At 69.9% G+C, this 461,373-nt stretch carries 389 protein-coding genes, 6 tRNA genes, 15 pseudogenes and 1 riboswitch (1 of these 411 running past the window's edge); of the genes and pseudogenes, 165 read left to right on the forward strand and 245 right to left on the reverse strand.

All coding sequences use genetic code 11. From position 1 onward, the window contains the following. Together OG787_RS11880 and OG787_RS11885 are read right to left on the reverse strand one after the other, a co-directional pair. Positions 1–228: the 5' end (the start) of a hypothetical protein gene (locus tag OG787_RS11880; protein WP_405535139.1), read on the reverse strand. 447 nt of this gene lie to the left of the window's left edge; the window shows 228 of its 675 coding nt (coding positions 1–228); it begins with the start codon at positions 226–228; the stop codon falls past the left edge of the window. Then, complete coding sequence (locus OG787_RS11885) at positions 218–1,738, reverse strand: radical SAM protein (RefSeq protein ID WP_405535140.1); 1,521 nt, start codon at positions 1,736–1,738, stop codon at positions 218–220. Before OG787_RS11885 ends, OG787_RS11880 begins: the two co-directional genes overlap by 11 nt. Before the next feature lie 396 nt (positions 1,739–2,134). Between OG787_RS11885 and OG787_RS11890 the strand changes: the two genes are divergently transcribed. Further along, positions 2,135–3,313: a tetratricopeptide repeat protein gene (locus OG787_RS11890; RefSeq protein ID WP_405535141.1), complete on the forward strand. Its 1,179-nt coding sequence runs from the start codon at positions 2,135–2,137 to the stop codon at positions 3,311–3,313. Between the two features lie 286 nt (positions 3,314–3,599). Here the strand turns inward: OG787_RS11890 and OG787_RS11895 are convergent, their stop codons facing one another. After that, positions 3,600–3,755: a hypothetical protein gene (locus tag OG787_RS11895; RefSeq protein WP_405535142.1), complete on the reverse strand. Its 156-nt coding sequence runs from the start codon at positions 3,753–3,755 to the stop codon at positions 3,600–3,602. Positions 3,756–3,883: 128 nt separating this feature from the next. On the opposite strand from OG787_RS11895, the gene OG787_RS11900 reads away from it, so the two are divergent. The 5 genes from OG787_RS11900 to OG787_RS11920 all read left to right on the forward strand — a co-directional run bounded on the left by OG787_RS11900 (position 3,884) and on the right by OG787_RS11920 (position 9,903). Next, entirely contained in the window at positions 3,884–4,084 is a 201-nt protein-coding gene (locus OG787_RS11900) for a hypothetical protein (protein WP_405535143.1), read from the forward strand. Then, positions 4,081–4,365 carry a hypothetical protein gene (locus tag OG787_RS11905; protein WP_405535144.1) on the forward strand — a complete coding sequence of 95 codons (285 nt, stop codon included), beginning with the start codon at positions 4,081–4,083 and terminating at the stop codon, positions 4,363–4,365. Before OG787_RS11900 ends, OG787_RS11905 begins: the two co-directional genes overlap by 4 nt. A 54-nt stretch (positions 4,366–4,419) precedes the next feature. Continuing rightward, positions 4,420–4,602: a hypothetical protein gene (locus tag OG787_RS11910; protein WP_405535145.1), complete on the forward strand. Its 183-nt coding sequence runs from the start codon at positions 4,420–4,422 to the stop codon at positions 4,600–4,602. Positions 4,603–4,890: 288 nt separating this feature from the next. Beyond that, positions 4,891–6,717, forward strand: a complete 1,827-nt coding sequence (locus tag OG787_RS11915; RefSeq protein ID WP_405535146.1) for an SIR2 family protein — start codon at positions 4,891–4,893, stop codon at positions 6,715–6,717. A 414-nt stretch (positions 6,718–7,131) separates the two neighbouring features. Beyond that, positions 7,132–9,903, forward strand: a complete 2,772-nt coding sequence (locus OG787_RS11920) for an AAA family ATPase (protein ID WP_405535147.1) — start codon at positions 7,132–7,134, stop codon at positions 9,901–9,903. 50 nt (positions 9,904–9,953) lie between these two features. Here the strand turns inward: OG787_RS11920 and OG787_RS11925 are convergent, their stop codons facing one another. Further along, positions 9,954–10,646 (reverse strand): MoaF-related domain-containing protein, encoded by a 693-nt coding sequence (locus tag OG787_RS11925; RefSeq protein ID WP_405535148.1) that lies wholly within the window; start codon positions 10,644–10,646, stop codon positions 9,954–9,956. A 129-nt stretch (positions 10,647–10,775) separates the two neighbouring features. Next, complete coding sequence (locus OG787_RS11930) at positions 10,776–11,426, reverse strand: hydrolase (RefSeq protein WP_405535149.1); 651 nt, start codon at positions 11,424–11,426, stop codon at positions 10,776–10,778. Positions 11,427–11,922: 496 nt separating this feature from the next. On the opposite strand from OG787_RS11930, the gene OG787_RS11935 reads away from it, so the two are divergent. The 3 genes from OG787_RS11935 to OG787_RS11945 all read left to right on the forward strand — a co-directional run bounded on the left by OG787_RS11935 (position 11,923) and on the right by OG787_RS11945 (position 14,544). Further along, positions 11,923–12,726 (forward strand): alpha/beta hydrolase, encoded by an 804-nt coding sequence (locus OG787_RS11935; protein ID WP_405535150.1) that lies wholly within the window; start codon positions 11,923–11,925, stop codon positions 12,724–12,726. A 133-nt stretch (positions 12,727–12,859) separates the two neighbouring features. Then, entirely contained in the window at positions 12,860–13,711 is an 852-nt protein-coding gene (locus OG787_RS11940; protein WP_405535151.1) for an alpha/beta fold hydrolase, read from the forward strand. Then, on the forward strand, positions 13,711–14,544 hold the full coding sequence (locus OG787_RS11945; RefSeq protein WP_405535152.1) for an alpha/beta fold hydrolase: 834 nt from the start codon (positions 13,711–13,713) through the stop codon (positions 14,542–14,544). Before OG787_RS11940 ends, OG787_RS11945 begins: the two co-directional genes overlap by 1 nt. A gap of 19 nt (positions 14,545–14,563) precedes the next feature. Here the strand turns inward: OG787_RS11945 and OG787_RS11950 are convergent, their stop codons facing one another. Next, positions 14,564–15,157, reverse strand: a complete 594-nt coding sequence (locus OG787_RS11950) for a TetR/AcrR family transcriptional regulator (RefSeq protein ID WP_405535153.1) — start codon at positions 15,155–15,157, stop codon at positions 14,564–14,566. 127 nt (positions 15,158–15,284) lie between these two features. Here OG787_RS11950 and OG787_RS11955 point away from each other — a divergent pair, with 127 nt between their 5' ends. The 5 genes from OG787_RS11955 (at position 15,285) to OG787_RS11975 (ending at position 19,229) form a co-directional block, all read left to right on the forward strand. Then, a complete protein-coding gene (locus OG787_RS11955; RefSeq protein WP_405535154.1) occupies positions 15,285–16,064 on the forward strand; it encodes a 3-oxoacyl-ACP reductase family protein in 780 nt (259 codons plus the stop codon). A 23-nt stretch (positions 16,065–16,087) separates the two neighbouring features. Beyond that, complete coding sequence (locus tag OG787_RS11960; protein ID WP_405535155.1) at positions 16,088–16,765, forward strand: NADPH-dependent F420 reductase; 678 nt, start codon at positions 16,088–16,090, stop codon at positions 16,763–16,765. 1 nt (position 16,766) lies between these two features. Then, the gene (locus OG787_RS11965) at positions 16,767–17,669 is read left to right on the forward strand and encodes a nitroreductase/quinone reductase family protein (protein ID WP_405535156.1); all 903 of its coding nucleotides are present in this window, start codon (positions 16,767–16,769) and stop codon (positions 17,667–17,669) included. Continuing rightward, entirely contained in the window at positions 17,669–18,604 is a 936-nt protein-coding gene (locus OG787_RS11970; protein ID WP_405535157.1) for an NADP-dependent oxidoreductase, read from the forward strand. The genes OG787_RS11965 and OG787_RS11970 overlap by 1 nt, the downstream gene beginning before the upstream one ends. 328 nt (positions 18,605–18,932) lie before the next feature. Further along, entirely contained in the window at positions 18,933–19,229 is a 297-nt protein-coding gene (locus tag OG787_RS11975; RefSeq protein WP_405535158.1) for a hypothetical protein, read from the forward strand. Here the strand turns inward: OG787_RS11975 and OG787_RS11980 are convergent. The 3 genes from OG787_RS11980 to OG787_RS11990 all read right to left on the reverse strand — a co-directional run bounded on the left by OG787_RS11980 (position 19,207) and on the right by OG787_RS11990 (position 21,109). Continuing rightward, positions 19,207–19,431 carry a DUF6207 family protein gene (locus OG787_RS11980; protein ID WP_405535159.1) on the reverse strand — a complete coding sequence of 75 codons (225 nt, stop codon included), beginning with the start codon at positions 19,429–19,431 and terminating at the stop codon, positions 19,207–19,209. The two genes, OG787_RS11975 and OG787_RS11980, sit on opposite strands and share 23 nt — an antisense overlap. 98 nt (positions 19,432–19,529) lie before the next feature. Beyond that, entirely contained in the window at positions 19,530–19,781 is a 252-nt protein-coding gene (locus OG787_RS11985) for a hypothetical protein (RefSeq protein WP_405540472.1), read from the reverse strand. Between the two features lie 401 nt (positions 19,782–20,182). Further along, a complete protein-coding gene (locus OG787_RS11990) occupies positions 20,183–21,109 on the reverse strand; it encodes a hypothetical protein (protein WP_405535160.1) in 927 nt (308 codons plus the stop codon). 240 nt (positions 21,110–21,349) lie between these two features. Here OG787_RS11990 and OG787_RS11995 point away from each other — a divergent pair, with 240 nt between their 5' ends. After that, entirely contained in the window at positions 21,350–22,588 is a 1,239-nt protein-coding gene (locus tag OG787_RS11995) for an IS110 family transposase (protein WP_405535161.1), read from the forward strand. 178 nt (positions 22,589–22,766) lie between these two features. Here OG787_RS11995 and OG787_RS12000 read toward each other — a convergent pair whose 3' ends face one another. Beyond that, positions 22,767–25,430: a TOTE conflict system archaeo-eukaryotic primase domain-containing protein gene (locus OG787_RS12000; RefSeq protein WP_405535162.1), complete on the reverse strand. Its 2,664-nt coding sequence runs from the start codon at positions 25,428–25,430 to the stop codon at positions 22,767–22,769. Between the two features lie 158 nt (positions 25,431–25,588). Between OG787_RS12000 and OG787_RS12005 the strand changes: the two genes are divergently transcribed. From OG787_RS12005 to OG787_RS12015, 3 genes are all read left to right on the forward strand, one after another. Next, positions 25,589–26,995 (forward strand): hypothetical protein, encoded by a 1,407-nt coding sequence (locus OG787_RS12005; RefSeq protein WP_405535163.1) that lies wholly within the window; start codon positions 25,589–25,591, stop codon positions 26,993–26,995. Positions 26,996–27,151: 156 nt separating this feature from the next. Further along, positions 27,152–27,505 carry a hypothetical protein gene (locus OG787_RS12010; protein ID WP_405535164.1) on the forward strand — a complete coding sequence of 118 codons (354 nt, stop codon included), beginning with the start codon at positions 27,152–27,154 and terminating at the stop codon, positions 27,503–27,505. Continuing rightward, positions 27,492–28,706: a PIN domain-containing protein gene (locus OG787_RS12015; RefSeq protein ID WP_059082737.1), complete on the forward strand. Its 1,215-nt coding sequence runs from the start codon at positions 27,492–27,494 to the stop codon at positions 28,704–28,706. Before OG787_RS12010 ends, OG787_RS12015 begins: the two co-directional genes overlap by 14 nt. 147 nt (positions 28,707–28,853) lie before the next feature. Here the strand turns inward: OG787_RS12015 and OG787_RS12020 are convergent, their stop codons facing one another. The 5 genes from OG787_RS12020 to OG787_RS12040 all read right to left on the reverse strand — a co-directional run bounded on the left by OG787_RS12020 (position 28,854) and on the right by OG787_RS12040 (position 34,643). Beyond that, positions 28,854–30,758 carry a UvrD-helicase domain-containing protein gene (locus tag OG787_RS12020; RefSeq protein WP_405535165.1) on the reverse strand — a complete coding sequence of 635 codons (1,905 nt, stop codon included), beginning with the start codon at positions 30,756–30,758 and terminating at the stop codon, positions 28,854–28,856. After that, positions 30,755–32,635 carry an ATP-dependent nuclease gene (locus OG787_RS12025; protein WP_405535166.1) on the reverse strand — a complete coding sequence of 627 codons (1,881 nt, stop codon included), beginning with the start codon at positions 32,633–32,635 and terminating at the stop codon, positions 30,755–30,757. The genes OG787_RS12020 and OG787_RS12025 overlap by 4 nt, the downstream gene beginning before the upstream one ends. A 231-nt stretch (positions 32,636–32,866) precedes the next feature. Then, positions 32,867–33,253, reverse strand: coding sequence for a hypothetical protein (locus OG787_RS12030; RefSeq protein ID WP_405535167.1), 387 nt, complete (start codon positions 33,251–33,253; stop codon positions 32,867–32,869). Next, positions 33,250–34,215 (reverse strand): hypothetical protein, encoded by a 966-nt coding sequence (locus tag OG787_RS12035; protein ID WP_405535168.1) that lies wholly within the window; start codon positions 34,213–34,215, stop codon positions 33,250–33,252. The genes OG787_RS12030 and OG787_RS12035 overlap by 4 nt, the downstream gene beginning before the upstream one ends. Continuing rightward, the gene (locus tag OG787_RS12040; RefSeq protein WP_405535169.1) at positions 34,212–34,643 is read right to left on the reverse strand and encodes a hypothetical protein; all 432 of its coding nucleotides are present in this window, start codon (positions 34,641–34,643) and stop codon (positions 34,212–34,214) included. Before OG787_RS12040 ends, OG787_RS12035 begins: the two co-directional genes overlap by 4 nt. Before the next feature lie 467 nt (positions 34,644–35,110). On the opposite strand from OG787_RS12040, the gene OG787_RS12045 reads away from it, so the two are divergent. Both OG787_RS12045 and OG787_RS12050 read left to right on the forward strand, forming a co-directional pair. Further along, the gene (locus tag OG787_RS12045; protein ID WP_405535170.1) at positions 35,111–35,473 is read left to right on the forward strand and encodes a hypothetical protein; all 363 of its coding nucleotides are present in this window, start codon (positions 35,111–35,113) and stop codon (positions 35,471–35,473) included. Then, entirely contained in the window at positions 35,470–37,410 is a 1,941-nt protein-coding gene (locus tag OG787_RS12050) for a caspase family protein (RefSeq protein WP_405535171.1), read from the forward strand. The genes OG787_RS12045 and OG787_RS12050 overlap by 4 nt, the downstream gene beginning before the upstream one ends. Positions 37,411–37,486: 76 nt before the next feature. Here OG787_RS12050 and OG787_RS12055 read toward each other — a convergent pair. The 7 genes and pseudogenes from OG787_RS12055 to OG787_RS12085 form a co-directional block, all read right to left on the reverse strand. Beyond that, positions 37,487–38,411: pseudogene (locus tag OG787_RS12055) on the reverse strand (integrase core domain-containing protein). Positions 38,412–38,579: 168 nt separating this feature from the next. Further along, entirely contained in the window at positions 38,580–38,804 is a 225-nt protein-coding gene (locus OG787_RS12060; RefSeq protein WP_405535172.1) for a DUF6207 family protein, read from the reverse strand. Positions 38,805–38,900: 96 nt separating this feature from the next. Then, positions 38,901–39,059: a hypothetical protein gene (locus tag OG787_RS12065; protein WP_405535173.1), complete on the reverse strand. Its 159-nt coding sequence runs from the start codon at positions 39,057–39,059 to the stop codon at positions 38,901–38,903. A 14-nt stretch (positions 39,060–39,073) separates the two neighbouring features. Next, positions 39,074–40,906, reverse strand: coding sequence for a hypothetical protein (locus OG787_RS12070; protein ID WP_405535174.1), 1,833 nt, complete (start codon positions 40,904–40,906; stop codon positions 39,074–39,076). Further along, positions 40,899–41,372 (reverse strand): ABC-three component system middle component 2, encoded by a 474-nt coding sequence (locus OG787_RS12075; RefSeq protein ID WP_405535175.1) that lies wholly within the window; start codon positions 41,370–41,372, stop codon positions 40,899–40,901. The genes OG787_RS12070 and OG787_RS12075 overlap by 8 nt, the downstream gene beginning before the upstream one ends. Then, entirely contained in the window at positions 41,369–42,439 is a 1,071-nt protein-coding gene (locus OG787_RS12080) for an ABC-three component system protein (protein WP_405535176.1), read from the reverse strand. The genes OG787_RS12075 and OG787_RS12080 overlap by 4 nt, the downstream gene beginning before the upstream one ends. Positions 42,440–42,698: 259 nt before the next feature. Then, positions 42,699–42,905 carry a hypothetical protein gene (locus tag OG787_RS12085; protein WP_405535177.1) on the reverse strand — a complete coding sequence of 69 codons (207 nt, stop codon included), beginning with the start codon at positions 42,903–42,905 and terminating at the stop codon, positions 42,699–42,701. Positions 42,906–43,507: 602 nt separating this feature from the next. Here OG787_RS12085 and OG787_RS12090 point away from each other — a divergent pair. Further along, positions 43,508–43,582: transfer RNA gene (locus OG787_RS12090), tRNA-Trp, on the forward strand. Positions 43,583–44,093: 511 nt separating this feature from the next. Here the strand turns inward: OG787_RS12090 and OG787_RS12095 are convergent. Both OG787_RS12095 and OG787_RS12100 read right to left on the reverse strand, forming a co-directional pair. After that, positions 44,094–44,795, reverse strand: coding sequence for a hypothetical protein (locus OG787_RS12095; protein ID WP_405535178.1), 702 nt, complete (start codon positions 44,793–44,795; stop codon positions 44,094–44,096). Next, entirely contained in the window at positions 44,795–47,773 is a 2,979-nt protein-coding gene (locus tag OG787_RS12100; protein ID WP_405535179.1) for a CHAT domain-containing protein, read from the reverse strand. The genes OG787_RS12095 and OG787_RS12100 overlap by 1 nt, the downstream gene beginning before the upstream one ends. 297 nt (positions 47,774–48,070) lie before the next feature. Between OG787_RS12100 and OG787_RS12105 the strand changes: the two genes are divergently transcribed. Further along, the gene (locus OG787_RS12105) at positions 48,071–48,496 is read left to right on the forward strand and encodes a hypothetical protein (RefSeq protein WP_405535180.1); all 426 of its coding nucleotides are present in this window, start codon (positions 48,071–48,073) and stop codon (positions 48,494–48,496) included. Here the strand turns inward: OG787_RS12105 and OG787_RS12110 are convergent. Further along, positions 48,465–51,386 carry an NACHT domain-containing protein gene (locus tag OG787_RS12110; protein WP_405535181.1) on the reverse strand — a complete coding sequence of 974 codons (2,922 nt, stop codon included), beginning with the start codon at positions 51,384–51,386 and terminating at the stop codon, positions 48,465–48,467. The genes OG787_RS12105 and OG787_RS12110 overlap by 32 nt on opposite strands. A 139-nt stretch (positions 51,387–51,525) precedes the next feature. Here OG787_RS12110 and OG787_RS12115 point away from each other — a divergent pair, with 139 nt between their 5' ends. The 3 genes from OG787_RS12115 (at position 51,526) to OG787_RS12125 (ending at position 53,728) form a co-directional block, all read left to right on the forward strand. After that, positions 51,526–51,732, forward strand: coding sequence for a hypothetical protein (locus OG787_RS12115; RefSeq protein ID WP_405540473.1), 207 nt, complete (start codon positions 51,526–51,528; stop codon positions 51,730–51,732). 642 nt (positions 51,733–52,374) lie between these two features. Further along, positions 52,375–53,007 (forward strand): DUF2461 family protein, encoded by a 633-nt coding sequence (locus OG787_RS12120; protein WP_405535182.1) that lies wholly within the window; start codon positions 52,375–52,377, stop codon positions 53,005–53,007. A gap of 259 nt (positions 53,008–53,266) precedes the next feature. Next, positions 53,267–53,728, forward strand: coding sequence for a hypothetical protein (locus OG787_RS12125; protein ID WP_405535183.1), 462 nt, complete (start codon positions 53,267–53,269; stop codon positions 53,726–53,728). Between the two features lie 14 nt (positions 53,729–53,742). On the opposite strand, the pseudogene OG787_RS12130 reads toward OG787_RS12125, so the two are convergent. Next, positions 53,743–54,063: pseudogene (locus OG787_RS12130) on the reverse strand (ISAzo13 family transposase); the annotation flags it as partial. A 66-nt stretch (positions 54,064–54,129) separates the two neighbouring features. Between OG787_RS12130 and OG787_RS12135 the strand changes: the two are divergent. Further along, a complete protein-coding gene (locus OG787_RS12135) occupies positions 54,130–55,428 on the forward strand; it encodes a protein kinase domain-containing protein (RefSeq protein ID WP_405535184.1) in 1,299 nt (432 codons plus the stop codon). Between the two features lie 49 nt (positions 55,429–55,477). Here the strand turns inward: OG787_RS12135 and OG787_RS12140 are convergent, their stop codons facing one another. Further along, positions 55,478–55,627: a hypothetical protein gene (locus OG787_RS12140; protein WP_405535185.1), complete on the reverse strand. Its 150-nt coding sequence runs from the start codon at positions 55,625–55,627 to the stop codon at positions 55,478–55,480. Positions 55,628–55,754: 127 nt separating this feature from the next. Between OG787_RS12140 and OG787_RS12145 the strand changes: the two genes are divergently transcribed. The 5 genes from OG787_RS12145 (at position 55,755) to OG787_RS12165 (ending at position 57,443) form a co-directional block, all read left to right on the forward strand. Continuing rightward, complete coding sequence (locus tag OG787_RS12145; RefSeq protein ID WP_405535186.1) at positions 55,755–56,048, forward strand: hypothetical protein; 294 nt, start codon at positions 55,755–55,757, stop codon at positions 56,046–56,048. A gap of 128 nt (positions 56,049–56,176) precedes the next feature. Next, entirely contained in the window at positions 56,177–56,362 is a 186-nt protein-coding gene (locus OG787_RS12150) for a hypothetical protein (RefSeq protein WP_405535187.1), read from the forward strand. 95 nt (positions 56,363–56,457) lie between these two features. Continuing rightward, on the forward strand, positions 56,458–56,631 hold the full coding sequence (locus OG787_RS12155; protein ID WP_405535188.1) for a hypothetical protein: 174 nt from the start codon (positions 56,458–56,460) through the stop codon (positions 56,629–56,631). Positions 56,632–56,653: 22 nt separating this feature from the next. Continuing rightward, positions 56,654–57,259 (forward strand): dihydrofolate reductase family protein, encoded by a 606-nt coding sequence (locus tag OG787_RS12160; RefSeq protein WP_405535189.1) that lies wholly within the window; start codon positions 56,654–56,656, stop codon positions 57,257–57,259. Next, positions 57,252–57,443 carry a hypothetical protein gene (locus OG787_RS12165; protein WP_405535190.1) on the forward strand — a complete coding sequence of 64 codons (192 nt, stop codon included), beginning with the start codon at positions 57,252–57,254 and terminating at the stop codon, positions 57,441–57,443. Before OG787_RS12160 ends, OG787_RS12165 begins: the two co-directional genes overlap by 8 nt. A 71-nt stretch (positions 57,444–57,514) precedes the next feature. Here the strand turns inward: OG787_RS12165 and OG787_RS12170 are convergent, their stop codons facing one another. Beyond that, positions 57,515–57,985, reverse strand: a complete 471-nt coding sequence (locus tag OG787_RS12170; protein WP_405535191.1) for a hypothetical protein — start codon at positions 57,983–57,985, stop codon at positions 57,515–57,517. Positions 57,986–58,248: 263 nt separating this feature from the next. Here OG787_RS12170 and OG787_RS12175 point away from each other — a divergent pair, with 263 nt between their 5' ends. Beyond that, a complete protein-coding gene (locus tag OG787_RS12175; RefSeq protein WP_405535192.1) occupies positions 58,249–58,458 on the forward strand; it encodes a DUF6207 family protein in 210 nt (69 codons plus the stop codon). A 37-nt stretch (positions 58,459–58,495) separates the two neighbouring features. Further along, on the forward strand, positions 58,496–58,645 hold the full coding sequence (locus tag OG787_RS12180; RefSeq protein WP_405535193.1) for a hypothetical protein: 150 nt from the start codon (positions 58,496–58,498) through the stop codon (positions 58,643–58,645). A gap of 67 nt (positions 58,646–58,712) precedes the next feature. Here OG787_RS12180 and OG787_RS12185 read toward each other — a convergent pair whose 3' ends face one another. Further along, positions 58,713–60,743, reverse strand: coding sequence for an ATP-binding protein (locus tag OG787_RS12185; protein WP_405535194.1), 2,031 nt, complete (start codon positions 60,741–60,743; stop codon positions 58,713–58,715). A gap of 151 nt (positions 60,744–60,894) precedes the next feature. Here OG787_RS12185 and OG787_RS12190 point away from each other — a divergent pair, with 151 nt between their 5' ends. Together OG787_RS12190 and OG787_RS12195 are read left to right on the forward strand one after the other, a co-directional pair. Then, on the forward strand, positions 60,895–61,080 hold the full coding sequence (locus OG787_RS12190) for a hypothetical protein (protein ID WP_405535195.1): 186 nt from the start codon (positions 60,895–60,897) through the stop codon (positions 61,078–61,080). A gap of 256 nt (positions 61,081–61,336) precedes the next feature. Beyond that, a complete protein-coding gene (locus tag OG787_RS12195) occupies positions 61,337–61,603 on the forward strand; it encodes a hypothetical protein (RefSeq protein ID WP_405535196.1) in 267 nt (88 codons plus the stop codon). A 282-nt stretch (positions 61,604–61,885) separates the two neighbouring features. Here OG787_RS12195 and OG787_RS12200 read toward each other — a convergent pair whose 3' ends face one another. Next, a complete protein-coding gene (locus OG787_RS12200) occupies positions 61,886–62,971 on the reverse strand; it encodes a S8 family peptidase (RefSeq protein ID WP_405535197.1) in 1,086 nt (361 codons plus the stop codon). A 115-nt stretch (positions 62,972–63,086) separates the two neighbouring features. Between OG787_RS12200 and OG787_RS12205 the strand changes: the two genes are divergently transcribed. Next, complete coding sequence (locus OG787_RS12205) at positions 63,087–64,058, forward strand: hypothetical protein (protein WP_405535198.1); 972 nt, start codon at positions 63,087–63,089, stop codon at positions 64,056–64,058. Positions 64,059–64,078: 20 nt separating this feature from the next. On the opposite strand, the pseudogene OG787_RS12210 reads toward OG787_RS12205, so the two are convergent. From OG787_RS12210 to OG787_RS12220, 3 genes and pseudogenes are all read right to left on the reverse strand, one after another. Beyond that, positions 64,079–64,234, reverse strand: a pseudogene (locus OG787_RS12210) (IS5/IS1182 family transposase); the annotation flags it as partial. Between the two features lie 203 nt (positions 64,235–64,437). Then, a complete protein-coding gene (locus tag OG787_RS12215) occupies positions 64,438–67,176 on the reverse strand; it encodes a Z1 domain-containing protein (RefSeq protein WP_405535199.1) in 2,739 nt (912 codons plus the stop codon). Then, complete coding sequence (locus tag OG787_RS12220) at positions 67,173–67,955, reverse strand: hypothetical protein (RefSeq protein ID WP_405535200.1); 783 nt, start codon at positions 67,953–67,955, stop codon at positions 67,173–67,175. Before OG787_RS12220 ends, OG787_RS12215 begins: the two co-directional genes overlap by 4 nt. 194 nt (positions 67,956–68,149) lie before the next feature. Between OG787_RS12220 and OG787_RS12225 the strand changes: the two genes are divergently transcribed. Continuing rightward, entirely contained in the window at positions 68,150–68,302 is a 153-nt protein-coding gene (locus OG787_RS12225; RefSeq protein WP_405535201.1) for a hypothetical protein, read from the forward strand. Positions 68,303–68,315: 13 nt separating this feature from the next. On the opposite strand, the pseudogene OG787_RS12230 reads toward OG787_RS12225, so the two are convergent. Beyond that, positions 68,316–68,453 (reverse strand): annotated as a pseudogene (locus OG787_RS12230) (IS5/IS1182 family transposase); the annotation flags it as partial. Between the two features lie 116 nt (positions 68,454–68,569). On the opposite strand from OG787_RS12230, the gene OG787_RS12235 reads away from it, so the two are divergent. Next, the gene (locus tag OG787_RS12235) at positions 68,570–70,462 is read left to right on the forward strand and encodes a hypothetical protein (protein ID WP_405535202.1); all 1,893 of its coding nucleotides are present in this window, start codon (positions 68,570–68,572) and stop codon (positions 70,460–70,462) included. Positions 70,463–70,581: 119 nt separating this feature from the next. Beyond that, positions 70,582–71,166 (forward strand): annotated as a pseudogene (locus OG787_RS12240) (transposase family protein); the annotation flags it as partial. A gap of 244 nt (positions 71,167–71,410) precedes the next feature. Here the strand turns inward: OG787_RS12240 and OG787_RS12245 are convergent. After that, positions 71,411–72,814 (reverse strand): hypothetical protein, encoded by a 1,404-nt coding sequence (locus tag OG787_RS12245; protein WP_405535203.1) that lies wholly within the window; start codon positions 72,812–72,814, stop codon positions 71,411–71,413. A 178-nt stretch (positions 72,815–72,992) separates the two neighbouring features. Between OG787_RS12245 and OG787_RS12250 the strand changes: the two genes are divergently transcribed. Then, positions 72,993–73,163, forward strand: coding sequence for a hypothetical protein (locus OG787_RS12250; RefSeq protein WP_405535204.1), 171 nt, complete (start codon positions 72,993–72,995; stop codon positions 73,161–73,163). Positions 73,164–73,224: 61 nt separating this feature from the next. Here the strand turns inward: OG787_RS12250 and OG787_RS12255 are convergent, their stop codons facing one another. Continuing rightward, positions 73,225–73,449 (reverse strand): DUF6207 family protein, encoded by a 225-nt coding sequence (locus OG787_RS12255; RefSeq protein WP_405535172.1) that lies wholly within the window; start codon positions 73,447–73,449, stop codon positions 73,225–73,227. A gap of 96 nt (positions 73,450–73,545) precedes the next feature. Continuing rightward, positions 73,546–73,818, reverse strand: coding sequence for a hypothetical protein (locus OG787_RS12260; protein ID WP_405535205.1), 273 nt, complete (start codon positions 73,816–73,818; stop codon positions 73,546–73,548). 319 nt (positions 73,819–74,137) lie between these two features. On the opposite strand from OG787_RS12260, the gene OG787_RS12265 reads away from it, so the two are divergent. Beyond that, positions 74,138–74,323, forward strand: a complete 186-nt coding sequence (locus tag OG787_RS12265; protein ID WP_405535206.1) for a hypothetical protein — start codon at positions 74,138–74,140, stop codon at positions 74,321–74,323. 265 nt (positions 74,324–74,588) lie between these two features. Here the strand turns inward: OG787_RS12265 and OG787_RS12270 are convergent, their stop codons facing one another. Together OG787_RS12270 and OG787_RS12275 are read right to left on the reverse strand one after the other, a co-directional pair. Further along, positions 74,589–75,557 (reverse strand): FRG domain-containing protein, encoded by a 969-nt coding sequence (locus OG787_RS12270; RefSeq protein ID WP_405535207.1) that lies wholly within the window; start codon positions 75,555–75,557, stop codon positions 74,589–74,591. Between the two features lie 67 nt (positions 75,558–75,624). Then, complete coding sequence (locus OG787_RS12275; RefSeq protein ID WP_405535208.1) at positions 75,625–75,753, reverse strand: hypothetical protein; 129 nt, start codon at positions 75,751–75,753, stop codon at positions 75,625–75,627. A 189-nt stretch (positions 75,754–75,942) separates the two neighbouring features. Here OG787_RS12275 and OG787_RS12280 point away from each other — a divergent pair, with 189 nt between their 5' ends. Further along, the gene (locus OG787_RS12280; RefSeq protein ID WP_405535209.1) at positions 75,943–78,246 is read left to right on the forward strand and encodes an NACHT domain-containing protein; all 2,304 of its coding nucleotides are present in this window, start codon (positions 75,943–75,945) and stop codon (positions 78,244–78,246) included. 23 nt (positions 78,247–78,269) lie between these two features. Here the strand turns inward: OG787_RS12280 and OG787_RS12285 are convergent, their stop codons facing one another. The 6 genes from OG787_RS12285 to OG787_RS12310 form a co-directional block, all read right to left on the reverse strand. Then, positions 78,270–78,551: a hypothetical protein gene (locus OG787_RS12285; protein ID WP_405535210.1), complete on the reverse strand. Its 282-nt coding sequence runs from the start codon at positions 78,549–78,551 to the stop codon at positions 78,270–78,272. Positions 78,552–78,767: 216 nt separating this feature from the next. Further along, positions 78,768–80,660, reverse strand: a complete 1,893-nt coding sequence (locus tag OG787_RS12290; protein ID WP_405535211.1) for a hypothetical protein — start codon at positions 80,658–80,660, stop codon at positions 78,768–78,770. After that, positions 80,657–86,179: a hypothetical protein gene (locus OG787_RS12295; RefSeq protein WP_405535212.1), complete on the reverse strand. Its 5,523-nt coding sequence runs from the start codon at positions 86,177–86,179 to the stop codon at positions 80,657–80,659. The genes OG787_RS12290 and OG787_RS12295 overlap by 4 nt, the downstream gene beginning before the upstream one ends. Further along, positions 86,176–89,613: a hypothetical protein gene (locus OG787_RS12300; protein ID WP_405535213.1), complete on the reverse strand. Its 3,438-nt coding sequence runs from the start codon at positions 89,611–89,613 to the stop codon at positions 86,176–86,178. Before OG787_RS12300 ends, OG787_RS12295 begins: the two co-directional genes overlap by 4 nt. Next, positions 89,610–93,026 (reverse strand): DUF6603 domain-containing protein, encoded by a 3,417-nt coding sequence (locus OG787_RS12305; RefSeq protein WP_405535214.1) that lies wholly within the window; start codon positions 93,024–93,026, stop codon positions 89,610–89,612. The genes OG787_RS12300 and OG787_RS12305 overlap by 4 nt, the downstream gene beginning before the upstream one ends. A 3-nt stretch (positions 93,027–93,029) precedes the next feature. Then, entirely contained in the window at positions 93,030–95,663 is a 2,634-nt protein-coding gene (locus OG787_RS12310) for a S8 family serine peptidase (protein ID WP_405535215.1), read from the reverse strand. 1,162 nt (positions 95,664–96,825) lie between these two features. On the opposite strand from OG787_RS12310, the pseudogene OG787_RS12315 reads away from it, so the two are divergent. Beyond that, positions 96,826–97,068: pseudogene (locus tag OG787_RS12315) on the forward strand (helix-turn-helix domain-containing protein); the annotation flags it as partial. 183 nt (positions 97,069–97,251) lie between these two features. Here the strand turns inward: OG787_RS12315 and OG787_RS12320 are convergent. The 15 genes and pseudogenes from OG787_RS12320 to proS all read right to left on the reverse strand — a co-directional run. After that, positions 97,252–97,989: pseudogene (locus OG787_RS12320) on the reverse strand (magnesium chelatase domain-containing protein); the annotation flags it as partial. Further along, positions 97,989–98,384, reverse strand: coding sequence for a YraN family protein (locus tag OG787_RS12325; RefSeq protein ID WP_369035486.1), 396 nt, complete (start codon positions 98,382–98,384; stop codon positions 97,989–97,991). The gene OG787_RS12325 and the pseudogene OG787_RS12320, both read right to left, overlap by 1 nt. A gap of 107 nt (positions 98,385–98,491) precedes the next feature. Continuing rightward, complete coding sequence (locus OG787_RS12330) at positions 98,492–98,800, reverse strand: DUF2469 domain-containing protein (protein WP_003965949.1); 309 nt, start codon at positions 98,798–98,800, stop codon at positions 98,492–98,494. A gap of 55 nt (positions 98,801–98,855) precedes the next feature. Beyond that, positions 98,856–99,386 (reverse strand): NUDIX hydrolase, encoded by a 531-nt coding sequence (locus tag OG787_RS12335; RefSeq protein WP_405535216.1) that lies wholly within the window; start codon positions 99,384–99,386, stop codon positions 98,856–98,858. Further along, positions 99,376–100,125: a signal peptidase I gene (gene lepB, locus OG787_RS12340; protein ID WP_405535217.1), complete on the reverse strand. Its 750-nt coding sequence runs from the start codon at positions 100,123–100,125 to the stop codon at positions 99,376–99,378. The genes OG787_RS12335 and lepB (OG787_RS12340) overlap by 11 nt, the downstream gene beginning before the upstream one ends. A gap of 37 nt (positions 100,126–100,162) precedes the next feature. Continuing rightward, a complete protein-coding gene (gene lepB / locus OG787_RS12345; protein WP_405535218.1) occupies positions 100,163–101,191 on the reverse strand; it encodes a signal peptidase I in 1,029 nt (342 codons plus the stop codon). Beyond that, entirely contained in the window at positions 101,082–102,164 is a 1,083-nt protein-coding gene (gene lepB / locus OG787_RS12350) for a signal peptidase I (protein WP_369035490.1), read from the reverse strand. The genes lepB (OG787_RS12345) and lepB (OG787_RS12350) overlap by 110 nt, the downstream gene beginning before the upstream one ends. Beyond that, positions 102,157–102,873 carry a signal peptidase I gene (gene lepB / locus OG787_RS12355; RefSeq protein ID WP_405535219.1) on the reverse strand — a complete coding sequence of 239 codons (717 nt, stop codon included), beginning with the start codon at positions 102,871–102,873 and terminating at the stop codon, positions 102,157–102,159. The genes lepB (OG787_RS12350) and lepB (OG787_RS12355) overlap by 8 nt, the downstream gene beginning before the upstream one ends. A gap of 60 nt (positions 102,874–102,933) precedes the next feature. Further along, complete coding sequence (gene rplS / locus OG787_RS12360) at positions 102,934–103,284, reverse strand: 50S ribosomal protein L19 (protein WP_235474558.1); 351 nt, start codon at positions 103,282–103,284, stop codon at positions 102,934–102,936. A gap of 133 nt (positions 103,285–103,417) precedes the next feature. Then, positions 103,418–104,239 (reverse strand): tRNA (guanosine(37)-N1)-methyltransferase TrmD, encoded by an 822-nt coding sequence (trmD, locus tag OG787_RS12365; protein ID WP_405535220.1) that lies wholly within the window; start codon positions 104,237–104,239, stop codon positions 103,418–103,420. After that, positions 104,239–104,781 carry a ribosome maturation factor RimM gene (rimM, locus tag OG787_RS12370; protein ID WP_405535221.1) on the reverse strand — a complete coding sequence of 181 codons (543 nt, stop codon included), beginning with the start codon at positions 104,779–104,781 and terminating at the stop codon, positions 104,239–104,241. Before rimM ends, trmD begins: the two co-directional genes overlap by 1 nt. 106 nt (positions 104,782–104,887) lie before the next feature. Further along, complete coding sequence (locus OG787_RS12375; protein WP_006373563.1) at positions 104,888–105,127, reverse strand: RNA-binding protein; 240 nt, start codon at positions 105,125–105,127, stop codon at positions 104,888–104,890. A 2-nt stretch (positions 105,128–105,129) separates the two neighbouring features. Beyond that, positions 105,130–105,549 (reverse strand): 30S ribosomal protein S16, encoded by a 420-nt coding sequence (rpsP, locus tag OG787_RS12380; RefSeq protein WP_369035494.1) that lies wholly within the window; start codon positions 105,547–105,549, stop codon positions 105,130–105,132. 390 nt (positions 105,550–105,939) lie between these two features. After that, positions 105,940–106,542 carry a hypothetical protein gene (locus OG787_RS12385; protein ID WP_105973762.1) on the reverse strand — a complete coding sequence of 201 codons (603 nt, stop codon included), beginning with the start codon at positions 106,540–106,542 and terminating at the stop codon, positions 105,940–105,942. A 251-nt stretch (positions 106,543–106,793) separates the two neighbouring features. Continuing rightward, the gene (proS, locus tag OG787_RS12390) at positions 106,794–108,209 is read right to left on the reverse strand and encodes a proline--tRNA ligase (RefSeq protein ID WP_405535222.1); all 1,416 of its coding nucleotides are present in this window, start codon (positions 108,207–108,209) and stop codon (positions 106,794–106,796) included. 198 nt (positions 108,210–108,407) lie between these two features. Between proS and OG787_RS12395 the strand changes: the two genes are divergently transcribed. After that, a complete protein-coding gene (locus tag OG787_RS12395; protein ID WP_369035496.1) occupies positions 108,408–109,256 on the forward strand; it encodes an SAM-dependent methyltransferase in 849 nt (282 codons plus the stop codon). Between the two features lie 6 nt (positions 109,257–109,262). Here the strand turns inward: OG787_RS12395 and ftsH are convergent, their stop codons facing one another. The 11 genes from ftsH to OG787_RS12450 all read right to left on the reverse strand — a co-directional run bounded on the left by ftsH (position 109,263) and on the right by OG787_RS12450 (position 127,410). Continuing rightward, positions 109,263–111,200 carry an ATP-dependent zinc metalloprotease FtsH gene (ftsH, locus tag OG787_RS12400; protein ID WP_405535223.1) on the reverse strand — a complete coding sequence of 646 codons (1,938 nt, stop codon included), beginning with the start codon at positions 111,198–111,200 and terminating at the stop codon, positions 109,263–109,265. A gap of 100 nt (positions 111,201–111,300) precedes the next feature. Next, the gene (gene ffh / locus OG787_RS12405) at positions 111,301–112,860 is read right to left on the reverse strand and encodes a signal recognition particle protein (protein WP_369035498.1); all 1,560 of its coding nucleotides are present in this window, start codon (positions 112,858–112,860) and stop codon (positions 111,301–111,303) included. 107 nt (positions 112,861–112,967) lie between these two features. Next, positions 112,968–116,723 (reverse strand): hypothetical protein, encoded by a 3,756-nt coding sequence (locus OG787_RS12410; RefSeq protein ID WP_405535224.1) that lies wholly within the window; start codon positions 116,721–116,723, stop codon positions 112,968–112,970. After that, positions 116,720–117,685 carry a hypothetical protein gene (locus tag OG787_RS12415; protein WP_405535225.1) on the reverse strand — a complete coding sequence of 322 codons (966 nt, stop codon included), beginning with the start codon at positions 117,683–117,685 and terminating at the stop codon, positions 116,720–116,722. The genes OG787_RS12410 and OG787_RS12415 overlap by 4 nt, the downstream gene beginning before the upstream one ends. 4 nt (positions 117,686–117,689) lie before the next feature. After that, a complete protein-coding gene (locus OG787_RS12420; RefSeq protein ID WP_369035501.1) occupies positions 117,690–118,592 on the reverse strand; it encodes an AAA family ATPase in 903 nt (300 codons plus the stop codon). Next, positions 118,589–119,869, reverse strand: coding sequence for a toll/interleukin-1 receptor domain-containing protein (locus OG787_RS12425; protein ID WP_405535226.1), 1,281 nt, complete (start codon positions 119,867–119,869; stop codon positions 118,589–118,591). The genes OG787_RS12420 and OG787_RS12425 overlap by 4 nt, the downstream gene beginning before the upstream one ends. A 95-nt stretch (positions 119,870–119,964) precedes the next feature. Beyond that, entirely contained in the window at positions 119,965–121,212 is a 1,248-nt protein-coding gene (locus OG787_RS12430) for a hypothetical protein (protein WP_405535227.1), read from the reverse strand. A 243-nt stretch (positions 121,213–121,455) separates the two neighbouring features. After that, positions 121,456–123,912: a [protein-PII] uridylyltransferase gene (locus tag OG787_RS12435; RefSeq protein WP_369035504.1), complete on the reverse strand. Its 2,457-nt coding sequence runs from the start codon at positions 123,910–123,912 to the stop codon at positions 121,456–121,458. Between the two features lie 27 nt (positions 123,913–123,939). Further along, a complete protein-coding gene (locus OG787_RS12440; protein WP_235474567.1) occupies positions 123,940–124,278 on the reverse strand; it encodes a P-II family nitrogen regulator in 339 nt (112 codons plus the stop codon). Continuing rightward, a complete protein-coding gene (locus OG787_RS12445) occupies positions 124,275–125,615 on the reverse strand; it encodes an ammonium transporter (RefSeq protein WP_369035505.1) in 1,341 nt (446 codons plus the stop codon). Before OG787_RS12445 ends, OG787_RS12440 begins: the two co-directional genes overlap by 4 nt. A gap of 310 nt (positions 125,616–125,925) precedes the next feature. Then, on the reverse strand, positions 125,926–127,410 hold the full coding sequence (locus tag OG787_RS12450) for a hypothetical protein (RefSeq protein WP_369035506.1): 1,485 nt from the start codon (positions 127,408–127,410) through the stop codon (positions 125,926–125,928). A 457-nt stretch (positions 127,411–127,867) separates the two neighbouring features. Between OG787_RS12450 and OG787_RS12455 the strand changes: the two genes are divergently transcribed. Next, positions 127,868–128,530 (forward strand): bifunctional DNA primase/polymerase, encoded by a 663-nt coding sequence (locus tag OG787_RS12455; RefSeq protein WP_405535228.1) that lies wholly within the window; start codon positions 127,868–127,870, stop codon positions 128,528–128,530. A gap of 115 nt (positions 128,531–128,645) precedes the next feature. Here OG787_RS12455 and ftsY read toward each other — a convergent pair whose 3' ends face one another. Then, positions 128,646–129,848: a signal recognition particle-docking protein FtsY gene (gene ftsY / locus OG787_RS12460; RefSeq protein WP_405535229.1), complete on the reverse strand. Its 1,203-nt coding sequence runs from the start codon at positions 129,846–129,848 to the stop codon at positions 128,646–128,648. A 134-nt stretch (positions 129,849–129,982) separates the two neighbouring features. Here ftsY and OG787_RS12465 point away from each other — a divergent pair, with 134 nt between their 5' ends. Next, positions 129,983–130,954, forward strand: a complete 972-nt coding sequence (locus tag OG787_RS12465; RefSeq protein ID WP_405535230.1) for an LLM class flavin-dependent oxidoreductase — start codon at positions 129,983–129,985, stop codon at positions 130,952–130,954. Positions 130,955–131,007: 53 nt separating this feature from the next. Continuing rightward, positions 131,008–131,385, forward strand: a complete 378-nt coding sequence (locus tag OG787_RS12470) for a hypothetical protein (protein ID WP_369035510.1) — start codon at positions 131,008–131,010, stop codon at positions 131,383–131,385. A 134-nt stretch (positions 131,386–131,519) separates the two neighbouring features. Here the strand turns inward: OG787_RS12470 and OG787_RS12475 are convergent, their stop codons facing one another. The 4 genes from OG787_RS12475 to OG787_RS12490 all read right to left on the reverse strand — a co-directional run bounded on the left by OG787_RS12475 (position 131,520) and on the right by OG787_RS12490 (position 138,391). Beyond that, positions 131,520–132,938: a sugar porter family MFS transporter gene (locus OG787_RS12475; protein WP_405535231.1), complete on the reverse strand. Its 1,419-nt coding sequence runs from the start codon at positions 132,936–132,938 to the stop codon at positions 131,520–131,522. A 178-nt stretch (positions 132,939–133,116) separates the two neighbouring features. Next, complete coding sequence (locus OG787_RS12480; RefSeq protein ID WP_405535232.1) at positions 133,117–137,244, reverse strand: AAA family ATPase; 4,128 nt, start codon at positions 137,242–137,244, stop codon at positions 133,117–133,119. 281 nt (positions 137,245–137,525) lie between these two features. Next, entirely contained in the window at positions 137,526–137,729 is a 204-nt protein-coding gene (locus tag OG787_RS12485) for a hypothetical protein (RefSeq protein WP_006375438.1), read from the reverse strand. A 380-nt stretch (positions 137,730–138,109) separates the two neighbouring features. Then, positions 138,110–138,391 carry an acylphosphatase gene (locus OG787_RS12490; protein WP_235474576.1) on the reverse strand — a complete coding sequence of 94 codons (282 nt, stop codon included), beginning with the start codon at positions 138,389–138,391 and terminating at the stop codon, positions 138,110–138,112. 142 nt (positions 138,392–138,533) lie between these two features. Between OG787_RS12490 and OG787_RS12495 the strand changes: the two genes are divergently transcribed. Together OG787_RS12495 and OG787_RS12500 are read left to right on the forward strand one after the other, a co-directional pair. Next, positions 138,534–139,691 carry a CAP domain-containing protein gene (locus OG787_RS12495; RefSeq protein ID WP_369035513.1) on the forward strand — a complete coding sequence of 386 codons (1,158 nt, stop codon included), beginning with the start codon at positions 138,534–138,536 and terminating at the stop codon, positions 139,689–139,691. Positions 139,692–139,790: 99 nt separating this feature from the next. Beyond that, the gene (locus OG787_RS12500) at positions 139,791–140,183 is read left to right on the forward strand and encodes a winged helix-turn-helix transcriptional regulator (protein ID WP_405535233.1); all 393 of its coding nucleotides are present in this window, start codon (positions 139,791–139,793) and stop codon (positions 140,181–140,183) included. Here the strand turns inward: OG787_RS12500 and mutM are convergent. The 8 genes from mutM to recG all read right to left on the reverse strand — a co-directional run bounded on the left by mutM (position 140,156) and on the right by recG (position 147,659). Further along, complete coding sequence (gene mutM / locus OG787_RS12505) at positions 140,156–141,016, reverse strand: bifunctional DNA-formamidopyrimidine glycosylase/DNA-(apurinic or apyrimidinic site) lyase (protein WP_369035514.1); 861 nt, start codon at positions 141,014–141,016, stop codon at positions 140,156–140,158. The two genes, OG787_RS12500 and mutM, sit on opposite strands and share 28 nt — an antisense overlap. A gap of 133 nt (positions 141,017–141,149) precedes the next feature. After that, a complete protein-coding gene (rnc, locus tag OG787_RS12510) occupies positions 141,150–141,977 on the reverse strand; it encodes a ribonuclease III (RefSeq protein WP_369035515.1) in 828 nt (275 codons plus the stop codon). 19 nt (positions 141,978–141,996) lie between these two features. Beyond that, positions 141,997–142,170 carry a 50S ribosomal protein L32 gene (rpmF, locus tag OG787_RS12515; RefSeq protein WP_030753522.1) on the reverse strand — a complete coding sequence of 58 codons (174 nt, stop codon included), beginning with the start codon at positions 142,168–142,170 and terminating at the stop codon, positions 141,997–141,999. A 2-nt stretch (positions 142,171–142,172) separates the two neighbouring features. Then, complete coding sequence (locus OG787_RS12520) at positions 142,173–142,823, reverse strand: DUF177 domain-containing protein (RefSeq protein WP_235474579.1); 651 nt, start codon at positions 142,821–142,823, stop codon at positions 142,173–142,175. Between the two features lie 129 nt (positions 142,824–142,952). Next, complete coding sequence (locus tag OG787_RS12525; RefSeq protein WP_405535234.1) at positions 142,953–144,035, reverse strand: cell division initiation protein; 1,083 nt, start codon at positions 144,033–144,035, stop codon at positions 142,953–142,955. 114 nt (positions 144,036–144,149) lie between these two features. After that, a complete protein-coding gene (coaD, locus tag OG787_RS12530) occupies positions 144,150–144,629 on the reverse strand; it encodes a pantetheine-phosphate adenylyltransferase (protein WP_235479875.1) in 480 nt (159 codons plus the stop codon). Between the two features lie 26 nt (positions 144,630–144,655). Continuing rightward, a complete protein-coding gene (gene rsmD / locus OG787_RS12535; protein ID WP_405535235.1) occupies positions 144,656–145,240 on the reverse strand; it encodes a 16S rRNA (guanine(966)-N(2))-methyltransferase RsmD in 585 nt (194 codons plus the stop codon). 196 nt (positions 145,241–145,436) lie between these two features. Continuing rightward, entirely contained in the window at positions 145,437–147,659 is a 2,223-nt protein-coding gene (gene recG / locus OG787_RS12540; protein ID WP_369035518.1) for an ATP-dependent DNA helicase RecG, read from the reverse strand. Positions 147,660–147,830: 171 nt separating this feature from the next. On the opposite strand from recG, the gene OG787_RS12545 reads away from it, so the two are divergent. Next, the gene (locus OG787_RS12545; protein ID WP_405535236.1) at positions 147,831–149,684 is read left to right on the forward strand and encodes an HSP90 family protein; all 1,854 of its coding nucleotides are present in this window, start codon (positions 147,831–147,833) and stop codon (positions 149,682–149,684) included. Further along, complete coding sequence (locus OG787_RS12550) at positions 149,681–152,617, forward strand: tetratricopeptide repeat protein (protein ID WP_405535237.1); 2,937 nt, start codon at positions 149,681–149,683, stop codon at positions 152,615–152,617. The genes OG787_RS12545 and OG787_RS12550 overlap by 4 nt, the downstream gene beginning before the upstream one ends. Positions 152,618–152,812: 195 nt before the next feature. Here the strand turns inward: OG787_RS12550 and OG787_RS12555 are convergent, their stop codons facing one another. Continuing rightward, complete coding sequence (locus OG787_RS12555) at positions 152,813–154,534, reverse strand: DAK2 domain-containing protein (protein WP_369037154.1); 1,722 nt, start codon at positions 154,532–154,534, stop codon at positions 152,813–152,815. A 276-nt stretch (positions 154,535–154,810) separates the two neighbouring features. On the opposite strand from OG787_RS12555, the gene rpmB reads away from it, so the two are divergent. Then, positions 154,811–154,996, forward strand: coding sequence for a 50S ribosomal protein L28 (gene rpmB / locus OG787_RS12560; protein ID WP_004924906.1), 186 nt, complete (start codon positions 154,811–154,813; stop codon positions 154,994–154,996). Between the two features lie 95 nt (positions 154,997–155,091). Here the strand turns inward: rpmB and thiD are convergent, their stop codons facing one another. Both thiD and OG787_RS12570 read right to left on the reverse strand, forming a co-directional pair. After that, positions 155,092–155,877: a bifunctional hydroxymethylpyrimidine kinase/phosphomethylpyrimidine kinase gene (gene thiD, locus OG787_RS12565; protein WP_405535238.1), complete on the reverse strand. Its 786-nt coding sequence runs from the start codon at positions 155,875–155,877 to the stop codon at positions 155,092–155,094. Positions 155,878–155,891: 14 nt separating this feature from the next. Continuing rightward, positions 155,892–156,857 carry a thiamine-phosphate kinase gene (locus tag OG787_RS12570; protein WP_369037152.1) on the reverse strand — a complete coding sequence of 322 codons (966 nt, stop codon included), beginning with the start codon at positions 156,855–156,857 and terminating at the stop codon, positions 155,892–155,894. A gap of 230 nt (positions 156,858–157,087) precedes the next feature. Between OG787_RS12570 and OG787_RS12575 the strand changes: the two genes are divergently transcribed. Then, positions 157,088–157,321 carry an Lrp/AsnC family transcriptional regulator gene (locus tag OG787_RS12575; protein ID WP_003997603.1) on the forward strand — a complete coding sequence of 78 codons (234 nt, stop codon included), beginning with the start codon at positions 157,088–157,090 and terminating at the stop codon, positions 157,319–157,321. A gap of 14 nt (positions 157,322–157,335) precedes the next feature. Then, a complete protein-coding gene (locus OG787_RS12580) occupies positions 157,336–157,845 on the forward strand; it encodes a DUF3515 domain-containing protein (protein ID WP_405535239.1) in 510 nt (169 codons plus the stop codon). A gap of 82 nt (positions 157,846–157,927) precedes the next feature. Here the strand turns inward: OG787_RS12580 and OG787_RS12585 are convergent, their stop codons facing one another. Genes OG787_RS12585 through OG787_RS12595 form a run of 3 tightly spaced genes read right to left on the reverse strand, consistent with a single transcriptional unit; the run spans position 157,928 to position 161,000 of the window. Next, a complete protein-coding gene (locus OG787_RS12585; protein ID WP_369037150.1) occupies positions 157,928–159,085 on the reverse strand; it encodes a D-alanine--D-alanine ligase family protein in 1,158 nt (385 codons plus the stop codon). Between the two features lie 59 nt (positions 159,086–159,144). Then, on the reverse strand, positions 159,145–160,155 hold the full coding sequence (locus OG787_RS12590) for an NAD(P)H-dependent glycerol-3-phosphate dehydrogenase (protein WP_369037149.1): 1,011 nt from the start codon (positions 160,153–160,155) through the stop codon (positions 159,145–159,147). Further along, positions 160,152–161,000 carry a lysophospholipid acyltransferase family protein gene (locus OG787_RS12595; protein WP_369037148.1) on the reverse strand — a complete coding sequence of 283 codons (849 nt, stop codon included), beginning with the start codon at positions 160,998–161,000 and terminating at the stop codon, positions 160,152–160,154. Before OG787_RS12595 ends, OG787_RS12590 begins: the two co-directional genes overlap by 4 nt. 215 nt (positions 161,001–161,215) lie before the next feature. Here OG787_RS12595 and cofC point away from each other — a divergent pair, with 215 nt between their 5' ends. Further along, complete coding sequence (gene cofC, locus OG787_RS12600; RefSeq protein ID WP_369037147.1) at positions 161,216–161,854, forward strand: 2-phospho-L-lactate guanylyltransferase; 639 nt, start codon at positions 161,216–161,218, stop codon at positions 161,852–161,854. Positions 161,855–161,863: 9 nt separating this feature from the next. Then, positions 161,864–162,085 (forward strand): hypothetical protein, encoded by a 222-nt coding sequence (locus OG787_RS12605; RefSeq protein ID WP_369037146.1) that lies wholly within the window; start codon positions 161,864–161,866, stop codon positions 162,083–162,085. Positions 162,086–162,283: 198 nt separating this feature from the next. Here OG787_RS12605 and OG787_RS12610 read toward each other — a convergent pair whose 3' ends face one another. The 4 genes from OG787_RS12610 to leuC all read right to left on the reverse strand — a co-directional run bounded on the left by OG787_RS12610 (position 162,284) and on the right by leuC (position 165,611). Beyond that, positions 162,284–162,922: an HU family DNA-binding protein gene (locus OG787_RS12610; protein ID WP_369037145.1), complete on the reverse strand. Its 639-nt coding sequence runs from the start codon at positions 162,920–162,922 to the stop codon at positions 162,284–162,286. Positions 162,923–163,060: 138 nt separating this feature from the next. Continuing rightward, entirely contained in the window at positions 163,061–163,291 is a 231-nt protein-coding gene (locus OG787_RS12615; RefSeq protein WP_369037144.1) for a hypothetical protein, read from the reverse strand. 289 nt (positions 163,292–163,580) lie between these two features. Beyond that, entirely contained in the window at positions 163,581–164,174 is a 594-nt protein-coding gene (gene leuD, locus OG787_RS12620) for a 3-isopropylmalate dehydratase small subunit (RefSeq protein WP_405535240.1), read from the reverse strand. A gap of 6 nt (positions 164,175–164,180) precedes the next feature. Beyond that, positions 164,181–165,611, reverse strand: a complete 1,431-nt coding sequence (leuC, locus tag OG787_RS12625) for a 3-isopropylmalate dehydratase large subunit (protein WP_369037142.1) — start codon at positions 165,609–165,611, stop codon at positions 164,181–164,183. A 195-nt stretch (positions 165,612–165,806) separates the two neighbouring features. On the opposite strand from leuC, the gene ndgR reads away from it, so the two are divergent. After that, positions 165,807–166,523, forward strand: a complete 717-nt coding sequence (gene ndgR, locus OG787_RS12630) for an IclR family transcriptional regulator NdgR (RefSeq protein ID WP_210588063.1) — start codon at positions 165,807–165,809, stop codon at positions 166,521–166,523. A 332-nt stretch (positions 166,524–166,855) separates the two neighbouring features. On the opposite strand, the gene OG787_RS12635 is transcribed toward ndgR, so the two are convergent. The 9 genes from OG787_RS12635 to OG787_RS12675 form a co-directional block, all read right to left on the reverse strand. Then, positions 166,856–166,928 (reverse strand) — tRNA-Glu (locus tag OG787_RS12635). A gap of 28 nt (positions 166,929–166,956) precedes the next feature. Continuing rightward, positions 166,957–167,028: transfer RNA gene (locus OG787_RS12640), tRNA-Gln, on the reverse strand. A 20-nt stretch (positions 167,029–167,048) separates the two neighbouring features. Next, positions 167,049–167,121: transfer RNA gene (locus OG787_RS12645), tRNA-Glu, on the reverse strand. Positions 167,122–167,183: 62 nt separating this feature from the next. Next, positions 167,184–167,256: transfer RNA gene (locus OG787_RS12650), tRNA-Glu, on the reverse strand. Positions 167,257–167,305: 49 nt separating this feature from the next. Then, a tRNA-Gln gene (locus OG787_RS12655) sits at positions 167,306–167,377 on the reverse strand. A gap of 91 nt (positions 167,378–167,468) precedes the next feature. Continuing rightward, positions 167,469–168,200 (reverse strand): HAD family hydrolase, encoded by a 732-nt coding sequence (locus tag OG787_RS12660; RefSeq protein ID WP_369037141.1) that lies wholly within the window; start codon positions 168,198–168,200, stop codon positions 167,469–167,471. Between the two features lie 71 nt (positions 168,201–168,271). Further along, entirely contained in the window at positions 168,272–169,747 is a 1,476-nt protein-coding gene (gene gltX, locus OG787_RS12665; protein ID WP_405535241.1) for a glutamate--tRNA ligase, read from the reverse strand. Then, on the reverse strand, positions 169,740–170,516 hold the full coding sequence (locus OG787_RS12670) for a fumarylacetoacetate hydrolase family protein (protein WP_405535242.1): 777 nt from the start codon (positions 170,514–170,516) through the stop codon (positions 169,740–169,742). Before OG787_RS12670 ends, gltX begins: the two co-directional genes overlap by 8 nt. A 200-nt stretch (positions 170,517–170,716) precedes the next feature. Continuing rightward, positions 170,717–170,905: a hypothetical protein gene (locus OG787_RS12675; protein WP_235474602.1), complete on the reverse strand. Its 189-nt coding sequence runs from the start codon at positions 170,903–170,905 to the stop codon at positions 170,717–170,719. A gap of 609 nt (positions 170,906–171,514) precedes the next feature. On the opposite strand from OG787_RS12675, the gene OG787_RS12680 reads away from it, so the two are divergent. The 8 genes from OG787_RS12680 to OG787_RS12715 all read left to right on the forward strand — a co-directional run bounded on the left by OG787_RS12680 (position 171,515) and on the right by OG787_RS12715 (position 182,258). Continuing rightward, positions 171,515–175,384: a nitrate- and nitrite sensing domain-containing protein gene (locus OG787_RS12680; RefSeq protein WP_405535243.1), complete on the forward strand. Its 3,870-nt coding sequence runs from the start codon at positions 171,515–171,517 to the stop codon at positions 175,382–175,384. A 9-nt stretch (positions 175,385–175,393) separates the two neighbouring features. Beyond that, the gene (locus tag OG787_RS12685; RefSeq protein ID WP_010984127.1) at positions 175,394–175,807 is read left to right on the forward strand and encodes a roadblock/LC7 domain-containing protein; all 414 of its coding nucleotides are present in this window, start codon (positions 175,394–175,396) and stop codon (positions 175,805–175,807) included. A 108-nt stretch (positions 175,808–175,915) separates the two neighbouring features. Beyond that, entirely contained in the window at positions 175,916–176,314 is a 399-nt protein-coding gene (locus OG787_RS12690) for a DUF742 domain-containing protein (protein ID WP_369037137.1), read from the forward strand. Continuing rightward, the gene (locus OG787_RS12695) at positions 176,295–176,870 is read left to right on the forward strand and encodes an ATP/GTP-binding protein (protein WP_006375318.1); all 576 of its coding nucleotides are present in this window, start codon (positions 176,295–176,297) and stop codon (positions 176,868–176,870) included. Before OG787_RS12690 ends, OG787_RS12695 begins: the two co-directional genes overlap by 20 nt. A gap of 378 nt (positions 176,871–177,248) precedes the next feature. Continuing rightward, positions 177,249–180,578 (forward strand): nitrate- and nitrite sensing domain-containing protein, encoded by a 3,330-nt coding sequence (locus OG787_RS12700; protein ID WP_405535244.1) that lies wholly within the window; start codon positions 177,249–177,251, stop codon positions 180,576–180,578. 10 nt (positions 180,579–180,588) lie between these two features. Further along, positions 180,589–181,002, forward strand: coding sequence for a roadblock/LC7 domain-containing protein (locus tag OG787_RS12705; protein WP_005479603.1), 414 nt, complete (start codon positions 180,589–180,591; stop codon positions 181,000–181,002). 97 nt (positions 181,003–181,099) lie between these two features. Further along, positions 181,100–181,696 carry a DUF742 domain-containing protein gene (locus OG787_RS12710; protein WP_369037135.1) on the forward strand — a complete coding sequence of 199 codons (597 nt, stop codon included), beginning with the start codon at positions 181,100–181,102 and terminating at the stop codon, positions 181,694–181,696. Beyond that, complete coding sequence (locus OG787_RS12715) at positions 181,677–182,258, forward strand: ATP/GTP-binding protein (protein WP_026248371.1); 582 nt, start codon at positions 181,677–181,679, stop codon at positions 182,256–182,258. Before OG787_RS12710 ends, OG787_RS12715 begins: the two co-directional genes overlap by 20 nt. A gap of 233 nt (positions 182,259–182,491) precedes the next feature. On the opposite strand, the gene OG787_RS12720 is transcribed toward OG787_RS12715, so the two are convergent. Beyond that, positions 182,492–182,680, reverse strand: a complete 189-nt coding sequence (locus tag OG787_RS12720) for an acyl-CoA carboxylase subunit epsilon (protein WP_369034835.1) — start codon at positions 182,678–182,680, stop codon at positions 182,492–182,494. 71 nt (positions 182,681–182,751) lie between these two features. Further along, positions 182,752–184,284 carry an acyl-CoA carboxylase subunit beta gene (locus OG787_RS12725; protein ID WP_369034884.1) on the reverse strand — a complete coding sequence of 511 codons (1,533 nt, stop codon included), beginning with the start codon at positions 184,282–184,284 and terminating at the stop codon, positions 182,752–182,754. A gap of 386 nt (positions 184,285–184,670) precedes the next feature. Here OG787_RS12725 and OG787_RS12730 point away from each other — a divergent pair, with 386 nt between their 5' ends. Continuing rightward, complete coding sequence (locus OG787_RS12730) at positions 184,671–185,279, forward strand: YceI family protein (protein WP_369034836.1); 609 nt, start codon at positions 184,671–184,673, stop codon at positions 185,277–185,279. An 87-nt stretch (positions 185,280–185,366) separates the two neighbouring features. Here the strand turns inward: OG787_RS12730 and OG787_RS12735 are convergent, their stop codons facing one another. Together OG787_RS12735 and OG787_RS12740 are read right to left on the reverse strand one after the other, a co-directional pair. Next, positions 185,367–185,984: a YdeI family protein gene (locus tag OG787_RS12735; protein ID WP_405535245.1), complete on the reverse strand. Its 618-nt coding sequence runs from the start codon at positions 185,982–185,984 to the stop codon at positions 185,367–185,369. A 66-nt stretch (positions 185,985–186,050) separates the two neighbouring features. Then, on the reverse strand, positions 186,051–187,535 hold the full coding sequence (locus OG787_RS12740; RefSeq protein WP_405535246.1) for an ATP-binding protein: 1,485 nt from the start codon (positions 187,533–187,535) through the stop codon (positions 186,051–186,053). Positions 187,536–187,744: 209 nt separating this feature from the next. Here OG787_RS12740 and OG787_RS12745 point away from each other — a divergent pair, with 209 nt between their 5' ends. Continuing rightward, the gene (locus OG787_RS12745; protein WP_405535247.1) at positions 187,745–189,961 is read left to right on the forward strand and encodes an ATP-binding protein; all 2,217 of its coding nucleotides are present in this window, start codon (positions 187,745–187,747) and stop codon (positions 189,959–189,961) included. A gap of 1 nt (position 189,962) precedes the next feature. Here the strand turns inward: OG787_RS12745 and OG787_RS12750 are convergent, their stop codons facing one another. Then, positions 189,963–190,370 (reverse strand): ATP-binding protein, encoded by a 408-nt coding sequence (locus OG787_RS12750; RefSeq protein ID WP_369034840.1) that lies wholly within the window; start codon positions 190,368–190,370, stop codon positions 189,963–189,965. A gap of 112 nt (positions 190,371–190,482) precedes the next feature. On the opposite strand from OG787_RS12750, the gene OG787_RS12755 reads away from it, so the two are divergent. From OG787_RS12755 to OG787_RS12770, 4 genes are all read left to right on the forward strand, one after another. Beyond that, the gene (locus tag OG787_RS12755; RefSeq protein ID WP_369034841.1) at positions 190,483–191,304 is read left to right on the forward strand and encodes a Scr1 family TA system antitoxin-like transcriptional regulator; all 822 of its coding nucleotides are present in this window, start codon (positions 190,483–190,485) and stop codon (positions 191,302–191,304) included. Next, on the forward strand, positions 191,301–191,501 hold the full coding sequence (locus tag OG787_RS12760) for a DUF397 domain-containing protein (RefSeq protein ID WP_369034842.1): 201 nt from the start codon (positions 191,301–191,303) through the stop codon (positions 191,499–191,501). The genes OG787_RS12755 and OG787_RS12760 overlap by 4 nt, the downstream gene beginning before the upstream one ends. Before the next feature lie 475 nt (positions 191,502–191,976). After that, entirely contained in the window at positions 191,977–192,474 is a 498-nt protein-coding gene (locus OG787_RS12765; protein ID WP_369034843.1) for an N-acetyltransferase, read from the forward strand. Between the two features lie 199 nt (positions 192,475–192,673). After that, complete coding sequence (locus OG787_RS12770) at positions 192,674–193,459, forward strand: trypsin-like serine protease (protein WP_369034844.1); 786 nt, start codon at positions 192,674–192,676, stop codon at positions 193,457–193,459. 376 nt (positions 193,460–193,835) lie between these two features. On the opposite strand, the gene OG787_RS12775 is transcribed toward OG787_RS12770, so the two are convergent. The 9 genes from OG787_RS12775 to OG787_RS12815 form a co-directional block, all read right to left on the reverse strand. Then, entirely contained in the window at positions 193,836–195,188 is a 1,353-nt protein-coding gene (locus OG787_RS12775) for a hypothetical protein (RefSeq protein ID WP_405535249.1), read from the reverse strand. Between the two features lie 87 nt (positions 195,189–195,275). Beyond that, the gene (gene cimA, locus OG787_RS12780) at positions 195,276–196,880 is read right to left on the reverse strand and encodes a citramalate synthase (RefSeq protein ID WP_369034846.1); all 1,605 of its coding nucleotides are present in this window, start codon (positions 196,878–196,880) and stop codon (positions 195,276–195,278) included. Positions 196,881–197,187: 307 nt separating this feature from the next. Then, positions 197,188–198,498 carry a TolB family protein gene (locus OG787_RS12785; RefSeq protein WP_405535251.1) on the reverse strand — a complete coding sequence of 437 codons (1,311 nt, stop codon included), beginning with the start codon at positions 198,496–198,498 and terminating at the stop codon, positions 197,188–197,190. Between the two features lie 137 nt (positions 198,499–198,635). Next, entirely contained in the window at positions 198,636–199,142 is a 507-nt protein-coding gene (locus OG787_RS12790) for a hypothetical protein (protein WP_369034848.1), read from the reverse strand. Positions 199,143–199,182: 40 nt separating this feature from the next. Continuing rightward, positions 199,183–202,293: a CHAT domain-containing protein gene (locus OG787_RS12795; RefSeq protein ID WP_369034849.1), complete on the reverse strand. Its 3,111-nt coding sequence runs from the start codon at positions 202,291–202,293 to the stop codon at positions 199,183–199,185. A 105-nt stretch (positions 202,294–202,398) separates the two neighbouring features. After that, positions 202,399–203,724, reverse strand: coding sequence for a KamA family radical SAM protein (locus tag OG787_RS12800; RefSeq protein WP_369034850.1), 1,326 nt, complete (start codon positions 203,722–203,724; stop codon positions 202,399–202,401). A gap of 15 nt (positions 203,725–203,739) precedes the next feature. Next, the gene (locus tag OG787_RS12805) at positions 203,740–204,816 is read right to left on the reverse strand and encodes a hypothetical protein (RefSeq protein WP_369034851.1); all 1,077 of its coding nucleotides are present in this window, start codon (positions 204,814–204,816) and stop codon (positions 203,740–203,742) included. Positions 204,817–204,965: 149 nt separating this feature from the next. Next, complete coding sequence (locus OG787_RS12810; RefSeq protein ID WP_405535253.1) at positions 204,966–206,054, reverse strand: branched-chain amino acid aminotransferase; 1,089 nt, start codon at positions 206,052–206,054, stop codon at positions 204,966–204,968. A gap of 273 nt (positions 206,055–206,327) precedes the next feature. Next, the gene (locus tag OG787_RS12815; protein ID WP_405535255.1) at positions 206,328–207,368 is read right to left on the reverse strand and encodes a 3-isopropylmalate dehydrogenase; all 1,041 of its coding nucleotides are present in this window, start codon (positions 207,366–207,368) and stop codon (positions 206,328–206,330) included. Positions 207,369–207,511: 143 nt separating this feature from the next. On the opposite strand from OG787_RS12815, the gene OG787_RS12820 reads away from it, so the two are divergent. Beyond that, on the forward strand, positions 207,512–209,068 hold the full coding sequence (locus OG787_RS12820) for a purple acid phosphatase family protein (protein ID WP_405535256.1): 1,557 nt from the start codon (positions 207,512–207,514) through the stop codon (positions 209,066–209,068). Positions 209,069–209,089: 21 nt separating this feature from the next. Here OG787_RS12820 and OG787_RS12825 read toward each other — a convergent pair whose 3' ends face one another. Further along, positions 209,090–209,221, reverse strand: coding sequence for a hypothetical protein (locus tag OG787_RS12825; RefSeq protein WP_006374903.1), 132 nt, complete (start codon positions 209,219–209,221; stop codon positions 209,090–209,092). Between the two features lie 277 nt (positions 209,222–209,498). Continuing rightward, positions 209,499–210,041: a GNAT family N-acetyltransferase gene (locus OG787_RS12830; RefSeq protein WP_405535258.1), complete on the reverse strand. Its 543-nt coding sequence runs from the start codon at positions 210,039–210,041 to the stop codon at positions 209,499–209,501. A 135-nt stretch (positions 210,042–210,176) separates the two neighbouring features. On the opposite strand from OG787_RS12830, the gene OG787_RS12835 reads away from it, so the two are divergent. Continuing rightward, positions 210,177–212,099: a glycoside hydrolase family 97 catalytic domain-containing protein gene (locus OG787_RS12835; RefSeq protein WP_405535260.1), complete on the forward strand. Its 1,923-nt coding sequence runs from the start codon at positions 210,177–210,179 to the stop codon at positions 212,097–212,099. Between the two features lie 6 nt (positions 212,100–212,105). Here the strand turns inward: OG787_RS12835 and OG787_RS12840 are convergent, their stop codons facing one another. The 3 genes from OG787_RS12840 to OG787_RS12850 form a co-directional block, all read right to left on the reverse strand. After that, complete coding sequence (locus tag OG787_RS12840; protein ID WP_405535262.1) at positions 212,106–212,966, reverse strand: alpha/beta fold hydrolase; 861 nt, start codon at positions 212,964–212,966, stop codon at positions 212,106–212,108. A gap of 44 nt (positions 212,967–213,010) precedes the next feature. After that, complete coding sequence (gene pruA, locus OG787_RS12845) at positions 213,011–214,642, reverse strand: L-glutamate gamma-semialdehyde dehydrogenase (protein WP_369034858.1); 1,632 nt, start codon at positions 214,640–214,642, stop codon at positions 213,011–213,013. Positions 214,643–214,704: 62 nt separating this feature from the next. After that, positions 214,705–215,631 (reverse strand): proline dehydrogenase family protein, encoded by a 927-nt coding sequence (locus tag OG787_RS12850; protein ID WP_369034859.1) that lies wholly within the window; start codon positions 215,629–215,631, stop codon positions 214,705–214,707. A gap of 112 nt (positions 215,632–215,743) precedes the next feature. Here OG787_RS12850 and OG787_RS12855 point away from each other — a divergent pair, with 112 nt between their 5' ends. Beyond that, a complete protein-coding gene (locus OG787_RS12855; RefSeq protein ID WP_369034885.1) occupies positions 215,744–216,958 on the forward strand; it encodes a PucR family transcriptional regulator in 1,215 nt (404 codons plus the stop codon). Between the two features lie 7 nt (positions 216,959–216,965). On the opposite strand, the gene OG787_RS12860 is transcribed toward OG787_RS12855, so the two are convergent. The 3 genes from OG787_RS12860 to OG787_RS12870 all read right to left on the reverse strand — a co-directional run bounded on the left by OG787_RS12860 (position 216,966) and on the right by OG787_RS12870 (position 227,613). Beyond that, complete coding sequence (locus OG787_RS12860) at positions 216,966–217,637, reverse strand: hypothetical protein (RefSeq protein WP_405535264.1); 672 nt, start codon at positions 217,635–217,637, stop codon at positions 216,966–216,968. Positions 217,638–217,655: 18 nt separating this feature from the next. After that, positions 217,656–226,814, reverse strand: coding sequence for a SpvB/TcaC N-terminal domain-containing protein (locus tag OG787_RS12865; protein ID WP_405535266.1), 9,159 nt, complete (start codon positions 226,812–226,814; stop codon positions 217,656–217,658). 208 nt (positions 226,815–227,022) lie between these two features. Then, positions 227,023–227,613 carry a TetR/AcrR family transcriptional regulator gene (locus OG787_RS12870; protein WP_369034862.1) on the reverse strand — a complete coding sequence of 197 codons (591 nt, stop codon included), beginning with the start codon at positions 227,611–227,613 and terminating at the stop codon, positions 227,023–227,025. A gap of 96 nt (positions 227,614–227,709) precedes the next feature. Here OG787_RS12870 and OG787_RS12875 point away from each other — a divergent pair, with 96 nt between their 5' ends. Beyond that, a complete protein-coding gene (locus tag OG787_RS12875; protein WP_369034863.1) occupies positions 227,710–229,233 on the forward strand; it encodes an MFS transporter in 1,524 nt (507 codons plus the stop codon). A gap of 222 nt (positions 229,234–229,455) precedes the next feature. On the opposite strand, the gene serA is transcribed toward OG787_RS12875, so the two are convergent. The 6 genes from serA to OG787_RS12905 all read right to left on the reverse strand — a co-directional run bounded on the left by serA (position 229,456) and on the right by OG787_RS12905 (position 239,463). Continuing rightward, entirely contained in the window at positions 229,456–231,045 is a 1,590-nt protein-coding gene (gene serA / locus OG787_RS12880) for a phosphoglycerate dehydrogenase (RefSeq protein WP_369034864.1), read from the reverse strand. 250 nt (positions 231,046–231,295) lie between these two features. Further along, positions 231,296–232,294: a ketol-acid reductoisomerase gene (ilvC, locus tag OG787_RS12885; protein ID WP_235474639.1), complete on the reverse strand. Its 999-nt coding sequence runs from the start codon at positions 232,292–232,294 to the stop codon at positions 231,296–231,298. A gap of 119 nt (positions 232,295–232,413) precedes the next feature. Further along, positions 232,414–232,941 carry an acetolactate synthase small subunit gene (gene ilvN, locus OG787_RS12890; RefSeq protein ID WP_105970583.1) on the reverse strand — a complete coding sequence of 176 codons (528 nt, stop codon included), beginning with the start codon at positions 232,939–232,941 and terminating at the stop codon, positions 232,414–232,416. Between the two features lie 21 nt (positions 232,942–232,962). Next, the gene (locus tag OG787_RS12895; protein ID WP_405535268.1) at positions 232,963–234,816 is read right to left on the reverse strand and encodes an acetolactate synthase large subunit; all 1,854 of its coding nucleotides are present in this window, start codon (positions 234,814–234,816) and stop codon (positions 232,963–232,965) included. 249 nt (positions 234,817–235,065) lie between these two features. Beyond that, entirely contained in the window at positions 235,066–238,110 is a 3,045-nt protein-coding gene (locus OG787_RS12900; RefSeq protein WP_405535270.1) for an EAL domain-containing protein, read from the reverse strand. A gap of 402 nt (positions 238,111–238,512) precedes the next feature. Continuing rightward, positions 238,513–239,463: a 2-hydroxyacid dehydrogenase gene (locus OG787_RS12905; RefSeq protein ID WP_369034867.1), complete on the reverse strand. Its 951-nt coding sequence runs from the start codon at positions 239,461–239,463 to the stop codon at positions 238,513–238,515. 99 nt (positions 239,464–239,562) lie between these two features. Between OG787_RS12905 and OG787_RS12910 the strand changes: the two genes are divergently transcribed. Further along, positions 239,563–240,561 (forward strand): aldo/keto reductase, encoded by a 999-nt coding sequence (locus OG787_RS12910; protein WP_369034868.1) that lies wholly within the window; start codon positions 239,563–239,565, stop codon positions 240,559–240,561. Between the two features lie 103 nt (positions 240,562–240,664). Continuing rightward, positions 240,665–241,873 carry a PQQ-dependent sugar dehydrogenase gene (locus OG787_RS12915; RefSeq protein ID WP_405535272.1) on the forward strand — a complete coding sequence of 403 codons (1,209 nt, stop codon included), beginning with the start codon at positions 240,665–240,667 and terminating at the stop codon, positions 241,871–241,873. On the opposite strand, the gene OG787_RS12920 is transcribed toward OG787_RS12915, so the two are convergent. From OG787_RS12920 to OG787_RS12940, 5 genes are all read right to left on the reverse strand, one after another. Beyond that, complete coding sequence (locus OG787_RS12920) at positions 241,861–242,073, reverse strand: DUF6191 domain-containing protein (protein WP_369034870.1); 213 nt, start codon at positions 242,071–242,073, stop codon at positions 241,861–241,863. The two genes, OG787_RS12915 and OG787_RS12920, sit on opposite strands and share 13 nt — an antisense overlap. A gap of 45 nt (positions 242,074–242,118) precedes the next feature. Beyond that, entirely contained in the window at positions 242,119–245,160 is a 3,042-nt protein-coding gene (locus OG787_RS12925) for an AAA family ATPase (protein ID WP_405540474.1), read from the reverse strand. Between the two features lie 143 nt (positions 245,161–245,303). After that, entirely contained in the window at positions 245,304–245,489 is a 186-nt protein-coding gene (locus OG787_RS12930) for a hypothetical protein (protein ID WP_369034871.1), read from the reverse strand. 213 nt (positions 245,490–245,702) lie between these two features. Then, positions 245,703–246,320 carry a hypothetical protein gene (locus tag OG787_RS12935; RefSeq protein WP_369034872.1) on the reverse strand — a complete coding sequence of 206 codons (618 nt, stop codon included), beginning with the start codon at positions 246,318–246,320 and terminating at the stop codon, positions 245,703–245,705. A gap of 74 nt (positions 246,321–246,394) precedes the next feature. Next, a complete protein-coding gene (locus tag OG787_RS12940) occupies positions 246,395–247,600 on the reverse strand; it encodes an RNA-guided endonuclease InsQ/TnpB family protein (RefSeq protein ID WP_405535273.1) in 1,206 nt (401 codons plus the stop codon). Positions 247,601–247,831: 231 nt separating this feature from the next. Between OG787_RS12940 and OG787_RS12945 the strand changes: the two genes are divergently transcribed. From OG787_RS12945 to OG787_RS12955, 3 genes are all read left to right on the forward strand, one after another. After that, entirely contained in the window at positions 247,832–248,002 is a 171-nt protein-coding gene (locus OG787_RS12945) for a hypothetical protein (protein WP_405535274.1), read from the forward strand. 104 nt (positions 248,003–248,106) lie between these two features. Beyond that, positions 248,107–248,415, forward strand: coding sequence for an IS3 family transposase (locus OG787_RS12950; RefSeq protein ID WP_037724813.1), 309 nt, complete (start codon positions 248,107–248,109; stop codon positions 248,413–248,415). Next, the gene (locus OG787_RS12955) at positions 248,412–249,284 is read left to right on the forward strand and encodes an IS3 family transposase (protein ID WP_405535275.1); all 873 of its coding nucleotides are present in this window, start codon (positions 248,412–248,414) and stop codon (positions 249,282–249,284) included. The genes OG787_RS12950 and OG787_RS12955 overlap by 4 nt, the downstream gene beginning before the upstream one ends. A gap of 225 nt (positions 249,285–249,509) precedes the next feature. Here OG787_RS12955 and OG787_RS12960 read toward each other — a convergent pair whose 3' ends face one another. The 3 genes from OG787_RS12960 to OG787_RS12970 form a co-directional block, all read right to left on the reverse strand. Further along, positions 249,510–250,130 (reverse strand): GNAT family N-acetyltransferase, encoded by a 621-nt coding sequence (locus OG787_RS12960; RefSeq protein WP_405535276.1) that lies wholly within the window; start codon positions 250,128–250,130, stop codon positions 249,510–249,512. Further along, on the reverse strand, positions 250,108–252,390 hold the full coding sequence (locus OG787_RS12965) for an MMPL family transporter (RefSeq protein WP_405535277.1): 2,283 nt from the start codon (positions 252,388–252,390) through the stop codon (positions 250,108–250,110). Before OG787_RS12965 ends, OG787_RS12960 begins: the two co-directional genes overlap by 23 nt. 241 nt (positions 252,391–252,631) lie before the next feature. Beyond that, a complete protein-coding gene (locus tag OG787_RS12970) occupies positions 252,632–252,940 on the reverse strand; it encodes a hypothetical protein (protein ID WP_235474651.1) in 309 nt (102 codons plus the stop codon). Positions 252,941–253,133: 193 nt separating this feature from the next. On the opposite strand from OG787_RS12970, the gene OG787_RS12975 reads away from it, so the two are divergent. Further along, the gene (locus tag OG787_RS12975; RefSeq protein ID WP_405535279.1) at positions 253,134–253,910 is read left to right on the forward strand and encodes an SAM-dependent methyltransferase; all 777 of its coding nucleotides are present in this window, start codon (positions 253,134–253,136) and stop codon (positions 253,908–253,910) included. Positions 253,911–253,976: 66 nt separating this feature from the next. Here the strand turns inward: OG787_RS12975 and gatB are convergent, their stop codons facing one another. From gatB to OG787_RS13020, 9 genes and pseudogenes are all read right to left on the reverse strand, one after another. Further along, the gene (gene gatB, locus OG787_RS12980) at positions 253,977–255,494 is read right to left on the reverse strand and encodes an Asp-tRNA(Asn)/Glu-tRNA(Gln) amidotransferase subunit GatB (protein WP_405535281.1); all 1,518 of its coding nucleotides are present in this window, start codon (positions 255,492–255,494) and stop codon (positions 253,977–253,979) included. Between the two features lie 16 nt (positions 255,495–255,510). Continuing rightward, entirely contained in the window at positions 255,511–255,744 is a 234-nt protein-coding gene (locus tag OG787_RS12985) for a hypothetical protein (protein WP_369034887.1), read from the reverse strand. A 5-nt stretch (positions 255,745–255,749) separates the two neighbouring features. Then, positions 255,750–257,243, reverse strand: a complete 1,494-nt coding sequence (gene gatA / locus OG787_RS12990; RefSeq protein ID WP_369034880.1) for an Asp-tRNA(Asn)/Glu-tRNA(Gln) amidotransferase subunit GatA — start codon at positions 257,241–257,243, stop codon at positions 255,750–255,752. A gap of 5 nt (positions 257,244–257,248) precedes the next feature. Continuing rightward, positions 257,249–257,545 (reverse strand): Asp-tRNA(Asn)/Glu-tRNA(Gln) amidotransferase subunit GatC, encoded by a 297-nt coding sequence (gene gatC, locus OG787_RS12995; RefSeq protein ID WP_037622623.1) that lies wholly within the window; start codon positions 257,543–257,545, stop codon positions 257,249–257,251. Positions 257,546–257,682: 137 nt separating this feature from the next. Beyond that, on the reverse strand, positions 257,683–260,016 hold the full coding sequence (locus OG787_RS13000) for a putative bifunctional diguanylate cyclase/phosphodiesterase (protein WP_369034881.1): 2,334 nt from the start codon (positions 260,014–260,016) through the stop codon (positions 257,683–257,685). A gap of 218 nt (positions 260,017–260,234) precedes the next feature. After that, on the reverse strand, positions 260,235–262,448 hold the full coding sequence (gene ligA, locus OG787_RS13005; protein ID WP_405535284.1) for an NAD-dependent DNA ligase LigA: 2,214 nt from the start codon (positions 262,446–262,448) through the stop codon (positions 260,235–260,237). A gap of 15 nt (positions 262,449–262,463) precedes the next feature. Continuing rightward, positions 262,464–263,465, reverse strand: coding sequence for a methionine synthase (locus tag OG787_RS13010; protein ID WP_369034883.1), 1,002 nt, complete (start codon positions 263,463–263,465; stop codon positions 262,464–262,466). A 235-nt stretch (positions 263,466–263,700) separates the two neighbouring features. After that, complete coding sequence (locus OG787_RS13015; protein WP_369032381.1) at positions 263,701–264,399, reverse strand: SDR family oxidoreductase; 699 nt, start codon at positions 264,397–264,399, stop codon at positions 263,701–263,703. A gap of 7 nt (positions 264,400–264,406) precedes the next feature. Then, positions 264,407–264,966: pseudogene (locus OG787_RS13020) on the reverse strand (LOG family protein). A 58-nt stretch (positions 264,967–265,024) separates the two neighbouring features. On the opposite strand from OG787_RS13020, the gene OG787_RS13025 reads away from it, so the two are divergent. Continuing rightward, entirely contained in the window at positions 265,025–265,348 is a 324-nt protein-coding gene (locus OG787_RS13025) for a DUF427 domain-containing protein (RefSeq protein WP_369032382.1), read from the forward strand. A 37-nt stretch (positions 265,349–265,385) separates the two neighbouring features. Here OG787_RS13025 and OG787_RS13030 read toward each other — a convergent pair whose 3' ends face one another. Beyond that, positions 265,386–266,672: an MFS transporter gene (locus OG787_RS13030; RefSeq protein WP_369032383.1), complete on the reverse strand. Its 1,287-nt coding sequence runs from the start codon at positions 266,670–266,672 to the stop codon at positions 265,386–265,388. Positions 266,673–267,203: 531 nt separating this feature from the next. Here OG787_RS13030 and OG787_RS13035 point away from each other — a divergent pair. The 4 genes from OG787_RS13035 (at position 267,204) to OG787_RS13050 (ending at position 269,736) form a co-directional block, all read left to right on the forward strand. Beyond that, entirely contained in the window at positions 267,204–267,446 is a 243-nt protein-coding gene (locus tag OG787_RS13035; protein ID WP_369032384.1) for a hypothetical protein, read from the forward strand. Next, the gene (locus OG787_RS13040; protein WP_405535285.1) at positions 267,443–267,709 is read left to right on the forward strand and encodes a hypothetical protein; all 267 of its coding nucleotides are present in this window, start codon (positions 267,443–267,445) and stop codon (positions 267,707–267,709) included. The genes OG787_RS13035 and OG787_RS13040 overlap by 4 nt, the downstream gene beginning before the upstream one ends. After that, positions 267,706–269,001, forward strand: coding sequence for an ATP-grasp domain-containing protein (locus OG787_RS13045; protein ID WP_405535286.1), 1,296 nt, complete (start codon positions 267,706–267,708; stop codon positions 268,999–269,001). The genes OG787_RS13040 and OG787_RS13045 overlap by 4 nt, the downstream gene beginning before the upstream one ends. A gap of 213 nt (positions 269,002–269,214) precedes the next feature. After that, the gene (locus OG787_RS13050) at positions 269,215–269,736 is read left to right on the forward strand and encodes a hypothetical protein (protein WP_369032387.1); all 522 of its coding nucleotides are present in this window, start codon (positions 269,215–269,217) and stop codon (positions 269,734–269,736) included. Positions 269,737–269,755: 19 nt separating this feature from the next. On the opposite strand, the gene mnmA is transcribed toward OG787_RS13050, so the two are convergent. Beyond that, positions 269,756–270,880, reverse strand: a complete 1,125-nt coding sequence (gene mnmA, locus OG787_RS13055; RefSeq protein WP_389348933.1) for a tRNA 2-thiouridine(34) synthase MnmA — start codon at positions 270,878–270,880, stop codon at positions 269,756–269,758. Between the two features lie 59 nt (positions 270,881–270,939). On the opposite strand from mnmA, the gene OG787_RS13060 reads away from it, so the two are divergent. The 3 genes from OG787_RS13060 (at position 270,940) to OG787_RS13070 (ending at position 275,299) form a co-directional block, all read left to right on the forward strand. After that, positions 270,940–271,701: an N-acetylmuramoyl-L-alanine amidase gene (locus OG787_RS13060; RefSeq protein ID WP_405535288.1), complete on the forward strand. Its 762-nt coding sequence runs from the start codon at positions 270,940–270,942 to the stop codon at positions 271,699–271,701. 212 nt (positions 271,702–271,913) lie between these two features. Further along, the gene (locus OG787_RS13065) at positions 271,914–273,485 is read left to right on the forward strand and encodes a multicopper oxidase family protein (RefSeq protein WP_369032390.1); all 1,572 of its coding nucleotides are present in this window, start codon (positions 271,914–271,916) and stop codon (positions 273,483–273,485) included. Positions 273,486–273,715: 230 nt separating this feature from the next. After that, positions 273,716–275,299, forward strand: a complete 1,584-nt coding sequence (locus tag OG787_RS13070) for an alpha/beta hydrolase (RefSeq protein WP_405535290.1) — start codon at positions 273,716–273,718, stop codon at positions 275,297–275,299. An 84-nt stretch (positions 275,300–275,383) separates the two neighbouring features. Here the strand turns inward: OG787_RS13070 and OG787_RS13075 are convergent, their stop codons facing one another. Genes OG787_RS13075 through OG787_RS13085 form a run of 3 tightly spaced genes read right to left on the reverse strand, consistent with a single transcriptional unit; the run spans position 275,384 to position 277,032 of the window. Next, positions 275,384–276,547: a cysteine desulfurase family protein gene (locus OG787_RS13075; protein ID WP_405535292.1), complete on the reverse strand. Its 1,164-nt coding sequence runs from the start codon at positions 276,545–276,547 to the stop codon at positions 275,384–275,386. Between the two features lie 51 nt (positions 276,548–276,598). Further along, positions 276,599–276,874, reverse strand: a complete 276-nt coding sequence (locus tag OG787_RS13080) for a DUF4190 domain-containing protein (RefSeq protein WP_369032393.1) — start codon at positions 276,872–276,874, stop codon at positions 276,599–276,601. 5 nt (positions 276,875–276,879) lie between these two features. After that, positions 276,880–277,032 (reverse strand): hypothetical protein, encoded by a 153-nt coding sequence (locus tag OG787_RS13085; protein ID WP_369032394.1) that lies wholly within the window; start codon positions 277,030–277,032, stop codon positions 276,880–276,882. Between the two features lie 125 nt (positions 277,033–277,157). On the opposite strand from OG787_RS13085, the gene OG787_RS13090 reads away from it, so the two are divergent. From OG787_RS13090 to OG787_RS13120, 7 genes are all read left to right on the forward strand, one after another. Beyond that, positions 277,158–277,784: a TetR family transcriptional regulator gene (locus OG787_RS13090; RefSeq protein ID WP_369032395.1), complete on the forward strand. Its 627-nt coding sequence runs from the start codon at positions 277,158–277,160 to the stop codon at positions 277,782–277,784. 130 nt (positions 277,785–277,914) lie between these two features. Beyond that, on the forward strand, positions 277,915–278,079 hold the full coding sequence (locus tag OG787_RS13095; RefSeq protein ID WP_405535295.1) for a hypothetical protein: 165 nt from the start codon (positions 277,915–277,917) through the stop codon (positions 278,077–278,079). Between the two features lie 522 nt (positions 278,080–278,601). After that, positions 278,602–279,156 (forward strand): RNA polymerase sigma factor, encoded by a 555-nt coding sequence (locus tag OG787_RS13100; protein WP_405535296.1) that lies wholly within the window; start codon positions 278,602–278,604, stop codon positions 279,154–279,156. Continuing rightward, complete coding sequence (locus OG787_RS13105) at positions 279,153–279,992, forward strand: zf-HC2 domain-containing protein (protein ID WP_405535297.1); 840 nt, start codon at positions 279,153–279,155, stop codon at positions 279,990–279,992. The genes OG787_RS13100 and OG787_RS13105 overlap by 4 nt, the downstream gene beginning before the upstream one ends. Further along, positions 279,989–280,834 carry an ABC transporter ATP-binding protein gene (locus OG787_RS13110; protein ID WP_405535298.1) on the forward strand — a complete coding sequence of 282 codons (846 nt, stop codon included), beginning with the start codon at positions 279,989–279,991 and terminating at the stop codon, positions 280,832–280,834. The genes OG787_RS13105 and OG787_RS13110 overlap by 4 nt, the downstream gene beginning before the upstream one ends. Next, positions 280,831–282,222, forward strand: coding sequence for a hypothetical protein (locus OG787_RS13115; protein WP_405535300.1), 1,392 nt, complete (start codon positions 280,831–280,833; stop codon positions 282,220–282,222). The genes OG787_RS13110 and OG787_RS13115 overlap by 4 nt, the downstream gene beginning before the upstream one ends. Before the next feature lie 26 nt (positions 282,223–282,248). Continuing rightward, complete coding sequence (locus OG787_RS13120) at positions 282,249–282,827, forward strand: hypothetical protein (protein WP_369032499.1); 579 nt, start codon at positions 282,249–282,251, stop codon at positions 282,825–282,827. A gap of 281 nt (positions 282,828–283,108) precedes the next feature. Here OG787_RS13120 and OG787_RS13125 read toward each other — a convergent pair whose 3' ends face one another. After that, positions 283,109–283,969 (reverse strand): thioesterase family protein, encoded by an 861-nt coding sequence (locus tag OG787_RS13125; RefSeq protein WP_369032401.1) that lies wholly within the window; start codon positions 283,967–283,969, stop codon positions 283,109–283,111. 156 nt (positions 283,970–284,125) lie between these two features. Between OG787_RS13125 and OG787_RS13130 the strand changes: the two genes are divergently transcribed. Further along, positions 284,126–285,379: an alpha/beta hydrolase gene (locus OG787_RS13130; RefSeq protein ID WP_369032402.1), complete on the forward strand. Its 1,254-nt coding sequence runs from the start codon at positions 284,126–284,128 to the stop codon at positions 285,377–285,379. Here OG787_RS13130 and OG787_RS13135 read toward each other — a convergent pair. From OG787_RS13135 to OG787_RS13180, 10 genes are all read right to left on the reverse strand, one after another. Continuing rightward, on the reverse strand, positions 285,285–285,944 hold the full coding sequence (locus tag OG787_RS13135) for a trimeric intracellular cation channel family protein (RefSeq protein WP_235474678.1): 660 nt from the start codon (positions 285,942–285,944) through the stop codon (positions 285,285–285,287). The genes OG787_RS13130 and OG787_RS13135 overlap by 95 nt on opposite strands. Positions 285,945–286,021: 77 nt before the next feature. Continuing rightward, positions 286,022–287,413, reverse strand: coding sequence for a M1 family metallopeptidase (locus tag OG787_RS13140; RefSeq protein ID WP_405535302.1), 1,392 nt, complete (start codon positions 287,411–287,413; stop codon positions 286,022–286,024). A gap of 102 nt (positions 287,414–287,515) precedes the next feature. Then, the gene (locus OG787_RS13145; protein ID WP_369032404.1) at positions 287,516–288,691 is read right to left on the reverse strand and encodes an ABC transporter ATP-binding protein; all 1,176 of its coding nucleotides are present in this window, start codon (positions 288,689–288,691) and stop codon (positions 287,516–287,518) included. Further along, complete coding sequence (locus OG787_RS13150) at positions 288,688–289,779, reverse strand: ABC transporter ATP-binding protein (RefSeq protein WP_369032405.1); 1,092 nt, start codon at positions 289,777–289,779, stop codon at positions 288,688–288,690. Before OG787_RS13150 ends, OG787_RS13145 begins: the two co-directional genes overlap by 4 nt. After that, a complete protein-coding gene (locus tag OG787_RS13155; RefSeq protein WP_405535304.1) occupies positions 289,776–290,783 on the reverse strand; it encodes an ABC transporter permease in 1,008 nt (335 codons plus the stop codon). Before OG787_RS13155 ends, OG787_RS13150 begins: the two co-directional genes overlap by 4 nt. Before the next feature lie 68 nt (positions 290,784–290,851). After that, a complete protein-coding gene (locus tag OG787_RS13160) occupies positions 290,852–292,621 on the reverse strand; it encodes an ABC transporter substrate-binding protein (protein WP_369032407.1) in 1,770 nt (589 codons plus the stop codon). A 37-nt stretch (positions 292,622–292,658) separates the two neighbouring features. Then, a complete protein-coding gene (locus OG787_RS13165) occupies positions 292,659–293,657 on the reverse strand; it encodes an ABC transporter permease (protein ID WP_369032408.1) in 999 nt (332 codons plus the stop codon). 395 nt (positions 293,658–294,052) lie between these two features. Continuing rightward, complete coding sequence (locus tag OG787_RS13170) at positions 294,053–294,856, reverse strand: enhanced serine sensitivity protein SseB C-terminal domain-containing protein (protein WP_235479879.1); 804 nt, start codon at positions 294,854–294,856, stop codon at positions 294,053–294,055. A gap of 173 nt (positions 294,857–295,029) precedes the next feature. Beyond that, entirely contained in the window at positions 295,030–295,830 is an 801-nt protein-coding gene (locus OG787_RS13175; protein WP_405535306.1) for an enhanced serine sensitivity protein SseB, read from the reverse strand. Positions 295,831–295,912: 82 nt separating this feature from the next. After that, positions 295,913–296,599: an AAA family ATPase gene (locus OG787_RS13180; RefSeq protein ID WP_405540476.1), complete on the reverse strand. Its 687-nt coding sequence runs from the start codon at positions 296,597–296,599 to the stop codon at positions 295,913–295,915. Between the two features lie 213 nt (positions 296,600–296,812). Further along, positions 296,813–296,913, forward strand: a riboswitch (glycine riboswitch). 148 nt (positions 296,914–297,061) lie between these two features. Here OG787_RS13180 and gcvT point away from each other — a divergent pair. From gcvT to OG787_RS13200, 4 genes are all read left to right on the forward strand, one after another. Then, positions 297,062–298,183 (forward strand): glycine cleavage system aminomethyltransferase GcvT, encoded by a 1,122-nt coding sequence (gene gcvT, locus OG787_RS13185; protein WP_405535307.1) that lies wholly within the window; start codon positions 297,062–297,064, stop codon positions 298,181–298,183. 110 nt (positions 298,184–298,293) lie between these two features. Further along, entirely contained in the window at positions 298,294–298,671 is a 378-nt protein-coding gene (gcvH, locus tag OG787_RS13190; protein WP_369032411.1) for a glycine cleavage system protein GcvH, read from the forward strand. A 30-nt stretch (positions 298,672–298,701) separates the two neighbouring features. Then, complete coding sequence (glyA, locus tag OG787_RS13195) at positions 298,702–299,964, forward strand: serine hydroxymethyltransferase (protein WP_369032412.1); 1,263 nt, start codon at positions 298,702–298,704, stop codon at positions 299,962–299,964. Between the two features lie 89 nt (positions 299,965–300,053). Continuing rightward, positions 300,054–301,421 (forward strand): L-serine ammonia-lyase, encoded by a 1,368-nt coding sequence (locus OG787_RS13200; protein WP_405535309.1) that lies wholly within the window; start codon positions 300,054–300,056, stop codon positions 301,419–301,421. 167 nt (positions 301,422–301,588) lie between these two features. Here the strand turns inward: OG787_RS13200 and OG787_RS13205 are convergent, their stop codons facing one another. From OG787_RS13205 to OG787_RS13265, 13 genes and pseudogenes are all read right to left on the reverse strand, one after another. Beyond that, positions 301,589–303,031, reverse strand: coding sequence for a peptide MFS transporter (locus OG787_RS13205; RefSeq protein WP_369032414.1), 1,443 nt, complete (start codon positions 303,029–303,031; stop codon positions 301,589–301,591). Positions 303,032–303,136: 105 nt separating this feature from the next. Continuing rightward, the gene (locus OG787_RS13210; protein ID WP_369032415.1) at positions 303,137–303,445 is read right to left on the reverse strand and encodes an antibiotic biosynthesis monooxygenase; all 309 of its coding nucleotides are present in this window, start codon (positions 303,443–303,445) and stop codon (positions 303,137–303,139) included. Further along, positions 303,442–303,765, reverse strand: a complete 324-nt coding sequence (locus tag OG787_RS13215; RefSeq protein WP_369032416.1) for an antibiotic biosynthesis monooxygenase — start codon at positions 303,763–303,765, stop codon at positions 303,442–303,444. The genes OG787_RS13210 and OG787_RS13215 overlap by 4 nt, the downstream gene beginning before the upstream one ends. Positions 303,766–303,767: 2 nt before the next feature. Beyond that, positions 303,768–304,517 carry an SDR family NAD(P)-dependent oxidoreductase gene (locus tag OG787_RS13220; protein WP_369032417.1) on the reverse strand — a complete coding sequence of 250 codons (750 nt, stop codon included), beginning with the start codon at positions 304,515–304,517 and terminating at the stop codon, positions 303,768–303,770. A gap of 32 nt (positions 304,518–304,549) precedes the next feature. Beyond that, positions 304,550–305,287: an SDR family NAD(P)-dependent oxidoreductase gene (locus OG787_RS13225; protein ID WP_405540478.1), complete on the reverse strand. Its 738-nt coding sequence runs from the start codon at positions 305,285–305,287 to the stop codon at positions 304,550–304,552. A 9-nt stretch (positions 305,288–305,296) separates the two neighbouring features. After that, positions 305,297–305,758, reverse strand: a pseudogene (locus tag OG787_RS13230) (SRPBCC family protein); the annotation flags it as partial. Between the two features lie 61 nt (positions 305,759–305,819). Beyond that, complete coding sequence (locus tag OG787_RS13235) at positions 305,820–307,082, reverse strand: ketosynthase chain-length factor (RefSeq protein ID WP_369032418.1); 1,263 nt, start codon at positions 307,080–307,082, stop codon at positions 305,820–305,822. Continuing rightward, positions 307,079–308,359 carry a beta-ketoacyl synthase gene (locus OG787_RS13240; RefSeq protein ID WP_369032419.1) on the reverse strand — a complete coding sequence of 427 codons (1,281 nt, stop codon included), beginning with the start codon at positions 308,357–308,359 and terminating at the stop codon, positions 307,079–307,081. Before OG787_RS13240 ends, OG787_RS13235 begins: the two co-directional genes overlap by 4 nt. Further along, on the reverse strand, positions 308,356–308,790 hold the full coding sequence (locus tag OG787_RS13245) for a cupin domain-containing protein (RefSeq protein ID WP_369032420.1): 435 nt from the start codon (positions 308,788–308,790) through the stop codon (positions 308,356–308,358). Before OG787_RS13245 ends, OG787_RS13240 begins: the two co-directional genes overlap by 4 nt. Further along, positions 308,787–309,158, reverse strand: a complete 372-nt coding sequence (locus tag OG787_RS13250) for a TcmI family type II polyketide cyclase (protein WP_369032421.1) — start codon at positions 309,156–309,158, stop codon at positions 308,787–308,789. The genes OG787_RS13245 and OG787_RS13250 overlap by 4 nt, the downstream gene beginning before the upstream one ends. 92 nt (positions 309,159–309,250) lie before the next feature. Beyond that, positions 309,251–311,128 carry an asparagine synthase (glutamine-hydrolyzing) gene (gene asnB / locus OG787_RS13255; RefSeq protein WP_369032422.1) on the reverse strand — a complete coding sequence of 626 codons (1,878 nt, stop codon included), beginning with the start codon at positions 311,126–311,128 and terminating at the stop codon, positions 309,251–309,253. Continuing rightward, positions 311,125–311,658, reverse strand: a complete 534-nt coding sequence (locus OG787_RS13260; RefSeq protein ID WP_369032423.1) for a hypothetical protein — start codon at positions 311,656–311,658, stop codon at positions 311,125–311,127. The genes asnB and OG787_RS13260 overlap by 4 nt, the downstream gene beginning before the upstream one ends. After that, positions 311,655–312,107 carry a DUF1772 domain-containing protein gene (locus tag OG787_RS13265; RefSeq protein ID WP_369032424.1) on the reverse strand — a complete coding sequence of 151 codons (453 nt, stop codon included), beginning with the start codon at positions 312,105–312,107 and terminating at the stop codon, positions 311,655–311,657. The genes OG787_RS13260 and OG787_RS13265 overlap by 4 nt, the downstream gene beginning before the upstream one ends. A 232-nt stretch (positions 312,108–312,339) precedes the next feature. Here OG787_RS13265 and OG787_RS13270 point away from each other — a divergent pair, with 232 nt between their 5' ends. Next, complete coding sequence (locus tag OG787_RS13270; RefSeq protein ID WP_405535312.1) at positions 312,340–313,929, forward strand: FAD-dependent monooxygenase; 1,590 nt, start codon at positions 312,340–312,342, stop codon at positions 313,927–313,929. A gap of 139 nt (positions 313,930–314,068) precedes the next feature. Here the strand turns inward: OG787_RS13270 and OG787_RS13275 are convergent, their stop codons facing one another. The 5 genes from OG787_RS13275 to OG787_RS13295 all read right to left on the reverse strand — a co-directional run bounded on the left by OG787_RS13275 (position 314,069) and on the right by OG787_RS13295 (position 321,384). Beyond that, on the reverse strand, positions 314,069–315,673 hold the full coding sequence (locus OG787_RS13275) for an FAD-dependent oxidoreductase (RefSeq protein ID WP_369032426.1): 1,605 nt from the start codon (positions 315,671–315,673) through the stop codon (positions 314,069–314,071). Positions 315,674–315,717: 44 nt separating this feature from the next. Beyond that, positions 315,718–316,749, reverse strand: coding sequence for a methyltransferase (locus OG787_RS13280; protein WP_369032427.1), 1,032 nt, complete (start codon positions 316,747–316,749; stop codon positions 315,718–315,720). A gap of 199 nt (positions 316,750–316,948) precedes the next feature. After that, the gene (locus OG787_RS13285; RefSeq protein ID WP_405535313.1) at positions 316,949–318,535 is read right to left on the reverse strand and encodes an MDR family MFS transporter; all 1,587 of its coding nucleotides are present in this window, start codon (positions 318,533–318,535) and stop codon (positions 316,949–316,951) included. Positions 318,536–318,716: 181 nt separating this feature from the next. Further along, positions 318,717–319,694 carry a zinc-binding alcohol dehydrogenase family protein gene (locus OG787_RS13290; RefSeq protein WP_369032429.1) on the reverse strand — a complete coding sequence of 326 codons (978 nt, stop codon included), beginning with the start codon at positions 319,692–319,694 and terminating at the stop codon, positions 318,717–318,719. 154 nt (positions 319,695–319,848) lie between these two features. Beyond that, on the reverse strand, positions 319,849–321,384 hold the full coding sequence (locus OG787_RS13295) for an FAD-dependent monooxygenase (RefSeq protein WP_405535315.1): 1,536 nt from the start codon (positions 321,382–321,384) through the stop codon (positions 319,849–319,851). Positions 321,385–321,508: 124 nt separating this feature from the next. Between OG787_RS13295 and OG787_RS13300 the strand changes: the two genes are divergently transcribed. After that, positions 321,509–322,030, forward strand: coding sequence for a MarR family winged helix-turn-helix transcriptional regulator (locus OG787_RS13300; protein WP_405535316.1), 522 nt, complete (start codon positions 321,509–321,511; stop codon positions 322,028–322,030). 18 nt (positions 322,031–322,048) lie between these two features. Here the strand turns inward: OG787_RS13300 and OG787_RS13305 are convergent, their stop codons facing one another. The 14 genes from OG787_RS13305 to OG787_RS13370 all read right to left on the reverse strand — a co-directional run bounded on the left by OG787_RS13305 (position 322,049) and on the right by OG787_RS13370 (position 334,657). After that, positions 322,049–323,662 carry an FAD-dependent monooxygenase gene (locus OG787_RS13305; RefSeq protein WP_405535317.1) on the reverse strand — a complete coding sequence of 538 codons (1,614 nt, stop codon included), beginning with the start codon at positions 323,660–323,662 and terminating at the stop codon, positions 322,049–322,051. A gap of 81 nt (positions 323,663–323,743) precedes the next feature. Continuing rightward, positions 323,744–324,706 (reverse strand): GNAT family N-acetyltransferase, encoded by a 963-nt coding sequence (locus OG787_RS13310; protein WP_405535318.1) that lies wholly within the window; start codon positions 324,704–324,706, stop codon positions 323,744–323,746. Positions 324,707–324,831: 125 nt separating this feature from the next. Beyond that, positions 324,832–325,035, reverse strand: a complete 204-nt coding sequence (locus OG787_RS13315) for a ferredoxin (RefSeq protein ID WP_369032434.1) — start codon at positions 325,033–325,035, stop codon at positions 324,832–324,834. A 6-nt stretch (positions 325,036–325,041) separates the two neighbouring features. Beyond that, positions 325,042–326,292 (reverse strand): cytochrome P450, encoded by a 1,251-nt coding sequence (locus OG787_RS13320; RefSeq protein WP_369032435.1) that lies wholly within the window; start codon positions 326,290–326,292, stop codon positions 325,042–325,044. Between the two features lie 65 nt (positions 326,293–326,357). Then, complete coding sequence (locus OG787_RS13325) at positions 326,358–327,131, reverse strand: SDR family NAD(P)-dependent oxidoreductase (RefSeq protein ID WP_369032436.1); 774 nt, start codon at positions 327,129–327,131, stop codon at positions 326,358–326,360. Next, positions 327,128–328,570 (reverse strand): FAD-binding oxidoreductase, encoded by a 1,443-nt coding sequence (locus tag OG787_RS13330; protein ID WP_369032437.1) that lies wholly within the window; start codon positions 328,568–328,570, stop codon positions 327,128–327,130. Before OG787_RS13330 ends, OG787_RS13325 begins: the two co-directional genes overlap by 4 nt. Positions 328,571–328,630: 60 nt before the next feature. Further along, positions 328,631–328,999, reverse strand: coding sequence for a hypothetical protein (locus OG787_RS13335; protein WP_369032438.1), 369 nt, complete (start codon positions 328,997–328,999; stop codon positions 328,631–328,633). 111 nt (positions 329,000–329,110) lie between these two features. Continuing rightward, positions 329,111–329,308 carry an acyl-CoA carboxylase epsilon subunit gene (locus tag OG787_RS13340; RefSeq protein WP_369032439.1) on the reverse strand — a complete coding sequence of 66 codons (198 nt, stop codon included), beginning with the start codon at positions 329,306–329,308 and terminating at the stop codon, positions 329,111–329,113. Positions 329,309–329,325: 17 nt separating this feature from the next. Further along, complete coding sequence (locus OG787_RS13345; RefSeq protein WP_405535321.1) at positions 329,326–330,894, reverse strand: acyl-CoA carboxylase subunit beta; 1,569 nt, start codon at positions 330,892–330,894, stop codon at positions 329,326–329,328. Beyond that, on the reverse strand, positions 330,891–331,118 hold the full coding sequence (locus OG787_RS13350) for a DUF6059 family protein (RefSeq protein WP_369032441.1): 228 nt from the start codon (positions 331,116–331,118) through the stop codon (positions 330,891–330,893). Before OG787_RS13350 ends, OG787_RS13345 begins: the two co-directional genes overlap by 4 nt. 424 nt (positions 331,119–331,542) lie before the next feature. Continuing rightward, the gene (locus OG787_RS13355; protein WP_369032442.1) at positions 331,543–331,806 is read right to left on the reverse strand and encodes an acyl carrier protein; all 264 of its coding nucleotides are present in this window, start codon (positions 331,804–331,806) and stop codon (positions 331,543–331,545) included. A gap of 99 nt (positions 331,807–331,905) precedes the next feature. After that, entirely contained in the window at positions 331,906–332,688 is a 783-nt protein-coding gene (locus OG787_RS13360) for a thioesterase II family protein (RefSeq protein ID WP_369032443.1), read from the reverse strand. A 92-nt stretch (positions 332,689–332,780) separates the two neighbouring features. Continuing rightward, positions 332,781–333,602, reverse strand: a complete 822-nt coding sequence (locus OG787_RS13365; RefSeq protein ID WP_405535322.1) for a BTAD domain-containing putative transcriptional regulator — start codon at positions 333,600–333,602, stop codon at positions 332,781–332,783. Positions 333,603–333,829: 227 nt separating this feature from the next. Next, positions 333,830–334,657 carry a BTAD domain-containing putative transcriptional regulator gene (locus OG787_RS13370; RefSeq protein WP_369032445.1) on the reverse strand — a complete coding sequence of 276 codons (828 nt, stop codon included), beginning with the start codon at positions 334,655–334,657 and terminating at the stop codon, positions 333,830–333,832. Positions 334,658–335,390: 733 nt separating this feature from the next. Here OG787_RS13370 and OG787_RS13375 point away from each other — a divergent pair. The 5 genes and pseudogenes from OG787_RS13375 to OG787_RS13395 all read left to right on the forward strand — a co-directional run bounded on the left by OG787_RS13375 (position 335,391) and on the right by OG787_RS13395 (position 340,156). Then, positions 335,391–335,540: a hypothetical protein gene (locus tag OG787_RS13375; RefSeq protein WP_405535324.1), complete on the forward strand. Its 150-nt coding sequence runs from the start codon at positions 335,391–335,393 to the stop codon at positions 335,538–335,540. Positions 335,541–336,303: 763 nt separating this feature from the next. Continuing rightward, positions 336,304–336,381 (forward strand): annotated as a pseudogene (locus OG787_RS13380) (IS5/IS1182 family transposase); the annotation flags it as partial. Positions 336,382–337,158: 777 nt separating this feature from the next. After that, positions 337,159–337,392: a hypothetical protein gene (locus OG787_RS13385; RefSeq protein ID WP_235474690.1), complete on the forward strand. Its 234-nt coding sequence runs from the start codon at positions 337,159–337,161 to the stop codon at positions 337,390–337,392. Beyond that, positions 337,389–338,096: an RNA polymerase sigma factor gene (locus OG787_RS13390; RefSeq protein WP_405535326.1), complete on the forward strand. Its 708-nt coding sequence runs from the start codon at positions 337,389–337,391 to the stop codon at positions 338,094–338,096. Before OG787_RS13385 ends, OG787_RS13390 begins: the two co-directional genes overlap by 4 nt. Then, positions 338,093–340,156 (forward strand): M48 family metalloprotease, encoded by a 2,064-nt coding sequence (locus OG787_RS13395; protein ID WP_405535327.1) that lies wholly within the window; start codon positions 338,093–338,095, stop codon positions 340,154–340,156. The genes OG787_RS13390 and OG787_RS13395 overlap by 4 nt, the downstream gene beginning before the upstream one ends. A gap of 10 nt (positions 340,157–340,166) precedes the next feature. Here OG787_RS13395 and OG787_RS13400 read toward each other — a convergent pair whose 3' ends face one another. The 3 genes from OG787_RS13400 to OG787_RS13410 form a co-directional block, all read right to left on the reverse strand. Beyond that, positions 340,167–340,622 (reverse strand): DnaJ domain-containing protein, encoded by a 456-nt coding sequence (locus OG787_RS13400; protein WP_405535328.1) that lies wholly within the window; start codon positions 340,620–340,622, stop codon positions 340,167–340,169. Then, positions 340,619–341,353, reverse strand: coding sequence for a hypothetical protein (locus tag OG787_RS13405; protein ID WP_405535329.1), 735 nt, complete (start codon positions 341,351–341,353; stop codon positions 340,619–340,621). Before OG787_RS13405 ends, OG787_RS13400 begins: the two co-directional genes overlap by 4 nt. Before the next feature lie 102 nt (positions 341,354–341,455). Continuing rightward, a complete protein-coding gene (locus tag OG787_RS13410) occupies positions 341,456–342,484 on the reverse strand; it encodes a Gfo/Idh/MocA family protein (protein WP_369032451.1) in 1,029 nt (342 codons plus the stop codon). Between the two features lie 133 nt (positions 342,485–342,617). Here OG787_RS13410 and OG787_RS13415 point away from each other — a divergent pair, with 133 nt between their 5' ends. Together OG787_RS13415 and OG787_RS13420 are read left to right on the forward strand one after the other, a co-directional pair. Then, positions 342,618–343,256, forward strand: a complete 639-nt coding sequence (locus OG787_RS13415; protein WP_405535331.1) for an RNA polymerase sigma factor — start codon at positions 342,618–342,620, stop codon at positions 343,254–343,256. After that, positions 343,253–343,960, forward strand: coding sequence for a hypothetical protein (locus OG787_RS13420; protein WP_405535332.1), 708 nt, complete (start codon positions 343,253–343,255; stop codon positions 343,958–343,960). Before OG787_RS13415 ends, OG787_RS13420 begins: the two co-directional genes overlap by 4 nt. Here the strand turns inward: OG787_RS13420 and OG787_RS13425 are convergent. Then, positions 343,938–344,816 carry an aldehyde dehydrogenase family protein gene (locus OG787_RS13425; protein ID WP_405535334.1) on the reverse strand — a complete coding sequence of 293 codons (879 nt, stop codon included), beginning with the start codon at positions 344,814–344,816 and terminating at the stop codon, positions 343,938–343,940. The two genes, OG787_RS13420 and OG787_RS13425, sit on opposite strands and share 23 nt — an antisense overlap. On the opposite strand from OG787_RS13425, the pseudogene OG787_RS13430 reads away from it, so the two are divergent. After that, a pseudogene (locus OG787_RS13430) lies at positions 344,806–345,306 on the forward strand (amino acid ABC transporter permease); the annotation flags it as partial. The gene OG787_RS13425 and the pseudogene OG787_RS13430 sit on opposite strands and share 11 nt — an antisense overlap. A gap of 32 nt (positions 345,307–345,338) precedes the next feature. Then, positions 345,339–346,145, forward strand: a complete 807-nt coding sequence (locus OG787_RS13435; RefSeq protein WP_405535335.1) for an amino acid ABC transporter ATP-binding protein — start codon at positions 345,339–345,341, stop codon at positions 346,143–346,145. Between the two features lie 26 nt (positions 346,146–346,171). On the opposite strand, the gene OG787_RS13440 is transcribed toward OG787_RS13435, so the two are convergent. After that, positions 346,172–346,837: a GntR family transcriptional regulator gene (locus OG787_RS13440; protein WP_369032456.1), complete on the reverse strand. Its 666-nt coding sequence runs from the start codon at positions 346,835–346,837 to the stop codon at positions 346,172–346,174. Positions 346,838–346,933: 96 nt separating this feature from the next. Here OG787_RS13440 and glyA (OG787_RS13445) point away from each other — a divergent pair, with 96 nt between their 5' ends. The 6 genes from glyA (OG787_RS13445) to OG787_RS13470 all read left to right on the forward strand — a co-directional run bounded on the left by glyA (OG787_RS13445) (position 346,934) and on the right by OG787_RS13470 (position 353,873). After that, a complete protein-coding gene (gene glyA, locus OG787_RS13445) occupies positions 346,934–348,253 on the forward strand; it encodes a serine hydroxymethyltransferase (RefSeq protein ID WP_405535336.1) in 1,320 nt (439 codons plus the stop codon). Further along, entirely contained in the window at positions 348,250–349,470 is a 1,221-nt protein-coding gene (locus OG787_RS13450; RefSeq protein WP_405535337.1) for a sarcosine oxidase subunit beta family protein, read from the forward strand. The genes glyA (OG787_RS13445) and OG787_RS13450 overlap by 4 nt, the downstream gene beginning before the upstream one ends. Positions 349,471–349,482: 12 nt before the next feature. After that, complete coding sequence (locus OG787_RS13455) at positions 349,483–349,764, forward strand: sarcosine oxidase subunit delta (RefSeq protein WP_369032459.1); 282 nt, start codon at positions 349,483–349,485, stop codon at positions 349,762–349,764. Continuing rightward, the gene (locus OG787_RS13460) at positions 349,761–352,613 is read left to right on the forward strand and encodes a sarcosine oxidase subunit alpha family protein (RefSeq protein ID WP_405535338.1); all 2,853 of its coding nucleotides are present in this window, start codon (positions 349,761–349,763) and stop codon (positions 352,611–352,613) included. The genes OG787_RS13455 and OG787_RS13460 overlap by 4 nt, the downstream gene beginning before the upstream one ends. Further along, the gene (locus tag OG787_RS13465; RefSeq protein ID WP_405535339.1) at positions 352,606–353,241 is read left to right on the forward strand and encodes a sarcosine oxidase subunit gamma; all 636 of its coding nucleotides are present in this window, start codon (positions 352,606–352,608) and stop codon (positions 353,239–353,241) included. The genes OG787_RS13460 and OG787_RS13465 overlap by 8 nt, the downstream gene beginning before the upstream one ends. A gap of 71 nt (positions 353,242–353,312) precedes the next feature. Continuing rightward, entirely contained in the window at positions 353,313–353,873 is a 561-nt protein-coding gene (locus tag OG787_RS13470) for a glycoside hydrolase family 25 protein (RefSeq protein ID WP_369032462.1), read from the forward strand. A 5-nt stretch (positions 353,874–353,878) separates the two neighbouring features. Here OG787_RS13470 and OG787_RS13475 read toward each other — a convergent pair whose 3' ends face one another. Next, a complete protein-coding gene (locus OG787_RS13475; RefSeq protein WP_405540479.1) occupies positions 353,879–354,325 on the reverse strand; it encodes an endonuclease domain-containing protein in 447 nt (148 codons plus the stop codon). 485 nt (positions 354,326–354,810) lie between these two features. Here OG787_RS13475 and OG787_RS13480 point away from each other — a divergent pair, with 485 nt between their 5' ends. Beyond that, on the forward strand, positions 354,811–355,494 hold the full coding sequence (locus OG787_RS13480; protein WP_369032463.1) for a Crp/Fnr family transcriptional regulator: 684 nt from the start codon (positions 354,811–354,813) through the stop codon (positions 355,492–355,494). 10 nt (positions 355,495–355,504) lie between these two features. On the opposite strand, the gene OG787_RS13485 is transcribed toward OG787_RS13480, so the two are convergent. The 6 genes from OG787_RS13485 to OG787_RS13510 all read right to left on the reverse strand — a co-directional run bounded on the left by OG787_RS13485 (position 355,505) and on the right by OG787_RS13510 (position 364,026). Then, on the reverse strand, positions 355,505–357,235 hold the full coding sequence (locus tag OG787_RS13485; protein WP_369032464.1) for a hypothetical protein: 1,731 nt from the start codon (positions 357,233–357,235) through the stop codon (positions 355,505–355,507). After that, a complete protein-coding gene (locus tag OG787_RS13490; RefSeq protein WP_405535340.1) occupies positions 357,232–358,329 on the reverse strand; it encodes a protein phosphatase 2C domain-containing protein in 1,098 nt (365 codons plus the stop codon). Before OG787_RS13490 ends, OG787_RS13485 begins: the two co-directional genes overlap by 4 nt. A 1-nt stretch (position 358,330) precedes the next feature. Beyond that, a complete protein-coding gene (locus OG787_RS13495) occupies positions 358,331–359,011 on the reverse strand; it encodes a hypothetical protein (RefSeq protein ID WP_369032466.1) in 681 nt (226 codons plus the stop codon). A gap of 73 nt (positions 359,012–359,084) precedes the next feature. After that, positions 359,085–360,878: a hypothetical protein gene (locus tag OG787_RS13500; RefSeq protein ID WP_369032467.1), complete on the reverse strand. Its 1,794-nt coding sequence runs from the start codon at positions 360,876–360,878 to the stop codon at positions 359,085–359,087. Next, entirely contained in the window at positions 360,875–363,196 is a 2,322-nt protein-coding gene (locus tag OG787_RS13505) for a hypothetical protein (protein WP_405535342.1), read from the reverse strand. The genes OG787_RS13500 and OG787_RS13505 overlap by 4 nt, the downstream gene beginning before the upstream one ends. Further along, positions 363,193–364,026: a hypothetical protein gene (locus tag OG787_RS13510; protein WP_369032469.1), complete on the reverse strand. Its 834-nt coding sequence runs from the start codon at positions 364,024–364,026 to the stop codon at positions 363,193–363,195. Before OG787_RS13510 ends, OG787_RS13505 begins: the two co-directional genes overlap by 4 nt. Positions 364,027–364,232: 206 nt before the next feature. On the opposite strand from OG787_RS13510, the gene OG787_RS13515 reads away from it, so the two are divergent. The 3 genes and pseudogenes from OG787_RS13515 to OG787_RS13525 all read left to right on the forward strand — a co-directional run bounded on the left by OG787_RS13515 (position 364,233) and on the right by OG787_RS13525 (position 366,091). Further along, a complete protein-coding gene (locus OG787_RS13515) occupies positions 364,233–364,598 on the forward strand; it encodes a hypothetical protein (protein ID WP_369032470.1) in 366 nt (121 codons plus the stop codon). A gap of 451 nt (positions 364,599–365,049) precedes the next feature. Further along, a pseudogene (locus OG787_RS13520) lies at positions 365,050–365,322 on the forward strand (beta-N-acetylglucosaminidase domain-containing protein); the annotation flags it as partial. Between the two features lie 64 nt (positions 365,323–365,386). Beyond that, positions 365,387–366,091 carry a beta-N-acetylglucosaminidase domain-containing protein gene (locus OG787_RS13525; RefSeq protein WP_369032502.1) on the forward strand — a complete coding sequence of 235 codons (705 nt, stop codon included), beginning with the start codon at positions 365,387–365,389 and terminating at the stop codon, positions 366,089–366,091. 52 nt (positions 366,092–366,143) lie between these two features. Here the strand turns inward: OG787_RS13525 and OG787_RS13530 are convergent, their stop codons facing one another. Continuing rightward, positions 366,144–366,356, reverse strand: a complete 213-nt coding sequence (locus OG787_RS13530) for an EF-hand domain-containing protein (protein WP_235479883.1) — start codon at positions 366,354–366,356, stop codon at positions 366,144–366,146. Between the two features lie 42 nt (positions 366,357–366,398). Beyond that, positions 366,399–367,313, reverse strand: coding sequence for a MerR family transcriptional regulator (locus OG787_RS13535; protein ID WP_369032471.1), 915 nt, complete (start codon positions 367,311–367,313; stop codon positions 366,399–366,401). 56 nt (positions 367,314–367,369) lie between these two features. On the opposite strand from OG787_RS13535, the gene OG787_RS13540 reads away from it, so the two are divergent. Beyond that, a complete protein-coding gene (locus OG787_RS13540; protein WP_369032472.1) occupies positions 367,370–368,008 on the forward strand; it encodes a GNAT family N-acetyltransferase in 639 nt (212 codons plus the stop codon). Positions 368,009–368,124: 116 nt separating this feature from the next. On the opposite strand, the gene OG787_RS13545 is transcribed toward OG787_RS13540, so the two are convergent. From OG787_RS13545 to OG787_RS13575, 7 genes are all read right to left on the reverse strand, one after another. Next, positions 368,125–368,706: an ADP-ribosyltransferase gene (locus OG787_RS13545; RefSeq protein WP_369032473.1), complete on the reverse strand. Its 582-nt coding sequence runs from the start codon at positions 368,704–368,706 to the stop codon at positions 368,125–368,127. A 98-nt stretch (positions 368,707–368,804) separates the two neighbouring features. Further along, positions 368,805–370,001, reverse strand: a complete 1,197-nt coding sequence (locus OG787_RS13550; protein WP_369032474.1) for a YncE family protein — start codon at positions 369,999–370,001, stop codon at positions 368,805–368,807. Beyond that, positions 370,001–370,771 carry a polysaccharide deacetylase family protein gene (locus tag OG787_RS13555; RefSeq protein ID WP_369032475.1) on the reverse strand — a complete coding sequence of 257 codons (771 nt, stop codon included), beginning with the start codon at positions 370,769–370,771 and terminating at the stop codon, positions 370,001–370,003. Before OG787_RS13555 ends, OG787_RS13550 begins: the two co-directional genes overlap by 1 nt. Before the next feature lie 77 nt (positions 370,772–370,848). After that, the gene (locus OG787_RS13560) at positions 370,849–371,352 is read right to left on the reverse strand and encodes an ATP-binding protein (RefSeq protein ID WP_235474706.1); all 504 of its coding nucleotides are present in this window, start codon (positions 371,350–371,352) and stop codon (positions 370,849–370,851) included. Positions 371,353–371,654: 302 nt separating this feature from the next. Then, positions 371,655–372,422, reverse strand: coding sequence for an enoyl-CoA hydratase/isomerase family protein (locus OG787_RS13565; RefSeq protein WP_369032476.1), 768 nt, complete (start codon positions 372,420–372,422; stop codon positions 371,655–371,657). Between the two features lie 89 nt (positions 372,423–372,511). Continuing rightward, the gene (locus tag OG787_RS13570; RefSeq protein ID WP_405535343.1) at positions 372,512–373,726 is read right to left on the reverse strand and encodes an Ig-like domain-containing protein; all 1,215 of its coding nucleotides are present in this window, start codon (positions 373,724–373,726) and stop codon (positions 372,512–372,514) included. A gap of 189 nt (positions 373,727–373,915) precedes the next feature. Further along, positions 373,916–375,157, reverse strand: coding sequence for an Ig-like domain-containing protein (locus OG787_RS13575; protein ID WP_405535344.1), 1,242 nt, complete (start codon positions 375,155–375,157; stop codon positions 373,916–373,918). Between the two features lie 162 nt (positions 375,158–375,319). Here OG787_RS13575 and glgX point away from each other — a divergent pair, with 162 nt between their 5' ends. After that, the gene (gene glgX, locus OG787_RS13580; protein ID WP_405535345.1) at positions 375,320–377,614 is read left to right on the forward strand and encodes a glycogen debranching protein GlgX; all 2,295 of its coding nucleotides are present in this window, start codon (positions 375,320–375,322) and stop codon (positions 377,612–377,614) included. A 145-nt stretch (positions 377,615–377,759) separates the two neighbouring features. On the opposite strand, the gene OG787_RS13585 is transcribed toward glgX, so the two are convergent. Continuing rightward, complete coding sequence (locus tag OG787_RS13585) at positions 377,760–378,617, reverse strand: alpha/beta fold hydrolase (RefSeq protein ID WP_405535346.1); 858 nt, start codon at positions 378,615–378,617, stop codon at positions 377,760–377,762. 10 nt (positions 378,618–378,627) lie between these two features. Further along, the gene (locus tag OG787_RS13590) at positions 378,628–379,248 is read right to left on the reverse strand and encodes a GNAT family N-acetyltransferase (protein WP_369032481.1); all 621 of its coding nucleotides are present in this window, start codon (positions 379,246–379,248) and stop codon (positions 378,628–378,630) included. Positions 379,249–379,407: 159 nt separating this feature from the next. On the opposite strand from OG787_RS13590, the gene OG787_RS13595 reads away from it, so the two are divergent. After that, positions 379,408–379,503, forward strand: coding sequence for a putative leader peptide (locus OG787_RS13595; RefSeq protein ID WP_328285649.1), 96 nt, complete (start codon positions 379,408–379,410; stop codon positions 379,501–379,503). An 82-nt stretch (positions 379,504–379,585) separates the two neighbouring features. Then, on the forward strand, positions 379,586–380,995 hold the full coding sequence (locus OG787_RS13600) for a sulfatase (RefSeq protein WP_405535348.1): 1,410 nt from the start codon (positions 379,586–379,588) through the stop codon (positions 380,993–380,995). A 21-nt stretch (positions 380,996–381,016) separates the two neighbouring features. On the opposite strand, the gene OG787_RS13605 is transcribed toward OG787_RS13600, so the two are convergent. From OG787_RS13605 to OG787_RS13620, 4 genes are read right to left on the reverse strand one after another with little or no spacing between them, the layout of a single operon-like run. After that, positions 381,017–381,652, reverse strand: coding sequence for a response regulator (locus tag OG787_RS13605; RefSeq protein WP_405535349.1), 636 nt, complete (start codon positions 381,650–381,652; stop codon positions 381,017–381,019). Beyond that, positions 381,642–382,898 (reverse strand): sensor histidine kinase, encoded by a 1,257-nt coding sequence (locus OG787_RS13610; protein WP_405540481.1) that lies wholly within the window; start codon positions 382,896–382,898, stop codon positions 381,642–381,644. Before OG787_RS13610 ends, OG787_RS13605 begins: the two co-directional genes overlap by 11 nt. 56 nt (positions 382,899–382,954) lie before the next feature. After that, entirely contained in the window at positions 382,955–383,689 is a 735-nt protein-coding gene (locus OG787_RS13615) for an ABC transporter permease (RefSeq protein WP_405535350.1), read from the reverse strand. Beyond that, a complete protein-coding gene (locus tag OG787_RS13620) occupies positions 383,686–384,591 on the reverse strand; it encodes an ATP-binding cassette domain-containing protein (protein WP_405535352.1) in 906 nt (301 codons plus the stop codon). Before OG787_RS13620 ends, OG787_RS13615 begins: the two co-directional genes overlap by 4 nt. Before the next feature lie 207 nt (positions 384,592–384,798). On the opposite strand from OG787_RS13620, the gene OG787_RS13625 reads away from it, so the two are divergent. From OG787_RS13625 to OG787_RS13665, 9 genes are all read left to right on the forward strand, one after another. Next, a complete protein-coding gene (locus tag OG787_RS13625; RefSeq protein ID WP_405535353.1) occupies positions 384,799–386,931 on the forward strand; it encodes an ABC transporter ATP-binding protein in 2,133 nt (710 codons plus the stop codon). Further along, positions 386,928–388,862 (forward strand): ABC transporter ATP-binding protein, encoded by a 1,935-nt coding sequence (locus tag OG787_RS13630; protein ID WP_405535354.1) that lies wholly within the window; start codon positions 386,928–386,930, stop codon positions 388,860–388,862. Before OG787_RS13625 ends, OG787_RS13630 begins: the two co-directional genes overlap by 4 nt. Before the next feature lie 60 nt (positions 388,863–388,922). Next, complete coding sequence (locus OG787_RS13635; protein WP_369032489.1) at positions 388,923–390,671, forward strand: ABC transporter transmembrane domain-containing protein; 1,749 nt, start codon at positions 388,923–388,925, stop codon at positions 390,669–390,671. Continuing rightward, complete coding sequence (locus OG787_RS13640) at positions 390,668–390,832, forward strand: hypothetical protein (RefSeq protein ID WP_369032490.1); 165 nt, start codon at positions 390,668–390,670, stop codon at positions 390,830–390,832. Before OG787_RS13635 ends, OG787_RS13640 begins: the two co-directional genes overlap by 4 nt. Next, positions 390,829–392,577 carry an ABC transporter ATP-binding protein gene (locus tag OG787_RS13645; protein WP_369032491.1) on the forward strand — a complete coding sequence of 583 codons (1,749 nt, stop codon included), beginning with the start codon at positions 390,829–390,831 and terminating at the stop codon, positions 392,575–392,577. The genes OG787_RS13640 and OG787_RS13645 overlap by 4 nt, the downstream gene beginning before the upstream one ends. 256 nt (positions 392,578–392,833) lie before the next feature. After that, the gene (locus tag OG787_RS13650; protein WP_405535355.1) at positions 392,834–394,939 is read left to right on the forward strand and encodes a M4 family metallopeptidase; all 2,106 of its coding nucleotides are present in this window, start codon (positions 392,834–392,836) and stop codon (positions 394,937–394,939) included. 351 nt (positions 394,940–395,290) lie between these two features. Then, positions 395,291–396,952, forward strand: coding sequence for a M4 family metallopeptidase (locus OG787_RS13655; protein ID WP_405535357.1), 1,662 nt, complete (start codon positions 395,291–395,293; stop codon positions 396,950–396,952). Positions 396,953–397,098: 146 nt separating this feature from the next. Continuing rightward, positions 397,099–397,611 carry a DUF1990 domain-containing protein gene (locus OG787_RS13660; protein WP_405535358.1) on the forward strand — a complete coding sequence of 171 codons (513 nt, stop codon included), beginning with the start codon at positions 397,099–397,101 and terminating at the stop codon, positions 397,609–397,611. A gap of 153 nt (positions 397,612–397,764) precedes the next feature. Beyond that, entirely contained in the window at positions 397,765–399,756 is a 1,992-nt protein-coding gene (locus tag OG787_RS13665; RefSeq protein WP_405535360.1) for a protein kinase domain-containing protein, read from the forward strand. 37 nt (positions 399,757–399,793) lie between these two features. Here the strand turns inward: OG787_RS13665 and OG787_RS13670 are convergent, their stop codons facing one another. Continuing rightward, complete coding sequence (locus OG787_RS13670; RefSeq protein ID WP_405535361.1) at positions 399,794–402,439, reverse strand: glycosyltransferase family 1 protein; 2,646 nt, start codon at positions 402,437–402,439, stop codon at positions 399,794–399,796. A 266-nt stretch (positions 402,440–402,705) separates the two neighbouring features. On the opposite strand from OG787_RS13670, the gene OG787_RS13675 reads away from it, so the two are divergent. Then, positions 402,706–403,953, forward strand: coding sequence for a S8 family peptidase (locus OG787_RS13675; protein WP_405535363.1), 1,248 nt, complete (start codon positions 402,706–402,708; stop codon positions 403,951–403,953). A gap of 93 nt (positions 403,954–404,046) precedes the next feature. Here OG787_RS13675 and OG787_RS13680 read toward each other — a convergent pair whose 3' ends face one another. Continuing rightward, positions 404,047–404,799, reverse strand: a complete 753-nt coding sequence (locus OG787_RS13680) for a hypothetical protein (protein WP_405540822.1) — start codon at positions 404,797–404,799, stop codon at positions 404,047–404,049. Positions 404,800–404,845: 46 nt separating this feature from the next. Here OG787_RS13680 and OG787_RS13685 point away from each other — a divergent pair. From OG787_RS13685 to glgB, 4 genes and pseudogenes are all read left to right on the forward strand, one after another. Beyond that, positions 404,846–406,948 (forward strand): annotated as a pseudogene (locus OG787_RS13685) (alpha-1,4-glucan--maltose-1-phosphate maltosyltransferase); the annotation flags it as partial. Continuing rightward, on the forward strand, positions 406,945–408,666 hold the full coding sequence (treS, locus tag OG787_RS13690; RefSeq protein ID WP_405535364.1) for a maltose alpha-D-glucosyltransferase: 1,722 nt from the start codon (positions 406,945–406,947) through the stop codon (positions 408,664–408,666). The pseudogene OG787_RS13685 and the gene treS, both read left to right, overlap by 4 nt. A 121-nt stretch (positions 408,667–408,787) precedes the next feature. After that, complete coding sequence (locus OG787_RS13695; RefSeq protein ID WP_405535365.1) at positions 408,788–410,215, forward strand: maltokinase N-terminal cap-like domain-containing protein; 1,428 nt, start codon at positions 408,788–408,790, stop codon at positions 410,213–410,215. Positions 410,216–410,271: 56 nt separating this feature from the next. Then, a complete protein-coding gene (gene glgB, locus OG787_RS13700) occupies positions 410,272–412,731 on the forward strand; it encodes a 1,4-alpha-glucan branching enzyme (protein ID WP_405535366.1) in 2,460 nt (819 codons plus the stop codon). A 31-nt stretch (positions 412,732–412,762) separates the two neighbouring features. Here glgB and OG787_RS13705 read toward each other — a convergent pair. The 9 genes and pseudogenes from OG787_RS13705 to OG787_RS13745 form a co-directional block, all read right to left on the reverse strand. Continuing rightward, positions 412,763–413,592 (reverse strand): annotated as a pseudogene (locus OG787_RS13705) (IS5 family transposase). A gap of 40 nt (positions 413,593–413,632) precedes the next feature. Beyond that, positions 413,633–414,739 (reverse strand): sensor histidine kinase, encoded by a 1,107-nt coding sequence (locus OG787_RS13710; protein WP_405535367.1) that lies wholly within the window; start codon positions 414,737–414,739, stop codon positions 413,633–413,635. A 7-nt stretch (positions 414,740–414,746) separates the two neighbouring features. Beyond that, positions 414,747–415,430, reverse strand: coding sequence for a response regulator transcription factor (locus tag OG787_RS13715; protein WP_369035664.1), 684 nt, complete (start codon positions 415,428–415,430; stop codon positions 414,747–414,749). Positions 415,431–415,439: 9 nt separating this feature from the next. Then, complete coding sequence (locus OG787_RS13720) at positions 415,440–416,129, reverse strand: VanZ family protein (RefSeq protein WP_369035663.1); 690 nt, start codon at positions 416,127–416,129, stop codon at positions 415,440–415,442. 87 nt (positions 416,130–416,216) lie between these two features. Then, positions 416,217–417,626: a cytochrome gene (locus tag OG787_RS13725; RefSeq protein WP_405535369.1), complete on the reverse strand. Its 1,410-nt coding sequence runs from the start codon at positions 417,624–417,626 to the stop codon at positions 416,217–416,219. Between the two features lie 91 nt (positions 417,627–417,717). Then, positions 417,718–419,946 (reverse strand): HelD family protein, encoded by a 2,229-nt coding sequence (locus tag OG787_RS13730; RefSeq protein ID WP_405535370.1) that lies wholly within the window; start codon positions 419,944–419,946, stop codon positions 417,718–417,720. A 207-nt stretch (positions 419,947–420,153) separates the two neighbouring features. Next, on the reverse strand, positions 420,154–420,492 hold the full coding sequence (locus OG787_RS13735) for a hypothetical protein (RefSeq protein WP_405535372.1): 339 nt from the start codon (positions 420,490–420,492) through the stop codon (positions 420,154–420,156). Positions 420,493–420,532: 40 nt separating this feature from the next. Next, a complete protein-coding gene (locus tag OG787_RS13740) occupies positions 420,533–420,865 on the reverse strand; it encodes a thioredoxin family protein (RefSeq protein WP_369035659.1) in 333 nt (110 codons plus the stop codon). Beyond that, positions 420,862–421,290, reverse strand: a complete 429-nt coding sequence (locus tag OG787_RS13745; RefSeq protein ID WP_327700337.1) for a MerR family transcriptional regulator — start codon at positions 421,288–421,290, stop codon at positions 420,862–420,864. The genes OG787_RS13740 and OG787_RS13745 overlap by 4 nt, the downstream gene beginning before the upstream one ends. A gap of 232 nt (positions 421,291–421,522) precedes the next feature. On the opposite strand from OG787_RS13745, the gene OG787_RS13750 reads away from it, so the two are divergent. Beyond that, positions 421,523–422,485: an NAD-dependent epimerase/dehydratase family protein gene (locus OG787_RS13750; protein ID WP_369035658.1), complete on the forward strand. Its 963-nt coding sequence runs from the start codon at positions 421,523–421,525 to the stop codon at positions 422,483–422,485. Positions 422,486–422,494: 9 nt separating this feature from the next. Further along, a complete protein-coding gene (locus tag OG787_RS13755) occupies positions 422,495–423,004 on the forward strand; it encodes an ASCH domain-containing protein (RefSeq protein WP_405535374.1) in 510 nt (169 codons plus the stop codon). Between the two features lie 163 nt (positions 423,005–423,167). Here OG787_RS13755 and OG787_RS13760 read toward each other — a convergent pair whose 3' ends face one another. After that, positions 423,168–424,430 carry an RNA-guided endonuclease InsQ/TnpB family protein gene (locus OG787_RS13760; protein WP_405535375.1) on the reverse strand — a complete coding sequence of 421 codons (1,263 nt, stop codon included), beginning with the start codon at positions 424,428–424,430 and terminating at the stop codon, positions 423,168–423,170. Positions 424,431–424,620: 190 nt separating this feature from the next. Here OG787_RS13760 and OG787_RS13765 point away from each other — a divergent pair. Then, positions 424,621–424,767, forward strand: a pseudogene (locus OG787_RS13765) (TetR/AcrR family transcriptional regulator); the annotation flags it as partial. A 428-nt stretch (positions 424,768–425,195) separates the two neighbouring features. Here the strand turns inward: OG787_RS13765 and OG787_RS13770 are convergent. Next, a complete protein-coding gene (locus tag OG787_RS13770; protein ID WP_405540482.1) occupies positions 425,196–426,632 on the reverse strand; it encodes a cation:dicarboxylate symporter family transporter in 1,437 nt (478 codons plus the stop codon). 205 nt (positions 426,633–426,837) lie between these two features. Between OG787_RS13770 and OG787_RS13775 the strand changes: the two genes are divergently transcribed. Continuing rightward, entirely contained in the window at positions 426,838–428,811 is a 1,974-nt protein-coding gene (locus tag OG787_RS13775) for an ATP-binding protein (protein ID WP_405535377.1), read from the forward strand. After that, positions 428,808–429,524 (forward strand): response regulator, encoded by a 717-nt coding sequence (locus tag OG787_RS13780; RefSeq protein WP_369035653.1) that lies wholly within the window; start codon positions 428,808–428,810, stop codon positions 429,522–429,524. The genes OG787_RS13775 and OG787_RS13780 overlap by 4 nt, the downstream gene beginning before the upstream one ends. A gap of 3 nt (positions 429,525–429,527) precedes the next feature. On the opposite strand, the gene OG787_RS13785 is transcribed toward OG787_RS13780, so the two are convergent. Further along, positions 429,528–430,088 (reverse strand): hypothetical protein, encoded by a 561-nt coding sequence (locus OG787_RS13785; protein ID WP_369035652.1) that lies wholly within the window; start codon positions 430,086–430,088, stop codon positions 429,528–429,530. 75 nt (positions 430,089–430,163) lie between these two features. Here OG787_RS13785 and OG787_RS13790 point away from each other — a divergent pair, with 75 nt between their 5' ends. From OG787_RS13790 to OG787_RS13800, 3 genes are read left to right on the forward strand one after another with little or no spacing between them, the layout of a single operon-like run. Further along, complete coding sequence (locus OG787_RS13790) at positions 430,164–431,564, forward strand: extracellular solute-binding protein (protein WP_405535379.1); 1,401 nt, start codon at positions 430,164–430,166, stop codon at positions 431,562–431,564. After that, entirely contained in the window at positions 431,561–432,445 is an 885-nt protein-coding gene (locus tag OG787_RS13795) for a carbohydrate ABC transporter permease (protein WP_405535380.1), read from the forward strand. The genes OG787_RS13790 and OG787_RS13795 overlap by 4 nt, the downstream gene beginning before the upstream one ends. 5 nt (positions 432,446–432,450) lie before the next feature. Continuing rightward, complete coding sequence (locus OG787_RS13800; protein ID WP_405535381.1) at positions 432,451–433,290, forward strand: carbohydrate ABC transporter permease; 840 nt, start codon at positions 432,451–432,453, stop codon at positions 433,288–433,290. Between the two features lie 21 nt (positions 433,291–433,311). Here the strand turns inward: OG787_RS13800 and OG787_RS13805 are convergent, their stop codons facing one another. Beyond that, complete coding sequence (locus OG787_RS13805) at positions 433,312–435,420, reverse strand: ATP-binding protein (protein WP_405535383.1); 2,109 nt, start codon at positions 435,418–435,420, stop codon at positions 433,312–433,314. A gap of 74 nt (positions 435,421–435,494) precedes the next feature. Between OG787_RS13805 and OG787_RS13810 the strand changes: the two genes are divergently transcribed. The 4 genes from OG787_RS13810 to OG787_RS13825 all read left to right on the forward strand — a co-directional run bounded on the left by OG787_RS13810 (position 435,495) and on the right by OG787_RS13825 (position 440,318). Then, the gene (locus OG787_RS13810) at positions 435,495–436,346 is read left to right on the forward strand and encodes a nucleosidase (protein WP_405535384.1); all 852 of its coding nucleotides are present in this window, start codon (positions 435,495–435,497) and stop codon (positions 436,344–436,346) included. Between the two features lie 193 nt (positions 436,347–436,539). Beyond that, positions 436,540–438,450, forward strand: coding sequence for a tetratricopeptide repeat protein (locus tag OG787_RS13815; RefSeq protein ID WP_405540483.1), 1,911 nt, complete (start codon positions 436,540–436,542; stop codon positions 438,448–438,450). An 815-nt stretch (positions 438,451–439,265) separates the two neighbouring features. Beyond that, positions 439,266–440,117 carry a helix-turn-helix domain-containing protein gene (locus tag OG787_RS13820; RefSeq protein WP_405535385.1) on the forward strand — a complete coding sequence of 284 codons (852 nt, stop codon included), beginning with the start codon at positions 439,266–439,268 and terminating at the stop codon, positions 440,115–440,117. Between the two features lie 9 nt (positions 440,118–440,126). Further along, positions 440,127–440,318, forward strand: coding sequence for a hypothetical protein (locus OG787_RS13825; RefSeq protein WP_405535386.1), 192 nt, complete (start codon positions 440,127–440,129; stop codon positions 440,316–440,318). 22 nt (positions 440,319–440,340) lie between these two features. On the opposite strand, the gene OG787_RS13830 is transcribed toward OG787_RS13825, so the two are convergent. After that, the gene (locus OG787_RS13830) at positions 440,341–440,784 is read right to left on the reverse strand and encodes a PPOX class F420-dependent oxidoreductase (RefSeq protein WP_369035671.1); all 444 of its coding nucleotides are present in this window, start codon (positions 440,782–440,784) and stop codon (positions 440,341–440,343) included. A 537-nt stretch (positions 440,785–441,321) separates the two neighbouring features. Between OG787_RS13830 and OG787_RS13835 the strand changes: the two genes are divergently transcribed. Beyond that, positions 441,322–442,026: a helix-turn-helix domain-containing protein gene (locus OG787_RS13835; protein WP_405540484.1), complete on the forward strand. Its 705-nt coding sequence runs from the start codon at positions 441,322–441,324 to the stop codon at positions 442,024–442,026. Positions 442,027–442,039: 13 nt separating this feature from the next. Here OG787_RS13835 and OG787_RS13840 read toward each other — a convergent pair whose 3' ends face one another. After that, entirely contained in the window at positions 442,040–443,065 is a 1,026-nt protein-coding gene (locus OG787_RS13840) for an ATP-dependent 6-phosphofructokinase (protein WP_369035643.1), read from the reverse strand. A 184-nt stretch (positions 443,066–443,249) separates the two neighbouring features. On the opposite strand from OG787_RS13840, the gene pta reads away from it, so the two are divergent. The 3 genes from pta (at position 443,250) to pyk (ending at position 448,168) form a co-directional block, all read left to right on the forward strand. Further along, complete coding sequence (gene pta / locus OG787_RS13845) at positions 443,250–445,355, forward strand: phosphate acetyltransferase (protein WP_405535387.1); 2,106 nt, start codon at positions 443,250–443,252, stop codon at positions 445,353–445,355. Further along, positions 445,352–446,596 (forward strand): acetate kinase, encoded by a 1,245-nt coding sequence (locus tag OG787_RS13850; protein WP_369035641.1) that lies wholly within the window; start codon positions 445,352–445,354, stop codon positions 446,594–446,596. Before pta ends, OG787_RS13850 begins: the two co-directional genes overlap by 4 nt. A 141-nt stretch (positions 446,597–446,737) precedes the next feature. Beyond that, positions 446,738–448,168 (forward strand): pyruvate kinase, encoded by a 1,431-nt coding sequence (gene pyk / locus OG787_RS13855; protein WP_369035640.1) that lies wholly within the window; start codon positions 446,738–446,740, stop codon positions 448,166–448,168. A 170-nt stretch (positions 448,169–448,338) separates the two neighbouring features. On the opposite strand, the gene OG787_RS13860 is transcribed toward pyk, so the two are convergent. The 4 genes from OG787_RS13860 to OG787_RS13875 all read right to left on the reverse strand — a co-directional run bounded on the left by OG787_RS13860 (position 448,339) and on the right by OG787_RS13875 (position 452,702). After that, positions 448,339–449,715, reverse strand: coding sequence for a hypothetical protein (locus tag OG787_RS13860; protein ID WP_369035639.1), 1,377 nt, complete (start codon positions 449,713–449,715; stop codon positions 448,339–448,341). Further along, entirely contained in the window at positions 449,705–450,301 is a 597-nt protein-coding gene (locus OG787_RS13865) for a DUF6114 domain-containing protein (RefSeq protein ID WP_405535388.1), read from the reverse strand. The genes OG787_RS13860 and OG787_RS13865 overlap by 11 nt, the downstream gene beginning before the upstream one ends. A 102-nt stretch (positions 450,302–450,403) precedes the next feature. Further along, positions 450,404–451,039 carry a DUF6230 family protein gene (locus OG787_RS13870; protein ID WP_369035637.1) on the reverse strand — a complete coding sequence of 212 codons (636 nt, stop codon included), beginning with the start codon at positions 451,037–451,039 and terminating at the stop codon, positions 450,404–450,406. Positions 451,040–451,721: 682 nt separating this feature from the next. After that, the gene (locus OG787_RS13875; RefSeq protein WP_405535390.1) at positions 451,722–452,702 is read right to left on the reverse strand and encodes a tetratricopeptide repeat protein; all 981 of its coding nucleotides are present in this window, start codon (positions 452,700–452,702) and stop codon (positions 451,722–451,724) included. Between the two features lie 215 nt (positions 452,703–452,917). Between OG787_RS13875 and OG787_RS13880 the strand changes: the two genes are divergently transcribed. Then, positions 452,918–453,580 (forward strand): TetR/AcrR family transcriptional regulator, encoded by a 663-nt coding sequence (locus tag OG787_RS13880; protein ID WP_405535392.1) that lies wholly within the window; start codon positions 452,918–452,920, stop codon positions 453,578–453,580. 2 nt (positions 453,581–453,582) lie between these two features. On the opposite strand, the gene OG787_RS13885 is transcribed toward OG787_RS13880, so the two are convergent. Next, entirely contained in the window at positions 453,583–454,218 is a 636-nt protein-coding gene (locus OG787_RS13885; RefSeq protein WP_369035634.1) for a helix-turn-helix domain-containing protein, read from the reverse strand. A gap of 350 nt (positions 454,219–454,568) precedes the next feature. Here OG787_RS13885 and OG787_RS13890 point away from each other — a divergent pair, with 350 nt between their 5' ends. The 8 genes from OG787_RS13890 to OG787_RS13925 all read left to right on the forward strand — a co-directional run bounded on the left by OG787_RS13890 (position 454,569) and on the right by OG787_RS13925 (position 461,226). Next, a complete protein-coding gene (locus tag OG787_RS13890; protein WP_405535394.1) occupies positions 454,569–454,904 on the forward strand; it encodes an acyl carrier protein in 336 nt (111 codons plus the stop codon). Then, positions 454,901–455,683 (forward strand): SDR family NAD(P)-dependent oxidoreductase, encoded by a 783-nt coding sequence (locus OG787_RS13895; RefSeq protein WP_405535395.1) that lies wholly within the window; start codon positions 454,901–454,903, stop codon positions 455,681–455,683. The genes OG787_RS13890 and OG787_RS13895 overlap by 4 nt, the downstream gene beginning before the upstream one ends. A 71-nt stretch (positions 455,684–455,754) precedes the next feature. Next, positions 455,755–456,252, forward strand: coding sequence for a hypothetical protein (locus OG787_RS13900; protein ID WP_369035632.1), 498 nt, complete (start codon positions 455,755–455,757; stop codon positions 456,250–456,252). Then, positions 456,249–457,094, forward strand: coding sequence for an SDR family NAD(P)-dependent oxidoreductase (locus tag OG787_RS13905; RefSeq protein WP_235474768.1), 846 nt, complete (start codon positions 456,249–456,251; stop codon positions 457,092–457,094). Before OG787_RS13900 ends, OG787_RS13905 begins: the two co-directional genes overlap by 4 nt. Further along, on the forward strand, positions 457,091–458,338 hold the full coding sequence (locus OG787_RS13910) for a beta-ketoacyl synthase N-terminal-like domain-containing protein (RefSeq protein WP_405535397.1): 1,248 nt from the start codon (positions 457,091–457,093) through the stop codon (positions 458,336–458,338). The genes OG787_RS13905 and OG787_RS13910 overlap by 4 nt, the downstream gene beginning before the upstream one ends. After that, positions 458,335–459,714, forward strand: a complete 1,380-nt coding sequence (locus tag OG787_RS13915) for a beta-ketoacyl-[acyl-carrier-protein] synthase family protein (protein ID WP_405535398.1) — start codon at positions 458,335–458,337, stop codon at positions 459,712–459,714. Before OG787_RS13910 ends, OG787_RS13915 begins: the two co-directional genes overlap by 4 nt. A gap of 1 nt (position 459,715) precedes the next feature. After that, positions 459,716–460,402, forward strand: coding sequence for an alpha/beta hydrolase (locus tag OG787_RS13920; protein WP_369035629.1), 687 nt, complete (start codon positions 459,716–459,718; stop codon positions 460,400–460,402). Continuing rightward, the gene (locus OG787_RS13925; protein ID WP_405535400.1) at positions 460,399–461,226 is read left to right on the forward strand and encodes a 4'-phosphopantetheinyl transferase family protein; all 828 of its coding nucleotides are present in this window, start codon (positions 460,399–460,401) and stop codon (positions 461,224–461,226) included. The genes OG787_RS13920 and OG787_RS13925 overlap by 4 nt, the downstream gene beginning before the upstream one ends. The last annotated feature ends 147 nt before the right edge of the window (positions 461,227–461,373 follow it).

Below are 461,373 nucleotides of genomic sequence, written 5' to 3' on the forward strand. Positions count from 1 at the left end.
CAGCGGCAGGTGCCGCAGGGAGTCGACGGCGCTGGCGGAGGCAGCCCGCAGCCCGTGCCAGAAGGAGTCGTCGACGGCGGTCGTGCGGGAGGCCGGCACGAGCCGAGCGTAGTGGAAGACCACGCCCGGCTCGCCGAGTTGGGGCAACTCCTCCTCAACCGCCACGTTGGCCCACGGCAGCAGCACGCCCACATGCCTCCGCACTGTCGCAGCGGGGTCAGCGGGCACGGTGAGTGCCGTAGATGACGCGCGGGGCGTGCCCGGTGACGGTGATGTCGGCTGGCATTCCCACCGGGACGACGGCGCCGGTCTCGATGATCTGGATCGCGTAGGAGCCCAGGCGTCGGAACCAGGTGCCGTGCTCGTCGACGAAGTAGGCGTGCACGCCGGGAATCTGAAGACCTGCGGGGTAGACGCGCTGCTTCATCGGCCGGTCCCATAGCTGGTCGATGTCAGCCTTCCAGGTGGCGAAGTGCTCCGCGGACGGCAGGCCCTGAAGACTCGTCTCTTCCTCCGCGAGCGGCGTCCCAGGGAACGCGCGGGCCATGCGGACGTTGGTGCGGTGGCACATCAGCCCCGCGTCGTAGATCCGCCGCAGGGCGGTGAGGTTGGCCAGGTGCGTGGCGTGGGTCTCGCCCGGCAGGCCGTAGATCAGGTTGAGACCGGGCAGCAGCCGGGGCAGCCCGCCCGGCCCGCGCTCGGCGCCGGCCTCGTTCACGTGCTCGACGGCGCGCAGCAGGATGTCCTCGATGCACGTCAGGGTGTTGCGTTCGATGACGGCCGGGTCGAACGACTCGATCCCCATCGGGGCGCAGTTGCCCTCGGTGCAGAACTCGGCGACCGTGGCCGCGATCCGCTTGCCGACCGGCGCGGCCACGGCCAGTGGGTCTGCGTTGTCGATGTGCAGCATCTGAAGGTCCGGGCAGCGCTCACGGATTCCGCCGAGCAGGGCCCGGATCGCCTCCTCGCTGCGGCCCTGGTAGGAGAAGAAGCACGTCTGCTGGCCGAGCCGGAAGTGCCGCACCCCCGCGTCGTACAGTTGCCCGGCCTCGGCCAGGACGTCTTCGACCGCCCGGTGCGCGACCGTCGGCGCCTTGGCCGGCTCGTTGCAAAACCGGCAGAAGGCGTTGCGGGTGCAGCCGCGGTACAGCTCCAGCTCGGCAACGGGCGCCCAGGGCATCTGTCCGATCAACTCGGCGAACGAGTCGCGGTCCGTCGCCAGCTGCCCGTACGGGGCGGGCTCGCGGCTCCCCAGGGCCAGGGTGGACGCGGTGACGGTGTGGGTGTGGACCGCGTCGAACAGCCCGGCCCAGGAAGCAGGCTCCGACAGGGCCCACGTGGCCATCGGACCAAGCAGGTAACGGCGGCCCCGCACGCAGGCCATCGCGCGGGCGATGTCGTCCTGTCCGGCGTTGACGGCGTGCAGGTGCACCGACGGGACCTTGTCGCCCGCCACCACGACCACCATGTCGGCATCGCGCAGCAGCTCCACCGCCTTGTCGCGGTTGACGGTCGCCGAGTACGTCAGCCGGTCGCTCAGCGGCGGCTCCACCGCAGGGCGGCCGCCGGCCAGGCACCAGCGGACATCGTCGATCGTCACGTACTTCACCTCGGCGTCGGGCCTGGCCCGGCGCAGGGCCGCATACGCCTGCCGCACGTATGCGGACAAGTAAGGGGGGACGCCCAGGCCACTGGGCTCGACGGTGTAGCAGTCCAAGATCACCACAGGGACGGTCACCGAGACTCCTCTCCAGTACCAGCTGATCGGGCCGGGCCGTCCGCACCGACGCGGGCGGCCCGCTCCACCTGGCCCACGCGAACGTCCTCGGCCGGAAGCCGGGTCATGAGCGTGTCAACATCCTTGTTCAGGACCGCTGTTCGGGCGGAGGGAAAGTTCAGTCAAGCTCCGCGTGCGCACCCCCGGAAGAGGGGAAGATGTAGTCCTCCGTAGTCCCGCGTAGTCCAGGGACGGGGTGACGGGATGACGCCTGCACCGCACGCACAGCACCTCGCGTACCTGATCAGCTCAGCCTGCCGGAAACGTGGCTGGGGACCGACCCAGCTGGCACGTGCTGTCGGCCGGGCCGAGGGCAGCGGACCCGACCGATTACAACGTCAGTACGCACGCAAGTGGATGACCGGCGAACGTACGCCCGACTACTGGTGGCCCTACGTCGCCCGCGTCCTCGAACTCGACCCCGACGCCAGAGGCGTCCCGCAACCGCCCCTCACACCGGCCCCCGCCGATACCGTGGCCTCAGTCATCCAGCTGGGAAGGAGCGACCTCGAGGTGGACCGCCGGAAGTTCCTCACCGCGTCCAGCGGCTACGCCCTCGCCGCCCTCGGCCTGCCCGACCCCGACAGCATCACCCGTCGTGTCCACAGCGCACCCGCTGGAGCCGTCCGCGTCGGGCGCGGCGAAGTGGCCGCCGTCAAGATCATGGTGAAGAGCCTCGGCGACTCCGCGTCCGAGCTCGGCGGCGGACACGCGCGCCACCTCGCCGTGCGCTACCTCACTGAAGACGTTGCACCGTGGCTGAACGGAAAGTACACGGAGGCCACTGGCAGAGAGCTGTTCGCTGCCGCTTCCCAGCTCGCCCACCTCGCCGGCTGGATGGCGCAGGACGAAGGCGACTCCCCCGAGCTTCAAGGCCTCGCCCAGGGCTACTACGCCCACGCCTACGGGCTCGCCGCCGAAGCCGGCGACCGCGAACTCGCAGCCACGGCCTTGCGAGGGCTCGCGGTCCACTGCATCGACCTGGGCTACCACGCCGAAGCCGTCCAGCTCAGCGAAGCCTGCGTCACCTACGGACGCGACCTCGACAATCCGCGCGCTGTGGCCTACTACAACGCCACACTGGCCAACGCCGCCGCTCAGGACAACGACCGTCGCCTTGCCTCCCAGCACCTCGCCCTTGCCGAAACCGCCATCGGCCGCCCCCAGACCGGCCCCACCGACTCCTGGGCCGCCCACTACTCCCCAGGCCGCTGGGCTCACGAAACCGGCATGATCCTCAACCGCCTCGGCGACCTCACCGCCGCCGAGGAACACCTTCTCCTCGCCCTCAACTTCCACGGGGTCGACCGCCGACGTACCCGCGCCATCGTCACAGCCGACCTCGCGGGGGTCCGCCTGCGCCGAGGAGATACGGACGGCGCTCTCACGACGTGGTCCGACTTCCTCGACTGCGCGGAGGGCATCCGCTCCGTCAAAGTTCGCTCGGCCGTTCAGGACATGTCCGTTCGACTACGCCGTCTCCCGAACAATCCGAAAGCACAAGAACTCAGAAGTCGCGCCGCAGCCCTCGCTTGAGACCAGTCCGGCCGGCGCAATCCCGCAATGGAGCCGGTGTCCTATGCGAGCACCAGCCGCCAGCGCCGAAATGCCCAGTGCGTGTCCCCGTCCCAGGTCTGCAAGATGGAGAGGCTACGGGAGCAGGTAGCCAGGAGCTGTTCGACGATGCGGTGATCGGCGAGGAGCCGTTCCGTCTGCTGGAGCAAGATGGTGTCGCCGAGCTCGGTCAGGTGGACACCGTCGCTCGACAGACCAGTTGGTTCGCCGGTGAGGTGCTGCGCGGCGGCCGTGTTGTAGCGCGAGCTCAGCGTTCATGGCCGTGACGGTCTTGGGGTTGGTCCTCGATCGGGCCGAACGGGGTTTCGGAGACGACTACGATCCGGCGGGAGTATCCGCTGAGTTGGTTGAGCATCCCGGTCAGGTGCCGGGTGTACTCGCCGGGGTCGACCGCCTCGGGCATCCGGTTCTGGAAGCGGCGCCAGACGTCGTTGATGCCGCATCCGAGAACCTGCCCCTGCCGAGAACCTCATCCGCCCTAGTGGGAGGCGCTGTGGTGGCGTGCCGGGATCTGCGGGAGCATGACCGGCCATGCTGCTGCGACTGGCCTATCCGGGTGTGACGACCATGTTCGCCCTGCTGCGCCTACTGCCGATGAGCGACCATGGCAAGGACATCGAGATCCTCGTTCTGCGCCGTCAGCTCATGGTGTGGGTCGTTCGCCACGGCTACCGACACCTGGGCCCGGATCCAGCAGCCCTGCCCAGTACGGCCTCTACGCTGCCGTCATGACGCTGAACGCCGACGAGCATGAGCTCCTACGCCTGATCGCCCAGTCACCTGAGCCCGTGGCCGCCTCCGACTTCTTTCACATCATCCACCCAGCGAACTTCGAACGCAGCGCCGCCGAGGGAGACTCTCGGCGTGTGGCGTGGCAGGAGAAGCAGTTCGGGCTCTACAAGGCCATGATCGATCTGCACGACGGCGGTCTCATCCAGATCGTCCACCCGGCGAACGGAGAGCGGCCAGACCTGATGGAGGCCACCGAGGCTGGCCATGCTGCTCTGAACTGAGGGCCTTCGAGAACGATCTCGCGCGGCGCTCCTGGCCGGTGGTGAACGTACGCGATGCCCATCTGCTGCGGACCGGCCCTGCAGTACGTCTACGCGCTGTGGAGCCTGTTCCAGGAGCATGAGCGCCGGATGCCCGTCGTCCTGGTGGGACCCGAGCGGATCCGGTCCGTGCTGCGCCGGCCGTCACTCGCCAGCCTGGGGAGCTGCGTCTTCATCTGGCACCGCCTCACCCCGTGAACGCACGAGACCTCGGGCCTCGACAGGCCTGAGGTCCGGTGGGGTTCAGAGGCCGCTCGGGCATCGCGCCGGCCCGCTCCGAGGCCGGACTTGAGAACGGTGGTTCGCCCGAGTAGCGGCCTGTCTGCATGGAGGGTTGGGGCGGGGGCATCTCCGGTCGCCGATCCCTGAAGCATGATCCGGGCCCGGAACCCAATTCTCGTCACAGTGACGATTAATCGGGTATCCTGCTGTCAGAGCTGATGAGTCTTCGTCCATCGGGCGCGTCATCGGCAGAAGGAGACATACATGGCAAGCGAAGACGCGACCGGAGCGGTCACCATCCCGGCCGGGGGTCTCATCGAGCCTCCGATGGCCATGGCGCTGAACATGCACTCAAGTCCGGGCGTGTACGCGCTGCTGCTGGGAGCCGGTATCTCGATCGCCTCTGGGGTGGAGACCGGCTGGGGTGTCGTGAAGGACATCGTCGGAAAGGTCGCCGCCGTCCGCGACCCCGACAACCCTGACGCCCGGAACGAGGCTATGGCCGACCCCGAGAAGTGGTGGGAGGCCAACACCAGCGAGCCCCTGGGCTACTCAGCCCTGCTGGCCGCCGCGGCGCCGAAGCCCGCCTCCCGGCAGGCGATGCTGGCGAAGTACTTCGAGCCCGAGGAAGGCCAGGACGACAGCAAGGGCCCGACTGCGGCGCACCGGGCCATCGCCCAGCTGGTCAAGCGCGGCAGCATCCGCGTCATTCTCACGACCAACTTCGACCGGCTGACCGAACGGGCACTGCAGGAGGTAGGAATCTCGCCCCAGGTGGTAAGCCGCCCGGAGCAGATCAAGGGGATCAAGCCGCTCGCACACAGCCAGGTCACCGTGATCAAGCTGCACGGCGACTACGCCGACCTGGAGCAGCGCAACACCGTCGATGAACTGGAGGCCTACCCCGACGAGCTCCAGCAGCTTTTGGAGCGGGTCCTGGACGAGTACGGGCTGGTCGTGTGCGGGTGGTCCGCGGACTGGGACAAGGCGCTCGTCCGAGCCGTCGGGTCCACCCGGTCGCGCCGGTACCCGCTGTTCTGGTCGCAGTACGGCCGGTTCAGCGACGCCGCCCAGGCTCTCACCGCCCAGCACGACGCGGTGGTGATCGACGGCAAGAACGCGGACGAGCTGTTCACGGACCTCGTGCGCCGCATCGAAGCCCTCGACCACCTGACCACCGCGCCCATCACCCGGGACGCGGCCGTCGTCCAGCTCAAGCGAGCCCTGCCCGATCCCCTCCGCCGCATCGAGCTTTTCGACCTCGTCGACCAGTCCGTCACCCAGATCATCAACCGCAGCACGCCCGAGCACCGACCGGTGCTGGCCACGTCCACCACCTGGGCCGACACCTTCGGCTCCAATGTCCGGGGATACCGGGCCGACAGCGACACCCTGCTGCACCTGCTGGCCAACGGGGTCTTCCACGACGACGGCACCCACGACCACGTATGGCGGCGCGCCGTCGAGCGCCTGGTGCGGCTGCGGGACAGCATGCCGGGCACATACAACGAGTACTTGGAGAAGATGCGCCACCTGCCGGCGCTTCTGGCCACCTGGACGATCGGCGTCGCCGCCGTTCTCAGCCGCCGCGAGGAACTGCTGGCCACCGCCCTTTACCGCCCGGAGTGGACCGTCCCTCACTCCGGACACCCCCGCCGCGGACCAGCCTGGTACCTCAACCCCCTCCGGATCCTCAGCGCTGAGGGCCTCCACGACATGCACCGTGCGGACAACGGGAACAAGTTCCTCTACCCACAGAGCAACTGGATCAAGGAAACACTCCGCGAGCCCTTCCGGCTCGTCGAGCCGAGCGACATCGCCTACCGCGAAGCATCCTCCCGGTTCGAGCTCCTGGCCTCCATGATCGCCATGGACACCGACAAGCCCGACCTCGCCAACCCCTGGGCCGGAGAGTTTTTCCTCGACTCCACCTGGGGCCACGACGGCAATGGGCTCACCGCCATCGAAGCGGAACTCACCGATACCTGGCCGTTGTTGCGCGCCGGTGGCTTCGGCGGCCAGCTCCTCCGCGCCCAGGAAGCCTTCACCGACGTTACTGCCTGGAGGGGCCAGTACGGCAGAACGTGGTGATCCACCGCCACAATCACCCCGGCCGCTGCGCTGCCGGGCATGCGCCGTGCTGCGCGGTCATACCGCAGCCGCCCCCGCCCGCCCGGGCCGCCTGCCGGCAACGCGGGAGTCGCCAGCAGGCGGCCGGTACCGCAAGGGCGCAGGCTGATGCTGTGGAGTGGCCTGTAGACGTCGCCTTCGCGCGGCCCGTGCCGCAGCTGCCGAAGGGCCCGTGGGCGTATGAGATCAAGTTATGGACAGGGTTTGGTCTTGTCCGTTGTCCGGTCCGGTAGAGGTCGATTTCTGTCCTAGGTGACAGTGCTGCCCGCATTCCGGAAAGTCCCCGAGTTGCGGTAGGCGGTCTCTGACGTCCGGCGTAGCAGCTGGCTGTTGACTAGGCTGCCACCTGGGGAGCGAAAGATCTGTGGGGGCTCTATGGGGGAGATGTCCGGTGGTCGCCGTGCTGCAGCAGAACGGGCGGTGGACGAGCTAGGCCTCGTCGGACGGGCCTACGAGGCCGCCCGTCTCGCCGAGATCGTGCGCCCCGGGTCCGAGAACCCGTGTGCTGTGGTCGTTGGGGAAGCGGGGGCGGGAAAGACCGCCCTGCTGCACGCCGCGCGTCGCGTGGCCGAGCAGCAGGCGATGGCGGTGTTGGAGCTGCGCGGTACGGCGAACGAGCAGCATCTGCCGCTGGCGGGTCTGCATCAGCTCCTGCGCCGCGCGCTGCACCGGGTGTCCGCTCTTCCCGAGCATCAGCGGGCGAGCCTGCACGCTGCCTTCGGCCTCAACCAGGCGCAGCAGCCTCCCAACATGCTGATGCTGTGCCTGGCCGTGCTGACGTTGCTGACGGACATGGCGGACGACAATGGGTTGCTGATCTGTGTCGACGATGCTCAGTGGGTGGACGACACCACCCTGGATGTCTTGGGGTTCGTGGCCCGGCGCCTCGACGGCCTCGATGTCTGTGTCCTGATCGGCGCGCGGGGGGAGGTGCCCCGCCAGTTCGCAGACGGATTGCCCCTGATCCGGCTGGAGCCGCTGACGTCATCGGCAGCAGGCCTGCTGCTCGATCACACGTCGAGCCCTCCTGAGGGCTTCGATCGGGAGCTTGTGCTGGCGCAGGCCGAGGGGAACCCTCTGGCTCTGGTCGAGCTGGCCAAGGCGGTGCAGGACGGGCGGCGCTTGGATCTGGCCGGGAGGGGCTCCGGGGTGCCGCTCACCGAGCGTCTTGAACGTCTGTTCGCTGGCCGGCTGGGTGCCTTGCCCGATTCCACCCGTCAGGCGCTGCTGGTTGCTGCCGCATCCGACAACACCGCGTTGACCGCGCTGCCGGAGTGGCTCAGAGAGCCGGAGGTGTGGCTGCCTGCCGAGCAGGCCGGGCTCGTGTCGTTCTCGGCCGGCGCCGTGACCTTCGCCCACCCGCTGATCCGCGCTGCCGCCTACCAGGCTGCTCCTGTCGCCGCACGCCGTGCCGCCCACCGTGCTCTGGCTGCCAGCCGTACCCATGCTCCCGACCGTCGGGCCTGGCATCTGGCCGCTGCCGCGTTCGCTCCCGACGAGGAAGCGGCCTCGGCACTGGAGGCGGCGGCCGACCGCGCTTTGCGCCGGGGAGGCACGGCCGAGTCGCTGCAAGCCCTGGAACGCGCAGCCCATCTCAGCCCGCATCCGCAGCTGCAGGCCGCCCGCTTCGCCCGGGCCGCGTTGACCGCCGTCCTCAGCGACGAAGCCGAACGTGCCATCGCGCTGGCCGCGCGTATCACCGAGCTGACACAGGACCCTGCGCTGCTTGGGCAGGCAGCTATCCTCCAAGGCTGGGCCGCGTCGACCGCCAACCGCAACGCCGAGGCTGTCGCGGTACTCCTGGCCGTCGCCGAAACCATGGCCTCGGCGGCACCCGAAGTGGCCATCCACGCGCTGAGCGTGGCGACCAGTGCGGTGCTGCACTCCGGTGACGATGCCCACCGAGTGCAGATCGCCCAGGCCTTGGAGAGGGTGGCCCCGGTGAAGGCGCCCTACACGACGTACCGGCTCTGGGTACAGGCCGCCACCGAGCCCACCGGTCGCCGTGACTCCTGCGTCGCTGACTTCAACGCGGTAGCCGACACCCCTGCCGTCGACGCCGCGGAGCAGTTCCTGCGCGGAGGTCTTGCCTCGTTGTTCGACGAGACCGAACTCGCCGTACGCCTGCTGGCACCGCTCGTCGACCCGCACAGTTCCCTGTCCGGTGCCGGACCCAACAGCATGGCCATGACCACCTACGGCTGGGCCCTGTTCGACGCCGGCCACTGGACTGCCGCCGAGATCACCGCCCAGCAGGCTGCCGAAGTCGCTGGCAGCAAGAATCCCGGACTGTCCTCCGCATGGACACTGACCTTCACCGCAACACTGGCCGCAGTCTGCGGACAAGCCCAGACCGCTCAGCAGCACGCGGAGCAGGCCCTGTCCTCGATCGCACCCCACCCGGTGCGCTCCGCGATGGTGAGGGCCCACCGGGCATCCGGCATCGCCGCAGCGACCCTGGGCGACCCGGAGGCGGCATACCGGTCCTTCAGACGCCTGTTCACACCGGACGGCGAGCCCTTCCACTACCACCTGTCCGACTACGGCCTGGCCGATCTTGCTACTGCGGCCCACACGCCGCACCAAGTCGACGAAGTACGCACGATCGTCGAGCGGGCCGAACAGCGGCTGCGCGGCTGCACCTCCCTGCGCCTGGAACTACTGCTGGCGCATGCCCGTGCCCTCGTGACCCCATCGGACGACGCCGAAGGCCACTTCCGTGCCGCGCTCGACGACCCGGCCGCAAGCCGCTGGCCCTTCGAACGGGCACAAGCTCAACTGGCCTTTGCCCAATGGCTGCGCAGGCAACGTCGTATCAGCGACGCCCGAACGCTGCTGACGGCATCGCTCGAAACATTCGACGCTCTCGGTGCCGTGCCCTGGGCCAAGCGGGCCCGCACCGAACTGCGGGCCTCAGGCGTACCGGTGGAAGCGGCGAACAATACCCCTCTGGATGAACTGTCGCCTCAGCAGCAGCAGATCGTGCGCATGGCCGCCCAGGGCATGACCAACAAAGAGATCGGGGAACGCCTCTTCCTCTCCCCCCGAACCGTGGGATTCCACCTGTACCGGGTGTTCCCCAAACTCGGCATCACCTCCCGCCACCAACTACGCGACCTCATCGGTGGCGACGAGCCCGGCCGCTGACAGCCTGATCTCCCCCGCCTGCGGGGACGGCCGCACCGATCGGCCCCGCTCTACACCATGGGGCGGCCGCTGGCGGTCCGTGCGGCGGGGACCTCGGGCTGGACGACGTCCCAGTGCTCGACGATGCGATCGCCCTCGAAGCGGAAGATGTCGACGATGACCACCGGTTCGGGCCCCCAACCCAGCACGCGGCTGTGGGCCATGACGAGGTCGCCCTCCTCGACCATGCGCTGCGGCTGCCAGGAGAAGTTCTTCAGCGTCGGGACGATGGCGCGGATGCCGTCGAGGCCGTCGGGCATCTGGGGGTTGTGCTGGGCGTAGGGCTCGCTCCAGTAGCGGTCCAGGGCGCTCAGATCGCCGTTTTCGAACAGCTCGTGCATGGCCCTGCGGGCGATGGCCTTGCGGTCGTCCACCACAGCGGACCCGTCCAGCGGCTTGAGGGTGCCGTTCATGACCGCTGTGCGGCCATCGGGCAAGGACGCCACCGAGCGGAGCGTGCCGCCGGCGAAGTCCTCCAGATGCGTGACGTGCGCACCGGACTTCTCCGTCCACGTCGTGAAGTACACGCCGGGCCTGACTGCAGACATCGCGGTAGTGACGGTCTCGGTGTAGCCGTCCTCGGCCAGGCCACCGCCGTTGACGATGGTGAAGGTCAGGCTGGTCTCGGACGTGAAGTGCAGTCGTACAACGAGGTTGCCGAGGTCGGCCAGGTAGTGCCTGCCGAAGATACTGCGCACAGGCATCCGCCTTTTGTGTCAGGCCGGGTGAGCCAGCGTGGGCTGACTCACCCGGTGCGGGGACGTTGCTGGAACGACCAGGCACACCGAGGTGGGCCGGGAGGGAATCTGCCCGTTGGTGGCGTGGCTGGTGAGTTACTGCTTGTCGAGGCCGAGGAGCTGGAACTCCCAGGCGAGGCTGGTGCCGACGCTGCCGCCGTGGGCGAAGAGGATGTCGGCGAATCCGGGGACGGTTGCCTCCCGTGCCCAGTCGCGTTGCCATTCCCCGGCGACGGCCATCCAGGTCAGGGGGACGACGCCGGCCTGGACCATGCGCTGGACGGCGCGTTCGTGGGCTTCGGGGCTGACGCCGCCGCAGGCGTCGGTGACGGCGAAGACCTTGTAGCCGTCGGCGAGGGCGTGGACGGCGGGGAAGGCGACGCAGATCTCGGTCCACAGCCCGGCGATGATGAGATTCTTGCGTCCGGTGGCGGCCACGGCGTCGACGATGCGCTGGTCCTCCCAGCTGTTGACGGTAGTGCGCTCGATGGGTTCCTGATCGGGGTAGACGTCTTGGATCTGCGGGATCAGGCGGCCGCCGCGGTCGGCGACGACCGTGGTGAGGATGGTGGGTACGCCGAAGAGTTTGGCGGCCTTGGTCAGGCCGGCTGCGGCGTTGACGACGGCGCCGGGCTCGTGGCTGTGCAGGCCGGCGAACTGCGAGCCCTGGTGGTCGATCATGAGCAGGACACTGTCCTGCGGTGTGACCAGGGCCTGTAAGCCGGTGTAGGGGGTGGCAGCGGTCATGTCGCGTCTCCCGTGTCTCAGGCGGCCCGCGTGTGTGGGGCCGGTATCGCGTTCACCCTGACCTGCCGCACCGGTTGCGGGCGTCTGTCAGGTGACTGGTCCTGGCAACCCGCGGTGTGCCGCGAACGCCGCTGGCGTCCGGCCACGGCGCGCTTGCACGCCACGGTGCGGGACCGGCGCACGCCGCCGGTCGTTGCCCCGATGTGCGCAAGGGGCTGTGTCGCTGTTCAGCGCCGCGTACGGCATTCGGGTCCTGCCCAGCGACGAGTGCGCGGACCGTTGGTTCTCCTGGGTGGTGACGGGCGGCAGGGCTTCGTGCGGTGGACATGCCTGTACGGCAGGACCAGTCACGTGACAGACGCGGGCCTGTCACCGGACGCAGCACGCTGTTCGGACCTGCACGGCGCCCTGGACCAACGTGGCGGCTGTTCGTGCAGGGTGACGACCTTCCGATCCGCGGGGTTCTTTCCCGATTCACTGATGAGGAGGGCCCGAGATGGCCCCCAGTGCTGTTCCCGTGGTGCTGATCCACGGTTTGTGGATTCATCCGGCGAGTTGGCAGAGCTGGATTGAGCTGCTGGAGGAAGCGGGCTACGACCCGATCGCGCCGGGCTGGCCCGGTGTCGGGGAGACGCCGGAGGAGACGCGGGCGCATCCGGCGGCGACGGCCGGGTTCGGCATCACGGACATCGCCGACCACTACGCGCGGATCATCGCCGACCTGCCGGTGAAGCCGCTGGTGATCGGGCACTCGTTCGGCGGTCTGATCGCGCAGAACCTGCTGGGCCGCGAGCTGGTGTCGGCGGCGGTCGCCATCGATCCCGCTCCGATCCGGGGCGTGAAGCCGGTGCCGGTGTCGACGCTGCGTTCGACGTTCGTGGCGCTGGGCAACCCGGGCAACCGTTCCAAGGCGGTCTCACTCAATGCCAAGCAGTTCCGTTACGCGTTCGGCAACGCCCTGCCGGCCGATGAGTCGGACGACCTGTACGCGCGGTGGGCGATACCCGGCCCGGCCCGGCCGCTGTTCGAGGCCGCCTTCGCCAACTTCAGCCCGTCCTCCCCGGCCCGGGTCGCCACGCGCAACAGTGCGCGGGGCCCGCTGCTGCTGATGTCGGGCGGCAAGGACCACATCGTGCCACCGGCGGTGGTGCGCTCCGCGGCCAAGCAGTACCGGCATTCCTCGGCGCACACCGAGGTGCGCGAGTTCCCCGACCGCGGCCACTCCCTCACCCTCGACCACGGCTGGCGCGACGTCGCCGACGCCGCCGTGGCCTGGCTGGACAAGAACCGCCTCGCCTGACTTCTTCCCCGGCGCACCTCGCACCGCTTCGCATCGGCGATCCGGCCCGGCGGCGACCTTCGGCAGGCGCCGACCGGTCGAGGTGCGCTTCACTCCTTCACGCTCCGGCGTGCTGACCTGTTCGGAGAATCTCGTGACTGTTCCTTCTGCCCCTTCCCGGCGTTCGGCGCTGGCGTTCGCGGCCGCCGTAGCGGCCGGTACGGCTATGACGGCCGCGCCCCTGGCCGAGGCCGCCGCCGGCTCCAAGGCCGCCGGTGGCGGCACCCGGGCGACGATCGTGCTCGTCCACGGCGCCTGGGCCGACGCCTCCGGCTGGAGCACGGTGGCAGGCCACCTGCTGGAAGCCGGCCATACCGTCATCGCCCCCGCCATACCGCTCAGAGGCCTCTCCTCGGACGCCGCCTACCTCGCCAAGCTGCTGGAGGCGACGCCGGGCCCGCTGGTGCTGGTAGGCCACTCCTACGGCGGTGCCGTCATATCCCAGGCCGCCGCGGGCAACGACCGCGTGCGGGCGCTGGTGTACGTGGCGGCGTTCATCCCGGACACGGGGGAGTCGGCGGCTGCCCTGGCGGTGAAGTTCCCCGGCTCGCACCTCAGCGACGACCCACACGCCGAGATCCCCACCGCCCTCAAGCCCGTCCCCTACGACGGCGGCATCGACCTCTATCTCCGGCCGGACAAGTTCCGGGACGTCTTCCTCTCCAACCGGCTGTCCCGTCAGCGTGCGGCGGTCCTGGCCGCCACGCAGCGTCCGGCCGGCGCAGTGGCGCTGGGCGAGCCGGCGCAGGCCGCCGCCTGGAAGAGCGTGCCCTCCTATGCGCTTGTCGCCCGCGCGGACCGCACCATTCCCCCGGCCGCCGAACGCTTCATGGCCCAGCGCGCGGGCGCCCGCACCGTCGAAGTGGACGCTCCGCACGCCGTCCACCTCACCCATCCCGAGACCGTCTTCCGCGTCATCCGGCGCGCTGCGAAGGAGACCAGCTGATGCCGCATATCACCGTGGGCGAGGAGAACAGCGCCCAGATTGAGCTGTACTACGAGGACCACGGCAGCGGGCAGCCGGTGGTGCTCATCCACGGCTACCCGCTGGACGGTCACTCCTGGGAGAAGCAGCTGCCGCCGCTGCTGCAGGCCGGGCACCGGGTCATCACCTACGACCGGCGCGGCTTCGGCCGCTCCTCCAAGCCCGCCACCGGCTACGACTACGACACCTTCGCCGCCGACCTCGACCACCTGCTCACCACGCTGGACCTCACCGACACAGTCCTGGTCGGCTTCTCGATGGGCACCGGCGAAGTCGGCCGCTACCTGGGCACCTACGGCTCCGACCGGATCGCCAAGGCGGTCTTCCTCGCCTCGCTGGAGCCGTTCCTGCTCAAGACCGACGACAACCCGGGCGGCGTCGACCAGCAGGTGTTTGACGGCATCCTGGACGCCGTCACCACCGACCGCTACGCCTACTTCGCCAGCTTCTTCCAGGCCTTCTACAACCTCGACGACACCCTCGGGAGCCGGATCAGCAACGAGGCGGTCAGCGCGAGCTGGGCCGTCGCCGCCACCTCCTCATCGGTGGCGGCGGTGGCGTGCGTGCCGACGTGGCTGACCGACTTCCGCGGCGACGTGGCCCGCATCGATGTCCCCGCGCTGATCGTGCACGGCACCGCCGACCGCATCCTTCCCATCGATTCCACCGGCCGGCCGTTCCATGCGCTGCTGCCGTCGGCGGAGTACGTCGAGATCGACGGCGCCCCGCACGGCCTGCTGTGGACCCACGCCGACGAGGTCAACGCCGCCCTGCTGTCCTTCCTCGCCAAATAACACGGCCGTGCTGCGCGGCTCAGCGGCTCGGCCAGGTGGCGAGGGCCTGCTCGGCGACACGGTGCAGCTCGTCACGGCCGGTGCCGCCGGCCGCCTGCACCGAGATGCCCTGGCCGACCGCCGTCAGGCACCGGGCCAGGGCGTCCGGGTCTGCGGTGGCGGGCAGGTCGCCCTCGGCCTGGGCGCGCTCGAACCGGGCGCGCAGCGCGCCGACGCCGGACTCCCGCCGGGCAGCCAGGTCCTTGCGGGCAGGCTCACCGTCGGGGCCGCAGGCGAGGGCGGACTGGACCAGCAGACAGCCGCGCGGGCAGCCGGGCGTGGTGTAGGCATCCGCGCAGCCGTGCAGCATCGTCTCGGCCACCTGGCGGGCCGTGGGCTGCTGCATGGCTGCGGCGACGAACGCGCCCGGGCCTGCGAGGTAGCGGTCGACGACCCTGCGGAACAGCTCCTCCTTGTTGCCGTAGGCGGCGTAGATACTGCGCCGGTTGATGCCCATGACCTCGGTGAGCTCGTTCAGCGAGGCGCCCTCGTAGCCCTCGGCCCAGAACAGCCGCATCGCCTTGTCGAGAGCCTCGTCGGTGTCGAAGGAGCGGGGCCGACCTGTCCTGGCCATCCAAGCCTCCCGAAAAAGAAGTCTGCCGCCGCGGAATGGATCCGCCGGGGCCCGTGTTGGACCCACCACGACATAGTAACCGAACAGTTCGGAAATACGAATGTCGCTGAGACGGAGCAAAAAGATCATGACCACGCAGCTCGCGGACGACGCCACCGCTTCGACACAGGCCCCGCTCGCCGGGAAGGTCGCCCTGGTGACGGGCGGATCCCGCGGCATCGGCGCCGCGATCGTGCGCCGCCTTGTCGCTGACGGCGCCGCCGTCGCGTTCACCTACTCCAGCGCCAAGGACACCGCCGAGGCCCTGGCCGAAGAGATCAACCAGTCCGGGCACAAGGCGCTGGCGATCCAGGCCGACAGCGCGGACGAGGAGGCGGTCCGCGCCGCGATCGCCGAGACGGTCCAGCACCTGGGAACCCTGGACATCCTGGTGAACAACGCGGGTGTCGCTCACGTCGCGCCGCTGGAGGAGTTCCCTCTGACCGAGTTCGACCGCATGATCGCGGTCAACGTGCGCGGCGTGTTCACCGCCATCCAGGCCGCCGCGCCCCACCTGGGACAGGGCGGACGCATCATCACCATCGGCAGCATCAACGCCGACCGCATCCCGGTGCCCGGTGTGGGCGTGTACTCCCTGACCAAGGCGGCCGTCGCCGGCCTCACCCGGGGCCTGGCCCGCGAGCTCGGTCCGCGCGGCATCACCGTCAACACCGTGCAGCCCGGCCCCACCGAGACCGACATGAACCCCGACGCCGGCCCGTTCGCCGAGTCCATGAAGCAGCTCATGCCGCTCGGCCACTACGCCCAGCCCGCCGACATCGCCAGCGCCGTGGCCTACCTCGCCCGCCCCGAAGCCCGGTTCATCACCGGCACCAGCTGGGACGTCGACGGCGGCTTCGCCGTCTGACATCCCTCAAGCAGCCGGGTGGGGTGTCCCCCGAACCCCGCCCGGCGCCCGACCTGTCCCATCGTCAGGACCCCACAGCCACCCGGGAGAAGACCATGTCCATCGGAATCATCGGAGCCGGAGCCATCGGCGCCGCCCTCGCCGAGCGCCTCGTCGCCGCCGGAGAGAACGTCCTCATCAGCAACAGCCGAGGCCCCGAATCCCTGAGCGGCCTGGTCAGCACGGCCGGCCCCGGACTGACCGCGGTGACGGTCAAGGAGGCCGCGCAGCAGGACGTCGTCGTCCTGGCCGTGCCGTGGAAGCGGCTGAAGGAGGCCGTCGCCGCCACCGGTCTCACCGACTGGGAGGGCCGCATCGTCATCGACACCACCAACCCCCTCGGCCCGCCCGACTTCAAGGTCGCGGACCTCGGCGGCCGGACCTCAAGCGAAGTCGTCGCCGACCTGGTCCCCGGCGCCGAACTGGTCAAGGCCTTCAACACCCTGCCGCCCCACGTCCTGGGCGCCAACCCCCGCTCCGGCAGCGGCCGCCGGGTGATCTTCCTGTCCGGCGACGACGCCGGCGCCAACGAGCGCATCACCCGCCTGATCGAACGAGTGGGATGGGCTGCGGTCGACCTCGGCCCGCTCGCCACCGGCGGCCGCCTGCAGCAGTTCCCCGGCGGCCCGCTGCCCACCCTGAGCCTGCTGAAGGAGAACTGACGTGACCGGCTCCTTCTGGTTCCTCGGCGGCACCGTCGACGTCAGACTCCCCGCCCACCACACCGACGGGCGCGCCTCGGTACTGGAGTTCACCGACCCCCGCGACCAGTCGCCGCCGCTGCACGTCCACACCCGCGAGGACGAGATCTGGACCGTCCTGGACGGCGAGATCACCTTCTTCGTCGGCGATATGGAGTACGACCTCGGCCCGGGCGACGTGGCCTTCGGACCGCGCGGCGTCCCGCACAGCTACCGCGTCCGCAGCGACAGCGCCCGCATGCTCGCCACGTTCGCCCCCGCCGGGATCGAGGAGTGGTTCATCCGCAACGGCGCCCCCGTCACCACCCTCGACGAACTCCCCGCCCACTTCGACCTGAACGCTGCCATCACCACGGCCGCCGCACACGGCCTTGAGGTCGTCGGTCCCCCGCCCACCCGCACGCCCAAGGCCAGCGATGCCGTCCCCGCCGGCACCGCGACAGCGGAGGAGGTGCGCGCCTGGAACCGCGGTATCCAGGAAGAGTTCCGTGCGGGCGGCGGCAAGGTCGGCGGCGTCTTCAAGGGCGCCGACCTGGCCCTGCTCACCACCACCGGCGCCAAGTCCGGCCGGACCGCCACCACACCAATCACCTACTACCGCGACGGCGACCGCATACTCCTCGTCGCCTCCAACTTCGGCCGCGACCGCCACCCAGCCTGGTACCACAACGTGCGCGCCCATCCCGCCGTCACTCTGGAGATCGGCACCGAGACCCTCACCGCCCACGCCACCGTCACCGAAGGCGACGAACGCGACCGCCTCTTCGCCCACGTCGTGACACTGCAGCCCGGCTACGCCGAGTACCAGAAGAACACCGACCGGCTCATCCCCGTCGTAGCCTTCACCGTCGAGGGGCCCTTCTGATGCCCAGAGCGGTCCGCTTCGACCGCTACGGCGGACCCGAAGTCCTCCACATCGTCGAGGTCGACGAACCTGAACCGGGGCCGGGGGAAGTCGTGGTGGCCGTCGAGGCCGCCGCGATCAACCCGGGCGAGATCGGCATCCGCGAGGGCGCCTTCGCCGGCCTGTGGCCCGCGCACTTCCCCGAAGGACAGGGCAACGACTACGCCGGCACCGTCCACGCCGTGGGACTCGGGGTCACAACGTTCCATGCAGGGGATGAAGTCATGGGCTTCGCACCGCGCGCCGCCCAGGCCGACTTCGTCCGCACCCGCCCCGACCGCCTGGCCCGCAAACCCCGCCGCCTGGCCTGGGCGCAGGCGGCCGTCATCCCGGGCGTCGGCGCGACGGCCTACGCGGAAACCGAAGCACTCCAGCTGTCGGCACACGACACCGTGGTCATCTCCGCGGGCGCCGGAGGCGTGGGCTCCATCGCCATCCAGCTCGCCCGCCACCGCGGCGCCACCGTTATCGCCACCGGCAGCAAGACCAGCTTCCCCTTCCTGGAATCCCTCGGCGCGATCCCCGTCGAGTACGGCGACGGCCTTGCCGAGCGCATCCGCCACGCAGCCCCCACCCCGGTGACGGCCTACCTCGACCACTTCGGCCGCGGCAACGTCGCCACCGCCGTGGAACTTGGCCTGGCTCCGGGCAGAATCAACACCCTCGCCGACGGCGCCGCCGTCGCACGCCACACAGCACGATCCGTCGGCCAGGCCGAAGCGGACACCCCCGAGATCTGGGAAACCCTGGCAGGCATGGCCGTCAACGGCGACATCGCCTTCCCCATCGACTCGGTGTACCCACTGGACGAGGTACGCGCCGCCTACAGCAAACTCAGCGAACGCCACACGCGAGGAAAGATCGTGCTGGCCCTTGGCGACGCCGTGCCCCTCTGATCCTGGACGGCGAGGCTGTGGTGTACCTCTCGGACGCCGAAGGCCACGCACGGATCAGTTTCGAGGCGGCCCAGTCCCGCGCGCTCTTCCGTCCTCACTATGCCCGAGAGCTCACCGACCGGCACCCCGCGAAGTAGGAGTTCGACGTCCTGGCCCACCCTGCGGCGGGCATGCCCCACCTTCGCCCGCGTCCGTACGTGGAGCGCCACCAGGTCCTCCTGAACGTGCTCGCCGACGTCGGCCCGCCAATCGTCCCCGTGTGGTCTACCACCAACGGCGTGGAAGGGATCGCCGCGAAGCCACTGCGAGGCGCTACAGGGCGGGCCGCGTGTGGGCGAAGATCAGGCACGCGGCCACGATCGACGCGACCGTGGTCGGCTTCACCGGCACCGCCCGGCACCCGAAGGCGCTCGCCGTACGGCTGCTGCCCGACGGCCGCGTGGCGCTGTCCCAGCGGCTGACCACAGCACTCCCCTCCGTCGTCGCCCCGCGCCTTGTTCCTCAGACCGGACCGGCGTTCACGGAGGCCGGTGACTCCTACGCGCCCGCCGGAGGCAACGCGGTGGTGGAGGTCGTGGCGGGCGCGACCCGGCACGCGGGCGTCACCGTGGTGCGGTTGCGCTGACCTCCCGCACCGCGTCGGCTGGCGCCATGGGCTGGCGCAGGTCCAGGTAGCAGCGCAGCCGTACGCCGGGCTGGTCGACGTCGTGCGTCGTGTGCTCCGCTGTCGACGTCGCCCACCGGTCGGCGAGCAGCTGCTGGAAGGCGAACGCGGTCTCATCGTCGGCGGCCGCGACGTCGACGACGACCAGGCCAGGCTCACTCACGTGCGTCTCGTTGATCGGGTTCATGTACGGCACTACGCGCGGGCGTCCTAGGAGAGTTCCGCCTCTCCCGTGTCTTCACCCGACCGAGTGGCGGGCTGTCAGGGGCTGTCGCCGCCCCAGTCCCAGCGGGCCGGGTCGCCGGGGCGCGGGTCGTACAGCGCCCGGCCGCCTGGGCCGAACTGCCCGAGCTCCGTGAGAAGGGAGACGCCGTCGTCGATCTCCTCCGGCCTCCAGCCGGTGATGTCAAGCAGCAGTCCGTCCAGCGGCCCGCCCACCAGTTCGGCGTAGCTGCGTCCCGTCTCCGGGCTCGGGTAGTTGTGGTCGGCTTCGTTGATCCGGCCGCGTAGCAGCTACTCATCGTCGCTGTCCGTGCCGTCCAGCCTCGCAGTCGGCCCGACACGCGGGCTTGCCCAGGCGGTCCTGGGCGAACCCGTGCGCCGCCCGGAAGCTTGCCAGGGGGTCAGCTGCGCCAGCGTCCGAGCCAGCCGCTGGCTCGAGGCCTGCGCCGCCTTCGCCTCCATTCGCCCGCAGGGCGAGTGAAGGCACACCCGGACCGGGTCACGTCAGCAGTGACAGGGCGTACCGAACTGGCTGTGCCGGGTGTCCCGTCTTGCTGGCGATGAGGGACGGGGCTGCCTGGCTCCGGGTGCCGCCCCGCCCCCGCAGAGTGGCCTGTGCCTGAACCTGGTCTCCTCACAGCCGATACGAGAAGTGGGGGCGAGGGTCTGTTGCCGTGTCCGCTGCTGCCTGGTCAGGTCAGGAAGAAGGGGATCAGGACGAGGTCGATGTCCCACGGCTCGGGGTGTTCGGTGCGTAGCCGGAAGGGGTAGTGGCGGTTGTTGTCGTCGGGGGCGCCAGCCTGGATACACCGGGGGTCTTCGGCCAGGGTTTTCAGGGCGCTGGTGAGGGCTGCCTCATGATTGACCCTGCGGATGAACAGCAGTAGCGCGGTCTGGCGGTCGTTGCGGGTGAGGTAGCCCAGTAGCTGGGTGACTATGGCGGAGATTCCCTTGTCCCCATGGGCTCCGGCCCAGACCTTGCACTCGCCGATGAGGATGTTTCGGTCGTCGATCCGCAGGAGGATGTCGGTCTTTCCCTGGCCGTTGAAGCTCTCGCCGGTGGCCTGTCCCTCGAAGGCGCCCCCGAGGGCGGCGGTCAGGACGTCACGGATGTCTTCTTCCCCCTTGCCGCGGTGCAGAGAAGGGAGGCGCTCGATCTGGTTGCGGGCGCCGCGCAGGACTTTCACGGCGTCGGCGTAGAGCGCGGCGTCGCTGGCGGCGTAGTCGGTGCGGCGGTCGGTGTCGTTGAGGATTTTCAGGGATTCGGTGATGCGGTAGCCGTCGTGGGAGAACTCTGCGCGCAGCTCTCCGAGGGTTGCATGCAACTCGGCTTTCTCACGCTCGGGGTCGATTCCGCGCAGGGTCTTCTTCTTGTAGGTGCGCAGCATTCTCTCGAAGGCGGGCAGGGCCCGGGTGACGTGTTCGGGGCTGGTCCAGTCGACGGCTTCGGCGTAGCGGGAGAAGTTCCGTTTGCCCTGGGCGCCGCTGGTGTCGCGGGGGACGTCCAAGGGGGTGAAGCCGGTTCCTTCCCAGCAGTCAAGGACAGCCTGGGGATCACTGATACCTGCGGCGAGTTCGCGTATGGCGCGGCGGGCGCTGGGGTTGATGAGGTCGGTCATTGAGTAATCCGATCTCCGGACGGCGATACCCCAAAGGGGAGAAAATCGGGCTACGGCCGTCCGGCTGACGTCGCGGAGTCTTGGTGTCTCCGGAACCCGACATTGAGTAGGACGCCGGGGACCCTTCGTCAGGCACCCGGAAGTGTTGCTGCGAGCATGCGAATCAGATTCTTTTGCCTGGTCGGTCCCCGCCGGACGGCTGCCGCACAGCCGCACGACGCGGGAGGGGAGGACCGGGGCATGGACGTGGTCCACGAGCGATGCGCCGGAATCGACATCGGCAAGGCGGACGTGAAGGTCTGTGTCCGCGTCCCGGGACCGGGCAAACGCCGCCGCAAGGAGATCCGTACGTTCCTGACGATGACCGCCGACCTGCTGGCCATGCGCGACTGGCTGATCGCCGAGGGCGTCACGGTGGTCGGCATGGAGGCGACCGGCGCGTACTGGAAGCCGGTGTTCTACCTGCTGGAGAACGACATCGAGTGCTGGCTGCTCAACGCCCGGCACATGAAGAACGTCCCCGGCCGCAAGACCGACGTCGCGGACTCCGAATGGATCTGCAAGATGGTCGAACACGGCCTGGTGCGGCCCTCGTTCGTGCCACCGCCGGCCATCCGCCAGCTGCGGGACCTGACCCGCTACCGCACCGAGGTCATCCGCGAACGCACCCGCGAGGCCCAGCGGCTGGAGAAGCTCCTCGAAGACTCCGGGATCAAACTGTCCGCGGTCGTCTCGGACCTTCTGGGCAAGTCCGCCCGCGCGATGCTGGAAGCACTGATCGCCGGGGAACGCGACCCGCACGTCCTCGCCGAGATGGCGAGGGCGAGCATGCGGGCCAAGCGTCAGATCCTCGCCCAGGCACTGACCGGCCAGTTCACCGACCACCACGCCTTCCTCGCACGGACCATGCTGGACCGCATCGACGCGGTCACCGCGACCGAGGCCCGCCTCAGCAAGGAGATCACCCGCCGGCTCGCCCCGTTTCACCGCCAGATCGAGCTGCTGACCACGATCCCGGGCGTCAGCACACGCTCGGCCGAGATGATCCTGGCCGAGACCGGCGCGGACATGGCCCGCTTCCCCTCGGCCGCCCACCTCGCCTCGTGGGCCGGAATGTGTCCGGGCAACCACGAGTCCGCCGGCAAGCACACCTCCGGCAAGTCCCGGCCCGGCGACCCGTGGCTGAAGAACGCGCTCGGACTCGCCGCCACCGCCGCGGCCCGCAGCAAGAACACCTACCTCGCGTCCCGCTACAAACGCCTCGCGATCCGCCGCGGGAAGAAGCGGGCCCTGGTCGCCGTCGGCCACACGATCCTGACCTCGATCTGGCACATGCTCACCAACAACGCCGAGTACGCCGACCTCGGAGCGGACTACTTCCTCCAGCGAACCGGCAGGGCACGCCAGACGCGGCGCCTGGTCAGCCAGCTCAACATGCTCGGTTATCAAGTGTCCCTCCAATCAGCGGAACCGGTCTGAACTGCGGCGTTGGGGGATTTTCGAATCAGACTCCTTGCGTGCGGGCGATGGCTTCACGGGTGTTCTGGTCGCGCTCGTGGTCGTTGGGTGGAGAGATCAGCGCGGGAGCCGCGCTGCTCGTCCCTGTGGTCGAGAAGGAACTCGGCCCGGCGCTTCCGATGGTCAGGCGAGCGACAGGTCAGGAAGGAGGCTTCGCTCCTTGTCCTTGCTCTGGGTGAGCGGTGTGCCATGCATCCCAGATCGCCTGGCGGAGCTTGCCCCGGGCTGGCACGTCCATTCCCTGGCCGCGGGCCCAGGCCCGGACCTCCGCGACGGCCGGTGCGGGGCGCGGGGTCGTCACGGCGGCGGGCGTCGCGGCGGGCCGAGCTCCCGCCGACGGCAGCGTGGGCAGCTTCTCGACCGGCGTGGTGGTGAAGCCTCGGCGTTCGAGGATGCGGCGGCGCCGGTGGTGCATGCGCTCCAGTTGCGGGACGTCAGCGTCGAGGTAGTCGTGCGCTTCGACGTGGGACTTCCTCGCCTCGGTGTTGCGCATGATGCGGCCGACCTGCTGGATGACACGGCCCTTGAAGGAGATGGGGCTGGTGAGGAACAGCGTGTCGAGCCGGGGCTGGTCGAAACCCTCGCCGACGAGCTTGTCGATCGCCAGGAGCACCAGAGGGGTGGTGGTGTCCTCGGTCAAGGCGGTGCGGATGCGGGCTCGTTCGGCCGGCGGTAGCCCGCCGTGGAGCAGGATGGGTTCGACTCCGTGCGGCTTGAGGGCGGCGGCCAGCTGGTGGAGGTGTTCCACGCGGTTGGTTAGGGCCAGGCTGCACCGGCCGCGCCGGGCGGCGCCTGCGATGTCCGCGGCGATTTGGGCGTTGCGGTCGGCGTGGTGGGCGAGTTCGGTGTAGATGGCCTGGAAGGAGGCGCCGTCGTTGCCGGGCTCGTCGGTGGTGAACGTGGTGGGGTGGACGACGAAGTGCTTGGCGAAGGTGCTGGCGTCTTCGATCTCGTGGCGGATCGGGCCGCACTGCATCGTGATCACCGGGTCCATCTGGTCCGCCCGGTAGGGGGTGGCGGACAGGCCGATCCATCGGCCGGCCTTCGCGCCTCGGATCGCCGCTTCGGCGCCGGGTGCGCCCACGGCGTGGCACTCGTCCACGATGACCAGGCCGTATCCGTCGAGCAGGTCGGGCGGCGCATCCCGGTGGGACAGGGTCTGCAGCATGATCAGGTCGACGGTGTGGGTGCGGCGGTCCTTGCCGCCGCCGAGCGAGCCGACCTGGCCCTCGCCGAGATCAAGGAACGCGGCGAGGCGTTGCTTCCACTGGTCCAGCAGCTCGCTGCGGTTCACGACCACAGCGGTCGGGGTGCGGCGGCGGGCGACAAGGGCGCAGGCCATGACCGTCTTGCCAGCCCCGGGAGGAGCCACCAGGACACCGGTAGGGTGCGCCGCCATGGCGTCGACGGCCTGCTGCTGGATGCCGGTCAGCTCGCCGGTGAAGCGTGCGGTGATCTCGGCGTGTTCGGGCAGGTCGCTGGTGCTGGTGAGCGTGCCGCCGGCGGCGGCGATCAGCTGGGCGGCCTCGTCGGCGAGACCGCGCGGCAGCTTGAGCCAGTCCGGGTCGGTGGCATCGAAGCAGCAGATGAGCCGGGGCGTGTTCCAGGTCGAGAAGCGCTGGTTCTGCTTGCGGTAGAACTCCGGATTGTGGAACGACGCGGTGTGTTTGAGGGCCGCGAGCAGCTGCGGGGGCAGCCCGGTGGTGGAGATCTCCAGCATGGCGGCCAGCCGGGCGGGCACCATGGCCGGCGCCTTGCCCAGGGCCTTCCTGCGGGGCCTGGGTCCCAGCTCGGGCGCGGTCGCCGACGGCCCGGCCTTGACCGGGCCGAGCTTGTCGACGAGCGCCTCGGCCTCGGCCGGTGTGACCCGTTCGGTGCGCGAGAGACGGGCGAACTGATCCGGGTAGGACTGCCAGGTGTCGGGGTCCACGAAGACGGTGGTGCCTGTGGCGCGGGACGCGCCGTGCAGCGGCAGCGCGATCAGGCTGCCGAACCTGAAGCCGCCCCTGGCCTTGACCGGCTGGTAGTCCTGGGCGGGGAAGAGACGGTCGTAGCTGGACAGCGTCATCTGTCCGCGGGCGTCGATCGCCCGCCGCAGCAGCGCCATGCCCAGGGCACGGGCGGTGGCGGCGGCGACAGGCGCGGTGAAGAACGTCCACACGTGGGCGCCCTTACCGGAGCGGGAGATCTCCAGCAGAGCGGGTACACCGGCCTGTCGGCACGCGTCGGCGTAGGCGGTAGCATCGCCGCGCCAGTCGCTGCCGTCCTTGCCGTCGAAGTCGCACGCAAGCAGCCGGGAGGTGTCGTCGGCCAGCAGCGGGTACAGGCCCACGTGCAGTTCGCTGCGGCCCTGCCGGGACGGATCGAGGTGGCCGTAGACGGTCTCGTCGGTCAGCGGCCAGAACACCCGGTCCGCATCGTCCTTGGTCTTGTCGAACGGGTTGTCCTCCGCCGGGCTCCACCCGGTCCGACCGGACTTCGCGCTCACCCACCTGCGCGCGTACACGTCCTCCCGGCCGGCGAACAAGGCCCGGAATAGGGCGATCTTCGCCTCGGCGCTCGATGAGGCATCCGCATACGGCAGCCCGCCGCCCCCGCTGACGGGCACCGGCGCCACGGGCTCGGCAACGGGCGGCATCGGCGAGGCGCCGCTTGGGACACCGAGGCCCAGAAGGCTGCGCAGGCGAGCGTTGTCCGCGCTCAGCCGGCGGACCTCCTCGTGCAGCTCTGCGTTCTCCTCCAGAGCGACATCGAGACGGATGCGCAACTCGTCAGGGTCGAAGCAGTCGGACCAGTCCTCCACACCCTCATGATCCAGACTCGGCGCGCGCTACACAGCGAAATCGGCCAGGATCACCGCCGGGAACGTACGGGACTGTCCCACGAGGCATATCCGGCTCGCCCGCGGGCTAGCGTTCCCTCATCCCGATCAACCATCGCCATACAGAGGGGGAAACCGCCGTGTACCGCATACGCCCGGTGGCCAACGGCACCAGCACCGACCACCCCGTCCCGGGCCTGCCGTTCATCAACGACGGCCGCTTACCCCTGGACAACCCCGACGCGATCGAACGCACCGGCCGCAATCAGGGCGAAGGGCTCTGGGGCCGGGCCGACCGCACACCCGACGGAGGATGGGTCGCGTTCACCACCGAGCCCAAGAACCCGTCCTTCGCCTGGGCCGTGTTCCACCACCCTCCCTACGGCCGCACCGTGCTGCTCATCCGCGACCGCGACCAGAGCGACCTGCACCACGACTGGCTGCATGGCCGCGAAGGCTTCCTCCACCGGCACGGCGGCTACTGGTGGAACGGTGAACGCTGGCACCGTCCCGGGCAGGTATGGGACTGGGCCTTCGAGCGCAACGACGCCCGGCCCGTCGAGGACCCGACCACGATCACCGCGGCGGACCTGCTGGACTCCACCAGCAGCCCCGGCACCGCCAGTGTCCTGAAGATCGCCAGCTTCACCGCAAGCGATCACCCGGTGCCCAACTGGAAGAACCACCTGACCCTGTGGGCGCACCTGCGCGCGTCCCGGCCGGGCGTGCTGCCGCTCGACGCCTGCATCGTCGACCTTCACGCACCCGAACTGGACAGCCTGATCGACAAGGCGGGGCTAGCGAAGATCGCGGCCATCAGCACCGACGACCTGCCCGACCCCAAGTACAGCTCAGGGCGCAACGAACTGCCCGAACCACAGGACGAGACCGGCGGCGATTTGCGATGGTCTGTGCCGGTCGCACAGGACTGGGCCGAGAACTACCGCCGGAAGAATGGCCCCGAAGCCCTGCTGTCGTCGACCACCGTGTACGACACCGCACAGCCCGCCGGTCTCGTGGCCGACCACAACCGGCTACGCCGCGTCTTCCACGAGACCCTGACCGAACAACGCCACAGCGGTGGCAAACGACGGGCGCCCTACATGAAGGGCGACCTCGCGCAGAGCGCCGCCGACGATCTCGCGTGGGACGCGGCAGCCGCCCTCATGTACGGCAGCAACCAGGGCCTCGTCCCTCATGGTCCCGTGCGTGACGTGCTGGTCGAGGCCGTCCTCGGCCGCCTGGCCGAAGACGTCGAACGAAACAGCAGCGAGGGCGAAACCCTGGAGGACATCACTCTGTCCGACCTGTCCGCCGGCTCGGTGAAGCTGCTGACCTGGTACCTCCAGCACCGGCCCGGCGACAGCGCGAACCTCCTCGGGGCGATCTGCCTCAAGGCCCGCGTGCGCCTGGGCCTTGCTCCCGCCCAGGTCGGCAGCCTGCTCCGCCGGTCCTTCCACCTGGACAGCGGCCTCGACGACCAGACCATCGACGCCCTGCTGGACATGGCCCTTCCCCCTTCCGCATCCGGCTACCGCAAGCGCTAGGGACCGCGGGCAGGCACCGGAGGTGATGCGGCAGCAGAGCCGTCGTCACTCGGCACGGGCGAGGGGAACGGTCATCGAGAGCAGCGCAGCGTCAGACACCCGAGCATCCCCGGGAGTTGTGCTCCAGGGCGACCTGCGGGTGCCACTCTGGAAAGCATGACCAAACCCCCGCCTCCGCGAACCTCCGATGCCGAGCCGGCCGACCTGGCAGCCCTTCGTGGCGTCCGGATGAACCAGATGGTGGACGAGCTGTACCAGTGGGGCACCCACCGCGACCACATCGAGTCGTACCTGATGGACGAGTACAACGACGGGATCACCGATCCCGAACCGGCCCCCGTCCGCCTGGTCGACCTCGCCGCCAGTCCCGACCTTGAGCATCCCGTCACGGGCATCACCTCTCCATCTCCCAGCCGGGGGCGGGCGCCTGAAATCCCAGCAGGTGCGATGCCTTGCTCTGGGATGCTTTGGAGACACCCTTGTCGAGGAGACGTGCGTGATCGTTTTTGACTCGAACGCGCTGTTCGGGCTGAGCCCGGATGCCCCCAAGTTCGACCTGCTGCGCGCGCTGAAGCGGTCCGGCCGGCACAGGGTCGCCATCCCGTGGATGGTCCAGGAGGAGTTGGTCGCGCAGAAGGTGATCCGGCAGGCCGAGGCCCACCAGGAGGCCGTGTCCGCGATCCACGCCTTGAACCGGGTCACCCCCTGGCGGCAGGAAGCCGAGCCGCGCGCGTTCGACCCCGAGGAGGCACGACGCTACTGGCGGAAGAAGTACGGGGAACTGTTCGAGATCATCGAGACCTCCGGCGACGTCGCCCGTCAGGCGCTCTTGCGGGAAGCCCACTGCGAGAAGCCGGCCAAGGGTGCGGACGCGAAGACCAAGGGCGGCGCGAGAGACGCGGCGATCTGGCTCTCCGTGGTCGACTACCTGACGAACAACCCGGGCGAGACCGTCCACTTCGTCAGTGCGAACACGCGTGACTTCGGGGACGGGAACGACTTCCCGTCCCCGATGGGCGAGGACCTGAAGGGCCTCGAAGACCGGCTCAGACTGCTGACGTCCTTCGATGCCGCTGTCGCGGAGTTCACCACGCCTCTGGAGATCGATGAGAAGCACATCGAAGAGGTCCTGGTCGGACTGCTGACTAGGGAGGAAACGCGCAGTCCCCTGGAGTCCGCGGTCAAGGACCTCTTGATCGCCAAGACGGGCTCATGGGTGGGCACCGAGGTCAACGGCTTCCTGGCCGGGCTCGGCTCCACCAACGTCTACGGCCCTGTTCGTTGGAACGCCTGGCTCAGTACCCCCAAGGCATTCCTGCGGCGCGTCCACGAGGTCTCGGGCCACAGGATCGGCGAGGAGGAGTGGTACACGGCGACGGTCGACTGGATCCTCGTCGGCTACGCCACCCGGCCCGCGACCACCTCGCTCTCACTGCCTGCGGCGTCCTTGACCGAGAACGCCGGGAGAATCGCCTGCCAGTTGAGGAGCAGGCTCCTGTTCAGCTCGAAGCCCGGGGAAACGCCGACCTTCCTGCAGTTCTGGCCCCCAACCGCCTTGGACCCGGCGGAAATGGCCGACTGGGAGCCCCGTGTCCTCGAAGGAATGAGCACGCCCGCTGCCGCCACGGCTTCGCTGGGCCTGTTGCTGGCGTTCTTGGCGGCGAGCTTCTTCAAGAACAGGGGCAAGGGTGAGGAGAGCGCGACGGGTTGATGCCGGAGGGGAGGGCTGTCGAAGTCTTCATCCTCACGCCGCTGCCGGGGTACGGGGGACCCGCCAACCAGCGGGCCCAACCCGCAAGGTGACGGAGACGCCCTCCAGCCAGCGGGCGGGACGGTTCTGCCGGGACGGATGCAGGGGTCAATGCTCGGTGAGGTCACGGACGTCCCAGCCCGCGTCGATCATCACCTCCGCGTACCGTTTGCCGCGGTCGCGGTGGGCGGCGAGCACCAGCAGGTGGGTGGGGCGCGTCGCCCCGACGAAGACGAGCTGTACAGCGGCCTGGACACTCTTCAGCTCCCGCTGCGGGTCGCTCCCCTCCGCGACCATGCGGAGCGCCTCGGTCACGTCGAACTTCTTGCCGTTCTTCTCAAGGCACTCCAGGATCAGCGTCGCCGCATGGGTCTCGCCCTTCGCGCTCTGAATGGTCCCGGGTACGGCCCGCACCACCGGCACTGCGGCGGAGCTCTTGGGGACGCCGCCCGGTGCTGTGGCCGCCTCGGCCGCGGGGGTGAACTCCAGGCCGACGGCCTTCAGCGGCCGGTCGGCGAGCAACTTCATCTGGACGGTCAGCTGCTCGGTGATCATGCCCCAGCCTGCCTCGTCGAACGCGGCTGCGTGGAAGAGGAGTTCGCGCAGCAGGATCCGCACCCTCCCGCCGGGGGTCGCCGCAGACCTCTCGAGGCGGCCGAGCGCTGGCAGCCCTTCGCCGGTCAGGGGCGTGAAGGACGCGCGCAGGGCGTTCCACAACTCGGTGGCCGCTTCGTGGCTGTCCGCGCCGGACCTCCACTGGGTCCCTGCCGCGCGGGCCGCGTCGATCAGGGCGCGGTGTGCCGTCGGGCGGCCGGGCGGGGTGTAGCCGGGCACGTAGCAGGAGATCGACTGCGGGTAGGCCTGGGAGCCTCCCCGGCCCTGCCGCGCGCCCAGCACACGCGGCGGACGTCTGAGGAGGACGTCCTCGGGGACGATTACGGCGGCCATGCGTTCGAAGGTCGGCACGACGTCGGTCGCTGTGGCCTCGTCGAACAGCAGGACCGCCACCTGGCCGTCGGGACCGGCTCCGTAGATTTGCTGGGGGCGCCGGACGGCCAGGCGGCTGGCCACTGCTGCGATCTGCGGTCCGAAGCGGCGGCTGACTGGCAGCTCCGCGGCGCCGGACAGCGGGAACGCCGAGGCGGGTCCGCTCATGGCGCCGGCGTCACTGTAGATGCCCTGGTTGGTGTCGCCTACCCGCTGCACCACGGTAGACGAAGAGGCGAAGACGAGGTCCAGCAGTTCGTGCTGGGTGGCGCTGGTGTCCTGCATCTCGTCGAGGAGAACGAAGGGGAAGCGCGCGGAGACGGCCGGGACGATGCCGGGGTGCTCGGTGAGGTACTGCTGGGCGATGGCGTACATGTCCTGGTAGCGGAAGACGCCTCGATGGGCCAGAGTCCACTTGAGGCTGGACAGCTGCTTGCCGCTGGTTGTCTCGGCGCGGAAGGGGGGTTCCCTGGTCGCGCCGGTGACCACGAGTTCGCCGTCCTTGTAGGTGAACGTCGCCCCGGTCACGATGCCGGTGCCGTCGCGCTGGCGTTCCACGTAGCTGCGCAGGGTGGAGTAGTCAGGGCGTTGCAGGAGCCGGATCGCTGCGGTCTCGAAGGCCGCGTCGTCGACGGACCGGACCTCGACGCCCTTGGCCCGCACGGCCGGCAGCGCGAGGAAGGTGTGCACGAAGGACTGGATGGTGCCGATGAAATGCGGGTAGCGCAGCAGGCGCCGCCCCGCGGCGAGGGAGGCCACCCGGTCGGTGATCTCGTTCTTGGCCGTGTTGGTGTGGGACAGCACGCAGACCCCGCGCGTCGTGGAGGTCCATGCCTCGGCCATGAGCGAGAGCTTGAGTCCGATCAACGTGGTCTTGCCCGACCCCGGGGCGGCCTGGAGGTCCTGTGTGGTCTCGCTCTGCAGGAAGTCCCACTGCTCGGCATCAAGCGGATCGAGTCCGAGGAGCTTCACCGTGGCCTCCACTTTGTACGTGGCGAAGGCATCGGCCAGGTAGGTGCCGGTCACGGGGCCACCTCGCCGCACAGGTACTTGAAGGCGTGGACCAGATAGGGCGGGACGTCGCTCTGCGTCAGCGGGGTGGAGGCGAGGAGCTGCGCGGCGAACTGCGCGGTGATCGACTTGCTGGCTCTGTCGAGCTTGAGCGGTCTGTAGATCTTCAGGGCAGCCTGTTCCAGAGTGAGGCCCTGGCCTTCCCACTCGTCGATATCCCTGTCGGCCCGAGCGATGACCTGCTCGGTCTTGGCGGCGTCCGGCCAGGACCGTTCTGCAACGGATGCGAGCTTGACCGCCCGGTGCATCAGCCTGGCCATGGTCCAGGAGGTGACGGCCAGGTCGTACTCCAGCGTCCACCAGTTCGACACGAAGGTCTTCACCGGCCCGTCGTCGTCGCCAGCGAGGTCCGCGACGTGCGCGCCGATCTCCTGCTCCGTCATCTCGTCCCAGCACCTCAGGCCGCCGCGCATCTCCTCCGAGGTGCCGGCGGGAACGAGGTCGCGGTCGCGGATACAGGCAACGGGGACGGGGATCTGCTCGCCGGAGCGCTGGAAGACACGGCTGTACCGGAACAGCCCGACGTGGCCGACGTTGACCACGCTGACGCCGTGCTCGTTGAAGGGCATTCCCAGGACGGCAGCGAGGGCGGGCAGGAAGATTGCCTCGGCGTCGCCCTCGACCATCGCCAGCCCCCGGGCGAAGAACATGTTGGCCTTGGTGACGTCCAGGAACCGGGTCAGGAACGCGTAATCCTCGCCGGTCAGGCGCGTGATACCGCGCCGCAGCGGGAAGGTGCGGCCCCGGACGACGAGGGTCAGGCACTCGACGGACGTCGACGCGGCGAGGTTGGGGCTGTGGGTGGTGAGGATGACCTGGACCGGGGCCCTGCCGCCTTCCTGCGGCCCCTGGGCCTTGTCGCGGAGCAGGTCCATGATCCGGGTCTGGAGCTGGGGATGGAGGTGCGCCTCGGGCTCCTCGATCAGCAGCAGGGGGGCCAGTTCGCTCTTGCCCAGCAGGAGGAGCTCTGCGGCCATGAACAAGGCATTGTTGTAGCCGAGCCCGCGGCGCGTCCACTCGTCGGACTCGGCGAAGAGATTCAGTTCGAGCCGTTCCAGCGCGCGGGCCAGCGTCGCGTCTGTAGCGACGCTGATCTTGGCGCGCAGGACGTCGTCGCCGATGGCAAACCGCTGCAGGTAAGCCGAGTTGATGTCCTGGCTCACCTCAGAGACGGCACTGTTGTCGCGGATGTCGTGCTCGGCGCGGCGCAGGATCCCCACCAGAGTGGACGGAGGGTCGTCGCCCTCGGGGTCGTAATCATCGATGCCCTGGTCCTTCATCGCCGGGTAGCCGGCGAGGATCTGGGACAGCCGTGATCCGCGGCCCGAGCGCAGTTCCGCCTCCGCATCGCGTAGGGGGCGCAGGTAGGTGGCGCGCAGGAGTTCGCGTGCGGCGCCGTCCAGGGCGGGGCCGTTGCCGTCCGGTCCGGTCCGGGTGGTGACCGAGACCCGGTTCCGGACTGGGTCCATCCGCTGGGCCTTGAACGTCACGCAAAGCCAGGCAGCGCCGCCACGGTCGTGGGTGAGCAGTTCCAGGAAGACCGCCTGCTCCTCGGTCGACAGGGCCGTGAACCCGCACACAATGGTGAAGGTCTCCGCCCGCCCGTCCTTCCCGAGGTGGAAATCGTCCTGGGAGACCCGGTAGTAGTCCGTCGCCGCGGTCTGCACGCACAGCCGGATCGCGTCGATGATCGCCGTCTTCCCGCTGTCGTTCTCGCCGACGAGCACGTTCGTCCCGGCCGTGAACGACAGGTCAAGCGACGCGTCCGTCTCGCCCTCGCTCTGGGCCGCAGCTCCGAAGACCCGGAAATTCTCGACCCGAAGACGCGCCAAGTACACAGATTCCCCCGCCGACGGGGCCGCGGCGCCCCCTTCTTCGGGAAGGAGTCCCCCGGGCTGCGCGACCCGTGATCGATATTTTCGAGATCCTATGCTCTCCGGGGTCGCCGCCCGGCGGAATCCAGCAACTGGGAGAGCGTCGAGGTGGACACCGGCCCTATCAGGGCATCGCGAACGCCGTCCCACTGCGCCCGCTGCCCGCACCCACCGCCGATCCGGAGAAGATCACCCGCCTCGACATACGCCGACACGAACGGCTCGGCCGCATCCTGCACGAGTACCAACAGAGATCAGCGCAGCCTCCTTCACTTCGTCCAGCCACTTCACGAACGCCACGTAGATGCCGACCGTGATGGCGCTCAGCGGCAGCACGATGCCGGTCCGCTCGGCCAGCCACGGTGGAACTCGCACCACAGCGCCCGGTCCCGGGCGTAACCGGTCCGGGTCGTGTGAGGCCGGGAGGCGTGCAGTTCCTCGGCCGCCTTCGTCTCCAGCGCGTCCAGGACGGGCGGTCACCTGGTCGTACGCCGCGACCGCGCCGCCGGCCGAGGCGTCGCCGTCCGCGACAAGTTCGGCCTCGACCAGGTCGACCTGCTCCAGCTCGGTGCTCATCCCCTTCCCTGCGGCTGACTCTGGCCGTCCTGGCCCTGCCAGTCCTCAAAGGGAAGGGCGACACCGCAGGCGAAGCAGAAGGTGACGGGGTGGTCCGGTGCCGCTGCGGTGACAACGCCGGGCACTGCCGCCTCCTCGCCGCAGTATGGACAGGGATCGATGGGGGGCTGTGCGGGCTGCGAGAACGGACCGTCTGTCGGTGTGATCCGCCAGGGAACGTCGAGGAACTTGACGACGTAGTCGAATGCGTACAGCTTGGGATCCGCGGCCCACGGGCAGAACAGACACTCGGCCAGTTCCCCGCCCGTCACCAGGGCCCACTGGCGGCAGTTCGGGCACTGCACCGTCCGGTCCCGCAGCGGCCCGAGCTCGTCCTTCAGCCGCTCCATTCGCTGATCGACGAAGGATCGGATGTACGTGAGGCCGGAGCGAATGAGCTCCACATCGTCCTCGAAGCGTTCGCGCGCCTCGGGAGGTAGCTCAGGCAGTAGGTGTTCGTCCAGGAAGCGGATCAGGAAGTCGAGGACCGCGACCGTACGGGTCTCGATCGTGCCTTCCGAGTCGGTCAGCCCATAGTGCTGGAGAGCGTTGCGTGACTTGGCCAGGGAGACGATCTCCGCCTCGTCCCCGGGCGTGATGGGCAGCCCGACGACGGTGCGCAGCCGTAGCAGGGTCTCCTGAGGCGAGCAGCTGACGAAGTCGCCCTCGTCGAACATCTGACGGGTGACCCTCTTCTTCGGGGTCTTCCGGGTCAGATCCAGGTCCTGCAAGACGAGCGTCCAGTGCTCAAGGTAGAGCCGGTACTTCAGCAACACCTCGGTGGCAGCCTGGAGATGGAGCACTGCGTACTTCAGGTTGCGGGAGCTCACCCCGCCCTCGCCATGGGCCAGGAGCTCGACCACGCTCTTGAGGTAATCGAGCCCGTTCTCCACGGGCGGGAAGTCGACACGGACAGCGGTCACGCGCTCGCCGCCTCCCTCGACTCGCGGGCCGCCCGCGCCCTCTCCACGCCCCGCTTCATGTCCTTCTCGGACTGGGCGTTGGTGTAGGTGACCCGGCACCAGCGGGCCGTGTCGTGGCCTGGGTGACGACGCCAGGGGTTCGTCATCCGCACCAGCAGATTCCAGGCGCGTCCCAGGTCGTGCCGCAGATCGAGTCCGCCGTGGAGATCGGCCTGCTCGGGGTCGGCGAGCCACTCCAGGGCGATCCGGGCATCGACCACGAGGTCCTGGACGCCCCACTCGACCGCGCCGGCCATCCTGTGCTCGGTGGTGCCGGGCTCGTGCGCGGTGAGCTGTTCGGCGGTGCGGGTGGTGAGGAAGGCCTCGATCGCGTCGATGTCCTTGCTCGTGATGTCCACTGTATAGCGCAACTGTTGAGGGTCGGACACTTTAAGGGGCTGTCCTCTCGGTACGGGCGGCCCGGAGTAACCCCGCGTCATGTCCGGTCTATCGCCTCGGATATGGCACGTTATCCGAGGTAGTTTTAGTGCTTTGTGGCAAGCCGGAACTTGTTCGAGCGGCAGCAGGTGATCGTCTGGACTGAGGTTCGGGTGCGGCCGCGGGCATGAGAGAACGGGCCCCTTGGTAGTGACGCGGTTACGACACCAGCACGACCATCGGCACGGAGTGTCCGGACCATAGCTTGATCGACAGTCAGGTGGCGGCCGCTTGATGGAGGAGGCCGGCCGTCGTGCGGTCGGTGTCGCTCGGGACGCCGGTCAGGAGCCGGTCGGCGGTGGCCGCAAGGTCCGCCGCCGGGGGGTTACGCGGGACCAGTCCTACCCTCCGGTCCGTCGGCGTACGATCAACAGCAGCGCCATGAAGCGGCTTTGACGACGACTGGGATCACTTGGGGGTGGCGGTGCGGATCAGCGTGCTGGCCGACGGCGACGAACTGGGGCTCGAGGGGCTGACGTCGTGGTTGCGCAGGGATTCGGGAACCGCCCACCTGCACGTGGTTCGGGTGGGACCCGAAGACACCTCGACGATGAGTGTGCTGGATGCCATCGACATCGTCCTGAGCAATGCGATCGCCGTCACGAACTTCGCGGTGGCTTACGCCACCTGGCGGGAGGCCAAGGCGCAGCGTCCCGGCACCGGTGCGGGAACCCTGGTCCATCGGGGCGCCGCGGTGGACATCAGCCATCTGTCGGCTGACGAACTGGCCGTTCTGCTGACCCGGCTGCGCGGTGAAGAGCCCGAGGGCGACACGGAGTGACGCCCGAGGAGGGGCGTTCCTCGCGAGCCGTGCTGTTCGGAGTCCACGAGTTCCGTCACTTCGGGGACCTGACCGGCGTCCAGCACAGTCTGGCCGCATTCAGAGACGTGCTATCCGACCAGGACATCTGTGCCCTGCCGGAAGGGGCCTGCGAGGTGGTTCCTGCGGATGCACCTCCGGGCGAGTTCCTCGACGCTCTCGAAGATGCTGCCGAGGCGGCGGAGCACTTGCTGGTCGTCTACTACGCCGGGCACGGGCATCACGAAGCGGACGGCACTCTTCTCCTCGCGACTCGGGCCTCGAGCGTGCCACGTCCCTACCATTCGGTGAGGTACGAGACCGTGCGCAGGATCGTGGCCGACTCGCGTGCACTGCACAAGGTGGTGATCATCGACTGCTGCTGGAGCGGGCTGGTCCACATGGACGCCGAGAACGCGGGTGCCACAGCCTTCGCCGTTCCCGGCACCTGTGTCCTGTCGTCCGCTGCGGCCACGGAGAAGTCGCTGTGCGAACCCGGGGGAAGCGTCTTCACGCTCGCCTTGACCTCACTGCTCGGTGAAGGACTTAGCGGGCCGCTTTCGGACGGAGCCCTGGGAGAGCACGTGCCCCGGCTGGCGATGGACCAGGTTTATGACGCCTTGTGCGTTCGCCTGGCCGGACGCGAGGTCGCCGGTCAGAAAGTGCCGCAACCGCGTATGAGTGCGCTCGACGCCGGCCACCGCATCTCGATCGCCCGCAACCGGGCCTATGAGGGCGAGCCCGTCGAGCTCGAGACCCTCCACGCCGAATACGAGCGCCTGGCCGCTCAGCGGAATCGGCCGGACGTGCGGGATGTTTCGCCTGCGCAGCGGCCGTCCCCCGGACACGGAGCGCAGTGCCCCTACTGCCTCCGTTACATGCCTTTCGACGCGAACCGACTGTTCAAGCCCGACGAGAAGGGCCGCTTTCTACCCGCCGTCCTGGACGAGACGATGCACCCGGCGCTCCGGCACAGCCTCCTGCAGAAGTCGTTTCACAGGTGTCCGTTCGCCGAGGAATACGAGCACGAGTCGCTACCCGCCCACTACTTCCTCCATGACGAGCCCCTGACCATCGCCCTGATTGGTTCCTCCGCATCGGGCCGGACGACCCTGCTTGCGGCGATGATCTCCCAGATCGAAGAGGGCTTGCTAGAACCGCTGGGGGTGCGATGCATGCCACTCTCGACCCTCAGGCATGAGTACTACACGAAGGATTTTCTCCGGCCGTACCGCGAGGGCCAGATGCTGCCCATGACGGGTCCGAACGCGGTGCCCCGTTCCGCCGCAGGGCTGCTCGTGACTGGAGGGGGGAAGACCCGGCCCGTGATCTTCTTCGACATCGACTGCGGCACCCTATATTCGATCCCTTCGCCCCAGACACACTTCGTGATCGGGGCTACCGCATTCATCTTCGTGCTGGACCCGATCTATGCGTTCCGAGGTGCGGCGCTCGAGCGCTGGCGCCGCGACTCCCTGGGCGTGAAGCGCTCGCTACTCGGCGACCCTTTCTTCAACCGCGTGATCGGCGCATTGCCGTGGCAGTCCGAGCACGCCGAGGCCCACGCCGCCGTTGCCGTGGTCAAGAGTGACCTCCTCTCGACCGATCCGACCGTGCGGCGCTGGTTGTCCACGGGGCTCGGTCCCAACGGTGGGAACCCGAGCGAGGAATCACGCGACGCCTACGCTTACGCCCGTCATTACGGCGGAGTCAACTGGGTCAAACCCTTCCACCACTTCTCGCGCTGCACCCTCCACTTCGTTTCGGCCACCGGAGGGCCTCCGTCCCCGGGCGGCGGCTACGCGTTCCGGCCACGGCCGCAGCGGGTCCTTGCACCCCTGCTGTCGATCTTCTCTGCGGCCGGGCTGCTCGACACCGAGGAAAGACGGCCGAACGAGACAAGCACTGCGGCACCGTAGAAGCAGCGCGGGGGATGTGCCGCCTCGCTGCCAGGACCGCGCACGACCGGCTGGGCGTGAATTGCGTCCATGCAGGTCACGCGGCATGTGTGTACTCGTGGAGGAGGCCCGCCGAATCGGTCACGCCGCTGAACGTCTAGCCCATTGACTCGGTCCGAATCGGTGATCAGTTCGGGAACCGGCCGCAGGGGTGCTTCGCTGTGCAGAGCACGGTGCGGTCGGTGCTGGTTGTAGAACGCTTCGAACTCGGCGAGCGCGTGGAGCAGGTGGGCCTGGTTCCAGATGAGGGTGCGGTCGAGGAGTTCGTGTCGGCAGGTCTGCACCCAGCGTTCCATGATCGAGTTCATGCGGGGCACGCGGATGCCGGTGGTGACGATCTCGATGCCTTCGGCCTCGAAGACGGCGTCGAACGCCGCCGTGTACTTGCTGTCGCGGTCCCTGATCAGGTGCCGGACGGTGGCGCCGGCATCTTGGAGGTCCATGACCAGGTTCCTCGCGGTCTGGGTGACCCACTGGGCGGTAGGACGGGCGGTCGCGCCGAGGACGCGGATGCGGCGGTGGGTATGCTCGACGACGGCGAAGACGTACAGCGTCATACCGTTCAGAGTGGTGGCGGTGAAGAAGTCGCAGGCCACAATGGCGTGGGCCTGGCCGCGCAGGAACGCGGCCCAACTCTGGCGGTCGCGTTCGGGGGCGGGCTTGATCCCGTGCGCGCGCAGGATCACCCAGACCGTGGAGGGTGCGACCCTGATGCCGAGCACGGCGAGTTCGCCGTGGATGCGCCGATACCCCCAGGAACTGTTCTCGCGGGCCAGGCGCAGGACAAGAGCCCGGATAGAGCGACGGGTCGGTGGCCTGCCGGACCGCTTGTGACGGGAGGCGCCGACGTGACGGCGGCGCATGAGGTCACGGTGCCACCTCAGGATCGTCTCCGGGGAGACGATCAGATGCAGCAGCCGCAGCTGGGGCCTGGGGAGACGGTGCAGGAGCGCGGTGTCAATCCCCTGGTTGCGTAGAGACGTTGGTTATGCAGCCCGGCCTTCCTGATCGGTCCGCGGCGCTGGTCCCCCAGTCCGGACGGGCGTTCACGGAGGCCGGTGACTCCTAAGCGCCCGCCGGAGGCAACGCGGTGGTGGAGGTCGTGGCGGGCACGACCCGGCACGCGGGCGTCACCGTGGTGCGGTTGCGCTGACCTCCCGCACCGCGTCGGCTGGCGCCATGGGCTGGCGCAGGTCCAGGTAGCAGCGCAGCCGTACGCCGGGCTGGTCAACGTCGTGCGTCGTGCGCTCCGCTGTCGACGTCGCCCACCGGTCGGCGAGCAGCTGCTGGAAGGCGAACGCGGTCTCATCGTCGGCGGCCGCGACGTCGACGACGACCAGGCCAGGCTCACTCACGTGCGTCTCGTTGATCGGGTTCATGTACGGCACTACGCCTGGCCTGCCGAGCGGGTTCCGGCGGTGCGCTGTCTTCACCCAACCGAGTGCAGGTGGTCAGGGGCTGTCGCCTGCCCAGTCCCAGCGGGCCGGGTCGCCGGGGCGCGGGTCGTACAGCGCCCGGCCGCCTGGGCCGAACTGCCCGAGCTCCGTGGGGAGAGAGAACTGTTCGAACTCGCGCAGGGCGCGGAGGAGGTGGCGCTGGCCCGCCTGCAAGTTCGGAACGCGGCTCAGGACCTGGTGGCGGTGCTGGGGCGTGCGGGGAAAAAGCCGGGGCGGGCTCCGCTGCCGCTGAAGGTGACGATCCGTGCCTGCTCGAGGACGTCTGGGGGCGGCGTCGCGTTCTCGACGACGATGGCCTGGCCGGGGAAGGCCAGGAACGAGCGGTAGAAATGGTCGATCACGTTCGGGGGGATGCGGTCGGCGTCAAAGTCCGGCTCTTTGTACGTCACCAGGGGCGAGTCCAGGACGAGGAAGCCGAGATGCGGGAGTCTGCGGTCCAGGCAGTAGCGGGCCAGGGCAATGGAGAACGCGGCGTGCAGCAGAGCGCGCATGCCCCGGCCGTGGCCGGCGCGCGCCGTTCCGCCGGCACTGACGTCCCCGCTGTAGGGGTCGTAGCCGGCGCCTTCCACGTCGGGGATCCGCCAGGAATCCAGGGTGCGTTGGAAGAGCTCGTCGAACGACGACAGGATTCTGCCCGCGATCAGGGATTCCCGCCGCTTGGACGGCAGAGCGCCCTGGGCCACCAGCTGGGAGCGGTGCTCTTCCAGTTCATCGAGCCGGGCCCGCAGTTCCAGGTCGCGTTCTACACGCAGTCGCTCGTCGACAGTGTCCTGCAGCCCGTCGCGGAGAGGGGCCAGTCGTGCTTCGATCTGCGTCAGGGCCCGGTCGACCTCGGCCGTCTGCGAGCTCAGGGCCGTGCGGCGTTCGGCCAGCTCGTCGCGCTGGCCCTCCAGCCCCTCGATGGTCAGCCGGAGGTCGGCGAGAAGGGAGTGCGTCTTGGCGGACTCGACGAGCACGGCCTCGTGCAGCTGGGTGGTCTCCTGATGGCCGTGCTGGGCCTGCTGGTGTTCGGGGTCCGCCCCGCAGAAGACGCAGCGGCCGACCTGGAAGTAGCCCAGCAGATTGCCCGCCTCGCTGACCATCTCCAGACGAGCGAGGTCTGTCTCGTACTGCTGACGCAGGGTGTCGAATCGCCCCAGCAGGTCGAGCACCTCACCCAGGCGTGCCTCCAGATCGGCGTCTGTCTCGGCCAGGTGTGCACGGGCGGCGACGGCGCGGGCCTGCTGGTCGGACTCGCCGGCCAGTGAGCGGGCCATGTCGTTGAGGCTGTCCTCTAACCGGGCCAGCTGATCTCGCAGCTCGTCGGGGGTCTGGTCGCGGGAGAGTTTGGCGTGCAGGTCCAGTGCCAGCGAATCGATCAGGTTGATCTTGCCTCGCTGGACGCGCCGTTGAGTGGCATTGGGGAGTTTGGTCGCCGGGGGCTCGTCCTCTCCGGTCAGCATCAGTTTCATGACCGAGCGGGCGGTGGTCCTGGCCGCGGTGCCGCGGGTGCGCTGCGAGGGCGGATTCGGATCGATCATGCGGGTGTCGGTGACCACGCTGAGGTGGGTCAGGTCGGCAAGCTTGAGCAGTTCGGTGTTGCCGCCCTCGTTGGTGCGAACGTAGGTGTCGTCCAGTCCCAGTTTGCTGAGCAGGTAGTGCGAGATGTCACGGCGGCTGCGGATCCTGCGGGCCGAGACGATCGCGTCGGGGGTGGCGTGGGACAGCTCCCTCAGGTCGTCCTGGTGTACGTGAATGCTCTTGCCGCCGGGCTTGCGGACCAGTGTGAGAGGCCTGCCGTCGGGAAGCAGCAGGCCGAGCAGGATCTGTCCGTATCCTTCGGCGCGCGGGATCGAGGGACGGACATGACCGCCGAGCATGTAGTCGATGGAGTCGACCAGGAAGGTCTTGCCCGTGTTGGAGGAGCCGTAGATCACCGTGAACTTGGGGTCGAACTCCACGCTGGCCGTCGGCAGGCCCGCACCGGCGTACGTCAGATGGGTCAGGGTGAAGTTAGCCACGGCCGACCCCCAGGTGCTGCATGTCGGTGGTGAATTCGTTGTGCCAGCGGGTCGTGATGTCGCGTGTGGCCGCCACCGCGTCCGTGGTCAAGGCGAACTGCTCCACGGCCCACTGCGCGCGCTGACGCAGTTCGCCGACGTACGGGGCCTCCAGGATGCCGACGAACCCCGAGCCGCGCGGGGTCACCTGGTAGACGATCCCGCCCTCGGTCGCCTCGACCGTGGCCAGGCCGGCGCGCAGCAGCACCTCCAGCCCTTCCTGCATCATCTGCCGTTTCATGCCGAGCTCGCCCGGCTGGGCGGGCAGGCGGGGATGGAGGCTGGGCGGACCGTCGAACTGGCTGCTGTGCAGCATGGCGTGGTCCAGGACCACCAGCCAGGAGAGGTCCAGTGGGTGAGGATGGCTGCGGGCCAGGAGGACCAACGTACGCATCCCCACTTCGACCGGACTGTTGAGCGGGTTCATCGGCAACCTCCTTTGCACCAGTGCAGCTTGTCGACGTTCGCCAGCTGGTGACACATGCCCTGACGCTGACTGTTGCGGAACAGGTGCAGCAGGGGCGACCCGGTGAGGGTCATCTGCCCGGAGGCTTTGAGGACCTGCTGGAGGCGATCCCACCCCGAGGGGTAGTCGATGGCGGCCACCTCGATCAGGTTGGTCAGCACGTCGTCCTGCAGCTCCCCGTAGGTGTCCCCCGCGATGCTCTCTCGTGCATACATGCGTAGGGCCTCCGCGTCGAAAAACGCCACTCGCTGCCGCCCAAGATGCTCTCCCGAATCGGAGTGCTCGAAGGCGTGCTGCACGGTGGCGATGTCCTCGCCGAACCTCTCCTGGTAAACGTCCAGGAGCTGCTGGAGGTAGCGCGCTTCGTTGACCTGGGGCTCGGGAGGGGGAAGGAGTTTGCGGGGCTTGCCGGTGGGCGGCAGGTTGAAGCGGGAGGCGAACAGCGGCGACTTGCTGTAGACCTCCAGGACCTCGTCCAGGTTCACGGTCCAGAACATCGAGAAGTCCGTGCTCTCCGCCAACGCCCGCACCGCCGCTCGGGTCTGTGGGGACAACGCGGCGACCGGCTTGGTCCGCCCGTCCAGGTACGTGAGAAACCGGTCCTTCAGCGCGGCCGGGGTCAGCACCATGTCCTTGAGCCGGGGATGGATCTTAGGTGCCACGAAGATGTACCGGGCGGGGAGCGTCCGGCTCGTCTCCAGCGTCGCCACGAACGGTTTGATCATCTCGGGCAGCGCGTCGTCGAGCGTGAGGTCGTCGGTGTAGTGCTTGCACTGGTAGCAGTGCCAGACACCGTTCAGCCGCTGCTCGCTCATGAAGGCGACGACGTCGGCGCCGCGGTCGTTGGTCCCGCCCAAGACCTCCACGCCGAGGTAGCCGAACTCGTCCCTGCACATGCGAACCCACTCGCAGGTGAACTGCTCCCACTGCTCCGGCGTCCAGTAGAAGACCTGCTGCAGGGGTGTCCGGGTGTCGAACTGGTTGTGCGGCACGACCGACGGCGGCGGCACATACTGCGACACGGACACACCGTCCGCGCTCCTCTGGCCACCGCCCTGCGGTAATGCGTCCACTCCTACCCCCCGGTGCGCCGTTGCCCCCAAGTACACGCCGCTGCCCACTTTTACCATCGGAGATCGTCGATGGACAGGGCGCCTCCACCGGGCTCGGTGACGGCTCCGGCGCCGGGGCGGATGTCCCCGGCAGGATTCGGCCGTCAGCGGCGTACTGATAACGCGAGCCGGTTGGTCGGGTCATCGGGGCGGCCGCGACGGCGCCCGAGCGCACTCAACTGCTGAACCGACGAAATCCGCAGACGGTGGGACTCACCGCGGACCGGTTGTCGGCGGACTCGGGCTTCACCTTCGCCGACCTGCTCGCCCCGTACGAGGCGGCCCGCGCCCGCCAGACCACCGCGACGGCGGCCGTGCCGCCGCCGCGGCGGAGCGAGCAGCCGTACGCCGCCGGCTCGGCGATCGTCGTCGAGCACGACACGGCCCGTCTCGACTACGACGGCGAGTTCTACCGGCTCACCATGCGCCGCCTGCTGCGCAACACCGGAGACGCCCCGATCACCCGCTACCTGATCCGCATCTCCGTCGACCGCTACCCCGGCGACCCGGAGCGCTCGAATGCCCACTACCGGGTCCACCCGCTCACCTGGGACGAACTCGCGCTCACCGCGACCTGCCGGGGGGAGGCGATGCGCTGGGAGGCCAAGCACGACCGGGACGCCTTCAAGGAGGTGTGGCTGCTGTTCGACAACGAGCAGGGCCGCTTTCCGCTCTACCCCTGCGATTCGGTGTGGATCGAGTACGCCTACACCGTCAGCGACACCAAATGGGGCCGATGGTTCCAGCGCGCCGTACGGCTGCCCACCGAGCACCTGGAAGTCGTCCTGGCCTTCCCCGCCGCGCTCGATCCGGTGGTGTGGGGCACCGAGACCTCGATGACCGCCGAGGCGTCCCCACTGCCCAGCGCCCCCGGCCGCCGTCAGCAGGGTCTGACCGAGGCCCGGTTGTTGCTCCCGTCCCGCAGGTGGCGTATGAAATTCCGTGGCCGACTGCTGATCCGCCGTGCCAAGCTGATCGCGTCAAAGGGGTGTAGCTCAGCCCGGCCAGAGCAGCGGACTCCAAACCCGCGCGTCGCAGGTTCGAATCCTGTCACCCCTGCTGGACTTGCGATGCCACTGCCGTCGCCGCACTCACCCCCTGGCGGTCGGCCGAGGTCCACCGGGCCGACTGCGCCATGATCGTAAGATCCATCGGCTTGCTGGCCCGCGAGCAGGTCCACACCGCCCTGACCGTCGACCAGGTGTCGGCCTACGTCCTGCCGACCCGACACTGACCTCCAGATCCTGGAATGACCACCTCGCCGAGCAGGCGCCCCGGAACAGCTGGGAATGTCAACCACGGCCGGAGCCATAGAGGCGAAGGTCACCCGCATGAACTGGACGATGGCGCCAGCCTGTTGGGCCATGGAATCGAATAAGTCGGCGAGCGGCGCCTGCCGGGGTTGTGTCGGGAAGAGCCTGAAAGTCTGCGGGAATATCTTCCATCCCACAAGGTCACAATCAAGGTCACGCGCTTCCGCTGATCTGTTCGATGTGCTCCGCAAAGCCCGGCGTAGGCAAAGGTTCGGCGGTGCAGCGTCGAGGCCGTCTGCGCCCCGGCGCCGCCCGACTCAGGGGCACGGTGAGGCTATTCGGGCCAGGAGTGGCGGAAGCTCTGCCCGGTAGGGGATCAGGCCCAGGGCCGACAGCCGCACCGAGGCCGACACGATGATGTCGGCCCGGGTCTCTGTCCCGCCGCGCGCCTTGACGACGGCGTACATATGCTGCGCCCCGGCCAGTCCCCTCGCGGGGGTCGCGGTGAATCGCCACTCGAAGTCGCTCTCACGTTCGCCCATTCCGATCGCGTATTCGCTCTGGCCTTCCACCGTGCGGGTCGCCTGCGGTTCGACGATGCCGAATTTGCCGTTGAGTCCTACGGTGGTGCTGACCCCGGTCGTTTCCGCGGCGCGCAGCGGTGACAGCGACCACGCTATCGGCCCGGATCCGTTCCCCGTGGCTCCGTCGGGGCACGACAGCGCCACGCCTACGCCCAGTTCCGCAAAGGGGGCGCGGTCATCGGGCCGGAGATTGACAACCAGGTGCAGCAGGTAGAACACGCTGGTGGCCGCCTCTCGCACGAGGTACGGCTCCAGTACGCCCGCGTCCACCGAAGCGACGGGGATCGGCACCAGAATGGGAGCCCCCAACGACATCCGTCCGCTGAGACGCTGCGCCCGGTCGGCCCTGGAAAGGTAGGAGCGTGGTTCTAGATGGACGTCGACCGCTTCGGTCGCTGGCAGGACGAGCCTGACCACACTCACGTCCTCCTGCATCAGTCCTCCTGTTCTGTGCGCCCGAGGAAGCAGAACGCACCCCAGTCGCGGTACTGCGAGAAACGCCCGCGGGTCTCCTGCTGTGCGGTGCGAAACGCGTTGAGTGTGCCGTCCCCGTTCGCAAGGCGGGTGTAGAGGGTGAGGAAGAAGGCGTCGGCGACGGCCGCGGTGACCGGCCACAGCGCGCCCACCACGGCGGCGGCGCCGGCCAGCAGGAACGCGGCGGGCAGCCCAACCGGGTTGTCGTTGTAGTCGTAGCGGATCATGGACGACTCGCAGGCGCTCAGCGTTACCAGGCGCACGTGCCGCAGGTCGCATTCGCTGACCTGGTGGGCGAACAGCCGTCCCTCTCCGCCCGGGTCGGCATGGAGATAGACGCAGTGGAAAGCGGGAGCGACCGGATCGCGCCCGCCGTGTCCCGCGATGTGGAGGAAAACGGCGTCACGAGCGCGACGGAGCACCTGTTCAGGGGTTGCTCGGTCACCGGTCAGCGCCGTGCAGCCGAACAGCGTTCCGATGGCTTCGGCCGTCTCCTCCAGCGAGGGCTCCGTCTGCAGACCGTGCCGGGCGCCACCGTCCGCGCTGCCCACGGCCAGCACGCCGGAGGCGGGTGCGACGGGTGGGGTGTCGTCTCCGGCCCCGCCGCACGTGCCCGGTCCGGCCCCGGGCAGGTGCCGCAGTGACGGCATCAGGGTCACCGTGCAGTAGTCGGCCAGGATTCCGTCGCGGAACGGCAGGAGCCACAACGGGAGGAAGTAGGTCGCCTGATGAGGCCAGACGCACAAGTGCGGGCGGGAGCCGTCTGCGGTACTGCCTTCCAGATGGCGTAGTAGCGGTTTGAGCTCCAGAGCCATGTCGGCGAGGCGTTCCTGCGCCTGTCGTGCCACCTTCCGGTGCAGCGGGTCCTCCTGGAGCATGCGCCACAGCATGCCCACCTTCAGGGAGAAGCCGAGAAAGTCTCGCTGGCCGACGCCGGCCTCGTCGCCCGCCCCTTCCCTCAGCGCCATCCGTTCCATCCACTGGCCGTCAGGGCTGTACGCACCGAGGACGGTCATGTCGTCACGGGTGTGGATCTGCGCCAGCAGGCCGTATCCGTGGCGCCTGGTGATCACGCCGTAGTAGAGGGACACCAGCACCACCCCTGCTGGCAGTGAAGCCCGCATCTCGTCGAGCGGTATGACGTCCGCGGCCGGTGCGGCCGAGGCGGCCAGCCCGCGCCCGGTCGCCTGCTGGTACTCCACCCGCAGATTCCGGATAACGTCCGCCGGAGTGCTGCCCGTCACCGTCTCGGCCCGGGAGAGGAAAGACACCAGGCCGAACCCGAAGAAGTCGATGACGCTGTCATCCGGGGTGACCGACGCCTCCACGCCTGTCACCGCGGCTTCCTCCTCGACGACCATCCGCAGGACACGACGCTGCTCCTCCGTCGGTCGCAGGGGCTTGGGAAGCCCCACCGCGCCGCCGAAGGTCTGTGCCTTCACGAGTTGGCTGAGCACGAACAAGTGGGCCACGGATTCGGCGGTGCCGCAGGCGGCGGCACCTCTGATGAGCACCGCGAGGCACTCCTGGAGCGCCTGTGACGCCGCCTCGTCGTGCAGCGCGAAGGTCACATCGGCGAGCCGGACGATCAGCTCCAGCCCCCGCCCGAGGTAGAACCCGACGCTGGCCTCTTCCTCTCCCTCCAACTGGTCAGTCATCATCTCCAGGCAGTTCAGAGCCTGTTCACGGTATCCCAGGACGGTGAAGTCGACAGCAGCCATGGCGAACTCCATCGCCGACCTGACGCGGGCCACGTCGAAGGACCGCGCGGCCGAGTTGAGTGCGCTGACGGCTCGGATCAGCAGGTAGGGCGACACCAGGTGTTCCGGTGCCCCCCGCAGGAGCGAGTCGACGGGCGCGAAGTGCTCGTACGCGTAGTGCGTCCGGTGGTAGAGCGCGTGCACCCTGGTGGCTGGCTCGCCGAACCGCTCCGGGGCAGGGCTCTCCGGTTGGCCGGGAACGTGATCACGGCAGCCGCTGGGATCGCCGGGCAGATGGTGACCCTGCTGCATCAGCAGCCACATACGGGTGGCCTCGCAGCCCCGCTCCGGCAGCGCCGACAACACCTCCCGCGTCAGCACGGACAGCGTGACGGAATCCAGAACCGGCAGCGCGCGGCGTATCGCGCACACATAGCTCCCGGCCGCCGCGTGCAGCCCGAACTGCGCGGCGCACTGTTGCATCGGCCACAGCACCGCCTGGCCGCCGTCGCCGATCGGCTCCGCTCCGTGGCCCATCATCCAGAGAAGCCGGGCGTGAGCCGGCGGGTCGTGTCCGGGGGGCAGCAGCCCCGCCGCCTCGGCCACCGGACCGCGATAGGACTCCGGGGCGGCCGGTTCACCAAGCAGCATCCGGGTGAAGGACACGAACGCCATATGTGTCAGCGCGACTCCGCGGGCGGGTCCGGCAGTCTGCTCCGCGGCCCGCCGGAAGTGTCCGGCCGCGACGGTCAGCGCATGGTCGCGTTCCGGCATCGACCGCAGTGCGCCGGATGCCAGGCCGCCGAACCACTTCTGCCGGGAAGTCCGGAAGGCGAGGCCTAGTTCCGGTAGGTCATAGGCGGGATCCGGGGCGAACGGGTCCAGGTAGAGCCGCCCGGCCAGGATCAGGGCCGCCGGGTCATCGGGGGATGCCTGCTCAACAAGGCTCGCCGCGACTGCCTCGGCCCGCTCGAACACGACGCCGTCGTGGCGTTCGGTCAGCAGATCGATCGCGCTCAGCAGCACCAGTTCCCTCGCCCGCCGCAAGACCGCAGTGTGCGCGGTCGGCCGGTTCGCTGCGGCAAGCAGCAACGAGGCCAGCCTGTAGCGCTGTTCCAGACTCACGTCTCGTGACGCGCCGATGGTCCGCTCAACCACCGCCAGGAAAGCGGCGGCATCGAACGACGGAGCCTGGCGCATCCTCCGCTCCGCTTCGGACAGCGAGACGCCATTCGTCATCAACAACTCGTACAACCGCATGAACCACAACCAGCGGTCAGAGTCGTCCCCGTCGGAAGCCTCCCTCACGGTATGTCCGCCTCGGCCCCGCGAACGTCAACAGCCATGAGCCCCACCGGCCACTCCCCCGTCCACCTCCGGGCCGCACGCTACACACTTTGTGTGATCGCTGTATCACCCTAGGCTAAACCGGTATCCGGTGTCGCGTCTCACCGTTCACCCCATCCTGCGCCTGCCGAGAATGTCATCCGTGGAGGCCAGGGTGCTTGTGTGACGGTTGCGGCAGGATGATCGCTCGTGTTGCTTCGTCTCGCGTACTTGGCTGTCACCAACGCTTTCGCTGCCGTGCGGCTGCTGCCGATGAGCGACCGGGACAAGGATGCGGAGATTCTCGTTCTGCGCCACCAGGTGATGGTCCTCGAGCGGCAACTCGGTGCGGACAGGGTGGAGTTCGGCCCGGAGGACCGCGCCTTCCTTGCAGCTCTGCTGGCGCCGCTACCTCGGGAGGTCTTGCGCCGACTGCGACTGTTGGTCCAGCCGGACACCGTGCTGCGACGGCACCGCGACCTGATGAAGCGGCGTCATGCCCGCTCCTCGAATTATGCGCCGGCCTCCTCTGGATCCGACACCTCGGATCACAGCCTTGATCACAACTCCACACACCCTAGATGCTGGCTGGTGCGCGTGCAGGTCATCCGGCGCGCGGGCGGGGTGTGCGGGTGACGTTTCCCGGCGGGAAGTGTTCGGCTCCAAGGATTTCGTCCGCTTCGTGGATGCGGATGGCGAGTCCGGACATGCCTCGGAGCGGGGTGAGGTCGACTCGCCGACATGCTCCGTGGGCCCAGATCGTCAAAGACGTCAGGTTCGGGAGCTTGTTTCGTACCAGTGCGAGGTCGTCGTCGGTGCTCCACTTGCTCAGCCAGAGTTCGGTGATCTGAGGAACCTGCGGAAGTTGCTTCAGCATGGAGAGGTCCGCGTTGTCCAGGAGGATGAGGTCCTGGAGCTTGGCCAGTTCGGTGATTCGGGCGAAGTCGTGGAGGGGGCCTGAGAGGTCCAGCCTGGTGAGGTTGGGCCAGCGGGTAATGCCGTCCATGGAGAGCTGTTTGCACGCGCTCGGGCCAAGGGCGAGCCACGTCAGGTCCGCGTCGACGGGCAGAGCGCCGAGCGTGCGTTCCGGCAGTTCCACGTCGAGACTCAGCACGTCGAGTTCAACCAGCTCTTTGAGGTCGTCGATGCGTACTGACTCGCACCCATTGATCTCCAGCGCCAGGAGGGAACCTTCCGCCAGGGGCCTCAAGTCGCTGATATTGGGACATTTGAACAGCCCAAGATGCGTCACCGCTGGGTAGGGGCGCAGGAAGTCCAGTCCTCGCACGACCGTGTTCCGGTCGATGTTCAGCGCCTTTAGGTCCTCTTTCGCCAAGGGGGCGGTCATCTCCGTGTCCGAGAAGTCGCCGATGAAGGCGACCTTCTCAAGGGGCTGAAGACTGTGTAGTTCCCGCAGTTCCTCCTGGGTGCGGACGGTCACGGCGGAGAGGTCTGGGATGTGGGCGAGGATCTCGCGGGCGTAGTCGTGGGTGTCGAAGCTCTTCCAGGCGTTGGAAAGGGCCCACTGTGCCGGGCGGCAAGTGCGAAATTTCTTCAGCAGGGCAAGTGCTCCGTTGCCGCCGATGAGTTCGGCGGTGTGGACGACGGCAGCCACTTCGTCGTCGTCGAGGCCGTCGGGCCCCGGCAGGATGTGGAGGATGACCGGCCCGGCGAGGGCGAGCATCGCCGCCTCGTCCTCGCTGCGCGGGGGCACCAGGGCGGCGGCGCGCTGTTCGACTTCCCTGCGCATGCCGGGGTCGAGTTCGGTGGCGTACTCAAGGCAGGCGGCAGCGAGCACATGCAGGCGGGTTCGGTGTTTCGCCGTGCGGTCTCCCCGGGCGATCAGCCGGCGCAGCAGGGTGACACGCTCCTGCGGACGTGCGTGAGCGACCGCCATGCGCACGACGTCTTCCCACTGATCGTCGTGGGCGTTGCGGACCAGGAGAGGGATGTCGCGGGCTTCGAGGGCTGCTTTGGCGCCGAGGAAGTCCTGAAAGGTGCGGTGGACGAAGTCGATGGTGTCCGCGGCGGGGGTGCGCAGGAGGCCGGAACGGGCCAGAAGGTGCGCGAGTACGCCGGCGGGACCGCTCTGCTGGGCGAGCAGCGGCATGGCGGGCAGCGCATCCTCGATGAGGCCGGTTGCGGTGCCGTGATCCATTTCGGTCTGGCCGTTGCGGATGAGCCAGTACGCCAGGCGTTGTAGCAGCTGTACGCTCTGGTGCTCGGTGAGCACAAGGCTCTCGGGAGCATCGATGTCACGCTCGCGATCGCGGCGGATCAGCAGCATCGACAGGGCTGCTTCGTAGAGTTCCATGCGGCCATGCGGGAGGTGGCCGCGCCGGTCGCGGTTCAGCGCGCACACCAAAGCGCACAGCAGCGGAGTGGTGGCGAGTTGAGCAAGATCGTGCTGCGAACGCACCGTGTCCCGTAGCGCCTCCTCCAACGAGGCAAGGTATGAATGCTCCTCCGCGGTGCCCGCGTCAGTGGCCGCAGCAGCGTGCCAGCGGGCGATGAACACCGACACGTCCCGGGCGCTCATGGGACGGATGGTCAGCTCGGCGAATTCGTACTCCGCCAGCCATCCTTCAGGGACTGCGGCAGGGCGAGTGGTCACGATATAGGTGGATTGGGGATAGGCAGCGAGTAGCTCCTGTAGCCACTGCCGGGCCCGCGCCCGCTGCTCTTGGGGAATCTCGTCCAGGCCGTCAATGAGGAGCAGGGCGCGTCCGCCAGCCAGGACCCGGTCCGTCCAGCCGGCCAGCTGTACCCCGTGCAGCGGGCAGCCGACCGCAGCCAGGTAATCCTGCGGCCCGGGCAGATCCCCTCGGCGGACGAGAGTGCGTAGCGGCAGAACGAAGGGCACACAGTCTGCCAGATGTGCCAGTTCATCCGGCAAGTCCTGACGGGCGGCCGTGACGGCGAGCCACTGCAGCAAGGTGGTCTTGCCTCCGCCTGCCAGCCCGCGGACCAGGGTGCGCCGTCGCCCTGCCAGGGCTTGCTCGGCCCGCACCTCCGCAGGGATACCCGCTAAGTCGAACTTCCAGGTGATCGCGGGGGCATCGCTCCGCGCCTCAGGGCCGGGCCCCGGGGCGCGGAGCGCGAGTTCGAGGCTGAGGTAGGAGGTGTCCAGCGGCCACGACGCCCGGCCCGGCTGGGAGAGAGCCAGGCCAATGACGGACATCTGCGCGTGCCGGTGTTCAACGTACTGCCGGTACCGCTCCTCGAACTGTGCGTCCGCTCCGTCGTCCGTGTCCTTGCCAGCGGGAGCGCGGATCAGGGCGGGGGCGGATGGCACAGCCTTGCGGCGAAGTGCAAGCAGCGGCGCGGCGTCCGTACCTAACGCGCGGGCCAGCGCGACGACGGTGGCTTCACTGGGCACGGTCGAGCCGTTCAGCGCCCGACTCGCGGTCGTGTGCCCCAGCCTCGCCCGCAGTTCCAGCCCGGACATCGACAACCGGCGCTCCGCTCGCAACTGCCGCAGTTGCGCCTTCAACTCGACGAGCTCATCCCGCGTGCCCCCGCCCACTCGGCCCCTCCCTCTGGTCATCCCTGGCACCTCGGTATCAACCCGTTCATCTTCGTCCACCTGTACGTCGGCGCACGCCCGTCTCGCCATCTTCGTTTCCACAAGAGCGCCCGCTATGGAATGGAAGAGAACCGTGTCTATGTCGCCAACCTCCTTGACCCTGCTCGCCCTTGCCGTCCTCGCCTCCGTGCTTCTCGGGCTTCTGGCGGCCGTCGGCGCTGGCCTGCTGGCCCGTATGGACGGCTCTTCCCTGCCCGCCGCTCTGCTGCGCGCCGGTGTCGCCTTCGGTGGCACTCTCACCCTCATCACGGCGCTGCTCGCCATGGGGATCAGCGCTCTGACGTGACGGTCGCGGCGGCCCGGCGTGGGGGATCTACCGCCCGGGCGCCATGGCGAACTCGCCAGTGAGTGATGCCGCCGGCGTGGATGCGCGGGCATGGTGCGCATGCGCGCATTGGGGCGCACCCGGCAATACGACGCCCTCGCCCTGCACACCGAGGTCCTGGACGCCGCCCGCACAGGTCAACAGCACCTTTCTGCTGTCAGGGTCTCAGCTCCACCAATTTCGCTGAAGAGCCAGGGCTGATGGCACAGCACCTCGCCAGGCGACCCGCACGAGCTCAGCGCTGACTCACTCCCAAGAACGCACTGGACCCGTGCAGATGGCCGTCACATAGTCCACCTTCACCCTGCCGTCCTGCGGCTCTGCCCGAGGTCGGTGCCGACCGCAGTTCAGAGAAGTGACCAGGCCGAAGCTGATCGCGCCGCTCCAGACGGTTCGGGGCATGGGGCACCTCCGTGGCAGGCCCCGAGCATGGTCATGTGGGATCTCAAGTTCGGCTGCACAATCTCACCGCCCGCTTCATATCGACTGCACTCTCGACTGGCCGACGAACCCCGCCGCAGCATCTCCCACCTTGTCTGGGGCCACGCCTCCCTACCCGTCTCACTCTCCGCGCGCGGACCATGGGTGAGCTAATCTGCCCGCATGCGCGGACAGTTCACCGGCTGGCCGGAGCAGGCCATGGACGTGTTGTGGCAGCTCCAGGGCGAACCGACCCACGCGACCCGCGAGCGCTACCGCGCGGACCGCGAACGCCTGGTCCGGCAGCCGATGATCGCCCTGCTCAACGAGGTCGCAGACACCGACCCCCGGTATGAGGACTTCTCCGTCTGGCACTACCGCACCAACTCCTGGTGGTGGCAGCACCAGGGCGCGGTGATCCGGCTCGGCCGCAAGATCGAGATCGGTCTCCGGTTCTCCCTGGACGGCCTGCGGATCCAGGGCGCCTGGTGGTACCCCGATCCCGGCCAGGTGGACATGTTCCGCAAAGCCGTGGCCTCCGAGGGGAGCGGCCGCGAACTGTCCGCCATCGTCGAGGACGTACGGAAGAAGGGCTACGACATCTCCGGGGACGTGATGAAACGCCCCCCGCGCGGCTATCCGACGGACCACTCCCGTGCGAACCTGCTGCGCCACCGTTCACTGATCGCCGTCCATCCCCTCGGCTGCGAGGAGTGGCTGCACACCCCCGAGGCGGTCGACCGGGTCCTCTCGGCCGCCGCCGATCTGGACGCCCTGCTGATGTGGCTGGTCCGCCACGTGAAGCGCGCCGCCTGACGTCACGAGGGCGCCGCGCGGCACGGGAGGAACCACACCCGTGCCGCCAAACCTGGCGGGGATGCACCGCGAGCCGAGACAACCGCAGATGAAACAGCGTGAGGCACCGCGAGAAGTCGCAGGTCACAGCCTCGGTGTATGCAGCGAAGCGCGAGACCCTACAGGTCAGCCTACGAGCCTAAAGTGACACGGGCACCTCGACGCCGCGTGCGAGCGGGGGCACGCTGGAAAGCCAACAGCTCAGCTCCGGGGGGTGCCGATGGAATGGGTCTCGCTGGCCAGCACCATCGTGGGCGGAGGAATCGCTACTGCATCGGCCGGGATCCTGGATCAGCGCCGGTGGAGACGAGAACGAGGCGACCAGAACACCGAAAGTCGCCGTTCGCTGTACGTCTCCTACCTCGCTGCTCTCGCATCGGCTCGACACGCGTGCCGTGTGGCTGTTCGCGAGCCGGATCCCGACCCTCAGCAGCACAGGCGCGCGGTGTGGGAAGCGCTCGAGGCCTGCACCAGCCTGCGATACGAGCTGTCGATCTGCGCGCCGCGCTACGTGGTCGAGAAGTCCGACGATTCGTTCCGGCGACTTCGAGACCTGCGCGATGTGGTTACTGACGGATTCAGCCGGGACAGCAACGAATACGTCACCGGGCGGCGTCGCTACGACCGGGCATACCAGGATCTTAGGGATGCCATGCGTAAAGACCTCGGCGCCGATGCCTAAGGGCTTGCAGATCATTAACACGTTGTCTTGATCATGCTGTTGGAGTCGCTGCTCAGGGCTCGAACGCGAGCCTGGAGGGCTGTGAGGGCAGAGGGCGGAGTGGCTGCCGGCGGAATGACGATGCTGTGCGCCTTCAGTAGCGTCCTGATCTTCAGCAGGGTGCGGTGCATGGCGGTCCTACTGCTGTCGAACAGCACGGCGAGGGGTTCCGCGGCCAGGGCGACCCGCAGGTGAAGGACGGCTGCCAGGACCTGGTCGGGGAAGGCGAGCCGGGGCGGGCGGCCGCGCTTGACGTCGCTGTGGAGGTCCAAAGTGTCGGTGAGATCGCTCAGTTGCTACCGGGACATGCCGGCTCGATGAAACCCAGACCGCACACCGCGGACGATCCGTACGCTGGGCAGATGGCAAAGGGCAACAACTACGCAGCGGGCGTTGCAGGTTGGCGAGACCTCGGTCCCCTGAACGCAGACCCGAAATCGAACAAGAAGTTCGTCCGGCGCGTCCAATGCCGGACAACCGGCGAAGAAGCGGTCCTCAAGCACCGGTCCGCCGCACCGGAAAAAACCCGCGGAGCCCGGTTCCATGACGAAGCCACAATGATGCACCGGCTCACACGGGAAAGCGTCACCGGCGTCCTGCCCGTCCTCGACATCGACGCCGGCAGCCAGCCCGCCTGGTACGTCATGCCGAGGGCCCGCCTGCTCCAATCCGTCTTCACGGAGACGACGACGCTCCAGGAAATCGTCGGCCACATCCACACACTGACGAAGACACTGACTGAACTCGCAGCGCGGAAGTACTACCACCGGGACATCAAGCCTGACAACCTCTTCTGGCACGACGGCCGCCCCGTCCTCGCCGATTTCGGCATCGCCTACTTCGGCAAGGCCAGCGTCACCGTCGAGGGCGAGAAACTGGGCCCCCTGTGGTTCATGGCCCCCGAGATGCGCAGCGTGACCCAGCAGGAACAGGGCAGCATGGCCGATGTCTACTCCCTGGCACAGACCCTCTCGGCGTTCATCCATCCCCTCGGCGAACTGCCACTCCCGGGAACCTTCCGGGCCGGCGCCACGGACTACGACCTCCACAAGGGCTGGAAGGGAGACGTCGGCTTCGTCCTGGACGGCCTGGCCCACGTTCTCGAAGCCGCCACGAGGAACAGCCCCTCCGAGCGCCTCAGCATCGACGGCCTGGAGGAGGAGCTGCGCCTGTGGCTCGCCTCCGCAACCACCTGGCCCCTGACCAGGAACACCGGCTTCCGTAGGGGCTGGGGCCCAGAAGACGACGCCATCCGGGACGAGGCGGCCGTCCGCGCCGCTATTCGCCGGACGATGGACATCCTGATCAACGATTTCGACTTCCACAGCGAATACGAGGAGCATGTTTCCCAGGACCCGCACGCGCCGAACTCACTCGGAACGTATGGATGGGCGCCCAACTCGGACTACGGATTCGACCCCGATGGCACAGTGAAATTCTCGATCCCGTATCCCGATGGCGACCGCAGAATCCTGCTCGGCGCGGTCATGCACGGCCGCGAAGTTTCCTTCATCGCCGAGATCCACAGAAAGGCAGACGACTACAGCTGGAACCTCGAACACAGCTGGCCCGAAACTGCCTGGGGCCGGATGAGGCTCCCCTCCGCCACACACGCCCTGCACGGACTCACGCAACGGGTCCGCAGCAGGATCGAGTACTAGCCCGCTGGCGGCTGGTGCGGCCTGTGCTGCCGCAGCCGTCCACATCCGCCTACGCGCCGCTGCCCCTGATCGCGGCCCGGCAGCCGCCGGAGCCCCGGACACCGCAGATCGTCGCTCTGGAGCGGGCCGTGATGACGGCTGTCGGCGACTCGGCTCCGGGTTCGGCCCTGCGGCTGACGATCTCTGAGAGGAGGGCCAAGCCCCCCTCCGCCCGCCGGGCCCGCGTCTGGGGGACGCCAGTGCGAGGACGTTCCCATCAGCAAGATGGTCTTGTTGGGCGCAACTGCGGCTTGAGAGGGGATCGAATGCCTACAGGAGTGGCTGTCGTGTGCGACACCGACGACTGCTTCGCCGTCTATCTGACGGTGGAGACCGGCGACGACGAAGACGCGCGCTCCACCTCCGAGGTCTCGCAGCTGGCGCGCGACACCGCCAAAGGCGAGGGGTGGGTGGTCAGCTTCGGCTTCCGTCAGCCGGTGATGACCTGCCCCGGCTGCGCGGACGGCCGGGGGCCGGTGCGTGAACGCGGCGACTGCCAGCGGTGCATGGGCCGCGTCGACCCGGCCTCCCGGTGCGTGTACTGCCTGCGCCAGGCAGAGCCCCCGCTGCCCGAGGCGTGACGCCGGTGTCGCGCCGTCGTCGAACAGCGGGACTCCATACACCGGGCCCCGGGGATGTCGTCTCCCCCGGGGCCCGTGGTGTGTCCGGAGGCAGGTCAGATCTCCCCGGCCGCAGTGGCGGTGAGGCGGTGAGCCAGTCGGCGGCATCGGCGTCGGTCATGAGCAGTGCCTGCGTCGGGTGGGCGTCGCCGTCGTGGACGACGTGGACCCGGCCCGAGAGCGGGCTGCTCTTCGGGGCGGGGCCGTCCATCGGGGCGAGCCGCTGCCACATGCCGGTGCTGAACCGGGCGGGGATGACGGTCGAGATGACGTAGATGCGGGCCGCGCCCCTCGTACAGGGCGTCCTCGAGGGCGGCGACGGCCGGGGACTTCTTGGGGTCGTCCTTCTCTGCCGGAACGTCTCCCAGTAGTGGGCGAGCTGCTGCAGGGTGATGTCGGCCCGGTCGATCACGAACATCAGCCGCGGTACGTCGTCGAAGTCGCCGTCGAGGTCGATGCGGCGCTTCAGCTCGGAGGCGAGGCCGACCATTACTCCACGGCGCGGCCGATGAGTTTGTGGCTCCAGGCCGGTCCAAGCTCGTGACACCCCAGGAAAGGACACCGCTATGTCGGAGCTTCTCGTCGACTTCATCACCTCCCTCGACGGCCATGCATCGGGAGAGGGATGGCCCGGGTTCTGGGGCATGGAGGGCCCGGAGTACCTCGCATGGCTCGGCGGGCAGCCCGAGGCCACCTACCTGATGGGAGCGAACACCTACCGCCTGATGTCGGGCTTCGCCGCAGGCGAGGTCCCGAACGGCCAGGACGAGTTCAGGCCCGAAGAAGAGGCGTCCGTCGACGAGCTCACGCAAGCGTCCAAGGTGGTGTTCTCCTCCTCACTCGAGGAGCCACTGACGTGGGCCAATTCCACGCTCGTCCGCGACGACGCCGTCGAGGCGCTCCGCGCCATGAAGTTGAGTGGCTCGGGGCTCCTCAGCACGATCGGCAGCCTCAGCCTGTGCCGGTCCCTGCTACGCGCCGGACTCGTCGACCGCTTCCGGGTCGTGATGTTCCCGGTGATCACCGGGGCCACGGGCGAAGAACGCATCTACGACGGCTATCCGGACGTTGCCCTCGACATGATCGAGCACCGCACCTTCGACGGCCGCATCCAGCTGGTCGAGTACAAGCCCCGCGTGCTCGAGCACCCGCCACTCGGCGCCCGTGCGTGACGTCGCCCCGTCCGCCGGTCTGGACGGCCGCCAGGCCGGCGCCGACGGGCGCGGAGCCGTCCGGAACTGCCCGCACTGCGATCAGCCCGTCACCATCGTCGCCCTGCTGACCACCCCGGAAGCGGCCCGTCCCACCATCGCCAGCAGAGTTCGCGAGATCACCTCCCTGCGGCGGACTCCGTGAGCACCGCGGGCAACGACTTCGCCTGACGGTCGCCGATCAACAAGGCCCGGTGGCCTTCGGTCGCTGGGCCCTCACACGCGCTCTTCACTCCCCACATTCCCCCCACGCTTCAAGCCCTCGGTTCGGGGCGGGCATTTCAGCTGCATGACCCGATGGCTTTTGGTTCGCGGAGCTGGAAGGCGTCTGACCCTGGAATTCCCGGCGGCAGCTTCGCGGAGCCGGATGATCTCTTCGTGTTGGGCGCCGAGCCGGGCCAGGGCCTGGGTGCGGAAGTCCGTGAGCTCGTCGATCGTCTGCTCCGATCGGTCCAGCCGCTCCCTGAGCTTGGCGTTCTCCATCTTGAGGCGGGTGATCTGGGCTTCGCGGAGGTCGGGAATGTCGCCGGCCTGCCGCAGGGCCTGAAGGCGTCGCTCGAACTCGACGCGGAGGTAAGTAGGGGCGGGTGCCAAAGAACGCGGTGCGGTCGACTGCAACCTGCCGACGAGGGTCTTGATGTCGCACTTTCCGCCGGGCGGGATCTCGCCTCGAAGGAGCTGGTCCATGGCGGCCCGGATGCGGTTCTCGTTCTCGGTCCGCTGGGCCGCGGAGATTCTCCTGCGGAGTCCTCGTTCATGGTGGTGCGGGCGGCGTCGATCTCGGTGACGACGCGGAGGGCCCGGTCGTAGTCGGCCTGCAGGCGGGTGCGTTTCCCGGGCGTGCGCTACGTCAGCACGCGGCCCTGACGCCCCGGTCCACGCGTTGACACGGTCGGGTGAAGCCGCCGGAGTGGAAGAACTTCCGCGGGCGTCGGCGCGTAGTGCCGTGTATGAGGCAGATCAACGAAGCACATGTGGCGGTGCCCGGCCTGGCCGTGGTGGAGGTCGCGGCCGCCGATGACGAGACCGCGTTCGCCATCCAGGAGCTGCTCGCCGCACGGTGCGCGGTAGCGCCGGCGGACCGCACGACCCGGGATCCCGGAGAGCCCGGCGTCCGGCTACGGTTCTTCCTGGACCTGCACGAGGACGCCAGCGCATAGGAACCGCGGCGGGCGCCTGACCTACTTGTGCCGGGCCATGACCGGGCTCCAGCCCGTTCCGGCAAAGCCCGTGCCGCAGCGGTACCACCATGACGAGTGCGACAAGACGCTGTACAAGGGTGGCACCTGCACCTGCGACCTCATCGAGCAGTACGGGCCGCCCTCCGAGCGGGAGGACTCCTACTGAGACGACCTCTCCCGGCACCGCCAGACCCCGGGCTTACCTTGAGGCCCGGGGTCTCATGCTGCCCAAGTCAGGAGCGCAACGTGCTCGTTGTTTCACTACTGTTGTCGGACGCTGCCGCGCCGTTCTGGCTGCCCTCGGCGAGGGCCTCTGGGATGAAGCGGGAGTAGCTCTCGCGTAGGTGCTGCGTGACGCGTTCGTCTGTGGCCTCGTAGTTCAGCTGGCGTTGGAAGAAAAGCAGCTTCTTCTCCGCCGCATCCAGGATCTCGCCCCAACTCTTGACCCAGACCTCGTAGTCGTGGTGGTCGTCGGCGAGGCCTTCCGGCTTGTCCTTCTGCCGGATGTCGCGAAGGATCTTGTCCGAGTATTCGTATGTGACCAGGTAGAAGCGCCACTTGCAGTCGACGCCGCTGTACTGCGGGTCGTCGACAATGGCTCGGGCGTAGCCCTTGATCTGGTCGAGCTCCTTCTTTCCGACCCGGACGGTGGGGCGCTTGAGTTCGACAATGAGCCGTTCGGTGGAGCTGTCGTCGCGTCGGCTGCGGAACAGCAAGATGTCCACCCGGCCGGTACGTCCGTCCGGCTGCCTGACGGTTTCGAGCTGGTTCTCCAGGACGACGTCCTCACCAAGCTGATCTTCCAGGTGAGCTTGGAGCACGCTCGTGAGCCCGACCTCGCTCATGGCCATGTTCCAGTCCTCACCGAACAGCCAGAGGTTCTTGGCGATCATGGGGTGAAGCTGGTCGACTTCCCGCAAGTCCTTGCGGAGATGAGGGTCGGCGAGGATCTTCCTCAGCGCGCCGATGAAGTTCAGACGGTTGGTGACGGTGGTGGCAGCCTCGATGACATGGGTCAGGTCGGTGCTGTCCAAAAGGTTCTTCAAGTGCCGGCGGTCTTCGTCGCTGAGTGCGAGGACCTTTTCCAGGATGGTGTGGAGGTCGCTGGGGCTGCTTTCCAGTGCGGTCTGGATGAGACTGACGGAGAGCCGGCGGGCTGCGCCCTTGGCCGGGAGGGCATCGCGGGCAACGGTCACCACAACGTCGAAGGTCTGGCGTTCGATCGCCTGTGTACCGCTGGTGGGCGGTCCCGAGTAGGGGTAGATGCCTTCTTCCTTGAGTTGCCGCACAACCTCTGCGGAAATCTGGGCGCCACGGAGAGAGAGGTGTTCCTGGACGGCCTTCACGGCCGCGTCCAGCAGGCCGCCGTGGGACATGGGCAGTCCGTGCAGGTCGTCGACGGAGATGTCGTTGAACAGGTTGGACCGCAGGTAGGGCGTGAAGCTGACGATGCTGTCGGACCACTCCCGGCCCTGCTCGTACAGGGCGATGCCGTCGGCGTTGCAGATGAGCATCCTGCGGTCGCTCATCCGCTGGTTCCACTCCACGAAGGTCACGACGGGGGCCGGGTCCTCCTGGGCGTACTCCTCTGGCAGGTTCAACGGCAGGTCGATGGGTTCACCGACGATGATGTCGCTGGGATCCAGCCGCTTGCCGTCGAACGTCACGGAGACGTCGGGGTAGGCCCTGAGGTAGAACGCCAGCTTCGCGGTGAGGTTCGCAGCAGTGTCCTGGCGTTCCAGGCCGCGCAGCGTCTTGCCCTGGGGAACGTCGATCCGGACCGTGGTGCCGGTCCTGTCACGAGCGGGCGCCGTCTCTTGCGCCTGCCAGACAGTGGAGTGATCGGCATTGCCGCTGATCCAGACCCCGACCAGCCTGCCGTCGACCTCAGCCACCGACTCCCAGGTGAACCGGTCGCCCAGAGCGAGGGCGTACAGGCGCCCCTCGCCGTTGCGGCCGTGGAGGATGCGCGTGTTGCCTTCGGTGTGGGTCTTGCCGGTCTTCCAGGTTTCGCCATACCCCTCGAACGCGGCGCGGGCCCGCTCCGGCGTCATCCCCTGACCGTTGTCGGTCACCACGATCTGCGTGATGGCGTCCCACTCGCGGCGCAGTTCGACGTCGACCAGCGTCGCGTTCGCGTCCAGGGCGTTCCACACCAACTCTGCGACAGCAGCGATCTGGGGCTTCTTCTTGAACTGAAGGATCTTGCCCTCACCGACCGACAGTTGGAACTCAGTCGGGTGCGGCCCCGCTTGTGATGGCACGGTGACGCCCGCCATCCCTACCCCAACTCCGCTGCGGGAAGGGCCTTCTGCGTGGTGTTCCCCCATTGGCATGCGCTGACCGTACCGGTTAGGCACGCTTAGTTACATATCGCGTGCGTGTCGGACTGCTGCCAGCGCACCGGCGGCCGGCATGCCGACGGCCCGCCACAGCTTCCCCACAATCCGCCGCCGCTGCGCCGTCGGCGTCGCGCGCGGCCCGGCCGTCGCACGCGAGGAACACCAGCGGCGCCCGATCCCCTCGCCCGCCGCCCGGGACCTGTCCCACCCACCCACTTCTCTGTTCTTCCTGCTGCGGGGCGTGGACTCGGGGGTGTAGAGAGAATGTCGGCCTTCCGAGCACGACCGGATCAGCGTGGTGACGTGCGGGTTCGCGGACAGGCGCGGCAGAGGGTGCGGATGGTTGTCGGCGGGGATGTGGGCTTGGTCGACGGAGGCGCTGTCGCTTCGTGACCGTGGTCGGGCCTCTGGTCGGGGCCGGCTGCTGCTGTGACCGGTACGCGGGGCGCCGGGCAGGCCGGTGCCGCACCGGACGGGAGGCAAGCGGACCTGCCTGGATCCGCAGCATCGAAGCCGTGGCCGTCCTGCGCCAGGTCCCGGTGCAGACCTACTACCAGCGCACCGACACACGGGGACGGGAGGTGATCACCTGGCGGGACACCGACAGCGAGGGCGTCCCGCCCAGTAGATGCCGCCTGGCCTCGCCCTACGACACCGACGCCCGCTGGGCGGCCAAGGGCGATGACCTGTTCTGGCGCGGATACAAGATCCATCTCACGGAGAGCTGCAATACTCCCCCGAGGCCGAAGCCGAACGGCACGGCCGCCGGGTGCCGAACCTGATCACGGACGTGGCAACCACCGACGCCACCGTGCCCGACGTGAAGGCCACCACCGGTATCCAGCAGCGCCTCGCCGAGCACGGCATCGTCCCCCGGCGAGCACTACCTGGACTCCGGCTCCCCCTCAGCCGACCTGGTCACCGCCACCGCGGCCGAAGGCATCACCATGGTCACCCCACTGCTCGCGGACCACTCCCGACAGGCCAAGGCCGCGAACGGCTTCGACAAGAGCGCCTGGACACCCGCACCGTGGCCATCATCTGGATTCGCGGGCCCCTGAGCGTCAGGGGAGGTAGGCGCCCGAGACGGCGGCGGCCGCGAAAGAAGTGCCGAACAAGTCGGTCCCGTCGGGGAGGGTGCCGAGCGGCTGGACGTCGCTGCCTCCGTAGGCCTCCTCCGTGATCGCTCCCGGGGGCGGTGTGCAGTTGTACGAGGCACGCGCGCCCGTGTCGTCCGTCGCGAGGGCGACGACCGCGTCCGGGAGGCAGGCTGGGTATCCGGACGTCTTCGCCGAACCCCAGTTCCCTGCGGCGGCCACCAGCACGGGCAGTGCCATCTCCGCGGAGCAGTAGCTCAGCAGGTAGTCGACGCTTCTGCCCAGCGAGGTGGCGCACTGTCCTGACACGTCGGTGGTCAGACTTGCGTTAACCAGGTCGTACTCGCCCGACCACAGTGTGTACACAAGGCCGGCCAGCACTTCGTACGACTCGCCCTGGTTGTCCTCGCGGAGCACGCGCAACGGGTGGATGTCGGCGCTGCTCCGGACGGCTGTGATGACCGCGGCGACCGCCGTGCCGTGTCCGTGCGGGTCTGCCGCCGGCGTTGTCGCGATCCCCACGTCGTGGCAGTTGATGAAGTCGATCATGTCGTGGGCGGCACCGCGGACACCGGTGTCCAGCACTGCGACGCGGTGGCCGTTCGCGGTTGGCCCGCTCGGCACTGCTGGTGCGCTCTGTACGAGCGCGTCCAGCCCGTCCGCGTTGAAGGCGTCGTCAGGGATGCTGGCGACTCCCTGCTGAGCGGAACGGAACCGGTAGCCCGGCTCCCACAGCAGGTGAGGCCCTTCGTGGTGGGGGTGTGCGTCCCAGAAGGCAGACCGCCCGCGGGGGCCCCGCATGAGCTCGGCCTGCAACTGCGCCGTCGCGCGCATACCGAGGCCGGGCGGGTGGTGCGCGACGGCGATGGCCGGGCTCCACGCGTCCTCGAAGCGATGGGCGGCCTCCCGGTGGACGTCGTGGAACCTCACCATCGTTGGCCGCTCGATGCGGAGCCGGTCCGGTGTTCGCAGTGTCTCCCAGCGCCCGATGAGCCATTCGATCTCCCACCGTGGCCCAACCACGGTCGAGTAGCCCGCCCAGTCCTCGCACATGGGTGCCCTCCTCTTCTGCGAGCAGCGTAGGTTCGCCGCGAGCGCGGGGCGTGCGGACTACGCCAGCCGGCCGCATGCCCGGGCGGGTCCCCGCGGATTCCCGGAACCTGGTGCCATGGCGGAAGACGCGGTGCCGTACCGGTACGGGCAGTACATGGTCACGGACGACGAGCTGGCCGGGTGGACGGTGTACCGGGCCAGGTTCGACAACAAGATCCTGGGGATTGAGGGCCCCTGCCCGAACTGCCGCCACCCCACCAAGCTGAACGTGGACCGGTCCGTCGTGGCCCGCGGCCAGAGCGGGCGGAAACCGGCCCTCGCCCCCAGCGAGCGGATGACCAGGATCTGCGAGTGCGCCTGCGAAGAGCTGCACGCCTCCGCCGACGCCGGGGAACCGGTGAAGACCTGCGGGAGCTGGTGGCTGGTCACGATGCCGCTGGACCCGGACGCAGATCCGCCGGTGCGCGCGGCGACGGACGCCTCGATGCTGCCCGCGCTGCGCGCCATGCAGGAGGTGACGGCGACGGAGGAGGGCACGGTCCGGTCGTCCGCGGAGAACTGGATCGCGGCGGTGACCGCGCTGCTCGGCCTGTTCGGGCTGGCAGGGGTGCTGATGGGCAAGGACGCGTTCACGGGCCTGAGCGGGTGGGCCCGCCTCGTCGGCGGCGTGTCCACCGCGGCCGCGGTCGGCGGGGCGGCGTTCGCCGTCGTCTCGGCCTACAAGGCGGCGTACGGGTGGCCCGTAGAAGTCGATCTCGGCAACGACCACCTGCTGACCACCTGGTTCCACAACCGGCGGGAACGCCTGAAGCAGGCAGCGAGCCAGCTCGGCCACGCGGTGGTACTGGCCCTGTGCTCCCTAGGTGCGCTCACGGTGGCCATCGGGTGCATCTGGTTCTGGCCGCGGTCGGGCCCGAAGGAGGCTCTCGTCGAGGTGACGCGCGGCAACGACGCCAAGGTCTGCGGCACGCTCCTCAGCTCCAAGACCGACCGCGAGCTGCGGATCAGGCGGCCGAACGGCGACGTCGAGACCTTCGGCGCGGCCGACCTGAGGTCGGTCAAGACCGTAGGCAACTGCACCTCCTGAGCCCCGCGCCTCCCCGGTCGCCCGCTGGACGAGTGGGCCAGCACCAGGAGGGCCTGACGGCCAGCCAGCAGTCGTCGCCACCGCGTCCCGATCTGCCTCTGCCGCCCGGAGAGCTGCCCGGCCAGGAACCGCAGGGTGCGGCTGGAGAGATCAATCGAGGACGGGTAGACAAGCACGCGAAGCTCTTGGCGGACACGGGTGATCTTGGTCGAGAACACGCCTACCAGGAGCTTCGTCGTTCCGTACAGCCCACACCCGCCAGCACCCCAGCACCGCCGTCAGGTTGGAAAAGGCTCCCTACGTGGCTTCCGTCACTGCCCTGTGCGGCAGGCACACCCTGGTGGCTGCCCCGACCCAATTCTCCGGGCCGTGCAGCCTTCTATACCGCAGCGCTCAACGGCGAAGGCGCAATGCATTCCTTCTGCCTGCGGGTGAGGGCCAGGATCGGAGCTTCGGCCTGGGCGGCGTTGCGCACTTTGAACCTGACGATCTGACTCGATCCGTCATCCGGTACCAGGTAGCTGACGCCCATCACGAATTCTTCAGGTCTCACCGTCCGCTGTGCTCTGCTCAGGTTCGTCTCAGCCATCGGGTAGAGGAACAAGACCCCACGCCGGGGCACAGACGTCTCGCCCAATCTGTCCATTCCAACAATCATTTCTCCCAAGCGCCGATGCCGGCGACTCTCCTGTATCGGAGCAGCTAGAAGCTCTGAGCGCCGCGGTGCGATATGGGACGACATCGCTGAATCCTGCGTCCCTGCCAAGGTGTTCTCCGCAGTCTCCTGTGGCCAGAAAACCGCCCAGTCGTCCAACTTCCCCCGCAGTGACCGCAGGTATTGCAGGTAGGGCCGGAACGTCTCAGGGCGCTGCCATCGCAGTCGCTCAAAGACGTCCAGCAACTGCGCGTGAGTGACCACGCCCGCCCGAGCTTGGAATCCGGCGTCGGCCTGCCGGGTACCAAAGTCGCTGGAAACGAGGGAGGTAACGTCATCACACAGCATCTGCTGTAAGGGGCCCCACACCCGCGCATTGTGAGCCCGGTCTGCTGCCCGCGCAGGACGAGCAAGATGTTCCACCCAGCGCCCAGGACTACGAATTTCCACCAGCTCAGCGTTGAAGAGTCTGTTCCTGCGTGTGCGGGTACGCCATGGCAGGTGCTGAGCGGCCAGCGCCGGAAGCTGAGCTGGTTTCAGAGGGCTGTTCGTGGAGTCGACTGAGATCTCACGCAGTTGCGCGCGAAAGGTCTCTTCGGCGCGAGCGAGGTCTAGGGCCCATCCGGCCTGCTGTACGAGCTCAGCTTTGTCCGAGCTGTGCCCGAGGTAGAAGCGCACGAGGTCGCGGTATCCGGGAAGGTCGCCGAACCATTGGTTCAGCATCAGACGGTTGGCCGCGCGGCTGCCTTGCGCGTAGGCGAAGGTGACGGTCAATCCGGCAGGGCTCAGCTCCCGAGCAATCTTCGTCCCGGCGATGACAATTCCCCATACCTCGCGGTGCTCGAAGTCTTCCTGCAGTGCACGCCATCCCTCGTCCGAGCCTGTAATCAGCTGCGGCGCGCGTGTCATACGGCCGACGGCTGCGCGGATGTAGGGGAGCAGGTCTTCGAACGCCTCCGGTGTGTGGTGTCCTTCGAGCGAGGCAGTGGTCTGCTTGAGGATGTCCCGTTCAAAGAGCGCCTTCAGGCGCGCTCTGCTGTCTGCACGATGGAAGGCTGCCGGGTCCCACTGCCGGTGCAGTCGCCCAAGGATCTGGTGCTGGTCCACCAGCCGGTCGCCGCCGTGTACCAGCATCGTGTGATGCCGGTACACGTACGGTCCCGTCTGCTGCCGGTACAGCTTCAATGCGCCGGTGAGGACGAACATGTCCACGGCCTGACCCAGCAGTTCAAAGGCCGTACTGCCTTGGCCTTCTGTCTCGATCAGTGTTCCCGGATCATGTGCCCAAAACGACGGGAGTTCCGACACGCGCAGTGGTGCCCGGTTGGTCTTCTGCGAGCTTGGTTCAGCAGCTGGCTGCGGCAGACACACGACATAGTCACGCGGGAAGAGTTCTTCCTCCGCTCCGGGATCAAGCAATGCCCGGACGAATGGTGTCGAGGAAAATTTGACGTACTGCGCCCGCGGCAAAAGGGCAATGAGTTCGGCAAGACGGCCGTCGGCGCCGCAGTTTCCCGTATCCTTTCCGCCGGCCAGCGGCACGGCTCCAGTGTCTTCGTCGTCGATGACGAGTGCCGGCAGTTCCGGAAGAGGGCACTCGCTGGCCTGCAGATCTCGCATGATTTTGGACAGCACGGCTGCGTTCTTCTTCACTGCCAGCAGCCGTACCGGCGTGTGCTCGAGGTTGCGGGGGGCGTACAGAGGCTGATCCGGATCCGTCTTGATGAACTCCCATGGGCTAGGTCCGCCATCGGTGGCCCGGTAGTCGTGATCCAGCGTGGTCACGCGCATCACACCCGGACGAAGCCTCGCGGCGACGTCCCTGGGATGGGCTGTAGCGCTCCCAGAGCCGCTAGATGATTCGCCGCGCCAAAGTGCCCGCTCCAGCTCCTGCTGGACCTGGAACCGGCGCAGGTTCAGCGCCCCGGTGAGGACGATCACCAGGCGGTATCCAGAATCGACTGCCTTGGCAATCAGCCCTGTGAAGTGAGCCGTCTTTCCTGACTGAATGTGGCCGACGACGAGTCCACGTGTTTGTGCAGCCATTGGCTGGCGGGGATCGGCGAGCTGCCTCAGGACACTGTCACTGCCCTCGTCAAGCGTGGCAATGTGCTGCTCCGCCCAGTCACGTTCATCACGCAGGAATCGCGTGTATTCACGCCACAAACCGTCCGGCCCAGAAGGCCGGTCAGGGGAAGCCGGCCGACCGATCACCACCGCGGGCTCTGCCTGTTCGTCAGCAGCCGGTCGGGCAACCGACGATGCCTGAAGCAACTCCAGGAACCGGGCGATCCTGTCCTCTGCAGGAGTGGCCGGAGCCTCACCGGCGGACAGGCGTTCCAGGGCCCGCACCCACAGGGTGCTGCGCTGGTCTGATCGGGCCGGAGTGGTCTCGCCGTCGAGCATAGTCAGCGCCCGGCCGGCCTGCTGGCTGAGGGACGTTGTGTTGTCGGGCTGGTTCATGCGGGCCTCCCGTCGGTTCCCTGTGCGCGTACCTGTCCGGTGAAGCGGGCCCATGCCTTCTCGGCGGCCCCCGGGCTGATGCCGAGCTCCTTGGCGATATCGGCGCATTTCCAGTCCCGCTGCCGAAGCTGGATCATGGCGCGGATCCTGGGGTCGGCGTGGCGGGCAAGGGCTTCCAGATCCAGCCGGGCATCCGCCGCCCTGTAGGGGTCTGTCGCCTCGGCGTCGGCCTCCCATTGCGAGATCTCATCGGTGGGGTCCTTGGGGGACGAGAATTCGCGGTCCCGCTCCGAAGTGGCCCAGGTCCGGGCCGCGTTGGAGAACTGCAGGGCGACCATGTTGAGGTAGTACGTCCGTAAGGTGGCTCTGCCGCTCGCGGACCATTCTCCGTTCACCAGGGCTCGCTCGCGAAAGATGCGTGCGGCCGCGAACATGACATCCAAGGCCAGGTCGTGGCGGGCGCTCTCGTCGTGCCGCAGATGCGCGCGCAGCGCCAGTGGAAGTGTCGCTGGTCTGCCTGCCCTCTTGGCCTTGTCGAACATGCGACCGTTCTCGATCCACTTCATCACGGTGGGGCGGCACTCCTCGAGCAGCGTGCCGATGTACACGTCCCACATCGGCCCGTCGAAGTCGTCCTCGCGGAGCATCGCCACGAGTTGCTCGTCCGCGCGTAGCGCGGCCTCGTCCGGGTGGGTGGGATGGACGTCGGGCGGCACATGATCGCGCCGAAAGGAGGCCACGACCTCACCGTCGTCACCTGCCGACTGTTCCCACCCCACGAACGGGCCCTCCTCACGGATCGGCCCCGGGGCAGGCCGCTCACTCCCCTTGTAGGTACACCCGGCCAGGAACGCCCCCACCTCTCCAGCGTGACCTGCATCACGCCGATTCAGGGGGAGGGCACTCGCGGCTGACGCACCTACACCTCCAGCAACAGGGGCCGCTGGGGCCCCGTGCGCACAAGGAGCCGAGCGTGTCGACGCCCCCACCGCTGAACACTCGCACCGTGGTCATCCTGGTCCTTGCGACGGCGGCGGGAGTGATCGCTTACAAGAGTCCGGCCTGGGGGCTGGGGATTGCCACGGCCACTATCGTGTACGCCTTCCTCTCGAATCACATGCAGTGAGCCTTTCCCAACCTCAGTGTGAGGCGTTGAGGTGGAGGGTGAGGACGGCTTGGACGAGTGCGGTGCATCGGAGCTTGCGTAGGAGCCGCCAGGTCTTGAGGATGGCCATGGCCTGTTCGCCGAGCGCGCGGATCTTGGCGTGGGAGCGGTTGCTCGATGAGATCAGGATGAGGCGAACCGGCACCTCCATAGGGAGCCCGGATACTTCATCCCCCGCGTGGGCAGCAACGTGGTACTTGATTAGCGTCACTGCAAAGGGGGACTCGGGTGGCGGACGATGGCGATCCGCCGGAGGGGTGGGACGAGGGCGAGTGCCGGATGTGGGAGGCCTACCGGCGCGGCGAGTGGTGCGAGGGTGTGCCGGAAGTGCGGGGAGAGGTCGTATCCCGGCTGCTGCTGATCGCTCCGCCCCCGCACCCGGGCCACCTCGCCCGGCTCCGGGTGCGGGGCGTGCGGATACGCGGGGAACTGGACCTGTCGGAAGCCGTCGTACGAGGGGCCCTACGTCTGAGACGGTGCCGTTTCGATGAGGTGCCGCGGCTGGAGGGTGCGCAGTTGGAGGCGCTCGAACTCGACGAGTGCCGTCTTCCCGGGCTGCGGGCGCACAGCGCACGGGTCGCCCAGGAGTTCAAGGTCACCCGCTGCACGGTAAACGGGACACTTGACCTGCGTTCGCTGACCGTCGGCACTCACCTCTCCCTCGACGCCACCAAGGTCCGTCCCGGACCTGGCGAAGCCGCCATCGACGCCCGGTCCGTCGCCGTCGACGAGTCCTTGTCGGCGCTGGGACTGGACTGCGCGGGCGCCGTCCACCTCAACAACGCCCGCGTGCAGGACCTCCTGTCGCTCCGTGGAGCGACCATCACCACCCCCACCGGCAATCTTCAGATGTCCGAACTCACCGTCGGCGGCGGCCTGTACCTGGGCCGCGGCTTCTCCTGCACAGGAATGGTCAACCTCTGCGGGGCCTCGATCGGTGCGTCGGTGGAACTGCTCGACGCCACCCTCACCGGCCCGGGCCGGGACGCAGGCGACTATGCGCTGCATCTGGGGTGCGCCCAGATCGGAGGTGACATCCAGGCCGAGCGGGGACTCGTCCTCGACGGCCCGGTCACCCTCGCGGACACCTCGATACGCGGCAGCGTCGTCCTCAAGGGCGCCCGCCTGAACCACTCCGCGGGTACCGCGCTCACAGCGGCCCGCGCACACATCGGCGGCGACCTCGACTGCCGGGACGGCCTCTCCGCGCAGGGCACCGTAGACCTGTGCGACGCCCGGATCGGCGGCTCGCTTCTGCTGGACGGGGCCGAACTGACGGCGCCCGGGGGCGACTCGACGGCCCTCAGCGCCAACGGGATCGACGTCGGAGGGGTGGCACACCTCGGTCGGGGCCTCACCGCCCGGGGCAGGATCGGCATCAGTAACGCCACCGTCCGCAGTTACATATCCTTCCACGGAGCGGTCCTGGACGCGGCCGGGGCAGAGGAGGCCCTCGCCTGCCGGGGCACGACGGCGGCCCAACTGTCCCTGCAGTTCGCAGAGCCGCCCAAGGGACACGTCGCCCTCAGCCGAACCAAAGTGATGCTTATTCGGGACAGCCCTGCCAGCTGGCCCACGTCCCTCAGGGTGGACGGCACCGTGTACGACATTCTGCGCCCCACGCTGCCCGCTGCAGAACGCCTCCCCTGGCTGATGCGGGACCCGGAGGGCTTCAAGCCCCAGCCCTACGAGCAGCTCGCGACCGTCTACCAGAGCCACGGTCGGGACGCCGACGCCCGCACCGTCCTGGTCGCCAAGCAGCGCAGCCTGCGGCCGACCCTCGCGTTCCCCGCCCAGCTGTGGAGCCTGCTGCAGGACGCCACGGTCGGCTACGGATACCGCCCGCTGCGGGCCGTATGGCTGCTGGTATGCCTGCTGGCCGCCGGCTCCGCACTTTTCGGGACCTGGCACCCCGAACCCGTCGGCGGCGGCCCCTACCCGCGCTTCCAGCCGGTCATCTACACCCTCGATCTCCTGCTGCCTCTGGTCGACCTCGGCCAGGAACGGGCATACGAGCCGTCCGGGGCCATGCAGTGGGTGGGGATCGTCCTCATCGGTACCGGCTGGCTGCTGGCCACCACCGTCGCGGCCGGCGCAGGTCGAGTCCTACGGAGAACCTGAGCCTCTGCCAACCTGGCTGACAGTGAAGTGAGTTGGCATGGGGGCCGCGTTCGGGAAGAGGTGAAGCTCCTGGTAGATGGGTTGTCGACCAAGATCAACCTGTCCGCCCGGAGCTTCATGTGCTTGTCTACCCATCGGGGCTGGATCTGTCCAGTTCGGCCCTTCAGTTCCTGTCCCGCCTGCTGACTGCCCGGCGCCGTGAACTCGGCACGCGATGGCGTCGGCTCCCGACGGACCAGCAGGCCCTGCTGGTCCTGCTGGTCCTGGCCCACCTTCGGTGCGGACACACCTACGCCCAGCTCGCCGCCGGTTTCGGCGTCGGGACCAGCACGGTGGCCCGGTACGTGGCCGAAGCCGTCGAGCTCCTCGCCACTCTCGCGCCCGACCTCGCCACGGCTCTCCGAACTGCGGCGCGCAAAGCGTTCGTGATCCTCGACGGGACGCTGCTGCCGATCGACCGCATCGGCGCCGATCGCCCCTACTACTCCGGAAAACACAAGAAGCATGGGATGAACGTGCAGGTCATCGCCGATCCGTTCGGGCGTCTACTGTGGGCCTCGGCCGCCCTGCCCGGCGCGGTCCACGACATCCGCGCCGCCCGCACCCACGGCATCATCGACGCCCTGACGAACGCTGGCATCCAATGCTGGGCCGACAAGGCGTATCAGGGCTCCGGCGGTGCGGTGCGGGTTGCCACACCCGGAACATGCACCGCGTGAAGAACAAGGCCCGCATACTGCGCGCGCTGTACGAACGGCTGGACCGGACCGGCTCCAGGACGCAGCACCCGCCGCGGAGACGACCGCAGTGGTCTCCCCCCTGATCGTCGCCCGGCGCCGCCTCCCCCGTCGGCTCCGAGCGACCCGCATGAGGCCTCCCGGCAGCCCGCTCTGCACTAGCGGGGCTGCCGGGGCTCCTTCCCTTGCGAGGGGCGGCTTCCTCCAGGGGTCAGGTGGCGGTGATGTCGGCGGGCCGGTTGCGTGGCGGGGTGGTGGTGAAGAAGGCACGCAGGGACTGGCCGATGCGGTTTTCGCGGTCTGTGCCATGGACGGCGGCATCGAGCAGGTGCGAGAGATCCCCGGTGTCGGAAGGAGTCAGGACGAGCCAGCGCAGGATGACCTGCAGTGTGAGGAGCCGGAGAGTTCGCAGCTCTTTCAGCTTCTTCTCTTCTGTCTGATCCTTGATCACGTCGCCGTGCACGTAGGTGGATCGGGCTTTGTAGGCACGTTGGACGATGGCCCTGACCTCTGTTTGGTAGTCAAGGCCGAGGAACAGTGCAGACGCACGGGAGCGAATATTTTCAGCGGTGCCCACGCGTTCTTCGTCGGGGCTGATCAGCAAGGCTTCCAGGGCGATGACATAGTCGAGATGCAGTTCGTCAGCCTCCACGTCCCATACGCCGTCGTCGTTGTAGGTGCGCTGGTAGGCGGTCAGGATGTGCCGGGCTGCGCGTTCGAGTCGACGGGCGCGCCGCTTGAGGATGCGCCGCTCGTAAGTCGCGCCTGCCATGACCGCGTCGATCTTCGCCGAGATCGCGGTGCAGAAGTCAGTCAGGGCCGGAAGACATGCGGCCGGAACATGGAATTCGCCGGTGTCACGGACCCCTACCTCCTCGCCTCTCCCGTCGCGGCCTTCATAGACCTTGATGGTGGTCGGCACGTCTCTGGGGTTCAGATCGAAAAGGCGTCCGCGCGCGACGGTGAAGACCGCGTCCACCCGGAGAAGTTCGCTGTCCCACAGCATCAGGGGAAGAAGTGCCTGCCAGTGCTGGGCTTCCGCACGCGGGCCAGTGAAGTCGAACCAGGTCGGACGACGCGTGACCGAGCGGCCGGGATCAGGAACATGGAGAAACGGTGCGCCGGTGATCAGGTCGAGATCATGGCTCCGGGGCTGCACGACGTTCAGCGCAGGCATCGGGATCGTCTGATTGAGTTCGTCCGCAGTGAAGGTCTGCAGGGTGTGCTCACCCAGCGGAATCCGTGTCCCCTGTGGGAAGGCGGCGTTGAGGAGCAGCCATCGCTCGGGGACCGGTGCCGGACCAGTGCAGAAGGTGACGAAACTGTCCGCGACCTCGGAGACGGAAACCTGCACGCCCTGGGCAATGAGACGTGCCGCCGCAGCCAGTCCCGACACCTCCAACAGCGTTCGGGAGTTCGGGACCCAGTCTCCGTCGGCCTTGGCGTAGAGGTCGGGGTGCTCTTCCCTAGGCGCTGCGGCTACCACCGCATTCTCCACGTCTTCCCAGTGGGGCTGGAGCATCAGCACCACGATGGACTGGGGTGTTGGAGACAGGGCGCCCGCGTACTCGAGCCACGCCAACACGGCCTCACGCAGGGAGAGATGCTTGCTCATACGGCCTGAACATAGCGGGCCTCAGTCGCATGTGGGCAGCAGTTTTCCCAGTGGTGGAATCAGTAGCAACCGGCCATCGTTCAAGCAGCAGCCGACTACCACGTGACTGTCCTCGCAGCGTTGTTGAACAGCGAAGATCCCGCGCCAGGCCCCAAGGGGGTCTTCGATCGACGCGACCGTGGTCGGCTTCGCCGGCACCGCCCGGCACCCGAAGGCGCTCGCCGTACGGCTGCTGCCCGACGGCCGCGTGGCGCTGTCCCAGTGGCTGACCACAGCACTCCGCTCCGTCGTCGCCCCGCGCCTTGTTCCTCAGACCGGACGGGCGTTCACGGAGGCCGGTGACTCCTAAGCGCCCGCCGGAGGCGACGCGGTGGTGGAGGTCGTGGCGGGCACGACCCGGCACGCGGGCGTCACCGTGGTGCGGTTGCGCTGACCTCCCGCACCGCGTCGGCTGGCGCCATGGGCTGGCGCAGGTCCAGGTAGCAGCGCAGCCGTACGCCGGGCTGGTCAACGTCGTGCGTCGTGCGCTCCGCTGTCGACGTCGCCCACCGGTCGGCGAGCAGCTGCTGGAAGGCGAACGCGGTCTCATCGTCGGCGGCCGCGACGTCGACGACGACCAGGCCAGGCTCACTCACGTGCGTCTCGTTGATCGGGTTCATGTACGGCACTACGCCTGGCCTGCCGAGCGGGTTCCGGCGGTGCGCTGTCTTCACCCAACCGAGTGCAGGTGGTCAGGGGCTGTCGCCTGCCCAGTCCCAGCGGGCCGGGTCGCCGGGGCGCGGGTCGTACAGCGCCCGGCCGCCGGGGCTGAACTGCCCGAGCTCCGTGGGGAGGGAGACGCCGTCGTCGATCTCCTCCGGCCTCCAGCCGGTGATGTCGAGCAGCAGTCCGTCCAGCGGCCCGCCCACGAGTTCGGCGTAGCTGCGTCCCGGCTTCGGGCCGGGGTGGTCGTGGTCGGTGCCGTAGATTCGGCCGCGCAGCAGCTGCTCATTGCCGCTGTCCATCCGCAAGCCATCGCACGGTTGCTCGGGCGCCGACCGGGAAGGAGTCGTCCGGCTGCGTCAGCATCCACCAGGTCACGGTGTCCGGGAACGGCCTCGTGGACGGCCCACTCCATGGCGGCGACCACGCCGTCGAACTGGCGGCGCGTCTCGTCCGCTCCGCTGCCGGAGCCGTGCAGCACCCCGGACGCCGTCTCGTAGAACGCGCCCCAGGTCGTGCGGGCGGCCTCCCGCTCGCCCAGCCCCACCTCAGGCGGGTCTGGTCGAACACCAGCTGCCCCACCTGGCGCGCCCGGAACCCGCCGCGCTGTGCCTGCTGAGCGTGCAGTTCACCGACCGCGTCCAGGAGCACTCCCAGGTCTTCGTGCGTCACCTGCCGGTGACGTCCCCAGGAATCGGCCACCGTCCCGGCGGCCTCGACCACCGCCTGCCGGGCACGCCTCGGCCCGGGAAAGTCCTCGCCCGCCATGTTGTTCAGGACGCTGTCCAGCGCGCCACGCACGCATGACTGCGCCACTTCGTAGGGGCGGCGCAGGCGCTCGGGGTGATTCAGGATCAAGGCCGCGTCCAGGAGCAGATCCAACGCCCGCTCCCCGCGGGCCCCTGCGCCCGCAGAGCCTCGGTCAGCTCGGGCCCCACCGCACACACGGCCGTCTGGAAAGCCCCGGCCGTCCCGGACCCGGAGCGGCTGTCACTCACTCGCCCACCGTACCCGCGCCGACCGGCACCCCGACCACGTGCGCCGAGCGGACCGGCCAGCTCCGACTGCCGGGTCAGGACGCGGTTGCCTCGGTGAGACTTTTTGCCGCGTCACGGGCCACTTGCAGCCCGAGCCGGCGGACCTCGCCGAGCGGCGGGTACATGGAGTCGTGGTCGATCCCCTCCCCGGCCAGGCGCTCCAGGAGTTCGGGCTTCCACGCGGAGCTGACACGCAGCGTCCAGCCCGTCGCGGACCAGTTCATGTTCGGCTTCCCCTTGACGCTGTTGAGGAAGTTGACGCCCAGGGTCGATATGTCGGGGTACTGATCTCCCGGAACGTTGAGTCCGTCGATCCGGTAGGACCGCCCGCCGTAGCGCCGGTTGAGGCCTCCGATGAGAAACCGTCCGCGCTGCGCCTGCATCCGGGGATCGAGCGGGGCTTGGTCGACCACGGCGACCTGCTGCGTCCACTCCCCCTTGGCACGACGCCGTCCGTGCGTAGCATCCGCCCACTCCAGCGTCTGCTGGGAGAAGTCGATTGTGTCGACCCGCTGTGCGGCATCGCGGTGCAGGTGCAGCATGAACAGGCGTCCGTCGACGCCGTGCTGCTGGTCGACCGCGAAGAACAGCGCCTCCAGCGGGGACTCGGAGACGTCGATGAGCCGGGTGGGAATGCCGTGGTGCTGCAGGACGGCAAGGAGCTGCCCGTCCGTCATACGCCGTCCGATGCCCTCGCGCCGCATAGCGTCGATGACCGCGCGTTCCGTCCCCGCCATCACGTGCTCGTCGACCTCGTTGGGGATACCTGCTTCCGGTGCGGCGGGGCGGGCGCGGCAGACCCGGTACAGGCTGGAGGACAGGCCGTAGTCGGTACTGGGCTGCCCGCGGAAGAAGACGTCCTCACCCGGCGTCAGCGGCCACTCGTGCGAGGCCAGCCGGTCGGCGCCGCCGGCCTTCACCCACTCCCACAGCGTCTCGGCGGAGGTGATGCTCAGGCGGCGGTTGGAGTCACGTTCGTCGAAATACTGCGCGGCAAGACCCATGTGCATGAAAGTAGCGGGCTCGGGGACGGGCCCGGAGTGGATCCGGGCCCGTCCGCCCGTGGGGCGGCTACCGGTGCTGCACCCACCACACCAGGCACGCTACACATTGCGAACCTGCGGCCCAGGCAGCCCCGTTGACGAGGCTGACGAGCGCGGCCCGGGCGAGCCGGCGGGTGACGGGTATGGGCTTGTCCATGGTTCCCCTCCTGGGTGTCCGTCCGGCCCCAGCGGCCGGGCATCACGACCGTGCCGGGCAGGAGAAGGAGTTGTCCGAAAGGATGGGCAGGGCGGGCAAACTCCCCCTAACCTCCTGGTCATTGGTCGTGCCCGCCGTGCCCGCAGCGGGCATCCGGGCACAGCGGGCACCGGGAAACAGGGGGTTCGGATGGAGAAGTCGGCCAAGGCCCGTGCGCTGTACGACGCGCTGCGCGCGCTGGAGATGAGGGCCAAGACTGCGCAGAACGTGAGCGGGGAGCGGTACTCGCGCCGCGACGTCGCCGCGAAGGCCGTCAAGGAGGCCGGGGGCAACGTCAAGACGTTGGGCAACCTCCTCAACAAGTGGCTCGCGGATGACTGGCCCACGGCGACGACACCTGCCCCCCACAGCGAAGCCCAGCTATTGGCCGTGGTCAGGCTGTGGTGCGAGTGGTCCGGGGAAGAATTCGACAGAGGCAGGTGGGCGACCTTGCTGGACGAGGCCCAGCCCGCTCGCGCCAGGGCCCATTCCAATCGGACTCGGGCATCAGCATCCACCGGAACCGGGACGGATCCATTCGATCAGGTCATCAGGGACCTGGCTGGGCTCGTCCGTAACGAACTGCGCGATGAACTGGACGGGCTGCAGGTATACCGCCCATACCCTCTCCCCGTGTGCGGGCGAGCTGCACCCAAGGACGACGTCCTTGGGATGTATCGTCGTACTCCAGCCGGGCGGCTCGTCATCCTCGGTGAGCCCGGCAGCGGCAAATCCGTCCTGGCCCTGCGCCTGGCTCGGGAGCTGATCGACAACCACACCGCTGGCGCCCCGGTTCCGGTGGTGTTCGCGCTGCACACCTGGAATGAACCGACCACTGGCTGGCGTCAGTGGCTGGCCGACACACTCGCCGAGCGATACCCGCAATACCCTCAGCTGCGGGAGCAGAGGAACGGGCACATCACCCTGGCCCGTGAGCTGGTGAATCACGATCGGATCCTGCCGGTCCTCGACGGACTCGACGAACTGCCCCCGCAGCTACGAGCCGCTGCCATCAGACAGTTGCCCAGCGACGGGCCCGTGATCGTGACAAGCACGGCAGAGGGCTACACCGCGGCCGCAGAGGCCGCCGGGCCCGTACCCGCCGCCACGGAGATCACCCTCAGCGAAATCGACAGCCGTGAGCTCGCGCAGTACTTACCGCAATCGAGTCCCGCCGACTGGACGCCCGTCGTCGAGCCGCCCGACAGCCAGAATCCGGCCGCGACCGCCGTCCGTGAGGCGCTGCGCACCCCGCTCATGATCACGCTCGCACGCGAGGTCTACCGCGCCAAACCCTCCGAACTACTGGCGGTGGCCGCCGACGGCGGCAGCCCCGCAGTGGAGCGCAATCTCCTCAATGCGTTCATCCCCACCGTCTACTCCGAAGAGCTGCGCGAGCCGCAGAAAAAACGTCGCCGCGGTTCACGAGAGTGGCACACCAAGGATGAGGAAGATCGCGAGACGACACGCCGATACGTCCAGGCTCTCGCCAAGATTGCCACAGACGACCGGTCGGGCGGCACACTCGCCTGGTGGCGGCTGTACGCCACCGTCCCGCGCGGTTTCCGCGCGCTGGCCATCGGCACGTTCTACCTGATCACAGGCCTGGTCGCGGCGGCACTCGCGCAGGGCGCGTACTCCTGGACCGGCGGCTCCGGCACAAACATTCTGCTCGTGAGCGTCCCCGTTGTCGCCGCGGGTGCTGCGATCTGCGCAGTCCAGGCTCTCCGGGATGAAACCCTGCCCGCGCCGGTGTACGTCCGCCTGCGGTTCCGCGGCCGGACCCTGAAGGTCCTCATGGAGTCCGTACTGGTCTTGCTCATCGCCAAGTCGTCCCTGGTTTTCGTGAAGGCCACCGCGACTGCCACGGGGCAACGAGACGTGCTGGTGCTGGCCATAGCAATCTCATGGGGGCTTGGCTTGGCCATCGCCAGCACCTACATGCTGCGGCAGTTCCTCGAAGCCCCGCTCGAACTCGACGCAGTTCCGAGCACGTCGGCGACACTTGCGGCAGCACGACACAGCCTGCTTCTGGCCTCGGCCATCGCGCTCGTCTCGACCGCACTCGGTCTCGGCGGGGTTGCCGTGGCAGCCTTCCACTACACACCGTGGGCACTGATGGTTGTCGCCTTCGCCGCCCCGGTGCGTATGTCAACGGCTGTCCTGTCGACCGCCTACGGCAAGTTCTGCTTCGTGACGCGACCGTACTTCGCTCTGACCGGCCGGCTGCCCTGGCCGGTGGTCGACTTCCTCGATGACGCAGCATGCCGTGGTGTGCTGCGCCAGGTTGGCCCCGTATACGTCTTCCACCACGGCCTACTGCTCCAAGCTCTCCTCGACGGCTCTTCCCCGTCCCAGCAGGACGCCGTCGGTCGTGACGACGACCCCGGCGACGGGCAGTCCCCAGGAGCCGGAGTCCGTGAGGGCGGCGCCGAACAGTCCTCGGTGACCTGACCGGCCCCGTGCCCTGTGGATGGCTACGAGGGTGGCGGGAAGTGCGTGGCGCGGAATTCGGCGAGGGTCTGCTCCACGCCGGTGATGGTCAGATGCCAGAAGTCCCAGCCGTCGATCTTATTGCTGCCGGTCGCGGCTCTGGCGGCGGTGGTCGGGGTGCGCCAGGAGCGGCCCAGGACGTTGATGTGGCCCTCGTGGTTCAGGACTGCCTGGTGGACTTTCTTCTCGTGCCGGCCGGTGAGGGTGATGCCGGTCTTCAGGGCACCTCCGGCATCCCTTGTTCCAGACCTGCCGCATGCCGACACCCAGAGGTTTCCCGAGGGCCTCACAGTCCGTCGTGCCCCGCAACCAAATGACCACCTCGGCGGCACCCTCCACGAGTACCGACATGCGGCCCAAACTGCACGGACGGAGTGCTCGGCAAGGGCAACGCCGAAGCCCTTCGCCGCGCATTAGTCCGCCGCGTCCGTGCGCCGTGCCGCAGAGGGCAGGGGTGTGCCGCCTTCGCGCACCGATCCCGGCTACTCCTCCGGTATGTCGATGAGTTGGTCAAACACCAGGCCGCTGGAGCCCTCTCCTCGGCCGGTGCCGCGGTGGGCGGCGTACCAGACCACCGGGCGGCCGCCGAAGGCGCGGGTGCGCCGGTAGGACTGGCGGAGGACCGTGCCCGCGCGGGGGACCTCCTCCTCATGGAGGAGGTACGGAAGCTGGGGGACCGCGTCCTTGCCGACGCGCAGCAGGGCCGTGCGAGGTTCGACCGGGACAGGAGCCGACTCGGCGGCTCCCGGAACGGTTCTCGGAAGGCCGGCCCGCTGGAGCTGGATCTGGCGGTTGTCGCCGTTGACATGGACGGGAACGAAGGGGATCCAGTGCTCCGGCACGCTGCCCATCGTCCGGTAGCGCACGGCCGCCACCCTCGGTTCCGGCGGCGCGGGCGGTAGCGCGGTTCCGGCCGCGAGGCGCTGATGGAAGGCCTCGGTCTCGGCGGCCGCGAGCGGGCCGGGCATTCCTCCGCCGACGCCCGAGGGGATCACGTTCTCCACGCCCCACACCATGTTGGCCATCTCGTCCCGGACCAGCGCCACTTGCTCGACGGCCTCGCTCTCCTGCACCTTCGCGGCGGCAGGCGGGAGCAGCAGCGAGCTGTCCGCCGGTCCCGCTCCCACTAGGCTTGTGGAGAACATGGACCACCGCTGCCATGTATCGTCGGCGCCGCTGCCGGCTGGGGTAATCCAGAAACGCTCGCCGAAGACCGTGGTGACGGAGACCCCGCGGGCCTGCACGACGCTGCCGGTGGGCACGCTGACCGGCACCAGGAACCAGTCGTTCGCGTAGATCAGCGCGAACTCCACGAAGAGCAGCGTGGCCAGGTCCGTCGTCGCGGCGTCGATCGCGCCCAGATTGATCCGGCGGTCCTCGAACTGCCACCAGCGGGTGGCCGGCGCGCCCTCGAAGCCGACCGGGGACGGCACCATCGTCGCGGTCGAGGCCGTCACGGCGGGCGGATCGACCGCGCCCGGCGGGGCCGGTGCCGCGGCCGTCTCCAGGTCCAGCGCCCACCAGTCGAGCCCGCCGCCGCGGTAGTCGTCGGCCGTGTAGCGGCGTGGGCCGGGACCCGCCGGGGCCGTCGCCCGGAACCGGTACTCCAGGCGCTGTGGATCCCAGCAGTCCCGCTCGGCGTCGGTGGCCGGCAGCACCAGGTGCTCGAACCACGCCACGAACCGCTGGGCGAGCCCATCGAGCACCGGCTTGTCCACCTCCGCGACGCCGGGAATCCCGTCGTGGCAGCGGCCCGGCGGCCGCGCCGTCAGACGCTCGTAGAGCCGACCCCCGTCCATGGCGCGCCCCGCCACGGCCGCGTACGACTGCCAGACCGACAGATGGGCGACGCGCGCGGCGTCGTCCGCGTCCGTCGGGTCGGGCGCCGTGAACGGGTAGGCGGCGCGGAAGCGGTCCCGGTGGTCGTCGCTCAGGCCCGAGGCGGGGTCGGCGAGCAGTTTGAGCCAGCGCCGCCCCATGGCCAGGCGCAGGTCGAGGGAGAGCGGGTCGCCGTCGAGGGAGAGCACGACGGGACGGCGTTCCACCCGGGCCTCTAGCGGCAGCGGGTCGTCGCCCAGCGGCTCGGTGGGGAAGTCCCGGGCGCCGAACTCGGTGAGCCCGGAGCGTTCCACATGCACGGTGGTGGTGATCGGCGAGCCCGCGTCGTCCGCGGCGAACTCCGCCACCTGCCACTGCCGGGTGAGCATCCACAGCGCGTCCCGTACCTCCGCCCGGAGCGCCCGGTCGAAGGACCGGGTGCGCGGGCGGCCCTCCAGGCGGTTGTAGACGGTCACCGAGGGCAGCGCGCGCTCCGCGAGCGCCTTGGCCAGGTCGACCGGCCGGACGCCCGACGCCCTGCTCACCGGCTCACTCATGTCTGTCCCCCGAGCTGGTCGAATGCGCCGTTGCCGGCGGCCAGCGCCAGTGAGATGGAGATGCCGCGGAGGGTCACCGCGCTCACCGCCGCGGGGAGGAACCGCGCGGCGGGACCGGCGCCGAGGTGCACCGGTTCGACCGCCCGCCGCTTCGCCAGCGCCATGGTGTCCGGTACGGACTGCCGCAGGTCGTCCCAGGTCCAGGTGCGTCCGCCGGAGGCGGGCGTGACCAGCAGCAGTGCCTGGGGGGCTTCGGAACTCGGGCGGTCGTAGTGGAAGGCGAGGCCCGCGGTGGTCTCGTCCGACGGCAGGACCTCGGTCCACTCGTCCAGAAGGAGCCCGCACAGGGTGCCCGCCGGGTCGAAGGGCACGGGGTAGACGGCGGTGTACAGCAGATGCTCGCCCCCGAGATCCTGTTCCGGCGGGTATTCCATGGCGAGCCAGCGGTCCCCGGGCCGGTGCGGCAGCTGGACCGGTACCGGCTCCGGCACCGGTGCGCCGAGCGCCTCGGCCAGCAGGCCCGCCTGCTCGAAACGCCACAGGGGTGTCCGTACGCGCGCGGCGGAGTGCAGCCAGTCCTCCACCGGGAAGTCCGCGTGCAGAGCGCCGGTCAGATGGCTCAGCAGGTCCGGTACGGCGGCCAGGGCCCGGCTCCACTCGGCGGCCGCGGCGGGGCGCATCGTGAAGTGCGGGATGAGCCTGGTCTCCTCGCCCAACAGGGCCTGCGCGCAGGTCTGCAGGGCCTCGACGCGGGCCGGGGCGTCGGCGGCCGCGGCGTGGGCGGCGAAGGCGTCCTGGGCCGCTTCCGTGCGGCGGGCGAGCTCGGCCGCGAGCGAACCGACGATGGTGACCACGTCCGACACCAGGGCGATCATGGCCTGTTCGATGGATTCCGTCTCGAACGGCTCGCTGTCGACGGCGGTGAACGGGAGTACCGCGAGGACGGCGGTGCGCAGCGCGGAGAGTCCCGGCTCGGCCCCGCCGGTGATGGCGGTGAGCGCGTCCCGTCGGGCCGCAAAACCGTCGCGCAGGGCACCCACGTCGGACCGCCGGGTGACCGGAGCGGGGGCGGGAGCGGCCGGTGTCACGACGACCAGCGCCTCGATCGCGGCGAGTTCGGCCATCTGCTCGGCGTCGGGCGTACCGGCGGGCAGCAGGTCGTAGGCCGCCAGCCGGGTGTCGGCCTCGGTCAGCCTGGTGCTCCACTGATCGGCGCGGCCGCGCAGCCGCGCCACGGTCTGCGCGTACTGGGCCTGGCGGGAGAGCAGTGCCTGGCCCCAGCCCACGCCCGGTACGACGAGCCGCGCCGCGCGTTCGAGGAGTTCCACCGCGTCGTCGACGGCCGTGTCGGTGCCCGCGAGCAGGGCGGCCCGGCCGGCGGCTGGGTCCTCCAACAGCGGCTCCCAGACGCCGAGATACGCCGCGATGTCCGCGGAGAGCTGTGTGAGCAGCGTCTCGATTCCGGTCAGCGGCGCGGGGTCGAGTACGGCGGTGGAGTCGAGGTCGGTACCGGCTTCGCCGGGGAGGACGACGTCGCTGGGTCGCAGCGGGCGGGCCGCGGAGACCAGGGCCCGCAGATGTGCGGTGAGGGCCGCGACCTCGAAGACCGGGATCTGCCCCGGCTCGCACTCCCGGTAGGCGATGTGCAGCGGGGCGTCCGGGCGCGGTGCGGCGGTGCGCAGCACGTGCCGCAGGACGCGGTCGTCGAGTTCGGCCATGGCCTGCTCCTCGCCGCGGAGCAGTTCGAGGACGTCGACGGGGCGCAGCCCGAGGTCGGCGAGGGTGACGGGCAGCGCGCGGGGAGTTCCGTCTGCCGGGTCGTCCCAGCCGACCCGGCAGCCGATGGAGCCCAGCGGCGGCAGCGTGGCGGACAGCCAGGCGTCCAGGGCGGGTACGGCGAGGGCGCGCGGGGTGGCTCCGGACGGCGCGGCCGCGGCGGGATCGAGGTGCAGGCCCATGCGGTGGGTGAGCGTGGTGCCGGAGGCGGGGGTGCGCACGACCTCGGGTTCGGGCGGCTGGTGCCCGGTTTCGAAGGTGCGCAATGTGGCGGCGGCGCGTTCGGTGCCGCCCTGGGACGCCTGGTGCACGGCTTCGGCGAGGGCCAGGTCGCCGAGCGCGTCGCGCAGATCGCGCAGGGCGTCCACCTCGTCCTCCAACGCCTTGCGCTGCGCCGGCTGGGCGTTCGGCAGGCGGCCGGGGGCGAGTCCGAAGGGGTATGTGGTCGCGCCGGTGCGTTCGATGTGCTCGACGAGCGCGAGGCCGTCCACGACATTGCGCGCCTCGACGGCCTCGATGGGCTCGCCGGGCCCGGTGGCGGTGGACCGCAGCCGGTCGGCGCGCAGGGGGAAGGCGCGCCGCAGGGCGTAGATGAAGACGTCCACTTCGGCGAAGCCGGAGCGGTCGTGCAGTCCGCGTTCGAGCGTGTAGCCGAGGAGCGCGCCCAGGCTCTGGCCCGCGCGCATGCCGTCGAGCACCTCGACGGCGCGGCGTACGCGTGCGGAGGAGAGGTTCACCGCCATCGCGCCGGGGTCTTCCGGGCTCGCGTCGGAGAGGTACGCGCTGCGCAGTACGGACGCGGTGACGGCCTGGTTGAGGGAGGGGGCGAGCATGTGTCCGCCGTTGCCGGGGTCGTGGCGCAGCGGCGGGCCGTCGCCGAAGACCTCCATGAGGTCTTGCGGCAGTTGGACAGGGGTGAGGGCGCGTCCGCCGGGACGTACGTCCTCCAGCCAGCCGTACGCCCCGATGTGGATCCCGCGGGCTTCCTGCCCCTCCTCTTCCCGGCCCCGGGCCCGCATCCGTTCGAGCTGCAGGTTGACGAGGCCGAGCTGCCAGGCGTCGAGGCGGTACGCGGCCGTGTCCAGATGTTCCACAAGGGCGCGTTCGAGGCGGGCGGTGGGCACGTCGGCGAGCAGGTCGAGGGCTTCGACCTGCTCGCGCAGTACGTGGGTTCCCCGGGAGTGGCGGAGCACGTCGGCGATGTGCGCGGCGACGGTCCAGTCCTGGCCGGGTGAGATCAGCGGGTCGTGCCGGTACAGGGGCGCGAACCGGCTTTCGCTGGGGCCTCGCTCGGCGACGTGGACGAACGGAGGCTCCCGGCGCATGGCGCGCACCGTCGCCACGTCGTGTCCGGCGAGCAGGTGCAGGGTGCGCCCGGCCTCTTCGTAGCCGAGCGTGAGGGCGTGGCGGGCGAGCAGGAAGAGCAGCGCGGTGGGGGCCCCGGCCTCGAAGGCGCCGTCCGACCGCAGCAGGTCCAGGGAGGTGGTTGCGGCGTCGTGGAGCCAGCGGAGGTAGTTGCGCCCGTCGGTGGTCCAGGGGCGGACGGGTGCGGCCTCGGACAGGGGGCGGTCGTCGACGAGCGGGCCCTTGAGGGGTGTCTGCCGGCCGTGGAAGTAGAGGTCTAGCAGGGGGACTCGCTCGGTGCCCTGGTAACCGAGGCGTCTGAGGAGGGCGAGCGCCGGGTCGTCGAGGCCCGCCGCGGCCCAGGCCTGGTGCAGCAGGTCTCCGTAGCCGCTCACGTGGGCCTTGTTGACCAGCTGGATCCGCCCTTCCGCGTACCGGTAGTGGAACTCCGCGGATGTGGGGTGCAGGCCGAGGATGCCGAGGAGGGTCTGGTGGGCGTCGTCGTCGGTCCGGGCGCCACCGCGCCCGAGCGAGGGCACCTGGTCCACGAGGGCGTCCCAGTCCCGCGCAGCCTCCCTGAGCAGCTCGTGCAGTTGTACGAGGAAGGTGGTCCGGGGGGTGGACGAGGGCCGCGGCCCGGGCCACAGCCAACTGCTGCGGGAAAAGGCGGTGGTGGCGAGGACGCCGTAAGGCTGGGCGCCGATGCGTACGGCGGGCAGGGCTCCCCGTCCGCGGACGTGGCGGGTGAAGAACCAGCGGGTGTTCTCGACGGTGTTCTCGTCCAGGACGGGTTCGAGCAGTGTGCCCAGGAGGTAGCCGAGGGTGGCCGGCCAGAGCAGGGTCTGCATCGCGCGGGCCTCGCGCTGGTCGCGGCCGTGGGCGTGCGGTACGGCGTCCAGGGTGGCCGGCACGATGCCGAGCAGCCCGGCCAGGCACTGCCCGTCCCCGCGCAGCGCGGGGTTCGGCTCATGGCCGAGGGGCCCGGCGCGGCGGGCGTCGAACGCGACGTCGGGGTCGTCGGCCCTGGCGAAGCCCATGCCGACGGCCTCGGTGTTGTTGGTCGGGGCGCCCTGCGGGACCAGGGCGAGACCGGCCTGGCCGTAGTGGTGGTGGCGGAGGAGGTCTTCAAGGTCGGCGGCGTTGTCCTCGGGCTCCGTCAGGGTGCGCAGGCCCAGGACGTAGAGCCGGTCGAAGCCGGTCCGCGCCTGTTCCGGGCTGAGGTCGACCACGAAGCCCAGCCCGTCGGCGACCGCCCGCTCGAAGTCGGTGAGCCAGGCCAGCTCGTCCGGGAACGCCAACTGCCCGTCGGCCTGCTGGAGTTGTTCCTCGGCGGGGGCGAGGGGGTCGGGCCCGGTGAAGACGGCCGGTGGCAGGGGGCGGCCGAGGATCTGCGTACGCTGGTCGCCCGATTCGGCGACCAGCACCAGTCGGTCGGGCAGGAGGGCGGCGCGCGGCGCCCTGCTCCAGCCGGTCGCGGCCGCCGCGGGCGGATCGGGGAGCACGGCCACGGCGACGGTGACCGGCGCGGTGGCGTGGGTCGCGGGCGGTACGGGTTCCGCGGCGAGCCCCGCGGGCGGCCGCGCGACGATCTCCGCGGCCCGGGCGGCGCCGACCGCGCCCTCCAGGGCGGTACGCGCGGCCCGTTGCGCGGCGGTGTCGGTGCCGGCCCGCCACCAGGCGGTCCAGTACGCGGTGAGGGCGGCCAGTTCGGCGGCGGGCGGGGCGGTGGGGACGGCGAGGGCGAGGATCACCTCGCCGGGGGTGGTACGTGCGGGCCGGTCCTCCTCGTTGGCGGGCCGGTGGCTGTCGGTGATCCAGTGGGCCCGCCCCGAGCCGTGACTTGCGGCGAGGGCCCGCCATGCGGCCCGCTCCCCGGCCTCCTCGCCGCCGGCCGCCCATGTCTCGGCCCAGTAGGTGCGGGCGGACGCGGCCTCGGAGGCGGTGAGTTCCGCGGTGAAGGTGTCGATGGAGCAGGTGTCCGGGAAGGCCCGGACCCACAACTGGTGGCGTACGCCCGGGGGTTCCGCCTCGCCCTCGGCCGACAGCTCGCGGAAGCGGGTCTCCAGCCGCATCGGGAACAGCAGCGCGGGCACGGCCGCGGACAGCCGGGCGATGAGGTCACGGGGATCGGTGACCGGCTGGCTCAGCTCCTGGGCCGCCCGTACGGATTCCCGGGCGCGGCGCACCGCGTCGGAGGCCTCGGTGAGGAGCCTGCGGGCGTCTTCACCGCGCTCGGCTGCGGCCGCGGCGGCCTCCCGGTCGCCGCCGCGCTCGGCGGCCGTGATCGCTTCCTGCGCGCGGCGGAGTTCGCCCGCGGCCCGGACCCGCCGGGCGGCGGCTTCCTCCTGCTGTGCGCGGGCGGCGGCGAGCGCGGCCCGGACCTGTTCGACCTCGCTCACGCGTCCTCCCGGCGCAGCATCTCGGCTGCGTGCACGGCCACCAGGACCGGGGACTGATACAGCAGATACGCCCAGCGCGCGGCGCTGACGGAGGCCGTCACCACCTTTACGTCGTCGGCGCGTTGCTCCGTCTTCTCGCCGTCCCCGGGGCCCAGGGGCGCCAGGGCGACCGTGCCGAGCGCGGTCGCCCCGACGAAGGCGCCCTCGCCCACGCCCATGTCCGGCCAGGCCAGATCGTTGACGGTCTGCATGTGGCCCTCGCGCGTGACGTCGAAGCCGAAGCGCGGCTCACCGGGCTGTTCCTGGATGCAGAAGAACCATCCCGCCGGGTCCTGGGGGTCGTCTCCGGTACCGCCACGGGCCTCCTCGACGGTCAGGTCGAAGCCGAAGAAGGTGATGTCCGGGTCGACCCGGGCCTCGTACAGGGGCGTCCTGACGATGTCGCGCGGCGGATCGCCCTGCTGGGCCGCGGGCACCTCCACCAGCGTGCGTTCCTGACCGGGGTCGATCCTGCCGTCGCTCATGGCCCACTGAGCGCGGTGCGCGTAGATCACCGCGTTGGGGTACTTCTTGAGCAGCTCGCCGCGGATGACCAGGACGGCCTCCTGCTCGGTCTCACCGGGGACTTCGCGGTGGTCGTGCTCGCCGAGCCGCGAACCGCGGCGCCAGCGGTGCAGTTCTGGGATGTCGCGCAGGGACTCCGCTGCCTGCTCGGGGGTCAAGCCGGGCGCGGTGCGCGCTCCGCGTACGTCCCAGAACTGGCGGAAGGGGGTGCCCCGCTGGTCGGTGGGGTACTCGCGCCACAGCAGTTCGCGCGCCATCTCGTGGTTGAGGCCGACCATGTACGCCTCGATGAAGGCCTGGTTCGTCTCCAGCAGGGTCACGGTGTTCTGCGGGATGAGGTTCAGATTGGGCAGCAGCAGGTCGTCGGACAGGTCGGCAAGGGGCTCGTACATGGGTTGGTCGATCCGCGGATAGGCCATCACCTCCCCGAAGTCCTCCGTCAGTTCGGCCTGGACGCGCTGCGGAAGGCCCAGGGCGTGCAGGGTGCGGCGGGGCAGCGTCACGGCGGGGTTCACGGCGGCCACGGCTCCGGCGGCCAGTCGGGCCAGGCCCGCCCTGCCGTAGCGCACCGGCTGGGGCTCCGCGCCGGTCGTCAGGCTTGCCTCGTGGAGCCGGTGCCAGTCGCGCAGGGCCGTCTTGAGGCGGATCGCGGTGGGGCTGTCGCCGGTGGCGCCGGGGGCGGGGACGGGCTGTGGCTCGCCCGGTTCCACTAGGTCGAAGCCGGGGGCGTCGGGAAGGCGGTCGACGGCTTCGACGGTCAGGCTCTGCGGGCGCAGGCCGTCGGCCCGGCCCAGGGAGGCCCCCGTCTGGTGCAGGGCCCGGGCGAGCGCGAGCAGGGCGAGGCCGATAAGCAGGAGGGCCAGGGCGAGCGCGGCGCCCGCCGTGGTGAGGAGCACGGCCCCGGCGACAAGGGCGACAAAGCCGAGAACCAGCACCAGCCAGGGCAGCCACGGGTGGCGGCGCAGAAGGGCGGTCAGCCAGGCGGCCGGGCCACGCGGCAGCCAGCCGGGCAGCGGGACATGGAGGGTGTCGGCGAGCTCGTCCGTGGTCACGACGCCGGGCGGGGTGAGGACCGGCGGGGACGCGGACACCTCGCCCGCGTCGATCCGGGTCAGCAGGGTGCCGGGGGTGATGCGCCCGCCGAAGGTCAGCGACCGCATGAGCCGGGCCCGGGGCCGAGTGAGGCGGCGCATGGCCGCCGAGACCGCCGTGGCGGGCACGGCGGAGACCGAGAGGCGGTGCCTGAGCGTGGCCGCGCGCCCCGCCGTGCCCGGTGCCGACGGCTCCGGCCGTACCGCTGCGTCGGTGAGCAGGACGTGCCGGTGCGCGGGTGCAGTGAGGGTGAGCGCCCGCTCGGGCGCGCGCTCGGTGCGGGAGGCGAACTGCGTGGCCCACCAGCCGCCGGCCACCAGTTGGGCCAGCCGGGCCTGTCGGATGCGGCGGTTGGCCTCCAGCACCTCGCCGATCTGCCCCCACGCCGCTTCCATGTAGTGCTCTTGGTTCGTCTGGATCACGCGGGTGCCGAAGCCCGCCGCGAGGCGGTGGCGGGGGTCGAGGTTGAGCTCGTGGACCCAGTTGTCGGCCGGGGTCTGCGGGGTTCCGTCGCGCTCGGTGAGCAGGCGGCGGGTGAGCGCGTGCCAGCGGCCGTAGAGCGGGGCGGTGATCAGCGGGTCGCGGCTGCCCTCGATGGCGGGACCCAGCCCCGAGTCCGCGTTGGCCTGGAAGGCGGGGTGCTGGGCGTAGTCGTCCGGGAGGTTGACGAAGGCGGCGAGGTCGCGCTGGAACGGCTGCGGATAGGCTTCGGAGGCAGGCGGGGACTGGTCCCACTCCTCGTAGCGGTCGGCGATCTCGCGCTCCTCGGGGGTCAGCGCGGAGCGCGGAACCCGCAGCGCTCCCCCGAGTTTGAGGATGCCGCCCAGGGCGGGGTCGGTGATTCCGGTGAGGTTGCTGCCGGGGTGGCGCACGTCCACATCGCGTACGCCGACGCGTGAGTCGACGGTCCGGGGCTGGAGCAGCCGGACGAGATGTTCGAAGTCGCCCTGCCCGCCGGTGCGGAAGTACCACCGGTGGTACACGGGGAGAGCCGCGCCCGCTTCCTTGTTCGCGTAGTCGGCCCAGGCGGAGAAGGTGGCGTGCGGCGCCTTGGCGGGATCGAGCCCGAGCCCGGCGAGCCGCCCCGTTTCGAAGACCGGTACGACGAAGGCGTGGTACGGGGTGTTGGGCTTGAGCCGGCGCGGGCAGACGAGGCGCGAGTAGGCGAGGTCGCGGTTCGAGGCGAGGGCGGAGGAGAGCCGGGGCATGACCGCAGCCATGTCGGTCGAGGTCAGCTCGCCGCCGGGGCCGCTGAGCGAGGTGTTCACCTGGACGTGTGCCCAGGCCCACAGCTCCTCGGCCGCGGGCAGGGCGGCCGGGTCCAGGATCTTGACGGACGGCAGCGGCCGCCCGCTCCGCGCCGACTCTTCCTCGAACTCGGTGTCCTCCTCCAGGACCACCAGCGCGATCCACGGCCGCAGCCGCAGTCCCGTGCCGTCAGGGCCCGCCGGGGTGTACCGCCAGGGGAAGTCCTCGTCGTAGAACTCGACATGGGCCAGGTAGTTGGGCTCGGCGTCGGTGATCCAGTCCCGGGGGTCGTTGCGTACGATCGCCCGCGGGTCGATGCCGACCACGTCTCCCGGCCCGTACAGCTGCACATCGCGCTCGACGGTCCGCGTCAGGGCCGCGCCGCCCGCGATCGGCTCGCCGGTGAGCCGGAGGGAGACATGGATTCCGGCGCGGGTGCGCACCGACGGGTCGAGGTCGGCCGCCGTGATCTGCCCGGCGATGCCCTGCCGCAGCCAGGGCAGGAACGAGTAGGTGGCGAGGGTGCTCATGCGGCGACCGCCTCGAAGGCCGGGATGACATGGAGGGAAGCGCCGAGTGCGGGGTCGGCGGCGGCCCGGCGGGCGAGGTGGTCGCGGGCCAACGTCTCGCTGGAGAAGGCCGCGACGGTCGTGTTGTCGGCCACCGAGGCGACGACATAGCCCTCGGCCCGCACGGTGACCTTCTCGGCGAACGGCTCCAGCAGGCCGGTGTGGTGCTCGGACAGCGCGGAGCGGGACACGGCGCCGCCCCGCAGGAACAGGCCGAACAGCCCGGCCAGGACGAGGCGGAACCGCTTGCGCACCCGGCGCCAGCCGGTGTCCACGGTGATCAGTTCGTACCGCACCACGCGGCGGACCATCGCGCCGGACCTGAGGACGTCCCCGGCGGTGGACAGGGCGATGCCGCCGTGTCCGGGCTCGAAGGCGGGCCGGGACAGCTTGGCCGCGTCGTCCAGGTCCTGGTACTGGGCGGGGGCGAAGGATTCGACGACATCGGCCTGTTCGGCCAGTCCGGGTCCGATGGCTTCGAGGGTCAGGCGCCGGGCGTCGGCGACCTTGCTGTTGCCGACGCGGGTGATGTTCTGGTCCAGGGGGACGAGCCGCTGGCTGACCTGGAGCACCCCGACCGGATGCAGTACGAGGGCGTCGGCGGCCGGGGCGAGGGCGCGTAGGGAGACGCGGGTCTGCGCCCCCGGCGGCAGCATGGTGCGCCAGTTCGCGGCCTTGTCGTACTCCGCGCCGACCAGCGGCATGACCAAGATGTCGGGCAGCACCGCGTGGCGCTCCTCGCCGAACGTCTCGTCGAAGTCGACCTCGATCTCGAAGAACAGAAAGCTCAGCGAGCCGGTGCCCTTGGCCCGCCAGGGAGTCGGGCCGGAGAGTTCGAAGCGCAGCCGGATGCTGAACACGTCGGCGCCGAAGGCGCGCAGCGCCACCGCGGCGGAGATCGCGACGACGAAGTGGAAGGGCGAGAACTGGAACAGCGCGTCGAACGCCAGATGGCCGGTGACGCCGAAGTCGCTGGTTCCCAGCATCAGATCGAGGCGTGCGCCGAACTGCGCGGTGTTGGTGGTGACGGCGAAGTAGCCCTCGACGCGCAGCTTCGCCGCCGGGGTGTTGACGATGTCGACGGCGATCCGGCGCGGTACGGGCACCGGCATCGGCGGGGGTTCGAAGGACGGGTGGAAGCCGCCGACGCTGAGAACGAAGTTGGAGTCCTCGCCGAAGGCGGCGAGGACGGCCATCTCGCCCTCGATGGTCAGGAAGAGGATGCGGGAGTCGAAGATCGAGGCGAAGAAGTACACCCGGCGTTTGTCGAACTCGATCGCTCCGATGAAGTTCACCTGGAGGACGATGACAGCGGCGTCGTCGGCGGGGAGCGCGATCCGCAGCACGCCCAGGATGGCGATGTTCCCCGGAATTCCGATGACCACGCCCAGCGACAGACTGACCAGCGTGGGTGTCCCCCAGCCGATCTTCGCCATCGGTCCGATGACGAAGCCGCCCTGCCGGGTGGGGAAGAAGGTCCGCAGATCGCTGATGATCCGCTGGGCGTTGGCGACGACGTCCCTGGGGAACATCACCGACGAGAGGGTGTCGCCGCGTACGCCCTCGACCAGGGCCGGGAGGTTCACGGTCCGGTTGAGGCCCAGGATGCCGCCGACGGCGAGGAGGGTGAAGCCGAAGCCGAGCTGGACGCCGGTGCCGAACTCGGCGGTGATCACGAGCAGCAGGGAGAATCCGTCGGAGCCGTCCGGCATCCGCGTGGTGATGAGGCCGATGGCCTTGACGGAGACGATGCCGGCGAGGTCGAGTTCGAGGACGCCCGCGTATTCGCCCCGTTCGGTGTCGATGTAGAGATAGCCGCCGCCTTGGACGACTCCGGCGTTCACGGCCAGCCCGACGCCGTTGGGCGGCTTGAAGCGGAAGCCCAGGTCGAGCGGACCGAGATTGCCTCCGCCGGGCGGGAAGCTCAGGTCGGCCACGAGGCCGATGCGGTCGACGGCGGTGTCGAGCGGTCCGAGCGCGGCCGTGAAGGCGCCGGACAGCTCGATGGGCAGCGCGGAACCGGGTCCGAGCGAGACCCGCAGATAGAGTTGTGTGACGTCGATGGGGCCGAGGGAGAGATGGGTCGGGATGGCGATCTCGATGCCGCCGCTGCCCTGGATGCGCAGTCCGGTGGACGGGGACCAGAGCGCCGCGAGATCGAGGTTCGCATCGATCTTGAGGCCGCCGGCGACCTTGGCGATGAAGCCGTCCCCCTGGGAGAGGTCGACGATCAGCCTGCCGCCCTCCAGTCGGAGCCGGGCACTCGGCTCCACGGTCAGAGGCGCCCCGATGCCTGCCGAGCCTGCGAGCCCTAGGGCCACGGCGAACCGCCGCAGCTCCAGGCGGGAGCCGCCGGCCTGTCCCAGCAGCACCATGGGTGTCGCATCGGGGCGTTCGGCGGCGAGGCCCACCCCGATGTCGGCGCTCACCCCGCCGGTCGGCGGCTGGAGGCGGAACTCCAGGGGCGGGCTGATCTCCGCCTCCAGGCCCGCGTCGAAGCGTGCCGCCGCGGTGACCGTGAGGGACCAGGCGCCGCCGAGCGGGATGGTCAGCAGGACGTCCCGGGAGGCGGGCAGCCGCATACGAGCCGTCAGACTGGGCGGGGACGCGGTCTGATCGGTGCTCAGGCGCAGGACGTACGCCTCCAGGATCGGCGCCGCCCCGGGCGGCGTGAGCAGGTCGACGGCGAGGTGGAGGGAGTCCAGGTACGCGGCGAGCCGGGTGAAGAGTTCCCGGCCGTCGAAGTCGGGCTCGCCGAACCGGAAGGCGGTGCGCAGATACGCGTCGGGAGCGGTCACCAGGGAGATCAGCCGGTCTGGGCGCAGCGCGAGGACGCGGCGCGGCGGGTCGAGGGGATCGGCGGGATCGCCCGGTTCGGTGATGTCGTCGATGATGCCCAGCAGGGTCAGCGCGGTGTGCAGCCCCTCGCCGCGCCGCCGCAGATACTCGACCACCATCCAGTCCAGGAGCCGTCCGGGGAGGGAAGCGGCCCGCTGCTGCAGGCGGGTGCGCTGGGCCGGGGTGAGCGCCGCCTCGGCGGCGACGGCGGCGTCCAGCGCCGGGCCGAGGGCGCCGATCGCCTCGATGACCTCGCGCAGTACGCCGACCAGGGCGATGCCCGCCGAGGCGATCGCCTGGGTGTCCTCGTCCTCGATCGCCGAGACGAGGGTGGCCACGGCGGGTGGCAGGGCGGCGGCGCGGAGAGCGGTGGTGCCGATCGCCGGCGCGGCGGCTTCGAAGCCGCCGGGCAGCCGCAGGCCGAGCTCGTCCAGGAACGCGGCGGCGTTGCCGCCGGCCAGCCGCTCCTCCAAGGGGGCGAGGGCGGTGGCCAGTTCGCGGGCGATGACATCAAGGGTTCCGGGCGGGCCTGGCATGGCTCAGCCCGCCCTTGAGATGTCGTCGAGATCGTCCAGGTCCCGGCCGGGCAGGGACAGCAGCAGGGCGCGGTGCCGGGCGATGTCGGCGCGCAATTGGGGGCTGCCGGCCGCTTCGAGCGCGTCGAGCAGCCGGGCCAAGCCCTCGGCGAGGGGCCGGCCGCCGAATGTCCCGGGGACGACCAGCGGCTCGCCGACGGGTGTGGCGAGGAGCAGCCGGAACAGCTCGGCGCCGCCCATCCGGTGCCAGGCGATGGTGACCCGCCGTTCCTGGTTGACCAGGCGCAGCACCTCGTCGATGTGGGTGCTGACCAGAGCCGCAGCGAGCTGTCCGGCCTCGGTGTTCTGTACGGTCCTGCGGAGTTCGCGCAACCGCAGGGACGTGGGGTCGCCGGGCTGCCCGCCGGCTTGGGGTACGAGGGCGGGTACGCGGGGCCCGTCGGGGAGTCCGGCGGGTTCGAGTGTCTTCTCGTACGCCGCCGTCGGGGCGTGCGTGGTCGAGGCGTGGGCGGGGATGCCGGCGATGCAGACCTCGGCGTTGACCACGCCCGATCCCCATTCCGCGTTCGGCAGGGTGGGGCCGGTGATTGGGTCGGGCGGCACGGCGGTGGTCCGCAGATGGGCCCGGACCTGCTCCCAGGTCAGGGCTCTGTTCCGCTGGAAGATCAGGGCGATGATGCCGGTAATGTGCGGTGCCGCCATGCTCGTACCACTCATGGCCACGTAGAAGTCCTCACAGCAGTCGCAGCAGATCCCGGTGTTGCGGGCCAGGCTCTTCGCGGAGGTGATGCCCACGCCCGGTGCGGCGATGTCCGGCTTGCGCTCGTCGGCGGGACGGACGTCGGTGGTCGGCCCGCGGCTCGAACTCGCGGCCAGTTCGTTGTCGGCGGGGTTGTAGGACGCCACCGTGATGACGTTGTGCGCGGTCGCGGGGGTGGTCAGCGTGCGCGTACGGTCCTGGTCGGCCTCGGTGAACCGCGGGTGGGGGTCCTTGCGGTTCCATCCGATCCAGCAGTCGACCTCGGTCTCCGTCCCCGCCGTCTCGGTCAGGGTGAACCGCCAGGTGCCCGCAGTGATGGTGCCCGCGGCGGGCGGGGAGATCCGTACGGAGACGGTGTGGCGGCTCGTCGGTGTGTCGTTGGTGCGGTTGCGGATCCGCAGGTCGTGGCCAGCCAGAGGTGTGGTGTAGACGGGGGCGCCCGGTGCAACGGGCCCGGCCAGCACGGCGCCGCCGGGCTCGCGCAGTTGGAGGGACAGCCGTCCCGCCCCGGCGTACCAGAACTCCAGCCAGTCGTCCTGGCGGTCCTGTGGTGGCAGGACCACCTCCATGGTGACCGTGCCGCCCGGCGGAACGGTCTTGAAGGCGTGCACCCCTCCGCCGTAGCGCGGCTGTTCGTCGGGCCGGGAGTGGTCGTAGCGGTCTCCGTCGTTGCCCGCGGACACCACGATCGCCCGCCCGGCCGGTGTCGTGGTCAGCAGTTGGTCGTAGAGAACCTCGTCGTCGGCGCTCCCGTCGTGGGCGCCGTCCTGGCCGCCCAGGCTGAGGTTGACCACAGCGGCCCGGCCGAGGGCCGTCGCGCGGTCGAAAACATGCCGCACGCCCCGGGTGGTGGCGTCGTTGGAGAAGGTGGTCTTGACCGCGATCAGATCGGCGGCGGGCGCCACGCCGATGTAGTAGTCGCTCAGATGGCAGTTGCCGGCCTGGGAGCCGTCCCCGGCCGCGATGCCCATCACATGGGTGCCGTGCCCGTCGGCGTCGAAGCTGCCGAACGGCGCGGCCGGCGCGGCGAGCGCCGCGTTGATCTGCTCCCTAGTGTACTCGCGCCCGCGGTCGATCACGATGGCCGTCGCGGCGGGGGTCAGGGCCGACGCGCTGACCCGGAGCGGTTCGACGTCCTGGTTCAGATAGCGCCCGGCGAAGGAGACGACGACCGGGGTGCCGGGCAGTGGTCCGCCGGTGGCCAAGACGTCGCCCGGCTCGATCGCCGCGAGCGCTTCCAGGGCCGCCCGCACCTGCTGGACCGTGGCGTTGAAGGGCAGGTTCGCCGTGGTCTGCTGCGCCGGCACCGCTCCCCCGGTGGCAGGTGGCGTCCAGCCGAGCCGGAAGGTGCCGGCGGTGGGCGGTCCCGAACCGGTGAGGGTGTACGGGGTGGTGGTGTCGAGCAGCGAGAGCAGCCGGGTGGTGCCGTCGCTGTTGCGGAACGCGTGGTGGTAGATGTCGATGCCCGTGTCGACGACGCCCACGATCACACCCGCTCCGGTGAGGCCCAGGGCTCCCGTGCGGACGTGGTCGGCCCGGGTGGCTGGTACGGAGGTGTGCAGATCAGGGTACTCGGCGGCGGCGAGTTCGACGGACCGGACTCCGGGCACCAGGGCGATCGCCGGAACGCTCGGCGGCAGCGCCATACCCGTGACCAGGGGTGCGCCGCCGCGGGGCAGATGCAGCCCGGCCGCGCTGAGTTCCCCGATGTCGACAGGGCCGACGGACAGCACCACGGCGACGGGCGCTCCGGGGCCGGGCACCGCTCCTTCGCCCTCGGGGGCGAAGGAGCGGGGTCGCGGGTCGGGATCGTCCGGATGAGCTACGCCCAGGTCGGACAGCAGCGCGCTCAGCCGCGGCCCGATGCGGCCCGTCACCGGCGGGGTGACACGCGACGGCGTCGCGCGAGAGTAACCGCCCGGTTCTCACGTCGGAGTTCAGACACTGTCCCCACGCTCCGTACCCCCGCGCCGAAGGTCACCAAACGAATCCAGTCGGCTCCATGGAAGCACTGCGGCATGACCCCGGCAATGAACTCGGCACAGGTTCACCCCTTTTGGCGCCGGGTAGCCGAGGGGATTCTCACCCCTCGGCTACCCGGCCTTGGGGAAGCCCCCGCACTGCCTGACGGGATCGCGCGGCCGTGTGGCGGGTGCACGATCATCCGCCGTGGGCGCCAGGGCGAAGGTTGCGCCATGGCGAACTCGCCAGTGAGTGATGCCGCCGCCGGCGTGGATGCGCGGGCATGTTGCGCATGCGCGCGTTGGGGGGCAAGCACACGGGGAGAGCAAACCTGCACCGGCCGACCATGGTCCTGACCACCACTCGGGGACAGGTCCCCCACTCCAGGCGATCATCATATAGATGAACACAAAGCAAGTGAAAAACAGCATCCATAGCATTCAGGAAGAAATACACATCGGGGACTCCGCGCGACGGAACCGTGGAAGCACGGCAACACTCTCGGCACCACCGGCCCATCCACGGCCGGCCCCGCAGACATGCTCCGGCCCTTCACCCAGGGACGACACACAGCGTTCGTCAAGGACCGTTTCCCGTCCCGACCCTGCGACGCCTGCCGAGCGCCTGAGCAACTCACAGGCTGCAGCCGCGGCCGCTGTCGCCCTCCGTCCGATCCCCGCACCGGCCATCCACGCCGGGAGCACCGTTGCCGCTTCGATCGCCGCACGCCGTGCAGGGCTGAATCGCAAGGCGGCAGCCGGTGCCGAGCAGACACTGCGCCGGCGGGTGAACGAGCGGAACCGGCTGGCCAAGGGAGCGTCTCCGAGGTGACTCATCAGTACACGAACGAGACCCGCCAGAGACGCCGATAGGACGCCGACCGATGCCGGTGTACCTCTCAGAGTCCCGCGCACGTCCTCACGGCGTCTCGTGCGCGCCCCGGCAGTGCCGCACTGGCGTCGCACACAGAGCCTTCGGAGAACTCACCTGTGCATGGATAGCGGGTGGCGCCTCCCAGGAGACACGACCGGGACGCCGGCGCGGCTGCGCGACGTCCAACGAGTGCAGGAGTCCGGCATGACCGCCTCGCCGAGCCTGGCTGAACTCGGTCGGAGGGCCGGCGCGAGCGAGCGGACCCTGTCCAGGCTGTTCGGCGACGAGCTGGGGATGCGCTGCACAGCCTGGCGCACACAGCTCCGCCTGCACCGGGCGGGCCTGCTCCTCGCCGAGGGACGGACCGTCACGCAGGCGGCCGCGGTCCGCGGGTTCTCCTCGCCCAGCGCCTTCGCCAGCGCGTTCAGGGCCGCCTCCGGACGGACTCCCGGGTCGTTGTACAGACAGCCGGCAAGCCGCGAACGACGACCATCCCGCTCCCGAGGGCCACTCCGGACGAGGTGCGCCGACGCGGAAAAACAGGACCTCTACGGCCATCCGAACCAGAGCTCCGGGGTGCGATTCCGTTCGTTTACGAGGCTTCCACCATCTCTACGTTTAAGAGTGGTGACCCGGTGGCCCTTCGAGGAAGACGTGGTGGCCGCCGGCCGCGGCCACCTCCATGGCCGTGCGCGCCGAGTGCTGGCCCACCACGTCGGCCAGGTCGTGGCCGTTGTCGTACTGGGCGGCGCCCATGCTGTGCATGCCCGTGGCCGCCCCGGTGCCCGGCATCCGCAGGCCCGCCATGAGCGGGTCGGGGCGGCCGTGCTCGTCCGGTTGCTCGTCGGGTACGGGCTCGTCGGTGAGGACGGCGATCAGCTGCCGCAGACTGCGTACGCCGAGCACCGACACCCCGGGGACCAGCGCGGCCTCGGCGGCGGCGCACTCCGGGACGACGACCTGTTCGTAGCCCGAGTCGGCGGCAGCCAGCACCGCCGGCAGGATGCCCCGGACGGGCCGCACCCGACCGTCGAGGCCCAGTTCACCGATCATCACGATGTCGGCGAGGACCCGGGGGTCGATCCGCTCGGCGGCCCCGAGCACGGCTGCGGCAACAGCAAGATCGAACCCGCTGCCGCTCTTGGGCACGGACGCCGGGCTGAGCCCCACCGTGAGCTTCTTCTGCGGCCAGGCGGCTCCCGAGTTGACGACCGCCGCGCGGACCCGGTCCTTGCTCTCGGTCAGGCTCTTGTCGGGCAGTCCCACCAGGGTGAACGCGGCGACGCCGGGTTCGAGATCCGCCTGGACCTCGACGACCACACCCTCGACACCCACCAGCGCCACCGAACACGTACGGGCGAATCCCATCACGCCACCCCCCGCGCGTGTTCCACCACGGGTGCGCCGCGCTCGGGCAGCAGAACGCCGACCAGGTCGATACGGACCCCGCCGGGCGGCGCGCCCCCGTGTTCCTGGACCCAGCGTTCGGCGAGGCCTCGCAGCCGTTCGGCCTTGGCCGGGGTGACGGCCGCCATCGGGTGCTGGAAGGCACCCGCCGGTCCGGCCGCCCGGCGGGTCTTGACCTCGCAGACGACGAGTGCGTCGCCGTCCCTGGCCACGATGTCGATCTCACCGGTGCGGCCGGCCCGCCAGTTGCGGTCCAGGACCGTCATCCCGGCCTCGGTCAGCCGCCGCGCGGCCAGTTCCTCGCCGTACCTGCCCAGTGCGCCGCGTCGTCCGTTGCGCGTGTTCACGTTGCTCATGTCGGCACCACCTCCGGCGCCAACAGTGAGGGCAGTTCGACGAGCTATTGGATCTTGGTGGACAAGCTCGCCATTGTGGATAACTCCGTCACCCACATGAGTGAGCGTCAGCCGCCCGGCAGCTCCAGATCACTCTTGTTCAGCTCCTCGATGTTCACGTCCTTGAACGTGAGCACCCGTACCTGCTTCACGAACCGGGCCGGCCGGTACATGTCCCACACCCAGGCGTCCGCCATGGACACCTCGAAGAAAACCTCACCCTGGACCGAGTGCACCTGCATCTCGTAGTCGTTGGTGAGGTAGAAGCGCCGTTCGGTCTCGATCACATATTTGAACAGACCGACGACATCGCGGTACTCCCGGTAGAGCTTCAGCTCCATCTCGGTCTCGTACTTTTCGAGGTCCTCGGCGCTCATGGCATGTTCCCCTTCAGCCGTGCGTCCCACCATTGTGCGCCAGTCACGCGAGCCCCTAGACGATTTCCGTGTCGAGGATCTCGGGACGGGCCGGGGGCCCTTCGTCGAGCAGCCTCCGCAGGAGCTCGGCGAGTCTGGTCGGATACACCGTCTCATGTGCCCGGGTCAGTTCCTGGCACGTCCACCAGCGCGCTCCGGCGACACTGCGCCGTTCCAGCTCCGTGAGCCCGGTGGCCCGGGTCTCCGTACGCTCCGTACGGGCCAGGTAGTACCACTCGTCCTGGTCCCAGCGGCGCCCCGCGAACGGGAAGGAGCACGTGCGCCGCCACAGCACCGGACCGAGTGCGACATCGGCCGCGGTGATGCCGGTCTCCTCCGCGAGTTCCCGCAGCGCGGCCTCCTCGCGGGTCTCGTCGCCCTCCAGACCGCCGCCGGGTGTGAACCACCAGTCGTCGGCCGGATCGTCCGGCTCGTGCCCGTGCAGCAGCAGGATCCGGTCCTGTGGATCGAGCAGCACGACCCGGGACACCTTGCGCAGCCCGCCGACGTACGAGTCCTCGACACCGCCCACCGGCTCAGCGGGCACCGGCGGGCTCCGCCTCCGCGACAGGGCGCCGCCGCTTCGCCAGCAGCGTGGCGACCGGCCCGTAGGCCCCGCCGCCCAGGACGAGCACCCCGCCCACCACGATCGCGACGGTGAGCAGCCGCAGCGGCCCCGGCGAGGACAGACCCCCCAGGGTCTCGAAGCCCGTGGGGCGGGCCAGCATGCCGTTCATGGGCCACACCACGGCGTCGACACGGGCGGCCACCGAGCCGCGCGCCACCGTGCCGTTGAAGGCCTCCGTGAGGTGGGCCGTGGAGTCCAGCGAGCCGGTGCGCTCGTCCCCGAGCACGAACAGCCGCCCCTTGGGGACCGTGATCGACGGGATGCCCATCAGCTCCGCGGACTGGCCCTTGGGGATGTAGGACTCCTGGATCTGCTTGCCGTTGACGACCAGCTTGCCGTCCGTGCAACAGGAGACCGTGTCCCCGCCCACGGCCACGACCCGCTTGACCAGGGGCACGTCGCCCCAGCTCTCCTGGGTGAAGACCACGACGTCACCGCGCTTGATCTCACCGCCGTCGATCCGCTGGGCCAGCACCCGGTCACCGGCCACGATGGTGGGCGACATGGAGTCGGTCGGCACGGTGTACGGCCGGTAGATGATCGCGCCCCAGACGAAGCCGCCGAGGAAGAGCACACAGCCGAGGGCCACGGCCAGTCCCGACAGCCTGCTGCCGAGCCGTCCGTGGCCCTCGTCCGTACGCGTTGTCGTGCCGGTCATCCCAGTGGTCCCCCAGATCGGTGCCTGGGACGGCACCCTACCCGGCGGTACCCGACCCGGGAACACCGGAGTTTCCGGCGGTAACGGGAGGAGTCGTACGACCCGCCGCACGGCGCCTGCGCCACAGCACCAGCGGAACCGCGCCCGCGAGGCCCAGCGCGCCCGGGGCGGCGGCGCTCAGGTTCTGGTCGAACGTGTCGGGAATCGGCAGCGTGTCCCAGCGGGTGGGCGGCCAGGCGACGACGATCGCGCGGCCGACGACGTTGTCCACGGGGACGAAGCCCGCGTTCTTGTCCTCCTGGTGGTACCGGGAGTCCAGCGAGTTCTGCCGGTGGTCACCCATGACCCAGATTTTGCCCGTGGGTACCGTGACCTTGAACTGGCCGCCCTGGTCGTCGACGCTGCACGGGGTGTTCCCCGCGTAGACGTACGGCTCGTCGAGCGCCTTGCCGTTGACCTTCAGCGGGCCCGTGCCGTTGCACTCGACGGTGTCCCCGCCGACGCCGATCACGCGCTTGATGAGGTCCTTCTCGTTGGCGGAGGGCATCAGGCCGATCCAGCCGAGGACCCGCTGCACGGGGTTCGGTTCGACGGTCGGCTCGCCGGCCAGCCAGTCGGCGGGGTCGTGGAAGACGACGACCTCACCGCGCTCGGGCTCGGAGCCGAACCACGGGGTCAGCTTGTCGACCAGGACCCGGTCGCCCTGCTCCAGCGTGTGCTGCATGGAGTCCGAGGGGATGGAGAACGCCTGGACCAGGAAGGTCTTGATCAGCAGCGCGAGTACCAGCGCGATACCGATGAGCAGCGGCAACTCCTTCCAGAAGGAGCGCTGCTTCCTGGGCTTGTGGCCGGGTTCGCCGAGGTCCTCCGCCGTCTCGTCCCCGGAGTCCCCGGAGCCCCCCTCACCCGTCCCGGAGGACCCTGAGTCACTCCCGGAGAGCCCTGGGGCCCGGGGGTCACTCTCGGCGGGGCCGGCGTCCTCTGCGGCCGGTGGAACCGGCTCCGCGGGGCGCTGTTCCTCGGGACCGTCCTGTCCGGACCGTGCGCCGACCGCCAAATCCCCCACATCCACTCCTCACTCCGTGCCGCCGCCCGCGCCGGATGCGACGCAGGCCCACCACTCCCATAACGAGCGGGAGTTCCGCAGGGGTCGGGAGCGGGATCGATCCGTACCGATCCGCGGAAGCCACCCTATGCGACTGGCCGAGGGCGGTGGCCGACCCGCCCGGCACCGACGAGAACGTGTCCGGCTCCTCCAGACGGGTCCAGTGACCGAACGGCCAGGCGATGACCATGGCCCGGCCCACGACGGAGTTCAGGGAGACAGTGCCGCTGTACGCCTCGGTGCGGTGGTAGCGGGAGTCGGCGGAGTTGGACCGGTGGTCGCCCATCACCCACAGGCGGCCCTCGGGGACCTTCACCTCGAAGGTGATGGAGGACGGTTTGTTGTCGGGGTGGATGTAGGTCGTCTCTTCGAGCGGCATGCCGTTGACGGTCACGCGGCCCTGGGAGTCACAGCACTTGACGGTGTCGCCGCCGACCGCGACGACCCGCTTGATGAGGTCCTTCTCGTTGTCCGAGGGCAGCAGGCCGATGAAGGTGAGCGCCTGCTTGACCTGCTTGACGACGATGGGGTCCTCGCCCTGCTGGGCCGCCGGCTCGTCGTCGAGCCAGCCGCCGGGGTCCTTGAAGACGACGACGTCACCGCGCTGGGGCTCGGAGCCGAACCAGGGGGTGAACTTGTCCACGAGGACGCGGTCGCCGATCTGGATCGTGTTCTCCATCGAGCCCGACGGGATCACGAACGCCTGCACGAGAAACGTCTTCAGCACCAGGGCTATGAGGACCGCGACGCCCACCAGGAGAGGTATCTCCTTGACGGCCGAACGCCGCCTGCGCCGCTTGACCTTGCGCTGGAGCTTGCGCCGCTCGGCCCGGCCGGGCCTCGCGGCGGCGCCGGCCGCCCGGCGGGAGCCGGTGGGCAGCAGCTGCTCGGCGGGGCTGGTCGGCACCCCGCGCGGCCTGCCGCGGTTACCCATGGACACCGTCCGCGTCAGGCACGCGCGCGTAAGCGCCTGGTCGTTCCAGCCGGGTCCAGTGCTCGCTGGGCCAGGAGATCCAGTCGGCCCTGCCGATCACCCTGCCGACAGGGACCATGCCGCCCCCTGGTGAACCCAGGTGGTCCCGGGAGTCGCTGGAGTCGCTGCGGTGATCCCCCATGACGAAGAGTCTGCCCTCGGGCACCACCACGTCGAAGGACACCGTGGACGGGCTGTCACCGGGGTAAAGGAACGTCGACTCGTCGACCGACCGGCCGTTCACCTCGATCCTCCCCTCCTTGTCGCAGCAGACCACGTGGTCTCTCCCCACACCCACAACGCGCTTGATGTAGTCGGCGTGCCCGAAGTAGCCGGTTCCGTCGAACACGACGACGTCACCTCGCCGCGGCTCGGCACCAAAACGGTACGCCAACTTATTTACGAGAACGCGGTCCCCGATCCTCAATCCGCTCTCCATCGAGCGGCTGGGAATTTCGAACGGCTGGATGACGAACCTGCTGAAGAGCAGCAGAAAAACCAGACAGACCAGCACGGTCAGGGTGATCCGCCCACCCGGGAGCCACTCGGCCGCCCGGGACACCAACGCGAAACGCGACCGGTCCTCCGGCCCTTCGGTGTCCGAGTTCTCCTCGGATCGAACAGGGTGGGAGGAGCGGTCGCGCTCCGTCGGCTGTGCTTCGGTGTCCATCGGGGCAGGATGTTATCCGGCCTCGATGTGAGCCCTCTTTATATCGGGCCCCGCGAAAGCTCAGTTGTCGCGCTTCTCCTTGATCTTCGCGGCCTTGCCGCGCAGCTCACGGAGGTAGTACAGCTTCGCGCGACGCACGTCACCGCGCGTGACCAGCTCGATCTTCTCGACGATCGGGGTGTGCACCGGGAAGGTGCGCTCCACGCCGACGGAGAACGAGACCTTGCGGACCGTGAAGGTCTCGCGGACACCGGCGCCCTGGCGGCGGATGACTACGCCCTTGAACTGCTGCACACGGGAGCGGTTGCCCTCGATGACGCGGACGTGGACGTTGACGGTGTCACCCGGGCGGAAGGCCGGGATGTCGTCGCGCAGCGACGCGGCGTCGACGGAGTCGAGCAGGTTGGACATTTCGTCTGCTTTCTTCGCTGATGCCACAGGTCATCAACGGGAGCTTGGTTTTCGAAAGGATGCTGTCCGTGCCGGGGCGGGCGTCGTGTCCCCCCGTGGCAGGGGCGCACGCCGGACGACGCACAACAGCGACCTATTCTTCCACGCCCTCCGGCCTGCGCCAAAATCGGCCGTCGGTCGAAGGCGCCCACCCCATGATGGAGAGCATCTCGCGGTCCTTCTTGTCGAAGGCGGACGCGTCGGTCTGCTCGATCAGGTCGGGCCGGTTGGCCGCCGTACGACGCAGTGCCTCGTCCCGGCGCCAGCGCGCGATCTTGCCGTGGTGGCCGCTGAGCAGCACGTCCGGGATCTCCCGGCCGCGCCACTGGGGCGGCTTGGTGTAGATCGGCCCCTCCAGGAGGTTGGCCATCGCGCCCGGCGCGAAGGAGTCGTCCCGGTGCGACTCGGCGTTGCCGAGGACCCCGGGCAGCAGCCGCGCCACGGCCTCCGTGATCACGAGTACGGCCGCCTCGCCGCCGGCGAGCACATAGTCGCCGATGGACACCTCGTAGACGGGCATCCGGGTCGCGTACTCGTCGATGACCCGCCGGTCGATGCCCTCGTACCGGGCGGGCGTGAAGAGCAGCCACGGCCGCTCGGACAGCTCGACGGCGAGCGCCTGGGTAAAGGGGCGACCACTGGGCGTGGGCACGACCAGCGCGGGCGTCCCGGAGCCGGTCTCGTACCCCTCGGCCAGTACGTCGTCCAGCGCGTCGCCCCAGGGGTCGGTCTTCATGACCATGCCCGGGCCGCCGCCGTAGGGCGTGTCGTCGACCGTGTTGTGGCGGTCGTACGTCCAGTCCCGAAGATGATGCACGTGCACATTCAGCTGTCCACGCGCGCGTGCCTTGCCGACGAGCGAGACGTTCAGGGGTTCGAGGTACTCGGGGAAGATCGTGACGACATCCAGGCGCATTACGACTCGTCCCGCGACGAGGCGATTTCGGCCTGGTCGTCGATCAACCCGGGCGGCGGGTCGATGACCGCCCGCTGCTCCTCCAGGTCGATCTCCAGCACGATCTCCTCGACGAACGGGACGTACACCTCGCTGCCGTCGGGGCGCTCCACGACGAACAGGTCCTGGGAGGGCAGGTGCGAGATCTCGGTGATGCGTCCGACCTCGGTGCCGTCGGCCAGGACCACGTCGAGGTCCATCAGCTGGTGGTCGTAGTACTCGTCCTCGCCCTCGGGGAGTTCCTCGGGGTCGACGTCGGCGATCAGCAGGACGTTGCGCAGGGCCTCGGCGCCGGTCCGGTCGTGTACGCCCTCGAAGCGCAGCAGGAGCCTGCCGCTGTGGACGCGGCCGGTCTCGATGGTCAGCGGACCCGCCGTGGCCGGGTCGGTGGCCAGGACGGCGCCGGGCGGGAGCCGCAGCTCCGGCTCGTCCGTACGTACCTCGACGGTGACCTCGCCCTTGATGCCGTGGGCGCGGCCCACGCGCGCGACTACGAGCTGCACTTTCTGGAATCTCCTGTCGTGTGCCTACGGCATTACCGCGTAGACGACTACGGGCCGGGGACGGCCCAAGTGGCCCTCCCCGGCCCGAGCCGGTGCTGCGTGATGATCAGCGAACCTGGTCCACGTCGACGAGGTCGACACGGACACCGCGCCCGCCGATGGCACCCACGACGGTTCGCAGGGCACGTGCGGTACGGCCGTTGCGGCCGATCACCTTGCCGAGGTCGTCGGGGTGGACCCTGACCTCCAGAACGCGCCCGCGACGCAGGTCGCGCGAGGCGACCTGCACTTCGTCGGGGTTGTCGACGATGCCCTTCACGAGGTGCTCAAGAGCCTCCTCGAGCATGCTCAGGCCTCGGTCGACGTGGACTCGGCCGCGGCCTCGTCCTTCTTCTCAGCCTTCTTCTTCTGAGTGATGGCCTCACCCTTGCCGTCGCTGTCGCCACCCAGGGCCTCGAACGACGGACGCGCGGCCTTCGGAGCGGCCACGAGCAGCGGAGCCGGGGCGGGCAGACCCTTGAACTTCTGCCAGTCGCCGGTCAGCTTGAGGATGGCGAGAACCGGCTCGGTCGGCTGCGCGCCGACACCCAGCCAGTACTGCGCGCGGTCGGTGTCGACCTCGATGCGCGAGGGGTTCTGCACCGGGTGGTACAGGCCGATCTCCTCGATGGCCCGGCCGTCACGGCGGGTACGGGAGTCGGCGACGACGATGCGGTAGTGAGGCGAACGGATCTTGCCCAGACGCTTCAGCTTGATCTTGACTGCCACGGGAGTGGGTTCTCCTGGATTTGACGTGGTTGGGCACGGCGAGATTGCCGCGTGGGGTTGCGGTACCCGAGTGCCCGATGGACGCGTCAGCCGGAGGCGAGAGGGTTCCTGTGCGGCTGTCGAGTACAGCTGGCCATTCTGCCATACCCTGCGGGTTGCTTGAACCGGAGGGTATGTGCGGCCATGCCTCAGAGGCACCCCGCGTCAGGGTGCCGTAGAGGTCGGTCGTGCAGCCCGGCGCTGTACGGGGTGCCGCTGCGCCCACCCGTGCCGCCCTTAGCGGCACGCATGCCCGCAGCTACGCGTGCGCGGCACCCCGACAGGCGTCTCCCCACGTGTTCCTCCGGCACCCACGAGATGCCGGGTTCGATCACGCGACGGGGCGGAGCCTCACGCGGCGCCCGCGCCCACGATCTCGGGGATTCTGAACGGCTTGCCGCAGCCGCCGCACACGATCGGCGCCTGCGCCAGCACCGACGGGACGACGCGCACGTTGCGACCGCAGTCGCAGACGGCCTTCACGCGCACCCCGCCCCCGGAGGAGCCGTGGCGCGCGGCCGGGCCGCGGAACGCGCGGGTCGTGTCGGCGGACGTGGCCACCGTGTGCGCCTTCAGCGCGCGCTGAAGCCGCTCCATGGTGGGGCGGTAACGCCGCTTCGCCTCGGGGTTGAGCGTGACCAGCGAGAAACCGCTGCTGGGATGCGGTTCCTCGGGGTGGTCCAGGCCCAGCTCCTCGGCGATCGCGAGGAATCTACGGTTGTGGTAGCGGCCGGCCCGGGAGGTGTCGCGTACTCCGCGGGCGGCGGCGATGCCATGGACTGCCTCATGAAGCAGTCGCTCGAAGGAGAGCGCGTGTCCGCAGGCGGACGACGACTCTCCGATCAGGGACTCGGGCGCGGCAAGATCGGGCAGCTCGGGGTGGTACCGCTGAATGTCGGCCCACGCCTGCGCCAGTTCTGCGGCGAGAACAGGTGGTGTCTGTGTCGTGCTCACGTAATGACAACGAGCCTGGGTGCCGCTGTGTTCCGATTCCGGGCCATCCCAAATAATTTGCACGTACCCGTCAGTTGCCGCTGATGCGTCCGGACGAGGGCGGGTGCGCTGATCTGCGGAGAAGCCTCACAGCTCATACCAAGCCGGTGCGTAGCCCCACGTACGACCCGGCGCGTAGACGCTGTCCGCACGCCGGGGCACCTGTGGTCGTCCGGTGCGCAAGAGGCCTTTCGGTCGCTCTCGTCCGTACTTCAGTAAGCGCGCGCGACGACGGCGACGTTACCCGGTGCGTCATCGGCGTCCGGCACCGACCCGTCCGCGGCGACCAGACACCGTACGGTCACCGCGTGCTCACCCAGCCTCGCCTCGCCCTTCTCGCCGAGCACCGCCCAGGGGATGCGCGCCCAGCCGCCGGCGGTCGCCACCTCCACGGCCTCCTCGAACGTCGACACGTCCGACGTACGCGCCTGTCGGCGCTCGCGCGACTGGGCCAGCAGCAGCGCCTGGTCCTCTTCGAGGACAGCGGGCAGCAGTCGTACGAGGGTGTCGAGGGCCACCGGCTCCTTGCCGCCCGGGATCCGGCGGACGAGCATCGCCGTGCCGTTCTCCAGGTCACGGGGGCCGACCTCGATACGGACGGGCACGCCCTTCAGCTCCCAGTCGACGGCGCGGCGGCCGAAGGGCACGTCAGTGCGGTCGTCGACATGGACGCGTACGCCCGCCGCCTTGAGCCGGTCGCCGAGTTCGCGGACCTTGGCCAGAACCGCTTCGTCGCCCTTGATCGCGAGGACCACGGCCTGGATCGCGGCGAGGCGCGGCGGGACCCGCAGGCCGTTGTCGTCCCCGTGGGCCATCACCAGGGCGCCGATCATGCGGGTCGTCGACCCCCAGGACGTCTGCCAGACGAGTTCCTGCCTGCCTTCCTTCGACAGGTAGCCGGTGTTGAACGCCTTGGCGAAGTTCTGGCCCAGTTCATGGCTGGTGGCCATCTGGAGGGCCTTGCCGTCGCCCATCATGGCTTCGAGCGTGAGCGTGTTGATCGCGCCCGCGAAGCGCTCCTTGACCGTCTTGCGGCCGGGAACCGTGTCCATCGCCAGGACGTTCACCACGAAGTCCTCGTAGACGTTGCGGTGGATGTGCGCGGCGAAGGCGCGGGCGTCCTCCTGCGTGGCGTGCGCGGTGTGGCCCTCCTGCCACAGGAACTCCGTCGTCCGGAGGAAGAGCCGGGGCCGCAGTTCCCAACGCACCACGTTCGCCCACTGGTTGATCAGCAGGGGCAGATCGCGGTAGCTCTGCACCCACTTCGAGAAGTAGTCGTTGATGATCATCTCGGAGGTGGGGCGCACCACCACGGGCTCTTCGAGGTCCTTGCCGCCGGCGTGCGTGACCACGGCCAGCTCCGGCGCGAAACCCTCGACGTGCTCGGCCTCCTTGGCGAAGTACGACTGCGGGATCAACAGGGGGAAGTAGGCGTTCTGCGCGCCCGTCTCCTTGATCCGCGCGTCCATCTCGGCCTGCATCCGCTCCCACAGCCCGTAGCCGTACGGCCGGATGACCATGGAGCCCCGCACTGGACCGTTGTCGGCCAACTCCGCCTTGCCGACCAGATCCTGGTACCAGCGGGGGAAGTCAATTGCCTGCGGCGTGAGTACGGGTGCCTTTGCCATGACGCGATGCTACGGGCCCACGTTGCCGGCATGTGAATTCTTTTCGTGAGCACAGCCGGCGCACAACCTCGGCCCCACAACCCCTGGACGACGGGTCAGGAGCGCAGTTTCCTGGCATACGGGGGAAGTGCGGGCGCACTGAACGGGGGCCACCACATCGGGAACAGCGACAACTCTCGGCGGATTGGGGCGCTTTCGATGACACCTACGCTCGTGCGGCAGCACCAGCCTCACGCGGGTCCGACGACCCGCGTGGACCTGTGCGCACGCGCGCGTGACTGGTCGGAGATCCAGGAGCGGATGCTCGTACCGCTCTACGAGACCGTCTATGAACGGCTGGAAGTGGGCAGCGGCACCCGGCTGCTCGGCCTCGGCTGCGGCTCGGGCCTGGCCCTGTTGATGGCCGCCGCGAGAGGCGCCGCCGTCACCGGTGTCGAGGCCTCGTCACCCGAACGGCTGACCCTCGCGCGGGAGCGTTTACTGCCCGAATCGTCAGGCACGCGCGCGCGTGCCGACACCCGGCTCGTGGCGAGCCTCCCTAGGGAGGCGGACGCGCCCCCGTACACCCTGGTGACCGCGTTCGAGCCGATCGGCTCTCTCGCGGGCGACTCCGAAGGACTCGCCGAGACCCTCGCGGCGGTGGTACCCCCGGTCGAACGCGGCACGCCCGTGGTGCTCGCGGGCTGGGGTCCGCCGGAGCGCTGCGCCACATCGGCCGTGCTGCGGGTGGCGACCCGGCTCGCGGAACCACTGCGCGTCACGGGCAGCTGGCGCCCCGCGCTCCGCGACGACCTGGAGGAGGTCGCCCAGCGGGCGGGCCTGCGCCCGGACGGCTCCGGACGGGTGGCGTGCCCGTTCGGGTACGCCGACATGGGCAGCGCGGTACGAGGGCTGCTGTCGACGGGGCTCTTCGACGCGGCGATCGCGGCGACCGGCCAGGAGCAGGTCGACAAGGAGCTGGCGGAGGCGCTGCATCCGCATCAGCGGCGGGACGGCACGATCTGGATGCCGAACGTCTTCCGGTACCTCATCGCCCTGACGGTGTGAGCCGGCTCAGTCGTCCTTGCCCAGGCGCGCGATCCCGGCGACCCGGTACGCGTCCGCCTCCTCCAGCGTCTCGTTCTCCAGCAGGGCCGCGGCCAGCGCGTCCAGTTGGGCCCGGTGGTCGCGGAGCTTGCCGCAGGCCTCGTCGTAGCACTCGTCGACGATGCGCCGCATCTCGTGCTCGATCACGTCCAGGGTCTGCGGAGCCGCCGAGAGGCCGTACGCCTGCTGGGCGTCGTTCGGGAGCGCCGAGAGCCGGCCGACCCGCTCGCTCATGCCCCAGCGCGCGACCATGCCACGCACGATATTGGTCACCTGTTCGAGGTCGTTCTCCGCACCCGTGGTGACGACCCCGAAGACGACCTGTTCCGCGGCCATCCCGCCCAGCGCACCGATGATCCGACCGCGCAGATACTCCTCCGTGTACGCGTATCTGTCGGCGTCGGGCGTGGAGAGCGTGACACCGAGCGCCCGCCCCCTGGGCACGATGGTGATCTTGCGGACCGGGTCGGCGCCCGGCTGGAGCATGCCGAGCAGGGCGTGGCCGCTCTCGTGATAGGCCGTGCGCCGACGCTCCTCGGCGGGCATGACCAGCGGGCGTTCGGCGCCCAGTTGCACCTTCTCCAGCGCCTCCGACAGATCGGTCTGCGTCACCAGCTCCTGCTTGCGCTTGACCGCGAGCAGCGCGGCCTCGTTGGCCAGGTTGGCCAGTTCGGCGCCGGTCATCCCCGGCGTCGTACGGGCGACCTGGGCCAGGTCCACGCCCGGGGCCAGCGGGATCTGCCGGGTGTGGATCTCCAGGATCGCCTCACGGCCGCCCCGGTCCGGCGGCGAGACACTGACGACCCGGTCGAAACGGCCCGGGCGGGTCAGGGCGGGGTCCAGGACATCGGCGCGGTTGGTGGCGGCGAGGACGATGACGCCCTCGGAGCCGGAGAAGCCGTCCATCTCGGTGAGGATCTGGTTCAGGGTCTGCTCGCGCTCGTCGTGGCCGCCCATGCCGGCGCCGCTGCCGCGGACCCGCCCGATGGTGTCGATCTCGTCGATGAAGATGATGGACGGGGCGACCTTGCGGGCCTCGGCGAACAGCTCACGCACCCGCGAGGCGCCCACGCCCACGATCATCTCGATGAACTCCGACGCGGAGGCCGAGAAGAAGGGCACCCCCGCCTCCCCGGCGACCGCGCGCGCGAGCAGCGTCTTGCCGGTGCCCGGCCGCCCGGCCAGCAGCACCCCGCGCGGCATCTTGGCGCCCATGCGCCGGTAGGCGTCCGGGTTCTTCAGGAAGTCGACGACGTCGTTCAGCTCGCCCTCGACCTCGTCGATGCCCGCCACGTCCCCGAACGTCGTGCGCTCGGCGCCCGGCTGCAGTTCGACCGGCTTGGGCGGCGCCTTGCGCCCCAGCATGCCGCCCCCGCCGCCCAGCCCCGGACTCATCCGCCGCGCGATGAAGACCCACAGGACGACGAGTAGCAGCATCGGAGCGAGCGAGATCAACAGGTTGAACAGGAGGCTGCGCTGCTTGACGACCGGTTCCGCCGTGACGGTGACGTTGTTCTTGGTCAGGTCCTCCCAGAGCTGGTCGTCCGCGAACTCCGGGCGCTGGGTCTTGAACTTGGTGTACTTGCCGTCGCCCTCGGGGTTGTCCTGGGCCTTCTTCAACTGACCCTGGATCGCGTCGCCCTTGGAGTAGATCTTGCTGACGTTGCCGGAGTCGACCTGCTTGCTGAACGCGGTGTACGAGATCGTCGGCTCGTCACCCTCGTTGAAGAGGGACAGCGCGAGGTAGGCGACGAGGAAGACGAACAGGGCGGCGAAGACCAGGTTCCACCAGCCGCCCCGCATCCGCCGCCCACCGGGTGACGGCTTCGGCGGCTCCTCGTCCGGAGTGCCCTCGGAACGCCACGGCTGGTCGGGGGCCTTGCGCGGCGGCACAGGGTTGCTCATATGCGGACGTTACGACACACCCCGGGCGCGGGCACGCGCAGAAAGCGCGAGGGCGCCCCTCCGGCGAGGGGCGCCCTGAACGACGTAAGGACCTGTCCGATCAGCCCATGAACTTCTTGAACTCGTCCGGCAGCTCGAAGTCCTGGCCGGCCTGCTGGCCCGGCAGACCGAACGCGCCGCCCGGAGCGCCCTGGGGGCCGGCGGCCCTGCGCGCGGCCTCCTCCTGCTCCTGCTGCTTGCGCTTCATCGGGTTGCCGGAGCGCTGCTTGCCCTTGGCCTGCTTGGGCTGCTTCTTCGAGCGGCCGGGGCCGCCACCCATGCCCGGCATCCCGGGCATCCCCGGCATGCCGCCGCCCTGAGCCATGCGGGACATCATCTTGCGGGCCTCGAAGAACCGCTCGACCAGGCCCTTGACCGCGCTGACCTCGACACCGGAACCCTTGGCGATACGGGCGCGGCGCGAGCCGTTGATGATCGTCGCGTCCTGGCGCTCGGCCGGGGTCATCGACTTGATGATGGCCGCCGTACGGTCCACATCGCGCTCGTCGAGGTTGTTGATCTGGTCCTTGATCTGCCCCATGCCGGGCAGCATGCCGAGCAGCTTGGAGATGCTGCCCATCTTCCTGACCTGCTCCATCTGGGCCAGGAAGTCGTCCAGGGTGAAGTCCTGGCCCTTCTTGGACGCCAGCTTGGAGGCCATGGCCTCCGCTTCTTCCTGGCTGAACGTCTTCTCCGCCTGCTCGATCAGGGTGAGGAGGTCACCCATGTCGAGGATGCGGGAGGCCATCCGGTCGGGGTGGAACGCGTCGAAGTCGTCGAGCTTCTCGCCGTTCGACGCGAACATGATCGGCTTGCCGGTCACCGAGGCGATGGAGAGCGCGGCACCACCACGGGCGTCACCGTCGAGCTTCGACAGGACGACACCGTCGAACCCGACACCGTCCCGGAAGGCCTCGGCCGTGTTGACGGCGTCCTGGCCGATCATGGCGTCGACGACGAAGAGGATCTCGTCCGGGCTCACGGCATCCCGGATGTCCGCGGCCTGCTGCATCAGCTCGGCGTCGATACCGAGGCGCCCGGCGGTGTCCACGATGACGATGTCGTGGACCTTGGTCTTCGCGAACTCCATGGAGTCCTTGGCGACCTTGACCGGGTCACCGACCCCGTTGCCCGGCTCGGGCGCGTAGACCGCGACCCCGGCCCGCTCGGCGACGACGCTGAGCTGGTTGACGGCGTTGGGGCGCTGGAGGTCGGCGGCGACGAGGAGGGGCGAGTGCCCCTGGTCCTTGAGCCACTTGCCGAGCTTGCCCGCGAGCGTGGTCTTACCGGCACCCTGGAGACCGGCCAGCATGATGACGGTGGGCGGGTTCTTGGCGAAGCGGAGACGGCGGGTCTCGCCGCCGAGGATCGTCACCAGCTCTTCGTTGACGATCTTGAGGACCTGCTGGGCGGGATTCAGGGCCTTGGAGACATCGCTGCCGAGCGCCCTCTCCTTCACGTTCTTGATGAACGTCCGCACGACCGGCAGGGCCACGTCGGCTTCGAGGAGCGCGATACGAATCTCGCGGGCCGTGGCGTCGATGTCCGCCTCGGAAAGCCGGCCCTTGCCCCGGAGCGTTTTGAAGGTGGCTTGGAGGCGATCGGAGAGAGTATCGAACACGGCGGCGTCGGTCCTCGGAGTCGGGGGCAGAGTGGGCTGTTCTCCAGGGTATCCGGCCGGGTGCGGTGAGGTCTCCACCCAGAGGGTGAGGACTGGGTGGGGGTGGGTCAGGGGCCCAGGTGTTTGACGGCCGCCCGTTTGAACAGGGTGCCGTCCGGACCGATGCGTGGCAGCTCCCTGTGGAGGAGCCGGGCCACGCTGTCCGGACGGTTTTCCTCCCCCGCCCTGATGAACTCCCGGTACACGGAGTCCGCGACCCCGATCCCACGGTCGTCGGCCGTCCCCTGCATCGCGAGCACGTGGCTGTAACCGGCAGCCTGGAATGCCGCAAGGATCCGCCAGATCTCGCTCTCGGGGGCGTTGTCCGGGTCGGGCTCGTCCCATCCGGCGAGATAGATCATGGCCCCGTCGGGGACGACGCCCTCCGGAAGATCACGCCAGTCGAGTACACCGTCGGCGAGGTGCAGCCGGGGGGCACCGTCGAAGTGGGCGGGCCCGTCGTACTGGAAGAACCTGCGGCGGCTCCGGGCCAGTTCCGCCGTGACCCTGGCGACCGTTGCGTTCGCTCCTCTGAGGATCGTCGCCCCGGGAGACATCACGCGGACCGGGTTTCCACCGTCTGCCAGGACCACCAACGTCGAGCGTGGGTCGACGAGAAACGCTGGCCTCATCCGGTCTCTGGCTGTCATGAGGGCCCGGAGGCTCGGCGTATAGGAGGTGACGACGCCCACCATCTGTCCCGTCTCCACGGCATGCACGGGAAGCTTCGTGAACAAGCCGTTGGGGCACCACCAGATGCGGTCCACCGAGTCTCCCGCTGTCCCGAGACCGCCCATGACGGGCTCGACGGTTCTCGACGACAGCCAGCCGAACAGCTCGGTCATACCGGACGCCCGCTGTTCGGCGTCGGACAATGCCACCACGCGCGCATAGTCCTCCGCTCGCTGGGCCAGTACGTCATGGCCGAACGGCAGCTTCATCGACGTGACCCCGTCGAGTGCGACGACCAGGGCATCACATCGGCGCCGGGCCGCGTTCAGCACGACGACGGGGCCTTCCGAGGCGGCCGACAGCAGTGCGGTGACCGGAACGGGCATCGTACGGATCAGGCGGTACAGGGTGGCCGCCATCCTGTCCGGCCGCAGCGTGGCCTGCGGCTCTGCCGCGTTCGTGCGGAGGTCGAGATGGGCCCAGAGCCGGGTCAGCTCGGGTGTGAGGTCGATGCCGGGCCGGCGGGCCACCCGCGCCGACAACACCTCCTCCCGCTCTTCGAGGAACTCCAGCGCGCGTTCCGGCCGGCCGACCTCGATCGCACAGGCCGCCGCCTCCCGGGCCCGCGCCTCCCACTCCACGCCCAGGTGTTCCCGCTCGCCGAGCGACAGCAGCAGCGCGGGCGGAAGATCCTCGCTCACGGCCTCATGGCTCCGTACGAGGTCGTCCGGGTCGTCGGTGAGTTCCGCCAACCGTGCCCACAGCCTCGCGGCGGCGAGCCGCTGGTGGGGCGGTACCGAGGTCCGCGCGAACAGACCCCGCATGTCCGCCTGTGCCTCGCGCAACCGTGACTCCACCCCCATGCCCACCACGATCTCGGCGGTGAGCAACCGGGCGGCCGGCGGAACGCCCTCCGGCAGGGCGTCCAGCACCTCCAGCGCAGCCGCGAGGTCGCGCCGTTCGAGCAGCGCCGACGCGAGGGCGACGGCATGGTCCACCCGGACGGCAGGGCGGACCAGCGGAGAGTCGATGTCCGCCGACCTCAGGACGTCTACGGCCTCGTCGAGGGACGCCGGGTCACCGATCGCGCGGTGGCGCATGATCAGGGCCTCGGACAGCTGAGCCCGGGCCACATGGGTGTGCGGGAGGCTCGGGCAGGCCCTGACAGCGTGCGCGGCCTCCCTGGCGACGTCGACCGCCTCGTCCAGGTCGGCCAGGTCCCCGTCCTCGCGGTAGGCGTCGATCAGACACCGGTTGAGGCCGTTGAGAGCGGCCCGCCGCCACACCGACGGCTCCGGCAGGAGCGCCAGGGCTTCCCGCAGGCAGTGGCGGGCCTCGTCCAGCATCTCCTGATCCTTCAGCAGCCGATACCGCAGCCGCAGCGTGTCGGCGAGGGTGACCGACAGTTGCGCCCTCCGCAACTGGCTGTCTCCGGGCAGCTCCCTGAGAACCCAACGCAGCCCGTTCACGGCCGCGTCGAGGTCGTCCCACACTCCCTCGGTACGGAACCGATGCAGCGACAACTCGGCCTGAACTGCCCCTCTTTCGGCCCTTGCGGAATCCAGTGACGTAGGCGACGCAAGCCTGGCAACCCCCTCGACCCGCGCCAGTTCACCCGGGTACCCCGTCACCTCGTGCCGAGCCAGATAGACCCGGGCCAGCGCGAGCGCCGTCTCCTGTTCCTCCTCCGGAGAGCGGATCGCCCGCCCGCTCAGCTCCAGCGCGCGGGACAGGTGGTCCCCGTTCGGATCGGCCCCGTGGAAGACCACGTACGTGCGCAGCAGCTCGGTCAGGAGCCACCCCCTGTCCCCTCCCCGTGCCCGGCGGACCTGTGGCTGAAGTGCGTCCAGAGCCGCCTGGAGGTCGAAGATGTCACCGGTGTACGCGAACAGCTCGCGATGAGCCGCTCCGCAGACGGTCCAGGCGCGTACGGCGAGCCCCTCCCCGGCGGTCGACCACACCCTGCTGCTGATCTCGACAGCCCGTTCGAGGGGCCGCCGGGAGCCGCGGTACGCGCCCAGCAGGTACTGCGCCTCCGCCGCCGCGCACCCGAACCCGGGCCAGTCCTGGGCCTCGTACCCGGTCTCCAGGGCACGCTCGGCGAGCCGGACCGCCCGAGTCAGTGCCCCGTAGTCGTCCGCGTCCCGGAAACGCCGGAGAAGGTTCTGGAGGGTCCTGGTCAGCCGGGGAGTCAGCTCGGCCCGTACCCCCTCGGCGAGCTGCGCGTGCAGCTCCTCCTCCGCCGGAAAACGGAACGGAGCAGGATCCTCCGGTTCGGTCGGGGCGAGCACGGGCGGCTCGATCACGTACACATGCCCCGCCCCCGTCCGCAGCTCGACCCTCCCCGTCCCCTCCTCCAGGCTGGTGACCACCCCGTCGGCGAAGCGGACGAGCCGGCTCTCGGACTCCGTGACCACCGCGACGACGCGCGGACGGGTGTCGGGCACGAGGATCGCGCGGGCCCCGTTCCCCCACACCCCCTCCACTCCCGTCTCGTCACCCAGCACCAGCGCGTCCCCGTCCCTGAACACGCCGATCCGTACCTCCCCGACCGCCTCGGCGACCGTCGCCACCTCGGCGAGCGTCAGTTCGGGCCCCGTGTCCGGGTCGAGCGAGGGGACATGGGCGAGCGCCGCGTGCGCCAGTGTCCTGGCGGCCGGTGTCGCGCGGGCTTCGGCCGGGAGCCGGTGCCACGCCTCCGCGAACCACCCGGCGAGCCCGGTGCGCCGTTCCCGTACGAGCGCGTGCAGGGCCCGGTTGAGGTGTTCCGTGGCCTTCTCCGTGTCGCCGTGCAGGCTGTGCCAGGTGATCTGTTCCTCCAGGAACAGGGCGGGCGACAGGTCCCGGTGCAGTTCGGTGACGATGTCGACGACCTGCCCCAGACGGGGGTCCGCCGCCAGGAGGTCCACCAGGACCCCGCGCAGGTGCGGCAGACACTCCGGAAGCAGCGCGATGGCTTCGGGAGTGCGGGCGCCCACCCAGTCGCTGAACCACAGATCGGCCTCGGCGCCCACGTCGAGATGCGGCAGCAGCCGCAGCCGGACCGCGCGGATCAGTTCGGGTTCGATCCGCGTGGCGAAGCTCAGCAGGGCGGCGAGTTCCCACGCACCCCGTCCGGGCGCCGGAGGGAGTTCCGGGGCGGGACCGGTCATCGCGCCCTCACCTGGAACTGGACCCCTCCCGTGGTCGTCGTACGGTCCCAGCTCACCAGCGGCAGCAGTGCGGGCATCCAGGCCTGCCAGCGGTCGGGCGGGTACGGCGACAGCGCGACGGCCACGCACCCCGCGCGCGTGACGAGTCCGACGAAGCCCTCCCAGTCCGCGCGTGTGGAGCGCGGCGGCTCGTGCGGCGGGCCGCCCAGACCCAGGTCGGAGAGGAGTAGAACACGGGTCCCGCGCGCGGGTGGCTCGTACGCCGTGCGGGTCCAGCGGACGCCGGTGCCCGTGCCCCACTGCGGCGCGTCGGAGAAGTAGCCCACGTCGACGAGGTCGGGGCCGACCACCGAGCGGATACGCGCGACCAGCTCGTCCTGGTCCCGGCGGAACGGCTGGAGTCCGGTGCCCCGGTCCACCAGCACCTGGACGCCGTACCGCAGGGTCGGCACGAGCACGCGCGGCAGCCACTGGACCGGGCGGCCGTGGGCGAGCGTGTCGATCAGCGCCCGGGTGTCGACGGGGCCCTCGGCGACCTGGCGGGAGAGCGCGGCCCGGAGGATGGCGGCGGTCCAGTCGGGCTCCAGCAAGGGCTGGTGCGGGAGGAGGGCGCGTTCGGCGCTGGGGGCGGCGAGCGGTTCGGCGCGGGCCGGGGACACACCGGTCGGATCCACACGCGTCGGCTCCAGGAGAGGCAACCGCTGGTCGAGGGGCGGAGGTTCGCTGTGCCCCTCGGGAGTGTCCGCCGGGGGCGGTGGCGAGTCGGTCGCGGGGCTCGGAGTCCGTTGCGAGCGAGGGCGCGGTGGTGTGACCGGGCGGGGCTGCGGGGAGGTGACCGCCGGTGCGGGGGCGGCGGTCGTCCCGGTGAATCCCAGCAGCCGCAGGACCTGTCGGCGTTCGGCGTCGTCCTCGGCCACCTCCAGCGCCCGGACCACATCCCCGACCCATACGCCCGGCCCCATTCGGTCACCGCTCCCGCTGCGACGGCTTGGCCATGGTCAGGCCGCGTACGAGGTCCCAGTCCTCGTCGCCCGGTCGGATGCCCAGTTCCCGGCAGGCGCGCACGGCGTCCAGATACTCGGCCGTGCTGGGGAACCGGCCGCGCCGGGCGTCCTGGTCCCGCCTCGCCTGCACCAGCTCGGCGGCCAGCATGCGGACCAGCTCCCGCGTGGGGGCGTCCAGGTCCACGCCCTCGTACTCCAGATGCAGTTCCGCGATCCTGACCAGGCTCTCCGCCTCCGGTTCGGGCAGCCGGAACATCACACAGCGTCTCAGGAAGGCCTGCGGCAACTCCCGTTCACCATTGGTCGTGATGACGATCAGGTGTCGGTCCACACCCGGCTCCCGCGAGATCGTCGTGTCCGTCTCGGCGACGGTGAACTCCTGCGAACCGAGCGGTACGAGCAGGCTGTTGGGCACGTCCGGGTCGGCCTTGTCGATCTCGTCGATGAGCACCACGGCACCGCCCGCCCCCTGCGGGTTCTGCCCCTCCGGCGGCCGGGTCGGGACACCCCGGCGGCGGGCAGAGTCGGGGGCCAGCGACCGCCACAGGACGCCGGGGCGCACATAGTGGGCATCGTTCAGCCGGACACGGCGGGCCTGGGCGTCCGCGAGTCGGCGCACGCTGTCGAAGGTCCAGAGGAGATCGGTCGCCCGGGTACGGGAGGTGACCACGTGCTCGTAGTAGCGCAGGCCCTGCTCGCGGGCGTAGAAGGGCGCCAGGGAGGACTTGCCCGAACCGGGCTCCCCGCTGAGCAGCAGCGGCCGGTCCGTGGCCAGCGCCACCCTGACGGCCAGCGCGAGGCCTGCCGGCATGACGTAGACACGGCCGTCCCTGGGGTCGGGGCCGTGAAAGGCGCGTTCGGTCACGGGGACTCCTCGTACCGGCCGGCGAGCTTGTCGGGGAGCTGTGCCAGGCGTTTGTTGCGCAGGCGCGCGGTGACCTCGTCGGAGGCGGAGAGCAGCGGTTTCGGCACCACGGGGTTCTTGAAGGCGGCCAGCACCGGCGGTTCGGGCACGGGGGTGCCGGTGGTGACCAGGACGATCAGCCAGGAGAAGGCGTCGTGGAGCAGGCCCACCGCCTCGGCGAACTCCGCGTCGGGCGGCGCGGACTTGTCGATGACGAGGTAGTGCGTACGGTCCCCGAGGTCGTCCGGCAGTATCCGGTCCTCGTGGGTGTCGGCTTCGAAGAACTGTGCCCATACGGTCTGTTCCCAGTCCCTGAACCGTTCGCCGACCCGGTCCTCGCCGGTCGGCAGGTCCCCGGTCGACCTCACCTCGTAGCCGAGGGTGGCGCAGCAGGTCGCCCGGCGGATGTACTGCTGTGCCGTGCCCGCTCTTCGGGCGTTGAGCAGCACGGTCATGTCCCGTGGCGTCCGGCCCGCCCCGGGCAGCAGGGCGCGAGCGGCCTCCTCGTCGACCCAGGTGGCGCTGAGCTGGGCGATCAGCCGGCGCAGGGTGCCGTCGGGCAGGGCCGGGGCCAGATCGTTGAGTGCCCGCTCCACGCGCGCGGGAGGTGCCACCAGGAACTGGTGGGCGAGAAAGAGGCAGCCGCCCGCGGCCGCGGTCACTTCGGGCAGGTACTTCTGCTCCAGGCCCAGAGTGGTCGCGGCCCGGGTCAGCTCGCCTGCGCGCCGGGCCTCGGAGAGGTAGGACTCCAGCCGGTCGAGCCAGGTCCGCATCGGGGTGTCGCCGGAGACGGCCGCGGCGGGCAGTTCCGCGAACCGGTCGAGCACGGACTGCGCTATGTCCTCGGCGACGTCGGGCGCTCCGTCCGGGGTGCGGGCGAACTGGATCGGTCCCAGCTCCTCCAGTCCCGTCTTCTTCACCTCGGTGGTCGAGAGGTCGCCCAGCAGGACCGGGACCACGGGCAGGGGTGCGCCCAACGCCCTGCGCCACAGCAGGATGTTGACCTCCCGTCGTACCCAGGAAGAGGTCAGGGCCTTCTCGTTGAGCAGGAAGACGACCGCGTCGCAGCGGGCGAGCCAGTCGACGATGCGGGGCCGCCACTCGTCGCCGGGCGGGATGTTCTCCTGGTCCACCAGGACGTCGTAGTGCTTGAGCCGAAGCTTTTCCACGAGGGAGTCCCGGACAGCCATGGCGAAGTCGTCTCCTCGGGCGCTGTGGCTGATGAAGACCTCCCTCACCCGACTGATTGTGATCCATCACGCGTCGTCACGTGAGGAGTTCACAGAGTCGGCGGCCACGAATTCCGTCCGGGACCGGCTCATCGCGCCGGCCGTCACAGTCCCGCGTCGAACTCCGGCTTCGCGACGATGATCCGCCAACGTCTGAGTTCCTCCGTCAGCGTCGTCTCGACCCCCACGACCAGTGCCCGGAACGCCCGCCCCGCCTCGGCCGGGTCCGCTCCCGGCGGCCCGTTCAGCAGTTTGCACAGAGTGTTCTCGTACGTGTCGAGTTCCTGCCGGGTCTGTCGGTACGACGCTGCCAGGCGCTGGGTGGCGAACAGGTTCTGGATCGCCAGGACACTGTTGCACAAGGGCGGCAGACCCGCCGCGAGCAGGGCGATCGTCATGGCCGCCGTCGACCGGTCAGCGTCGGCGCGTCCCTCGGCGAGCAGTACGGCGTAGCAGAGAGCCACGGCGATACCGGCGAGGATGGCTCCCTTGGCGACCCGGCCGAGGGTTCGCTCGGTGCGCTCGCAGGTTCCGGCGGCCAGCTCGAAGAACAGGCTCTGGCGTCGGATCCGGTGGTCGAGGTAGGTGCGCATGCGGTCGGTGGCGTCGGCGGCGGGCGCGGCAGCGGGGCGGCGCCAGACCTCGTCGTGCCAGTACGTCAGGGTGCCGTCGGCGGCCGGGTCGCCGAGGCGGGTGAAGGCGTCCAGTTGGGCGGGGCCCGCGTGGGCGATGAGGTTCAGCCGGACGTCCCTGACCTGCTCGGTCTCCGTCGGGGTCAGACCGAGGTACGGGCCCGCCGACGCGACCAGCAGGTACTGCTCCCTGCGGAACAGTTCCGCCCGGGTCCGGCTGGTGACCCACGGTCTGGAGGGCTCCTGCTCGGTCCGCACCGTCCAGATCATGGCGACCAGCAGCAGACACTCCGCGCAGACGAAGCCCAGGGCGAGCGGGCTCCCCTGGGCCAGGAACGCGGACTCGACCGTCAGGAACAGCACCGCGAGCGCGGGGAGTACGGCGAGCCGGATGCCGGTCGCCCTGAACCGGCCCTGCCGGTCCACCGGATCGTCAACCGTCGGGGACGCGACGACCCCGGGGTACTCGAGGGGCCGACGCACTCCGGCCCTCGGCGCCCACACCTCGCGCGTCGCCCGGCTTCTGCGGCGCCGGCGCCGGTGCGCCCACTCCCGGCCGAGCCGGTACCCGCTGTCCAGCACCACGAGCACCCAGCCCGCACCGACCACCGGCAACCCCACGAGAAGCACGGGCACCTCGGTGAGCACCGCCGCCACGCCCCACCCGACGAACACGACAGTGGCGCCACCCACGACACCCAGCCGCCCTGTAGCCGACATCCCCCGCCCCTCCCCCACGACGCGGACCGCGACGCTACCGGAGGTGCACCCACGCCCACCGGGAAATCGACGGAACGGACTCGCGCTCCCGGCACCACAGACCCCGTGCGCGTGGCCCACCGCACCTGCCCCGCACCGGAACCACACTCACCCGCCCTCGGGAAGCCCCCGGATCCCCCGCGAGCCCTCGCCCCCACGTCGGCGCGGGCGCCGCCCATGACACCGCCCGCCCCGCCGACGCCCTCACGCCCGCAGCATCTCCTCCAGCTTCCGCGCCACCAACGACGCCTCGTCCCCCGGCAGCGGCGCGCCCTTGCCGTTGGTCACGTAAAAAGCATCCACCGCATTCGACCCCAGCGTGCTGACATGCATGCTCCGCACCCGCACCCCCGCATCGTCCAGCGCCCGCCCGATCCGATGCAGCAGCCCCGGAGCGTCCTGCGCCCGCACCTCGATCACCGTGGCCAGCCGGGAAGCCGTCGGGTGGACGGTCACCCGGGCCGGCGGTGCCACGACACCCCGGCGCCGCGGATAAGCCGCATCCCGCTCTGCCAGCCGCCCCGTGATGTCCAGGGAGCCGTCCAGGGCCCGTACGAGGTCGGCGCGCAGGCGGGCCGCCTGGGGCAGGGAGCCGTATTCGGCGGCCACCCGCCAGTCGAGGAGCAGGACCGCGCCCTCGACACCGTCCGGAAGATCCAGTGCGCGCAGTTCCGCCGTGCGGACCGTCAACCGGTGCATCGCCAGCACCCCGGCCACCGCGGGCAGCACCCCCGGCTGGTCGGGTACGGCGATCAGCAGTTCCACGCCCAGCGGCTCGGGATCCCCGGAGGGCTCCTCCTCCGACGCGTCCGCCGGGGGTTCCGTCTGGGCGCGCAGCGCCAGTACCGGTCCCCCGGTCGCGATCGCCTCGATGGCGAGCCGTTCCTGTTCGGCGGTGGGCGCGGCGGCCTCGGGTTCCTCGGCGGCGTCCCCGGAGAGCACGGCGGCGACCCGTTTCACCAGGTCGGCGACGAGCGAACCGCGCCAGGTCGACCAGGCGGCCGGGCCCGTCGCCAGCGCGTCGGACTCGGTGAGCGCGTGGAGCAGTTCCAGGGTGCTCTGCGAGCCGACCGCCTCGGCGACCGAGCGCACGGTGGCCGGGTCCTCCAGGTCACGCCGGGTCGCGGTGTCGATGAGGAGCAGATGGTGCCGTACGAGAGTCGCCAGCACCGCCACGTCCGCGCGGTCGAAGCCGATGCGGGCGGCCACGTCCTTGGCGATGATCTCGCCCGCGACGGAGTGGTCGCCCGGCCAGCCCTTGCCGATGTCGTGGAGCAGCGCGGAGACGAGGAGGAGGTCGGGGCGGCTGACCCGGCGGGTGAACTCGGAGGCCCGGACGGCCGTTTCGATGAGGTGGCGGTCGACCGTCCAGATGTGGACGGCGTTGCGCTGCGGGCGGCAGCGGACCCGTTCCCAGTCGGGGAGGAAGTGGGTGATCAGGCCCTCGGCCTCCAGCGCCTCCCAGACCTCGATGGTCGGGCGGCCGGAGCCCAGCAGCGTCACCAGTTGTTCGCGGGCCTCCGCAGGCCACGGGGTGGGCAGCGGGCGTGCCGCCACGGCCATACGTCGGACCGCGTGCAGGGAGAGCGGGAGGCCCGCCTGGGCGGCCGCCGCGGCGGCACGCAGCGGGAGGACGGGGTCGCGGTCGGGGCGGGCGGCGCGGGCGAGCACCACCTCGCCGTCCTGTTCGACGACACCCTCGGCCAAGGGTGAACGTTCCGCCACCGGCTTGCCGCCCCCCAGCATGGCGCGCAGGCGTGGGCGTACGGCGCGTGATCTCAGCACGCGCCCCACCTCGCGCCAGGTGACGTCGCTGGCGTACGACACGACGCGTGCGGCCTCGTACACCTGCCGCAGGAGGGTGTCGGCGTCGAGGAGGCCGAGTTCGGCGGCCACCTGGTCCTGTTCCTGGAGGGCGAGGCGGTCGGTGGCGCGGCCGGTCGTGAGGTGGAGGGCGTCGCGGACGTCCAGGAGACGGCGGCGGGCGTCGGTGAGGCCCTCGCGCGGGGCGTCGGCGAGCCAGGAGGCGGCGACGGCGCGCAGGGCGGTGGCGTCGCGGAGGCCGCCGCGGGCCTCCTTGAGGTCGGGTTCGAGGAGGTACTGGAGCTCGCCCTGGCGTTCGGCGCGCTCGGCGCAGAGTTCCTGGAGTTCGGGGAGGCGTTTGGGGGCCTGGTTGCGCCAGTCGGCGAGGACGGCGGTGCGCAGGCCGGCCGTGAGGCCGAGGTCGCCTGCCAGGTGGCGGGCGTCCAGCAGGCCCAGCTGCACCTTGAGGTCCTCGCCGGACACCTTGCGGGCCTCGGACTGGGTCCGTACGGAGTGGTCGAGGGCGAGGCCCAGGTCCCAGACGGGGTACCAGAGCCGGTCGGCGAGGGCGGCGACCCCGGCGGAGTCGCTGCCGTCGTGCAGGAGGAGCAGGTCCAGGTCGCTGCGTGGGGAGAGTTCACCTCTGCCGTAGCCGCCGACCGCGACCAGGGAGACTCCGCGCAGTCCCTCGGCGCCCGCGGTGAACAGGCCGGTCAGCCATTCGTCCGTCAGTTCGGCGAGGGCCGCACGGCGCGGCGGCCCGGACCGCACCCCCTCGGTGAGGAGGCGCAGCCGGGCCGCCGCATAGCCGCTGGGTCCCGAGTCCTCTGCATCCTTACGCACGTTCGTACTCGTCACCCAGCGACTCCTGTTCGTTTTCCTGCCTCAGAGCGCGTCCGGGCCGCGCTCGCCGGTCCGGACCCGGACGGCCGTGTCGACCGGGAGGGACCAGACCTTGCCGTCACCGATCTTGCCGGTTCGGGCCGCCTTGACGATGACGTCGATCAGACCCTCGGCGTCGTCGTCCTCGGCGAGAACCTCGATGCGGATCTTGGGAACGAGGTCGACCGTGTACTCGGCGCCGCGGTAGACCTCGGTGTGGCCCCGCTGACGACCGTAGCCGCTCGCCTCGGTGACCGTCAGACCGTGGACCCCGAAGGCCTGGAGGGCCTCCTTGATCTCGTCGAGCCGGTGGGGCTTCACAACGGCGGTGATGAGCTTCATGCGTCCACCTTCTTACTCTCGCCACCGACGGCCGTCGTGACGGACGTACGGGCCGAGCCACCCCCGGCGCCGCTGAAGTCGTATGCGGTCTCGGCGTGCTCGGCCTGGTCGATGCCGGCGACCTCGTCGTCCTCGGAGACGCGCATGCCGATCGTCTTGTCGAGGAGGAAGGCGAGGATCGCGGAGACGACCAGGGAGTAGCCGAGGACGGCGAAGACACCGGCGCACTGCTTCCAGAACTGGTCGAGGCCGCCGCCGTAGAAGAGGCCCTGGACCTCGGACTGGCCCTTGCCGCTGGCGAAGAAGCCGATCAGCAGGGAGCCGACGACACCGCCGACGAGGTGGACACCGACGACGTCGAGCGAGTCGTCGTAACCGAACTTGTACTTGAGGCCGACGGCCATGGCGCACAGCAGACCGGCGATGGCGCCGACGGCGATCGCGCCGATCGGGGAGACCGCACCGCCCGAGGGGGTGATGGCGACCAGACCCGCGACCGCGCCGGAGGCGGCGCCCAGCGTGGTGAACGCGCCGTGGCGGATCTTCTCGTAGATGAGCCAGGCGAGCATGGCGGCGGCGGTGGCGACCTGCGTGTTGACGAACATCAGGGAGCCGACGCCGTCGTCGTTGCCGAGCCACGAGCCGGCGTTGAAGCCGAACCAGCCGAACCAGAGGAGACCGGCGCCGAGCATGACCAGCGGGAGGCTGTGCGGGCGCATCGGGTCCTTCTTGAAGCCGACGCGCTTGCCGATGACCAGGATCACGCCGAGCGCCGCGGCACCCGCGTTGATGTGGACCGCCGTACCACCGGCGAAGTCGATGACGCCCAGCTCGAAGGCCCAGCCGCCCGCGCCCCATACCCAGTGGGCGACGGGGAAGTACACGACCGTGGCCCAGAGGGCGACGAACAGCGCCCAGGCCGTGAACTTGACGCGGTCCGCGAGGGCACCGCTGATCAGGGCGGGCGTGATGATGGCGAACATCATCTGGAAGACCATGAAGGCCAGGATCGGGATGGTGTAGCCGTCCCACAGATCGGCGGTGCCGATGTCACTGAGACCGACCCAGCCCGAGGTCCAGCCGATGAAGCCGCCCTTGTCGGTGCCGAAGGCGAGCGAGAAGCCGTAGAGCACCCAGAGGATCGTGACGATCCCGATGCTGATAAAGCTCATCATCAACATGTTCAGAGTGCTCTTGACCCGAACCATGCCGCCGTAGAAGAAGGCGAGACCGGGGGTCATGAGCAACACCAGGGCTGAACAGATCAGCATGAACCCGGTGTTTGCGGCAGACAGCGTGGGAGCGTCTGCGGCTAGCGTGATGGCGGCTGATGCCATCGGCGTCTCCTCGTCATTGGTACGGCCCCGTGCGGGCGAAGCCTGAGCGGATTGAGGGGTGGGCCGGTTATGCGCCAGAGATTGGCGCAGCGCCGTTTCGGTCGACGCCCCTCGATGTTTCGCCGCAGTGACGAAGGTGCCTTGTGTGTTACGGATCGATGAACTGCCAGATGTCGGACGCGCCGATCGTTATCGTGGCGCAACCTTCACCCGGGGCGGTGGTCCGACCGCGGCGGGCCTTCCGATGACCTGGCGGGGGAGCCGAGTCGGGCTGTTCGGGAGGGCCTGCCGCGGCCGGGGTTCCGGGGGTTCAGACCGCTTCGGCGGTCTCTGGCAGATCGATGGCGAGCTGGTCGGTGAGGTCGACGACCTCGGTGAGATCCCCGAAGTCGCGTACAGCCGTGTCGACGGTTTTTCGGATACGAGTGTTGACCCGCTCCGAGCGCACCTTCTTGGCGATTCCCATGGCCTCGGCGGCCAGCACGGTGGCCTGTTCCGGCTCCCGCTGGAGGAGGTGGACGGTGGCCATGCCGATCAGGTTCAGTGCGTACGACCGCTGGTGATCGGTGTCCTTCGCGAACAGGTCGACGGCGTTCCGCATGAGGGGTTCGGCGAGGGAGGCGTAGGTGGGGCTGCGCCCTGCGACATAGGCCAGGTCGCGGAAGGAGTGGGAGTTCTCGCCGTACAGCTCGGCGCGGGAGAAGAAGCGGATCCAGTCGGGATCGGGCTCGTCCCAATCGTGTACGTCCGCGAACGTGTCCTCGGCCATCCGCACGGCCCGCTTGCACTTTCCGGGCTGTCCCATATTGGCGTATGCGCGTGCCTCCATCGCATACAGCATGGCCTGGGTGCGGGGGCTCGCGCAGTCACGGCTGCCGTACTGCGCGAGATGGATCAGTTCGAGGGCGTCGTCCGGCCGGCCGAGGTGGATCATCTGGCGGCTCATGGACGACAGGATGTACGAGCCCAGGGGCTTGTCCCCGGCCTCCTTGGCCGCGTGCAGGGCCAGCACGAAGTACTTCTGGGCGGTCGGCTGGAGTCCCACGTCGTACGACATCCAGCCGGCGAGTTCGGCCAGTTCGGCGGCGACCTTGAACAGTTTGCGGGTGGTGGCCTCGGGCTGGGGCTCCTGGAGGAGGTCGGTGACCTCGTGCAGCTGTCCGACCACGGCCTTGCGGCGCAGGCCGCCGCCGCACTGGGCGTCCCACTGCCGGAACATCGCGGTGGTGGACTCCAGCAGTTCCAGCTCGGGCTGGGAGAGCCGGCCGGCCCGGCGCGCGGCGGACGGATGCTCGGGTTCCTCGGGCGGGGCGGGGGGCACGGGGACGAGCCAGCGCTGCATGGGCTCGATCAGGGTCGGTCCGGCGGAGAGGGCGAGGGCGGTGCCGAGGAAGCCGCGCCGGGCGAGCATCAGGTCGCTGCGGGAGAACTCGCTGAGCAGGGCCACGGTCTGCGGGCCCGTCCAGGGCAGGTCGACGCCGGACGCGGACGGTGACTGGCGGGCGGCGCGCAGCCCCAGGTCCTCGACGGAGACGACACAGCCGAAGCGCTCGGAGAACAACTCGGACAGGATCCGCGGGATCGGCTCGCGCGGGTTCTCCCCGTCGAGCCAGCGCCGGACCCGCGAGGTGTCGGTGGAGATGTGGTTGGCGCCCAACTGGCGGGCCCGTCGGTTCACTTGGCGCGCCAGCTCGCCCTTGGACCAGCCGCTGCGCACGAACCATGAGCCGAGCAGCTCGTTCGGGCGCTTGTCGGCGCTGGCCGGTGTCGTCGCGCTTCCGCCGTTGCCGCCCACTGGAACGCCCCCATCCCTGAGACCACTTGTCGCCGAGTGCGCCAAGCCCTATCAGAATGCCGGTAAATAGGCTTCGCGTCCGCCGGTTCTCACCCTTCGAACGGGAAGCCGACTTGCCTCCGGCATACCCACAAGCGCATGTGCCCCCAGGCCTCGTGCACTCAAAGTAATCCTACGATCACGGCTCCAGCCATGGGCATCCAGGAAACGCCACCATTCGCCACCCCTTCGAATGAACTACCGGGTGGCTGCACAGGATTCACTTGACAGAGGACAGCCGGAAGTGGGCGGAGGGATGCACGCGAGGGCGCACACAGCCGAGCGCACTACCCGCGGTACTTCCGGGCGCCGACTGAAACAGGTGATGGCGGGCAGGGCTGTCGGGCAGTCGGAAACACAGGGTTACGTTCCACGTGCATCTCGTAACCACCGGTGCGTCGGACCCGTTGGAGGGGGCATGGGCTTCACGATCGGCAGCAGCCGGGGTATCCGCGAGATCCGGCCCGGCACGCGCCGCCGCGGCCGGTCGTCGGAGTGCACCGCCGTGGCCGAGTACACCGGTCTCTGGGGCTGGGACGTGGTGGCCGGCGCCCGCGCGGCGGGCGGCGCCTGCTCCTGCGGCCTGCCGGACTGCCCCACGCCCGGCGCCCACCCGCTGAGCTTCGCCCCCCGGGTGGCGGCCGGCGCCACACTCGACGAGGTCACCGACACCTGGGGCCAGTTCCCCGGCGCCTCGGTGATGCTCCCCGTGGGCCGCGCCTTCGACGTGATCGAGGTCGCCGAACCGGCCGGCCGCCACGCCCTGGTCCGCCTGGAGCGCATGGGCATCCCCCTCGGCCCGGTCACGGCCACCCCGCAGGGCCGCGCCCAGTTCTTCGTCGCCCCCGGCGCCGCCGCCGAACTGCCCCAGCTCCTCTACCGCATGGGCTGGGACGACGCGACGCTCGACCTGCACGGCCTCGGCGCCGGTACGTATCTCACGGCGCCCCCCTCCGACCGGGGCGGCCTCGGCCCGGTCACCTGGCTGCGCCCGCCCGCCCTGGACACGGCGACGAAGCCGCCGGCGGCGAGGCTGCTGCTGGGGACGCTGGCCTATGTGGCGCACCGGTCGCGGGCGTAGCACCGGACCTCACCGAAACGAGAGGCCCACCGCATCTGCACCATGCGGCGGGCCTCTTCTCACTGAAGCACCTACTACTTGAGTACCTGGGAGATCCCCCGGGCTCTCCGGCCGTTCAGTCGCCGATAAGGGCGTCAACAAACGCCTCCGGCTCGAACGGAGCCAGGTCGTCGGCCCCCTCGCCGAGCCCGATCAGCTTCACCGGCACACCCAGCTCGCGCTGTACGGCGATGACGATGCCGCCCTTGGCGGTGCCGTCGAGCTTGGTGAGCACGATGCCGGTGATGTCGACGACCTCGGCGAAGACACGGGCCTGGACGAGCCCGTTCTGCCCGGTCGTGGCGTCCAGCACGAGCAGCACCTCGTCCAGCGGGGCGTGCTTCTCGACGACGCGCTTGACCTTGCCCAGCTCGTCCATGAGCCCGGTCTTGGTGTGAAGCCGCCCGGCGGTGTCGATGAGGACGACATCGGCGCCGGCCTCGATCCCTTCCTTGACGGCGTCGAAGGCGATGGAGGCGGGGTCACCCCCTTCGGGACCACGCACCGTACGGGCCCCGACCCGGTCGCCCCAGGTCTGGAGCTGATCGGCGGCGGCGGCCCGGAAGGTGTCGGCGGCGCCGAGGACGACGTTCTTCCCGTCGGCGACGAGCACGCGCGCGAGCTTGCCGGTGGTGGTGGTCTTGCCGGTGCCGTTGACGCCGACGACCATCACGATGCCCGGGGTGTCGAGGGGCGAGTCGGTGTTCACCGCGCGGTCGAACCCGGGTTCGAGGATCTTGAGCAGCTCCTCGCGCAGCAGCCCGCGCAACTCTTCAGGCGTCCGCGTACCGAGCACCCGCACCCGCTCGCGCAGCCGCTCGACCAGCTCCTGGGTGGGCTGGACGCCGACGTCGGCGGTGAGGAGGGTGTCCTCGATCTCCTCCCAGGTGTCGTCGTCGAGGTGCTCGCGCGCGAGGAGCGTGAGCAGCCCCTTGCCGAGCGCGTTCTGCGACCGGGAGAGCCGGGCGCGCAGCCGGACCAGCCGGCCGGCGGTGGGCTCCGGCACCTCGATCTCGGGGAGGGCGGGAGGTTCCTCGACGGCGACGGACGTGCCGTCCCCCGCCTCGGGAAGATCCACCTCCTCTATCGTGCGGCGCGGTTCGTCGCGCGGCGTCTCGGCCTCGTCGCCGATGTGCGGCTCGGCCGGAGGGGCGGTGAGGTCGGGTGTCGTGGGGGGCGCCGGGGGCAGCGGCTTCTTCCTGCGGCTGCCGACGACGAGCCCACCGAGCACACCGAGCACGATCACGGCGATGACTACAGCAAGGATGATGGTTTCCATAGCGGCACCAGTATGCGCGACCGCCCTCCGCCGCGTCCGGCCCCGGTAGCCCGCCCGGCCCCCTCCCCGCACCCCTGGCCATCTGACACACCGTCAGCTAATCTCCCCCGGCACACCCGCCGGAAGGGACCCCCATGCCCGTCACCGTCGTACGTTTCAACCTGGTCGCCCCCGACGCCACCCCCGCCGACCTCCGCGCCCGCTACCAGGCCGCGATCGAGATGGCCGCGTACGCCGACGCCCACGGAATCACCACCGTCCAGACCGAGGAGCACCACGGCGTCGCCAACAACTGGCTGCCGTCGCCGTTCGCCTTCGCGGGGGCGGTGTTCGGGGCGACGCGGCGGATCGCGGTGACGGTGTCGGCGGTGATCGGTCCGTTGCACGACCCCTTGAGGCTCGCCGAGGACATAGCCGTACTGGATCTCCTGAGCGGCGGCCGGCTGGTCACGGTCGCCGGAATCGGCTATCGCCCCGAGGAGTACGCCCATTTCGGCGCCGACTGGAAGCGGCGCGGCAAGCTCCAGGACGAGCTGCTGGAGACCCTCCTGAAGGCCTGGACCGGCCAGGAGTTCGAGTACCGCGGCCGTACGGTACGGGTCACTCCGCGCCCGTGCACCGACCCGCACCCGCTCCTCCTGGTGGGCGGCTCGTCGAAGGCGGCGGCAAGACGGGCCGCCCGCCTGGGCCTCCCCCTCTTCCCCAGCGCGCACCTGCCCGAGCTGGAGGCCTACTACAAGGAGCGGCTCGTCGAGTACGGCACCGAGGGCTGGACGATGATGCCGGCCGCCGAGACCCCGCTCCTGCACATCACCGAGGACCCGGACCGGACCTGGGCCGAGCACGGCCACCACTTCCTGCACGAGGCCCGGACGTACGCCTCCTGGCAGTCCGGCGACATCCGGTCGGCCGTGAAGTCGGCGGCCACGACGGTCGAGGAACTCCGCGCCGAGGGCGTCTACCGGATCCTGACGCCGGAGGAGTGCGTGGCGCAGGGCCTGGACAACTACGTACTGCACCCGCTGTCGGGCGGAATGCCGGTGGAGGAGGGCTGGCGGAGCCTCCGGTTGTTCGGGGAGCGGGTGGTTCCGGCGCTGGGCGGCTGACCTGCCGCGAAACCCGGTGGTCCGGTCGGGCCCGGCAGTGGTTCCCTGCGGTCATGAGCCTGTTGGTGGAAGTGTTCGTCCGCGAGCCGAACGGAAAGCTGCGGTTGCTCGAAGTGCCGGCCGACGTGTACCAGTCGGGCGGCTTCGAGTCATGGCGTACGACGGTGTGGGGATCGGAGGCGGTACGCGCGCTGGGCGCCCGCCTCCTGCCCGTGCTGGCCGACGCCGATCTCCATGTCGAGGCCGGGGAGGTGCCGGCCCTGCTGCGTGAGGTCGCCCTGCTGCGCACCCACCTGGACGCGATCGCCGCCGGCACGGAGCGGCCCCGGACCCTGGCGGAACACCGCGCGGGCATCGAGGACCGGCTGCGGATCATCGAGGAGAGCGCCCACAAGGCCCTGGAGATCGGCGGCGGCGTCCTCATCTGGTGAAACCTGGTGACGCACGAAGACCGCCGCCCCGGCTCGGGCAGTGGCCGAGCCGGGGCGACGGAGGTACGGGGAGCAGGGCAGCGGGGACTTGGCCCTCCTCCCCGAGTTCATACGGGATACCGGGGTACCGGGGCTCAGCCCATCTCCTCCAGCGTCTTGCCCTTCGTCTCCTTGACGAACCGGAGCACGAACGGGATCGAGAGCGCGGCGAAGATCGTGTAGATCAGGTAGGTCGCGGAGAGGTTCCAGTCGGCCAGCGACGGGAAGCTCGCGGTGATGGCCCAGTTGGCGATCCACTGCGCGGCGGCGGCCACGCCCAGTGCGGCGGCGCGGATCTTGTTCGGGAACATCTCGCCGAGGAAGACCCAGACGACGACACCCCAGGAGAGGGCGAAGAAGAGGACGAAGATGTGAGCGGCGACCAGGGCGATCCAGCCCTGGGTGGCGGGCAGCTTGCCGTCGACGAGGTCGAAGGAGAAGGCCCAGGCCTCCAGGGCGAGGCCGACGACCATGCCGACCGAGCCGATGAGCGCCAAGGGCCTGCGGCCGATGCGGTCCACGAAGATCATCGCGATCACTGTGCCGACGATGTTGATGATCGACGTGGTGAAGGAGTAGAAGAACGACTCCGTCGGGTCGACGCCGACCGACTGCCACAGCGTCGAGGAGTAGTAGAACGCCACGTTGATACCGACGAACTGCTGGAACACCGAGAGCCCGATGCCGATCCAGACGATCGGCTTGAAGAAGAAGGTGCCGCCGAGCAGGTCCCGGAAGGTCGACTTGTGCTCGCTCCTCATGGCGTGCTCGATCTCGGCGACCCGGGCGTCCATGTCGATGCCGTCGCCCTCGACCTCGCGCAGCACCTCACGGGCGCGCTCGTCCTGGCCGACGGAGATCAGGAAGCGCGGCGACTCGGGGATGGCGAGGGACAGCAGCCCGTACAGCACCGCCGGTACGACCATCACACCGAGCATCACCTGCCAGGCCTCGACGCCCAGCAGCTCACCGCGCTGGTCACCGCCGGCCGCGTTCAGGATGCCCCAGTTGACCAGCTGCGAGATGGCGATGCCGACGACGATCGCGGCCTGCTGGAAGGAGCCGAGCCGGCCCCGGTACGCGGCCGGGGCGACCTCGGCGATGTAGGCGGGGCCGATCACGGAGGCCATGCCGATGGCGAAGCCGCCGATGATCCGCCAGAAGGCGAGGTCGTACAGGGAGAAGGGCAGCGCGGAGCCGACGGCGCTGATCGTGAACAGCACGGCGGAGATCTGCATGCAGCGGATGCGGCCGATGCGGTCGGCCATGCGTCCGGCGGTGGCGGCGCCGATGGCACAGCCGATCAGGGCGATGGCGATGACCTGCGCCAGGGCCGCGGAGCCGATGTCGTAGCGGTCCCGGATGGCCTCGACCGCGCCGTTGATCACGGCACTGTCGTAGCCGAAGAGGAAACCGCCCATCGCGGCCGCCGCCGCGATGAAGATGACGTGCCCGAGGTGCTCGGGGTGAGCCGTCACGGCTCCTGACTTGAGTGCCTGCTCAGCGCTGGTCACGTACAGCTCCCAGGTAGGTGGTACCTGAATGTAAAAACGACGTTGCCGAGACTATTCCTTCAAGTTTCTAAGTCAAGAGGGTCAGGGGTGTGAGAAAAGAGGCACCCGCGACCGGAGTGTGTTCAAGTCTTGAAGTGTTGTGGAGGGGAGGGACGCGGGGCGGAGGAGGGGCGGCGGACTAGCGGAGCCGCTGTGAAATCACCTTCGACACGCCGTCGCCCTGCATGGAGACGCCGTACAGCGCGTCGGCGACCTCCATCGTCCGCTTCTGATGCGTGATCACGATGAGCTGCGAGGCCTCCTGCAACTCCTGCATGATCCGGATGAGCCGCTGGAGGTTGGTGTCGTCGAGGGCCGCCTCGACCTCGTCCATGACGTAGAAGGGGCTCGGCCGAGCCTTGAAGATCGACACCAGCAACGCTACGGCGGTGAGTGAGCGCTCGCCACCGGAGAGCAACGAGAGCCGCTTGACCTTCTTGCCCGGGGGCCGGGCCTCCACATCCACACCGGTGGTGAGCATGTTGTCGGGGTCGGTCAGGATCAGCCGCCCCTCGCCACCGGGGAACAGCCGGCTGAAAACACCCTCGAACTGCACGGCGGTGTCCCGGTAGGCCTCGGTGAAGACCTGCTCGACGCGCTCGTCGACCTCCTTCACGACCTGAAGCAGATCGGCGCGCGTCTTCTTCAGATCCTCGAGCTGCTCGCTCAGGAACTTGTGGCGTTCCTCCAGCGCCGCGAACTCCTCCAGGGCGAGCGGGTTGACCTTGCCGAGCTGCTGGTAGGCCCGCTCGGCCGCCTTGAGGCGCTTCTCCTGCTCGGCCCGGTGGAACTGCTTCGGCTGGTTGCGCGGGTCCTCCGGATCCTCGGGCAGTTCCTCGCCCTCGGCGGGGGGCGAGGGCGGCACCAGCTGGTGCGGGCCGTACTCGTCGACGAGCCCCTCGGGCTCCACGCCCAGCTCCTCCAGCGCCTTGGTCTCCAGCTGCTCGATCCGCATGCGCTTCTCGGCGCCGAGCACCTCACCCCGATGCACGGAGTCCGTCAGCTTGTCGAGTTCGGCCTTGAGATCGCGCCCCTGGGCACGAGCGGTGCCCAGTTCCTGTTCCCGGCGCGCCTTGGCCGCGTCGGCGGCGACCCGCTCGGCCTCGGCCCGCCCGAGCGACACCTCGACGTGCGCGAGCAGTTGCCGGGCCCCGGAGGCGACGGCCTCGGCGACGGCCGCCTCGTGTCTGAGCCGCGCCCGCCGCTGCTCGGCCCGCGCGCGTGCCTCGCGTTCGGCGCGTGCGGCCCGGTCGAGCGAGTCGGCCCGTCCGGCCAGCCCCTTGACCCGCTCCTCGTGCGTACGGACCTGGAGCCGGGCCTCCATCTCGGTCTGCCGCGCGTTGGCACCGTCGGCGGCGAGCCGATCCCGTACGCCGGTGTCGGGCTCCTCCTCGACGGGCATCTCCTCGACGACGGCCAGCCGCTCCGCAAGCTCTTCGGCATCCTGTACGGCCCTGTCGAGCGCCTCCTGTGCCCGCGCCGCGGCGGCGGTGGACCTCTCGGCCTCCCCGGCGGCGCCCCTGGCCTGCCCGGCGAGCCGCCCGAGCTGCTGGGCCACGGCCGACTTCTCCCGGTCGGCGGCCCGCCGCCGCTCCCCGATCTCCTCGACGAACGCGGCACACTCCTTGCGCCGCTCCACGGCGAGCTGCTGCGCCCCGGCCAACTCCTCGCACCGCACGGCCAGTTCATCGAGCTGCGCGGCGGCTTCATCGACGGAGGCCTGCACTTCCAGCAGACTCGGCGCCCCGGCGGACCCACCGTGCGCGAAGTGGGCGCCCAGCAGATCCCCTTCGGCGGTCACGGCGGTCAACTCCGGCCGCGCGTACACCAGTTCCTCGGCGTCTTCGAGGGTCTCCACGACAACGATCCCACGCAGCAACCGCCGTACGGCGGGCATGAGTTCGAGGGGGCCTCGGACCAGATCGGCGGCGAGGAGAGGCGCTGCGCGCCCGCTGCTCCGGGCCACGTCACGATCACCAGGGGCGGTTCCACTGCCCGGAGCGGCGCCCGCACCCGGCCGGCCCTCGGCGTCGGCCGCCTGACCGGCACGGATTCCGGCGTCCTCGACCGAACCACCGGCACCGGCACCGCGTACACCCCCGAAAGCCGAGCCGTCGTGCGCGGGGACCACCGCGTGCTGTCGCGCACCAAGGCCACCGCCGGGCTCGTCGCCCGCAGGGCCGAGCCGGGCACCCGACTGCCCTCCGTCGGTATCCGCAAGGCCCGCCAAGTCGCTTGGACCTGCACCCGGCTCCCCCGCCGCACGCGGTGCCGCCTCCGGCAAACCGCCCGCAGGCCCCGAGCCACTCCCCGACCGCCCACCGGCATCCCCGGAAGCCGCCGAGCCCCCCGCACCCACACCATCCGCAGGACTCACCGAGCCACGGACACCCGCCTCCGGCGAACCGCCCCCAGAACCCGAGCCGCCACCCAGCCCCTCACCAGCCCCCGGACCGCCCCCCACAGCACCCACCGAGCCAAGCGCACCCGGACCCGGCTCCCCCGCCGAACCCCCTGACCGCCGCGCCCCACCGCCCTCCGGCTCCGGCGCCCCCGCAAGCAGCAGCGAAGCGCGACCCCCGTCCTGCTTGCGCAGGAGGCGGATCGCGGCTGCCGCCGCGGCCGGGGTCGACACCGCGATGGCGTCCGCCGCCGCGCCGAAGGCGGCGGCCAGGGCGACCTCGTGGCCCGGGGTGACCGTCAGGAGTTCGGCCGCCGGGCCGAGCAGGCCCGTGAGGCGGTCCTGGGCGGCCAGGAGCGCGCCTGTGCCGTCCTTGCGGCGCAGGCCGAGGGCGAGGGCCTCGTGGCGGGCCTGGGTGGCGGCGCGCCGGCGTTCCGCTGCCGTGGCCGCCTCGCGGGCCGTTGTGAGGGCCGCTTCCGCGTCGGCCAGGGCCGCCTTCGCCGTGGCGTGCTGTTCCGCCAGGTCCGCGTCGCCCGCGTCGAGGCCGTCGACCTCGGCCTTCAGGATCTCGTACTCCTCCTGGGCCGCGACCGCACGTGCCTGGGCCTCGTCGCGGGCGGCGGCGAGGCGGTCGATCTCGGCCTGGGCGCTGGCCGCCCGTGAACGGGCCGCGTTGACCTGGCCGTTCAGCCGGGCCAGGCCCTCGCGGCGGTCGGCGATCGCGCGGGCCACGTCCTTCAGGCGCCGTTCCTCGACCGCGAGTTCGCGTTCCAGTTCGGCGCGGTGGGCGACCGTGTCCTCCAGCGCGTGTTCGGCCGCCTCCAGGGCCGCTTCCAGCTCGGCCTCCTGCTCCCGGATGCGCGCGGCCTCGCGCTCCATGTCCTCGGGCTCGCGGCCACGCCGTTCCTCGTCGGGGGCTGAGGTGGCGCTCTTCACGCGCGCGTCGGCCAGCGAGACGGTGCCGCGTACGCGTTCGGCGAGCTGGGACAGCTCGTACCAGGTCTGCTGTGCGCGCTGGAGGCGCGGGGTGAGCTGACGTACCTCGTCCTCAAGGAGCGCCTCGCGCTGGAGGGCCTTCTTCAGCTCGGCCTCCGCCGCCTCCTTGCGTTCCTTGAGCGCGGCCTCGTCCGCGACCTCCGTCCGGAGCGCCGCCCGCAGCCGTACGAGGTCGTCGGCGAGGAGCCGGAGCCGGGAGTCGCGCAGATCCGCCTGGATGACCGCGGCCCGGCGCGCGACCGCCGCCTGCCGCCCCAGCGGCTTCAGCTGGCGCCGCAGCTCGTCGGTGAGGTCCTGGACGCGGGCGAGGTTCGCCTGCATCGCGTCCAGCTTGCGCAGCGCCTTCTCCTTGCGCTTGCGGTGCTTCAGTACGCCCGCTGCCTCCTCGATGAAGGCGCGGCGGCCCATCGGATCGGCGTGCAGTACGGAGTCCAGCTGGCCCTGGCCGACGATGACGTGCATCTCGCGGCCGATGCCGGAGTCGGACAGCAGTTCCTGGATGTCGAGGAGCCGGCAGGTGTCGCCGTTGATCTGGTACTCGCTGCCGCCGTTGCGGAACATGATCCGCGTGATGGTGACCTCGGCGTACTCGATGGGCAGCGCGCCGTCGGAGTTGTCGATGGTCAACGACACCTCGGCGCGGCCCAGCGGCGGGCGGCCCGTCGTGCCGGCGAAGATGACGTCCTCCATCTTGCCGCCGCGCAGCGACTTGGCGCCCTGTTCGCCCATGACCCAGCTGAGCGCGTCCACGACGTTGGACTTGCCCGAACCATTGGGCCCCACGACACACGTGATGCCCGGCTCGAACCGGAGCGTGGTCGCCGAGGCGAACGACTTGAACCCTCGGAGGGTCAGGGCCTTGAGGTGCACGCCGCTGGACTCTACCTTCCGCCGTTATGTCACACAGTGAACCCCCGGATACCCCGCGGTTTCACGGATGAACGTGCAGGGCACACCAGACGTTAAAGAGAGTGCAAGCGCTTGAGGAAGCACAGCGGCACCCACACAAGCACCCAGGCACCGAAGCACCGGGGGAAATAAAGAAGGGACGCCGAAGCGTCCCTTGCAATACTCTGGCCAAAATCTGAACTCTGACGACTTAGCGGTTGATACGGGCAGCCAACCACTGCGTGTCGTGACCGATGCAGTGATCAGGTGAGCGCGGGCTCCGCCTGGCGTGCGTCGATGCTCTCGAGAAGCGAGTCGTGAGAAGCGGCAGCCGTCAGCTCGTCGTTCTCCGCCTGGATGCGTCCGAGTTCGGATTCCAGGTCCTGTACGCGCTGCTGGAGCCGTCGCATCTCGGCGAGGAGTCGCGGGTCAGAGCCGCCGACGTAACCGAGAAGCGCCTTTGCCATGATTGATGGTCCTCCACACTGAGTGACCGACCGAAGCGGTGTGGGTCGTGAGGGAATCGCACCCGCGATGCTTGGCACTCTGGAGTTCTTGCTGCCGTTCTTACATGCCAAACAGCTAAGGTGCGCGGGGCTTTCAGCGTCTCACCAAAAAGTTTGACGGTCAACACGATCACGCCCTGTATTGGCGGGCGGCACCGTGGCGCACGGCCCCTGTGGGGCGGCGCTGCGACTCCGGCGGGGCCCGCGGGCGTGACGACAAGCGTTTTCTGCGGAGCCTGCCACGACCTGCGCTTCTTGGCAACCACCAGCCCGTTTCTGCTGTGGACAGGTGCGCGTGGCATGTCCACGGGCCGTCGCCTGGGCCCCTTTACAGAACACCTTCAGCGGATGGCGAAGCCGTCGTAGATCCGGCGAGGTGTGTCCCAGATCTCGGTGACGCCGTCCACGCGGCCGGGCGTGTCGCTCCCCCGCAGCCAGTCGAGCAGTCCTTCGCAGCCCGGACGCGGGCCTTCCGCGACCACTTGCACACGTCCGTCGTCCAAATTGAGAGCAAAACCACTCAGGCCGCCGATCTCCAGGGCCTTCGCCCGCGTGAACCAGCGGAAACCCACACCCTGGACGCGTCCGCGCACCCAGGCGACCAGCCGTACATCCTCGTTCATGGGTGCACGCTAACGGGCCAATGTCTCTCTCAGCACTTCCTCCCCTTGCGCCATGGGGTACCGTCCCCACCCAACGAATCTCATATGAAACTCACTCGATCGAGTGAGTTACCCGGACCGCAAGGACGAGGAAGGCCAAAACATGGGACGCCACCGACGCTCCGCCGCCGGCCGCGCCACCACGGGTCGCGCCACGGGGGTCACGGAAACATACGATTCGGGCACGGGTGGTCACGGATCCGATCACGGACCGTACGACTCCCAGGTCCCGCCCACTCAGCACATACCGCACACCGCCTACAGCACGCTGTGGGAGGACGCGCCCACGACCGTGGGCATCGCCCCTTATCTGAACCCCGAGGCGCACTCCGAGGCCTACGCGAAGAGCAACGCCTACCTCTTCGCCCCGGACGACACCGGCGCCCACGGGGCACTGAACGGCGACAGCCCCTTCGACGGGCCGGGTGCCGGCGGCACGCGCCGCCGCAAGAAGCGGTCGTCCAGGCCGATCCGTACGGGCCTGCTCGGCGTCTCCGCCGCGGTCGCCCTCGGTACCGTCGCGGTCGCCACGGGCGTGCTGCCCGGCGGTGGCGACAAGTACACGCTCGGCGGCGGCAGCAGCGGCGACAAGGTGCAGGCCGCGGACTCCCCGACGAACGACGAGACCCAGCAGGGCGGCACGTCCGGCAACGCCGACACGGACCGCGACAGCGGTACGTCGACGAGCCGCGACTCGGACCGGGACACCTCGTCCCCGTCGCCCTCCCCCTCGACGTCGACCGCGTCGGCGGCCCCGACGACCGAGGCCCCGCCGAAGAAGCCCTCGGCCACTCCCACCAAGGAACCGAAGGCGACTCCGACGCCCACACCGACGAAGTCGAAGGAGAAGCAGCAGTCCTCCGCCCCGATCACGGTGACCGCGGAGGCCGCCGCCGAGGCGGAGGTGCTCAAGCTCGTCAACGAGGAGCGGGCGAAGGTCGGCTGCAGCGCGGTGGCGGCGAACAGCGCACTGCGGGAGCTGGCGGAGGCGTTCAGCGACGACATGGCCGCCCGGGACTTCTTCGACCACACCGACCCCGACGGTCTCTCGCCCTGGGACCGCGCGGACAAGGCCGGCATCACCAGCCTCGGCGGCGAGAACATCGCCCGGGGCCAGGCCGACGCGGCCGCGGTGATGGAGGCCTGGATGAACAGCCCCGGCCACAAGGCGAACATCCTGAACTGCGACTTCAAGACGCTGGGGGTGGGTGTCCACTTCGGCTCGGGCGGCCCCTGGTGGACGCAGGACTTCGGCTACTGAGCGGCAGAACCGGCTGAGCGACCGAGGATTCCGAGGATTGCGCTAACCGACGGTTAGCGCAATCTTCAGGTCAGCGCTGCGCTCGCGTACGCTGGGGTCATGATGAACGCCACGGAGGAGCAGAACCTCCCCTACGACGTGTTCGCCAAGGCCTGTCCGTCGCGTGGCACGCTGGAGCACGTCACGGGTCGCTGGGGCGCGCTCACGCTCGGCGCCCTCCAGGAGGGCTCGCTCCGCTTCAACGAGCTGCGCCGTCGTGTCGACGGCGTGAGCGAGAAGATGCTCTCCCAGACCCTCCAGGCCCTGGAGCGCGACGGCCTGGTGCACCGCGAGGCCCAGCCGACGAACCCGCCCCGCGTGGACTACGAACTGACCCCCCTGGGCCACGAGGTCGCCGAGCGCCTGCTGTCGCTCATCCACTGCGTGGAGGGCCGCATGGACTCCGTACTGGCGGCTCGCGAACGCTACGACACCGCGCGCGGGACCCTCTGACACTTCGGACAGAAGTAGCTGGACCGGTTCATCCAGGGACGGCGGAGCATCGGCGTCGCACACCGCTTGCAGGGCAGTCCCTCGCGTCCGTACGCGTCGAGCGAGCGGTCGAAGTACCCCGATTCGCCATTGACGTTGACATACAGACTGTCGAAACTCGTGCCGCCCACGGCCAGCGCCGCGTTCATCACATCCCGTACATGGCCCAGGAGTTCGGCCGTGCGCGGCCGGGTGAAGCCGGCGGTCGGACGTTCGTAGTGGAGGCGGGACCGCCAAAGGGCCTCGTCCGCGTAGATGTTGCCGACGCCGCTGATCAACGACTGGTCGAGCAGGGCCCGTTTGATGGTCGTACGCTTCCGGCGCAGCGCCTGATGGAAGGCCTCGTCGTCGAACAGCGGGTCGAGGGGGTCGCGCGCGATGTGGGCGATGACGTCGGGCAGCCCGTCGGGCGTGTTGTCGTGCAACGACAGCCCACCGAAGGTGCGTTGGTCGACGAACCGCAGCTCGGTACCGAGGTCGTCCGCGAACCGGACGCGGATGCGGAGGTGCTTCTCGTCAGCGGCATCGTGCGGCTGGACCAGCAGTTGCCCGCTCATCCCGAGATGCGCGAGCACCGACTGCCCGGTGTCCTCCAACGGCAGCCACAAATACTTCCCACGCCGACTGGGCACACCGATGCGATGCCCTTTGAGGCGGTGAGTGAAGTCGTCGGCCCCGGCAAGATGCCGCCGCACGGCCCGAGGATGCAACACCTCGGCATCGGCAACGATCCGCTCGGCAACCCACCGAGCAAGCCCCCGCCGCACAACCTCGACCTCAGGCAACTCAGGCATGGAAACCCCCTAGCTTTAGGCTTTCAGGGGCGCGGGGAACTGCGCGACCAGCCCCCACCGGGCCCGCAGACAACGAAAAACCGAAAAACACCAGTGCAAGTCCCGCCAGGGACAAGCACTGGTGCACACAACCTCAGGCAGAGGTAGAGGAAGACACGTCCACGTCCTCCTCAACAGGCACCGCGGCCTCAGCGACAACAGCCTCGGCAGCCGCTTTGGCACGTTCATCCGCATCCGCGCGGATGGAACGCCAAGCCGACTCCGCGGCCTGCTGCTCCGCCTCCTTCTTGCTGCGGCCGGTGCCGGTGCCGTACGAGACGCCTCCGACGCGGGCGGCAGCAGTGAAGGTCTTCTCGTGGTCCGGACCGGTCTCCGTGACCAGGTACTCGGGGACACCGAGCCCTTCGGTCGCGGTGAGTTCCTGGAGACTGGTCTTCCAGTCCAGGCCGGCACCGAGATTCGAGGACTTCTCGATCAGCGGGTCGAAGAGACGGTGGACGAGTTCGCCCGCCGCGTCGAGACCCTGGTCGAGATAGACAGCGCCGATCACCGCTTCGAGGGTGTCGGCGAGGATGGACGCCTTGTCCCGCCCGCCCGTGCCCTCTTCACCGCGGCCGAGCCGGATGAAGGAGCCGAGTTCGAGCCCACGGCCCACCTCCGCGAGCGCACGAGAGTTGACCACCGCGGCCCGCAGCTTGGCCAACTGGCCTTCTGGGAGGTCGGGGTGGGTGCGGTACAGCGTGTCCGTGACCACCAGGCCGAGCACGGAGTCCCCGAGGAACTCCAGCCGCTCGTTGGTGGGCAGACCGCCGTTCTCGTACGCGTACGAACGGTGGGTCAGCGCACGCACCAGAAGGGCGGACTCCAGCTGGTAGCCGAGCCGCCCTTCCAGAAGCGTGTGGGACGAGGCCGTGTCCGCCGTTTTTTTCTTGGCGGTCGAGTCCGCCGGGGCGTCAGACATGAAGCCTCTCACCAGCCGCTCAGACCTCGAGGACCTGGCGCTTGTTGTAAGTGCCGCAAGACGGGCACGCGATGTGCTGCAGCTTGGGCTCCTGGCAACGCTCGCACGCAACCAGGGTGGGGACCGCAGCCTTCCACTGCGACCGGCGGTGGCGCGTGTTGCTGCGCGACATCTTCCGCTTCGGAACAGCCACGGCTACTTCTCCTGCTTCTCGTCGACGCCCGCTTCCGCGTCGGCGCCGCTGATCTCGTCCTTCTCGCCGGGTTCGAGTGAACCTGCGAGTCCCTGCAGTGCCGCCCAACGGATGTCGACGGCATCGTGGTGGTGGTCCGGGTCGTCCGCCAGCCGGGCTCCGCACTGGGAGCACAGGCCGGGGCAGTCGTCCTGGCACACCGGCTGCATCGGCAGTGCGAGCACCACCGCATCACGCAGCACGGGTTCGAGGTCGAACAAGCCGTCCTCGATGAAGAGCGTGTCCTCGTCTTCCTCGGCGTCGTCGGCCGGCTCCGCTTTCACACGGCCCCGGTCGTCGGCGTCAGGGTACGAGAACATCTCCTGGAAATCCGCTTCGAGCTGCTGCTCGAGCGGCTCCAGACACCTTACGCACTCCCCCTTGGCGCGTGCACGGGCGGTGCCTGTGACAAGCACACCTTCCATGACCGACTCCAGGCGGAGTTCGAGCTCCACCGGCGCGCCTTCCGGCACTCCGATGACTCCCGCGAGACCGAAGTCCTTGGGAGCGTCGATCTCACGGGTCAGGCGCTGTAGCGCGCCAGGACGCCGCCCCAGCTCGTGTGTGTCGAACACAAGAGGGTTGCGGTGGTCGAGGCGGGCGTTCAGAGCCATTCCTGCTTTCGATCTTCGATGCTCAGCCGCCCGTCTTCCGGGCAGCGGTGATCGCAGAGGTACACGCGACCGAAGAGCCAGGATACTGGACCTTCCGCCCACGGCCCAATCCGGTCCCCGCGCGGGGACTTACTGGCCGCCGCGACCCTGTTCGTAGGCGCGCAGCTGCTCGGCACTGATCATGGTCGTGTCGAAGAAGCTGGTCTCGTCGAGGGCGTGCGGCTGCTGCGGCTGCTGCGGCTGCTGCTGTTCCGGCTGGACGTGCCCCTGCTGGACCTGGGCGGGGTCGTAGCCGGCCTGCTGACCGTCGTAGCCCTGGTAGGCGTAAGGGTCGGCCGACTGGTAGCCGTAGGGGTCCTGCTGCTGGGCGTAGGCCTGCTGGTAGCCGCCGTACGGGTCCGCGGGCTGCTGGTAGCCGTACTGGTCCTGCTGGCCGTACTGCTGCTGGGCCGGGATCTCCGCCGCCCGGGGCTGTACCCCCAGGGAGTCCGGGGAGTCGGCGAGGTCGGCCAGGTAGTCGGCGTCGCTGGTGTGCTGCCTGGGGCTGCCGTCGTCGTCCTGGCCGAGGGCGCCGAGGTCGTCGGAGGCGATACGGCCGTGCAGGGTCTGCCGGCCGCGGCCGACCGCCTCCAGGGTCTTGGCGAGGACGGCCTCGAAGGCGCCGAGCTTCACGTCGACGTATTTGTCGGCGTTGAGGCGCAGGGTCTCGGGGTCGTGGCTGCGCTCGGGGGCGTCCTCGTCCTCGTACCCCTGCTCGTCGAGGCCGGGGCCGGTACCGAGGAGCTTCTCGCGGCCTCGGCCGACCGAGCCGAGGGTCTTGGTGAGGACGACCTCGAAGTTGGCGAGCTTGGAGTCGACGTAGTCGTCGGCCTCGGCGCGGACGTCCTCGGCCTCCTTGCGGGCCTCGGCGAGGATGCGGTCCGCCTCGTTCTGGGAGCGGCGGGCGACCTCCGTGTCGGAGATCAGCGAGCCGCGCTCCTCATGGGCGGTCCGGATGATCCGGTCGGCCTCCTGACGGGCCTGCTCGACCATGTGCTCCCGGTCGCCGATCAGCTCCTGTGCCTGTGCGAGGGAGCCGGGCAGGGCCGCGCGCACCTCTTCCAGCATCGCGAGAAGGTCGGCGCGGTTGACCACGCACGAGGCCGACATGGGCATCGACCGGGCACTGGAGACCGAGGAGACGATCTCGTCGAGCTTCTTCTGCACGTCCACCGTGTGCTCGCCACTCTCTACAGCTGTGATGAAGACGGACGGGTCGACTGTACGACTCCTGTCGCCCCGCCCGACACCGAGTGACGGTTTGTCAGTTCTTCGTCAGCCCGCCGGTCAGTCCTTCTTGAGGCGGCCGTCGAGGGCTTCCAGGACGAGCGGCGGTACGAGGTGGGAGACGTCCCCGCCCCAGGCGGCCACCTCCTTGACCAGCGAGGAGGACAGGAAGCTGTAGGTGGGATTGGTCGGCACGAAGAGCGTCTCGACGCCGGACAGACCGTTGTTCATCTGGGCCATCTGGAGTTCGTAGTCGAAGTCGCTGACGGCTCTCAGGCCCTTGACGATGGCCGGGATGTCGCGCTGTTTGCAGAAGTCGACGAGGAGGCCGTGGAAGGACTCGACCCGGACGTTCCCGAACTCGGCGGTGACCTGGCGGATCAGGTCGATCCGCTCGTCGATCTCGAACAGGCCCTTCTTGGACTTGTTGATCATGACCGCGACATAGACCTCGTCGTACAGACGGGAGGCGCGGGAAATGATGTCGAGGTGTCCGTTGGTGATCGGGTCGAACGACCCGGGACAGACGGCGCGGCGCACTAGTGATCCCTCGCTCTCCGGTCCGGTCATCGTGCGTCTTCGCACGTAGAGGCGGCGCGACCGTACCAAAACGTTCCCTCGCCGTAGCGACGGGCCCGGAGCGCTTCGAAGCCGTCCGGCCAGCCGAATTCGCCGCCTCTGGTGCTGCGCTCCACGGTGACGAGGGCTCCGGCCGCGAGCCAGCCCCCCGCCCGGAGTGTGAGCAGGATCTCGCGAAGATCGTCGTCCGGAACGGCGTACGGCGGGTCGATGAAGACGATGTCGTACGGCTGTGCGGACGGCGTCTGGACAACCTGTTCCGCCTTGCCCGCCCTGACCTCGGCGCCGGGCAGCCCGAGCGACTTGACGTTCTCGCGGACGATGCGGGCGGCGCGGGGGTCGGCCTCCACGAGGAGGGTGTGTCCTGCGCCGCGGCTGAGCGCCTCCAGGCCTACGGCGCCGGAGCCGGCGTACAGGTCGAGGACCCGTTCGCCGTCCAGGGGGCCGCCCAGGAGTGCCTGCCAGGTGGAGAAGAGGCCCTCGCGGGCGCGGTCCGATGTGGGGCGTGTGCCGGTGCCCGGCGGGACGGCTAGGCGTCGTCCGCCGGCTGTGCCGGCGATCACGCGGGTCATCTGGGGGTCCTTGTCCGGGGGAATGGGTGCGGGTTCAGTCTGGCAGGCGGTGGTGGGGGGTGCTTTGTGTTGTAGGCGACTCCGGGCCCGGTGCGGGCTGGTCGCGCAGTTCCCCGCGCCCCTGGGGGCGCCCCTGCGGGGCAGCCCCCCAAGCCGTGGACAAGCAGCCCTCCCCCGAGCCGGGATGTAAAGTGCCTCACCCCTTGTCCAAGTACTGCTCCCTCTCCTCGTCCAGCAAAGCGTCCAGGGCCGTACGGAGGCCAGGGAGGCTCGTCAAGTCCGGGTCGGCGGCGACCACGGCCGCCGCCTCCTCCCTTGCCTCCGCGATGATTTCCTCGTCGTCGATGACCGTGAGCATGCGGAGGGATGTGCGGGCACCCGACTGGGCCTGGCCCAGGACGTCGCCCTCTCTGCGTTGTTCCAGGTCGATGCGGGAGAGTTCGAAGCCGTCGAGGGTGGCCGCGACGGCGTTGAGACGCTGGCGGGCCGCGCTCGCCTCGGGCATCTCGCTGACCAGGAGGCAGAGACCGGCCGCCGAGCCACGGCCGACGCGGCCGCGGAGCTGATGGAGCTGGGAGACGCCGAAGCGGTCGGCGTCCATGATCACCATGGCGGTCGCGTTGGGGACGTTGACGCCGACCTCGATGACCGTCGTGGCCACCAGGACGTCCGTCTCCCCGGCGGCGAAGCGGCGCATCACGGCGTCCTTGTCGTCGGGGTGCATCCGGCCGTGCAGGATCTCGACCTTGAGTCCCTGGAGGGGGCCACGGGTGAGCTGGTCGGCCACCTGTACGACGGCCAGCGGCGGGCGCTTCTCCGCCTCGTCCTCCGCCGACTTCCTGGCCTTCTTGGGGTCGTCCTCCTCGTCGCCGATGCGCGGGCAGACCACGTACGCCTGGTGGCCGCCCTCGACCTCCTCGCGCACGCGCTCCCACGCGCGCGCCAGGAAATGGGGTTTGTCCGCGGCCGGGACGACATGGCTGGCGATCGGGGAGCGGCCGGCCGGGAGCTGGTCCAGGACCGAGGTCTCCAGGTCGCCGAAGACCGTCATGGCGACCGTGCGCGGGATGGGTGTCGCCGTCATCACGAGGAGGTGCGGGGGCTGTTTGCCCTTGCCGCGCAGGGCGTCGCGCTGTTCTACGCCGAAGCGGTGCTGTTCGTCGACCACCACCAGGCCGAGGTCGTGGAACTGGACCTTGTCCTCGATCAGCGCGTGCGTGCCGATCACGAGCCCCGCCTCGCCGGTGACGAGGTCGAGGAGCGCCTGGCGGCGGGCGGCCGTGCCCATGGAGCCGGTCAGGAGGACCACCTTGGTGGCCTTGTCGGCGCCGCCGAGCATGCCGCCCTCGGCCAACTCGCCCATCATCTCGGTGATCGACCGGTGGTGCTGCTGGGCGAGCACCTCGGTGGGCGCGAGCATCGCGGCCTGACCGCCCGCGTCGACGACGGCGAGCATGGCGCGGAGGGCCACCATTGTCTTCCCCGATCCGACTTCGCCCTGGAGCAGCCGGTGCATCGGGTGTTCCGCCGCCAGGTCGTCGAAGATCTCCTTGGAGACCTTCTGCTGGCCCTCCGTGAGGGTGAAGGGCAACTTCGCGTCGAAGGCCGTGAGGAGGCCGTCCGGGGTCGGTCTGCGGGGGACCGCCGGGAGTTGGGCGTCCGCGTGGCGGCGGCGGGCCAGGGCGATCTGGAGGACGAACGCCTCGTCCCACTTGAGTCGGGTGCGCGCGTCCTCGATGTCCGCCTTGGTGTGCGGGCGGTGGATCTTCAGGAGCGCCTCGGGAAGGGTGGCGAGGCCCCTGCCCTCCCGGAGGGAGGGGGGCAGCGGGTCGACGGCCGCCTGGGCGAGGTCCAACACCGTCTGTAGCGACTTGGCGATCTTCCAGGACTCCAGCTTCGCCGTGGCGGGGTACAGCGGGATCAGTGCGCCCGCCCAGGAATCGACCGTCTCCGCTGCCTCGTCGGTGTCCCCCCGCAGCAACTCGTACGCCGGATGGGCGAGTTGGAGGCGGCGGTTGAAGACCGACGCCTTGCCCGCGAACAGTGCGCGGGTGCCGGGGAGGAGTTCCTTGTGGGGTTTGTGGACACCGTGGCCGAAGAAGACCAGTTGGAGCCGGCCGCTACCGTCCGTGATGGTGACTTCCAGGCGCTGGCCCTTGCCGCCCCGGGCCTTCGAGGAGGCGAAGGTGTGCAGGCGGGCGTCGGCCACCTGGGCGACCACCGTCACGTGTTCGTCCATGGGGAGGTCGGCCAGGTGGGTGAGCTGGCCCCGCTCCTCGTACCTGCGCGGATAGTGGTGCAGGAGGTCGCCGACGGTGTGCAGGCCGAGGTGCTCGGCCATCACCTTCGCGGTGGCGGGGCCGAGCACTGATTTCAGTGGTTGCTTCAGTGGTTCTTCCAGTGCGGGCACGAGATCCATTGCACACCACACCACTGACATTCCCGTATACGTATAGCGAATCCGCTGGTCAGACGGCTCGTTCGGGGCCTAGGATGGCGCGCCCGGCCATCCCCCGCGGTCACCGCCTCACCGGGACCGCCCGACCCCGCGCCGTCGCCAGAACCTGGTCCCCCCTCCGGCGCTGCGACGATGGACTCCCAGACCTCACAGTCATCCCAGGCATCCCAGTCACCGCATACGTTCCAGGTCGACCTGCGCGGCCTCGTGGACCTGCTCTCCCATCACCTCTACTCCAGCCCCAAGGTCTATCTGCGCGAGCTGCTTCAGAACGCCGTGGACGCGATCACCGCCCGGCGCGCGGAGCAGCCCGACGCCCCGGCGCGGGTGCGGCTGTACGCCGAGGGCGGCACCCTGCGGGTCGAGGACTCCGGGGTCGGTCTCACCGAGGCGGACGTGCACAACCTGCTGGCGACCATCGGCCGCAGTTCCAAGCGGGCGGACCCCGGCGACATCCAGGAGGCCCGTTCGGAATTCCTCGGCCAGTTCGGGATCGGGCTGCTGGCCTGTTTCGTCGTGGCCGAGCGGATCAGGGTCGTCAGCCGCAGCGCCCGTACGCCCGATGCGCCGCCCGTGGAGTGGACGGCCGCGGACGACGGTTCGTACACCGTGCGTACGCTCCCCGACGACGCCCGGCCCGAACCGGGCACCACCGTGCACCTGGTGGCGCGGCCCGGGGCCGGCGAGTGGCTCACCGAGGAGCGCGTGCTGGCGCTGGCGCGGGACTTCGGGTCGCTGCTGCCGTACGACGTACGGGTGGGCGACGAGGCCGTCACCGATCTGCCCGCGCCCTGGAACCGTCCGTACCCGTCGCCCGCCACCCGGAGGGTGGCCCTTCAGCGGCACTGTCACGACCTGTTCGGGTTCTCGCCGCTGGACTCGATCGACCTGGACGTGCCGCTCGCCGGGATCCGCGGGGTGGCGTACGTCCTGCCGTCCTCGGTGAGTCCGGCGCAGCGCGCGAGTCACCGCGTGCACCTGAAGGGCATGCTGCTCACCGAGCGGGGCGAACAGCTGCTGCCCGACTGGGCGTTCTTCGTGCGGTGCGTGCTGGACACCGACAGCCTGCGGCCGACGGCCTCGCGCGAGTCGCTGTACGAGGACGAGACGCTGGCCGCCGTACGCGAGGCGCTGGGGGAAAGGATTCGCTCCTGGCTGACCGGGCTCGCCGCAGGTGATCCGGAGCGGCTGTCCGCGTTCCTGTCGGTGCACCACCTGGGCGTCAAGTCGCTGGCCAGGCACGACAAGGAGATGCTGCGCACGATGCTGCCGTGGCTCCCCTTCGAGACGACCGACGGGCAGCTGTCCCTGGAGGAGTTCGCGCAGCGGCACCCGGTGGTGCACTTCACCCGGAGTGTCGAGGAGTACCGGCAGGTCGCGCCGATCGCGTCAGCGCAGGGCGTCGGTGTCGTCAACGGCGGCTACACGTACGACAGTGAGCTGATCGAAGCGCTGCCGTCGGTGCGCCCGGGGACCGTGGTCGCCGAGCTGGACGCCGACACCGTGACCGCCCACCTGGACGCCGTCGACCCGGCCGAGGAGCTGGCCCTGGCGGCGTTCCTGGGGGCCGCGCGGGCCAAACTCGACCCCCTGGGGTGCGATGTCGTCCTGCGCGCCTTCCACCCGCTGTCGGTGCCCGCGCTGCACCTGGACGACCGGGCGGCCCGGCACGAGCAGGCCCGCGCGGAGGCCGAGGAGAAGGCCGACGACCTGTGGGCCGGCATCCTCGGCTCGCTGCGGGGCAGCGCCCCGCGCGCGCGGCTGGTGCTCAACCATCTCAACCCGCTGATCCGGAGGATCAGTTCCCTGGAGGACCCGGAACTGATCGGCACCGCCACGGAGTCCCTGTACGGACAGGCGCTGCTCATGGCGCAGCGCCCGCTGCGGCCCGCGGACTCCGCGCTGCTGAACCGTGCGTTCATCGGCCTCCTGGAGTGGGCCACCCACAGCGATCCCACGGAGCCCACGGAGGACGGCCGGCGATGAACGAGATCAAGGACTTCGACGCGCTCCGCGAGGCCATGGCTCTCAACGCGGAGCAGCCCGAGGGACCGGCCCGCAACGCGCGCGCGGAGCAGCTGCTGGCCGAGGCCGAGAAGCTGAACATCCCGCTCGCCGTGATCGAGGCGCTCGGGCACCAGCTGAAGGCCTACAACTACAGCTCCGAGAAGGACCGGATGTTCGTCCCCTTCGCGCGTCTGCTGCGCATGTGGGACGAGCGGCCCGAGGACTTCGACGAGTACGAGGTCCACACACTGCACTGGGTCTTCAAGTGGATGACCGCGGGCATGCTGGACCAGCCGCACATCCCCTTGGCCTCCATCGAGAAGTGGCTCGGCGAGATGGAGCACCGCTACCGGCTCGCCGGGCACTCCGAACGGGCCGTGCGCGGCGCCGAGTTCAGTGTGGCCGCGCATGTCGGCGACCTGGCGCGGGCCGAACGGGCGTACGCCGCCTGGCTGGCCGCCGACCGCGACAGCATGGCCGACTGCCATGCCTGCGAACTGCACAGCCAGGGCTGGTGGCAGGCCGAGCGGGGCGCGGACGCGGAGGCGCTCGACCTGTGGCGGCCGGTCCTGGAGGGCGAGTTCACGTGCGCCCACGAGCCGCACACCGTCCTGGCGTCCTCGCTGGGCCCGCTGCTGCGGCTCGGCCGCCTGGACGAGGCCCGCGCGCACCACCTCCGCGGTTTCCGGCTGGTGCGGCCCATGGAGAGCATGCGGGGCGCGTACGCGGACCACGTCGAGTTCTGCGCGCTGACCGGGAACGAGGCGCGGGGCCTGGAGCTGCTCGCGGAGCGTCCCGCGTACTTCACGGACTCCGGGCAGCCGCGCAGCCAGATGGACTTCATGGCCGCCGTGGCCCTCCTGATGGACCGGCTGACCGGGCTGGGCATGGGCGCCCAGTCGGTGCCGGGCCCGGCCGGACGCGACTGGACCGCCCGCGAACTCGCCGTCCACGCGCGCGAGGAGGCCCTTTCGCTCTCCACGCGCTTCGACGCCCGCAACGGCACGTCGTACGTCGGTGAGGACATCCGCGCGCGCATGGCACAGGTTCCTCTGGTGGACCGGCTGCCGCTGGGCGTACGGGCGTCCGGTGTCCCCGCGCCCCGCAGGGCGCCGATGACGCGGCCCACCGAGCCCAAGGCTCCGGCCCCGGCGCCGGACGACCTGCCCGCGCTGCTCGCCGAGGCCCGCCGGATGTCGGACGGGCTGCTCCCGAACGCGATGGAGGCGTGGGCGGCCGTCTCCCGGGCCGCCGAGGGCGTCGAGGTATCGGTGGCCGACCAGGCGGAGATCGTCGACCACAAGGCCATGGAGGGCGGTCCTGAGGGCATCGCGCTCTTCGAGCGGGCCGCCGAGCTGTACGCCGAGGCGGGCGACCCCGGCGAGGCCCTGGCCGCCCGCGCCCGCGCCGCGTACGCCCGCGCCCTGGAGGGCGACGTGGACGCGGCCCTGGACGCCGTCTCCGAGCCGTACGAGGAGGTCCTCGCGCTCTACTCCGACGAGGGCACCGGCGTACGACAGGCCGCGGCCGTCCTGATGGGGCGCGCCCGCATCCTGATGCGCCAGGTCGAGGAGACCGGCACCGACCGCGCCCTGGCCGCCGCCGAGAACGCCGTACGGGAGCTGCTGGCGCTCGTCGACGGGCACGCCGGGGACGACGTACGGCTCGCCTCACGGGGCGCGGAGGCACAGGCCATGCTCGGGGAGCTGGCGACGCGCGCCGGGGACCTGGAAGGCGCCGCGGAGCTGTTCACCTGGGCCACGGACGCGTTCGTCGCGGCGGGGCTGCCGTGGTTCGCGGTGGAGTACGAGGCCCGGCTGGCCGGGCTCGCCCACCATCTCGGCGACATCGCCGAGGCGGAGCGGGCGCTGCGGGGAGCCCTGGAGCACGGCGGGGCGTATCTGGAGGCGGCCGGGCACGCCCAGCTGAACCTCCAGCTCGCCGAGATCCTGGGGGCGCGTGACGAGGTCGGCGAGGCCGCCGACCACGCCCTGGAGGCCGCGCACTGGGCCGACGAGGCGGGCGAGGGCCCGACCCTGGGGGCCTGGGCCAGGCATCTGCTCGGCGGTTTCCTCCTCCGGCAGGGCCGGTGGGCGGAGGCGGCCGAGGTACTGGAGTCGGCGCTGCCCGATCTGAGCGCCGAATCGCACGGCGACGGAGCGGTCGTCCAGACGCTGTGGTGGCTCGCCGACTGCCTGGCGGAGCTGGGCGAGCACCGAGAGTCGGCCGAACGGCGGTTGAAGGCCGCGGAGATCGCCCGCCACTGGCCGGAACAGCAGGACCACGCGACCCTCGCCCACCTCGCCGCCGAGTCCCTCGGCCAGGCCGGGCTGCCCGCCGAGGCCGATCAGGCCTACGAACGTGCCGGCGACCTGTGGCGCTCGCTCGGCAATGTGCACGGCCTGGTGCGTGCCCTGCGCGCCCGCGCGTGGCTCGCGCTGCGCACGGAGGCGGGGCTGGCCGGGGCACGCCTCCGGATGCAGGACGCGGTCCGCGAGTGCGGGCAGGCCCTGTCGGAGGCGGACGACCTGGAGTCCCGCGAGCAGCTCGGCGCCGAACTCGCCCACACCCACCGCCAGTTCGGCGACCTGCTGGCCCGCTCGGCCGCCGAGGACGCGGAGGACGGCGCGATCGAGGCCGCCTTCGAGGAGGCGCTGGCCCAGATGACGAAGGCGATCGCGGTGTTCTCCTCACTGGGCGAGGAGGGCCTCCACGGCCGCACCGGCGCGGAGCTGGCCGCGGGCTGGCTGGAGGCGGACCTCAGTCGGCCTGCGGAAGCGGCGGCACGCGCGCGGGGAGTGTTGCGGGCGTACGGAGACTCCGCCGAGAACTCGGACACCGAGACGGTCCGGGCCCGACAGGCGGAAGCAGAACAGATGCTCCAACTGATGGAGGAACAGGAGGCGGAGTAGCCGGCCCCGAGCCTCCTCGCCCCCGCCGCCCCTACCCGTTCCCATCCCTGGGGGCTGCGCCCCCAGACCCCCCTTTTTTGTCCTCAAACGCCGGACGGGCTGACAAACCAGCCCGTCCGGCGTTTGAGGACAAGGCCCGTTCAGGGCCGTAGCGGGGGTTCGGGGGCGGCAGCCCCCGAGGGATGGGAAGCGAGATCACTCCACGCCGATGAGCAGCAGCGCCCCCTGCCGGCCGCCCCGGTACACCACCGTGTCCACGGCCAGATAACCCTCCCGCACCCGTGCCTCAAGGTGCGCCGCGATCGTCTCGGGGGCCTCGTCCCCCAGGACCAGGGTCACCATCTCCCCGCCCGCCTGGAGCATCCGGTCGATGACCGCCACCGCCGTGGCCGTGACGTCCGAGCCGATCACGGCTACGTCGCCGTCGATGAGGCCGAGGACGTCGCCGGTCTGGCAGATCCCGGCCATCGTCCAGGACTGCCGTTCCGCGACGGCGAGTTCGGCGTACCGGGTCGCCCCGGCCGCCGAGGTCATCGCGACGACGTCCTCGTCGAACCGCCGCTCCGGTTCGTGCACGGCGAGCGCGGCGATGCCCTGGACCGCCGAGCGCGTCGGGATCAGCGCCACGCGGATCCCCTCCGAGCGAGCCTGCTCGGCAGCCGCGGCAGCGGTGTGGCGCAGGTCTGCGTCATTGGGCAGCAGCACGACCTCGCGCGCGTGGGCCCGCCGTACGGCCTCGACCAGCTCCCCGCTCGCGGGAGGCTCGCCCGGCCGCGCGAGCACGGTGGTCGCGCCGGCCTCGCGGTACAGCCCGGCCAGCCCCTCCCCCGGCACGACGGCAACCACGGCCCGCTGCACCCGCTCCCGGGGCGGCCGTCCGGCGCCCCCGGTGTGCACGTCGCCGACCGCGAAGTGCGTGATCCGGATCCGGTAGGGCCGCCCCGCCTCGACGCCCGCCTCCACAGCCGCACCGGCGTCGTCGACATGGACGTGCACGTTCCACAGCCCGTCGCCGCCGACCACCACGAGCGAGTCCCCGAGCCGGTCGAGCCGCTCCCGAAGACGCCCGACGGCCGCGTCCTCGGCCTCCAGGAGATAGATCACCTCGAAGGCGGGACCGGTGGCGTCGCCCTCGTCCGCGCAGTCGACCGGCTCGTCAAGAGCATCAGCATCGGAGTACCGCACAGGCACTCGCACGTGTGCCGCCCCCGCCCCAGCACCCCCCGGCGCCTCCCCCCGGAACGTCTCCACCAGCGCCCCGAGCACCGTCACCAGCCCCTGCCCACCCGCGTCGACGACGCCCGCGCGCCCCAGGACGGCCAGTTGCCCCGGGGTGGCGGCCAGCGCGGCCGAGGCACCCTCGTACGCGGCTCTGGCGACCGTCCCGCAGTCGCCCTCCGCCTCCGTCGCGGCGTCCGCGGCGGCCGAGGCGACCGTGAGGACCGTGCCCTCGACCGGATGGGCCACGGCCTCCCGGGCGGCGTCGGCCGCGTGCCGCAGGGCCAGGCACAGACCGGGACCGTCGACGTGAGCACTCTCACCGCCCGTCTCGCCGTCCGCCTCGGCGGCGAGCACCTGGGCCATGCCGCGCAGCAGCTGCGCCAGGATCGTGCCGGAGTTGCCGCGCGCCCCTATCAGCGCGCCGTGGGCCATCGCCCGGGCCGCGTCGGCCAGCGTGGGAGCCCCGGAGGGACCACTCGCGCCCGCCCCCGCCTCGTGCCCCGCGAACGCCGCCTCGACCGCCGCGTACGCCGACTCCAGCGTCAGATACAGGTTGGTGCCGGTGTCGCCGTCGGCCACCGGGTAGACATTGATCGCGTCGATCTCCTCGCGCGCCCGCCCCAGCGCGGCCAGCGCGAGTCCGCACCAGGTGCGCACCGCGAGAGCATCGAAGAATGTCTGCGGCACCTGCGGCACCTGTGCCTCCTTGAGCTGCTGGACGTGGCACGCAGCGTAGACCCCGGGTGAATGCCGGGTGGCCCGGGGCGGGAGCGAGGCCCTGATCAGCCATGGTAGTTTCGTTGTACTGGCGCAGTCGTTGTATGCTGCTCCGGTTGCCCGATCGAGACGACCATCCCAGATGGTCTTCGCACATCGGGCCTTCTCCCTGGCACCGCCACTCAGATCCTACGATCCTGATCCCGGCATGCCGGGATCAACCCGTAAGAGCATCTGAAGTCTTTGGAGTGACCCGTGGCTGCCAACTGCGACGTCTGCGGCAAGGGGCCGGGCTTCGGCAACAACATCTCCCACTCGCACCGCCGTACGCCCCGTCGCTGGAACCCGAACATCCAGCGCGTACGTACCGTGGTCGGTGGGACGCCGAAGCGCGTGAACGCTTGCACCTCGTGCATCAAGGCCGGCAAGGTCTCGCGCTGACGCTCAGCTAGCGCGCGGCCACTGCTGGTTCGCTGCACAGAGCCGGTCCACCTCGGTGGACCGGCTTTTTGCCGTACCCGGATACCGGATGCTCCCTAGGCCCGGAACCGCCAGCCGTGATCCACCGGCCCGATCCCGCCCCCCAGCGCGAACCCGGCCGCGATCGCCCCGGTGACGTACTCCTTCGCCGCCCGCACCGCCGCCGGCACCGACTCCCCCTTCGCCAGCCCCGACGCGATCGCCGACGCCAGCGTGCAGCCCGTGCCGTGCGTGTGCCGGTTGTCGTGGCGCGGGGCGCGCAGCCAGTGCTCCTCGGAGCCGTCCGTGAGCAGGTCCACGGCCTCTCCGGGCAGATGCCCGCCCTTGATCAGCGCCCACTTCGGCCCGTACGCCAGCACGGCAGCCGCGGCCTCGCGCAACTGGCCTTCCGATTCGACCCGTACGCCCGTGAGCTGGGCCACCTCGTCGAGGTTCGGCGTCGCCACGGTCGCCACCGGCAGCAGCTTCGTCCGTACGGAATCCAGTGCCGAGGCGGCCAGCAGCGGATCCCCGTGCTTGGAGACCCCCACCGGGTCGACGACCGTCGGCACGTCCGTCGCCGCGATCAACTCGGCGACCGCCTCGACCAGTTCGGCCGAGGCGAGCATCCCGGTCTTGACCGCCTGTACGCCGATGTCGTCGACGACACTGCGGTACTGGGCCAGCACAGCCTCCACCGGCAACTCCCAAGCGCCCTGCACACCGAGGGAGTTCTGCGCGGTGACCGCCGTGAGCACGCTCATGCCGTGCACGCCGAGCGCCAGCATCGTCTTCAGGTCGGCCTGGATTCCCGCGCCCCCGCCGGAGTCGGAGCCTGCGACAGTCAGCACGCGAGGAGGCACGCTCCTGGCTCCGCTCACGACTCGATGTCCGCGAAGTGGTCCCAGCCGCCCTTGCTGGTCCAGGGCGCCCCGTCGACCGTCACCTGGGGCAGTGCCGAGGGGTTGAGGACCTCGCCGATCACCTTCCAGCGGGCCGGCAGCTTCACGTCCTGCGGGAAGGTCGCCACGATCGCGTGGTCCTCGCCGCCGGTGAGCACCCACTGCATGGGGTCGACGCCGACGGCCTGCCCGATGTCGTTCATCTGGGACGGGATGTCGATCGCGCCCGAACGGATGTCGATCCGGACCTTGCTGGCCTCCGCGATGTGCCCGAGGTCGGCGATCAGCCCGTCGCTGACGTCGCACATCGCGGTCGCGCCGAGACCGGCCGCCGCCGGGCCCGCGTGGTACGGCGGTTCCGGGCGCCGGTGGGCCTCGACGAAGGCGCGCGGGGAGCGGAAACCGCGCGAGAGCACCGCGTGCCCGGCCGCCGACCAGCCCAGCCAGCCGGTCACGGCGACCACGTCACCGGGCCGGGCACCGCCCCGGACGACCGGCTCGTGGTTGCGCAGATCGCCGAGCGCGGTGATGGACACCATGATCGTGTCCCCTCGTACGACATCACCGCCCACCACGGCCGCGCCCGCGACCTGGCACTCGTCCCGCAGACCGTCCATCAGTTCGACGGGCCAGGTGACCGGAAGGTCGGCGGGGACGACCAGGCCGAGCAGCAGTGCGGTCGGTACGGCGCCCATGGCGGCGATGTCCGCGAGGTTCTGGGCGGCCGCCTTGCGGCCCACGTCGTACGCGGTGGACCAGTCACGGCGGAAGTGCCGCCCCTCCAGGAGGATGTCGGTGCTCGCCACGACCCTGCGGTCGGGCGCGGCGACCACGGCGGCGTCGTCGCCGGGGCCGACCCGGACCGCCGGGGTGGTGGTGAGCCGGGAGGTCAGCTCCCTGATGAGCCCGAACTCCCCCAGCTCTCCCACAGTGCCCTTCATAGACGTACGTCCCCTTCTGGTGCTGTCCCCGTTGCTGCCCGTGTTGCTGTCCGTGCCCGGTCGCGAGGCCCCGTCGGCCTCGGTACGGTCGAGGTGACCGTCAACCTGTGCTTCGTGCGCACCCCGGCGCGGGTGCCCCGGCCGCCGCGGGTCTCCCCCTGGCGCGCGGCGACGCGATACCGTGGCGTTCCTTTTCCCCACATGATCCTCGTGGCCGCCCTGGAGGTTCCGTGGTACAGGCGTACATCCTGATCCAGACGGAGGTCGGCAAAGCGTCGACCGTCGCCGAGACGATCAGCAAGATCCCGGGGGTGATCCAGGCCGAGGACGTGACAGGACCGTACGACGTGATTGTGCGCGCCCAGGCCGACACAGTGGACGACCTCGGCCGCATGGTGGTCGCGAAGGTCCAGCAAGTGGACGGCATCACCCGCACCCTGACCTGCCCGGTGGTGCACTTGTAGCCCCCGTCTACCCTGTGCCGGTGCACTTCTTCTTCCGTCACCGGCCGCTCGCTCTGCCCGTGCTCGCCCTGATGATCGTCGTCACGGGCTGCTCCTCCGCAGACGACAACGCCTCGGTCACGGTTCCCGAGCCGGACGGGAAGGCGATGAAGCTGTGCGGGAACCTGGACAAGGCGCTGCCGGCGAAGGTGGACGGTCTTGACCGGGACGACCCCGAGCCCCGGTCCGCACTGACCGCGGGCTGGGGCAGCCCGGCGATCATACTGCGCTGCGGTGTCGTGAGGCCGCCCAAGATGACGGACCCCAAGGTCGCCACCGGTGCGGATCCTGATGCGGTGGGGGGCGAGGTGAACGGGGTTGGCTGGCTGATGGAGAAACGGGACGACGGGTCGTCCCGTTTCACTACTTCCTCGCGGCTTGCCTATGTCGAGGTGACTGTTCCGTCGGGGCGGGACACGTCAGGGGCGCTTGTCGATCTGGCTGCTGCTATTAAGAAGACGGTTCCTGTGGGGATTGCCAACTAAGCGCCGTACTTGATCTGTTGCGTTGTTGGGTGCGGGTCCGCCGTGGCTGGTCGCGCAGTTCCCCGCGCCCCTTTGGGGCGCTCTACCGCAACCCTGTTGAGCGGCGCAGCGCCGCCTGCACCAAGCGGTCCACCAGCTCGGGGTAGTCCACGCCTGTCTCCTGCCACATCCTCGGGTACATGGAGATCGGGGTGAAGCCCGGCATCGTGTTGATCTCGTTGATGACGAACTCGCCGTCCTCCGTGAGGAAGAAGTCCGCCCGGACCAGGCCCTCGCAGGAGGCCGCGTCGAAGGCCTCCACCGCGAGGCGGCGGACCTCCGCGGTCTGGTCCTCGGTGAGGGGGGCGGGGACGATTCCGTCGGCCGAGTCGATGTACTTGGCCTCGAAGTCGTAGAAGGCGTGCGACTGGACCGGCGGGATCTCGGCGGGTACGGAGGCACGCGGGCCGTCCTCGAACTCCAGCACCCCGCACTCGATCTCGCGCCCGCGCAGCGCGGCCTCCACGATGATCTTCGGGTCGTGGCGCTGGGCCTCGGCGATCGCCTCGTCCAGGCCGCCCAGTTCGTCGACCTTGGTGATGCCGAACGACGATCCCGCGCGCGCGGGCTTCACGAACAGCGGCCAGCCGTGCTCACCGGCGAAGTCGACGATCTTCTTGCGGGCGGCCGACTCGTCGCGCTCCCACTCACGCGGCCGGATCACCACGTACGGACCGACCTTGAGGCCGAACGACGTGAACACCCGCTTCATGTACTCCTTGTCCTGGCCGACGGCCGAGGCGAGCACGCCCGCGCCGACGTACGGGACACCGGAGAGTTCCAGCAGGCCCTGGAGGGTGCCGTCCTCGCCGTACGGGCCGTGCAGCACGGGGAAGACGACGTCCACCTCGCCGAGGGCCTTGGGCACCGATCCCGGTTCGCTGTAGACGACTTCGCGATTCGAGGGATCGACCGGGAGCACCACGCCGCCCTCGCGCGACTCGGCCAGCTGGTCGACGTTCGGCGCCTTGCGGTCGACGATCGCCATGCGCTCCGGTTCGTCCGCGGTGAGCGCCCAGCGGCCGTCCTGGGTGATGCCGATCGGCAGGACGTCGTACTTCGTCCGGTCGATGGCACGCAGCACGGCGCCGGCGGTGACCACGGAGATCCCGTGTTCGGAGCTGCGACCGCCGAAGACGACGGCCACGCGCGGCTTGCGGGACGGCTGCTCGGGGCTCTGGGGGAGGTTCTCGGTGCTCATATCGCGTTGAGGGTACCCGGTGGTAGGGCGCTGAGTCAGCGCCCGCAGACCCCTGTTGCTCAGCGTCGTTCGGGCTTGGCGCTGCGCGACATCAGTTCCTTGAGGGCGACGACGGGCGGCTTGCCCTCGTGCACGATGCCGACGACGGTCTCGGTGATCGGCATGTCGACGCCGTGCCTGCGGGCCAGATCCAGCACGCTCTCACAGGACTTGACGCCCTCCGCGGTCTGCTTGGTGACCGCGATGGTCTCCTGGAGGGTCATGCCCTTGCCGAGGTTGGTGCCGAAGGTGTGGTTGCGGGAGAGCGGCGAGGAGCAGGTCGCCACCAGGTCGCCCAGGCCCGCGAGTCCGGCGAAGGTGAGCGGGTCGGCGCCCATCGCGAGGCCGAGGCGGGCGGTCTCCGCGAGGCCGCGCGTGATGAGCGAGCCCTTCGTGTTGTCGCCGAGGCCCATGCCGTCGGCGATGCCGACGGCCAGCCCGATCACGTTCTTGACGGCGCCGCCCAGTTCACAGCCGATGACGTCACTGTTGGTGTACGGGCGGAAGTACGGGGTGTGGCAGACGGTCTGGAGGCGCTGGGCCACGGCGTCGTCCGTACAGGCGACCACCGCTGCGGCCGGCATCCGGGCGGCGATCTCCCGGGCGAGGTTGGGGCCCGTGACGACCGCGATCCGGTCCTGGCCGACCTTGGCGACGTCCTCGATGACCTCGCTCATCCGCATCGCGGAGCCGAGTTCGACGCCCTTCATCAGGGAGACGAGGACCGTGTCGGGGGCGAGCAGGGGCGTCCACTCGGCGAGGTTCCCGCGCAGGGTCTGCGAGGGGATGCTGAGTATCGTGAAGTCGGCGTCGCGGGCGGCTTCCGCGGGGTCGGTGGTGGCGCGGAGGTTCTCCGGGAGTTCGACGCCCGGGAAGTAGTCCGGGTTCGTACGCGTGGAGTTGATCGCCTCGGCGAGTTCGGGGCGGCGGGCCCACAGGGTCACCTCGCAGCCGGCGTCGGCGAGCACCATGCCGAAGGCGGTCCCCCACGATCCCGCGCTGAACACCGCCGCCTTGACCGGCTCGCTCACTTGCCCTGCCCCTCTTCCTGAACTTCCCGTGCCTGTGCTGCTTCTGGTACCGCCTTCAAGGCGTCGAGCGCGTCCTGGGCGTCCCGTGCCTCCTGCGCGTCCCGTGCCTCTTCCGCGGCTGTGCGGCGGCGCTGCTCGATCCGCTCCTGGCGCGGGTCGTACGGCGTCTTGGGCGCCTTCTCGCCGCGGATGTCCTCCAGCTGGCGGGTGATGGCCGCCATGATGGCCTCCGTCGCCTCCTTCAGGAGGTCGGGGCTCATCTCCTTGTCGTAGAACCGCGTGAGGTCCACGGGCGGGCCCGCGAGAACGTGGTGGGTCTTGCGCGGAAGGACGTTGAGCTTTCCGGCGTACGGCGGCAGCAGTTCGTTCGCGCCCCACTGGGCCACCGGGATCACCGGGCACTTGGTCTGGAGGGCGACCCGCGCGGCGCCGGTCTTGCCGGTCATGGGCCACTGGTCCGGGTCGCGGGTGATGGTGCCCTCGGGATAGAAGACGACGCACTCACCGCGCTCCACGGCGTCGATCGCGGCACGGAAGGCGCTCAGCGCGTCGGTGGTCTCGCGGTAGACGGGGATCTGTCCGGTACCACGCATCATGGTGCCGACGAATCCCTTCTTGAAAAGCCCGCTCTTCGCCAGAAAACGCGGAACACGGCCGCTGTTGTACTGGTAGTGCGCGTAGGCGAAGGGGTCGGCATGCGAATTGTGGTTCACCGCGGTGATAAATCCACCAGCCGCCGGAATGTTCTCCGATCCGCGCCAGTCCCGCTTGATCAGAACCACCAGCGGCGGTTTGCAGATGACCGCTGCAAGGCGGTACCAGAAGCCGATTCTGCGGCGGGGCACGCGGACACCTTCCTCTAGGGCCTGGGCCAGGACCTCCGGCCGGTTGACCTGGGGGCCGCACAAGTGTCGCCCCAGGCTTCCGGTCTGTCGAGAACACCGTACGCCCCGGCACCGACACCGCCGGATGGGCTTTGATGACAGCCAGGTGACAATGGTTGCGACCGGGAGAGCGCCGGGTGAGCAGCCGGGGTGGCCGAGGGAGGTACGGAACGCTCGTGCAGTGGACAGTGGTCATACCCCTCAAGCCCCTGGCGCGGGCCAAGAGCAGGCTCGCGGACACCGCCCACGACGGGCTCCGCCCCGGTCTCGCCCTGGCCTTCGCACAGGACACGGTGGCTGCGGTGCTCGCCTGCACGGCGGTCCGCGATGTGGCGGTCGTCACGGACGACGCCCTCGCCGCCCGCGAGCTGGCCGCACTGGGGGCCGCGATCGTCCCCGACGAGCCCCTGGGCGGCCTGAACGCCGCCCTGGCGCACGGAGCGGCCACCGTACGGACAATCCGCCCCGACAGCCCCGTAGCGGCCCTGAACGCCGATCTGCCGGCCCTGCGCCCCCTGGAACTGGCCCGGGTCCTGGATGCGGCCGCCGAATTCCCGCGTGCTTTCCTCGCGGACGCGGCCACCGTCGGCACCACTCTGCTGACCGCGGGACCCGGTCAGGAATTGTCTCCGCATTTCGGCCCGCATTCCCGGCTCCGCCATCGTGAATCGGGCGCCGTGGAAATCGGACTCACGACGGTGAATTCCGTACGCCAGGACGTGGACACCGGCGACGATCTCCGGGCGGCGCTCGCTCTGGGCGTGGGGCCGCGGACGGCGGCCGTGGTCGAGGGGCTGCTGATCGCGGGCCAGTAGGCTGCCGCCATGCAGGCGACCGCGTACACGTACGACGCCGAGACGCGCAGCGGCAGTGTGCTGCTCGACGACGGCACCCCCGTCCCCTTCGACGCACCGGCGTTCGACGCGGGCGGCCTGAGGCTGCTGCGGCCCGGACAGCGGGTGCGCATAGAGGTCGAGGAGACCGAGGGAGCGACAGGGGCCGCGGACGGCCCACGGATCACACTCGTCACCCTCCAGACCTTCTGAGCGGTTCCTGGTGAAGTCGGGGCCGCGACAGCGCCCCTTCAGGGGCGCGGGGCTGTATCGATCTGCGGCTCCGCCGCGGGGCGCGACCAGCCACCACCGGCCCGCGGCGAACACCGAACCGCGCACCCCCTGAACACGCCGCGGGCCGGACTCCCCGAGGGAGTCCGGCCCGTCGCGTGAGTGCCCTCGCGCCCCGAGTTACTTGCGGGCGGTGGCCTTCTTGGCGGTGGTGGTGCGGGCCGCCGTCTTGCGGGCGGGGGCCTTCTTGGCCGTCGCCTTCTTGGCCGGGGCCTTCTTCGCGGCGGTCTTCTTCGCCGTGGCCGTGGTCTTCTTCGCCGCCGCGGACTTCGCGGTGGTCTTCTTGGCCGTGGTCTTCTTCGCCGTGGCCGTCGTCTTCTTGGCCGGGGCCGCCTTCTTGGCGACGGTCTTCTTGGCCGCCGTCGCACGCTTGGCGGTGGTGGCCTTCTTCGCCGCGGCCTTCTTGACCGTTGCGGCAGCACCGCCGGTCAGGCTGCCCTTGGGCGCCTTCTTGACCGCGACCTCGCCACCGCGCGGGAGCTTCTTCGAGCCGCTCACCAGGTCCTTGAAGCCCTGGCCCGCACGGAAGCGGGGGACGGAGGTCTTCTTGACCCGAACCCGCTCGCCCGTCTGCGGGTTGCGGGCGTAACGGGCCGGACGGTCGACCTTCTCGAAGGAACCGAAGCCGGTGACCGACACCCGGTCCCCACTGACCGTCGCGCGGACGATGGCGTCCAGGACCGCGTCGACCGCCTCGGCGGCCTGCTGACGGCCACCGACCTTGTCCGCAATGGCTTCTACGAGCTGCGCCTTGTTCACGTCTTCCCCTTCGGAGACATTGCCAGAACGAAAGTGTTCAAGCTTTTTCGCACGTTAGGCAGATATATACCGCAAATCAAACACGAAACGGGCTAATCACCCTTGTGCCGCAACGAACTCGGGCTGTCACGGAGTTCCTCAGCGGTCCTCGTCGGGGAATCGACCCTCGTCGAGGTCCGCCGTGAAGCGTTCCAGCCGCCTTGTCGCATCGGCGAGATCGTGCTTGGCCGCGGCCGTAATGACCAGCAGCTTCCGGGTCAGCGCCATCCGTACGCCCTCCGGGACTTGCAGTGCGCGCACTCTTGTGTGCGCTTCCTTGAGTTGGGCCGCGACCGCCGTGTAGAGCTCGAGTTGGCCGTCGTGTTCCATGCACAGATTGTGCCATCTGGGGCGAGTTGTCGCCTGCTCAGGGGGCAACTGCCGCCTCAAACGGCCTTCCGCGCCGGCTTCGGAGCCGCGGTGTCAAGACCCGGGTACCCAATCAACACCCTTTCTAACATGGGGAGTTGACGGGTCGCGAGAGGGCGCGCGAGGGGGTCGGGAGGCAGAAACAGCTGTACCCCCAATCGTGGCGATCGGGGGTACAGACGGGGTGTTGCAGTGGCCGAAACTCGACTTGCGAGCGGCCTTCGGACCACAGCGGTCCGTGAAAGCGACCTCAGACTTTGAGCGTCCACGGCTTGTGCGAGGGCCGCTTCGCCTCGTACGAGGCGATCTGGTCCTCGTTCTGGAGGGTGATGGAGATGTCGTCCAGCCCGTTCAGCAGCCGCCAACGGGCGTTCTCGTCGAGCTCGAAGGCCGCGGTGATGCCCTCGGCGCGCACCTCGCGGGCCTCCAGGTCGACCGTGATCTCGGTCTGCGGGTCGTTCTCCGTCAGCTCCTGGAGCGCGTCCACGATCTTCTGCTCCAGAACCACCGTGAGCAGGCCGTTCTTGAGCGAGTTACCACGGAAGATATCGGCGAAGCGCGACGAGATGACGGTCTTGAAGCCGTAGTTCTGGAGCGCCCAGACCGCGTGCTCGCGCGAGGAGCCCGTACCGAAGTCGGGACCGGCGACCAGGACCGTCGCACCCTTGCGCTCGGGCCGGTTGAGGATGAAGTTCTCGTCCTTGCGCCAGGCCTCGAAGAGCCCGTCCTCGAACCCGTCCCGCGTGACCTTCTTGAGCCAGTGAGCAGGGATGATCTGGTCGGTGTCGACGTTGCTGCGGCGCAGCGGAACGGCCCGGCCGGTGTGCGTGGTGAATGCTTCCATGGCTGATCAGACTCCAGCGGGCGTACGGGTGTCGGCGTCGGACAGGTCGGCCGGGGAGGCCAGGTGGCCCAGTACGGCCGTCGCGGCGGCGACCTGCGGCGACACCAGGTGCGTACGGCCGCCCTTGCCCTGCCTGCCCTCGAAGTTGCGGTTGGAGGTGGACGCGGAGCGCTCACCGGGGGCCAGCTGGTCGGGGTTCATGCCCAGACACATCGAGCAGCCCGCGTGCCGCCATTCAGCGCCGGCCTCCTTGAAGACCAGGTCCAGGCCCTCGGAGACGGCCTGGAGACCGACCCGCACCGAGCCGGGGACGACCAGCATCCGTACGCCGTCGGCAACTTTGCGGCCCTCGACGATCTCGGCGGCGGCGCGCAGGTCCTCGATGCGGCCGTTGGTGCACGAACCTACGAAGACGGTGTCCACCTTGATGGAGCGCAGCGACTGGCCGGCCTCCAACCCCATGTATTCCAGGGCCTTTTCGGCGGCGAGGCGCTCCGAAGCGTCTTCGTACGAAGCGGGGTCGGGGACGGACGCCGAAAGCGGCGCGCCCTGGCCGGGGTTGGTGCCCCAGGTGACGAACGGCGCGAGCGAGGCACCGTCGATGACGACCTCGGCGTCGAATTCCGCGTCGTCGTCGGTGCGCAGCGTCTTCCAGTACTCGACGGCCGCGTCCCAGTCGGCGCCCTCGGGCGCGTGCGGGCGGCCCTTGAGGTACTCGAAGGTGGTCTCGTCGGGGGCGATCATGCCCGCGCGGGCGCCGGCCTCGATCGACATGTTGCAGATGGTCATCCGGGCCTCCATCGAGAGCTTCTCGATGGCGGAGCCGCGGTACTCCAGGATGTAGCCCTGGCCGCCGCCGGTGCCGATCTTCGCGATGATGGCGAGGATCAGGTCCTTGGCGGTGACGCCGTCGGGCAGTTCGCCGTCGACCGTGATGGCCATGGTCCTGGGGCGGGCCAGCGGCAGCGTCTGGGTGGCCAGCACGTGCTCGACCTGCGAGGTGCCGATGCCGAAGGCCAGCGCGCCGAAGGCGCCGTGCGTGGAGGTGTGCGAGTCGCCGCAGACGACGGTGGTGCCCGGCTGGGTCAGCCCCAGCTGCGGTCCCACGACGTGGACGACGCCCTGCTCGACGTCGCCCAGCGGGTGCAGCCGCACACCGAAGTCCGCGCAGTTCTTGCGCAGCGTCTCCAGCTGGACCCGGGAGACCGGGTCGGCGATGGGCTTGTCGATGTCGAGGGTCGGGGTGTTGTGGTCCTCGGTCGCGATGGTGAGGTCGAGGCGCCGCACCTTACGGCCGTTCTGGCGCAGACCGTCGAAGGCCTGCGGGCTGGTCACCTCGTGCAGCAGGTGCAGATCAATGAAAAGGAGGTCGGGCTCGCCCTCGGCGCGCCGGACGACATGGTCGTCCCAGACCTTCTCCGCGAGTGTCCTACCCATCGCTTTCCCTCCAGGCCGGTCCGTGCGGGCGCCGGCCCAACTAGATAGAGATCTTGTGGAGGCGATCGCCCATACCCCTCGTCCGGACATCCGCCACCGGGCCCGTTGGTCGGCGGGCCGCTGTGTCTTCCAGAGTGGCGCGTTCCACCGGAAAATGAACTTGCGTTTCACAGAGTGAGACGCGAGTATCGTTTCATGGACAACAGTAGCGGCGTCGGCGTTCTGGACAAGGCAGCCCTTGTCCTGAGCGCTCTGGAGTCCGGTCCGGCCACCCTCGCGGGTCTGGTCGCGGCGACCGGACTCGCACGACCCACGGCACATCGTCTCGCCGTGGCCTTGGAACACCACCGGATGGTGGCTCGCGACATGCAGGGCCGTTTCATTCTCGGCCCCCGCCTGGCAGAACTGGCGGCAGCGGCGGGCGAGGACCGCCTCCTCGCGACGGCCGGCCCGGTGCTCACCCACCTCCGCGATCTGACGGGCGAGAGCGCGCAGCTCTACCGCCGCCAGGGCGACATGCGTATCTGCGTCGCCGCGGCCGAGCGCCTCTCGGGCCTCAGGGACACGGTCCCGGTCGGCTCGACGCTCACGATGAAGGCGGGCTCGTCGGCCCAGATCCTGATGGCGTGGGAGGAGCCGGAGCGCCTGCACCGCGGCCTCCAGGGCGCCCGCTTCACAGCGACAGCGCTGTCGGGCGTACGACGCCGGGGCTGGGCCCAGTCCATCGGCGAACGCGAACCGGGCGTCGCCTCGGTCTCGGCCCCCGTCCGTGGCCCGTCGAACCGCGTGGTGGCCGCCGTCTCGGTCTCGGGCCCCATCGAACGCCTGACCCGCCACCCCGGCCGTATGCACGCCCAGGCGGTCATCGACGCGGCGGCCCGCCTCTCGGAGGCCCTGCGCCGCACTGGCTGAGCAAGAAAGACGTACGCCCTCGGGAGCCGGCAGGCCTCAACGCCGCGGCAGGCCGCTTCCCGAGGGCACTTTCATGTCAGGGGCGAGTGGCCCCACCCAGGGGCGCGGGGCTGCATCGGTTCGCGGCTCCGCCGCGTGGGTCGGCTGGCGGCGCTGTCCGACTGATCCGGCCGGGCTGTCCCTGGGACGCCGAACTGATGGCGCCGTACGCGGAGTTGATGCACCGGGTGGCGAGACGGGACCCGGACTGTCTGGAGACGGCGGTACGGGCTGTGGGCAGGGTAAATGCAGAGTGGCCCCCCGCCGAAGCGGGGGGCCACTCTGCACTGACGTACCCCCGACCGGATTCGAACCGGCGCTACTGCCGTGAGAGGGCAGCGTGCTAGGCCGCTACACAACGGGGGCGTGGATCCTGCGTTGCCGCAGATCCGAGCTGGTCTACCTGGACTCGAACCAAGAATGACGGTACCAGAAACCGTAGTGTTGCCAATTACACCATAGACCAAGGCACTTCAAGGTAAAGCGTACCCCCGACCGGATTCGAACCGGCGCTACTGCCGTGAGAGGGCAGCGTGCTAGGCCGCTACACAACGGGGGCCCTAGCGATCCTGCATGAGAGTCAGTGGGTGCGACCCTGGCTGACCCTCCGGGAAGGATCTGTACCCCCGACCGGATTCGAACCGGCGCTACTGCCGTGAGAGGGCAGCGTGCTAGGCCGCTACACAACGGGGGCTTGTGTGGATTCTGATCTCCACGGGTGCAGATTTGAAGCAATCTGCGAGCTGGCCTACCTGGACTCGAACCAAGACTAACGGAACCAGAAACCGTCGTGCTGCCAATTACACCATAGGCCACTGGAACGCCAGCCCCTGCGGAGCCTTTGTTCTAGCTCGCACCTCCGGTTCCCGGCCTTTCGGCCCGCTCTCCGGCGGCGCAGAAAGAACATTACCCGAAGGTGGACGGCGCTCCAAAACGGGTATCGGCGCCGAGGAGCGCGGGGAGTTCGGCGAGCGAGGCGATCCGGTGCGGGCCCTCGGGGGCCTGCTCGGCGCCGACGAGGCCGTCGCGGTCGATCCACACGGACAGCATTCCGGCGTCGACGGCACCCCGTCCGTCGATCTCCGGGTGGTCGCCGACGTACGCCACCTGCTCCGGAGGCAGATCCAGGGCGGCACAGGCCGCGTGGAAGGCCTGGGCGTCCGGTTTGTGGACGCCCAGCTCGGCCGCGCACAGGACGGACTCGAAGCGGTCGCGGACGCCGAGCACACGCAGCTTGCGGTCCTGTACGCGGATGCTGGAGTTGGAGAGCACCCCGTGCCGGTGACTGGCGGCGAGGAGGTCGAGGACGGGCAGTACGTCCGGGAAGAGCGCCCAGGCGGCCTCGTAATGCCCGATGTAGCGATCGAACCAGCCATCGGCCCCGGCGTCGGTCAGCTCCTCGCCCAGGAACATCCGCACCCGCTCCCGGCGCTGCCCCAGAAAGTCGATCTCCCCCGCCGCGAACCGCGCCCACTGCCGGTCGGTGACCTCCCGCCAGCGCACGAGAGCCTGCTCGACGGTCGCGTACGCATCAAGCAGCCCCTCGGCCACGAGCTGCTCCCGCATGCCGGCGCGATCCGCGGTGGTGTAGTCGAAGATCGTGTCGTCGATGTCCCAGACCACGGCGCGGATCGTCATGACACCGACGGTACCGGCAGACGCCGGAGGGCGGCGTCCCGAACGGACGCCGCCCTCTCAAAACCGCCGTACTACGCCGCCAGCCTCGCCAGTGCCGCGTCGATGCGGGTCAGTGTCTTCTCCTTGCCCAGGACTTCGAGGGACTCGAAGAGGGGCAGGCCGATCGTGCGGCCGGTGACGGCTACGCGGACCGGGGCCTGGGCCTTGCCGAGCTTGAGGCCGTGGGCCTCGCCGGCGGCCAGGACGGCCTCCTTCAGGGACTCGGGGGACGTCCAGTCGGCCGCCTCCAGCTTCTCCCGCGCCGTGATCAGGAGGGCGTCGCTGCCCTCCTTCATGGCCTTCGTCCAGGACGCCTCGTCGGTGGCCGGCTCGGGCAGGAACAGGAAGTCGACGTTGTCCGTGATCTCCGAGAGGACCTTGAGGCGGGTCTGGGCGTGCGGGGCGATCGCCTGCCACTTCGCCTCGTCGAAGGCCTCCGGCGACCAGGGCGCGAAGGGCGCCTGGAGCCAGGGCGCGCAGCGCTCCGTGAAGTCCTTCACGTCCAGCAGCCGGATGTGGTCGGCGTTGATCGCCTCGCACTTCTTCAGGTCGAAGCGGGCCGGGTTGGGGTTCACGTCCGACACGTCGAAGGCGGCGACCATCTCGTCGATCGAGAAGACGTCCTGGTCGGCCGAGAGCGACCAGCCGAGGAGGGAGAGGTAGTTGAGCAGGCCCTCGGGGAGGAAGCCGCGCTCCCGGTAGAGGTTCAGGCTCGACTCCGGGTCGCGCTTCGAGAGCTTCTTGTTGCCCTCGCCCATCACGTACGGCAGGTGCCCGAAGGACGGGATCTGCTTCGCGATGCCCAGTTCGATCAGCGCCTTGTACAGGGCGATCTGGCGTGGGGTCGACGACAGCAGGTCCTCGCCGCGCAGGACGTGCGTGATCTCCATCAGCGCGTCGTCGACCGGGTTCACGAGGGTGTAGAGCGGGGCGCCGTTGGCTCGTACGATCCCGTAGTCCGGAACGTTCTCCGCGGTGAACGTCAGTTCGCCGCGGACCAGGTCCGTGAAGGTGATCGTCTCGTCGGGCATCCGGAAGCGGACGATCGGCGTGCGGCCCTCGGCCGTGTACGCGGACACCTGCTCGTCGGTCAGGGCGCGGCAGTGGCCGTCGTACCCGGAGGGCCGGCCGGCCGCGCGGGCGGCGTCGCGGCGGGTGTCCAGCTCCTCCGTGGAGCAGTAGCAGTGGTACGCGTGGCCCGCTTCCAGGAGCTTGGCCGCCACGTCCTTGTAGGTGTCCATGCGCTGCGACTGGCGGTACGGCGCGTGCGGGCCGCCGATCTCGGGGCCCTCGTCCCAGTCGAAGCCCAGCCAGCGCAGCGAGGACAGCAGCTGCTCGTACGACTCCTCGGAGTCGCGGGCCGCGTCGGTGTCCTCGATGCGGAAGACGAAGGTGCCGCCGGTGTGGCGGGCGTACGCCCAGTTGAACAGGGCCGTACGGACCAGGCCCACATGCGGGTTACCGGTCGGCGAGGGGCAGAAACGGACGCGTACAGGTGCGCTAGCCACGCTTGACAACCTTGTTGGTGAGAGTGCCGATGCCTTCGATGGTGACGGCGACCTCGTCGCCGACGGTGAGCGGTCCGACGCCTGCCGGGGTGCCCGTGAGGATCACGTCGCCGGGGAGCAGCGTCATGGCCTCGGTGATGTTGACGATCAGGTCCTCGATCGAGTGGATCATCTCGCTGGTGCGGCCGAGTTGGCGCTGCTGTCCGTTGACCGTGAGCTGGATCGTCAGGTCGGACGGGTCGAGGTCCGTCTCGATCCAGGGGCCGAGGGGGCAGCTGGTGTCGAAGCCCTTCGCCCGGGCCCACTGCTTCTCGCGCTTCTGGACGTCCCGCGCGGTGATGTCGTTGGCGCAGGTGTAGCCGAGGATGACGTCCTTGACGCGCTCGCGCGGGACCTCGCGGCACATCCGGCCGATGACCACGGCGAGTTCGGCCTCGTGGTGCAGTTCCTCGGTGAAGGAGGGGTACTGGATGTCGTCGCCGGAGCCGATCACCGAGGTGGACGGCTTGAAGAAGGCGAACGGGGCGTCGGGGACCTCGTTGCCCAACTCCCGCGCGTGCTCCGCGTAGTTGCGGCCGTAGGCGACGACCTTGTTGGGGAGCACCGGCGGCAGCAGGCGGACCTTGTCGAGGGGGACCTTCGTGCCGGAGAGTTCGAATTCGGCGAACGGAATGCCCTTGATGATGTCCAGGACTAGTTCGTCCGGCTTGTCGCCCTCGACCGCGCCGAAGGCGACGTTCCCGTCGATGGAGAATCTGGCGATGCGCACGGGATTCCTGCGCCCCTCTGCTGGTCCGGCTGGAGTCTGACGCTCCAGGCTAACGCGCCGCGAGCAGGCGCCTCGCGCAATATGCCGAGGGCGCCCATGGCCCTCGTACGACCGGAAGCGGGGTACGAGGGGCAGAGGCGCCCTTGACACACAGGCATTCACAGGGTCCGCCCTGAACGACGGGGCGGCACTCGCGCGTATTACTCGGCGACGGAGGCCGCGACCGGGGCTTCCATGAGGATGGTGCGGCGGGGGTTGGCGGTCTGGGTGGGGAGGTCTACGGAGTGCTCCGGCTGCTCGACGGGCGTCAGCTCGTCGGCGTCCGTGAGGTGGGCCAGCGTCGTGCGCCGCGGGTTTGCGATGTTGTGGAACATCGTCGTCGTCTTCACTGTTGTAGTCCTCGACCCTGTCGTGTCCGGGCGCTCGGCGGGGCGGAGAGCCGCCACCCGCGCGCGGGTTGTCGGATTTGCCATCCCTGTAAAGCGTCAGGCTAAACATCCGATTCCCTGGGGAAGTCACGGAGACCCCTTGAACGGCGTGTGAGTTTGCTCACGAGTCCATGGGCAAACCGGTCAATCCCGGCCTTCAAGTCCCCTCTACGAAACGGACATTGCTTCACTGAAGCCCTCATTCCGCTCCTGATCATGGCGACCTGGACACCACGACTATCCATGCGACTCGTGGAGTTCCGCCCGTTATGCACGGGTTCGCTCCGTACGCCTCGTGACGCGGCGCTCACAAGGTGTCATCGTCGTCACACCGTGACCCATTGGCCTTGTTGGAGATCCGGCACTGTGCTGGAATCTCACGGACCGCCGCGGGATACGAGCCGGCGCACAGGGGGCGCGAAGCAGCGCCGAGCGGCGGCACGTAAGGGGGAACCAGCGCCGGGTTACTCAACGACCACCATGGGGGGCGTATTTCAGGGCGCCCCCTATACGCCGACACCGTCCGTCCGTTCACGCGGAGGGGCGCCTGGTCCAGAGGTTGCGACGCTAGTGCAGGGACGTTTCAAGAGGGATGGCAGCGCTTCGGCGGAGCCGGAGCCACACAACGGAGCCGGTAACGGTTCCTCCCCCCAGCACGCCCAGAACCCGGGCCAGGCAGCTCTGACCGGCGACAACGGCGAGCGGTCGACGCGCCTCGGCAGTGGTGCGCCCGGCGGACCCGGCGGCAAGGGCGCGGTCACCGGCGCCCCCGCGGCCGCTCCGCCGCCGGTGAAGCCCGCCAAGGGCCCGAGCGGCCCCGGTACGCGAATAGCCCTGCGGAACTGGCGGATCTCGACCCGTCTGGTCTCGCTGCTCGCGCTCCCCGTGGTCGCCGCGACCTCGCTCGGTGCGCTGCGCATCAGCGACAACATGGACGACATCCAGCAGCTCGACAACATGCGGCTGCTGACGGACATCACCAAGCAGGCGACCGAGCTGTCCGCCGCGCTCCAGGAGGAGCGCGACCAGTCGGCCGGTCCCCTCGCGCACGGCGCGCCCGCCACGGACTACAGCGTCAAGGGCGTACGCGAGAAGACCGACCGGGCCCGCGCCAACTTCATCGACGGCTCCGAAGAGATCGACGCCGCCAGCAAGAACGGAAACCTCGAGGGTGTCCGAGACAGCCTGGTGGGTCTCGTCGGCGAGCTGGCCAACCTGGACGAGATCCGCAGGAGCGCCTACGAGGACTCGCAGAACTCGACGCAGACGGTCGAGTCCTACCACCGGCTGATCACCCAGCTGCTCGACCTCTCCCAGGACATGGCCGAGGCGACCAGCAACCCCGAGATGATCACCCGCACCCGCTCGCTGGCCGCGTTCTCCTCGGCCAAGGAGTACGCGTCGATCCAGCGCGCGGTCATCGCGGCGGCGCTGCCCGAGGACAACAAGACGGTCGGCAAGCTCTCGGAGAACGACCGGCTCTACGCCGACTCCGCGCTGAGCAGCCAGGAATCCGAGCTGGACAGCTTCAAGAGCATCTACGGCGACGGCGCCGAGGAAATGCTCCAGTCGATCGACGAGGGCAACCCGACGATCACCGCGGCCGACCTCTACGCCAAGCGCATCCTTCAGAGCAGGGACGGCATCCAGGGGCTCCAGAAGCGCTCCTACAAGGACTGGATCGACGACGACTCGGCCAAGATCCTTCAGATGAAGAAGATCGAGCTGACGCTGCTCAACGAGATGGAGCAGAAGGCTCGTGAACTGCGCAACGACGCCGAGCAGGAAGCGATCGTCTCCGGTGCGCTGATCCTGCTCGTCCTCGGTGTCTCGCTGGTCGGTGCCTTCGTCGTCGCCCGGTCCATGATCCGCTCGCTGCGCCGCCTCCAGGACACCGCGACCAAGGTCGCCCAGGACCGGCTGCCCGAGCTGGTCAAGCAGCTCTCGGAGTCGGACCCGCAGGACGTCGACACCTCCGTCGAGTCGGTCGGTGTGCACTCCCGGGACGAGATCGGCCAGGTGGCCGCGGCCTTCGACGACGTGCACCGCGAGGCCGTCCGCCTCGCCGCCGAGCAGGCCCTCCTGCGAGGCAACGTCAACGCGATGTTCACCAACCTCTCGCGCCGCTCCCAGGGCCTCATCCAGCGTCAGCTCTCGCTCATCTCCGAACTGGAGTCCCGCGAGGCCGACCCGGACCAGCTGTCCTCGCTCTTCAAGCTCGACCACCTCGCGACCCGTATGCGCCGGAACGGCGAGAACCTTCTCGTCCTCGCCGGTGAGGAGCCCGGCCGCCGCTGGACCCGTCCGGTCCCGCTGGTCGACGTGCTCCGCGCCGCCGCCTCCGAGGTGGAGCAGTACGAGCGCATCGAACTGTCGTCCGTGCCGACCACCGAGGTCGCCGGCCGAGTGGTCAACGACCTCGTGCACCTGCTCGCCGAGCTGCTGGAGAACGCCACGTCGTTCTCCTCCCCGCAGACCAAGGTCAAGGTCACCGGTCACGCGCTGCCCGACGGCCGCGTCCTGATCGAGATCCACGACACCGGCATCGGCCTCTCCCCCGAGGACCTCGCCGCGATCAACGAGCGGCTCGCCGCACCGCCCACCGTGGACGTGTCGGTCTCCCGCCGCATGGGTCTGTTCGTGGTCGGCCGCCTCTCGCAGCGCCACGGCATCCGCATCCAGCTGCGTCCCTCCGACTCCGGTGGTACGACCGCACTGGTCATGCTCCCCGTCGACGTCGCCCAGGGCGGCAAGAAGCCCGCTCCGGGCAAGCCCGGCCAGGGCGCCCCCGCGGGCGGTCCCGCCGCCGCGCAGGCCGCCGCCGGTGTGGCCGCGGCCCGCCGGAACGGCGGCCAGGGTGCTCCCGCCGGTGGCGGACTCCTCGGCGCCGGTGCCGCTCCGCGCGGCCAGGTCGGCTCCGGCCAGGGACCGCGCGCCGCGCTGCCCGGCCGGGACGCGGGCGGTCGCCCGGGCGGTCCGGGCGGGGCTCCGCGTGGACCGCAGGGTCCGGGCGCCCCGCAGCAGGGCGGCAGGCCGGCTCCGGCCGGTGCCGGTGCGGGCGGCTTCGGCCAGGCGCCGGGTGCTCCGCAGGGCATGCAGGCCGCCGGTGGCTTCGGTGACGGTCCGGGCGCACGCCAGGGCCAGGACGCCTTCGGCAACAGCACCTCACGTCAGGACGGCTTCGGCGGCTCGCGCGGCCCCGTACCCCCGCAGCGCCCGGAGGGTCAGGGCGGCGGGCGTCGTCCGCAGCTTCCGCCGCGTGGCGGTGCGGCCCGTCCGGAGCTGCCCGGCGGCAACCCGCCGTCGCGGCCGAGCTGGAGCGACGAGAACGCGCAGCCCCCGGTGCCGCGTGCCTCGCTGGACACCCCGCGCGGTCACGAGGAGCCGGACTCCACCTCGCGGATGCCTCGCATCGACAGCCGCCAGGACCCGGCCGCCACCTCGGAGATGCCGGCGCTTCCGCGCATCGACGATCTCCAGAACCCGGCCGCCACCTCCGAGTTCGCCCGCCCCGACTTCAACGCCCCGCGTCCTGGCGGTCCTTCGGACACCGGTCAGTTCGCCGTGCCCGGTTTCGGCCCCGCCGACACCAACGGCCAGCAGAACACCGGGTCGTTCGTCCGCTCGGACGTCTTCGGCGCCCCGGCCGGCGGACCGCAGAGCCCGCAGAACAACGGGCAGTTCGGGCCCCCGTCGTACGACAACGGTTCGACGGGCCAGTTCCCGGCTCCGACCGGGTACGACAACGGCTCGACCGGCCAGTTCCCCGCGCCGCCGGCCCCCTTCGACAGCCGGGGTCCGGTACCGCGCCGCCAGCAGGACCCGTCGTCCACCGGCCAGTTCGAGCGTCCCCAGCCGGGCGCGGGCCGTGGCCCCGGTGACTTCGGCGGCTCGCGTCCGCCGGTCCCGCCGCGCCCGCCGCAGCCGGAGGCCCTGCCGCCGGCGAGCAGCCCGGGTGACGGACGGACGCCGCTGTACGACACCCTGGAGACCAACTGGTTCCACGGGCAGGGTCAGCAGGGCGGCCGGCCGCAGACCAACGGCACCAGCACCAACGGCGTCAGCAACGGGAACGGTTCGGCTCCCCCGCAGCCGTCCTCCGCGCCGACTCCCCCGCGTCCGGCGACCGCGCCGGCCGCTACCAGCTCCTGGCGCAGCTCGCCCAACGACGAGCTGATCCGGCAGGCAGAGCGTGTCCGCCAGCCGGCTGCCGGTGGCGTCACGACTTCCGGCCTTCCGCGCCGGGTCCCGCGTGCGAACCTCGTACCGGGTACGGCTCAGCAGCAACAGCACCAAAGCGGTCCTGCGGTCTCGCGCGCGCCCGATGACGTGCGCGGCCGGCTGACCAATCTCCGTAGGGGCATCGCCCAGGGTCGGCAGGCCGGTACCGGCTCCGACACCGGCAGCTTCCCCAGCCCCACTCACCAGCAGGAGCGTTAGTTGAGCCAGATGAGCCAGGCGGCACAAAACCTCAACTGGTTGATAACCAACTTCGTGGACAACACCCCGGGTGTGTCCCACACCGTCGTCGTGTCCGCCGACGGTCTCCTTCTGGCGATGTCGGAAGGTTTCCCGCGTGACCGCGCCGACCAGCTCGCCGCCGTCGCCTCCGGGCTCACCTCGCTCACCGCGGGTGCCTCGCGCATCTTCGAGGGCGGCACGGTGGCCCAGACGGTGGTCGAGATGGAACGCGGTTTCCTCTTTCTCATGTCCGTCTCGGACGGATCGTCGCTGGCGGTCCTCTCCCACCCCGAGTGCGACATCGGCCTTGTCGGCTACGAGATGGCGCTCCTGGTCGACCGGGCGGGCGCAGTGCTCACCCCGGACCTGCGCGCCGAACTACAGGGCAGTCTGCTCCACTGACCGCTCCGGATCCACCCGTCTCACCAAAACACCGTCCGGCCGACACAATCCCCCCACCGGCCATGTCAGACGGCACGACTGACCGACGCTGTCCCGCCCGGAGGATTCATGACCCCGCCCACCGCCTCTCACGATCCGTACGCCGAGCCGTACGGGGACGAGGGCGACCAGCCGCTGGTTCGGCCCTACGCCATGACCGGCGGCCGGACCCGGCCGCGCTACCAGCTCGCCATCGAGGCCCTGATCAGCACCACGGCCGACCCGGCGGCGCTGATGGGACTGCTCCCCGAGCACCAGCGCATCTGCCACCTGTGCCGTGAGGTCAAGTCGGTGGCAGAGGTGTCGGCGCTCCTCGCCATGCCGCTCGGTGTGGCCCGCATCCTGGTCGCGGACCTCGCCGAGGCCGGACTGGTCGCCATCCACCAGCCGGGCGGCGACGAGAACAACGGCGGTGCACCAGCGGTGACACTGCTCGAAAGGGTGCTCAGTGGACTTCGCAAGCTCTGACGGGGGCCGGGCCACCACCTCCGCGAAGATCGTGGTCGCGGGTGGGTTCGGCGTGGGCAAGACCACGTTCGTGGGCGCCGTCTCGGAGATCAACCCGCTGCGCACCGAGGCCGTCATGACGTCGGCCTCGGCGGGTATCGACGACCTGACCCACACCGGGGACAAGACCACCACCACGGTGGCCATGGACTTCGGCCGTATCACCCTGGACCAGGACCTGATCCTGTACCTCTTCGGTACGCCGGGTCAGGACCGTTTCTGGTTCATGTGGGACGACCTGGTGCGCGGCGCGATCGGTGCCGTGGTCCTGGTCGACACCCGCCGGCTCGCGGACTGTTTCCCCGCGGTCGACTACTTCGAGAACAGCGGCCTGCCGTTCGTCATCGCCCTCAACGGCTTCGACGGACACCAGCCGTACAACCCCGAAGAAGTGCGCGAGGCGCTCCAGATCGGCCCGGACGCGCCGATCATCACGACGGACGCCCGGCACCGCTCGGATGCCAAGAGCGCGCTGATCACGCTGGTCGAGCACGCGCTCATGGCGCGCCTGCGGTAACCAAGTCAACGATGCCGTACGGCAGTTGTCGTAGATACACCGGAGCCGACTGTGGCCTTTGACACGGTCGGCCCCGGTGTTCATAACGTTTCGACAGAGATATCTGGTGGTACGGCCACGCGTCGCGGTCACCTGGTCTCGCTGCGCTCACATCAGCCCCGCCTTTTGGCGGGGCTCGTTCTTTATGACCGTTTTATCTGGGGCTTACATCACTACGGATCTTCCCATTCCACTGTTTGGAAGAGCGAAGGCTGACGTGCTGGAATGCCTGAACTGCCTAATAGTCAAAGACGTACACCCACCGGGGGTCTTTGACTTACCGGCTCTGAGAGACTGCGGCACAACGTTGGTGCCTTCCGCCGAGAGGTTGTTGGTCGAGTGAGGCGAAGCAAGAACGGTCCCGAGCCGTCGGCCCGGGGCAACTTCACCCCGCCGCCGCGCGGAGCGGCGTCCGCCCCTGTGCCCGGCTCGGAGCCGACGGCCCCACCCGCTCCGAGCGGCGGCCGTTTCTCCCCGCGCAACTGGCGCGTGCCGACCAGGCTGAACGCGATCCTGCTCATACCCGTGGTGGTCGGCCTCGTCATGGGCGGCTTCCAGGTGAAGAGTTCGATCGACACCTGGCAGGAGGCCGAGGACGCGGAGAGCACCGCACGCGTCGTGCAGGCCGCCCTGAACTACGGCGACGCGCTCTTCCAGGAGCGTGACATCACCGCGGCACCCCTGCTCCAGGGCAAGGGCCAGGACGACGCGACGGTCGTGAAGGCCCGTGCGGCCACCGACAAGGCCGCCGACGCCTTCGACGCCGCCGTGCAGAACATGCCGGACAAGCCGAGTGTCGAGCGCCGGCTGAAGCTGTTCCGCGAGGTTGAGCCCCAGCTGGAGACGGTCCGTGCGGCCGCCTACACCTCGAAGCTCACCGGCGTGCAGTCCGAGGAGAGCTACACCGCCATCACGCACACGCTGATGGAGTTCTCCAACGAGCTGGGCCTGGGCACGGGCAACATCACCGCCTACGGCCGGACCGTGTACGCGATCTCGCTCACCAAGGCGTCCGTCTCGCTGGAGCGTGCCATCGGCATGCACCTGCTGATCAAGCCGGGCCCGAGCGCGACCAGCTTCCAGGCCCAGCGCATCGCGCTCTCCTCGTACGCGTACCTGGAGCGGATCGCCATCGCGGAGTACATCGCGGGCGGCACCGCCGAGGACGCCAAGAAGCTGGAGGACGCGACCGCTCAGGTCACCGCGACGGGCAAGGAGATGGCCGAGCAGGCCGCCCAGGCCGCCGCGGCCAAGGGCGAGACCTATGTCCAGCCGCCGTCCGACCCCACCAAGATGATCTCGGCCCTGGCCGCGCTCTCCTCGACCGACACCAGCGCCCGCGCCCAGCTCGCGGCGAGCGGCATCACGCCCCAGAACTGGTGGGCGATCAACACGCTGAAGTACAACGCGTACCTCAAGCTGGAGACGGACCTCTCCAAGTCCGCGGTGGCCGAGGCGTCCAGCATCTCCGACGACGCCAAGCGCGACGCGATCATCGTGGGTGCGGCCGTCGTGGTCGCCCTGCTCGCCGCGTTCATCCTGGCCGGCATGGTGGCCCGCCAGATGAGCCGCTCGATGCGCCAGCTGCGCAACGCCGCCTTCGGTATCGCCGAGCAGCGCCTGCCGATGCTGGTCGACCAGCTCTCGCGCACCGACCCCGGCCGGGTCGACACCCGGGTCGCCGCGATCCCCATCAACACCACGGACGAGATCGGCGAGGTTGCCCGCGCCTTCGACCAGGTCCACCGCGAGGCGGTCCGACTGGCCGCCGAGCAGGCCCTGCTCCGAGGCAACATCAACGCGATCTTCACCAACCTGTCGCGTCGCAACCAGTCCCTGATCGAGGGCCAGCTGACCCTGATCACCGACCTGGAGAACAACGAGGCCGACCCGGACCAGCTGGAGAACCTCTTCCGTCTGGACCACCTCGCGACCCGTATGCGCCGCAACGGCGAGAACCTGCTGGTCCTCGCCGGCGAGGAGCCGGGCCGCCGCTGGGACCAGCCGGTCCCGCTGGTCGACGTCCTGCGCGCCGCCTCCTCCGAGGTGGAGCAGTACGAGCGCATCGAGCTGTCGGGCGTACCGGAGGCCGAGATCCACGGCCGCGCGGTCACCGACCTCGTGCACCTGCTGGCGGAGCTGCTGGAGAACGCCACGACGTTCTCGTCCCCCCAGACGAAGGTCCGCGTCACGGCGACCCGTCTCCCGGACGGCCGCATCATGGTCGAGATCCACGACAAGGGCATCGGCCTCACCGCCGAGGACTTCGCGGACATCAACCACAAGCTGGCCAACCCGCCGACCGTGGACGCCGCGATCTCCCAGCGCATGGGCCTGTTCGTGGTCGGCCGGCTGTCCGACCGGCACGGCATCCGCGTCCAGCTCCGTCCCTCGGGCGAGCAGGCCGGTACGACCTCGCTGGTCATGCTCCCGGACGCCATCACCCACGGTGGCGGTGGCGAGCAGCAGCTTCAGCGCGACGAGTTCACCGTCTCGCAGATCATCCCGGAGCAGCAGCCGCAGCAGCAGTACGTCGGCGAGAGCTTCGGAGCCGTCCAGCAGCAGCCGATGCGTACGGCGGCCGAGCTGGGCTTCGACGACAGCCGCTACACCGAGGTCCCGGACGACATACGCGAGCTGGACCCCGTAGGCCGCTCGCTGATGCGCGAGGAGCGCCGGGCGCAGCTGGAGGCCCAGACGCACCCCGAGCCGGGCCAGCACGAGGCCGGCGAGGTCCCCGCGTACGGCGACGACTTCACCGCGGCGCCGAACGGCCAGACCCCGGCCCTGGAGGAGCCCTTCGCGGGCTACGACCAGCAGACGGCGTACGAGGAACGGCAGCAGCCGTCGTACGAGGAGCCGTACTACAACGGGAGCAACGGCTTCCCGCAGACGGACGACTTCACCTCCGCCGGCAGCGACTACCCGTCGACGAACGGCTACTCGTCCACGAACGGCAACGGCGGCTACCCCGAGCCCGCGTACGCGGAGCCCGGCCAGGAAGAGCCCGCGCCGGCGCACGCCTCCGCCCCGGAGTCCTTCTCGGCCTTCGAGGAGCGGCGCTACCAGGACGACTGGCCGCAGCCGGAGAGTTACCAGAACGGACACCGCTCCGAGTACGCTCCGGAAACGGAGTCCGCGCAGGCCGGTGACGTGAGTGAGCGAAATCACGTAGGCTTCGAGCGTCCGGGACCGGCCCCCTCCGCCCCGCACACGCTGACCGATGCCGGGCTCCCCCGCCGTGGATCCACCGCGAGCGGCACCAGCAACGGCACCTCCCGGCAGCACGTGGGCCAGGAGACTCCGGCGCCGGCCCCCGCGGAGCAGAACGGCAAGGCGAACGGCAACGGAACCGGTCCCGACGACTGGCGCTCGGCCAACGACGAGCGCTGGCAGCAGGCGTCAGCGCTCCGCAAGCCCAAGGCGGGCGGGGTAACCTCCTCCGGCCTGCCGCGCCGGGTGCCGAAGGCCAATCTGATCGAGGGTGCCGCGGAAGCGACTCCCCAGGGCGGTCCGTCGGTCTCCCGCGCCCCCGAGGACATCCGGGGCAGGTTGAGCAACCTGCGCCAGGGCGTCCAGCGGGGACGCACCGCAGGTAGTGACACGAACGGCCAGGCCACCAGGAATCACCACGGTGGGCCTGACAGCACCTACAACCAGGAGCGTTAGTGTGAGCCCGATGAGCCAGGCGGCGCAGAACCTGAACTGGTTGATCACCAACTTCGTGGACAACACCCCTGGGGTGTCCCACACGGTGGTGGTCTCCGCCGACGGACTCCTTCTGGCGATGTCCGAAGGTTTTCCGCGAGACCGTGCGGACCAGCTCGCCGCTGTCGCCTCCGGTCTGACCTCCCTCACCGCTGGTGCCTCGCGCATCTTCGAGGGCGGCAGCGTGAACCAGACAGTTGTGGAGATGGAGCGGGGATTCCTCTTCATCATGTCCGTCTCCGACGGTTCTTCGCTCGCGGTCCTTGCACATCCGGAGGCCGACATCGGTCTCATTGGGTACGAGATGGCGCTTCTGGTCGACCGTGCCGGTACGGTCCTGACACCCGATCTGCGTGCGGAGCTCCAAGGGAGCCTTCTCAACTAGCAGACAGACGGTGCGTTTTGGCGTCCCGGGACGGTAGGTTTCGGACGCGGCTCCACAGTGATGCGGTGCCCCGGCACAGTCGGAGGAGGAGAAGAAAGTGGCAACACCCCCAGGCGGTTCGTCCTCGGGCAACTGGTCGTACGGCCCCGGCCAGGGTCAGGGCGGCCAGGGTCAGGGTGACCAGAACCGGTACAACTTCCCCTCCGCACCGAGCCACCGTCGGCAGCAGCCGTACGCACCCCAGAACCCGCAGGGTCCCGGGCCGTCGCCGTACGACCAGCCGCCGGCGCCGCGCATCCAGCCTGTACAGCCGCAGCGGCGCTCCCCCGAACCGTCGCCCGCGGGAGGTGCCAGCAATCCGCTGGTACGCCCCTACGCGATGACCGGTGGCCGTACGCGGCCGCGTTACCAGCTCGCCATCGAGGCGCTGGTGCACACCACTGCGCAGCCGCACCAGATGCAGGGCCAGTTGCCCGAGCATCAGCGGATCTGCAACCTCTGCCGAGAGATCAAGTCGGTGGCCGAAATCTCGGCGTTGCTGACCATCCCCCTCGGCGTGGCCAGGATCCTCGTCGCCGACTTGGCGGAGGCAGGCCTGGTCGCCATTCATCAGCCCGGCGGCGACGAGAACGCCGGCGGCCAGCCAGACGTGACTTTGCTCGAAAGGGTGCTCAGTGGACTTCGCAAGCTCTAGCGGAGGGCCTTCCCGCTCCACCACGTCCGCGAAAATCGTGGTGGCGGGCGGCTTCGGCGTGGGCAAGACCACGTTCGTCGGGGCCGTCTCGGAGATCAATCCGCTGCGTACCGAGGCCGTGATGACGTCCGCGTCCGCGGGCATCGACGACCTCACGCACACGGGGGACAAGACCACCACGACGGTGGCAATGGACTTCGGCCGTATCACCCTGGACCAGGACCTGATCCTGTACCTCTTCGGTACGCCCGGCCAGGACCGTTTCTGGTTCATGTGGGACGACCTGGTGCGCGGCGCGATCGGCGCGATCGTCCTCGTCGACACGAGGCGCCTCGCGGACTGCTTCCCGGCGGTCGACTACTTCGAGAACTCCGGGCTGCCCTTCGTGATCGCCCTGAACGGATTCGACGGGAACCAGCCGTACAACCCGGACGAGGTCCGGGAGGCGCTCCAGATCGGCCCGGACACGCCGATCATCACGACGGACGCGCGGCATCGGGCGGACGCGAAGAGCGCGCTCATCACGCTCGTGGAGCACGCGCTGATGGCTCGCCTGCGGTAGGTACGTGGTTTTGCGGCTACTGGGCTGCCTCGGACGGTTGTAGGCCGTCTGCGGCAGCCCTTCGGCTTGTCGCGCAGTTCCCCGCGCCCCTGAAGACGGCGGGGGCTGGTGCTTTCAGGGGCGCGGGGAACTGCGCGACAAGCCCCCACCGGCCCGCAGCCGACGCACATACGAAAGGGCCCCCCTCCCGCACCGCGGAAGGGGGGCCCTTTCAAAACCCAGACTCAGAAGGCTCAGTGCCAGCTGTGCGGCGCGCGGAACCCACCCTCGCGCTCCAGCCGACGCCAGCCGGCCTTCGGGCGCCGGTGAGCCGCAGGCGCCACCGGGGCTGCTGCCGCGCGGGCAAGAAGGACCGCCGTGATAGCGGCGACCTCTTCGGGCTCGGCATGGCCCTTCTCGACGCGAATGTCAGAGGTGTTCATAGGTCACAGTCTCCGTGAGAGAGGTTTCCGCGGGTGTACCGCGAAGGATCCGCTGGGTTACCACGCGGGGATCACTGCGGGGGGTTGCCGTGCTTTCGCGAGGGCAGATCGGCGTGCTTGGTGTGCAGCATCGCGAGCGACCTGATGAGCACCGAACGGGTCTCGGCCGGGTCGATGACGTCGTCGACCAGTCCGCGCTCGGCGGCGTAGTAGGGGTGCATCAGCTCGGACTTGTACTCCTTGACCATCCGAGCCCTCATCGCCTCGGAGTCCTCGGCGTCCGCGATCTGACGGCGGAAGATGACGTTGGCGGCACCTTCGGCGCCCATCACGGCGATCTCGTTCGTCGGCCAGGCGTAGGTGAGGTCGGCGCCGATGGACTGGCTGTCCATGACGATGTACGCGCCTCCGTACGCCTTGCGCAGGATCAGCGAGATCCTCGGAACGGTCGCGTTGCAGTAGGCGTAGAGGAGCTTCGCGCCGTGCCGGATGATTCCGCCGTGCTCCTGGTCGACGCCCGGCAGGAAGCCGGGGACATCCAGCAGCGTGACGATCGGGATGTTAAAAGCGTCGCACATCTGGACAAACCGTGCAGCTTTTTCCGACGCCTCGATGTCCAGGACCCCGGCGAGGCTCTGCGGCTGGTTGGCGACGATGCCGACGACCTGGCCGTCGAGCCGGCCAAGCGCGCAGATGATGTTGCGGGCCCAACGCTCGTGGACCTCAAGGAAGTCGCCGTCGTCGACGATCTCCTCGATGACCTTGGCCATGTCGTACGGCCGGTTGCCGTCGGCGGGGACGAGGTCCAGCAGGATCTCGCTGCGCCGGTCGGCGGGGTCCTCGGACTCGGCGCGCGGCGGGTTCTCGCGGTTGTTCTGCGGGAGCATCGCGAGGAGGTAGCGCACCTCGGCGATGCAGGTCTCCTCGTCGTCGTACGCGAAGTGCGCGACGCCGCTCGTCTCGGCGTGCACGTCGGCGCCGCCGAGGCCGTTCTGGGTGATCTCCTCGCCGGTGACCGCCTTGACGACGTCCGGGCCGGTGATGAACATCTGCGAGGTCTCGCGGACCATGAAGACGAAGTCGGTGAGGGCGGGGCTGTAGGCCGCGCCGCCCGCACACGGGCCGAGCATCACGGAGATCTGCGGGATGACCCCGGACGCCCTGGTGTTGCGCTGGAAGATGCCGCCGTACCCGGCGAGGGCGCTCACACCCTCCTGGATACGGGCACCGGCGCCGTCATTGAGGGAGACGAGCGGGGCCCCGGCCGCGATGGCCATGTCCATGATCTTGTGAATCTTGGTGGCGTGGGCCTCACCGAGCGCGCCGCCGAAGATGCGGAAGTCATGGGCGTAGACGAAGACCGTACGGCCCTCCACCGTGCCCCAGCCGGTGATGACACCGTCGGTGAACGGCCGCTTGGCCTCCAGGCCGAAGCCGGTCGCGCGGTGCCGGCGCAGCTGCTCGACCTCGTTGAAGGAGTCCGGGTCGAGGAGCAGTTCGATGCGCTCCCGGGCGGTCAGCTTGCCCTTGGCGTGCTGAGCCTCGGTGGCCTTCTCGCTGGGGCCGGCCAGAGCTCGCGCACGGATCTCGTGCAGCTCGGCCACGCGCCCGCGTGCGTCCGTCGGCTCTCCTGTCGGCTCGCCCGCGGACCCACCCTGCGCCTCGTCGATAAAGGTCATGTAGTGACCTTACGAAGTCGAGCAAGAAAACCGGGCCGTCGACTCCGTACAGTCTCCGGCGCGTTTTCCTGGTACCCCTGAACAGAACAACGTCGGCATGCAGCCGACCCGACTGCTCAGGGGGCGTTCGGGTTGTGGAGGTCTCACAAAGCCGTCGAGGCGGCACCCCTTCCACGCAGGGTGGGATTACGGCACCCGGAGTAACGTCGCCGACACTCCGCGGATGATGTTGAACATTGAACGGAATAGGACTACGGTTCCCCCCGTTGGATTGATTAAAGCTTCAACAACCCGTCCTCAAGGAGCACGTCATGGGTATCTTCGGCCGCAAGACCACCGACGGCGACGCAGCCACGGCCACCGGAGTCGTCACCCCGGAGCTCGCCGCACTGACCGGCGACTACACGATCGACGCGTCGCACACGACCATCGGCTTCGTCGCCCGGCACGCCATGGTGACGAACGTCAAGGGCAGCTTCCAGGAGTTCGAGGGCACCCTGCACCTCGACGGCACCGACCCGTCCAACTCGACCGCGTCCCTCGACATCAAGATGGACAGCATCGAGACGGGCTCCGCCGACCGCGACGGCCACCTGAAAAGCGCGGACTTCTTCCGGACGGACGAGTTCCCGACGATGACGTTCCGCTCGTCCAAGGCGGAGTCCCTGGGCGGCGACGACTACCGCATCACCGGTGACCTGGAGATCCTCGGCACCACCAAGGAGATCTCCATCGACCTGGAGTTCAACGGCGCGGCGAAGGACCCGTTCGGCAACGAGCGCGTGGGCTTCGAGGGCAAGGCCGAGATCCTGCGCTCGGAGTGGGGCCTGACGTGGAACGCGGCCCTGGAGACGGGTGGCGTCCTGGTGTCGGACAAGATCAAGCTGAACTTCGACATCTCGGCGATCAGGAACGCGTGACGCGACGCGTGGTTCCGCTGGATCCGCGCGAGACTTCGGGCGGGCGGAGGTGGAGCGGCACCGGGTGACGGATGCCCCGGTGGCCGCTCAGGGCCGGGAATCCGCGGCCCCCTCCGCCAGCCTGGCCACGGCCGCCGCGAGACGCGCGGCCCGGGTGTCCGGCGTACGGGCGGTGAGCAGCGGCAGGATCACTTCCTGGTACCGCCCCGTCCTGCCGAGCGCCTCGAAGGCCGCCTTGGCACGGGGCTCGCGCTCCAGCGCGGCGACGAGGTCGTCCGGGACGGAGGCCTCCCGCTGGGACTCGTACGCCGCCTCCCACCGCCCGTCCGCCTTGGCGGCGTCGACCTCCGCGAGCCCACCGGGCCGCATGAGCCCGGCCTCGACCAGCTCAGCCACCCGCCGCACATTGACCATCGACCATGCGCTGCCCCGCCGACGCGGGGTGATCTTCTGCAAGAAGTGCGAACCGTCGAGGCTCCTGCGCTGCCCGGTGATCCACCCATGACAGAGGGCCACGTCATTGACCTCGGCGAAGTCGACGGAGGTCAACCCCGACCCCTTCTTTGCTACCTTCACCCAGAGGGCGGCGGGTTGTGGGGAGGGGTGGGCGGCCAGCCAGGCGTCTAGGGCGGGGGCGTCGGCGAAGGGCTCGACCGGGATGCCGTCGAGGTCGCGTACGTCGGCCGGCTCGTCGGGGGTGGTCATGGGGACACGGTAGGTGGGGATTAGGCCAGATACTGTCCTAGTACCTTCCCTGGCAGGCCGCGCGGCTCACTCACCCGAGTACAACCGCGCCAGATCCACCAGAACGACCTCGCCCCGCTCCTCCGCAACCCGCAGATCCCCGGTGAACCCGGCCCCGCTGTAGCAGGCGAGCCGTACGACGGACGTGTCGACCCCGCGATCCGCCAGCAGGCGTTCGGCCTGCCGCAGGCGCTCAAGGTGCCCCGTCCCCATCACCTGGTCCCACTTGGCCTCCCCCAGGGAGAGCAGTACGCCGTTGTCCTGGCCCACCGCGCCCCGTACGACCACGTCGATCTCGTGGCTGGTACGGGCCGTCCGGTCGGGGACCGTCCCGTACGAGACGTCGATGGGCATGCCGCCGAAGGTGTCCGGCGCCGCGAAGTGGGCCACCCACTCACGGCAGACCTGTTCGAAGTGCGGGCCGACGACGGCGGAGAGGAAGCGGGGCCTGGCGGTCTCCCAGACGTGCTCGGCCATCCCCCGGTCCAGCAGGGCGAGCTTCGGCCGGGAGATGGCGTGGTCGAAGGCGATGAGCGGCTCGCCCACCCGGTAGACGCTGCGGTTCCCGCGGAACGCGTCCGTCTCCCTCCGTACGAGTCCGCAGTCCTGGAGGACGGTCAGCGGGTGTGTGATGTCGCTGATCGGGCGCTCCAGGCAGCCGGCGATGCGGCCCGCCGTGCCGTTTCCGGAGGCCAAGGCGGCGAGGACGGAGTGGTAGAGAGCGCGGTCCCGCAGGTCCGACTCGTCGGCGAGGAGATAACGGGCCTCGCGGTAGAGCGGGGAGCGCGGGGACAGTGCCGTACGGCAGACCCAGGCGTCGAAGTCGGCCAGGTCGACGGGGACGTCGTCGCGGACGAACTCCCTTCGGTAGGCGGGGGTTCCGCCGACGACGCTGTGCACGAGGAGCGCGAGGCGGTGGTCCTCGATGCCCCAGAAGGCGGCGGCCTGCCGGAAGTCGAGGGGATGGACGACGAGTTCGAGCCCGGCCCGGCCGCGCAGGGGTGACGTACCACTGAGCAACTTGCCCATGAACGAGAGCGAACTGCCGCAGAGGAGAAGTCGGGTACGGGAGTTCAGACGCTCGGGTCGGCGTGGTCCGTAGGCGACTTGAATGATGGAGGGGAGGGCGGGGGTGGCCCGGGCCAGGTACGGGAACTCGTCGATGACGACGGGGAGGGGACGTTCCGCGCCGAGTGCGAGCAGGGCGTCGATCGCCTGTTCCCAGCGGTCGAAGCGCATGGGGGCGACGGTGCCGGTGTACTGGCCCAGTTCCTCGCCGAAGCGGCGGAGCGAATCGGCCTCGGTCGCCTCGTACGCACAGAAGTAGAAACCGCCGGCAGCACGAGCGAGCGAGTCGAGAAGGAAGGACTTGCCCTGGCGGCGACGCCCGGAGATCACGGCCAGGGTGGCTTCCGGGCCGGTGTCGGACGCGAAGGCCGTCAGTTCGCTCCACTCCCAGTCACGGTCGAACATGTCTGCGGGTTTGGGCAGTTCACGGGTCGGGCGGGGCATGGTTGGCCTCCAGCAGGTTCACTTAGGGAAATACGTTTCCCGGAAGTACGTTTCCCTTAACTGCCTGGGCGCGGGATCGGTCACGGCAGCCGACGAGAGAGCAACTGATCCGGCCTCCCCCTGATCTCCCACGCCCTTTGCGCGACGGCGGGCCATGATGAGGACAAACGCGAAGAGTCGGGGGCTACGTAGTGGGACGGGCGGAATCGGTGGGCGACGGAGACCACTACGACTTTCGGGGCAGCACCTTCCACGGCCCCGTCATCGGTCGGGCCGAGCACGATCGCGGCGCGGGCTTCACCGCGATGTCCGCGCTCCCTGCTCCTCCGACGGCCTTCACCGGCCGTGAGCAGCACGTCAGGGCTCTGTTGGACGTACTCGATCCTGACAACACGGAAACCCGTACAGACGCCGTGTTGATCTCGGCGGTGGGTGGGCTCGGCGGTGTGGGTAAGACCGCGCTGGCTCTGCACGTTGCGCACGCCGCGCGTACTCGCTTCCCCGGAGGAACGCTCTTCGTCGACATGCGGGGCTACGACGACGCTCCTACGGCGCCCGAGCAGGCGGTGGAGTCCTTCCTGACCGCTCTCGGCATCGGACGCGAGAATCTCCCCTCCGCACCCGAGGAGCTGTACGCGCTGTACCGGTCGGCTCTGGACAGCCGGGGTTCTGTGCTGATCATGCTGGACAACGTCTCGGATGCCGCACAGGTCGTACCGCTGCTCCCCGGGAGCACACGGCATCGCGTACTGGTGACCTCCAGGGAGTCCCTGGACTCGCTCACCGCCCGGTCGATCTCCCTCGATTCGCTGTCACAGGACGAGGCGGTCGCTCTGATCGAGCGGGCCCTGCGCATCAGCGATCCCGACGACTCCCGAGCGTCCGCGGAGCCTGATGCCGTTCGGCAACTCGTCGACCTGTGCGGTCGCCTTCCGCTGGCGCTTCAGATCGCGGCGGCTCAGCTCCGCCGGCGTAAACCGCGCGCGGTCTCCACACTCGTCGCGGACCTTGAAGCAGCAATCGACCGTGTACGCGCGTTGCGCGCACCGGGCAGGGACCAGTACGACAGAGATCTGGTGCTTCGCCCGGTGTTCGACGTCACATACGAACGGCTCGACGCGGACCAGGCCAGACTGTTCCGGCTCTTGGCCCAGGCTCCGACGTCGGACTTCGGACAACCCACCGCAGTCGCTCTCTCCGGAGTGTCTCCGGACGACATCATGGAGAGACTTGAGGATCTGGCAGCCGTCTATCTGATCAGTTCATCGCCCGCCGGGGACCGTTGGGTGATGCACGACTTGCTGCGCGCTTACGCGGCCACTCTGAGCACCTCCGAGCCCGTACTCGCCCACGAGGCCACGGATGCCAGGAACAGCCTGCTCCAAGACTTCCTCCTACGAGCGGCCTCCGCCGACCAACATCTCCACGGCCAACTGCTTGCAGAGGTGCCAGATCGCTTCCCTGACCGGGATGCAGCACTCGCCTGGCTGGACACCGAGCACATTTCCCTCGTACGGGCCGTTGAGTGGGCAGAGATGGCCCAGCACAGCAGATTCGCCACCGCATTGGGCGTCTGCATCGACCGGTATCTGCACGTCCAGCGACATTTCACCGATGGAACCCGGGTGTCCGAAACCCTGCTGACGGCGGCCAGACGCGAGGAGGACCGGATCCTGGAGCTGTTCTCCCTGTCCGCCCTGGGGAATTCCCGGCACCAGCTGCGCCAGTACCGCGAGGCAGCCATCGTTCACACCAACGCACTACGACTTGCCTACGCGCTCGAAGATCGCAGCGCCCAAGCAACCAGCTGGAGCAACCTCGGTTTCTGCATGCACGAGTGGGGACAGCACGACATTGCGGCTCAGATGCTCGGGCGTGCGCAAGAGATGTTCGCTCAGGTAGGCGATGAGCACCGAGAAGCGATGGCTTGGAACACCTTGGGCATGCCGCTTCTGAAGCTTCGGCGGTTCGATGAAGCCGTGCGGGCTCACAACCGTGCCCAGCAGGCATTCCGCCGGGTGGGAGATCTGCAACGCGAGGCGACGGCATGGCTCAATCTGGGCGCAGCTCTGAGAGAGGTGTCCAGATTCGACGACGCTGCCAACGCGTACCAGAACGCCGCCGACCTCTTCGCCGAGCAGCACGACCGGTATGGAGAAGCCTCGGCTTGGAACCACGTAGGCAGTCTCCTGACTGCTCTTCGAGAATTCGAATCGGCATCAGAGGCACTCCACAAGTGCGAGGCCGTCTTTGTCTCCCTAAGTGACTGGCACCGCGTGGGAAATGTTCGATGGAACATCGCAAAGCTGCATGCAGCGCAAGGTCAAGCCCTCCAGGCAAAGGCCGCCTGGAGGTCTTCCGCCGATGCCTATGACCTCGCCGGGGACGAGGAGTTGGCCACCGAGGCACGCCAGTACGCCGAATGACTCACCGCAGCATCCCGAACTCGCACCACACCGATTTACCCGGGTCCCGCTCCCCCACACCCCATCTGTCCGCCAGCCCCGCCACGATGAGCAGCCCCCGTCCTTCCTCGGCTTCCGGACCGAGATCCGGCGTACGGATCTCGCCCGAGCCGCTGTCGTGGACCTCGACGCGCAGTACGCCGTCGGTGGCCAGGGCCAGTTGGAGGAGGAAGCCACGGCCCGGTGGTACGCCGTGGAGGAGGGCGTTCGTGGTCAGTTCGCTCACGCAGAGCAGCACGTCGTCGGTGCGCTCGGGTGCGCCCCAGTCGATGAGGGTCTCGCGGGTGAAGTCGCGGGCCAGGCGTACCGACCTGCGGTCGCGGCGGTACAACGCCTCGCGGCTGTGGAGGAGTTGGGGTTGTGCGTTCATGGGGCCACTGTCACAGGGAGTCACTACTGTGGAGCAGTACGTGAAGTCGTAGTTCCGATTGCTACGACTCCACTACGAGGGGTTCGGGTGGCGACGAGGGAAGGGGACGGGCATGCATTCGGTGAAGAGGCCCAGGCGGGGCAGTTCATGGCAGGCCATCGGGGCAGCGGTTGCCCACTTCAGGAAGCGGGCTCGGCTGACGCAGGAGCAGTTGGCGGAGCGCGCAAACATCCACGTCGACACCGTCGGGTCCATCGAGCAGGGGCGACTTGCGCTGCAACTCGACCGGGCGGAGCAGTTCGACGAACTGCTCGACACAGGTGGGGTGTTGGCCGTGATGGTGGTCAAGGTGCCCGTGCGGGAGCGGGTCGTCCAGTTCGCACAGGGGCTGGTCGAGCACGAGCAGGAGGCGCTCAGCCTCCTGTCGTACGAGACCCAGGCGGTTCCGGGGTTGCTCCAGACTCCGGAGTACTGCCGCGCCGTCTTCGACTATCGATATCCGGCAATCGGGAACGAAACTGCCGAGCAGTGGGTGAACGCCCGTATGGAACGCCAATTGATCTGGCAGCGGGAGCAGCCGCCGGTGGGGCACTTCGTCCTGGAGGAGAGCATCCTCCGTCGGGAGGCCGGCGGTCGGGAGGTGATGCGCGAGCAGATCCGCAAGATCCTCGAAGCCTGCGAACCCGTCCATGTGAGCGTGCAGATCATGCCCATGGACCGCACGCCCCACGCCTGTCTCGACGGCCCCATGGTGCTGCTCGAAACCCCGGATCACGAACGCCTGGTGTACCTGGAGGTGCAGCGCGCCAGCTTCCTTGTGGACGACCCCGACGAGGTCAGTTCCTATCACCTGAAATATGGAATGCTGCGGTCACAGGCCCTCTCTCCCGACGAGAGCGTGCGCCTCCTGGATGGACTGCTAGGAGAGTCATGACCACCGCAGCACGGCACCAGAACCTCTCGGACGACCTGGCGTGGTTCAAGTCCAGCCACAGCGGCAGTGAGGGGGGCAACTGCGTCGAAGTCGCCGCCCACACCTCCGCCATCCACATCCGTGACTCCAAGAACCCCTCCGGGCCCGTCCTCACCGTCTCCCCCGGTTCCTGGGCCGCGTTCCTGGACCGGACCTAGCTTGTGATGGACCGCGGTGCTGCGGCTGCTCCGCCGGGCCGATCCCGAACCAATTCATCGGCTGCCCCCGGTGCCGTATGAACAGGAAGGTGAACGTGAGTACGGACGACACCGAATGGGTCATCGTCACCCCCTGCGAAAACCTCCCCGGGCGCCCCGGACCCCTCGCCGCCCTGCGCGCTTGACTGCGGGAACACGGCATCGACTGGATGCCGTTCGTGCCGGGCGAGGTTCGGTACGACCTCGTGTGCGGGCCGGGGGGCGATGGGCACTGGCGCGGGTGGTTCACCGTGTATGTGGCGGCGGATGCGCTGCGCGCGCTCGGCCTTCATCCCGGGCAGTCGGCCGCACAGGGTGATGGCTCTTCCTCGCCGCCCGCCTGGTGGCACGCCGCCGGGGAGCGGTACGGCCGGCGGTGGCCCGCTCCCCCGGATAACCCGGTGCGAGGTGTCCACCCGGGCGTTAGCCTCCGATCATGACCTGGCTTCCCCGCGACTTCGTTCACCCGCTGCACGTCGACGTGCTCGATGGGTATCACCTGCGGCCGATTCGTGGGGCCGATGCCGCTCTCGACTACCCGACCGTCATGGGGTCGCGTGAGCGGCTGTGGAGCATCTTCGGGGAGGCCTGGGGGTGGCCGGCCGCCTCCATCACCTACGAGGCCAATCTCGCCGATCTGGAGCGGCATGCCGCCGAGATCGACGCCCATGAGTCCTTCAACTACGTGCTGCTCAATGGCGAGGAGAGCGTTGAACTGGGGTGTGTGTACATCGATCCGCCCGAGAAGGCCGGGGCCGATGCCGAGGTCTCCTGGTGGGTTGTCGACAGTGCCGTGGGGGGCGCGGTCGAGCAGGCGCTCGATGAGCTTGTGCCTCGGTGGATCGGGGATGACTGGCCCTTCGTGCGGCCTCGGTTCATCGGGCGTGATCTGTCCTGGGCGGAGTGGCTGCGGCTGCCCGACGCCGGTGCGTAGGCCGGTGTAGCCCCGGCTCGGGCCGGTGGCTCGATGGGCGCGGCCGGATTTCGCCCCTTGTGGGCGCGCTCACAGCGTTCCCATAATCCTTCAACAGATTTTGACCAGCTCATGCCATCAAGCGCACGAGTTCTTTCTGTTTGTTTGGCATGAGCCTGACATTTCTGCGTATGTCCAACCCCCCACGGAAGGCATCACGTTGAAGAAGCTCATCACCGCGCTCAAGAGAGCCGCAGCCGCCGGCGCCGCCGCGCTCGCGATCATCAGCCTTCAGCCCCTCTCCTCCGCCCAGGCCGCTCCGGCGCCCGTCGTCGGTGGAACCCGGGCCGCGCAGGGCGAGTTCCCGTTCATGGTCCGGCTCTCCATGGGCTGTGGCGGCTCGCTGCTCACCCAGCAGATCGTGCTCACCGCCGCGCACTGTGTGAGCGGCACCGGCGCCAACACCAGCATCACGGCGACCGCCGGTGTCGTGGACCTCCAGTCGACCACCGGCCGGGTCCAGGTCAGGTCCACGTACGTGTACCGGGCCCCCGGCTACAACGGCAACGGCAAGGACTGGGCGCTCATCAAGCTCGCCTCGCCCATCACCACCCAGTCCACGCTGAAGATCGCCACCACCACGGCCTACAACACCGGCACCTTCACCATTGCCGGGTGGGGTTCGGCCTCTGAGGGTGGCGCTCAGCAGCGGTACATGCTCAAGGCGACCGTGCCGTTCGTGAGCGACGCCACCTGCCGGTCCTACAGCGGGTACAGCGGGCTCGTCGCTGCTGACGAGATCTGCGCCGGGTACGCGTCCGGTGGGGTCGACACCTGCCAGGGTGACTCCGGTGGTCCGATGTTCCGCCGGGACAGTGCCAACGAGTGGGTTCAGGTCGGCATCGTCAGCTGGGGTATCGGCTGTGCCCGGGCCAACGCGCCCGGTGTCTACTCCGAGGTCTCGACCTTCGCCTCGGCGATCACCGCGGCGGCGGCGACTCTCTGACGGTCCTTCGTATCGGTCTCCGTACGACGTCCACGGGCTCGGCGCTCTCCTGCGCCGGGCCCGTGCCTGTACCCGTACGTCGTGGGGAGTATTTCGCCCCCGCCGCCCTTACCCGTCCCATCCCTGGGGGCTGCGCCCCCCAGACCCCCGCTTGTCGCGCTGAACGCGCTCGTCCTCAAACGCCGGACGGGCTGAAATGCCCCGGTCGGCGCTGATGGATCAAGCCCGGCCGACACCATCCAGCCTGTCCGGCGTTTGAGGACAAGGCCCGTTCAGAGCCGGAGCGGGGGTTCGGGGGCGGCAGCCCCCGAGGATGGGAACGGGTAAGGGCGGCGGGGGCGAGTGGGTGGTGGGAAGGCTGTCGGCCCGCGTCGGCTCAGAAGCCCCCGCCGAAGTCCCCGCCGCCCCCGAAGTCCCCGCCCCCGAACCCGCCGCCGTAGTCCCCGGAGTCGAAGTTCGCGCCGGACATGTCGCCGCCCTCGGGGCCGCGGAAGTCGCCGTATCCCTCGCCGTAGTCCGCCGCGTAGGACGGGGTGGCCATCATGCTGCCGAGCATCGTGCCGACCAGGAGGCCGGGCAGGATGCCGCCGCCGAAGTAGCCGCCTGCCCAGGGGCCGTACGCCGGGCCCGCGTCCCAGTACGGGCGGGGGCCCGAGGCCGTCTCCACCTCGCGGACCGCCGGGTCCTGGCCGTCGGCCAGGCGGGCCCGGTCGGCCGCGCAGACCGGGACCTCCCGGGGTGCGCCGCCCGCCGGGGTCCAAGTCTCGTCCGCTACCGACGGGCCGTGGCGCGGGTCGAAGAAGCAGGGGCCGCGGCGTTCGGGCAGCGGGCCGCCCTCGCGGCGGGCCGCCAGTTGCGCGAGCGAGAAGCGGCCGTCCTCCAGCGTCTGCGTCACCGCGCGTACTTCCTCCGGGCGCCTCGTGGCCGCCATCAGCGACTTCGCCTTCTCGTACGCGTCCAGCGCTCGTTCGTAGTCCGCGCGCATCGCGTCGTCGGCGCCCGTCTCGGCGGGGTGGAAGTCGAGTCGGTCCAGTTCCTCGCCGAACGCCGTGATGTCCTCGTCGACCACGACCGTCAGCTTGGCGAGCGCGGCTCGCTGCTCCTCCTCGTGCCGTCGCCGGTTGCGCCGGACCAGTGCGTACGCGCCCGCGCCGCCCGCCGCCAGCACCGCGCCGACCGCGATCAGCGCACCGGCGTCCACTCCGCCACCGGAGTCGCCACCGCTCCAGGTGGCCGGAGCCGAACCGCCGACACTGCCACGCAGCGCCGCGTCGACGAAGTCGTTGAGCTGGGCCTTCGGGTCGTCCGCGCCCCGCACGGCTGTGACGAGGTTGGCGACCGCCGACTCGCTCAGCACGCCGCTGTCGGCCCGGGCACTGAAAAGGTCGCCCAGGCGTACGGCGTACAGGCCCGTGATGCCGGTCTCCGTACGGAGGTTCGTGAAGAGGTTCTCCGCCGGGTAGTCGGCCGGGAGAACGGCCACGAACAGCGGTTTGTCCGCGTCCTTGATTTTGGCCGCCAGCGCGTCCGCGTCGGCGGCGGAGAGGAGGTCCTTGGCTTCCGGGTCCACGTACACCGGGCTTGCTCGCAGTGCCTCGGCGACTTTCGAGAGGTCGGTGGCCGCCTGGGCGCCGGGCGCGGCGGCCGTCAGCAGCGCGAGTACCGCGAGTGTCGCAACGAAGGGCACCAGCAGCAGGCGTACGAGAGAACGGACCAGTACGGCCTTCATATCTTCGAAGCTACCCGAAACGGGATGCAAACGGACACCCTTGGGAGTGGGGGGTGGGGTCTGAGGCCCCACCCCCCACCGTCTCCACTACTCCGCCGGTTCCACGCCCGCCCGCAGCAGCCCGTACGTGTACGCGTCCGCCAGGGCCTCCCACGACGCGGCGATCACGTTGTCGGCCACGCCCACCGTCGACCACTCGCCCTTGCCGTCCGAGGTGGAGATGAGGACTCGGGTCGTGGACTGGGTGCCGTGCTTGCCCTCCAGGATGCGGACCTTGTAGTCGACCAGCTCCAGCTTGGCGAGCGGCGGGTAGATCTTCTCCAGGGCCACCTTCAGGGCTCGGTCGAGGGCGTTCACCGGGCCGTTGCCCTCCGCCGTCGCGACGATGCGCTCGCCCTTGGCGAAGAGCTTGACCGTGGCCTCGTTGGCGTGGCTGCCGTCAGGGCGGTCCTCGACGATCGCGCGCCAGGACTCGACCTCGAAGTACGTACGGGCCCTGCCCTCGACCTCCGCGCGGAGCAACAGCTCGAAGGACGCGTCGGCCGCCTCGAACGTGTAGCCCTTCAGTTCGCGTTCCTTCACGCGTTCCACGACCCGGGCCACCAGCTCACGGTCGTCGCCCAGGTCGACGCCCAGCTCCTTGCCCTTCAGCTCGATCGAGGCTCGGCCCGCCATGTCGGAGACCAGCATCCGCATGGTGTTGCCAACCTGCTCGGGGTCGATGTGCTGGTAGAGGTCCGGGTCGACCTTGATCGCCGAGGCGTGCAGGCCGGCCTTGTGGGCGAAGGCCGAGACTCCCACGTACGGCTGATGCGTGGAGGGCGTCAGGTTGACGACCTCGGCGATCGCGTGGGAGATGCGGGTCATCTCGCGCAGTGCACCGTCGGGGAGGACCTTCTTGCCGTACTTCAGTTCCAGGGCCGCGACCACCGGGAAGAGGTTGGCGTTGCCCACGCGCTCGCCGTAGCCGTTCGCCGTGCACTGGACGTGGGTCGCGCCCGCGTCCACGGCGGCGAGGGTGTTGGCGACCGCGCAGCCCGTGTCGTCCTGGGTGTGGATGCCGAGGCGGGCTCCGGTGTCGGCGAGGACCGTGGCGACGACCGCCTGGACCTGGGCCGGGAGCATCCCGCCGTTGGTGTCGCAGAGGATGACGACGTCGGCGCCGGCCTCGGAGGCGGCCCGGACGACGGCCTTCGCGTACTCGGGGTTGGCGCGGTAGCCGTCGAAGAAGTGCTCGCAGTCGACGAAGACGCGGCGGCCCTGGGAGCGGATGTGGGCGACGGTGTCGCGGACCATCTCCAGGTTCTCGTCGAGGGTCGTGCGCAGCGCCAGTTCCACATGGCGGTCGTGGGACTTGGCGACCAGGGTGATGACGGGTGCGCCGGAGTCGATGAGGGCCTTGACCTGCGGGTCCTGGCTCGCCTTGCCGCCGGCCCGGCGGGTGGCGCCGAAGGCCACCAGCTGGGCGTGCTTGAAGTCGATCTCCTGCTGGGCGCGGGCGAAGAACTCGGTGTCGCGCGGGTTGGCGCCCGGCCAGCCGCCCTCGATGAAGCCGACGCCGAAGTCGTCCAGGTGCCGTGCGATGGCCAGCTTGTCGGCGACGGTGAGGTTGATGCCCTCGCGCTGGGCGCCGTCGCGCAGGGTGGTGTCGAAGACGTGGAACGAGTCGTCGAGTTCGCTGGGTTCCGTCATGGTCTCAAGGCTCCTGGGATGTCGATCTCGGTCTGTACCGGAATGACCGGCTCCACCGTCCTCCGATGATCCCTCGCGCTCCTTCTCCGGCTGAAGGTGGGCCAGAAAAGCGAAAAACCCCTCGCGGGTGCGAGAGGTCTGCGCGCGGGTCGAAGACGACGGTGGCCGCCCGTACCTGGTCGTACGTGGCGGTCACTGCGGACCGGCGCGCCTGCTGCCAATAATCGTGGCGAACGAGAGCACGGGGGCAGTCTGGCACAGACCGTCCCCGTGCTCCCGGGTGTCTCAGCATTCGAACCCCGGGTGCTCAGCGCATACGGCGGACGAACCCGTCCGAGTGGCCGTTCGTGTCGCCCTTGACGATGTCGGTCGCGGACGACAGGAAGCCCACCAGCCTGCCGTCGCGGCTGAGCGACGAGGGCGCGCTGTACCCGGTCGGCTCGGTCGCGATACCGCCCGTGACCGTCCTGCTGACGAGGCGGGTGGCTCCGGTGCGCAGGTCGTGCAGATAGACGTTGTCGACGTAGTCGCCGGCCGGTGTCCGCACCGGGAAGTTGTACGCCAGGTACCGGCCGTCGCCGCTGAGGAGATTGCCGCTCAGGCTCCGCTGCCCCGGGCCGTCGTGCTGGATGCGCCGGGTGACGTCCGTGCGCAGGTCGCGCACATAGAGGTGGAAGCCGTTGGGGGTCGGGTCGCCCACCAGATCGGTGAGGGAGCTGAAGGCGATGTACCGGCCGTCGTCCGAGAGCGAGCCGCCGACGGCACTGGCGTCGGCCTGCGACGGCGAGCCCGCGCTGTCGACGTTGGCCTGCTCCTCCTTGCCGGTCCGGCGGTCGAACACCATCAGTTCGCTCCGGCCGCCGCGCGGGTGGCGGATGTCGTACTCGACATAGCGGCCGTTGCCACTGATCCCGGTGCTGTAGACCGTCCACTCAGGGTGTTCGTGACTGATCCGGGTGACCTTGCCGGTGCGGCGGTCCGTGACGTACGCCGCGAGGTGGTAGCTCGTGCCGCCCTCCATACGGGCGATCGGCGCGTTGAAGGCGACGTACCGGCCGTCGTCGGAGATCCCGACGCTGCCGTACGCGTTGGCGGTTCCGCCGTCGGGTGTCGTGCTCACCCGTTCCGTGCGGCCGGTGCGGCGGTCGTGGACGTACACGTCCTCGTGGGAGAAGCCGGTGGGCGGCTTTCCGCCCCAGTCGACGAGGTTCGTCGCGTCGGAGGTGAGGGCGACGTACCGGCCGTTGCCGCTGATGCGCGCGTTGTGCGTGTCACCGCCCGTCGACTGGGTGCCGTCCGAGGCGACGCTGACGCGGGTCACCTTTCCGGTGCGCAGGTCGCGCACGAACGCGTCCGAGTCGCCGTTGGTGTCGCCCGGCACGATGGTGGTGCCGAAGGTGGCGAACGCGGCGAAGCGGCCGTCGTCGCTGAGGGTCGGCCCGCCCGAGTCGCCGTCGGACTGCACACCCTTGGCCGACACGGTGACCCGCTCGGTGACGCCCGGTCGTGGCGCCTTCCCCGGCGCCGACGACGCCGTGGTCGTGGGAAGTGCGAGTGTGCCGGCGGCGAGCGCGGCGATGGTCGTCGCCCGCACGAACCGCATGGCTCTGCTGGTCATGTGTTTCCCCGTTTCCCCCGGTGCACATTCCCCCTGTGCACTGCTCCCCCGGCCCCGTGCCGAGGGCTCACTGCGATGCAAACGCACCTTCACGGTAAGGGTCAATCGGTCTTATTGCGTACAACCTGGACGAGGGTTCACGCGTCCGTGTGGTCCTCCTCGGCTCCGGGAACCGGCGCCCAGCGGGCCGCGTCGGGGTCGTAGCGCAGGGTCGTGTGCCGGAAGCGGGTGAGGTCGAGATCGCGGAGGCCGGCGAGGGCGGCGGCGTCGGACTCCGGGCCCAGCAGCAGCCGTACGCCGGTGTCGGTGTCCTGGAGGACGATCAGGCGGGGCTCTTCGGCGGCGGACGCGGGTTCCGGTCTGCGTCGTACCGTCTCCTTCAGCTTCCGGTACAGGTCGTCGGAGAGCCTGCTGCCGAGGCCGCCGAGGAAGGAGTGGAGGGGCAGGGCGACGAGCAGCAGCCAGTGGAGTTCGGCCACGGCCCGGCGTACGGGCCAGACCTTGACCCGTACGGTGAAGCCCAGGGCGGCGAGCGCGGCGACGACGTCCGACTCCGTACCGGGGGCCTCGCGGGCGCCGATGTAGACGTCCGCGGCGGGTGGTGTCTCCTCGGCGGTGCGGTCGTAGGTCGTGTGGTCGGCCATGGCCTTCCTCCCCCGTGTGGCGTGTCGGTCAGGTGGTGTGTCAGTCCGCTTCGTCCTCGCCGATCCGGATCAGCCAGGCCGATTCCGGTTCCCGTACGACGGCGCGGGCGGCCCCGTCCGGGCCGAACAGCAGTGCCTCGGTGAACCAGCGGGAGTCGAACCGCCGGTGGGCGGCGCGCTCGCCGGTGCGGGTGTCCCAGACGTCCACGCCGCTGCGTCCGGCGGTCGCCAGCCGGGTGCCGTCGGCGTTGAACGCCACGAGGGAGACCGGACCCAGCGAGCCGAACCGGCGCACCTCGACCCCGGAGCGGGCGTCGAGGACGCGCGCGCCGTCGGTTCCGTGGGCGATGGCGAGCCGTGCTCCGTACGGGCTGACGTCGACGTCGAGGACGGCGGAGTTCCGGGCCACTTCCAGGCTGAAGTCCCCGGTGACGATGGACCACACCCGCGCCCCGGCGGGCCCCGCGGTGGCGAAGCGCAGCCCGTCCGCCGACCAGGCCAGCCGGTACGGGCGGACGTCCAGCCGCAGCCGTCGGCGGCGGGCAGCCGGCTCGCCCGTGTCCCAGATGTACGCCGACGCGGCCGTGGTGACGAAGACGGCCTTGTGCCCGAGCGGGCTGAAGCCCATCGCGCACACGTCGTCGGGCAGCCGCATCTGCCGTAGCTCGACGCCCCGCGTGACGCTCCAGATCCGTACGGTCCCGTACTGGGCCGTGGCCAGCTGGGCGCCGTTCGGCGTCAACGCGACACAGGTCACGCCATCGCCCTGACGGCCGCCGAGCAGCCGCGCGGCCCGTGTGGGGGTGTGCGACAGGGTGGCGACGACATGCCCGCCGAGGTCGAGCACATCCGCGCGCCCGCTCTGATACCCGACGGCCACCCGGCTCCCGTCCCGGCTGAACCCGAAGGACCGGGCCCCGGGCTCCTCCGACACCCGGACGTCCCCGTCCCGCCCCGGCTCCGGCCGCCGCCCCACGCTCGGCGGCACGACGGGCCGCGGCGGGTAGGACGCCCACGAGGGCGTACGCCAGAGAGGGCCGGAGACGGTGGGCGGGAGGGGGTTCTCCTCGTGGGCGCCGGGGCCGGAGAGCGGGGTGTCCGTCGGGAGCGTGAGGTCGGGCGGGAGGGGGAAGCCGCGCGGTTCGGAGAAGAAGACGGTCTGGTGGTGGGTGGAGTCGGAGGACGGCTGGGGAGGGGCTCCGGACCGGTCGACGAGCGGTCTCCCGAGGCCGGCGGCAGCCTCCGAACCGGCGTCCGACGGCGACGAGCCGCCCGACTCGGGCCGCTCGGCCTTCTCTGCCCAAGGGTCGCGCCGTACGGACTCCGGGCCGGCCCCTGCCGACGGCGACCCCGGCGGTTCCGGCCGGGGGTCCCGCCGTATGCCCGCCGAGCCCGAGTCCGCCGAGCCCCTGGCCATCGGGGGCGGCCAGGCCGGGTCCGGCCCGGATCCCTGCGGCACCTGCCCCTCGTCCGGCGGCTCGGGCGGGCGGTCCTGCTGGGCGATCCCCTCTTCGCCCGTGTCCGGTGTCTCATCAGCGGTCTTCTCCCCCTGCACCGCCCGGCGCGCCTGCGCCACCAGCCCGTCCGGATCCGGGTCCGCCGGAGAGAGCGCGGCCAGGCGGGCACCCGCCGCGAGTACCGCCTGCCACTGGGAGACCCTGTGCAGGTCCGTGATCTCCTTGCGGAGTGCGGCGACCGCCTGTTCGTACCGGGCCTGCCGCAGGCGGTGGGCGGCGTCCCGGTATCCGGGTTCCGCCGCGACCACGGCGCCGAGGTGTTCCACGGCCGCGTCCCAGTGGCCGTGATCCGCGGCGCCCGTTCCGGCCGCGTACAGGGAGGCCAGGCGGCGGCCCCGTATCGCCTCGTCCAGCTTCACCCTGCCGCTCTGGTACCCGGGGTCCTGGGCCACCACCGCGCGGAACGCGGACACCGCGTCGTCCCAGCGCTCGGTGTAGAGCGCGGCCAGGCCCTGGACGTACATGTCGTGTATCTCGCCGGTGTCCCGGCGGGCCGTGCCGGAGCGGGCGCCGCCCCGGTCGGTGAGGTCGAAGAGGAGGCCGTCGAGGGAGCGCATGTAGAGGACCGGCGTGCCCCACTCCAGCGTGCCGCGCAGGGCGAGGCGGATCGCCTGGCGGGCGTCGGTCACCGCCGCGTCGACGGGCAGACGGTGTGCTAGACCCTCGTAGAAGGTGCGGCTGAACTCCTCGGCGGCCCGGTCGGAGATCGGGAACTGCATGGCCAGGGCCGCCGGCACGCCCCGTTGCAGCAGGGCGCCCGCCACACTGGAGAACGGGTCGGCGGCGCTGGAGCGGCCCGTCTCGCAGGCGTTGAGGACAACCAGGCGCAGGGACGGTCTGCCCTCCAGGACCATGGCGAGGTTCTCCGCGCCCAGGTCGTAGCTGCCGCCGCCCTCCGCGCTCAGCCGCAGGGCGCCCTCCTGGGCGGTGGCGTCGAAGCCACCGTGGCCGATGAAGTGGAAGACGTGCCACTGGCCGGCGTCGCCGCCCCGGCGCAGAGCGGTGCGCAGATCCCGCCAGGTGTCGCCGGCCGTCCAGCCCAGTTCGATCAGCCCCTCGCTCTCCAGTCCCGACAACGCGCTGCTGAGGCGCTGCTGTTCGGCACGGACGGCCAGAGGTTCCTGGTCGTCGGGGGCGGCGGCCATGCACAGGATGCGCAAGGGCGGCCGTACTCTCAACGGGCGTTGTGGCGCCGCCACCTGGGGGTGGCGGATGAGGGGTGTGGTCGGGCAGACGTAGTCGTTCTGGGCCTCGTCGAAGAGGAACTCCCAGGGGAGACGGGCGAGTTCCGGCGGGCGCACCCGCAGGACGACCCGGAGTCTGCGTTCCTCGTGCACCGCTCGATGCCGGGCCGCCGCGAGCAGCGCCCTTCCGTTGTCCGGCAGGAGCACGTCGAAGAGCAGCCGGCCGAGTTCCTGGATCGGCCGCTCCTCCGGGGTGGCGCTGCGCCGCACCTGCGCGGAGGAGGCGAGGACCGCCTCCGGCACCCGGGCGGTCAGTGCGCGCAACTCGTCGGCGGAGACGGAGATCCTGGTCAGACCGGAGGTCTCACTGCCGTCGGGCGCACGCCAGGTCACCTCGTAGCCGTGCCCGGAGCCGCGGCCGATCTCGACCTGGAAGTCCAGTGCTTCCATCCGCCGCACCATCTCCCCCGAACCGCGCCGGAATGCCCCGCAGTAGGGCATATTCACCATGCCACGCCCGGCAGTTGAGGGGGAGGGATTCCGGGAGACCTGTTGTCACCCCGCTTCGAGGCCGGGCAGGAACTCCGCCGCCCCGAAGGCCGGTTTGAGGTCGGTGAACCATGTCGCGTCCTCGTCGTACGCGGCGAAGAACGGGCGGTCGACCAGGGCGGGATCACGCGCCTGGATCAGGTGCAGCACGAAGACCTTCTCGCCGGCCACCTCCGCGACACCGTCCACGCACACCTTGCCGGGCATCGCCGACATCACCGGGCCGCGCACGGTACGGGCGAGGCCGGAGACGCGGGAGTGGGCGTCCCGGAAGATCTGGTGGCCGCGGGCGAGCGGGACGCCGAAGTAGCCCTGCGGGCCCGTGTCCCGTTCCACGAACTGGTAGTACGGCACCGCGCCCAGTGTGGTCGTCACGTCCCACAACTCGGCCCAGGCGTCGGCGTTGTCGTTGATCCCGGCCACCAGCGGCCCCTGGCAGCGGATCACGGCGCCGGTGTCGCGCACGCGCCGCATCGCCTCCCGTACGACGGCCGGGCGCAGTTCCTGCGGATGGGTGAAGTGGGCCATGAGGGCGAGGTGACGGCCGCTCGCCACGACCTTCTCGAACAGCCGCAGCAGGTCGTCGGCGTCCCGGTCGGTGGTGAAGCGGTACGGCCAGAAGGCGAGGGACTTGGTGCCGACGCGGATCGAGCGGATGCTGTCGATCTCCAGCAGCGGGTCGACGTACCGGCTCAGTACCTCCGTACTCATCACCAGCGGGTCGCCGCCGGTGATCAGCGCGCTGCTGACCTCGGGGTGGGCGCGGAGATAGGCCGTGGTGGTGGTGATGTCGTCGGTGGCGATGCGGAGTTCGGACTCGCCGACGAACTGCGGCCAGCGGAAGCAGTACGTGCAGTAGGCGTGGCACGTCTGGCCCTGGCGCGGGAAGATCAGCACCGTCTCGGGGTACTTGTGCTGGAGGCCCGGCAGGCGGACGCCCTCGTGCACGGGCACGTTGGCGTCCAACTGGCCGGAGGGGTGCGGGTTGAGGCGCATCCTGATCTGGTGGGCCGCGCGCTGGAGTTCGCGGGCGGGGGCGCCGCCGGCCAGCAGGTCCGCCATCTCGCGGACGTCGGGCGCGGGGAGCATGCCCGTCTGCGGGAAGGTGAGCCGGAAGATCGGGTCGCCGTCGGGCACGGCCGACCAGTCGATCAACTCGTCGACGACATAGGTGTTCGTCCGGAACGGCAGCACCGTCGCGACCGCGCGCAGCGCCAGCCGGTCGGCGGGCGCGAAGGAGCCAACGCGCTGGAGCAGACCGTCCAGGTCACGGGGGGTGAGGGCGCGGAATCTCGGGCCGCCGCGCGGGGCCGGGTCGTGCGCTGAGCTCATGCTGTGCAAGGGCCTCTATTCCGTGACCAGGGCCGGCGGTCGCAGCCAGACGAAGGCCGCCGCCGGTGCATCGTACTTCTCCGCGTAGTGCGCGGTGAGCTGCGCGTGCAGCTCGGTCTCGTCGTCGACCACGATCACCTCGTACGCGGCCGAGGGTGTCCCCAAGGCGTCGCTGTACGCGGAGAGTTGGTCGAGGCGGTGGCGGGCCAGGTAGGACACGAGGTCGTGCCCGGCGACGTACCACCGTTCGTCGACGACCACGAACCGGCAGGTGAACTCCCGCCGGGCGGCGGCCGCGTCGACCAGGGTGACCGGCATGTGGGTGAAGCGCTCCATGGGTTTGCTCTGCTGCCACAGCTCGTCGAACCGCTGCTCGACGAACGCGCCGAGCGGGGAGCGGACGGCGACCTCCAGTTGGACGCCCTCGCCGGAGAGACGGCCGACGGTGAGGAAGGAGACGAGGGAGTGGCCGTCCCAGCGGTAGAGGGTCACTCCGGGCGAGGTCGAGCACAGCCGTACGTCGAGCAGGGTGCGGGCGTGGTCGTCGAGGCGGTCCCGGAAGGAGTGCAGGGTGCGGAGGTTGCGCAGGATGTCCCGGCGGATGTCGGCGTGCCGTTCGCCCAGTTCCTGGCCGCGCAGGAGGACGGCGAGGGAGTCGGGGTCGAGGAGCAGGATCTGTACGCGGGCGCCGTGCGCGGTGGCGGAGCGGATACCGCGGAAGAGGCGCTCGGAGAACTGGGGGCCGAAGACGTTCGAGAAGGTGTCGAGGATCTTCACGTTGGAGTTCGAGCCGTGCACCTGGGCGCTGAACCACTCGTAGTCGAGCCGGGTGTGCTCACGGACCCGGCCCTCCTGGGCGCGGCTGATCAGCGGGCCGATCACGAACACGGTGACGGCGACACCGAGGATGTCGGTGCCGAGGTTGAGGGCGAGGTTCTCGCCGTAGTTGTCCATGCCGGAGCTGTTCCAGAGCAGGAATCCGGCCAGCGCGGCGAGCAGGACGAGCACGGAGAGACTCTGCGGGCGCCGGGGTTTGCGTAACTCACGCAGGAGCCCACGCAGCCGGGACCGCCGCGGCGGCCGTACGGTCATGTGTTCCCCCTCCCCCGGTGGAATGAGTGGATACCCACCGGGGGAACGCGTTATGCCGGGTGCGAATCGCGCCCCTTCAGGGGCGCGGGGAACTGCGCGACAAGCCCCCACCGGCCGGCAGCCAAAGAACCGCCCACCCCGCCGAGCCCTCAGCCGAGAACATGCATCCAACCGTGCACGTCCTCCGCCGTACCCCGCTGAATATCAAGCAGCGCCTCACGCAGCCGCATCGTGACCTCGCCGGGCTCGCCCCCGCTCTGCTGCCACTCCACGCCGGTGCGCTTGACCGTGCCGACGGGGGTGATGACGGCCGCCGTACCGCAGGCGAAGACCTCGGTCAGCGAGCCGTTCTCGGCGTCGCGCTGCCAGTCGTCGATGGAGATACGGCCCTCCTCGGCGGTGTAGCCGAGGTCGCGGGCGACGGTGAGGAGGGAGTCGCGGGTGACGCCCTCCAGGATGGAGCCGGTGAGGGAGGGGGTGACGATGCGGTCCCCGTACACGAAGTACAGGTTCATACCGCCGAGTTCCTCGATCCACTTGTGCTCGACGGCGTCGAGGTAGCAGACCTGGGCGCAGCCCTGTCCGGCGGCCTCGGCCTGGGCGAGCAGGGAGGCCGCGTAGTTGCCGCCGGTCTTGGCGTCGCCCATGCCGCCGGGGACGGCGCGGACGCGGTCCTCGGAGAGCCAGATGGAGACGGGCTTGACGCCACCGGGGAAGTAGGCGCCGGCGGGGGACGCGATCACCAGGAACAGGTACTCGTTGGCCGGCTTGACGCCCAGGCCGACCTCGGTGGCGATCATGAAGGGGCGCAGGTAGAGGGACTCCTCGCCGCCGTGTGCGGGGACCCAGTCGCGGTCCTGCTGGACCAGCGCGTCGATGGCCTCGATGAACGTCTCGACGGGCAGCTCGGGCATCGCGAGCCGGCGCGCGGAGTTCTGGAAGCGCTCGGCGTTCTTCTCCGGGCGGAAGATGGCGACGGAGCCGTCGGGACGGCGGTAGGCCTTGAGTCCCTCGAAGATCTCCTGCGCGTAGTGCAGGGTCATGTTGGCGGGGTCGAGGGAGAGCGGGCCGTACGGGACGAGCTGGCCGTCGTGCCAGCCGCGGCCCTCGGTCCACTTGATCGTCACCATGTGGTCGGTGAAGTGGCGGCCGAAGCCGGGGCTGGCCAGGATCGCCTCGCGCTCCGCGCCGGAAAGTGGCGAGGCCGAGGGCTTTAGCTCGATCGTGGGCGTCGTCATGAGTGGGTGTCCTTCACCGGTTTGTGTGTGACGGGCCGCGCTCACGCCTCTACTGCCAGTGGCCAGTGTTAGGACGTCCGAGCATTCCCTCAGTCCGCGGCTCCGCGTTCGATTATCGCGTGGGCGAGGCCATGGACGAAAAGGGCGTGAATGCGACCCAGGGGATGATGGTGACACCCGGCGGGGACATAAGAAAAGCCGCCGGGTGCGTATGCGACCCGGCGGCTTCGAAAGTCTTCGAAATCTTCGAATGATCGAGTGAGCGCCGCGGGGTCAGCCGGCTACTCGTACGGCGAGCGCGTCGCCGATCTCGTCGGTCGTACGGGTCGTGGTGCCGCGCTCCGCGAGGTCGGCGGTGACGGCGTCCTCGATGCGGACGGCCTCGTTCTCGTAGCCGAGGTGGCGCAGCAGGAGGGCGACGGACAGGACGGTGGCGCTGGGGTCGGCCTTGCCCTGACCGGCGATGTCCGGGGCCGAGCCGTGCACGGGCTCGAACATCGAGGGGTACTCGCCGGACGGGTTGATGTTCCCGCTCGCGGCGACGCCGATGCCGCCGGAGACGGCCGCGGCGAGGTCGGTGATGATGTCGCCGAAGAGGTTGTCGGTGACGATCACGTCGAAGCGGGCGGGGTCGGTGACGAGGTAGATCGTCGCCGCGTCCACGTGGATGTAGTCCGTGGTGACCTCGGGGAACTCCTCGGCCACCTTGTTGAAGATGTTCGTCCAGAGGTGGCCCGCGAAGGTCAGCACGTTGTTCTTGTGGACCAGCGTCAGCTTCTTGCGGGGGCGGGCCTGGGCGCGGGCGAAGGCGTCACGGACGACTCGCTCGACACCGAAGGCCGTGTTCACGGAGACCTCGGTGGCGACCTCGTGCTCGGTGCCCTTGCGGATCGTGCCGCCGTTGCCGGTGTACGGGCCCTCGGTGCCCTCGCGGACGACCACGAAGTCGATCTCGGGCTGGCCGGCGAGCGGGGTGGCGACACCGGGGAGGAGCTTCGACGGACGCAGGTTGACGTGGTGGTCGAAGGCGAAGCGAAGCTTCAGCAGGAAGCCGCGCTCCAGGACACCGGACGGCACGCTCGGGTCACCGATCGCGCCGAGCAGGATGGCGTCGTGCTTCTTGAGCGCGTCCAGGTCGGCCTCGGTGAGGGTCTCACCGGTGGCGTGGTAGCGCCGGGCACCGAAGTCGAACTCCTTGGTCTCCAGCTTCACATCCTGCGGAAGGACGGCGGAGAGGATCTTGAGCCCCTGGGCCACGACCTCCTGGCCGATGCCGTCACCGGGAATCACTGCGAGATTGATGCTGCGAGACATAACGGCACCGTACTCCTGGTCCCATGGGATGACACGCCTTGTCCGCGATACGGACACGAGGGCGTGCCGCGGCGACCGCTCTTCGACTGCCGTTCACCCGTATGTGTGGCGGACGTTGGGGATTGCTGGGAAGTTCGCATCCTATGGACACCCCGAACGTCGGCATTCCGCCGCAACTGGCCCGCCGGATGAGCATGGCTGAGCAGTACGAGTATCTGCGGACGCGGTTCACGCGGCGCCGCGCGCTGGTGACGGCGGGCGCGCTGGCCGGCGGCGGTCTGCTCACCGGCTGCTCGTCGAGCACGGGCACGGCGAACCCGGCGACCAGCAAGGTCCCCGGCTCCGCCGTCACGCCCTTCGGCCGCCACCTGGCCTTCGGCGCCGACCCGAGGACGCAGATGCGGATCTCCTGGCAGGTCCCGTTCGCGGTCAGGAAGCCGTACGTGCGGGTCGGGCCGACGCCCGGCGACCTGAGCCGTCGCATCGACGCCGAGCTGCGCCCGCTGCACACACCGGGGCTGCCCGGTATCCGCCTCGACCTGGACCAGTACTACGTGCACGCGGCGCTCGACGGGCTGCGCCCCGGGACGGCGTACTGGTACGGCGTCGGCCACGAGGGCTTCGACCCGGCGTCGAGCGCGCACCGGTCCACCCTGGGCACGTTCCGCACGGCCCCCGCGACCGCACCCGCGAGCTTCGTGTTCACGGCCTTCGGCGACCAGGGCGTGACGCCCGACGCGCTCGCCAACGACAAGCTGATCCTCGGCCGGAAGCCCGCCTTCCATCTCCACGCGGGCGACATCTGCTACGCGGACGTCACCGGCCACGGCGAGAAGTCGGACACCTACGACCCGACCGCCTGGGACCTGTTCCTGAAGCAGACGGAGACGGTCGCGAAGTCGGTGCCGTGGATGGTGACGACCGGCAACCACGACATGGAGGCCTGGTACTCACCGAACGGCTACGGCGGCCAGTCGGCCCGCTGGTCGCTCCCGGAGAACGGCTTCGACGCCCGGAACACCCCGGGCGCCTACTCGTTCACGTACGGCAATGTCGGCGTCGTGGCGCTGGACGCGAACGACGTGTCGTACGAGATCCCCGCGAACCTGGGGCACACGGACGGCCGCCAGACGGCGTGGCTGGGCCGACGGCTGGCCGAGCTGCGCGCGTCGGACGGGATCGACTTCGTCGTGGTCTTCTTCCACCACTGCACGTACTCGACGTCCACCCACGCCTCCGACGGCGGGGTACGGGACGCCTGGCTGCCGCTCTTCGACAAACACCAGGTCGATCTGGTGATCAACGGCCACAACCATGTGTACGAGCGGACGGATGCCCTGCGGGGCGGCCGGGTGGGCAGGAAGGTGCCGGTCGGCGCGTCGACCGATCCGACGCGCGACGGGACCGTGTACGTCACGGCGGGCGGCGCGGGCCGGAGTCTGTACAGCTTCCCGGTCGGGGTGAAGGACAGCTTCGAGGGGAAGGTCGTCGACCGGGAGTCGGTGGAGAGCTACTTCTGGACCAAGTCGCAGGAGCGGCACGAGGACACCGTGGAGTGGTCGCGGGTGCGCTACACCGGCTACTCGTTCCTCTCCGTGGAGGCGGAGGCCGGCGCACCGGGCGCGGCTCCCCGGCTCAAGGTGTCCGCGCTGGCGGAGAGCGGGGAGCGGATCGACCACTTCGAGGTGCGGCGGGCGTAGCGAGGCCGCTCGGCGGCAGCCTCAGTGGCCTGTCTGGCCGCCGTTGTCCCTGCGGTCGAGGGCTCGCTGGAGCGCCGCTGCGGCGTTCTTGCGGTCGGACTCGCTCGTCGGGGAGACGTGGCGGACTCGGCGGCGGACGGTCGTCTCGGCCATGGGAAATCGACTCCTAAAAGAGGGAGGGGGTTTCGAGACTCCCCCACTGCCTAATGGGCGTGGGGGGACCCCCAGTGGGACGGGGAGCGGCGGTGCCGCAGGGGTTGCCTGCACGGGCTCCGGCTCGCGACCGTCATTCGCTTGGTCCAGCGAGACGTTCGGCTTCTACAAAGCTAAGTGAGGACAGGGCATCTGTCTCCACAACTAGTCGGACTTCCTACTATCTGAGACGGCGGATTGGGTCACACCCATCCGACCTGGCCTTTTACCGCGCGCCCTACAGCACGTCACCGTCCCGCCAGTCGAAGATCAGACCGTCGGACGGGTCCAGCGAACCGACCGCGGCCGGGCGTACGAAGACATCGCCCTCCTCGTCAGGAAGGTGGACCACGCCGTCCGGACCGAGGGCGCTGATCCGGCCCGGCCAGAGCTGCCAGCCCCGGGCGAGGTAGAGGGAGGCACCGTCGGCGCTCGCGGAGAGCGCGCCGAAGTCGTAGCCGCCGTCGACGATCCGCTCCAGTGCGCCCAGCACCAGCCCGCCGAGGCCTCGACGGCGGGCGTCGGCGCGGACACCGACCGCCTCCACATAGCCGACGCGCAGCCAGCGGCCCCGGTGCAGCGCGCGGCGCATGACGACCGAGCCATGGGCGAGAAGGTCGCCCGTCTCGTCGTGGACGAGGGCGTGGATGCCGCCGAGCGCGTGTTCCCAGTCCTCGTCGGCGAAGCCGCCGTCGAAGGCCACGTCCATGAGGTCACGGGCGGCGGCGAGTTCGACGGGGGCGAGGTCGGCCGTGTGGGCGGTGCGCAGGGTGGGGGCCATGGGTCCAGTATCCCGAGCCGTCGCAGGATGTTCACCGACACTTCCAGACCTGATTGATCCGACCTCCAACACGCAGATAGCGCTGCGCGACACCTTGACAGCCCCAATCCCACCCAGCAGCCTCACAGTCATCGGATGACTGAACGGCTGAAGGGGTACTTCATGTCGATCGCGCTGACTCTCTGCTCCGCATTACTCGCCACCGCCGTGACCGCTCTCCCGGCAGGTGCGCATACCGGCGGCTCGGCGGCGGCCTGGGAGGTGAAGGCCCCGCCCGGCTCCTCCCCCACAGCCGTCGTCGCACTGGACCCGGCCGACGGCCACCCGACCCTCACCGTGAGACGCGCCGGTGAGCAGGTCATCGCCCCCTCCCCGCTGGGTCTGGTCACCGAACAGGCCGATCTCTCCAAGGGGTTGGAGCTGACGGGCCGCACCACCCGGACAGTCACCGAGCGCTACACGTCCACAACGGGCAAGTCCCGTGAGCGGGTTGCCCGGATGACCGAGGCCCGCTTCCGCTTCCGTACGACCGAGGGCGCCCGGCTCGACCTGCTGGTGCGGGTGGCCCGGGACGGCGTCGCCTACCGCTATGTCCTGCCGCGCGGCACCGGGAACGTCCTGCGCGAGGCCTCCGCCTTCACGCTCCCCACGGACAGTCAGGCCGTCGTCAACGCCTACCGCGCCGACAACGAACTCCCCTTCAAACGCTACGAGTCGGCGGCGACGGCACCGGCGGGCTCGTACTCGATGCAGGCCCTGTTCAACACGCCCGGCGGCTACGCCCTGATCGCCGAGTCGGACCTCAACGGCTCTTACGCGGGCGCCCACTTGACGCACGAGGCGAACTCACCGACGTACAAGGTGAGCCTCTGGAACGACGAACCCATCGCTGTCCAGGGCTCGTTGAAGACGCCCTGGCGCACGATCGTCACCGGTGATCTGACGACCGTGACGGAGTCGACCCTCGTCGACGATCTCGCGCCGCCCTCCAAGGTCCGGGACACGTCCTGGATCAAACCGGGCCCGGCCCTGTGGACCTGGCTCGCGGGCGGCAAGGAGGCCGGGCAGAGCCTGACCGCACAGAAGAAGTACGTCGACTACGCGGCCGAGCGGAAGTGGCCGTACGAGGTCGTCGACGCGGGCTGGTACTACAAGCCCGGCGAGTGGGACGTCATCGACCCCGACTGGCAGACCAACAGCTGGATGCCGGAGCTGGTGCGGTACGCGGCGGCGAAGGGTGTCGGCGTCCAGGTCTGGCTGCACTACACGCTTCTCACCGACCCGGTGGAACGCGAGAAGTGGCTGAGCACGCTGGCGAGTTGGGGCGTCAAGGGCGTGAAGATCGACTTCATGGACTCGGAGTCGCAGGAACGGATGCGCTGGTACGACGAGGCCCTGGAGGCGACGGCCCGCCACCACCTCCTCGTCAACTTCCATGGCTCCACGATCCCGAAGGGCATGCAGCGCACCTGGCCGCAGGTCATGACGATGGAGGGCGTGGGCGGCGAGGAGAAGCGCAACAACACGGCCGAGCAGTTGGCCGCGCTCCCCTTCACCCGCAACGTGATCGGCTCGATGGACTTCACCCCGGGCGCCTTCCACCGTCCGTTCCGCCCCAACGTGGCTTCCGACGCGGGTGAGTTGGGGCTTACGGTGCTGTACGAGTCGGGCATCCAGAACCTCGCCGGCACTCCGGAGTCGTACGAGGCCCGTCCCGAGGCCCGCGGCTATCTGGAACAGCTGCCGGCGCGCTGGGAGGAGACCCGGCTGCTGACCGGTGACCCGGGCCGGGCCGCCGTACTCGCCCGACGGGCGGCGGACGGACGGTGGTTCATCGGCGGTACGTTCGCGGGCGCGGCGCACACGGCGGACGTACCGCTGCGGCTCGGTGCCGGGCGCTGGCTGGTGGAGACGGTGACGGACGGTTCGGCGGGCCTGGTGCGCGGGACGCAGGTCGCGAAGGGCGGCGCCACCATCGCCGTACCGGTGGTCGCGGACGGCGGCTTCGCCGCGCTGGCCTGCCGCTGGCACCCGGGCCGTACGACCTGCGAGAACTGAGACCGGTCACAGCACCGATGCGATCGCCTGCCGGAAGCCGTCCGCGTCCTCGATCCAGGGGAGATGCCCGGCTTCCGGCAGGACCACCCTGCGTACACGTGGCAGGGCCCGTTCCAGGGAGTCCACCGCCGTGCGGGGGCGGATGTCCGCCGGCCCGTCGACGATGACCACGGGGACGTCGAGCGCCCGGCAGCGGTCGTACAGGTCGGGTGTGCCCCAGATCCGCTTCCGCTCGGCGTTGAAGGCCTGGTTGCAGGCGAAGTTGACGCCGAACCAGGGCTCGGCCATGCGCCGGGCGTGCTCCAACGCCCGTTCCCGGTCCGGGAATTCGGCCGACCACTGGAGTACGGCACTCTCGCGCGCCTCCGCCTCGGAAAGATCCGACCGGCGGTCCGTCAACTCGGTCCAGCGGGAGTGGAGTCCGGGCGACTCGGCAAGCCGGGCACCGAAGTTGTGCCGGTACGTGTCGAACCAGTCGGCGTCCGGGCCGATTCCCGTGCCGCTCACGTAGACGAGGGCCCGGACCCGCTCGGGATGGGTCAGCGCGTAGGTGAGGGCCAGCTGCGCGCCCCAGGAGTGGCCGAGCAGGGTCATCCGTTCCAGGCCGAAGTGGGCCCGTACGGCGTCGAGATCGGCGACTGCCTGCTCGCTCGTCCACGGCCCGTCGGACGGGTCCGAGCGGCCACAGCCGCGCTGGTCCCAGCGGACCACGGAGGCCAGGTCGCCGAGGAGCTCGGCGACGTCCTCGAACATGTCCCACAGTCCGGGCCCGCCGTGGCACAGCACCAGCGGCTCCGCGCCGCGCCCCGACCGACGGGCCCACAGCCCGGTCCCGTCACTGGTCAGCACACTCTCCGTCCAGGTCATGGGCCGAAGTCTGCCCGGCCCACGACCTGTTGGGCGAGGGAGATTCAGCCCATGTGCGGGTACGTGTAGTCGGTCGGCGCCACCAGGGTCTCCTTGATGGCGCGGGTCAGGGTCCAGCGCATCAGGTTCTGGGGGGCGCCCGCCTTGTCGTTCGTGCCGGAGGCTCGGCCGCCGCCGAAGGGCTGCTGGCCGACGACCGCGCCCGTCGACTTGTCGTTGATGTAGAAGTTGCCGGCCGCGTAGCGCAGCTTCTCCATCGTGTACGCGGCTGCCGCGCGGTCACCGGAGATGACCGAGCCGGTCAGGGCGTAGTCGGACACGGACTCCATCTGGGCCAGCATCTCGTCGTACGCCTCGTCCTCGTAGACGTGCACGGCGAGGAACGGGCCGAAGTACTCGGTGGTGAAGACCTCGTTGGCCGGGTCCGTGCACTCCACGACCGTCGGGCGGACGAAGTAACCGACCGAGTCGTCGTACGAGCCGCCCGCCACGATCGTGCACGTCGGGTCGGCCTTCGCGCGGTCGATGGCGGCCTTGTTCTTGGCGAAGGCCCGCTCGTCGATGACGGCGCCGACGAAGTTGGCGAGGTCGGTGACGTCTCCCATGGTCAAGTAGTCGACCTCGGCGGCGAACTCCTCACGGAAGCCGTCGTTCCAGATCGACGCGGGGATGTAGGCGCGGGAGGTCGCGCTGCACTTCTGGCCCTGGTACTCGAAGGCGCCCCGGGTGAGAGCCGTCTTCAGGACCGCCCTGTCCGCGCTCGGGTGGGCGACGACGAAGTCCTTGCCGCCGGTCTCGCCGACGAGCCGCGGGTACGAGCGGTACTTCTCGATGTTCGAGCCGATCGTCTTCCACAGGTACTGGAAGGTCTTGGTCGAACCCGTGAAGTGGATACCGGCCAGGTCCCGGTGCTCAAGGGCCACCTTGGAGACCTCGATGCCGTCACCGGTGACCAGGTTGATGACGCCCTTGGGGAGACCTGCCTCCTCCAGCAACTGCATGAGGAGGACGGCGGCGTGGGTCTGCGTCGGGGACGGCTTCCAGACGACCACGTTGCCCATCAGCGCGGGGGCGGTGGGCAGGTTGCCCGCGATCGCCGTGAAGTTGAAGGGGGTGATCGCGTAGACGAAGCCTTCGAGGGGGCGGTGGTCGAGGCGGTTCCAGACGCCCGGGGAGTTGGCGGGCGGCTGCTCGGCGAGCAGGTCGCGGGCGTACTTGACGTTGAAGCGCCAGAAGTCGACCAGCTCGCAGGGACAGTCGATCTCGGCCTGCTGGGCGGTCTTCGACTGGCCGAGCATGGTGGAGGCGGCGAGGGTCTCGCGCCAGGGTCCTGCCAGGAGTTCGGCGGCGCGCAGGATGATCGCGGCGCGGTCGTCGAACGCCATCGCGCGCCAGGCGGGCGCCGCTGCGAGGGCCGCGTCGATCGCGTCCTGGGCGTCCTGCTGGGTGGCGTCGGCGTACGTGCCGAGGCGGGCCTTGTGGTTGTGCGGCTGTACGACGTCGACCCGCTCGCCGCCGCCCATGCGCCGCTCGCCGCCGATGGTCATCGGCAGGTCGACGGGGTTCTCGGCCAGCTCCTTCAGCTTGGCTTCGAGCCGCGCGCGCTCGGGCGAACCGGGGGCGTAGCCGTGCACCGGCTCGTTGACGGGGGTGGGGACCTGGGTGACGGCGTCCATGGTGTCCGAATCTCCTTGCGGGGCGGGTGAGCGGGTGTTGTCGGGGGCCAAATCCCTTGGCCTCAGCCCTTGGTGAGGATCGAGCGTGCGAAGAAGAGGAGGTTGGCGGGCCGTTCGGCCAGCCGCCGCATGAAGTACCCGTACCAGTCCGTCCCGTACGCCGTGTAGACGCGCATCCGGTGCCCCTCGGCAGCGAGCCGCAGATGCTCGTCGCTCCTGATCCCGTACAGCATCTGGAACTCGTACTCGTCGGGCTTGCGGCTGGCGCGGCGGGCGAGTTCCTGGGCGATGGAGATGAGGCGGGGGTCGTGGGACCCGATCATCGGGTACCCGGTGCCCTCCATCAGGATGCGGAGGATCCGGACGTACGCCTTGTCGGTCTCGGACTTCTGCTGGTAGGCGACCTCGGCGGGCTCCTTGTACGCGCCCTTCACGAGCCGCACGCGGCTGCCGCTGTCGGCGAGGCGGCGGGCGTCGGCCTCGGTGCGGTACAGGTAGGCCTGGATGACGCAGCCGGTCTGCGGGAAGTCCTTACGGAGTTCCTCGTGGATGGCGAACATCGAGTCCAGGGTCGTGTGGTCCTCCGCGTCCAGGGTGACCGTCGTACCGATCGCGGCTGCCGCCTCGACGACGGGCCGGATGTTGGCGAGGGCCAGCTCGTGGCCGCCCTCCAGCGCCTGCCCGAACAGCGACAGCTTGACGGACATCTCGGCGCGGGTGCCGAGGTCGAGTTCGCCGAGCCGTTCGATCAACTCCAGGTAGGCGTCCCTGGCGGCGGCGGCCTGCTCGGGGGTGGTGATGTCCTCGCCGACCACGTCCAGGGTGACTTCCAGGCCCCGGTCGGTGAGGTCCTGGACGATCGGGACGACGTCGTCGACCGTCTCGCCGGGGATGAAGCGGTCGACGACCGGCCTGGTCACCGGGGCCGCCGAGATCACTCGGCGCAGCCGGTCGCTGCGCGAGGCGGCGAGAATCACGGGACCCAGCACGGGGCACCTCCACAAAAGGCCGGTAAACGGAGAACCACCGTGAAACCTAAGGATCCCTCCGATCGTGAGCCATCGACAGCTGTCACGCATCCGTGCCGCAGATCTCAGACAGATGTATGAAGGTGGCCGGGAAGCAGGGGAGAATGGGCGGGTGACTGCCGACGCCGCCTCCTCCAACCACGCCGGTGACTACCAGGACCTGGTCGACGAGATCTCGGAGCTGCTCGGGGCGCCCGCGACCCTGGAGAACCGGGATTTCGAGCTGATCGCGTTCGGCGCGTACGACAGTGAGGGCGAGCTGGACGAGTCGGCGCTGGACCCCGTGCGCACGCGCTCGATCCTGACCCGGCGCTCGACGACGGTGGTCCGGGAGTGGTTCGAGGGCTTCGGGATCACCCGGGCGACGGGGCCGGTGCGCATCCCGCCCACCCCGGAGGCGGGGGTCTACCGGGGCCGGATCTGCCTCCCGGTACGCCATCGGGGTGTCGTCCTCGGCTATGTCTGGCTCCTGGACGACGACCCGGGCCCGTCGGACGCCCAGCTGGCCACGGCCATGGAGGTGACGGCGCGGATCGGCGCGCTGCTGGCGGACGAGGCGCAGCACGGCGCGGATCTGACCCGTGAGCTGCGGGCCGTCCTCACGGCGGAGCGCGACTGGCAGCGGGACACGGCGATCGCGGAACTCCGTACGGCGCTCGGGCCCCGGGCCGACGCTCCCCACACGCTGATCTGCGTGGCGCCCTGGCCGTCGTCCGACGCGCCCTCCGTGCGTACGGTGCAGGGCGCGACGGCCCTGTGCACGATGCCGTGGGGGACGTCGGCCCAGTCCCTGGCAGTGCTGCTGCGGCTGCGCGCGCCGGACACGCTGACGCCGGCGACGACAGCGGCGGGGCGGCTGCTGGAGCGGGCGGGTGAGCGGGGCGGGGCGGGTGTCGCCGGGGGGCGGGGCGGTCTGGCGGAGCTGGGGGCGGCCTGGCGGGAGGCCTCGGCGGCGGCGCGGGCGGTGGGCGCGGAACCCGGGCTCGGCCCGGTCGCGGAGTGGCGGACGATCGGCCCGTACCGCCTGCTGACGGCCCTCCCCCCGGACGCGACCCACGACCCGGCGGTCACCCCACTGCTCTCCCCCGCCCATCGCGAACTGGCCCGCACGGCCGAGACGTATCTCGACTGCGCGGGCCAGGCGACGCGTACGGCGGCGGCGCTGGGCATCCACCGGCAGACCCTGTACTACCGCCTGTCCCGGGTGGAGCGGTTGACGGGCCTGGATCTGGACGAGGGCGAGGACAGGCTGTTGCTGCACATGGCGCTGAAGGGGGCGCGGCTGTGACCGGAGGCTATTCGGCCAGCCCCGCCCGGCGGAGTTCCGTCAGTTCGGACAGCCGCCGGTCGAAATTCCTCGAACGGCGCGGGGCAATGGCGACGATCGAATCCCAGGGGCTCGGTTCGAAACGGTCGACGGCGATTTTCGCGTAGCTCGGAAGGTCCGACACATCCATTCCGGAGAAACTCTCCCTGCGCAGGAGGAACTGTGTTTCCTCGTCGCGGCGGATCAGCTCACCCGGAACGTAGTAGAAGTCCGCGTCGACGAAATTCGCCTGACTGATGTCAAGGGCCCATTCCACATCCCGGTAGGCGGCTCGCAGCCCCTCCACGAGGCTCTGCCGGACCTCCGCCGTCAAGGCGGATTGGGGTGGTGTGGTGACGATCCTCCCGATGTTCCCGCGCAGCGTGACCCGCTCGAACAGGCACGCCTCCAGAAGCAGCCCTCCGGCGATCGTGAGCCCGTCGACCAGGACGTCCTGGAATCGAACGCCGTGGGCGCCGCAGTTGTCCACCTTGCAGCGGCGCGCCTCGGCGTCACGGACCACGAATCCGAAGCCGGGGTCGTCGTACTGGGCGATCGTCGACCCCACCCAGGTGCAGCGGGACATTCCGGCACCGCCCAGGACCCTGGACCCCCCGACGATCTTCTCGGACCGGAAGATGACGTCATCCACGTGCTTCATGAGCGACATGCTGCCACCTCACTGGAAGACGTCTTTCGCGTACTGATCGGACACTGACGGGTAGTCCAGAATCTGATCGCGCGTGGTGATGTAGTCACGGTTCAGGTGATCCCGGATCGACGTCGCGCTGGAACCCGTGACGTCGATGTTCACGTACTCGTCCCCGTCCTTGATCTTGAAGTCGGCGACTTTCTGGCCAGGGGCGGAGGTTCCCATGTGGGTGATGTTGGGGTCGGCGACGACAGCGGGGTTCTGGGCGGTGGCCTTTTCGATGTCACTGCCGATGAACCTCTTCTGGAGGTCCTCCCGCTTCTGGCCGGCCGCGATCTGGCCCGGGCTGAGGCGTGCCTTCACATCACTCGCGGGCCGTGCCGCCGCCTCGGCCACCGCGTCCTTGAGCACCTGGTAACTCGCCTTGCCCGCATCGGTCTTGCACGGTCCCGTGTTGTGGACGAGGACCGGCGAGCCGCCCACCAGCACGTAGTACGTGTGCAGGTCGCCGACCGTCAGGTTGTGCACCTGCTGCTTCTGCGCCGTCCAGGCCTTGACCGCGGTGATCTGGACGTGGGTGCCGGCACTGGTGCGCAGCCACATGCCGGACTTCAGGTCGCCGGCGTCGAGCCAGCGCCCGAGGTCCTCGACCCAGAAGGGGTGTCCGTCGGTCGCGGTGACCGAGGACGTCCGGTCGCCCTTGTCGCCGTCCACGTCGACCGTGATCCTGACCAGGTCCTTCTCGCCCTGGCCGGCGATCAGACGGGTGACGGGCTTGCCCTCCGTCCGGTCCGTCTCCGGGTCCGTGGCCAGGACCAGGTCGCCGGTCCCGACGTCCTCGATGGGCTTCGCCGAGCCGTCGGCCATGAGGACTTCGCTGCCGGGCACGAAGCTGTTGCAGTCGGTGAGGTCCTTGGCCTTGGCCACGTACCGGTAGGCGTCTCCGGCCTTGTCCGCGACGTAGGAGCCGACCCGAGCGACGGCCTTGACCTTGCCGCCCACCACGTCCACGGCCTTCTCGGCGAGGACCGGTGCCGCCTCCAGTGCGGCGTCGCCGAGGGTCTTGCGGCCCGCGGCGACATCCTGGGCGGTGTTGTAGACGGTCTGGCCCGCCTGATAGGCGCTGTAGGCCGTCATGCCCCAGCCGACGAGCTTGGCACCGGCGATGAGCACGGGGATGAAGACGATGTTGCCGTCGGGGTCGACGCTCCCGACCGGATTGCCGTAGGCGTAGCCGTACGAGTTGAGGTTGGCCGAGTTGTAGACGCCGCCGTTGCCCTCGCCGTTCAGGTAGTCGCCCATGATCGGGTCGGGTGACTGCCAGATGCCCATGCGGGAGTCGTAGTAGCGGGCCCCGTGGTAGGTGTAGCCGGTCTCCTTGTCCAGTTCCTTGCCCGAGAACTGGTACGGGTTGTCCGACCCCTTGTTCTCGTCGACCCAGACCTCCCCCGACGGGAAGTAGTCGAGGTGTTCCGCGATCCGGCCCTTCTCGTCCGTGCCGTACGACGTCGAGCCCAAGTGGTCGCCGTGGTAGTAGAACTGGTCCTTCTCGTAGAACACGGCGGGCTTCACGGTCTTCGTCGCGATGCGGGTCGTGCCGACGAAGACGTGCTTGAACTCCTGGAGGCCCCGCGCCGAGTAGTTCTGGTTCGGGTAGAGGGTGGTCTGCGCTCCGTCCTTGACCACGCGCCGGCCGTCCGCGTCGTACAGGAAGCGGACGTTCGGCGACTTGCCGGGCTTGTCGCAGGACGACGGGTCCTGGTCGACCGTCTCGTACTTCCACAGGTCGTGGACGCACGCCAGCCGGTTCGCCTCGTCCCAGACCTGCTGGCGGCGCGGGTGCCCGAAGGAGTCGGACCTGTTGTCGACCTGGTTGCCGTTGGCGTCGTAGGAGAGGGACTCGGAGCCCACCCGTGAGGGTGCGTGCGGGCTGTCGCCCTTGTACGCGTAGCCGTTGGTGTAGGTCGTGGCCTTCTGGACGTGCTCGTAGCCGTCGTCGACGTCGCCGAACACGATCGCGTGGCGCTGGGCCTTGCCGGTGATGTTGTGGATCGTGTCGTACGTGGTGGACAGCGAGTACGTGTCGGTCTTGTGCTTCGAGACGGCGTACGAGCCGGTGGCCTTCGTCAGGCGGTACAGGTTGTCGTACTCGTACGTCTGGACGGTCGGGCCGCCCGGCTCCGAGCCGCTCGTGACGGGTTCGGTCGCGTTCTCCTGACGGGTGAGGTTGCCCACCGCGTCGTACGTGTAGTTCAGGTTCTGGAAGGAATCGCCCTTCGGCAGCGCCGAGTTGAGCGCCGCCAGCCGGCGGTCCTCCGCGTCGTACGTGTACGTGGTCGAGGTGCCGTTGCCCAGCTCGATCCGGGTCCGCTGGCCGAACTTGTCGTAGTCCAGGGACTTCAGGTAGTCGTAGGTGTAGTGCTTCTTCGTGCCCTCGGCGGCCGTGACCTGGCCGCCGCTGTCGTAGGTGTACTCCAGTTCCTCGCCGTCGGGGTACGTCATCGACAGGACCCGGCCGAAGCTGTCGTAGCGGTAGCCGGTCGTGAAGACGCTGGTCGAGTGGAGGGGGCCCGGCAGGGTGCGGGTCTCCTCGACGACCTCGCCGAGGGGGCCGTACTCCCGCTTCACCACTCCGGCGGCGTCCTCGATCTTCGTCACCCGGCCGGCGGCGTTGTGCTTGGCGCCCGGATCGCCGTACGTGTAGCGGACGTTGTTGTCCTTGAAGACCGGGTACTTGATCTCTTCCAGCCGGTTGACGTCGTACCTGTACTCGATCGCCTTGTGCTTCCTGGCGAGGTTCGCCGTGATCGTCCGGGTCACGTTGCCCGACGGGTCGTAGACCGTCGTGGTGCGGCCCGTGTCCGGGGAGTCGACGACCGTGCGGCGGCCGAAGTCGTCGTACTCGCTCTTCGTGGTGTTGTGCTTGTTGTCCTCGACCTCGGTCAACTGGCCCAGGGCGTCGTACTCGTAGGACGTCCAGACCGGCAGGTCGTCCGTCTTCGCGCCCGGTTCGCGTACGGCGGTCCGCTGCTGTCGTACGTCCGCGTAGGCGCGGGTCCGGTTCTCCTCGGCGTCGGTCGCCACCGTCTCGAACTGCGTCACGCCGGCGCGGTCCGTGCCGAAGCCGTACTCCTGGGTCGAGACCGTTCCGTCCGGCAGTTCGGTGCGCAGCGGGCGGTCCAGGATGTCGTAGGCGACCGTGGTCGGGCGGACCGTGTCGACGTCCGGGTTGTAGGCGGTGTTCGCGTCGCCCTTCGGTTCGGTGACCGGGTAGTACTGCCTCACCGCCCGGCCCAGCTCGTCGTACACCGTGCGGCCGGAGACCGTCATGACGTCCTGGCCGTCGACCTCCGCGTCCTTCTTCGTCTGGACGACGCGGCCGAGGCCGTCGACGAGGGTGACGGTGTCGATCGTGTCGTCCTTCACCTTGCCGTGCGAGTCACGGTCGAGGTGGCGGGTGACGGCGTAGGGGACGGTCGCCTCGGGGTGGTACGCGAAGGCGATGGTCGGGATGTCCGCCTTGTGGTCCTGCGGGCCGGTCACCGAGGTCACCCGGCCGACCTGGTCGTAAGTGGTCCTGACCTTCTGGTCGTTGATGTCCACGGACTCGGTCGGCAGCCCGAACCGCAGGTCGTACGAGCCCGTCGAGCGGTAGCCGAAGCTGTCCTTCGTCGCCGTCACGTACGTGCCGGTCGGGCCGTCGTACTCGTACTCCAGCCGGTAGCGCTCACCCTTGTGGTTCTCCGGCTCCCGTACGGACTTCAGGGTGCCGGTGTCGTAGTACTCCAGGTCGGTGACCGCGTCCTTGCCGGAGTACTCCAGGTCGGCGTCGGCCTCCTTGGGGTGGATCTGACGGGCGGTGTGGCGGGTGATGTCGCCCGTCGCGCAGTCCACCTCGGACTCGCGCGAGCGCGTCTTCTCGCCGCCGCCGTACACCTCCACCGCGCGGGCGATGCCGACGATGTGGGTGTCGGCGCACTCGGTGTACCGGGTTCTCGTCTCCACGTCGTCGGCGGAGCCCGGTTCGCCGTAGTCGACCGTGCGGGTCACATTGCCGAGTTCGTCGTACGACAGCACGCTCGACGTGCTCTTGCCGGGCTCGGCCTCGCCCTCGTACCAGCGGGACTCGGTCCTCACCAGGTGCGGGAAGAGCGTGGCGCCGGTGGAGTCGCCGTCGGCGGGCTCGCCGGTGGCGACGTCACGCAGGGCGTACGTGTTCACGGTCTCGGTGAACAGGGCGCCGGTGCTGTCCGCCGCCGTCTGGCGCTTGACCAGGCCGCGTGTGTAGTGGCTGGCGGTGTCGTACTCCGTGGTGGAGGCGCGCCGCCCGTCCTGGGTGGTGGTGACGGTGCCGTAGCCGCGGAACTCGCGCTCCAGGCGGTCGAACTCGCCGCCCTGGTAGGTGAAGGCGAGCGACTGGGTGTCGGCGCCGTCGCCGGGCAGGTTGTCGTGGACCTTCGTACCGCTCAGCAGCCAGCGGGTGCCGGGCTGGTCGTAGGTGTTGCCGTCGCGCGTGTAGTCGAGGTCGATGCGCGAACCCAGCGGCCGGGACACCGACTTGAGCAGGTTGGTGCGGCCGGTGCGGTTGGCCGCGACGGTCAGCTCGTTGTCCTTGGTGGAGGCGAGATGGTCGGCGAGCCCGTCGCCGTCGATGTCGCGCAGCATCTGCTCGGCGCGCGAGGCACCGGTGGAGACGTTGACGCCCGGGTTGACGATGATGCAGAAGACGATGAACAGCGGGCAGAAGGCGACGGTGAAGTAGGCGCCGCCGCCGAGCCTGGCGTTGGAGTCCTCGTTGATCCCGTTCAGGCTGCCGTTGAAGGGCACCGGGTCGGCGAAGCCGGAGCCGGTGTTGAGCGCGACCCGGATCGGGTTGCCGGTGAGGACCCGGTCGGCGAGGCCGTCGCCGTTGACGTCGGCCAGGGAGTTCCTGGTGGACGACGAGGTCTGGTCGAAGGAGGCGCCGCCGCCGAAGGCGTAGAAGTCGGTGTTGAAGCCGATGTTGAGGCCCGAGCTGGAGCTGGTGCCCTCGTTGATCTTTCCGCCGGGCCAGGGTTCGGCGGCGGCGAAGCGGTAGCCGAGGTTGAGGGCGGCGCGGCCGTCCTCGTACACGCGGTCGGGCAGGCTGTCGCCGTTGATGTCCAACAGGTCGAAGCGGCCGTCGGACTTTCCGCTGCCGAGGTTGCCGCCGACGCCCAGCGGGGGCATGTCGTTGCCGGACGTCGAGGTGTTGGCGGTGCCGCCCGCGGACGGGGCGGCGTTGCCCCGGCCGGTGGTGATGGTGCGGGCGGCGCTGCCCGCGCTGGCGTTGCCGGTGACGTTCTCCGACTCGCGCACGGAGCCGCCGGGCACGCTGCCTTTGGTGGCGCCGAGCACGCCGGTCGGGTCGGTGTACTGCACCCCGGCCGCGCCGACGACGTCGGGATAGCCGTCGCCGTTCATGTCGAGGTAGTCGAGGACACCCTTGGCGGTGCCCCGGGCGACACTGCCGCCGACGCTGCCCACCGGGCCGCCGATCGACCCGGTCAGCGAGATCTGCCGCGACTCCGAGATACGCGGCACGCCCTGCACGGAGACCAGGGCCTCCGCCGTGGGCAGGCCGATGGTCTGGCCGCCGTAGCGCGAACTGGCGACCTTCCCGGGGGCCACCCAGACGTCGCCCGAGGACCAGCGGCCCCGCGCCGGCTCGGGGGTGAACGGCACGACGTCGGGCGGGGTGACGCGCGGGTCCTGCTCGAACTCCTCCAGGTCCCGCTGCGGGTCCACGTCCTCGGGCAGCCGGTCGGGGATGGACTCGCCGGTGAGGTCGGCCTGCCTGACGGGCTGTTCGGCGCGGTCGCCGTTGCCGTTGTAGCCGACGGCGGACCAGCCACGGTACGGGCGGCCGAAGACGCCCTCGACGGCACGGGTGTGCACGGTGGCGGCGACCGGATTGTCCGTGTCGCCGTTCACGGTCACCGTCGCCCCGGTGACGCCGGAGCCGGTGACGTCGAAGTACAGCTCGTCGCCCGCCTCGGTGTCCACCTGGAACGACGGTTCCTCGGCGCCGAGTTCCACGGTCCGCTTCGCGAGCAGCACTCCGCGCTTCTTGACGGTGAGGACGGCGGTACCGGACTCGCCCTCGACGCGCGGAGCGACGGTCAGCGTGCCGCCGGGGGCGGTGTACGGGCGCTGGACGGCTCCGCCGGTCGTGTAGGTGTCGATGTCGTACGGCGGATTGAACCGGGTGTCGCCCTCGACGTCCTCGGCCTGCGTGTACTCGCCCTGGGGCGCCCATGCCAGCTTGCTCACGTCGACCGGCGAGTCCGCCTTGATCCGCCAGGACAGCTTCTGCCCCTTGGTCACGGTGATCGACGTGTCGACGGCGAAGGTGCCGGAGTCGGCGGCGTCGATGGTCCGCTCGACCACGGGATCGCCGTCCCGGGTGATCAGGACGGTGACGTCGTCGGTGAGCGGCGCCGTCTTCGTCACGTCACCGGTCAGCCGCAGGGTGCCGTCCACGGGCGCGTCGACGTTGCCCGCGCGCCCGGCGAGGGTGAAGTCCCGGGACGCGGTGTACGAGTGCAGGGGCAGCCCGTTGGCGTCGGCCGCCTCGAATCCGGTGTACGTGACCGCCGGGTCCCACGCGACCTGGTCGGCGGCGCCGTCGAAGACCGAACCGACCCGGAAGTACAGCTGGTCGCCCCGCTGCACCTCGATGGCGTCGACGCCCTCGGGGGTGCGCTCCGTGCGGTCGCCCTCGGTGATCCGGGCCGACCACAGCTCCCGGTCCTCGTGCTGTACGGCGATCCGCACACCGTCGGGGTCGGCGAACTCGGGCAGTGCGTCGGCGACTTGCTCCAGGGCGACGGTGCCGGTGACGGCCACGGTCCCGTCGTACGGCGCTGTCCATCTGCGGACCGAGTCCACCAGCGGGAACGAGGCGATCCGGCGCTCCCGCTCGGCGGCCAGGTCGGGCAGCACGCCCTCCGCGTCGACCGGCCCGGTGCCGATCGGCACCGGGGTGTCGGCGGCCGACCCGTAGGTCACCTCGCCGTCGGAGCCGACCCGGCCGAACAGCACGGCGGAGCCGTTGACGAGGTCCATGACGCCGTCGGCGTTGACGTCGGTGAAGTAGCGCCGGCTGGTGGAGACGGTGCTGACGTAGTCGAGTTGCTGCGCGCCCCCGAAGTAGCTCTCGACACCGACGGTGCGGGTGCTCGCGGACTCGCGCAGCAGGCCCGGCAGGTTGTGCAGCGCGGTGGTGGCCTCGGCGAACCTCGGCTCACCGCCGGGGCGGGAGAGGTTCTTGCGGAAGACGAAACCGCCGCCCCGCTCGAAGACCTTGTCCGGCAGGTTGTCGCCGTCCACGTCGAGCAGGGCCAGCATCCCCTCGTCGGTGGAGCGGCTGTAGCCCGCCTTGGCACCGACGGAACCGCTCTTCGACGCGGTCGCGCCGACACCGACGTACAGGTGCCCGCCGACGGCGGTCGAGGTGTTGCCGCTGAGCGCCCCGGCCTCACCGGCGCCCGAACGCACCCCGTTCACCCGGCCGTTGCGCACATTGTCGTCCGGCGAGTTCCAGTCGACCCGCGCGAACGCCTCGTAGGTACCGTCCGCGTCGCGGATGTCGTCGAAGTACGAGAACTCGTGCTCGGTGAAGACCTTGCCCTCGGCGTCCAGTTGGGCCACGGACTTGAGCAACGTCTTGTGGAACGCGCCTTCCTGGTACGTCAGTTCATAGCCGCGCACCAACTGGTCCTCGAACCGAACCTCGACCCGGCGCAGCAGGTCCGCGGTCACCCGCTTGAAGCCGGCGCGCGCGTCGATGGACACGTCCGAGCGGCGCGTCTCGCCCAGTTCACGGTCGCGCACGAAGGTGACGGTGTAGGGGCCGTCGCTGTCCCCGAACCCCGTGTAGGCGATCTTCTTGACATACAGTTCGCGGCCGGTGACCGTGCCCCCGGCCACGCCCGCGTCCTCGACCAGCGCGTGGCTGTAGCGCACGGTGTTGCCGTTCGGGTCGCGCACCTCGCGCAGCGCCCAGGAGAAGATCCGGCCCTCGTCGTCCGCGAGCACGGCGCCCTCGCCGCCGTAGACATAGCGGACCCCGGACTTGTCGGTGACCTCCCAGCCGTACGTCCGCGGCGAGTCGCCGGTGCGGACGATCCGGGCGAAGCCGCCCTCGACCCGGGTGTGGAAGACCTTGTCGCCCTCGCTGCGGGGCCGCGGCTCGGACCGGTGCGCGACCGGGGTGAGCTGCTCGCCGCCGAGGACGTACGTCTCGGTCTCCCGGTCCGCGTCGTAGCGCGGCACGCCCCAGCGGGTGTCGACGGAGACCGACGGCGCGGTCAGGTCCCAGCCGGTGCCCAGCCAGCTGTCGGAGCCGGCCGAGGAGTAGCCGATGGACAGCGAGGGCGCGAGCCCCTGCCGCCCGCCGGGCAGCTCCAGCGGGTACGAGAGCCGGGCCTCGCCCTGGTTGTTGGCGGCCGGCGCGGAGATCTGGTTGACGCCGGTGGCCGGGTCGGCGGCCTTGATGCCCTTGATCTGGTTCGGGTCGTGGCTGACCTGCTCGGGGCCCTCGGGCGCGGTGACGGTGGCGTTCACCATGTCGGTGAAGTGGTCGGTGCGCGAGACGACGACCTGTTTGTCCTCGTCGACCGCGATCCGCTCCAGCGCCTGCCAGCAGTCGGCGGCCTCGTCGAAGTAGAAGGTCTGTACGTCGTTCGGCGTGAGCCCGGCCGCCTGCACCGCCTCCGGGTCGTACGGCAGGGTCACCGTGAGGTCGGTCTCGAAGGTGTGCGGGGTCGGGGTGAACCGGTAACCGCGCGGCCCCTTGGTCATGTTGTCCATGCCGGAGCCGAGGCTCGGCATGCTGCTCTCGGTCAGCGGCTGGACGCCGATCTCGGTCGGCCGGTCCACCGCCTCCGGGGCCAGCGCCGCCTCGGCACCGTCACGGGCGACGACCTTGGTGACCCCGGTGCCCGGGACGACCCACTCCGTGGTGACCGGGGCGGACTCGGCGGCGATCGGTCCCTTCTCCGCCGCCTCCGACCCCGGGACACAGCCGCCCACCGGCTGCGCGTCGGCGACGGGCACCGGGTCGTCGTCGGCCCGCCAGACGCTGCCGGACAGCAGCGAGACGAGCAGGGCGATGCCCAGCAGCAGCGGAATAAAGCGTCTGTGTCCCCACACCCGACCGGCCATGACCAGCCCCGACCCTTCGCAGCGGCAGCGAACTCGGTGGTTGAGCTGTTCCGGAGGCATCCGGCGGGGTGTCACAGCAGGCTAATCTGCACACAGAAAACACACACGCCAAACACACACCACGCACATACTCATGCGGGCATGCACATGTCACTAGTAGGTAATCCGCCGCCCGGTCATCGGGTTCCAGCCAGCCCGCCGTTCGGGATCAGCCCGCCGCCTCCACCGACGCCCCGATGACCCGCCGCAGCCCCTCGGTGAGCTGTTCCGCGTCCGGCGCCGTCGTCGGGTCGAAGACGTACTGGCAGATCAGCCCGGTCATCAGGGTGTTGTAGAACGCGCCGGCGGAGTCCACGTCCTCCTCCCGGACGTCCTCCTCGCGCATCCCGAGAAAGAGCGAGACGAGACCGCGCCCCGCCTCGCGCTGGGCCAGCGCCAAGTGGTCACGGACCGCGGGCAGTTGGTCCCCCATGGCCACGATCTCCACACTGAGGCGCCACATCGAACCCGGCCCCCGCATGGTGCCGATGATGTTCGACCAGACCCCCTGGAACCGGTCGAGCGAGCCGGGCTCGGCGTCACCGGCCGCCCCCGTCGCGGGGTCGAAGTCGCCGGCGAGCCCCTCCACCAGGGCGACGTACGCCTCCGCGAGGAGCTTGTCCTTCGAGCCGTAGTGGTAGCCGATGGACGCCAGATTGGTCCCCGACTCCTTGACGATGTCGCGCGCGGTCGTGCGCACGAACCCCTTCTCCAGCAGGCAGCGCTTGGCGCCTTCGAGCAGATCCTCACGGTGTCCCATGCGGCCACTCTACCCACGATTCATACGGTCGTCCTAGACGAGCGAATTACACAATCGTTCTAGACAATCGTTTAATACGCCCGTACATTCACCGTCATGACCAACACACCGAGCACGACCACAAGTTCAAGTCCAGGTCCGAGTACCCCTCCCCGCGCCGGCCGCCGTGAATGGACCGCGCTGGGCGTGCTGATGCTGCCGCTGCTGCTGGTCTCGATGGACGTCTCCGTCCTCTACTTCGCGGTCCCCGCGATCAGCGCGGACCTGGCACCGACCGGCACCCAGCAGCTGTGGATCTTCGACATCTACGCCTTCGTCCTGGCCGGCCTGCTGATGACGATGGGCTCTCTCGGCGACCGCGTCGGCCGCCGCAGGCTCCTCCTCATCGGCGCCGCCGCCTTCGGCGCGGGCTCCCTGCTCGCCGCCTACGCGGACAGCGCCGAGACCCTGATCGCGGCCCGCGCGGTCCTCGGAATCGGCGGCGCGACCCTGATGCCGTCGACGATGGCGCTGACCCGCACGATGTTCCACGACCCCGGCCAGCGCACCAAAGCGATCGGCCTGTGGTCCGGCGTGATGGCCGGCGGCATCGCCCTCGGCTCGGTGATGAGCGGACTGCTGGTCGAGTACTTCTGGTGGGGTTCGGTCTTCCTGGTCAACCTGCCCGCGATGGCGCTGCTGCTGGTCCTGGGCCCGGTCCTGCTCCCCGAGTCGAAGAACCCGAACCCGGGCCGCTTCGATCTCCTCAGCGTCCCCCTGTCCATGGCCGCCGTCCTGCCCGTGATCTACGGCCTCAAGGAGATCCCGTCCGAGGGCTGGCACACGAAGTACGTCCTCTGCGTCACCGTCGGCCTGTTCTTCGCGTACCTCTTCGTCCAGCGCCAGCGCACGACCGCATCGCCCCTCATCTCCCCGACGCTGTTCCGGGCGCGCGGCTTCGGCCCAGCCGTCTCACTGAACCTGATCGCATCGTTCGCGATCATGGGCTCGGCGTACTTCACCACGCAGTACCTCCAGTCGGTGCTCGGCAAGAGCTCCATGGAGGCCGCGCTGTGGAGCCTGGTCCCGACGGGCCTGGTCGGCATCGCCGCACCGGTCGCCGCCGCCCTGGTCCAGCGGGGCGTGCCTCGCACCCGTGTCGTGGCCGGCGGCTTTGGGACAGCGGCGTGCGGATACGGGCTGCTGGCCCTGGTGGGGACGGACTCGCTGTGGCTGGTACTGGCCGGCGCGGGCGTCCTCGCCGCCGGCATCGTCACCGTGATGTCCCAGGTGACGGACCTGGGCCTGAGCAGCGCCCCGGTCGACAGGGCGGGCGCCGCCTCCTCCCTGCTGGAGACGGGCACGGAGTTCGGCGGCGCGCTGGGCATGGCCGTACTGGGTTCGATCGGTACGGCGGTCTACCGCCACGGGATCCCGGCCTCGGCGCCTGCCGAGGCCCACGAAACCCTGGGCGGTGCGCTGGCGGTGGCTCGGCAGCTTCCGGCGCGCACGGGAGACGCGCTGGTCGTGGCGGCGCGGGAGGCTTACGCGCAGGGGATGCAGGCGGCTGCGGTCGCGGGGGTGGTGGTGTTGCTGGGGGCGGCGGGGGTGGCGCTGAAGGTGAAAACGCCGGACAGGTGAGGGGCCTTTTCCCGCCCCCGCCGCCCCTACCCATACCCATCCCTCGGGGGCTCCGCCCCCGAACCCCCGTATCGCGCTGAACGCGCTCGTCCTCAAACGCCGGACGGGCTGGATGGTGCCTGGCCGGGGTGGGCATCTCAGCCCGTCCGGCGTTTGAGGACGAGGCCCGTTCAGGGCCGAAGCGGGGGCCTGGGGGCGGCAGCCCCCAGGCCGACGGTCACCTCAGACCAGGTTGACCGATCGAGCAGACGTCGCGCCGATCTCCTCGGCGACCTCCGTCAGCACCCCGGGGGCAACCGTGTCGTCGACGGTCAGGACAGCCAGCGCTTCTCCGCCGGCCACCGACCGGGAAACCTGCATCCCGGCGATGTTGATGCCCGCCTCACCGAAGATGCGTCCGACCGTGCCGACGACACCGGGACGGTCGACGTACCGGAACACGACCATGTGGTCGGCGAGCGCCAGATCCACGTCGTACTCCCCCACCGCGACGATCTTCTGGTGGTTCTTCGGACCGGCCAGCGTGCCGGAGACCGACACCTCCTCGCCGGTGCCGAGCGTGCCGCGCACGGTGACGACGTTGCGGTGGTCGGCGGACTCCGAGCTGGTCGTCAGCCGTACCTCGACGCCGCGCTCCTGGGCGAACAGCGGGGCGTTGACGTACGACACGGTCTCGTCGACGACGTCCTCGAACACGCCCTTGAGCGCGGAGAGTTCGAGCACCTTGACGTCGTGCTGGGTGATCTCGCCGTACACCTCGACATCGAGGCGGACCGCGACCTCGCCCGCGAGCGCGGTGAAGATCCGGCCGAGCTTCTCGGCGAGCGGCAGACCCGGCTTGACGTCCTCGGCGATGACCCCGCCCTGGACGTTCACCGCGTCCGGGACCAGCTCACCGGCGAGGGCGAGGCGGACGGAACGGGCGACGGCGATACCGGCCTTCTCCTGCGCCTCGTCCGTGGAGGCGCCGAGGTGCGGGGTGCAGACGACCTGGTCCAGCTCGAACAGCGGGGAGTCCGTGCAGGGCTCCTTCGCGTACACGTCGAGACCGGCGCCGGCGACGCGGCCCTCCTTGAGCGCCGAGTACAGCGCCTCCTCGTCGACGATCCCGCCGCGCGCGGCGTTCACGATCCGGACGCTCGGCTTGACCTTGTGCAGCGCCTCGTCACCGATGAGCCCGACCGTCTCGGGGGTCTTCGGCAGGTGGACGGTGATGAAGTCGGCGACCTCGAGCAGCTCGTCCAGCGACAGGACCTTGACGCCCATCTGCGCGGCCCGCGCGGGCTGGATGTACGGGTCGTAGGCGACGACCTTCATACCGAAGCCGGACATGCGCTGGGCGACCAGCGCACCGATCCGACCCAGACCCACGACACCGAGGGTCTTCTCGGCCAGCTCCACGCCCGTGTACTTGCTGCGCTTCCACTCGCCGTTCTTCAGCGCGGCGTTGGCCTGCGGAATGTGGCGGGCGGTGGCGAGCAGGAGACCGCAGGCCAGTTCGGCCGCGGTCACGATGTTGGAGGTGGGGGCGTTGACGACCATCACGCCGGCCTTGGTGGCGGACGGCACGTCGACGTTGTCCAGGCCGACGCCGGCTCGTGCGACGACCTTCAGCTTCCGGGCGGCGGCGACCGCTTCCGCGTCGACCTTGGTGGCCGAGCGGATCAGGATCGCGTCGACATCGGCGATGGCGGGGAGCAGTTCGGCTCGATCCGCTCCGTTGCAGTGCCGGATCTCGAAGTCCGGGCCGAGCGCGTCGACGGTCGCGGGCGACAGCTCTTCAGCGATGAGTACGACAGGTTTCGAGCTCACGTGAGTCCTCACTCAGTCCTTTGCGGACGGCCGTCCCGACGGCCGCAGGCGGTGGAGGGGCTACCGCGTGGAAGACGCACGACGCTGTGGGCCTGACGCGAATGTAGTACGGCAGTGTAGTGGCGCGGCGAGGGCGTTCTCCCGCCTGCGCGGAAGGATCACCCGCACGTGCTGAATCCAGCGGGACCCCGGGCACACAGCCAGGCCGTGACGCCGGTGAACCACCGGCGTCACGGCCCGACCGACGGACTCACGCCTCGTCGTTGACCCAGGACATGAGCTTGCGCAGCTCCTTGCCCGTCGTCTCCAGCAGGCTCGCCTCGTCCTGCGACTTGTACTCGTTGTACTTCTTCAGACCGCCGTGGTACTCGGCCATCCACTCACGCGCGAAGGTGCCGTCCTGGATCTCGGCGAGGACCTTCTTCATCTCGGCCTTGGTGGCGTCCGTGATGATGCGGGGACCGGTGACGTAGTCGCCCCACTCGGCGGTCTCGGAGACGCTCCAGCGCATCTTCTCCAGGCCGCCCTCGTACATGAGGTCGACGATCAGCTTCAGCTCGTGCAGGCACTCGAAGTACGCGATCTCCGGCTGGTAGCCGGCCTCGGTCAGCGTCTCGAAACCGGCCTTGACCAGCGCGGCCGTACCACCGCAGAGAACGGCCTGCTCACCGAACAGGTCGGTCTCGGTCTCCTCGGTGAACGTCGTCTTGATGACGCCGGCGCGGGTGCCACCGATGCCCTTGGCGTACGACAGGGCCAGCGCGAAGGCGTTGCCGGTGGCGTCCTGCTCGACGGCCGCGATACACGGAACGCCGCGGCCCTCCTCGTACTGGCGACGGACGAGGTGGCCCGGGCCCTTGGGGGCGACCATGCAGACGTCGATGCCGGCCGGGGGCTTGATGAAGTCGAAGCGGATGTTCAGACCGTGGCCGAAGAACAGCGCGTCGCCCGCCTTGAGGTTGTCCTTGATGGACTCCTCGTAGACCTGGGCCTGGATCGGGTCCGGGACGAGGATCATGATGACGTCGGCCTCGGCGGCGGCCTCGGCGGGGGTCACCACGCGCAGGCCCTGCTCCTCGGCCTTCGCCTTGGACTTGGAGCCCTCGTGCAGACCGACGCGGACGTCGACACCCGAGTCACGGAGCGACAGCGCGTGGGCGTGGCCCTGGCTGCCGTAACCGATGACCGCGACCTTGCGGCCCTGGATGATGGACAGGTCGGCGTCGGCGTCGTAGAACAGCTCGGCCACTTTGGGTTCTCTCCTTGAGTGCAGGTGTTGCGTCCCACCGTATGACGGCGGGGGGAAGTGAAGTTCGGGGGTCTCGCAATACGGGCGGCCGGGGTCCCCCGACCGCCCGAATACGTCGTCTAGGCCGACCGGTCCAGCGCGCGCAGCGACCGGTCAGTGATCGAGCGCGCGCCGCGCCCGATCGCGATCGTGCCGGACTGCACCAGTTCCTTGATGCCGTACGGCTCCAGCATCTTGAGCATCGCGGACAGCTTGTCGCTGCTGCCGGTGGCCTCGATGGTGACGGCCTCCGGGGAGACGTCGACCGTCTTGGCGCGGAACAGCTGGACGATCTCGACGATCTGGGAACGCGTCTCGTTGTCCGCGCGCACCTTCACCAGAACGAGTTCACGCTGAACGGCCGAGCCGGATTCCAGTTCGACGATCTTCAGCACGTTGACGAGCTTGTTGAGCTGCTTGGTCACCTGTTCGAGGGGGAGTTCCTCGATCACGTTGACCACGATGGTGATACGGGAGATCTCGGGGTGCTCGGTGACGCCGACGGCGAGCGAGTCGATGTTGAAGCCGCGCCGGGAGAACAGGGCGGTGATCCGGGCGAGGACACCTGGCTTGTTCTCGACGAGGACGGAGAGGGTGTGCTTGGACATGTCTCTTTACGTCTCTCTCGCTCAGTCGTCTTCGTTGTCGCCGAAGTCGGGGCGGACGTCCCGGGCGGCCATGATCTCGTCGTTCGAGGTGCCGGCGGCGACCATCGGCCACACCATGGCGTCCTCGTGGACGATGAAGTCGATCACGACGGGGCGGTCGTTGATCGAGTTCGCCTCCTCGATGACCTTGTCGAGGTCGTCGGGGGACTCGCAGCGGATCGCGTAGCAGCCCATCGCCTCGGACAGCTTCACGAAGTCGGGGACGCGGGTGCCCTTGGCGGCCGGGTTGACGTCATTGGGCCCGGAGTGCAGCACGGTGTTGGAGTACCGCTGGTTGTAGAACAGGGTCTGCCACTGGCGGACCATCCCGAGGGCACCGTTGTTGATGATGGCGACCTTGATCGGGATGTTGTTGAGCGCGCAGGTGGTGAGTTCCTGGTTGGTCATCTGGAAGCAGCCGTCGCCGTCGATCGCCCAGACCGTACGGTCCGGGGCGCCGGCCTTGGCTCCCATCGCGGCCGGGACCGCGTACCCCATCGTCCCGGCGCCGCCGGAGTTCAGCCAGGTCGCGGGCTTCTCGTACTGGATGTAGTGCGCGGCCCACATCTGGTGCTGGCCGACGCCCGCCGCGAAGATCGTGCCCTCGGGGGCGAGCTGGCCGATGCGCTCGATGACCTGCTGCGGGGAGAGCGAGCCGTTGTCGGGCTGCTCGTAGCCGAGCGGGTAGGTCTCGCGCCAGCGGTTGAGGTCCTTCCACCAGGCGGTGTAGTCGCCGGTCTGGCCCTCGCTGTGCTCCTTCTGCACGGCCTGGACCAGGTCGGCGATGACCTCGCGGGCGTCGCCGACGATCGGGACGTCGGCGGCGCGGTTCTTGCCGATCTCCGCCGGGTCGATGTCGGCGTGGACGATCTTGGCGTGCGGGGCGAAGCTGGAGAGCTTGCCGGTGACGCGGTCGTCGAAGCGGGCTCCGAGGGCGACGATCAGGTCGGCCTTCTGAAGCGCGGTGACGGCGGTGACCGCACCGTGCATGCCCGGCATTCCCACGTGCAGCGGGTGGCTGTCGGGGAATGCGCCGAGCGCCATCAGGGTGGTGGTGACGGGCGCTCCGGTGAGTTCTGCGAGAACCTTCAGCTCGGCGGTGGCCTTGGCCTTGATGACACCGCCGCCGACGTAGAGGACCGGCCGCTTGGCGGCGGTGATCAGCTTGGCGGCCTCGCGGATCTGCTTGGCGTGCGGCTTGGTCACCGGGCGGTAGCCGGGCAGGTCCGCGGCCGGCGGCCACTGGAAGACGGTCTGGGCCTGGAGGGCGTCCTTGGCGATGTCGACCAGGACCGGACCCGGACGCCCGGTGGAGGCGATGTGGAAGGCCTCCGCGATCGTCTTCGGGATGTCCTCGGCCTTGGTGACCAGGAAGTTGTGCTTGGTGATCGGCATCGTGATGCCGACGATGTCCGCCTCCTGGAAGGCGTCCGTACCGATCGCCTTGGACGCGACCTGCCCGGTGATCGCCACGAGCGGCACCGAGTCCATGTGCGCGTCGGCGATCGGGGTCACCAGGTTGGTGGCGCCGGGGCCGCTGGTCGCCATGCAGACGCCGACCTTGCCGGTGGCCTGCGCGTAGCCGGTGGCCGCGTGACCCGCGCCCTGCTCGTGCCGAACGAGCACGTGCCGCACCCGCGTGGAGTCCATCAGCGGGTCGTACGCGGGAAGGATCGCACCGCCGGGAATGCCGAATACCGTCTCGGCCCCGACCTCCTCAAGCGAGCGGATGAGGGACTTCGCACCCGTGACGTGCTCGGGGGCGGACTGCTGTCCTCCGGAACGGGGCCGCGGCTGCGGGTGATGGGCCCCGGTGGCCTGCTCGGTCATCGGCATTCTCTTCTCGATGCTGAGGGTTTTTGCGAGTTTTGTGCGGTGTGCGTTGCGGTTTTGTCGCGGCCCGACTGGTGTCGGTGCAACAAAAAACCCCTCGTGCCGTGAGGCAAGCGAGGGGAGCGCGCCGGGTGCGGTCGCTGGGTGTTCCGGGTCCGTCCGAAACGTTCACCAGCGTCAGCCGACGCGCTTTCCAAGTACGAGAATTCGGGTGCGCATGGGGTCGACCCTCCCCCCGGCACGCACCGACTGTCAAGTGGGTGGGACGGGAGTCTCATTATGTGAGCGGAGGGCTGTTCCACCCCCGAGAACGGCGGGCACGGCCGTACTCGCGGACACCGTTGTACTGGCTGACACACCCGTACTTGTGTACACCCCGGAACCGCCTCCCGCGAACGCGGGCTCGGCCGGGCCGTTGGGCACGGGATAGCGGCCGGTGGACAGGGCCCGGCGCAGCCTGTACTCGTCCAGCGGCCCGGAGAAGGCCATGCCCTGCCCATGGGTGCAGCCCATCGCGCGCAGGGCGGTCACCTGCTCCGGCAGGTCCACGCCGTCGGCCACGGACTGGAGCCCGAGGTCGTTCGCGATTCTGAGCAGCCCGCTGGTGATCTTGTGCAGCCGCGCGGACTCGACGACGCCCTCGACCAGCCCGCGGTCGAGCTTCAGTACGTCGACGGGGAGCCGCCGCAGTGCCGTGATCGCCGCGTAGCCGCTGCCGAAGCCGTCCAGCGCGATCTGTACGCCGAGCCGTCTGAAGGCGTTCAGCCGGCGTTCCAGCTCGTCCAGGGAGACCCGGGGGTCGGTGTCCGCCAGCTCGATCACCAGGGCGCCGGTGGGCAGCCCGTGCCGGGTCAGCAGGGTCTCGATCGATCCGAGGGGCAGGGAGCGGTCGAGGAGCCGCCGGGCGCTCATCCGGACGGCGACGGGTACGGCGAGCCCGGTCGCGGCGCGTTCGGCGGCCTGCCCGATGGCCTCCTCCAGCATCCAGCGATCCAGCTCGGCGGTCTTGTCGCTGTCCTCGGCGACGCGCAGGAACTCGGCGGGTGTGAACAGCACGCCCTGGGAGGAGCGCCAGCGCGCCTGGGCGGCGACCGACGTGATCCGGCCGTTCTCCAGGGCCACCACGGGCTGGTGCAGCAGCGCGAACTCGCCGTCGTGCAGTGCGGCGCGCAGCCGGGTGGCCAGCTCCGCCTTCCGTACGACGTCCTGCTGCATCTGCGGTGCGTACAGCTCGACGCGGCCCTTGCCGGAGGCCTTGGCGCGGTACATCGCCAGGTCGGCGTTGCGCAGCAGCTCGCCCGCGCCGAGGCCGGGTTCGGCGAAGGCGACGCCGATGGAGGCGTTGACCCGGACGTCGTTGCCGTCGATGTCGTACGGCTGCGAGAGGGTGAGCCGCAGCCGGTCGGCCAGTTCCATTATGTGGCGCTCGCGGGCGGTACGGTCCCGGGTGCCGTCGCCGACGATCAGGGCGGCGAACTCGTCGCCGCCGAGGCGGGAGGCGGTGTCCCCGTACCGGACCGCGTCCTGGAGTCTGCGGGCGGCCTGGACGAGCAGTTCGTCCCCGGCCTGGTGCCCGATCGTGTCGTTGACGGCCTTGAAGCCGTCGAGGTCGATGAAGAGGACGGCCGTGCCGCGGTCGGTGGAGCGGCGGCCGGACAGGGCCTGCTGCACGCGCTGGGTGAACAGCGCGCGGTTGGGCAGGTCGGTGAGCGGGTCGTGCTCGGCGTTGTGCTGCAACTGGGCCTGGAGCCGCACCCGTTCGGTGACGTCCCGGCTGTTGAAGATGAGGCCGCCGTGGTGCCGGTTGACCGTGGACTCCACGTTCAGCCAGCCGCCGTCGCCGGACTTGAAGCGGCACTCGATACGGGTCGTGGGTTCCTCACCGGGGCTGGCGGCGAGGAAGCGGCGCACTTCGTGCACCACGCAGCCCAGGTCCTCCGGGTGGATCAGATGGGCCAGTTCGGTGCCGACGAGGTCCTCCGCGGACCGGCCGTAGACCCCGGCGGCGGCCGGACTGACGTACCGCAGCATCCCGTTGGGCGCGGCGATCATGATGACGTCGCTGGAGCCCTGGACCAGGGAGCGGAAGTGGTTCTCCTTCTGGGCCAGTTCCTGGGTGAGGGTGATGTTGTCGAGCAGCATGATGCCCTGGCGCACGACGAGTGCGAGGACGACGGCGCCCGCGGTGATGAGGACGACGCGGTCGGGGCTGCGGCCGTTGAGGACGTTGTAGAGGATGCCCAGCGTGCAGACCGCGGCGGCCAGATACGGCGTGAGCGCGGCCAGCGAGCCGGTGATGGGCCGGGTGGCCGGATACCGGCTGTGATCACCGCCCGGTGCGGGCGGATGCCCTTGCCCCGGAGCGGACGGGTGGCCCTGGCGGGGCGTGTGAGGTGTGTGGGCCGGGTGCTGGTGGCCGCCGGGACGGCCGCCCGGGCGCTGCTGTCCGGGGAGGTGTTCGTGCACCACGCGTGTGTGCCCGCCGGATTCACCGGGCCCCTCGTGGCCGGAGCCCACCCATGGCGCGTACGCCAGCAGCAGCGATCCGGCGAACCAGCCCGCGTCGAGCAGCTGGCCCGAGTGGTAGTTGTTGTGCATCAGGGGCGACGTGAACAGGGCGTCGCAGCCCACGGTCAGGGCGAGGGCGCCGATCGCGGTGTTGACCGCGGAGCGGTTCACGGTGGAGCGCCGGAAGTGCAGCGCGAGAACCATGCTGACGAGAGCGATGTCGAGCAGCGGGTACGCCAGTGACAGCGCGGTGTGCGCGACGCTCGGTCCGTCGAACTTCGCCGTCTGCGCCAGGGCGAGGCTCCAGGACAGGGTGAGCAGCGAGCCGCCGATCAGCCAGGCGTCCAGGACCATGCAGACCCAGCCGGCCTTCGTCACCGGCCGCTTGGCGAGGACCAGGAGTCCCACGATGGCGGGCGGGGCGAAGCACAGGAAGAACAGGTCGGCGAGGCTGGGGCTTGGCACGTCCACGTCGAGCACGACCTCGTACCACCCCCAGACCAGGTTGCCCAGGGAGGCCATGGCGGACGACAGCCCGAACAGCAGCCAGGCGGGTCGAAAGCGGATACGGCTGCGGGCGTAGAGGAAGCAGGACACGGCCGCGGTGGCCGCCGCCGCGCTCAGCCCGAAGTCGCCCATGATCAGGGCGAGTCGGGGGGAGCCCCAGCCGAGCGCGGAACCGACGGCGTATCCCGCGCACACCAGGGCCAGTACGAGCTGCGAGACCAGGCTCGTCCCCCCGCCGGAGACCGGCCGGCGGCGGCTCAACAGCGCCCCCGGGGAACTCACCGGACCCTCCGGACCCGCACCGCTCCCGTGTCCCGCGCGACCCGGTGCGCCGGGTGCGCGCCGGGTACCGGGGGCGAGGCGTGCGTGTGCCTCCGGCGACCGCTGTGCCGGCGGTGGTGGTGATGGCTGGCGTGACCGCGTCTGCGCGCGGCCGTGCGCCAGGGTCGCCGTCGGCGGCCCCGCCGCGTCGGATCGTTCGCCCATAGGCCGTGCATCGCCCGTCGCCCCCCTCACAGTCTGAAATGTCCGTCCCCGGCGCCGAACGGTTCGCGGCGCAGCCCCTGTCGGGACGATACACCAGTCTCGTCACTCAGGGACATAGTTCCTCTACTCTCCGTGACGACCAGCGGCAATACGGACACACCTCGCATCCGGGGGAATGCGGAGTGTGCCCGAACCGGACTACGCGTCGATCGTCCCCGTCGTAAGGATCACGTTCCGCAGCGGTTCCCGGTTCATGAAACGACTCAACTGGTCCACCAGCAACCGTTCGGCGCGTGGCCGGAACGCGGAGGTCGGGCCGCCGACATGAGGGCTGATGAGCACGCCGGGCGCCTGCCACAAGGGGTGTCCCGGCGGCAGCGGTTCCGGATCGGTGACGTCGAGGGCCGCCGTGAGGCGCCCGGACTCCAGCTCGGCCAGCAGTGCCTTGGTGTCCACGACGGGCCCGCGGGCCACGTTCACAAGCAGTGCGCCGTCCTTCATGCGCGCCAGGAAGTCGCCGTTCACCAGTCCTCTCGTCTGATCGGTGAGGGGCGTGGCGAGGATCACGATGTCGGCTTCGGGGAGCAGGGCGGGCAGTTCGGTGAGCGGATGCACCGGTCCGCGCGCCGTGGTGCGCTCAGAGCGCGCGACGCGCGCCACCCGCGCGAGCTCGAAGGGCGCGAGCCGGTCCTCGATGGCGGCGCCGATCGAGCCGTACCCGACGATGAGGACGCTCTTGTCGGCGAGCGCCGGCCGGAACCCGCCCAGCCACTCCCCCTTGGCCTGCGCGCGCACGAAGTCGGGGATGCCGCGCAGCGAGGCCAGGATCAGGGCGAGGGTCAGCTCACCGGTGCTCGCCTCGTGCACACCGCGCGCGTTGCACAGCCGTACGCCCGGGTGCAGTTGCCCGAGCCCCGGCTGGATGTTGTCGACGCCGGCGGACAGCGTCTGGACCACCTGGACGCCGGACATCTCCGGCAGGGGACGGACACACACCTCGACGGGCTTCATGTACGGCACCACGTAGAACGCGCAGTCGGCCGGGTCCCCCGGGTAGTCGTGATCGCCGTTCCAGAAGAGGTGGTTCGGCCCCTCGGGGAGGCCCTCGATCTCTTCCGGCGGGATGGGAAGCCACACGTCAGGAGTCATGGTCACGAGGCTAGGGCAGGTGGTCGATCGGTCCTGGGCGAACCCCTGTGCGTACAGAGGTTAGGTTTGGGGCGCAGGGAGAGAGAGGTTCACGACCAGGTGGAGCGCAGGACGATCGGCGCGGCGGCGCTCGAAGTGGGGGCCGTGGGCCTCGGGTGCATGCCGATGAGCTGGGCGTACAGCGCGTCCCGGCAGCGCGGCGAGGAGTCGGTGCGGGCCGTGCACCGGGCCCTGGACGAGGGCTCGACGCTCCTGGACACGGCCGACATGTACGGGCCGTTCACCAACGAGCTGCTGGTGGGGCGGGTGTTGAGGGAGCGGCGCCCGGACGCCTTCGTGTCGACGAAGGTCGGTCTGCTGGTGGGCGATCAGCACATCGTGGCCAACGGCCGCCCGGGATACGTGAGACGGGCGTGCGACGCGTCGCTGCGTCGGCTCCAGACGGACGTCATCGACCTGTACCAGCTGCACCGCGCGGACCCCGAGGTTCCCGTCGAGGAGACCTGGGGCGCGCTGGCGGAACTCGTACAGGCCGGAAAGGTACGGGCGTTGGGGCTGTCCGCGATGGGCGCGCGGACCGGGCGCCGGTCGCAGGCGCGGCTGTACGACGCGACGATCCGTCAGTTGGAGCGGGTGCAGCAGGTGTTTCCGGTCAGCGCGGTGCAGGCCGAGCTGTCGGTGTGGTCGACGGAGGCGCTGGAGTCGCTGCTGCCGTGGTGCACCGCGCGCGGGGTGGGCTTTCTGGCGGCGATGCCCCTGGGCAACGGCTTCCTGACCGGGACACTGACGCCGGGCGGGGGCTTCGAGCCGGAGGACATCCGGGCCCGCCATCCCCGCTTCACGGCCGAGATGATGGCCGCGAACCAGCCGATCGTGGCGGGCCTGCGCCGGGTGGCGGCCCGCCTCGGTCCGGAGGTCACCCCGGCCCAGGTGGCGCTGGCGTGGGTGCTCGCGCAGGGCCGGCACGTGGTGCCGGTACCGGGGGCGAAGCGGGAACGGTGGGTGGCGCAGAACGCGCGGGCGGCGGAGCTGCGGCTGTCGGCGGCGGATCTGACGGAGGTCGCGGAACTGCCCCGGGCGCAGGGGTCGTGGGACTGATACGGACCGATGCGGGTGGATAAGCAGACAAGTGGGTACCGCGGGAACCCGGGCCGGGGCATCAGGCTTCGGGGATCGGGAACTCGTGGGGCGCGAGCGGTGTATGACAAGGAGAACGTGCCGCGTCGAAGGGACCATGATCGTGCAACGACGAGCTGTGACGGCCGTACTGGCCGCAGCCACGCTCCTGCTCACGGCCGGCTGCTCCTCCGACGAGGGAGGAAGCGGCGACGAGAGTGCGTCACCGAGCGGTACGCGTACGCCGTCCACGTCGTCGTCGCCCTCCGAGCGGGCGACCGCGCAGGCCGCCCCGCCCGCCAAGGGCACGGTGAAGGTGCTGCGGACGGTCACGGAGGACCTGAAGAGCCCCTGGGGCCTGGCCCCGCTCCCGGACGGCGATCTGCTGGTCTCCTCCCGTGACGAGGGCACGATCACGAGGGTCGACACGGAGACGGGGAAGAAGACGGAGCTGGGCGAGGTGCCCGGGGTCTCCCCGGCGGGCGAGGGCGGTCTGATGGGCCTGGCCCTGTCCTCCTCCTTCGCGTCGGACCACATGGTCTACGCGTACTTCACGACGGAGTCGGACAACCGCATCGCCCGGATGCTGTACGAGGAGGAGAAGCCGGCGGGCGAGCAGCTGGGCGCCCCGAACACCGTCTTCCGGGGTATCCCGAAGGGATACATCCACAACGGCGGCCGGATCGCCTTCGGCCCCGACAAGATGCTGTACGCGGGCACGGGCGAGAGCGGTGACACGGGGCTGTCCCAGGACAAGGACTCCCTGGGCGGCAAGATCCTGCGGATGACCCCGGAGGGCGAACCGGCTCCGGGCAACCCCTTCCCCGACTCCGCGGTGTACTCGTACGGCCACCGCAATGTGCAGGGCCTCGCCTGGGACTCCGAGCAGCGGCTGTTCGCCTCGGAGTTCGGCCAGGACACCTGGGACGAGCTGAACCAGATCGCGCCGGGCGACAACTACGGCTGGCCCGAGGCGGAGGGCGACAGTGACGACGACGCCTTCCACAACCCCCTCGCCCAGTGGCGCACGGACGACGCGTCCCCCAGCGGCATCGCCTACGCCGAGGGCTCGATCTGGATGGCGGGCCTGAAGGGCCAGCGCCTGTGGCGCATCCCCCTGGACGGCACGAAGGCCGCGGCCGACCCACAGGCGTTCCTGGAGGGCGAGTACGGCAGGCTCCGCACGGTGGTCTCGGCGGGCGGCGACAAACTGTGGCTGGTGACGAGCGCGACGGACGGACGGGGGACGCCGAAGGACGGGGACGACCGGATTCTGGAGCTTCAGGTGACCTGAGGGGGATCCGGCTGCTCGGCCGGCTCCGGTTCTTCAGGCTGATCGGACCGGCGTACGACGACCTTTCCGGACGCGAGGTCTATCGGGCCGCGGCCCGGGTCGCCGTCGCCGACGTCCTCGCGGGTCAGTTCCAGGCGGTTCTGTTCGTCGCGGGTGTGTTTGCGTCCCGGTGCGAAGAGCTCCTCGAACATGTTGAACACGGGGCCTCCCCTGGGCCTGAGTCCCTAGCAGCGTAACTCTCGCCCTCACCCCGCCGTCCGGGCGGCGACCGCCCCCGGCGGGAACAGCCCGAGCCGGTGCGCCACCGCGGCCGCCTCTCCCCTCCCCGAGACGCCCAGTTTCCCCAGGATGTTCGACACGTGGACGCTCGCTGTCTTCGGGGAGATGAAGAGTTCCTCGGCGATCTGGCGGTTGGTGCGGCCGGCGGAGACCAGGCGCAGGACGTCCCGTTCGCGGCTGGTCAGGCCCAGGGAGTCCGCCGGGTCAAGGGCCGGGCGGGCCGGGGCGCCGGTCAGGGTGAGGCGGGCGCGCTGAGCCAGGAGAGTGACGGCGTCGGCGAGGGGGCGGGCGCCCAGGTGGTCGGCGACGGTGGCGGACAGGCGGAGGAGGTCCGTCGCACGGGCGCGGTCGTCGGGGTCGGCGCCGTCCGTCAGCAGGGCCTCGGCCAGGCGGTGCCGGACCCGGGCGAGGTCGTACGGGCGGTCCAGAGCCTCGAAGGCGGTGACGACCGGCGACCAGGTGTCCGGTCCTGCCGTGCCGTCCGCGCGCCGGAGTTCGGCGCGGACCCACTGCTCGTGGGCGAGCCAGACGGGGGCGTCCGTGGTGAGCTTCTTGCCGGTGTCGAGGATGCGTTCGAGGGTTGCGCGGCGGCCCGCCTCGGCGGCGGGCAGGTCACGCGCGTCGGCCTCGGCGATGGCGGCGGCGAGGAGCAGGGACCAGACGTAGCTGTGGGTGCCGGGCGGGAAGCCGGCGTCCAGGACCTGGCCCAGTTCCGTGCGGGCGTCGAGGAGGCGGCCCTCCGCGGCGGCGACGCCGAGAGCGATACGGGCGAGCGGGAGCGAGTGCTGGGGCATGCGGTCGTGGGAGCCGAAGTGGGCCCGGGCGGCGGCCAGTCGGTCCGCCGCCTCGGTCACGTCGCCCCGGCTCAGCGCGAGATGGGCCAGGCAGATGGCGCTGGCCCCCTGAGGGTTGTCGCTCTGGCCACGCTGAAGCGCGCTCGTGGCGGCCTCGACGGCCTCGTCCCAGCGGCCGAGGGAGTACAGCGACTCGGAGAGATTGCCCCACACCCAGGCCTCGGAGTCCAGCAGCCCGAACTTCCGCGTGTAGGCGATCCCCTCCTCCAGGATCGGAACGGCCTCGCGGGACCGGCCGACTCCTTCGAGAGCGCCCGGCAGGTTCACATAGGCGCGCCCCACGACGAACGGCATGTGGCCCTCGACCGCGCGCTCCTTCACCTCGTGCATCTCCGCTAGCGCCCGTTCGATACCGCCCGACTGGGCCATGAGGACGCCGAGGGTGATCCGCGCGCCCATCTCGGTCTCGTGGGCGCCCACCATGCGCGCGTACTCGACGGCCTGTTCGGCGGCGGCGAGGGCGTCCGGGCCCGGGCAGTGCAGCATCGACCAGACGGCGGCGCCGGACAGGACCTCGGCGTGGACCTCCGAGGGTGGCAGGCCCCGTACGAGGTCCTGGGCGGTGGCCAGTTCCTGCCAGCCGTCGCCTCGGGACAGGGACTGGACCAGGCGGGAGCGCTGGCACCAGAACCAGGCGGCGCGCAGGGGGTCGCTGCCGTCCTCCAGGAGGTGCAGCGCACGCTTGGTGATCTTCAGGGCGCGTTCGCGCTCGCCGCAGAGCCGGCCCGCGACGGCGGCCTCGGCCATGAGGTCGAGGTAGCTCAGGGGTGTGGTGGCCGGGTCGCAGCCGCAGGGCGGGTAGACCTCGGTGTAGTCGACGGGGCGGAGTGTGGCCCGTACGGCGTCGGGGGTGACGTCCCACAGCTCCATCGCCCGTTCCAGGAGCCGTAGTTGCTCGGCGTAGGCGTACCGGCGGCGGGCGGTGACCGAGGCGTCCAGGACGGCGGGGAGGGCCTTGGCCGGGTCGTGGGCGTGGTACCAGTAGCTGGCCAGGCGCATGGTGCGTTCGTCGGCGGGGACGAGGGCCGGGTCGGCGTCCAGGGCCTCGGCGTAGCGGCGGTTGAGGCGGGAGCGTTCGCCGGGGAGCAGGTCGTCGCCGACGGCCTCGCGGACCAGGGAGTGGCGGAAGCGGTAGCCGTCGCCGGCCGGGGTGGCGAGCAGGATGTTGGCGCCGACGGCCGCGCGCAGCGCCTCGATGAGGTCGTCCTCGGCGAGGCCCGCGACGGCGGCGAGCAGCCGGTACTCGACGGTGGAGCCGCCCTCGGCGACGATCCGGGCGACCCGCTGGGCGCTCTCGGGCAGGCTCTCGACTCGGACGAGGAGCAGGTCGCGGAGGGTGTCGGTGAGGCGGGTGCGGCAGCCCTCGTGGGCGGCGACGGCGAGTTCCTCGACGAAGAAGGCGTTGCCGTCGGAGCGGTCGAAGATCTCGTCGACCTGGGCCGGTTCGGGTTCGGCGGCGAGGATGCCGGCGATCTGGCAGGACACTTCGGCCCGGTTGAAGCGGCTCAGCTCGATCCGGCGGACCGTGCGGAGCCGGTCGAGTTCGGCGAGGAGCGGGCGCAGGGGGTGGCGGCGGTGGATGTCGTCGGCGCGGTAGGTGGCGAGGACGACGAGACGGCCGGTGCGCAGGGTGCGGAAGAGGTAGGCGAGGAGGTGGCGGGTGGAGGCGTCGGCCCAGTGGAGGTCTTCGAGGGCGACGACGACCGTACGGTCCGCGGCGACGCGTTCCAGGAGGCGGGCGGTGAGTTCGAAGAGGCGGGCCATGCCCTCCTCGTCGTGCCGTCCGGCGCCGGTCTCGCCCAACTCCGGGAGCAGCCGGGCCAGTTCCTGTTCCTGTCCGGCAGCGGCGGCGGCCAGCTCGTCGGGCAGCGCCCGCAACAGGGCGCGCAGGGCGGTGGAGAAGGGTGCGAAGGGCAGTCCGTCGGCGCCGATCTCGACACAGCCGCCGAGCACGACGACGGCACCGCGGCCGTCGGCCACCCCGGCGAACTCCTCGACCAGCCGCGTCTTCCCGACCCCGGCCTCCCCGCCGAGCAGCAGGGCCTGCGGCTCGCCACCGTCGGCACGGTCGAGCGCGTCGCGCAACACCCCCAACTCGTCGACACGACCGACGAACACCGGACTGACGGACCTGGTCTCCACGGGCCAGAGCATCGCACAGGGCTCTGACATCGGGGCACTGGTTATCGGGCCGTCCGCCGGGACGACCGTGGGGGCGATGGGGACGGTCGGGCGGACGGTCGCGGCGTGCGCGGGGAGGTGCGCCGCCGTACGACCGTCCGCCCGTCCCCCGGTGCTCACGCGGCCCGGGTGAACCAGTGCCGGCGCCGGTGGTCGGTATGCACCTCGCCCTCTGCGGCTCGGCCCGCTGCCTCGCGGCGGGCGGCGCGGGCGCCGCGGACCGCCTGCCGGGCGAGGCGCTCGTTCGCGGCCTCGCGACGCAGTTCGGCGGAACGGATCTGCTGGAGCTCGTACTCGAACATCTGGTACCCCTCGGGTCTGTGACGAGATCGGTCGTTCATCGCGTTCTGCGATGTCTCAACCTTCGTCTCCCAGGGGGGTTCGCCACATCGGGAGAGTTCCGCATCTTCCGAGGGGGTGGGGGCCTTAGGAACGGGTGAGGAGCCTCAGACGGGCCGTAAGGTGCTTACGACCGGCCTAAGGCCCCTCATGACCTGCGGTGATTCCGCCCCGGATCAGGCCGAGGGCAGGCTCAGCAGTACGTCGGTGTACTTCAGGACCGCGAGAAGCAGCCCGAGGACGCCGAGCGCGACGCCGGCCCAGGAGACCGACTTGATCCAGACGGCCTGCGGCTTGCCCGGGGTGCCGAACGCGGGCCGGGCGAGGACCGCGACACCGACGAGCAGCGCGGCCAGCGCGAAGATGCCGCCCCACAGCGCGGTGGCCTGCCAGGCGTCTCCGTAGAGCGCATCGATCTGGGCGGCGATGCTCGCGGACGACGAGGCCTGCATCTCCAGCTGGCCCGTGATGTTCGCGCGCGCGCCGGCCACCGTGCCCAGCCAGCTGCCGGTGAGCGAGACGAAGCCGAGCACGGCGGCCACGACGGCGGCGGCACCCTGGCCCACGCCGGAGGGGCTCTTCTTCTCGGGCGCGAGGTCCGTCTCGTCGAGGTCCTCGCCCTCGTACTCGTCCGCGTCGCCCAGGACCTCGACCTCGGCCTCGGCCTCAGCCGTGGCCTCCGTCGGCTGTTCGTCCTTGGTGATGTCCACCGTCTCCTTGCCGCTCTTGGCGTCGTCGCTCTGTGCCTCGGTACCGGTCTCGGCGCCGGTCTCGTCTGCTGTCTTGGTTCCCATGCCTCGCACCGTACGGACGTTTTCTGAGAAGTTCCTTATTGACTTCCTCCCCCTCTTGTGAACAAGGGGGATTCCTACGGCTCGCGCCGTGGGGATTTCTGCTTCGTCGCCGACTGCCCGCCCGGAGAACTCCGTTGAGGTCTTACACCTGCTCCACAGACTGTCACCGCCAGCCCGGCGGCCAGAAGGTTGTTCGCCGCGTTCACGTCCCGGTCATGGGTCGTACCGCAGTTGTCGCACGTCCACGTACGAACGCTGAGCGGCATCCTATTTTGCAGGGTGCCGCAGACGGAGCACAGCTTCGAGGAGGGGAAGAAGCGGTCCACCACGATCACTTCCCGCCCATACCAGGCGGCCTTGTACTCCAGCATGGAGCGGAACTCGCTCCAGCTCGCATCCGAGATGGCCCGGGCGAGCATGTGGTTTCTGACCATGTTGCGCACGGTCAGGTCCTCGATCACGAGCGTTTGGTTTTCACGCACGAGCCGGGTGGTGAGCTTGTGGAGCAGGTCCCGGCGCCGGTCGGCGATCCGGGCGTGGACCTTGGCAACCTTGCGCTGCGCCTTGGCCCTGTTGGTCCCGTCACCCCTGGCCTTGCGGGAAAGCTCCCGCTGGGCCTTGGCCAGACGGGCGCGTTCACGGCGCTCGTGTCTGGGATTGACAACCTTCTCCCCCGTGGAGAGGGTCAGGAGGTGGTCCAGGCCGACATCGATTCCGACCGCCGCATCAGTGACGGGAAGCAGCTTGACACCGGGGTCGTCGCAAAGCATCGACACGAACCAGCGTCCGGCCGCGTCCTGCGACACGGTCACCGTGGACGGCTTCGCTCCCTGGGGCAGCGGGCGCGACCACACGATGTCGAGCGGTTCACTCATCTTGGCCAGAGTCAGTTCCCCGTCACTGAATCGGAAACCGGAGACGGTGTACTCGGCCGACTTCCGCGACCTCTTGCGCGACTTGAAGCGCGGATATCTGGCTCGCTTGGCGAAGAATTGGGTGAACGCAGCCTGCAGGTGCCGCAGTGTCTGCTGCAGCGGAACGGACGACACGTCGCCCAGGAACGCCAGTTCCTCGGTCTTCTTCCACGCGGTCAGCATGGCCGAGGTCTGGTTGTAGTTGACCCGTTCCTGCCGCGCCCACGCCTCGGTACGGGCCGCGAGCGCCGTGTTGTAGACCTTGCGCACGCAGCCGAACGTACGCGTCAGCTCCGCCGCCTGCGCATCGGTCGGATGGAAGCGGTACTTGAACGCACGCTTCACCCCATTCGTGGCCACGCTCACAAACTAGCACTTCCCTATGTAAGGAGAAGCTGCGTGTCAGCGATCCACCACTCCTCCGGCGCGCTGGGGCCGTGGCAAGTGCCGTGGGTGCGCACCGAGGTTCTTCTGTCTGCCCTGGCGCGGACCGATCTCGGACCGGGACGTTGAAGGAGTTGGTTACGGCCAGAGCCGATGCCTCTGCGATGCCGGTGAGTTCGCAGGTCAGCGCGGTGCAAGAGAGGGAGCAGGGCCGTGGACGTGATGCACGGGCGCTGCCCCGGCGACGCCCACGCCCACAGCGCGGCGGTCTCGGTCGCGGTGCAGGGGCGGGAGGCGGTCGACGCGGAGGGCTTGGCGGCGCGGCCGGTGGTGAGTTCGGGACCGATCACCGCCTCACGGGGTATCAGGAGCCGGGAACAGTAATTGCCGCCTGCCGCTTCCAGGACCGCCGGGCACTCGACCTGTGGGCTTGATCCGCTTTGACGGACATCCGAGATCAGGGGTTCTGCCCCGGGAGGATGTCCATCATGGAGAGCATGGGGAAGAAGAAGCCACGCCCTCGCCGCTCGTTCACGCCGGAGTTCAAGGCCGAGATCGTCGAGCTGTGCCGGCGCGGTGACCGCTCGGTCGGTCAGATCGCCAAGGACTTCGATCTGACCGAGACGGCAGTGCGGCTGTGGGTCAGCCAGGCCGAAGTCGACGCGGGCGAACGCGACGGACTGACCAGCAGCGAACGCGAGGAACTGGCCGCGCTGCGGCGGGAGAACCGCCGGCTGCGCGAGGACGTCGAGGTCCTCAAGCGGGCGACAGCTTTCTTCGCGAAGGAGACCCGGTGACGGTGCACCCGTTCATCGAGGCGGAAAAGCATGGCGGTCACAGCGTCAAGCGTGCGTGTGAACTGCTGCAGGTCTCCCGAACCGCCTTCTACGCCCGCCGCACCGCCAAGCCCGGTCCGCGGGCGGTCCGGGACACCGAGCTGACCGAGAAGATCGCCGAAGTCCACGAGCGGTCCCGTGGAACCTACGGGGTCCCGCGGGTCCATGCCGCCCTGCAACGACAGGGCGAGGACTGCGGACGGCGCCGCGTCGCCCGACTGATGCGCGACGCCGGGCTACAGGGCCGCCACCGCAGGCGACGGCGGCTGACGACGATCCCCGACCCGCGGGCCGCCGCCCGGCCCGACCTAGTCGTCCGCAACTTCGCTCCCGACCCGGACGGCCTCGACACCCGCTGGTGCGGTGACATCACCTACGTTGCCACCGATGAGGGCTGGCTCTATCTGGCCACCGTCATCGACATTGCCTCCCGCCGCGTGGTCGGCTGGTCCACTGCCGACCACCTGCGGACCGAACTGGTCGCCGACGCTCTCCAATCCGCCTGCCGCGAGCGTCGCCCCGCGCGGCCGGTGATCTTTCACTCGGATCGCGGCTGCCAGTACACCAGTCAGCAATTCGCCTCGCTGGCAAGGGAGTTCAGCGTCCGCCTGCCGGTCGGCCGCACCGGGCAGTGCTGGGACAACGCGCTCGCCGAGTCCTTCTTCGCCACCATCAAACGGGAGTTGCTCGACACGAGCTCCTGGCCCAGCCGGGCCGCCGCCCGCACCGCGATCTTCGACTTCATCGAGGGCTGGTACAACTTGCACCGACTGCACAGCAGCCTCGACTACCGCAGTCCCGCCGAATACGAGACCGCACTCGCAGCCTGACCACCACACCAATGGTGTCCGTCAAAGCGGAACAAGCTCATCGCTGCATCAAGCGTTCTCGGCTTCGCCGCAGTGATCGCCCTCGGCCGACACCGCCTTCGAGAACACGCCGTAGAAAGCGATCAGCCTGAACGTGGGAACTGAAAATAGCCATCTGTCAGAACACCGCCGCTCAAGCCCTTCAGTCGGTGCCCCCAGTACAGGCTCATCGACTGCCCGGGAGTTTCATTTTTCCCTGGGCTGAAGCCGAGGGGTGTCCACGACAGGACTCCGATGATCCTTGTCGGCGGCACGCGCGCGTGCGGCCTGCCACTCGGGCGCGAGTACCGACCAGATCTCGGTGTCCGCGCGGACCCCCCGGTGCGGATAGTTCTCCCGCAGCAGTCCCTCACGGCTCATGCCCAGCCGTCGCGCCACGTTGATGCTCGCTTCGTTGACGGACGACGCGTGCCACTCCACACGGTGCATGCCCCGTACGTCAATCGCCCAGTCGATCAGGACCCGCATCGCGCGTGTGATCAGGCCGCGTCCGGTGCCGGCCGGTTCCAGCCAGCAGCCGACCTCGCAGTTGCCGTACTCCGCGCTGAAGTTGAGGAACAGCACCCCACCGACGAGCTTCCCGTCCAGCCAGATCCCGTGCAGCGACCCGGTGTCGGCGGCGCGCTGGTCGGCGTACCGCTGGAGCTGCTCCCGCGCGGAGTCGACGTCCGTGGAGTTCATGCCGAAGGGGATGTGCCGGGTGATGAACTCCCGCCCCCGGTCGAGGTGTGCGAGGAACTCCTCGGCGTGCCAGGGTTCCAGGGGCCGCAGTTCGGCGCCGTCGTCACCCAGGGATATCGCGTACATCCTGCGGTCGCTCCTTCACCAGTACGTCCGTCTGCGCGCCGTCCGTGGCGCGCGGCCCCGGAATGCTCGCACGGGCGGCCTCGTCGACGCCGGGCATTTCACTGGTGGGCGTGCGGCACTCGGGCGGCTCGATGCTGATGCGCGGCAGGCGCCGGTCGAGCCAGCGGGGCAGCCACCAGTTGGCGCCGCCGAGCAGATGCATCAGCGCGGGCACCAGGAGCGTACGCAGGACGAAGGCGTCGAGGGCCACGGCGGCGGCCAGGGCGATGCCGAACATCGCTATCACCCGGTCGCCGCTCAACACGAACGCGAGGAAGACAGAGATCATGATGACCGCCGCGGAGTTGATCACGCGGCTGGTCTCGGCGAGGCCGACCCGGACGGCCCGCCGGTTGTCGCCGGTCTCCAGCCACTCCTCGTACATCCGGCTGACCAGGAAGACCTGGTAGTCCATGGAGAGCCCGAAGAGGACCGAGACCATGATCACGGGGAGGAAGGGCTCGATCGGGCCCGCGCTGCCGAGGCCGAGGAGTTCGCTCCCCCAGCCCCACTGGAAGATCGCGACGACGACCCCGAACGCGGAGGCGACGGCGGCGACGTTCATCGCGGCGGCCTTGAGCGGGATGCCTATCGAACGGAACGCGAGGAGCAGGAGGAGGCAGCCCAGGCCGATCACCACACCCACGAACAGCGGCAGCTTGCCGACGATCACATCCGCGAAGTCGTCGTAACTCGCCGTGACCCCGCCGACCTGGAGGTCGAGGGAGGTGCCGGTCTCCGCGCGCGGGAGGACCTCTTCGCGCAGCCGCTCCACCAGGTCACTGGTCTTCACGGACTGCGGCGACGACGTCGGTACGACGGTGAGGTACCCGGTGGAGCCGTCCGCGCTGTAGGTCACCGGCGAGGACGACGCGACGCCCTCGGTGGTCCTCAGGGTCGCGGCGAGGTTGTCGAGGACGAGCTTGTCCTCGGCGTCGGAGACGGGCGTGACGAGGGTGAGCGGGCCGTTGACGCCGGGGCCGAAGCCGTCGGCGATGAGGTCGTAGGCCTGGCGTGTGGTCGCCGTGCTCGGGTTGTTGCCCTGGTCGGAGGTGCCGAGGTGGAGCGAGAGGGTGGGCAGGGCGAGCAGCGCCATGACGACCAGGGCGGCGGCGCCGAGCAGCTTGGGGTGGCGCTCGACGAACGCGGACCAGCGGGCGGCGAACCCGGTGGGCAGCTCCGGCTCGGGCCCGTGCTCGGCCAGCCTGCGCCGTTCGCGGCGGCTCAGGGCGCGCGGTCCGATGAAGGACAGCAGGGCCGGGAGGAGGGTGACGGAGGCCGCGACGGTCAGGATCACCGTCAGGGAGGCCGCTATCGCCACGCCGTTGAGGAAGCCGAGGCGCAGGATCAGCATCCCGAGCAGGGCTATGCAAACGGTCGCACCAGCGAAGACGACGGCGCGTCCGGTGGTCGTGACGGCGTTGGTGGCGGCCTCGGTGACGGACAGGCCGCGTTTGAGGCCGCGGCGGTGTCTGGTGACGATGAACAGGGCGTAGTCGATGCCCACGCCGAGCCCGATCAGCATGCCGAGCATGGGCGCGAAGTCGGCGACGGTCATCGCGTGGCCGAGCAGCACGATCCCGGCGTAGGCCGTGCCGACGCTCACCAGGGCGGTGGCGATGGGCAGCAGGGAGGCGGCGAGCGAGCCGAAGGCGAGGAACAGCACGACGGCCGCGACGACCACCCCGAGAGCCTCGGCGAGGTGTCCCCCGGACGACTCGGTGAGCGCGATGGCGCTGCCGCCCAGCTCCACCTGGAGCCCGTCGGCCCGCGCGGCCTCGGCCGCGTCGACGACGGCCCGCGCCTCGTCCGCGTCGACGTCCTCGGCGGACTTCTCGAAGGTGACGGTGGCGTACGCCGTACGTCCGTCGCCGCTGATCTGGCTGCCGCCGCGGCCCTCGTACGGGCTGACGACCGAGGCCACGCCGGGCAGGTCGGCGATCCGGTCCAGGGTGTCGCTCATCGTCTGCTCGACGTCGGCGGCCCGGACCGTACCGGAGCCGGTGTGCCAGACGACGGTGTCGGTGTCGCCGCCGAGACCGGGGAAGCCGTCCTCCAGGAGCTGGGTGGCGCGGCCCGACTCGGTGCCGGGTGCCTCGTAGTCGTTGGAGTACGCCGAGCCGGCGACGGCCGCGGCGGCGGTCACGCCGGCGAAGGCGGCGAGCCAGATCAGTACGACGACGAGGCGGTGCCTGACACACCAGCGTGCGAGGGCTGCCACAGACGTGCTCCCGGGATGACATGTGGTTCTTTGACCGGGAACAGTCGTGAATGAACAGAACATCCCGCAAAGAAACGAAAAACGGCAAGAGCGATGCCAAACCACTGTCGCAGGCGATGATGATCGTTTGAGACGATCGTGCCCTTACTCACAAGACTGCGAGTCACATCACAGGACAATCAGATGAACTCTGTCGCCGCAGTAAAAGCGCCATAAGCATCCCGGTCGAACTCGGCCGATCTCAGTCGAACTGGTCTCCGAGGGCCATCACCATCACCCCGACGATCAGCAGCCACAGCGCCCGCCGGGTACGCCCCCGCGCACCCAGCACCGACGCGAGCGCACAGACGGCGGCGCCGAAGGCGTACGCACCGGGTACGAGCGCGGGCGCCGAGCCCGTGAGGCGGAGCGTCGAGGCCGCGAGCCCCACGAGGGCCAGCAGCGCCCCGGTTCCGGTCGCCGTCCAGCGGGCCCGCCGCGCGTCCAGCTCCGCGTCCTCGTACTCCTCGTGGTCCTCCCCGTTCTCACCCACATTCTCGTGCACGTCCATGGCGCGGGAGCGTAGCGCGCCCGCCTGAGAATTCGGATGCGGGTCGCGGAAGCCCACTGCTAGCGTCCGGCCGTCGACTGTCCGTGTCCGGCTTGTCGCCAGCGACCCAGGTGGGTGCATTTTTTGAAGGTCCGACCGAGCTCCGAAGCATCCCTTTCTTCGCCTTCGCAGAGCCCGAGGAGCCCGTTCACCGATGTCCGACATCACATCCAGGAATGACCGCCTGAACCACCCGCGCAGCAGCCGCTACGACGCCCGCTGGACCATCGACAACCAGATGGGCCCGCACGCCCTGTGGCTGCTGGAGTGGCTGGCCCCCGCGCTCGGCCTCGACACCCTCCCGCCCGGTGCCCGGGTGCTCGACCTGGGCTGCGGCAAGGCCATGACCTCGGTCTTCCTCGCCAAGGAGTACGACGTCCAGGTCACCGCCGCCGACCTGTGGATCGAGCCCGGCAAGAACGCGCGCCGGATCGCCGAGGCGGGCGTCGCCGACCGGGTGCTGCCCGTGTTCGCGGAGGCGCACCAGCTGCCGTTCGGCGACGAGTCGTTCGACGCGATCGTGAGCGTCGACGCGTACCAGTACTTCGGCACGAACGACCTGTATCTGCCCAGCCTCACCCGGCTGCTGAAGCCGGGCGGGCGGATCGGTGTCGTCGTACCGGCGCTGCGCGAGGAGCCGGAGGGCGTCGAACCGCCGGAGCACCTCAAGCCGTTCTGGGACCCGGGTTTCTGGGCGTTCCACTCCGCCGACTGGTGGCGGCGCCAGTGGACACGCAGCGGGGCCGTGACGGTGGAGGCCGCCGACTGGCTGCCGGACGGCTGGCGGGACTGGCTGCTGTGGAGCGAGGTCTGCGCCGAGGAGAGCACCGAGGAGTTCATGGCGAACATGGCCCGGGAATCCGTGGAACTGGTGCGCGCAGACCAGGGCCGGTCCCTGGGCTTCGTACGGGTCGTGGGCCGTCGTACGTGATCAGGTGAAGCAACGGCTGAGGGGCACGTCGGAGTCCCGACGCGCCCCTCAGCCTTGTCGTGTGGCTCAGCCCTCGCTGACGCCCAGCTGCTCAAGGATGAGTTCCTTGACGCGGGCCGCGTCGGCCTGACCCCGGGTCGCCTTCATGACCGCGCCGACCAGGGCGCCCGCCGCGGCCACCTTGCCGCCGCGGATCTTGTCGGCGATGCCCGGGTTGCCGGCGATGGCCTCCTGGACGGCGGTGGTGAGCGCGCCGTCGTCGGAGACGACCTTGAGGCCGCGCTTCTCGACGACCTCGTCCGGGGTGCCCTCGCCCGCGAGGACGCCCTCGATGACCTGGCGGGCCAGCTTGTCGTTCAGGTCGCCGGAGGTGACCAGCGCGGTGACCCGGGCGACCTGCTCGGGCGTGATGGCCAGTTCGTCGAGCGAGGTGCCCGACTCGTTGGCGCTGCGCGCGAGTTCGCCCATCCACCACTTGCGCGCGGAGGCCGCGTCGGAACCGGCGTCGATCGAGGCGACGATCAGGTCGATCGCACCGGCGTTGAGGATCGACTGCATGTCGGTGGCGCTGATGCCCCACTCCTCGCGGAGCCGGTTGCGTCGGACCAGCGGCAGCTCGGGCAGCCCGGCGCGGATCTCCTCGACCCACTCACGGGAGGGGGCGACCGGTACGAGGTCCGGCTCGGGGAAGTACCGGTAGTCCTCGGCCTCCTCCTTCACGCGGCCCGAGGTCGTCGACCCGGTGTCCTCGTGGAAGTGCCGGGTCTCCTGGATGATCGTCCCGCCCGAGTTCAGTACGGCGGCGTGCCGCTGGATCTCGAACCGGGCCGCCCGCTCCACGGAACGCAGCGAGTTGACGTTCTTGGTCTCGCTCCGGGTGCCGAACTTCTCGCGGCCGTGCGGGCGCAGCGACAGGTTGACGTCGCAGCGCATCTGACCCTGCTCCATGCGGGCCTCGGAGACACCGAGGGCCTTGATGAGTTCGCGCAGCTCGGCGACGTACGCCTTGGCGACCTCGGGAGCGCGCTCGCCGGCGCCCTCGATCGGCTTGGTGACGATCTCGATGAGGGGGATGCCGGCCCGGTTGTAGTCGAGCAGCGAGTGCGAGGCGCCGTGGATACGGCCCGTCGCGCCGCCGACGTGCAGCGACTTGCCGGTGTCCTCCTCCATGTGGGCGCGTTCGATCTCCACGCGGAAGGTCTCGCCGTCCTCCAGCTGGACGTCGAGGTAGCCGTTGAAGGCGATCGGCTCGTCGTACTGGGAGGTCTGGAAGTTCTTCGGCATGTCCGGATAGAAGTAGTTCTTCCGGGCGAAGCGGCACCACTCGGCGATCTCGCAGTGCAGCGCGAGGCCGATCTTGATGGCGGACTCGACGCCGGTCGCGTTGACGACCGGGAGCGAGCCGGGCATGCCGAGGCAGGTCGGGCAGGTCTGCGAGTTGGGCTCGGCGCCCAGCTCGGTCGAACAGCCGCAGAACATCTTGGTCTTGGTGCCGAGTTCGACGTGGACTTCGAGGCCCATGACGGGGTCGTAGGTCGCCAGGGCGTCCTCGTACGACACCAACTCGTCGGTCGTGGTGGTCACGGTGAAAACTTCCCTCTCAGCCCAGCAGGACGTCGTCGTCGCCCAGCCGCTTCAACTCGCGGTAGAGGATGGCGAGGCCGGTGACGATGGCGGCGGCGGATACGGCGGCGTCGATCAGACGGAGGGTGTCCCCGTCGTCGCGGGCCAGCTTGACCTGCTTGGCGACGCTGATCGCGCCGAACGCGGTACTGCCGAGCGACACGTACAGCCCGGTCTTCGACTTCTTGAAGTTCTTCGCCTTCTTGGCCATGGCGCTCACAGCGACGGTGCCTCCTCTAGCAGCGGGTGCCCCCACTTTTCCACGAAGGCGGCCTCGACAGCGGCGCCGACCTTGTAAAGACGGTCGTCCTGGAGGGCCGGGGCGATGATCTGGAGCCCGACCGGCAGCCCATCCTCCGGTGCGAGACCGCAGGGCAGGGACATGGCGGAGTTGCCGGCCAGGTTGGTCGGGATGGTGCAGAGGTCCGCGAGGTACATCGCCATCGGGTCGTCGGCGCGCTCGCCGATCGGGAAGGCGGTGGTCGGGGTCGTGGGCGACACGATCACGTCGACCGACTCGAACGCCTTCTCGAAGTCCCGCGTGATGAGCGTACGGACCTTCTGGGCGCTGCCGTAGTACGCGTCGTAGTAGCCGGAGCTGAGCGCGTACGTGCCGAGCATGATGCGGCGCTTGACCTCGGGGCCGAAGCCCTCCGCGCGGGTGAGCGAGGTGACCTCTTCGGCGGAGTGCGTGCCGTCGTCGCCGCTGCGGAGGCCGTAGCGGAGCCCGTCGAAGCGGGCGAGGTTCGACGAACACTCGCTCGGCGCGATCAGGTAATAGGCAGAGAGCGCCAGATCGAAGGACGGACAGTCCAGCTCGACGATCTCGGCGCCGAGGTCCTTCAGCAGGGCCACGGACTCGTCGAAGCGCTGGATGACGCCGGCCTGGTAGCCCTCGCCGCGGAACTGCTTGACGACGCCGACGCGCATGCCCGCGACGCTGCCGTTGCGGGCAGCCTCGACGACCGGCGGGACCGGGGAGTCGATCGAGGTCGAGTCGAGCGGGTCGTGTCCGGCGATGACCTCGTGGAGGAGCGCGGCGTCCAGGACCGTACGGGCACAGGGCCCGCCCTGGTCGAGGGAGGACGAGAAGGCGACCATGCCGTACCGCGAGACGGCCCCGTACGTCGGCTTGACGCCGACCGTGCCGGTGACTGCGGCGGGCTGGCGGATGGAACCGCCGGTGTCCGTGCCGATGGCCAGCGGCGCCTGAAAGGAGGCGAGGGCGGCACTCGACCCGCCACCGGAACCACCGGGGATCCTGGTCAGGTCCCAGGGGTTGCCGGTCGGCCCGTACGCGCTGTTCTCGGTGCTGGACCCCATGGCGAACTCGTCCATGTTGGTCTTGCCGAGGATGACGACGTCGGCGGCCTTCAGCTTCCGGGTGACGGTCGCGTCGTAGGGCGGGATCCAGCCTTCGAGGATCTTGGACCCGACGGTGGTCGGAATCCCCTCGGTGGTGAAGATGTCCTTCAGCGCGAGGGGTACGCCGGCCAGCGGGCCCAGCGTCTCCCCGCGCTCGCGCTTGGCGTCGACGGCACGGGCCTGGGCCAGGGCGCCCTCACGGTCGACGTGCAGGAAGGCGTGCACCTTCTCGTCGACGGCCTCGATGCGGGCGAGGTGCGCCTCGGTGACCTGTACGGCGGTCAGCTCGCCGGAGGCGATCTTCGCGGCGGTCTCGGCAGCCGTGAGCTTGATGATGTCCGTCATGGTGATTAGTCCTCCCCCAGGATCTGCGGCACCTTGAAACGCTGCTGCTCCTGGGCCGGGGCGCCGGAGAGCGCCTGCTCGGGGGTGAGCGACGGACGGACCTCGTCCACGCGCATGACGTTCGTCAGCGGCAGCGGGTGCGAGGTCGGCGGTACGTCTTGGTCGGCGACCTCGCTGACGCGGGCGACCGCGCCGATGATGTCGTCGAGCTGGCCTGCGAAGTGGTCGAGCTCTTCGCCCTTCAGCTCCAGACGCGCCAGCCGTGCGAGGTGGGCGACCTCCTCGCGCGTGATGCCAGGCATGCAGCGATCCTCTGGGGTGAGTGCGGTGTGGTTTTGGCCCCAATCCTAGGGGGCAGGGGAGACAACCCGCGCACGGGTTTGCCACGGGTGGGAGTTCTCCCCCTGTTCCGCCTTCTCTCCCGGCTCCGGTTCCGCCCCTATTCCGCGGCGGGCAGAGCCGCCCGCGGACGCTGCCAGCCACGGGTCCCCCGCGCCAGCAGCCACGCGGTGGCCTCCTCGGGAGGCATCGCGGCGGCGACCAGCCACCCCTGCACGGCGTCACACCCGAGATCCCGCAACCGCTCCCACGTCTCGTCGTCCTCGACGCCCTCCGCGACGACGAGCAGCCCCAGGGAGTGCGCGAGATCGACCGTGCACCGCACGATCTCCGCGTCCTCCGTGTCCACCGCCAGCCGCGCCACGAACGAGCGGTCGATCTTCAGCTCGCTCACCGGCAGCCGCCGCAGATGCACCAGCGACGAGTACCCGGTGCCGAAGTCGTCCAGCGACATCTTCACGCCGTGCCCGGTCAGCGCGGCCAGGGTGTCCGCGGCCTTCTGCGGGTCCTCCAGGAGCACGTGTTCCGTTATCTCCAGCTGAAGCGATCCCGCCGGGACCCCGTGCCGGGCCAGCCGCGCGGCGACGGAACCGGCGAAGCCGGGGGTGTGGACGTCGCGCGGGGAGACATTGACGGCGACCGGGACGAACAGCTTCTGGGCGCGCCACTTGGCGACCTGCTCCAGCGCCGTCTCCAGCACGTACTCCGTGAGGTGGGGCATCAGCCCGGACGACTCGGCGATCGCTATGAACTCGTCCGGCGGCACCTTCCCGCGCTCCGGGTGCACCCAGCGCACCAGCGCCTCAAGGCCCGCGACCTGTCCGTCGAAGCGCACCTTGGGCTGGTAGTGCAGCTCGACCTCGTGCGCGTCGAGCGCGCGCCGCAGATCGCCCAGCAGGCCGAGGCGGTCCGGGGTGTTCGAGTCGCGCTTGGACTCGTACACCTCTACGCCCGTGCGGTCCCGCTTCGCCTGGTACATGGCGACGTCCGCGCGCCGCAGCAGCCCCTCCGCGTCGAGCGCGTGGTCGGGGAAGACGGCGAGGCCCGCGCTGGCCTCCAGGACGAGGGTGAGTCCGTCGAGGTCGAGCGGGGAGCCGAGCACGGTGACCAGGTTGCGGGCGACTCGGGTGGCCGACGTCGTGGAGTCGACGACCGGCAGTAAGACGGCGAACTCGTCGCCGCCGAGCCGCGCGGCCTCCGCGCCGCGCGGCAGGGCGAGCCGCAGCCGGTCCGCTATCTGGAGGAGGAGCCGGTCACCGGCGAGGTGACCGAGGGTGTCGTTGACGGAGCGGAAGCGGTCGAGGTCTATGAGCATCAACGCGGCCCGCGCGTCGATGCGTTCGGCATCGTCGAGGGCCGTCCAGGTGCGCTCCAGGAGCCACTGTCTGTTGGGCAGTCCGGTCAGCGGGTCGCGCAGCTGTTCCTCGGCCCGGGCCCTGGCTATCCACAGGGTGGAGTCGAGAGCGATGAGGGGGATGGCGAACAGCGGCAGCAGGACCGGCAGGGCGACGGCGACGACGCAGATCAGGGGTGCGATGGCGAGCAGCGCGACCGCGACCAGGCCCTGTCTGACCAGGGCGGAACGGGCGACCGTGGGCAGTCCGCCGCGCGGGGTGTGCAGATACCAGAGGAGGGTGCGGGTGACCCCGAGGTAGGTGATCGCGATCAGCACCACCTCGGGCGCGGTGTAGACGCTCCAGGTCTGCGGGTTCCACGGGGTCTCGACGGACGGGACCCGGCCGAACGCGGCGAGCACGAGCGCGCCGGCACCGATGCCGAGGATGTCCACCGCGCCGGCCAGCAGGCCCTGCCGCCAGCGGTGGCGCCGGGCTATGCCGACCAGGACGACGACGGTGAGGCTGACCATGCCGGCCGGCACCCAGCCGTACAGCAGGAGTACGGCGAGGGTGAGGGCGGCGCCCGATCCGGTGCCGCCCCACCAGCGGGCGCGGCCGAGGGCGACGAGGTGGCCGACGATGACGCCGGTGAGGACGGCGAGGGCCCAGCCGACGGTGCCGGACGGGAAGAGCGCGTTGTGGCCGGTGAAGCCGCGGTAGAAGCCGGCGCCGAGGACGAACCCGGCCGCCGCGACGACCGCCGCGGGCAGCGCGGGCCAGGACAGCTGGCGTTCGGGGTCCTGGGCGTGCAGTTGTGCGACGCGCTGCTCGGCGGTGAGGTGGGCCGACAGCTGGGGCGTGACCCTGCTGTCGGCGACGATGCGCTGTCCGGTGCCGCCGGTCCCGCTCACCGGTCCGGTCGTACGGCCGCCGACGCCCGCCCGTTCCAGGAACCGTGCCGTGCGGCGGGCCATGCCCTGTTCCTGGCCGGGTTCGGGGCGGCGGCCCTTGAAGAGGGCGGAACCCCGGCGCCAGGCGCCGGATATCCGGCTTCCGCGCAGCCGTGAAGGAGGGGCGGCGCTATCGGTCGGTTCCATTCCCGTCCCTCTCACAGCCGGCGGTGCCCACGCCACGCGGTCCGATGTCCGTCAACCGTCGACGGGACCGCGTCCGAACCGCATCCGGGCACGGCAGGCGCATACGTCAACAGTAGGCCGCAGAAGGCTTCCACGGGCAGCGGTCGCCGACGGTTGCCCGAATGCGACCCGGCCACCCGTATGCATCTGGTATGCGCCGATCGGGTGGTCTTCAACCGCTACTCCTCTGACGGAAGTGCCGCTTCGGTCGGAAGTGCCGCTTCGGCAGCGGCCTCCGGTCCTTGTTCGAGCAGGACGGCGAAGCCGTCCTCGTCCAGAACAGGGACCTTCAACTGCATCGCCTTGTCGAACTTGGAACCAGGATTGTCACCCACAACCACGAAAGACGTCTTCTTCGAAACAGAACCGGTCACTTTTGCTCCACGGCTCTGGAGCGCCTCCTTCGCGCCGTCCCGGGTGTGGTGTTCGAGGGTGCCGGTCACCACGACGGTGAGCCCTTCGAGCGGGCGCGGTCCCTCGTCCTCGCCGGAGCCCTCCTCCTCCATCCGGACCCCGGCGGCCCGCCACTTGCGCAGGATCTCCTGGTGCCAGTCGACCGCGAACCACTCCTTGAGCGAGGCCGCGATGATCGGGCCGACCCCGTCGGTGGTGGCCAACTCCTCCTCGGAGGCCTGCTCAATGCGCTCGATCGAGCGGAATTCACGGGCCAGGGCCTCGGCGGCGACCGGACCGACGTGCCGGATCGACAGCCCGGTGAGGACTCTGGCGAGCGGACGGTCCTTGGCGGCGGCGATGTTGGCGAGCATCGCGACCGCGTTCTTCCGGGGCTCACCCTCCTGGTTGGCGAAGACCGTGGCGATCTTCTCCTCGCCGGTCTTCGGGTCCCGCTTGGGCAGCCCGCTGTCCTGGTCCAGGACGTACGCCTTGATGGGCAGCAGCCGCTCGATGGTGAGGTCGAAGAGGTCGCCCTCGTCGGCGAGCGGCGGCTCGGCGGGCTCCAGCGGCTTGGTGAGCGCGGCGGCGGCGACGTAACCGAAGTTCTCGATGTCCAGGCTCTTGCGCCCGGCGAGATAGAACAGCCGCTCCCTCAACTGGGCCGGGCAGGTACGGGCGTTGGGGCAGCGGAGGTCGATGTCGCCCTCCTTCATCGCCCGCAGCGGCGTACCGCACTCGGGACACTCGACCGGCATCTCGAAGGGCTTCTCCGTGCCGTCGCGCAGGTCGGCGACCGGGCCGAGGATCTCCGGGATGACGTCACCGGCCTTGCGCAGCACCACGGTGTCGCCGATGAGGACGCCCTTGGCCTTGACGACGTCCTGGTTGTGCAGGGTGGCGAACTCGACCTCGGAGCCGGCGACGGTGACCGGTTCGACCTGCGCGTACGGCGTGACGCGACCCGTACGCCCCACGCCCACGCGGATGTTGATGAGCTTGGTGTTGACCTCTTCGGGCGCGTACTTCCAGGCGATGGCCCAGCGCGGGGCACGCGAGGTGGACCCGAGGCGCCCCTGGAGCGGGATTTCATCGAGCTTGACGACGACGCCGTCGATCTCGTGCTCCACGGAGTGCCGGTTCTCGCCGTAGTTGGCGATGAACGCCCGTACGCCGTCGAGGTCGTCTTTCAACTCCGCGTACCGCGTGGTCGGCAGCCCCCACTCGTGCAGCAGCTTGTACGCCTCGGAGAGGCGGGTCAGCGGGTCGAAGCCCTCCAGGGCGCCGATGCCGTGGACCACCATGTGCAGCGGGCGGGAGGCCGTGATGCGCGGGTCCTTCTGGCGGAGCGAACCGGCCGCCGCGTTACGGGGGTTGGCGAAGGGCTTGTCGCCGCCCTCGACGAGACGGGCGTTCAGCTCGGCGAACTTGTCCATCGGGAAGTAGACCTCGCCGCGGATCTCGACCAGCGCCGGGACGCGGTCGCCCGTCAGCCGGTCCGGGATCTCGGCGATCGTGCGCACGTTGGGCGTGATGTCCTCGCCGGTGCGGCCGTCGCCGCGGGTCGCCGCGCGCGTGAGACGGCCGTTCTCGTACGTCAGGTTGACGGCGAGGCCGTCGACCTTCAGCTCGCACAGGAAGTGGTGCTCGGAGGCGCCGACGTCCTTGTGGACGCGCTCCGCCCAGGCCGCCAGTTCCAGGTCGTCGAAGGCGTTGTCGAGGGAGAGCATGCGTGAGCGGTGCTCGACGGAGGTGAAGTCCGTCTCGTACGCGCCCGCGACCTTCTGGGTCGGGGAGTCGGGCGTACGCAGCTCCGGATACTCCTCCTCCAGCGCCTCCAGTGAGCGCAGGAGCTTGTCGAACTCCGCGTCGCTCACGACCGGAGCGTCGTTCACGTAGTACCGGAAGCGGTGTTCCTCGATGCGCTCGGCGAGCTGGGCGTGCCTGTCGCGCGCCTCGGCGGGCACCGATGTGGTCTGTGCGTGCTGTTCGCCGGCCACCGTGTTGTCCTCCCGTTACTCTGGGTTGTCCGCGAGTGATCTCGCCGCCTGGGCGCAGTGGGCGAGTGCCTTGCGTGCGTACTGCGGGGAAGCGCCCGCGAGTCCGCACGACGGCGTGACGGTGACCGCCTCCGTGAGAAGTCCCGGATGCAGCCCCAGCCTGCGCCACAGCGTCCTGACACCACTGACGCTACCGGCAGGGTCTGACAATGGGGCATCGGTGCTTGGCACGACACCGACGAAGAGCCGCGTACCGCTTTCGACGGCCTCGCCGATCACGTCGTCGTCACGCTCGGTGAGAAGCGAGAAGTCGAAGGAGACGGCGGCGGCACCGGCGCGGCGGAGCAGCGCGAAGGGTACGTCGGGCGCGCAGGAGTGGACGACGGTCGGCCCGTCGCCCTGCACGCCGATGACGTCCCGGAGGATCGCCTCGGCGACCTGGCGGTCGGGGACACGGTGGGTGCGGTAGCCGCTGGCGGTCTTGACCTGTCCTCGGAGTACGGCGATGAGGGAGGGTTCGTCGAGTTGCAGGACGAGTTGGGCGCCGGGGATGCGGCGGCGGAGTTCGTCGAGGTGGAGGCGGATGCCTTCGGCGAGGGAGCCGGCGAGGTCGCGGCAGGCGCCGGGGTCGGAGAGGGCGAGTTCGCCGTTCCTGAGCTCGATGGCTGCGGCGAGGGTCCAGGGCCCGACGGCCTGCACTTTCACCTGCCCCTCGTACCCCTGGGTGAACTCCTCCAGCGCGTCGAGGTCTTCGCCGAGCCAGGAGCGGGCGCGCTTGGTGTCGCGCCCCGGCCGGTCCCCCAGTCTCCAGCCGCTGGGCTCCACGCGTGCGTACATCTCGACGAGGAGTCCGGCGGTGCGGCCGATCATGTCGGCGCCGGGGCCTCGGGCGGGGAGTTCGGGCAGGAAGGGGAAGTCGTCGAAGGACCCGGTGGCGGCCTTCACGGCTTCCCGGGCGTCACCGCCGGGGAGGGAACCGATGCCGGTGGCGGGGCCGAAGGTGGGGTTCGCGTTCACGTGGGGAAGCGTACGTAGTCGGCGGGCCTGCTTTCCTCGCCCCCGCCGCCCCTACCCGTTCCCATCCCTGGGGGCTGCGCCCCAGCCCCCCCTTGTCCTCAAACGCCGGACGGGCTGACTGACTCAGCCCGTCCGGCGTTTGAGGACAAGGCCGTTCAGGCCGAAAGGGGGGTCTGGGGGCGCAGCCCCCAGAAGGATGGGACGGGTAGGGGCGGCGGGGGCGAAAACAAGCCCCTCAGCGGCCCGGGCGTACCGTCACGTCGTTGATTTCCGCGTCTCGGGGCAGATCCAGGGCCAGCAGGATCGTCGACGCCACCGACTCCGGGTCGATCCACTTCGACGGGTCGTACTCCTTGCCCTCCTGCTGGTGGACCTTCGCCTGCATGGGGCTCGCCGTACGCCCGGGATAGACCGTGGTCACCCGCACCCCCGAACCCCGCTCCTCCTGCCGCAATGAGTCCGCCAACGCCTTCAGACCGTGCTTCGACGCGGCGTACGCCGACCAGTTCGCACTCGCGTTCAGGCCCGCGCCCGAGTTGACGAAGATCACCTGGCCCTGGGAGAGGCGTAGTTGGGGTAGAAGGTGGCGGGTCAGCTCTGCGGGGGCGATCAGGTTGACGTTCAGTTGGTGGCGCCAAGTCTTCGGGGTCAGGTCGCCCACCGGGCCCAGGTCCACCACGCCCGCGATGTGCAGCAGGGAGTCCACCCGGTCCGGCAGCGACTGGTGCGAGAACGCCCAGGACAGGCGATCCGGGTCCGCCAGGTCCCCCACCAGGGTCCGGGCCCCGGGGAACTCCGCCGCCAACTCCTTCGCCCGCCCCGCGTCACGCGCGTGCAGCACGAGTTCGTCCCCGCGCGCGTGCAGCCGCCGCGCGACCGCCGCCCCGATACCCGAACCCGCCCCGGTGATCACATGTGTAGCCATGCCCGCCATGCTCGCATCACACCGTGCCCGCCGACTCCTCCAGGTACACGAGCGCCCCCACCGGCTCCTCCGCGAAGAACACCAGGTCGGCGAGCGGGCGGGGCAGGAAACCCTCGGTCTCCATACGGCGGAACTGTTCCTTCAGGCCGTCGTAGAAGCCCGCGGTGTTCAGCAGCACCACCGGCTTGTCCGTCTTGCCGTGCTTCTTCAGCTCCAGGATCTCCGTGGCCTCGTCGAGCGTCCCGGTCCCGCCGACCATGATCACGACCGCGTCGGCCTTCTCCAGCAGGAGCCGCTTGCTCCCCCACTGCCTTAAGTGCGTGGGAGGTGCCCCCAGGCGAGGTCCCCCGCGATCACCATTTCATCCGCGCCCGGACGGGCCTTCGCCGCGAGGAAGTCCACCGAGACGCCCAGCAGCCGGCCGCCCGCCTCCTGGACCCCGTCCGCGACCACCTTCATCAGACCGACGTCCGAACCGCCCCAGACCAGGGTGTGCCCGCCCTTGCCCAGCAGTTTCGCGAACTCCCGCGCGGGGCGCGTGTAGCGGTCGTCCAGGTCGGCGGCAGGAAGACACAGATGTTCATGCCGTCACCGTACGCGGGAACATCCCGGGCTTCCCGAACGCTCTTCGGGTATGGCTGAAGGACACACGATCACCATCGAGCAGACCGACGACCGCGTACGGGTCGTCCACGGCGGCGAGGTGCTCGCCGAGAGCGAGCGGGCCCTCGTCCTGCGTGAGACCGGTTGTCCCCCGCGCTACTACCTCCCCGCGGAGGACGTCCGCCTCGACCTCCTGACCCCCTCCGAGACCCACACGTACTGCCCCTTCAAGGGCACGGCGTCCTACTGGTCCCTCCCGGACGCCGCCGACCTCGTCTGGGCGTACCCCGAGCCGAAGCCCGAGGTGGCCCAGATCAAGGACCACCTCTGCTTCTACGAGGTGGAGACCGTCTAGGCCCCCGAGCCCTGCGAAGAACGGAACGAGAGGGGATTCACGCGGGCGAAGTCGGCGCGTCCTGGGTGCGGGATGGTTCCGGCTCGGAGACGGGGTCGGGCAGGGCCCTGCGGGCCCGGACCGGGGAGAGGAAGACGGGCAGGAAGGCCGTCGACACGAACACGCCGCCCATCCACAACGTGGCCTGGACGCCCACGAGTTCGCCGAGCACACCGGAGATCGCGGCACCGACCGCCAGGGCGCCCGTCAGCAGGAACCGGAAGGTCGCGTTCATCCGGCCGAGCAGCGAGCCGGGGGTCATCCGCTGCCGCAGGCTGACTCCGAGCACGTTGTCCATGCCCACCTTGAACATGGCCAAACACCATCCCGTACCCGCGAGATACAGCCATGGACCCCGGTCGACCAGCGGTACGAGCAGGCCGGCCGGGGCCAGACAGAGCCCGGCCAGGCCGAGTGTGCGGCCGAATCCCAGCCGGGCCGCGATGGGCCGCGCACTGCGGGCGCCGATCAGCAGACCGATCCCGCCGGCCCCCCAGAACAGGCCCAACGCGGCCCCGGGCAGGTCGAGTTCGCGGACGAACCAGATCGGCAGCATGGTGTTGATGACGGACGAGCCGAGGTTGGCGAGGGCCGCGGTGAGCACCAGTGCCCGCAGCTCCCGGTTGCCGAAGACATGCCGTACGCCCTCGGCGATCTGGGTGCGCAGCCGGTTGCCCGTGCCGGTCTTCGCCGGGGCGGCCGGCGGGGTGCGCCGGATCGCGACGAGGCCGAGGCCGGAGCCCAGATAGGTGCCGGCGGAGACCAGTACGGCCACGGGTGCGCTGAGCAGCGAGACGAGCCCACCGCCCGCGCTGCGGCCCAGGACGTTGCCCGCCGCGATGAGCGTGTTGATGTCGGCGTTGGCCTGAACGAGCGCTTCCTTGCCGACCAGTTGGGGCAGCACGCTCTGTGAACCCACGTCGAAGAACACCGTCGCACAGCCGCTGAGCAGGACGACCGCGTAGAGCTGGCCGAGCGTGAGCGCGTCCAGCCACCAGGCCAGCGGCACCGAGGCGTAGAGCGCGGCGCGGCACAGGTCGGCGGCGATCAGCACCCGGCGGTGGCTGAGCCGGTCCACCCAGGCCCCGGCCGGCAGGCCGATGACCAGGAAGGCGATCGTGCTCAGGGTGGCGAGGGCGCCGACCTGGCCGGGTCCGGCGTCCAGCGCGGCCACGGCGACCAGGGGTACGGCGACATAACTGACGTTGCTGCCCAGCTGACTGAGCGCGGATGCGGTGAACAGCGTGCGGAAATCGGCTGTCCGCCATGGGGAGTCGGGTCGCATGATCCGTTCGTCCGGTGGGATCGAGCGAAGGAGGAAAAAGGGCGCACGGCGGAGCGGATGGAGTCCGGGTACTTACCGGCGCGGCGTGTTCGGCCGTGGCACCTGCCGTCGTGCGGCCCGGCCGGTCGGCGGACCCGATGCGCTCCAGAAGAAAGGTGCAATTCCGCGCCGTCTTGGCCGGAAAACACCCGCCAGAAGATTGTCCACTCTTGCCCCCGTTCCGCTTGTTCCTCTTCGGCGTGGCCGAAGAGTACCCCTGGAGGATGACACCGGAACCGGCCCGCTTCCCAGGCTCCCGACGCCATTTCATCGACTGTTCACAGTACTTGGCCGGGCGGTGCAGCATACTTTCAAGGTGCCCGTTCGACCAACGGACACTACCTGGTCGACGCGGTCCGAGTGCAAGGGTCTCCGGTTTCGCGTGTCACGGGCAAGCGGGAAACGGAATTGCACCCCGGCAGCCGAGCGACAGTTGACAGGGATCGCGGTCCCTACGCGCGTCAGCCTGATTCTCACCACAAGGAGTTGGGTGTGGCGAAGTTACCGTTGAATTCGAGTACAACGTCGACCGGGCAGGCCGCCAAGGCCTACATGTGGCGTATTCCGATTCTCGACAAAGAACCCTATGTCAAGGGTGGCGTGGTGGCGCGGACCCGAATTCAGGAATGGGCGCCGGACACGAACTCCATGCACATCCTCAGTGAGTCGGCACTGCGCTTCCCCGAGGCCACCGGCGTCTGCGTCACCACTCGTACGCTGGCGCAGACCCTGTGATCGGCGGCTTCCTGGTCGCGGAGGGCTACGATCCGGGGTCGGTGACCCGGGAGTTGACGGCCATGGAGCGCTCCGCCCGTGATTTCGAGGTGAGTTGGGCGCCGATGAGCATGTTCTACCTCGAAGGCGGCGGCGACCGCGAGATCCGGCTCAGCTTCAGCAACCTCGCTCCCGACGCGATTCGGGAAGGCATCGCCAGGCTGGCACGCTTTGTCGCGGACACTCCCCGCGAGATACCCGAACCATCCGAAGGACAGGCATGAGCGTTTCCGAGACCCCCGCTTCCCAGGCGACAGGCGCAGTTGACGGCGGCGCGACCGTCGCCGTGGTCGTCGACGGCTACTCGGCCGGCAACTTCTACCCTGCCGCGTTCACCGCTCTCGGCGCCCGCGTGATCCACGCGCAGACCACGGCGGAGCTGATCCCGACGATGCTCGCGCCCGACCTGACGGCGTACGAGCAGAACCTCGTCAGCACCGACGAGACCGAGTTGGCCGGGCTGTTGCGCGCCCACGCCCCGGTCGCCGTGGTACCCGGCCAGGAGTCCGCCGTACGGGCCGCCGACCGGCTCAGCGAGGCGCTCGGGGTGAAGTCCAACGGCACCGCGCTCTCCGTGGCCCGTCGGGACAAGTACGAGATGATCGAGGCGCTGCGCCGGGCGGGGGTGCGCTGCGCCGACCAGTTCAAGAGCGACGACGCCTCACTGATCGTCAAGTGGGCGGAGGACCAGGGGCGTTGGCCGGTGGTCGTGAAGCCGCTGGACTCGGCCGGCTCGGACGCGGTGTTCGTGTGCCAGGACGCCGCCGAGACACGTACCGCCGCGGAGAGCGTGCTCGCCGGGCGGACCATCTTCGGCAACGCCAACACCGAGGCGCTGGTCCAGTCGTACCTCAAGGGCACGGAGTACATCGTCGACACGGTCAGCGCCGACGGTCACCAGTACGTGTGCGGGGTCTGGGAGTACGAGAAGACGCTGCTGCCGACCGGCCGCAACATCTACAACCGGGACATCCTGGTGGCCCCGGACGCCGACCCCGTACCGGCCCTGATCACCTATGTCACCGAGGTCCTCGCGGCGCTCGACGTGCGCTGGGGGCCGACGCACGCGGAGGTCATCGTCACGGACGAGGGCCCGGTCCTGGTGGAGATCGCCACCCGCCTCAACGGCAACCTGAACCCGGCCTTCCAGGACCTGTGTCTGGGCCACAACCAGGCGGGGCTGTCCGCGCTGGCGTACGTCCGCCCGGCGGAGTTCGTCGAGCGGTACGGCGACGGCGTGTACCGCAAGCTCCAGTCCGCCTACACCTACAACGCGCCCACCGTCCTGGACGGCGTCGTGTCGGCCGTGGACCAGGAGACGGTGGCGGCGATCGACGCGCTGCCGAGCACGGTCGTCACCGCGGTCAAGTACAGGCCCGGGTCCCGGATCCGGCCCACGAACGACCTGATGACAGCCGCCCTGCGGATCTATCTGACCTCCCCCGACGACACCCTGCTCGACGCCGACTACGAGCGGGCACGCGCCCTCAAGGACGCGGTCTACCAAGTGAACTGACCCGACCGGACCCTCTCTGACTTCGACGAGGCATGGTTCGGTCAAACACCACACGCTCGGTTGTTGGAGGTTGGTCAACGCATCCGAGACTTTGGTGTGCACACGGCGGACGAGCGGGCCGCGGTGTCCTGGGCGTCCGGATCGACATGCAGGTCACCGACACCGGCCCGCTGATCAAGGCGAGCCAACTGGTTCTTCAAGGGGCTCGGCGAGGTGCTGAAGGTCCCCGGCGAGCCGCTGCGCGTGCCGCAGGGCGCCGTCGCGGTGACCGAGGAGACGGAGGTCGTCCTCGTGTACGTCGGGGATGCCGACGGCACCCCGAGGTACGCGGGGTGCACCTTCGGCAACGACCTCACCGACATCGGGCGGTTCAAGCGGCACGCGGGGCATCTGTCGTACGCGAAGCTGTGCGACGCGGGCATCGCGCCGTATCTCTTCCTGGGCACTCCGCCGCAGCAGGTCACCGGGCAGGTGACCGTCGAGCGGGACGGGAAGGCCGCCTGGCAGGGGCCGTTCACCACCGGGGTGAAGGCCCTGCACTACGGGCTGCGGGACATGACGGCCGGGCTCTTCGCCAACGCGTCACTGCTGCACCCCGGCCGCGTGCAGTACGTCTACCTCGGCGCGGACCGCAGCAGCTTCCACCACGGCTTCACGATCGCCGACCGCGACCGCGTGACGATCGACTTCGCCACGCACGGGGTGACGCTGTCCCATCCCCTGCACTGGGGATGACCATCGGTCGTACGTCGGCTCAGGACACGCCCGCCGTCGCCCTGGTCGTCGTCGCGATCGTCGCCGAACCGACGACGCGTGTGCCGTCGTACAGGACGATCGCCTGGCCCGGCGCCACCCCGCGTACGGGCTCGGTGAACGTGACCTCCAGGGTGCCGTCGACGAGTTCGGCGGTCACCTCGGTCTCGCCGCCGTGGGCGCGCAGCTGGGCGGTGTAGGTGCCGGGCCCGGTGGGGGCCGCTCCGCACCAGCGGGGCCGGATCGCGGTGAGGGCGTCGACGTCGAGGGAGGCGGCCGGGCCGACCGTGACCGTGTTGTCGACCGGGGAGATGTCGAGGACGTAACGCGGCTTGCCGTCGGCGGCCGGGGTGCCGATGCGCAGGCCCTTGCGCTGGCCGATGGTGAAGCCGTATGCGCCCTCGTGGGAGCCGACGACCGCGCCGGACTCGTCGACGATGTCGCCCTCGGCCTTGCCCAGGCGGTTCGCGAGGAAGCCCTGGGTGTCGCCGTCGGCGATGAAGCAGATGTCGTGCGAGTCGGGCTTCTTGGCGACCGCGAGACCGCGCCGCTCGGCCTCCGCGCGGATCTCGTCCTTGGTGGTGAGGGTGTCGCCGAGGGGGAACATCGCGTGGGCGAGCTGACGGTCGTCGAGCACGCCGAGGACGTACGACTGGTCCTTGGCCATGTCCGAGGCGCGGTGCAGCTCGCGGGTGCCGTCGGCCAGGGTGACGACCTGGGCGTAGTGGCCGGTGCAGACCGCGTCGAAGCCGAGGGCGAGGGCCTTGTCGAGGAGCGCGGCGAACTTGATCTTCTCGTTGCAGCGCAGGCAGGGGTTCGGGGTGCGCCCCGCCTCGTACTCGGCGACGAAGTCGTCCACCACGTCCTCGCGGAAGCGCTCGGCGAGGTCCCAGACGTAGAAGGGGATGCCGATGACGTCGGCCGCGCGGCGGGCGTCGCGGGAGTCCTCGATGGTGCAACAGCCACGCGCGCCCGTGCGGAACGATTGCGGGTTCGCGGACAGGGCGAGATGGACGCCGGTGACGTCATGGCCGGATTCCGCCGCCCGGGCGGCGGCTACGGCGGAGTCCACGCCGCCGGACATGGCGGCCAGTACGCGGAGGGGCTGCTGCGAGGTGTGAGTCATAACCCTTCAAGGGTAAGGGGCGCGGGGAACCGGGGCGCGCGAGTATCCGTTGCGATCACATGGAGGAAACACAGGCTCGCCGGGAGACCGGCCGCGGCCTTCCGCAGGACGTGCCCCGCCAGTCGCGCAGCGAGGGTCACCGGAGAGCCGCCGCGAAGGACGGTGACCGGCGGATCGGGCGGCGGGCCCTGCTCATCGGCGGGGCGGTGGCCGCCGTCGCCACGGGCGTGCTCGCGCGGGACGAGCTGGGGCGCATGTGGTGGCGGGTGCCCGGGGTGGCGAAGCCGCGCAAGGAGGGCGAGGTCGACTACGCGGGGGCGCGCTGGGTGGCGGCCTCCTCGGCGAACTGGCGGATGGCGGACCGGCCCGACGACTACGCCGTGGACCGGGTGATCATCCATGTCACCCAGGGCAGCTTCGACAGCGCGGTGAAGGTCTTCCAGAACCCGGCGCACGGGGCCGCGGCGCACTACATCGTCCGCAAGGACGGGCACGTCACCCAGATGATCCGCGAGCTGGACGTGGCGTTCCACGCGGGCAACCGCGAGTTCAACGAGCGGAGCGTCGGCATCGAGCACGAGGGCTTCGTGGAGAAGCCCGAGGACTTCACGGACGCGATGTACGCGGCCTCGGCGCGGCTGACGGCGCGGGTCTGCGCGCGGTACGGCATACCCGTCGACCGGGAGCACATCATCGGGCACGTGGAGGTGCCGGGGACGGACCACACCGACCCGGGCAAGGGGTGGGACTGGGAGAAGTATCTGCGGCTCGTCGCCCGGGCCGGCACGGCTTCCGCCACTTCCGAACAGGAATCAACGTGACACAGATCACGCCCACTCAAGATCGTGAACATTTGATGAGCGTCGGCGGCCGATGTGTCCCGTCTCCCGATCCTGACCTGCGGGGCGTCAACTCGCCTCTTCTCTCATGGAGTTGAGGTCCGGATCGGCGACTTCAGGTTCCACAGGCTTTCATCGGGTTTCCTAAGTTCGCCTCAGTCTTTACACAGCCCTTAGCTCAAAGCTCCGCAGCCATGACCTATACAAACGATCCCCTCGACTCGACGGGACAGCAGAGCAAGGGTGCCCACGCGAAGCGCGACCGGGCGGGCAAGGGCGAGCACTCGCACGAGAGCAGGAGCCGGTCGGGCAAGGGCATGCACCGGCGGAAGTTCCTCGGCGGCATGGCCGGGGTGGGGTTCGCGGCCGTCGGCGCGGCGACCGGGACCTTCGCCCTGCTGACCGACGGCAACACCTTCAAGGCCTCCGCGGCCGACACCACCCTGAACATCCCGGACCTGCTGGAGGGCACCACCGCCGACGGCACCACGACCTTCACCCTGACCGCGCAGACCGGCACGGCGGAGGTGATCAGCGGCGTCACGAGTACGACGGCCGGCTACAACGGGTCGCTCCTCGGCCCGACCATGAAGTGGACCAACGGCAGCACGGTCCTGCTGAACATCACCAACAACCTGGGCGACGACACCAGCGTCCACTTCCACGGTGCCCACATCCCGCCCAAGATGGACGGCGGCCCGCAGAACGCCTTCGCCGACGGCGAGACCTGGTCGCCGACCTTCGAGATCAAGGACGAGGCCAAGACCCTCTGGTACCACCCGCACGCCCTGGGCACCACGGCCGAGCAGGTCGTCCACGGCCTCGCCGGGATGATCATCGTCGAGGACGACTCGGACGCCTCGGCGGCGCTGCCGAGCGAGTACGGCGTCGACGACATCCCGCTCATCCTTCAGTGCCTGGCGGTCGACACCAGCGGTGACATCAAGTACAACATCACCGGCTACCTCAGCTCCGGCCTCACCTATCCGCTGCTGTGCAACGGCACCAACGTGGACGCGACCACCCTGGGCTTCACCGCCACCAAGAAGCGCACCCGCTTCCGCGTCCTGAACGCCTCTCCCTCCGACATCCTGACCCTTCAGCGCAGCGACGGCGGCACGCTCACCCAGATCGCCACCGACCAGGGCTATCTCACCGAGGCCACCGAGGTGACCTCGATCCGGCTGGTGGCGGGCGCCCGCGCCGAGTTCGTCCTCGACCTCGACGCGGCGGTCACGCTCCAGACGGTGGTCACCACGGGCTGGATCCGGGGCGGCAGCGGCACGTACGACTTCCTGACCGTCACGCCGGACGCCTCCGACACCCCGGACGACCTGCCGAGCAGCCTCAACACGATCACCCGGTACGACACGACCGACTTCGCCGCCCGCACGATCACTCTCGGGCAGAGCGGCCAGCTGATGACCATCAACGGCTCCGCGGGCACCACCATGGACTCGATGGCCACGATCATGACCACGCTCGACGCCGAGGAGATCTGGACGATCACCAACAGCACGCAGCTGGAGCACTCCTTCCATCTGCACGACGTGCCGTTCCAGCTGATCGAGATCAACGGCGAGGAACCCGCCGGCGTCGACCTCGGCTGGTTCGACACCTATGAGGTGGTCGGCGGTGGCTCCATCAAGATCGCGATGAAGTTCACGGACTTCACCGACGACACGTACATGTACATGCTCCACTGCCATCTGCTTCAGCACGAGGACGAGGGCATGATGGCGGCCCTCATGGTGATGGACAGCTAGCACCTTCCCGCCTCCCCTGGGACGGTTGCCGCCGGCAGTGGAAGTGCCGGCGGCAACCTGCTGCGGAAGGTAGACCAACAGCGCGACACTGTCGACAGTTAGCGCAGATATTGAGCTAGATCTCTGGAATTTAGTCCGAGTGTCGACACTCACTCGGACCGTCCGACGAATTTCCTGATGATCCATCAGTTTCCTTGGGCTGTGGGGCAGTTGGGTTCATGCTGTGATCCATGTCAGCCCCCACATACACATCCAGACGCAGGCTCGCGGCCGTCGCCGTGGCGGCCTCCGCGCTCCTCGGCCAGTTACTGACCGGCACGGCCACCGCGGCCGTCCCCGCCGCCACCACCTCGTCCATAGCCTGGGTGCCCTGCGAATCCCCGTCCGGCGAGGGCGAGTTCGAGTGCGGCACCCTCACGGTCCCGGTGGACTGGCAGCACCCGGACGGCACGACCGTCGACCTGGCCCTCGCCCGGCACCGGGCCACCGATCCCGACCGCCGGATCGGCTCGCTGCTGCTCAACCCGGGCGGCCCCGGCCAGTCCGGGGTGAACCTCGCCCTGAGCGCGCCGTTCTCCTTCTCCCCCGAACTGGCCGCCCGTTTCGACTTCGTGGGCTTCGACCCGCGCGGTATCGGCCGCAGCGCGGAGATGCGCTGCGACAAGGAGATGGTGGACGCCCGGCGGGCCGCGCTGAGCCCGACGGACGAGGCCTCGTTCCAGACCCTCCGCGAGGCCAACCGCGCCCTCGCCGACAACTGCCGCGAGGTGTCGGGGCCGCTCGCCGACCACATGGACACGGGGAGCGTCGCCCGGGACATGGACGCGATCCGCGCGGCTCTCGGTGAGCGGCGGATCAGCTACTGGGGCGGCTCGTACGGCACGCTGATCGGCCAGCAGTACGCCGAACTGTTCCCGCACCGGGTCCGCGCGATGGTGCTGGACTCGAACATGGACCACAGCCTGGGCGCGTGGGGCATCCTCAAGACCCGTACGGAGACCCTGGAAGCCTCGTTCGGCCTGTTCGCCGACTGGTGCGAGCGCACACCGAGTTGCGACCTGTACGGCCAGGACGTACGCGCCCTCTTCGCGGCGTACTACGAGGCGGCCGAGGAGGGCCGCCTGATCTACACCCTCTCGAACCGGCCCTTCCCCACCTCGACGCTCCTGGGCTCGGCCTACAGCTACATGTACGAGCCGGACAACTGGTCCACGTTCGCCTTCATCCTCTCGAAGATGACCGTGGTGGCCGAGACCCCGGCGGCGACGGCCACGGACACGAAGGCGGCCACGGCGGCGGCCGGCACCCCGGTGGCGTTCACCTACGACCCGGTCCTGTGCCAGGACTTCGACCTGGACGTTCCCTCGTACGCGACGACGGCCCGGTACAAGACGGAGCTGGCCCGGATCGCGCCCCTCACCCGGGTGGCGTCGCTCGGCTGGTCCTACATGACGAGCTGCCAGAACTGGACGGACCAGGTGGCCAACCCCCAGCACCCGCTCCGGGTGAACGGCACCCCACCGATCCTCCTCACCAACAGCCGCTACGACGTGGCCACCCCGCACGCCTGGGCGACGAACGCGGCCCGCCAGATGGGCCGGGAGGCCCGCCTCCTGACCTACGACGGCGTCGGCCACATCACGTACTGGCGCAGCCCGTGCATGCGCGAGGCGACCGACACCTACCTGACGACCCTGACACCCCCGGCCCCGAACACCCACTGCCCGGCAATCTGGCCGGGCACCAGCGAGGCAGCGGCAAGCCGACTGGCGCCTGGCGCGGCCCTGGTGAACCCGATACCGAACCTGAACTGAGCCGAGCCCCGAAGGGGCGCGGGGAACTGCGCGACAAGCCCCCACCGGCCCGCGGACAAAGGAACCGCCTGTCCAGCGGAGCGCTCAGCTCAAACCGGCAGCCCGGGCCCGCTCCACCGCAGGACCGATCACCTTCGCCACCGCCTCCACGTCCGCCTGCGTGGAGGTGTGGCCGAAGGAGAACCGAAGTGTGCCCCGAGCCAGATCGGGATCCGTACCGGTGGCCAGAAGCACATGGCTCGGCTGCGCCACCCCTGCCGTGCACGCGGAGCCGGTGGAGCACTCGATGCCCTGCGCGTCCAGAAGCAGCAGCAACGAGTCCCCCTCGCAGCCGGGAAACGTGAAGTGCGCGTTGGCGGGCAGCCGGTCCGCCGGGTCACCGCCCAGGATCGCGTCCGGCACCACCCGCCGCACCTCCTCGACCAGCGAGTCCCGCAGCGCCCCGATCTCGTGCGCGAACCACTCCTGCTGCTCGGCGGCGATCCGCCCGGCCACCGCGAAGGAGGCGACGGCCGGCACATCGAGGGTCCCGGACCGTACGTGCCGCTCCTGGCCGCCACCGTGCAGCACGGGTACGGGGCTGTACTCACGGCCGAGCAGCAGCGCGCCGATGCCGTACGGGCCGCCGACCTTGTGGCCGGAGACTGTCATCGCGGCGAGCCCGGAATCGGCGAAGGAGACGGGCACCTGGCCGAAGGCCTGCACGGCGTCGGCGTGCAGCGGGACGCCGAACTCGGCTGCCACATCGGCGAGTTCACGGACCGGCATGATCGTGCCGATCTCGTTGTTGGCCCACATGACCGTGGCCAGGGCGACGTCGTCGGGGTTGCGGGCGATGGCCTCGCGCAGGGCGTCGGGGTGGACGCGGCCGTACGCGTCGACGGGGAGGTACTCGACGTCGGCGCCCTCGTGCTCGCCGAGCCAGTGCACGGCGTCGAGGACGGCGTGGTGCTCGACGGGGCTGGCGAGGACACGCGTACGGGCCGGGTCGGCGTCGCGGCGGGCCCAGTACAGGCCCTTGACGGCGAGGTTGTCGGCCTCGGTGCCGCCGGAGGTGAAGACGACCTCGCTGGGCCGGGCGCCGAGCGACTCGGCGAGCGTCTCGCGGGCCTCCTCGACCGTACGCCTCGCTCTGCGGCCGGCCGCGTGGAGTGCGGAGGCGTTACCGGTGACGCCCAGCGTCGCGGTCATTGCCTCGACCGCCTCCGGAAGCATCGGGGTGGTCGCGGCGTGGTCGAGGTATGCCATGGTGTCGTGATTCTACGGCGCCGTGCCGACGGGGAAACGGGTGGACCCCGGTCAGAAGCTCCAGGAGACGGTGTGGTCGAGCTGCATGAGGGTGACGAGCACGACCAGGTCGGCGATGCCGAGACCGAGGCCGAGGAGGGCCCGGCCGCGCCGCTTCGTACCGCGCCAGAGGGCGACGACGGCCAGGACGATGGCCACGGGGCCGAGGAAGATGTTCAGGACCAGCAGGCCCAGCAGGCCGAGGACGAAGGACGCGACGGCCATGCCGTCGGCGTCGCGGGGGCCGGTGCGCTCGGTACGGCCGGTGGCCGACGCGGTGAGTTGCATGGTGATCAGCTCCGACGGGCGAGGCGCTCACGGAGCGCGAAGATGCCGAGCCAGACGGCGATGCCGGCGGCGGCCAGGACGGTGAACGAGACCGGGACGTGGGCGACGGTGCCCAGCATCATGCCCAGCAGCAGAAGGACGGCCACGAGGAAGAACATGGGAGGGGATCCCTTTCGTTCGTTACATTTCAGTGAACGCTTGTAGTTACACTTGTTCACTGACTCCTGAGTCTAGCGCGCCGCCCGGCTTTCCAATTACAGAGAACAGTTGTTAACTGCATGGTATGAGTCACACTCTCGGCATCCGGCAGGCCCAGAAGCAGAAGACCCGGCAGGCGCTCCTGGACGCGGCGCTCGCCCTGTTGGAGGACCAGAGCCTGAGCAGCCTCGGTCTGCGCGAGGTCACGCGTGCCGTCGGAGTCGCCCCGACCGCCTTCTACCGCCACTTCCGCTCCACGGCCGACCTGGGCGTCGCCCTCGTCGAGGAGGCGCTCGGCAGCCTGCACCCGATGATCGCCACGACGGTGTCCGGGTCGGGCGACAGCGAGGACCGCATAGTCCGCGCGGTCGACCTGATCGCCCGTCACGTCCAGGCGCAGCCCGCGCACGTCCGCTTCATCGCGCGCGAGCGGCACGGCGGGGTCCAGCCGGTCCGCGAGGCCATCCGCGACCAACTGGCCCGGTTCGCCGAGGAGGTGCGGGACGCGCTCGCGGAACAGCCCGAGTCGGCGGGCTGGACGGAGGAGGACCTGCTGATGCTGGCGGGCCTGTACGTCGACCAGATGCTGATGACGGCGTCGCAGTTCCTGGAGACCCTGGACGCGCCGGAGGCGCAGCGCGACCAGGTGGCCCAGGTTGCCACGCGGCGGATGCGGTTGATTGCCATCGGGCGTCGGCACTGGCTGGGGTGAACTGTTCGGAGCGGAGTGTGGTGCTTCGGCTGCGGGCCGGTGGGGGCTGGTCGCGCAGTTCCCCGCGCCCCTGGTGGGGCGCGCCCCGAACATACGTGGGCGGCGCGCCCGTTCGTCGAGCGCGCCGCCCATGTCGTACCTGCGATGCCGCTACGGCATGTCAGCCCTGCTGCTGGGCCTGCTGACCCTGGCCACCCTGACCGCCGCCCGGGCCGCCGCCGCAGCCACCGCCGCCACCCTGGCCGCCACCGCCACCGCCGGGGCCGCCCGACGGCATGCCCGAGGGGGCGCCTGACGGGGCGCCGGACGGAGCCGCGCCGGTCGGCGCGCCCGATGGCGCTCCTGACGCACCGTCGGTCGGGGCGCCTGACGGGGCACCGCTGGGGGCGCCCGAGGGGGCACCGGACGGGGCCTGGCAACTCTGGCTGGACGTGCCGGAGTTGCCGCTGGTCGAGGTCGACGAGTCACCCGAACCGCAGGCGGTGAGGACCAGCGGGGACAGCGCCAGCAGGGCAACGGCGGGGACGAGACGCACACGCTTCATGAGAAACAACTCCAGGAAAGATGAGGGAGTTTCGAGGCGGGCATCGAATCAACGGCACCTAGCGCTTCCTTGGGCCCGCCCTGTTCCCTGCCTGTGTGTCAGGCAAAGCGCCCCTATAGGAACGGCTCTGACCTGGCCTTTCTCCTCAACGGTCAAACTACCCGCTGGTACAGGTCCGTGACAGAAGCATGAGAGCGCCGCCCCTGTGTGGCGGGGGTCACGTCCAGGGGAAAACCCGTGGGCCCGCTCGGGCGTCTAGCCGGTGTGAGATCAGTGAGGGCAGCAGCGCCGCATCAGGTGGACGAGGAGCGTCTCGTGCGGCTGGTGGCCAAGGGCGACCGGCGCGCTTTCGAGGAGTTGTACCGGCGTACGTCGCCGTGGCTGGCGGTGCGGTTGCGCCGCCGGTGTGCGGACGAGCAGATCGTCGCCGAGGTCATGCAGGAGACCTACCTGGCGGTGTGGCGCGCGGCGGGTGCGTTCGCGGGGGCCGCGGTCGGTGGGACGGCCGTCGGCTGGCTGTGGACGATCGCGGCGCGTCGGCTGGTCGACGCGTTCCGGCGCCGGGCCCATCACGCGGAGCCGCCACCGGCCGCCGCCGGGCCCGAAGTGGCGCCCGCCGCCGAGGAGTTGGCGCTCGCCGAGACCGTCGGCGGTGATGTCGGGGACGCACTGCGGTGCCTCGCGCCGGAGTTGAGACAGGTGTTGCAGGCCATGGTGCTCGACGGGCTGTCCGTCCGGGAGACCGCGGTCCTGCTCGGGCTGCCCGAGGGCACGGTCAAGACCCGTGCCCGCCGGGCCCGGATCGCGATGCGGAGGGCGCTGGCATGAGTGGGAACAGTGTGGAACACGCGTCGGCGCGGATCATCGAGGGGTACGCGCACGGCGGCACCGGCCTCGCCGCCGACGAAGTGTGGGCCGTGGAGGCCCACTTGGAGACGTGCCGGGAGTGCCGTGACCGGCTCTCCGCCGCCGTCGGCGCCGGGGTGCCCGCCGTGGCGGCGCTGGTCGGCAGCGTGTGGTCCGGTCTCGAACCACAGTTGGCGGCCACCGCCCCGATGCCGCGCGGGCGGCGCTGGTCGGGGCGGCTGTCGCGGTGGATGACGCCCACGATGGTGCCGTGGCTGGCCATGGTCGTGGCCGTGACGCTGCTGGCCCTGCTGCTCGACCTCGGCGACAGCGGCTCGGGTTCCGGCTCCCGTGACGTCTCGCTGGTGCTGCTGCTCGCGCCCGTCCTGCCCGTGCTCGGCGTCGCGGCGTCCTGGTCGCGCGGTCTCGACCCGGCGTACGAACTGACCGCCTCGGTGCCCAGGGCCGGGCTCCAGCTGGTGCTGCGGCGCACCGCGTCCGTGCTCGGCGTGGTCGTGCCCGCGCTCTTGGTGGGCGGGTGGGTGACGGGGGTGATGGTGGCCCAGTGGCTGCTGCCCTGTCTGGCGTTCACGGCGACGACCCTGGCGCTCGGCGGTGTCATCGGGGTGACCCGGGCCGCCGTCGCGCTGGCCGCCGTATGGGCCGCCGTGGTCGTGGCACCGACCCTGGCCGCCGGCCGTACGGCCCTTGTTCTGCGGGCGGACGGTCTGCCCGTGTGGGGGCTGCTCCTCGTCCTCGGCGTAGGTGTCGTGGTCGCCCGCAGGGGCGCGTACTCCGTGCTGGGAGCCCATCGATGACCATCGGAAAGGCAGGACCGACCATGACCTCCGCCGTGAGCACGGCCGACATCGCACCGACCGCCTACGCCTGGGAGATCCTGGCGACCGGGCTGAAGGTCAGGGTCGGCAGGAAACGGATGGCCGTCGACGGCCTCGATCTGTCGCTGGGCACCGGTGTCCACGGTCTCCTCGGTCCCAACGGGGCGGGCAAGACCACCCTCATCCGGACGCTGGCCACCGTGCTGCGCCCCACCGAGGGCACCCTGGAGCTGCTCGGCGAGTCCGTGGGCGGGGTGGCCGGCATGGGCGAGCACCGTGCGCTGCGCCGCCGGATCGGCTATCTGCCGCAGGAGTTCGGCTACTACAAGCGCTTCACCGTGCGCGAGTTCGTCGAGTACATGGCGTGGCTGAAGGAGGTGCCGAAGGCGGAGATCCCCGGGGCGGTGCAGCGTGCCGTGGAGCGCGTGGGCCTCGCGGACCGTGCCGACGAGCGGATGAAGGCGCTGTCGGGCGGCATGGTCCGGCGGGTCGGTATCGCCCAGGCCATCGTCAACGACCCGACGATCCTGCTCCTCGACGAGCCGACGGTCGGCCTGGACCCGGCGCAGCGGCTCCGATTCCGGGAGCTGCTCCAGGAGTTGGGCACGGACACCTGTGTGCTCGTCTCGACGCACCTGGTGGAGGACGTCGCCGCCGCCTGCACCGACGTGGTGGTCTTCGCCGAGGGCCGGCTGGTCTTCCAGGGCCCGCCGGACGAACTGGCCTCGATGGGCGGCCCGGAGCACCCGGGCGACAGCCCCCTGGAGCGCGGCTACTCGGCGCTGCTCCTCAACCCCGAGCAGGTAAGGGGCACTTGGTGAACACCCGTGTGCTGCGTATCGAGTTGAGGCGTTCCGTCGCCCCCTGGGCCGGTCTCGTGGTCCTGACGACCGCGCTGGCGTTCCTGTATCTGCTCGACGGCGCCTGGTGGCGGGGCACCACGGCGTGGACGGCCCAGTGGACGTCGCTGGCCATGTGGACCCGCTCCCTGCTGTTCTACCTGTGGCCGATCGCCGTCGGCCTCGGGGCACTGCAAGGCCTGCGCGACCACCGCTCGAAGATGTCCGAGCTGCTGACGAGCACGCCACGGCCCGCCCGGCACCGCGCGGCCCTGCTGGCGGGCACGACGGCGCTCACACTGGCCTCGGCCTTCGCGCTCCTCGTGGCCGTGGGCGGGGTCCAGGTGCTCGCCCACACCGAGTACACGCACCTCGGCTGGCTGCCGATCTCGCTGATCGGGGCAGGCTTCCTCGTCGCCGGGGCCGTGCTCGGCATGGGCGCCGGGCGGGCCGTGCCCTCCGCGCTCACGCCGCCCGCGCTGGCCATGACCGCGTTCGTGTTCACGGCCCTCATGCACATGTCGCTGGGCCGGACGGACACGCCCACGGCGGACGGGTTCACGACCACGGAGCCGAACCGGATCTCGCTGCTGTCACCGGAGGTGGAAGAGGTACGCGGCGTGCTCGTCACGCTCTCCGCCTCCGTGCACCTCGGGCAGACGGTCTGGCTGCTCGGCATGGCCGCGACCGGTTTCGCGCTGCTGGTCGCCGTCACCCCGCGCGCCCGGCTGACCGCCCTGACGCCCGTCCTGGCGAGCGCGGCGATCGCCCTGCTCGTCCTGCCCTCCGACCCGCGCCGGATGTACGTGGTCGACAAGGCGGCCGCCGAATTGGTGTGCGACGGCCCGGTGTGCGTGACGAAGGCACACCAGGACCGGCTCGCGGGCCTGGCGGGCCCCGGCAAGGAGGCACTTCGCCTGCTGCGCACCGCCCTGGGCGCCGAGGCGCCGGTCTCGGTACGGGAGAACACCGCCGTACTGCCGCACGGCTCCACGCCGAAGTGGTCCCGTACGACCGTGCTGCTCGACTTCGACGACGACCTCGTCACCGCCGCGAAGGGCGAGGAGCTGCCCCGGGCGCTGGTCGCCAAGGGCATGGTGCCGGGGTGCTCCCCCGTCGGCTGGAGCAGCGTAGGGGGAGACGACATCGCGCAGACCGTCGCGGCGGGCTGGGTCCTCGGGGGCCTCGAGCGGATCGACGGCACCGACTCCTTCTCGGGCGACCCGCTCGTCGAGAGCCGCCCGGTGTGGAAGAAGCTGATGGCGATGCCACGGGCCGAACAGCTCGCACGGATCAACGCGATGCGCGCCGCCGCGCTGTCCTGCAAGGCCGACGCGTTCGAGGTGCTGTCCGGCGGGGCGTCCCGATGAGAGGGGTGACGACGGGACGGCTGCCGGTGAGATGGCTGACGCTGTACGCGCGTTCGCGGCAGGTACCCGCATCGCTGACCGCCGTGCTGATCAGCGCGGTGTCGGTGTGGGCGCTCGCGGGGGACGGGGGCGAGGGCCCCGGTGATCCCCGGCCTGTCGTGCTCGTCCTCGCCACGGGGGCGATGGCGGCCTCGATCGGACTCGGCGGCCAGGACCTGGCGCTGGACCGTACGGCCGCGATTCGCTGGGCGCCCCGGAGAGCGGCGCACGTACTGCTCGCCGGCGCGGTCGTCGCCGCGACGCTCCTGGCCGTACAGGGGATGGGCGGCGGGGAGACGGCCACGACCGCGTTCGTCGTCCGGGACAGCGCGGGCCTGATGGGCCTGGCAGCCCTGGGCACGGCACTTGCGGGCGCCCAGTACGCCTGGACGCTACCGTTCGCCTGGCTCTCGCTCGCGTTCGTCGCCCCACCCCCGACGAGCACGCCGACACAGGTGGCGACCTGGATGCTGCTGCCCTCCGGCACGGCGACGGCCACCTGGACGGCCTTGGCCCTCACGGTCGCGGGCACGACGGCCTACGCGATCGCGGGCCCAAGACGCTGACCGAACCGGGCCACCGAACCGGCGCCGACAAGCGGGCGCCGGTCCCCCGCTGGACGACTCTGCCCCTCACGGTCGCCGGCACCACGGCCTACGCGGTCGCGGGCCCAAGACCATAACCGGCCGACGCCACCGACCCCACGACCGGCGCAACCCGGCCCGACGCAGCCCGACCGGCGCCGGCAAGCGAGCGCCGGTCATCCACCCGCGCACCTCACCCGAGCCGCAACCTCCCCCGAGGAATACGCTCACCCGAGCCGCACGCCCCGCCCGAGGCCCACACCTCACCCCAGCCGCACGCTCGCCAACTGCCGTGACTGCGCGACCAGTCGGTCCGTGCTGTCCCAGACCTCCGCGTCCTCCTCCAGGAAGCCGCCTGCCAGGTTGCGGGTCGTTATCGCGATCCGCAGTGGGCCCGGGGCGGGGCGGCAGCGTACGTGCACGGTCAGTTCGACCGTCGGGACCCAGCCGGAGAGGCCGATCTCGAAGGCGGTCGGCGGCAGCGCGTCGACGGCGAGGAGCAGCGAGAGCGGGTCGGCGTCGCGGCCGTCGGCGAGTCCGAACCAGGACCGCATCTCGCCCTTGCCGGAGGGCGCGCCGACCGCCCAGCCGAGGGTGGACGGGTCGAGCTTGAGGAACAGCCGGTCGGCGATGGCGGAGCGGCCGGCGACCCGGTCGGGCGCGTCCTGCGGGCCGAAGCACTGGTCCATGGGCGGTATCGCGGGCGGCTCGGCGGTCGTCCGGACGTCGTCGGGAAGGGCGTCCAGGTCGCCGTAGGAGGCGAGGACACGGATCCGCTCGACCTCCTTGCCCTCCTCGTCCTGCTGGAAGAGCGAGGCCTGGCCGGTCGACAGTCTGCGGCCGGTGCGGATCACGTCCGTGCGGACGACGGCCGGACCGGGGCGGGACGCGGTCAGATAGTGCGCCGAGATGCTGAAGGGGTCGGCGTGCGGAAGGGCGTCCGCGAGGGCGCGGCCCAGGACGGCCAGCAGATAGCCGCCGTTGAGGGCGTTCTGGATGGTCCAGCCGACGTTGAGGTCGATGTCGTAGACGCCGGTCTCGCGGCGGGTGACGGCGGTGTCGCGGTCGAACTCGCTGTCGCCGATGGTGGCCCGCGCGGCCTGGGCGGAAGCTGCTTCTGGCATGCGTGAACGGTACAACAGAGAAATACTAAGCGGTAGCTTTTGACGTCGCCCCCCTCATGCTCCTCGCCGCCCACACTTGGTAAGTGTCCGGAATGTCTTGGGTAAGGGTTTCCGCGCAGCCGTGACCCGACCGGCCCGATCACCCTCCTCCCAGACATGAGCCTCACCGGTACGCCGTTCCTCATCACGACGATCGCCCTCGCCGCCGTCGCCGTACTGCTGCCCCTCGCCCTCTGGTCCCGGGTGCGCGGGCCCGCGCCGGTACGCGGCGCCGCCCGGCTGCTGATGGTGCTGTTCGCCCAGGCCACGGCGGTCACCCTGGTCTTCCTGCTGGTGAACAACTCCAACAACCTGTACGACAACTGGGGCGACCTCCTCGGCACGGGCGACCACGTCCAGGCCGCCGCGAACCTCGGCGCCGACGGCACCGGCGGTATCTCCCTGCGCGACCTGCCGAAGGTGAAGCAGACGTTCCGAGAGGCCAACGGGCCCGGCATGCACGCGGCCGGCGGCGTCCAGGTCACCGACCTCAAGGGCCAGGTCTCGGGCGTCGACGCCGAGGTCTACGTCTGGCTGCCCCCGCAGTACCACGAGGCCGCCTACCGGCACCGCAAGTTCCCGGTCGTGGAGCTGCTGCCGGGCTACCCGGGCTCGGCGAAGTCCTGGTTCGGCTCGCTGCACGCGCCCCAGCAGCTGCTGCCGCTGATGAAGAACGGCCAGGTCACGCCCTTCATCCTGGTGTCGCCGCGTACGACTCTCATCGCCGACGCGGACACGGGCTGCGCCAACATTCCGGGCCGGGTCAACGCGGACACCTGGCTCAGTGTCGACGTACCGAAGATGGTCACGGACAACTTCCGTGCCGAGGGCGGGCCGGGCGGCTGGGCGGTGGCCGGGTACTCGGCCGGGGCGCACTGCGCGGCGAAGCTCGCGGTCGCGCACCCCGACCGCTACCGGGCCGGGGTGTCGATGTCCGGCTACAACGACCCGATCGGCGAACCCCTGTCCCTGGCCGCGCAGACCCCGCAGCTGCGGGCCGCCAACAACCCGTATCTGATCCTCAAGCACGACCGCGTCGCACCCGCGATCGCGCTCTACGTCTCCGGCGAGTCCGGCGACGGCTACGAGGCCGGCATGGCCCTCCAGCGGGTGGCGAAGTCACCGACGACGGTGGACGTGGTCTATCTGCCGCGCAGCGCGGGCGGCCACAACATGGCGCTGTGGCGGCCCCAGATCACCACGGTGTTCCGCTGGCTCACACAGCAGTTCGACGCGGGCGGTCACAAAACGATCGGCTCCACGTCCTCGGGGCGGACTACTCGCCCTCGGTCGCCGTCGACCGCCGGTTCCACGCGCGCGGCGCTCGCCAGTGGAACCGCATCGCGAGCAGCCGCAGTACGAAAGCCGTGACGACCGCAAGCCCGCTGGTGAGTGAGGTGAGCGCGTCGTAGCGGATGCACAGGACGGTCAGCGCGGAGCCGACGATCGCCGGGACCGCGTACAGATCCCGGTCCCAGCGCAGCAGCGAGGGCACCTCGTTGGCGAGAACGTCACGCAGCACTCCGCCACCCACGGCGGTCGCGAGACCGAGGGCGGCGGAGGCGGTGAGGCCCAGACCGTAGTCGTACGCCTTCACCGTGCCCGTGACACAGAACAGCCCGAGCCCCGCCGCGTCGAACACGTTGACGCCGACCTGGATGCGCTCCACCTCCGGATGGAGGAAGAACACGAGCAGGGCGGCGAGCAGCGGGGTCAGGAAGTACCCGAGATCCGTGAACGCGGCCGGCGGCACGGCCCCGATGACGACATCCCGCAGCAGCCCGCCGCCCAGCGCGGTGACCTCGGCGAGTACGGCGATCCCGAAGACGTCGAAGTTCTTGCGTACGGCGAGCAGGGCGCCCGAGATCGCGAAGACGAAGATGCCGACGAGGTCGAGGGTGTGCTGGACGGACGGGCTGAAGAGCTGCTGGATCACCCCCATATTCTCGCCCAGAAACGAGCGTGTGCCTTACAAAGCAAGGTGAGACGTGCGCGACCTCTTGGATGACAGGCCTAGATGACTGGCTTGCCGGTCGTGAACAGCCAGGTCTGGAAGAGGTCGTCCAGCTGCTGCCCACTGATCTTCTCCGCGAGCCGGACGAAGTCGTCGGTGTTCGCGTTGCCGTACCGGTGGAGCTTCGTCCAGGTCGGCAGGAGCTTGAAGAAGGCCGCGTCGCCGATGCGCTCGCGGAGCACCTGGAGGGTCATCGCGCCGCGCTGGTAGACGGCCGAGGCGAACATGGTGTCGCGCTGCGGGTCACCGACGACGGTCTGCCAGAAGGCGTTGTCGGCGGGGCGGGCGTTGTACCCGGCCAGGAAGGAGTCGTGCGCCGAGCGGGTGCCCTTGTACTCGGCCCACAGCCACTGAGAGTAGGTCGCGAAGCCCTCGTTGAGCCAGATGTCCTTCCAGCGCTCCGTCGACACGGAGTCGCCGAACCACTGGTGGGCCAGCTCGTGCACGATGGTCGTCTCGTTGCGCACGGCCGAGTAGACCGGTTTGGTCTGTGTCTCCAGCGAGAACCCGGCCGCCGGCATGTCGTCGACGATCGCCCCGGTCTCCTCGAACGGATACGGCCCGAAGACCTTCGACCAGTAGTCGGTGGCCTCGGCGGTCACCGCGTACACGTCGACGTTGTTGCTGTTGGCGAGCACCGGGTCGATGGCGACGTAGATCGGCGTCCCGCCGGGCGTGACACCGGTCCTCACGTCGAACTTCCCGATGGTGGCGGTGGCGAGGTAGGTCGCCATCTGCTTCTTCTCGCGCCAGTGGGTGTACGTCGAGCCGCCCTTGTCGTACGTCGACACCAGCCGGCCGTTGGAGACGGCGGTGAGCCCCTTCGGCGCCTTGATCCGGATGTCGAAGGCGGCCTTGTCGGAGGGGTGGTCGCTGGACGGGAACCAGGTGGAGGCGGCGTTGGGTTCGCAGGCGACGAAGACGCCGTCGGTGGTCTTCATCCAGCCGTACTGGGAGCCGAAGACGATGGGCCCGCCGAGCGGTTCGGGTACGCCGCCGTAGGTGACGGCGACCTTGAACTCCCGGCCCTTGGACAGGGAGCCACGGGGCGTGATGCGGATCTCGTCGCCCTCGCGCGTGAACTGGGCGCGTCTGCCGTTCACCTCGACCTTCGTGACCTCGAGTTTCTGGAGGTCCAGGTCGAAGGACGAGAGGTTCTGGGTGGCGCGGGCGGTGAGGGTCGTACGGCCGTCGAGGCGGTCGGTGTCCGGGTCGTACGCGAGGTCGAGGGCGTAGTGGCGGGCGTCGTAGCCGCCGTTGCCGAGTTGGGGGAAGTAGGAGTCGCCGACGCCGTCGGCACCCGGCCCCGGGCCGGAGGAGGCGGCGATGACGAAGAAAGAGGCCGCCGCGGTGGCGACGGCCCCTAAACGTGCCGAACGGGAGAGTGCCATGAGTCGTCCCTTTCGAGCGTGTAACGGTCGGATAGGACCTACACGTACGACTCTGCGCTCTCCCGTTCGAACATGTGCATGACTTTGCCAACTCGTCATGCCCTACTTGTCTGTTGACTCCTGGGGGGCGTCTTCCGGTTCGGTCTTCGGCTGCGGGTCCGTGGGGGTTGATCGCGCAGTTCCCCGCGCCCCTAGGTGGGCCTCCTTGGCCGCGTCCAGCAGCACCGTGTCCTGGGGGGCCTGGTCTTCCGCGTTCTCCGGGTGGTGGCACGCCACCTGCTGGCCCGGCTTCAGCTCCAGGAGGAGAGGCTCGGTCGTTTTGCAGATCTCCGTCGCCTTCCAGCAGCGGGTGTGGAAGCGGCAGCCGCTGGGGGGTGCGATCGGGGACGGGACGTCGCCCTTGAGGAGGATGCGGTCGCTCTTGGTGCCCCGGCGCTTGGGGTCGGGGACCGGGACCGCCGACATCAGGGCCTTGGTGTACGGGTGCATCGGCGCCTCGTACAGGGAGGCTTTGTCGGCGAGTTCGACGATCTTGCCGAGGTACATCACCGCGATGCGGTCCGAGACATGGCGTACGACGGACAGGTCGTGCGCGATGATCACGTACGTCAGGCCGAGTTCCTGCTGGAGGTCGTCCATCAGGTTCACGACCTGCGCCTGGATCGACACGTCCAGCGCGGACACCGGCTCGTCGGCCACGACCAGCTTCGGCTTCAGGGCGAGCGCGCGGGCGATGCCGATGCGCTGGCGCTGGCCGCCGGAGAACTCGTGCGGGTAGCGGTTGAAGTGCTCGGGGCTCAGGCCCACCAGCTCAAGCAGTCGCTGGACCTCCTTCTTCACCCCGCCCTCGGGCTCCACGCCCTGGAGCCGGAAGGGCGCCGAGACGATCGAGCCGATGGTGTGGCGCGGGTTCAGCGAGCCGTACGGGTCCTGGAAGATCATCTGGATGTCCCGCCGCAGCGGACGCATCCCGGCCGAGTTCAGCCGGGTGATGTCCTGGCCCTCGAAGTGGATCGAGCCGGCGGTCGGTTCCTGGAGCCGGGTGATGACCCGGCCCATGGTCGACTTGCCGCAGCCCGACTCGCCGACGACGCCGAGGGTCTCGCCCTTGCGCACCTCGAAGTCGATGCCGTCGACGGCCTTCACCGCGGCGACCTGCCGCTGAAGGATCCCCTTCTTGATGGGGAAGTGCTTGACCAGGCCCTCGACCTTGAGCAGCACCTCGCGCTCGTCGGCCGCTTTCGCCGACCCCTGCTCCAGTTTCTCGGTATCGCTCACAGCTTCGGCGCAATCTCTTCGGTCCAGATCCGCGTACGGTCCTCCTGCGAGAGGTGGCAGGCGGAGAAGTGCCCGCCCTCGACCTGCTGGAGCTCCGGGCGCACGGTACGGGTGACGTCGCCCTTGGGGATGTCCGCGTACGGGCAGCGGGGGTGGAAGGCGCAGCCCGAGGGGACGTTGATGAGGCTCGGCGGCTGGCCCTTGACGGGGATGAGCCGGTCGGAGGTCTCGCGGTCGATGCGCGGCATGGAACCGAGCAGACCCCAGGTGTACGGGTGCTGCGGCTGCTCGAAGATCTCGTCGACCGGACCCCGCTCCACGCACCGGCCGCCGTACATCACCAGGACCTCGTCGGCGATCTCGGCGACCACGCCGAGGTCATGGGTGATGAGGACGACCGCGGAGCCGAACTCCTTCTGGAGGTCGCGGATCAGGTCGAGGATCTGCGCCTGGACGGTCACGTCGAGGGCGGTCGTCGGCTCGTCCGCGATGAGCAGCTCGGGGTTGTTGACCAGCGCCATCGCGATCATCGCGCGCTGGCGCATACCGCCGGAGAACTCGTGCGGGTAGCTGTCGACGCGCTTGCCGGGCTCGGGGATGCCGACCCGGTCGAGCATCTCGATCGCCCGGGTGCGGGCGACCTTCTTGCTGACGTCGTGGTGGACGCGGTACGCCTCCACGATCTGGTTGCCGATCTTGTAGTACGGGTGCATCGCGGACAGCGGATCCTGGAAGATCATCGCCATCTCGCGGCCCCGCAGCCTGCGCACCTCGTCCGGGTCGGCGCCGACGAGTTCCTTGCCGTCGAGCCAGATCTCACCGCTCATCCGCACGTTCTTGCCGCGTGCGCCGAGCCGGTGCAGACCCATGATGGCCAGCGAGGTGACGGACTTGCCCGAGCCGGACTCGCCGACTATGGAGAGAGTCTTGCCCTTCTCCAGCTGGAAGCTGAGTCCGTCGACGGACTTGACCAGGCCGTCGTCGGTCGGGAAGTGCACCTTGAGGTCACGGACTTCTAGGAATGCGCCGGGCGCGTTCGAGGGCGAGGGCTCGCCCACCGCGGCGCCGGTCTTGGACAGTTCGGTCACGAGAGCCTCACCCGCGGGTCGGCGGCCGCGTAGAGCAGGTCCACCAGAAGATTGGCGACAACGACGAAGAGGGCGGCGAGCAGAGTGACACCGAGGATCTTGGGCAGGTCGTTGTCGGTGATGCCCTGTACCGCGTACTGGCCGATGCCGGGCAACGAGAACACGCTCTCGGTGATCACGGCTCCGCCGAGCAGCAGACCGAGGTCCATGCCGAAGATGGTGATGATCGGCGTCAGCGCGGCCCGCAGCCCGTGCCGCACCACGACCTTGCGCTCACGCAGGCCCTTGGCGCGTGCCGTACGGATGTAGTCCTCGTTCATCGTCTCCAGCATGCCCGAGCGGGTGAGCCGCGCGTAGATGGCGGAGTACAGGAGGGCGAGCGAACACCACGCCGGGAAGAGCGTGTTGGCCCACTGCGCGGGGTTCTCGGTGAAGGGGACGTACGTGCGGCCGAAGATCGGCCACTGGAAGGTGAAGAGCAGCAGCGCGAGGTTGCCCGTGAAGAACATGGGCAGCGAGACGCCGGCGAGGGCGATGCCCATGAAGGTGCGGTCGAGGAACGAGCGCGGCTTGAGCGCGGAGACCACACCGGCCGTGACACCGGACACCAGCCAGAGCACGGCGGCACCGGCGGCCAGCGAGACCGTCACCGGAATGCGGGAGGTCAGCTCCGGCCAGACCGCCTGGTGGGTCTTGAAGGAGTAGCCGAAACAGGGCGCGTCGCAGTGCGCCGTGGTGGGGCCGAGGTCATAGGTGGCGCCGACCACGATCCCCTTGATGAAGTCCCAGAACTGGCGGTAGAGGGGCTGGTCCAGTCCGAGGTTGTGCTTGACCGCGGCGATGTCGGCCGACGACGGGTTCTTCCCGATGTACTGCTGGGCCAGTGAGTCGGCGGTCTGACCGGCGAACCGTGGCAGTACGAAGAAAATGGCGAAGGTGACCGCGGTGACGACCAGCAGCAGGATCACTGCCGCGGCCATCCGGCGGAGGATGTACGAGATCACGGGACCGGCGCTGGTGCCCGCGGGCTGCTGAGCCCGCGGGCACCAATGCCTTCACCTGCCTTCCGGGGCTACTTCTTGGTCGTGCCGATGTTGAGGTAGTCGTACTGACCGCTGAAGGCCGACGTGGAGACCAGGTTGGTGAAGCCGGCCGGACGGTACAGCAGGACCTTGAAGTAGGTCAGCGGAACGAGGGCCGCCTCCTCCATGACCTTCTTGTCGACCTCGGTGTACATGGCGTCACGCGCGGCCTTGTCCTCCGTGCCGATCGCCTTCTCCAGCGTCGTGTTGACGTCGGCGTTGTCGAGCTGCGACAGGTTGGTGTTGCCGGACGCGCCGATCGCGTCACCGTGCAGGATCTGCTGGAGGAAGCCGTAGCCGGACGGCCAGTCGGCACCCCACTGCATCATCATCAGACCGATGTTGTTCTTCTTGTCGAACTCGGGGACACCCGCGTTGTCGGTGAAGTACTTGCCCGACGGGTACTGCTTCAGGCTGGCGTTGATGCCGGCGGCCTTCAGCGAGTTGATGATCGCGGTGGCCGCGTCGATCTCCGCCGGACGGTCGCTGCGCGCGGAGATGTTCGTGGTGATCGACGTCTTACCGCAGGCCGTCAGCTGCTCCTTGGCCTTGGCCACGTCGCCCTTGCTGCCGGTGGAGGCGTAGATGTCCGACTTCTCGTAGCCCGGGATGTCCGGCGGAAGGACGGTGCTGGCGATGTCACCACGGATCGGGCCGCCCTCGGCGGTCTGTACCGAGACCTTGTCGATCGCGTACTCGACGGCCTTGCGGCAGGCGACGTTGTCGAACGGCGCGAGCTTGGTGTTGATCGCCATGTAGACGAGACGGCCACCGTAGGCGTTGTCGGTGTTGGCCTTCAGGTCGGCGGAGTTGACGACCTTCGCCTGCGTCGCGGCCTGGACACCCGTACCGCCCAGGTCGATGGCGTTACCGGCCAGGACGTCCTGGTCGATCGTCTCGGCGTTGACCTTCAGCTTGACGACGATCTTGTCCGGGTACTGCTTGCGCAGCGGGTCGGTCGACGCGTCCCAGTTCTTGTTGCGGACGAGGGTGACCTGCTTGCCCTCCTCGTAGCTCTCGAACTGGTACGAGCCCGAGGACACGATGCTCTTGACGTAGTCGACACCGGTGTCCTTGGCCTGCGGCACCGGGGCCGTCTGCGGCGTGGCGACCAGGTAGTCGAACTCCTGGAAGGCGCGGTTGAGCTTGAAGACGACCGTGGTGTCGTCCGGCGTCTCGATGGAGGCCAGGCCCCCGGCGCTCTTGTCCTTGTAGGGACCCTTGTACTTGTCGCCGCCCTCCAGGAACTGCTGGAAGTAGTTCGGGCCGAGGGAGAGCACGTCACGCGCGAAGTTGGAGCGCTCCACGGCGTACTTGACGTCCTTCGACGTGATCGCCGTGCCGTCCTGGTACTTCAGGCCCGAACGCAGCTTGTACGTCCAGGTCTTGCCGCCGTCGCTCGGCACACCCGCGCTCGCGGCGAGGTCCGGGACCAGCTCGTTGCCCTTGTCGCCGGCAGCGGGCTTGAAGGTCATCAGCGGGCGGGCGTACAGCCTGCTGAAGTTGTACATGTACGCGTAGTACGTGTTGCCCGGGTCGAAGGAGTCCGGGACGTCGGAGTACTCGTAGGTGACCGTCCCGCCCTTCTGGGTCGAGGCGTTGACGACGTCCTTGGTCGCTGCGTTGGCCCCAGCTGACTTGGTCTCGTCGTTCGTGTTGTCATCGGCTTTACTGCAACCCGCAAGCAGCAGGCTCACAGTGCCGATGGCCGCAACCGCGGCCAGCGCTGACCTTCGCATGATGGTCTGCTTCCCCTCCATAGTTGGAAACTTGATGGACCCTCGACGCGGCCGCATGTCAGCGGCTGCGCGGGTCGAGAGCGTCACGGAGACCGTCGCCGAGCAGGTTGAACGCCAGCACGGTGACGAAGATCGCGAGGCCGGGCACGATCAGGAACTGCGGATCGACCTCGTAGTAGGTGACCGCCTCGCTGATCATCCCGCCCCAGGACGCCTGCGGGGGCTGGATGCCGACGCCGAGGAAGCTCAGGCTCGCCTCGAAGAGGATGTTGGTCGGGATGAGCAGCGTCGAGTAGACGATGATCGGGCCGACCAGGTTGGGGAGCAGCTCGCGGAAGAGGATGTACGGCCCCTTCGCGCCCATCCCGCGGGAGGCGTCGACGAACTCGCGCTCCCGCAGGGCCAGGGTCTGGCCGCGGACGATGCGCCCGAGGTAGGGCCAGTTGAAGAAACCGATGATGAAGATGAGCACGCTGATGTGCAAGGGGAGACCTTCGAGGCCGAACGCGCCGCCCTGGAGTGTCGCCGAGATGGCGATGGCGAACAGCAGCAGCGGGAAGGCGAGGAAGGTGTCCATCAGTCGGCTGATGACCGTGTCGACCCGGCCGCCGTAGTAGCCGGCGACAACACCGAGGACCGTGCCGATCACGTTGGACAGGATCGTGGCGCCGAACGCGACGACCAGCGAGACCCAGGAGCCCTCCAGGATGCGGGTGGCGATGTCGCGCCCGAACTTCGGCTCGACACCGAGCGGGTGGTCCCAGCTCATACCACCCCAGCCGCCCGTGGGGAGGGAGGTGTTGGGGTCGATCAGGTCCTGGTTGAAGGCGTTGGGGTCGAGGCCGAACAGCGCCTGGATGGGCCGGGAGAGTATCGCGGTCAGCACCAGCAGGATGACGATGACACCGCCGACGACCGCCACCTTGTCCCGCTTGAACCGGGACCAGGCGATCTGCCCCAGGGAACGGCCCTCGATCTGCCCCTTACCGGCACCGACGAGCACAGCCTCCGGCTGTGCCTCGGCTGCCGCTGCGGTGGTCTCGATCGGTGCGGTCACAGTGACCCGACCCCTCTCGCCGGTGGTGACCGGCCTACGCCTGCCGCGTGTCCGCGGCTTGATTCACTTGCTCGCCGGGTACCGGCTGGTCCTGCTTGACAATCTGTGCTGATTAGTCGACTTAACCATGCGCTGTCGGCCACTCGGACCGATGCCCCCATCGTCTGACAGGCGAGTCTTCAGCGATTCGGCGATCACACGGAAGGTCTGTCGGCGAAAGTATGCGCAACCGTGATGCTGTCCTGGGGATTCCGTTATCCGAACAGCGGGTAACGCCCGTCGGACGCGGGGCAGTTGAGACAGAAGGGACATACGGCTGCTATTGCGACGATCCGTCGCTATCTACGCGCGAAGACCGTGGTGCGCGGAATCGCCCCGTCCGCGTGATGATCCGCTCAGTAACGACCCCGCGCGGGCGGATACCCGTACCCCGCGGCCGGAGCCTGGGGCGGCGCGGCGATCGCGTGGGCCTCGCGGTCGTAGAACGGGCGGGCGTTGACCCGCAGCCACATCACGACCGGGTCCTGCTCGTCCGACATCGCGACCGTCGACACCGGCAGCCCGTCGGGGACCGCCCCGATCGACTGCTGCATCATCGCGCGCACCGAGTCCACGGCCGGGGGCGAGGTGTCGTACACATCGAGGCCGATGGCCAGATACGGCGCCCCGAGCGCCGGCTGCACCCAGGCGCGGCGCAGGGAGCGGACGGCCGGGGTGCGGTGGGCGTTCTGCGAGAGGAGGGCGTAGAACTGCGGGATCTCGATGCCGGGTTCGGCGAGGCGCAGAGGCCCGGCGGGCTGGCGTTCCAGGCCCGTCGCGATGCGGCGCAGATCGAGCCAGGGGATGCCGACGCCGCCGCCCGGGGAGTGCGGGTTGAGCCACAGGCCGTACTGGTCCGGGTAGAGGGTGCGGGCCACGTCGAGGCCGTCGACCACCTCGTACGACCTGTTCCAGCCGCTGACCGACAGCTCCTGGGCGGAGGTCACGCAGGGGGCGTAGCCGTACCCCTCGACCTGCATGTTTCCGTACTGGGCGTCCGGGGAGCCGGCCTGGCCGTGCCAGAGCAGCATCCAGATCTGGCCGGAGGACGGGGTCGCGAGGGCGCGCAGGAGCGCCTCGTAGGCGTCGTAGCGCCCGGGCGTGACTTGGCGCAGCATGTGCTCGACCTGACCGGCCGCGGCCGTGCCCGACGCGCTCACCATTACCGCCCCTTCGTTTACCCCTACCGAGTTGTGCGTTTCTTAGCTTAAGCGGCGCCGCTGACATACACGGTCTGTGGAAGGCGCCCAAGAGCTCGGGACTTGCCGGCTTTCGGCGACTGCGGGCCGTCGTGGCTGGTCGCGCAGTTCCCCGCGCCCCTGAAGGGGCGCTTTCAGTGACCGTGTTGATAGAAGGGGCGGACCTTTGCCCTCAGCCAATCGGTCACCGGGTCCTGGGCCGCGTCCAGGAAGACCAGGTTCACCGGCCAGGGGGAGCCCACCCGGCCGAGTGCTCTTCCTACCGCGTCCATGGGGATTGTGCGGGCCACCGGGTCCCAGGGGGAGAGTTCTACGCCGATGAACATGACGGGGGCGGAGGTCTCGATGGTCGCCAGGCAGCGGCGGGCCGTTCGGACGACGCCTGTGCCGGCGAACTCCGTCGCCGCGGCGGTGAGGAAGTCGACCGGGTCCTCCTGCCAGTTCGGCTCGTAGAGGCGGACCCGGCCGCCGCCGGCGCCGTCGAGGACGGTGCGGCCGGAGCGGCAGAGTTCGGCGACGGCCGGCGGGGGCAGCGGGACGCCGACCACGCCGTCCGGGTTCATGGCGATGCCGACCTGGGGCGGGAGGCCCCGGGCGAACTCGACGGCGGGGGCCACGGTGTACGCCATGTGGCCGCCGACGACCTGCCGGAACTGCTCCTCCGAGCTGAAGACCGGCACGTACGCCTGGCCGCCGATGTCCATCGTGGGCAGGTCGAGGGGGCCGGAGTGGGGGCCGCCGCCGGACGGGAGGGGGACCCAGACGAAGCTGCGGCCGAGGACCTCGACGATCCGGGCGCCCGCGCCGGGGACGCCGAGGGAGGCCGAGAGCACCTCCTCCAGCTCGTTGCCGGGCCATCCGCCGTGCGAATGGGGGTGCGCCTGTGCGGGGAAACCCCCGGGAAAGTCCGGGGGGAAGTCCGCCGGGATGTCCATCTGCTGCCTACCGCCTGCTGTGAACCGCTGCCTTGAGTCTCTTAATGGGCAAAACCCTAACCGGCCCCGGCGAGGACGGCGCTCAGTCCGCGAAGTCGATCCTGCGCAGGGTGTCCGCCGCGTCCCGGTCGATGAGCACCGCCGAGCCGCAGCCCTCCGGCAGGTTCCCCTTCTCCACCGAGCGCAGCAGCCGCGAGGCGGCCTGACGGTGGCGCAGGAACGCGTACCGCGAGACGCCCCGGCCGCGTTCCCGCTGGCCCTCCAGGGCCTCGTCCGGGGTGACGTCGAGGAGGAGCAGGTGGAGGGTGCCGCCCCGGCGGCGGGCCTCGCGGGCCAGCCAGCCGCGCACCCAGGCCTGGGTGCCGCAGTCGTGCACGACGACCCCGGCGCCGGAGCGCAGGGTGCGGCGCAGTCCGGCGTAGTGGGCGAGGCGGACGAGGGGGCGGTAGACGGCGTAGGGGAGGAAGGAGGGCGTACGGGCGTCCCAGCGGTCGCGGGTGTTCTGGGAGTCGATGCCGGGGCCGCGCACCGCCCGGCGCATCAGCGTGGACTTGCCGCTGCCGGGCAGGCCGGTGACCACGACGAGGTCGCGGGCGGCGAAGGTGAGGCCGTGCGGGCTGTGGCCCGCGCGCTCCCGCAGATCGCGGATCACGGGTGCCGGGCGCGGGGCGCACGCCTCCCGGGCGGGGGCGGCGGGCTGCGTGGGCAGCGCGTCGGTCAGTGCGAGGGCTGAGGTCGTCGCGTACGCCGTGGTCCTGTTCACCGTGATCGTCCTCCCATGGGGTCGGGAAGTACCGTCCCCGTCGAGTGTAAAGAGAAGGTAATACGCGGTGTCTCTCGTTTGGGTCCGCTTACTGCAACAGGCCTGCTACAGGGCGGTATGTGCCGCTGTGGCGTGACTGTGTTCTCTCTGTGAAGGGTCCCCCTGCCGTGCCGAAGGAATGCGTGCGATGATGTGCCCGCCAACTGCATACCGGCCGCTTGAATCCGCGCGGGAGAGTTCCGGACACCTACGGGTGACCGGGCGCCGAAGGAGCAAGTCCCTCCCTTGAATCTCTCAGGCCCCGTTACCGCGCGGGCGAGGCACATCTGAAAAGCGGGCCGCCGGTCCTTCGACCAGCGGCTCCACCCACGGTGCAAGCCATGTCCTTCACGGTCATGGCGAACCTCTCAGGTTCCGATGACAGATGGGGAGGAACGACCTCGCCGTCATGCCCTGGGAGCACAACCGATGAGCAGTAGCCCCATTCCGCGTACGACCGCGCTCGATGCCCTGCATCGTTCGCTCGGCGCGACGATGACCGACTTCGCCGGCTGGGACATGCCCCTGCGGTACGGCTCCGAGCGCGACGAGCATCTGGCCGTGCGCACGAAGGCCGGCCTCTTCGACCTCTCCCACATGGGCGAGATCACCGTGACGGGGCCGGAGGCCGCCGCCCTCCTCGACTACGCGCTGGTCGGCAACATCGGGTCCGTCGCCGTGGGCCGCGCCCGCTACACGATGATCTGCCGGGCCGACGGCGGCATCCTCGACGACCTGATCGTCTACCGGCTGGCCGAGACCGAATACCTGGTGGTGGCCAACGCCGGCAACGCGCAGGTCGTCCTCGACGCCCTCGTCGAGCGGTCCGACAGCTTCGACGCGGTCGTCCGCGACGACCGGGACGCCTACGCGCTGATCGCCGTCCAGGGCCCCGAGTCCCCGGGGATCCTGAAGTCCCTCACCGACGCCGATCTCGACGGCCTGAAGTACTACGCGGGCCTGCCCGGCACGGTCGCCGGGGTCCCCGCCCTCATCGCGCGCACCGGATACACCGGCGAGGACGGCTTCGAGCTGTTCGTGGCGCCGGGCGACGCGGAGAAGGTGTGGCAGGCGCTGACCGACGCGGGTACGCCCGCCGGGCTCGTCCCCTGCGGACTGTCCTGCCGGGACACGCTCCGTCTGGAGGCGGGCATGCCGCTGTACGGACACGAGTTGACCACCTCCCTCACCCCCTTCGACGCCGGTCTCGGCCGGGTCGTCAAGTTCGAGAAGGCCGGCGACTTCGTGGGCCGCGCCGCCCTGCGCGAGGCCGCCGAGCGCGCCTCGTACGAGCCGCCGCGGGTCCTCGTCGGCCTGGTCGCCGAGGGCCGTCGTGTCCCGCGCGCGGGGTACGCGGTCGTCGCAAACGGTCGGGTGATCGGCGAGGTCACCTCGGGCGCCCCCTCCCCCACCCTCGGCAAGCCGATCGCTATGGCGTACGTCGACTCCACGCACGCTGCGCCGGGCACGGCGGGCGTGGGTGTGGACATCCGGGGCAGTCACGAGCCGTACGAGATCGTGGCGCTGCCGTTCTACAAGCGGCAGAAGTAGCCCGGGTTTCACTCAGGCGTCGTCAGCGACCCGTGTCATGGCTGCTCACGGGCAGTCCCCTGTAGTACCCCATGCATGACCAGTCCCCCGCGTACAGGAGAATTCAGGCCATGAGCAACCCCCAGCAGCTGCGCTACAGCAAGGAGCACGAGTGGCTGTCGGGCGCCGAGGACGGCGTCTCGACGGTCGGTATCACCGAGCACGCGGCCAACGCGCTCGGCGATGTCGTGTACGTCCAGCTTCCCGAGGTAGGTGCCACGGTGACCGCGGGCGAGACCTGCGGTGAGCTGGAGTCGACCAAGTCCGTCAGCGATCTGTACTCCCCGGTCTCCGGTGAGGTCACCGAGGTCAACGAGGACGTCTCCAACGACCCGTCGCTGGTGAACTCCGCCCCGTTCGAAGGCGGTTGGCTCTTCAAGGTGCGCGTCGCGGAGGAGCCGGGCGACCTGCTCTCCGCGGACGAGTACACCGCGTTCTCCGGCAGCTGAGATCCCCAGGCGTAAGGACGTATTGCCCCCATGTCGCTTCTCAACACTCCCCTGCACGAGCTGGACCCGGAGGTCGCCGCCGCCGTCGACGCCGAGCTGAACCGGCAGCAGTCCACCCTGGAGATGATCGCCTCGGAGAACTTCGCCCCGGTCGCGGTCATGGAGGCCCAGGGCTCGGTCCTCACCAACAAGTACGCCGAGGGCTACCCGGGCCGCCGCTACTACGGCGGCTGCGAGCACGTCGACGTCGCCGAGCAGATCGCGATCGACCGGGTCAAGGAGCTGTTCGGCGCCGAGTACGCCAACGTCCAGCCGCACTCGGGTGCCTCCGCCAACCAGGCCGCGCTGTTCGCGCTGGCCCAGCCCGGCGACACCATCCTCGGCCTCGACCTGGCGCACGGCGGCCACCTCACCCACGGGATGCGGCTGAACTTCTCCGGCAAGCAGTTCGATGTGGTCGCCTACCACGTGGACGAGGCCGGTCTGGTCGACATGGCCGAGCTGGAGCAGCTCGCCAAGGAGCACCGGCCGAAGGTGATCATCGCGGGCTGGTCGGCGTACCCGAGGCAGCTGGACTTCGCGGAGTTCCGCCGTATCGCGGACGAGGTGGGCGCGTACCTCTGGGTCGACATGGCGCACTTCGCCGGTCTGGTCGCGGCGGGCCTGCACCCGAACCCGGTGCCGTACGCGGACGTCGTCACCTCGACGACGCACAAGACGCTGGGCGGCCCGCGCGGCGGGATCATCCTGGCGAAGCAGGAGTTCGCGAAGAAGCTGAACTCGTCCGTCTTCCCGGGCTTCCAGGGCGGTCCCCTGGAGCACGTGATCGCGGCGAAGGCGGTGTCCTTCAAGGTCGCCGCTTCGGACGACTTCAAGGAGCGCCAGCGGCGTACGGTGGAGGGCGCGCAGCTACTCGCCGAGCGCCTCGTGCGTGCGGACGTCACGGAGCACGGCGTGTCCGTCCTCTCCGGCGGTACGGACGTCCACCTGGTCCTCGTCGACCTGCGCAACTCCGAGCTGGACGGCAAGCAGGCGGAGGACCGTCTCCACGAGGTCGGCATCACCGTCAACCGGAACGCGATCCCGAACGACCCGCGTCCCCCGATGGTCACCTCGGGCCTGCGGATCGGCACGCCGGCCCTGGCGACCCGCGGTTTCACGGCCGAGGACTTCACGGAGGTCGCCGACGTCATCGCGGAGACCCTGAAGCCGTCCTACGACGCTGAAGCTCTGAAGGCCCGTGTGAAGGCGCTGGCCGACAAGCACCCGCTGTACCCCGGTCTGACCAAGTAGTACCCCTGGAGCGAGTGGGCTCCGCCGCGGCCACGATCCGTGTCCGTGTCTCTGTGCGGAGCCCACCGCCCCCGTTCTGAGGAGTCACCGTGGCCGTTTCGGTCTTCGACCTGTTCTCGATCGGTATCGGCCCGTCCAGCTCCCACACGGTCGGCCCCATGCGCGCGGCCCGGCTGTTCGCCCGCCGGCTGCGCAACGAGGAGGTCCTCGGGGCGGTGGCGTCGGTCCGGGCGGAGCTGTACGGCTCGCTCGGCGCGACCGGCCACGGCCACGGCACGCCCAAGGCGGTGCTGCTCGGCCTGGAGGGCGCCTCGCCGCGCACGGTGGACGTGGAGGGCGCGGACGTACGGGTGGAGCAGATCAAGGAGTCGGGCCGGCTCCGGCTCCTCGACGACCACGAGATCGCCTTCTCCTTCGACGACGACCTCGTCCTGCACCGCCGTAAGACACTCCCCTACCACGCGAACGGCATGACCCTGTGGGCGTACGACGCCTCGGGGGCCGAGCTGCTCTCGAAGACGTACTACTCGGTGGGCGGCGGATTCGTCGTCGACGAGGACGCCGTGGGCGCGGACCGGATCAAGCTCGACGACACCCCGCTGAAGTACCCCTTCCGCACGGGCGACGAACTGCTGCGCCTGGCGAAGGAAACAGGCCTGTCGATCTCCGCGCTGATGCTGGAGAACGAGCGGGCCTGGCGCACCGAGGACGAGATCCGCTCCGGGCTCCTTGACATCTGGCGGGTGATGCAGGCGTGCGTGTCCCGCGGTATGTCCCGCGAGGGCATCCTGCCGGGCGGGCTCCGGGTGCGCCGCCGCGCGGCCATGTCGGCACGTCAACTCCGGGCGGAGGGCGAGCCGTTGGCCCGCGCGATGGAGTGGATCACGCTGTACGCGATGGCGGTGAACGAGGAGAACGCGGCGGGCGGCCGGGTCGTGACGGCCCCGACGAACGGCGCCGCGGGCATCATCCCGGCGGTCCTGCACTACTACATCAACTTCGTGCCGGGCGCCGACGAGGACGGCGTGGTCCGCTTCATGCTGGCCGCGGGCGCGATCGGCATGCTGTTCAAGGAGAACGCGTCCATCTCCGGCGCGGAGGTCGGCTGCCAGGGCGAGGTCGGCTCGGCCTGCTCGATGGCGGCGGGCGCGCTGGCGGAAGTGCTGGGCGGGAGTCCGGAACAGGTCGAGAACGCGGCCGAGATCGGCATGGAACACAACCTCGGCCTGACCTGCGACCCGGTCGGCGGCCTGGTCCAGATCCCGTGCATCGAACGCAACGGCATGGCCGCGGTGAAGGCGGTCACGGCGGCGCGGATGGCGATGCGGGGGGACGGCTCGCACAAGGTGTCCCTGGACAAGGTCATCAAGACGATGAAGGAGACGGGGGCCGACATGAGCGTCAAGTACAAGGAGACGGCTCGGGGTGGGTTGGCTGTGAACATCATCGAGTGCTGAGGGGGTGGGCCCTGACCATTCGGCTGATCACGTCGCCGAAGGAGAGCGGGTCCCGGCCCGCGCCCCGAGGACGGCGAGGTGCGGCTGCATCGCGCACGGACACGTCGGAGCAACAAGCGAGATCTGTCGGGCGCTCGGCGCTCCGCACCCGTACGGCGGGGAGGACGTCAGGCCGGCAGGTGCGGACGCAGACTGCGGGCCACGGCTGCCACAGTGGCACCGATCGTGAGCACAGCAGTGCCCATCAGCAGGAAGTAGGCCGGCAGCGGGAGCACCGCAGTCAACCGGTAGAGCTGGCCGCCCAGCACCACACCAACTGCGGCGAACATGCCGTTGAGGGCGAGGAAGCGGTTGGTGAAACCGGGAGGGGCGACTGCTGCAGTGAGCGCGAGGCCGGCCGGGGCCAAGACGATCTCGCCGAGGGAGTAGAGCAGATAGACAACAGTCAGCCAGGCCATGGAGACCGGGCGCTCCTGGGCCAGCAGGGCGGCTCCGGCCATGACGACGAAGCTCAGACCGGCCACGCCCAGCGCGCCCGCGACCTTCGTGGTCACCGCACCGCGCAGCCGCGCCACGAAGGGGGCCAGCAGCAGCACGAACAGCGGGTGCACCGACTGCATCCAACTCGCCGGAACGTCGAAGCCGAGAACGACGCGGTCGGTGTGGCGCTCCGCGAAGAGGGAGAGTGCCGAACCGCTCTGGGCAAAGATCATCCAGAAGGCCGCCGACGCACCCATGACAGCGGTGAACGCGGAAAGCCGCTTGCCGTCGATGGATGTACGGCGGCTCAGCGTCCGCAGATAGAGGAACGGCAGAGCCACGGTCGCCAGCCCCAACAGCGCCAGCACCGCGGTGAGCGGCAGCGCGCCGAGTGAGACCGCGGTGACGGCGGCTGTGGCGACCGCAAGGATGATGCCTGCTCGCCGGGCCGCCGTACGGGCCTCCTCACACGAGATCGGACGCGTCGGGCCTCGGCCGACCCGTTCGAAAGCGCGAATCCCGATGCCGAACTGGGCCAGGCCCGCTGCCATGCCGAAGGCGGCTGCGGCGAAGCCGAGGTGCCAAGCGACCTTCTCTGCCAGCAGTCCGGTGACGACGGGGGCAAGGAGCGCGGAGACCTGAATGCACATGTAGAAGCGGGAGAACGCCTCTTCCCGCTTCTCGGCACCACTGACGGCGGCGACCATCGCAGCCAGTGAAGGCTTGGACAGGCCGGTGCCGGCGACGATGAGTGAGAGTCCGGCACAGAGCGCGGGAGCGGAGGTGAGGGACAGGACGGCGTGTCCGGTAGCGATGAGTCCGCCGCCGAGAAGCACGGCCCGGCGCGCGCCGAGTACCTGGTCGGCGAGCCAGCCACCGGGTAGTCCGGCCAGGAAGTTCAAAGACATGTACGTGGCGAACACGGCGGTGGCGGTCTGCGAGGCCATGCCCATGCCGCCGTCGGCGGGGGCTGCGGTGAGGTAGAGGACCAGGATCGCGGCCATCCCGAAGAAGCTGAACCGTTCCCAGAGATCCACGCCGAGCAGCGTGATGAACGCGCGTCGGGCATCGGGAACGGGGGCGGCGCCGCTGTGGACCGGGGACTCGTACGTCCGGCTCGGGCTTTCCACGCTGTCTCCTTCGTGCGGCGCCGGTGTTCCGGAACGCGGGGCCGGGCACTCCGCGGGAGACGCTGGGCGTCTGCCGCGGAGTGCCCGGCACGGGTCGGTCTGGTCTCAGTAGGTGGCGAGGACCCTGTAGATCTCGAAGGGACGGGCCCGCTCGGTGTCGCGGAACTCGCGCAGTGGTGCCGTCTGGCCCTTGTGCTCCGGGCCGCTCTCCCACTTCTCGAAGGACTCCCAGGTGTCCCAGTGGCTGACCACGACATAGCTGTCGGGGCGGCCCAGCTCGTTCATCAGCTGGTTGCCCAGCAGACCCGGGGTGCCGGCCATGCGACGGCTGGTCTCGTGGTAGGCCGCCAGCACGTCCTCTCCCCTGGGGGACAGGTGGTAGAGCACCACTTCCACGGCGGGAGCGACGGTCATGCGGCCGTCCTGGAGAGGCTGGCGACGATGTTCATCGTCGCCATGGAGCCACCGCTGCGGTACGGGTGCAGCCTGGTGCGGTGCTGAAGGTGGGTGTCGCTGGTCTCGAACTGGCGGAACTGCGGTTCGTCGACCCAGTCGCTGATGATGTAGTAGATGTCGTCCTCGTCGACGGTCGTGCTCCTGGACAGCCACTGGCCGCGGTTGGCCGGGTGGTTGGTGACCGAGCCCCCGACCTCCTTCCACATCTGCTCGAAGTCGGCTTCCATGCCGGGCTTGATCTGCATGCGGAGCATGACCCGGAACGTTGCGTCGGACATGGTCAGATGCCCCCGTCCACGTTGAGGGTTTCACCCGTGACATAGGCCGACAGGTCGCTGAGCAGGAACAGGACCGGGGCGGCGAGCTCGTCGACCCGGCCCAGCCGCGCCAGGGCCGTCTTCTGTGCGTACATCGCGCGCAGGCCCTCGGCACGCTCGGCCGGCATGGTGTCGAAGGCCTCGGTCTCGATGACACCGGGGGCCACCACGTTGACCCGTATCCCTCTTCCGCCCAGTTCCTTGGCCAGCGAGCGGGTGAGGCCGATCATCGCCGCCTTGGCCGCGGTGTAGTGGGCACGCAGCGGAATGCCCGCGGCGGCACCGCGTGAACCGATGTTGACGACCGAAGCGCCCTCTCCCAGGAACGGCAGCGACTGCTGAATCACGCGGTAGGCAGCCGTCAGGTTGGTGTCCAGGACACGCGACCACTCGTCCGGAGGAAGCTCGGCAAAGGGTATGTGGCTGATGACACCGGCATTGTTGACAATGCCGTCGAGCTTTCCGTACTTCTCCTTGGCCCTCGCCACCAGGGCATCGACCTGTTCCAGGTCACCGATGTCCGCGCGTACGACCTCGTGGTCGCCGCCGGTCCCCTTCAGCTCGCGGCGCAGGCTCTCGACGTGCTCGCTGTCCTGCACGTAGCAGGTCAGTACATTGGCGCCGGCTCGGGCCGCGGCCAGCACGATGCCACGCCCGATGCCTCTGGAGCCGCCGGTGACCAGAAGATTCCTGCCCTGAATTGCGAGTTCCACGTGGTCTGTCCCTTCAGTGGTGCGACGGTGGCTCACACACAGCCGTCGACGTGGATGTTCTGTCCGGTGATGTAGGAGGACTGGTCGCTGATCAGGAACAGCACGACATCGGCTATCTCCTGGGGGGTGCCGAGGCGGCCGAGGGCGGCGAACTTCGAGAAGGTCGCACGCTGCTGGGCGGCCGCCTGGGGCGGCAGCTCGTCGAGCGCCTCGGTGGCGATCCGGCCGGGTGAGATCGTGTTGACCCGGATGCCCTGCGGGCCCAGTTCGCGTGCCAGGGAACGGGTCAGGCCGACCAGGGCCTGCTTGACCGCGGTGTAGTGGGCGCCGCCGGCCATGCCGATACGAGCCACCGTGGAGCCGAGGTTGACGATCGAGGCGCCCTTGCCGAGCAGCGGTAGCACGGCCTGTGTGACCTGGTGGGGGCCGGTGAGGTTCGACTGAAGCGCCGTGGCCCACGCCGCGTCCGTCAGCTCCGCGTAGGGCGTCGGCGCGAAGTCGCCGGCGTTGTTCACCACCGCGTCGAGGCCGCCGAGCAGCTTCCCGGCCTGCTCCGCCAGCAGTCGGGCGCCGGACGCCTCGCTCGCGTCCGCCCGCAGCACGTGCTGGGTGCCGGGGAGCGGAGCGAGTTCCTTGGTCAGCGACGTGACGTAGTCGTTCTCCCGGCGGTAGCAGGTGACCACGTGGGCACCGGCGCGAGCGGCAGCGAGCACGATGCCGCGCCCGATGCCGCGGGAGCCGCCGGTGACCAGAATCCGCTTGCCCGCCAGGTCCGCGAAAGGTGTGCGCTGCGCACGGGCGGCCGCCTCGATCCCGGCCTTGATGACCTCCAGCTGGACCAGGCTGTTGCGGTTGATCCGGTCGGTCATGCCCTTGTCGTCGAGCGGAGCCCCGTCCTTCATGTGGAAGTCCTGGGTCCACTGCATCCGAACGCCCTCGTCGGTCTGGGTGTACTCCCAGTGGATGTTCATGTATTCGAAGGGGCCGGTCTCGACACGGTGGGCACGGACGGTGCGGGTCGCCGCGTCGGTGGTGCGCCGAGAGACCCAGCTCCACACCTTGCCGTTCTCGTCCGGGTGCAGGGCGAGCCGGAAGGTGACGGTGGGGCCGTCCTGCTCCAGGATTTCGGCGACGGAGTACTCGCTGAACAGCTCGGTCCAGGACGCCACGTCGTTCGTGCGCTCCCAGACGAGGTCCATCGGGGCGTCGATGACGACGGAGTTGCGGGTGTGACCTGCCATCAGACTCGGGCCTCCTCGGTGCGTTCGCTCATGACTTCCTGCCTTTTCGTGTTCGGACGGGTCACTTGGTGTGGTCGGTGCGGTTGCCCGCGTCCACGACCAGGGCGGAGGTGAATCCGCCGTGGCCGCGGGCGAGAACCACGGCAGTGCGGGCAGCGGTCTGCCGCGGGCTGCCGACAACCAGGTCGAGGCCCAGGCCGGGGGCGGGGCGATCGATGCCGGGGGTGTGCGGGATCACGCCGGCGCTCAGGCTGAGCAGGGCAGTCGCCACGTCCAGGGGTGCCCCGCCCGCGTACAGCCGGCCGGTGAGGGCTTTGGGCGCGGTCACGGGCACCTGTCCGGCGCCGAACACCTCGTTGATCGCGGCGGCTTCGGCGTGGTCCAGGTCCGGCGTGCCTGCGGCGTCGGCGAAGACGGCGTCGATGGAGTCCGCGGTGATCCCGGCGTCTTCGACAGCCCGGCGGATTACGGAGGCCAGGACGAGCGGGCGGCCGGTGCCGGGCAGCGGGTCGAACCCGGCGGCGTAGCCGAGTATCCGGCCGTAGTGCTGGGCGCCTCGCTCACGGGCGCCCTCCTCCGTCTCGACGACCAGCATGGCTCCGCCCTCGCCGGGTGCGTAGCCGCTGGCGGCTTCGTCGAACGGCAGGTAGGCGCGCGCCGGGTCGTCCACCGTGGACAGGGCGCCGGTGGACAACTGGGCCGTCAGACCGTAGGGGCACAGTGAAGCGTCCGTGCCGCCGCTCAGGACCAGCCGGGAGCCGGTGTCCAGCAGCCGCCGGGACTGGCCCAGCGCGTCCAGCCCGCCGGCTTGTTCGGCGCACACGACTCCGCAGGGTCCGCGCATGCCGTGGCGGATGGAGATCTGGCCGGTGGTGGCGGCGTAGAACCAGGCGATGGACTGGTAAGCGCCGACCCAGGCCGGGCCCTGCTGGTAGAGCTGCTCCATCTCGTGCTGGCCGAACTCGGTGCCGCCGGAGGAGCTCGCGGTGACCACGGCCATTTCGTACTCGGGCAGCTGCTGCGGGTCGGCGTCCGCGTCGGCGAGGGCCGCCTCGGCCGCGGCCAGGGCGAAGTGGGTGAACCGGTCGGTCCGGTCGATCAGGCCCTTGGGTACCTGCTCGTCAGCCGCGAAGCCGGGCACTTCTCCGGCCACCTTGACCGGATAGTCGGCCGGGTCGAAGCGGGTGATGCGGCCGAGGCCGCTCTTGCCGGCCAGCACCGACTCCCAGTGCCGGCGGACCCCGATTCCGGTGGGGGCGACCACTCCGAGTCCGGTGACGACCGCCGGGCGCCGGCGTCCTTCGGGTATGCCGAGGGCGCTCATGCCGCAGCCTTCTTCCGGCTTCCTGGGCGGCTGAGGATCATGGCGCTCTGGAAGCCGCCGAATCCGCTGCCGACGCTCAGTACGTGGTCCATGCGGTGCTCCCGGGCGGCGACCGGCACGTAGTCGAGATCGCACTGGGGGTCGGGAATCGTGAGGTTCGCCGTCGGCGGCACCACTTGGTGGCGCAGGGCCAGTGCGCAGGCGGCTACCTCCAGGGCGCCGATCGCTCCCAGGGAGTGCCCGATCATCGACTTGATGGAGCTGACCGGGATCTCATGAGCGCGTTGTCCCAGGCTCCGTTTGAAGGCGGCCGTCTCGTGCCGGTCGTTCTGCTTGGTGCCGGAACCGTGCGCGTTGATGTAGTCGATGTCGCGCGGATCGAGCTTTGCGCGGCGCAGGGCGATCCTGATGGCTTCGGCCATCTCACGGCCGTCGGGCTTGAGTCCGGTCATGTGGAAGGCGTTGGAGCGGTTGGCGAAACCGACCACCTCGGCGTAGACGGTGGCGCCGCGCCGACGCGCCGACTCGGCGTCCTCGATCACCATGACGGCGGAGCCCTCGCCCAGGACGAAGCCGTCGCGGCGGCCGTCAAAGGGGCGGGACGCTGTGCCCGGGTCGTGGTCGGCGTTCGGTGTCGTGGCCTTGATCGCGTCGAAGCAGGCGGAGGTGATGGGCGACAGCGGGGCATCGGTGGCGCCCGCGACGACGATGTCGGCGGCTCCTTCCTCGATGAGCTGGACGCCGTGGGCGATGGCGTCGAGGCCGGAGGTGCAGCCGGTGGAGATCAGTGCGACGGGACCTTCTGCCCGGGCCCGCCAGGCGACTTCGGCCGCCAGTGTGCTGGGGACCATGTAGCCGTACAGGTGCGGGACGCCGTAGGTGTGGTCGACGAGCCAGCTCTTGCCGCCGTCCGACAGGACCGCGTATTCGTCTTCCAGGCCGGTGGTGCAGCCGACGGCGCTGCCGATGCTGACCGCGGTCCGGCCGGGGTCGCCTGCTGCGATGTCGATGCCGCTGTCCTCGATCGCCTCCTGGGTCGCGACGACGGCGAACTGGGCGGCTCTGTCCATCCGGCGTACTTCCTGGGGGCTCAGGCCGGCGGCCACCGGGTCGAAGTCGCACTCGGCGGCGACCTGGGAGCGGAACTTCGACGCGTCGAACAGGGTGATCTGCCGGGTGGCTGTGCGGCCGTGCGTGAGCAGTTCCCAGTAGGCGTCCCGGCCGATGCCGCCGGGAGCGACGGCGCCGACCCCGGTGATGACGGCGCGACGGCTCATCGAGGTCCTCCGACGTCCGGGTTGCTGCCGTTCTCGACGAGCGGGGCTTCGGTATCGACGTGGCCGAGTTCCGGGCGAGGCGCGAGCGGTGACAGGTGGAAGACCACCTGGGCCGGTTCCAGACCGGTGTTGACCAGACGATGGCGCATGTTGATCGGGACCAGTAGCGAGTCGCCGGGGCCGATGACGACGGGCTCACCGTTGAGGGTGATCTCCAGCTCGCCGGTGACGACGTGCAGGAACTCCTCCGAATACGGGTGGAAATGCTCGGTGACGTACTCGCCCGGGGCCAGCCGTAGCGTGCCACCGAAGCCCGAGGTGCAGCCGACCGTGCGCGGGCTGAGGGTGATCCGGATGTCGCCGCCGCGCTTGCGGTTGGGGACGACCTCTTCCAGGTTGACCTTGGTGGGGGTGGTCGCTGCGGTCGTCATCGGTCACCGCCCAGGTTCGGGGTGGACGGCTGGGTGACGAAGGGGCCGCTGTCGGGCGTCCATGAGTAGAACGGAACGGCCATCGCGTCGCGCGGCTCGCGCCAGTTGGGGTCGTAGGGGGAGATGAATTCCTGTAGCCGGGTGTTGACGTCGTTGTACAGCGGGTGGCTGCGCGCCTTGTAGAGGTTCGGGCCGATGTCCTGCTCCGCCTCTACGAGGTGGAAGTACAGGTCGTGGAAGGCGAACAGGGTTCGCCTGGAGACGCCCACCATGTGTGGCAGGTCGGTGCTGTCCGAGTCCGCGAAGACCTGGCCGATGCCTTCGGCGTCGGCCAGGTTCATCCTGGCCACGATCAGTGTGCGGTGCACGTTGCCCTCCTGGCTTCTTCGGTCGTTGCTCCACCCTCGTGGGTGGTTCTCAAAGCTGTCTTGAAGCGGCCTGGACCGGCGGCCCGGCGACGTCAGAGCCGCAGGTCGATCCGGTATTCGGTCAGCCAGGTCTCCAGCTGAAGCACCATTTCCATGCTGGCCCGCTCGACCCAGGCGAAAGCACCCTGCGGGGAACCGTCGGCGGTCAGCGCCTCGGCGGAGGTGGTGGCGTCGAGCAGCCCGGCGACGGCGGCGCCGCGGTTGGTGGCCAGCTCGGTGAAGCGGCGACGCACGAAGTCTCCGTAGGCGGCTTCCTGGGTGGTGGGGTAGGCGCTCTTCTTGCGGTGCAGGACGGCTTCGGGCAGCAGGTCGGCAACCGCGGAACGCAGCAGGCTCTTCTCGACGCCGTCGACCCGCTTCATGGCAGCCGGCACGTTGTAGACGTACTCGACGAGCGCCCGGTCGCAGAAAGGCGGCCGTAGTTGCACGCCGTGAGCCATGCTCATGCGGTCGGCGCGGTCGAGATGGGTTGGCGCCCAGCGGGTCAGGGCGAGGTAGGTGACCTCGCGGGCCCGGCGTTCGGCGGGGGTGTCCCCGTCGATGTGCGGGACCTCGGTGAGGGCGTCGCGGTAGTGCTGGTCCGCGTAACCGAGGAAGTCCAGTTCCTTGCGCAGCTGTCGGTCGATCATGGAGGTGCCCAGTCCGCCCGCTGCGGCGTCGTGACCTCGTTCGAAGGAGACCCAGGGGAAGGTCTGCGAGTTGCTGTGCTTCGGGTCGTACGCCCAGAAGTAGCCGTTGAAGACCTCATCCGCGGTCTCGCCGGAGAGCACGGCGGTGAATCCTGCCTTGCGGAGCCGGGCGAAGAACTGGATGAGGGAGACGTCCATGTCACCGAGCGGCGAGGGAGCGTCCTGGCTGCGCAGGGCGGCGGCGTGCACCTCGGGGTCGGTGAGGGCGGCCGTGTCGAGCAGGATTTCGGAGTGTCGAGAGCCGATGTGCTGCGAGGCGAGTGCCGCGAACGGCGCGTCGGGCGTGGAACGCATCGTGGGGTGGGGCTCGAAGTTCTCGGTGTAGCCGGTGAAGTTGACCGAGAAGCTGCGCAGCGGGCCGGCGCCGTCGGCGGCAAGGCCCCGGTGGGCCAGGGCGGTCAGGGCGCTGGAATCGATGCCGCCGGAAAGCATGGCGCCCACGGGGACGTCGGCACGCAGGTGGGAAGCGACAGCGTCCGCGAGCAGGCGGCGGACCGTGGTGATGGTGTCCTCAAGGCTGTCGGTGTGCTGCCGGGCGGGCAGCGACCAGTACCGCTGCTCCTGGTTGCCGGGGCGGCGGACGACGAGCGCGTGGCCGGGGACGACCTCGCGCATGCCCCGGAAGACGGCGGTGCCGGGCTTACGACTGTGTGCGAACAGCTCGCGCAGGCCGTCGGCGTCGACGACCGGCTTGACGTCGGGGTGGGCGAGGATCGCCTTGGGTTCGGAACCGAACAGGACTCCGTCGGGAGTCGGGTAATAGCTGAGTGGCTTGACACCGAGGCGGTCGCGGGCCAGCAGCAGTTCCTGGTTGCGTACGTCCCACACGGCGATCGCGAAGTGGCCCTCGAGACGCGTGAGAAAACCGGCTCCCCATTCCAGGTAGGCGTGCAGGGCGGTCTCGCCATCGCCGCTGCCGGTGAACCGGTGGCCCTTCGTGGCCAGTTCGCCTCGCAGCTCGGTGTGGTTGGTGAGGGCTCCGTCGAGGGTGAGGACGGCGACTGCGGCGTCGCCTTCGGTGGTGTGGACAGCCGGTTGCGCGCCGGTCTTCGTCACGTCGCGCAGGGCCAGCCGCCGGTGGGCGAGCGCGGCATGGCCCTCGACCCAGATGCCGCGGCCGTCGGGGCCGCGGTGGGCGAGGGCAGCCGCCATGGTCTCGACGGTCTCGGCCTCCTCGGACAGGTCCCGCTCGAAGTCGACCCAGCCGGCGATTGCGCTCATCGGGAGGTCCTCTCGTTGATGACGGATTCGGTGGTGGGGGTCACGGCCACCAGAGCGAGCGGGATGCCGGTGACGGCGGCCCGGAAGTCGGCCAGGGTGAGCGCGGCGGCGTCGGCGACGATGCCCAAGCGCCGCTGGGCGGCCTCGGCGCCGTAGCGTTCGTACAGGTCGTGGTATCCGCGGGCGGTCTGCTCAAGGTCGGTGACCAGTGCGAAGTGGGCAGGGGTGCGGCGGCCGCGCCAGGTGATCTCTCCGGATGCCCCGTCGGTGAAGTTGTGGCGCCAGGCGCTGCCGGTGGCGATGAACAGGGCGCCACCGATGCGGTGCACGCCCGCGGGCACAGTGTGCGCATGACCACTGCGCCGGCCCGTGAAGTGCAGCAGGGCGAGGTGTTCGGCGACCGGGCCCGGGTCGGGCCTGGTGAGGACCGCGATCATGCGGGCGTTGGCGGCGGCCCTTTCCTCGGCGCCGGGCAGGACCCGCGAGATGCCCGGACGCGCCGCGGCGTCCGCTTCGGTACCGGCGTTCATGAGAGCACCACCGCGGCGGCGGTCAGGGAGCAGCCGGTGATGGCGAAGCAGGTGCGCAGCAGGTGCCAGTCACGCCACTGGATACGTGGGTCCTCCCAGTCGGGTCCGAGGTCTTCGGGCCGCGTCTTCTTGACCCGGTTGTTGATGGGTACGTTCCGGGTCTGTGAGACGACTGCGACGCCGGCCATGGCCAGGGCGCCGACGATGAACAGCACGCGTGGCCCGGTCTCGTCGGCGCCGACGGCGAAGGCCGCGTCGATGACGACGGAGCCGCTCACGATGAACGGCATGATGCGGTCGTACCGCTTGCCGAGCAGCTTGTGGGTGTCGACGTAGCGGTCGGGCGGCATCGCGATCAGGGCAGGCATGACGCTGACCGCCACGGCGAACAGCACTCCCGCCACCAAGCCGGTGCCCAGTAGCACCAGCACACTCAGGGTTTCCACCACGTCCCTGGTCCTCCCGTCCAGCAGGGTTCAGCAGCGCTATGAAGGTTTCAGCCGTACCTCGCGTGCCGCTCGAAGCGGTCTGGACGGGCCGGGCCGTTCGAAGGCTGCGGAAAGGGCGCCGGACGGGCGCGTTCACAGCCCGAGTGGTCCTCTAGCCGAGCGGTGTTCGCTGGCCGGGAGTGTCCGGAACCGCATCGAGACGGAACGGCAACGAGACAAGGGAGCACATCCGGTGGCGGAGCGAACCGACGTACTGATCGTGGGCGGCAGCATGGTGGGCCTGGCCCAGGCTCTGTTCCTCGCCCAGCAGGGCATCCGGTCGATCCTGGTGGAACGCCATGCGCACATCTCGGCGCATCCGCGGGCGCAGGCGGCCAGCCCCCGCACGATGGAGCTGATGCGTGCGCTGGGCTTGGAGCAGAAGGTGCGCGCGCAGGAGAACCCGCATGCCCAGTACGGCGACATCCTTCAGGTGGAGGCGCTCACGGGCCGCGAGCTGGGCCGTTTCGACGGGCCGTTCCGTCACGACCCGAACGAGGTCAGCACGACCGGATGGACCCTGATAGGCCAGGACCGGTTCGAGCCCCTGTTGCGCGCCAAGGCCGAGGAGCTGGGGGCGGACATCCGCTTCGCCACCGAGATGGTGCGCTTCGAGCAGGACGCCGACGGGGTCGGCGCTGTGCTGCGGGATGTGCGGAGTGACGAAGAGACCGTTGTCCGCGCCGAGTACATGGTCGCGGCGGACGGCTTTCGCAGCCCTGTCCGCGAGGAGTTGGGGATCGGCACACACGGTCAGGGTGTCTTCGGTCGCCAGATGAACGTCATCTTCCACGCCGCGCTCGACGACTACGTGGCGGACCGCCGGTTCTTCCTCTGCTTCGTCAGTAACGACGACGTCAAGGGTGTGCTCGGCCGGCTCGACAACGCGGACCGCTGGGTACTGGCGCCGAGCCTGCCTCCGCAGGAGACGCACGCCGAGTACTCCGAGGAGGACTGCGTCGAGATGGTGCGCGCCGCGGTCGGCGTGCCGGATCTGGAGGTGGCGGTGGAGTCGAGCACCAGCTGGGAGGTCGCCGCACGCATCGCCGACCGGTTCCGCTCCGGGCGGGTGTTCCTGGCCGGTGACGCGGCCCACATGATGCCGCCCACCGGTGGGTTCGGCGGCAACATGGGGGTGCAGGACGCGCACAATCTGGCGTGGAAGCTGGCGTCGGTGCTGCGTGGACAGGCCGGTCCCGAACTGTTGGACACCTACGAGCAGGAGCGTGTCCCGGTCGCGGAGTTCACCGTGGAGCAGGGCGTGATCCGCTACTTGCAGCGCAGTGGTCTGGACGCGGAGGTCGCGGCCCGGCACCGGCCGGAGACCACTGTGCTGTTCGGTCATGTCTACCGTTCGGGCGCGGTGCTGCCTGAGTCCGGCGCGGACGGTGTCCCCCCGGTGGAGGACCCGACCCAGCCGTCGGGCCGTCCCGGCACCCGGGCACCGCACTTCGAGCTGCGCATCGGCGGCTCCGACGCCCCGCTGCACGATCTGCTCAAGGGCGGCTGGTGGCTGCTGGCCGGTCCGGACGCCGGGTTGTGGGAGCGGGCGGCGGACCAGGTGTCCCGGCTCACCGGCCTCACCGTCGACTTCCACGAGGTGGGCGGTGCGGAGCCGGTCGAGGTAACCGAGGGCTTCCTGAAGAAGTACGGGATCACGACCGGCGGCGCCGTGCTCGTCCGCCCGGACGGGTTCGTGGCCTGGCGCGCGGTGGAACGGCCCGCGGACCCGGCGGTCGAACTGTCGGCGGTCGTCCACCGGTTGCTCGCGCGCTCGGCCTGAGTTCCCGGCTGCGGCCGGCTCGCTCTTCGCGGGCCGGCCTCAGCAGCCCCGTGGCCGGTCATCCGGCAGGATGGCCGAAGACCGGCGCGCCTCCCGGAGTCCGGGAGGCGCGCCGGTCGTGCGTGGTGGTTGCCGACGGTCAGGAGAGCGAGAGCATCTGCCGCAGGAGGCTGGTCACGGTCTGGGAGACGTCGCCCCGGGGGCCGCTCTCGGCGCGCCAGGCGACCATGCCGTCGGGGCGGACCAGGACCGCGCCACCGTCGCCGAGGCCGTAGCGCTCCTTGAAGGTGCCCTCGGTGTCGGAGTAGTCGCCGTTCGCACCGATGCCGCGGACGTTGAGGACCAGACCGAGTTCGTGGCCGGCGGCGGCCGCCGCGGCCCATGGGGCGGCTGGGCCCGCGGTGAGCAGGGTGAAGCCGACCGGGAAGAGATCGACCGTGGAGAACGGGCCGTGGGCGCCCTCGATGACCACGTGCGGGGCGCGGGCGCCGGGCCGGCCGCTGGGCTTGTCCGGGTTCTCGGTGATGCTCCGGCCCTCGGCGTCATCGCCGGCGAACGCGCCGGCCGGATAGACATATCCGAAGGTCATTGTCGTCTCGTCGACCAGGTCCTTGGCTACGTCCTGGAACTGCTTGCCCTCGCGGACGGCGAAGCGCAGCATCGCCTGACGGACCGTCTCCTGGGCGACCGGACGGCGTTCGGTGTCATATGAGGCGAGCAGCCCCGGCCCGGCTTTGCCCGAGAGCACGAGGGCCAGCTTCCAGGCCAGGTTGTAGGCGTCCTGGATGCCGGTGCTCGCGCCGAAGGCGCCGGTGGGCGGCATGACGTGCGCGGCGTCGCCGGCGATGAGGTAGCGGCCGCGGGTGAAGGTGTCAGCCACACGCGCCGAGATGTCCCAGGCGGGCATGTCGACCGACTCGATGGTCAGCGGCAGGTTCGGGACGCCGACGGCGGCGCGGACAAGTTCGACGCAACGCTCCTGCGTGAAGTCCGCGGCGCTCTGGCCCTTGTCGGGGAAGAAGGAGACGTTGATGACCCACTTGCGATCGTTGTCGATCGGGATGATCGTGCCGCGTACCTCGGGGTTGTTGACGTAGGCGGCGATGATTTTCCGGCCACGCAGCGGCTCCTCGAGGTCGGCGTCGAAGAAGAAGCTGACCAGGTTGGTGAGGGTGCCGCGGCCGTGGGAACCGATGCCGAGGAGTTCACGGACCGGGCTGCGGCTGCCGTCTGCGGCGATCACGTACTCGGTGCGCAGTTCGGTGCTTTCGCCGGTGCCGACGTCGGTGAGAGTCGCGGTCACGCCGTCGGCGCCCTCGATGACGGCGTCCAGACGGGTGTGGAAGCGCAGGTCGACGCCGACCTCCTCGGCCCGCTCGCGCAGGATGGGCTCGAGCTGGTTCTGGTCGATCAGGGTCCACCGGGCGGGGCTGATGCGGCTGATGTCCTCGATCGAGGCGTTGGGCATGCGGACCCGCTCGTTGCCGGCGAGGGTCTCGACGTGCACCAGATCGGTGTTGCCGGAGATCGGCGAACGGCCGGCCGTGACGCGCTCCTCCATGCCCACCGCGCGGTAGAGCTCCATGGTGCGCGGGTTGATGGCCCGGGCCTTGGGGTGGGTGGAGGTGCCGGGGTGACGTTCGACAAGCGTGCACTTCACCCCGTGGTGGGCGAGGAACACGGCGGCGGACAGGCCTGTGAGGCCACCGCCGACGATGAGGACGGGAACCTTTTCCTGGCTCATGCTGCTTCCTTGGGTGGTCGGGGCGGGCTGCTGGGTCCGAGCGGTCACCGGGTGGCGGTGACCAGCGTGTGCGTGCCCAGCAGCGGCTCCGCGGTGCTGCTGGTGAAGCCGGCCCCGGTGAGCCAGGTGCGGACGTCGTCGATGCGGTACTCGGAGCCGTCCTGGCTGACCAGGCGCATGTGCAGGCTGGAGAGCAGGCGTTCGGCGTCGCGGCGCTCGTCGTCGATCATCCGGTCGTAGATGAGGACCTGACCGCCGGGGTTGGTTGCGGAGAAAACGCGGCGCAGCAGCTCCTGGCGCCGGTCGGTGTCGAAGCCGTGCAGGATGTGGCCGAGCACGATGACGTCGGCCTTCGGGATGTCGTCCGTGAAGAAGTCGCCGCCGCTGAACTCGATGCGGTCGTTCAGGCCCAGGCGGGTGGTGTGCTCGGTGAAGAGCGGGCGGGTGCGCTCCAGGTCGAAGACCCCGGCCTTGAGGTGCGGGTGTTCCTTGATCAGGACGGAGGCGAGGTTTCCGCGGGCGCCGCCGAGATCGACGAAGGAGGTATGGCGGCTCCAGTCGATCGCGCCGGCGATCTCGATGCCCATGCGGTCGCTGTAGGCGTCGAGGCCGGCGAAGAAGCGCTTCATCTTCCCCGGGTCCTTGTGCTTTCCCCCGACGAAGCCGCCCTTGTCGGGGTCCAGGTGCTGCGCGGCACCGGTGGTGAGCGCCTCGGTGAGCCGTCCCCAGGTGCCGTACAGGGTCTCGTTGGTCAGCTCGACGAAGCCGCCGAGGTAGGTGGTGGTGCCCGGGACGAGGTATGCCCGGGCCAGCGGGCCGTTGGCGTACTGGTCCCCGGTGCGCTCCAGCAGGCCCAGGCCGGCCAGCGCGTCGAGGAAGTCGGCGGCCATGCGCTTGTGCAGGCCGGTCGCTGCGACGACGTGGTCCGCACCGGCCGGGCCTTCGGCGAGGGCACCGAACACGCCGAGTGTCACCGCGCTGTGCAGCACCTTGGCTGCGCAGTCCGCGATGGTCAGCTTGATCAGCGGACCGGGGTCGACCGCCGCGGCCGTCGTACGGTCATCGGTCGTTGTCACGCGAGCCTCCTAGCGAGCCATGAGGGACCGCTTCGGTCCTCCTCCCGACGATGGCCGATTCGCGTGGAGTCCCGCTCGAAGCGCTCTGCAGTCCGGGCGTCGGGGGCCTGTCCTGGACATGATGAAGTGCCGCCCCCCGCCGCGAGTCGCGGGAGAGGGCGGCACTTCGGCCCTGAGTCACATACGGGGGATGATGTGATCAGGCCGTTTCGGGGGTGCTGTCGGCGGAGGCCCGGTTCGGGTCCTCGGCCTGCGGACCGTCGCCGTGGTGGCGGGAGCGGAGCGTGAGGTTCTTCATGAGCAGGGTGAGGACGAGGCCCAGCGCGAGGATCGGCACCGCGGCGGTGAACACCGGGGTGAGCGAGGCGGCGTACGACTGCTCGATGGCGCTGCGCACCGGGGTGGCGAGCGTGTCGAGGACCGTGTCCGAGGAGAGCGAGTTGTGGTCGACGCCGTCGAGGGCACCGGCCGGCACGCGGGTGGCGAGCTCGTCGGTGAGGCGGCCGTAGAAGATGGCGGCGAAGAGCGAGATGCCTATCGAGGTGCCGAAGGAGCGGCCGAAGGTCACGGTGCCGGAGACGGCTCCCATGTCCTGCGGGGGCGCGGTGTTCTGGGCGGCCTGCGTGAAGACCTGGGCGGAGAGACCTGAGGCGAAGCCGAAGACGGCCATGTAGAGGATGGCGAGGACGCGCGGGGTCTCGGTGTCCATGGTGGACAGCAGGAGAGCGCCGACGATGCCGAGGGCCATGCTCAGGATGGGGAAGATCTTGTACTTGCCGGTCTTGCCGATGATCTTGCTGGAGCCGACGGAAGCGAGCACGACGCCCATCATCATCGGCAGCAGGACGAAGCCGGAGGTGGTGGGGCTGGCACCGGTGGCGACCTGGACGTACAGGGCGAGGAACTGGACGACGCCGACGAAGACGATGCCGCAGACGATGGTGCCGAGCAGCGAGATGGTGAAGGTGGAGTCCTTGAAGAGGCGCAGCGGGACGATCGGCTCCGCGGCAGTGGACTCGGCCTTGATGAACAGGCCGAGGAACAGCAGGGTGCCGAGGCCGAGGCCGATGATCTGCGGGGAGGTCCAGGCGTACTCGACACCGACCCATGAGGTGAAGAGGGTGAGGGCGACGATGGCACCGGAGAGGGTGACGATGCCGGCGTAGTCGAGCTTGGACTCACGGACCGTACGGGGCAGGTGCAGGTACCTGACGAGCAGGAAGACGATCACAGCGCCGATGGGCAGGTTGACCAGGAAGACCCAGTGCCAGCTGAGCGCGTCGGTGAGCACGCCGCCGACGGCGGGGCCGGCGAGGGAGGCACCGGCGAAGACCATGCCGAACATGCCGTAGTACTTGGCGCCTTCACGCGGGGTGAACAGTTCACCGATGATGGCGAGGACGGAGACGAACAGGCCTCCGGCACCCAGGCCCTGCACGACGCGGAAGACGATGAGCTGCTCCATGGAGCCGGCCGCGCCCGCGAGCGCGGAGCCCAGCAGAAACAGGCCCATCGCCGAGAGGTAGGTGACCTTGCGGCCGAAGAGGTCGCCGAGCTTGCCGTAGATCGGCGTGGTGACGCTGGAGGCGATGACGTAGGCAGTGGTCACCCACGCGAAGAGGTCGATACCGCCGAGGTCGCCCGCGATGCGGGGCAGGGCGGTGGCGACGATCTGCAGGTCGAGGATGGCCACGAAGGCGGAGAGCATGCAGGCCACCATGACCGGGGTGGTCCTGGTGCCGGAGGGGTGCAGCCCACCGGGTGCCTGTGGGATGGGAGCGGACAAAGTGGTGCCGCCTTTCGGATCGGTGTGTGCTCCCCGTCGCACCGGCCGCTCGAAGCGGTCGGCGTCACCTGGCTCTCGGGCCCTCATAGGGCTTAGGGGAAGTTCGCGGTATCTGCAAGTGAGGTGAGGGGGCGGCCGGCCCGTCGTGGGGTGACTGGCCGGCCGCCTGTTCAGCGGCGTCTCAGGGAACGAGAACGATCTTGCCGAGCTGTGCGCGTGCCTCCATGAGCTCGTGGGCCTTGACGGCCTCGTCGAGCGGAAGGCGGTCGTACACGACCGGCTCGACCTGGCCGGAAGCGATGAGTTCGAACAGGTGACGCCGGCCCTCGGCCACGGCGTCCTGCTTGTTGTAGAGCATGGCGTAGAGACTGAAGCCTGCGACGTTCTTCATGCGGGACAGGGCCAGGGTCGGCAGGTCCGGGATGTCGCCGGAGGCCGAGCCGTAGAAGACGAGGGTGCCGAACTGGGCGGTGATGCCCAGGGATTTCAGCAGGACGTCCCCGCCGACGGTCTCGAGGACGATGTCGGCGCCGCGGCCGTCGGTGGCGGCGAGGACCTGGTCGGTCCAGTCCTTGTCGCTGTAGTTGATGGTGACGTCAGCGCCGAGCTCGCGCGCGAAGTCGAGCTTGGCCTGGGTACTGGCGGTGGCGATGACCTTGCCGGCACCGAGAGCCTTGGCGATCTGGACGGCCAGGTGGCCGACGCCGCCGGCGGCCGCGTCGATCACGATGGTCTGGCCGGGCTGGAGGCGGCCGGCCTCCTTGATCGCGTGGTACGCGGTCTGGGCCGGGCTGGGCAGGAGGGTCGCCGCAGCGGCATCGAGGTCCTGTGGGATCTTGATGAGCCAGTCGGTGCCGGAGACGACGTAGTCGGCGTAGGCGTTCTGGTCGATGTCACCGACGACGCGGTCGCCGACGGCGAAGCCCGAGACGCCGTCACCGACGGCCTCGATCGTGCCGGCGACGTCGCCACCGGGGGCTCCGGGGAGGCCGGCGTGGCCGCCGATCGGAATGCCCTGACGGCGCTGGACCTCGGCGAAGGTGACGCCGATGGCCTCGGCGCGGATCAGGACCTGACCCGTACCGGGCTGCGGCTTCTCCACCTCTTCGAGGCGCAGGACGGACGGCGCGCCGTGCTCGTAGTGGCGGATGATTCGCATGATTTCTCCAAACGGTTTTCCGTCCGGGCCGTCGCGGGTTGCCGCGGCCCGGCCCGGGATACATATGCATGTTGTCATGCAATTGATTGCCAGTCCACATGTGGCAAGTGGTGCGCATATTCTTTACCGGCCCTTTAAGGAGCCGGCGGGCGGGTCAGCTGAAGACCGCGCGGGTGGGGTCGGTGACTCCGGCCCAGGTCTCGATGGCCGCACGCAGGCCCTCGGCGATCTCGGTGGGCGAGGCGCTGCGGTCTGCGGCCCAGACGACGTAACCGTCGGGGCGGACGAGCACACCGGCCAGCTCCGGCTCGTCCTCGCATTCGGCGACGACGTGGCGGACGCGGCCGGCCCAGTCGAGCGGCGCGGCCCACTTCCCGTACTCCTCGGCGATCTCCGGCCGGCCGGCGAGGTCGAGCAGGACGAAGTTGCCGCGGCGCAGATATTTCGGGAGGGTCCCGGTTCCGCCCTCGGTCTTGAGCGTCAGGTCGCGGGCGAAGTCGCCGAGCAGGCGATGCTCGGGGCCCGGCAGGTCGTAGCGGACCCGTACACCGCTGAGCATCTCGGCGATGTGGCGGTTGACCTGGTCCTTCCGCATGAGGTCCTGGAAGAGCTCGCGCAACTGGGTGACGTAGGGGTCGGGGTTCATCAGCGCGATCTGGGCACGGGTGTTGGCCAGCACCTGGCGGGCCGGCTCCTGGCGCTCCTCGTCGTACGTGTCGAGCAGCCCCTCACCGCCCCAGCCGTTGATGTCGGCGCACAGCTTCCAGCCGAGGTTGAGCGCGTCCTGGAGGCCCAGGTTGACGCCCTGGCCGCCGACCGGGAAGTGGGTGTGGGCGGCATCGCCGGCGAGCAGGATGCGACCCCTGCGATAGGTCTCGGCCTGGCAGGCGGAGTCGGTGAACCAGGAGAGCCAGCGCGGCTCGGAGGCGCCCATGTCGTCGCCCCAGATTTCACGGACGCTGCCCTTGAACTCCTCGAAGGTGAGCTCGGAGTCCGCCTCCTTGCCCTTCTCGAAGTCGAACGTGGCGACGCGGTGATACGTCTCGTCGAGCGGGACACAGAAGAGCAGACCGCGCTCGGTGCGCTCCATGCCCATCGGGGCGTTCTCGCGGTCGGCGAGGACGACGTCGGCCAGGCGCGCGGTGACGCGGCCGCCGGTGCCGGGGAAGCCGATACCCGCGGACTTGCGGACCAGGCTGCGGCCGCCGTCCGTTCCGACGACATACCGCGCGCGCAGGGTGTACGAGCCCTCGGGGCCGACGACGTCGACCTCGGCGCCGTCTTCGTCCTGACGGACGGCCGTCACCTCGTGGCCGCGGCGGATCTTGCAGCCGAACTCCTCGGCGCGCTCCTCCAGCAGGCGCTCGGTCCGGGTCTGTTCGGAAAGCAGGGCGTAGTTGTGAGCGCTGTCCAGGAGCGAGAAGTCGACCCAGACGTCAAGGCCGGCGAAGTGGCCGTTGTTCCATGAGTGGGCACCCTCGCGGAAGCGGTCGGCGAGCCCGCGGCGGTCGAGCGACTCCAGCGAGCGCGCATGCAGCCCGAAGGCCTTGGAGTGGGGGGTGCGCTCGGTGAGCTTCTCCAGCACGACGGCGTCGGCGCGGCCGATACGGAGCTCGGAGGCAAGCAGCATGCCCACCGGGCCGCCGCCGACGATGATCACATCGAAGTCGAAGTCCTTGCTGTCCGGCATTGCGATCCCTTCAGGTGATAGAGGTGGTTTTGATCAAGGGGAAATTATGTGCCTAACTTCATGCAATAGCATGCGAGCATACACATGCTCGCTGTCCTCGATCGCCGCGCCTAGGATGTTCGCCATGGAGACTCCAACCACCAGGCAGAAGACCGCCCAGCTCCCGTCCGCCCAGGGCCCGCTGGCCGCAGTGGACCCGCTCGATGCAGTCGGACCGGCTTTCTCGCGGCTGCGCCGTGCTTCTGCGCTGAACGTGGAAAGCCCGGTGGCCCGGAAGGACATGACGCGGACGCTGGTGCTCAACATCGTGGAAGAGGGATCCGAGTACGACGGGCAGGAGATCACCGTCGGCGTCGTCGCCGAGCGGCTGGTCGTGGACCCTTCCGTGGCCAGCCGCATGGTCACCGACTGCATCTCCGCCGGATACCTGATCCGCGCGGCCTCGCAGCAGGACGGGCGCCGAACGATCCTTCAGATGACGGACGAGGGACTGACGATGCTGGCGGCCTTCCGCCGGCATCAGCGGGCCGCCTTCGAGTTCATCACCCAGAGCTGGCCCGATGACGAACGCCTACAGTTCGCCCGGCTGCTGATCAAGTACGTCGACTCGGTCGCGCAGGCACGGGGCGCCTCCACCAACGGCTGACCGCCGGTCCCCCGCCGCTCATCGCGCCAGAACGGTGCGCAGCACCGCCTCGAGCGCCGTGCCCTGCTCACCGACGGGGACCCCCTCGCGTGTGCGCCAGGCGACGATCCCGTCGGGGCGGACCAGTACTGCGCCCGCCGCGCCCACTCCGTACGCCTCAGCCCAACGGCTCTGCACGTCGGTCAACGCACCGCCCTCGGCGGCCAGGGCGACGCGATGGAAGGCGAGGTCCACGCCGAGCGCCGATGCGGCCGTCTCCGCCGCCTCCGCCCAGGATCCGCCCTCGGCCCCAGCGAGCAGCACGAAGCCGTCACCGAACAGGTCGAGCGTGGTCACCGGCGCGTCGTCGCGCTCCAGCACCACGTAGGGGGCGCGGGTGCCCGGCTCGCCGCGCAGGGTGCGCGGATCGGAGGTCAGCGGCAGCTGCTCCGCGCCCTCCTCGGCGATGAACGCGCCGGACGGATAGGCCTGCCCCATGGTGACGCGCATCGCGTCGTGGGTGGCGGCCTGCTGCTCCTCGGTCGCGGACTGGGACCGTACGGCGAGCTGAAGCGATCCCTGCTGCGCGGTATACGTGCCGACCGGTCGGCGCTCGTCCTGGTACGTGTCCAGCAGAGCGCGGCCCGCGGTGCCCTTGAGTACCAAGGCCAGCTTCCAGCTCACGTTGAAGGCGTCGGCGATGCCGGTGTTGGCTCCGTACCCGCCGGTGGGCGGGATCTGGTGGGCGGCGTCGCCCGCGATGAATACGCGGCCCTGCACAAAGTTGTCGGTGACCAGCTCGGCCATGTCCCAAGGGAAGCGGGAGCGGATGGTGACTTCGACCTCGTCCGAGCCGATGGCCGCGGAGACCAGCTCGGTGCAGCGGGCGTCGGTGAAGTCGTCCAGGCCCTCGCCCTTCTCAGGGTCGTAGCCGACGATCAGGGTGCCCTCGGTGAGGGTGTCGTCGTGCACGAGGATGCCCGTGACCTTGTCATTCTTGACGTGGACCACGCTGTAGCGGCGCTCACCGAGCACCGCGCCGAAGTCCGCGCCGAAAGCGATGCTCACGTGCCGGGAGAGCACGCCCCGGCCTTCCCGCTCGGCGCCGAGGGACTCACGCACGGAACTGCGCGGCCCGTCCGCAGCCACCAGGTAGTCGGCCGTCACCGTGGTCTCGCTGCCGTCGGCAGCCCGAACGACGGCGCTGACCCCGTCGTCGTCCTGGGTGAAGGAGAGGAGCTCGGTGCCGAATCGCAGGTCGGCACCAAGCTCCTCGGCGCGGGCGCGCAGGATCGGCTCCAGACGGTCCTGGGGCAGTAGCAGCAGGGTGGAGGGGGTCAGGTCCGCGAGCTCGTTGCCGCCCTCCAGCTCCTCCTTGGCGAAGAAGACCTTGCCCGCGAGGGACTCCACGCCCGCGCGGGTCTTGTGTTTCTCGAAGCCGGCGGCGGCGGCCTTGGCGGCCTTCTCGACGCCGACCGTGGCCAGCAGCTCGGCGGTGCGCGGGTAGTAGCCGACCGCGCGGGGGTGGATCGAGGTGCTCGGGTGCCGTTCGACCAGGGTGACCGGCACATGGTGATGGGCGAGGAAAACGGCGGTGGACAGGCCGACGAGGCTGCCACCGACAATCAGTACACGTGTGCCGCTGCTGCTCACAAAGAACCCCTCTCGCGGTTTCCGGTCTGTGCGGATCGTGGCAGCAGCCGGTGGACCAGAACTCGAACTTCCCTCGGGCGCTCAGCTCTTGACGGAGTACGTCGACCAAGAGCTGTCCGCGATGAAGCCGAGGCGGCGGTTGAGGGCGAGGACGGCCTCGTTGCCTACGTCGTTCCAGGCCTGTACCAGGGCGAGGTGGGGGTTCTCGACGGCGGCCAGGGCGATCAGGCCTGCCTTGATCCAGGTGCCCAGGCCCTGGCGGCGCCGGTCGGCGAGGACCAGGGTCTCCCCCGCGTCGGCCATCGGGCTGTCGCGGACGAAGAGGGTGGCGTACCCGGCGACCTCGCCGGTGGCCGTGTCGACGGCAGCGGTCACGTACTGACGGTGTCCGGCGCGCTCCGCCTCGGCCTCGCGGGCGCGGACGTCGGCGGCGGTGGGGGCACGGACCTCCGCCTGACCGTTGACGGGCGCGTCCAGGGCGCCCCATGCGCGGGCGTAGACGTCGACCAGCTCCTCGGGGCAGCGGTCGCTCCAGTGGACGAGCCGGTGCCCCGGCACCACGCGGTCGGCCGACCCGTCGAGGCCGGCACGGGCAGGGCCCCTGAGGAAGAGCCGGTTACGCAGGTTGGTGCCGTGCAGCTCGGCGCCGCAGACGGCGGCGAAGGCCTCCGCGGTGGGCGTGTGGGGGGCGTCGACCATCAGGCGATCCCGGCCGCGGGCGAGCAGTTCGGCACGAGCGGCATCGACGAGCGCGGTGCCCGCGCCTCGGCGGCGGAAGGGCGGGAAGACCCACAGCGAGCCGTGGCCGGGTCCGTCAGGGTCACCGAGGTCGAGGCCGAGCTTGGTGCAGCCGACCGGCCGGTCACCGTCGAAGGCCACCAGGACGATCCGGTCGGCACCGTGTCTGCGTTGCAGCAACCGGGCCAGCAAGGCATGCGACACCGGCGGGTCGCCGGGCAGTTCGAGGCTCATCGTCTCCTGGAAGCCCGGCAGGAGGAGGGCGATCGTGGCGGGGTCGTCGCCGTCTAGGCTGCGAATGTCCATGGACTCATCGTTGCCCGGGGCACTTGAGGTTCCGTCAAGAACGGCTCGGGGCACGGACGCCGCACCGTCCGTGCCCCGAGCCGTCGCGGGGCCGGCCGGGCTCGCGGGGCCCGGCCGGCGCGTGGTCACACGTCCTCTGTCTCCCTCATCGTGATGGCTCGTACCGGGCATGCCCGGACAGCCTCGCGCACCAGTGGCTCGCCGCCGCCGTCCTCCCGGCCGGGGATGACGGTGGAGAGTCCGTCCTCGTCCTGCTCGAAGACGGAGGGCACGGTGACGGCACACTGGGCGGAGCCGATGCACCGGTCTGAGTCGACCGAGATGTGCACGGCGGCCTACCAGGTCACGGGGAGTTCGGAGACTCCCTGGAGGACGAAAGGCGCGTTGACCGGCACCTGGTCGGCGGGGATCGCCAGTTTCAGCGTCGGCACCCGGCGGAACAGGGTCGCCAGGGCGATCTCCATCTCGGCACGGGCCAGGTTCTGGCCGATGCACTGGTGGATGCCGTACCCGAATGCGACGTGGCGGCCGGAAGGCCGGAACACGTCCAGGTCGTCGGCGCGCTCGAAAGAGCCGTGATCACGGTTCATCAGCATCGTCGACAGGATCACCCCGTCGCCCGCCTTGATGAGGTGGCCCTCGATCTCGATGTCCTCCTTGGCCACGCGCATCAGCATGTCGCCGATGGAGGAGAACCGCATCAGCTCGTCCACGGCCCGGGGCATCAGGGACTCGTCGGCGCGCAGCGCCTCCATCTGCTCCGGGTGGGCCAGCAGCGCCATCGTGGAGAGGGCGATCATGTTGGAGGTCGTCTCGTGGCCGGAGACCAGCAGGACGGTGGCGATCATCGCGAGTTCCTGGCGGTCGACCTCGCCCTCCTCCAGCTGGCGGGTGATCAGCTCGTCGAGCAGGGTGTCGCCGGGTTCGGCCTGCTTGCGGCTGATCAGGCCGTCGAGGTACTCAAGGATCTCGGTGAATGCCTGCTGCGCCTGGGCCGCCTGCTCCTGGCCGGAGGAGGAAAGCACGTGCCGCGAGCGCTCGTCGAAGTAGTGGTGGTCTTCGTACGGGACGCCCAGCAGCATGCAGATGACGGCGGACGGCATCGGCAACGCGTACTCGGTGAGCAGGTCGACGGTGACGCCCGGGCCCTTGGCCAGCATCCTGTCGAGCAGGTCGTCGGCGTACTTCTGGATCGCCGGACGCAGTGCGTTGACCTGGCGGACGCCGAAGCTGGGCAGCACCATGCGGCGCTGGCGGGCGTGCACCGGGTCGTCGACGCCGACCAGCGGGGGTGCGGCGGCCTGCTGACGCTGGGCCTCGATTCGGGGAGCGAGCAGCGGGAAATTCGGGTCGAGGACGTCGGAGGAGAGCCGGGCGTCCGGGAACAGCCTGCGGCCGAGCTCGTTGCCGGTGATCAGCCAGGCGATGCGCCCGTTCCAGAGGGTGACCCGGGAGACAGGGCCCTTCTCACGGAGCTGCTCGTAGCCGGGCGGCATCTGGTAGGGGCAGGTGCGCTTGATGGGATAGGCGGGAGCGTCCTCGGGTCCGTCCGCCAGCGTCTTCGGCTCGTCGAGTGTGTCGGTCATGGGGACTCCTGGGTTTGCGGCCGGTGGGCCGTGCGGTGCGGCTGAGTAGGGATCGGGGGCAGGTTTCACAGACCGCCGGTGACGCGCAGGGCCTCGCCGTGGACGTTCCCGTTGGCGGCGGAGCCGAGGAAGACGACAGTGCGCGCGACGTCTTCGGGAGTGTTCATCCGGCCCGAGGGAAGGGATGCGGCCTTGTTCTCCAGGAAGGCGGGCGAGGCATGTGTGAGCACGTTCTCGGTGAGGGTCTGGCCGGGCACGACCTCGTTCACCAGGATCCCGGCGGGACCGAGTTCCCAGGCGAGGCTGCGCACCAGCCCGTGCAGGGCGGCCTTGGCGGCTCCGTATGCGCCCGCGCCCGTCATGCCGGTGTCCGCTAGGCCGGCGCCGATCAGCACGATGCGGGCCCAGTCGCGGCCGCGCATGAGGGGCAGCACGGCTTGGACGGTGTGGAAGACGGCATCCACGGAGGTTCGCAGGACCCGCTGCCACTGCTCGGGGGGAACGTCCTCGAAGGCCGGCATCTGCCGGCCGGGCCGCGGGATCGCGTCGCCCCACTCGACCGCGCCGGCGACGAGAACGTCGATCCCGCCCCACTCGGCACCCACCGCGTCGACGGCGGCCCGTATGGAGTCCTCGTCGCCGAGGTCGTAGCGAACCACGTACGGGGTGCCGCCGGCGGCGGCGACCTGATCGGCTGTCTCCTTCGCCCCCGCCTCGTCGCAGTGGTAAGTGATCGCGACTCGTGCGCCCTCCGCCGCGTAGGCGAGGGCCGTAGCCCGGCCGATGCCGCGGGAAGCACCGGTGACGAGGACCGCCTTGTCCGTCAGATCCGTCTTCATCGTCCTGCTTTCGTCGTCTGCTGACCGCGCTCCCGGCCGGAGCCGATGCTCTGGCCGTGCCGGAAGAAGCCGTCGGGGTCGTAGGCCTGCTTGATCTCGCGCAGTCGGGCGGCGTTCTCCGCGTAGTGGTCGGTCTCCCACTCGGCCTGCGTCCGCGAGCTGGGGAAGTTGATGTAGGAGCCGGTGGCCAGCGGGGCGAGGGCCGCGCCGCACCGGTCGGCCCACGCGTCGAGCTCGGCCGGGCCCTGTGCGGCCGACGCCGCGTCACGGGTGGCCATCTGGAAGCCCGTCAGGAACTGGGCGTCACGGTGCACATATGCGGTTTCCGTGCGGCCGACGCGGTTGGCGGCTCCGCCGAGCGCGATGCACAGCAGGTAGCGCTCGTTGTCCAGGCCGGGGTCCCACGCGTGAAGCAGGGCGTCGGCCTCGGCGCGCGTGACCGCCCTGCCGGTGAGGCGGTAGGCCTGCCGGGTGTAAGGGTGCCGGTGGCCGACCGCGTCCGGGTGGGTGCCGGTGCGGTGGCACTGCTGGACAGTCTTGGAGCCGCACAGCGCCTCGTGCATGACATCGGCGTACGCCCCGGACGCCGAGACCTCGCGGTGTACGGGCTTCGTGCCGGTGCGTTCGGTGAGAGCGTCGAGGGCTCGTTCGAGTCCGTCGGACGGACCGTGGTGCACGCCCCAGGCCTTGACGATCGGCTTGCCGCCGGGCCCGAACATGCCGGGCAGCACGACCAGGGAGGTGCCGAGGTCCTCCGACTCCTCGACGGCCCAGGACTGCCAGGCGGCCAGCACGTCGGCGGCATCCTCGTAGGACCACAGCGTCTCGAAGCCGGTCAGACGCGGGGCATCGACAGGGCTCAGCTCGAATTCGGTGACGATGCCGAAGTTCCCGCCGCCGCCGCCCCGCAGGGCCCAGTACAGGTCCGGGTGCTCGTCCGCCGACGCGAGCACGGTCCTGCCGTCGGCGAGGACGACCCGCGCCGAGACGACGTGGTCGCTCGCGATGCCGAACTTTCGGGTCTGCCAGCCCAGCCCGCCGCCGCTGAGGAAGCCACCCTGGCTGACGGTGGGGAACGTGCCGGTGATGATCTGGCGCCCGTGTGGTTTGAGGGCGTCGAGCGCGTCGAGCGACTGGATGCCGGCCCCGATGCGGACGGTGGGACCGTCCACGGCGGCGTGGTTCATCCGGGACAGGTCGATGACCAGGCCGGTGCCGGTGGACCAGCCGTTGAAGCTGTGGCCTGCCCCCCGGACATGCGCCGCGATACCGGCCTCCCGCGCGTGGCGTACACAGGCGAGGACGTCCTGGGGGGATTCGCAGTAGGCGATGCCGTGGGGCGTGACCGAGTCGTACTCGGTGTTCTGTAGTTGCCTGGCGAGCTGGTACCCCGGATCGGAGGGGAGAACGAGCTCGCCGTTGAGTTCATCGCGCAGCATGGGAGTCTTTCCTCCGTGGGTCACCGGTCCGGGGTAACGGGGCTTGTCCGACTGTCGTGCCTACTTGTCGACACCGAACTTGCGGGCGGCGACCCTGGAGCCTTCGTGGCCGCGCAGCAGGTCGCCGGAGGGCGAGTAGAAGTTGGCTCCGCCGGTACCCTCCCAGTGGTCGTCGGAGACGAACTCGCCGGTGACGAAGACGTGGGCCTCGCCGACGTGCTCGCCCTGCGGGTTCACGGCGAGGATGTGGAAGTTGTAGTGGAAGGAGTCCTTCCCGGTGGACTCCCAGTTGCCCAGGCCGATGTTCTTGGCGTTGACCTGGTAGCAGGTGACGCCGCCGTCACCCGTGAAGGACGCCAGTCCGAACACGGACTTGCCGTCGTCTTCCAGCTCGGTGGTCCAGGTTCCGACAAGCCTGGCGTCGGTCATGATGGGTCTCTCCTGACGTGGGTCCGGTTCGCGTGGTGTGCGATAGGTAGGGTTCCGTCCCGGGCTGGAGGGACACTTGAACGCCCCTTCAGCCGAGCGTGGAGCCGGAGGTCATCTGCCGCGCCACATGCCGGCGGACGGGTGCGGGTCGCGGTGCGGTCGGTGCCAGGCGGCCCCGGTCCTCCTCGGCTCCGTGACCTCGGCCGGCCCGGCGGCGGCCACACGGCCAAGGACGGTCGCCAGGACCGCCGCGAGGGCGGCTGTCTCCTCCGCGGTGGGGACACCTTTGGTGATCTGCCAGATCGTCACGGTCTTCGCCCCGCCCGCTACACAGGTGGGTTGCCGTGCTTGCGGGAGGGGATGTCCGCGTACTTGGACCGCAGCATGGCGAGCGCGCCGATGAGCGTGCGACGGGTCACTGCGGGGTCGATGACGTCGTCCACCAGGCCGCGTTCAGCGGCGTAGTAAGGGTGCATCAGCTCGGCCTGGTACTGCTTGATCTTCTGGGCTCGTACGGCGTCCGGATCGTCCGCCGCGGTGATCTCCCGTCGGAAGATCACGTTGGCGGCACCCTCGGCGCCCATGACCGCGATCTCGTTCGTCGGCCACGCCAGCGAGATGTCGGCGCCGATGGAGCGCGAGTCCATGACGATGTACGCGCCGCCGTATGCCTTGCGCATGATCAGCTGCACCCGTGGGACGGTGGCGTTGCAGTACGCGTAGAGCAGCTTCGCGCCGTGGCGGATGACGCCGCCGTGTTCCTGGTCCACACCCGGCAGGAAGCCTGGGACGTCGACGAGGGTCACCAGGGGGATGGAGAAGGCATCGCAGAATTGCACAAACCGGGCAGCCTTTTCGCTGGCGTGGATATCGAGCACACCGGCGAAGGCGGCCGGCTGGTTGGCGACGACGCCTGTCACATGACCGTCGAGGCGGGTCAGTGCGCACACGACGTTGGTCGCCCAGTCCGTTTGGATCTCGAAGTACTCACCGTCGTCGACGATCTCCTCGATGACCGCCCGTACGTCGTACGCCTGGTTGGGGTTGGCGGGGACGATCTCCCGAAGGGCCTCGGTCAGCCGGTCGGCCGGGTCGTCCGAGGGCTGGTGGGGCGCCGTCTCACGGTTGTTGGACGGCAGCAGGGAGAGCAGGAACCGTACGTCTTCCAGGCAGGCGGCCTCGTCGTCGTGGGCAAAGGCCGCGACGCCGGACACGGCCGCGTGGACATCGGCTCCGCCCAGCCCGTTCTGGGTGATCTCTTCGCCGGTGACTGCCTTGACGACGTCCGGTCCGGTGATGAACATCTGCGAGGTCTCGCGCACCATGAATATGAAATCGGTGAGCGCGGGCGAGTAGGCGGCGCCACCGGCGCACGGGCCGAGCATCACGGAGATCTGCGGAATCACGCCAGAGGCGAGGGTGTTGCGCCGGAAGATGCCGCCGTAGCCGGCGAGTGCGGTGACACCCTCCTGGATGCGGGCGCCGGCGCCGTCGTTCAGCGACACCAGAGGCGCTCCCGCCGCGAGCGCCATGTCCATGAGCTTGTGGATCTTGGTGGCGTGCGCTTCGCCGAGGGCACCGCCGAAGATCCGGAAGTCATGGGCGTAGACGAAGACGGTCCTCCCGTGGACGGTTCCCCAGCCGGTCACGACGCCGTCGGTGTACGGGCGCTTGTTCTCCAGGCCGAAGCCGCTCGCGCGATGCCTGCGCAGGGCCTCGATCTCGTGGAACGAACTCTCGTCGAGGAGCAGGTCGATCCGTTCTCGGGCAGTCAGTTTCCCTTTCGCGTGCTGCCGGGCCGTGGCCTGCTCGTCGGGGCCGGCGACGGCCTTCTCCTTGAGCTGGGCGAGTTCGGCGGACCGGTCGGATGCGGCGGCAGCGGTGTCGGTGATCACGCGATCTCCTTCGGGTTCAGCAGCCGGCGTGCCAGATCCCGTTCTTCCACGCTGAGCGGGATGTCGGGGCGTAGCTGTTCGGGATGGCCGGGCGGGGGCTGGGGCAGTACCCATTGCCCGGCCGGATCACCGGGCGGGGGAACGTAGACCCATATGGCGCCGGCAGCGACCAGCGCCCGGCCGACCCACCGCAGGAACGCGGCGGCCTTGGACCGAAAACCCACATGCCCCTCCCTAACCGAGGACCTGGTCGTCTGTACGGGCACGAGCGGTCCTCCTCGACGTGATGTCGGACGGTTCACGGTCACACGGTGGGCTCGAGACCCCTTGGAGGTGGGCTCAAGAACGGTCCGAAGACCGCTCGGGACCGCTGATTCGTGGCGGGGGCAACGCTGGGGGCCAAAAACCCGGTGTCAGGCGACCGGGACGTGCCGTAGCCTGCTCAGCGTTCCCCTCGGGCACCGCTCGTGCGGTGCGTCGCGTAACGATGCCTGCCGTTGCCTCGGAGGGGGCCGGGGGCTCAAGACGTCTTGAAGCGATTTCGGCACAGCGGCACGCAGCGTGTGACGTGGCCTGGCCTCGTCGCGCCGGGGGCGGGCCCGCAGGGCCCGCCCCCACGATGCGGAACTCCTCTGCCGATCGCGTGGATCAGGCCGCGGTTTGCGAGGACAGGGCCCGGTTGACGGCCTCGATGTACTGCCGCGGGGTCTCGGCCTCGTCCAGTGACTCCCCGTCGAGCGCGACACCGGAATCACGCTCGACGATGCCGGTGACCTGGAGAAGCGCCAGGGAATCGTAGCCGAGCTCGGCGAACCCGATGTCCAGTACGTCACCGTTCAGGTCATGGGTCTCGCTGTCGCCTCCGCTGCTGCGCAGGAGGCCGATCAGGGTGATGATGTCGAGCTGCTGCATGATGGTGCCTCTCTTTTCTCGTGCTGAGCACGGTCTGGGGAATCGGTCGGCCTACGGATCGGCGGCCCGGATCGGCGGCTCGCCGACGGTCGGCACGTCTCAGGGCTGGGCGACGGGGGCCAGGAATGACGCGCGCCCGGCCACGGCTTCGAGTCGCCTCACGACGCGGCAGGCGCGGCCCGTCAGACGAGGCAGCGCGTCGCCGCGTACGAAGAAGTGGTCGCCATTCACGGTGCGGGTAACCACCGGCCCGGCACTCCAGCGGCGCCAGCCGCCGGCTGTCCTGGGTGACACCAGCGGGTCGCGGTTCCCGGACACCGCGAGCAGCGGTACCAGCAATGGACCGTGCGAGGCTGCCGCTGTACGGGCGGCGACGCGTAGTGCACCGGCCAGGCGTAGGTCGTCGCGGAGTATGGGGAGCGAGACGCGGCGCCAGTACCGCCGTGCTTCGGCCCCGTCGGGCAGTGCTCCCAGGGTGCGGAGCATCTCCATCAGATCCTCGTCCGACTTGTCGCAGGCGTCGGAGAGCTCGCTGGTCTCGTCAGGGGGCGGGCATGCGCCCACGGCAAGAAGCGCGGGCAGCGGCAGTCCTTCTTCGTGAAGAGCCTGAACGAGGGTGTGGGCCACCATCGCACCGAGGCTGTGTCCGTACATCGCGTAGGGCTGTCCGGACGTGACGTGGATGCGGTCCATCAGGTCGGCGACCAGTGAGTCGCGGTCGGTCAGGCGTGGTTCCCGGCGCCGGCCCTCACGGCCCGGCAGCAGCACGGGTACGGGTTCGACTCCCGGACCGGTGCTGCGTGCCCAACTGTGGAAGGCCGAAACTCCCGCCCCTGCGTGCGCGAAGCAGTACAGCCGCACGGGCAATTCCGTGTCCGACATCTCCGCCCTCCTTGGCCTGTGGGTGTCGCGCGGGCCTGTTCAGGCTCGCGGACAGCCCTAGAGGCGGGCTCGAAGCACAGCGGGCCGGCGCGTCAGGCGGCGTAGAGATCGAAGGTCGAGCCACGCCTGGGCGCGGTGGCCAGGTCGAGGGCGGGGTCCACGGCCAGCATCGCCTGGTGCAGACGCCGTAGCTGCGGCGACGGTTCGACGCCCAGCTCTTCGATGAGTCTCGTGCGCAGCCTTCGGTAGAGGTCGAGAGCCGCGGCCTGCCGACCCGATCGGTACAGAGCCACCATGGCCTGCGAGTGCAGTCCTTCGTGCTGTGGGTGGCGTGCCGTCAGGTCCCGGAGCTCGGCAATGATCTCGCAGTGCCGTCCCAACCGGAGATCGGCGTCTATCCGGCGCTCCACGGTGACCAGCTTGCTCTCCTCCAGCCGGAGCACCTCTATGGCCAGTACGGGACCGACGCGCACGTCGACCAGGGCGGGGCCCTGCCACAGGGTCAGGGCATGACGCAGGGTCTGCGCGGCACGTTCGTCATCACCGGCTTCGAAGGCCGCCTGCCCTGTCGACACCCGTCGCTCGTATTCGTGTACGTCCGCGCTGTCCGACGGGATCTGTAGCACATATCCGCCGTGCCGGGTGGCGAGTACGTCCTTGGCGGTCTGCGGCGCGTTGGGTCCCATGGCGGTACCGAGCCGGCGCCGCAGCTGAAGTATGTAGGTCTGAAGCGTGGTCAGCGCACTGACCGGCGGGTTGGAGCCCCAGATCTCCTCCATCAGCGTCGGCACGGGCATGATCCGCCCCGGGTACAACGCGAGAAGTGACAGAATCTGACGTGGTTTTCCCGCCGTGGGAACAATAGAGACACCATTGACCTCAGCTTTCAACGGCCCCAGAACCTGGATCCTCATAACTGTTCCCCCATCACTCGTCGCGAGCTTCTCGATCCGTTCCCCAATGCGGTGCATACGGACCCCTTTGTCCGCATCCGCGTGTCCGACTTCAAGCACCGTACTGGCTAAAGCAGGGCGCTCCGGATTTCTTGAGTCTTCGTCAAGCGGATCTCTGCTCTGCCGCGTGCTGCTGTCGCGCACTCCCCCTCCGCCTGCGCGCACCGCTCGAGCGCACCTGTGAAGAACTAGACGACGCGGGTCACGCGGGGGGCGGGCTCAACGGCTGTTGCCGCCGTGTCGCTGTGGGCCAGCAGGATCGAGCGCTGAAGTTGGCGCAGCGCGACCGAGGGTTCCAGACTCAGCTCGCGTATGAGGGTCCCGCGCAGCTTCCGGTAGGCGTCCAGCGCTTCGCTCCTACGACCCGAGCGCTGTAGGGCGATCATGAACTGTCGGCACAGATTCTCATGGGTGCGGTACCGACTGACCAGAACCGTCAGCTCGGCGAGCATTTCCCGGTGCCGTCCCAGTTTCAGGTCCGCCTCGATGCGCCGGTCGAGCGCACACAGCCGACCCTCCTCCAGGCGCGCGGCCTCCATCTCCAACTGCTTGCCCAGCCGGACGTCGGCGAAGGGCGCCCCACGCCACAACGCGAGGGACTCGCGCAGCAGCCGCGCACCGCCCTCGTGGTCGCCGTCGCCGATGGCACGGTAGCCGAGTCCTGCGAGCCGCTCGAACTCCCGCACATCGCTGGCTCCGCCTCTGGTCTTGAGGAGGTAGCCGCCCGGGCACGTCACGAGGACGTCCTTGGCAGACACGGTTTCCCTGTCGGGGCCTTGCGCCGACAGCGCGGCAGTGATGAGCTCGCGCAGTTGGAGCACGTACGTCTGGAGGATGGTACGGGCGCTGCGCGGCGGCCGGCCGGGCCACAGTTCCTCGATCAATGCGGACACGGGCACGACCCGGTCGGCGAAAAATACCAGGAGAGCGAGCACCTGTCGCACTTTAGGCGCGGTGGGCGTGACGGAGATCCCACCCTCCGTCACGACCAGAGCTCCCAGAATTTCGATATCCACGCTACTTCCCCCCTGCAGTTCATCAGATCCCCCGCTCCCGCGGCCGAAACGGGTTGGTCGGTCTGAGCCATGAAAAGTCCCACTAGAGAATTCCGGACTTTTCGCGGACGCGCACCCACGACCATGCCAGGAAGGTGCCTACCAAGCCAAGAGCACCACAAAACCTTGCCTCCCCGCCGGCACCGAGGAGAGTTCCGTCCTGTAGCCACCAAAGCCTTTGGATCATGACTGAAAAAGATCCTCACTCTGGCCATATTTTTACCGCACGCGGCGCACCAGTTCGCCTGAAAACATTATCTCAAACCCCGATTGCGCACTTTACGATCAATTTATCCCCATCTCCCCGCAGCGCCGCCTGCACGCGAAGGCGCCCTCATTACGGCGGCTCACGGGCCCATCCGAGGAAGATATGACGATGCATCAGCTCTCCTTGCCGAGACCGTCTCGCCGACCAGGACCGCCTCTTGCGTCCCGACGCAGAGTCAGCCAAATTTGCTCCGGCGAAACCTGTTGAAACCGAGGGGGAGTCAAGTGATCGCTCCGGATATTGAATACGACGTCGTAGCAATCGGAGACGGGCCGGGGGATCGGCAAACGCCACGTAACGCAAGTTGATCATGTTGTCCGGACGACCTGCTCCGGCAGGTCGTCCAGGCATGCGGCGGGCGGCCCGTCGTGGCGGACACCGCGTTCGCCGGGCTGTTTGGCCAGGTGGCGGCTGCACCGTACCCGTTTGACCTTGCGGGGGGTAACTGCGGCGGCGCGGGGGTTGGAGACCAGCCACAGGCTCGCCCAGACGGGCGCCGACGGCCAGCAGGCCGGCGACCGGCACCACGATGCGCCGGAAGACCTCGCACACCACCTGCGGGCCTGGCTGCCGTGATAGCCACCACCCCGTCGATCACATCACGTGGGACATCGGCGGCCAGGCCCCCGACGGAGGCCAGGTCCTGCAACTTCCGTTCCCGCAATGCATCCCGATCCATGCCCGGCGCGGCAGCCAACCCAACGGCCGGGCGACATGGACCCACCCCAACAACAAGATCAAATTACGTTACGTGACATAGAGGAATCGGCCACGGCGGGGTTACCGGCACAGCACAGTCACAGGATTCTCCTGTTGGAACGCGAAAGGTTTCCGCGGTACCAAATTCGTTGAATCCTTGATAACCGGAGCGCTTCCCACTGTTGGCGCTCTGGGTCTTCGCGAACGCCTGGACCGGTTCGGATTCACCAGGAAGAGCGGCGGGACCCTCCTCTGAGGCAAGAACACCCGGTCATCGGCCGACGACCGGGCCGCCGACCCGAAGAGTGCGCTCCCCGGAAGGGCACCTCTGGCTTTCGTTTCCGTGAGTCTTCGAAGTGCAAGCACTCATATCAGGTACGACGCGCCGACTTCGGTGCCCTCCTGCTCGGGCGTGTGAGAAAATCGGCGTCCACGTGCTTGAGGAAGCCACCGTCCAAGAGCCCGTGTTCAACGGAGATTGGGGCGTCGACCTCACCTACAGCCTCAGGGAGCTGTCGATCAGTGAGCTGTTTCAGAGTGGCCACTGATCGGGTGACGTTGGTGGTGTGCGCAACGGACGAGGCTCCCGTGCCGTCGGGGGAGGTGTTCGAAGTCTCAACCCACAGGCACAGGAGCCGCGTTGGTTCCGTATTCTGCCGCGCTCGACCTGCCGCACGCCCTGGTCGAGTGGGTCACCATGCTCATCGTCACCCGGGAGCCGATGATGTGGCTTCCGCTGATCGGCCGCCCGGCGCTCCGCGACGACTCGGCCGCAACGGCGCGGGCGTCCGGCGGGGACCCGGCTTGGTCGGCGGCTCTGGGGACCTTGCCGCAGACATCCTCGGTCACATGTCCGACGGACGACGCTTGGTCGGCAAAGCTGCACGGGACCTCGCGGTGAAGCATCAAATCGTAGCTCTGAACCGCAACTTGTTCGGCTCCTGGAACAGCGGAGCGCCATTGGAATCGCTCCTGTCCTTGAGTAGGACCCGCGGATTACCCCACCGACGCTCGGCGAGAAGGCGCCCGGAAGAGGCCTCCTGATCTCTCCACAGGTCTGTCTGTAGCCTCCGCTGTCTGCCGTGGAGATCGTCCACCTGGTGGTGGCCCCCACCGGGGGGAGGCTGGCCGACCGTCGCGGCTGGACGTTCTGACCGTCGAAGTCGTCCAGGGCCAGGATCAGTCACGCCGTTCCGCTGCGCCGAAACCCGGCCCACAAGCGCCCGCCTATCTGAACCAGGACCTCGTCCACCACATCGACAAGGGCCTCAGACCCTCCGTCCAATGCCTCACGGGCTGCGTCATGCATGCGCCACCTCAAGGGACTTCAGCCGCCGGACGGGAACGGCTCCGCCATTCCGTTGCCGCGTCCGTCCGGTACCGATCGTCCTTCGGCACGAGGCGGCGGCAGGGAATTCCGGTCCCGGGTAAACCGGTTGGGCGCTGACGGCTGTATCAGGGTGTCACTGCTGTGATCCTGTGGAGGGACCCTGAAATGGTTGTCGAACCTGTGGTGGTGGTCGTCGTGTTGACCTGTGCGCGGCTGGTGTATGGGCTTGCGGTGCTGTGGACGCGGCCGGCGCGGGAGCGTGCGTGGGCGCATGCGCTGGCCACGGTGGTGCGGGCGGCGGGGCCCGGTGGCACGGTCGAGGTGACGCGTGCCGACGGCGACATGCTGACCGCGCGTTCGGCGACGGCCGTCGAGGCGGCCGGGGCGGACCGTCGGTGAGCGCGGAACAGGCCGTGCGGCCGAGGGACTTCGAGACGTTCTTCTCGGGCGCGTACGGACGTGTCCTGGCGCAGGTGATCATGCTCTGCGGCAGCCGTGAGGACGCCGAGGACGTCGTTCAGGAGGCGTTCCTGGAGGCCTACCGGGCCTGGGACCGCATCGCCGCGTACGAGCTGCCCGAGGCGTGGGTGTACCGCGTATCGGTCCAGCGGCTGTGGAAGACGCGCCGCAGGCGCAGAGCGGGCCAGGACCGGCTGCCTGATGTGCCGGTGCCGGTCCGGGCGAGCCCCGAGGAGAGTGCGGAGGCCCGCGAGGTGCTGCGGCTGCTGGCCGCCCTGCCGCCGCGGCAGCGGGTCACGATGGTGTTGTTCTGTCTGCACGGCTGGTCCCAGAGCGAGATCGCCAAGACGCTGCGGATGACACGCGGCGGTGTCGCCGCGAACGTGTCCAAGGCGCGCCGGACGCTGAAGGAGGCGCTGGACATGGCCGAGGACGACACGAACCGGCGCGACCCGTTCATGTCCGGTCCGCAGCCGGTCGGCTCCGGACGGCTGGACGCGAGCCGGGTCGGACTCGGCCGCGATCCCGTCGTCATCGCCCTGCGCGGCGCGGAGGCCTGGCTGCGGGCGGCCGTCGAAGCGGATCCGGAGGGGCTCGACCGGGCGCGGGCGGCGGTGGCCCGCAGGCTGGAGGAGAGACGGTGACCGCTGTCCTGGGGTGGTTACGCGGGCTGTTCGCGGTGGGGCTGCTCGCCGGGTTCTACGTCGTGGCGTTCACTCTCCTCGCGGCCGACGCGGTACTCGTCGGCCTCATGCTGTGGGCGATGGTCGAGGTCCCTTCACAGGCCGGCAACTGGTCGATCGCCGTGGCCGGCAGCATCACGGCGGCCTCCGCCCTGCTGTACGGGATAGCCACGGTGAGCCGCACGGAGGGGCCCCCGCCCGACGCGGTCCTCCTGCACCGCGCCGACGCGCCCGGCCTGTGGCGGCTCGTCGAGGATCTGGCCGGGCAGTTGCGCACCCGGCCACCCAGCCGGATCTACCTGACGTCGGAGGCCAACGCGTCGGTGTCGGAGGACGCCCGCATGCTCGGCTTCGCGGTCGGGGAACGGACCATGCACCTGGGCGTACCGCTGCTCCTCTGGCTGAAGCCCATGGAGCTGCGGGCCGTGCTCTGCCATGAACTCGGCCACTACGCGGGCCTGCACACCCGGTTCGGCGCGATCGCCTACCGGGGGGCCGCGTCGCTGCGCTCCACTCTGTTCCGGCTGCGGATGACCGCGCGGTCGGACCAGGGCCGGATCGGGTACGCCTGGCTGTTCCAGGCGGCGATCGGCGCCTATGCCTGGGTGTATCTGCGCCTGTCGCTGGCGGTGCGCCGGCGCCAGGAGCTGGAGGCGGACGCGGAGGCCGCCGCCGCGGTCGGACCGGAGGTGACCGCCCAGGCGCTGCGCGCCGTCCACGCGCTCGGCATCACCTGGGCCGGGTTCGAGAGCCGGTTCCTGCGGCCCGTACAACGGATCGGGTTCGTGCCCGAGGACGTGTTCGAGGCGTTCGCCGCCATGGTGGGCGACCCGCTGGTCCGGAAGCGGATGGCCGACCTGCGCGCGCACCCCGTCGAGGCGGGCCGTTCCCCGCTGGACTCCCATCCTCCGCTGGCCCGACGGCTGGCCCTGATCGAGGCGCGGCCCGCCACGGGCCCCAGGACCGTCGTCGACGACGAGGAGCCGCTGGTCGCCGACCCGTCACCGGTGCCCCGGGTGCAGCGCAAGATGCTCGGCGAGCCCTGGCAGACGGCGACGGCGCTGCCCTGGACGGAGTGGGCCGACCTGGCCGCCGAGGCGTTCGCCATCGAACTCGCGAGCCTCCTGCTCGACGCGGCCCGCGACCCCGACCTGTCCGCGCGCCCCACTCTCGCCGCCGTTCTCGGCCTGCTGGAACGCGGCGAGCAGACAGAGCTGGTACGCCGTCTCACCGACGCGCCCCGTCCCGAGGAGCAGCTCACCGAGGCCCTGTACGCGCTGACCGGGCAGGCGCTCGCAGGCGCGGGCCGGGCGCGCTGGGTGCTCAGCTGGACCCAGGGCTACCTCCTGGACTGTCCCCGGGACCCGCGCGGACGCCTGGACGATCTCGTCGCGGCCGCCGCACGCGACCGTACGGCGGTGTCGGCCCTGCGCGGTGAACTCGTGCGCCTCGGACTGGACATCGAGGCGCCGGTCGTCCTGGCCCTGCGTACCGTGGCCGCGCCGGCCGGACCGACGACGGCCCGGCGGAGTACCAGGAGCGCGTCGAACCTGGTCGTCGAGGAACTCGCGCGGCAGCGCAAGGTCGCCAAGGTGACCATGGGTGCGCTGATCGTCGCGGGGGTGGTGTGGGGGATCGCCCTGATCGGCTCCGACTCCTCCCAGCCCTACCAGACCTTCCCGCAGACCAACCGGACCGGGCAGCCGGCGGATATATACCCGCAGGTCACACCCTTGCCCAGCGACCCCGATCCCCTGCCGTGGCCGAGCTTCACCGCGCGGCTGCCCACGCCGGTCTTCACCGACCTGTTCTCGCCCCCGCCGCTCAAGCTCAACTTCGGCTTCCATGACGTCGTACCCGGTGACACGCTGTCCGGCCTCGCCTGCGAGTACGGCACCACTGTCGAAGACCTTCAGGAACTCAACGACATGGGGAAGAGGACCGACCTCTCGGCGGGCCAGAGGCTGCTGGTGCCGACACGAGAGCAGGGCTCCGGGAGCGGGGCGGCGGACTGCCGGTGAGCGGAGCGGGTCAGCGGCGGTCTCGCTTCGGCGGCGGTTCCTCGACGGGCGCCCACCAGGCGAAACGGTCGGCCCGCCGCCACGAGCGGCCCGGGTCGGGCGCCGGGAAGGAACCGGCGTACGCCTCTTGGTCACCGAAGTGGCCCGAGCCCGCACCCGCACCCGTGCGCGGGCCTGCGCCGGAGGCCCAGGTGAAGGTGTCGGCCGCTGTCGGAGGCGGCTCGGCGGAGGTCCTGGGCGCAGCGCGCGGCGGCGCCTTGCGGCGGCGGTCGTACGCCCTGCGACGCACCGGGTCGGACAGTGTCTCGTAGGCCCGGTGCAGGTCCTTGAAGGCCTCCGCGTCGCCGCCGCGGTCGGGGTGGTGGGTCAGGGCGCTGCGGCGGAACGCGCGCACGATCTCGGCCCTGGTGGCATCGGCCGGGACGCCGAGCAGGGCGTAGAGGTCCGGTCCGTCCGTCGAGGTCATCGCACCGCTACCTCGGCCTGGCGGCAGATCAGCCGCCACGAGGCGCGGTGCGCGGGACCGGACAGGGCCGAGCCGTGTCCGGACACGAACGTCACCCACCGGCGTCCGGCCAGGTAGCACCAGACGTCCATCTCGTTGTCGGACCCGAAGTAGAAGAAGTCTCCCCGGTCGAACTCGTCGCCGTTGACGAACGGCGACTGCAACCGTGCCTGTGCCTCCGCGGGCAGATTGCCGAGAAATCCGCGCAGGGGCGCCGACAGCGGCAGTTCCTCGCCGTACTCCGGCGGCGCGGCGCCGCCCGACAGGGCGAGACGGGCGGAGCGCCCCCGCGCCGGCTTCTGCACGACCGTCGCGTGCCGCAGCGACGACGGCACGAACGGCACGACCTTGAGCAACTGCGCGGGCCCGCCCCGGTCGTTGACGGTCGGCGTGGCCACGGCGAGACCCCGCTCGCCGAACACCACCGCGTACGGACGCTCGTGGTCCGTACGGTGGCAGTACGCCCACCACTCGACGATCGGACCGACCCTGGCGACCATCCGGTCCCGGGCCGCCGCGCTCAGCTGACGCCACCAGTACTCGCGGCCGGGCCGGTCGACGAACCCGAGCGTCCCGGCGTCGTGCACGGGAGCGTCCACCCTCGCGGCACGTCCCGGAACGGGAAGCGACCCGGCCCGATCCACCGGGCCGACCTCACCCGCCTTGCGCCGGGGCACGGGTTGCGACGCCATACGGGACCCCCCAGGTCTCGGTTCCGCCGACAACGGCCGGTCCATTGTGGCCGCGCCGCTTTCGCCGAGGGAAGAGTGCCGCCCCCAACTGCCGTGCGCCGCCTACCGGTAGAGGGCCGGCCGCTCGATCAGCTCGACCTCGACGCGGTGCCCCTTCCGCTCGTCCCGCTGGGAGCGGACGCCCGCCTCGCAGACGGCCGCGGCGGCGTAACCGTCCCAGACGCCGGGGCCGGTGATCCCGCCGCGCCGGGTGGCGTCCACCCAGGCCTGGACCTCACGGTCGTAGGCGTCCTCGAAGCGCTCGACGTAGTCAGGCGTGATACGTCCGCCCCAGCGGCCGTCGGCGCTCACCCGCGGCCCGGGCTCGTCACCGATGCGTACGGTGCCCCGCTCGCAGACCGCTTCGGCGTGCACCTGGTAGCCGTAACCGCAGTGGCCGAAGATCTCGACGTCGACCAGGGCGCCCGACTCGGTCTCGAAGAGGACGAATTGGGGGTCGTTCATCCCGGCCGGAGCATGTGATGTCGGGGCCGGCTTGTGCACGGTGACCGCGGTGATCTCCTGGTCGAGGAGCCAGCGCGTCACGTCCATCTCGTGCACCACCGAGTCGTTGATGAGCATCTCGTTGGTGAACCAGGGCGGCATGGACAGGTTCCGGTGCCGGTGGTGCAGCATCAGGGTCCTGCCCAGCTCCCCGCTGTCGAGGAGCCGCTTCAGCCTCAGGTACTCGGCGTCGTACCGCCGCATGAAGCCCACCTGGACGCGCCGGTGCCCGAGCCGCTGCTCCGCCTCCAGGACGCGCAGGGCGGAGGCAGCGTCGGGGGTGAGCGGCTTCTCGCAGAGAACCGGCAGGTCACGGCCGAGGGCTTCGAGCAGGGCCGCCTCGTGGGCGGGTCCCGGGGAGGCGATGAGTACGGCGTCCACGTCCCGCGCCGCCATGGCAGCCGCGGGTTCGGTGTACGCCGTACAGCCCTCGATGGCGTCCGCGAGCGACTTGGCGCGCTCCGCCTCGATGTCGACGACGGCTGTCACGCGTGCGCCGCTGATGACGTCGTGGAGTCTGCGTACGTGGTCCGCGCCCATCTTGCCGGTGCCGACGACGGCAACACCCAGTTCTCGCTGAGGTGGCATGTTCGTGAGGCCTCCCGTGCTGGTGGGGTCGGTCGGCCCGGTGGAGCCGATCTGATGACATCCTTTCCCCTCGGATACCTTGGGTGACGCACTTCACAGGGAACCCGTCGGTCACCGGACGGCAGAGCCAGGCATGGAACCACCCTTCCGGGCCCGCATACGCGCGGGCGACGAGAACTCCTTCCGCGTGCTCTTCCAGGACCACGGGCGGGCTGTGTACAACCACTGTTTCCGTCTGACCGGGGACTGGTCGGTCGCCGAGGACTGCGTCTCGCTGACGTTCCTCGAGACCTGGCGGATGCGGGAGAGGGTCGAGCCGGACGGCGGCAGTCTGCTGCCGTGGCTGCTGGGGATCGCCACCAACGTGGTGCACCACCGCAGACGTACGGCCCGGCGGCACCGGGCCCTGATGGAACGCATGCCTCCGCCCGGCCTGTTGCCGGACTTCGCCGACGAGGTGGTCGGCCGGCTGGAGGACCAGGAGCGGATAGCCGCGGTGCGCAAGGCACTTGACCAGTTGTCGCGGCCGGACCGCGAGGTGCTGGCGCTGTGCGTGTGGGCCGGCCTCGACTACGCCGCGACCGCCGAGGCGCTGGGGACACCGGTGGGCACCGTCCGTTCCCGGCTGTCCCGGGCGCGCCGCCGGCTGGAGAAGCTGGCGCTGAGAAATCTGGAGCGGAACCTGGAACCCGCGGCTGTGCGGCGGCAGCAGACAGGTGACCGCCATGAGGCGGTCCGGCCGAGCAGTGGGAAGGGAGAGGGACCGTGGTGAGCAGGGACCAGGAGCTGGACGGAGACGTGCGAGAGCTGCGCAGGCTGCTGGCCGTGCCGGCCGAACGGGACTTCCCCGAGGGCCGACGGGTTCAGCGGGAGGAACATCTGATGCGCAGTTTGCGGACGTTGGCGGGACAGCGGACCGACGGGCGCGGGCGCCGGGTGGGGCAGCGGCTGGCGATGGGGCTGGCGGCGGCAGCGGTCGCGGCGGGCGTGACGGTGGCGCTGCCGGGCGGGTCGGACAGCGGGACGGAGAGCGGGAAGAAGACCGAGAAGGGAACCGAGAAGGGCACGGGGACCGGGACCGGGAAGAAGACCGACGTGGTGCCGGCCGGCTACGCGCTGAAGAAGAACGCGAACGGCACGCTGACCATCTACCTCAAGGAGCTCAGCATGTGGAGCAACGGGGACGCGGCGCACTTCAAGGAGATGACGGCCAAGATCCGGGCGGCCGGCTTCACCGCGGTCGTCGAGAACCTCCACCCCGACAAGACCTGCCAGGAGGACCGGGGAGAGGTCATGGAGCCGGAGAAGACCGGTGACGGTGACTGGGACTACAGGTACGTGATGACACATGCGGACACGTATCTCCTCACGGTGAGAGCGCCGGTCGCCGGTCAGAAGAGGTCCGGTACGACGCAGCCCACCTTCTACCAGGACAGGTTCATCAAGGGCCCGGTCAAGCCGTGTGACCCGTCGTGAGGCACCCGTGGTTGTGCATGACGTGCTTGGTGCGCGAGTAGTCGTCCAGCGCGTAGATCGACAGGTCACGGCCGTAGCCGGAGCCCTTGAAGCCGCCCCAGGGGACTTCGCCGGCGAGTACGAGGTGGGAGTTGACCCAGACGGTGCCGAAGTCGAGGCGGGCGGCGATGTCGTGGCTGCGGCGGGCGTTCTCCGTCCACACCGACGCCGAGAGGCCGAGGGGGACGTCGTTGGCCCGTCGTACGGCCTCCTCCTCGTCGGCGAAGGTCTCGACCGTGATCACCGGTCCGAAGATCTCCTCGCGGGCGGCTTCAGCTCCTTCGGGTACGTCGACCAGCACGGTCGGGGCCACGAAGTAGCCGGGTCCGTCGAGGGCGCCGCCGCCCGTCGCCGCGCGGAGGCCTTCGGCCTTCGCTCGCTCCAAGTAGCCGGTGACACGGTCGAAGTGGGCCTTCGAGACCATCGGGCCGACCTCGACGTCCTCGCCGGAGGTCGGCTCACCGACGACCAACGACCGTACCTCGCCGACGAGTTGCTCGACGAAGCGCTCGGCGACCGACTCGTGGACGAGTACGCGGCAGGCGGCCCCGCACTCCTGGCCGGAGTTCCAGAATCCGGCGGTACGCAGTGAGGTCGCGGCGGCCGGGAGGTCGGCGTCCGGGAAGATCACGACCGGGGCCTTGCCGCCGAGTTCGAGGTGGACGCGCTTGAGGGTGTCGGCGGCGGCACGGGCGACGGCACGGCCGCTGGGGACGGAACCCGTCAGGGCGATCATGTCGACGTCCGGGTGCTCGGCGAGGCGGGCGCCGACAGGTGCGCCGTATCCGGTGCTGAACCTGTGGGCCGTGGCCGTCATCGGACTGACCCTGAACGAGTCGGCCTACATGGCCGAGATCGTGCGCGGCGGCCTGCTCTCGGTGCCCCGGCACCAGAGCGAGGCGGCCATCGCGCTCGGGATGAACCGGTGGCTGACCTTCCGCAGGGTCGTCCTGCCCCAGGCCCTGCGGGTGATCGTCCCGCCCACCGGCAACCAGGTCATCGGCATGCTGAAGCACTCCTCGCTGGTGAGCATCATCGCCCTCGCCGACCTGCTGTACTCGGCGCAGCTGATCTACTCGCAGAACTTCCGCACGATCCCGCTGCTCGTCGTGATCTCGCTCTGGTACCTCGTGTGCACCACGGTGCTGTCCTACGCCCAGAGCCACATCGAGCGTCACTACGGGGGCGGGGTCCATGGCGGCGGGCAGCGGCCCGGCGGACTCGCGAAGCTCCGCTCGCTGGGCTCCCGGCTCGCGCAGCGGTCCCGGTCGAGCGACAACCCGACCGACAACCCGGCTGCGGCGTGACGAGGCGCAACGAAAGGACCGGTGAATCTCCGATGAGCGCAACGACATCCGCGCCCGACGCCACTGACACCTCGACGGCCGATCCCATCGTCCGGATCATCGACCTGCACAAGAGCTTCGGCGCGGTCGAGGTCCTCAAGGGCGTCGACCTGGAGGTGCACCGCGGCCAGGTGGTCGTGATCCTCGGGCGCTCCGGCTCGGGCAAGAGCACCATGCTGCGGTGCGTCAACCACCTGGAGCGCCCGTCCCGGGGCACCGTCGTCGTGGACGGCGAGGTGGTCGGCTACCGCGTCAAGGGCGACAAGCTGTACGAGCTTCCTCCCTCGGCCGTCGCCAAGCAGCGCACCAAGACCGGCATGGTCTTCCAGGCGTACAACCTCTTTCCGCACATGACGGTGCTGGAGAACCTCATCGAGGCGCCGCGCCGCGTCAAGGGCGTGAACCGGGCCGAGGCGGTCAGGGACGCGATGCGGGCGCTGGAGGAGGTGGGCATGGACCACAAGGCCGAGGTCTACCCCAGCACCCTGTCCGGCGGTCAGCAGCAGCGGGTGGCGATCGCGCGTGCCCTGGTGATGAAGCCCAGCGTGATGCTCTTCGACGAGCCGACCTCGGCCCTGGACCCCGAGCTGGTCGGTGAGGTGCTGAACGTCATGAAACGGCTGGCGACCAGCGGTATGACGATGATGGTGGTCACCCACGAGATCGGTTTCGCCCGGGGTGTCGCCGACGAGGTGGTCTTCATGTCCGAGGGCCGGCTCGTCGAGAAGGGCCCGCCGTCCCAGGTGATCGACGCGCCGGTCCACGAGTCGACGCGTCTCTTCATCGACAGCATCCTCTGAACCCTCCCCGGCTGAGGCAAGGGGATTCAGATGGCGTCGCGGATGGCCTGCTCGAAGCCGACGACATGGCTGCGGGCGAGCCGCGCCGCCCGGTCGGAGTCCCCGGCGACGATCGCCTCGATCAGCGGTCCGTGCTCCTCGACGTGACCGGCCATGCCGGGCAGCCGGTCGATGAACAGGCACCAGATACGGGTGGCCAGGTTGTCGTGGCGGACGAGGGTGTCCTCCAGGTACGGGTTGTGCGCGGCGGCGTAGATCGCGCGGTGGACCTGGAGGTCCAGGTGCATCAGCTCGGTGGAGTCGCCCCCACGGGAGTCCACGCTCTCCAGCTCCCGCCACAGGGCCGTCAGACTCGCCCGGTCGGCAGCCGTGGCGCGGCGCGCGGCCTGGGCGGCGGCCAGGGGCTCCAGCTCCTGGCGCACCTCGGAGATATGGGCCAGGTCCGTGATGTTCACGTCGGTGGCGAAGGTGCCCCGCCGGGGATAGGTCGCGATCAGGCGCTCGTACTGAAGCCGCTTGAGCGCCTCGCGCACCGGCGTCCGTCCGACGCCGAGGGACAGCCCCAGCTGCTCCTCGTTGATCGGCGCGCCGGGGCGGATCTCCAGCATGACGAGCCGGTCCCGGATGGCGCGATAGGCGCGTTCGGAGAGGGGCATCTCCTCGCCCCTGGGCTCGGTCACCACGTCCTGCACGGGAGGCCCCCTTGACCTGTCTGGCGGGTTCCCATACCTTACCGCCAAGCCTGATATATCAGTTGCTCATCAGTTGACTCTCAGGACGGTGCACAGATGACCACGAACCCGTCGATCACCAGAGCCACCTCCTCCGCCGTCTCCCTCCCGCTCGGCACGCTCGACCCGGAGGTCGCCACCGCCGTGGCCGCGGAGCTGCACCGTCAGCAGTCCACCCTGGAGATGATCGCCTCGGAGAACTTCGCCCCGGCCGCCGTCATGGAGGCCCAGGGCTCGGTCCTCACCAACAAGTACGCCGAGGGCTACCCGGGCCGCCGCTACTACGGCGGCTGCGAGCACGTCGACGTCATCGAGCAGCTGGCCATCGCCCGGGTCAAAGACCTGTTCGGCGCCGAGGCCGCAAACGTCCAGCCGCACTCGGGCGCCCAGGCCAACGCGGCGGCGATGTTCGCGCTGCTCGACCCCGGCGACACGATCCTCGGCCTCGACCTGGCGCACGGCGGCCACCTCACCCACGGCATGCGCCTCAACTACTCCGGCAAGCTGTACAAGGTCTTGCCGTACCACGTACGCGAGTCCGACATGCGCGTCGACATGGACGAGGTCGAGCAGCTCGCCCTCGCGCACCGCCCGAAGATGATCGTCGCCGGCTGGTCGGCGTACCCCCGGCGGCTGGACTTCGCGGAGTTCCGGCGGATCGCCGACGCGGTGGGCGCGTATCTGCTGGTGGACATGGCGCACTTCGCCGGTCTGGTGGCCGCGGGCCTGCACCCGAACCCGGTGCCGTACGCCGATGTCGTCACGACCACCACGCACAAGACCCTGGGCGGCCCGCGCGGCGGGGTGATCCTCAGCCGGGCCGGGCTGGCCAAGAAGATCAACTCGGCGGTCTTCCCCGGTCAGCAGGGCGGCCCGCTGGAGCACGTCATCGCGGCGAAGGCGGTGGCCTTCAAGGTGGCGGCGGGCGAGGAGTTCAAGGACCGGCAGCGGCGCACCCTGGACGGCGCCCGCATCCTCGCCGGGCGGCTGCTGGCCGACGACGTCGCCGAGGCCGGGATCACCGTGCTGACCGGCGGCACCGAGGTCCATCTGGCCCTCGTCGACCTGCGCAACTCCGCCCTCGACGGCAAGCAGGCCGAGGACCGGCTGCACCGCGTCGGCATCACCGTCAACCGCAACGCGGTGCCGTTCGACCCGCGCCCGCCGATGGTGTCGTCGGGCCTGCGGATCGGTACCCCCGCCCTGGCCACCCGGGGCTTCGGCGAGACCGAGTTCCGGGAGGTCGCCGACATCATCGCCCAGGCGCTGAAGGAGGAGCGGCTCGGCGACGAGCACGCGGGCCTCCTGCGCGACCGGGTCGCGAAGCTCGCCGACGCGTTCCCCCTGTACCCCCATCTCGACGGAGCTGTGGCATGACCGCCGACACCCTGCCGGAGCACCCGGACTGGCTCTGGCGCAACCCGGAGCCGCGCTCCTCGTACGACGTCGTCATCGTCGGCGCGGGCGGCCACGGCCTGGCCACCGCCTACTACCTGGCGAAGAACCACGGCATCACGAACGTGGCGGTCCTGGAGAAGGGCTGGCTGGCGGGCGGCAACATGGCCCGCAACACGACGATCATCCGCTCGAACTACCTGTGGGACGAGAGCGCGGCGATCTACGAGTACGCGCTGAAGCTGTGGGAGCGGCTCCCGGAGGAGCTGGACTACGACTTCCTGTTCAGCCAGCGCGGTGTCCTCAACCTCGCGCACACCCTCCAGGACGTCCGCGAGGGCATGCGCCGCGTCAACGCCAACCGTTTCAACGGGGTCGACGCCGAGTGGCTCGAACCGGACGAGATCGCCAAGGTCTGCCCGATCCTCAACGTCTCGTCCCGCACCCGGTATCCGGTGCTCGGCGGCACCTTCCAGCCGCGCGCGGGCATCGCCAAGCACGACCACGTCGCCTGGGCGCTGGCCCGCCGCGCCGACGAGCTGGGCGTGGACCTGATCCAGGGCTGCGAGGTCACCGGCTTCCTCAAGGACGGCGACCGGGTCGTGGGCGTCGAGACCAACCGGGGCCGCATCCACGCGGGCCGGGTCGGCCTCGCGGCCGCCGGGCACAGCGGTGTGCTGGCCCAGCGGGCGGGCGTACGGCTGCCGGTGCAGTCGCATCCGCTCCAGGCCCTGGTCTCCGAGCTGCACGAGCCGGTGCATCCGACGGTCGTCATGTCGAACCACGTGCACGTGTACGTGTCGCAGGCGCACAAGGGCGAGTTGGTGATGGGCGCGGGCGTGGACTCGTACACCGGCTACGGCCAGCGCGGCTCGTTCCACGTCATCGAGCAGCAGATGGCCGCCGCCGTCGAGCTGTTCCCGGTCTTCGCCCGCGCACACGTCCTGCGGACCTGGGGCGGCATCGTCGACGTCACGCCGGACGCCTCGCCGATCATCGGCACCACTCCGGTCGAGAACCTGTACGTCAACTGCGGCTGGGGAACGGGCGGTTTCAAGGCGACCCCGGCCGCCGGCTGGACGTTCGCGCACACCATCGCCACCGGCGAACCGCATCCGCTGAACGCCCCCTTCGCCCTCGAACGCTTCACGACGGGCGCGTTGATCGACGAGCACGGCGCCGCGGCCGTGGCCCACTGAGAGAAGGACACCGTGCTGCTGATCAGCTGCCCCTGGTGCGGTCCGCGCGACGAGACCGAGTACCACTACGGCGGACAGGCCCATGTCCCCCACCCCGAGACCCCCGCCGACCTCACCGACGAGCAGTGGGCCGAGTACGTCTTCTACCGCGACAACCCCAAGGGCCCCTTCGCCGAGCGGTGGATGCACAGCGTCGGCTGCCGCCGCTGGTTCAACGTCCTGCGCGACACCGTCAGTTACGAGGTGCTCGCCTCCTACCGGCTCGACGAGCCCCGACCGGGAGGGACCCGATGACCGACCAGCACTTCCGGCTCCGGCAGGGCGGCCGTATCGACCGCGACACCGTGCTGCGATTCACCGTCGACGGACGGGAGTTGACCGGCCACCCCGGCGACACGGTCGCCTCGGCGATGCTGGCGAACGGGCTCGTCGAGGTCGCTCCGTCGATCTACCGGGGCCGTCCGCGCGGCATCGTCTCGGCGGGTGTCGAGGAGCCCAACGCCCTGTTGCAGATAGGCGGTTCGTACTCGGAGGGCATGCTGCCCGCGACGGCCGTGGAGCTGTACGACGGACTGTCCGCGACGACCTTGTCCGGCCTCGGCCGGCTCGACCCGGGCTCCGACCCCGCCATCTACGACAAGAAGTACGTCCACACCGACGTCCTGGTCGTCGGCGCGGGACCGGCCGGGCTCGCGGCGGCCGCCGCCGCTGCCGGTTCCGGCGCGCGGGTGATCCTGGTCGACGACCAGCCGGAGGCGGGCGGTTCGCTGCTGTCCGGTGCGCCGGCGGACGCCGAGTGGGCCGCCGAGGTCCGCGCGGCGCTCGACGCGGCCCCCGAGGTCGTGGTCCTGCAACGTACGACGGCCTTCGGGTCGTACGACGACAACTACGTGCTCGCCCTCCAGCGGCGCACCGACCACCTCGGAACCCTGGAGGGTGTCTCCCGGCAGCGGCTGTGGCACATCCGGGCCCGTCAGGTGGTCCTGGCGACCGGCGCGCACGAGCGTCCGCTGGTCTTCGCGGGCAACGACCGCCCCGGTGTGATGCTCGCCGGCGCCGTGCGCACCTACCTCAACCGGTATGCCGTGGCCCCGGGTTCGCGGGCCGTGGTGAGCACGACCAACGACAGCGCCTACGACACGGTCGCCGCTCTGCACACGGCCGGAGTCGACATCGCCGCCGTCGTGGACGCGCGCCCCGAACTGTCCGACCGGGCCGCCCAGTCGGCGGTGGCGACCGGGGTGCGGGTGCTGACGGGAAGCACAGTGGTCGACACGGCGGGCGAAGGGCGGCTGACCGGCGTCACGGTCCAGGCGCTCGACGCCGACGGTCGACTCACGGGCACCGCCGAGTCGTTCGACTGCGACCTGCTCGCCGTCTCGGGCGGCTGGAGCCCGGTGGTGCATCTGCACAGCCAGCGCCAGGGCCGACTCCGCTGGGACGAGGACCTGGTGGCCTTCGTCCCCGACGGCAGCGTGCGGGACCAGCAGGTCGTCGGCGCGGCGCGCGGGACGTACGGCCTCGACGGCTGCCGGGCCGAGGGGGCACGGGCGGGTGCGCAGGCCGCGACGGACGCCGGGTTCCCGGTGCCGGTGCCCACGGCCTCGTACGAGGAGGTACGTCCCGAGGTGCGCGCCCTCTGGCTGGTGCCCGCCCCCGAGGGCGAGCCCGGCGGCTGGGACACGCGCCTGGTCGACCTCCAGCGCGATGTCACGGTCGCCGACGTCTGGCGCTCGACCGGCGCCGGAATGCGCGGTGTCGAGCACGTCAAGCGCTACACCTCGCTCGGCACGGCGAACGACCAGGGCAAGACCTCCGGCGTCAACGCGATCGGCGTGATCGCCGAGGCGCTAGGCGGCTCGCTGGGAGAGATCGGTACGACGGCCTACCGGGCGCCCTACACACCGGTGGCCTTCGCCGCCCTGGCCGGCCGGGAGCGCGGCGAGCTGTTCGACCCGGAACGCACAACGTCCGTCCACAGCTGGCACGTTGCCCAGGGCGCGGAGTTCGAGGACGTCGGGCAGTGGAAGCGGCCCCGGTACTACCCCCGGCCCGGCGAGGACATGGACGCGGCCGTGGACCGCGAGTGCCGGGCGGCGCGCGAAGGGGTGGCGTTCATGGACGCCTCCACCCTCGGCAAGATCGAGATCTGGGGTGCGGACGCGGGCGAGTTCCTCAACCGCGTCTACACCAACGCCTTCAAGAAGCTCAAGCCCGGTCTGGCCCGCTACGGCGTCATGTGCAAGCCCGACGGCATGATCTTCGACGACGGAGTCACGCTCCGCCTCGACGACGACCGCTACTTCATGACCACCACGACCGGCGGCGCCGCGAACGTCCTTGACTGGCTGGAGGAGTGGCTCCAGACCGAGTGGCCCGAACTCGACGTCCACTGCACCTCGGTGACCGAGCAGTGGTCGACGATCGCGGTCGTCGGCCCGCAGTCGCGCGAGGTCGTCGCCCATCTCGCCCCCGACGTCGACCTGTCGAACGAGGCGTTCCCCTTCATGGCCTTCCGCGAGACGACCCTGGCCTCCGGCATCCCGGCCCGGATCTGCCGGATCTCCTTCTCCGGCGAACTCGCCTACGAGATCAACGTCTCCGCGTGGTACGGCCTGGCGGTCTGGGAGGAGGTGTACGCGGTCGGCCGGCCGTACGACATCACGCCGTACGGCACCGAGACCATGCACGTCCTGCGGGCCGAGAAGGGCTACATCATCGTCGGCCAGGACACCGACGGCACGGTCACCCCACAGGACGCGGGCATGTCCTGGGTGGTGTCGAAGCAGAAGGACTTCATCGGCAAGCGGTCCCACTCCCGCGCCGACACCTCCCGCACCGACCGCAAGCAGTTGGTCGGCCTGCTCCCGGCCGACCGCAGGACACGTCTCCCCGAAGGCACCCAACTCGTGGCGCCTGACGTGCCGTTGACCCCCGAGGCCGGACCCGTGCCGATGCTCGGCCATGTCACCTCCAGCTACCACAGCCCGGCCCTCGGCCGCCCCTTCGCCCTCGCCCTCGTCGCCGACGGCCGGGCCAGGATCGGCGGGACGCTGCTCGCGCCGGTGGGCGAGGAGCTGGTGCCCGTCGAGGTGACCGACTTCGTCCTCTACGACCCCGAAGGGACCCGGCGCGATGGCTGAGCCGACGATCGACGCGGGCGCGGGCACCGGCCCGGTGGCCCTGCGCACCAGCCCCCTGGCACATCTGGAGGAGCGGATGCGCGCCGCCACGGTCACCGGCGCCCGTGGCGTCACGCTGACCGAGCGGCCGTTCACGACGATGGTGAACGTGCGCGTGACCCCTGGCTCCGAGGCGGCCGACCGCATCGGAAAAACCCTGGGAACACCACTCCCCCAGCAGTGCGGCGAGACCACGGCATCCGCCCCCCACACGATCGTGTGGCTCGGCCCCGACGAATGGCTCGTCCTCTCGCAGGCCGAAGAGACGGCCGTGACCGCCGAGTTGCGGAACGCACTCGACGGATCTCCGGGTTCGGTGGTGGACGTCTCGGCGAACCGCACCACGCTGGAGCTGAGCGGCCCGTCAGCCCGGCAACTCCTGGAGAAGGGCTGCCCCCTGGACCTCCACCCCCGGGCCTTCGCCCCCGGCCGAGCGGCGTCCACCACGGTAGGACCGATCGCGGTACTGCTCTGGCAGACCGACGACACACCGACGTACCGCCTCCTCCCCCGCGCCTCTTTCGCCGACTACCTGGCCCGCTGGCTCATCGACGCGATGAGCGAGTACCGCGCCCCGGAGATCCCGTAGCAGGTGTCACTTGTGCAAAGGTTGGGGTACTTCAACTCCTGTCCCCCCACCCGTACTTCAGGGAGCACCGCATGCTGCGCGGCATCGACGTGAGCGCGTACCAGTCCGACACCTATGACACGGACGGTCTCTCCTTCGTCTTCATCAAGGCGACGGAGGGCCGTTCGTACGTCAACCCCAAGCTGACCGCCCAGACGAAGCGGGCCCGTGACGCCGGCTGCGTGGTCGGCTTCTACCACTTCCTGTGGCCCGGCAACCTGACAGCCCAGGCCGAGTACTTCGTCAGCCAGGCCCCGGAGCGCGGGAACCGTGACATCCTCGCCGTCGACTGGGAGACCACGGGCGACGGCACCCATGCGTCGAACGCGGAGAAGGACACGTTCATCCGCAAGGTGAAGGAACTTCGGCCGAACAACCGGGTCGTCCTCTACACGAACCGGAACTACTGGCTGACCATCGACACCACGTCGTACGCGGGTGACGGACTGTGGATCGCCGACTACGTGACGGCGGGCCAGCCGCGCATCAAGGCCGACTGGCTGTTCCACCAGTACACCGACGACCCCGTCGACACGAACGTGGCGGACTTCACCACCAAGGCGGCACTACAGAAGTGGGCCGACCTCGGCTGATCGCACTACCCGACTGCCAGGACGTCGAGTTCCGCCCGCAGCCGCATCGCGGGCGGATGCGCGAGATATTCGTTCAGGCTGCCGAAGGTCCGCAGTTCACCGGGGAGACTCTCGTACCAAGCAAGGCCGTACACATTGCAGTTGGCACAGACGAGCGCACGAACGCACCTTCCACAGCTTCGCCGGCCCGGGCAGCATCCATGGTCATGGTCGATGTGCAGGGTCTTGCCTTCTGGAGGGAACCCGCGGCAGACAGCACATTTTCCCTGCTGTCGGAGCAGGAGCAGATCGATGAACTCGCTCGTGACGTTGTAGTGGGACAGACGTACCCGCTCGGCGTTGCAGGGCTTGCAGTACGGCCGGGGCATGCCCGACACATCGAGGATCGAGTACTCCGACATCGGCTTGTTCTCGCCGCATCCGAGGCATTCGACAACGCCCCTGGCAGCCATGGCCTTCACCGCCCCGTTGTCTCGCTTCTTCCGAACGGGAGACAGGTCTCGTCCCTTGCTTCTCTGCTGATAGTGACCGGTGCAGAGCCCTCTGGCGGACACCGCTCGCGTGCATCCGTCGAACTGGCACGGCCGAATGCCGCTCCGACTCGCACCGCGACCGCAGTTGATGGGCGCCAGAGCCTTCGCCCGGCGGAACTGCATGTAATGGGTCTTGCACAGCCCCTTCGTCAATGGGTACTGATCGTTGGACCGATCGCAGGCCCACCCGTCCCCATCGGCCTTGCACGTTCTCACTCAGCCCCCGCTTCAACCCGCCCAGAACCCACAACCGGGCACATCATCCGATCAACGAGTCAACAGAACGAACGTCACGCGGGTCGGACGGTCGGGTCCGCCGGAGGCGCCTCGGTGCCAAACTGATCCTCGGCACAGCCGCCGCACACCTGGACCGGGGGGCGTCCCATGGCCGAGACGGGCACATCGTGAACGGCGGCCGCCGTCCGGCCACCTTCTGGGAGGCGCTGGCGCCCGCCGAGCGGGACGCGTTGCTGCGGGTGGCGATCCGGGTGTCGCTGCCCGCCGACGAGCAGTTCCTGGCGCAGGGCGAGGACTCCGACCATCTGGTCGTGCTGCTGCGCGGCTGGGTCAAGGTCGTCGCCCAGTCCCACGCCGGCTACCGCGCCCTGCTCGCCCTGCGCGGCCCCGGTGAACTCCTCGGTGAGCAGGCGGGGTTGGAACGCAGACGCCGCTCGGCCTCGCTGCTCACGGCGACGACGGTCGACCTGCTTCAGCTGCCGGCCGCCCGTTTCCAGGCGCTGGCCCGGACCAGCGCCGGAGTGTCGGCGGCGCTGGAGCAGACGCTGTCCGGGCGGCTGCGCGAGGCGGACGTCCAGCGCACCGGCATCACCGAACCGGTCCCGGTGCGTCTCGCCGCCCTCCTCCTCGACCTGGCCGAACGCTGCGGGTATCCCGACCCGGACGGCACCGGCGTACGCATCACCCTGCCGCTCTCCCAGGACGACCTGGCGGGGCTGGTGCTCAGCTCGCGCCGTACGGTGAGCCGGGTGCTGGAGCAATGGCGGGGCCGGGGCTGGATAGTGACGGGGCGTCAGTCGTTGCTGATCCGGTCGGTTGATCAGCTGAAGGGGCAGGCGTTCGGGGGGTGAACCCTCCCCCTCAGCAGGACGTGTGGCTCACCCCCTCCTTCGGCGCCTTGACGATGCGGTAGCCCTTCGTGTGGGTCAGCTGGTAGGTGATCGTCCAGTCGTCGCAGGTGTCGTCGGGGTTGGTGGCGGGGCCGTAGCCGGGGTCCTGGGTGCTGCGGAAACTCATCGTGGCGAGGGTGTACGTGCCGTCGCTCGACAGTCCGGTCAGCGCGATGTCGGACTCCTGTGTCGTGCTCATCTGCCGTGTCCAGCCCTCCCTGCTCCTGGCCGAGTCGATGTTCACCACCTTGGAGTGGGGGTCGTAACGGCGCATCGCCTTGTCGTAGTCGCGGTTGTTGATCGCCCCGTAGAAGTGGGCGAACATCGTCGCCACCTCGCGCGCCTTCGGATCGTCGGCGACCTGCGAGAAGTCGACGCTCGCTCCGGGGGCCTCGGCGACCGGTTCCGCCACGGTCTCGGGCGGGTCGGTGAGGCCGGTGTCCGACTTGACGCTCGCGTCCGACGAGCCGGACGAGGACTCGTCGGAGGGCGCGTCGTTGAGCGCCGGGATGTACCGCGCGGCGGCCAGTCCCACCCCCGCGATGATCAGCAGGACCACGACCACGCCGATCGCACGGGCGGCCGCCGACAGGCCCGGGTAAGAGGGGCCGGGGGTGCGCTGCGGGGCCCGTTGGGGCGGTGTGCAGGGCGTGTACGGCGTCGGCTGTGTGGGCTGATTGTGCTGCTGAGGGGCCTGCTGCGGGAACTGGAACCCGGTGTTCGGCCGTGTCACCGGCTGCTGTTGCGGAGGCGTGGCCGGCGGTCTGTGTCGCTGTGTCGGCGGGGGCGGCGGCGGCTTCTTCCGGTGGGCGCGGGCCTGCTCCAGCGCCCGCAGCCACTCCTCCATCGGTGGGCGTGCGCCCGGGGCGGAGTTCCTGCTCTGTTCGGCGAGGTTCGCCAGACCGGACGACACCGTCCGCAGCCCGCTGAGGTCGGTGCTCGTCTGGTGCCGGTTGAAGAGCCTGGTGGCGATCAGCCCGAACTTGTACGTGTCCGAGGCCGGCGTCGCCTTCGCCGCCTCCGGGACCGCCCAGTCGTCCGTCTCCACCTGGGGCAGGACGTCCTTCCCGGCCAGCCGCATCGAGTCGCAGTCGATCAGCAGGCACTTGGGCGAGGGGTCCAGCATGAACAGGACGTTCTTCGGCGAGAGGTCGCCCACGGCCACCCGGTGCCGGTGCAGCCGGTTGAGGGTCGCCGCCAGATCGATGAGCAGCCGCAGCCGGCGCCCGTCGTCGACGTCCAGCCCGAGCGAGCCGGTGAAGCCGTCGTCGTTGAGCAGGAACTCCATGCCCTGCGGCTTCACCTTGCCCAGCCGGGCGCTGTCCAGTTCGAACTCCTCGGTGATCCGCTGCATCAGGAACCCGGTCACCGTCGTCCCGGGATTGGCACGCGGCGACGGCTGCGTGGGCCGAACGCCGGTGTAGACGAGCGCGATCGGCCAGGTCAGCCGCTTGTCGAGGAAGGAGTGGTCGTAGCGGTCGGTCCGGCGCAACTCGTCGAAGAAACAGACCAGTTCGTAGAGCACCTCGGGGTCGCTGGACACCGTCGGCAGGTACTCCTTGTACGCGAGGTACTCACCGGCGAACCGCCCAGGCGGGTCGGACACCGCGTACACGACGCCCTGTCCGCCGTCGCCCAGCCGGTGTGCCGTGAGGTCGCCCAGCCTGTCCCGCCCCACCCAGGAGATCGTCGTCGTGGTCAACTCGGGCCTCCTGGTGCGTCGTGCCACGGCCACAGGGCGATCAGCGTGCGGTCGTCGTCGTAGGTCTCGCGGGAGAAGTCGAGCAGGTGGGCGAAGCCCAACGGCGGTACGGGCTCCCGCAGTCCGTAGGAGAAGTGCCGGGCCACCGCCCCCGTACCGTCGCCCAGCGGATCGCCGAAGCCGTCCGTGCCGACGAGCAGGACCGTGCCCGGTTCCAGGGCGAAGGAGAGTGGGCGGATCACTCCGGGCACGTAGGGCAGCGGCTCCACCGTCGAGGAGTACAGCCCGTCCGTGCCGGCCGCCTTGCCGCCCGCCAGCGGATAGAAACGGTCGTGCTTGATCTGCCAGGCGCCCGAGTCGCCGATCGAGATCAAATGGACGAAGACGCCCTGTTCGGTGGGTGTCGCCGTCCCGGCGACCAGGGTGGTGGCGAGCAGTCCGGCCGTCTCCTCGGCGCCCGCGTCCGGTCGGCGCAGGATGCGGCGGGCCTGTTCGACGAGCTGCCAGTGGACGGTGGACAGCAGTTTCTCCCAGTCGGCGACGAAGCCGCCGCCCTCGCCCCGGACCTGGGCGAGCATCTCGTCGACGGCGCTGCGGCAGGCCAGTTGGGAGCCGATGTGCGGCTGGCGGGCGCTGGAGACCCCGTCGGCGACGGCGAACACCACGGTCCCGGTCTCCTGGTCCCAGGCCGCCGCCGCGTCGTCCTCGCGCGGCCGTCCCTCGTAACGGTGCTGATAGCCACGTACGGAGGCCAGCCGCAGGGCCATGACCCCGGTCTGCCAGCCGTCGCAGACGGTGTCCGGGCGGTACGACAGCCCGCGCGGCGGCACGGTCTCGAACCGCGGGATCGGCGCCCCCACGGCGATGGGCTGCCAGCGGTCGGCGAGGGCGGCCGTGCCCGCCTTGTCCTCCGGACCGTCCGAACCGTCCGTGCCGTACGAACCGTCCGTGCCGCCCGAACTCCAGTCCGCGCTCCGGTCCTTCTCCGGGGCTGCCCGCCGCACCGGCAGGTCGGGGGTCGGGCCGGGCGGGGGTACGGACGGTGTCTCCACCTCCGCCGGTGGCTCGCTCTGCCGCTTGCTGAACAGGGCCACGTCAGATCACATCGATCGCGACGGTGAAGCCTTCCGGCTTGTCGACGGTGAGCTGCGGACTGGCCGAGCCGAGCGAACGGCCCGAGGCGATGATGCTCCTGGTGAGGGCTGTGCAGAACTTGGCGATGGCATCGCCGACGTCGACGCCCTTGTTCACGACGAACCCGAACTCCGGCTGGGTGGCGACCTCGTTGATGATCTCCGCGTCGGCGTCCACGATGCCGCAGGCGATGATGTTGGGCGCACCCAGCGTCAACTGCCGGTCGGTGAGCCGTCGGTGGGCGTCCCGCCAGTCCTCGCCTCTGTCGGGCAGCCCGTCGCTGAAGAAGAACACGGCGGGCCGGTGCACCTGGTACCCCTCGGCCTTGAGGCCCTGGATGTCACCGGGGATCCGGGTGATCAGGTCCTCGAACGCGGTGGCGTAGCTCGTCATGTTGCGGGTGGCCAGACGCGGGAACTCGCCCGCGCCGCGCAGGTCGACGAGATGGACCCGCTCGATCACGTCGTCCGAGAAACCGAGCACCGAGAAGCGCACCTTGGCGGCGGCCATCGGCTCGCCGAGCAACGCCTGGTGCAGGGACCTCAGTCCGTCGTTCAGGTCGTCGATGTGGTCGTACATCGAGCCCGACTCGTCGGCGAGGACGTAGACGGGAAGCAGGTGCCCCCGGTTGCTTTCGATCATCGTCTCTTGTCCTTACCTGTGCTGGTCCGGTCCTGAACCGTTCTCGGCCACGGCCCTGACTTCGCCGCCGTCGTCACAGCGCGTCCTCCGCCGCCCGGAACCCGTCCGGTGCCGTGAGCGTGAACTGCGGGTCGCCCGCGCCGAGTCGCTGCCCGTAGCCGACGACCGTGTCCCGCAGGAAGGCGGCGACACTGTGCGCCGCCGAAGCCGCGTCCTGGTTCGGGGCCGCCATGAAGCCGAACTCGGGGCGGGTCGCCAGCGTCCGTACCGCCGAGGCCTCCGCACCGCCCAGACCGAGGGCGATCAGGTGCGGGGCGATCGACTCGCCGCCCTGGTCGACCAGTTCGGCGTACGGGGCCCGCCAGCCCGTGCCCTCGTCCGGGACACCGCCGGTGAGGAGGAAGACGATCGGCCGCAGCACCTGCGTACGCTGCGTCTTCACCAGGGCGACGTCCTGCCGCAGCAGCGCCTGGAGAGTACGGAAGACGTGGGTGTACGACCGTCCGGGGCGGCCGGTGAGGATCGGGGTGCGGGTGCTGGGCAGCACCGTGTCCAGGGCCAGCCGCACTTCCGTGGCGGCGGCCATGCCCAGCACGCACAGCCGCAGCGCGGCGGAGACGGCCGGGGCGCCGGAGAGCGCGGAGTGCAGCGAGGCCAGGCCCCGGTTGAGTTCGTCGAGGCAGCCCCGGTCGAGGGACTCGTCGAGGACGAGATAGATGAGCGCGGCGCCGGAGAAGGCTGCCGGGGCGGGGGCCGCGTCCGGCTGGACCGGCGCCGTGAGCGTGGGCTCGTACACCGGTGCCGGTCCCGGCACCGGCGGCTGCTGCTGGGCGGGCGCGGGCGCCGCCGTGAGCTGGGCCGGTGCCGTCGCCGGGTCGTCCCACGGCCGCGCGCCCGGCAGTGCGGGCGTGTCCGTGGCCGAGAGGGGGACATGGCCGCCGGTGGCCAGTCCGACCTGGCCGGTGAGCTGTTGGCGCAGCAGGTCGAGGTCTCCGGCGACGATCAAGCCCTTCTCGGCCATCACCTGGAACAGCCTCAGCGCGCGCCGGTTCTGGAGTTCGGCGGTGGCCATGCGGGCAGCCTCCAGCTGGCGGCTCATCTCGAAGGCGCCGGCGGCGTCGTCGGGGTGGGTGACCAGGTAGTGCCGGATGAGGCCCTCGCTGTTGGTGAGCATCCCGGCGAAGGAGTCGGCCTGTCGCTTCGTCGACTCGATCTCGTACCCCTGTTTGATCGCGTCGAGCTGGCCGCCCCGGTGGGCGCCGCCGACCGCGGGCACGTGTTCGGCGGAGTCGCGGCGCTCCTTCCAACCGGCCTCGATCAGCGACTCCAGGAAGCCCAGCGCCTTGGCGTCGGGGCGTACGGAGGCCCGGCAACCCTCCACGAGCAGGCCCTGGGGCAGGGTGGCCGGGAGGGCGCAGAGCTGGTTCAGATGGCGTTCGAGGCCGAAGGAGTCCTCGATGGAGAAGAGCTGCCCGGCGCCGTGGAACAGGCTGATCAGATGGCCGTGGACGGTCGGCAGCGGGTAGGTGAGGCCCGCGCGCACGAAGTCCTCGGCGCCCTTCCAGCCGTCGATACGGAAGGTGAAGGAGACGTTGACCTCGAAGGCGTGGACGCCGTCCCTGGAAACCAGCGGGTTCTTGCTCAGCGTCGCGCTGCGGTGCTGGGCACGCATGTCGACCTCGTACCGGGTGCGGTACTTGGAGAAGACCTGCCGGCCCGGGCTGAGCGGACGGCCGTCGAAACAGACCACCTCGCCGGAGGCGGTGGCGTAGACGACGGCGAGGTGGGGTTGGCGCGCATGGGTGGGGGCGATGGCGAAGCGCGGCACCGGCGACTGGTTGACGATCAAGGACACCGGCTGGGTCACCGGGCACCTCCTGGCCGATCGGGCGGAGCGGGCGGTCGCAGTCGCAGGGCGCTGCCGAGGACGGCCGCGGAGCGGGGCAGGGGACGGAAGCAGTCGCGTTCGTTCCAGTGCGCGACATGGCGCTGGAGGATCAGGCCGGCGCGGGGACTGCGCGCGGCCACGTCGTCGACGAGGACGCGGACCAGGTCGTCGAGGAGGAGCGGGTCGGTCTCGGCCTGGGCGGCCCATTTCTGGAGGACGTTCTCGGCCTCCTCGCCGAAGAGTTCACCGCCGATGACCTCGGCCCACAAGTAGCCGAGCAGGCGCCGTAGTTCACCGCCCGGCGGGTCCGTCACGGCCAGTCGCAGCAGGGTGGGGCAGCTGCGGAGGGCGATCCCGGGGGCGGCCGGTTCCTCGGAGACCAGGCTGTCGGCGAGAATCAGGAAGACGAGGTGCCCACAGGCGCGGCTCTCCGCGGTGTGCGCCATCTCCGCGACGGCGCGCAGCACCACGAGCGCGTGCGCGGCGAGGTCCTCCGCCAGCAGGTCGGCGAAGCTGTCGCCGATCGCGATGGCCACCTGGATGTTGTTGACGGTGCCGAGCCGGGTGAGCGCGGCGACGGCGGCGGTGAGGTCGGTGCCGCCCAGGCAGAGCCCGTAGGCGCGGGCCGCCGCGGCCTGGTACTGCCAGATGTCGCTCAGGTACCAGCCGTCGACGAGGTTACGGACGCCGCCGCGCAGGGTCGGGTCGCGGGCGCAGACCCGCAGGGCGTATCCGATGGCCTCGCGGCGCTGCCAGCCGTGGTCCCTGTCCAGGGCCCAGCCGACGAAGACCTGGTTGGCGATGTACTCGAAGGCCTCGGTGGCGATCAGTCCGAGGGCGGTTCCGGCGAAGCTGCGCACCTGCTGGGTGGGCGAGTCGACCAACTCGGCCAGCCAGCCGATGAGTTCGCGCTGGATGCGGTACTCCGACCAGACGTGCCGGATGATCCGGGGCGGGTAGGCGGGGTCGCGGTACTCGGCGACCGTGCACGGCAGCCAGCCGAAGTCCCCGCGGATCACGCTGCCCACGGTCCGGGCGCGCAGCTTCTCGGCGAGCAGCCGCCGGGACTGCGCGAAGGGGTCGTGGCGCAGCGGTACGGATCCCTGCTCGACGCTGGGGGTGAGGATCCCGCGTTCGCTGCGGAACCACTCCAGGAGCAGGGTCGCGGCGAGGGCGACGTCCTCCTGGGGCAGTCCGCCGAGGACGGCGAGGGCGGCGGCCTGGGTGCGCAGCACGGTGTCGCCGAGCCCCTCGAACCACTCCTCGGGGGTCTCGCCGCCGGCCCGGTCCATCCGGGTGCGCACCCGGTCGGTGTCGATGGCACCGGCCTTGTGCTCGTGCGCCAGCACCTCGGCGAGGCGGGCCGCGTCCCGGCAGGCGGTGCTGTCGTCGAGGAGTTCACGGGCGAGGTCCCCGACCCCGGCGGCGGCGAGCGCGCGCTCGGCCTCCGACTCGCCCAGCAGATGGGCGAGATGGGCCTCCAGTACGGTGTCCAGCGCGCCGGGGCGGTCGATGCGCCGTACGTACTCGGCGGCCCCGCGCCCCAGTTCGGCCTCGGGTCCGGCGATCAGGACGAGCCGGGCGTCCGCGCGGCGCAACAGCTCCTCCAGGCCCTGGAGGAGGGTGCCGCTCAGCTCGTCGAGGTCGGGCGGCCGGTCCAGCAACAGGCCCGCCCCGCTGCCGAGTTGCCGCAGGTCGGTGAGCCGGCTCAGTTCGGCGACGGAGTCCAGCAGGAACCATGTCTTCACCTGTGCGGCGATCAGCAGCCGCACCCCGGCCGCGGTCTTGCCCGCCCCGCCGGGCCCCCGCAGCACGACCGACCGCCGCTGCCAGGCGTCGGCCAGTACGTCGTCCCAGCGGGGCGGTGCCTGGAAGGCGTGCCGGACGGTCTCTACGGTGGTCGCGGACAGGGCCCGCATGACGACGTCCCGTTGACCGGCCGCGACCTGGACGACGATCTTGTCGCCGTGGACGCGGTCGCCGCCGATGTGTGTCCAGGCCTCGCGCAGTGTCCCGGCGCGCAGACTGCCCTGCCCGGTGCGGTTGGTCGCTCCTTTGGCCCGGGTCCCGGCGCCGACGTTGTCGACGCCACCGCCCGCGTCCCCAGGCTGGGCCCCGCCGTCGCCGCCCGGCGCACCGCCCTGTCGGTCACCGCCCGCCGGAGTTCCGCCGCCGTCACCGGGGGCGCCGCCGGGCGGCCCGGACGCGGGCCCGGGAGGTGCGGGGGACGGCGTGGCGGCGGGCGCGGGAGTGGCGGCGGGGGCGGGTCCGGGCGCCGGGGCGCCGGGCGTGCTCACGCCTCGTCCCGGGGCGGGTTGATGTAGTACACGTTGCCCGCCACGTCGTCGCGGCCGACGGCCTTGGCCCCCTCACCCACGGCGAATTGACTGTTCGTCACATCACGTGCGGTGAGCGTGGGCGGCGGAACCGTGCTCCCCGAGTCGGTTCCGCCGCCGGCTCTTCCCGCTGTGCCGCCCAGAGCGGAGGCTCCCCCTGTCGCTCCGCCGGGCGGCTCCCCCGGATCCGCGGGAAGTCCTGGTGGCGCCGCGTAGCCGGGCACGGTGACCCAGCCGCGGCGCGGTTCGCCGTGCTTGGTGACGAAGTCGGCCGGCAGATAGGCCGCCGGGTCGATGCCCGGGTAGCGGCCCAGCACGACCGCCGTGTGGACGCTCTCCGACACCACGAGCACCAGCTGGGCCCGCCGCGCCTCGGCGAGCACCCGCTTGACCGGGCCCGCGTCCACCAGCCGGGCCAGGTCGTTGATGGCCGTACCGGTCCAGCGCTCGCCCTGCCGGATCACGAGCCCCTGGTTGAGGCCGACCCGCAGCCGCATCCGGTGGTCCTCGTTGTACTTCGCCCGGTGGGCCAGCAGTGCGTCCTCCAGTCCGCGCTGGAGTTCGCGCAGCAGTCTGGTCGGGCTGGTGTTGATGGGGACCAGGATCAGCATGCCGTCGCCGCGGTCCTGGACCGGGCAGTCGGCGAGACCGAGTCCGGCCCGGCCGAGCGCGAACCCGACCACCTCGTACAGCTCTTCGTGCAGGGTGGCCTGGGCGTTCTCCGGGCGCAGGCTGAAGTCCTCGATGTCGAGCAGCACGATCCAGTAGCTGAAGGGGTCCGGCGACATCATGGCTGTCCTCCTGTGCTCCGGCAGGACCACGAGCCCCCCGGCGGTTCCATGCAAAGGCCTGGCATCAGCAGCGTCTACGCCAGCTGGCGCACAGCGTGGCCGATTTGGCACATCACCATGTTTTCGGACATGACAGCACACCAGTGGATAAGAAGTCCCATGACGGATTCATGTGTTGGACGACCGGGCGAGGGAACTGAGACCCTGTGCGCCAATGGCCCGTCCCTCCAGGGCTGTTGCTCGGCGCGGCGCTCGCGCTGGCGGGCCTGCTCCTGGCGACCGTCCTCACCCACGACCCCCAGGACACGGCGACCCTCCGTTCCGCCACCCCAAGCGCCCGGTCCCAACCCCCGTCCCCGGTACCGGCCTTGTGGCCGACGCCCCGGAACGTGCACGTCGCCAAGGGCTCGGCCCGGATCGGCGGGAGCGTGGCCCTGCACTCCGACACCGGGACGGACACGGCGACGCTGGACTCCGTCGCCCGCACCCTCCGCGAGGCGGGCGTCCACCAGTTGCGCTACGGCGACCAGCGCCGCAGGAGGGCGAACTCCTGCTCACCATCGCCTCCGTGACCCTTCAATCCTCTGACGAGGCGTCAACAACCCTGCGTGCCCGCTGGCGCGACCTACCCCGCGTCCCGCCTGACCCCGCTACGCACCCTGGTCCGCCGGGCGACCGGCAACCACATCACCTTCGTCTACGCCCTCCCCCCAACCCCACCGTCCACCACCGAACACTTGCCCGGTGCTCCGCCCTTCAGGGTGGAGGTGCAGGGCATCCTCGCCATCGCGGCCCAGAGGGGCGCGACATCAGGGCCAGGATCGCCTTGTCGGACAACGGAGTTGTCCGACCTACCGCCGGACGGGCGGAAAGTAACGCCTGTGGAGGCCCACGTGAGACCAACTCCCGCAAGGGAGCGGGCAAGGGCCTGTGAAGCAGGAACCCAAGGTGGCGCCGCGTAGCGGTGCGGACCGGAATCGTCTGTGTTCACGCAGACGAGGGCGTCAAAGCTCCCCCGCCGACATGGCGGCCCTCACCCGCAGGTTCCGGCAGCTGTGGGATCTGGGGGTGCGCGCGTTCGCCGTGCCGCTCGACGACATCGACATCAGCCGCTGGAACTGCGCCCGGGACCGGACGGCGTACGGCTCCGGCACGGCCGCCGTCGCGCGTGCCCAGGCCGATCTCCTCAACCGGGTCCAGCGCGGTTTCCTCGGCACGCGCAAGGGTGCGGCGCCGCTGATCACCGTGCCCACGGAGTACACGGGGTCCGGCACCGGCGCGTACCGGAGCACCCTCGCCGCCCGGCTCGACCCGGCCGTCACGGTGATGTGGACGGGCACCCAGGTCGTCTCCCCCGACGCTGCGCACCGCCCAGGCCCGCGAGGCCCGCCGCACGTACGGCCACCCGGTGCTGGTCTGGGACAACTACCCGGTGAACGACTACACGCCGGGCCACCTCCTCCTCGGCCCCTACGAGGGCCGCGACCGCACCCTGCCGGGCGTGGTGAAGGGCCTCACCGCCAACCCGATGAACCAGGCCACGGCCTCCGCCCCGGCCCTGTTCTCCCTGGCCGCCTACACCTGGAACCCGGCGAAGTACCGCCCCGAGGCCGCCCTGGACGCGGGCCTCGCCACCCTCGCCGCCGGCGACACCCGCGCCCTCACCGCCCTGCGCGCCTTCGCCGACGTCAACCGCGCCTCGCGCGTCAACGGCGTGCAGGCCCCCGAACTGGCGGCGCTGACGGCGGCGTACTGGCGGGGCGACACCGACGCCGTGAAAGCCCTGCGCGCCCGGCTGACGGTCCTGGCCGGGGCGGAGGACACGGTCCCGGACGCCTTCCGTACCTCGGCGGCGCCCTGGCTGGCCTGCGCGGGCGAGTGGGCCAGGGCCGCGCTGGGCGCGATGGCCGTCCGGGAGGGCCGGGGCGGCCGCTCCGAGGTCCGGGCCCTGCGCGGCGCCGCCCGCGCCCACACGGTCGTCGACTGGCAGGGGCGGAAACGCGAGGTGAAGGTCGGCACGGGCGTCCTGGACGTGTTCGTGGCCCGCGCGCTCGCGGAAGCGTGAAAGGCGCCCGCCGACGATCCGGCGGGCGCCTCGAAACACGTACCACCACGCACTACTTGTTCAGGTACGTCCAGAACTCGTCGAACGACAGGAGCTTGTCGCCGTCGAGGTCGCGGGAGGCGATGATGACCTCGGCCACGGACTCGGTGACGTTCCAGTCACCCTCCTGAGCCAGGGCGGACTTGAACTCGGCGGCCGTGATGAACCCGTCACCGTTCGTGTCGATCCGCTCGAACTGCTTGCGTGCTTCCTCGATGTCCGCCACCGGGACCCGCCCCTTCATGTACGTACTGCTGACGGGGTCAGATTAGCTGGCCAGCTGGGCGCGCAGCGCCGCGACCACCCACGCGAACTCCTCCCGGTGCGCGGCGGCGGGTCCCACGCCCTTCACCGTGGTCAGCAACTCCCGGTACCGGGCGAGCCGTTCGTTGGAAGCGGACTCGATGCGTTCGAGTACGACGGCCGGGTCGCCGTCCCCCACCACCTCCCGCAGGATCTCCTCCGCCTCCGGTGCCTCGGGGGCGATTCCCCGCTCCCTGGCCTCCCCCGCCAGCTGCACCAGCCGCATGGGGAACCAGGTGGACCGCCCGGCGGCGGCACCGTCACCGTGCTCCGCCGCGTTGAACTCGACGACCTGCCGCATCTGCGCCCGGAACCCCGGGTCCTGGACCAGCTCCGCCAGTTCCACCCAGGCGTCCACCTGCTCGGGGGTCGGGTCCTCCGGCAGGTCCACCGCCGTGGCCCGCATCCGGTCCCGGATCGCCGGATCCACCGAGTCGAGCCCGTGGAACAGCTCCTCCACGAACTCCTCCATGATCCGTTTCCGTTCGGCGGCCGACAGCCGCGCCAGCTTGTTCATGAGCGTCATCTCCTCCGCGGTCGAACCGCGTCTCGCCACGGACGACAGCACCGCACGGGTCACCTTCAGCGTCCGGATCTGCGCGTCCAGCGCTGCCACATGCGCGGCGGCCACCTCCGCGACCGTCGTCTCCCCGGCCAGCACCGCGCGTACGTGGTCCAGGCCGAGGCCCAGTTCGCGCAGGGTGCGGATCAGTTCGAGGCGGGCCACAGAGCCGGCGTCGTACAGCCGGTAGCCGCCCGCCGACCTGGTCACGGGCGGCAGGGCGCCCTCGTCGGACCAGTAACGGATGGTCCGTACGGTCAGTCCGGTGGCCCGGGCCAGCTCGCCGATGGTGAGATATCCGGTGCCGTCGTCGATCATGTTCGCGAGTCTGGGCCTTCCAGTGGGTGGAGACTCAAGAGGCCGGGAGGGGCACTGTGGGGGAAACGCTGAGGGACATTCTCGACGGCGTGGCGCGGGGCGTCTTCCCGCCGCCGGACGGCCGTACGACCATCGTTCCCCAGGCCTCCCACCGCGACGCCGGAGTCCTCGCCTTCACCGCGCACGCGGTCGTCTTCACGGACGAGGACCCGGACTGGGTACGCCGGACGCTGGCCGGCGTCGACAGCGACGCGCTCTCCGCGCCGATGAACCCGCGCTTCCTGGCCGCCCTGATGGACCGTACGGGCCGCACGAACGAGACGATCGATCTACTGGCCGTCGCATCTCCGCTGCCGGGTGAGCCGTCGTTGGCGCTGACCGAGATCGACGATCCCGGTCATCATCGGGTCGCCCGGGCGCACAGGCACCGGGACGACGTCCGGGTGTGGGCGGCCGACGGCGGTGTGCTCATCCTGGGGCGTGGGGTCGCGGGGCGGCTGGAGGCCGCGGTGGAGGTGGCGGAGGGGGTACGGCATCGGGGGCTGGGGCGGGTGCTCGCGGGGGCCGCGCGGCAGCTGGGCGGTGGGGAGGTTGTGTGGGCGCAGATGGCTCCGGGGAACGCCCGCAGTGTGCGGGCGTTCCTGGGGGCGGGGTTTGTGCCGGTGGGCGGGGAGGCGTTGCTGCTCGCCCAGTGAGGGCGCCGGGGGGTTGTGCCTTGGCCGCGGGCCGGTGGGGCTTCTCGCGCAGTTCCCCGCGCCCCTGTAGGACGCCCCTTCGGGGCGGTCCTACAAGGCACTCCTCCAGGGCGCTCTCAGTGCCAGGCCTCGTAGTGGGGGTTGCTCTCGCAGGCGCTCATGATTTCGACCTTGGTCGTCTTGTTGACCGGGCAGACGCCGATGATGTACTTCCGGTCGATACCGCCTGGGAAGGCGACCTCGACCTGGTCGGCCCATTTGTGGGTGTCGCCGATGGTCTTGTTGACGTCCACGCCGCCCGGGGCGTCGATGTAATAGTTGTAGCCCGACTTCCACCACGTCTTGTACAGGTCGTGGTCGTACGTCGTGGAGACGTACGGGGAGGGCTGGTTGACCAGGACGTACTTCTCGATGTCGTACTGGCCGTTGATGACGTCCCTGGGCTTGAGGCCCTCCGCGAAGATGACCTCCGGGCCGCGGCCGTCGCTGCGGTAGAGGGTGCCGCAGGTCTTCCGCCAGACCGGCTCGGGCGTGATGCGGTCGACGTCGACACGGCGGTCGACGGCGGCCTTGACCGGGTCGTCGAACTGGGGGCAGGCGGGGGCGGCTTTCGGGACTGTGGCGGCCGAGGTCGCGAAGACCGCGGCCAGGGAGAGGACGACGGCAGCGGTCCGCCGCCGCAGGCGAGTGGTGATCATGGATGCACCCTCTCGGGTCCGCGGCGACGGACCGGGGACCGTCACTCGATCGGCGGCGTGTCAGACGACAGGCCGGAGGTCGGTCAACTCGTCGCGGATCAGCGGAAGATGCCCGTGTGGCCGAGCGAATAGCGGCCGGGCTGGGGGTAGACGGCGAGGCCGTGCGGGCCGCTGCCCACCTTGATGCGGGCCAGCTGCCTGCCGGTCCGGGTGTCGATGGCGTACACCTCGGCGTCGTAACGGCCGGACAGCCAGAGGACCTTGCCGTCGGCGGAGACACCGCCCATGTCGGGGCTGCCACCGTCGGGCAGGTGCCACTTCCTGGTGAGTTTGTTCTGCGTGAAGTCGAAGACGGAGACGCTGCCCTCACCTCGGTTCGACACGTACATCTCGCGGGAGTCGCGGCTGACGTACAGGCCGTGGGTGCCCTTGCCGGTCGGGAGGAGGGTGGGCCTGGTGAACTTGTCGCCGTCCAGGACCCACATGCCGTCGGCCATCATGTCGGCGATGTAGAACCGCTTGCCGTCCGGCGAGATCTTGACGTCCTGCGGCATCGCGCCCTCGTAGGGCAGCTTCTGCTGCGCCACGACCTCCATCTTCTCCGTGTCGACCTTCAGCAGCTCGCCGCTGAACTCGCAGGACACGATGAAGTACCGGCCGTCGAGGGAGAAGTCGGCGTGGTTGACGCCGTAGCAGCTGACGGGCTCGGTCTTGACGGTCTTCATGGTGTGCGGGTCGCGGAAGACCAACTCGCGGTCGAGGGAGGCCATGACGACGGCGTACTTGCCGTTGGGCGTGAAGTAGAGGTTGTACGGGTCGTGCACGTCGACCGGCTTGCCCGCCTTCCCGGTCTTCGGGTCGATGGGTGTGAGGGTGTGGCCGCGGTTGTTGTTGACCCAGAGGGTCTTCAAGTCCCAGGAGGGGACGACGTGTTGGGGCTGGCGTCCGACGTGGATCGTCTCGACGATCTCGTACGTCTTCGGGTCGATGACGGACACGGTGTCGGACTCGGTGTTGGGCACGTACACACGGGACGGGAAGTCCCGTACGACCGGGGAGAGTTTGTTCGGCCGGTCGGCGGCGTAGACGTCACGCGGGTGGAGGACGGGTGGCATCCCGGGCAGCCCCTGGACGACGGGCCCGGCGGGTGCGGCGGGCTTGACGGGCTTGACCGCGGCGAGGGTCCGGTTCGGCTGGTCCCGGGTCTCGGTGCCGCAGGCGGTGAGTCCGGCGAGGACGGTGAGGGCGGCTCCCGCGACAAGCGCGCGGGCGACGGTGGTCTTGGTGGGGGGCATCAGCTCAGCAGCTCCGTGGTGGTCACCGCACGCAGGCCGCGGCGGTCGAGTTCGTGCAGGAGACCGGGCAGCGCGGCGACCGTGTCCGCGTACCCGAAGTGCAGGCTCACGATCGATCCGGCGCGGGCGTCGGCCATGACATTGCGTACGACGGCGGGGGCGCCCGGCGAGGTGAAGTCGAGGGAGTCGACGTCGTAGGAGAGGACGTGCGGGTAGCCGGCCCTACGGGCGAGCCGTTCGACGAGCGGGGAGGCGAGGGCGGCGCGCGAGGGCCTGAACCAGGTGCCGATGGACCCGGTGAGCGTCTTCAGCCGCTCGGCGCACCCCCTGATCTCGGCATCGGCGTCCGCCTCCGGCATGGCGTTGATGTCGAGGTGCCGGAGGGTGTGGTTGCCGAGTTCGTGGCCGCCGTCGAGGACGCGGCGGGCGAGCCCCGGATGGGCGTCGAGCCAGGTCCCGACGGCGAACACGGTGACCCGGGAGCCGTGTTCCTCGGCGGCGGAGAGCAGCGCGTGCGCGGTGGCGGGGTCGCCGTTGCCGTGGAAGGTGAGGGCGACCCGGGGCCGGTCGCGGGGGCCGTGGAGGATCTGGGCGGGGTAGCGGAGGAGGGGTGCGGGAGCGGGGGCGGGGGTGGACGTACGGGATGCGGGGGCGGCGGGAGGAGCGGCGGCACCGCCGGTCGCGCACCCGGTGGTCAGCACCCCCGAGGCAACGATCCCGGCGCCCGCACGCAGCACCGCCCGACGGTCGGTCGTGGTCACCCGCACCATTTAAGGGGGGTTGGGGTGGAAAACGGGCGATTAGCCCGATCGGCGGCTCGCCCACACAACTGCTGAGCCGTTGCCGCCTACCTGTCGGCGACCCGCATCTCGAACCACGTCGTCTTTCCGCGCGGCAGCAGGTCGACCCCCCACCGGTCGGAGAGCTTGTCCACCAGCATCAGCCCCCGCCCGCTGATGTCCATCTCCTGGACCGGCATCAGACACGGCAGCCCTCGTGAGGGGTCCCGGACCTCCACCCGGATCCATCCCCGGCGTCGGCGCATGTGCAGGCCGAAGACTCTCGCGCCGGTGTGGCGTACGGCGTTGCCGACCAGTTCGGAGACGAGCAGGACCGCGTCCTCCGTCATTTTGGGGGTGAGCCCCCAGTGGCGCAGCACGACGATCTGGGCGAGGCGGCGCGCGGTGGCGGCGGACTCGGGGCGGGACGGCAGCCGGATCTCGCGCTCCGTGGGGTTTCCGAACAACTCGAACGCCTTGAGCGCCCGTTCGTCCTCGACCGCAGGCGACCACCGCGCTGCCGTCGCACGGGCGTGTCCCCGCGGCTGTTCCATGCCCTCCAGCCCCGCCATGCCCCCATCATGGCCGCCCGAACCGGTCGCCGGGGCCGTTCCCGAGGAATACGCTCCCCGGAATGAGTCATTCCGATTCGATCCCCTGACATATGCCAGAGGCATTTCGTTGGGGGGTAAAGCCCCTCCCACCTGCGACGGAAGCTCACTTTCGGGCAAGCGACAGGCCCCCTCGACAAGACAGGCTTAAGGTTGGGTTAAGGCTCCCATAAACCGCCCTATCGAGGGACCTGGAATCAGACATCGCGTCAACTGCAAGCACTTTGACCGAACTTGAAGAAGTCGGCGAGGGTCAGCGGTAGTCAGAGGAACTTCGCCTTGCCGGGGCCTTCCGCCACAAAGCTCCGCATGCCGATCTCCCGGTCCTCCGTCGCGAACAGGCCCGCGAACCAGTTCCGCTCGATCGCGAGCCCGGTCTCCAGGTCCGTCTCAAGACCCGCGTCGATCGACTCCTTCGCCGCGCGCAGCGCGATCGCCGGGCCCTGCGCGAGTTTCGCCGCCCAGGCGTGCGCCTCGGTGTAGACATCGGCGGCCGGGACGACCCGGTCCACCAGACCGAGTGACAGCGCCTCGTCGGCCTTGACCATCCGGCCGGTGAAGATCAGGTCCTTGGCCCTGGACGGGCCGATCAGCCGGGACAGCCGCTGCGTACCGCCGGCGCCGGGGATCACGCCCAGCAGGATCTCCGGCTGGCCGAGCTTCGCGTTGTCACCGGCGATGCGGTAGTCGGCGCAGAGCGCCAACTCGCAGCCGCCGCCCAGCGCGTAGCCCGTGACGGCGGCGACGACCGGCTTGGGGATACGGGCGACGGCGCTGAAGGAGTCCTGTAGGTCCCTGGCCCGTGCGACCATCGCCGCGTGGTCCATGGCCTGCATCTCCTTGATGTCCGCACCGGCCGCGAACACCTTCTCCCCGCCGTACACGACGACCGCCCGTACGTCGTCCCGACGGGTGGCCTCCTCCGCGAGTTCCTTGAGACGGTCCTGGGTGGCGACGTCCAGCGCGTTCATGGGCGGACGGTCCAGCCGGAGCGTGCCCACACCTTCGGCGACTTCGAGATGCACAGTCATGCAGGCAGGTTAACCATGACTAACGCGTACGGGCCCGGTGCTGTCAGTCACACCGGGCCCGCAGAACGTCGTGGAGAAAGAAGGAGAGGCTACGCCTTCCACTTCTCCCAGGACATGTTCCAGGCGTTGAGCCCGTTGTCCGGTTCGACGATGCGGTCGTTGGAGTTCTTCACGATCACCACGTCGCCGATCATCGACCGGTTGAAGAACCAGGCCGCCGCGATCTTGCCGTCGTAGCCGCCGCGTACGTCCCGCAGACCGATGCAGCCGTGGCTGGCGTTGTAGTTGCCGAAGGCGCTCGGTGCCCAGTAGTTGCCGTGGATGAAGGTGCCGGAGGTGGTCAGGCGCTGGGCGTGCGGCACGTCCTTGATGTCGTACTCGCCGCCGTAGCCGACCGTCTCACCGTTCATCCGGGTCACTTCGAGGCGCTCGGTGATGACCATCTGGCCGTTCCAGGTCTCGTAGCCGGGTGCGCCGGTGGTGACCGGGATGGTCTTGATGACCTTGCCGTCCCGGCGTACGACCATCGTCTTGGTCTTGACGTCGACCGTCGAGACCTGGCTGCGGCCGATGGTGAAGGAGACCTGCTTGGCCTGCTTGCCGTAGACGCCGGGGCGGCCCTCCACGCCGTCGAGGGCGAGGGAGACCGTGACCTTCGTACCCGGCTTCCAGTACTTCTCCGGGCGGAAGTCGAGGCGGTCGTTGCCGAACCAGTGGCCCTCGACGTCGACGGCCGGCTCGGTCTTGATCGTGATCGCCTTCTCGACGTCCTCGGGGGACGTGATGCCCCGGCTGAAGTTGATCGAGAACGGCATGCCCACGCCGACCTTGGAACCGTCCTCCGGCGTGAACGTACCGATGAACGTGTTCTTCGGGGTGAGGGTGGTGAAGGAGGACTCCTCCGCCGCCGTACGCCCCTCGGCGTCCTTCGCCACGACGTGCACCTTGTACGTGGTCGACGCGGTGAGATGCGTCGAGGGCGCCCACTTGGTGTCATTGGCGGTCAGGGCGCCCGCGACCGGGTTGCCCTTGGCGTCCTCGACCTTGACCTCGGTCAGTTTGCCCTTGGCGGCGCTGACACTGAGGGCGCCCTTGGTGTCCACGGACTTGGCACCGTTCTTGGGCGCGATGGTGACGACCGCCTGCGACTGCCGGGCCTGCGCGGTGGAGGTTTCCTTGCCCTTCGGCTTGGCGTCGTCGGCCCCGGAGCCCGAGTCGCCGCCGCCGCTGCACGCGGTGACGGCGACGAGCAGAACTCCGGCGAGCAGTGCCCCCGTTGCCCCCGATATTGGTCGCGCGTTCAAGCTTTCTCCCCTCCCGTGGCCTGGTCAGGCCCACTTCCCCGGCGCGTCCCGCGCACCCCGGCGCATATTAACCACAAGGTCACACCCCCCGGCGGCCCTGAAAGGTCACTGTTCCGTCCCAACATCATCGGATTGTCGGACCCGACTGTTTACGTCGATTCAGTGACCGTTACGTACCTCGACCGACCGCTACTTCAGCGCACCGCCCGCTTTCCACTCCTTCCAGCCCATGTTCCATCCGCCGAGCCCGTTGTCGGGAGCGACCTTCTTGTCCTTGCTGTGGACGACCTCGACGACGTCACCGATGAGACTCCGGTCGAAGAACCAGCCCGCCGGACTGTCCGAACTGCCGCCCTTCACATCCCGCAGCCCGACGCAGCCGTGGCTGACGTTGGTGTTGCCGAAGGCGTCCGGCGCCCAGTAGTTGCCGTGCAGGAAGGTGCCGGAGCTGGTCAGGCGCATGGCGTGCGGCACGTCGGGGATGTCGTACTCCCCCTTGCCGTCCTTCTTGGTGAAGCCGACCGTGGCGCCGTTCATCCGGGTCAGCTCCAGCATCTCGGTGACCACCATCTTCCCGTTGTACGTGGTGGTCCTGGGCGCCCCCGCCGTGATCGGCACCGTGGCGAGCAGTTCGCCGTCGCGCCGTACCTGCATGGTGTGCGCGGCGGCGTCGACCAGGGAGACCTGGCTGCGGCCGACGGTGAAGGTGAACGTCTTCTGCTGGATCCCGTACACCCCGGGCGCCCCCTCGACGTCCCGCAGCCCCAGCTCGACCGTGACCTTCGTGCCCGGGGCCCAGTACTCCTCGGGGCGGAAGTCGAGGCGGTCGGCGCCGAACCAGTGCGGGCGGATCTCGACGGCGGGTTCGGCGGTGACGCGGACGGCGCGTTCGACGGCGGCGCGGTTCTTCAGCTCCCGGTTGAACTCCAGGGACACGATCATTCCGGTGCCGACGGTGGCACGGTTCTCCGGGGTGACGTATCCGATGAACCGCTCATCGGGCACGTACGTGGTGAAGGTCGTGTGCCGGGCCGAACGGCGTCCGTGGGCATCGAGGGCCACGACGTCGACCGTGTACCTGGCGGCCAGCGCGAGCCGCGCGTCGTCGGGCCGCCAGGACAGCCCGTCGTCGGAGATCCGCCCGGCCACCTCCGACTCCTGCGCGTCCTGGGCCTTCACGACCTTCACCGATTCCAGGCGCCCGCTGGGCACCCGTACGAGAAGGGGGTTGTCGGGGCGCACGGCCCGGCTGCCGTCGTCCGGGGAGACGCGGATCACGTCCTCCCGTCCCCGGGGTTTCCCGAACACCGCGTCCGTCCCGCCCACCCCCTCCGAAGTGCAGCCGGCGGCTCCGGCCAGCAGTCCTGCCCATGTCAGTACGGCGGCCAGCCCGGCCCTCGCGCGCCGAGCGCGCCCAGTTACGTGCCTCACGCAGGACCCAACGACGCGGCCCGCCCTGGGGAAACGTGAGTGCGAGCCATGCTCTGGGCAGAACAGGGGGGAGAACGACGCGACAGGGCGCCTCGGCCGGGACGCCACAGCCCCTGTACCCGCTTCGTTCCACTCGTTCCACGAGCCGCAGGAGGCGGAGAGGTGTCCAGCGCAGCCGAGGAGAAGGCGGTGGCGGATCAGCGCGCCGTCGAGGAGAGGCACCCCGCCGCCGTATTGCCCGACACCGACACCGTGCTGAACGGCGCACCGCGCGCCGCGCTGCCCGCCGTGCCCGTGTGGCCGGGGACCCCGATGCCGTTGGGCGCGCGCTTCCGCACGGGCCCGGACGGGGTGTCGGGCACCAACTTCGCGCTGTGGGCGGGCGGGGCGGAGTCGGTGGAGCTGTGTCTGTTCGGCGAGGTGGAGGAGGGCGCGGGCGAGGTGGAGACCCGCGTGCCCCTCACCGAGCTGACGCACGAGATCTGGCACGGCTTCGTGCCCGGGGTCATGCCGGGCCAGCGGTACGGCTACCGCGTGCACGGCCGCTGGGACCCCTGGACGGGCGCCCGCTGGAACCCGGCGAAGCTGCTCCTGGACCCGTACGCGCGTGCGGTGGACGGCGACTTCGACCTGCCTCCCGAGGTGTACGGGCATGTCCGCGACTGGCCCCAGCAGCAGGTCACGGACACCGTGCGCGACGACCGCGACTCGGCGCCGTACGTCCCGAAGGGCGTCGTCGTCCACGACGACACCACCGACGACGAGTGGGAGGACGACCGCCGCCCGAAGACCCCGTGGGCGGACTCGGTGATCTACGAGGTCCACGTGAAGGGCTTCACGAAACTCCACCCGGGCATCCCGGAGGAACTGCGGGGCACATATGCGGGTCTGGCGCACCCGGCGGCGATAGAGCACCTGGTGCGACTGGGCGTGACGGCGGTGGAACTGCTCCCGGTGCACCAGTTCGCGCACGAGGACCACCTCCTCCGCCGGGGCATGAAGAACTACTGGGGCTACAACTCGATCGGCTACTTCGCCCCGCACGCCGGGTACGCGGCGACGGGTACGGCGGGCCAGCAGGTCGGCGAGTTCAAGCGCATGGTGCGCGCGCTGCACGCGGCGGGCATCGAGGTCATCCTCGACGTGGTCTACAACCACACGGCGGAGGCGGACGAACGCGGCCCGACCCTGTCCCTGCGGGGCATCGACAACAGGGGCTACTACCGCCTACAGAACGACGCACGCCGCTACACGGACTACACGGGCTGCGGAAACACCCTCCACGTGGTCCAGCCGCACGTACTGCGCCTGATCACGGACTCGCTGCGGTACTGGGTGACGGAGATGGGGGTGGACGGCTTCCGCTTCGACCTGGCGGCGGCCCTGGCCCGCTCGATGCACGACGTCGACATGCTGTCCCCGTTCCTGGCGGTGATCGCGCAGGACCCGGTGCTGCGGCGGGTGAAGCTGATCGCGGAACCATGGGACGTCGGCTCGGGCGGCTACCAGGTGGGCGCGTTCCCCCCGCTGTGGACGGAGTGGAACGACCGCTATCGCAACGCGGTACGGGACTTCTGGCGGGGCGCGCTGCCGGACGTGCGGGACCTGGGTTACAGGTTGTCGGGGTCGAGCGACCTCTACGCATGGGGCGGCCGGCGCCCCTACGCCTCGGTCAACTTCGTCACGGCGCACGACGGTTTCACCCTGCGGGACCTGGTGTCGTACGAGCGCAAGCACAACGAGGCCAACGGGGAAGGGAATCGGGACGGCACGGACGACAACCGGGCCTGGAACTGCGGCACGGAGGGAGAGACGGACGACGAGCACGTGGCCGCGCTGCGCCGCCGCCAGCTGCGCAACCTCCTGACAACCCTGCTGCTGTCGACGGGAGTTCCGATGCTGGTGGCGGGCGACGAGCTGGGCCGCACCCAAGGGGGCAACAACAACGCGTACTGCCAGGACAACGAGATCAGCTGGGTGGACTGGAGCCTGCTGGAGGACCCGGGCTGGCGGGCGCTCACCGAACTGACGGCCCGCCTCATCGAGTTGCGCCACCGCCACCCCGTACTGCGCCGCCGGGCGTTCTTCTCCGGCCGGGCCCATTCGGCCGACGGACTGCGGGACCTGGCCTGGTTCACCGCCGGAGGCACGGAGATGACGGAACGCGACTGGTACGCGCCGGCGGCGACCCTGGGCATGTACCTCTCGGGCCGCGACATCCCGGGCCGCGACGCCCGGGGCGCCCCGATCGTCGACGACAGCTTCCTGGCGATCCTGCACGCGGGCGATGCCCCGACCGACTTCACGCTGCCGGGGGCACCCTGGGCGGAACGGTACGAGGTGGTCGTCGACACGTCGAGGGAGGAGCAGGGGGAGGCGCCGGGGGTGGAGTACCGGGCGGGTGAGGCGATCAGGGTGCCGGGGAGGGCTGTGGTGTTGCTGAGGGTGGTGGGGTGAGGGGGTGCGTTTTCGGGTGCGGGCGCGTTGTGGCTGGTCGCGCAGTTCCCCGCGCCCCTGGGTGGATGGTGCTGGCCCCCGTTGACGAGTTCGGGGGTCTGCCGGACCAGCAGCACGAGGCGCGCCCCGGGGGCCGACATCGACGTCAGCTTTGCTCTCGTGGCCGGCGTCGGGCGGTGTGCTGGAGCAGCGCCGGGACGAACACGTCCCACAGTGGCTTCGGCAGGTCGTGTCCGGCGCCCTTCAGGATCAACAGGGTCGCGCCGGGAATCGTGTCGTGCAGGGCGTGGCCGTGTGGGAGGGGGAAGACCGGGTCGTGGTCGCCGTGGACCACCAGGGTCGGTGCTCTGAGGGAGGTGAAGTCGCGGGACGATCCGTCGAAGGACATCACGTAGTGGTTGACGAGGGTGGCCGCGATGTCGCGGGTGCGGGCCACGTCCCGCTCGACCAGCGTGCGTGTGGCCCGCTCGTCGAAGTAGGGCGAGCCGCCCGCGTACGCCTTCGCCGACGCGACGACGTAGTCGACCACCGCGCCGGAATCCGCGGGGTCCGGATCGGCGGGAGTGGCGCCGGCCAGTTCGTCGGAGGGCGGCGGGAGGCCGTCATCGCCCGTGGACGTGGAGACGAACGTCAGTGACTCCACCCGGTCGGGGTGGTCCACCCCGATGAGGAGCCCGATTCCGCCGGACATGGACCGGCAGACGATGTGCGCGCGCTCGATGTCCAGGGCGTCGAGGATGCCGAGCGCGTCCCCGGCCAGGTCGGTGTACGCGTAGCCCGGCCGCCCCGGCGGGTAGCTGGTGGAGCGGCCGGTGTCCCGGTTGTCGTAGCGGATCACGAACCGGCCGCCGCGCGCGATCCGTTCGCACAGTTCGGTCTCCCACCACAGCATCGAGGCGGCCGCACCGTCGATGAGCAGGATCGCCGGGTTCGCGGGGTCTCCGAAGGTCTCGACGCACAGCTCCACATCGTTGACCCCGACGAGCTTCTCGTGATCGGTCATGAACGCCACGCTAGACCCGGAGGGCCAGCCGTCGTTCCAGGCCCGCCCGGCGGTCCGGCCACTCCTCCGCCGTGATCGAGAACATCGCGGAGTCGCGGAGCCTGCCCTCCTCGCCCGGTACCCATGAGGGGGACCAGCTCCGCAGGACGCCCTCGAAGTGCGCGCCCGTCTTCTCGATCGCGGCGCGTGAGCGGGCGTTGCGGGCGTCCGTCTTCAGGTCGACGCGTGCCACGTGCCAGGTCTCGAACGCGTGCCGGAACAGCAGGTACTTGGCCTCGGTGTTCAGCCCGGTGCCCTGCGCCGAGGCCGCGAGCCAGGTGAAGCCGACCTCGATCGCGCACAGCCTGTCGCCGTCCGGCCAGAGCCGCGGTTCCCAGTAGGCGGTGGCTCCCACCGCGCGCCCCGACACCCGGTCCACCTGCGCGTACGGAGCCAGCGACCCTGCGGCGGCCCGGGCGTGCTGGGCGTCGATGAAATCGCCGACCTCGGCCGCCGGAGGCACCCAGGTGAACCCGTACGAGCTGCGGTTCTCCTCCGCCGCGGCGGCCAGGTCCGCCGCATGCCGGTGGTCCAGTGGCTCCAGGCGTACGAGCGAGCCTTCAAGAACCGGTCCGTCCAGCGTGAAACCCATCGATCTCCCATCAAGGTCCGGGTCCGGGTCCGGGCCGACGCCGACCCGGTTCCGCAGCGTTCCAGAGTCGCTGGGTCCTGTCGCCCGAATTCCGTGCCGGTTCCGGTCCGTGGACACCTTCTTGACGCCCCTGTCGTCCCCCTGGCACCGTCCATGACCATGAGGAACTCCGCCGGTCTCCGCCGCGCGCACATCGCGCTCGTGGAACGGCGTCATGTCGACCTGTGCCGGCAGTCCAGCGCCATCTGTCGCTGAGCCCACGGTCCCTTCCTCTCTTCTCCCCTCCCTCCCTTAGGTGTCCCCTTCGTGGGCCCCCTCTGCCCTAAGGAACTCCCGCATGCCCGAAATATCCCGTCGTACGTTCGGTGGTCTCGTCGGTGGCGGAGCCGTCACCGCCGTTGCCGCCGCCGGTACGACTCCTGCCGCTGCCGCTGAGCGTCCGTTCCGGGCCCGTACGGCCGGACAGCACGGCAGACGCCGTCCCAACCTCCTCGTCATCCTCGGCGACGACCTCGGCTGGGCCGACCTCTCCTCCTACGGCGCCCCGCACATCAAGACGCCCCACCTGGACCGGCTCGCCCGGCAGGGGGTCAGGTTCACCGACTCCTACTCCGGGTCCGCGACCTGCTCGCCGACCCGGTTCAGCCTGTACACGGGGAGGTATCCGGGGCGTACTCCGGGCGGGCTCGCCGAGCCGATCGCCAACAGGACGCAGGGGCTCGATCCCGAACACCCCACGCTCGCCTCCCTGTTGAAGAAGGCCGGCTACTCCACCGCGCTCATCGGCAAGTGGCACTGCGGCTGGCTGCCCGACTACAGCCCCACCAAGTCCGGGTGGGACGAGTTCTTCGGCAATCACGGGGGTGTGCTGGAGTACTTCTCCAAGCTCGGCCAGCTCGGCGACCACGACCTGTACGAGGGCGACGCCGAGTATCAGGACCTGCGGTACTACACGGAGGTGCTGACCGAGCGGGCCGTCGAGTACGTCGGGCGGGACCACGGGAACAAGCCCTGGCTGCTCAACCTCAACTTCACCACTCCGCACTGGCCGTGGCTCGCCGAGGGCGACGAGGAGACCGGTGCCGAGATCGCCGCCAAGATCCGGGCCGCCAAGAGCCAGGCCGAGGTCAGCAAGGCCCTGAACCACTACGACGGCGGCTCCGTCGAGAAGTACACGGAGATGGTGCAGAGCCTGGACGCGGCCGTCGGTGAGGTGCTCGCCGCCCTGCGCCGGTCGGGCCAGGAGGAGAACACGCTGGTGTACTTCGCCAGCGACAACGGCGGCGAGCGCTGGTCGTACCTGTGGCCGCTGAGCGGTGAGAAGTTCGTGCTCCAGGAGGGCGGTATCCGGGTGCCGACCATCGTGCGCTGGCCCGCCGGGATCGACGGGCGCCAGGTCAGCCACGTACCCGTCTTCTCCCCCGACTGGACGGCGACCTTCCTGGAGCTGGGCGGTGCCCGGCCCGACCCCGCCTATCCGCTGGACGGTCACAGCCTCGCCGGGTATCTGCTGCGGGACGAGGAACTGCCCGAGCGGGATCTGTTCTGGCGGGTGCGGGCCAACCGGGCACTGCGGCGGGGGGACTGGAAGTACTACCAGGACGCCGCGAAGACCGATCATCTGTACAACCTGGCCGCCGACCAGCGCGAGCAGGCCGATCTCGCCCCGGACCGGCCCGAGTTGCTCGCCGAGCTGAAGGGTGCGTGGGAGGCGATCGCGAACGGGCTTCTGCCGTACCCGAGTTAGGCCCTGTCCGACCCGGTGGGCTCAGCCGAGAATCCCTCGCTGGTACGCCGTCGCCACCGCCGCCGCGCGGTCCTTCACGCCCAACTTGCCGTACAGGTGGGTGAGATGGGTCTTCACCGTGGCCTCGCTGATGAACAGGACGCGGGCGATCTCCCGGTTCGACGTGCCCTGGGCGACCAGGGCCAGGACCTCGCGTTCGCGGGCGGAGAGGGGCTCGTTGCCCGGGGTGCGGACGGCCGAGACCAGGCGGGAGGCGACCGCCGGAGAGAGGACCGTGCGGCCCTGGGCGGCGGCCCGTACCGCCGTGAAGAGTTCGTCCCTCGGGGCGTCCTTGAGGAGGTAGCCGGTGGCGCCCGCCTCGATCGCGGGGAGGGTGTCGGAGTCCGTGTCGTACGTCGTCAGGACGAGGATCTTCGCCCGGGCGCCGGTCCGCGTCAGCTCCGCGATGGCCGCCACGCCTCCCCCGCCCGGCATGCGCAGGTCCATCAGGATCACGTCCGGGTCGAGGGCGGTGGCCAGGCGTACCGCCTCCACGCCGTCCGACGCCTCGGCCAGCACCGTGAAGTCCGGCGCCGACTCGAACATGCCGCGCAGACCGTCCCGTACCACCGGGTGGTCGTCGACGATCAGGAGGGTGATGGGCAGGTCAGCTGTCATGGGGGACCAACGGTACGCGTGCCGAGACCGCCGTGCCGTGGCCGCGCTCCGACTCCAGGGTGAGTGAGCCCGCGATGCGTTCGGCGCGGGCGCGCATGCCGTCGAGGCCGAAGCCGCCGGTGCCGGTGCGTTCGCGGACGGCGAGCGGGTCGAAGCCCTGGCCGTCGTCGCGGATGTCGAGGATGACCTCGTCGCCGAGGTAGGTGAGGGTGACGCCGACCCGGGTCGCGCGGGCGTGCCGGGAGGCGTTCGACAGGGCTTCCTGGGCGATGCGCAGGAGCGTTGCCGCGAGTTCCGCGTGGAGTTGCTCCGACGCTCCGGTGACCGTGAACTCGGCGCGTACGCCCGTCCGTTCGGACCACTCCACGACCGTCTTCTTCAGGGCTTCCGGCAGCCCGTCGTTCTCCAGGGCGACCGGGGCGAGGTTCTGTACGGAGCGGCGGGCCTCGCCGAGGCTGTGGCGGGCCAGCTTCATGGCGCGGTCGATGTGCTCGCGTGCCAGGGTCCGGTCGGGGGTGTTCGTCACCACCTGGAGCTGGGCGATGATCCCGGTCAGGCCCTGGGCGATGGTGTCGTGGATCTCGGCGGCCAGTCGGCGCCGTTCGTCGGCGACACCCGCCTCCCTTGCCTGGAGCAGGAGTTGGGCGTGCAGGGCCGCGTTCTCGTCGAGGGCCTGCTGCAACGCCGTGTTGGTGCGCTCCAGTTCGGCGATGGTGACGGCCCGGTCGCGGGAGCGCTGCTCCTGCTGCTGGGCGACATGGCCGGCCAGTCCCAGCATGGCGGTGTTCGTCAGCAGCATCACGCCGAACAGCGGCCACTGGACGACGCTGTGGAAGGGCAGCCCGCCGGCCTGTGTGCCCGCCACCACGAGGGCGGTGGCGAAGAGGCCGAACCGCTGCCGCCACGGTCCGACGATCGTCTCGTCGCTGTCGAAGTAGCCGGTGGCCGCGAAGAACCCGAAGAACGGGTTGATCCAGGTGAGGGCGAAGGAGATCGCCCAGCGCAGGGCGTAGTAGACGGTCCCGCGCCAGGACGCGGTACGGGGGCCGCGGCGGGGCCCGTGCCACAGCTGGAGCAGCACCGCGGCGAGCACCAGGGCCCCGGCCGCGTACCACTCGGCGCGGCTCCCCACCAGCCCGCCAGCGACGACCGTGAGCAGGCAGGAGACGGCGAGCAGCCCGTAGACACCCCAGGTATGGACCTGGTCCTGACGGTGCTCGATCTGGTCCTGGTCCACCGCCGTCATGTCTCCGGTCGGCGCGGTCATCTCCCCAGTCTGCACGGGCCCTCGCCCACCCCCGCCTACTCCCACCGGAACCAGCGCGCGGCGCCCGCCGTCAGCAGCACCGTCCAGGCGGCCGTCACGCCCAGGTGGTCCCAGCCGGGCCAGTCCCCCGCCGCTGCCTGGTTCAGCGCCTGCGCCGCCGCGCCGAACGGTGTGTACCCGACGATCCTGGCCAGCACGTCCGGCATGGTCTGCACCGGCGCCCACACGCCCGCGCAGAACATCGCCGGGAAGAACACGGCCGAGCCGATCGCCGCCGCGATCTTCGTCGAGCGGGAGAGGGCGGAGACGAGGGCGCCCAGGGCGAGGGCGGCCAGCACGGCCAGGACCAGGGCGAGGACGTAACCGAAGGGCTGCTCGGGCAGTCGTACGTCGAAGGCCAGGCGGCCCACGACGAGGGCGGTGAGCGCCGACGCCAGGGCGGCACCGCCGTAGACCGTCATCTGCGCGGAGAGCAGGGTGGCGGGACGGACCGGGGTGGTCGACATGCGGCGCAGGATGCCCTGCTCGCGGTAGCCGGTGAGGGTCTGCGGCATCGACTGGAGGCCGCCCACGATCAGGCCGAGCAGCACGGCCACCGGAACGTATGCGTCGACCGGGCGCAGGCCGCCGAAGGCCGGGTCGGGGTCGCGGAAGGACGGGATGGAGCCGAGGATCACCAGCAGCAGGGTCGGGAACAGCAGGATCCAGAACAGCGCGCCCGGCTCGCGCCGGAAGAGCCGGACCTCGGTCCTCAGTACGGCCGTGCTCATGCGGCTTCCTCCTTCGTGAGGTCGAGGAACGCGTCGTCCAACGTGGCTTCGGTGACACGGAGTTGGTGGGCCGTGACATGGCTGCGGGCGAGGAGGGTGATGACGGCGTTGACGGTCTCGTCGGTGCCGGAGAGGGTGACCCGGCCGTCCTTGTACTCGACCGAGGCGAGCGCCGGAAGGGCGGTCAGGGCGTCCTCGGGCAGGGGCCCGGACGGGGTGAAGCTGATCACCGTGGCGCCCGCCGAGCGGCGGATCAGGCCGGCCGGGGTGTCCAGGGCGGCGATCCGCCCCTTGTCGATCACGGCGATCCGGTCGCAGAGCCGCTGCGCCTCCTCCATGAAGTGCGTGACCAGGAGGACGGTCACCCCGCTCGCCCGTACGTCCTCGATGAGCTGCCAGGTGTCCCGGCGGGCGCGGGGGTCGAGGCCCGTGGTCAGTTCGTCGAGGACGACGACCCGGGGGTTGCCGATGAGCGCGAGCGCGATGAAGAGGCGCTGTTTCTGGCCACCGGAGAGCTTGCCGAACCTGGCGGTGAGCCGGTCGGTCAGGCCCAGCCGTTCGGCCAGCGGGCGCCAGTCGGCGGGACGGGGGTAGAAGGCCGCGTACAGCTCCAGGGCCTCGCGGACGGTCAGCTTGGCCTGGAGCTCGCTCTGCTGGAGCTGGGCGCCGAGGACCCTGCTGGTGGCCTCGTGGTCGGTGACCGGGTCGAGGCCGGTGACCCGGACCCGGCCCGCGTCGGGCACCCGCAGTCCCTCGACGCACTCGACGGTGGTGGTCTTGCCGGCGCCGTTCGGGCCGAGGATCCCGAAGATCTCGCCCTCCTCGACGGCGAAGGAGACACCGTCCACGACCGGCCGGCCACCGTAGGACTTGCGCAGTTCGTTCACTTCGATGACGGACATGGCATCAGGGTCGCGGCACTGGCAGGGGCGGCACATCGGCCGAAGCGCTCGGACCGGCATCGGCCGATCGGTTGATGCACCCGTACGACCAGCCGTACGACCGACCGTACGACCTCTCGAACACGCAGGTCGTAGGACCAGCGCCCGACCCGATCCGGGTCAAAACTCGGTAGGCACTGTCAGTGGTGGTCCGTAGGCTCGCCCTTGATGCCCACGACACGTGCAAACACCAAGGAACCCGAAACCGCGAACAACCGTGGCCGTTCCGCCGTACGTACGCTGCTGCGCCTGTGGCCGTATGTACGGCCGGTGCGTGTACGGCTGTTCAGCGCCGCGTTCGTCGCCGTCCTCGCGTCGTGCATGGGGCTGGTGATCCCGCTCGTCCTGAAGTGGATGGTGGACGGGCCGATCGCCGACCACGACTCGCGCGGGGTGTGGCTGGGGGCGCTGTGGCTGCTGCTGCTCGGGCTCGGCGAGGCGCTGCTGTTCGGGCTGCGGCGGTGGCTGGTGGCCCGGCCGCTGGCCGGGGTCGAGGCGGCGATGCGGGCGGATCTGTACCAGCGGCTCCAACGGCTGCCGGTCGCCTTCCACGACCGCTGGCCGTCCGGACAGCTGCTCTCCCGGGCGACCTCGGACCTGATGCTGCTGCGGATGTTCCTCGCCTTCCCGCTGACGTTCCTGCTGGTCAACGCGGTGACGATCCTGGTCGGCGTGATCATCATGCTGGTCCAGGACTGGTCACTCGGCCTGGTGATCCTGGGGCCCGCCATCCCCGTACTGATCGTGTGCATCGTCTTCGAACGGCGCTACCACCTGGTGGCCCGGCGTGCCCAGGACCAGGTGGGCGACCTGACGACGGTCGTCGAGGAGAGCGTGCTCGGCATCCGGATCATCAAGGGGTTCGGCCGACACCGCAGCCAGGCACGGGCCTTCCGCGAACTGGCACGGACCCTGCGCGGCACCGAACTGCACAAGGCCCGCCTGCTGTCGTCGATCTGGGCGGTGATCGTCACGCTGCCGGAACTGGCGATCGGCGCGGCGCTCGTCCTCGGCACCTTGCAGGTGGCCGACGGAGACCTGTCCGCCGGCACCCTGGTCGCCTTCCTCTCCACGGCCCTCGCCCTGCGCTGGCCCGTGGACTCCATCGGCTTCCTCCTGGCAATGAGCCAGGACGCGGCAACGGCCACGGAACGCTACTTCGAGGTGATGGACGAGGAACCGGAGGGCGCGGGAGAGGCAGCGGAAGCGGGCAGCAAGGTGGTTCCCGGCACCGGTGCCCCCGCGCCGGCCTCGGGCGGGGCCGGTGCAGCCGGTGCGCATGGTGGAGCGGACGCGCATGGTGCGGCCGGTATGCCTGATGCGGCGAGCGCCTCCGCCGCGACCGACGGGCACGCGACTCCCAACGGTCACTACGGCGCCCCCGAAGGGGCGCGGGGAACTGCGCGACCAGCCCCCACCGGGCCCGCGGCCGACAACCCACGAACCGGCGAAGCCATGCCGCCGCACCCGGGCGCGGCCGACGTCGGCCGCGGCCTGCACTTCCACAACGTCACCTTCCGATACCCCGACGCCCCCGTCGACTCCCCTCCCGTCCTCGACCGCGTCGACCTCCACATCCGTCCAGGCGAGTCCATGGCCCTCGTCGGCACGACCGGCAGCGGCAAGACCACGCTGACCGCCCTCGTCCCCCGGCTGCACGAGGTGACCTCGGGGCGTATCACCCTCGACGGGCACGACATCTCCGCCCTGCCCAGAGAGGAACTGCGCGCCCTGGTCGCCGTCGCCTTCGAGGAACCCACCCTCTTCTCGGCGAGCGTCGGGGACAACGTCCTCATGGGCGCCGGGGACGAGGCGGGCGAGGCCGAGCTGCGGCACGCTCTCTCCGTCGCCCAGGCCGATTTCGTGCACTCGCTTCCACACGGCATCGACACCCAGGTCGGCGAGCAGGGCCTCAGCCTCTCCGGCGGCCAGCGACAGCGGCTCGCACTGGCCCGCGCTGTCGTCGGCAAGCCCAGATTCCTCGTCCTCGACGACCCCCTGTCCGCGCTGGACGTCCACACGGAGGCCGCCGTCGAGGCCGCGCTGCGCCGGGTCCTCGCCGACACCACCGCCCTGATCGTGGCGCACCGCCCGTCCACGGTCCTGCTCGCCGACCGCGTCGCCCTGCTCTCCGGCGGCCGGGTCGCCGCTGTGGGCACCCACCACGAACTCCTGCGGACGAACGCCGAGTACGCCTGGCTGATGGCCGGCGCGGACGAGGAGACCGACCGCAGCCACGGCCACGGCCACGACGACAGCAGCAGCAGCAGCACCGACAGCTTCGAGGAGGCCGCCCGATGACGGCACCCACGACGACCGCGCCGACCCCCGACGACGAACAACCCCCCGAGACCTCCAAGGCCTCCAAGGCTTCCGGGACCTCCAAGGCGCCCGAACCGGGCACCGAGGCGGCCCCCGCCACTCCCCGACCCCCCGCCCCCGGCGACCCCTTCGACCAGGACGACCTCCCCACCCCCAAGGGCGCCACCGCAGGCCTGCTCCGCTCGCTCCTCGCCCCGATGAAGGGCCGGGTCGTCCTCACCGCCGTGCTTCTGCTGCTCCAGCAGGCGGCCGTCCAGGCGGGACCGCTACTCGTCGCGTACGCGATCGACAGTGCCGTACCGGCCTTCCGCGACCACGACAACGGGCCGCTCGTCGCGGTCGGCGTCGGCTATCTCCTCTGCGCGCTGGCCTCCGGCGGGCTCCAGTACTGGTTCATCGGGTCCGCCGCCCGGGTCAGCCAGGACGCGCTGCTCGATCTGCGCGGGCGGATCTTCCGGCACGCGCAGGCCCTCAGCCTCGACTTCCACGAGCGCTACACCTCGGGCCGGCTGATCTCCCGCTCCACGGCGGACGTCGAGTCGCTGCGCGAGCTGCTGAACGACGGGCTCCAGGAACTCGTCACCGTCGCCCTGTCCTTCGCCTACATCTCGGCGACCCTCCTCTGGCTGGACCTCGGACTCGGCGCGCTCGCCGTCGCGTCCTTCGTCCCCCTCGGCCTCCTCATCCGGTCCTACCGCCGCCGGGCCGGCCGCGTGTACGGGCTGCGGTCCACCGCCATCGCCTCCGTCATCGTCAAGTTCGTCGAGACGATGAACGGCATCCGGCCGGTGCGCGCGTTCCGCCGCGAGGCCGTCAACGACACCGAGTTCGCGGTCCTCAACAAGCGGCACGAGCGCAGGAACGGCGACGCGCTGCTGGAGATGGCCCGTTACGTCGTCAGCTCCCGGGTCGTCGCCAACACCGCTGTCGCGGCGATGGTGTTGTGGGGCGCCCACCGCGTCGCGGACGACTCCCTCGAACTGGGTGTCCTGGCCGCCGCCGTGCTGTATCTGCGCCGGCTGTACGACCCCATCGACCGGCTCGGCATGTTCCTCAACTCGTACCAGTCGGCCACCGCCTCCCTGGAGAAGATCTCCGGGCTGCTCGCCCAGACACCCTCCGTCCCGGAGCCGACGGCTCCGCGCCGGCTTCCGGTACGGGAGTCCGAGCACCCGGGTCGCGAGGTCGTCTTCGACGAGGTCCGGTTCGCGTACCGCACCGGCGGCGAGGTGCTGCCCCGCTTCGACCTCACCCTCCCGGCCGGGCAGACCGTCGCGGTCGTCGGCTCGACCGGCGCGGGCAAGTCCACCCTGGCCAAGCTGCTCGCCCGCTTCTACGACCCCACCGAGGGGCGGATCCTCCTCGACGACGTCGAGCTGCGCGACCTCGCCAACCCGGAGCTGCGGCGCGGGGTCGTGATGGTGACGCAGGAGGCCTTCCTGTTCTCCGGGAGCGTCGCCGACAACATCGCCATAGGCCGCCCGGACGCCGAGCGCGAGGAGATCGAGCGGGCGGCGAAGGCGATCGGCGCGCACGATTTCATCAGCGCCCTGCCGGAGGGCTACGACACGGACGTACGGAAACGAGGCGGCCGTATCTCCGCCGGGCAGCGCCAACTGGTCGCGTTCGCACGGGCGTTGCTCGCCGACCCGGCGGTGCTGATCCTCGACGAGGCGACCAGCTCCCTGGACATCCCGGGTGAACGGGCCGTGCAGCGCGCGATGTCGACGGTGCTGAACGGTCGTACGGCCGTGGTCATCGCACACCGGCTGTCGACCGTGGAGATCGCCGACCGGGTGCTGGTGATGGAGCACGGGCGGGTCGTCGAGGACGGGCACCCGGCCGAACTCATCGCCGGTACGGGCCGGTTCGCGGATCTGCACCGGGCCTGGCGGGACAGCCTGGCATGAGTTCGTGAGCCACGAGTACAGGACACCAGGCACAGGACGCGACCGGGGGACGAGAGAGCAATGATCGACGCGTACGAGGATCCCGGCACGCCCGACTCCCGGGGCCCCGCCCGCTATCTGCTGTGGCTGGTGCGGCAGCAGTGGCGGCGGTGTGCGGTCGGGGCGCTGCTGGGCAGCACCTGGACGACGCTGATGGCGTTGACGCCGTATCTGCTGTCCCGGGCCGTCGACGACGGTCTCGAACCGGGCGACCAAGCCGTGCTGACGGGCTGGGCGGGCGCGATCCTCGCCGTCGGGACGTTCAGTGCGTGGCTGAGCATCATGCGGCACCGGACGATGACCCGGATCCGGATGGACGCCAACTTCCGTACGGTCAAGGTCGTGATCGGGCAGGCCGTACGGCTGGGGGCCGCGCTGCCCCGGCAGGTCGGGGCCGGGGAGGTCGTCACGATCGGCGTCGGCGATGTGTCGACGATCGCCCAGTCGTTGACGTTCGTCGGGCCGGGCGTCGGCGCGTTCGTCTCCTACTGCGTGGTCGCCGGACTGCTGCTGTCGGTGTCACCGACGCTGGCCGCCGTGATCCTGCTCGGGGTGCCCGTCGTCGCCCTGCTCATCGGACCGCTGCTCGGCCGGCTCCAGGGAGTGGAGGGGTCGTACCGGGAGCGCCAGGGCATCCTGACCGCCCGGATCGGCGACCTCTCGGGCGGCCTGCGCGTCCTCAACGGGCTCGGCGGCAAAGGGCTGTTCGCCGACGCCTTCCGCCGTGACTCGCGCCGCCTCCAGGAACAGGGGTACCGGGTCGGGGCGGTGAGCAGCTGGATCCAGGCGCTCGGGGTCGGCCTGCCGACCCTGTTCCTGGCCCTGGTGACCTGGCTCGCGGCCCGGCTGGCCGCCCAAGGGGACATCTCCGTGGGCGAGTTGGTGTCGGTGTACGGCTATGTCGCCGTGCTGATCGTGCCGGTGGCGTTCTTCATCGAGTGCGGTTTCCAGATCAGCCGTGCGCTGGTGGCGGCGAGGCGGGTCGTACGGTTCCTGGCGCTGGAGCCGGACAACGACAGCGGCGTCCTGGACGCGCCCGCGTCTTCCGCCCCGCTGCACGACCCGGACTCCGGCGTGACCGTCGTACCGGGGCGGCTGACCGCGCTCGCCGGTGCCCGGCCCGCCGATGCCGTCGCGGTCGTCGACCGGCTCGGCCGGTTCGCGCCGTCGGCGGCGACCTGGGGCGGCGTACGGCTCGACGAGATCGCCCTGTCCCAGGTGCGCGCCCGCATCCTGGTCGCCGACAACGAGGCCGACCTGTTCGCCGGGACCCTGCGCGAACTGGTCTCCGGGCGCCGGAAGTTGAGCGAGGCGGCCATCGCACGGGCGGTGCACGCGGCCGTCGCCGACGACATCGTCCTGGGGCTGCCGGACGGCCTCGACTCGGCGATCGACGCCCAGGGCCGCAACCTCTCGGGCGGACAACGGCAACGCGTACGCCTGGTACGGGCGCTGCTCGCCGACCCCGAGGTACTGCTCGCGGTCGAGCCGACCTCGGCGCTGGACGCCCACACGGAGGCCGCGGTGGCGGACCGCCTGCGCACCGAACGCACGGACCGCACAACGGTCGTCGCCTCCACCTCGCCCCTGCTGCTGGACCGCGCGGACACCGTGTACTACCTGGTCGACGGCAAGTCGGCAGCCGTCGGCACCCACCAACGGCTCCTCGCGGAGGAACCGGGTTACCGGGCCCTGGTGGCCCGCGACGCGGACGAGGCCGACGAAGAGGACCCGCAGAACCTGGAGAACATCGAGGAGTCCGTACGGTGAGCGCCCAACTGCCCGTCGCGGACGCGGCGGAGGTCCAGCTGATCCGCACCGGTGTCCGCGAATCCACCGCCGCCCTGCCGCTCGACCCGCCTGCCGACGACGCCAAAGCCGCGGCCGTCAACGGCGAAAGCCCGGCGAACATCAAGGAGTTCACGCAGTGAGCGCCCAACTGCCCGTCGCCGAAGCCGCCGACGTCCGTCGGGCCGCCGTACGGCTCGTCCGTGCCGACGCCCCCGCGTTCGCCGCGCTCCTGCTGCTGAACTCCCTCGCCGCCGGGGCCGGGCTTGTCGCGCCCTGGCTGGTCGGGCGGATCATCGACGAGGTGCGGGCGGGGGCCGGGGTCTCCGTCGTGGATCGGCTCGGGCTGGTCATCGTCGTCTGTGCGGTGGGGCAGTTGCTGCTGGCTCGCTGGGCCCGGTACGTCGGGTACCGGTTCGGGGAGCGGACGCTCGCCCGGGTGCGGGAGGAGTTCGTCGACCGGGCGCTCGCCCTGCCCGCCTCCGTCGTCGAGCGGGCCGGGACCGGGGATCTGACCGCCCGGGGGACGGCCGACGTCAGCCAGGTAGGCACGACCCTGCGTGATGCCGGGCCGGAGCTGCTCATCGCGTCGGTGCAGTGTCTGTTCATCGGCGGTGCCGTGTTCGCGCTCGATCCGCTGCTCGGGCTGGCGGCGGTGCTCGCGCAGAGCGGTATCTGGTTCGCGCTGCGCTGGTATCTGCGCCGGGCGCGCACCGCCTACCTCGCCGAGGGCTCCGCCAACTCCGAGGTCGCGGAGATCCTCGCGGCGACCGCGTCGGGCGCACGCACGGTCGACGCGTTCGGGCTCGCCGAACAGCGGGTGGCGGTGAGCCGGGAGGCGTTGGACGAATCGCGCCGCAGGCGGCTGCACACGCTGTATCTGCGGTCGATGTTCTTTCCGCCGGTGGAGGTGTCGTACGTCCTTCCCGTGACCGTCGTGCTCGTGCTGGGCGGTGTCCTGCACGGGCAGGGGGCGGTCAGTCTGGGCGCGGTCGTGGCGGCCGCCCTGTATCTGCGGCAACTGGAGGCGCCGCTCGACGAGGTGCTCACCTGGATGGAGCAACTACAGTCCAGCAGTGCCTCGTTCGCTCGGGTCGAGGGGCTCGGGCGGGCGCCGAAGGGCGGATCCGAGGCATCCCCCGTACCCGTCGGCGACCGCATCGACGTGGTCGGTGTGCGGTACGCGTACGACCGTGGGGGCGAGGTGCTGCGCGGGGTCGATCTGACCGTGCGGCCGGGTGAACGGCTCGCGGTGGTCGGGCCCTCGGGTGCGGGCAAGACGACGCTGTGCCGCCTGCTCGCGGGCATCGACGAGCCGCGTTCGGGCACGGTGACCGTGGGCGGCGTACCGATCGCCGCGCTGGGGCCCGAGGAGCTGCGACGGCAGGTCGTGCTCGTCACCCAGGAGCACCATGTCTTCCTCGGCACGGTCCGGGACAATCTCCTGATCGCCGAACCGGCCGCCACGGACGCCGAGTTGTGGGCCGCGCTGGCCGCGGTCGGCGCCGCCGACTGGGTGCGCGAGCTGCCGGCCGGGCTGGACACCGAGCTGGGCCCCGACGGGGAGTCGACCGACGGTTCGCGGGCCCAGCAACTCGCCCTGGCCCGGGTCGTGCTGGCCGACCCGCACACACTGATCCTGGACGAGGCGACGGCGCTGCTCGATCCGACGACCGCGCGTCACACGGAGCGCGCGCTGGCCGCCGTACTCGAAGGGCGCACCGTGATCGCCATCGCGCACCGGCTGCACACCGCGCACGACGCGGACCGGGTGGCCGTGATGGAGGAGGGGCTGCTCACCGAACTCGGCACGCACGAGGGGCTGGTGGCGGCGGACGGGGCGTACGCGGCGCTGTGGCGGTCGTGGCACGGGGAGCAGCAGCCCTAGCCCCCGAAGGCTGGAAGCCCTCGAAGGGTGAATAGTCCGTATAGCGAACATGACCAACCGGGCAACGGACTGTTTCCAGCCAACTTCTTGACGCGGTCCTGACAGCATATGTTCTCGCCTGGCACTCTTCCCACGGCACCTTCACAGCCGCTCCACAGCAACACCGCTGTGTTCTTCGCCGCGCATCCGCACGCACCGGTTCTGCCCCGGACGGACGACCACCGTCCGGTCCCCCCTGGCCGCTCGACCCGCGGCCATGCAGAAGGAGTCAGTGTTGAGACGCCAGTCCCACAGACGCACCCCCCACACAACCCCCCACACCAGCACCGCCCAGTTCTCCCGTAGCACCCAGCGACGGGTCGCCACCGGCGCCCTCGTCGCCGTAACCGCCCTGCTGGCAGCGGCCGTTCAGTCCGGCGCCGCCACCGCAGCCCCGGAGAAGGCACCGTCGGCCGCGGGCAAGGTCATACCGGGCTCCGAGTCCGTCAAGCTGTCGCCCGCCCAGCGCGCCGCGCTCCTCGCCGAGGCCAACGCCACCAAGGCGGAGACCGCCGAGGAACTCGGCCTGGGCGCCAAGGAGAAGCTCGTCGTCCGTGACGTCCTCAAGGACGGCGACGGCACCGTGCACACGCGGTACGAGCGCACGTACGACGGACTCCCGGTCCTGGGCGGCGACCTGGTCGTCGACACCGCCGAGTCCGGTGCCACGGAAGGCGTCGTGAAGGCGACCCGGGCCACCATCAAGGTCGCGTCCCTGACGCCGAAGATCGCCGCCGCAAAGGCGGAGACCCAGGCGCTGGGCGCGGCGAAGGCGGAGGAGGCCAAGAGCCCCGACGTCAACAAGGCGCCGCGCAAGGTGATCTGGGCCGCGAGCGGCACCCCCGTACTCGCCTACGAGACGGTCGTCGGCGGCTTCCAGCACGACGGCACCCCGCAGGAGCTGCACGTCATCACGGACGCCACCTCGGGCGCGAAGCTGTTCGAGTGGGAGGCGATCGAGACCGGCACCGGCAACACGGTGTACAGCGGGACGGTCGAACTCGGCACCACGCAGTCCGGGTCGACGTACAACCTGACCGACGCCGCGCGCGGCAGCCACAAGACGTACAACCTGAACCGTGGCACCTCCGGCACCGGCACCCTCTTCTCGGGCTCCGACGACGTGTGGGGCAACGGCCTGCCGTCCAACCTGGAGTCGGCCGGCGCCGACGCCGCATACGGCGCCGCGCTGACGTGGGACTACTACAAGAACGTGCACGGGCGTTCCGGCATCCGGGGCGACGGCGTCGGCGCGTACTCGCGCGTCCACTACGGCAACAACTACGTCAACGCGTTCTGGCAGGACAGCTGCTTCTGCATGACGTACGGCGACGGCTCGGGCAACGCCAACCCGCTGACGTCGATCGACGTGGCCGCGCACGAGATGACGCACGGCCTCACCGCCAACACGGCCGGCCTCAACTACAGCGGTGAGTCGGGCGGGTTGAACGAGGCGACCTCCGACATCTTCGGCTCGACGGTCGAGTTCTACGCCAACAACTCCTCCGACGTCGGTGACTACCTCATCGGCGAGGAGATCAACATCAACGGCGACGGGACGCCGCTGCGTTACATGGACAAGCCGAGCAAGGACGGTTCGTCCAAGGACAGTTGGTACTCGGGCATCGGGTCGATCGACGTGCACTACTCGTCGGGCCCCGCGAACCACTTCTTCTACCTGCTCTCCGAGGGCAGCGGCACCAAGACCATCAACGGTGTCACCTACAACTCGGCGACCTCGGACGGGCTCGCGGTGACCGGCATCGGCCGCGACAAGGCGGAGAAGATCTGGTTCCGCGCGCTCACCACGAAGTTCACCTCGACCACCAACTACGCGGCGGCCCGCACCGGGACGCTCGCGGCGGCGGGTGAGCTGTACGGCACGACGAGCGCCGAGTACACGGCCGTGCAGAACGCCTGGGCCGGTATCAACGTCGGTACGCGTCCGGGCGGTGGCGGTGGCACCGGGACCTCCTTCGAGTCCACGACCGCCGTATCGATTCCGGACAACGGTGCCGCGGTGACCTCGTCGCTCGCGGTCACCGGGATCACCGGCAACGCGCCGACCAACCTGATCGTCACGCCGGACATCACGCACACCTGGCGCGGCGACCTCGTCGTCGATCTGGTGGCGCCCGACGGGTCGGTCTACAACCTGAAGCCGTTCAGTTCCTCGGACTCGGCGGACGACGTGAACGAGCCGTACACGGTGAACGCCTCGTCCGAGGTCGCCAACGGGACCTGGGTGTTGCGGGTCCAGGACCGGGCGGCCCAGGACACCGGCAGGATCAACGGCTGGAAGATCACGTTCCCGACGGCCTGAACACACAGCCCGTAAGGGCCCGTTCGGGCACTGTTCAGGACCCGTGAACGACACGGCGCCGCCCCGGTGGATCAACTCACCGGGGCGGCGCTTCCTTTGCAGCCCCTGTACTGCGGTTTTGTTGCCACCGTGCCCGATCTTTAGCACCGCTTTACCAAGATCGCGCCGTGTTACATGCATGAAACGTTCATCCGGCAGTCGATTTTCGGCCAACATCACTTGAGGGTCCTGACATGTACGCGCCCCCAATGTCACTCTTCCACCGCACGCCGCAGCAACAGCGCTCCAACTTCACAACCAGTGCCGGACGATCACCCCAAGGCCGTCCGGATCCCCCACAAAGGAGTTCGCGTGACCCCCATCTACGCGCGTCACAAGCGCACCACTCTGGCCATCGCCACCGCGGTCGCGGCCGGAGCCCTCCTCACCACCGGTCTGACCACCGGTGCCTCCGCGGAGAGCGAGCCGGCCGGTACCACGGCCAAGGCCGCCGCCGTACCGGTCACCCTCTCCCCCGCGACGCGCACCGCGCTCATCAAGGAAGCCGCCGCCGAAGCCCCGGCGACCGCCGACGAGATAGGCCTCGGCGCCAAGGAGAAGCTCGTCGTCCGTGACGTCATCAAGGACGCCGACGGCACCCTGCACACCCGCTACGAGCGCACCTACGCGGGCCTGCCGGTCCTCGGCGGCGACCTCGTCGTGCACGAGGACGCGGCCGGCGAGACCACGGGCGTGACCAAGGCGCAGAAGGCCGCCATCAGCGTCACCGACCTCACCCCCGAGGTCACCACGACGGCCGTCGAGAAGCAGGCCGTCACCCTGGCGAAGAAGGCCGGCTCCACCAAGTCGGAGGCGTCCGACGCCCCCCGCAAGGTGATCTGGGCCGCCTCGGGCACCCCGACCCTCGCCTACGAGACCGTCGTCGGCGGCCTCCAGGAGGACGGCACCCCGAACGAGCTGCACGTCATCACGGACGCGGCCACCGGCGCCAAGCTGTACGAGTACCAGGGCATCGAGAACGGCACCGGCAAGAGCCTGTACTCGGGCACCGTCTCCCTGACCACGACGCTGTCGGGTTCGACGTACCAGCTGACCGACGGCACGCGCGGCGGCCACAAGACGTACAACAAGGCGCACGGCACCAGCTCCTCGGCCGGCACCCTGTTCACCGACGCCGACGACACCTGGGGCACCGGCGCGGCCTCCAGCTCGACCACCGACCAGACCGCGGCCGTCGACGCCGCGTACGGCGCGCAGAAGACGTGGGACTTCTACAAGGACACGTTCGGCCGCTCCGGCATCAAGAACAACGGTGTCGCCGCGTACTCCCGCGTCCACTACGGCAACGCGTACGTCAACGCGTTCTGGGACGACAGCTGCTTCTGCATGACGTACGGCGACGGCGATAGCAACACGCACCCGCTGACCTCGCTGGACGTGGCCGGCCACGAGATGACCCACGGCGTCACCTCCAACACCGCCGGTCTCAACTACAGCGGTGAGTCCGGCGGGTTGAACGAGGCGACGTCCGACATCTTCGGCACGGCGGTCGAGTTCTACGCGGCGAACTCCTCCGACGTCGGTGACTACCTCATCGGCGAGGAGATCGACATCAACGGCGACGGCTCGCCGCTGCGTTACATGGACCAGCCGAGCAAGGACGGCGGCTCGGCCAACTACTGGTCGTCGACGCTGAAGAACCTCGACGTGCACTACTCGTCGGGCCCGGCGAACCACTTCTTCTACCTTCTGTCCGAGGGCAGCGGTTCGAAGACCATCAACGGGGTCAGCTACAACTCCCCGACGTACAACAGCTCCACGCTCACGGGCATCGGCCGCGCCAAGGCCGTCCAGATCTGGTACAAGGCGCTCACCGAGTACATGACGTCGACGACCAACTACAAGGGCGCCCGCACGGCGACCCTGTCGGCGGCCTCGGCCCTGTACGGCTCCAGCAGCACGGAGTACGCGGCGGTGAACGCGGCCTGGGCGGCGGTCAACGTCACGGCGTGACCACGCGGCAGGTGAGAAGCAGGTGATCGGCGGGGCGGTATCCGGAACGAAGGCATTTCCGGGTACCGCCCCCGTCGTACGCGCGTCCGCGTCCCGCACCCCCCGCCGCACGGTCACCGGTACCCCCCGCCCTACCCTTGGGTCCCATGTCCTTCACGTACGCGGAGGTCGGCGCGACCCGCGAGCGCGGCTTCCGTTGTCCGCCCGGCTTTCACCACCTGCATGTACGCACCCGCATAGGCGAGGGCGAGCAGGTCTTCCGGCGCGCTTCCGAGGCCGTTCTCACCTGGGAGATGCACCGCGCGATGGGGGTGGGCATCGACGCGAGCGCCGAACGGGCGGCCCCGGACGTCGACGTCACGGTCACCCTCGCCGGTCTCATCAAGGCGCCCTGCCGGATCGTCTGGACCGTGGAGGAACACCGGCGCGCGGGCTGGGCGTACGGCACGCTGGCCGGTCACCCGGAGTGCGGCGAGGAGTCGTTCGTCGTGGACCGCACCGGCGACGGCACCGTGTGGCTGACGGTCAGCGCCTTCAGCCGCGGCGCGAAGTGGTACGCGAAGGCGGCCGGACCCGCGACCCGGGGCCTTCAGCATGCCTATGCACGGCGGTGCGGGGTGGTCCTGCGGCGGCTGTGCGGGGAGTACGGCGAGGACTGAGCCGGGAAGCGGACGGGACCGGGCGCCGAGTACGCCGAGGTCGGCAGGTCTGCGCGAATTCCTGGCCGGGAAACCGGTCCAACTCCCCCTTTCGTACAGGTGTGCTGCGCTAATCTCGCGGTCACCCGTGCCACGCGAGAGACCAGGGCCCTCATGCCACCCCAGCACCGCAGCCGCACCGTAGCGATGGCCTATGCGGCGGCCGGTATGGAACCGCCTCCCGTGGTCCCGCTGCGCAGGAACGACCCCCGGCAGGCGGGCCCCTACCAGCTGGAGTCGCTGCTCGGCAGCGGCGGCATGGGCCGGGTCTATCTGGGCCGCGACACCAGCGGCGGGACGGGCCTCGCGGCCGTGAAGGTGATCCGGCCCGAGTACGCCGAGGACCCGCAGTTCCGGAAGCGGTTCGAGCGCGAGGTCGGCGCCCTGGACCGGATCCAGGGGGCGCACATCGTACGGCTGTTGGGCAGCGGCTGCGACGAGGACCTGGTCTGGGTCGCCACCGAGTACATACCGGGGCCCACGCTCGCCGAGGTCGTCGCCGAGCGCGGGCCGATCGGCTCCGAGGCGGCCTGGCGGCTGCTGGCCGACGTCGGGCGGGCGATCGAGGCCATCTGGCAGGCGGGGCTGGTCCATCGCGACCTCAAGCCGTCCAACGTGATCCTGGGTGCGGACGGCGCCCGCGTCATCGACTTCGGCGTCGTCCAGGCCCCCGACGGCACCGCGATCACCGTCACGGGCCAGAACGTCGGAACGCCCGCCTACATGTCCCCGGAACAGGCCAGGGGCCGCGAGGTCACCGCCGCCTCCGACGTCTTCTCGCTGGCCTCGACCCTGACGTACGCCGTCACGGGACAGGCGCCGTTCGGTGAGGGGACCGGCGTCGACGTCCTGTTCGGGGTCGCCTTCGAGCCGCCCCGCGACGAGGTGCTCGACCTGGTGGGAACCGTCGACGCGGAACTGGCCGCGTTCATCCGCACCTGCCTGGACAAGGACCCCGAGCGGCGCCCCCTGCCGGAGACGGTGTTCAGGACGGCCATCGGCCACCAGCTGTCCCCGTCACCACAGGCACCGGCCGCACCCCCTCAGGTGAAGCGCCCCAGGCCCCTCCCGCAAGCGGCACCCGCACCCGCACCCGCTCCCGCCGCCACCCCCGTCCCCGCCCCGCCCGGCGAACGCGGAAAGCCCAGGAACAGGAAAATGCCGCTGGTCGCCGTCGCGGCGGCAGCCGCCCTGGTCGCAGGGGGCATCACCGCGGCGTTGCTGAGCCAGGGCGCTGACCCGACATCGGCCGCCACCGGCACCGGAACCGAGACCGGCACGTCGGCCGCCCCGGACCTGCTGCCCGCCCCGACCACGACGAAGAACCCGGCCACCGCAGCCACCACCCCGTCCGACGCGACCACGCCCGCCCCGTCGACGACAAAGGACCAGGCGACGCAGACAGAGCCGACCCTGGTACCCGCCCAGAACCCCGCGACGCTCGACATCCGCTCCGCCGCCTGCGCGGCGGAGCTGGTCACGGGCGCCACCGGCGACTGCGTAGAGGCCCTGCAACTCCTCCTCGGCGGCCACGGCCTGTACGTCGCGGTCGACGGCCGGTTCGGCCAGGAGACCCTCGCCGCGGTGAAGGCCTTCCAGACCGAGGCCAGAACCTCCGTGGACGGCAGGGTCGGCCCCCAGACCAAGGAACTCCTGTACGGAACGGCGCCCGGCCCGGCCCGCACGGGCGCGCTGACGGTGACCGAGAACAACGGCGCCCTGGTCGCCCGCTGTCTCGACGCCCGGAACGGCACGGTCGGGGTGTGGACCTGCCAGGGCACGTCCACCCAGAAGTGGGCCCTGTACCGCGTCCCCGGCCAGGACTCCCGCTACCTCGTCGTCAACCAGGGCAACCACCGCTGCCTGGACGCCGACGCGGGCACCAGCGGCGCGAACGGCCAGCAGATCGGCGCCAGGACCTGCGACGGCCTGGACGCCCAGTACTGGCGCCTCGGCGACGCCGGCGAGAACGACGGCCAGACCTTCGTCAGCATCCCGAACGGCTACTGCCTGGACGCGGAGGCCGCCACCTCGGGCCAGGAGGGCCGGGCGGTACAGGGCTGGAGCTGCGCGGCCAACGGCAACCAGGCGTGGAGCTGGTCCTGACACACCGCCAGGACCAGCAGGCCGGGTCGTCCGGCGGTCACCGCATCAGAACCCCGGCCCCCTCCCCCACGTCCTCCGAAGGCACCGCCACCAGCCCCATCTCCGCGCTCGACGCCAGCAGCCGGTGCGCCGGCAGGATCCGCACGGTGTAGCCGTAGGGCCCGGTCCGATGCAGGGACAGCGGCCCCTCGTACAGCCAGCGTCCTTCCAGGTCGGGGCCGCCGACCGGCTTCAGCGGGACCGTCGTCGCGTCGGTGATGCTGTCCTCCGAGTCGACGCGTCCCGAGACCGCCTGGACCTCGACGTCGTCGGGAGCCAGCTCACCGAGGCCCACCCGCACGCGGAGCGACAGCGTGCTTCCCAGCTCGGCCGTCAGGGAGGGGGCCGAGGTCTCCACGTGGTCGACCGTCACCGTGTGCCAGGCGTGCCGGACCCGGGACTTCCAGGCCGCCAACTCCCTTGCCTTGTCCGGGGTCATGGTGCGGTGGGCGCGGGCGGCGGGGGCGTACAGACGCTCCACGTACTCCCGCACCATTCGGCCTGCCAGCACCTTCGGGCCGAGGTGGGTGAGGGTCTCGCGGACCATCTCGATCCAGCGGTCGGGCAGGCCTGTCTGACCGTGCTCGTAGAAGCGCGGGGTCACGCGCTGTTCCAGGAGGTCGTACAGGGCCGCCGCCTCCACGTCGTCCCGGTGGTCGGGGTCCGTGCCCGTGCCGTCCGCCGTGGGGATCGCCCAGCCGAAGTCGGGCCGGAACCATTCGTCCCACCAGCCGTCCAGGACCGAGAGGTTGAGACAGCCGTTGAGCGCCGCCTTCATTCCGCTCGTCCCGCACGCCTCCAGCGGACGCAGGGGGTTGTTCAGCCAGATGTCGCAGCCCGGGTACAGCTTCTGCGCCATCGCCATGCCGTAGTCCGGCAGGAACACGATCCGGTGGCGGACCCGCGGGTCGTCCGCGAACCGCACCAGCTCCTGGATCAGCCGCTTCCCGCCGTCGTCCGCCGGGTGCGCCTTGCCCGCGACCACGATCTGGATGGGGCGTTCGGGGTGCAGCAGCAGGTCGAGAAGCCGGTCGCGGTCGCGCAGCATCAGCGTCAGGCGTTTGTACGAGGGGACCCTGCGCGCGAATCCGATCGTCAGGACGTCCGGGTCGAGCACCCCGTCGATCCAGCCCAACTCCGCCGTACCGGCGCCGCGTTGACGCCAGGACGCCCGCAGCCGCTCCCGTACCTCCACCACCAACTGCTCGCGCAGGGACCGTCGTAGCTCCCAGATGTCCTGGTCCGGGATGTCCGCGACCGCGTCCCACCGGTCCGAGCCGCCGACCGTCAGCGCGTCCTCGGTACGCTCCGCGCCGATCTGCTTGGCCCCGAGCCTGAACACCTCCGGCGCGACCCAAGTCGGCGCGTGCACACCGTTGGTGACCGAGGTGATCGGCACCTCGGCGGGGTCGAAGCCGGGCCAAAGACCCGCGAACATCTCCCGGCTGACCTGCCCGTGGAGAAGGGAGACCCCGTTGGCCTGGCGGCCCAACCGCAGCCCCATCACCGCCATGTTGAAGAGGTTCGGCTCGCCGCCCGGATACGTCTCCATGCCCAGGCTCAGCACGCGTTCCACGTCGATGCGCGGGAGTTCGGCGTCGGGGCCGAAGTGCCGGGCGACCAGTTCACGGTCGAAGCGGTCGATACCGGCCGGGACGGGCGTGTGCGTCGTGAAGACAGTGCCCGCGCGCACGGCCTCCAGCCCGGCCTCGAACTCCAGCCCCTTGTCGCAGAGTTCGGCGATCCGTTCCAGGCCGAGGAAGCCCGCGTGGCCCTCGTTGGTGTGGAACACCTCGGGGGCGGGATGCCCGGTGAGCCGGCAGTACGTCCGGACCGCGCGCACTCCTCCTATGCCGAGCAGCATCTCCTGGAGGAGGCGGTGTTCGCTGCCGCCGCCGTACAGCCGGTCCGTGACACCGCGTTCGCCGAGGTCGTTCTCCTCCACGTCCGAGTCGAGGAGCAGCAGCGGCACCCTGCCGACCTGCGCCAGCCAGACCCGGGCCCGCAGCGACCGGCCGCCGGGCAGGGCGAGGGAGACCTGGGCCGGGGAGCCGTCGGATTCCTTGAGGAGGGCGACGGGGAGTTCGTTGGGGTCGAGGACCGGATAGGTCTCCTGCTGCCAGCCGTCCCGGGAGAGGGACTGGCGGAAGTAGCCGTGCCGGTACATGAGGCCGACGCCGATCAGCGGCACGCCGAGGTCGCTGGCCGACTTCAGATGGTCACCAGCGAGAATGCCGAGGCCGCCGGAGTACTGCGGGAGGGCGGCCGTGATGCCGAACTCGGGAGAGAAGTAGGCGATGGCGGCGGGAAGTTCTGCCCCCTGGCCGCCCTGATCCTGCGCCTGTGTCTGCGTCTGGTACCAGCGGGTGCCGGTGACGTAGTCGTGGAGGTCGTCGGCGATCGCCGTGAGGCGGCGCAGGAAGCGGCGGTCCTCGGCGAGTTCGGTGAGCCGCTCGGGCGAGAGGCTGCCGAGGAGCCGTACGGGGTCGCAGTCCGAGTCGGTCCAGCGTTCGGGGTCGACGGACTGGAAGAGCTCGCGGGTCTCCGCGTGCCAGGACCAGCGCAGATTGCGGGCCAGGTCGCTGAGCGGCCGGAGGGGTTCGGGGAGAACGGGACGGACGGTGAACCGACGGATCGCCTTCACATTCCACCTCGGTGGTCGTGCGTCATGTCAAGCCTTACAAGGACGCACGGCCGTGTGCGTCCGGGTCATCAACCCCTTGACGGTATCGGGGCGGAGGCGTGCGAACCACGGGGCGTGGTGAGCGTCCGTAACGCCACTACCGGATACCCGTACGGACGATATGGCCGGTTCCACCCCCGTAGGCCACCTTGTAACACTTCTCCCCGCACGAGAGGCTGCCCAGAAGGCCGCCCGGCGTTGGCGGCCGAGGAGGGGGAACTCCAACCATGAAACGGACGTGCACAAGACGCCTGCGCTGGGCGGCGGGCCTGACCGCCGCGGCCACCGCCTCGGTGCTTTCGGCCACCGCACCGGCCCAGGCCGCCCCTCAGGGGCACATAGTCGGCGCCGGTGAACCCGGCTCCGTCGGCGGAAGTTACCTGGTCACACTCAAGGGAGGTACGGCGGCCCCGTCGGCGGACGGCAAGAGACTCGCCGCGAAGTACGGGGCGAGAATAAGCCACACCTACAGCACCGTCCTGAACGGCTATGCCATCCAGGCCAACGAGAGACAGGCCAGACTCCTCGCGGCGGACTCCCGCGTGGACTCGGTCGTCCAGGACACCCGGATCACCTACGACCAGAGCACGACGTACGCCGAGGAAACGGCGTACGCGCTCGCCCGCAAACGCGGCCAGCAGAATCCGCCGTCGTGGGGCCTGGACCGGATCGACCAGGCCGCGCTGCCCCTCGACGACAGCTACTCCTCGCCCGACTCGGCGGGCAAGGGCGTCACGGTGTACGTGATCGACACCGGTATCCGTATCTCGCACAAGGACTTCGGCGGACGGGCGAGCTACGGCTGGGACTTCGTCGACAACGACAGATGGGCCGGTGACGGAAACGGCCACGGCACGCATGTCGCGGCGACGATCGCCGGGACGGCCCTGGGCGTCGCGAAGAAGGCGAAGGTCGTCTCGGTGCGCGTCCTCGACAACGCGGGCGGTGGTACGACGGCGCAGGTCATCGCGGGTATCGACTGGGTGACGCGGCACGCCAGGAAGCCCGCCGTCGCCAATGTGAGCCTCGGCGGCTACCGCAACGCCCAACTGGACGCGGCGGTACGGAACTCGATCGCGTCCGGGGTGACGTACACGGTCGCGGCCGGGAACGACGGGGCGTCGGCGTCGTCCTACTCCCCGGCCGCCGTCAGGGAGGCGATCACGGTCGGCGCGACCGGCTGGACGGACGCCCGGGCCGCCTTCTCGAACTGGGGATCGGCTCTCGATCTGTTCGCCCCGGGCGTCTCGATCACCTCGGCGTCGTACGCGAGCGACACGGGCCGGGTGGCGTTCTCGGGTACGTCGATGGCGGCGCCGCACGCGGCCGGCGCGGCGGCCCTCTACTTGGCGGAACGACCGAAATCCCGTCCGGCGCAAGTCGCCAAGGCGCTGACGTCTCTGGCGACGACCGGGAAAGTCTCCGACAAGAGGGCCGGTTCACCGAACAAACTCCTGCGGATACCGCTCTCTTAGGGGCACTGTGCCGTTGTCGGCCCCGTCCGCCGGACGGGGCCGACGACGTTCGCGGACCTGGCTGATCCTGGGTGCAGACATACGCGCGAGTAGTTAGCAAAGTGCCGGATTGCCCACCCGAATAGGGTGGGAAGGCTCCCTCGGTACACGACTCAGTACGCCCGCTGGACACCCCCTCCCCACATCCATCCGCCCACCCACGTTGACGCGGACAGGAGCGGTCATGCCCGCCACGCACCACTCGGCAGCACGCCCAACCCCCACCACCGGCATACCCCCGACGGACACCGTCGTCCCGCCGGCAGCACACCAGGGGCCACCCTCCCCTGCCCCGGAGAAACCCTCCCCGGCCCCGAAGACGCCACCGGAGAGGTCTTCCGCCGCTCGGTCCACGGCTCCGGAGACGTCGTCCGTTGCACGGTCCACGGCTCCGGGGAAACCCTCCAGCGCCGGTCCGACAGCACCGGACACACCGCCGACCACCGCTCCGACAGCCCCCGGCACGCCCTCAAGCACCGCGTCGGTCGCCCCCGGCACGCCCTCAAGCACCGCGTCGGTCGCCCCCGGCACGCCCTCAAGCACCGCGTCGGTCGCCCCCGGCACGCCCTCAAGCACCGCGTCGGTCGCCCCCGGCACGCCCTCAAGCGCTGCTTCATCAGACCCGGACACGTCCTCCGGCACCGCGCCGACCGACCTCGACACACCCTCCGGCACTGCTTCGACAGACCCGGACACGCCCCTCACCGCCGTTCCCCGGCCCGGAGACACACCGGCCGTCGCCGACCGGTCGGCCCCGGACACCCCGGCCGACGGGAGTCGACCGACGTCGAACACGCCGTCCGCCACCGGCCAACGTTCCTCGAACGCCCCGGCCACCGCCGGCCGACGCGCCCCGAAAACGCCTCCCGCCGCCGCCCGGCCGGCCGCGGAGCCGGCCTCGGTCGCGGCTCCGGCCCCGGAAACTCCGGCCCGCCCGGCGGAGCCTCCGGTCGCCCCCCTCGCCGAGGGCACCGCAGTCGGTCGTATCCCCGTCCTGGATGTCCGCCCCCTCGTCCTGAACGGGCGGCGCCCGGCGAAGGCGGTGGTCGGGGAGGCCTTCGAGGTGTCGGCCACCGTGTTCCGGGAGGGCCATGACGCCGTCGCCGCGAACGTCGTGCTCCGGGATCCGAAGGGCCGCGCCGGCCGCTGGACGCCGATGCGTGAACTCGCCCCGGGTACCGACCGCTGGGGCGCCACCGTCGAGGCCGACGCGCCCGGTGAGTGGACGTACACCGTGGAGGCGTGGGGCGATCCGATCAGCACCTGGCGGCATCACGCGGGCATCAAGATCCCGGCCGGGATCGACACGGAGCTGATGCTGGAGGAGGGCGCGCAGCTGTACGAGCGTGCCGCCACCGGCGTACCGAAGAACAAGGGCAAGCGGGAGGTGATCCTGACCGCCGCCGAGGCCCTCCGGGACACCGAACGCCCACCGGCGGCCCGGCTGGCCGCGGCCCTCACACCGGCCGTGAACAAGGTGCTGCGCCGGCATCCGCTGCGAGAACTGATCACCGCGAGTGAGCCGTTGAAGCTCGTCGTGGAGCGGGAGCGGGCGCTGTACGGGGCCTGGTACGAGTTCTTCCCCCGCTCCGAAGGAACGCCCACGCAACCGCACGGGACGTTCCGCACGGCCGCGCGGCGGCTGGCGTCGATCGCCGCGATGGGCTTCGACGTCCTCTACCTGCCCCCGATCCACCCCATCGGGCACACCTTCCGCAAGGGCCCCAACAACACCCTCTCCGCCACCCCGGACGATGTGGGCGTGCCGTGGGCGATCGGTTCGGAGGACGGCGGGCACGACGCCGTGCACCCGGATCTCGGGACGCTGGCGGACTTCGACTTCTTCGTCGCCGAGGCCGCCCGCCACGGCCTGGAGATCGCCCTCGACTTCGCCCTCCAGTGCTCCCCGGACCATCCCTGGGTGCAGAAGCACCCCCAGTGGTTCCATCACCGGCCGGACGGGACGATCGCGTACGCGGAGAACCCGCCGAAGAAGTACCAGGACATCTACCCCATCGCCTTCGACGCCGACCTCCCCGGACTCGTCGCGGAGACGGTGCGGGTACTGCGGCACTGGATGGACCACGGGGTGCGGATCTTCCGCGTCGACAACCCGCACACCAAACCCGTCGTCTTCTGGGAACAGGTCATCGCGGACATCAACCGCACCGACCCCGACGTGATCTTCCTCGCGGAGGCGTTCACCCGGCCCGCGATGATGCACACCCTCGCCCAGACCGGCTTCCAGCAGTCCTACACCTACTTCACCTGGCGCACCACGAAACCCGAACTCACCGAATACCTCACCGAACTGTCCGGTGACCCGGCCGCGTACATGCGCCCGAACTTTTTCGTCAACACCCCCGACATCCTCCACGCGTACCTTCAGCAGGGCGGGCGTCCCGCTTTCGAGGCCCGCGCCGTCCTGGCCGCCACCCTCTCCCCCACCTGGGGCGTCTACAGCGGCTACGAACTCTGCGAGAACACCCCTCTGCGCGAGGGCAGCGAAGAATACCTGGACTCCGAGAAATACCAACTGCGTACCCGTGATTGGGAGTCGGCGGAACGTGACGGACGTAGCATCGCGCCATTGATAGCCACGCTCAACGCGATCCGGCGGCGCAGCCCGGCCCTGCGGCAGCTGCGCGACCTCCATTTCCACCACGCGGATCAGGAGGCGGTGATCGTCTACTCGAAACGCCGGGGATCGAACACGGTTCTGGTGGTCGTGAACCTCGACCCTCACCACACCCAGGAGGCGACGGTCTCGTTGGACATGCCGCAACTCGGCCTGGACTGGCACGAGTCCGTGCCGGTACGCGACGAGCTGACCGGCGAGACCTACCCATGGGGCAGGACGAACTATGTGCGCCTGGAACCGGGCACTCGCCCCGCGCACATCCTGACCGTCCTGCGACCGTCCACCCCGCAGATCGGAGGGTCACCCACAACATGATCGTCAATGAGCCTGTCCCGGACACCTTCGAGGACACTCCCGCCAAGGACCGGGACCCCGAGTGGTTCAAACGCGCCGTCTTCTACGAGGTCCTCGTCCGCTCCTTCCAGGACAGCAACGGCGACGGAGTCGGCGACCTCAAGGGCCTCACCGCCAAACTCGACTACCTCCAGTGGCTCGGCATCGACTGCCTCTGGCTCCCGCCCTTCTTCAAATCCCCGCTGCGTGACGGCGGTTACGACGTCTCCGACTACACCGCCGTCCTCCCCGAGTTCGGCGACCTCGCCGACTTCGTCGAATTCGTCGACGCCGCCCACCAACGCGGCATGCGCGTCATCATCGACTTCGTCATGAACCACACCAGCGACCAGCACCCGTGGTTCCAGGAGTCGAGAAACGATCCCGAAGGCCCGTACGGCGACTACTACGTCTGGGCCGACAAGGACGACCAGTACCAGGACGCCCGGATCATCTTCGTCGACACCGAGGCCTCCAACTGGACCTTCGACCCGGTCCGCAAGCAGTACTACTGGCACCGCTTCTTCTCCCACCAACCCGACCTCAACTACGAGAACCCGGCCGTGCAGGAGGAGATCATCTCCGCGCTGCGGTTCTGGCTCGACCTGGGCATCGACGGCTTCCGTCTCGACGCGGTCCCGTACCTCTATCAGGCCGAGGGCACCAACTGCGAGAACCTCCCGGCGACGCACGAGTTCCTCAAGCATGTCCGCAAGGAGATCGACGCCCACTATCCCGACACGGTGTTGCTGGCGGAGGCGAACCAGTGGCCCGAGGACGTCGTCGACTACTTCGGCGACTACCGCAGCGGCGGGGACGAGTGCCACATGGCGTTCCATTTCCCGGTCATGCCGCGCATCTTCATGGCCGTGCGCCGTGAGTCGCGCTATCCGGTCTCGGAGATCCTCGCGAAGACCCCGGCCATTCCCTCGAACTGCCAGTGGGGCATCTTCCTGCGCAACCACGACGAGCTGACCCTCGAAATGGTCACCGACGAGGAACGCGACTACATGTGGGCCGAATACGCCAAGGACCCGCGTATGCGCGCCAACATCGGCATCCGCCGCCGGCTCGCCCCGCTCCTGGACAACGACCGCAACCAGATCGAACTCTTCACCGCCCTGCTGCTCTCCCTCCCGGGCTCGCCGATCCTCTACTACGGCGACGAGATCGGCATGGGCGACAACATCTGGCTCGGCGACCGCGACGCGGTCCGCACGCCGATGCAGTGGACCCCGGACAGGAACGCCGGCTTCTCCTCCTGCGACCCCGGCCGCCTCTTCCTGCCCACGATCATGGACCCCGTCTACGGCTACCAGGTCACCAACGTCGAAGCCTCCATGTCGTCCCCGTCCTCGCTCCTGCACTGGACCCGGCGCATGATCGAGATCCGGAAGCAGAACCCCGCGTTCGGACTGGGCTCCTACACCGAACTGCCCTCCTCCAACCCGGCCGTGATCGCCTTCCTGCGCGAACACAAGGACGACCTCGTCCTCTGCGTCCACAACTTCTCCCGCTTCGCCCAGCCGACGGAACTGGATCTCCAGGCCTTCAACGGCGCGCACCCGGTCGAGCTGATCGGCGGAGTCCGTTTCCCAGCGATCGGTGAACTCCCGTACCTGCTCACCCTTGCCGGTCATGGGTTCTACTGGTTCCGTCTCCGCAAGGACGCGAAGGACGCCACGAAGGACACCAAGTAGTACACGTGATCACCATGTAGTACGCGTGGTCATATGTGCCGAACCCCGGCGGGCCGGTTTCTCCCGTCCCGCCCGGGGCACGCATCAGTCACACCCCGCCCCGGGGAAAGGACGCGACGCCATGTCGGAAGCCGCCACCCGCTCCGCCACGACAAGTCCCGACCTCCTCGCGTCCCTTGATCCACTGCTGCGGGAATGGCTGCCGAGACAGCGCTGGTTCGCCGGCAAAGGACGTCCGGTCACCGGGTTCTCCCTGGTGGCGGCCACCGAACTGCTGCCGGTCACCGCACAGCTGGGTCTGTACCACCTCCTCGTACGCGCCCATCAGCCCGCGCAGGGCCCCGGGGACTGCTACCAGCTCCTCATAGGCGTGCGTGAGGCGCTGCCGCCCCGGCTGGCGCCCGCGCTGATCGGCCATGTGGACCGGGGCCCGCTGACCGGACGCACGGTGTACGACGCCCTGTACGACGCCCGGCCCGCCGAAGTGCTCCTGGAGGCGATGCGCACCCGGGCCCGGATCGGCGCCCTGCGCTTCGACCGGGACGGGAGCGGCGAGGGCGACGACGGTGAGGGCGAGATACCGGTGGGGCTGGTGGCCCGGGTGGTGACCTCGGAGCAGTCCAACTCGTCGATCGTCTACGGAGATACGTTCATCCTGAAACTGCTCCGCCGGGTCGTACCGGGCGTCAACCCCGACCTGGAACTGCCCCTGGCACTGGCCCGCGAGGGCTGCCCCCGGGTACCCGCCCCGGTGGCGTGGATACGCGCCGACGACCCCGAGACGCCCCAGACCCACCACGACATGGCCGCGAGCGCCGAGGACAGCTACGTACTCGGCGTCCTCCAGCCCTTCGTACGGGGTGCGGCCGACGGCTGGGAGCTGGCGTTGCGCGAGCTGGCCAAAGGGGAGGACTTCAGCGCGGAGGCACGGGCGCTCGGGCGGGCCACTGCCGAGGTGCATCTGGCGCTCGCCCGCGCCCTGCCGACCGTGACCCTGGGGCACGCGCAGCTGCGTCCGCTGGTCGACGGCATGATCGAGCGCCTGGACGCGGCGATCCAGGCGGTGCCGGCGCTGCATCCGTACGGGCCCGGTCTGCGCTCGGCGTACGAGGCGCTGGCAGACCTCGCCGCCGAGGGCGAGACCTGGACGGCCCAGCGGATCCACGGGGATCTACACCTCGGGCAGTGTCTGCGGTCGCCGTCCGGTCAGTGGTCGCTGATCGACTTCGAGGGCGAACCGTCGAAGCCGCTCGCGGAACGGCGGCTGCCGCAGCCCCCGGCCCGGGACATCGCGGGCATGCTCCGCTCCTTCGACTACGCGGCCCACTCGCTCCGCCCGCACCTGCCCGGCTGGGCGGCGAAGTGCCGGGCCGCGTACTGCGCCGGGTACGCGGAGACCAGCGGCCGGGATCCGCGTACCGATCCGGTGCTGCTGCGGGCGTACGAGACGGACAAGGCGGTCTACGAGGTGGTGTACGAGGCACGGCACCGTCCCGACTGGCTGCCCGTGCCGATGTCGGCGGTCCACCGGCTGGCCGCACCCGACTGACCTCCACCCTCACCCCCGCCCCGCCCGTTCCACCTCATCCTCGGAGGCCCCCGACCGTGACCCCGCGCCCCCCGTCCAGCGGTCCCAAGAAGAAGACGTCCGCGAAGAAGGATCCCGAGAAGAAGAACGGGAAGACGAAGGCGGCGAAGAAGTTGGAGCAGAAAGAGTCGGCGCAGGAAGAGCTGGAGCAGAAGAAGCCGGAGCAGGAGAAGTCCGCCCCGCAGCCGGTCGAGGCCGCTCTCGAGAGCCCTGCCCCCGAGAGCCCTGCTTCCGAAAGCCCCGCTCCTGAGAGCCCCGCCCCCGAGGACGCCGTGGCCGTCGTCCCCCTCGCCTCCCCCGCGATGGACGCCTCCGACCGCGAACGGCTGCTGGCCGGTACGCATCACGATCCGCACTCCGTCCTGGGCGCGCACGAGCTGCCGGGCGGGGTCGCTTTCCGGGTGCTGCGCCCGTACGCGCTGTCGGTGACCGTCGTGTCGGGGGATCTGCGGACCGAGCTGCACGACGACGGGGACGGTTTCTTCTCGGGTGCGCTGCCGCTGCGGGGTGTTCCGGAGTACCGGCTGGTCATCGCGTACGACGGGCAGGTGGTGGAGACCGAGGACGCGTACCGGCTGCTGCCCGCGCTGGGTGATCTGGACCTGCATCTGATCGGCGAGGGCCGGCACGAGGAGCTGTGGCGGGCGCTGGGCGCGGAGCCGATGACCCACCAGGGCGTCACCGGCACCCGCTTCACCGTCTGGGCACCCAACGCACGCGGAGTGCAGGTGACCGGGGGCTTCAACTTCTGGGACGGCACGGCGTATCCGATGCGTTCGCTGGGCGCGACCGGGGTGTGGGAGCTGTTCGTGCCGGGCATCGGCGAGGGCGAGCTGTACAAGTTCGAGATCACTCGCCCGGACGGTTCGAAGACGCTGCGCGCGGACCCGATGGCCCGGCGGACCGAGGTACCGCCCAACACGTCGTCCATCGTGCACAGTTCGCGCCATGCATGGCAGGACGAGGAGTGGCTGGCCCGGCGGGCGGAGACCCCGGCCCACGAGGCCCCCTTCTCGATCTACGAGATCCACCTGGCGTCCTGGCGCCCCGGCCTGACGTACCGTCAACTCGCCGAGCAACTCCCCGCCTATGTACGGGACATGGGCTTCACGCATGTGGAGCTGATGCCGGTGGCGGAGCATCCGTTCGGCGGCTCGTGGGGTTACCAGGTCACCGGGTTCTACGCGCCCACGGCCCGTCTCGGCACGCCGGACGACTTCAAGTACCTGGTGGACGCCCTGCACCAGGCCGGTATCGGCGTACTGATGGACTGGGTCCCGGCCCATTTCCCGCGCGACGACTGGGCGTTGGCCGAGTTCGACGGGCGCACGCTGTACGAGCACGAGGATCCGCTGCGCGCCGCCCACCCGGACTGGGGGACGCTGGAGTTCGACTACGGTCGGCGGGAGGTCCGCAACTTCCTTGTGGCGAACGCCCTTTACTGGTGCGAGGAGTTCCACATAGACGGGCTGCGGGTCGACGCCGTCGCCTCGATGCTCTACCTCGACTACTCGCGCGAGCCGGGCCAGTGGACGCCGAACGAGCACGGCGGCCGGGAGAACCTGGACGCGGTCGCCTTCCTCCAGGAGATGAACGCGACGGTGTACCGGCGGGTGCCGGGAGTCGTGACGATCGCCGAGGAGTCGACGGCGTGGGACGGCGTCACCCGGGCCACGCACCACACCGGGCCCGGCGGTTTCGGCGGCCTCGGCTTCGGGCTGAAGTGGAACATGGGCTGGATGCACGACTCGCTCGGATACGTCCAGCACGACCCGGTCCACCGCAGGCACCACCACCACGAGATGACGTTCTCCATGGTGTACGCGTACAGCGAGAACTACGTGCTCCCCATCTCGCACGACGAGGTGGTCCACGGCAAGGGCTCGCTGGTGTCGAAGATGCCGGGCGACTGGTGGCAGCAACGGGCCAACGAGCGGGCGTACCTGGCCTTCATGTGGTCGCACCCCGGCAAGCAACTCCTCTTCATGGGCCAGGAGTTCGCCCAGGGCGCCGAGTGGTCGGAGGCGCACGGCCCCGACTGGTGGCTGCTGGACCCCGCGTACGGGGCGGAGCCGGACCACAGGGGCGTACGGGACCTGGTGCGCGACCTGAACACGGTGTACCGGGACACGCCTGCCCTCTGGCAGCAGGACACGCAGCCGTCCGGCTTCGAGTGGCTGGTCGGGGACGCGGCGGAGGACAACGTCTTCGCCTTCGTCCGCTACGACGCGGAGGGCACCCCGCTGATCTCGATCAGCAACTTCTCGCCGGTCGTCCGCCACGACTACCGCATCGGCGTCCCGGACACGGTCCCGGCCTGGCACGAGGCCCTGAACACGGACGCGTCCCGCTACGGCGGCGGCGACATCCACAACCCGGACCCGCTGAAGCCGGACCCCCAGCCCTGGCACGGCCGCCCGACCAGCATCCACGTGACGCTGCCGCCACTGGCGACGGTGTGGCTGCGCCCGGCGTAGCCCCGACGGTTCCTAGGTCGTGTCCGCAATGTCAGGGGAGCCAGAGTCGTAGGCAGGCGATGGTGACGAGGGCCTGGTAGTGGCGGGCGCGTTTGTCGTAGCGGGTGGCGAGGGCTTTGTTGTGTTTGAGCTTGTTGAAGCAGCGTTCGACGACGTTGCGGCGCCGGTAGGCGGCCCGGTTGAGTCGGCAGCGGCTCTCGCCGCGCCGGATGCGGCCGTTGATCTGATCGATGCGTTCGGGGATCGCTGCTCTGATGCCTCGTCTGCGCAGGTAGGAGCGGATCTTCGTGGATGAGTAGCCCTTGTCCGCGACGACCCGCTCGGGCCGCGATCTGGGTCGGCCGGGCCCGCACCGGCTGACGCTGATGCGGGCCATGACCTGCTCGAACTGGGTGCAGTCGTTGACGTTCCCGGCGGTGAGGGTGAAGGCGAGCGGCCGGCCCTGCCCGTCGCAGGCCAGGTGGATCTTCGTGGTCAGCCCGCCGCGGGACCGTCCGATCGCCTCGCCCGGCCAGAGCCCCCTTTTCGGGCTCCGGCCGCATGCTGGTGGGCCCGCACAGTGGTGGAATCCACGCAGACGACCGTCCAGTCGACGGCGCCGACAGCGTCGCAGTGCTGCTGGACACGGGCCAACAGCCGGTCCCAGGTACCGTCCTGCGACCAGCGGCGGAAACGCTCGTAGACCGTCTTCCACGGCCCGTACCGCTCAGGCAGATCTCTCCAGGCCGCCCCCGTGGACAGCTTCCACAGGATCCCGTTGACCACCTGGCGGCGATCGCGCACCGGTCTGCCCATCCTCGACGGAGCCAGCAACGGCTCAATCACCGCCCACGACTCATCAATCAGCTCATGACGACGCACCACGAACAGACCAACGACCCCACCACTTTGCGGACACGACCTAGGGCAGCGGACCGGGAAGCCGGACCGTGACTCGGAGCCCTCCATCTGGGCGGGGGACGAGGTCGAGGGTTCCCTCATGGGCGCGGACGATGCTGTGCACGATGGCCAGGCCGAGGCCGGCGCCGGCGTGTTCGTCGGTGCGTACGCGTTCCGTTCCGCGTTGGAAGGGTTCGGTGAGGGTCGGTACCAGTTCCGGCGGCAGCTGAGGGCCCGTGTTCTCGACGCGCAGGACGCTCGTGGCGCCGTACGCCTCGGTGTGGACCGTCACGGTGCCGCCGTCGGGGAGATTGTGGACGACGGCGTTCTGGACGAGGTTCGTGACCATCCGCAGCAGGAGTTCCGCGGAGCCGCTGGTCCCGGCCGCCCCGCCGGTGACGTCGAGGGTGATCCGGCGCCGTTCGGCGAGGGGAAGCAGTGTCTCGGCGGCCTCTTCGGCGAGGAGGGAGAGGTCGACGCGCTCGCGGGTGAAGTCGCCGCGGTCGCCGCGGCTGAGCAGCAGAAGGGCCTCGGTGAGGTCGATCGCCCGCGCATTGACGGCGTACAGGCGTTCGACGAGTTCGCCCCGGTCGCGTGTGGGGTCCTTGCGGGCGACGTCGAGGAGCGTCCGTGAGATGGCCAAGGGTGTGCGCAGTTCGTGGGAGGCGTTCGCGGCGAACCGCTGCTGCTCGGCGACATGGGACTCCAGTCGTTCGAGCATCGAGTCGAACGTGTCGGAGAGTTCACGGAACTCGTCCTGGCGGCCCTTCATCCCGATCCGGTGGGACAGCGACCCGCTCCCGGCCGTCCGTGCCGCGTCGGTGATCCGGGTGAGGGGTGCGAGCATCCGGCCGGCGAGGAGCCATCCGCCCAGGAGGCCGAAGACGAGGAGGAAGCCCAGTGCCGTGCCTGCGGCGGGGGCGAAGCCGCGCAGAAGCTCGGAGCGGTCGGGGCCGACGACGATCACGGCGCCGTACCGCTCCTGGAGGGCCCTGGGGTCGTTGGTCGGCAGCCAGCGCAGCACGAACACCCACATGACGGCGAGCAGGAGCGTCCCGGCGACGAAGAGGAATCCGGCATAACTGAGGGTGAGCTTGAGCCGGGCGCTGTGCCCTGGGCGTCTGTTCATCGGGCGTCTATTCACGCGTGCCGCCGGGGTGGGTGGTGTCGATGCGATAGCCGACGCCGGGCACCGTGGCGATGATCCAGGGTTCGCCGAGTCGTTTGCGCAGTGCGGAGACGGTGATGCGCACGGCGTTGGTGAGGGGGTCGGCGTTCTCGTCCCAGGCCCGTTCCAGCAGCTCCTCGGCACTGACGACCCCGCCCTCGGCGGCGACGAGGACTTCGAGGACGGCGAACTGTTTGCGGGTGAGCGCGACATAGCGTCCGTCGCGGAAGACCTCCCGGCGGAAGGGGTCGAGCCGCAGACCCGCGATCTCGCGGACCGGGGGCCGGGCGTACGCGCGTCTGCGGTCCAGCGCCCTGAGCCGCAGGACGAGTTCCCGCAGCTCGAAGGGTTTGGTGAGGTAGTCGTCGGCGCCGAGTTCGAACCCGGAGGCCTTGTCGTCGATCCGGTCGGCGGCGGTGAGCATGAGGATCGGGATGCCGCTGCCGGAGGCGACGATGCGCCGGGCGACCTCGTCGCCGGACGGGCCGGGGATGTCACGGTCGAGGACCGCGAGATCGTAGGAGTTGACGCCGAGCAGCTCCAGGGCGGTGTCGCCGTCAGCGGCGATGTCGGCGGCGATCGCCTCAAGGCGCAGACCGTCCCGGACGGCTTCGGCCAGATAGGGCTCGTCCTCCACGATCAGTACGCGCATACCCGAAGCCTAGGCAGCGCACGATATCGCCGGCGTATGCGCGGTACGAGCACGCCACCAGCGGCGCGACGCCAGCCCGGCCAGCAGCGCGCCGGTGGCGTTGACCAGGACGTCGTCCACGGAGGACACCCGGTCGAGCCGAAAGACGTACTGCGCGGTCTCGACCAGGACCGAGCAGCCCGCCCCGAGCGCCAGGACGCGCGGCACGGACGCCAGGGCCGCGAACCGCATCGGGGCGAAGAACCCCAGGGACGCGAAGACCAGCAGGTTGCCGGCGATCCCGAGCGGCCCCATCGTGACCAGGTCCCGCAGCGGTACGAGGCTCACCCGGGCGGGGGCGACGCCGGGCGCGGCGCCCGGCATCAGGGTCAGCCACAGGAACGGTACCGTCCCGTGGACCATGCCCACCTCGGCCAGCGACAGCCGCCACGCCGACGCGACCCCGGCGGCACGCCGACGGTGTGCCAGGGCCCACGCCACCAGCACGGCCAACGGCAGCAGGACCAGCGTCATGAGCACCACACCGTTGAACGTGTCGTAGCAGCCGTGCCACCGCCCCTCCACGCACCTCGGCGCGGCCATCAGGAGCGGCCCCCGCACTACGTACGCGGCGCCCGCCAGGCCGAGAACCGCCAGACCGAGGAGCACGATGCCGCGCGTGCGGCGGGGCGGTGCCGACAGGGATGCGTTGGAGTCCATGCCTCCATGGGAAACGGACGGCCGTTGCGGTGGCGTATCCGGTTTCCGATACGCCGGCGATACGCGGCCCCACGGGCGTGTACGTCGTCAGCGCCCGCCGAACATCAGCCTCCGCAAGGCCCCCAGCAGCCCCTTCAGCTGACCGTCCCCACCGGAGCCGACCGGCTCCCCCATGGTCTCCGTCTCTCCTCGTGGCCCGCCAACTCCCTTTCCCGCGCCACCACTCAGCTCGTACCGGACCGGCAGCACCCGCAGCCCTCGCACCACCGGCCCCGACCGCCACGGCAACTGGTCGGCGGGCAGGGTCAGTTCGGCCTTGGCCAAGTGGTCGAAGATGCGGCCCACGGCGGTGGTCACGATCATTCCGCCCAACTCCCGTGCCGCACTGGGGCATTGGTGCGGCCCGGCGCCCCATCCCAGATGCGCCCTCGTGCTCACCGTCGAACCGACCATGTGGGACGCCCCGATCGCGATCAGATCCCGGTGCGCCGCTGCCGCCGACGGCGAGACGATGTCCCCGCCCCGGATCCAGAAGTTCCCCAACGGCACATCCCGCGCCGCGAACCGGAAGCACATGTTGGCGACCGGCGGATTCACCAGCGCCGCCCGGTTCACGGTCTCCCCGAGCTGCCCGGCCGACAGACTGCGCCGCACGGTCGCGTTCCCGCGCAGCACCTCAAGCAGCGTGTTCAGCACCATGTTCCCGGTGATGTCGTTGAGGTACACGGCGTTCATGAACAGCTCGCGCCCCAACTGCTCGTCCGACAGGTTCGGGTCGGCGAGCAGCATGTACGACGTCAGGTCGTCCCCGGGCCGTGCGCGCCGGTGCGCGGCCAGTCTGGTCATCGCGGCCAGCGCCCGTCCGGTCGCCGGGCCCGCGTCCGGTCCGCCGTCGAGCATCCGCCAGAGGTCCATGACGAGTTCGTCGCCCAGCTCGACCGGGCACCCGAACAGCTTCGTCGTCACCATCAGCAGCAACGGCCGCGTGTACTGGGCGCCCAGGTCGGCGAACCCGACCGTGCCCGACTCGGCCGCCAGCATCCCGATCAGCTCGTCGGCGTACCGTGCGACCGTCGCCCGCAGCTCCCAGCCCTGCGGGGTGTGCCCGTCCTGGAACGGCCGCATCGCCGCATGGTGGGTGTGCCGGGCGGCGAGATGCTCCTCGTCGTCCATGAACATGGTCTGCCGTACCTCGTACCCCGCGAGCAGCGGCCAGTCCGGGGGCAGTTGGCGCTGCGCCCGGGCCCGCCAGTACCGCACGTCCCGCCGCCAGACACTCTCGTTCCGCAGTACCTCCAGCACCTCGCGGTAGTCGAGAACCAGCCACACCGGTACGCCCATCAGACCCACCGGCGCCACGGGTCCGTAGGTGCGCCGCAGCCGCGCGTACACGCCGCCCGGGTCGGCGTCGAACTCCGACGTCAACAGCGGTTCCACAGGCAACGACTCGAGCGCCGGGCTGTCGGCCGGCGCGGTCGCGAAGGGATGGGCTTCCATACCGCCACGCATACCGCACCGGCCGTACACGAGCGGTGACCATGGCGCGAACTGTTACGTCTTGGTGACCCTTGGTGCACGGAACTCGCCGTCACGCCCCAGAAACAGACAGCGACACCGGCAACTCCCCCCGATACAGCACACCCACCCGCTGAGTGGCCCGGGTCAGCGCCACATACAGGTCGCTCGTGCCGAACGCTCCCGGCTCCACGACCAGCACGGAGTCGAATTCCAACCCCTTGGCCTGCCGGGGATCGAGCAGCACGACGCCTCGTGTCAGATCGGGCTCGGCCCCCGCTTCCACGCCGTCCAGCCGCGCGGCCAGCTCCTCGTGCAGCGCGCGCGGAGCGATGACCGCGAGCCGCCCCTCGGCGGGCGCCAGCTCCCCGACGGCCTTCTCCACGGAAGCAGCGAGGTCACCACCTTCAACGGCCCGCACCCACGGCCGCACTCCGGTCGACCGTACGGAGGTCGGCGGCACGAAGTCCGGCCGTTCCGCCCGCACCACGGCCGCCGCCACGTCCATGATCTCGGCCGGGGTCCGGTAGTTGACGCCCAGCCGGGCGTGCTCCCAGCGGTCCTGGACGTACGGCGCGAGGATGTCCGCCCAGGCCCCGACGCCACCCGGCTCGGCGGTCTGCGCGGGATCGCCGACCAGGGTCATCGAGCGGGTGGGGCTGCGCCGCATGAGGAGCCGCCATGCCATCGGCGACAACTCCTGTGCCTCGTCGACGATGATGTGCCCGAACGCCCAGGTACGGTCGGCGGCGGCGCGGTCGGCGGCGCTCCGCAGATCCTCCTCCTCGTGCCGCTCGGCGAACCGCTCGGCGTCGATGATGTCGTGCGCGGACAGGACTTCGGAGTCCTCCGCGTCCAGGTCCTCGAACTCATAGGTACGGGAGGCGTAGGACACGTCCAACACGCCCTGTGCATAGGCGACTTGGCTGCTGCGCTCTCGCTCCGCCCGGGCCCGGGACACCCGGTCGTCCTCGCCGAGCAGCTCGGCGGCCTCGTCGAGCAGCGGTACGTCGGCGGTCGTCCAGGCCCGGGTGACGGGCCGCCGGATGGCATCGGCGTCGTCCTGCGACACGTACCCCTCGGGCGCGGCGAGGAAGTCGGCGACCAGCCGCCGCGGGCTGACGCGCGGCCACAACTGCTCGATGGCGGCCCAGACTTCACGGTTCTCGGCGAGGTCGTCGCGGATCTGGGTGATGTCGCTGGGGTCGAGAAGGTTGCTGCCGTCATACGGATCGGTGCCGATCCGCTCGGCGACCATCTCGGTGAGCGTGTTGAGGATGTGCCCCTCGAAGTGCTCGCGCGCGACGTTGTGCGGCAGCTTCGCCTCGCGCGTCCGCTCCCGCGCGACGCCCACGAGCCCGGCGTCGAGCATGAGGACGTCCCGGTCGTGCTCGATGGCGATGACGGGGTCGGGCAGCCGCTGCCGGTCCCGTACGACGGCCGCGAGCACGTCGGCCATCTCGGCGCGCCCCTTGACGACTGCGGCGCGGGCGGAGTCGACGCCAGTGGCTTTGACGCCCGGGAACAACTCACCGACGGTCGCGAGCAGCACACCGGTCTCACCGAGGGAGGGCAGCACCTCGCCGATGTAGCCGAGGAAGGCGGGGTTGGGCCCCACGATCAGCACGGCGCGTTTGGCGAGGAGTTCGCGGTGCTCGTAGAGCAGATAGGCGGCCCGGTGGAGCGCGACGGCGGTCTTGCCGGTGCCGGGCCCGCCCTCGACGACCAGCACACCCCGATGGGGCGCGCGGATGATCTCGTCCTGCTCGGCCTGGATGGTCTGCACGATGTCGTTCATCCGGCCGGTGCGGGCGGAGTCGAGCGCGGCGAGCAGCACGGCGTCGCCGGAGGGGTCCTCGTAGCCGGTGCGCGTCTCGTCCCCGAGGTCGAGGATCTCGTCGTGCAGGCCGGTGACGCGGCGCCCGTCGGTGCTGATGTGCCGGCGTCGGCGCAGCCCCATCGTGGTGTGCCCGGTGGCGAGATAGAAGGGCCGGGCGACCTCGGCCCGCCAGTCGATGAGCAGCGGGGTGCGTTCGGTGTCGTCGGCGCGCAGTCCGATACGGCCGATGTGGTGGGTGATGCCGGAGGTGAGATCGATCCGCCCGAAACAGAGCGACCCGTCGACGGCGTTCAGCGCGGCGAGCAGCCCCGACCGCTCGGCGACGAGCACGTCCCGTTCGAGCCGTGCCTGCATCGGCGTACTGCCCTGTGCGAGCGCGTCCGTGACGGAGTGCTCGGTGTCGCCGCGCAGCACGTCGACCCGGGCGTAGAGCCCGTCGACGAATTCCTGCTCACTCCGCAATTCATCGTGAGTTGATTCCGTGTTTGCGCCCCTGTTTGACAATTCCGCTCCCGCTCGGATATACTCTGCTCATTGAACTTCACCGCGACCCGATCGAATCAACCCCGATAAAGTCGCGAACCATTGAATATACGCAAGGAAATCCCCCGAGCGCAATCGCTCGGGGGATTTCCTCGTTCCCGGGGACGAGAGTCGGCGGTCAGGGGCTCACCGGAACTCGTGGACCACCTGGATCTCGCCGACGATGTGGGCGTTGAACTCGTCCAGCTCCTCGGCCGGCACCCACAGTTCGAGGATCGTCCGCCCGCCCGCCTGCTGGACGGGGAACCGGCTCACGTACTCCGAGTCGACCTCGAAGCGCGTCACGAAGCCGGCGCCGTCGTGCTTGACGTTCCAGTCCCGCGCGATGCCGATCGCGTACTCCTCGTTGAGGACGGGGTAGAAGATCGGCTGCTCGGGCAGCCGCGGCGGCCAGGCACGCCAGTTCAACTCGCGGACGAGGTCCAGCTCCTTGGGGCCGGTCGGCCGCCACAGGGTCGTGGTCATGGGAGCAGCTCTCTGCCAGGTCGGTGCGTGTCGAAGTACGTCAGAGTACGTCGGACAGCTCCTCCAGCAACCTTCTTTTCGGGCGGGCCCCCACCATCGACCGCACCGGCTCCCCAGCGCGGAAGACCATGAACGTGGGCATGGAGAGGACCCGGTAGGCGTTGGTCGTCAGGGGGTTCATGTCCACGTTCAGTTGGACCACCTTCAGACGGTTCGACTCCTCCGCCGCCAACGCGGTGAGTACCGGGGCCATCTGGCGGCACGGTGGGCACCAGTCCGCCGTGAACTCGACCAGGACCGGCAGGTCCGCGCCGAGCACCTCCGTCTCGAAGTCCGTGTCCGTCACCTCGGGCACGCCCGTCGCCTTGGTCATCGTGTTCGTCCTCCCCACTCGCATGCCGGTTCCGGACCGCCCGGAACCGTCGCCTCGGCCGCCAGTTCGTCTCGCGCCCGCTCGGCCCGCGTCAGCTGTTCGCCGACCTTCGCCCGTACCGACTGCAACTCGCCGATCAGCGCGTCGAGTTCGTCCAGCTTGCGGCGGTAGACGGCGAGCGACGCGGGACAGGAGTCGCCCTCCGGGTGGCCCGCCCGCAGACAGTCCACGAAGGGCCGCGTCTCCTCCAGGTCGAACCCGAAGTCCTGGAGCGTCCGGATCTGCCGGAGCAGTTTCAGGTCGTCCTCGTCGTAGGCGCGGTAGCCGTTGTCCGTGCGCCGCGCGGGCAGCAGCCCCCGTGACTCGTAGTACCGCAGGGTCCGTGTGGTGGTCCCGGCCCGCGCCGCCAGCTCCCCGATCCGCATGCCGATTCGCATACGTACGAACGTAGTCCTTGACGCCGACGTCAAGGCAAGGCCGCAGCGGTTTCCTCTCCGCCGGGGGCGACATGGGTGCCGTATCCGGTGATCGCGCCCGCCGCCTCCAGCCGACGCACGCGCTCGGTGGCTCGGCCGGATGTCCCATTACTCACCCTTCAGAACTGGCCGGCACGCCAGAAGAATTATGATCGCAAGGTCCGCTACGGGGAGGAACATCATGCGCGACGTATTGGTCATCGGCGGCAATCGCTATTTCGGAAAGCGGCTCATCGACCGGCTGATCTCAGCCGGAGACCGGGTCACCGTTCTCAACCGGGGTTCCGCTTCCCCGCCCGCCGGCGCAATTCACCTAGTCGCCGACCGCGACGACGAGGCCGCCCTGAATTCCGCTCTCGGTGACCGTACCTTCGACGCCGTCGTCGACCAGGTCTGCTACACACCCCGCCAGGCGGCGACAGCCCGACGCGTCTTCGCCGGCGGCCGTACCCACCGCTATGTGATGACGTCCACGATCGAGGTGTACGAGTACGAGGACTCCCTCGTCTACGAGGATGCCGTCGTCCCCGTGCGCGAGGACGCCGTCGATCCGCGTACCGTCCCCGTCGACCTCGAACTCCCCTGGGACCGGGCGGAGTTCCGCGACACGCACTACGGCGAGGGCAAGCGCCAGGCCGAGGCGGTCTTCGCGGCCGACGCCGCCGGTACGGAGTCCCCGTACACCTGGACCTCCGTGCGCGTCTCCCATGTCCTGGGCGGTAACGACGACTTCACCGGCCGGCTCGACCACTACGCCACCCGTATCCGGGCCGGCGCCCCGATCGCCGTACCGACCGAGAACCGGCCCACGACCTACATCCACGTCGAGGAGATCGCCGATTTCCTGTTCTGGGCGGTGGGCCAGGACTTCACCGGCCCGGTGAACGCGGCCTCCCACGGCCTGCTGACCACCGAGGAATTGTGCGCGGCCGTGGCCATACACATCCCGAGCGGCAGAACAGTCTTCCAGAACGTCGACGTAGGCGAGATCTCCCCGTTCTCCTTCGCCCGCTCGTACGGCATGGACAACTCCCGTGCCACCGAACTCGGATTCACCTTCGGCCACGTACAGGAATGGCTGCCCCGGGCGATCGCCGAGACACTCGGCCCCAATCCGGACTCCGACTCGGAGAAGACCACCTAGCGTGATCCCATGACCCCGATGACCCCCGTGCCACAGACGCGGCCCGACGATCCCTCGCACCTGCCCAGAGCCGAGTTCGCCTTCCCCGGCCCGCTGCGCGACCGGCTCGTCGCCGCGATCCTCGACGGTTCCAAGACGTCCACGACCGGGCTCGTCGTCGACTACGAACACGACGGCGAACCCCTGCCGGAGGTCGGCAACCGCTCGGTGGTCGTCGACTCTGCCGACCGTCCGGTCGGCATCATCGAGGTCACCGGCGTACGGGTCGTCCCCCTGGCCGATGTGGACCTCGCCCACGCACTCGACGAGGGCGAGGGCTACACCGACGTGGCCGCCTGGCGGGCCGGTCACGAACGTTTCTGGCACAGCGAGGGGATGCGGGCGGCCCTGGACGACCCGGGGTTCACGGTGGACGACTCGACGATGGCGGTGCTGGAACGGTTCCGCTTGGTGGCGGACCTGCGGACGGGCAGGGGCCTGGGCACGGGCACGGGCACGGGCACGGGCACGGCTGTCTGATCAGGCAGCCGGACGCGTACGACGTCGAGAGCAGTGCCACCGTGCATGCCCGCGAGGGACAGCATGCGCAAGCCGGTGTCCAGGGCATCATGGTCGAGCACGAACTGGAGGTGCTGGGTGAGGTATTGAAGTGCTCTCCTTCGTGATTGAAGGAGATTCCCCCCTACCTTGCGGTGGCGGGCTTGACGCGTTTCCACGTCTGACGACTGCACCTTCCGGCAGCCGGGGCAAGCGCGTGGCCCGCCCGGTATACAGCGAGAACGTTGCGGGCGGCATTGGTATCGGCGTTGCCGGACCAGCCGCACGCGGGGTTCTCGCACACGAACACGGCCTGGGACTCCCGGCTGCCCGCCGTGGTGCGCCGGCAGACGTGGCGGCGCTGGGAGGTTCCGAGGGCGGGGACCTTGTGCGGGGTTCCGCCGTGTCGAGTGGTCTTGTAGGCCAGCAGCGCAGTGGTTCGGCCCCAGGCCTCGGCGTGGATGACCCGGTTGAGACCGGCCTTCTGCGCCACCTGTGTGCCGGGGTTGTCCACAGTGCCTTTGGCAGACCTGACCATGTTCGTGATCGTGAGCTTCTCCACCACGACGGTGCCGTAGCCGTTGGCGATGGCCGTGGTGGTCTGGCGCTGCCGGTCGAGGTGTCGGCGCTTGGCTTTCGCGCGCAATCCCGCGATCCGGTCATAGGTGTGGTGCAGCCGGTTACTGGTGGGCTCACCGGGCTTGCGACGGGACTTCTGATGGGCTGCCCGCCGCTCCAGTTCCAGGAGCCGGGCCTGTTCCTTGGGGGTGAGCCAGGGGCCGTGGTGGAAGTCGTTGCCGTCGGAGAGGGCGAGCGGAACGGTGATGCCGGCATCGATACCGACCGCCGGCCCGGTGTGGACGGCCGGGGCGGGTGCAAGGGTGGTGACGCGGAAGGCGATGTGCCAGCCGAGGGCGTCCTTGACCAGCCTTGCTCCGGTGATCCGATCATCCTTTTCGGCGTGTTTGGCGACAGGCAGGCCTTTGGTCCAGCGGAAGCGGACCCGGCCGAGCTTGGGGATGTTGACCATGCCCCAGCGGCGGTGGACCCGTTTCACATGGAGGTCGCGGCCCTGGGGGATGTCGAGAGTGAGCGGGGTGCGGAAGCGGGCTTTGAACTCAGGCGCCGAGGTCCGGCCCTCCCAGCAGTTCTTCCAGGCCTGGAAGTAGGTCTTCAGCACAGCCTGGGCGGCCTGGGCGGGGAGCCCACCCATCCAGTCGATCTCCCGGCGGGCCTGGCGGATCGCCGCGTCTGCGGCGTCCAGGGTGCGCTTGTCGCGCGGGAGCATCTGCCACCAGTCGTGCAGGACGTTCCACAGGGCACGGGCGGTGTGGGCCTGGCCGTCCAGGACGGCCGCCTGGGCAGGGGAGAGGGGGAGCCGAGCACGATGCCCGAACTGCCGTTTCACCAGCCCTGGTTGGTCCGTGATCGGACACTAGCGCTGGTCCATGCCACTTTGACGGAATCCGAATCTAACGGTCAGAACCGGTCACGATGCGGTCTATGACCTTCATATTCTTTTGGTTCTCGTCACCAAATGTCGACCAGGGGACCGACCCGGTCCTGACGCGGTGCAAGGAGATCCTGCGGGAAGTCTGCAGATACCGTTCGCGCTCATGGAGGCCGTGAACGACGGGCTCCTGGCCCCGGAGGAGGCGGGCCGCTCCGCCGCGGTCACCCTGCTGACGGCCGCGGGCGTACCCGCCTCGCGGGCCACCGCGCTGGTGGCCGAGCTGAGCGACTGAGGCGACGGTCGTCCGCCGTACCGGCACTGGTACCGGCACTGGTGCTGGTGCCGGAAACGGAAATGGCCGAGCGGCCAGGCTTCGGGGGAGTGCCTGGCCGCTCGGCGTTTTTCGGGATCCCGGGGCTCCGGCGGACCTGCCGGGTGCCCCGGGCCGGGCGCCGGACAACGGGGGGTGTCCAGCCGTCCGGAGATGGCTTGCGGGTATCGGGTATGTCGTAGCTCTCAGTGCTCGCGGAGAACTCGGCTCTCGCGGCGCAGCTGGTCGGCCGCGATGCCGTGCCGTGCCGTACCGACGACCCGGGAGTTCGAGCCGCCCGGCCCGGAAACTGCCCGGGCGGCTGAGAGACGGGGGGTCGTCTCAGCCGCCCGGAGTCGACGGACCGGAGTCGACGGACCGGAGTCGACGGACCGGAGTCGACGGGCGGGTCAGGCCTTGGCCAGTTCCTTCTCGCCGCCCTGCTCGGGGATGTCCGCGGAGGCGGAGTCGGCGCCGTCCTCCGGGTGGAAGCCGTCGTTCTCGTCGATGAGCGTCTTCTCGTCGAACGGGTGCCGGCCGCCGAGGACCTCCGCGACGCGCCCCTTGTCGATCTCGTTGGTCCAGGTGCCGATCAGGACCGTGGCGACCGCGTTGCCCGCGAAGTTCGTGAGGGCGCGGGCCTCGCTCATGAAGCGGTCGATGCCGACGATCAGGCCGAGGCCGTCCACCAGGGCGGGCTTGTGCGACTGGAGGCCGCCGGCCAGGGTCGCGAGACCGGCGCCGGTGACACCCGCCGCGCCCTTCGAGGCGACGAGCAGGAAGAGCAGCAGCGGGATCTGCTCGCTGACGGACATCGGCGTACCCATGGCGTCGGCGATGAACAGGGACGCCATGGTCATGTAGATCATGGTGCCGTCGAGGTTGAACGAGTAGCCGGTCGGGACGGTGATGCCGACGACCGGCTTGCTGACGCCCAGGTGCTCCATCTTCGCGATGAGGCGCGGCAGCGCCGACTCGGAGGACGAGGTCGAGAGGATCAGCAGGAACTCGCGGCCCAGGTACTTGAAAAGCGAGAGGATGTTGAGGCCCGTGAAGATCTTCAGCAGCGCGCCGAGCACGAGGAAGACGAAGAGGAAACAGGTGAGGTAGAAGGACAGCATCAGGACGGCGAGCTGCTTGAGCGCGTCGACACCGGCGGACCCGGTCACCGCGGCCATGGCGCCGAAGGCACCGACGGGCGCGGCCCACATGACCATGCCGAGGATGCGGAAGACGAGCCGCTGGATGTGCTCGACACCGCGCAGGATCGGTGCGCCGGTCGAGCCCATGGCCTGGATCGCGAACCCGGCGAGCAGCGCGATGAGCAGCGTCTGGAGGACCTCGCCGCCGGTGAAGGCGGAGACGAACGTGGTCGGGATGATCCCGAGCAGGAACTCGGTGGTGTCCTTGGCCTCGGCCGAGACCTGCGCCTGGCCGGTCTCCTTGACGGCGTCGGTCAGCGCGAGGCCGGTGCCCGGCTCGATGAGGTTGCCGACGACCAGGCCGATGCCCAGCGCGACGAACGACATGACCACGAAGTAGCCGAGCGCGATGCCGCCTACCTTGCCGACCTTCGCTGCCTTCCGTACCGAGCCGATGCCGAGCACGATCGTGCAGAAGATGATCGGGGAGATCATCATCTTGATCAGGTTGACGAAGCCGGTTCCGATCGGCTTCAGCTCCACGGCGAAGTCGGGGGCGATCAGACCCACGGCGATACCGGCGGCCACCGCGGCGATGACCGCGATGTAGAGGTAGTGGGTACGGTCCCGCTTCGCGGCGGGTGCGGCAGGTGCCGTTGAGGATGAGGTGGCCACGGCTGCCCTCCTTGACGTCGTCGTCGGCATCACCGGCGTGCGGCTCACGTCCGGGGGATGGGGAGAAAGTTGTGCTGCGGATCAGGTGGTGCGTACGGGTCGCGGGCGGCGACCGAAAACGGACCAAGACCCGCCAATCGCGTCCCTGCGATGCGGTGACTATCTAACGGCTTGTGAGGGCGGTCACCCTTCCGTTCATTTAGTTCACACTTATAAGGAGAGGCAGACTGACAGCATGCGTTTCCCCCGTGTTCCCGGACCCCGCAGCCTGGCCGGCCAGCTCTTCGCGATGCAGGCCGTGCTGATAGCTGTCCTGGTGGCTGGATACGCACTGTTCACGTACGTCAGTGACCGCAGCCAGGCCGAGGACGCGGCGGGCCGCCAGGCGATGGCCGTCGCCCGTTCGGTCGCGGACGCCCCCTCGGTGCGCGAGGCGATCCGCACCGCTCCGAAGCCGACGACGCTCCTCCAGCCGTACGCCCTCCAGGTGCAGCGCGACACGGACGTCGACTTCGTCACGATCATGGACCCCGAGGGCATCCGCTGGACCCACCCCGACCCGGACCAGATCGGTCAGCGCTTCCTCGGGCACCGGGAGCGCGCGCTGCGCGGCGAGTCGTTCACGGAGACCTTCTCCGGGACGCTCGGCCCGTCTGTCCGCGCGGTCACCCCGATCCACGACGGCGACCGGATCGTGGGGCTGGTGAGTGCCGGGATCCGGGTCGAGGAGATCAGCGCCCGGGTCCAGGACCAGGTCACGGCGCTGTTCGGGGTCGCGGCGGGCGCGCTGGCGCTGGGCGCGGTGGGCACGTACGTCATCAACGCGCGCCTGCGCCGCCATACGCACGGGATGAACGCGGCCGAGCTGAGCCGTATGCACGACTACCACCAGGCCGCCCTGCACGCCGTACGCGAGGGGCTGCTGATGCTGGACGGGCAGTACAGGGTGGCGCTGATGAACGACGGCGGCCGGGAGCTGCTGGGCGTCCCGGACGAGGAGGAGGGGGAGGTCGTCGGCCGGTCCGTGGCCGAGCTGGGGCTGCCCGCCCCGCTGACGGGGGCGCTGCTGTCGGCCGAGCCGCGCGTCGACGAGGTGCATCTGACCGCCGACCGGGTGCTGGTGGTCAACACGTCACCGGTGTCGAGCGGCGAGCGCAGAGGCACGGTCGTCACCCTGCGGGACGTAACGGAACTCCAGTCCCTGATGGGCGAGTTGGACTCCGAGCGCGGCTTCACGCAGGCACTGCGCTCGCAGGCGCACGAGGCGGCGAACCGGCTCCACACGGTCGTGTCGCTGATCGAGCTGGACCGGGCGGAGGAGGCCGTGGACTTCGCGACGGCCGAACTGGAACTGGCCCAGGCGCTCACCGACCAGGTGGTCGCGGCGGTCAGCGAGCCGGTGCTTGCCGCCCTGCTGCTCGGCAAGACGGCGCAGGCGAACGAGCGGGGCGTGGAACTGGTGGTGTCGGAGGACAGCAGCCTCGACGACGGCCTGCTCCCCGACACGCTCCCTTCCCGCGACCTGGTCACCATCCTGGGCAACCTCATCGACAACGCGGTGGACGCGGCCCAGGGCGGCGGAGAGGCGGGCCTGGGCGCGTCGCGGGTGACGGTGACGGCCCTCACGGAGGACTCCCTGCTGGTGCTCCGCGTCTCCGACACGGGCGCGGGCGTCGACCCGGCCCACACGGAGGCGGTCTTCCAGCGGGGCTTCACGACCAAGCCGGCGGGGCCGGGCGGACGGGGTCTGGGTCTGGCGCTCGTACGGCAGGCGGTGGCCCGGCACGAGGGGACGCTGACGGTGTCGGAGGCGGCGGGAGGAGGGGCGGAGTTCGAGGTGCGGCTGCCGTTGCCTAAGGTTGCGGCGCCAACGGTGGCCGCCTCCGCGGTGACCCCACCCGCGGTGGCTGAACCTGCCGTGACTTCGCCCGCGGTGGCCTCGGCGAAGGCTTCAGGGGGTCACACCTCCGCGAAGTCCACGGGGTCGACGAAGTCTGGTGGGCCTGCCAAGCCCACTGGCCCGGCGGAGTCCAGTGGGCCTGCCAAGCCCACTGGGCCGGCGAAGCCCGGTGGGCCTGCCAAGCCCACTGGCCCGGCGAAGTCCAGTGGGCCCGCCGAGCCGTCCGACCTCGCCGAGCCGTCCGACCGTGCCGAACCGACCGAACCCGCCGAGCCTGCCGAGCCCGCCTTGCCTGGAGGGGACGTATGACCGACCCCAGAGACACGAAGCACAGAGACACGACGACCGACCCGATCCGCGTTCTCGTCGTGGAGGACGACCCGGTCGCCGCCGACGCGCACGTCATGTACGTGGGCCGGGTACCCGGGTTCACGGCCGTCGGCAAGGCGCACACGGGCGCGGAGGCCCGGCGCGCGCTGGACCGTACGCCGGTGGACCTGCTCCTCCTCGACCTGCACCTGCCGGACGGGCACGGGCTGCAACTGGCCCGCTCGCTCCGGGCGGCCGGCTACCACGCGGACGTCATCGCGGTGACGTCGGCGCGCGACCTGGCGGTGGTACGGGAGGGGGTCTCCCTCGGGGTCGTCCAGTACGTACTGAAGCCCTTCACCTTCGCGACCCTGCGGGACCGGCTGGTCCGGTATGCCGAGTACCACGCGGCGGCGGGCGAGGCGAGCGGCCAGGACGAGGTCGACCGCGCCCTGGCGAGCCTGCGCGCACCGGGCCCCGCCGCCCTCCCCAAGGGCCTGAGCGCCCCCACCCTGGAACGCGTCACGCTGACCCTCCGGGCCAGCACCGAGGGCCTCACGGCGGCCGGGGTCGCCGAGGAGGTCGGCATCTCGCGCATCACGGCCCGGCGCTACCTGGAACACCTGGTGGACGCGGGACGGGCGGCACGGGCCCCGCAGTACGGGCAGGTGGGGCGGCCGGAGTTGCAGTACAAGTGGGTGCGGGGGCAGTAGGGCTCAGGTGCCAGGGCGCGAGTAGGTGACGATCTGCGCGGCGAGCCCGGCGACGCCGATCGCCTCGACGACGGAGAGCACGAGGAGTCCGGCGCTGATGTCGCCGGCGCCCCAGTAGACGGTGAGCCCGGCGAGCGGGACGACGCAGAACGCGAGCAGATCCACGGCGAGTTGGACGGCCTTGCGGGAGCGGCGCCGGGTGTCGGAGCGGTGGGCGGACTCCCAGCCGAAGGAACTCTGCTCCGGGGCGAGTTGGGCGAGGAGACCGAGCCGGGGCCCCAACTCCTCCCGCACATAGGCGCCGATCGCGGAGATCTTCTCGTCGTTGATGAGGTAGGTCCAGCCGAGGACGACGCACACGGGCGGGAGGGCGAGCAGCATGACGGGCCGCTCGGCCTGTGCGGTGGCCGCGAGGACGGCGGCGACGACGGTGAGGGTGACGTAGAGAAGGTTGTCCCGGAAGCCGATACGGGTCTTCTGCTCGTCCTTGAGGACCGTGTACTCGGCGAGCAGAAGCTGCCCGAGAGTGACACCTGCTCCAGGTGACTCCGGAGACTCAGGCACGCTTCTTCCTTCCCGTGGCCCTGTGGGCTTACGTTCACCGAGCAGCCATACAGGCTTTCAGGCCAGTAGGAGGTCGTGCTCGTGCGCCCCACCGCAGCCCGCACAACTACCCCATTGTCCCTGCTCGTTGCCGCCACCCTCACCCTCGCCGCCGGTTCCCTCACGGCCTGCGGCGGAAGCTCCGGCAGCGATCCGGACACGGTGAGGATCTCCTTCAAACAGTCGACGGACAACTCCATCAAGGTGATGGACACGTATCTCGCGGACATCAAGAAGCAGTTCGAGAAGGCCAACCCCGGCAAGAAGGCGGAGCTGGTCCCGATCAAGGCGCCGGACTCGGAGTACTACACCAAGGTCCAGCAGATGCTCCGCTCCCCCAAGACGGCTCCCGACCTGGTCTACGAGGACACGTTCCTCATCAACTCCGACATCACCAGCGGGTACTTGAAGCCCCTGGACTCCTACCTCGCCAAGTGGCCGGACTGGAACCAGTTCATCGACACCGCGAAGACGGCGGCCAAGGCGGAGGACGGCAAGACGTACGGAGTCCCGGACGGCACGGACACGAGGGGCCTGTGGTTCGACAAGGGCATCTTCGCGAAGGCGGGCCTACCAGCCGACTGGCAGCCAAAGACATGGGAGGAGGTCCTGTCGGCGGCCCGCACGATCAAGGAGAAGGTGCCGGACGTCATCCCCCTGAACGTCTACACGGGCAAGCCGGTGGGCGAGGGTGCCACCATGCAGGGCTTCGAGATGCTGCTGTACGGCACGGGGAGCGAGGGCGCTCCGGACCCCCTGTACGACGCCTCCTCGAAGAAGTGGATCGCGGGAAGCCAGGCCTTCAAGGACGCCCTGACATTCGTCGAAACGGTGTACAAGGAGAAACTGGGCCCGGACGTGTCCGATGCCCTCGACCCCAACATCGGCACCCGGGTACGCGGCGAACTGCTCCCCGAGGGCAGGCTGGGCATCAACCTCGACGGCTCCTGGCTCCCCCAGGACTGGCTGCCGGGCAGCGGCCATGAATGGCCCGAGTGGTCGACGAAACTGGGCCTGGCGGCGATGCCGACGCAGACGGGCCAGGCGCCGGGCAAGGTGAGCATGTCGGGCGGCTGGACCTGGGCGATCCCGTCGAAGGCGGCCAACCCTGACCTGGCCTTCGAGTTCATCAAGACGATGCAGACGAAGGCGAACGCCCAGAAGTGGTACGTGGCCAACTCGGGCATAGCGGTGCGGAAGGACGTGGCGGCGGACCCCGCCTACGTCGACGCCCAGCCCGGCATCAAGTTCTTCACGGACCTGGTGGCGAACACGCACTACCGCCCGGCGTATCCGGCGTACCCGAAGGTCTCGACGGCCATCCAGGAAGCGATGGAGGGCGTGACGACGGGCGACGCGTCGGTGGAGGAGGCGGCGAGCGCGTACGACGAGGCGCTGAAGTCTGCGACGGGCGACCAGGTAGTAGAGAAGCAGTGAGGGCGAGTGGGGGCGCGGGTGCGACCAGGCGTGCCCTGACCAGGGCGCTTCCGGTCACCCCGGCGGTGGTCCTGCTGCTCCTCTTCCTCGCGGGCCCGATCGCGTACTGCGCCTACATCGCGTTCACGGACCTCCAGTTGACGGGCCAGGCGGAGTCGTCGTTCGTGGGCTTCGAGAACTTCCGTACGGCGTTCAAGGACGAGGCGTTCATCAACGCGGTATGGCTGACGCTGGTGTTCACGGTCCTGTCGTCGCTGATAGGCCAGAACACACTGGGCCTGACACTGGCGGCACTGATGCAACGGGCGTCGAAGCCGGTACGGACGCTGGTGGGCGGGATCGTGATCACGGCGTGGGTACTGCCGGAGGTGGTGGCGGGCTTCCTGCTGTACGCCTTCTTCAGACGGGAGGGCACTCTGAACGCGATCCTGGACTGGCTCCACCTCCCCTCCCAGAACTGGCTGTTCACGCTGCCGATCCTGGCGGTGTCGTTCGCGAACGTGTGGCGGGGTACGGCGTTCTCGATGCTGGTGTACTCGGCGGCGCTGAACGAGATCCCAAAGGAGATCACGGAGGCGGCGGAGGTGGACGGCGCGGGCGGCTGGCGCCGGATGTGGCACATCACGCTGCCGATGATCCGACGCTCGATCGGCACGAACCTGATGCTGAACACGCTACAGACGCTTTCGGTGTTCGGCCTGATCTGGGTGATGACGAGGGGTGGGCCGGGGAATCGAAGTCAGACGCTGCCGTTGTTCATGTACGAACAGGCCTTCCAGAAGAGCATGATCGGGTACGGGACTGCGGTGGCGTTGCTGCTGCTGGTGGTCGGCTCGCTGTTCTCGGTGGTTTATATGCGGCTGCTGCGGACGGAGGTGTGAGCGAGGTGACCACTGTCCTGAAGTCCCGTCGCAGGAGCCGCCGACTGGCGGCGGATGCGGGCTTGTTGGTGGTCGCGGCGGCTTTCGTCCTCCCGTTGGCATGGGTGATCCTCTCGGCTCTGGACCCGCACGCGGACCTGCGGGTGAAGGCCCCCGACGGCCTGACGCTGGACAACTTCGACGCGGTACTGACCCCGGAGATCACCTTCACACCGCTCCTCAACAGCCTGCTGTTGTGTGGGGGCGGGACCGCGTTGACGGTGGTGTGCGCGGCGCTGGCGGCGTACCCGTTGTCGCGGTTCAGATCGCGCTTCAACCGCCCGTTCCTCCTGACGATCCTGTTCGCGACGAGCCTGCCGATCACGGCGATCATGGTGCCGGTGTACGCACTGTTCGTCCAGGTGAACCTGATCGACACGATGCAGGGCACGATCCTGTTCTTCGCGGCGTCCCAACTCCCGTTCGCCATCTGGCTGATGAAGAACTTCATGGACGGCGTCCCGAAGGAGCTGGAGGAGGCGGCGTGGACGGACGGGGCGTCGGCGTTCCAGTCCCTGGTACGGATCGTGCTGCCGCTCATGGGGCCCGGGGTGGCGGTGGTGACGGTGTTCTCGTTCGTGGTGATGTGGGGGAACTTCTTCGTGCCGTTCATGTTGTTGCTTACGCCGGATCAGATGCCGGCGAGTGTGAGCATCAATGATTTCTTCGGGAACCGGGGGACGGTTGTTTATGGGCAGCTGGCTGCGTTTTCGGTTATTTATTCGACGCCGGTGATTTTGTTGTATGTGGTGGTGGCTCGGCGGTTGGGTGGGGGGTTTGCGCTGGGTGGGGCAGTTAAGGGGTGAGGAGGGGAGTTGGGGCGGCTGTTATTGCTGCGCCTCGGCGCGGGCACGGGCCTGGTCGGCTTTCGCGGTTTCGCCGACCCGGGTGTAGGCGTCAGCGGCGCGAACCCAGCAGGCACGGGCCTCGGCGGAACAGGCGGCGGACTCGTGGATCAGGGCGAGGTTGTGCAGGACCTGCCCCGTCCAGTACCAGTCCTCGAACTCCCGGTAGACCTCCAGTGCCCTGCCCCACTCCTCGATCGCCTCATCCACCCGACCCGCCCCCTGCAAGGCGGCGCCGAGACTGTGCCACGCGATGGCCTCGCCTTGGCGGTCTCTGACGACCTGGCACAGATCGCGGGCCCTGGTGTGCGCGTCAATCGCCTCCGTCACCCGACCCACCCCCTGCAGGGCGAGGCCGAGGTTGTTCCACGCGATGGCCTCGCGGTGGCGGTCCCTGACGGCCTGGTACAGGTCGCGGGCCCGGGTGTGCGCCTCGACTGCTTCTGTCACCCGGCCCGCCTCCCGCAGGGCGAGACCGAGGTTGTTCCACGCGCCGGCCTCGCGGTGGCCGTGCCCAACGGCCCTGTACAGGTCGCGAGCGCCAGTGTGAGCCTCGACCGCCTCCGCTGCTCGACCTGCCGACCGCAGGGCGAGACCGAGGTGGTCCCACGCGCCGGCCTCGGCCTTGCGGTCCCCGAAACGGCGGGCGGCCTCCAGCGCGGCCCGGCCCACAACAACCCCGTCATCGAAATACCGCCGCCATTCCAGGTAGACCGCCAGGCACTCAGCCAGCCGTACCGCCGTACCCGCGAACCGCTCCCGCTCCGCCCAGCCCACCGCCGCCACCAGACCAGCACGCTCTCCGTCCAGCCACCTCAACGCCTCCCCCCGCCCCCCGAACCGCCCCGGCGCCGGCCTCCCCGGAAACCACCACAACCAGGCATGAGCCGGGTACGCCCACGCGCAATAGAAGTCCAGCACCCGCCCCAGAGCCGCCTCTCCCTCCTCCGACCACCCCGCGTCCCCGGCCACCACACCCACCCCGAACGCCCGCACCAAGTCATGCAAGCGCCACCGTCGACGTCCGCTCCCCCGATCCGGCTCAGCGAGATGGGCACGATCCAGGGCCTCAAGTGCCTGGACCGGAGGGGTGTCCGTCCCGACGAGCGCGGCAACGACCTCGTCGCTCACGTCCGGCCCCGGCGCCAGCGCCAGCAGACGCAGCACCCGGGCCTGTTCGGGCGGGAGCCGCTTGTACGACAGATCGAAGGCCGCACGGACGCTGCGCTCGCCGTCGTCGAGGTGCCCGAGCAGGTCGCGGGACTCTGCGAGTTCGGCGGTCAGCTCAGCTACTGGCTTGTCCCGGTCCACCACGAGAAGCGCCGCCGCGATCTGGAGGGCGAGCGGCAGGTGTCCGCAGAGGGTGGCGAGGTCCGTGGCCGACTCGGGGTCGTCCGCGACGCGACTGTCGGCGGGGTGCGCGATCCGCAGGGCACGGTCGAGGAGGTCGTACGCCTCCTCCGGCGTCAGTTCGTCCAACGCCAGTAGCCGTGCCCCCAGTTGGGGCAGCCGGTCCCGGGAGGTGACCAGGAGCCGGTGTCCCGTGCCGCCGCCGGGCAGCAGTGGCCGCACCTGAGTCGGCGAGGACGCGTTGTCGGCCAGGACCAGTACGGGGCCCTGCTCCCGGGCGCGGTCGGCGAGGGCCGAGCGGTAGAACCCGGCTCGATCGTCCGCACACGCCGGGATGTGCTCCGGCTCCGTCCCCAACGCCCGAAGCAACGCCTCCAGAGCCTGCTCCCCCGTAACCGGTTCCTCGTCGTACCCGTGCAGGTCGACGAAGAGCACCCCACCCGGGAACCAGCCCTTTCCGCATGCCTCATACCCCGCCTGGACGGCGAGCGCGGTCTTGCCGATGCCACCGAGCCCCGACACGGCAGCGACAACCACCGTCTCAGGCCCGCCACCCGACAACGCGTCCAGCAACTCCCGGAGTTCAGCCTCGCGCCCGGTGAAACCGACCGCCCTGGCGGGAAGGGCATCCAGCGCACTCGGCGCCGGCGCGTGCTCGCGGTACACGGCCTTCACCGTCACCGAACCCGCAACGCTCGCACCGCGCAGGTCGATGTGATCCCCGCCGTACTCGGTCGCCATCGTGCCGCCCGTCCCCCGTGCCGCCTTCGCCCATCGCGTGACATAACGGTACGCCCGCCAAGTACCGTAGAAAGGTGCCGGAGACTCAGAGAACCGTTGCCGTCCTGACCGCGCTGTCGCTGGAGTACGACGCAGTGCGGGAGCACCTCACGGACATCGAGACGCTGACCCACCCGCGCTACGGCACAAAGGCCAAGCTGGGCCAACTCCCGGACACGCCTTGGCAGGTGGTCCTCGTCAACATGGGCGAAGGCACACTCACGGCAGCCACGCTCACCGAGCGCGTACTGACGTGGCTGGACCCCGAGGCCGTACTGCTCGTCGGTGTCGCGGGCGGCCTCAAGGAGGACATCGGAATCGGCGATGTCGTGGTCGCGACGAAGGTGTACTCGATCCACGGCGGCAAGGAGACCCCCGAGGGTTTCCTGGTCCGCCCGGAGGCCTGGCACGCCTCACACCGCCTGGAACAGGCGGCCAAGGAGGCCCTGGGCAACACGGCGGACTTCAAGACGCACTTCAAGCCGATCGCCGTCGGAGACGTACTCCTCGCGGACAGGAAGTCCAAGCTCGCCCAGCACATCCACGAGCACTACAACGACGCCGTCGCCATCGAGATGGAGAGTTCCGGCGTGGCCAACGCCGTCCAACTCGCCGGTGAGGCGGGCGCGTTGATCATCCGAGGCATCAGCGACAAGGCCGAGGAGGACAAGGGGGGTTCGCAACCCCGGGCCGCAGGGAACGCGGCAGCGGCTGCCGTGGCCGTACTCCGCGAGCTGACCCCGAAACAGACCACCGACCCTCGGGAGGGTCCTTTTCGCGGCGATACGTACGGAGGGGACCACTTCGACTTCCGACAGAGCACGTTCAACGGCTCCTTCGTCGCGAAGTTCGTCGGACATCGACCCGGCGACGAGGACGGACGGTAGCGAGGACGCGGGGCGAGGCGGGCTCGGCCCCGGCCACTCCCATGGCCCGGTACCGGTAGCGACGGCCACGCTCCCGCCCCGGCCGCTGGGCTTCACCGGCCGTTCGGCGGAGTTGGGCCGCTTGCTGCCCCGCCTGGAACCCGACCCGACGGGCTCCGCCGCACGCCCTCTGCTCATCTGCGCCGTCACGGGCATGGGCGGCATCGGCAAAACGGCACTGGCGATCGAGACGGCGCATCAGGCGTGTACCCAGGGCTGGTTTCCCGGCGGAACCCTGTTCGTCGACCTGCGCGGCTACGACGACAATCCGGTCACCGCCGATCAGGCGGTGCTGGCGCTGCTGGACGCGCTCGGGGTACGAGGCTCAGACCTGCCGCCGACGACGGCGCGCCAGTACGACACGTACCGCACTCTCCTCGCCGGGCGGCGGAACCGCATGCTGCTGATCCTGGACAACGCGTCGGACCCGGCCCAGTACCTTCCCCTCCTGCCCGGCACCGACCGTCACCGGGTACTGATCACGTCCCGTGACCGCCCGGACTCCCTCACCGGCGTCCGCCTCATCGACCTGGAAACGCTCCCTGAGGACGACTCGGTCGCACTCGTCACCCGCGCTCTTCATGACGCCGACGAGCGCGACGAACGCCCAGCGCGCGAGCCCGACGCGTTGCACGAACTGGCCGCTCTCTGCGGCTACTTGCCTCTCGCTCTCCAGATCTCCGCTGCGATGCTGCGCCGACGCCGGTTTCGAGGTACCGCTTCCCTGGTTGCCGAGATCAAGGGGGCTGGGGACCCGACGGTCGCGCTGGACAACGGCACGCTCGGCACCGACCAGTACGGCCGTTCCCTCGTCCTCCGCCCGGTCCTGGAGACCTCGTACCGACGCCTCCCGCCCGACCAGGCCCGTCTGCTGCGCCTGCTCGCCCTCGCACCCGGCCCGGACACCGGCACGGAAACGGTGGCCGCCCTGACCAACCTCGACATGGAAACCACCCTGAGCCTCTTGGAGGGCCTGGCCGCCACATACCTCGTCGCACCGGTCAGGGCTGACGGCGGTTCGGACGGCGGCATGCGGTGGCGGTTGCATGACTTGGTGCGGGTGTTCGGGGTGGGTGTGGTGGCGGGGGATGCGGAGTTGGTGGAGGAGGGAGAGGCAGCGCGGGGGCGGGTGCTGGGCTCCTACCTCGCGCGGGCGGATGCGGCTGATGACTGGTTGCGGTGGTTGCCGGGGAGGCCGGTGCCGGGGCGGTTCGAGGGGCGGGGTGAGGCGTTGGGGTGGCTGGATGGGGAGCGTGCGGGTTTGGTGGCAGCGGTGGGGTGGGGGGAGCGGGAACGGTTTGCGGACACGGCCTCGCGGCTGGCCGAATGTCTGAGGATCTACCTGGAGTGGCGGCGGCACTTCGACGACGGGGTCGGGGTGGGCCAGGCTGGTCTGGAGGCGGCCGTCCGCTCCGGGGACCACCACCGCGAGGCCGTCGCGTGGAACAACCTCGGCAGCGCTCTGCGGGGGGCGGGGCGGGTGGCGGAAGCAGTCGAGGCACACACCCGCGCCCGCGACCTGCACCAGGCCGCCGGGGACCACCACCGCGAGGCCGTCGCGTGGAACAACCTCGGCAGCGCTCTGGGGGTGGCGGGGCGGGTGGCGGAGGCAGTCGAGGCACACACCCGCGCCCGGGAGCTGCACCAGGCCGCCGGGGACGGCCAGGGCGAGGCCAGCGCGTGGGGCAACCTCGGCCTCACGCTGCGGGTGGCGGGGCGGGTGGCGGAAGCAGTCGAGGCGCACACCCGCGCCCGCGACCTGTTCCAGGCCGCCGGGGACCACCACCGCGAGGCCATGACGTGGCACAACCTCGGCCCCCTCCTGCGGGAGGTGGGGCAGGTGGTGGAGGCGGTTGAGGGGTACGAGAAGGCGCTGGAGGGCTACCGGGAGTTCGAGGACTGGTACAGGACGGGCCAGGTCCTCCACAACCTCGCCCTCATCCACCGGGCCGCGGACCGCTCCGGCGAGGCCCGTGCCTGCTGGCTCCAGGCCGCCGATGCCTACACCCAGGCCGGCGACACCGCCGAAGCCGACCAGGCCCGCACCTGGGCCGAGGAGCAGTAATAACGACCGCCCCACTCCCCGCTTCACACCGTTCCCACGCCCACCCCCGCAAACTCCCGAGCCCCTCGCCCAGGCAACACAGCCCACATCCGAGTCCCACCCCCCGGCTCCCTCGCTTCCCCGAACCCCCACTCCCCACCAGACCCCTCCACCACGCACCCCAAAACCCGCAACACATCCCCCCTCCGCTCATCGCAGGCCGCAGCCAGCCGCGGATGCACATGCCGCCGATGCCCGTCATAAAGCACCACCTGCAACTCCCCCTCCCACCACCGCAACGACAGATACACCGGCCCGTCCCCACCGAGCCGAAACGCACAAGCCGTCAACTCCCCCACCACCTGCACCGCAACGTCCGCCATCTCCTCCAGCCCATGCGTCTGGAGGACAACCCGAGTAGTGGCCCGGGCAACCCGCGAACTCACCGCCTCGGCAGGCAGGGTGAAGCCGTAGACAAGCGAGTCCGGAGACGGCGGCGACCCCTCCGTGAGGTCGGTCGAGACGAGACAGGCCGAGACGGTCGGCGATGCGGACATGGCGAACTCCCTTGCTGGGCAGCGGACTTGGCGAAGTCGACGTAAACCCGACCAGTGGCCTGTCTCCCTGGCGCGAGCGCACCCCTCCCAGGGAAGGAGAAGGCAGGCATGCTCGCGCGATGCACTTCCGGCGACATCGATCCGTAAGCGACTCGTCACCGACTGTAGACACATCAGGTGGCCTTTTGCCACCTACTCAACGGAATTACCACTAGCCTGGTGGACCAACCAGGCGCCCGAGGGGCAGACTTGCGCCGCACCCGCTGGAGGAAATGACACATGCCGCCGAGGTCGACACCGACGGAACGCCAGAAGCGCCTGGGCGCCGAACTGCGCAAGATGCGTCTCGCCGCAGACGTGACCACGGAGTACGCCGCAGGGCTGCTCGGGCTGGACCGGACGAAGGTGTCCAACATCGAGTCCGGAGTCCGGGCCATCAGCGCAGACCGGTTGAGGACCCTCGCCTGCAACTACGCCTGCCGCGACGAGGCGTACGTCGACGCTCTGGCCGACATGGTCGGGACACGTACGCGCGGCTGGTGGGAGGTGTACCGGGGGCAAGTCCCCGCAGGGCTCCTGGACATCGCGGAACTGGAATGGCACTCCAGGACCGTGCGCGTGGGCCTGGCCATGATCATGCCGGGCCTGCTCCAGACCGACGGCTACGCCCGCACCCTCTTCAGCGCCGCGCTCCCGCCCCTCTCACCGGCGGAGGTCGAACTGCGCGTGGCCCTTCGCCTACAACGGCAGCAGGTGCTGTACCGGGAGGAGCCGATCACCTACGTCGGTTACGTACACGAGGCCGCCCTGCGCATCGAGTTCGGTGGCGTCAAAGTGATGCGCGGCCAGTTGGAACGCCTCTGCGAGGTGTCCGAGCGCGACAACATCGGCGTGCGCGTGATCCCCTACAAGGCAGGGGCGTTCCCCGGCGCCGGCCAGGCGGTGACCTACGCCGAGGGGTCCGTCCCGCAACTCGACACCGTGGAACTGGACTCCGCACACGGCCCCGAGTTCACCCACGGCCAGTCCCAACTCGACAAGTACCGTGCCCACTTGGACTGGATGGAAGCCGCATCGCTCCCGCCCAGCGCGTCGCGGGACTTCATCCACACGATCGCCCGCCAACTCTGAGGAGTCTCCGTGCCCGACATCACCTGGGAAGAACCGTTCTGCGCCGAAGGCGCCAACTGCTTCCGCATAGGCACCGACCCCCAAAACAACGCCTACATATCCATCGCAGGCCAAGAAGACACCTACCTCACCGACACCCGAGAAGCCCTCCGCACCCTCATCCAGGACATCAAGGCCGGCAAAGCAGACCACCTCCTTTAGTGCGCCCCCGTAGCGCACCCCCTCACGCCTCGGGCAGCACCCCGGGCCTGAACGGCTCGACGCCCACAACCCGCCGCACCCGCGTCACCTCGATCAACAGCATCACGCGCCGCTCCCCCGGCAGCAGCCACGGATACCGCTCCTCGCCGATGTACTTCTGTGTGAGCCGGTCCATGGACCGTTCCGCCTCCTCGCCCTCCACGAACCGCACCACGCGCCCCCGGATCTCCGCACGGTCGTACGGGTTCTCGGGGTCGTGGTGGGAGAGCGAGACGTTCGGGTTGACGCGGAGGTTCTCCTCCTTCACGCGGCCGATGGCCGTGTTGACCATGACGTGATCGCCCTCGATGTCGACCCACATCGGCGAGATCTGCGGCATCCCGTCGGCGCCGACCGTCGCGAGGTGCCAGAAGTTCGGGGCCAGCAGCCGCTCCCGTATGTGCCCCTCGATCTTCGTCACCTTCATCACCTTCGCCACCTTCTCCTCCTCCGCCTTGCCACTCACAAGACCACCACCCTCCGAAGCCCAACCACCAAGCGAAATAACGCTGATGGTACGTCAGGGGCCCCACATCGACAGGCACGCCGACAGGCCGCACCGACAAGCCACACCCACCGCACAGATCGCGCCGCGCCTACTCGCCAGTCACCCACCCCACCAAGCCCCAACCACCCCGCACGCACCTTCGACACCCGCCCGCGACAGCGAAACGGAAGCGGATCAACAGACGGCCCCACCCACCGACACCCACCCCCCAAACCCCCGCGCATATGCCCCACCACCTTGCCGTTCGCACGATCGGACGCCCGCGAACAGCCCCCGCCCGGCCACCGACCCACCACCTTCGGTCAACCCGGAATCACCCGCGACCACCCGCACCCCACCCCCAACCCCGTAGTTTCCTACGATCCGTAATTGTGGCCGAACAGACCGTAGTCACCGCCGCCCGGCACCCCTAGCTTGTGGCGCGTGCGCCGACCCCCAGTTCCGCCCCCACCGCCCATGCCGCCGACACCACCGAACCCGCCCTTCGACGCCCACGCCGCCCGCAGACTCCGCATGGCCCTCGGAATGGGCCCCGAGCACGTCGCGTACGGGATGCGCGTCTCGTACGGGCTGCCGTACATCACGCCCGACCACGTGATCGCCTGGGAGCAAGGCACAATGGCCCCCGGCAGCAGCGAACTCACCGCCCTCGCAGGCGTGTTGTGGTGCGCACCCTGTGAACTCATCGGCCGCCCCCGCACCTTGCGAGAGCACCGCGCCGCGCGCAACCTCGCCGCCGAGGACGTCGCCCAGGCCGTCGGGCTCGAACTCCTCGACTACATACGGATGGAGGAGAGCGGCGAGTGGCGCGGCACCGAGCGGCAGTCCGCGATCCTCGCCGAGGTGCTCGAACTCTCGCTCGCCGACTTCCTCACCCTCACCGGCCTCGACGGCAAGCTCGCCGGCCTGCTGCGCAGCGCGGTCACGACGCGCTGGCAGGCGTACGTCCGCCCCGTCAACAAGATGGTGCCGCTGAACCGGCGCTTCCTGGAGGGCGTCCTCCAGGAGCTGCACCGCTACTACCAGGGGCAGCTGGCCGCCACCATGACCTGGTCGGACGGCTCAGCGGCGACCGAGGCGAGCCACGCCGGACGCGACTTCCTCGAACGGATCGTGGAGCACTTCTGGGCGAGGGTCGACACGAACACCCCACCCCCGTGACCGACAAAAACGCCTAGAACACCGACTCCGCCTCGTCCATCCGGTCCTTCGGGACCGTCTTCAGCTCGGTGACCGCCTCCGCCAGCGGCACCATCACCACGTCCGTCCCGCGCAGCGCCGTCATCCGCCCGAACGTGCCCTGGTGCGCGGCCTCCACCGCGTGCCAGCCGAACCGGGTCGCGAGGACGCGGTCGTACGCGGTGGGCGTGCCGCCGCGCTGGATGTGGCCGAGGATGACCGGCTTGGCCTCCTTGCCGAGCCGGCGTTCCAGTTCGTACGCGAGTGCCGTACCGATGCCCTGGAAGCGCTCGTGGCCGAACTGGTCGATCTCGCCGTGGCCGTAGTCCATGCTGCCCTCGGCGGGGTGCGCGCCCTCGGCGACGCAGATGACCGCGAACTTCTTGCCGCGCGCGAAGCGTTCCTCGACCATCTTCACCAAGTGGGCCGGGTCGAAGGGCCGTTCGGGCAGGCAGATGCCGTGGGCGCCGGCGGCCATGCCTGACTCCAGGGCGATCCAGCCCGCGTGCCGACCCATGACCTCGACGACCATCACGCGCTGGTGGGACTCCGCAGTGGTCTTCAAGCGGTCCATCGCCTCGGTCGCCACGCCTACCGCCGTGTCGAAGCCGAACGTGCGGTCCGTGGACGAGATGTCGTTGTCGATCGTCTTCGGGACGCCGACCACCGGCAGACCCGCGTCGCTCAGCATCCGCGCCGCCGTCAGCGTGCCCTCGCCGCCGATCGGGATCAGCACGTCGATACCGAACTCGCGGGCCATGTCCTGCGCGTTCTCGCAGGCCTCGCGGAGCCGGTCGCGCTGGAGGCGGGAGGAGCCGAGGATCGTGCCGCCACGGGCCAGGATGCCGCTGACCGCGTCGAGGTCGAGCGTGCGGTAGCGGCCGTCGAGCAGACCGGCGTAGCCGTCCTCGAAGCCGATGACCTCGTCGTCGTACTGAGTGACCGCTCGGTGCACGACCGACCGGATCACTGCGTTCAGGCCGGGGCAGTCGCCGCCTGCGGTGAGAACTCCGATACGCATCGTGCTGTGTCTCCTGCTCGCTGTGATCGCTCTGCGGGCCTTTGATACCGGTGAGCCGTTCCAATTGTTTCACGCCCTGGCACACACCCGATCCTGACGGGCCTACCAGGTGCCCTGGCCGGCGCCGCAGGTACTGTCGAACGAAACCGAGCGACGAAACCGAGCGACGAAACGGAGAGCACGCGTGACGACCCGCAGCGTGTACGTGACCGGGATCGACCGGGGCGACGGCCGCCAGGTCGTCGAGCTGGGCGTCATGGAGCTGCTGACCCGGCAGGTCGACCGGGTCGGCGTCTTCCGCCCCCTCGTGCACGACGACCCGGACCGTCTCTTCGAGCTGCTGCGCGCCCGCTACCGCCTCTCCCAGGACCCGGCGACCGTGTACGGCATGGACTACCCGGAGGCCTCCGCGCTCCAGGCCGAGCAGGGCACCGACGAACTCGTCTCCACCCTCGTCGACCGCTTCCTCCGCGTCGCCCGTGAGTACGACGTCGTGCTCGTCCTCGGCACCGACTTCGCCGACACCCAGTTCCCGGACGAGCTGGCCCTCAACGCCCGCCTCGCGAACGAGTTCGGCGCGTCCGTCGTCGCGGTCGTCGGCGGACGCCACCAGACCGCCGAGTCGGTCCTCGCCGAGACCCGCAACGCGTACCGCGCGTACGAGGCGCTGGGCTGCGACGTCCTCGCCATGGTCGCCAACCGCGTCGCCCGCGAGGACCGCACCGGGATAGCGGAGGGCCTCGACTCCCGTCTCCCCGTGCCCTGTTACGTCCTCCCCGACGAGCCCGCCCTCTCCGCGCCGACGGTCGCCCAGATCACCCACGCGCTCGGCGGCACGGTGGTCCTCGGCGACGACTCGGGCCTCGCCCGTGACGCGCTGGACTTCGTCTTCGGTGGCGCGATGCTGCCCAACTTCCTGACGGCGCTGACCCCCGGTTGCCTGGTCGTCACCCCCGGTGACCGCGCCGACCTGGTCGTCGGCGCCCTCGCCGCGCACAGCGCCGGTACGCCGCCCATCGCGGGCGTCCTGCTGACCCTGAACGAGCGCCCCAGCGACGAGGTCCTCACCCTGGCCGCCCGGCTCGCCCCCGGCACCCCGGTCGTCTCCGTGGCCGGCACCAGCTTCCCCACCGCCGCCCAGCTCTTCTCCCTGGAGGGGAAGTTGAACGCGGCCACCCCGCGCAAGGCGGAGACCGCCCTCGGTCTCTTCGAGCGGCATGTGGACACGACCGAGCTGCTCAAGCGGGTCTCCGCGCCCAGCAGCGACCGTGTCACGCCGATGATGTTCGAGCACAAGCTCCTCGAACGCGCCCGCGCCGACAAGCGCCGGGTCGTCCTGCCCGAGGGCACCGAGGAGCGCGTCCTGCACGCCGCCGAGGTGCTGCTGCGCCGGGGCGTGTGCGACCTGACGCTGCTCGGCCCGGTCGACGGCATCCGCAAGAAGGCCGCCGACCTGGGCATCGACCTCGGCGACTGCCAGCTGATCGACCCGCAGACCTCCGAACTCCGGGACAGGTTCGCCGAGAAGTACGCCGCCTTCCGCGCCCACCGGGGCGTCACCGTCGAGCTGGCCTACGACGTCGTCTCGGACGTCAACTACTTCGGCACCCTGATGGTCCAGGAGGGCCTCGCCGACGGCATGGTGTCGGGGTCGGTGCACTCCACGGCCGCCACGATCCGCCCCGCCTTCGAGATCATCAAGACCAAGCCGGACGCCGACATCGTCTCCTCCGTCTTCTTCATGTGCCTGGCCGACAAGGTCCTCGTCTACGGCGACTGCGCGGTCAACCCCGACCCGAACGCCGAGCAGTTGGCCGACATCGCCATCCAGTCGGCCGCCACCGCCGAGCAGTTCGGCGTCGAGCCGAGGATCGCGATGCTGTCGTACTCGACGGGTACGTCGGGGTCGGGGGCCGATGTCGACAAGGTGCGGGAGGCGACTGAGCTGGTGCGCTCGCGGCGCCCTGACCTCCGTATCGAAGGACCCATCCAGTACGACGCGGCCGTCGAGCCGACCGTGGCCGCCACCAAGCTGCCCGGCTCCGAAGTCGCGGGCCAGGCAAGCGTGTTGATCTTCCCGGACCTCAACACCGGCAACAACACCTACAAGGCCGTGCAGCGTTCGGCCGGCGCGATCGCCGTCGGCCCGGTCCTCCAGGGCCTGCGCAAGCCGGTCAACGACCTGTCCCGGGGCGCCCTGGTCCCGGACATCGTCACGACGGTCGCGATCACGGCGATCCAGGCCCAGACCACCGACTCCGTCCCCACCCCGAAGGTGCCCCACCAGTGACCGCGACCCGCGTCCTCGTCCTCAACTCCGGCTCCTCGTCGGTGAAGTACCAGCTGCTCGACATGCGCGACAGCAGCCGGCTCGCCGTGGGCCTGGTGGAGCGCATCGGCGAGGAGACGTCCCGTCTGAAGCACACCCCGCTGGCGACGGGCGGGGAGTCCCGTGAGCGCACGGGTCCGATCGCCGACCACGGGGCCGCTCTCAAGGCGGTCGCGGAGGAGCTGGCGAAGGACCAACTGGGTCTGGACTCACCTCAGTTGGCGGCCATAGGGCATCGCGTCGTGCATGGCGGCCAGACCTTCACCGAGCCGACGGTCGTCGACGAGACGGTACTGGCGGAGATCGAGCGGTTGATCCCCGTAGCACCGCTCCACAACCCGGCGAACCTCACCGGCATCCGTACGGCCCAGTCCCTGCGCCCCGACCTCCCCCAGGTCGCCGTCTTCGACACGGCCTTCCACACCACGATGCCGGAGTCGGCGGCCCGCTACGCGATCGACGTGAAGACGGCCGACGAGTACCGGATCAGGCGGTACGGGTTCCACGGCACGTCCCACGCGTATGTGTCCCGGGAGACGGCGAAGCTCCTCGGCCGGGCGCCCGAGGACGTGAACGTGATCGTGCTGCACCTGGGCAACGGCGCGTCCGCGTCCGCCGTACAGGGCGGGAAGTGCGTGGACACCTCGATGGGGCTGACGCCGCTGGAGGGGCTGGTCATGGGGACACGGTCGGGTGACCTGGATCCGGCCGTCATCTTCCATTTGGCGCGTGTTGGCGGAATGTCCACGGACGAGATCGACACTCTTCTCAACAAGAAGAGCGGCTTGATCGGCCTGTGCGGAGACAACGACATGCGGGAAATCCGCCGCCGTATCGACGAGGGCGGCGCGGACGCCCCGGCGGCCCGGCTGGCCTTCGACATCTACATCCACCGTCTGAAGAAGTACATCGGCGCCTATTACGCGGTACTCGGCCGGGTGGACGCCATCGCGTTCACGGCCGGGGTCGGCGAGAACGCGGCGCCGGTGCGCGAGGCGGCGGTGGCCGGCCTGGAGGGGCTGGGCGTGGCCGTGGACGGCGCCCTGAACCTCGTACGGAGCCAGGAACCCCGGCTGATCTCGCCCGCGGACTCCGGAGTCGCGGTGGCGGTCGTCCCGACGGACGAGGAGCTGGAGATCGCGACACAGACGTACGCACTGGTGGGAACGGGCGGCGAAACGAGCGCCGAAACGGACAACTGAAGACACTGAGCGGATATTGATGGGAGAGCCTCACCTGAGCGCTATCCCGCCCTTTTGTGTTCAGGCCATGCCTTCTACGGCCTTCTGTGTCGTCCACCAGGCGGAATATTCCGAAGCGAAACAAACCGATAGGATCGCCCCATGCGCCGTTCGAAAATCGTTTGTACTCTCGGCCCCGCGGTCGACTCCCATGAAATGCTCGTCTCGCTGATCGAGGCCGGCATGAACGTGGCCCGCTTCAACTTCAGCCACGGCACGCACGCCGAGCACCAGGGCCGGTACGACCGGGTCCGGGCCGCCGCCAAGGAGACCGGCCGGGCGATCGGCGTCCTCGCCGACCTCCAGGGCCCGAAGATCCGCCTGGAGACCTTCGCGGAGGGCCCCGTCGAGCTGGTCCGGGGCGACGAGTTCGTCATCACCACCGAGGACGTCCCCGGTGACAAGACCATCTGCGGCACGACGTACAAGGGCCTGCCGGGTGACGTGTCCCGCGGCGACCAGATCCTGATCAACGACGGCAACGTCGAGCTGAAGGTCCTGGACGTCGAGGGTTCGCGGGTGAAGTCGATCGTCATCGAGGGCGGTGTCATCTCGGACCACAAGGGCATCAACCTGCCCGGCGCGGCCGTGAACGTCCCGGCACTGTCCGAGAAGGACATCGAGGACCTGCGCTTCGCCCTGCGCATGGGCTGCGACCTGGTCGCGCTGTCCTTCGTCCGCGACGCCGCCGACGTGGACGACGTCCACAAGATCATGGACGAGGAGGGGCGCCGCGTCCCCGTCATCGCCAAGGTGGAGAAGCCGCAGGCGGTCGAGAACATGGACGCGGTCGTCGCGGCCTTCGACGGTGTGATGGTGGCCCGTGGCGACCTGGCCGTCGAGTACCCCCTGGAGCGGGTCCCGATGGTGCAGAAGCGCCTCGTGGAACTGTGCCGGCGCAACGCCAAGCCGGTGATCGTCGCGACCCAGATGATGGAGTCGATGATCACCAACTCCCGCCCGACGCGCGCCGAGGCGTCCGACGTGGCGAACGCGATCCTGGACGGCGCGGACGCGGTCATGCTGTCCGCGGAGTCGAGCGTCGGCGCCTACCCGATCGAGACGGTCAAGACGATGTCGAAGATCGTGGCGGCGGCGGAGGAGGAACTCCTCTCCAAGGGCCTCCAGCCCCTGGTCCCCGGCAAGAAGCCGAAGACGCAGGGTGGTTCGGTCGCCCGCGCGGCCTGCGAGATCGCCGACTTCCTCGGCGGCACGGGCCTGGTGGCCTTCACCAAGTCCGGCGACACGGCCCGCCGTCTCTCCCGCTACCGCGCCGCCCAGCCGATCGTCGCCTTCACCACGGACGAGGGCACCCGCAACCAGCTGGCCCTGAGCTGGGGCGTCGACTCGTACGTCGTCCCGTTCGTCAACAGCACGGACGAGATGGTCTCCCTGGTCGACCAGGAGATGCTGAAGCTGGGCCGCTTCAAGGTGGGCGAGGTCGTCGTCATGACGGCCGGCTCCCCGCCCGGCGTCCCGGGCACGACGAACATGGTCCGGGTGCACCACCTGGGCGAGGGCGAGCACGCCTGATCGGCGCTCGCTTGTACTTGTACGGCCGTGAGGGCGCCCCCTGGGGACCAGGGGGCGCCCTCAGTCGTCCGTACGCACGACGACCCGCTCAGGCCTGTGGCCCGGCCCCCGCGAAGGCGGTACGGCCGGGCCACGGGCCTCGGTGCGGCTCCCGAACGGGATGTGTGCGCTCAGGTCGTGTACTGGTGCAGGCCCGGGACCTCCAGGGTCCCGCCGAACTGGCCGGCCTGGGTGACCTTCACCTTCGTGAAGTAGATCAGCGGGATGTTCAGCGGCGGCGGGTTCTTCGGGTCGAACGTGATCGGGATCAGGCCGAACAGGTTCCCGGAGATGCTCTCCGTGTACATGATCGTCTCGCCGCCGGTGATCGTGGACGTCGTGCCCTTGCCCGCCTGCACGTGGTAGGTCTTGCCGGACGTGTCGTCCTTGACCAGCTGGTGCAGGTCACCGATGTCGGTGCCACCGGAGATCACGTACTTCAGGACCTCCTTGACCGTGCCGTCGGCCGTGCGCACCTTGACGATGCCCTTGTAGTCCGCGCCCTTGAGCGTCAGCGAACTGGCTTCCAGGGTCCACGGGTCGACGGGCAGCCGGATCGAGTTGTCGACGCCGCCCTCGTCGTCGGTGGCGGCCGGGCAGTCGTCCGCGTCGGTCGTCTCGCTCGCCGAGGGGCTCGGGGACGCGGTGGCGTCGGCGGCTGCCTCCGTGGTGTCCTCGGCCGCCTTGGTCGTGTCCTCGGCGGTGTCCTTGAGGACCTCGGTGACCTTCGCGGTCGTGTCCTTGACCGTGGTGGAGTCGGTCGTGTCCTTGCTGTCGTCGGAGCCCGCCTCCGCGCTCGCCGCGGGTGACGCGGCCGGCGTCGGAGTGGCGCTCTCGGTGGTCTCGGTCGACTCCGTGGTGCCCGTGGTCTCCGTCGACTCCGTGGTCGACGTGGACGTCGAGTCGCTCGACGTCCCGCCCGTGAAGATGTCGGTGATCGCGTCGCCGATGGTCTCCAGCAGGCCGCCGCTCTCCTCGGTGGCGCTCGCGCTCGCCGAGGGGGTGGGCGTGGCCGTGTCGCTGCCGCCGCCGGTGCTGCCGCTGGAGGTCGTCTTGCTCGCGGAGGGCGTCGGTGTCGGCTCGGCCGTGTCGTCGGAACCTGAATCCGACGAATCGTCCGAGGAACCGGAGTCCGAGTCCGTGGCGGTGGCCGAGGGGGACGGCTCCGTCGCCGTGTCCTCGTCGGCGGACGACGAGGAGCTGGTGGACGCGGACGGCGTCGCCGTCGTGTCCGTACCGTCCTCGGTGCCGTCCAGCACCTCGACGCACTTCTGGTATTCCTCGGCCGTCAGAGTCTTCGTCGTCTGGTCGTCGTCGGCACGTGCGAGGGTCGGCGTGAACCCCATGCCCATGAGCACCGCGGTCGGCATCGCCGCCAGGGCTATCGCCTTTCCGGCAGGCATGTGGAACCTGGTGAACAGCGGCTTCCTGGGGGCCGCGTGCCGCGGCCCGGTTCTCCCGCGGGACCCGTCCACATCGGTCCCGTGGGTCACCTCGTCAGCCGGCACTGTGCCTCCCGTTCGCCCCGTTCACCGGGCTCGTTCCTGACAGATCGTTCGGCTCGTACGGCTCGTTCAGTTCGTTCGACGCGCTCGGCTCGGCCACCGCGTCCGCGTCCGCGTCCGCTCCGTCGGCCTCGGCGGCCACAGGGGCCGCGGCGCTCTCGGGCTTCGCGGGGTCTCCGTACTTCGACTCCGGCACACCGGGCGCCCAGGCGATGGCCAGCGCACCGCCGACCATGGCCAGCAGGAAGCCGATGAGGAACCCGCCGAAGTTGGACACCGGGAGGGACACCAGGGCCAGCAGGATCGCGGCGGTGCCGGCGAAGGTCCGTACATGCTTCTGGAACCAGAGGCTGATACCGAGTACGACGAGCAGCACACCGATGATCAGGGATCCCGCGCCCGCAGTCGTCGACATCGCCATCGTCAGATGGCCGATCTGGAGGCTGTAGTACGGGAAGTACATGATCGGGACGCCGCCGAGCAGGACCAGGAGCCCGGCCCAGAACGGACGGGCGCCCCGCCAGTCGCGGAACTTCCGCTTGAAGACGCGAAGATAGTGCTCGTCCTGCGCGGGCGACTCGGCGTTCATGGAAAACAGCTCCCTGGAGCGGTGTTGCCGTGATGAGTGTTATTGCGGGTGTAGAAGAGCGAGCGGGCGGGGCACCATCGGGCCCCGCCCGTCACTGAGTGCCTAGTAGCACTCGGCGCCAGTGCCCTTCGACAGCTTCATCGAGAGACCACTGAGCTTGAAGGTTCCGGCAGTGGTGGCCCACGCCGTCTGCTTCACGTCGGTGAGCACCGCGGAGTCGGCCTGCTGGGCGAAGCCGAACTTGCTGGCCCGCCCCTCGTCGAGCTCGCCCTGCTTGACCTTCGGTCCCTTGGTGATGGAACCGGCGGCCACGCCGATGTCGATGCCCTTGAAGACCGCATTGGCCTGCAGGTCCTCGACGTCGATGTACAGGTTCTCGGCCGCGACCGGGGTCGCGCCCCCGCCGGCTTCCAGCCGGAGGGTGACCGAACCCAGAACCGGGATGTTCGGCGTGACCACGGACTGGCACATGTTGGTGATCTCGGCAGAGTTGAACGCCGAGACCGCGACAGGGTGCACAGCGTTGCCGGGACCGATGTCAACGGCCCCGTACTGCGAGAACCCCGTACCGTCGAGCTTGTCCGCCGTCACCTTGAACGACTGACCAGACACACTGAACGAAGCGGCGAGAGCACCCTGCGCGAGGGCGACACCTATACATGCCGTGGCGGCGACGCTGGGCACCATCACCACAGCGAACCGCTTCCATCTGGTCCCGCCACGCACTTGGGACTCCATATTTCCTCCTTCTCGGACGTACATCTCCTGGCCCTGACTGCCCCATGACGGCGGCTCAGCCGGGCAGGGATGGGAGAAGTGCTACGTCCTCGGTAAGGAGAGCGCCCGCGCTCGACGGCGCGAACAGCGCCCGAATCACCGGCGATCACCCCCGAGCGACAACCACTGGTCGCGCCTGACACACATCACGCACAACCTTGCCGGACAGGCTCCACCGGAAGGCGAAGACCCCCCTGCCCGAGAGCCGGCGCCACTGCCGCCGACTCTGCCCGGTGGGGACCCAACAACTCCCGGGCGCCCGACTGGCTGTCGGGGTACGGGATAGGACCGAGCGTCGCCGATCGTGGTGCATTCTCGCCGCCCGCACAAGGGGGTTCGTTACTGGCTAGTAACGGGCAGATAACCGAGCAGCGACCCATGGGTATTGCTCGACAACGCTGGGTGGCCCTCACGGGGGTGACAAACCGTCCGCTTCCCGCCCCAAACCCGACAGTGCGACGCCTTCGACTTACTCCAAGTAACAGCGGCCGCGATTACCAAGATTTGGTAAAGCGCGACCGCATTGGCACTCGATCGCCAAATCCTTCACGCGGGCAACACCCGTCGCGATGTTTAGCGACAGGTCAGGCCGCTGATCGGACGGCACCTCCGCCGCCGCCCGACCCACCGCCCGTCCGACCGGTCAGAACAACGCCCGCGCCAGCGCCCGCCGGGCCGCCGCGACCCGGGGGTCGTCCGCGCCGACGACCTCGAACAGCTCCAGCAGCCGCAGCCGTACGGCATCCCGGTCGTCCCCCGCCGTACGCCCGACCGTCTCGATGAGCCGCCCGAACGCGTCCTCCACATGGCCGCCCACCAGATCCAGGTCGGCGGCGGCGATCTGCGCGGCCGGGTCGCCCGGCTTCTCGGCTGCGTCCTTGCGCACCTGCTGCGGGTCGAGATCCTGCACCCGCTGGAGCAACTCTGCCTGCACGAGCCCGAGTTTGGCCTCCGAATTACCGGGGTCGTCACTCAGTACGTTCTTGTACGCCTGCACCGCACCTCCCAAGTCCCCCGCGTCCAGGGCCTGTACGGCGGCTTCGAGCAGCGCGTCGTACGGGCCGGCCGGGATCGCCTGGGGGTCGGGGGCCTGGCGGTCACCGGGTTCGGCGTCCGCGTCGACGACCAGACCGGTGAGACCGAAACGCTGCTCGCCGACCTGGATCAGCTGATCGAGGGTCTGCCGGATCTGGACCTCGCCGGCGGCGCCCTGGAAGAGGGGCAGGGCCTGACCGGCCACGACGGCGAAGACGGCCGGAATCCCCTGGATCCCGAACTGCTGCATCAGCATCTGGTTGGCGTCGACGTCGATCTTGGCGAGGACGAAGCGCCCGTTGTACTCGACGGCCAGCCGCTCCAGGACGGGGCTCAGCTGCTTGCACGGCTCGCACCACTCGGCCCAGAAGTCGATGACGACGGGCACCTCGGTGGACCGCTGTAGGACGTCGAGTTCGAACCCGGCCTCGTCGACATCGATGACGAGGTCGGCCGGGGAGACGGCCCCTCCGCCACCCTGCCGGGCGGCTTCGGCGCGCGCCTGCTCCGCCTTCGACTTGGCCTCCTGGGCCGCCTTCACCGCGGCGAGGTCGACGACTCCGCTCATGGACATGTTCCGTGGCTGCATGCGTCTATCCTCCCCCGTCCCGCGCGTGCATGTGAAAGGCGTAGTGAAAGGTGTACCGAAAAGCGGCCGTGGTCGGCGGCACCGCTTTCGCTACGGGTCGTAGCGTAACGGCAGGGGCGGGTCCCTGTGAAGCGCCCCCCAGTGATCTCCCTCACGGCCTCGTCCCGACCTCGTGACGACCTCGTGGGACGGAAACTGCCGGTTATGGTCATGCCATGCAGAGTCGTACCCCCGTCGGCCGCACGGGACGCCCCCGCAGCGTCGCCGCGGACACCGCGATCCTGGCGGCGACCCGGGCCGCGCTGGTCGAACTCGGCTGGTCCGGGCTGACGCTGGGCGATGTGGCGATGCGGGCGGGGGTCGCCAAGACGACGCTCTACCGCCGGTGGGCGGGGAAGAACGAGCTGGTGGTGGACGCGGTCGCGGAGCTGTTCGACGAGTTGGAGCTGCCCGACCGCGGCACCCTCGCCGCCGACATCGAGGGCGTGGTCCTACAGTTCGCGACGATCCTGGCCCGCCCCGAGGCCAAGAGCGGCCTGATGGCCGTACTGGCCGAGTCGACGGTCGACGACGCGCTGCACGAACGTATCCGCGACTCGATCGTCGACCGCCAGAAACGCCTGGTCCTGGAGGGCCGGGCCCGCGCCCAGGCCCGCGGCGAACTCCCCCCGGAACCCGACCCGGAAACAGCGGCCCGCAACGCGGACCTGATCTTCGACGTGGTGGCGGGCTCGGTCGTCCACCGCACCCTGGTGAGCGCGGAACAGGTGGACGAGTCCTGGGCCCAACGCTTCACGACGCTCCTCCTGGGCGGCTTGAACGCGACGACCCAGACGGCGAACCCGACGGCGAACCCGACGACCCGACGGGCCCCTTGACCTCACCCCGCCAACCGCGCCCCCACCCCTTGCTGCTCCCCGTCCCCCCGCCGTGCCCGTCCCCAGGCGGCGCGCCAGGCGTGGATCTGGTGGCGGGGCTGGCCGCAGGCCAGGGCGTAGGAGATCAGTAAGGGCTCCGACGGGAGGCGCAGGCCTGCCAGTACGTCCGCGAGGGTGCTGCGGGGCAGGGGGCCGAAGCCGGAGCCCCTGGCCCGGTCCTGGAGTTCGCGCAGGGACGGGTGGCCGGCGTCGTGGCGCAGGCGGTGCATCGCCTCCAGCAAATGCGCGGGCTCATAGACCAGTTCGAGGCGCCTGCCCCGGCCCCGGCGCGGCGCGGACAGCACCGCGGTCGCGCCGCGGTCCCGCGGTCCCGCCGACGTCGCGCTCTTCTCCCACCTGCTCCGGGCCTCGTGCTCGGGCGCCCCGCACACCGCCGCGTACGCCTCCACGACAGCGAGCTTGGGCAGCACGCTCCCGCTGTCGGCCCGCGAAAGGGTTACCGCGGAACAGCCCGGCCGCCCCACGCGGTCGGCCATCTCGCGATAGGTGAGCCCGGAACGCTCCCGCAGCGACCGCAGCCACCGTGCCAACTCGAAGTACCGGGCCGACTCCGTCAGATCCGCTTTTCGACGTCCCATCACATTCCCCTCCTCGACGCCTCCGGTTCGGTCTTCGCCTGTCTCCCGTTCTCTTCCGTTCTCTTCCGTAAATGATCGAAATTCAAAGGCACCGGCCCGGTCCCCCCGGACACCAAACGGAAGGATGGCGTGCTGGGAAGCCATTGGTCCAGAACTCGTGTTGGTTGATTCAACCTTGTCCGGAAACCAGAGGAAACAATCCAGCCGCAGGAATCGACTCACGGCATCGGAAGCCCGTGTTCGCACAGCTTGCGAGGCGTCGCTCGGCAGGACCGTAAATTCTGGGGAACATTCTGTCCGGCACCGGGGCACAGGTAAGTACTTGCGGCGATCTCGCACAGTCTGCTGGCATGTCCCAGGACCGCACCGATTCGCACGTGAAGCCGAACATGCAGCTACACACGAGTGGAGGCCCCAGAATGGCAGATTCCGCTGTCGAGAAATTCGATGCCCTGGTCGCGTTGATTCGGGATGTGAAGCCGAGTCTGAACAGTACGCAGATCACCGCCGAGCATTCCGTCGTGGAAGACCTCGGACTCGACTCGCTCGACATATTGCAGCTTTCCCGGAAGGTGAACCGCGACTTCGGCGGCACGTTCGATCTGGAGGAATGGGAGAGCGACTCCGACACCCACCACAGGTCGGTCGGGTCGATTCTCCGGCATCTCGAATCGGCGACCGTGTGAGTGCGGACGTGGGCTCGGAGCAGGGACGCCCGCGCGTCGCGCTGGTCACCGGCGGATCGCGTGGAATCGGCGCCGCGATCTGCCGGCGCCTCGCGGGCGACGGGCACTCCGTCCATCTCGTCTACCGCGACGCCGAGGACGCGGCGGAACGCGTCACCAAGGAGATCACCGCCGCCGGCCGCCGCGTCTTCGCCCACCGGGCCGACGTGTCCGACGAGGCACAGGTACGCCGCCTCGTCGACACCGTGGCCGAGCAGGAGGACCGCGTGGACGTCCTGGTCAACAACGCGGGCGTCATCGACGACCGCCTGTTGGCACTGACCAGGACCGCGCAGTGGGAGCACGTGATCCGGGTCAACCTCGGCGGCCCCTTCCTGATGTGCCGGGCCGTCGTCCCCCTCATGCTCGAACGCTCCTGGGGCCGGATCATCAACATCTCGTCCAATTCGGTACGTCAGCCGGGCCCCGGCCAGACCTCCTACGCCGCGTCGAAAGGCGGCCTGGAGGCGCTGACCCGCGGCCTCGCCGCCGAAGTGGGCCACAAGGGGATCCGCGTCAACACCGTGGCGCCCGGCGCAATCCGCACCGATATGACGGCGGACCTGGCCGGCCGGCTGGGAGTCGGCCCCGAAGGGGCGGGCTGGGGTGTGCCGGAGGACATCGCGGGACTCGTCGCATTTCTGGCGGGCGACGATGCGGACTACATCCAGGGACAGACCTTCACCGTCGACGGCGGCCGTCAGGCCATGCGTGCGCGCGGCTCGAAGAGCGGCGCCTGAAGAAGCGGGGAGAAATGACGGAAACAGCATCCGAGGCCGCCGGTGACGCACCGCCCGCAACTCGGCGCCTCTTGTACTGGGAGGACCTGAAAGAGGCCACCCCGCGCCGCTACGGACCGGTCGTCTTCGGCAGTGATCTGCTCGACCAATTGCTGAACCTGCTCGGCGAAAAGCACCCGATCCACGACAGTGGCGCTTTCGCCGAGTCGGTCGACCGGCGGCAGCGCATCATTCCCGGCGGATTCATCCACGCAATCACCTCCGGCTGGGTGGTGCAGCACGGCAGTGCCGGCGCGGTCCTCGGTCTGCGCTCCATGAATTGGGACTACGTCAGGCCGCTGTATCCGGACACACCGTTCTGGTTCACCACGGAGACCGAGCACAGTGAATTGATCGACGACCGGTGCGGGCTCGTGAAATCGGTGCGACGTGTGCACACGGAAGATGACCGGGTGTACGCGATAGGACGGCTGAGCGTCGTGTTCATGCGGCGTTCGTGGCGTGACACACGGGTCGAGGAACGCACCAGGGCGAAGGCCGGACAGCGTCAGAAGGGGGTCTCTTCGTGAGTTTCGAGGAATGCCGTCCGCTGAAGGACCGGGTCGCGCTGGTGACCGGCGGCTCCCGGGGCATCGGCGCGGGTATCAGCCGCAAACTGGCCGCCTGGGGCTGCACGCTGGCCGTCAACTACGTCGACCGGGCCGGCCCGGCGCGCAGGCTCGCGGCCGAACTGGAGGAACAGGGCACGAAGGTCAGCCTGCACCAGGCGGACCTCGGCGAGACGGCCGCCGTCGAGAGGCTCCTGGAGGAGGTCGGGTCCGTCCACGGCGACCTGAACATCCTCGTCCAGAACGCCGCGGCCACGAAGTTCATCGCCCTGGAGGACGCGACGCCCGAGCAGTGGCAGTTCGTCCAGGACACCAACGCCCGCGCCACCTGGCTGCTGGCCAAGCACGCGATCCCCCTGATGCGGGACCGCCCCGGCGCCCGCTTCATCACGATCACCAACTCCACGACCCAGCGGATCGTGCCGCGCGCCGGCCTCTTCGGCGCCGCCAAGGCCGCCCTGGAGAACCTCACGAACTATCTCTCGTACGAGTTGGCGCCGTACGGCATCGTCGCCAACTGCGTACGCCCCGGCCTGGTGCAGACCGACGTGTTCAACGTACGGCCCGACTTCGCGGGCGGTGTGCTGCACGAGATGGCCGTCACCCCCTGGCAGGACGGGCAGATGACCACACCGGAGAACAGCGCCGACGTGGTCGCCATGCTCTGTCTCGACGAGGCGAGCTGGATCGCCGGCCAGACGATCACCGTGGACGGCGGCTACCGCCTGTGGGGCAACCTCGCCCCCCGCCGCGACCCCCGGGCGCAGACGCGCCAGGAGCAGCCCGGCCCGGTGTCCTCGTGAGCGGGACGAGCGACATCGTCATCACCGGTACGGGAGTGATCACCGCCGCCGGTACGGGCCCGGGCCCGGTCCTCGACGCCATGCTGGCCGGGACCCCCCTGTTCACCGACCGGCCCGAGAACGCCTGGCTGCCGTGGCCGCTGGCCGACATGGGCCTGCCAGGGATTCCCTGGCCCGAGGGCGACACCTGGGCCAACAACCGGAAGTACGCCAGTGCCACCGCCCACGCGGCGGTCGCCGCCGCCCGTCTCGCGGTCGCCGCGTCGGGGGGTGCGGCGAGCGCCGAGGAGGCGGTGCGCTGCGGCACGGTCGTGGCGACGGGCATGGGTGGCGGCGACGAACTGAACGAGGTCATCCCCAAGTTGGCGGTCAGGGCCGAGACCGATCCGAGGCCGCTGGCGAAGCTGCTCTACGACGAGGTGCCCGACTACACGTATCTGCGCGGAATCCCGTCCCAGATCGGCCAGTTCGTCTGTATGGCGGCGGGCTTCCTCGGCTCCAACGTCGCGATGTACGGGGAGTCGGGCGCGAGCGGCCTGGGGACACTGTCGGCGGCGATGCGGCTGCTGCGCGACGGCGAGCTGGACCGCGTCCTCGTCGTGGGGGTCCAACCGCCGCTCTCCGCAGCCGTGTTGGCGGCCCTCGACAGTGAGGAGGCCATCGGTACGAGGGCGGGCGCGGGCGACGGTCCCTTCGACCTCGACCGGGCCGGAATCCTGCTCGGCGAGGGCGCGGCGGCCCTCATGGTGGAGCGCGCGGACACGGCCCGGGCGCGGGGTGCGACGGTCGTCGCGGAGGTGGCGGCCTGCGAGACCCTGTGCGCGTCCGACCGTACGAGCGCGCTGGACGGTGCGGTCTCCGCCGTACTGGAGGAGGCCGGGCGGCGCCCGGACCTGTGGTGGGCCCACGGCTCCGGTTCGGTGGCGTCGGACGTCGACGAGTGCCGTACGGTCGGCCGGTTCGTGGCGGGCGTACCCACCACGTCGAGCAAGGGCACCATCGGCAACACCTTCGAGTGCGCCGGGCTGATCGACATCGTGCTGGCGATCGAGGCCCTGGACCGCCGACTGGTCCCGCCCGTGGGCCTGTTGCGCAAGCCCGACCCGGCGCTCGGCGACATCGACTTCGTGCACGGTGCGCCACGGCACGTCGCCGGTTCCGGCAGCGCGCTCGTGACCACGTTCGGCCCGACCCCGCGCTCGACGACGGCGGGAGCGGCCGTACTCACCAGGGGGGTTCGATGACGGACCAGGATCGGGGCCGGGACCAGGACCAGGATGTGGTGATCACCGGGATGGGGGTCGTCACCCCCAACGCGGGCTCGGTGGAGTCGTTCTGGGAGGCCAATCTGACCGGGCGGTCCGGGCTGTCGTACGAGCGGCGGATGGATCTGTCGCAGCTGCCGTGCGGCTGGGTCGCCGGGATCATTCCCGACGGGATCAAGAAGTCGGTCGAGGAGCGGGCGGGCGTACCCGGCCGCTCCTGGACGGACATGCTGCTGCACGCCACCGTGGACGAGGCGTTGCGCGACGCGCGGGTCGAGGGTCCGCTGGACCGGCCGGCCGGGCTGCTGTGGTCCCGGGTGTCACCGGGACCGAGCGGCACCTTTCCGGAGGACTACGTCGCGTACATGAAGACGGTGGCGGCACGCTACAAGGAGTTGGGCGACGACCGGGCGGCCACGCTGGAACGGCTGCGGGCCGAACGCGCCGAACGGACCGACCGATCCACCACCGAGCCCTCCGAGTCGACGACCTTCCCGCACTCCGTCGCGCAGCGCCTGGGCACCCCGCTGATCACCATGGGTCTGGAGGCGACCTGTGCGGGCGGGCTGCGCGCGATCGCGGAGGCCGCCCGGCTGCTGCGTACGGGACGGATCGGTCTCGCGGTCGTCGCGGCGAGCGTGTCCCGCAACACGCACTATGTCCTGTCCCAGTACGGGCAGTTGATGGCGCTCTCGCGCTGGAAGGGGGCGGCGGAGCAGGCCTCCATGCCGTTCGACAGCAGGCGTTCCGGCATGGTGATCAACGAGTCGTCGGCGGCGCTCGTCCTGGAGACGGCGGAGCACGCGCGGCGGCGCGGGGTGGACACGGTGCACGCCGTCGTCGAGGGCTGGGGCCTCGCGGTGGACATCAGTCATGTGACCGCGCCGCGTATCGACACGGTCGAGCGGGTCGTCCGGGGCGCGCTCGCGCACGCGGGCGTCTCCCCCGACGACATCGACACGGTCAACGCGCACGGCACGTCGACGCGGCTCAACGACATCACGGAGGCCCGCGCGCTGCACCGGGTCTTCGGGAAGCGCATGAAGGAGATCGACGTCTGCGCGGTCAAGTCCCTTACGGGGCACGGCTCGGCGGCCTCGGGTGTCGTGGAGTCGACGGTCGCGGCACTGACCCTGTGTCGTGGAGTGGTGCCGCCGGTGGTCACCTGCACCGAACCGGACCCGAAGTGCGATGTGAAGACCTCGCTGCGCCCGGTCGAGCGACCGGTGGACACCGTACTGAAGAACTCGTTCGGTTTCGGCGGCCAGTACGCCTCGATGGTGTTCCGCCGTCCGCCCAACCCCCGCCGCGCACCGGCGACTTCGGGATCAGAACACGTGGGAGCAGAGCACTGACGTGGAACTCGAAGTGGAGGTCGTCGATCCGCCCGGCAGGCCGTACGCGACCGTGATCTGGCTGCACGGCATGGGCCAGGACTCCGGGGCCCTGGTCCCGGTGGCGGAGCAGTCCGGTCTGACCTCGCCGGACGCCGGTGTACGTCATGTGTTCCCGCGCGCCCCTCGCCAGTCCCCCGGGCTGGCGGGGGGCGTGCCCGCGCGTGCCTGGTTCAGGCAACGGGTCTTCGCGCTGAAGCACGCGGACCTGCCGACCCTGCTCGCCACCGAACGCGCCCTGCACGAACTGCTGTTGGCGGAATCCGCGCTAACCGGTTCGAAGCGGGTCCTGCTCGCGGGGTTCTCCCAGGGCGCGTCCATGGCCCTGATCACGGCACTGCGCCACCCCGAGCGACTGGGCGGCCTCATCCTCTACGACGCCTTCCTGACCGGCGAGTTGCCGCTGGCCGACACCCGGTCGCCGGCCAACGCCGATCTGCCCGTGTGGATCGGGCAGGGCCGCTTCGACTGGATCGTCCCGCTGGCGGTGGGCGAGTCCGTCCGCGACCTGCTCAACTCATGGGAGCAGCCGCTGTCTTGGCACGTGTACTACGACTACCCGAACAACCATGAGCCGTTCAGCGGTGCCGCCGCCGATCTGCGGGCCTTCTTCGACGAGGTGGCGCCGGGCGCGGGCGGGCCGGAGTGATCGGCGTCTGGGCCGTCCCGCTCTTCGTGCCCGCCGACCGGGTGCGCGCGTGCCGCGTTGTGCTGTCGCCCCGGGAGCGGGAGCGGGCGGACCGGCTGCGCCTGCCGGTCGACCGTTCCCGCTTCACCGTGTGCCGCTGGGCGCTGCGCACGCTGCTGGGCAGCGCGTGCCGACTCCCGCCGGAGGACGTGCGGTTCGTGTACGGCGTCCGCGGCAAGCCACGCCTCGCGGACGCGCCGGAGGTGCACTTCAACCTCACCCACGCACGCGGTCTGGCGCTGATCGCGGTCGGCGACGCACCGGTCGGGATAGACGTCGAGTACGCGGATCGCATACCGGACACCATGTACGAGCTGATCCGCTGTTTCTTCTCGCCCGCCGAGCGCCGACGGGTCCTGGAGCGGCCCGCCGAGGAACACCGCGACGCCTTCTTCCGCTGCTGGACCCGCAAGGAGGCCCTGATCAAGGCGTGCGGCGAGGCCCTGCACTCGGTCCCGGCCGACTTCGCGCCACCCGGCCCCTGGTCACTGCTCCCCCTCACCCCTGTGCCCGGCTATCTCGGGGCCCTGGCCGTTCGCGGCGGGCGGGAACACCTCGGCGATCCGGCCGAGGGCGGCATCGATCTCCCTGACGGCCCCCATCTGCACCGCTGCCGGCTGGTACGCGGGCCCTGGTACCCGCCCGATGGCACGCCGGACGAGAGCGACATTGGCGAGCACGGCCTCGGCATCGGCGGCCCCGGCCCGCTGCGGCTGCTCGGTGAGCGTACGGACCGGCTCGACGCACGCGTGTACGGCGTCGACCGCGTCGGCGAGGTGCGGTGACGGCTGGCCCGCCCGGACCCGCCTGAGGAGCCCTCGATGCGTGCGCAGGGGCGGGGCGATCTGGTCGAGGAGTCCGACAGCGACATCGAACCGGGCCCGGTGGCGCGGGAGTTCACCGTCCGGGGACAGGGAGTCGGAGTCCCGCAC

Source organism: Streptomyces sp. NBC_00075 (assembly GCF_045041225.1).
Lineage (GTDB): Bacteria > Actinomycetota > Actinomycetes > Streptomycetales > Streptomycetaceae > Streptomyces > Streptomyces adonidis.

Coding starts and splice junctions, on each gene's coding strand:
- OG787_RS11890 (WP_405535141.1), top strand. CDS start 2,135: ATGACCGGCGAACGTACGCCCGACTACTGGTGGCCCTACGTCGCCCGC.
- OG787_RS11895 (WP_405535142.1), bottom strand. CDS start 3,755: ATGCCCGAGGCGGTCGACCCCGGCGAGTACACCCGGCACCTGACCGGG.
- OG787_RS11900 (WP_405535143.1), top strand. CDS start 3,884: ATGCTGCTGCGACTGGCCTATCCGGGTGTGACGACCATGTTCGCCCTG.
- OG787_RS11905 (WP_405535144.1), top strand. CDS start 4,081: ATGACGCTGAACGCCGACGAGCATGAGCTCCTACGCCTGATCGCCCAG.
- OG787_RS11910 (WP_405535145.1), top strand. CDS start 4,420: ATGCCCATCTGCTGCGGACCGGCCCTGCAGTACGTCTACGCGCTGTGG.
- OG787_RS11915 (WP_405535146.1), top strand. CDS start 4,891: ATGGCAAGCGAAGACGCGACCGGAGCGGTCACCATCCCGGCCGGGGGT.
- OG787_RS11920 (WP_405535147.1), top strand. CDS start 7,132: ATGGGGGAGATGTCCGGTGGTCGCCGTGCTGCAGCAGAACGGGCGGTG.
- OG787_RS11925 (WP_405535148.1), bottom strand. CDS start 10,646: ATGCCTGTGCGCAGTATCTTCGGCAGGCACTACCTGGCCGACCTCGGC.
- OG787_RS11930 (WP_405535149.1), bottom strand. CDS start 11,426: ATGACCGCTGCCACCCCCTACACCGGCTTACAGGCCCTGGTCACACCG.
- OG787_RS11935 (WP_405535150.1), top strand. CDS start 11,923: ATGGCCCCCAGTGCTGTTCCCGTGGTGCTGATCCACGGTTTGTGGATT.
- OG787_RS11945 (WP_405535152.1), top strand. CDS start 13,711: ATGCCGCATATCACCGTGGGCGAGGAGAACAGCGCCCAGATTGAGCTG.
- OG787_RS11950 (WP_405535153.1), bottom strand. CDS start 15,157: ATGGCCAGGACAGGTCGGCCCCGCTCCTTCGACACCGACGAGGCTCTC.
- OG787_RS11955 (WP_405535154.1), top strand. CDS start 15,285: ATGACCACGCAGCTCGCGGACGACGCCACCGCTTCGACACAGGCCCCG.
- OG787_RS11970 (WP_405535157.1), top strand. CDS start 17,669: ATGCCCAGAGCGGTCCGCTTCGACCGCTACGGCGGACCCGAAGTCCTC.
- OG787_RS11990 (WP_405535160.1), bottom strand. CDS start 21,109: ATGACCGACCTCATCAACCCCAGCGCCCGCCGCGCCATACGCGAACTC.
- OG787_RS11995 (WP_405535161.1), top strand. CDS start 21,350: ATGGACGTGGTCCACGAGCGATGCGCCGGAATCGACATCGGCAAGGCG.
- OG787_RS12010 (WP_405535164.1), top strand. CDS start 27,152: ATGACCAAACCCCCGCCTCCGCGAACCTCCGATGCCGAGCCGGCCGAC.
- OG787_RS12030 (WP_405535167.1), bottom strand. CDS start 33,253: ATGAGCACCGAGCTGGAGCAGGTCGACCTGGTCGAGGCCGAACTTGTC.
- OG787_RS12075 (WP_405535175.1), bottom strand. CDS start 41,372: ATGAACCCGCTCAACAGTCCGGTCGAAGTGGGGATGCGTACGTTGGTC.
- OG787_RS12095 (WP_405535178.1), bottom strand. CDS start 44,795: ATGCAGGAGGACGTGAGTGTGGTCAGGCTCGTCCTGCCAGCGACCGAA.
- OG787_RS12100 (WP_405535179.1), bottom strand. CDS start 47,773: ATGACGAATGGCGTCTCGCTGTCCGAAGCGGAGCGGAGGATGCGCCAG.
- OG787_RS12115 (WP_405540473.1), top strand. CDS start 51,526: ATGTCGCCAACCTCCTTGACCCTGCTCGCCCTTGCCGTCCTCGCCTCC.
- OG787_RS12120 (WP_405535182.1), top strand. CDS start 52,375: ATGCGCGGACAGTTCACCGGCTGGCCGGAGCAGGCCATGGACGTGTTG.
- OG787_RS12125 (WP_405535183.1), top strand. CDS start 53,267: ATGGAATGGGTCTCGCTGGCCAGCACCATCGTGGGCGGAGGAATCGCT.
- OG787_RS12135 (WP_405535184.1), top strand. CDS start 54,130: ATGGCAAAGGGCAACAACTACGCAGCGGGCGTTGCAGGTTGGCGAGAC.
- OG787_RS12160 (WP_405535189.1), top strand. CDS start 56,654: ATGTCGGAGCTTCTCGTCGACTTCATCACCTCCCTCGACGGCCATGCA.
- OG787_RS12170 (WP_405535191.1), bottom strand. CDS start 57,985: ATGGACCAGCTCCTTCGAGGCGAGATCCCGCCCGGCGGAAAGTGCGAC.
- OG787_RS12175 (WP_405535192.1), top strand. CDS start 58,249: ATGAGGCAGATCAACGAAGCACATGTGGCGGTGCCCGGCCTGGCCGTG.
- OG787_RS12180 (WP_405535193.1), top strand. CDS start 58,496: ATGACCGGGCTCCAGCCCGTTCCGGCAAAGCCCGTGCCGCAGCGGTAC.
- OG787_RS12190 (WP_405535195.1), top strand. CDS start 60,895: ATGCCGACGGCCCGCCACAGCTTCCCCACAATCCGCCGCCGCTGCGCC.
- OG787_RS12200 (WP_405535197.1), bottom strand. CDS start 62,971: ATGTGCGAGGACTGGGCGGGCTACTCGACCGTGGTTGGGCCACGGTGG.
- OG787_RS12205 (WP_405535198.1), top strand. CDS start 63,087: ATGGCGGAAGACGCGGTGCCGTACCGGTACGGGCAGTACATGGTCACG.
- OG787_RS12215 (WP_405535199.1), bottom strand. CDS start 67,176: ATGAACCAGCCCGACAACACAACGTCCCTCAGCCAGCAGGCCGGCCGG.
- OG787_RS12245 (WP_405535203.1), bottom strand. CDS start 72,814: ATGAGCAAGCATCTCTCCCTGCGTGAGGCCGTGTTGGCGTGGCTCGAG.
- OG787_RS12260 (WP_405535205.1), bottom strand. CDS start 73,818: ATGGACAGCGGCAATGAGCAGCTGCTGCGCGGCCGAATCTACGGCACC.
- OG787_RS12270 (WP_405535207.1), bottom strand. CDS start 75,557: ATGGGTCTTGCCGCGCAGTATTTCGACGAACGTGACTCCAACCGCCGC.
- OG787_RS12275 (WP_405535208.1), bottom strand. CDS start 75,753: ATGGACAAGCCCATACCCGTCACCCGCCGGCTCGCCCGGGCCGCGCTC.
- OG787_RS12280 (WP_405535209.1), top strand. CDS start 75,943: ATGGAGAAGTCGGCCAAGGCCCGTGCGCTGTACGACGCGCTGCGCGCG.
- OG787_RS12290 (WP_405535211.1), bottom strand. CDS start 80,660: ATGAGTGAGCCGGTGAGCAGGGCGTCGGGCGTCCGGCCGGTCGACCTG.
- OG787_RS12300 (WP_405535213.1), bottom strand. CDS start 89,613: ATGAGCACCCTCGCCACCTACTCGTTCCTGCCCTGGCTGCGGCAGGGC.
- OG787_RS12305 (WP_405535214.1), bottom strand. CDS start 93,026: ATGCCAGGCCCGCCCGGAACCCTTGATGTCATCGCCCGCGAACTGGCC.
- OG787_RS12325 (WP_369035486.1), bottom strand. CDS start 98,384: ATGAGCAACGTGAACACGCGCAACGGACGACGCGGCGCACTGGGCAGG.
- OG787_RS12330 (WP_003965949.1), bottom strand. CDS start 98,800: ATGAGCGCCGAGGACCTCGAAAAGTACGAGACCGAGATGGAGCTGAAG.
- lepB (WP_405535217.1), bottom strand. CDS start 100,125: ATGACCGGCACGACAACGCGTACGGACGAGGGCCACGGACGGCTCGGC.
- lepB (WP_369035490.1), bottom strand. CDS start 102,164: ATGGGTAACCGCGGCAGGCCGCGCGGGGTGCCGACCAGCCCCGCCGAG.
- lepB (WP_405535219.1), bottom strand. CDS start 102,873: ATGGACACCGAAGCACAGCCGACGGAGCGCGACCGCTCCTCCCACCCT.
- rplS (WP_235474558.1), bottom strand. CDS start 103,284: ATGTCCAACCTGCTCGACTCCGTCGACGCCGCGTCGCTGCGCGACGAC.
- trmD (WP_405535220.1), bottom strand. CDS start 104,239: ATGCGCCTGGATGTCGTCACGATCTTCCCCGAGTACCTCGAACCCCTG.
- OG787_RS12375 (WP_006373563.1), bottom strand. CDS start 105,127: ATGCTCGAGGAGGCTCTTGAGCACCTCGTGAAGGGCATCGTCGACAAC.
- proS (WP_405535222.1), bottom strand. CDS start 108,209: ATGGCAAAGGCACCCGTACTCACGCCGCAGGCAATTGACTTCCCCCGC.
- OG787_RS12395 (WP_369035496.1), top strand. CDS start 108,408: ATGACACCTACGCTCGTGCGGCAGCACCAGCCTCACGCGGGTCCGACG.
- ftsH (WP_405535223.1), bottom strand. CDS start 111,200: ATGAGCAACCCTGTGCCGCCGCGCAAGGCCCCCGACCAGCCGTGGCGT.
- OG787_RS12410 (WP_405535224.1), bottom strand. CDS start 116,723: ATGACCGGTCCCGCCCCGGAACTCCCTCCGGCGCCCGGACGGGGTGCG.
- OG787_RS12415 (WP_405535225.1), bottom strand. CDS start 117,685: ATGGGGCCGGGCGTATGGGTCGGGGATGTGGTCCGGGCGCTGGAGGTG.
- OG787_RS12430 (WP_405535227.1), bottom strand. CDS start 121,212: ATGTCGGCTACAGGGCGGCTGGGTGTCGTGGGTGGCGCCACTGTCGTG.
- OG787_RS12440 (WP_235474567.1), bottom strand. CDS start 124,278: ATGAAGCTCATCACCGCCGTTGTGAAGCCCCACCGGCTCGACGAGATC.
- OG787_RS12445 (WP_369035505.1), bottom strand. CDS start 125,615: ATGGCATCAGCCGCCATCACGCTAGCCGCAGACGCTCCCACGCTGTCT.
- OG787_RS12455 (WP_405535228.1), top strand. CDS start 127,868: ATGGGCTTCACGATCGGCAGCAGCCGGGGTATCCGCGAGATCCGGCCC.
- ftsY (WP_405535229.1), bottom strand. CDS start 129,848: ATGGAAACCATCATCCTTGCTGTAGTCATCGCCGTGATCGTGCTCGGT.
- OG787_RS12465 (WP_405535230.1), top strand. CDS start 129,983: ATGCCCGTCACCGTCGTACGTTTCAACCTGGTCGCCCCCGACGCCACC.
- OG787_RS12470 (WP_369035510.1), top strand. CDS start 131,008: ATGAGCCTGTTGGTGGAAGTGTTCGTCCGCGAGCCGAACGGAAAGCTG.
- OG787_RS12485 (WP_006375438.1), bottom strand. CDS start 137,729: ATGGCAAAGGCGCTTCTCGGTTACGTCGGCGGCTCTGACCCGCGACTC.
- OG787_RS12490 (WP_235474576.1), bottom strand. CDS start 138,391: ATGAACGAGGATGTACGGCTGGTCGCCTGGGTGCGCGGACGCGTCCAG.
- OG787_RS12495 (WP_369035513.1), top strand. CDS start 138,534: ATGGGACGCCACCGACGCTCCGCCGCCGGCCGCGCCACCACGGGTCGC.
- OG787_RS12500 (WP_405535233.1), top strand. CDS start 139,791: ATGATGAACGCCACGGAGGAGCAGAACCTCCCCTACGACGTGTTCGCC.
- mutM (WP_369035514.1), bottom strand. CDS start 141,016: ATGCCTGAGTTGCCTGAGGTCGAGGTTGTGCGGCGGGGGCTTGCTCGG.
- rnc (WP_369035515.1), bottom strand. CDS start 141,977: ATGTCTGACGCCCCGGCGGACTCGACCGCCAAGAAAAAAACGGCGGAC.
- OG787_RS12520 (WP_235474579.1), bottom strand. CDS start 142,823: ATGGCTCTGAACGCCCGCCTCGACCACCGCAACCCTCTTGTGTTCGAC.
- rsmD (WP_405535235.1), bottom strand. CDS start 145,240: ATGACCCGCGTGATCGCCGGCACAGCCGGCGGACGACGCCTAGCCGTC.
- recG (WP_369035518.1), bottom strand. CDS start 147,659: ATGGATCTCGTGCCCGCACTGGAAGAACCACTGAAGCAACCACTGAAA.
- OG787_RS12545 (WP_405535236.1), top strand. CDS start 147,831: ATGGACTCCCAGACCTCACAGTCATCCCAGGCATCCCAGTCACCGCAT.
- OG787_RS12550 (WP_405535237.1), top strand. CDS start 149,681: ATGAACGAGATCAAGGACTTCGACGCGCTCCGCGAGGCCATGGCTCTC.
- OG787_RS12570 (WP_369037152.1), bottom strand. CDS start 156,857: ATGAAGGGCACTGTGGGAGAGCTGGGGGAGTTCGGGCTCATCAGGGAG.
- OG787_RS12585 (WP_369037150.1), bottom strand. CDS start 159,085: ATGAGCACCGAGAACCTCCCCCAGAGCCCCGAGCAGCCGTCCCGCAAG.
- OG787_RS12605 (WP_369037146.1), top strand. CDS start 161,864: ATGCAGGCGACCGCGTACACGTACGACGCCGAGACGCGCAGCGGCAGT.
- OG787_RS12615 (WP_369037144.1), bottom strand. CDS start 163,291: ATGGAACACGACGGCCAACTCGAGCTCTACACGGCGGTCGCGGCCCAA.
- leuD (WP_405535240.1), bottom strand. CDS start 164,174: ATGGAAGCATTCACCACGCACACCGGCCGGGCCGTTCCGCTGCGCCGC.
- leuC (WP_369037142.1), bottom strand. CDS start 165,611: ATGGGTAGGACACTCGCGGAGAAGGTCTGGGACGACCATGTCGTCCGG.
- ndgR (WP_210588063.1), top strand. CDS start 165,807: ATGGACAACAGTAGCGGCGTCGGCGTTCTGGACAAGGCAGCCCTTGTC.
- OG787_RS12660 (WP_369037141.1), bottom strand. CDS start 168,200: ATGACGATCCGCGCCGTGGTCTGGGACATCGACGACACGATCTTCGAC.
- OG787_RS12685 (WP_010984127.1), top strand. CDS start 175,394: ATGAGCCAGGCGGCACAAAACCTCAACTGGTTGATAACCAACTTCGTG.
- OG787_RS12690 (WP_369037137.1), top strand. CDS start 175,916: ATGACCCCGCCCACCGCCTCTCACGATCCGTACGCCGAGCCGTACGGG.
- OG787_RS12705 (WP_005479603.1), top strand. CDS start 180,589: ATGAGCCAGGCGGCGCAGAACCTGAACTGGTTGATCACCAACTTCGTG.
- OG787_RS12720 (WP_369034835.1), bottom strand. CDS start 182,680: ATGAACACCTCTGACATTCGCGTCGAGAAGGGCCATGCCGAGCCCGAA.
- OG787_RS12730 (WP_369034836.1), top strand. CDS start 184,671: ATGGGTATCTTCGGCCGCAAGACCACCGACGGCGACGCAGCCACGGCC.
- OG787_RS12735 (WP_405535245.1), bottom strand. CDS start 185,984: ATGACCACCCCCGACGAGCCGGCCGACGTACGCGACCTCGACGGCATC.
- OG787_RS12740 (WP_405535246.1), bottom strand. CDS start 187,535: ATGCCCCGCCCGACCCGTGAACTGCCCAAACCCGCAGACATGTTCGAC.
- OG787_RS12750 (WP_369034840.1), bottom strand. CDS start 190,370: ATGAACGCACAACCCCAACTCCTCCACAGCCGCGAGGCGTTGTACCGC.
- OG787_RS12755 (WP_369034841.1), top strand. CDS start 190,483: ATGCATTCGGTGAAGAGGCCCAGGCGGGGCAGTTCATGGCAGGCCATC.
- OG787_RS12760 (WP_369034842.1), top strand. CDS start 191,301: ATGACCACCGCAGCACGGCACCAGAACCTCTCGGACGACCTGGCGTGG.
- OG787_RS12765 (WP_369034843.1), top strand. CDS start 191,977: ATGACCTGGCTTCCCCGCGACTTCGTTCACCCGCTGCACGTCGACGTG.
- OG787_RS12775 (WP_405535249.1), bottom strand. CDS start 195,188: ATGAAGGCCGTACTGGTCCGTTCTCTCGTACGCCTGCTGCTGGTGCCC.
- cimA (WP_369034846.1), bottom strand. CDS start 196,880: ATGACGGAACCCAGCGAACTCGACGACTCGTTCCACGTCTTCGACACC.
- OG787_RS12785 (WP_405535251.1), bottom strand. CDS start 198,498: ATGACCAGCAGAGCCATGCGGTTCGTGCGGGCGACGACCATCGCCGCG.
- OG787_RS12790 (WP_369034848.1), bottom strand. CDS start 199,142: ATGGCCGACCACACGACCTACGACCGCACCGCCGAGGAGACACCACCC.
- OG787_RS12795 (WP_369034849.1), bottom strand. CDS start 202,293: ATGGAAGCACTGGACTTCCAGGTCGAGATCGGCCGCGGCTCCGGGCAC.
- OG787_RS12800 (WP_369034850.1), bottom strand. CDS start 203,724: ATGAGCTCAGCGCACGACCCGGCCCCGCGCGGCGGCCCGAGATTCCGC.
- OG787_RS12805 (WP_369034851.1), bottom strand. CDS start 204,816: ATGACCGTACGGCCGCCGCGGCGGTCCCGGCTGCGTGGGCTCCTGCGT.
- OG787_RS12810 (WP_405535253.1), bottom strand. CDS start 206,054: ATGACGACGCCCACGATCGAGCTAAAGCCCTCGGCCTCGCCACTTTCC.
- OG787_RS12815 (WP_405535255.1), bottom strand. CDS start 207,368: ATGTCTCGCAGCATCAATCTCGCAGTGATTCCCGGTGACGGCATCGGC.
- OG787_RS12820 (WP_405535256.1), top strand. CDS start 207,512: ATGGACACCCCGAACGTCGGCATTCCGCCGCAACTGGCCCGCCGGATG.
- OG787_RS12825 (WP_006374903.1), bottom strand. CDS start 209,221: ATGGCCGAGACGACCGTCCGCCGCCGAGTCCGCCACGTCTCCCCGACG.
- OG787_RS12830 (WP_405535258.1), bottom strand. CDS start 210,041: ATGGCCCCCACCCTGCGCACCGCCCACACGGCCGACCTCGCCCCCGTC.
- OG787_RS12835 (WP_405535260.1), top strand. CDS start 210,177: ATGACTGAACGGCTGAAGGGGTACTTCATGTCGATCGCGCTGACTCTC.
- OG787_RS12840 (WP_405535262.1), bottom strand. CDS start 212,966: ATGACCTGGACGGAGAGTGTGCTGACCAGTGACGGGACCGGGCTGTGG.
- pruA (WP_369034858.1), bottom strand. CDS start 214,642: ATGGACGCCGTCACCCAGGTCCCCACCCCCGTCAACGAGCCGGTGCAC.
- OG787_RS12855 (WP_369034885.1), top strand. CDS start 215,744: ATGTATGAAGGTGGCCGGGAAGCAGGGGAGAATGGGCGGGTGACTGCC.
- OG787_RS12860 (WP_405535264.1), bottom strand. CDS start 217,637: ATGAAGCACGTGGATGACGTCATCTTCCGGTCCGAGAAGATCGTCGGG.
- OG787_RS12865 (WP_405535266.1), bottom strand. CDS start 226,814: ATGGCCGGTCGGGTGTGGGGACACAGACGCTTTATTCCGCTGCTGCTG.
- OG787_RS12870 (WP_369034862.1), bottom strand. CDS start 227,613: ATGGGACACCGTGAGGATCTGCTCGAAGGCGCCAAGCGCTGCCTGCTG.
- OG787_RS12875 (WP_369034863.1), top strand. CDS start 227,710: ATGACCAACACACCGAGCACGACCACAAGTTCAAGTCCAGGTCCGAGT.
- ilvN (WP_105970583.1), bottom strand. CDS start 232,941: ATGTCCAAGCACACCCTCTCCGTCCTCGTCGAGAACAAGCCAGGTGTC.
- OG787_RS12895 (WP_405535268.1), bottom strand. CDS start 234,816: ATGCCGATGACCGAGCAGGCCACCGGGGCCCATCACCCGCAGCCGCGG.
- OG787_RS12905 (WP_369034867.1), bottom strand. CDS start 239,463: ATGACTCCTGACGTGTGGCTTCCCATCCCGCCGGAAGAGATCGAGGGC.
- OG787_RS12915 (WP_405535272.1), top strand. CDS start 240,665: ATGACAAGGAGAACGTGCCGCGTCGAAGGGACCATGATCGTGCAACGA.
- OG787_RS12925 (WP_405540474.1), bottom strand. CDS start 245,160: ATGCTCTGGCCCGTGGAGACCAGGTCCGTCAGTCCGGTGTTCGTCGGT.
- OG787_RS12930 (WP_369034871.1), bottom strand. CDS start 245,489: ATGTTCGAGTACGAGCTCCAGCAGATCCGTTCCGCCGAACTGCGTCGC.
- OG787_RS12935 (WP_369034872.1), bottom strand. CDS start 246,320: ATGGGAACCAAGACAGCAGACGAGACCGGCGCCGAGACCGGTACCGAG.
- OG787_RS12950 (WP_037724813.1), top strand. CDS start 248,107: ATGGAGAGCATGGGGAAGAAGAAGCCACGCCCTCGCCGCTCGTTCACG.
- OG787_RS12960 (WP_405535276.1), bottom strand. CDS start 250,130: ATGTACGCGATATCCCTGGGTGACGACGGCGCCGAACTGCGGCCCCTG.
- OG787_RS12970 (WP_235474651.1), bottom strand. CDS start 252,940: ATGGACGTGCACGAGAATGTGGGTGAGAACGGGGAGGACCACGAGGAG.
- OG787_RS12975 (WP_405535279.1), top strand. CDS start 253,134: ATGTCCGACATCACATCCAGGAATGACCGCCTGAACCACCCGCGCAGC.
- OG787_RS12985 (WP_369034887.1), bottom strand. CDS start 255,744: ATGGCCAAGAAGGCGAAGAACTTCAAGAAGTCGAAGACCGGGCTGTAC.
- gatA (WP_369034880.1), bottom strand. CDS start 257,243: ATGACGGACATCATCAAGCTCACGGCTGCCGAGACCGCCGCGAAGATC.
- gatC (WP_037622623.1), bottom strand. CDS start 257,545: ATGCCTGGCATCACGCGCGAGGAGGTCGCCCACCTCGCACGGCTGGCG.
- OG787_RS13000 (WP_369034881.1), bottom strand. CDS start 260,016: ATGGAACCGACCGATAGCGCCGCCCCTCCTTCACGGCTGCGCGGAAGC.
- OG787_RS13015 (WP_369032381.1), bottom strand. CDS start 264,399: ATGGCGGGCATGGCTACACATGTGATCACCGGGGCGGGTTCGGGTATC.
- OG787_RS13025 (WP_369032382.1), top strand. CDS start 265,025: ATGGCTGAAGGACACACGATCACCATCGAGCAGACCGACGACCGCGTA.
- OG787_RS13030 (WP_369032383.1), bottom strand. CDS start 266,672: ATGCGACCCGACTCCCCATGGCGGACAGCCGATTTCCGCACGCTGTTC.
- OG787_RS13045 (WP_405535286.1), top strand. CDS start 267,706: ATGAGCGTTTCCGAGACCCCCGCTTCCCAGGCGACAGGCGCAGTTGAC.
- mnmA (WP_389348933.1), bottom strand. CDS start 270,880: ATGACTCACACCTCGCAGCAGCCCCTCCGCGTACTGGCCGCCATGTCC.
- OG787_RS13060 (WP_405535288.1), top strand. CDS start 270,940: ATGGAGGAAACACAGGCTCGCCGGGAGACCGGCCGCGGCCTTCCGCAG.
- OG787_RS13065 (WP_369032390.1), top strand. CDS start 271,914: ATGACCTATACAAACGATCCCCTCGACTCGACGGGACAGCAGAGCAAG.
- OG787_RS13070 (WP_405535290.1), top strand. CDS start 273,716: ATGTCAGCCCCCACATACACATCCAGACGCAGGCTCGCGGCCGTCGCC.
- OG787_RS13075 (WP_405535292.1), bottom strand. CDS start 276,547: ATGGCATACCTCGACCACGCCGCGACCACCCCGATGCTTCCGGAGGCG.
- OG787_RS13080 (WP_369032393.1), bottom strand. CDS start 276,874: ATGCAACTCACCGCGTCGGCCACCGGCCGTACCGAGCGCACCGGCCCC.
- OG787_RS13085 (WP_369032394.1), bottom strand. CDS start 277,032: ATGTTCTTCCTCGTGGCCGTCCTTCTGCTGCTGGGCATGATGCTGGGC.
- OG787_RS13090 (WP_369032395.1), top strand. CDS start 277,158: ATGAGTCACACTCTCGGCATCCGGCAGGCCCAGAAGCAGAAGACCCGG.
- OG787_RS13095 (WP_405535295.1), top strand. CDS start 277,915: ATGTCGTACCTGCGATGCCGCTACGGCATGTCAGCCCTGCTGCTGGGC.
- OG787_RS13105 (WP_405535297.1), top strand. CDS start 279,153: ATGAGTGGGAACAGTGTGGAACACGCGTCGGCGCGGATCATCGAGGGG.
- OG787_RS13110 (WP_405535298.1), top strand. CDS start 279,989: ATGACCATCGGAAAGGCAGGACCGACCATGACCTCCGCCGTGAGCACG.
- OG787_RS13125 (WP_369032401.1), bottom strand. CDS start 283,969: ATGCCAGAAGCAGCTTCCGCCCAGGCCGCGCGGGCCACCATCGGCGAC.
- OG787_RS13130 (WP_369032402.1), top strand. CDS start 284,126: ATGAGCCTCACCGGTACGCCGTTCCTCATCACGACGATCGCCCTCGCC.
- OG787_RS13140 (WP_405535302.1), bottom strand. CDS start 287,413: ATGGCACTCTCCCGTTCGGCACGTTTAGGGGCCGTCGCCACCGCGGCG.
- OG787_RS13160 (WP_369032407.1), bottom strand. CDS start 292,621: ATGGAGGGGAAGCAGACCATCATGCGAAGGTCAGCGCTGGCCGCGGTT.
- OG787_RS13175 (WP_405535306.1), bottom strand. CDS start 295,830: ATGGACATCCCGGCGGACTTCCCCCCGGACTTTCCCGGGGGTTTCCCC.
- gcvT (WP_405535307.1), top strand. CDS start 297,062: ATGAGCAGTAGCCCCATTCCGCGTACGACCGCGCTCGATGCCCTGCAT.
- gcvH (WP_369032411.1), top strand. CDS start 298,294: ATGAGCAACCCCCAGCAGCTGCGCTACAGCAAGGAGCACGAGTGGCTG.
- glyA (WP_369032412.1), top strand. CDS start 298,702: ATGTCGCTTCTCAACACTCCCCTGCACGAGCTGGACCCGGAGGTCGCC.
- OG787_RS13210 (WP_369032415.1), bottom strand. CDS start 303,445: ATGACCGTCGCTCCCGCCGTGGAAGTGGTGCTCTACCACCTGTCCCCC.
- OG787_RS13215 (WP_369032416.1), bottom strand. CDS start 303,765: ATGTCCGACGCAACGTTCCGGGTCATGCTCCGCATGCAGATCAAGCCC.
- OG787_RS13235 (WP_369032418.1), bottom strand. CDS start 307,082: ATGAGCGCCCTCGGCATACCCGAAGGACGCCGGCGCCCGGCGGTCGTC.
- OG787_RS13240 (WP_369032419.1), bottom strand. CDS start 308,359: ATGAGCCGTCGCGCCGTCATCACCGGGGTCGGCGCCGTCGCTCCCGGC.
- OG787_RS13245 (WP_369032420.1), bottom strand. CDS start 308,790: ATGACGACCGCAGCGACCACCCCCACCAAGGTCAACCTGGAAGAGGTC.
- asnB (WP_369032422.1), bottom strand. CDS start 311,128: ATGAGCGCAATCGCCGGCTGGGTCGACTTCGAGCGGGACCTGTCCGAG.
- OG787_RS13260 (WP_369032423.1), bottom strand. CDS start 311,658: ATGAACGCCGGTACCGAAGCGGACGCCGCGGCGCGTCCGGGCATCTCG.
- OG787_RS13275 (WP_369032426.1), bottom strand. CDS start 315,673: ATGAGCCAGGAAAAGGTTCCCGTCCTCATCGTCGGCGGTGGCCTCACA.
- OG787_RS13290 (WP_369032429.1), bottom strand. CDS start 319,694: ATGCGAATCATCCGCCACTACGAGCACGGCGCGCCGTCCGTCCTGCGC.
- OG787_RS13295 (WP_405535315.1), bottom strand. CDS start 321,384: ATGCCGGACAGCAAGGACTTCGACTTCGATGTGATCATCGTCGGCGGC.
- OG787_RS13300 (WP_405535316.1), top strand. CDS start 321,509: ATGGAGACTCCAACCACCAGGCAGAAGACCGCCCAGCTCCCGTCCGCC.
- OG787_RS13310 (WP_405535318.1), bottom strand. CDS start 324,706: ATGGACATTCGCAGCCTAGACGGCGACGACCCCGCCACGATCGCCCTC.
- OG787_RS13320 (WP_369032435.1), bottom strand. CDS start 326,292: ATGACCGACACACTCGACGAGCCGAAGACGCTGGCGGACGGACCCGAG.
- OG787_RS13325 (WP_369032436.1), bottom strand. CDS start 327,131: ATGAAGACGGATCTGACGGACAAGGCGGTCCTCGTCACCGGTGCTTCC.
- OG787_RS13330 (WP_369032437.1), bottom strand. CDS start 328,570: ATGCTGCGCGATGAACTCAACGGCGAGCTCGTTCTCCCCTCCGATCCG.
- OG787_RS13335 (WP_369032438.1), bottom strand. CDS start 328,999: ATGACCGACGCCAGGCTTGTCGGAACCTGGACCACCGAGCTGGAAGAC.
- OG787_RS13355 (WP_369032442.1), bottom strand. CDS start 331,806: ATGCAGCAGCTCGACATCATCACCCTGATCGGCCTCCTGCGCAGCAGC.
- OG787_RS13360 (WP_369032443.1), bottom strand. CDS start 332,688: ATGTCGGACACGGAATTGCCCGTGCGGCTGTACTGCTTCGCGCACGCA.
- OG787_RS13365 (WP_405535322.1), bottom strand. CDS start 333,602: ATGAGGATCCAGGTTCTGGGGCCGTTGAAAGCTGAGGTCAATGGTGTC.
- OG787_RS13385 (WP_235474690.1), top strand. CDS start 337,159: ATGGTTGTCGAACCTGTGGTGGTGGTCGTCGTGTTGACCTGTGCGCGG.
- OG787_RS13400 (WP_405535328.1), bottom strand. CDS start 340,622: ATGACCTCGACGGACGGACCGGACCTCTACGCCCTGCTCGGCGTCCCG.
- OG787_RS13405 (WP_405535329.1), bottom strand. CDS start 341,353: ATGGCGTCGCAACCCGTGCCCCGGCGCAAGGCGGGTGAGGTCGGCCCG.
- OG787_RS13410 (WP_369032451.1), bottom strand. CDS start 342,484: ATGCCACCTCAGCGAGAACTGGGTGTTGCCGTCGTCGGCACCGGCAAG.
- OG787_RS13415 (WP_405535331.1), top strand. CDS start 342,618: ATGGAACCACCCTTCCGGGCCCGCATACGCGCGGGCGACGAGAACTCC.
- OG787_RS13425 (WP_405535334.1), bottom strand. CDS start 344,816: ATGACGGCCACGGCCCACAGGTTCAGCACCGGATACGGCGCACCTGTC.
- OG787_RS13435 (WP_405535335.1), top strand. CDS start 345,339: ATGAGCGCAACGACATCCGCGCCCGACGCCACTGACACCTCGACGGCC.
- glyA (WP_405535336.1), top strand. CDS start 346,934: ATGACCACGAACCCGTCGATCACCAGAGCCACCTCCTCCGCCGTCTCC.
- OG787_RS13450 (WP_405535337.1), top strand. CDS start 348,250: ATGACCGCCGACACCCTGCCGGAGCACCCGGACTGGCTCTGGCGCAAC.
- OG787_RS13460 (WP_405535338.1), top strand. CDS start 349,761: ATGACCGACCAGCACTTCCGGCTCCGGCAGGGCGGCCGTATCGACCGC.
- OG787_RS13465 (WP_405535339.1), top strand. CDS start 352,606: ATGGCTGAGCCGACGATCGACGCGGGCGCGGGCACCGGCCCGGTGGCC.
- OG787_RS13470 (WP_369032462.1), top strand. CDS start 353,313: ATGCTGCGCGGCATCGACGTGAGCGCGTACCAGTCCGACACCTATGAC.
- OG787_RS13475 (WP_405540479.1), bottom strand. CDS start 354,325: ATGGCTGCCAGGGGCGTTGTCGAATGCCTCGGATGCGGCGAGAACAAG.
- OG787_RS13495 (WP_369032466.1), bottom strand. CDS start 359,011: ATGATCGAAAGCAACCGGGGGCACCTGCTTCCCGTCTACGTCCTCGCC.
- OG787_RS13510 (WP_369032469.1), bottom strand. CDS start 364,026: ATGATGTCGCCGGACCCCTTCAGCTACTGGATCGTGCTGCTCGACATC.
- OG787_RS13535 (WP_369032471.1), bottom strand. CDS start 367,313: ATGATCGACGACGGCACCGGATATCTCACCATCGGCGAGCTGGCCCGG.
- OG787_RS13545 (WP_369032473.1), bottom strand. CDS start 368,706: ATGATCACCACTCGCCTGCGGCGGCGGACCGCTGCCGTCGTCCTCTCC.
- OG787_RS13550 (WP_369032474.1), bottom strand. CDS start 370,001: ATGCCCCCCACCAAGACCACCGTCGCCCGCGCGCTTGTCGCGGGAGCC.
- OG787_RS13555 (WP_369032475.1), bottom strand. CDS start 370,771: ATGGTGCGGGTGACCACGACCGACCGTCGGGCGGTGCTGCGTGCGGGC.
- OG787_RS13560 (WP_235474706.1), bottom strand. CDS start 371,352: ATGGCGGGGCTGGAGGGCATGGAACAGCCGCGGGGACACGCCCGTGCG.
- OG787_RS13565 (WP_369032476.1), bottom strand. CDS start 372,422: ATGACTGTGCATCTCGAAGTCGCCGAAGGTGTGGGCACGCTCCGGCTG.
- OG787_RS13585 (WP_405535346.1), bottom strand. CDS start 378,617: ATGACCGATCACGAGAAGCTCGTCGGGGTCAACGATGTGGAGCTGTGC.
- OG787_RS13590 (WP_369032481.1), bottom strand. CDS start 379,248: ATGGGTTTCACGCTGGACGGACCGGTTCTTGAAGGCTCGCTCGTACGC.
- OG787_RS13595 (WP_328285649.1), top strand. CDS start 379,408: ATGAGGAACTCCGCCGGTCTCCGCCGCGCGCACATCGCGCTCGTGGAA.
- OG787_RS13600 (WP_405535348.1), top strand. CDS start 379,586: ATGCCCGAAATATCCCGTCGTACGTTCGGTGGTCTCGTCGGTGGCGGA.
- OG787_RS13605 (WP_405535349.1), bottom strand. CDS start 381,652: ATGACAGCTGACCTGCCCATCACCCTCCTGATCGTCGACGACCACCCG.
- OG787_RS13610 (WP_405540481.1), bottom strand. CDS start 382,898: ATGACGGCGGTGGACCAGGACCAGATCGAGCACCGTCAGGACCAGGTC.
- OG787_RS13615 (WP_405535350.1), bottom strand. CDS start 383,689: ATGAGCACGGCCGTACTGAGGACCGAGGTCCGGCTCTTCCGGCGCGAG.
- OG787_RS13620 (WP_405535352.1), bottom strand. CDS start 384,591: ATGTCCGTCATCGAAGTGAACGAACTGCGCAAGTCCTACGGTGGCCGG.
- OG787_RS13625 (WP_405535353.1), top strand. CDS start 384,799: ATGCCCACGACACGTGCAAACACCAAGGAACCCGAAACCGCGAACAAC.
- OG787_RS13630 (WP_405535354.1), top strand. CDS start 386,928: ATGACGGCACCCACGACGACCGCGCCGACCCCCGACGACGAACAACCC.
- OG787_RS13635 (WP_369032489.1), top strand. CDS start 388,923: ATGATCGACGCGTACGAGGATCCCGGCACGCCCGACTCCCGGGGCCCC.
- OG787_RS13650 (WP_405535355.1), top strand. CDS start 392,834: ATGCAGAAGGAGTCAGTGTTGAGACGCCAGTCCCACAGACGCACCCCC.
- OG787_RS13660 (WP_405535358.1), top strand. CDS start 397,099: ATGTCCTTCACGTACGCGGAGGTCGGCGCGACCCGCGAGCGCGGCTTC.
- OG787_RS13665 (WP_405535360.1), top strand. CDS start 397,765: ATGCCACCCCAGCACCGCAGCCGCACCGTAGCGATGGCCTATGCGGCG.
- OG787_RS13675 (WP_405535363.1), top strand. CDS start 402,706: ATGAAACGGACGTGCACAAGACGCCTGCGCTGGGCGGCGGGCCTGACC.
- treS (WP_405535364.1), top strand. CDS start 406,945: ATGATCGTCAATGAGCCTGTCCCGGACACCTTCGAGGACACTCCCGCC.
- OG787_RS13695 (WP_405535365.1), top strand. CDS start 408,788: ATGTCGGAAGCCGCCACCCGCTCCGCCACGACAAGTCCCGACCTCCTC.
- OG787_RS13710 (WP_405535367.1), bottom strand. CDS start 414,739: ATGAACAGACGCCCAGGGCACAGCGCCCGGCTCAAGCTCACCCTCAGT.
- OG787_RS13715 (WP_369035664.1), bottom strand. CDS start 415,430: ATGCGCGTACTGATCGTGGAGGACGAGCCCTATCTGGCCGAAGCCGTC.
- OG787_RS13720 (WP_369035663.1), bottom strand. CDS start 416,129: ATGGACTCCAACGCATCCCTGTCGGCACCGCCCCGCCGCACGCGCGGC.
- OG787_RS13725 (WP_405535369.1), bottom strand. CDS start 417,626: ATGGAAGCCCATCCCTTCGCGACCGCGCCGGCCGACAGCCCGGCGCTC.
- OG787_RS13735 (WP_405535372.1), bottom strand. CDS start 420,492: ATGACCACGACCCTGTGGCGGCCGACCGGCCCCAAGGAGCTGGACCTC.
- OG787_RS13740 (WP_369035659.1), bottom strand. CDS start 420,865: ATGACCAAGGCGACGGGCGTGCCCGAGGTGACGGACACGGACTTCGAG.
- OG787_RS13745 (WP_327700337.1), bottom strand. CDS start 421,290: ATGCGGATCGGGGAGCTGGCGGCGCGGGCCGGGACCACCACACGGACC.
- OG787_RS13750 (WP_369035658.1), top strand. CDS start 421,523: ATGCGCGACGTATTGGTCATCGGCGGCAATCGCTATTTCGGAAAGCGG.
- OG787_RS13755 (WP_405535374.1), top strand. CDS start 422,495: ATGACCCCGATGACCCCCGTGCCACAGACGCGGCCCGACGATCCCTCG.
- OG787_RS13770 (WP_405540482.1), bottom strand. CDS start 426,632: ATGCCGACGACGACGTCAAGGAGGGCAGCCGTGGCCACCTCATCCTCA.
- OG787_RS13775 (WP_405535377.1), top strand. CDS start 426,838: ATGCGTTTCCCCCGTGTTCCCGGACCCCGCAGCCTGGCCGGCCAGCTC.
- OG787_RS13780 (WP_369035653.1), top strand. CDS start 428,808: ATGACCGACCCCAGAGACACGAAGCACAGAGACACGACGACCGACCCG.
- OG787_RS13805 (WP_405535383.1), bottom strand. CDS start 435,420: ATGGCGACCGAGTACGGCGGGGATCACATCGACCTGCGCGGTGCGAGC.
- OG787_RS13815 (WP_405540483.1), top strand. CDS start 436,540: ATGGGCGGCATCGGCAAAACGGCACTGGCGATCGAGACGGCGCATCAG.
- OG787_RS13820 (WP_405535385.1), top strand. CDS start 439,266: ATGCCGCCGAGGTCGACACCGACGGAACGCCAGAAGCGCCTGGGCGCC.
- OG787_RS13830 (WP_369035671.1), bottom strand. CDS start 440,784: ATGAAGGTGACGAAGATCGAGGGGCACATACGGGAGCGGCTGCTGGCC.
- OG787_RS13835 (WP_405540484.1), top strand. CDS start 441,322: ATGCCGCCGACACCACCGAACCCGCCCTTCGACGCCCACGCCGCCCGC.
- OG787_RS13840 (WP_369035643.1), bottom strand. CDS start 443,065: ATGCGTATCGGAGTTCTCACCGCAGGCGGCGACTGCCCCGGCCTGAAC.
- pyk (WP_369035640.1), top strand. CDS start 446,738: ATGCGCCGTTCGAAAATCGTTTGTACTCTCGGCCCCGCGGTCGACTCC.
- OG787_RS13865 (WP_405535388.1), bottom strand. CDS start 450,301: ATGAACGCCGAGTCGCCCGCGCAGGACGAGCACTATCTTCGCGTCTTC.
- OG787_RS13870 (WP_369035637.1), bottom strand. CDS start 451,039: ATGGAGTCCCAAGTGCGTGGCGGGACCAGATGGAAGCGGTTCGCTGTG.
- OG787_RS13875 (WP_405535390.1), bottom strand. CDS start 452,702: ATGCAGCCACGGAACATGTCCATGAGCGGAGTCGTCGACCTCGCCGCG.
- OG787_RS13880 (WP_405535392.1), top strand. CDS start 452,918: ATGCAGAGTCGTACCCCCGTCGGCCGCACGGGACGCCCCCGCAGCGTC.
- OG787_RS13885 (WP_369035634.1), bottom strand. CDS start 454,218: ATGGGACGTCGAAAAGCGGATCTGACGGAGTCGGCCCGGTACTTCGAG.
- OG787_RS13890 (WP_405535394.1), top strand. CDS start 454,569: ATGTCCCAGGACCGCACCGATTCGCACGTGAAGCCGAACATGCAGCTA.
- OG787_RS13915 (WP_405535398.1), top strand. CDS start 458,335: ATGACGGACCAGGATCGGGGCCGGGACCAGGACCAGGATGTGGTGATC.